This window comes from Paenibacillus sp. FSL R5-0475 (assembly GCF_038004585.1).
Lineage (GTDB): Bacteria > Bacillota > Bacilli > Paenibacillales > Paenibacillaceae > Paenibacillus_AQ.
This window is the reverse complement of record NZ_JBBORK010000001.1, coordinates 2,247,332-2,708,704: the sequence shown is the minus strand read 5'-3', so window position 1 is coordinate 2,708,704 and position 461,373 is coordinate 2,247,332. Positions and strand designations below refer to the sequence as shown.

Sequence of the window (461,373 nt, the reverse complement as noted above, 5' to 3'; positions counted from 1 at the left end):
GCAATGCCTTGTCCAAGACCTTGAGCAGCACCGGTTACGAGTGCTGTTTTACCTGCCAAGCTGAATAATGATGATGACATTATAAATTACGCCCCTTTGATTTAAATGAATTTGATTCCGTTATTACTCACATTCAATGGCAATGCCTGCGCTGCGGAACTGTTCTGCCGTTTCGGGAGAGAGTCCTTTATCTGTCAAGATAACGTCAACTTCCTGCAGAGAAGCGAATGTACGCAGCGCAGTTTGGCCGAATTTATGATGATCCACAACCGCGAACACTTTACGGGCAGTAGACACAAGGGCTTGCTTAAACTCAATTAAATCTCCTGTATAAATAGAAAGTCCATGTTCGATATGAACAGCTGTCGAGGACAGAAATGCTTTTTGAATATTAAGTTGTTGCACATAGGAGACGGCTTCAGGGCCGGCCAACATATTGCGGACACGGTAACCCCCGGGAACGACGAGACGAATATGATCTTTGGGAACCAGTTCGCTGATGATGTATACATCATTGGTGACTACCGTTAGAGGCATATTGTCCAGGCGTCGGGCAATTTCAAGCGTTGTGCTCCCGCCGTCAAGAGCTATAATATCGTCCTGATCAATATGAGCAAGCGCGCGCAAGGCGATCTCTGTTTTTTCGTCGGAATACTTATCCAATGGATCCTTAGAGGGCAAAATACCAAACTGGTCGCTTTGTGCCAGCACAGCTCCGCCATGTACACGTACGATCAGTCCTTGCTCCTCCAGCTTGCTTAAATCCTCACGAATTGTTTTTCCCGTAACTTGTAGCTTATCGCTCAGTTCATTCACCGTTACATCTTTTTGGTTCAGCATAACTTCCATAATCATCTCATGTCTTCGTATCGGGTTCATCCGCTTGCCTCAGCTTTCCGTAATTGATTAAAATTATAAGAAAGTTTAAGTTTCACGCTAGACTCTTCCTTATAATTCTAGCACAAACGCTTATCGTCCTTAAAAGGACGCCGAAGGCGTTTTAGCTTGTCTCTATTGTAGTTCTTTCATGGATACGGGGTCCATATCATCATATCTTTTATTATCGCCAGCCATACTCCAGATAAAAGTATAGTTATGAGTACCAACACCACTGTGTATGGACCAGCTTGGAGAAATAACCGCTTGTTCGTTTTGCATTACGATATGGCGAGTTTCATTAGGCTCTCCCATCAAGTGGAACACAACGGAATCGTCCGGTAGATCGAAATAGAAATAAGCTTCCATCCGGCGTGGATGTGTATGTGCTGGCATCGTATTCCACATGCTACCTGGCTTCAGTTGAGTCATACCCATAACTAGCTGAGCACTTTGCACGCCGTTTGTATGAATGAACCGGTGAATGGTACGCTCATTGGAGTTCTCCAAACCGCCCATTGCACCAGATTCGGATTCAGCCAGAGTGGTTTTGGTAGTTGGATAGGACTGGTGAGCAGGCGCAGAATTCAAATAGAATTTAGCGGGCTTGGAAGCGTCTGCACTTTTGAAGATAACATCTTTAGAACCTTGACCGACATACAGACATTCTTTGAAATCTACTTCATATTCTGTACCATCGACAATAACCGAACCTTTACCGCCAACATTGATGATCCCCAGCTCACGGCGTTCCAAGAAGTAAGTAACTCCAAGTTCTTTAAGGTCAGTTGTAAGTGCAACTTCTTCCTTAACAGGATTAGCACCGCCAACGATCATGCGATCCTCATGGGTAAGTACAAGTTTCAGTTCATTTGGTGCAAAAATGACAGGAATGTGGAATTCCTTACGGAGGCGCTCAGTGTCAAACTGCTTAACTTCATTAGGATGGGATGCAAAACGTCTTTCCATGGAATATTCAATCTCCTTAACAAGCATATTTTCGTTCGTATAGGTACAATTTACTCCATTTATGTTCATATTACAAGTGTTTATTTTTAGATGTTGGTTCGTTTTAGTTTATTTATAAGTTTTAATAATTGCCAAATGAACGAAAAGTGTGCACAATAGATCTAAAATGCTTAGTTCTCATTTATAGGATTGTTATCATACTATTGAAAATTGAGATGTGGGAGGTTGAACTTGAATGCTGGAGTCGAATGGTATTCAGAGTACTTATCAGGACCGTCAACAAGAAATCATTATAAGTATAGCGCTGGAAGCGCAGAGACGGCCTCTGCTTGAGAGTGGACTCTGGTTCCACGATGATGTGCGAAATAACTTTTATTATGCCTCATATCTTTTTGCAGCTGCAGTAGATGATTCTTTGTCGTTGCCTTTTAACCGAGAAGCGGCGAAACAGAAGGCACAGGATGTGCTGCTAGAGACATTAATGCTACAGAATCGTCAACCTGGCACGGAGCTATACGGGCACTGGCCTCTTGGATTGAATCCGGTTCCACGTGAGGCTTCGCCGCATGAATTGCCTGTGGAAATTATGGGCAGTCTGATGGCCTACTTTTGCAAAAGATATGGTGGAGCACTAAACGCTCAACTTCGCATTGTCCTGAATACAGCATTTGGACACATCTATCGGAGTGATTTCTACCGTAAGCCGGTAATCACTTTTGGACATCATGAAGCGAAATATACAGCAGCAAAGCTGATTTTTGGCACTATGTTTGCAGATGATGTGCTCGTTGAGGATGGTCGGCAAAGCTTGAAGGACACATTGACATACATCCGCTCTAAGGGTATGCCAGAATACGGCAGTCTCCCGTGGTTCTGGCATTGGATACAGGCGTTTACCTGCGCTTTGGAGCTTGTCCCGACAGAAGATACGGATTTAATAACTACTCTTAAAGACATGCTTGATCATCTTTGGAAGGTAAGAGCAGAGTTTTATTTACGTGGAGCTTGGGTGGGTGCACATTCTAGAGGTTGGCCACATGATGTACCAGGGGATGCTAATGTGCTTCATGACTATGTTCAGTTCGGGGACTTCAAGCTTTCAGAGGCAATGCCACGCACGGAATACGCTGGACTCCTATTCTATAAAGCGCCAGTTGAGGCTTTAACAGCTGCGATGAATCGCCAGACGCCAGTGGAAACCACCAAGATTACGCAGAAGGTAGTCCCAGCAGATCCGAACGCTCAACCGTTGCTTCATTCCTATGCCTATATTACAGAGGATTTTGCAGCAGGCGGGATGTGGGAACGAGTAGAGGAATTTGATAATGAACAGCTCCGTTGGACTTTCTCTCTGCCTGTGAATGGAGAAGGAGGGTCTAACCAGCTATTTTTCTTCCATCCAGGTCAAGGCTACAATGAGGGAGATCCTCGCCATCAGAGCCGTTATATGGAGGTCCTCTATCACAAAAATGTAGTTATTTCTTTATTTCCCATTCCTCAGGGGGAAAAGAATACGATCATCGGTGTTCTTCCTCATGGGGAGTGGATGCAAGACCCGAACGCCTTATTCGGTCAGGTTGGGGATGTCTATTTCGCAATATATTTATCTCAATCGTACCAACTACAGGAACGTCCGGGATACATTGAGGTAACCGTTCAAGGGATGCCGGGTGGGGTGATCGTTGAGGCGATCGGTGTTAAGGAGTCTGCAGAGCGTGGCATCATCGGAATGGATGCATTCGTAATAGCAATGGCCCATAATGAACCCCAATTTGAGATGGAAGGCGGCTTGGCGGCTCATTATACGACCAGTAATGGCGATAGATTGCATTTGAGTATGAAGAGCGAGTCAGAGCAACCGCGAGCTTTGCTGAATGGTGTGAAGATCTCTTTGGAGAACTATACGGTTTAATAAGAACTCAACATAGTTGTGAGTTAAGTTTGGATGGAGTCGACCTTAAGGTCGGCTTTTTTATATTATAAATGCGCATACTATGCTATAGCTTCAATTGGAAATTTACTCCTAATAAAAACCAGCTTTCCTTTAAGGGCAAGGCTTTCGTAATCTTATTTGAAATTAATTACATTAATCTCTAATTTTATGAGAGACATTTATCACAATAAAGGTTAATATCTAAGTGAGACATATGAATGAATGCGCTTTCTTAAATCCGTTCAAACCTAACTCAAAGAATGCGAGGGATTTACTGTGACAGGAACTGAATTTCGTGTAGAAAATGATTTTCTAGGTAGCAAACAAGTAGATAAGAACGCATACTATGGGATTCAGACATTACGCGCAGTAGAGAATTTTCCAATTACGGGATATAGAGTGCACAATGAATTAATCAAAGCGATGGGGATCGTAAAGAAAGCCGCTGCGCTTGCAAATATGGAAATCGGCAGGCTCTATCGTGGGCTTGGAGAAGTTGTTGTGAAAGCAGCAGATGAGATCATCGAAGGTCAATGGCACGAACAATTTATTGTAGACCCTATACAGGGTGGTGCAGGTACCTCGTTAAATATGAATGCCAATGAAGTCATTGCTAACCGAGCATTAGAGCTGCTTGGTCATAAAAAAGGAGACTATCGTCATTTAAGTCCCAACTCTCATGTGAATATGGCGCAGTCTACAAATGATGCATTCCCGACGGCTATTCATATTGCGACGCTTTCTCTTCTGGAACAACTGCTTGTTACAATGCGCAGAATGCATGAGGTGTTTGCAGACAAAGCCAAGGAATTCGATCCGGTTATAAAAATGGGACGCACGCATCTACAAGATGCAGTACCAATTCGTCTGGGCCAAGAGTTCGAGGCTTATCGCAGAGTACTTGAGAGAGATATCAAACGTATTGAACATACACGTCATCATTTGTATGAAGTGAATATGGGGGCAACGGCTGTAGGAACTGGATTAAATGCTGACCCTCGATATATCGAAGTGGTTGTAGAGCATTTGGCTGAAATAAGTGGATTGCCGCTAGTTACAGCAGATCATCTTGTGGATGCTACGCAAAATACAGATGCATACACAGAAGTATCTGCTGCCTTAAAAGTCTGCATGATGAACATGTCCAAGATTGCTAATGATCTTCGACTCATGGCCTCCGGCCCGCGGACAGGGTTTAATGAAATTTCACTACCTGCTCGCCAGCCTGGTTCCTCCATTATGCCAGGTAAAGTTAATCCGGTTATGGCAGAGGTCATCAATCAGGTAGCTTTTCAAGTGATAGGAAATGACCATACAATCTGTCTGGCTTCCCAAGCGGGTCAACTGGAACTGAATGTTATGGAGCCAGTTCTAGTGTTTAATCTCATTCAGTCCATCAGCATCATGAACAACTCCTTCCAAGTCTTCACAGATTTCTGTCTGGCTGGTATTGAAGCCAATAAAGAGAAGCTAGAGCGGGATGTGGAGCGTAGTGTCGGAATCATTACTGCGGTTAACCCACATTTGGGCTACGAAGTGGTTTCACGTATTGCTCGTGAGGCGATTTTGACAGGAGAATCTGTTCGTGAATTGTGCCTTAAGTATAATGTGTTATCCGAGGAAGAGCTCAATCTGATTCTGGACCCATACGAAATGACGCATCCAGGAATCGCAGGCTCAGCTTTATTGCAGAAGCAATAGGGGATTACCTAACGGTTAATCGCTGACTTTGTCATCCATGTCCAACGATATTTAAAAAGAACCTACTTCAACGTTAGTTAGAAGTAGGTTCTTTTTGTGTTTCAGGCTTACAGGAAAAAGAATGAGCGTAATAGACCACGTTTTCTTGGTGGAGAGGGCAACCTTGCAGTAGTAACGGGATGGGAAGCTTCATTAGATGTGAAGGCGTTGCCTTTTGAAACTTGCATTGGTTCTAGGGTTGCCGCTAATTGTTTGATCATTATCCGCAGATCCTCAAGCTCCTCACGCTGCTGAAGCAACTGTATCATGACTACTTCGTCAGCTTTTTGATCGAGTGTACGTTCAATATAATGAATCCGGGATAATATATCTTGCATAGGCTCAGCGTCTGTGGGATGAAGTGGATCTTGCGGTGACGTGGACATCTGCTTTTCATTCGAGTCAGTTAATTGAATACTCTCTAGTGGTTCTCCGTGATTAATGCGGTCTTTAATATGACTAAGCAAGCTGATTTGCTGCTCTGAGAATGTATAGTGGCCAAACCGGTCTTTTGGGAAAAAATCAGGGAACATAGCAGCCCAACGTTTGATCGTAGTCTGGCTAACAGACAGCAGCTCTGCGGCATCCTTTGTTTTCAGAATTTCCATTTTGATTCCTCCAGTTCAGGTAGTCATGTTATGAGTAATTCGTTGTTCAATTGCTGCTCCCTGCAAGGTTGACAAAGGAAGTGCGGATTCGATAAACAAAGTGTAATTACGAGCAATCTCACCATTCTTGTATTTCACTATCTTGCTTTTACATTCTAGAATGAGTACAGATGACCCAGTAGCGGGGTATACTTGGTTTAGAGGTGAATCGTATGGATAAGAGTGGAGAAGTGGAAAAGATGACTGAGGAGCAATGGCAGGCTATTTTGCAAAATGATGCAGCTTATAACGAAAAATTCTTTTATGCTGTGAAGACTACGGGAATCTTTTGCCGACCTTCCTGTAAGTCCAAAGCACCTAATCGAGAGAATGCACGTATCTTTCAAAATGCAGAACAAGCATTAGAATCTGGATTTCGTCCCTGTAAAAGATGCAAACCGACGGGTGAGCGGCTACCGGATAAGGAATGGGTGGTTGTAATGACTGAATATATCGACAAACATTATCATGAACCTCTTACTCTTGAAACGCTGGCAGAAGTCTGTCATGGAAGCCCTTATCATCTGCATCGAACCTTCAAGAAAGTAACGGGAATCACTCCAGTGGATTATATACAGCAAAAGAGAATCGATCAGGCATCTGAATATTTGGTTACCACGGATCGGGATGTAGCTGATATTGGATTACATGTGGGTCTGCCAAATACGTCGTATTTTATTACCTTATTTAAGAAAAAGACGGGGCTTACCCCAATGAAGTATCGACAGCTTAACAAATTAGAATTAACGAATCATTCTGAATTATTCTTGGAGGTACAGAAAAATGGAGAGTAGACCAAGTGCAATCATATACTGGACATTGCTAGCTTATAAGGAATGGAGTTTCTATATCGCAGCGTCGGAGAAAGGATTAAGTTATGTGGGGTCGCAGCAGAAGCCATTCGAAGAAATGAGTGACTGGATCAGCCGTAGATTTCCTGAAAGTAAACTGGTGCAGGACGATGAGAAAATGGTTCCATTTGTACAGGAACTGATCGAATATTTGCAAGGGGTACGGCAGGCATTCAGCATTCCTTTTGACTATCGTGGGACTCCATTTCAACTCGCGGTGTGGAAAGCGTTATGTGAAATCCCATATGGACAAACGTGGTCTTATTCGGACATCGCCACACATATTCAAAAGCCTGCTGCAGTACGCGCGGTAGGGACGGCCATAGGTGCAAATCCGATACTAATTACGGTGCCCTGCCACCGAGTCATTGGCAAGAATGGAACATTAACTGGCTACCGCGGGGGATTAGAGATGAAGACTAGGCTGCTTAATTTGGAAAGTGGAAAGAGTGCTCTAGAATTATGAATATTGAGATCCAGTACAAAACCCCAAAGACCTTACTAAATAAAGGGACGGGTTATCTGAACGGATATAGTCATTCTTTAAACCCATATACCGGCTGTACTTATGGCTGTTCTTATTGTTATGTGCGTCAAATGCCTGTTTCACTGTTTTGCCAAGAAGAATGGGGAACGTGGGTAGATGTCAAACAAGAAGCTGCAGCTATCTTACGCAAAGAACTCCTGAAAGCAAAGTCCAAAGGACCGGTCTCCATCTTTATGTCCTCTAGTACAGATCCATACCAACCGATAGAGCACAAGGAGCAGGTAACCAGGGCTTTGCTGGAGGTTATGGTGGAGACCCCGCCCGATTTTCTGTTCGTGCAGACGCGCAGTCCGCTCGTACGCAGAGATATAGATTTATTATTACGCTTAGAAGACAAGGTTCGCGTGAGTATGACTGTAGAGACGGATCGTGAAGATATTCGCAAAAAATTCACACCAAGTGCTCCGCCCATTTCTGCAAGATTAAAGACACTGAAATTACTGCGTGAAGCGGGCATTCCTGTTCAAGCAACCATCGCTCCGGTATTGCCAAGCAGCACTTCTTTTCCAGAGATCCTAAGGGGTTTGGTGGATAGGGTCTGTATCGACGATTATTTTATGGGAGATGGCAGTGGGGGCAAACGGACACGGAGATTAGGTATTTATTCCCTTTATGAAGAGCTGCAATTGGAAGAATGGTACGATCCGGCGGCTTATCGCAGGGTGTACGATGGACTCCGGAGTGTTTTTAATGAAGATGAGCTTTTCTTGAGCCAGAAGGGGTTCGAGCCTTAAACTGAAACATGATATAATAAACGAGAGCATTCATACTTAGTATTTTAAAATACTTAATACCTGTAATCGCTTATTGGAGGAGTAGAGTGGCAAAAGCAAAAGTGGCCAAGCGGCCCACAAGAGATGAATTTGTACTTGAGGAGCTAGGCAATCAGCTAGTTGAAGCGAAGCAAGAAGGTTCTGAGATTTTATTGACCGTATGGGGAAAAGAAGAACAGGTGCGCGGAACGATTGTAGAAATGGACTCGCGGACAGGAAAAGTACACATCAGTAAAAACGAAGGTATCGAAAAAGTTCCGTTTATGGATATTATGCAAGTTAATTATCCCAGAGATTAATGGGAACGCAGCAATAAGAGGTCCTGTGAGCCATGTTGGCTTTGGGGCCTCTTTGACCATATGGTATTGAATAGATTAAAGAGAGGTAGATCAGAAATGGCAATAACCAAAACCAACGCGATGCGAATGCTAGATGCGAAGAAAATTGGATATGAAGTGTTTTTTTATGACAACGAGGATGGACTAATCCATGGTACAGCAGTTGCGGAGAAGATTGGAAAGGCGGCAGAGACGGTTTTTAAAACTTTGATCGCTCATAGCGGAGCAAATCTTTATGTATTTGTTATACCGGTTGCTGAGGAGCTGGATCTCAAAAAGGCGGCCAAGGCCGCCGGAGAGAAAAAGATTGAGATGCTGCCAGTGAAGGACTTGCAGAAGTGGACGGGTTATATCCGTGGTGGATGTTCACCAGTCGGTATGAAAAAGCTATATCCAACGTTCATTGATAGCAGCGCAGAAAGTCAGGAAACGATAGCCGTTAGCGCCGGAAAAATTGGTCAACAAATGGATGTATCACCGCAGCTTCTTGCAGGGGTAACAAATGCGAAATTCACAGATCTAATTAAATAGATGAGCAACAAGAAGACCTAAATACTCCTTCAAGGCTGTGCCTGTAGTGGAGATGGCTCCTGGCGAAGGAGTGAACTTTGAGGGTTGCAACGAAAATTCAGCGCTGGCGATATAATCTGTAGGAAAAGCTTGCGCTGTTAGCCCTGCATTCTTGAAGTGCTGCATCGAGCGGGGCATATGAAACCCTGATGTGACTAGTACAGGACGCTTAAGTCCCTTCTCTTGTAGGATTGCGGCGGTATTTACAGCATTCTGCTCCGTGTTAAGAGATTGATTGTCGGTCAGGATATCCTCTTCGGGGACACCGAGTCCAAGGAGTTGTCTTTTGGCGATATCCGCTTCATTGCCGCTGTCGGAGAAGACTTGTCCACCAGAGAATAGGATGGGTATACCACTCGCATTATGAAGTCGTACAGCTGTAATTAGCCGATTCGCTGCTGATCCATATAAGTTGCCCTCGCCATCAATATCCGGTGTCCCAGAGCTTGCACCTCCACCAAGCACAACGATGACATCTCCTTGCAATGTATCCGGTTGAGGATATTTTCGTTCTAAACCTCCGATTAACGCATCGCTGACTAAGGAAGTCATGGAGAAATACATAAGCAGTGTAACGCCAAGCAGGGCAAGCGCAGGGCGACGGTTCTTTTTCCATAACCAAATGACAAGACCGAGCAGAAGTAGGATGAAAAGTCCTGGAGGAAGCACAAAGCTGTATACAAATTTGATGATGTAAATCAACAGTATCAACCGCCTTCGTAAAGTATGAGTTCAGGTTGTATTGTAACATGAGTTGGGGTGTTCGAAGTTGCACAAAAGACCGAAACGGTCTTTTTTTATTTGATGAGAAGCCTAATCTAGAACTAGATTGGGAGCGGCATTAAGCTAAAAGGGAAGGATAGTTGAATAAATTTTTCCTAAACTCCCCAACCTTTATCGTTTTCGCTGCAGTATATATTTGAGTGCCACCGATAAGAAGGGGAAATTTATTGATAACCTCGCAAGTAGCAGTTTACCCAAGTGAGGGAAAAGTTTTTTCCTCTTTTTATGAACCAAAATACGAGAACTGGTGAATAAGAAGTGAAAGGAAAAACGAGGAGGTCTTTTAAGTGAAAGAAAATCATCATTTTCCAATACCCAAGGAAGGAGGTCCAGTTGATTTTGAAACACTTGTTCAACCTCACTTAACTAGTGCATTTCGAGTCGCTTTTTTGATCGTCCATGATTATCATCTAGCTCAGGATGCCGTTCAAGAAGCACTATGGGAAGCGTATAAATCACTTTATCGATATGATAAACGAAAAGGGACATCGTTTCGAGCTTGGTTTATAAAAATTGTGACACATCGTGCACTTAATATGGTGCGTAGAAAGAAAAATACGGAAGAATATTTGGACTCTATTGACCCTGGGCAAAACCCATTGGAGAGTATTCTTCAAAAGGAGAAAGAGCAACAGATTTGGCGAGCGATTCAGATGATGACGCTGAAACATCGCTCAGTAGTTATCCTTTACTATTATGAGGAGTTTAGTATAGCTGAAATTGCAAAAATCCTTGGTGTATTTGAGGGAACGGTAAAATCAAGGCTACATAAGGCCAGAAACTTAATTGCTGAAAAAATACAAGTTAACAAAGAAACACAGGTATTTACCGAGATGGGAGTGAACATGCATGACTAATCTTGACAAACAAATTGCACAAACTCTAAAAAATGTTGCTGGAGAATTGGATCAGCCTAGTTTTGTGATTCCTGACCAAGTGGTAGCCTATAAAAGAAAAAGGTCGCGTTTACTAGGCACTTTGGTACTTCCTGTCTTAATCAGCTGCGCTTTGCTTTTAACGATATCGGTGAGTCCTACCTTTGCGGCCTATGTTAAATCGCTATTTAATGGTTCTGATAAAGAACTGCAATATGCAGCTCAGGAAGGTTTTTCACAGAAGGTAAATGCCTCTGTTACTGATCGGGGCTATACTCTTGAAATAGAGGAGATATTAGCTGATCCGATGAGAATTGTGGCTGTTTATTCGATCAAGGATCAGCAAAAGAACTTTATTCATCCGGATAAGCTTCACATAAGTAACGTAGAGGTAACAGATTTGAAAGGGAATGTAATTAAAGAAACTAAAACGTATATGGTAGAAATCCAAGAAAATTACGGATATCTCACTCTAAAAAAACCGGGGGAAACAGAAGAACAAAACCTTTTATTACAGTTCGAGGGGAATCAGATCGACTCAGTTAAAGGAAATTGGGCCTTAAAGATTCCTATTGATTTAGAAAAAGCAATTAAGGCATCAAAGGTGCTACCAATCGATATGACGTATACCACACCACAGGGACTGCAAATCAATCTAAATAGCATTATGCATTCACCGACTGCTGCCCGTGTGGATTATGAAACGAAATGGACGGAAGAGGCAAAGAAAAGATTAGTAGAGGAAAGTAAACAAGTGAAAGGAAAACTAGATTCAGTTGATCCTTATGTTCGCTATGATGATTATAAACTGAATTTTCATGTTGAAAATGAAAAAGGAGAGAAAGTAAAAGATTTAACTAGGGCGCTTGATATTTCACGCAAGGCCGTGGGAGAATACGGTCATTCTAATCGGAAGTATGGATTTGCTCCCCTGTCTCCTGATCATCAATATACACTAGTATTGGATTCTTTAGAAAAAACAGAACCGTATGCGCTAGGCGTATCATTTGAGCCAAAACAGCTTGCTGAAAAACCTGTAAGAGTAAATGAGGATGGCAAAACGATTGAGATCATGTCCGTAACCTTTGACGAACCATTAAATGAAGCATCTACAAAGAATGAGAAGCACGCTACTATTTTACTAGAGGCTTATTTAAAGGATATATCATATATTAATCTAGCAGATACGATCTTAGTGGATGATGACACAGATAAAATTATTAATCGTTTTGGTTGGACTATAAAGGATGAAAAGGACAAAATATACAATGTAACAGGTGGAGATTTTAAAATGATTGGAAAGGATGAACAAGGCAGAAACCATATCCGAATAAAATTGCAAAGCGATGAAATGAAAGAACTCCCTCAAAAGCTCAGTCTTACTTCAGAATTGGCAAAAAAGAGCTATGACCTGGATTGGAAAGTACCATTGCCAATGCCAAAAGAAGATAAATAAGAAAAGCGAAAGCGGAAAATCATGGCCTTTTAATCGTTTAACAGTGTCTGGTAGCAGCCGTTCGAGTCTGTTCAACTAACGGGGAACTAAAGTTACTTAAAACAAGGAGCAGATCGCCGCGGCAGCTGCTCTTTGTCTTATTGAGCGATAAAGGAGACGGGTGAATTATATGCCAAATGATTATGTTTGGGGGATTTTCGTTGCTGATGCTTCAACTGATTTTCCGAATTTCTTTCCAATCGGTATTATTCCACACGTGAGTTAGCCATTAATGAAGTCGAAGCTTTGCCAAGAGATCACAATTATCAATTACTTCGAATGCCGCTAAATAATAACTTCGCATATTACCATAGAAAGAGTAGTAAGTTGGTTGGAATGGATACGATCCATCATGAACATTTTCATTTCAAAGATGAAAGTTAACCGATAGCGGTTGCTTCGGCAGCCGTTTTTTATTTGTTCAACTAACGGCAGGTTAGTTGAACTAAATTTTTATGTTAAAATGTGAATAAATCTGTTTATCGGGGTTGAATGATGATTAATTCGGCTGAAGAATTTGTAAGGTTAAGGCTTAGTGATAACATGGAGGAATATCTGAAGGCTGCATGGGATGAAGCACCTTTTGAGGTTTGGTTACAAGTAATTGAAACGTACCCTGAAATGCGTGAATGGGTAGCACATAATAAAGCAATTCCTATTGAGATTATGGAAATTCTAGCTGACGATGCAGATGAAAGGGTTAGATTTAATGTTGCTACAAAAAATCGACTACCAGAAAGTTTACAAATGAAACTGGCAAAAGATTTAGATAGCTCAATTAGAAAACGAATTGTCTATAACAAAAAAGCGACATTTCGAGTTTTAACTATTTTATTGAACGATGATGACGAAGACATAAGAGTACTGGCGAAGAATAGGGTTGATGAGGGACGACACAGGTAAACGTTAGTAGATTAGCGGTTGCTTAGGCAGCTGTTTTTTATTTGTTCAACTAATGGGCAGGATAGTGAGCAAAGAATAGATTGATGGGAAATGGTAAATATTAGAATGACAACGTGCTGTCGAATTGTACTGAAGCAATTATAAATATAATAGACAAACCAGAAGGTTCTAGATTATGCAGGAAATCGCATCGGTCTACACCATATATGAACTTCCTCAGATAAATTTAATGGAGCGTGCCAATGGAAAATATATATAATGAATTGCATACAGCAGAAATACTGAACCGCATCGAGAATTTAAGTCCAAATTCAAAACCACAATGGGGAACAATGAATGTTGCTCAAATGTTGGCTCACTGCTCAGCATTTCAAGATATCGCATTGGGAAATTCCTTTCCCCCTAGATATTGGCTAGGAAGGTTAATAGGAAGGTTTGTGAATTCTATTTTCTATAATGACAAGCCGGTACCACACAATATGTCAACAATTCCGACCATACTTATTGTAGATGAAAGAGACTTTATGACAGAAAAAGAAAAACTGAAACAAAAGATTTTAACTTTCCAAAGAAACGGTCCGGAGAAATGTTCATCCCATCCGCATCCTTTTTTCGGCAAGTTTACTCCTGAGCAATGGGGTAAAGGGATTTATAAACATCTAGACCATCATTTAAGACAATTTGGTGCTTAGTATTTTTTCGCAATGATTAATAATTGTTCAGTTTAGTGCAGTAACAACACTTCGCTGTGCTAACGGGACTCGATAGAGGAATAGCGGTTGCTTCGGCAGCCGTTTTTTATTTGTTCACTAACGGTAGTATAGTTCAATTATAGTTGTTTTTTATTTCCAGACTTACAGTTTAAATATTAAAATGAGATTAATTGAATTAATAAGGGGCATTAACAGGATGAACAAGGGTAGAATCGTATTTTTGAACGGTGTTACGAGCTCTGGAAAAACATCAATAGTAGATGCTTTACAGTTAAAATCGCATGAATTTTTTTATGTTGTTGCCAATGACCTTTTTGAAGAAATGATAGGTGAACGTTATCTTCGTGAAGATTATTGGAAGTATTTAAGTGAAGCAATTATCATGATGTATCATACAGCCAAATTATTTTCTGACCATGGTAAAAATGTACTTATTGATGGCATTATGGTAGAAAGGCCTGAGTTGAAACCGCATTATGAAAAAGTGAACAATATATTTTCTGGTTACCCATTATACATTGTTGAAGTGTTTTGCCCTTTAGACATTTGCCGTCAGAGAAATATTGCACGAGAAAATAGAACCGAAGACCAATCTGATTGGCAACACAAAATAATGGCAAAAGATATCCAGTATAATTGTACTGTCAATACACATTTAAACACTTCCGAAGAATGCGCAGATTTGATTTTAAAAAGTATATTTGAAGATGAAGTATGAATTACTATGCTCGAGATGATACATTCCGGTAACGGGGAAGGTTAGTGTAATAGCGGTTGCTTCGGCAGCCGTTTTTATTTGTTCAACTGTGTTCAGGTTAATTTAACAAGGAACTTATCTAATGATGAAATTTGAAGGAGAGATGAAATGATAGAATTATCTAAAGAAAACTACGCACACGTTCTGCCACTGTTGAAAAATCTAGCATATGAACCTGTGTTTGCGTATTCCGTAATTGAGCGAAATCAATCTGGAAAAGTGTTTGTTGATCACAACGAAAATCCTACCTGCAGTCTTATTATCAATTCATATGGACAGTATTTTTTGGTTAAGAGGGGCGACAATGAGTGCTTCATGAGCGATGTAGTTGAATTTTTGCGAAATGATCAAAATCATTCAAAATATTACGATCTTTATGCTTCAACACCCGAACTACTGTTTCAAATTAGCGAAAGTTTAGCGGGAAAGACCGTATTATTGCACCGTTCTTCTTTTACATTCGATCTATCCAAATTCCAACATCTAAAAAAACCTAACGCATTGCCAGAACAATTTGTTATGAAACGGATGGATAAAGCGCTATTCGATAAATACAAGAATGAAATGGACGCTTCTTATGATTCGTTATGGAGTTCGGCACAACACTTTTCGGATCGAGGGTTTGGTTACTGTCTTGTGATGGATGATGATTTTGCAAGTGTTTGCAATTCTTATTTTGTGGGTGGAGGGTATGCAGCTATTGATATCGTAACCGTGGATGAATACCAGAATAAAGGGCTAGCAACACTCACGGGTGTAGCATTTATCGAACATTGTCTGAACCATAATCTAGTGCCGAATTATAATTGTGACGCTGGCAATGAACGATCAATACAGCTAGCGAAAAAGTTAGGGTTTGCAAAAAAGTATGATTTTCCAATGTTATGGTGGCATCAGGATCAGAGTATAATTAGTGATTATTTGAAAAGATTCAATTATTAAAAAAGAGAGTTTAAAACGAAAACTTTCCAAAATGACAGGAGTAAACCGGTGATAAAACTATTATTATATGAAAATACATGGGAGGTTTAGCTATGACGATTAACCGTGAGACCATTCTAAACGCAATTGTATCAGACCTTGGAATTGAAAATTATATTTTAGCTATCTGGCTAGAGGGTTCAGATGGTACTAAAACTTTGGACGAGTATTCTGATATCGATTTGGTGTGCTATACAAAAGAAGGCTGCATAGATTCTGCAATTACCCGGTTGGATGCCTGTATGCGTCGATTAGGAAAAGTAGATATTGCCTATGAAGAAACTGGTCGACCCACAAATAACCGCTACAAGGTTTACCACCTACAGGAGTCATCAGATAGTCTCTTAGTTGACGTGACGATCCAAAGTGAGAGTGTCCCTGTTTTATTCATTAACGAAGACAAAACTGTCGTACCCGTTATATTGATAGATAAGACTGGTATCGTGAAGTATCAAAACGTTGATCACACGACTCACCATTCACAACTTCAATCACAATTGATACGTGCTCAGGGTATTTACAGTCAAAGGAACCGAGCTGTCAAATATACCAAACGCGGGCTTTTTTTAGAGTCGTTGATTTACTATCATAAGTATGTTGTGAATCCACTTGTAGATGTACTTCGGATAATCTATACACCATTCCAAGCTGACAGCTTCTTGGTTCATGCATCTCGGGATTTTCCTGTCGAAGTGGTACTAATCTTGGAAAAGCTATATGGTGTAAAAACCTTAGAAGATATAGTAGATCGCATCGAAATGACAGACAAATTGTTTCGTAATGCTGTAGCAGAGGCTGATGTCATGCTGTCACAATCTAAAGAAGGCGAAAGATTAGCGGATATCAGCCCATAAGCATTACTGGGTTATTGTGAGTGATCGCAGATACATAACTACGGGAACGCTAGTATTATACTGATAGCAATAGGTTTATAGTATTGAGATAAAACTGAAAAATAGAAATTCATAATGGAGCGATCGTATTGTTTATCCAATCCTTTGAAGACGAAATACTTGAGCAATCTTTGTCCATATTTGTGAAAGATATGAGAGCCATACTTAATAGAAAGTTGCGAAGCATTTACCTTTACGGTTCGGCCATACACAATGATTTATCCCCGGGATACGGGGATTTGGATTTTCTCGTCGTAATTGGAGAGGACCTAAGCCAAAATGAAATCGAATTTCTAAATAAACAAAGATCCAATTATAGATCATCCCTTCTTAGAAGATCCGTTGATAGACAAATCCCCAACCTCTATATCGATATGCTTGAGGGTGCCTTTCTTACGATTAATATGCTGAGTGGGGAAAAGGGCAGTGGCTTATGGTGGGGAACAAAGCGCGAATCCGACTGGACAGAAAATCAATTAGATCTGTTCACCATGCACACGATCAAGGAGCAGAGTATCTTGTTGTATGGTGAGTCCCATCTAGACAATATTCCATCGTATTCGAAGGAAGAGTTCATTAGTTTTTTTAAGGAATATGCCAAGTGTATGCGGAAGTTTGGCAAGGGAAATAGTCTACATTCCGTCGACTGGCTCCTATTAGCTTCTAAATTTATAGCTTGGTGGCAGGAAGGTGTCATCTTGTCTAAAAGCCAAGCAGCAGATTGGGGGCATTTACATCTTAGTAGCGGATGGAAAGATAATTTGAAGAGATGCAAGGAGCTAAGGAAGGATCCATCCATGGTAACACGTTTAGAGTATTCCGAATGGTTGAGTAATTTGGAGCCAGCCATTATTGAAGCATCACATGATCTGGACAGAGTTCTCGAAACAACAATTCATTAAACTAGAATCTTTTTAGTCCTATAAAAAAGACTGTTAATAATAGATTTTTCGCTAACAGAACACGTTAGTTAAGTGAAATAGCGACAGTCTAGAACTTTATTTCCATTGTCGATCCACCGAATGGGAGTAAAGAAAGAAGCTCCGAAAACCCATTATATTCAAGGGGTTTCGGAGTTCTTTTTTTAGAGTCAACCCTGCGCAGGGCTGGTCTTCATTTCATGGATTTTTTGGAGCGTATGAAGACACTTTGTTTTCTCGTCATCGTCCTCTGTGTGGAGATACCATTCTACAAGCCTGTACCCGAACATGAGAAGGATCAATTCGAAGACGCAATTATCGGCGATAGGGGATGCATCTGCATACTCCGAAAAACCTTTGTAATACGCAGGGACACATCGTTGGTAGTATTCGACCATGTGATCGATATCCGCTTCATCCGCAACCAAGCTTGCGAGATCCTCGCCCATGTAGCCCCATCCGCATGTATCCCAGTCGATGAGCGCGATTTTCCCGTCGGCATAGATCAGGTTGGTCACCCAGAAGTCCCGGTGGCATAGCACTAGGGGCAATTGCTCAATGCGGGCGAGTATCTCATCTGCGTGCTCATCGATGTCGATGAGCATTTGCCGCATGTGCTGCGGGAATTCGCAGTCCTCCGAGCGTATATAATCGTAGACGACTGGCCACGACCGGTAATGCAGATACGTATTCTTCATGAGATCTGCATGGCTCAGGTTTGTCAGGCTCTGCAGCACAGCGGGCTTCTCCGCATACAGCTTGCCTTGATAGCGTCCTAACTCCAGCGCCGCCTCTTCATACATGTCACCGGTTAAGTCTAAACCGGTTACGCCATCGATATATTCCAGCCACAGCTGGAATTCATTTTCTTCGGCATTCATTTCCGCATGGTAACATGTTGGCCAGCGGAAGGTATCCGAGAACGTCGTTCCCAAGTCAGACATATAGAGATCATATTCCCGGCGCCAGGAATCCGGATCGTTGTAACGTTCCCATTTCTTTTGAATTTTCAGCACGATACGGTACGGCATTTTTTTACCATCCGCGGTTTCGGCGATCCCGTTTACCAGGTGCACATTTCCCACAGTTCCGCCCTGTAACGGCATGGTTTGGCAGTCAGCCGAGATAATATCCTTCTTGAAGTGTCGGCTTAAGGCATAGATCAGCGTTTCAAATTTAATATTCATTTCTTCCATCCTCCGTTTTTCTTCGTTTGCTTGCTTGACATAGCTATCGTTTTATTTCGAGCCCTCTTGTCGATGAGGTAGCTTGTTTTATCCTGGACATACTTGTGCTCATGTTGCTGGGCAACATAATACTCCCACCGTTCACGCGGCAACGAACCGTCGGCAAGCGCGGCGAGAACGGCACAGTCCGGCTCGCCCTGATGGCGGCAATTTGCAAACCGGCATTGCGGGAACAATTTCTCCACATCGGTAAAGCTTGTGCTTATACCTACCCTGGCATCAAAAAGCCCGAGCTCACGCATTCCCGGCGTATCGATGACCATCGTTCCGGAGGGGAGCATGAACAGCTGACGGTGCGTTGTCGTATGCCGCCCCCGGCTATCAACCTCTCGAATCGCCTGAACCCTCATTACGTCCTGTTCTATCAATGCATTGAGCAGAGAAGATTTACCGACGCCGGACATGCCGAGAAAGACGACTGTTTTACCAGGCATCAAGTAGGAAGTGAGTTCGTTCAGCCCCAGGCCGGTATGACTGCAGATCGCATGAACTGGCACATCAGGGATGCTTTGTGTAACTTCTGCGAGCGGGAGATTATAATCTTCAACGAGATCAGCCTTGGTTAGAATGACGACTGGCTGACTGCCGCTCTGTCTGACTTGTGTCAGGTACCGCATGAGGCGGGTAACGTTGAAATCCCAATTCAAAGAAGAAAGAATGAACACATAGTCAAAGTTGGTTGCAACGACCTGTTCCCGCACGGTTTTGGCGTAGCCTACGGCATGCCCTGAGTAATCTGCGCGTGAGAACTTGGAACGGCGGGGCAGTACCGTAACGATGAGCGAATCTCCGCTCTCGTTGTAGCGCAGCAAGACGAAATCCCCGACGCACGGAAAATCTACGCGTGTTTCCACGCTGTGATAGAATGCTCCTTTGAGCACCGCCGTTACTTCGCCGCGCTCGGTCATGACCGTGAAGCGCTCGCGCCGAAGCTCTGTCACCCTACCGGGCAATAATCCGTCGGGAATTGCTTCTATTTCTGTATAGCCATAGGTTTTCAGATTTATCATAATTTTTTTGTTAGCTCCTTTAATGTTGTTTTTGGACGCAAAAATGCCACGGACAAGCAGCCTCTAAAGAAGCTGCTGTCACGCGGCATCAGGACGCAAAAAAGACACGACCTTCATCGTATCCTGCAAACAGCAATATTCACGAAAGGTTACTTCGGATGGCATACCAAATAACAGGGGCGTTTCCCCGCTTTTTTCGCGTATGCCTACTATTCAGTTTTAAGACCAAACCACCATATAAGTAGTTGCCATTAAAACACATCTCCCTTCGTGTCAGGAACTTGCTTATCGCTAAGATTTCTATAAAATAACCTATTTTGGAAAAAAAATCAATGCCTGACAGCGCAGATTGTCGGCCTTCACCATCGAGTCTGCCGTTGATAAAGAACTCGCGAGCATTAAAAGTCAGCGTGAGCGCTTCCTCAAGTTGTTTGAAGGAAACGGCGATGGTATATCAAAGATCAGCGAAATTGCAGAAATCGATAAGATACTCATTGTATACTAATAATTCATCATTCAACTAACGGTAGGTTAAGTGGGAGTTATTTACAAATGGAATATGTTAGTGTATTTTCTTTTTATGCATATATGGAAAGAGGAGAAAAAAATGAAATATACTATTGGGAAAAATCTTAGAGTAAAGAAGTGTTAATAGAGCATTTACTAGAAGGGAGATAACACTTTGAATTAAAAATAATGAGGTGTAATATGAATCCAACAATTGAAGCCTTTTTTGCGATATAGAGCTTGTTCACTTTGCATTATTAAAAGAAGAGAATCAATATTACTTGAACAATTCCCGGAAGAAGATGGTATCATTACATTTCGCCCAGTTGGTGGCACGATTGAGTATGGGGAAGATAGCAAATCAGCTGTAATACGAGAAGTAAAAGAGTAAATTAATATTGATATTATTGAACCAAAATTGATAGGGATTATCGAGCACATCTTCCCTTGGTACGGAGAAATTGGACATGAATAAGATTTTATTTATGAAGCGAGCTTTAGTCGAATGGATAACTATAACAAGAATGAATTTGAAGGGATTGAGGGGGACAAAAAGTTTATAGCTGTTTGGAAGAACTTATATGATTTTGAAGAAAACATTCAGTATAAACTTGTTCCTGACGGTCTTTATGAGATGCTTACAAGTGGGCAAATTTCTGATATTAAACATATTAACACAAAAGATTTATTGGCTTTTAAAGGGTCTTGATTTAACCTAGCGGGACACGTTAGTGGAATAGCGGTTGCTTCGGCAGCCGTTTTTTATTTGTTCAACTAACGGGCAGGTTAGCTGAGTAACAGAAATGTTGATATTGGATTATATACCATTAAATTGAAATTTAAAAAATGTCTAACGTCTATACTGTCATAGCGTAATAAAAAGGGGTTTCTAAGTGTATTGAACCTGTGTGGTTCAGTAGGATATTTATATTTTTTGAGAGAGGTGTTAACTTGAAGAAAACATTCATAATCATTTTAATAATTGCAGTAGGTGCTCTTGTTTTACTAGTCGTATCCACTCCATTTATTAACAATTATATTGCATATTCCATAAAAAAAGATCTAGTAGAAGTATCTTTGCCAGACAAAACTGAATTGATAGATGATTTATCATCAGCTGGAAAATTAATTGGGAATGGAAATGGAATGCAATTTTTTGGCGCTATTTTAATCAAATCGGAACTAACTTTAGAAGAATTAAATCATTTTTATTCAAAGTATCGCGAGAATGAATGGAGTTACATCGTTGAAAAGCAAGTGAGTAATAACATTGATTTTCTTAATGGTAACTTGAAATTCAAAGCATTGAAAGCAGATGAAAAACTAATTAACAATTATATTGTTTATACTTGGGGCAGTAGTAACTATCCATTAAGTGATCTTGACATCCGTGGGCATTAACACTCTGCACAAGCAAGATTACGTGCTAGAATATTATAAGCAGTGAGGGTGCTTTATGAAATTAATTCGCCGCGCCATTAAGTAGAACCGTACCATAGATGACAGATCATCATTACGCTAACGGGCAGTTATGCGTAATAAAGATCAAAGCATCTGTTATAATAAAGCGTCTAGTTTTTATAATCAAACCTTTATAAAGGTGGTGTTTGACATGAAATATCAATGGAGAATTACAAAATATAATCCCATTTTTAGAAATGAAAATGGTCATTATTTACTAGATGAATGGATTTGCCCATCTGAAATTGGAAAAGTACTAAATGGAGATTTATTTACATTAGAAAATTATCTCCTTATTGAAAATGCTTATATAGAGACAATAATAGAGTTTTTAAATGAAAAAAAACATTATTCTCTGCGTGTCATAGGAGCATCAAATACATCGATATCAAACGAAGCGAAAACATCTATGTTATATGAAAATGAATTTGGCGAGATCAATATTAAAGAAGATATGCTTGTAAACATAAATGAAATTCGCATAATTTGCAAAATGAGATTAAGAAATTTTGTTGGTTTTCAGTTAATTTCCAAAAATAACTTTTTCGTGTATTTTGGTTGGGACTATTATATGTACATTGGCAGCAGTCAAAAATCTGTAACAGCAATTGATTTCGCTTCAAAAAATGGTCTTTTTGTAGAGGAATATTGTTCACCGTATTACTTCGAGGAAAAAGATACCACAAGATTAGTTGAATGGAGTGAAGTAGGCGTTGAAATCCCATTGGTTATAGGGAGTGAGGAAATAGTTAATGTGCCATTAGATGAATATCGAAAGATATTTAATTTATCTGATGAGCATCCTGTTTTTGGTGTTTTTAAAATAACAGAGGAGTATAGAGATTTCTTTCAAACATTTTTGAATCATAAGATGGATTTTTCGAAGTATGAATATGGAATGTGGGCAGGTTATTGAGACTCATTTTTATAGGTTAGCAACGATCGTTTATCCGTTAGTTGAAAAAGGATGATTTAGAGCACTATTACGCTAACTGGGAACGCTAGCTCAAGCAGGTTAGAAGATTAAAACCTCTCTTTAGAAGCAAACCTAGATGTAATGGCTTCTAAGGGGAGGTTTAATTATGAGGTTAAGTGAGTTGTGGCATCTATATGAGGCTGATAAACGAATTCATGGATATAGTCCGAGAACATTGAACGCCTACGTCCTCCAGAACAAAATGCTAATGACGGAACTAGGTGATCCTGAGATAGCGGAGATTACATTGCCAATGCTGAAGCAATATTTGGCGAAACAAGCAGAACGATTGAAGCCAAACAGCCTTGGGCATCGAATTCGTTTCGTCCGATCCCTATTTCGCTATGCGTATGAAGAGACTTACCTGACTTCAAATCCTTCTTTAAAACTAAGAGAACCCAAATTGGACAAGCGAATTCCTAAGTTTTTAGTCGAGGAAGATGTTATTCATCTTAAGATCTCGTGTCAATCATTAAGAGAAAGAGCGCTGCTTGAGCTTCTTTATTGTACTGGGTGTCGAGTCGGGGAAGTAGAGAGGATAAACATCGAGGATCTCAACTGGGAAAACTGTTCTATAGTCGTAAACGGTAAGGGCTCCAAGCAGAGAGAAGTGTACTTTACGACAGAGTGCAAAGTATGGTTAAGGAAGTACCTGACCAGTCGTGGAGATACCTGTAAAGCCTTATTCGTAACGGATACCAACCCAACTAAACGCATGGCTATTCCTACAATTAGGTGGGCATTAAAACGGCTTGCAGATCGAGGTGAGATCGAAACGAATGTTTACCCGCATCGCTTTCGGCATACCTATGCTTGCCAACTCCTTGATAACGGTGCTCCTTTGGATTTCATCCAAGGGATGCTGGGTCATGAGAAAGCCTCAACCACGCAAATATACGCACAACTTCGTGGCGAACGCAGGAGAGAAATGTATCGACGATTTTTTTAGCATATAATAGCGGTAGATCCCTTTATAGAAATCTGCCGCTATTCAACTATAGGGCAGAAGAGCGTAGGGGTAGCGTGTGTTAAAGCTAACACTTTTTTAGTTTAGAGATGTTGTCGAGAATTACAAAATAAAAGTGTTAAGCCATCTAACATTGATCTCAATTAAAAAAAACGATGTAAATGCTTGGGCAAAAGAAGGTGTTTCACAATGTATCAAAAAGGGTTCATTGGGTATTCCATTTTCATCAGATTCATTTCAAGATTCCCTTAGTCGTAAAGAGGCTTGACACTCATTTATTCACTTCAAAAAAGAACATTTGTTCGTATTTTATATTATATACGGGACACAGAGATCATCATTCTTCAATGTATCTAAATTTTTTTTAAATGTCCTTTACAATCGGCTCAAAAATACTAACACTGAAAAAATTCAGATCTTCTTAATCCAAAAGTACCTCGATCAATAGAATTAAAAATGTCGCTGGATTGAATCTTTTCATCAAAAGCAAAAACCCATTCCTCGTTACATCTAACTAAAATGTTAAAGTCATTTGATCTCCATATTATACTTTTATTATGATCTAAACAGTAGAGATACATCGGTAGTGCCCCGTTCCAACCCCCTGCTTGTACTGTACAAGTAAACATGACATAATCTTGCTCATTTGTAGCCGGATGAACAGCATTAACCGTAGGGTCTGCTAAAAGACAAAGTAACGTATTGTCGTCTGACTCAATTCTCAAATCTTTATATGTCCAAGTTATTTTTATGGAACCCAGGTTTGCGTCGTTTTGTTCTAAAACTTCTTTAGCTGTTGATTTATTTTTATTAATACTCATGAAGATCTTACCCTCCTTAATTTACGGATGCTAATTTTTAGATGCCCCCGTTGAACACATTCTTACGTTACTACACATCTAGTAAAAACAGCGTTCCTCAGTTGAACACCACAACCACTAATTCGACCAAATATATCACTAGTATCGATCTTCTCATCATAAGTAAATACCCGATCCTCATTACAACTAACCCAAATATTTGTGTCCTTTGTTTGCCATATAGGTTTTTCACGATCAAAAAGAGTGACGGAAAATGGCAATGACCCTTGAAAATTATAGGAACTCAGAAAACAAGACACTGTCACATAATCCGATTCTGCTGTGCTAGGATCCATAGCACGAACCAGAATTCGTTCCAATACTGCTAATAGGAAGTTGTCATCAGAAATGATTTTTATGGTACCAAAATCCCAATCATAAACAGTAACTACCTGGTCCGAGGCTAGATCAAGTCTTCGGGCTATGTCATCTGTAAGATTTATTTTTCTCGCTAGACCGGATTCTATTTCAACACTTATTTTCAAATTACTTCTAGATGTTGGCGAGACTTCTTTTGTATTCATTGGAATTCTCCTCTTGATTTACTAATGACCTTATCATTCCCCTGCAGTAACGTTTGTATGTAGTGAGCTATATAAATGATACATATATCCACTATTTTTAAGAAATGGAAAATATAATAAGGATAGGCACCTGTACATCCATTTTCCATACGTTAGTATATAATATTTTATGAAGGGAAGTTATTGATTAATGAATAAACAACTAAGCGATGATAACAATAAAAATATTTTAGTCCCACTCCCCCCAGTTATACCTCCTCCTCAATGGTTAGTGGACTATTATAATCAATTAATGCGAGTAAATCAGAGTACTCTAGAAGACATTGTAAAAAATTGCAACGGCCCTTACGTACCTTGCTATAACGCCCCACCATACGACAAGACTTGCGAATGCTGTGAATATGGGTGGTCTATTGTAATTACAAGAGACGGATGGCTAGGCCATCTGTATGTCTATCTAGTCGCTATAACTGATGTTCAAAAATTAATTAACAATGTAACTGTCACAGGTCATATATATCCAAACTACAATACTCCTCCGAGTTCTGTACCGAATAATTTGGTTCACATCGGATGCTACTTTCTTATAAACAAAACTTTTTACAAGATTCGCGCATTTTAAAAGGTACACTAAGCTAATTGTCTAACAGCAGGCAGCAGACTTTTTGAATTCCATCGGCCAATCTGGATAGGGACCGAGTAATTTATTCGGCTGCTTTACGTCTCTCCCAAGCAAATACCCAACCTTATGTAATAAAGGTGTCATCAATCATTCATTAAACTAACGGGACACTATAGTTGAACAATCACCAGAACGAGGCTGCCGGTAAGAAACGGCAGCCTCGTTGAGCTAACGGGCAGTGTAAAGCCCAATAGATAGTTGATTTCATAAATTCTAATACTTCGATACATCCACCCCACAAATATCCTAGCTCGGTGGTAAAAACGTCCATCCAGTCTCATTATTATAAAACTGTTGACACTCACCTAGCGTATCTAATTTGCTCCAATCTTTATATCCATTGGTCCATTTCTCAAATGGAGAATATGTATAAGGGAAACGACCTTGAAATAAAATCGCTTCTATATGTTCAGTATATTCGGTTGGAAGGCTTTTTATTTGGGCTAAACCTGCCATAACAGAAGGTCCGTAAAAAGTTACCATACCCATTGGTTTAAGTAAGTTATAAAAGTAGTCGCGTCTGAAAAACCCATGATAAATTCGGTTTTTTTTTGGATTGTCTTTGTATCCAAAAACGGTAGTATTCTAACCGATTCATACCCACCAATTGAAGTGATGATGTCATCTATACTCTCATACTCGAAACATTTATTTATATCATCTGCACGAATTTGTGGATTTTTGTATAAATCATCTGGAGACATTCTTGCGGTTGGCATCTCAATAACTTCTAATCCCAAGTTGTCTTAAAGATTTTTTATACCAAGCTCGTAGATATCTGGGAACAGATAAGGTAGACCATTAGAAAGTGAAATTATCGCTATTTTCGAACCAGACTTAAGTCTTTTGGGTTTTATCATTGCTCTTCCTCCCAATATATTATTTCCTAATGTTACCACGCAACCCTACTTGTAATAAGAACAATCTTAATTCAGCTTAAACATGGATCTGTTTGAAATTGTAAAACTATGTAAAAGAAGAGGGTTTCTAGTATCTACCTCGAATATATGAATGGTCCATCATGAACGGTTGCATCTTGAAACTAGCTTATTTTTCTATACCTTATGCGGTACATTTTGAACAAGCTCTATGGGAAAGAGGTCGTTACATGTCAAGAATAGAATTGAAGCCGACGGGGCGAACCCCACGGTTAATGAACAAATGGAAAAAAATTAGTCCACTTGCCCCAAGATGGAAAGGGGCCTCCATCGTATTGCTCATCATCGCATTATGCTTGTATTTCATCCAAGGATATTTCGTTTTGGGAACGCGCAGTTTGGGCGAATATCTGATCGGAACGTTAGTGATCTTGCTTGTGATTGTGCTCGTAACCGGCGCAATTGCAGGAGTGCTTCATGTTGCCAAGCGAATGCCTTCGCGTTATGTTTGGATTGCTCTCGCTTCGTTTTTTTTGCTGTTCATTAGCTTCATCGGGCCGATACAGTTGATGTTTATCGTCCCATTGTTGATAATTGTCGTATTTTCTATACTAGGAGCCCTCTTATCCCGATTGATAACCGGTAGATACCGAGAGGCAAAGCTTATTTCGAAAGTAACTGCTGGGGTTTTGGCGGCAGTTACGCTAGGATCCATTGGCATTGGCGGGTATTGGCTGCTGAACAACGGCAATGCGGATTTGGCGAAGCCGTACCGCTTAACAGCGATGAAAACTGCGGACCGCTACCCAACGGCGGCGGCGAATCCAGCTGAACAAGGACCGTATAAGGTCAAAACGTTAACTTACGGTAGCGCAAACAGTTATCGGAAGGAATTTAACCAGAATGGGTCGCTCGTGACAAAACAGGTGAACGGATCGGCTTTTGTGGAAAAGTGGTCATCTAATCGTACAAATACGTTTGGTTTCGGACCGGATCAAATGCCGCTGAATGGATTGGTCTGGTATCCTGATGGCGAAGGACCGTTTCCGTTAATCGTCACCGTTCATGGCAACGCCAACTCAACCGATTATTCGGACCCGGGATATGAATATTTGGGTAAGCTGTTGGCGAGTCGCGGGTATATTTTTGTATCCATAGACGAAAATTTTCTCAATACATCCCTTTACGATGATTTGTTTACACTCAACCTGTTGGAGAAAGAAAACCCAGCCCGGGGATGGTTGATGTTGGAGCATCTGAAAGTGTGGAACGAGTGGAATAAGACGAAGGATAATCCGTTTTTCGGTAAAGCGGACATGAGCCAGATCGCTCTGATCGGCCACTCTCGCGGCGGTGAGGCGGTAACGGTCGCAGCGGCATATAACAAACTGCCGGCCTCCCCGGAAAACGGCAACATCAAATTCGACTACAACTTTGGTATCCGTTCCATCATTTCGATTGCGGGTACTGACGGGCAATACAAGCCTGCGGGACACCTGACTCCGTTAAAGGATTTGAACTATTTGACTTTGCAAGGCGCACACGACATGGACGTCAGCACATATTCCGGCGCGAGCCAATACAGTCGGATCGGCTTTTCAAACGGTAGTGATTATTTTAAAGCATCGGTATACATTTATGGTGCGAATCACGGCCAATTCAACACCGTCTGGGGAAGAAACGACAATGTAGGGCTTGGCAATAAACTGTTCAACACCGCTCAACTGATACCGCAGGAGGAGCAGCTACAAGCAGCAAAGGTGCTCATATCGTCCTTCCTAGATACGACATTGAAAGGGAAAGGAGAATATCGGTCCATGTTCCAGGATATTGGTTATGCCCGAGAGTGGCTGCCGGACACCATGTATATCAGCAACTATATGGACTCGAATACAAAGCTCATTAGTAGCTTTGACGAAGACATCGATCTGAGTACGTCGACATTGGCTGGAGGAAGGCTGAACGGGGAGCATCTGAAGCAGTGGAAAGAGGAAAAAGTGGAGATGAAATTTGCCCCCGACTTGTACAGTGCAGTGCGTCTGGGGTGGGACAGTACTGCGACACCTGGCGTTCCCTCTTACACGGTTGTTTTGCCAAATGACAGTCTCGATATACGAGAAACGAGCTCCATCGTTTTTTCGATGGCTGACTGGAATGACGAGAAAGCAAATCGTGACAAGGATGTCCTCGTAGATTTGACCATTAATGTGGAGGACAAAGAAGGCAACGTGGCGTCCCTCCCTCTTAGCAGCGAAGCTTATTTACTACCGATGTTCGAAGGCAACATCATAAAATGGCCTTTCACGACTTTGCAACCGACGAAGGAGCCGGTGTTCCAAAACTTTGCGTTCCACCTTGCCGATTTAAAAAGGGCCAACCCGAATTTCCAACCTGAGCAATTGAGCAAAATCGGTTTTGTATTTGATAAAACGAAAAAGGGCACGGTACTGATCGGTAATATCGGCATCCAAAATGAATATGTTACAGGAGGTAATACGCCTTAATACAGGAAGTTAGACTTGAACAAGTTGGTGACAAGGGCAAAGGTGCTGGAGACCATCGTATCTCAAGAACAGGAAAACACATTTATCTATATCAAAACAGCCCGATCATTTGGTGACCGGGCTGTTCTGATTTTGCAACCACACTGTGTCTATACCAGTGTAAACGCGATAAGATTCTTACCCCTCTTCAAAACGTTGTGAGAGGCCTCATCGCTAATATGGAATAAGCTTTATGTGCTACAAGTTTATTTATTCTGCAAATTAATTTTTAATACATCCCCCTTAGCACCACCAAAAACGATCATCCCACCTTTAGGCAGTACTACTGAATGATTGCTCGTTGCCTTTGAAAAGTTCACAACCATTCCCTCCGCGTCATAAACGACAAATCCCCCAATTAATAAATACACTCCATTCAATTTTGTTGTGAAGGATGTAGAAGAAGTGAGGGCTAGACTCGAGAAAAATGGAGTAGCCGTTTCAGAGGTAAGGAACGGTGAACCTAAACGTTTTGATCTTACTGATAATAACGGAAATATGATCAGTGTCATTCAATTGTAATTCAAAATAGAGTTCGAGGTTATTTTTTGTTATTGAACTAACGGGACACGATAGCCCAATAAGCACGAAGAAACGGCAGCTGATGAATTGGCTGTCTTTTTCTCAACTCCCTCAAGAACTTTGATATAATATGGGTATCTGGACTATAAGTATGAAAGGGAGTACAACAATGAATAAAATTTTGCGCAGCAGCTCGGCGGAAGCTGAGATTAATACCCTTGGGGCGGAACTGATCAGCTTCAGAAAGCTGGATCCGGAAGCTGAATACATCTGGAGCGGTGACGCCACGTATTGGACAGGCCGTTCTCCGGTGCTGTTTCCCATTATTGGTGCGGCCCGGAACGGAGAGGTTAAGGTGGACTGCAAAGCCTATAAGATCGGCAATCACGGATTCGCCAGACGCAGCGAATTTACGCTGGTCCAAGAAAGCGACACCCACGCGGTTTACCGCCTCTCTTATGATGAGAAAACCCTGGCCAGTTATCCTTTTAAATTCAACCTATATATTACATATAAACTGAATGCAAGCACACTGGAACTTAGTTACCGGGTGGAAAATAGCGATGAACAGGATATCTTCTTCCAGCTCGGAACCCACCCGGCGTTCAATTGTCCGCTTGATGACAACGGTAGCCTGAACGATTACTATCTGGAGTTCGCTGAATCGGAAAACCTTGAAAGGTTGTTCTTGAATTCGGACGGCCTGCTGATCAGCGGCAAATCGGAGCCCGTTCTGAAACAAGAGACCATCCTGCCTTTATCCCATGAAATGTTCGCCGAAGGCGCATTGATTTTCCGAAATGTGAGCTCTCGGCAGATTTCGCTTAGAAGCAAGCACTCCTCCAAAAGCGTAGTTGTCAGCTATAAGGGTTTTCCCGACCTCGGCATTTGGCAGCCTTTGAACGCTCCCTTCATATGCATCGAGCCTTGGCAAGGAGTAGCGGATATGGACGTCTTCGAAGGTGAACTTCAAGCTAAAGAGGGAATAATCACCCTGGAGCCGGGGGCGAATTTCACAAGCTCCCTGACCATAGAAATCAACTGACGATCCGAAGGGATCTGCAGGGTTCTCAACTGGTTAAGCTCGGCTCCATACCATTGCAAAAAGCATCAATCTATTGGAGAGGGCACTGAAGAACTTACGTTTTTCTTAAGGAGTATGTATAAACTTCAAAAAAGAAGACATTCAACCCCATTTTTAGGAAGAATGTCTTCTTTTTTAGCTCTATTTTATTCAATTTATCCCTATGTTTTCAATCTGTTAACTTCAATATCCGCTTTAAGTTCACGGCGAATATCGTCATCGCACCTTGTAATTCCATACCAATCAGACCCGAGGATGTAGCTACATCATACCCGTGCCCATGTTTAAGTTCGCTATTCTTCGCTTCAATTTTGTAGCGTTCCTTAGATTTTTCTTTAAAGTACTCTGTTTCCTGGAACGCAATCTGTTCCGAATGTTCTTCAGATTTAATCGTTACAGAGTAGGTTTTGCTCTTCGATCCTTCTTTATAACAACCCTCTTTAAACGGACAACGCTTGCACTGTTCCACGTTAAAATAATAGGTGTCTGCTTGGTTTTTGTCGATGCCTTTCTTGCCCTGTCGAGCCTTCCAAATAGCCATATGACCGGCTAGTTTCATCAGTTTCGCTCGTTAAAATCAAGGCCGTCGAAGTGAAGTGGTGTTTTATTACTCCTTTATATCGAAGTAAGGAGCATTCAAGATAATTAGGGAGCAGACTGCCACGGGTGGCCTGTTCTCTTTTTTATTGAAGTAGGCGTCAAATCGTGGATGCCGTTGAGCTAACGGGCAGGATAGTTGAATGATTTCGCGAATAACTTAAGTCATGACGAATTTACGAAGTTCGCAAAAAAGACGTTAGCCGAAAGAAGTTCTTAGTTTAGGAGGAGTCTATATGATATTAGAAAAAGTTATAAATAGAATTGTAATACAAAGTGAATATAAGGATTTTGTTGATAAGTATATAGAAAATATACTTACCGAATTTAAAGGTAAGATTCATAGCATTTATATGTGTGGCTCGATTCCAAAAGGAACTGCTAAACCTTTTAAGTCAGATGCAGACTTTACTATTGTATGTGTAAATCCCAAAGATATTGATTACGAAAGATTGTCAAATATTAAAGAAAGGCTTTTGGAAGAATATCCAGTAGTAACTAAGATTGATACGATAATTTGCTCGATTGACGATGTATTAAGTAAACCAAATGAGTGGGGTTTTTGGGTAAAGATAATTTGTGTTTGCATATATGGTCATGACGTTGGTGAAAAAGTACCACCGATAATTATTTCTCCAGAGTTCATTTTAGACTTAAATACAGAGACCAAGGAGGAAGTAGATCGTATACATAGTTTACTTTCTAATGCTAATGATAACACAATGAAAGCTAGATATATTAAAGGTTACTCTAAGAGATTAATTCGTGCATTATACTCTTTGGTTTTAGAAGATACAGGTGTATGGCAAGATGACATTATTAAGATGAAGAATGCCATATTAAACTATTGTGAGATTGACTCCGCTTTAGTTGATTATCTGTATGCTTGTTACTTGGATAGTAATGTACTTGTTGAAGAGTTTCTGGGAATTGCAGATGAAGTATATAGCTATTTTGAGAACGCCTTAAATGCAATGGCTGCTTCCAGAACTTCCTTCGGCTAACACCATATTGACGCTCCGGGTCACTCTCAGAAGCGAGTGACCACATCCAGCCCCCTAAGCCCGTCGGGACGTCACTGCATTAGGTGTTCGGCAAGCCTTACAACTATAAGCAGCGACTCTAATTAAAACATAAGACTATTGAACTAACGGAGAACTTTAGTTGAATGATACACATTAATGAGCAGGCGCTACGGTAGCCTGAAATGAAAAGACAGGTTTGATTTTGGATTAAGGATGGTATCCAGCTATGCGTTCAGAGGGTGCGTATACATTGCATTTAGTGAAAATAGGTGATGAAGAAACTGGACCCGAATATTGGGCTAACCAATATTGTTCCCGCAAAATTAACGACATAACAAATATAATCCATGAAGTTCTCAATAAAGAGCAATATGATTCGTCCGAAGCAAAGTAAATCATTAAGCTAACGAAGAACGATAGTAGAATAGCGGCTGCTTCGGCAACCGTTTTTTATTGTTCAACTAGTCGGCAGAATACTTTCAATTTGTGGCGCTATAGCGTCACATTATTAGCATTAGGTTATGTAATGATATTCTGATACCCAGAAAATTGAAACAATGTGGTAAAGTGGGATCGTGGGAGAAGTACTCAATAAAAAATAGAGGAGGAGACAAATATTTCATGGGCAACGACTTTTACAGAAAACTAGGTGCATCCTTTCTAAATTCCGCTGGAGTAATCTATGCAATCGAACGAGTAGGCTCTTTGATAGCTCGCAGCCATGAAATTGCAGCGTTGTACGAAGCAAACATGTTCAATGCCCTACCTGAAACTCATATTACAAGCTTCTTCGATAATATCTTTGTGCCAATCCTTGCGTTCCTCGGTATGATACTTTTTGTATATGGGTTTCCGAAAAAAATCAAATGAGATAACTCATTCAACGCGATGTGAGCACATAATGAGTTGTACCATAAAGTTACAGTGGAGGTGCTTAGGTGGTGGAAAGAAGATGGGGTATTGTCAAATGGTACAAAGAAGATAAAGGTTACGGACGGATAATGCTAGACGGGCAGGAAGGTAACCATGTTTTTGTACACTTCAGCGAAATACTACCAGACCCTATTAGGTTACCGAACGGCTTTCGGTTCCTTAAAGAGGGTCAAAAAGTTGAATTCGACCTATTCGAGTTTCCGAATATAGTTGATTCTCAGCGTAGGACAGCTAAAAATGTGCAAATATTAGAGGAATGAAGGAATCGAGACTTACTTGATGAATGTATGGACTTTCGGGAATCATAATTAAGCTAACAGGAGACGATAGTTCAATAAACGCGATAAGGCAGCCAATCAGTCAACATGATCGGCTGCCTTTGTTCAATTAGCGGGCATTTATCTTCAACTACTAAATTACAGTTTTCTTGCTTTGATTACGAAAGTTACAGGAAGCATCTTTGCTTTTTTTGCAAAATCGTCGTTATCGTCCCGCATTTGAATAATTTCATCATCAGATTGCTCAATCATTTCTTCAATAACAAATCCCGCTTTTGAGAGCGCATTCACATAGGTTGATAGTTTACGGTCAGCTAATGTTAGCGTACTTTCGTCAAGAGTTACCGAATACCAAGATTCATCGAAGTAACATTTTTTAAAAACAAGCATATCATTTTCTGCAACAACACATTTGTGTATAGGGTGAGACCAACTGAAAATAAATACGCCGTCTTTTTTTAGGTAAGAAGCAATCCTGCTAAAAGTACCCTCAAGATCGGTTGTCCAGCCTATAGCATAAATCGAATAAACAAAGTCAAAATAATCCTCAGGTAGGCCACATTTTTCTTCCATGGGAGAACAGATTAATTTTGCTGAAAGTCCGTGATCTGACAAATATTCTCTTGTTTTTTCGATTTGGTTTTCTGATATATCCATACCCCATAGTTCAGATGCTTTACGTTCCCCGAGATATTGCAAGGATTGACCGCTTCCACAGCCTATCTCCAACATCTTTTTTCCTGAAATATCGCCAAAAAGCTGGCATTTTTCTTCTGAGACGAATGCTCCATATAAAGGAAGTGCGGTTGCTCCTAAAATATCATTTCCTTTTGTATCCCAAAATAAGCTGTTAGTTTCATGAATAACATTCTTGTCCATATCGACCGAGATTGCGCTACCAACCTCGCCAGCGCCTATAATATTTGTTCTATAAACAGAATTCTTGTCCATGCCAGTACCATCCCCCAATATAAAAATATTAGTCTAAATGTATATCCTGACTTGCGCGCTATTGATTCCAAAATAATGTACCATTTTTCTATGAATACATCCACCTAAAATCTTCCATACTGCATCCATTGGATCTAGTAGACTCATTGCGCTAACGGGACACGATAGTGGAATAGCGGTTGCTACGGCAGTAGTTTTTTATTTGTTCAATTAATGGGCAAGATAGTTGAAAAAGGAACTTAATTTTAAATCTCGAATATTTATTGAGAACGGATAGCTAAAAAATTGATGACAGACAGGAGATAAATACGATGATCAAAGGTTTCGGAGGAATCTTTTGGAGAACTAAGAATCTTGAAGTTATAAAAAAATGGTACAGTGAGGTCTTGAAGATTGAAATAGATCATTGGAATGGGACTGTGATAAAGCCCCAATCAGGAAATGAGACTATCTTTTCTTTCTTTACCGAGGATGACAGTTATTTTCCAACAGAACAACAAGTGATGTTAAATTTCCAAGTACATAATCTAGACGAGACTATTAAGCATCTTGAGCATATTGGTATACCACTTGCAAAGAAAAAAGAAATTAGTGAATTTGGAAAGTTTGTTTGGATTGAAGATCCTGAAGGTCGACTGATCGAGCTTTGGGAGAAATAACGAGTTGTGTAATAAAAATGAGTTGACACAAAAGTAGTTAGGGACCATACTACATATATGAACAACAATAATGAAAAAATAAATGACATTGAGGCTATTCCCTCGCTTGTACAATCCAAGCGTCAGATTGATCGCTATAACCTAGACATAGACGCACAGGCTATACTCGTCGCGTCTAGGCTAATGGCAGCGGGAGCCATGCTTGGACACGCCTCAGAGATTCATTTCTCTAGATTCGGTTTATCAACAGGGCGTTATCGTTTATTGGCAGATCTTGAAGATAACGAAGGAGAAGAGTTGCCTTCGCAATTAGCGGAGCATCTAGGCGTTACACGTGCTACAGTGACTGGTCTTATCGACATTCTTGAACGAGATGGGCTAGTGTCTCGGCGATCAAGCTCAGACGATGGCCGTCAGAAATCAGTCGTCTTAACGGAAGAAGGAGCGAAGAAGCTCCGTGAAATGGCTCCTGAGCATTTCGCTCGGTTGGAAGCAATGGTGGGCTTGCTCAACATCGAAGAACGCAGCGTATTTCTCGACTTGCTAGGTCGAGTTACACAAGGCATCTCAGCACTTACGGGCGAATTAGGCTCGAAACCAAAGGGAAACATCAGTAATGAGTAGAATGGGCTAGTGAAGCTAGCCTATTTTTACTCTTATATAGTTAGGCACCTAATTATATCTAGCTGAACGCAATCATTGAACTACTTCAAAGAAGAAAGGAGCAAGTAAATGAACCAGATGAAATACTCGAATCAGACAGATGATGTTTACGGCATCAAGGCTGCTGGTTCCAAGAAAAAGACTTTTGTACTATGGCGTGAAGTTGTAATGGCCTATGCTGCTCCTGCCATTATGGCAGGTATCGGGGGATTGGTTACTGCAGATAGGGGGCTTCAAATAGCGGCATTGACCACAATTGGCGGTGCATCGGCCTTGATGGCCTTGATGATTGGGCTATTGTTGCACAGCCGAGTGGGCCATTTGCGATGGGTCGTCGGTGCACCTCACTTGGTTGTGGTAGGGGTATTCGCAATGGCCGGGTCCTCATTTGGACTATACGCTGCATGGGTGACATCTGTTGTAGTAGAAATTATGATTCCGAGTAATCACTTGGCCTGGGTAAATCGTGTATGGATCGATTTCCCGTTGTCTGGATTCATAGCAAGCACGATAGTGACATGGCGGTGGCGACTTGCCGTCACAACTAATTTTTCATCTAAAAGGAGAAGATAAAAAATGATAGTTATTATGGGAGCAACAGGTACGATAGGTAGTGCGCTTTTGGAACGTTTGGTTGATCTTGGCGTACCTGTCAGGGCGCTAAGCAGAGAGCCAGAGAAGTTACGTGATCAGATCGGAGAAAAAGGCCGATCAATTATCGAGGTCGCAAGGGTGGATGCTTCCGATCCCGAATCACTGCGCCGCGTGTTTACAGGTGCTAGCCAGCTCTTCCTTGCCATGTCCAACAGTCCAAGACAAATCGAATTAGAAACCTCAATCATTCAGATTGCCGCCGAATCTGGAATCAAACACATCGTAAAAATATCCAGTCCAGCCTTTGAGCAGAGCTCTCCAGTAGCAGTGGCGGGCTGGCATCAAGAAATTGAGAAAACGCTCAGGGAGTCGGGTCTCACTCACACCGTGTTGCGCCCTTATGCGTTCATGCAAAACTTAATGAACTTTGCACCAACGATCACAACCCAAAATGTTTTCTTCGGCTCTATGGGTGATTCACCGTGTAACTTCATTGACTGTCGCGATATTGCAGACGTTGCCGCAGAAGTTCTGACCAACCACGAGGTATCAGGCCATATATATACGCTTACTGGTTCGGAGATTTTCAGTTATCCCCAGATCGCGAGTCGACTATCTGCTCTGCTTAATCGGCCGATAAGTTACAACAACATGGAACCCCAAGTACTACTCCGCAATCTTATCGATCACGGGAATATGCCTCCTTGGCTCGCGAACCATGTTGTGGAAATTCAAACCATGTCTAGGATGGTGCCAGAAAGTCCAAATGACACTGTGAAGCGCTTGCTCGGCAGAGAGCCACGCACACTAGACGCCTTTCTACATGAGTGTGCAGAAAATTTCCGGTAGAGGCGGAGGCCACCTATTCTGATATTTCTGTTGTTAGCAGTATTTTATTCCGATTTAAGATAAGTCATTGAGCTTAAAGAGAACGTTAGTGGAGGAGCTTCCTATATGGTAGCTCTTCTTTATCATTTAAGCTAACAGCAGGTTAACGGAATGGGACCGCAGTCGAAAAAATTTTGCGTCATTTGGCCCGGTTATTGTTCCGACACGGTGTCTGCGAACCAGTTTCGGCTTGAAGATGGGAACGAGATTTCGTTTACACGGTCACCTGTAACGAATAAAGAAAGATGCTATGCCGAATACGAAAAAAAGACGACCATTTTGTTGGTCGGCCACTAATTATTCTATTGCGGTCAGGATAAAGTAGTGATTATCGACTTAAAAAGTAGTTATGTAAGGTTCGATAAAAATTGATTATAACTATGAATTACCAAATGGTTTATCGAATAAATAGTAAAATATTACTGTTAAGTACGAGGGTTATCAAGAGGACTTTTATTTTGATTATCCTTTTTGGGTCAATATAAGTACTTTCCTAATGAAAATTATTTTTTCTCTAATGTAACATTGAAATGAAAGAGGGGGATGGCGTTGATTGAACATAGCAATCTTGAAGAATATCTGGATCCGGTAAATTATGATCTTGAATTTGACGGTGAAATGGACAAATATCAGTTCTATCTTGAGCTTGCAAGATCGAGTCCTGGCGAAGTGTTAGAACTTGCTTGTGGTACAGGCTTAACAACGATACCCCTGTCAAAAGCCGGTATAACGATGACCGGCGTAGATATCTCTTCTGTGATGCTCGCGTATGCGCGGCTGAAGGCGGAAGGGTTGACTGTTACTTTTATGGAAGGCGATGCCCGTACCTTCGAATCGGACAAGCGATTTTCGATGATTTATTTGACTGGCAATGCATTTCAGGCATTCTTAAGTGATCAAGATCAAATCGATTTGCTTACTACCGTTCACAAACATTTACAACCCCATGGAATCTTTGCATTCGAGACCCGTAATCCGGAGGGAACTGATTTATCCGATCAAGAGGAGACAGAATGGGGATCATTTATTGATAAGGATGGGCAAAACGTAAAGGTATCAGGCACACAATATTACGATATTAGCCAGCATATCATGCATTGGGTCACGATGCGTGATTGGGGAGATAAACGAACGACTTCCCGAATTGCTTGTCGATTCACAGATCAGGCTACGCTGCAATCTTTATTAATCCGTCACGGATTTCGCGTCGAACATCAATATGCTGACTGGGATAAAACGCCGTTCTCGCCGTCATCTTCATCTATTATTAGCGTCTGTAGAAAATGTTAGGAGAGACGTAATTCATTTCAATAGGAAAACTCCCCTCAGGTCGAGGGGAGTTTTGGTGATCCTAAGCAGATTCCCATTTAAAGTCCGGCTTTAATCAACAAGACGGCAAGATAGCGTAATAGCCTGTCTGAAAATATGGTACAATTTGTAACACTAAAGCGAGGTGAGAGAATTTGAGAAATATTGTTGAGGACTCACAGTTTCTCAGTGAAAGAGCTGAGATGATGTACTATTTTCAAGATGAATTTTACATCTCTGAGAAAACTGAAATTATTTATTCAACTTCAGGAAAGTTCAAACTAGAGATCCATCACTATAATCATGTAGAAGGTATTTACAGATATAATTACACAAAAGGGATTGTTACGGATAGTGAGCATAAAATCATCGATATAATATATAGAAATTATGCCCCATTCTTATTCAGTTGGGTGGTGGTAAATGGCACAGAATATCTGTTGTGTGGGTTAGATTATCAGGGGTATTCAATTGTTAATTTATCAAATAAAGAAACCAATCATTATGTTCCGGAAGAGGCTTATAAAGGGCATGGATTTTGCTGGGGGGAAATAATATATTTTCAACAAAAAAAACTAATAGTGATTGATGGATGCTATTGGGCATGCCCCTATGAACTTGTTTTTTATGATTTTTCTAATCCTATGAATGTACCATATAATGAATTATTCCGTGTGGATGTTGATAGCGTATTAAATTGGGATAGTTGGAAAGATTCCTGTAGGGTTATATATCTTGATAATGAAAACAACGAGACAGAATTTGTATTTTAGAAACTAAGCTAACGGAGAACGATAGTGAAATAGCGGTTGCTTCGGCAGCCGTTTTATTTGTTCAACTAATCGGGTAGTATAGAGAAACCTATTTTTGTAAATTATGGTCTGATTATTATAGAGTACGTATTAGCTCCAGTCCTAAGGATTAAGTAGGATTTATGAAAATTACAGCAAAACTAAACTTATGATCAAAGGTGAATGCAGATGGAACAACTGAAAATTGAACCCTATAAACCCGAAAGGGACGAAGCTTCAATCACAGCCATGTTGTGTGAAAATGAACAATTTAATGTGTTTCAACAGAGTAACAAAATGCTCTCAGACGGTATATTTGTTGCTCGTTACAACGACTTAACGGTAGGTTTTCTCTCTTTTGATGGTTTTAAGAGAAGAGCGTTGACGACGATATTTGTTAACGAAGAATATAGAAGAATGGGTATCGGTGCCACACTTATGGAAAAGACGGATAAAATACTTTCTCAAAACGTAGCAGTAGAACGTTCGATAGGTTTCTGTATAGATGGCGACCGTTGTTCTCAGCAATTTTTATATAAGCATGGTTATTACATAAGTTATTCATCCTTTATCATGGAGCGTGAAGGTGTACTTCTTCCTGAAACTAATATTACTGTAAGGCAATACGAAGATGATGATTATGTAATATGCCATAACATTTGTGAAATAGCTTTTTACGAAATGCATGAACGCGTGGGTATTCTTCCGTCTTACTATTATCCTCCTAATGAAACGGAGCGGATGAGATTCGCCGAAGATAGAAGCAATAGATTCGTGATGCTTATTGATGGTGAAATAGCAGCAGTCGGAATTATTGACGGGGTTGAACTGAGTCATGTGTCTGTTCGTCTAGATCTTCAATCACTAGGATACGGAAGAGCTTTTATTTCATTTCTTGTAAATGAAATTGTACGAAGGGGTGGGGAAATCGTGACGCTCGGGGTTGTGAAAGGCAATCCTGCAATAAAATTGTATAAGAGTCTTGGTTTCAAAGCAAAGTCATTAAACCATTGGGTAACAAAATATTATAAGCCGGACACTCGATTGAGCAGACCACCTAGCGATATATATCCTCAAATGACTCGTTGAGCTAACGGTAATGTTGTCTTTTTTATGAATCAGAAAAAGGATAGCAGAAATCAAGAATTGAAATATGAATTATTGAATGCTAACATTCACCGAGATCTTGCTCAACTTGAAGCAACTATACAGTATCAACAAGATCATAATTGGAATTATGAAACTCTTGTTACACAGAAACTAGATGATGCAATCGATTCAATCATCTTACACAGTGGAATGGAAAGAGATAAGGATAAGGAAGATATCCTTATGAAAATGTACGATTACATGAACGAGTTCAAGGTTGGTGACGAGATTTTAGATGTAAACCTAAATGATAAGCAACGCGCCGATTACATCTATTTAGGTGAGAAGCTTCGATCTAACGGGTGGACGTTTAATGTAGGATATGATACAAGCTGGGAGACCTTTGCATCTAAAGTAAAGGAGTTGGTAACGGAGTCATAGATGTCACAAGTCTGTACTGGATTGCACGGATACGGATTAACTAGTACAGCAAGACTCACATGGATCTATACAAACATTTTAAAAAACTTACTTGAACTAATGGGAAACGATAGTTTTATGAATACAGAGAGGCTACGGACATAAGCCTGCGTTAGTTCGGGGATTGGGGAATTAATTATGATATGTGAGAAGAAATCTAAGCGTCTTGGAATTGTTCGATCCCTTGTTTATGAAATGCAGAGCAGCTTCAAGAATCAGAAAGCTTGGGCTCATCTTTCAGGAGTGTCTACCTTCGCTTCGATGCTCGCTATGAGAAGAGGACAAGATTCGGAAATCGCTGCGATCGCGGGGGTGCTACACGATTTTTATTTCTATAAAACTGGAATAAATACCTTTCCTGGTCACAATAGCGCAGACGCGATAAGACCTATAATACGTAGCACTCAAATCTTTACCGACGAAGAGATCTCAGTAATTCTTAGATCAATCTTTTATCAAGAAGATAGACATCAAGTTCATGGACCAGATGAGGAAGTTATTAAAGACGCTATTTTATTGCAGATGTACTTTCAAAATACAGGAAATCATTTGCTTAAGTCGGATATACATAGACTACAAAATGTATTTATTGAATTAGGGATTCCGGAGGGAAATGAAGATACAGAATTTAACGTAGATGTGGAAGTATTAAATAGAGAAACTAAAGACAGACGACTTATGCTGGCTGATTTTGCGGAAAATCTCGCAGAGCAAAACATAATCGGGGTACCGGAAGATGAACGTTATCGGGAAATTTGCAAGTATTGGCCGGACTCTGATATCTATAAAGTACTAGAAGGTAACTGGTGTGCTGCATTTGTATACTACTGCTGTATGCAGGTTGGAATACTTCTTCCAATTCGATATCCTAACCGAATGTATCGTCTAGCTGGGGTTGGTGCGTGGTTGGATTGGGCTCAGCTGCACGAAACTAGATTTTTCTATGACGCTAAACAAGAAGAATTTATTCCGGCACGTGATGATATTGTTATTTTCGATAAGCTTCTCTCCGATAATTCTCACGATCATATCGGAATTGTTTTAGCTTGTGAAGACAATGAAATTTTGATTGCTGAAGGTAATAAAGACAATAAAAACTACTCTAGTGTCTCATTCAGGGGTAGAGATCATTGTATACTCGGATATGTCCGAATAGATAACGGCTACCGTTATCATTTCAATGGAGAGTATGTACCCTTTGGTTATTGATTTCGAGCAGTTATTACGCTAACGGATAGGATAGTTTAATAAGAGTTATGTTGAGTTTTTTTCGGGCCAGTTTAACCCAAAGGCGATAAAATGGTAATAAACCGATTAGGGAGGCAAATCCATGATTGATATTGAAAGAATTAAAGAGATTATTCCTCATCGGAATCCATTTCTCTTGGTCGATAGAATATTGGAGATTAATGAGGGGAAGAGAGCTGTTGGGATTAAAAATGTAACCATTAATGAACCTTATTTTCTCGGTCATTTCCCTGACTATCCCGTAATGCCTGAAGTCTTAATTGTAGAAGCACTGGCACAGGTCGGTGGAGTCGCTATGTCTAACGTTGAAAGCAACAATCATAAAATAGGCTTACTGACTGGTATTGATAATTGTCGTTTCAAACGACAAGTAAAACCAGGAGACCAACTCCTTCTTGTATTTGATGTAATTCGAATCAAGGGACAAATCGTCAAAGGAAAGGGAGTCGCCACGGTAAATAATGAATTGGTATGCGAATCTGAAATAATGTTTGCATTCAGTTCGATTTAGGTTTTAATGTAACGGGAAACGACAATTGAACAATATACATTGATGAGCAGGTGCTTCGGTATCCTGCTCTTTTCATTAAGCTAACGGGCAGGCTAGCGTAAACAAAATGATCAAAAGTATTAACCATACATAGTTAATTACATTTCGGGATTAGCGCAATGATTTTCGGCAGCTTCGTTTGGTTAACGGGGGGAGTTTAAGTAAATGTAAATATTTACTTGCGAACTAGTGTTCGGTATAATAAACTTGATTCCATTACAAAAAGGAGATGTTGGATATGTATAAACACATTAAAGATTTTGCCGCAACTTGGCAGAATGAAACGGAAGCAACAATGCGGACACTGGAGATGCTGACCGACGAGTCTCTTGGCCAACAGATAACAAGCGATCATAGAACGCTTGGACGTGTTGCATGGCACCTTGTACAGACGTTGCACGAAATGCCATCTCGGACGGGACTGTCTTTCGAAGGACCGAGCGAAGATATGCCGGTGCCAGCTTCGGCAGCAGACATCGCGTCAGTCTATAAGAGGACCTCACAAGCGCTCCTTGATGCTATACAGTCCAGTTGGAAAGATGAGAATCTGCTTATCATGAGCGATATGTATGGTGATCAATGGCCAAACGGCTTAATGCTGGATATTCTCGTAAAGCATGAGATTCATCATCGTGGTCAGATGACAGTCCTGATGCGTCAGGCAGGCCTTCGTGTGCCGGATCTTTACGGCCCGACAAAAGAGCAGTGGGCCGAGTACGGAGCGCTACCTCCAGTAATTTAGAGTAAGATTATATCCGCATTTGGCCGTTTGGCTATAGTGGGATTTATAAGTATTTTATCATAGGATTGAAAGTGGTGGCTTGAATCATAGACAAGAGGATACCATCGGACTAAAACTGTTAATTCTATTGAACTAACGGGGAACGTTAGTGGAATAGCGGTTGCTTCGGCAGCCGTTTTTTATTTGTTCAACTAACGTGCAGTAGAGCGTGATGTTGCCTTGTTGAACTATTAGGCAGTTAAATGCGGTATTATATTGTACGATTATCCATAAGAGATGAGGTGCCTTTATCAAGAAGAAATATGCTTTCCTAATAGTTTCCATATTATTATTTGTGATGGCTTATACAAAACCAAGTAGTCAAGATTATGATAATTACCTCCATAAGGTTCACGGTCTTAAATGTGACAGTTCTGAAAGCTCAAATTGCTTTCATACTATTAATGACTTGAAATCATCAAGTCTCACACATCAGATTATTTTTATGACAGCAGAAACAAAAAATTTTGGAGAGGCAGATAATAAAGTACGAGTAGTAGGTATTTTCAATCATTTTTTTGTAATAGAAAATCGACTTCATCCTAAATCAGATAATAACAATAATATCGAAGTTCCGTTGAGCTAACGGGACACGATAGTTGAATAATACATATTGATGAGCAGGTTACCTTAATCAACTAAGTGATGGATAAAAAATAAATATAAGTGTTCTCTCTCAAACTATTGGAAAATATTATGGTACGATGTCCTTATTCGGTTGTTTCAAGGGGAGGGAAGATACCGTGCTAAATACTCAGGATATTGCTATAGAAGCATTAACTTGTTATCCAATTACTTATCAATCAATAGCTCATATTGGACAAAATGCAAACACCATCTATAAAGTGACAGATAAGGAAAGTAACTGCTATAGTTTGCGAATACATCTATCAAAAAATGATTCGATGGAAAGTATTTGGTCTGAGGAAAAAGTCATCCATTCAGAAATGATTTGGCTGGAATCATTAACAAATGATACAAATCTGGTGTTGCCATCACCTATAAAAAATAACATTGGTGAATATGTTACTAAGATAGCTGACATAAACTGTACATTGTTAAAATGGGTAGATGGTGAACAAAAACAATTTGTTCCAACAGTCAATGATGCCGAGTGCGTAGGCGAATTGATCGGAAAGCTTCATAAACAATCATCCTTTTGGAAAATTCCGTCATCATTTACTCGACCGTCATTTGATAATTCTAGAATTTCACAATCATTAGAAAAGCTAAAACAGCTTGCTAACGCTGGTGAGCTCGATAAAAATGATGTGGAAATTCTGCAATTGGCCGGAGAGTGTGCAATTTTAATGATGAACGACATAGAAAGAACACCAGGCAATTGGGGGATAATTCACGCAGATTTGATTCCAAGTAATTTTGTGTTTCATGAACAAGAAGCTAGAGCTATTGATTTTGGAGCTTGTGGGTTCGGATATTATTTATTCGATTTAGGTTGGACACTTTCTTATATCCACCCAGCATTCAGAAACCAGTTGCTAGAATCATACGCAAAACAATTCGACCTGCCTCATAACTATGTTCAACGTTTAGAAGGTTTCTTTGTAGCAGCCCAACTCGAAACAATGAATTTTTGGCTTGGGCTGCCTGAATCTAATGAGTGGTTACCCAGTCACATTAGTAAATTAGCAAGTCGGGAATTTAAGCGATATGTAAATAAAGAAGAATTTCTCTTTAGTGGTACTCCTTACTGGGAGTAGTTTGTTCAACGAACGGAGAACGTTAGCCCAGATACTTTGGGAGCAGTTTAGCTTCAGAAGAATAGAGATCATGATAAGCTTAAAGTCGAAAAGAATCTATAACCGCATAAAACAAAAGGAGAGGTACTTTGAAAAAAATTAGGGAAGCAACAAAAGAGGAAATGATCGAAATTTATAAGATGGGCTATGATGTTTGGGAGATAATCTGCCATATGAAGAATATATAACTATGTGCCAGGCTTCCAAAAAGTATAAAAAGGGAAAGTGGTACGTTCTTGAAGCAACAGATACAAAGCAGCTATTAAGCTCCCTCATCGTATATGAACTAAATCTTTCTGATGACCAAGTTGTAAAGGGGGTTGGTTCAATTGCTACCCCTTTATATTTAAGAAAAAAAGGATATGCTTCTTTGTTGGTCAAAGAAAAGATAAATAAACTTGAACAGGAAGAAAAGTGTAACAACTTTTTCCTTTATAGTGATATTGGAATAGAATTTTACAAAGAATTAGGTTTTATTGTACTACCTAATGAGTTTCAAAAATATAAAGACAGTGTTTGTATGTATTACTCAAAAGAAAATGATATCGACTCCATAGTACTTGATATCCCCGATTACTTTTAAAGCACATCCTTATTGAAGTAATGGGAAACGATAGGCTAACCCAGGTGATTTGAATTACAGATATGAGATTATAGTGGGTGTGAAAAAACGCCAGTCACCTTAAGCAGGTGACTGGCGTCTTCATATTAGCTTTTAGGCATTTTGCTCTCATCCATGTACAACAGGTTCCAGCGGTGACCGTCCAGGTCGGCAAATCCTGCGCCGTACATCCAGCCGTCAGTTTCACTCGGCTTGCCAAAGATGTTTCCTCCGGCAGACTCTGCTTTTTGAATAAAGGCATCTACTTCCTCTCTGCTTTCAGCGCCAATGGAGAATATTACTTCTGCGCTATGGGAAGTATCTGCGGTTTTAGAACCTGTGAATTTCTCAAACGCTGCATCCGGGAACAGCAGTATCGTTGTTTGGCCTATGTCAAGCTTGGCTCTCTCGTTACCAACGCTCACTGCATGGAATCCAATCTCATTGAAAAAGGCAGTTGACCTCTCAACATCTTTGACCGGCAGGTTAATCCAGATCTCCTGTGGCATGGCTATAGCCTCCTGGAATATATTTTTAACAACTCCTACTATACTCTAGTTCTGGCAGCAGAAGCGAATCTTACAAAAGAATCCGTAATGACATTTCTGTCATGCATTCTGCGGTTTCCTTTGTAACTTTTCTTCTCTAAATCGCAACTCACTCTTAATTGAAATACTCGATAGTTTTCTCAATAAATGCCTTGGCCGATTTTGTCAGAAAACGGTCGGACCTATGAATGATCTCAAAGTGACGGTATGGCGGATCGTCTGTAATTCGGACGCAGCGTAGTGTTGGTTCATTCATCGCTTGGATCAAACGATAAGGCAGCAATGTTCCTCCGACGTTGGCTTTAACCAAGCTAATAATGGAAGTAGCCGAACTGGTCTCCATGATCGTATTTAAACTGAAGCCATATTTACGGCAATAGCCATCAACCAGTTCTCTGCCTGTAAATCCTTCGGGGAACATCACAGTTTGGATATTTCGCAGTTCCTGGATTCCAATCGTGCTTCGTTCAGCCCAATCATGATTCTCGGAAACGACGAGTACATATTCTTCACTGCACAAAGGAATGCGTACAAGCCGATCATCAGGAGCAGACGTGATTTCGATACCGATGTCTACTTCATTATCGAGCACTTGATTCAAGACATAGATCGAAGAGATAACCTTCAGTTGTACCTTGGGGAATCGTGCATGAAAATTCACGAGCAATGGAGTGAGCCGATAGTCCAGATCGGAAGGAAGAACACCAATTACTAAGCGACCTCGTTGATCATTGCGGAGTTCAGCTAACGCATCCTGGGTATTCTGTAAATGCCGAATCATCTGTACACAGTGCTCCAGAAACAGATTTCCTGCCTGGGTCATCACAATCTTTTTGCCGACTCGGTCAAATAAGGGAACACCGAGTTCATCCTCGAGCGCGCGTATTTGTTGGCTCAACGTAGGTTGAGATATGCCGAGTTTCTCAGCTGCTCGTGTAAAATGAAGCTCCTCACAAACAGCAATGAAGTTTTCCATCTGACGAATCTCCATATGTATTACCTCTAATCATTGGTTTTAGTAATCATTTTAATAGAAACTATAGTATTGTTCAATCATTCTAAAGATTCTATACTTAATCGTGCACCACCCAACGATCTGTCGTTAAAAAATAGGATGATGGGTGAATGTAACGATACTACTACCATGAGGTGATTCATAATGAAACTTTTTTATATCGTCCTAGCGCTTATCCTGGCTTCACTGAATTTACGACCACCTATTACATCCATTTCACCTCTAATGAGCACCGTACAGAATGATCTGGGTATAAGCGGGATTACCGCCAGTCTGTTAACCACACTTCCGGTATTATGCATGGGCATATTTGCTCCGTTCTCCGTAAGATTAAGCAGAAAGTGGGGGAATGAGGGCGCAATTGTTCTGGCTTTAATCCTCATTGGGTTAGGTACAGGATTACGATGGTTTGTTGGTACAACTCCATTGATGATGTTCACTTCTTTTCTGTCCGGTGTAGGAATTGCATTGGCAGGGCCGCTATTATCCAGCTTCATTAAGCAGTACTTCCCTGACCGAGTGGCAGCTATGGTGGGCATCTACTCTACAGCGATGGTGATGGGGGCCAGCATTAGTGTGGGATTATCGGTTCCGCTTCAGCATACGCTGGGTGGTTCGTGGAGGGGCTCGTTGGCTGTATGGGCATTTCTCGCAGCCATTGCATTGCCGATCTGGTTGAGATTAGCCTGGTCTGCGCGCATAGATCGACAATCCGGTAAAATCTCGAGTGTACTTAATTCACCACTTCCGGTGAACAACAAGCGTGCCTGGATGCTGACATTATTCTTCGGGCTGATGGCAGCGATCTTCTACTCATTGACCGCTTGGCTTGCGCCAGCAATCCAAAGCCAGGGGTATAGTCAAGAGACGGCCGGCAACATCCAAACCTTATTTACATTGATATCTCTGCCCTCTACGTTGTTCATTCCCATGCTTGTACACCGTTACCAAAGACGTGTATTCTGGCTTGTCGGGTGTGCTTTATTAGAGTTGATGGGTGTCCTGATGCTGAACATATCCGTTAGCCCCTGGCTCGCGGCGATTCCACTCGGTATTGGAGCGGGTGGACTGTTCCCGATTGCACTGATGTTGCCCATTGATGAAACAAGCAATGCTCAGGAAGCCAGTAGCTGGTCCGCAATGACCCAATCAGGTGGCTACATTCTCGGAGCGCTTGGGCCGCTAGCCATTGGCTGGCTCCACGATGCAACGGGCAGCTTCGTCCAAGCATTCTATGGTTTGGCTGTAATTATCGTGCTTCAGATTATCGTTCAATTGGCTATAGGTAATAAAAAAAGTTCTCCAGCGAGTTAGGATAAGCCCCAGAGCTGAGAGGATGTACTATTTTCATGATGAATTTAGAAACGGATTTTGTTGGGGGGAAATAAGTAGAGGAGCTTCCTATATGGTAGCTCCTCTTTTCTAGTAAATTAAATGGGCAATATACTAAGGTAATATTGGATTATAGGTTCATTCTATAAAGATTATTCCTTTTATATATTAGACCAATAAAAGCCTGTAGCGATATTATGTTATTTATAATAATAACGCGGAGGAATGGTGGTCTGATGTCTATTTATGATTTTCAAGCGAAGTCAATTAATGGTGAGCCTGTTGAATTGTCAATTTATCGTGGAAAAGTTCTGCTTATTCTGAACACGGCTAGTAGATGCAGCTATTCTCGCCAATTACCTGATCTTCAAAGGCTTTACGAAATACACCATGAGCAAGGGTTTGAAATACTAGGTTTTCCTTGTAACCAATTCAACGAGAAAGAGCCAGAGAGTAACTCGGAAGTACATGAATATTGTGAGAGCAACTTTGGAGTTAAGTTTTCTTTATTCGAGAAAGTTGAGGTTAGGGGACCGTCTGCTCATCCGTTATTTCAATATTTAACACAGCAAGCACCATTTCAAGGGTTCGATACTGAGACATCAGGCGGTCAATGGATGCAGGATTTTCTGCGGGAAAAGTATCCGGACATATATGCCGGTGACGGGATCAAGTGGAATTTCTCAAAGTTTTTAATCGATCGAAACGGCCATATATATGGTAGATACGAAACTACGACTGAACCATTTGACATAGAGGTATTTATTGAATCACTTCTTTTAAAGTAAATGAATCCGATTAGTGATTAAGCTAACGGGCAGATTAACGCAACAATTCAATCGCTCCTGCGTCTTTACCTAGTAATAAATCGATAAAAGGAAGATCTTGAAGGCGAGTGGGACGTGCCGGTTGCGCACATCGGTTTTTCGAAGATAAAGAGAGGAAGAGCAGAACATGAATGTGGAAGTGTATGCGTTAAATACGTTTGCGAAAGGGGAGCGTGGCGGTAATCCAGCAGGCGTTGTCTTAGAGGATGGCCTTTCTCTGGATGCTGCCGAAATGCAGCTCATAGCGAAGAAATTGGGCCTTTCGGAGACGGCCTTTATGGAAAAATCTCTGCTAGCGGATTACAAAATCCGCTATTTCACCCCCGCCAGCGAAGTTGATCTGTGCGGACACGCCACGATTGCTGCGTTTGGACTAATGCATTCGCTGGGTTTGTCAAAGGAAGGGACCTCCTATTCGATAGAAACTAAGGCAGGGATTCTGGATGTCGATATTAGCTCCGAGGGTCTTGTTTATTTGTCACAGGCATTACCACAATTTCTTGAAAGGATATCCTGTGAGGAAATCGCCCCATCTTTGGGGATAGATGCCGAGGATCTGGAAACCGGGTTGCCGATCCAGATTGTTTCGACGGGCCTGCGGGACATTATGATCCCGATCCGCAGCAGGAAGCTCTTGAATGAGGTTCAGCCAAATTTTGATGCCATAACCGCCATCAGCGAAAAATATGATGTGGTTGGATATCATCTGTTCACGATGGATACTCCAGACGATGCTGCTGCGGAATGCCGGAATTTTGCGCCGCTGTACGATATTCCCGAGGAGAGCGCGACAGGAACATCCAACGGTGCTCTGCTCAGCTATTTGTACCAACATGGCCAACGATCTTTGCGGGAAGTAGAGAATGTCATTTTCAGGCAAGGGTATTCGATGGATTGTCCTTCTGAAATCAAAGCAGGATTGCGCCTGAGCGAGAGCGGTGAAATCAATCAGGTTCGGGTCGGCGGTGCAGTGGCTGGCATTGAACGAGGACATATCATGATATAAGCGGAATCAATAAGCCTGTTTGCAGCCACCGTACCATAGGAGGCAAATAGGCTTATTCTGCTACTGCGAGGCTAGATAGCAGAGGATGCTTGCGTAAGCAGACGGGTTAACAGTTCTTCATCTAACCTGTCGTTTTCCTTGATTTTGATCGTTTTGCGTTCCTCGAGGCCATCGAACAAGCCCCTCCCGCAATGCTAGGCCGTTTGCGTTGAAGATCGTGAACGACACGTATTTGTATTGAACTAACGGGACACTTTAGTTGAATAATACACATTGATGAGCAGGAGCTACGGTAGCCTTCTTTTTTCATTGAACTAACGGACAGATTAGTTATAAGCATAACAACTTGACCATCCTTTTGATTCCGTGGTACAAAATGCTTATGCTTTATACAAGACGAATGGCGAAAGAGTTTTTTTGTGTGGAAAATTGGGGATTTTAACTTTGAACTCTAAGAAAATATAGGAGAAAGTGCAATGGCAAATATTATTGATATTGCGAAGCGTGCGGGTGTATCTGTGTCAACAGTATCAAGGGTGCTAAATAATCATCCTTACGTATCTGAGTCGAAGCGGAAAGCTGTGCAACGAGTGATTGATGAATTTGACTACACCCCGAATCGGTTAGCTGTCGATTTAGTCCGTAAGGAAACAAGGAGTATAGGCGTGGTCATGCCTTACAACAACAATCAAGCCTTTGATCAACTGCTCCATGGTGTACTTAATCGATCGGTTGAGCATGATTATTCTGTAATGGTTCTTCCTACGAAGTACGATCCGGAAAAAGAGCTAAGCTGCTTAAATATGCTGAAAAACAAACAATTGGACGGAATCATTATTACTTCTCGTTCGAATGATTGGAATGCAATTATTCCATACACTAAGTATGGAACAATTGTTGCGTGCGAGTTTACGGATCATCCTGAGATTGGCTGTGCCTATATGGATCGATATGCATCTTTCCTAGACACGTTTCAACTGTTGAAAGATAAAGGCCATTCACGAGTTGCCTTTACAACAGCAAGAGGAGAAGAGAGTGCTAGCACACAGCTGACAAAAAAAGCATATAAGCATATATTCGGTGATCTGCCGCCAGCATACCATATCAGTGATTGCCAAAGTATTGATGATGGGTTAAGAGTGGCACAACAACTGCTTAATATGGAGGTTAGACCAACGGCTATCTATGCGAACGGTGATGAGGTTGCGGCGGGTTTTTATCAGTATGCAAGAAGTATACAATTGGAAGTGCCCAATGATCTAGCGATCATTGGCCAAGAGAATCAGCCTGTTGGAATAGGTTTAGGCCTATCTACGGTCGATCATCAATTGGTGAAAGTCGGTGAAGAAGCCTTTGATCTTACAATTGATAGCTCCAATAATAAGGTGGAAATTCCCTACCATATCATTGTACGGCATTCAATATAGGTATTGACCTGAAAAGGATTCCATACTTTAGCATTCATATAGGAGCTCATTTCTAATAATGCTTAAGGAGGATGAAATTATGTATACTACCGTTATCTTTGACATTGACGGCACATTAATAAATACAGAACAAGCGGTGTTGGGATCCTTACAGAAGTTGCTGAAGAAGAACTATAATAGGAAAATGGCGCAGCAAGATCTCGCATTTGTGCTCGGAATTCCGGGTACAGTATCCCTGGGACAACTCGGTATTGAAGATATTGAACATGCGAATAAATGCTGGAATGATCTTATGAGTGATTACCGGCATACCATTCACGTATTTGAGGGTTTTCATCAACTGCTTACTAACCTAAGGAAGCAATCGATTGCTACAGGGATCGTAACTTCTAAGACAAAAAAAGAGTTTCACGATGACTTCGTCCCATTTGGCCTCGCTCGTTATCTTCCTTATGTTATATGTGCAGATGATACAGAGCTGCACAAGCCTCATCCCGAGCCATTGCTTAGATTCCTTGAGCTATCAGGTGCAAAGGCTGAAACAGCCATATACATCGGTGACACCATTTATGATTACGAATGTGCCAGAGACGCTGGAGTAGACTTTGGATTAGCATTGTGGGGATGCAAACAACCTGATGCTGTTCCAGCTAAGTATAAGTTCGAGAATCCAGAAGATATTCTTACACTTTTGGATCTCAAGTAATGTTATGTGTCGCTCTAATATTTTTCATTGTTAAGCTCCCATGAAAATTAAATTAGCTCAAAACCTGAAAAAGAGCATAATAAAGCAAACCCAGAAAAACACTTTTAAAAAAAGGATGAGCCTCTTGAGTAATCATATAAAGATTGTTAAATCTATTAAGCACAAAAAACATCATAGATAACAAACAAAAAGGCAAGGCTGGTGCAACAACCAAAAAAGAATTAATCTCCCATGAGTGCTACCCATATAGGGTGCGACATTCTGTGATGCACCGTGGTAGTCGGAGTCAGACTAACGGTTGGGCTCTATGGCACGATAGCTTATCGACCTTCTTCGCCAGCCGTACAAACAGTATTGACAGAGGTATCCATTTTCATCCTCTGTGGTGCAGCCAGCTCTTAGGCTGCATGTATGGCTAACGGGACACTTTAGTTCAATAAACCAACAGTAGTCTAGGACTTTATTTTTTAGTTTAAGGCAACTGTTAGTTTTTTATATTGGAACCCTCAAAACGAGTTCTTTTGGAATTCACTAGTAAGCAGTATGAGTCTACTGCGATGTATCTACGTACTGCAAATAACAATGGAAAGTGATTAAACTTTGGGCAGAATAATTCTATCATTTATGCGGAAAATAACCCAAACATTTATGGGGGATTCTGTTCAATGTTACGGAGAGGCGTTTTGATTTTTTTGATCTTGTTAAGCGGCATTAATGTAATGAGTAAAGCCAAAGCATCCACTAGTTCAGGGATCACATTAGTAGACGCTTTCCAGATCGGTCTTACAGAATCAAGAAAATGGGATGCTCAGGCGAAACTAATCTCAATCACGAGTGTTGGTGACACAAGCTCAACACCACCATCTACTCTTGGTATTGATGGCAAAAGAGAAATTTGAAATTTGCTCTTTGGAAATGGTCAAAGAAATCAAATTTTAATCATTAACATAAAAAAGGTAAGATTGCGATTATGCGAACTGTACAAGAAGACATTCAAGACTTTGAAATTATTCCACAAAGTGATCTCATACTTGACTCACCTAATATGGTGCAGATTGCGATTGAAAACGATGTCAAACCAGGGGAAGGATGGGCTAAAGGATATCATTTCAACGTTATAAAAGACCATCAAGCCTTGTTTTTTGGAGTAATTGGGCATAACAAGTACAGTATGATGACAAAACTGTACATGGACAAGACAGGGAAGGTTCTGGGTTCCGAAACTAAAAATGAAGGTCTGAAATAACTTTTCCTCCATGAACTCATTGAACTAACGGGACACTATAGTTCAATAATGAGAGGGCTGCCGAGAGGTAGCCCTTTGTTCAACTAACGTGCAGGTTAGTTGAAAAGTTTCGCGAATACCCTACATATGAATTATTTATAGAGTCCGTGATAAGACGATATTGGAAATAACGCCAAGATACACAAATGAGGAGTACAAAATGATGAATAACCGATTCTCAATGCCAAGTAAATTAGTAAATCAGTCAGAATTACTTAAAACTACAATCATTGAAAAAGGAAGACATTATCAATCTTTGCACATTTTAGAGTTTGATAATTCTGTAAAATATGTGTTGAAAGAAAAAAACGTTAAAGATTCTGGAAGTTTAATGGACGAAGCAGAAAGACTAAAATGGGTAAATGATGTGATTCCTTCTCCTAAAGTAATAAGTTATCAGATGGAGAATGGAAAGGAATATTTAGTTATGACCTATATAGAAGGTTGTACTGCGGAAGAATACCAGCAGGAAGAGGGAGATAAAAGTCTTGGCTATATTTTAGGAGAAGGTTTAAGAACAATACACAATGTTCCCATTGATGATTGCTTTTTCAATGATTTTTTGCCAGAAAAACTGATTGATATGGTCAAAAACAATATTAATGAGAGAAAACATGAAGTCATAGAGGCTATTAATAACTCATTTCCCAACCATACTATTGAGCAACTAATTGATTTTTTGGAAATGAATAAAGCGTCGACAGAGGAACTAGTTTTTACTCATGGTGACTATGGTTCTGGAAACGTTATGATAAATAATGGATGTATTGAAGCATTTATTGATTTAGGAGCTTCAGGGATATCAGATCCATACTATGATATTTATTATCTTGTAAAAAGTCTTACTTATTATACAGATAGGAAAGAAGAAATAGTTGAATTTATGAAAGGATATGGAATATCTGAATTAGACGAGGATAGAATGAAATTTCATCAAATTATCGATACTTTATTATTGTGATTTATATAGTAGTAACTCTAAGAAGGCGTTGACATCCTGTAACACCGTATGCTGAGTCGCATTCACTCCTTGATTCTGTCCGAAGCATCTCTAGGAAGAGCAATCAGTCAGACCATTCTACAATGGCGAAGTCCGTCGGACCCGTGCGTCATGTCGTTAAGCTACTCAAGCAGGTTAGAAGATTAAAACCTCCCTTTAGAAGCAAACCTAGTTGTAATAGCTTCTAAGGGGAGGTTTTATTATGAAGTTAAGTGAGTTGTGGCATCTATATGAGGCTGATAAACGAATTCAAGGATATAGTCCGAGAACATTGAACGCCTACGTCCTCCAAAACAAAATGCTAATGACGGAACTAGGTGATCCCGAGATAGCGGAGATTACATTGCCAATGCTGAAGCAATATTTGGCGAAACAAGCAGAACGTTTGAAGCCAAGCAGCCTAGGGCATCGAATTCGTTTCGTCCGATCCCTATTTCGCTATGCGTATGAAGAGACTTACCTGACTTCAAATCCTTCTTTAAAACTAAGAGAACCCAAATTGGACAAGCGAATTCCTAAGTTTTTAGTCGAGGAAGATGTTATTCATCTTAAGATCTCGTGCCAAACATTAAGAGAAAGAGCTCTGCTTGAGCTTCTCTATTGTACTGGCTGTCGAGTCGGGGAAGTAGAGAGGATAAACATCAAGGATCTCAACTGGGAAAACTGCTCTATAGTCGTAAACGGTAAGGGCTCCAAGCAGAGAGAAGTGTACTTTACGACAGAGTGCAAAGTATGGTTAAGGAAGTACCTGACCAGTCGTGGAGATACCTGTAAAGCCTTATTCGTAACGGATACCAACCCAACTAAACGCATGGCTATTCCTACAATAAGATAGACATTAAAACGACTTGCAGATCGAGGAGAGATTGAAACGAATGTTTATCCGCATCGCTTTCTACATACCTATGCTTGCCAACTCCTTGATAATGGTGCTCCCTTGGATTTCATCCAAGGTATGTTGGGTCATGAGAAAGCCTCAACCACGCAAATATACGCAAAACTTCGTGGCGAACGCAGGAGAGAAATGTATCGACGATTTTTTTAGCATATAATAGCGGCAGATCCCTTTTAGAAATCTGCCGCTATTCAACTAAAGGGCAGTATAGTTTAATAAGCACGGAGAACCTACCAAAAGACATCCCCTTGTAACCGAATGAGAGAGCAACATTTCAAATGTTATCCTGTGATATAACTATATTTGAATTCGGACAAGGAGATGAAAGCATGAGTAAGTTGGAAGGTAAAATCGCTTTAATAACTGGAGCGAGCCGAGGAATTGGCCGCAGCATCGCATTGCGTCTTGCACAAGAGGGCGCATTTGTCGTCGTGCACTATGGAAAAAGAAGAAATGAAGCGGAGGCAGTTGTTCACCAGATCGAGCAAAGCGGAGGTAACGCGTGCGCAATTGGTGCTGACCTAAGCACTCTCGAGGGCATTCATGATTTATTTTCGGTACTGGATGATGACATTCGGGAACGTACAGGCGGTAGCGGATTCGATATTCTTGTCAACAATGCTGGAATCGGTCAAATAGTTAGCCTAGAAGAGACAACTGAAGAATCTTTTGACGAGGTGATGAAGATTAACGTAAAAGCACCGCTTTTTGTTACCCAGCAAGCTTTACCGCGTCTAAAAGACGGGGGGCGCATTATTAATATTTCATCCTTTGTGACGCGCGTAGCCTCTCCAAGTGTGTTCACCTACAGCATGTCGAAAGGGGCCATCGATACATTTACGCATCTTCTGGCCAAACAACTGGGTAACCGCAATATTACGGTAAACGCCATCCAGCCCGGCATTATTAACACAGAGATGAATGCCGGGACGTTGCAAGATCCCCATGGACAAAAATATGCGGCCGGTCTTTCAACCTTCAACAGGTGGGGAGAACCTGAGGATGTAGCGGATATTGTTACCTTTCTCGCTTCGTCGGACAGCCGTTGGGTAACTGGTCAATTGCTCGATGCAAGCGGTGGATCTCACCTATAAGTAAAATCATTAGAATCCCACACTTTATGTTCATTTCACTATTACAATCCCACCCGATTTAAGGGATGAAACAGAGTGTTTCATCCAAGTATGCTTATATCCTTGATTAAGCTAAGGGGGAACGATAGTATAGTATATCATTAGGCTTCGAGCACGATCGGCAGCCTGTTTAGTTAACGTGCAGAATAGTTGGGTATTAATGGTGGATATTTGAAAAAGGGGCATACATCACATCAAAATTTCAGTGTAGAGGGAGTGAGCAATTGAATATTAGAGAGGCTCATGAAGGGGATTACCCTGAACTAAGAAAGCTGTATCTCGAATCACGGCACAATACCTTCGTATGGGACAATATTATTGAAATGACCTTGGAGGATTTCGACAAGCATACGGAGGACGAATTCATCATCGTAGTAGAAGAGGCCGGTATCCTTATGGGCTTTACCTCCTTGTATTTGCCGGATAACTTCATTCATAATCTTTTTGTTCACCCGGATTGCTCAGGGAAAGGAGTCGGCAGTCGTTTGCTGCAAGCAGCTGACGTTAAAATGAATAAACCGATGCGATTAAAATGCGTATCTAAAAATCATAAGGCATTGACCTTTTATGAACGCAACGGATGGAAGAAGGTTGTTGAGGAAGGCCGTCTGGGAGAAGAGAAGTACTGGGTTATGGAATATAAATAAAACAAGGAACCGCATTTGGTTCCTTGTCAGGCTGTCGAGAAAGGCTCGACAGCCATTCTTTTTGCTTAGTATTTCTATACGACAAGATAACAGGCAACCTCAAAGAGTTTCATTATGTTTATGCCTCCAATAACCGACCTTATAGTGACCAAACAGTGCATTTCGTTCGACTAACGAGACACGATAGTTCAATAATACACATTGATGAGCAGGAGCTACGGTATCCTGCTTTTTTCATTGAACGGGCAGGACGGTTCCAATATATGGTATATTTAAATAAGACGAAATCCTACTTATTGGAGGCCATATGAATTGTCCAATCCATTATTGGGGTATGGTAGAGGGAGCGTGATGTAGTGGAAAAGATAGCTGAAATTTTTTTGTTTTTTATTTTTATGATTCCTATGTATGGAGTATTAATATGGACCTATTTTTGTCCTGAGGATAGTTTATTATGGGGGAAACGATGGATGTATAAAGAAGAACCTGAAGTATCTGAGGGGGCAATTCGTTATGCAAAAGTAGCCTCATTGACAGTTATTGTGGTACTGACTATTATATTTGGAGTCCTAATATTTAGTTAGCATCAACGTCCGTTTGTACTTTTTTGATTCTCGTGATACCTCAATCTTGTTCAAATAAAATCTAGGGTTGTTCCCAATAGTAAGCAAAAAGCGGTTAACCTAACGGGAAACTATAGTTCAATAATGAGAGGGCTGCCGAGAGGTAGCCCTTTGTTCAACTAACGGGCAGGATAGTTCAATCGTTTCTCGAATATTTTATGAGTTGGATAATTTTATGGACTTTGTGATTATAACGTTATCTGTAAAATACGTTTTTGAAGGGATGATTAAATTGAAGCAAGGGATGTTAGTTTATCTAAATGGAACTTCAAGTTCTGGAAAGACCTCCATATCGACTGAACTGCTAAATCAGAAAGAGATTCCTTTTTATCATTTATCAATTGATGATTTTTTTAATAATTACAATGATTTTATTAATAATAAATTTCCAGATGAACCTCCAAGAGAAATAGATCATCAAGTTGTCTCACAAATACTTGATGATTCCATATTCTCAGTGTACCATTCGACAATTAAATTGTTATCAGAATTGGGTTTTAATGTAATAGTAGATACCGTAATCGACAATGACAAGAGGTTTAATCAGTTTCTTGATCAATTTTTCGATCAGCCTACGTTATTTATAGGTGTAATATGCTCGAAAGAAGAACTCATAAGAAGAGAGCAAGCAAGAGGAGATAGAAAAATTGGACTAGCAACTTCACAGTTTAGCAAAGTATATTGCTTTGATGAATATGACCTCGAAGTAAATACTGAAGAGATGAATCCAAAAGAATGTGCCGAAAAGATATTAAGTTTTATTAAGTCCAATAAGGAATACTCGGTATTTAAGAAATTAAGTAAAAGAAATGTTAGTGTTTCCTAGTAGGCGTATCCATCAGATAACACCATATCAAGCGTTGGGGCTATCGCCTATCGGTCTGCCCGAGGGATTTCGGAATTAAGCTAACGGGCAGTTTAGTTGAGTGTCAACCAATAGGATTTGAGTATTAGTTTGCAGAGTTTATAGACGAACACTTCAATTTCGAAAGCAGGTGAATAACTTGACAGTGCCACCATTGCTGGATGGAGCAAATGTTTTGATTTATACAGCAAACGAGCATTTCAATAATAACGGATATGTTTTGTTCGAGGGTGAAAACAAAAAAAAGAGGTTATCACTGCTTTCGCGGTAGCTAAATATGACGGTGCCAGAGGTTACAATCTATTCTCATGTGACCTAGAGTGGAATGTTATTGGTGGCACTCTGCACGATTCATTGCAGGAAGCTAAAGATTGCGCAGAAAACTCAAGCCATGTACCGATAAATTGGATTTCAATAGTCATTCATCATTACGAAATCTTAGTCGAACGTTTTAAGAATAAGGAATACGGAATTGAAGAATTACAGCGCAGATTAAACACCGCTGTAATGCCTGATCCTCCAAAAACTGAAATTTCGACTAGACTCTTAAAATTGGATAATGATTTAGAGATGTACGCCCAGCATGGGCGTCATCTCTAGGGTGAAAGTCTCCCACGGGGGCTGGCAAGTTTACCTTTAGCGAAGGGCAAGGGTATCTACCGCGAGGTGAATCTGAAGGAAGTTGGAGGCAAAAGTACGGCCAAGGCAGACGAATCTACTTTGAGGCGGCTGCAGCCGTAAAGATGACGTTCTTATTCTTAGGAGGCCTGACGGATCGATGAGGTTAAATGGGTACGCTTTTATCATTGATTTCAAAACATTGTGCTATTTGCCGAGAACATTCGGTAACAAGGAAAGCGTGCATTTTCGCTGGGGGAGATATGCTCTGATCCAACGGCGTCTCCGCCGTTTTTTGTGCTGTTTGGTAAGTGAAGCAAGAGGCTAATTTGAAAAACACTGGCCTAGCTGTGCTAAGCTATCTGTACCTCAAAGCCGTCCGGGTCCAGAACATAAAAGAACCGCAAGCGGGGATTCGGCGTGATCGGCCTGCGCGCTACCGGGATGCCCTGATTTTTCAAATGATCTATTGCCTCATCCAGTGACTCCACCTCGAACCCAACGGAAGCGCCGCATTCCGGCTTCAGAGCCGGTCGGTTCCCTGTATAAGCTTGATCTTGGGCTGTCCCTCCGTGCCTAACATAAACAATCTGTTTTCCTCTGCTCTCAAATCTGCGGTCTATCGGAAGTCCCAGAATCCTGTGATAAAAATTAAGGGATGCCTCCAGATCGCGCACCCTTAGCTAATCCAATTCAGGCTCAATTTCATGACTTTAATATCCCCTTATGTGAATTTATATTTTGTTCATTATACGCCATTTTGCACTGAAACCGGGGAGGATGAGGAATCGTGGGGCGTTTATAAGGGATTTGGCAAGCGGCTTACCCCTAGTCAAAAGTATGAAAGGGGTCTATCGTGAGACGGGTTTTCTTTTTTGGAAATGAAACAGTTGGAAATTGATCATTGCTTTGTGAGGTGAAGTATAGGGCAGTGCCCATGACCACCACGCCAGAGCGCATCGCTGCAGCGATGAGGTCAGGGGTTCGATCCCCCTTGGCTCCACTAACAATTTTATACATGGACTCTTAGCTCAGTTGGTAGAGCCGTTGACACTTAATCAATTGGTCCAGGGTTGGAGTCCCTGAGAGTCCATCCAGAAGAAAAGGCGGAAATGCAGTTTTTTTGTTGTTAATGGGAGTTGGAGGAATAAGCAGAGAGTGGGGGGTTCTGAGCTGCAAATGCCAACGGCAACAGCCCGCTCGTGCATCCAGACCGGAACTCACCCTCTGAACTCTAGATGTTAAAGCTAAACGCCAAGTCGACCGCCAGTTACGATCGGTGCTCGCTAACCCCGAAATTCAACTTCAGACTAACCAAGTTCTTGTCCCGAGCTGAGTACAAGAACTTACATCGTTAGCCGAAATGAACAAGAACTTAGAATCATAGCTGATTAGATGTATGTCTAATATTTGAAGGGACACGAGAGATAAAAAAACAGTTGGGGAGGCAGACGGGAGATCAGCTGTCTTATTCTCAACGGGCAGGATAGCGCAACAATCGCCGAATTCCCTTGAAAGACGCAGTCTTAGCATTATGACTAAAGAAATGCAGCCAAACTAATGTGAACTCTAGGGGGTTACAGAATGTCTGTCATACCTGATGAATCAAGACGAGCGAGGTTCTCTACCCTAGCCAATGCGATAGTCTCATTAAGTTTAGATTATCCGACAAGGGTATCATGTAGATGGTCGATTTGTCTTAATTAAAAAGCCTAATCAGGTAAAAAATCAAAATATAACTGAATCCCCAAATAGTCCCCTAAAAGCCTAAAAGTACGTTTCTCTTCATGTTCATGCCGTTGAATATAAGATCACGCTTGATGTCAAAAAAGTGTATTCAACATTATGCTAAGCTGATAACGAATCAAACCAGATAATCCGTTCTAATGATTATGTCCTGATTATGGACTTCCTTTAATCTCATCTCTATAATAGGTGAAACATTATTGAAAACGTTCACAAGGGAGTTGCCATGAAAATTCGTTCCAGCAACTATTTCACCCGTCTCTTAATGTACAGTCTGCTGATTGGCTCTATTCCAGTGATCATCGTTGGAATCATCTCATATTTCAAAGCTTCCTCAATCGTGCAGGACAAGGTAAACCAGAGCAGCATGGCGACACTTCAGCAGACCCAACTTCGTGTGGAGCAAACCCTCAAGACGATCGATCATTCGGTTACGCAGTATATTAGCTCGCCCCTTGTGGTGAATGCGATGTCGCTCCCTTATTCTGCAGCCCATTATCAGGTTTATAATGAGATGTACCAGAACATGGTGCGCAGCCAAACCTTCGAGCTGACGATAAACAATATGACTGTAGTAAATTTAAAAGGTAAATGGGGCGTCGAAAACAACAATATTTTTACATTTGACGATGTAAGGAATCTGGATCATCTTCTCCGGTATGAGAAGCTGCCTTCATTTTCTCTTTGGGTAACGGACGAGGACAAAAGCTCGCCAAGTATTAGTCTCGTGAAGAAAATCCCGTTGAATTCGCTGAAAGCCAACGGACTGGCCATCGTGACCATCGCCGAATCGCAGCTGGCGAGCCTTCTGGCGGCCGACAACCAAATCGGTAGCATTATGGTAATGGATAAAGATTACCGGCTTTTGTCCCGAAGCGATCGGAAAATACAGCAATCCGGTTTTGAGCAACTTGTTGCCGAGATGCAAAGGCGAAATGAAACGGAAGGACAATTCAACGTTGAGCTTGATGGGGACAATACAACCGTTATCGTTCGTAAGTCAAGTTATAATGACTGGATTTATGTTTCCGCCATATTCATCAAGGATATTACCCGAGATTCCCGCTCTATAGGCTGGGTTACTCTGTTTGTATGCCTGCTCATGGTTCTGATAACCGGCGGACTCGCACTACTTGGTTCCCGTAATTTCTACCGGCCAGTTCGGAAATTGGCCGCAACGATTGCCAGCAGATTCGGAGATCCGCCAGATGAAGCCCGTACCGACGAATTCACCATGATCGGCTGTCGGTTGCAATCCATGCTGCAGACGGAATCTCGCCTCCTGGCTCAGCTGACAGGACAAGTACGGGAACTAAAGCAATTTTTTGTCATGAAGCTGATTCGCGGCGAGGAGAAAGAATCTCAGTTACCGGCCAGATTGAAAGAATATGGCTATCACTCCGATTGGAACTGGTATGCCGTACTCGCCATTCAGATTGATTTTCTGGAGCGGTCCCGGTATAGCGAAAACGACCGTGATCTGCTGCTCTTCGCGATCGCCAATATCGTCGGCGAGCTGATCCCCGCCGAGGAACGGCTAGATTCTGTGTTGCTGGAACAATCCCAGATCACGGTTGTCGGAGGTGCCGTAACTACGGATGTGGAGTACAAGAACCGGTTGTTTGCTGTAGCAGAACTGATCCAGAGAACAGTACTGCAATACCTGAAGCTGCATATTAGCATCGGCATCAGCCGTCCCCAAAATCAGCTCGTCGATATTTCTATCTCTGCCAAGCAAGCACTGGAGGCGCTTCGCTATAGGATCCGTTTCGGCGCGGAATCAGTTCTGTTTATCGATGATGTCCAGCCTGAAGAATTGGTATCCAGCGTGTTCCCGCACCGTGCAGCCAAAGAGCTCTACGATGCAGTTAAGCTCGCGGAGCGGACAAGGGCTGACGAACTGTTGGAGCGCTGCATTGGATTGATCTTTGAAGAGCAAGCCGACTGGCGCCAATATCGGATGGCATTGGTCAGGCTGTACACGATACTGACCGAGCTTGGACAGTCCGAGATAACAGCAGATACAAAGAAGAATACAGACGCGGAATTTCCACCCGATCAGGAAAAACAGCTTTTTGACAGATTGCTTGATCTAAAATCCCAGGAGGAAATCCGATTTTGGTTTAGTGAGACAGTCATTACTCCAATCATGCGCAGGCTGGAGCACCAGAGAAAGTCTCATGTCAAGAAAATATCGGACCAGCTAACTGATATGATCCATCAGAACTTCGACACCGAGCTTACGCTTGAAGCATGCGCAAAGCAATTGAATTATCACCCCAACCATTTGGGGCCGCTGTTCAGCAGGGAAAAGGGGATCAGCTTCAGCGAGTACCTGCAAAACTACCGTTTACAGATGGCGAAGCAATGGCTGGTAGAGACTGATATGAAGATCGGAGATATCGCGGATCGATTAACCTACACCAATCCCCAGAACTTCATTCGCTTTTTTCGCAAGATGGAGAACATGACGCCTGGACAATACCGGGATTTGCACTGCCATCAGAAAAAATGAACGCTTCAGCCGAAGACTCCCTGCGATAGGTCCACAGCCTGTCGTTGGGGGTCTTTTCATTATGATGTTACAGAGTAACAAGAAGTTACTCCTGATCGTATCCTCATGATTGTTCCGCACGTGATCATGATTATAACCTAAATAGTGGCAAATACCTTCCTTGATGATTATCCCTTGATTATAGACGTCGGCTTGTCGGACGCTTATCTTGAAGGTACGCACAAATAACACGAAGGTGGAGTCGAAGATGAATCAACCCAAAGGAAATCTTGCGATTGAAATATCTGCCCCGATGAGAAAGAGACCCTATTTCTGGGGGCAGATACGGAGAAACAAATGGTTGTACGGGATGCTGGCCCCCGGGGTCCTTTACTTCCTATTATTCAAATACGCCCCGATGTGGGGACTTCTCTTGGCTTTCAAGGATTATCAGCCTTTCTTGGGCTTTTTCGGCAGTCAGTGGGTTGGCATGAAACACTTCGAGCGGCTATTCCATGATCCCGCGTTCTGGATGCTTCTGAGGAATACCCTGGTACTGGCCGGATACAATATTCTATTCTTCTTTCCTGCACCGTTCCTGCTCTCTCTTATGATTAATGAAGTGCGCCGTGAGAAATTAAAAAGAGCCATACAGACCGTCATCTACATCCCGCATTTTGTCTCATGGGTCGTGGTAGTCGGCATCGCCTATACCTTCTTTACAATCGACGGCGGACTGGTGAATGAAGCCATTATGGCAATGGGTGGAGATAAGATCAATTTTCTCGCCAGTTCAGGCTGGTTTAGAACCATGGTTACATTGGAGGTGATTTGGAAGGAGACGGGATGGGGAACCATTATATTTCTTGCAGCCTTGGCAGGAGTTGATCCCCAGATATATGAAGCGGCAAAAATGGATGGTGCAGGAAGGTTGCGACAATTATGGCATGTGACACTTCCGGCCATTCGCTCCACCATTATTATTCTTTTCATCCTCCGGTTGGGAAGCTTTTTGGATACGGGCTTTGAGCAAATTTTCCTGATGCTAAATCCGATTAACCGTGAGGTCGGAGAAGTGTTTGATACTTATGTATATACGGCGGGGATTACGCAAGGGCAGTTCAGTTTCAGTACCGCTGTTGGCCTTTTTAAGTCGCTGGTTGGATTTGTACTGGTCATCGGTTCCAACTGGTTGGCCAAAAGATTCGGCGAGGAAGGAGTGTATTAATCTATGAATCAACAAAACCGAAGCTGGAGCACCCGTATGTTTGACGGGATCAATGTCGCAATCCTGCTATTGGTATCGGCTGTGATGATCATCCCGTTTATTTACATCATATTGATTTCCTTCGCTACAGAGCAGGAGGTGCTGTCCAAGAGCTTCCTCGTATTTCCAACGAAATTCTCGTTAGAGGGCTACCGATATATCTTCTCTACTCCAATATTGCTGCGCAGCCTGGCAGTTACCATTGGGGTGACTGTGATCGGGACATTGGTGAACCTGCTGCTGACTGTGCTGATGGCGTATCCACTTGCCCGCAAAGATCTTTACGGACGGCGCGTTGTCATGCTCATGGTTATCTTCACAATGCTATTCAACGCCGGTATTGTACCTACTTTTTTGATTGTCAAAGAGCTGCACCTTACCAATACCTACTGGGCGCTTATTATTCCCAGCGCGATCAGTGCTTTTAATATGATCATCATCAAAAATTTCTTCCAGCAGTTGCCTGACGGCCTGGAGGAATCGGCCAAGATTGACGGTTGCAATGACCTTGGGATTTTATTCCGTATAGTCATCCCACTATCTCTGCCTGCGCTGGCAACCTTTTCACTGTTTTACGCAGTAACTCATTGGAATACCTTTCTGAGCGCTATTTTGTATATCAACGATTCGAATAAATGGCCGATCCAGGTCCTGCTAAGACAGATTGTGATTCTCTCGGAGAAGGGGTTGTCTGATATGAGCGAGGCCCCTCCGCCGCCGTCCAAGATTATCAATATGGCGGTTATTGTGTTCTCCACCGTCCCGATTCTGTCAATTTATCCATTTTTGCAAAAGCACTTTGCCAAAGGAGTGCTGCTAGGTTCGGTTAAAGGATGACCCTATTCATCTTTTAATACAATATCTTCAATATAATGAGGGGGAGTAAGACATGAAACAGTTAAGCTACAAAATGTTCCTGACAGGTCTCTTAGTCATTCTGACAGCCGCAAGTTTGTCGGCGTGTGGAAGCAAACAGGAAGGGAAGAGCCCGCAGGCAGGTGGACAATTTTCATTTACAATGATGAACCAGTATTCCTCGACTGAGCCGCCCAAAGCCGACAATTCGATTATCAAGCAAATCGAAGAGTATACGAATACCAAAATCAATGTCACTTGGGTTCCGGCGTCTGCTTACAATGACAAGGTCAACGTCTCTATCGCCTCCAATGATCTACCCCAGGTACTGATGATTGGGGATACCAAGTCCTCATCTATCATCAATGCGGAGCGGTCGGGTATGTTCTGGGAGATCGGACCTTATATCAAGGACTATCCTAATCTGAGCAAGTACAACACCAATGAACAGGTACTGAAGAATATATCGGTAGATAGCAAGGTTTACGGTTTGTACCGCGCCAGAGCTTTGGCCCGCCAAGGCATAACCTTCAGGCAGGATTGGTTAGATAATCTAGGCTTGCAGCAACCCAAGACCATCGATGATCTCTATAATGTTATCCGCGCATTTGCCCTAGACGATCCGGACAAAAATGGAAAAAACGATACATTCGGGCTGGTGGAAGCCGAGGATTCCGGCGGCGCAGGGTCCACAGGTCTCCTTGGATTCCAGACCATCGCGTCCTTCTTCGGAGCGCCCAACCAATGGGATATTCAGGATGGCAAAGCAGTTCCCGAGTCTATGACTAAAGAAAATATGGAAGCCATGAAGTTCTATAGGAAGCTGTATGAGGAAAAGCTGATTAATCAGGATTTTGCGGCTACCAAAGTCAACAAACAGCAAGAGCAATTCTTCCAAGGTAAGGCCGGGATGCTGTTCACCACCCTTGACTTCGTGATCACAGGAGGAAACGAGCTGAAGAAGGCCAATCCTGACGCCAAAATTGATATTGTCAGCAGAATTCAAGGACCAAAGGGGGAACAGGTATTTGCGACCACTGGATATAACGGAATGTTCGTGTTCCCAAAGGCTACAGTCAAGTCGGAGGCGGAGCTGAAACAGCTTCTTGGTTTCTTTGACAAAATCGTCGATGACCAAATGTTGTATACCTGGACGTGGGGTATCGAGGGGGTCCATTACACCAAAGGAGAGGACGGAGAACCGAAAATCACTGACCAAACAGCGTATGCCAACGAGGTATCTCCACTAAAGCAGCTGCCTACCTATGATGGTGCGCTGATGATCTGGAAAGGGAAGGGGGAGACGGACAATAAATTCCGTACCATGATGAAAGAAAACGAGGCCATTGCCGTATCCAACCCGGTGGAGCCCCTGATCTCTCAGATCGCTGTGGAAAAGGGAACGGAGCTGAACAAGATCATAACTGACGCCCGTGTCAAATTTATTATGGGAACTCTTGATGAAGACGGCTTCAATAAAGAAGTGGAGAAGTGGCGCTCTCAGGGCGGGGACCAGATGATCAAGGATTATACGGAGCTGTATGCGAAGCAGGCTAAGAAATAATGTGGCTATTTAAAGAAAATGAGGTGCGTTATGAGTTATTTGCTGGAGGACTTTGCATTTGATCTGCGGGCTTGTCTTGCGCCTAAGGAGCATATTTGGGTATGTAGCGGTTATAGCACCGTAGCTCCGGAACGAAATATGGTAATGGGAGTTAAGGGGTGCTACTCGCCCCCTTTTGCCGCTAAGGATCTGCATGCTGGGATTCACATGATCGTGAACGACCACGATATTGAGGATACAGGAAACTTGGGCAAGGGAGACTGCGGAGTACTTTACGCCGAAGAGCGCTGGCGCCCCGATCGAATTTTCCGCCGTGGCACATACCATCATTTTATCGGAGAAAGGCTAATTTCCTTAAGCGTTTGCAGTGAGCTGGTTCCATTATTGAACCTCCATGGATTTGTTCTGAAGGTGACCATCCGCAACCGCAGCGGCAGCCCGGTGCCAGTTAGGTTGCGTCCCCGAGTTACACCGGGCAGCCCGGCTTATGTAGCTTATGACTTGTGGGACTATGGCTGGCCAGAGGCGGCAGCAGCGCCTGCTCAGGAATTGGAGCCTGGCTTGTGCGAACGCGAATCTGGGGGCTTGACCTTTGCAGTGTCCGGTGTTTGGGAGAATGAACAGGTCCGAGTAACTCTGCTGCGGGAAGGAGTTTGGGAAGCGGAGCTGGCCGACGGGGAAGATCTGGAGGTACGTCTTGGCATCATCATGACCGAGTCTGGAAATCCATTTTGCCCGGATGAGACGCTGGCAGAGCTGGAGCAGCGGACGACAGTAGGTTGGGAGAAGCGATTGGAGGATGCCGGCAAACGTCTGCCTTACTTGCAATCCGATATTCCTGGGCTGGAGGATTATTATAAACGTTCGCTTATTAGCGGTCTCGTATGTTTATGGGAAAACCCTGAGTTCGTCATGACGCCGTTTCCTGCGGTATCTGGTATGGAGGGGGCGGGCATATGCTGCTATCCGTGGGATGTTGGCGGCTACGCAGCCAAAACGATGGTTCTTCTGCTTGGCAAGGAGAAGAGCCTGGAGTTGGCCAGACTGATGGTGGCAAGTGGAATTGACCGCCACTCTCGGTTTGCCCCAACCGGCAGAGGAGCGGACGTCCCTTACTCCTATAGCCTGTGGTCCTTTATCCATTTTGCTTGGTCCGCTATTGTGCTCCATGGGGAAGGGAGCGATCTGTTCCCGGCGATGAGACTGCTAACACTGTATGATGACCAGCGCCTTACCGAATGGAATGATTTGCTGGATTACGGTTTGCAGCATAATTTGCTCGAAATGCGCGGGGCGGGCTATGAGCACATTGTAGCCAGCCCTAATGCCGAGCGGGCCTGGAGCTACGACCGTCTGGCGGAGTTGGCATTGCATTTAGGAGCAGACCATGAGCCGGTTAAGGAGTGGCGGGAAAAGGCGGAGCGGATTCGAAAGTCAATCCGGGAGCATCTGTGGGATGATGAGGCTGGCTGGTTCAAGGCACTCTATCCCGGGGGCCACGAGGAAATAATCTACTCGATCCAATATTATGACGCTTTGCGCTTTGGCGCTTGTACTGAGACCATGATGGCCGGAATGCTCAGACAGGTAACAGACGATGCATTCCTCGGAGCTTACGGAGTAAGCAGTGTATCCGCCAGGGATGAACTTCATTATGAACTGAATGATCCGGACTGGTCCGGCAGTGGATCATACACGGGAGACGGACCGATGCTGGCTTTGACTTTATGGGAAAATGACCAAAGTGAACCAGCTTGGAATGTACTGAAGCGTTTACTGTGGATGGGAAGGCATCTGCCCTATTATCCGCAAGAGCATTATTGTGACAGGCCTGCTGTACCTGCACATAAACGGGCCAATGTGGTGGCGGGGTTATCGGGGATGGAAGCTATACTGTTCGGTATGGCGGGTATCGAACCAGGATTGGACGGCAGCTTATGGATACGTCCGAACCCGCCGGAGGAAGGTACGGTACGCGTTTCCGGTTTCCTATTCAGGGGACAAAGCATTGACGTCAGCATGAACCCCGGATATTGCGAGATTTCATGCAATGGCAGCATCGTTTATAGCGGTGCTCCGCAACGAGTATGGGTAGGTCGTTTTTCCGCAGAGGAGAGAGAAGTTACGGATTTAGGGGGTCTAACGATATGAACAAAGAGTCTTTTGATTTTGATATTATCATCGCGGGTGCGGGTGTCGGAGGTATTAGCGCGGCGCTTGCTGCTGCAAGATTGCAGATGAGGGTGCTACTGATCGAACAAGCCGGGGAAGTGGGGGGAACAGGTGTATTCTCGAGTGTATCCTTAATATGCAACTTCCGGGATTCACGGGGAAAACCGATTACCAGCGGCATTCACCGGGAGTTGTTCCCCGCCGCATACACGCATTACAATGAGAAGCTCGTTCCTACCTATGATGAGCAGGAGTTGAAGGCTGCATATGAGGGGCTATTGGCTTCCGAACCGACCCTTACGCTGTGGACCGACTGTAAGGTCTTTCAAGTTGATATGAAGAATGGACGAATTGTCCGTCTGCATATTCAGGGCAGCCGAACAACTGCGGTTACCGCTAAGATATACCTCGACGCCACTGCCGACGGCAATCTTTCCGCGTTGGCGGGATTGGAGTACAAACTGGGCAGAGAAGGCGACGGTAAGCTGCAGTCCGCCACTGCCACCTTCAAGGTCAGCGGTATAGACTGCTCCCGGCTGAAGGAGCCGGATATTCGGCAGTGGTCAGCCATTCATTCGTTGCGAAGGGAACTGTTGCCTTATTACCTCGACATGAAAGCGGCAGGCCTCACCGGCAACACCCGGCAGAGCATTACTTGTTTTCCTTATCCAGATGAAAAAGCCCTGCTGTTCAACTCTACTTCGGTGCTGGATGTAGACCCCACCCGGCCGGAAACAGTTATTAGAGGGAAAGGAGAAGGTATTCGGCAAGCGCAGGAGTTGTTTGAGGCTATTAAGCAGCATCCCGCTTTCCATCATGCCCAGCTGGAATACATCGCCCCTAAGCTGGGTATCCGAGAGGGGCGGCGAATAGTCGGAGAATACGAACTGACTGCAGAGGACTGCCTACAGAGCAGGCGCTTTGATGATATGGTGGCAGCATGCGCTTATTCCTTGGATATTCATAGTCCGGATGGAGGCGCCAGTAGGCTTGAGAGCATCCCTGAGCCAGGCTACTACCATATTCCATACCGTTCGCTTATCCCCAAGGGCTGCACCAATCTATTACTCAGCTCCCGATGCATCAGCGGCACCCATGAAGCTCACAGCTCCTACCGGATCATGGCCTCGGTAAGCGCCATCGGGGAAGCATCGGGTACAGCTGCTGCGCTCTATGTATTCCAGGGGCTACAGAATGTCCGGAAGGTTCAAACTTCCCACATCCGGTTCCTTCTCCAGCTGCGTGGTCAATTTATAGAAGGAGAGGTGGAGCGGATTCCAATGCCAGCAAGCTCTGCATGGGCGGAAGAGATAAATTAATACGGAAATACTCTAATTATCTTTGATAACGCTTACAGAGTCATTTGTGATTGAGTTCCAGTTCAAGATAAGGGAGTGAACGTCATGTTCGTGAAAAAGTTGATGATCCGTTTGGTACTTGTCTTGCTTGTGTCAGTCAGTGTTATTGGGGCGGTAGCACCCCATACCGTCGCTGCCCAGCCCCAGGTCGACGTAATTTTGAGCTCACCCCCAATATACAGCGGTGTTAACAAGGCTTGGCCTGGTGACGCAGACAAAGACCCGACACACGCTGCGACGTCCAGGAACGGCAGGGCGTGCTGGACGACGTCACAAGATCCCCTAAATCCCTTTCTCTACATTGATGTAGGGAGCTCCGCGAAACCTGATGGCGCGACGTACGCAATCGTGTCCGTTGACTACTTTGACTCAGCGGCGACGACCATGGCCATCGAGTATGACGGTCAAAACAACGCATACCAGGCCACCCCTTGGATACCTACAAGCGGCAGTCAGACTTGGAAGAATCAGATTTTTGAACTGAACGGAATTAGGTTCGCAAATGGCACAAACGGTGCAGATTTCCGTCTGCGCGTTCACAGTATCAATGGCGTCATGCCGGAAATCTGTTTCGCGCGAGTCCAGGTGACTTTTGCAACGACCCCAGCGCTATCCGTGATGAACCCGAGTCTGCTCTTCACAACCAATTCCGCAAACCTGGATTTTGGCACAGTGGGTGACTTGGTTTCATATGAAATTACGGATGATCAGGGCGTGAGTCTTCGCACGGGATCTGTACCCGTAGGAGCTGACGGACATGCTTCGCTATCGGTGCAGGACCTCGGTCCGGGATTCTACAACCTCACTTTCTCAAGCCTGATTGATGACCAGACGGTAACGCGCACCACAACGTTTGGCATTGTGACCCCGACGCCAGCCGGCGCCTTAAGCCCTGATTCCTTCTTCGGGATCGACACACACTTTGGTCACTACAAATCCCTTGAAGACGGACTCATGAATTCTCTGGCGACAATCGGCTATGGCCACATTCGCAGCGATATTAACTGGTCATTAATTGAAAAGCAGCCAGGCGTGTACAACTGGGCTGGGTATGGTTTTGAAGCCAAATCACAACAGTCTCTTGAACTCGGCATGACTCCCCAGGGTGTTCTGGCCTACAACAATGCAAATTATGACAACGGGAAAACGCCGAGCTCCGCGGCTGGCCTAGCCGCGTTTGGTCAGTTCGGAAAAGCTGCCGCCGAGCACTACAAAGGGAAGGTCAGTGATTTCAACATCTACAACGAGTTCAATGGCACCGGCTTCAACAACGGTGCTTGCGGTACTACTGCAGCCTGCTATGTACAGATGCTTCAGGCTATGTACGGCCCCATTCACGAAGGAAACCCCGACGCGAATGTCATAGGCCCGATTCCATCTACCATTGACGATAACTGGAATAATGCCTTTTTCGCTGCCGGCGGCATCAACTACATTGATACGTTCGCGACGAATGTCTACGGTTACGCTCTCAAGGGGGCAAACACCCCGCCCGAGCAAACCCTATTGGTATCGAAGCTTCCTGCGTTGGTGCAGCAGGTGAGGCAGGCGGCTGGAAATCGGCATGTCCCCGTGTGGATTACGGAGAACGGTTGGCCCACGTATACCCCTGGCTCTACGGAGCTCCAGCAAGCGGATAATCTGGTGCGTGCTCAGGTGCTGGCAAAGGCAGCAGGCGTGGATGTCTTCAGTTGGTACTCGGCTATGGATGACGGTACGGACCCCAATAATAGGGAACATCACTTTGGACTGTTCGGGCAACCCGTCGATGGCGTAGTCGGCGTAGCTCCGAAACCGGGAGCTGTCGCAAACGCTGTGCTCATTCGCGCGGTGACCGGAAAGACTCTTGGTGCCCGCGACAGCCTCGGCTCCGCTACCGCCTACTCGTATCCGTACACAGGAGGAGGCTCGACGACTCGGGTGATGTGGTCCACGGGCTCCGAGGACATTGCTTTGCATACTACCCAGCCTCTGATCGTCACTGATGAATATGGCTCGGCTCAGACGGTGAATCCGACAGACGGCGCGGTCATTCTGACGCTCAACGGCAGCCCGATCTACGTCACAGGCAATGTTGACAGCTTAGGCTTAGCGCAGTCAGCGATCACGATGAAAGTTGCCGACCAGTCGATCAAAGGAGAGGCGGTTCTTGTAACGGTGACTGCAGATCGCTCGGACCGCAAGACGGATCTTCCCAATGAGTTGACGATCATTGCGAACGGGGCACAACCTATAAAGCTTCGAACTTCCCCAGGCAAGGTAACGAGCGCCACTATCAGCGTTCCTGCAACCATGCTCCTTGGCCAGCGAACTATAGCCGTAGATGTAACGAAAGCGAAGCCGGGGAAAGGGGGCAACAATAAGCACGAGCCGAGTCTTGTTGCCGGCTTGAGGGTAACGACAAATGTCGTCAAGCCGTTCGAGATCAGCGTCCAGCCAACAATCACCTCAGATGCGACGTCCCGAAGCTATTTTCTCGACATCGATCTGAAGAATAATCGCACCAGCGCCTTCACGGCGACCCAAGTTACCTACCAAGTTGGGCCGGCATCTGGGGAGGTGCCGGATGTGGCCAATGTCTCTGCGAATGGAACTGCATCGATGCGGTTCCCGCTCTCCGACATTCCGTTGTTCGATTCCCTGAGGTATAGCGTGACCGTCGATAGCGAGAACGGTTCGGACACTTTATCCGGATCGATTTCCTACGCTCCCATCGAGCCCACAGACCACCAATCGTTGCCCGCAATCGACTTGGCGACGCAAGCGACATGGGTATCAATTTCCGGGTCACGAAGCGGCAACAGCGATCTCAGTGGGCATCTGCGCATCAACTACAACAGCGACGCACTTGTGATTGACGCCATGGTCACAGACGATAAACATTTCGGCGCGCGCACTCCAAGCACACTATGGCAGACCGATTCCATCCAGTTCAGTACCTATGACCGAGTGCCAGGACACGCTGGCGGACAGCGTGTTGAAATCGGGGCTGCACTTCTCGGCAGCGGACCGTCAGTTTACACCTTCGCGGCGCCGGCCGGCCAGCAGTCGGGACCAACCCCTGGCGCTAAAGCGAACATCGTTCAAGACGGAAGTAACATGCACTACGTCATCTCTGTCCCGTGGACCTCGCTAGGGTTTAGCGGACCGCCGATGCAGACCATTGGAATCTCGTTCCTGGTGAATGACGATGACCGGGGATCCAGTGGCGATTCCCGCGATGGTTTCTTGCAGTGGGGATCAGGAGTCGGCACGACACCGAAGAACCCCTCATTGTTTCGCCACGCACAGCTGGTACTGTAAAGAACATATCTGAACCGAAGATGCAGAAGATTTGATTTATAAGCACGGAACAGGACACGAGATAAAAAAACAATAGAGACAGCCGGTAGATCGGCTGTCTTTTTCTATTATAGCGTGCCCAGAGGCAAGCATTATCTAGTTGGTGAAAGTCCAACCAAAGGTGGGGCTACAAAGTCTTATAGGTCCCTTCGGGCTTTCCCTTAACATGGTGAGGTCTTTCGATGGTGGGGCTATTCCAACCGTACTTAACGCAAATAGAAAGGATCCGATTATTCCGAACGTTTGTCCGGTGAGAAGCAACGGGACTATCAGAGCGCTTACGAGCGTGAGCATTATGCGTAAAAAGCAGACATGCAAAGGGCAAGGAAGGAACGGTTCAAAGATGAAGTACCAATTACAGATGGCTACACAAATCAAACTTTAGAGCGAGATGGCCAATCACATATCGAACATGTCATATCCGCAAAAGAACTTCATGATGACGATTGGCTTCGATTATATCTAGACGTAGATGAACGCAAGGATTTAGCGAATAGCGACAACAATAAGACTTGGACGAATGCCAGTTTTAATAAGTCTAAACAGGACCAAGTCCTGATAAAATGGATGGAAACTCCATCTACAAATGACGAAACAAAGACAAACGCGCGCAGTATTATAAAGTAGACAAAGAACAGGCCAAAGAACTTTATTCACAAACTCACCGGGAAAGAAACAAACGTCTATACAACAAAGTCGGGAAGGAAGTCATGGTGCAGTGTGAAAGATTTGCTGAGCAAAAAGAAGAAACAATCCATTAAACTAAAGGACGAGCTTCCAGGACGCCTGAAATCCATTGCCCTCCTTATCACGGACAAATGGAAGGAAGTCATTAAGCAGTTTATAGACGGTGCAATTACTGGATTCGTATCAGAACTAATCATCTTCCTGATCAACAACTTCATTACCACGATGAAACGCATGGTTCGGATCATCAAAGAAGGACTTATGTCCCTTGTTAGTATGATTCGCTTCCTTCTTAATCCACCGGAGGAGATGTTACCGGAAGAGGTCCATCACCAGTGTATGAAGTTGGGGATGTCTATCCTCGTCACATCGGGCGGTATTTTGCTGGAGGAAGTAATCGAAAAGTTTCTCATGGCCCAGGTGTGGATAGCACCGATAGCGAACTTCCATGCACCTGTAATAGCAGGTCTTTCAACGGGACTCATTCTTTCCCTCTTAACTTATGGGATCGATAAACTCGATTGTTCGGTGCACGAGAGAGAAAAATCGACAGACAAATACCGCAATCTATCATGGGCCAGCTTTGGGAAGTTGAAGTGGAGTTAAGCAAGATATATTTATCGAAGAAATCGTCACATCGTTCACTAGTGCCTGTTCAGCTAACTGACAGGATGATGTAGCGATGATCCCGAATTTCTAACTAAGTAAATTATTGGAAGTGAAATATTTATTAGAAATGCTGAGGTGAAAATGAATGATAAGAGAAGTAGAGATGCTTGCTCATTCCATTAAAGAATTGAAGGAGTTTTATGTGGATTCTCTTGGGCTAACTTTAATTAAAGAAAATCAAACTTCATTTAGTGTAAAAGTTGGGGAGTCTAGCCTATCCTTTAAAGAGTCTGAACAAAGCGTAAAACCTATGTATCATTTTGCTTTTAATATACCTGAAAACAAAATGGACGAGGCGGTGCGATGGATAACTCCTAAGGTCCCTATAATACTCGATCAAGACAAGCAAGTAGTGCACTTCAAGGACTGGAATGCCCTTTCTATTTATTTCTGTGATCCCGCAGGCAATCTTGTAGAATTGATTGCACGGCATAATTTGAACAATTCAACCGATCAATTATTTTCTCAAGCGAGTTTATTATGTGTAAGTGAAATCGGTTTGCCTGTACCCAATGTTGAAAATGCAGTACTCAAACTATCACATGCAAGGATCTTTCCTTGGCGGGAATATCATAGCAAATTTGCTGCTGTCGGTGACGAGCAAGGGTTGCTTATTGTTGTAAAGGAAGGTAGGGTCTGGTTTATGTCAGACAAAGAATCGTATCCATATAAACTAACAATAAAGACTGATGTCTGTGAAGTTACCCTCGATGATTCAAATGGAATGAATGTCACGAGGTTATAGAACCTACGTAGAAAGGCCGCTTCTTCAACTAACGGGAAACGTTAGTTAAATGAACCAGCGACAGTCGAGGATTTTATCGTCCTTTGCTGTCGCTGTTTCAATTTCTAGGGTCAGTCTAAAACTTATTTTTATGGATTCTGATGGTATGATAGTTCGAAAAGCCTCGTGGAATAAAGACATTCAGTCTAAATGCTGTCAAAAGGAAATAAAGTTGTAGACTGAAGATGCTTCATTGATCGGGTAGGTTAGTTTAACTCAGGAAACAAGAATAGAGAACAAACGTGCTTTATATATATAATATATTAGTATAAATCAAAACGAAACGGAAACGGAGATCTGGTTTGCTTGATAAAGCAATGTAGATTCTTCTTTAGTGTAAGAATATTATAAATAACTCAATTTTGGAGGAGTCTGTATGCCATATTGTTAACTTATATTATTTATAAAGTTGGGTTTGGTGAATTAAGACAAGGTTTTGGTACGGCGCTGGCCATGGTCTTGTTCTTAATCATACTGATCATTACAGTCTTCCAATTGGGCAAATCGCACTTTTTTTGGTTACCTTAGTAGTGGCTATTCTATTTTTCTTTCCTATTTTCTTTAATTTGATGTCGGCCTTTAAGAGTAATGCAGAGATCATGAAGGATGCCATTGCTTTTCCGAAAACCCTTTATCTGGACAGCTTTAAATACCTGTTAACAGAAACAGAGTTTCCACGAGCGATTTTGAACAGTCTGATTCTGACAGCGGTGTCTATCTCCGCACAGGTCTTGATCATTCCCATGGCAGGGTATGCCATTGAACGTAGAAATACTAGATGGACTCGATTTATGTTCGTATATTTTTTGGCCGGAATGATGATTCCTTTTCAGGCGTATATGATTCCTTTGTTTAAAGAGCTTAGAATGCTAGGATTGTACGGTAGCCTTGCGGGACCCATTCTTATTTATGTAGCCGGTGCGGTAGGTTTCGGATGTCTAATGTATACCAGTTTTGTCAAAGGAATACCTAGAGAAATTGAAGAAGCGGCAGAGATTGATGGCTGTTCTCGGTACGGGATATTTTGGAGAATTGTTTTCCCTCTATTAGGGCCTGTTACGGCAAGTATGGTTGTCTTGAACGGACTTGGAATCTGGAATGATTTCCTGATGCCGATGCTGGTATTACCTTCAGGACAGGCTAAGACGATGGTTGTGGAAATTTACCGTTATATCGGAGAATTCTCTTCCCGTTGGGATATGATTTTTGCGGGAACAGCGATGTCGGTGGTGCCTGTGTTGATTGTGTTTATCGCTTTGCAGAAGTATTTTGTGAAGGGAATTGCGTCGGGAGCGACGAAGGGGTAATTCATAAGAGGGATGTATCCTGTAACCACTTAGTGGACAGCGGAATACACCCCTTTTTTCGTAGGCGTAAAGATCTTTAAAGTGTGCTTGGATTCGCAGTTAAACGGCGATAGCCCATTGGCGGGAGACCTGTCCAGCGTTTGAATTGTTTGCTGAAATGGGACACATCACGGTACCCCAGTCGTTGAGCAACCGATTCGACAGATAGACTATTATCCATCAGCAGCAGTTTGGCGTGTCGAATGATTAAGCGTGATAAATATTGCCTTGGTGACATCCCATAGATTTGATGAAAAGCACGATTACAGTGAGTAGTGCTATAACCGAGCTTGGCAGCAATGTCCTCAATACCGTCACCTCTTTCGCCTGTGCTGGCAGCGGTGGAGACGGATTCCTGCAATAGTCCTTCAATAGCGTTAGCCAGGGCAACTGTATTTTCTGTAGCTTCTGCTGCTGGGAGAGGCATTTCCGAAAGCACCCAACCGCTGAGCGCGGTCAGAAGCTGCAGTGAAGCATGCAGTGTGACCAAGCGATTTCTATGTGTGTCTTTAGACTCTGACAAGATGGAAGAGTTAATGATTACATCTAGCGCGGAACGGATGGCCAGCAGTTCGGGGGTGTTCCCGCTGAGACTAACAGCATCTGCTGTAAGTAAGGCACGCCGCAAAATCAGGTCATCAATATCAAAATGCAGGCAGTAATAAGTCATGTCACAGTCAGCATTTGAACCCATACTACTATGCTCAACACCGGGACGAATGAATAAAATATCGCCGCTTTTCTGTATAAAAGACTTATTGCCTACCGTCATTTGTTGCTCACCTTGAAGGACAATATTAATCTCAAACATCGGATGAGTGTGTACAGGATATTGCCAATCCGAATTTACTTTTCTCCAATGTGCGGCGAAGATATGAAAGGCTGCTTGAATGTCTGGTGACATCTGACCGTCAATAGAATTATGGAAGGCGGGATCATTCGAGATCATTTCAATCCTCTTTTACAATAAAATTTGGCTTAATTATATCATAGGTTGTTATCGATGTTTGATTTGCCCAAATAATAGAAGGCTTTAGCCCTTTTGCACTTCCAGAAATATCGATAACATGTATATATAGCCCGGAGGTATCCGGGATCATGTTGGAGGGAGTGCATTTATTTATGTTACATAATAAATTTTTTAATGCTCATCATTCACCGATCGGTGCATTTGCGAGTTTTACCTTAGGATTTAAAGGAGCTAGTGGTGGTTTCGATTTGGAGATGGCCAAACCTCCTAGACAGAATATATTCATAGGATTAGAACGCACTGATGGGAAAGGGTATGACACACTACCATTTCACGAGATTGGCGGAGATGACGAGAGCAAACGCTATGACATCGAGAATCCAGACCCCAATCCAGACAAGGAGAATATTCTATTCCCTTTTCAAGATCGTGAGATTTCAAGAGATTTTCAAGTTGCTACAGACAGCTGGAGTGCGGGGGATCTGACCTTCCGGATTCTCTCGCCAGTTCGATCAGTACCAGATCCTGAAACTGCGTCTGTGGAAGAAATGAAGGAAGTGTTGCTGCCAGCAGTACTGGTTGAGCTCGAAGTGGATAACACCTCATCAGCTACCTCACGTCGCGCGTTCTTTGGTTTTCAGGGAACAGATGTGTATAGCGGAATGAGAAGACTGGATGATGTGTCATCTGAAATTACAGGCGTTGGACAAGGAAGATTTATTGCGATTGCTGCCGAGAAAGGCACTACAAAGTCCGCACTTCATTTCACGATGGAGGATATTCTAAGTGAGGAGCTTCAGGAAAATTGGACCTTTGGACTGGGTCGCGTGGGTGCTTTAATCATGGATGTTCCAGCCGGAGTAAAAGAAACGTACCGGTTTGCGATTTGTTTTCACCGTTCGGGTTATGTTACCTCTGGTATGGATTCTTCCTATTACTATAATCGCTATTTCAACAATGTTGAGGCAGTAGCCGAATATGCATTAGCTAATTTCGATGTTCTTAAACAAGCAGCGGAGAAAGCTAACGAGATGTTAAATCATGCAAACCTATCCGAAGATCAAACCTTTATGCTAGCGCATGCGATTCGTAGTTATTATGGTTCCACACAATTACTGGATAATAAAAATAAGCCGTTCTGGATCGTCAACGAAGGCGAATACCGGATGATGAATACCTTTGATCTGACCGTCGATCAGTTATTCTACGAGCTGCGTCTGAATCCTTGGACGGTTCGTAATGAGCTGGATATGTTCGTAGAGAGATTCAGCTATGAAGATACGGTACGTTTCCCTGGGGATGATACAGAGTATCCAGGTGGAATTAGCTTCACACATGATATGGGTGTAGCCAACGTAGTTTCACGTCCGGGCTATTCCTCCTATGAGTTATATGGCATTGATGGTTGCTTCTCACATATGACACATGAACAATTGGTGAATTGGGTGCTGAGTGCGGCAACTTATTTTGAGCACACAGGTGATCGGAGCTGGATGGAACGTAATCTGAGTATCTTGGAGAAGTGCTTGGATAGTATGTTAAATCGGGATCATCCAGATCCTGAGCAAAGAAACGGTGTTATGGCACTAGATAGCTCACGTACGATGGGTGGAGCAGAGATTACTACCTATGACAGTCTGGATGTCTCTTTAGGTCAGGCTCGCAACAATATTTACTTGGCAGGAAAATGCTGGGCGGCTTACTTAGCTATGGAGAAAATATTTGCAGAGTATGAGCGTGTGGAGCTGTCCAAAACAGCAGGGGTTCAAGCAGAGAAATGCGCCGCAACGATGGTGGCAAGCGTTACAGCAGATGGATATATCCCGGCTGTGATTGGAGAAGGGAACGACTCCAAGATCATTCCAGCTATCGAGGGTCTTGTATTCCCATACTATACGGGTTGTAAAGAAGCTCTTGATCGCAATGGACGGTTCGCCGCATATATCAGCGCACTCGACAAACATCTTCATGCGGTGTTGAAGCCGGGCGTTTGTTTATTTGATGACGGCGGTTGGAAAATCTCATCCACTAGCAATAACAGCTGGCTTAGCAAAATCTATCTCTCGCAGTTCATCGCCCGCAACATTCTGGGACTGGAATGGGATGAACGAGGAGCGGCAGCAGATCGCGCTCATGTGGCATGGCTTACCCATCCAGAATTATCGATCTTCAGCTGGAGTGATCAAATTATTTCCGGGGAGATTACAGGCAGTAAATATTATCCTCGTGGAGTAACAGCGATATTGTGGTTGGATGAGAAGTAGGGATATGGAGTTTCATTGAATAAATGGCAAACGGACCTCTTATTAGGGGGGGACGTTTGCTTTTTTTTGTTAAATTATGAATTTCTTTTTTTGATTTATATTCCCAAAACTAGTACTATAGTATTAATTTGTAATTAATTCTAATAGGATGCGGAGCGGTGTATATGGTAAAAGTTACACGTACAAGGTTGCGACTAACAATTCGGAAAAAACTGCTCATGATGTCACTCACGCTACTAATTCTTCCCATCGGAATATTAGGAGCAGTTATTTATCAGATTTCAGTCAAAGAAACGAATCAGCTCATTGAGAGTAAACTGAGTTCAAGCGTAAACCTGGCTGTCGCCTTAATTGAGAATTTGGAAAATTCTGTTCAATCGGGGCAGTTGACTGAAGTGGAAGCCCAAGAGCAAGTACGGACCTTACTACTTGGAAACAAAAATGAGGATGGTACTCGGCCTATTAATCAATCAATTGATTTGGGTCCAAACGGCTACTTCTTTATATTAGATAACAAGGGGGAACTGCTTGCTCATCCCAAACTAGAGGGAGATAATATTTGGGATAAACAAACCTCAAACGGTACTTTTTACATACAGGATTTGATTAAAGCAGCACAGAACGGTGGTGGAGCTACTTACTATAAATGGCCGCTACCTAAATCGGATGGTACTGGAAACGCTGTAGGAGAAGAAGCGTTGAAAATATCTTATGCTAAACTATCGCCCTCTTGGGGCTGGGTCGTAGCAGCAGGCTCTTATATGCAAGACTATAATACCGGGCAACAAACCATTCTAAAGGGAATTATTACTACATTGATTGTATGCGTTGTCATCGGAATCGCTGTAATATACATATTTGCACAACATATTTCAAGACCGATTGTACGCATAGCCCGTGAAGCTGAACGGATCGCTCAAGGGGATCTAAGCGGTAAAGCATTGACTGTGCGCAATCGGGATGAGATCGGACAGCTCGGAATCAGCTTTAATCAATTATCGGGTAATATTCGGGAATTAGTTGGGAATTTAACTATAAGCTCGGAGTTATTAGCTTCTTCCTCCAAACAGTTGTCTTCAACGTTAGGTGAAACCACAGCGGCACTTGTTCAGACTTCATCCTCAATGACTGAAGTGGCGAACAATAGTGAGAAACAAGCTTCCTCAACGCAGGAGACTTCCCAATCGATGGAGGAGATGGTAAAAGAGATTCAGCGAGTAGCTGAAGCCTCTACACATGCCTATCAGCTGTCGATGCAAACACTGGAAGAGGCTGATAAAGGAAACAGCCTTATCATTAACTCTTCCGAGCAAATGAACGCAGTAAGTAATACTGTTGATGATTTAGGGATCACCGTTACTAGTTTAAATGACCAGTCTCAACAAATAGGCACCATCGTCAGTACTATTAAAGGAATATCTGAGCAAACGAATCTATTAGCGCTTAATGCGGCAATTGAAGCTGCTCGATCAGGAGAACAAGGCAGGGGATTTGCAGTGGTAGCTAGTGAAGTCCGTAAGCTGGCAGGACAAACAAGTGAAGCAGCTGAAAGGGTTTCAGTCATGGTTGAAGAAATTATTACGAGTATAGGTCATGCCCATCATTCGATGAGTAAAGGCCAAAATGAAGTCGCAGCAGGAGTTCAAGCGATTGATGATACGGGTAAAGCATTTGAACGCATTTTGCAGGCCACCCGGACCATTGTAGATCAGGTGGAGCAATCCTCGACCGCTGCACAACAGATGTACACGGGCTCCGAACAAATATCTGCTGCGGTGATGGAGGTCGAGCAGGTTTCATTGCACTCAACTTCGGCTGCACAAACTGTATCTGCTGCCACTCTGGAGCAGCTTGCATCTATGGAGGAAATTGCCGCATCTGCTCGCAAGCTGCAAGAGGGTTCAAATGAGATGCGTGCTTTAGTAAATCAATTTAAATTGGAATAGATACTCAGACTTAGAGTTACAGAAATAGAATATGTAAAATATTAAAGAGGGGGAGTAACCCCTCTTTTTTGCTGTTCTGACGTAAATAACCTTTTGAATACTAAGGGGAAATTAATATAGCTTTTACAGCTCATTAACGCGGAGCGTATACTGGCTTGCTATATTGAAGGGAAAAGGGGGATGAATATGAAAGAAATGGAAGAGTCGTCCTTTGCAGCTGCTCAGCCTGTCCTTGCAAGTGATACTTTTGGTTGGGATAAGCTTCAGGTTTCGCAATGGTATAGCCCGCAGCAAGCTTTCACCCCATCCTCGGAGTCTAAATATTTAATAGGAATTCACTGCACAGCCTACTACGAAAATTACTACACCATTCATATTACCCCCTGTAATGAGAGCCTTCTTTGCCCTTGGGGCAGAACCTCGCTCTATTTTTTGAAAATAGAAATTACGCCAGCGGTACTCGAAGAGATTGCTCGTGAATCTGGTTATCTAAAGGAAGGCCATATCCAGTTGGACCGCAAATTTCATGTCAAGGATTCCAAGCTACTGCAATTAGGGCTTTGGATGCTGGAGGAATTACAGAATGGCGGGGCCAAAGGAAAAATATATAGCGACTCTTTATCCAACATGTTAATTATTCACTTGTTACAACACTATTCTTCAGTGATTCCCCAGCATTCAAACCGAAAAACGCCAGCCAATCAAGAAATATTTCAGGTCATTCAATTTATGCGTGAGCGTTTAGAAGATGAGATTCAACTGACTGATCTCGCTGGCATGGCTAATATGAGCCAGTCGCATTTTATTCGGATTTTTAAACAACAGACAGGATATACTCCCCATAATTATTTAATTCGCCTGAGAATCGAACGTTCTAAATTTCTTATTCGTTCCGGAAAAATTGGTTTGAAGGAAATTGCATCTCAGGTTGGTTTTGCCGATCAAGGTCATTTTACTAGATTATTCAAACGAGAAACCGGCCTAACCCCAAAGCTGTATGCGAATCAAAGCTCCTCCAAACCTAATCATATGATTTATTGATTTTATTTTTGCAAATGAGAGTTTTGTTCAAGGAAAGAAGTGTTTTGTTCAATTAGAGAGCTGTTGCCAGCTCCTATAATAAGGTTGAAGTAAGGCGCACAAATGCCGAACTACAACCTTATTAGGAGGAGAGAAAACATGAGATTAAAGAGATTATTCAGTCTGATTTGCGCGGGGGTACTTACGACCAGTTCTTTATCTTTAGTAGCATCTGCCACACCAGTCGGACCGGATAACCTAGTAAACACTGAGGTAGAAATCAGTGCAGAGTCGACTTCGACTTCAGCTACAACTGCTGGAACTTGGCATGAAGTATCTAAGCAAACCTTCTGGTTACTTGATGCCCTGGAACGGGGACAAGGGGTGGCTACAGACGGGAATTCATGGATCTTTAATTCCTCGTATGGGCTCTTACGGACTGGACTTGATGGAAAATCCGTAAAAGCACGGAATGAATTGGCTATTCCACTGGAGATAGCCTCCCAAGGTGGAGACCATATCGGTGATATTTCCTACTATAACGGTAAAATATACGCTCCTATTGAAGACGGCAAAAACTATCAGCATCCTTACATCGCCCTCTATGATGTGAACACTTTGAAATATACGGGTACATCCTATGCTTTACCGTTGAATCTGCATATTGGCGGTGTGCCTTGGGTAGCCGTTGATGCCGCTCGCGGTCAGGTCTACACAGCTCAGTGGAGTAATGCTAGCGTCTTGAATGTACTAAGTCTTGACGATATGCATGTGATCACAACCATTCCACTTTCCCAAAGTGTTGATAGAATTCAAGGTGCCGAAGTGTACAACGGTGTTCTGTATGCTTCTACGGATAACGCAACCCAAACGGTTTATCAGATTGATCCGGAGACTGGAAACGTATCTGTTGCCTTTGATCGCAATCTGCCTAGTGGTACTGAAGCCCAAGGAATTGCTGTATTGCCTACCGCTGATGGTGCACAGCTCCATATTCTTGATGTAGGCTCGAATCGCATTAGTGTGAACTTTCGCCATTATGCATTTTAATTCAAATCCAAGCGAAAAAAGGGGCTAACAGAAATGCTAAAGCAAACCAAAACTATTCTAACACTGCTATCCGTCTCAATGCTGGCAGTAGCGGGCTGCGGACAATCTAATAACAGTACGGCTGAAGCCAAAGAAAATAGCGCTCAACCCACAGCAATCGCTGCAACTCCGGAATCCACAGAGACTCCGGCCGCTAAGCCGGTGGAGATTACATTTTATTATCCGGTTAATGTTGGTGGTCCTCTTACAAAAGTAATCGATGGGATGGCTAGTGCATTCATGGAGCAGCACCCGGAAATTAAGGTTAATCCCGTGTACACGGGTAATTACGGTGACAATACCGTGAAAATTCAAGCGGGTGTACAGGCCAAACAGCCACCGGATGTCGCGGTCATGATGTCAACAGAGCTGTACAGTATGCTCGATATGAATGCAATCATTCCGCTTGATGATTTTATTGCAGAGGACACGGATATTCAGATGGCTGATTTTTATCCCGCCTTTGTAGAGGATACACAGTCTGAAGGTAAAACGTACAGCCTGCCTTTTCAGCGGAGCACGATTGTTATGTACTACAACAAAGAAATGTTCAAAGCCGCAGGACTTGATCCAGAGAAACCACCCACTACATGGGATGAGCTTGTAACCTATGCTAAGAAGCTGAACAAAGACGGTCACGTGGGGCTGGAAATTCCGGGCAATGATGATTCGTATTGGATGTTTCAAATGCTTGCACGGCAAAATGCTTCCGATCCGAAGCAAAACATAATGTCCTCCGATGGCAAAAAAGCGATGTTCGATACGCCGGAGAATGTGGAGGCATTGCAATTCTGGTTAGATTTGTCCCATAAATACAAGGCGATGCCGGAAGGTGTTATTGATTGGGCAACCGTTCCGACAGATTTCATTCAAGGCAAAACAGCCATGATGATGCATACAAGCGGCAACTTAACCAATGTAAAAAATAACGCGAAGTTCGAATTCGGCGTGGCGTTCCCACCCGCACAAAAGCAATTTGGATCACCTACTGGGGGAGGTAACCTGTATATTTTCAAGGACACATCTCCTGAAAAACAAGCTGCAGCTTGGGAATTTGCCAAATACATGACGGCTTCAGAACAAGCTGCCCTCTTTAGCAGCTCATCCGGTTATGTTGGCGTAAGAAAATCTGCATACGATACAGATGCTATGAAGAAGTATACGGCGGATTTCCCGCAAGCATTGGTAGCGAGAGATCAATTGGAATATGCGTTTCGGGAATTGTCCACTCATAATCATGGTAAAGTATCGACGGCAATTACGAACCAGATTCAAGCGGCATTGGCAGGAGAGATTGATGCAGCAGGTGCACTTAAAAAGGCTCAAGCAGAAGCAGAACAGGCACTTGCTCCCTTCAATAAGTAAGCTTTGAGGTATGGAATACGCCAGGACGGCTCGATAGCTTGTTCTGGCGTCATTACTTTATTCATTAATCGTAGAAACCTTAATCATGGAAGGATTGAATGGTATGAATGCCGGATGGAGTGAGAGGCTTAGACGAAACGGATTCGGCTGGGGACTAGTGTTGCCTTCGCTGCTCTTTCTTTGCTTGTTTACTTATTACCCTATGTTTAAATCGTTCTGGCTTAGCTTTTATGAGAAAAATTTGGCGACTCCTGAGCCTCTGTTCGTCGGTTTTGACAATTACGCTAATCTATTGCACGACAATGTCTTTATGAAGGTGTTCAGTAACAATATATGGTTCGCCATTGGCACAGTACCCACTTCATTAGCTTTGGCTTTCTTGATGGCACTGTTTGCCGACAAGGCGATAAAAGGGCGGGGACTGGCACGTCTTTCATTTTTCTATCCGAATATGATCCCGATGATCGCTGTGGCGAACATCTGGTTGTTTCTGTATACCCCTCATTTTGGGCTCTTTGCCAGACTGGCTTCATGGATCGCGGATCAGCCTGTGAATTTGCTGGGAACACCTGATACGGTGATGGGCGCATTAGTCATCATGATGATTTGGAAAGAAGCCGGATATTTTATGATTTTTTATTTAGCAGGAATGCAGCAGATTCCCAAGGATTTATATGAAGCGGCTGCAGTAAGTGGAGTCGGTACATTCACTTCCATCCGCAGAATCACAATTCCGCTCACGATGCCGACTACGTTGTTCGTGGCTGTTGTGGCGATAACCAATTCTTTTAAGCTGGTAGACCATCTCTGGATTATGACAAAGGGCGGTCCGAATAATGCAAGTAATCTGCTACTTTATTATATCTACGAGTCCACCTTTAATTTCTACGATCAAGGGATGGCCGCATCGATGACGGTGGTCATGATCGTGCTGCTGCTCCTGATTTCCTCTTTGCAGTTTTTTGGCTGGGATCGGAAAATCCATTATGAATAGGAGGTGGAATCCATGGAGGATAATCCACTAAAGCTGCCCTTAGTATTAAGGCAGAATACACGCAAAGCTTTAGAAGAGGAGCGCATGCTGAACTCCGAAAGAACGAAGCGCCGAATCGGGCAGATACTGTGGCATGCGGTTGGATTTACGTTTGCCGCGGCCTGGATCATTCCCTTCCTATGGGTGGTCAGAACGGCTTTTCTACCCAAAGACGTCGCTATTGATGCGGGATGGTCTTGGGAGTTCACGTTTGAGAATTTGATTCATGTCTGGAATGGAGCGCCTTTTGGACGATTTTTAATGAATACATTGCTTGTGTGCGGTGTTGTGCTTGCTGTGCAACTCGTTACAATGACGATGGCTGCTTATGCGTTTGCACGGGTACGATTCGCCTTGAAAGATCTGTTATTCATGTTATTTTTGGTGCAAATTATGGTGCCGCCAGATGTACTTATCTTTTCCAACTATCAGGTGTTGAACGAAATGGGTCTGTTGGATACCAAGCTGGGGATTATGCTACCTTACTTTGCCTCCTCCTTTGGAGTGTTTCTGTTAAGGCAATCCTTCAAGCAATTACCCTATGAGCTGGATGAATCTGCCCGGGTGGAAGGCGCCTCACGCCTGCATATTCTTTCAAGAATCTATGTCCCACTGTCACGCCCGATTTATGTGTCCTTTGCGATCGTGTCGGTCAGCTTTCATTGGAATGATTTCTTGTGGCCCCTTATTGTAACCAATTCTGAGGAGAATCGCTTATTAACTGTAGGCTTGGCGATGTTCGCAAAAGCCACAGAGTCGGGTGCACAATGGTCCGATGTTTGTGCGGCTACATTGATTGTGTCGGCACCCTTAATGATTGGATTTTTATTGTTTCAGCGGCAAGTGATAGGTAGTTTTATGAGCTCTGGCATTAAAGGTTAGGAGGAGGCATTTATGAGGCTGGCGATTATTGGGGACTTACATTACCCGGACGAATTGTTAAACAACAAGGTTTTGATTAAAGAGGCACGAGATGCTTTTTATGAGCAATTTATGAATCTATTTTTGTCCATCCCAGCCGATTATCATATTTCCGTGGGAGATATGGTGCATGCAGGAGAATTTAGCGAATTTAATTATATCATGGGTAAGATTAAGGACAGCAAGCATTCTAGACGTTTTCTACATGTTCTTGGTAATCATGATACGTACACTTATCCTAAGGAAGAAATCCTTTCCGTCACCCGGCAGCAGCGATACAGTGTGATTGAAGAGACGAATGCAATCATTATTTTGCTGGATACCGCACGGGAAAATCGTGACGATTGGAGCGGAACACTTGATGATGCACAGCTGACTTGGCTCGAAGCACAAATGAAGCGGAAATCGGAAAAGCCTTTATTCGTCTTCGGTCATCATCCCTTGTATAATACGACGGCTAGATCAACTGAGCCAATGATGTCACTGGATCCTAGCTTGGACATTTGGCCGATATTGAAGCAATGGCAAGGTGTGGGTTTCTATTTCAACGGCCATAATCATGTGCATTCTATCGTTAGAAAAGAAAACTGGCATTTCATTCAAACAGCCTCCATCCTGGATATTCCTGCTGCTCGAATCCTTACTGTGCTTGAAGATGAAATCAGGTTAGAGATGGTGAATCTGGCAAGTGAGCAATTGAGTAAATGGTCTTCATTATTTACCTTCAGCATTTTTGATTATGAAAAATATCCGCAGGCTGAAGGGGAGACAAGAGATCAGGAGCTAATCATCAATCGACTTCAAATGGATAGAAAGCAGGTGGACCAGCAATGAATCGTCAGCCAGTAAGATTAGCGATCGTAGGTGGAAATCGCGGAGCCAGTTTTATGAATGCATTGTACTCTCTATCGGATCGGATACATCTGACCGCCACTTGTGATTTGAATGAGTGGGTGCTTAACCAATGGAAAGAGAAATTCCCGGAAATCCGAACGTATCGGGATTATCATGAAATGTTAAAAGATTCGGCAATAGATGCGGTGTTTATCTTAAGCCCCATGCATTTGCATGCCAGACAATCTATTGATGCTTTAAAAGCGGGTAAGCATGTCCTAAGCGAAGTGATTTCGATCCAATCTTTAGAGGAAGCTTGGGAGCTTATCGAAACTGTTGAACAAACTGGACTTAAATATATGATGTCTGAAAATTACTGTTTCTCGCGCTCCAATCTGACGATTAAACATATGGCGGATCAAGGCATGTTCGGTGAAATTACTTATCTGGAAGGCGGATATATCCATGATTTACGTCATTTGACTCATCATCCGGATGGTTCTCTGACTTGGCGGGGGCAATTACATCAGCAGTATAACGGGATCAATTATCCGACACATTCTATTGGTCCAGTTGCGCAATGGATTAACATCAATAAGCCTGAGGGTGATCGATTAAAAAGCGTCTCGTCTTTTGTTTCCAAATCTAGATCCTTACAATATTATTTCGGAGAGCATTATGGAAAAGATCACCCAGCAGCACGGGAGGGATTCTGGCGGCAAGGGGATAGCGCGGTTGCGGTCATTCAAACGGAAAAGGGTGTACTGATTGAACTGCGTGTAGACTGGTCCTCCGTTAGACCGCATAATAAAACTCATTATTTACTGCAAGGAACTGAGGGAGCGTATATTACGGGCCGCCATCAGTACGAAGAGGATTTGATCTGGTTCAAGAATCTCTCGCCCAAAAATATAGCGGATGGAGAGGAAATGTGGGAGCCTTTAAGCAGTTATCAACCACTCTATGATCACCCGACATGGATGAAATGGGGCGAATATGCAGCTGGGACGAAACATGGCGGAGGCGATTTTATGGTGCTTGAAGAATTTATTTCTGCCATTCAGGAGGATCGAACCCCTTCGGTGGACGTATATGATGCCGTTACTTGGAGCTCTGTGTTTACATTGTCTATGGAATCTGTAGAGAATGGTGGAAAAGCAATAGCCTTTCCTGATTTTAGAACGAGAGTGAGGAATTGACGGTGGATCAGGCCCTTTCCAAACTTGTGATGAAAAAAGAAATGCTGTCCGACTTGCCTGTTTTTCACTGTCCTACCGGGTATCTAATTCGTCATTTCGAGCCGGATGATGAACGGAACTGGGAAGAGCTTATACGCCATTCTTTTACAAGGGAAGTTAAATTTGCTCATAAAATCAGTGATCATGTACCCTTGTATTCGGATCGCTTGTTGTTCATTTGCCGCGGGGATCAACCTGTAGCTACTGCTACGGCCTGGGAGTCGGGTAGTGAGGACAATAAGAACTGGTACTTGCATATGGTTGGAGTGCTTCCAGAATATTCTGGTAAAGGTCTCGGCTATGCTGTGAGTCTAGCTGTCTTGCACAAAATAAGAGATTCAGGGGGAACGGTGGCATGTTTAGAAACCGATGATTTCAGACTGCCTGCCATCCGCATTTATTTGAAATTAGGCTTTCAGCCTGTGTACTTGGATGAAAGCCATCCTGGAAGATGGGAGCGAATCCTGCAAAGGCTTTAAATTTGTTGATAATTAGGGGGGGCTTCATGCCCCTTTATTCATGTTGGAGTTTCAGAAGGGGCAGCATCCAAAAATTATGTTGTCGTTAAGAAGTATTCCTGCTATAGTCAAACTGACTTATTAAATGCATTTAATAAGTCAGTTTGACTATAGGTGGGAGAGCCATGGCAAGTGATAAAAGACTTCCTTCACAGCAACTCAAATCCGAAATTATTCGGAATATTCGAACAGCATTATTAGAATTCGGAAGGGCTACGAAGGCGGAGTTAAGTCAAAGATTACAATACAGTTTTCCAACGATCAGTAAATTTCTAATGCAGATGGAAGAGACTGGGGAAGTGACGATCATTGGCCTTGATGAGTCTAGTGGCGGAAGAAGGGCAATAAGATACGCCTATAATCCGAATTACCGATTAGGGATGGCTATTTTTTTGGAAAAAAATGAAACGAACTATACGATCTATAATTGCATTGGCGATGTTGTAAAAGAAGGGAATTTACCTAGTATTCTTGAGGAAGACGTTAGTACACTGGTCTCGCTTATCGAAGGCGAAAAAAAGGTCAATCCTAAGATTCAATCTGTAGCGATTGGTGTTCCAGGCGCGGTGAAACAGGGGAAGATTTTTCTGATCCCAGGTTATGCGAAATATCAGAATCTAGATTTGAAAAGATGTATAGAAGATCAGCTCTCTATCCCGACAATCGTGGAAAATGATATGAATGCCGCTGTAATCGGTTATATGGCGCAAAGAAATTTGAAGGAGAATATTTCTTTGATGTATCTGTATTTAGGGAAAAACGGACCGGGAGCTGGGATAGCCGTTAATGGTGAAATTGTTCGGGGAAAGACGTTTTTTTCAGGGGAAGTTCAATACATGCCCCAGTATGACAATAGAAATTTCATAGAAGCATTAACTGGAGATCAGGGTGGATCAAGCATGCAGCCGGATCATAAAGTAGATGCGATTAGTCGGTTAGTGGCTACTATGACCTCTATTTTGAATCCGCATTATATTATTTTTTGTGAGGATGAATTAGCTCCAGCTATGCTTAATCAAATCGCCGATCGAACTGCTACATACGTTCCTAAGGAACATCTTCCGGAATTAGCGGTAAGTGACTTGAAGCGTGATTATCTGAATGGATTACAAAGTCTTGGATTAGGTTTATTAGTTTCACAACAAATAGATTAGAACCCTTAAGGAGATAACGATGGCTACTTTTTTTCTTATTATTATTTATTTAGCATTTATTAGTTTAGGACTACCAGATTCATTGCTTGGATCCGCATGGCCGGTAATGAGATTAGATCTAAATGCCTCATTAGGTACTGCTGGTATCCTTTCGATGGTTATTGCAGTAGGCACAATTGTCTCCAGTTTGATGAGTGGTACAATCCTTAAACGTTTTGGTACGGGGAAAGTGACCCTTGTAAGCTGTATTATGACGGCTGTAGCTTTATTTGGTTTTGCATGGTCACCTTCGTTAGTATGGCTAATTGTTGCTGCGATTCCACTCGGTTTAGGTGCGGGATCTGTAGATGCCGGATTAAACAGTTATGTTGCTACGCACTATAAAGCCCATCATATGAGCTGGTTACATTGTTTCTGGGGAGTGGGCGCGACGCTGGGTCCGATTATTATGGGTTCTTTTATCTCTGGTGAAGGTCTTTGGCGAGAAGGTTATCTTACGGTTGCTTATATTCAATTGAGCTTAGTTGTAATTCTCTTCGTTACGCTGCCTTTATGGGATAGAGTGGCTGGAAACAATAGCAACCTGAACGCTGATAGCGAACATGAGCTCAATCATCCGGAGCTAGAGCAAGCTGCTGAGAACACAAAACCTTGGAAACTAAGAGGGGTTAAGCTTGCGATGTTAACCTTCTTATTTTATTCTGCCATCGAAACGAGTATGGGGTTATGGGGGAGCAGCTTTCTAGTAAATATCAAAGACATCCCTGCATCCACTGCAGCGACATGGGTATCGGTATTTTATCTAGGGATTACCTTCGGCAGAATGGTGACGGGCTTCATTACGTTTAGAATGAGTAATAAGCAGCTAATACGATATGGCCAGCTCATTGCTTTAATCGGTACAGTGCTCTTAGTATTACCGCTTCCAACGATAGTTTCGCTGGTAGGGTTTATGATTATCGGTCTGGGTTTAGCCCCTATTTTCCCATGTATGCTACATGAAACCCCTGTACGATTCGGGAAGAAGCATGCTCAGTCAATTATGGGCTTTCAGATGGCAACAGCTTATACCGGTACCACGCTGGTACCGCCATTTATCGGTTTACTGGCCTCGAATTTTACGTTGGGTATTTTTCCTGCGATGATCGTTTTTTTCGCTATCGTCATGCTTTTATGTACAGAAAAGCTTAATAAATACTCAGCTAAAGTAAATGTAGGTTAAATTTGAAATGAATATATTACGGACTAACCCCTCATATATATAGATGTAGAAGGGGGGGAACCGTAATGTGGTTGTTAATGGTTATAGGCGTTGGATGTCTCTCCGGTTTTATTTTGTTCAGAAAAAATACCTTGAGCACTTATCACGAGCCTAATCAAGGACCGGAGAAATTGTCCATTATCATTCCTGCAAGGAATGAAGAATATAATTTGCGTTATCTGCTCGATTCACTTCAGTCTCAGACCCTTACACCCTATGAAATTATTGTGGTGGATGACTTCTCAGAGGATCGGACCAAAGAAATTGCCGAAAGCTATGGGGTTAAGGTTATTGTGAACAGCAGTCTCCCTGAGGGGTGGACGGGTAAGAGCTGGGCAGTATGGAATGGATATTTACAGGCCTCGGGCGATATTTTTGCTTTTTTGGATGCGGATATTCGATTAAAGCCTAACGCCTTGGCTTCATTATTAAAAGCAAGGGAGCTATCGAAAGGCGTCATTTCGGTAGTTCCTTTTCATCATACAGAAAAGTTGTTTGAGAAGCTCGCCCTAATCATGAATATGCTGGGGATCTTCACGTTCACCTCGATCTTTGAAAGGAACAACGCGAAAAAAGGGCTGTACGGCTCGTGTATTCTAGCATTAAGGCAGGATTATGAAAAAGTTAATGGCCATCAAAGCATTAGATCTGAAGTGCTGGATGATTTGTCTTTAGGAGAAAAATTTATTGCGGCAGGTGTTCCGATCACCAATTATATCGGGTATGGCTTAGTATCGTTTCGCATGTATCCGAAGGGAATCAAAAGTGAAATTGAAGGGTTCAGTAAAGGGGCTGTCTTAAGCACTTCAACGATAAGTCCGCGAACAATTATTCCAATCGCGCTTTGGGTGATCGGACTCATCATCTCAGAAACCGTGTTTATTTTTGCGAATACTTCATGGTTTATGCCTTTATTGATCGGTTATCTCCTTTATATGTTCCAGCTCTTTTATTTTATAAAATATGTAGGTGTATTTGGCATCGTTATTCCTGTATTTCACGTGGTAGCAACTGTTTTCTTTATCTTGATCATGCTGTATTCGATTTATCAGGTTGTTTTTCTGAGGCATGTAAGCTGGAAAGGAAGGCATATCCAGGTGGGAGGCCATAGGGACTAATGATCATATTGTGGGTCGCGGGTTTATTTTTGTCGGGATCTCTTATGTTTTCCTATTGGCTTGGTCTAGCGCGTAAAAAGAACCTGAAAAACATTGGCGACGGTAATCCAGGGGCTTTGAATCTATGGAAGTCGTCAGGCTATAAATTCGGCATCTTGGGGATTATATTGGATTTTTTAAAAGGGTATCTACCTCTTCTATGGGTAATGGGAAGTCATTATAGTCAGGGGTATTTCATTATTCCGTTAGCCTTAGCTCCAATTGCGGGTCATGCCTTCTCTCCCTTTCTTAAAGGAAAAGGTGGGAAGGCAATTGCCGTAACCTTTGGGGTATGGAGTGCATTGACAGGATTCAAAGCTTCTTTAGCGCTAGCAGTCATTTTAGCAGTGCTGAAAATGCTCAGCAGTTGGTTCAAAAGCAGAGGAAATTCACCTGTATCGGATGGTGTGCAAGTGGTTAGCGGAATGCTGCTTCTTTCCGTTTTTTTGTACATTAGTAATTGGTCTGCTCCTATCTTATGGGTATGGTTTGGAAGTTTTGTGATCCTTGTGTATACGCACAGGTTAGAATTGGCAGTGTGGGTGAGGAAGTATTCATCAAGGAAACGAAAAGGAACATAATATAGGCGGTATAAACGAGGGTGTCCCAGCAGCTATCGCATAGCTGTTGAGACACCCTTGTTTGGTGAAGCAGTAGCTTCATCTTTTCTAATATTAGTGTTCTATGATTGAGGATTTACGTTTTGACGCAGCACGGATAATAAACGCAGAAGCTAACAGAAGGATTGTGGCAGTGGCAAGGACAACAATAAAAGACTTATCAAAAGCTGATTGTGCGGCTTCAACGAGCGCGGATCCAGCAGCAGAAGGCATATTTTCTGCGGCTAGAAGAGCCTCGTCAAGGCTGTCGCGAACGATCGGCGGGACTGTCAGTTCATCAGGGAGAACTAATGATGCTGTATAGATGAATGACGAAAGACTGCCCAGAAGTGTAATACTTAGGGCGCTGCCGAGTTCGAACGATACTTCCTCTATAGATGCGGCCATGCCAGCTTTTTCGACGGGGACATTTAGCATGATTGAATTTGAGGCGGCAGTCATGGCTCCCCCAAGACCTGCACCCAGAATCATTAAGGCTGCGAATTGTAACAATATATTTCCGTCATGGAAGAGTAGAAGGGTGCCCATTCCTATACCTGACACTAACAGACAGACCCACTGTACTTTTACTTTGTCCACTCGATGTAACACAAGTCCGATGAGTATCCCTGAGATGAAGGACGCTATCGAAGTGAATACAACGTATAAGCCTGCTTCCAACGGTGTATATCCAAGAACAAGCTGGAGCCGTTGAGTCACGATCAATTCCATTCCAATAAGTGCGAAACAAGACAATAGAGCTGTAGCCACTCCTGTAGAAAAGTGGGAGTCTCTAAATAGTGCAAAATCTATTAAAGGATTCTGGCTCTTACGTTGATGGCGCATAAATATGATCATAGCTACGACACCAATCACGGCAGATAACACAGCGATGGCAATTGAACCTTCACGTCTGCTGATCTCCTTAACTGCATAAACAAGGGCAACCAGACCAATCATAATTTGAACAGAACCAATGAAATCCCATTTCTTGTGCTTATTCCCATTAAGATTTGGGATTAGTAAGATGGCCAAGATCAGTGCAAGAATAACTATAGGAATATTGATGAGGAACACCGATCCCCACCAGAAATGTTCCAGTAAAAAACCACCAACGAGTGGACCCGTTCCTGCTCCTACAGAGGAGACAGATGCCCAAATACCTACGGCTAGTGAACGCTCACGCTCATCCGAAAAGGTAGTTCGAATAATGGAGAGTGTTGCGGGCATCATCATGGCTGCACCAATAGCTAGTAGGGTACGCGCAGCAATAAGAACGAGAGGTGTCGGCGCGTAGGCAGCGATTAATGAAGCCAACCCAAAGATAGTAAGTCCCATAACGAAGAGTTTTTTATGCCCAAGACGATCGCCTAGTGTGCCAAGACCGAGTAATAATCCTGCCATTACAAGTGGATAAATATTTACGATCCATAGTTTTTCCGATGCAGAAGCAGCAAGATCATGCGTAAGTCGTGGTAGAACCGAATAAAGTACGGTCATGTCGATGACGATCATAAAGAGTGCGCTGGACACAATCGCCAGCACGATCCAGCGTTGAAATTTAGATAGATTTGATGAAAACATGGGTAATCCTCCTAAGATGATAGTAGCTAATAACGTTACCTTGACAAGGTAATGGTGTTCCGTTATTGTACTTTGAGGTATAGGGTAACCCGATAGTCAAGAGGAGTGATTTGAATGTCTATTGATTATGATCAATACTTTACGACGAGCGAGTTCGCAAAGGTATGTGGGGTAACAAAGCATACGTTATTCCATTATGATGACATTGGTATATTAAAACCGGAGATCGTGAAGGAAAACGGATATCGTTATTATTCCTATAAGCAGTTTTATACCTTCGATATTATTGCCGTACTAAAAGGGACAGGAACGCCGTTGAATGAGATCAAAGAATATATACAAGATCAAAACACATTGCATTTTTTATCCATGCTTAAGCAAAAACAGCTGCAGTTGGTTGATGAACAAAAAAAGTTAGAGCGAATGCAGAGGCTTTTACAAGGGGCTATAGATAATACGAATCGTGCGCTCCATGTTAATTGTGGAGAACCCTGGGTCGAGGAATGTGATGAAGAGTATTTTATTGCGGTTAGACTCTCGAAGGAGAAGGGTGAGAAGGATCATGTACGAAAAGTATATCGAATCTTCGATTATTGCGATGAACATCATCTTGAATATGACTTTCCGATAGGTTCGATTATTTGTAAAAGCAGTTTGGAAGAAGGCGACTATGACCCGGATTATTATTGTAATAAAATCAATGAAAAGCATAACGGTGAATTACTTTATATTAAGCCAAAGGGTAAATATTTGATCATGAATCACAAGGGATCTTATGAAACCTTACCTGCGTCCTATGAGAAGCTAAAGTCTTATATTGCTGAAAATGATTTACACATAACCGGAAACGCTTATGAGTATGAATTGCTTAGTTATTTAGCTGTAGGGGATCCGGATAAGTATGTTATTCAAATTGCGATCCAAACCTTTTGAGGTTTAGAGCATTGGATTGACTTTAAAATTGGCTTACAAACTGACACGCTTGGGATTCCAAGCGTTTTTTTATGGATACCTGATGGTTTGAGTATTAGCCAGGTGCGACATTTTTATTATCTATATTGATTGACAATGATAATCATTATTATTAATGTGTAAACAGGCGTGAATCCTTATGCTCACCTTACTGACGCCAATGCCTCTGAGCTGGTGCACTATGATTGAGTTTTGTTGATGATTATCCATATAAGAGACTACTATTGAAATGAGGTATGCATTGTGAAGATAGACGTTAATCAGTTAGCAGAGCATTTTGCACACACTCCTTTTCAAGTAGAAGGAGTATATCGATATGCTGAAAATCCAGGTGTGCCGTACGCTGACTATACAGATTCTTTTCCTGGATTTGTGTTTCCACTTACAGGAAAGATTAAATTTAAATTTAATGGCACGCCTTATATCTTTTCGCCTGGAAAAGTTGTGCATGGGGGTGCAAAAATGAAACTAGATCAAAAAATGTTAGGTAGAACCAATTGGGAATATATTCTTGTTCAATATCGGATATGTAACTCAGAACTAAAAGAGTCAAGCTTTTCTCATCAGCATTTTGAATTATTAACAGGTCAATCTCCTCGTCTTATTGAATTAATTATGCATCTTTGGCATGTGTATAATCAGCGTGGAGGCATTTCGATGTTTCAGACTGAAATGCTGTTTCGCGAAGTGCTGAATGAGGCCTTATTATGCGTTATTAATAGGGAAGATAGCTGTGACTCACATACTTTATTCGAACGGGTATCTAATTATATTCATCAAAACTATTATCAAAGTTTTACAATAGCTTCGCTTGCAGAACAAAATAATGTTAATCGAAATCGACTTTCTTACGTATTTAGAACACATGCCGGTATGGGACCAGCAGAATATTTATTAAAATATCGTATAAATATAGCGCAAGAAATGCTATTTACAAGTGATGCGCCTGTACAACAAATTGCGCAAACCGTTGGAATGGCTGACCCCTTTTATTTTAGTAGAGTTTTCAAAAAACAATGTGGCATTTCACCTACCGAATATCGAGAGAAGTTCATCAATAATCCATGGTGAATTCAACCTGCATCCATTCTTATCTAAAAAGTACTCTACTATAATAATGGTTAAGCAATGAAACCATTATGTTGGAGGAATTTCGAATGAAAAAGATTAGAGGACTGCTAGTCGCAACACTATTATTAGCAGGTATACTAGCGGGTTGTACTGAAACACCTGCTGAAAATAAAGAATCAACTAAAGAAGGCGTATCTTCAACAGCAGTTAATGTAGATGCAGCTGATTGGCCAAGAACATTTAAGGATGCCTTAGGTAAAGAAATTGTTATCGAGAAAAAACCGGAAAAAATAGCCTCGCTATGGTATTTTTATCCTGAAATATTAGTTGCATTAGGTGAGCCACCTGTTGCATCTACAGAAAAAGATTATCTATCTTCTTTATCTTATTTAAAAGGAAAGCTGGATTCAGCTGAAGAACTAGGAGATAAAGTGTCTCCAAGCATTGAGAAAATTCTATCGATTAATCCTGATTATATTTTAGCAACAGAGCATCATGAAGCAGTGTATGATTCACTAGATAAAATTGCACCAGTCATTACATTAAAATACAAGGACATCTATGAAGATTGGCAATATGGACTCCGTACAGTAGCCATGATTATTGGCAAAGAAGACGAAGCGGAAAAAGTAATTGATAAAATGATGAAAGATATTACAACTGGGCGTGAAACATTAAAGTCGATGGAAAGAGAGACAGTATCGCTTATATTGTCTTGGGATGGAAAAACTTTTAATGTTCTAGGTGAAGGGAATCCGGTCTATAAACTTGCTTTTGATAAAAAAAAGGGACTGGGGCTTACACCGGATGATACATATGCAGGTAATAATAATGAATTTACTTCGTTTGAAGGAATATCAACTGTTCAAGCAGACCATATTTTCCTTATAGGTGACATTACAAAAAAGGAGGAATTAATGAATAACTTAAAACAAAGTAATGTGTGGAATGCTATGAATGCCGTAAAGAAAGGCAATGTCTATTTAATGGATAATTCCGCTATTACTGGTGGACCATTAGCTATTGATTACGCTTTACAAAATATATTATCAGCCTTGCTTAAGCTCTAATAAGTTGAGGAAAATAAGGAGTGATTACTATCCATTATCAAGCTATTAATCTGAACGATAAGTTATCTAAATTTAACGACCTTTGGTCTCCGAAAGTCATTGGTGAAATGAATGACTATCAATTTAAACTTATTAAGATCACTGGGGATTTTGAATGGCATGTTCATCAAGATACCGATAAGGTATTTTTCACGCTCGAAGGGGAGATGATCATTGATTTCCGTGATGGTCAGGTTAAAATCTCCAAGGGTGAGATGTTTATTCTCCCAAAGGGAGTCGAGATGAAGCCTTCCGCCGAAAAGGAATGCCATATCATGTTGGTGGAGCCTAGAAGCGTAGTAAACACTGGCGGTACTGAGTCCGAATTAACAGCAGCCAATGATACTTGGATCTAGTTAAGGCTTTCCTCCGCTATTCCCTTAAGGTTTCTGCAAATTGACATAACACCAAATGGTGTTATAATAAAAATGAAACCAGAAGGTGTTACATTAAAATGAATTTTGGAGGAAATTTATGCAAACTCAAGGACCACTACAAGATATTCGTCAAACAATTACACTCAATGCGCCCATTGAAAAAGTATGGAAAGCTGTTTCCACTGCTGAAGGAATAGCTGCCTGGTGGATGCCAAGTACATTCGAGCCAGTGGTAGGTCATGAGTTCATTCTACATGCTGGACAATTCGGGGATTCCCCATGTAAAGTTACAGAGATTGATGAACCGAATCGTGTCGGTTTTAATTGGGGGAAGGATTGGCATCTTGCTTTTGAATTGAAAGAGATTAATGGGAAAACGGAGTTCACCGTGATTCATTCTGGATGGGACCCTGAAAAGGTAACTGAATTTGGTCAACCGCATCCAATCGTTCGTGGCTTTATGAACGGCGGCTGGGAGAAAATCGTCCAAGAAAAACTTCCTGCTTATATCGAGGTTTAAGATGCCAGTCGCTGAATCTGGACATGATGTATTTCAAGCGATAGCAGATCCTACCCGCCGCAGTCTGCTAAAGCTGCTTGCTAATAAGGAAATGTCCATAGCATCCATCTCGGACTGCTACCCGATCAGCCGAACCGCTGTTAATAAGCATTTACAAGTATTGTCCGATGCACAGCTTGTTAGCAGTCAGAAAGTCGGTCGGGAGACTAGGTACAAGCTTCAGCCAGAGCCTCTACTGGAGCTTCAAGATTGGCTTACCTTTTTTGAACAATACTGGGCTAATAAACTGTTTGCGCTTAAAGAATATGTTGAAGCAGATCATAACAATGAATGATAAACCGAGAGGCGTGAGATCGCGCTTCTCGGTTTTTTTGGTGCATTGTGCAAAAATATTTAAATGAAACAGATATAATGGATTCGTATATACATATGAACTGCTATTTGCTCATTTTGAGGCATTTGGGGCGAGTTGCGGACTAGAGAGACGTTAATCATCATTATCAGGGGCAATATTGTGTACTTTCAGTCCGATAAAGCTCCATGGAGTCCGTTAGCATTCCAGATGAACATAAGGACAAGGCAGAAGCATTTTTGAAAGAATAAACGGCGTAGCATTGAGCTACACCGTTATTTCTGCATTTACAGGATAGCTTTCAACGGAAAGCATATCTCATTTATAAACTCAGTTTAAACCTTCGTTTAAATTCAGTTTATAAAAGGGAGTTAGCATCACAATACAAACTAAAACGTTGGAGGAATTGTAATGGTTAATGAACGCAAAAAAATAATTGAGCACAACCCTGGAGATTGGGCCGTCGAGGCGCGTGGACTCGTCAAAACATTTGGTGATAATCGCGCTGTGGATGGGGTGAATTTAAACGTAAAAGCAGGTACGATCTATGGAGTTCTTGGTCCAAATGGAGCCGGAAAAACTACCGTCATACGGATGCTGGCGACCTTACTTCGCCCTGATGCAGGTTCAGCGCGAATCTTCGGACATGATGTAGTGAAGGAATCGCAGATAGTGCGGCAATTAATTGGTGTGACAGGACAATACGCCTCGGTAGATGAGTCACTTAGTGCTACGGAAAATTTGATCATCTTCTCGCGTTTGTTAGGACTTGGCCGCGCGGAGGCACGACAAAAAGCTGCTGAACTGCTTGAAGAGTTTGGTTTGACAGAGGCGGCTAAGCGTCCACTAAGAAATTTCTCTGGTGGTATGCGTCGTCGTCTGGATCTGGCAGCAAGCCTAATTGCTCAGCCACCGTTGATTTTCTTGGATGAGCCAACTACAGGGCTTGACCCGCGTACACGCTCACAGATGTGGGATACGATTCGCCGATTGGTGAATACAGGATCAACAGTTCTTTTAACGACGCAGTACCTTGAAGAAGCAGATCAACTAGCAGACCGGGTGGCAGTTATTGACCGTGGGCAAGTCGTCGCCGAGGGCACTGTGGATGAGCTGAAATCATCCGTGGGTACCACATCTTTACTATTGAAGGTCCGAGAGCTAAAGAATTTTAAACAAGCTCGTCAGCTTGTAGAACATGTTCTGCATGTCCAATCCAATGTGTCTTCGTTAGAGGAAGGGCAGATTTCTGCACCGATGGCGAACGCGGATTTAGTGACTGATCTACTTATTGCTCTTCGCGAAGCAGGCATTCCACTTGCAGAGGTGAGTGTGCAGAAACCAACACTTGATGAAGTATTCTTAACAATCACGGGTCAGGGTGTAACAGATAACGCTTCAAATGCGTCTGGGCAGTCAAACAAGAAGGAGGCAGTAAGAGTATGAGTACAAGAACTTCTGCAATAAACTCAGGAACTACAAGACAATTGAAAAACCATACGAGTCTCAGACAGAGTATACGAAATTCATTCACAATGGCGTATAGGGGTATACTAAAAATACGGCGAACACCTGAGCAATTATTCGATGTTACGCTTCAGCCTATTATTTTTACTCTGATGTTTACCTATATTTTTGGTGGAGCCATCTCTGGTGACATTGCTAGCTATTTGCCTGTTATCATTCCTGGTATTCTCGTTCAGACCGTAATTACTACTTCGATCGTTACTGGAGTTCAATTACGTGAGGATATGGATAAAGGTGTGTTTGACCGATTTAAATCACTGCCAATTGCAAGGATAGCTCCGTTAGCAGGTGCTCTATTAGCAGATACGATTCGGTATACGATAGCGACTGTGCTCACTTTCACCATGGGTTATATTATGGGATTACGGCCCGAGGGAGGGCTGGGGCATGTTGCTATAGCGGCACTTCTTGTTATTGTCTGTGCTTGGTCGATTAGCTGGATCTTTGCTTTCTTTGGTGTCATTGCAAGAACAGCCTCAAGTGTACAAGGGATCTCGATGATTGTGCTGTTCCCGCTTACGTTTCTGTCTAACGCATTCGTACCGGTAGATACAATGCCTAGCTGGCTTCAATGGTTTGTTAAAGTCAATCCGATCTCACATTTGGTGACCGCGGTGCGGGAGCTTACTAACAATGGTACCGTAGGCTGGGATTTCGTAATCTCTCTGATCGGAGCAGCTGTCATCGTTGCGATTTTTGCACCAATTACAGTTCGTGCTTATATGCGCCGGACATAATATGAAATGAAAAAACGGCAGAAATGCCGTTTTTTTGTATTAGCCGCAAAAAAGCTTCTTTTTTAATTATTGCTTCTAAAGAACGTATGGATTAAATTGGATACTGATCTATCATACAATGTTTTAGCAGCTTCCTCATTTTGAATATGTCCCCCCAAATGCAGATGAATGAGGCCATGCAACGATGCCCACACCAGATTCACAACAAGGAGGGGATCTTTCTCCTCAATAAACCCTTGTTCGATGGCTTCTGTAATAAGGGCTATTACTTGTTGAAGTGCCGTGAAGATAGCATGTAAACTTTCTTCCTCCGGTTTGAACTCGCTAAAAGCCCCTCCAAACATAACCATATAATAGCTGGTGTGATTACGTGAGAAATCCCAATAAGCTTGTCCAAGATCGCGAAGATAAAAATTTAGATTGTCTTGTTTTGGAACCGCTTGAAAGGCAGCGGCCAACAATTTACACCCTTGCAGAAAAAGCTCCTTCGCTAAACCTTCCTTGTTTCCAAACAAGTTATAAATGATTTTTGTGGGACATTCCATTTTTTCAGCAACCTTGCGAATGGTTACACCTTCAGGTCCAGATTCATGCATAATGGCCGCAGCGGCTTCGATAATATTCAGTCTTAATATTTCTGCATGCTGTAGTTTTGCTTTTGGGTAGGTTGTAACGGATTGAGCATCTATAGAAGATATTTTGGACGATTTTTGCATGTAGTTTCACTTCCTTAGAACTTTACTTTAGCTTTTTTAAATAACCATCATTTCTAAACCTTATTTTACTGATGTAGAGGAGAAATAGCCAATATTTAAATGTAGAACTTTATTTGACAACGTAACCTCACTCAGATACAATGATTCATATTGAAACACTGTTTCCAGATGGTCATTAATAGGGAGAGATGATAGCAATGATTACAATTCAAAATAAATGGACATTGATTACAGGGGCTTCTTCGGGGATAGGTGAAGCGTTTGCTCATGATCTTGCAGCTAAAGGAAGTCACTTAATTTTAGTCGCCCGTTCCGAAGATAAATTGATTGCTTTAGCGGAAAAATTACAAAGAGAATTTCATATTCAAGCGGAGGTTATCGTTGCTGATTTATCGCAAGAAGGTTCTCCTAGCAGGCTCTATCAACAATGTATGGAACGTGGTCTGAACGTTGATATTCTTATTAATAATGCAGGTTTTGCTACGTATGGGCTTTTTGAACAACTGTCTGGTCCAAGACAACATGAAGAGGTGATGCTAAATGTTTTGGCGGTAGTAGATCTAACCCATTTATTTTTGCCAGAGATGTTAAGAAGAAAAAGCGGAGTGATTATAAACGTTGCATCAACAGCAGCATTTCAACCTCTCCCTAATATGGCTGTATATGGAGCGACAAAAGCTTTTGTATTATCATTTACACAAGCACTATGGGAGGAAAATCGGAAACGGGGAGTACAATTTCTTGCGTTATGTCCGGGGTCTACGGAAACAGAATTTTTTAATGTTGTGGGAGCCGATGAAGCTTCAGTAGGGAAGCGAGATACTCCAGAAAATGTGGTTCAAGTGGCTCTTCGGTCGCTTCAGGCAAAAAAAATATTTGTTGTCCCAGGATTTTCAAACTATATTTCAGCTCAAATGTCACGTTTTTTCACACGTAAACAAATGCTTTATTTAGTTGGACGTATGCTCCGTACGCGACATTAATAAGTCAACATTTTGCTTCGATGATGTAAAATAAAGAGCCGTTATCTATGGATTACTCCATGATAGCGGCTTTTTTCAAAAGTTAATTGCCTAACTCCGAATTCTAACCCTACTTCTTCATGTCCTTCGATGGTACTATGATATAAAAATAGAATGATGCATATAGAAAGGACGACAGTATGAGAAACTATCTAATTTTGGGGGCAAGTAAAGGTTTGGGAGATGCATTTGTGAAAGGTTTACCTGAGTATGGTGATCGAGTGTGGATCGTCTCCAGAAGCAGACCGGGCAGTCTGGATCTTAATGATGGCATACAGCGGGTATGGATTGCAGTAGATCTATCGCAGCCAGATGCCGCACAAGTCTTATCAAAGGGAATTCAAACGGAGAAGATTGATGTTCTAGTTTATAACGTGGGTATTTGGGAGAAAGAAGGTTTTGAGGATCACTATACTTTTGACAAGGATGAGACGAGTGACATTGCCAACATTATAAATGTGAATATAACTTCAACAATTACCTGCATACAGGCTGTATTACCTAATCTTCGTCAATCGGAAGCAGGAAAAATTATTCTAATTGGCTCCACAGCAGGACTGGATCATACCAATAACGCCCAGGTATCATTTGTAGCTTCCAAGTTCGGTCTGCGTGGTATTACACATGCATTGCGTGAGCATGTACGTAAGGATGGCATTGCAGTAACTTGTGTGAATCCGGGTGAGCTGGCAGCAGAAATTCCTTATGAGGATGGCGCGGAAAAAGCGATTGCAGAATATAGCGGCACAAGAATTCCTGTTCAGGACATTGTCTCCATTGTGAAATGTATCGTTAACCTCTCTAGTGCTTCCTGTGTCAAAGAAATTCATATTCCAGCAATGGCGGATTTGAATGCATAATAAATCTCATTTATCCGTTAAGATTTCATTAAGATTCAATATGAAGATAAACCATATACTTGGATTATAGAAAGGTGAATCAAAAAAGTGCTACATAAGCGCGCCAACTAGCACGACTTATTATTAGGTAGTAGTAACGAAGTGAATATATAAGGCTGTCTACCAGTAGAATCTTACTAGTAAACGGCCTATTTCTGTTGGGATTTAATAGAGAGTCGGGTGGATTTTTTTAAAAGAAGGCTTATAAATTCCCAACTTTTTTTGGACATATATTGGGCTAACGAGAATATAACTATACAATAAAACACTTGTTGAAGAAGAGGAAAATACATTAACGGTTAGGAGAAATGAACGATGGAATTCGAACTAGGCAGCATTTTGAAACTAGTGAAACGTAGGCTGCTGTTCATCATTGTATTATGTATTGTTGCGGTCGGAATTGCTAGCTTCGTTAGCTACTATGTCTTAAAACCGAAATACGAGGCGACGGCTTCTATTCTTATTCAAGGGGATAGGCAACAGAAAGCAATCAATGACATTATGGCTGGGCAAAAACTAGTAACCACTTACGGAGAAATTATCCGAAGCAGTAGAATCGCTGAAGAGGTCGTTAGAAGACTGCAATTAAACATGACCCCTGAAAAACTATTAGAAAAAGTGAAAACAAGAACAAGTAGCGAGTCACTCGTGACGACGGTAATTGTATCGGATTCTAATGCTCAGCGGGCAACGAATATCGCGAATGGCTTTGGTGAGGCCTTTAATGAGAACATCCAAGCGATTATGGGGGTAGAGAATGTTGTGCTTCTTGACCGAGCCAAGGTTCCTTTCGAGGCGATCTCACCCAAGCCAGTATTCAATATGGTCGTTGCTTTCGGACTTGCATTGATTGCTGGGATCGCATTTTCCATTCTACGGGAATTGGCGGAGAAACCTGTGAAAAGCGCCAAGAATATTCAGTTGGATTTGCAGCTTCCTCTTCTGGGAACGGTGGGAAAATTGAAGCCGCGGAAACGGCGGGAGAAGACGAAATCCAATTCAGTAGAAGGAGCCAGCAGACATGAAGAAGAAAACGCCAAGATTGTATTGCCTGGAACAACCGAAATCATCTAATGGTGACCAATTCCGAACGATACGATCTAATATTCGTTATACCCGAGTTGGTGGAGAAATTCGATCTTTATTAGTTACAAGCTCACTTCCGAATGAAGGTAAATCAACAGTGGCGATGAACTTGGCCATAGCGATGGCAGAAACGGGAAGAACTGTGCTGCTGATCGATGGGGATTTGCGTACACCAACGGTGCATAAGGCATTCGATCTACCCAATTGGATCGGATTAAGTAGTATCCTAGTGGATCAAACCCGTGTGGATGATTGTATTTTCCCTATTGAGGGATCAGAAGGACTTTCTGTAATGACATCGGGTCCGATCTCCCCAAATCCAGCCGACTTACTAGGATCAACAGGAATGAAAAGGTTATTTGCAGAGCTTAGTGAGAGATTTGATACGATTGTCATCGATTCTTCTTCGGTGTTAATGCCTTTTTCGGATGCCCTTATCTTGGCAAAGATGACCGAAGGGGTACTGTTAGTCGTAAAATCCGGGAAAGTGCTCTTAAAGCATACCAACTCTGCAAAACAGATCCTTGAGCAGCAAGGAGCACATATTTTGGGAGCGGTTTTGAATTATCGAAAAAGTAGCAAACGTTACAAGATTCGCGGTGAAGATTTTGCCGATTGGGCCTCAACTTCAGGGTTGGTCTAACGCATTATGACACTTGCTTCTCTTCGTTATTTATTCGGAAATATCACATACGCTGGCGCTCAATTCGTGATTGTAATTTTGCTTAATAAATTTGGCTCATCCGAAATCGTTGGGCAATATTCGTTAGGGCTTGCGGTGACTGCTCCCATCTTCATGCTGTCGCATCTGCATCTGCGTTCGGTCTTGATTGTTGATACATCTGGAAAATATCTTTTTGGAGATTTTTTTGGCCTTCGTCTCGTGACAACCGCAGTTGCATTCACGGTTACAGCAGGTTGTTGCATCCTTAGTGGTGCTGATTGGAATACAGCTTTAGTCATATTTTTCATAGGATTGTATAGAATTGTTGAGTCGGTCAGCGATATTTTATTGGGTATCGTTCAGAAGCAGGAAAGGCTAGATCAAATCTCTTTCTCGAGAGCTGCTAAAGGATTGTTCTCCATACTTGTCTTCGCCCTCGTATTTATCCCTACTCAGAGTCTCATTCTAGCGTTATTAGTCATGATTATCGGATGGTTAGCAATAACCATTGGATATGATGCTCGCAAAGCGAGAGTGCATACGTCGCTCAGGCCACTTTTTAACAAAAGACAATTATGGGGCTTGCTGCTCGTAAGCTCACCCCTTGGCGTGGTGCTGGCGTTGATGTCACTAAATACAAATATCCCACTATACGCGATTTCATATTTTAAAGGAGAACATGACTTAGGCATATACGCTACGCTCTCATACATGATCGTTGCCTGCAATGTTGTTGTGACTGCACTCGGTGAAGCGATAACACCACGTCTTGCCCGTTGGCACGCTAGTGGACGACATAAGGAGTTCATCTCTTTACTCAGTCGAATGATTGCAATGGGTATAGGAATTAGTGCGATCGCTTGTTTGATCGGGTGGATCTTTGGTCATCAGCTACTAACTCTTCTATTCAGTCCAGATGTGGCTGCTGAGATAGGTTTATTTCATTGGTTGCTCGTTTCTACCCTATTGGTATTTGTAACGTCTTACCTGTGGTATGCCATAACGGCTACCGGGAAGTACAAAGCGCAGATTCCCTTGTTTCTGTGTTCCGTGATCACTAATGGGCTTTCTTGTCTAATATTCGTGCCTATTTTCGGGGTGATAGGTGCTGCGGTGGGGGCTAGCTTGGCCTTATTTGTTCAGATGATAGGCAGTGTGATCGTACTTTTCTTGGTAATCCGTCAGGCAAGGAAACAGGTACAACGGGAATTGGCCGCATAGAGGCAATTTCTCATAGGAAAGTAGGGGCTTGTATGACATCTGTACTCGTTGTAGGGAAACCCTACACCATGCGTAATTTATTTCTGTTTGCGGTTATGGGTTACATCATCTGCCTTCCGGCTCAAATTGATTTCGGTGGCGCATTTCGAATCGCACCCTCTGACCTTTTCTTAATGCTTGGTTTGTTTGCAGCAGGTTTACACCTCAAATTGGACCCGAGGCAGTTCAGTTCATGGCATTGGGGGATGTTGTTTATTTTCGTCCTTGCTTCATTTGTATCCATTTGGCGCAATGGATTCATTACGCAATACGCTCTATTGCAAAAAGATTTTGGGTTTATACTCCTACTGCTCACTTACATCATGCTTGTTCAGGCTGTAGACAGCTGGGATCGGTTATATAAAATGCTACGAGCTTTTTTGATCAGTGTGCTGATCTTCAATGGCGTCGCTTTGTTCGATTTTTTTAGTGGAGTGAAGGTTCCGTTTATGGTGCAAGACGGTCGCCTCTCCGGGATGCTAATTGATCCGAATGCATACGGCGGATTACTAGTTACGGCTTTTTCCATTCATATCATGACGAGTGGAGACGGAGTGAAGCTGCTAAGGGGATGGGTGAGTACGCTAGCGACGATCACCTTAGCCGGGGGCATAATAATGACTTTTTCGCGTTCGTCATGGATAGGTTTGTTCCTTGTTCTGCTTACATTACTGCTGACTAATCCTTCTCGACTTCTCAAGATCGGCATGGGGTTTAGCGTCGCGTTTGGAGCATTGCTGTTGTATAAAGGTACAGCTTATCTGGATGTGCTTGGGAATATGGCCAGCAGACCCTCGCAGATTCAGTCGCGTCTAGACATCATTGGGAAGGCTGTGGAGTGGATCGCTCAAAGTCCATTATTAGGGATTGGACTCGGTAGCTATAACTATGAACTGCGGATTATTATCCATAATACTCCGATCTGGTTTATGACAGAATTTGGCTTGTTGGGCTTGATTGTGTACGGCGGATTCATGATCTGGTTCTTTATCGTTGGAATACGTTCTTATCGCGCGGCAGATAGGGTGAACAGACCGATCATTATGGCATTACTGCTGTCTCATGCAGCGATGATTGGACTTTCGATGGGTATTGAAGCCTTATTCCAGCGGTATTGGTGGTTCATGATGGCTATGAACGCAGCTTGCATCCGATTAACGAATACGGGATGGAAAGGAGTGAAGCGATATCGAACCAAGGGCACTGAAAAGTCAACGGGTCGTAACCTACGACAACAAACAGAACAAGCGCAACAAGCGCAATAACAAGAGGTTCGGTAGCATACCTGCTGAAGACTGTGGGCCGGTAAGAGTTGCTTTTGTAGCCTCCATTTTTGGGCATTTTGAGAGTTTCCATCTACCTTACATGGCGTTATTGCAGCAAAAAGGTTGTGAAGTGCATGCTTACGCGCAGCCAGGGGAAGCGAGATTGCGATTAGAAGAGAAGGGGATCGTGTGCCATGATGTGCCCATTCAGCGTAGCCCTTTACAGATGCAGAACTGGGCAGCGCTAGGGATATTAACGGAAAGCTTCAAGGAGGAGGGGTTCCAGTTCATCCATGTACATACGCCAGTCGCTTCGATTCTCGGACGGATTGCGGCCCATAAAGCAGGTGTACCTTGCACATTGTATACAGCGCATGGTTTTCATTTTTTCAAGGGAGCTCCTTTTCTGAACTGGATGCTTTATTATCCGCTCGAGAGGTTAATGGCCCGCTGGACAGATGTGCTAATCACCATAAATAGAGAAGATTATGAACGCGCCCAGAAATTTTCTATACGAAAAAAGGTGACTTATGTGAGTGGTGTAGGACTTGATCTCCAGGTTTACGGCAGTGAACAGGGTCATCCTGAAACTGCGTCGGAGAAGGCAGATAGGCGACGCCAACTGTTTGATCTGCCGAAGAGTGAGCATGATGAACCTCCCTTCGTCATCCTATGCGTTGCTGAATTGAACGCCAACAAGAACCAGAAGCAGTTGATCGAAGCGCTGGGTCAGTTGGGGTCTCAAGCAGGCAACATCCATCTGGCTTTTGCGGGTACAGGACCGTTCGAGCAGACTCTATTGGAACTTGCTAATCGGCTGGTTGTCAGCGATCGGGTGCATATGCTTGGGTACCGTAGAGATATTCCGGATCTACTCAGAGCATGTGATGTTGCTGCACTTGTGTCTTATCGCGAGGGACTACCTCGGGCGATTATGGAGGCGATGGCAATAGGGAAACCCGTTATAGGTACTCATATTCGGGGGATTCATGATTTGATCGAACATGAGTCAACAGGCATGTTGGTTCCTGTTGGTGATATTACCGCTACCGCTAAGGCTTTTACTCAATTACGTGATAATCCAGCATTAACTAGGGCAATGGGAGAAGCAAACAAGGAGAGGATCATTCGTTACGGGTTGCCTGCGGTGCTCCGTGAAATGGACTCGATCTATATAGAAGCGCTAAACAAGGAGGAAAGAAAGCGGGTTCCGTCTGAAATGCATGCCAGCCTATCGGGGGATTGAATATTCACTCTCACTTAAAAGGCGAGTAAATGAATTTTTAGTTAATTAGGGAGAAAGAAGTGATGAAAATGCGGATCGTCCGTTTGGTCATGTTGGATGCAGGGATTATTGCGGCTTCAGTGTGGCTTGTGTTTTTACTTCGGTTTGATTTTCAAATCCCTGAGATGTACGTGTGGATGCTTCCGTGGGCAATATTGATTCACATTGCGGTGTATGCGGCCTTCTCATTTGGATTCAAAGTGTATAACAATATCTGGCGATACACCGGAATGAGAGAGTTACTGCAGCTTCTAAAAGTGAGTGTATTAACCCTCGTTGGAGTGATTGCTGTCAACCTATCCACCCATGCAGTAATTCCTTCCTATCGACTACCGATTTCTATCTATTTTGCAGCGGGTTATGTGTTTCTGGGCATTGTTGGGTTACGAATGGTTAAACGTCTTCTAAATGATGGATTTGAGACAACGGGTGTGAAGGATGCCTTCGAAGGTAATCTTCTAATCATTGGGGCTGGTAAAGCAGGAATCCTCGTTACGAAAGATATCAAGCATTCAAGGTTCAAATTTATGCATCCGGTCGCTTTCATTGATGATGATGCATCCAAACAAAAGCTGGAAGTAATGGGGCTGCCGATTGTGGGTAATAGAAATTTCATTCCCGAGGCTGTGAAACAGCTGGACATTGCGTTCATTATTATTGCCCTCCCGACAGCGCCACATAACGATTTAATGGAGATTATCGAGATCTGCAAATCAACAAAAGCACAGATTAAGCTAATGCCTAGTATGACAGAAATTTTGGACGGGAAAATGGCAGTCAATCGAATTCGTGAAGTGTCCGTAAATGATTTGCTGGGTAGAACTCCTGTTGAGATTAATACTGAAGAGATTCGTGAGAATTTAGGGAGTGAGTGTATTCTCATCACGGGTGCAGGAGGATCCATTGGCTCAGAACTGTGCCGTCAGCTAGCTGCGTATCGTCCGAAGGAAATGTTGCTGCTTGGTCATGGTGAGAACAGCATTTACCTGATTGAACAAGAGCTACGCCAGTTATATCCCGATCAGAAGATTCAACCTATCATAGCTGATATTCAGGATGTGTCGCGGATCGATAGTGTTTTTCAGAATTTCCGACCTACGATTGTGTATCACGCCGCTGCGCATAAACATGTGCCCCTTATGGAGATGAATCCGGTGGAGGCGGTAAAGAACAATGTGATCGGAACAAGGAATGTAGCGGAAGCGAGTGCCAAATATGGTGCTAAGCGGTTCATTCTGATCTCTTCGGACAAAGCGGTTAATCCAACAAGTGTCATGGGAGCTACAAAGCGAGCGGCAGAAATGATTATTAATGATCAGAATTCATCTAGCAAGACGGTTTTTGCTGCTGTCCGTTTCGGTAATGTTCTCGGTAGTCGGGGAAGTGTTATTCCGTTATTCAAAAGACAGATCGAGAGTGGTGGCCCGGTTACGGTTACCCATATGGATATGGTGCGGTATTTCATGACGATCCCTGAAGCAGTGCAATTGGTTATCCAGGCGAGCGTACTGGCACAAGGTGGCGAGGTGTTCGTGCTTGATATGGGTAAGCCGGTTCGGATATACGATCTAGCAAGAGATTTAATACGTCTGTCGGGCTTAGAACCCGATAAAGATATCCCTATCGTGGTCACGGGCATTCGTCCTGGAGAGAAATTATTTGAGGAACTCCTGACAGAAGAGGAAGGATTGATGGTCACCAATAACTATCGCATCATGATCAGTCGGCCTCAAAGTGTTTCGAGATCCGAATTGAATTTGGTCCTTGGTGTTCTGGAGAATTTATGCAAAAGGTACGAATTTGTGCCAAGCAGTTATCAGATTAAGAAATTATTAAAGCAGCTTATTCCAAGCTATTCGGGCTTTCAGGAAGAACCACAGGTGGCTACTCATGAGCTTGAACGGATCAAATCCGAAGTTCATGCGGGGATCTAAGTGATGAAGTCGTTTATGAGTAGATGGAACAAGAAATTGCGTTTGCGTGGTAAGAGTGACAAGGAATTCACTAGAAAGCAAATAGTCATGCGGCGAATTGGAAGATTCGCCCTGATTGGTTTTCTGATTGTGATTGTAATTGGTGGCATTTGGATTAGAGGGGTATTAAATGCTGAACAGCGATTTCAAAAGGCTGCCCTTAATCCATTAACGATACCTAACTCTAAAATTTCTGCAGTACCTGTGGGGAAGACGCAGTCGGATGGGACTACGAAAAGTCCAGCAAATTCGGATGGCGTGGTACTACCATCGACTGAACCAGCAGCATCGCCAGAAGCAACCGATAAAAAAACTTCATCCTTTAATGTTGTATTAATTGGAACAGATACGTGGGGTGGGGAAATCTCGCGTGCAGACACGATAATGGTTGTGCATGTAATGCCGGAACAGCGGAAGGTGAACATCGTCTCTGTACCGCGCGATACAAGGGTTTATGTACAAAATGTTGGATACACCAAAATTAATCATGCTCATATTGTTGGTGAGTCCAAAGGTGGGAATGAGCAAGGAACGTTGACGCTCATTCAAGCGGTGAGCGACTTTATGAATATTCCCATTCATCATTACATCAAGACGAATTTCTCTGGAGTTCGTGATTTCATCGATTCAATCGGTGGGATCGACATGGTAATCGATCAGGATGTCACAATAACCCCAGAGATTACCATCAAAAAAGGCGAACAGCATTTGGATGGTGTGCATGCTCTCTACCTTGCTAGGGCGCGTTACTCTACTCCGAACGGTGACTTTAGTCGTCAAGAGGAGCAATTCAATATCGTTAGAGCTGTGGCCAATAAGCTGTTGAGCCCTGAGCATCTTCCGGATCTGGCGGGATTATTGCTCCATGAAAAGAAAGACATTATCGATACAAGCTTCAGTGACAGTGATTTGCTCAGCTTAGCTTGGTTATTCAAGGGAATAACTTCCGAGGACTTTAAATACGAGCAGATTCCAGGCAACAACAGTATTGGTTCTGATCCGCTAGTCAGAACTAAGGTGTACTACTGGAGTGCTGATTTAAAACAGGTGAACTCACTGAAGGAACGTCTTTTTACGGATTAAGAGAAAGGCGGGAGGAGTACTAACATGTATCGCCATATGAAACGAGGCTTCGATCTTGTGGGAGCGATCGTTATGTTATGTATATTTAGTCCAGTCATGGCTGTGGTGGCGTTGTTGATTCGAATGAAGCTTGGAAGCCCAATCTTGTTCAAGCAGCAACGACCAGGGCGGGGAGAGAAACCCTTCTTTATCTACAAATTTCGGACCATGGCTGAACTGTATGACACGCAGGGTCAGCCGTTACCAGATGAGCGACGATATATCAAATTTGGCGGAATCATCCGGAAGCTAAGTCTGGATGAACTACCACAATTGGTGAATGTTGTGAAGGGAGAAATGAGTCTGATTGGTCCAAGACCCTTACTCATGCGTTATAGCCCATACTATTCCGAACAGGAGAGGTTGCGTTTCTCAGTAAGACCAGGAATTACGGGATTAGCACAGGTGTCAGGACGTAATACTTCGTCGTGGAAAGACCGGCTTTCGTATGATGTCACCTATGTCGATAATTTAAGTTTCAGACTTGATGCGCTGATATTATGTAAGACCGTCTTGAAGGTGATTCGCCAGGATGATGTTGTAGCCAATCCAGGTCGGCATAGCCTACCTCTGGATGAGTATAGGCTGAATAAAAAGGAGGGCCAGGCATGAGTGTGCAGTTTAGACCGCTGCATGAAGACGATATACATCATGCATGCCGGCTCTTGAAGAGCAACTTACCGGAGCATGTGTACAATCAAACGATATTTGCTTGTACGGGTTATCCAGCATATCTACAAGCGGCTTGTAAGTGTGGAGGTCATTCGGCCACATTGTTGATTGGAGCCTATATTGGAGAAGTGCTCATTGGATTCGCGGAATGGCGAAGAATGGAACAAATATTGGTTCTGAATAATTTAAACGTGGATGCGGCGTTTCGCAAGGACGGTATTGGCGGAATGCTCATGGCGTACGGAGAGAAATTAGCCAAGAAGGACGATATTAAGAAGTTGGTACTGGATGTGTTCTCGTGGAATGAACAGGCGCATGCTTGGTACCTTCGCCTTGGCTTTGTAGAAGAAGGACGTACTTATTGGTATGTGAGGGATCTGGATCGTTCATTAACGGCTAGCGCAGATGTTATTGCTTCTGGAGTGGATATAGATGATGAAGAAGTGACTTACATTATTGATGATTACCCAATGGCAGAGGCTCATCATCTAAAATACGGATTTTCTTCATTTAGGATTAGAACGAAGCAGAAGACTTCAGTTGTGGGCCGGCTCGGCGAGCAGTATTTTCGCATCCAACTGCAAAGTGGGGAGTGGGACGGCGGATATCCACTAACCGATGTGTTACTCGACCTTGACCGGGAGAGAAAGCTGTTATTGCTCTCATCCGATGCATTCTTACGTGAGAGAGACCCAGCGCTAAGCTTAAGCACTGAAAGTATACGTATGATCAAGATATTGGATTAGCAGCGAATGCTTCCAAAGTAAGTTTTGTCGAAGTACCTCAAGGAAGCGTACGCTAACATAACTTTTAGGAGGTGACGTATGAGTGATTTCATTGTGCTTAATAGCTCGCATTCTGAAGAATGGGATGCTTATTTGAATCAGATGGATAGTAAGGATATCTATTTTTCTGCAGATTTTTTTCGGCTGTTTGAGGATGATGATCATCAACAGGCAGAGCTGTTTGTTTTTAAGCAGGGTGAGAAGCTCATCATTTATCCTTACTTACTTCGCTCCATTAGCCATCTTCCCGCAGTCATCCAGCTGGGACTTGAAGGAGAATGGTATGACATCAGCACACCTTATGGATACGGGGGGCCAATATCTAATGAGCCTATAGGAGCGGAACGAACAGAGTTGTACCGACAATTCAGTGATACGTTTACAGATTACTGCAGAGAGAAAAAGATCATGACCGAGTTTGTAAGATTCCATCCTTTCATAGGCAATGCCGCTGAATACCAAAAAGGGCTTACTACGGAGCTCAATCGGAATACAGTATACATGGATTTGACAGTTGGCTCAGAGTCAGTGCTAATCCAGAACTATGGCAGCAATCATAAAAGAAATATCCGTAAATTAAAGTCAGCTCCATTCACCATTCGAAAGTCGGATCTTAAGGATCGGATCGAGCCTTTCATCGAGTTATATTACGGGACGTTAAATGATTTACAAGCAGATCCCTTTTATTATTTCCCTCGAAAATTTATAGAAGATACAAGCCTTATGCCAGAAGGACGGGTAGCGCTGTTTGAGGCGATGGATGGGGAGAGGAGTGTAGGGGCAAGTATTGTACTCCTTGATCGACCATGGATGCATTATCACTTATGCGGTTGGGATCGAGCTTATCTGCAGTGGTCACCCACCAAATTTCTCATCCACGCAGCAGCCGTGTGGGGGATGGAGAATGGATACGACAAATTCCATCTCGGTGGGGGATATAAGGGGAATGACGAGTTGTTTCAGTTCAAGCTAAGATTCGCTACTCAACTAGAACCACTAGACTATTACTTAGGTAAGCGAATATTTTTCCCCGAGGTGTATGAACGAATGATTGCACTCTGTGACACTGGGGTTGCGGGAAATTATTTTCCGCTCTACCGGCATCCATCTCTGTTGAATCAAAATATCATGGACCACGCTCTGAAGTAAGACAATAAGATATGTATTCCATTTGGATTAAAGCATCCAAATGGAGAAAGGAGCAAGGCATGAGTATTCGTCAACCACGCATTCTACCACGAATCTTGTTATCCCCACCGCATGTAAGTGGACGTGAACAGGCTTATTTGGAGGATGCAATTCACTCTGGCTGGATCGCTCCCATCGGACCACAAGTCGATGCTTTCGAGCGGGAGATGGCCGACTATACAGGTTCAAAGGGTGCACTTGCATTAAGCTCTGGAACAGCGGCAATTCATCTCGCACTACGTCTAGCTGGCGTTTCTCAAGGAGATTACGTGATTTGTTCGACGCTCACGTTCGTAGCTAGTGCCAATCCTATTTTATATTTGGGGGCTACACCTGTATTCGTAGACTCAGAACCAGAGACATGGAATATGTGTCCACTAGCCTTTCAGCGGGCCTGCCTGGATTTGAATGATAGAGGGATACTGCCTAAAGCAGCTGTTGTTGTCAATTTGTACGGGCAGAGCGCAGACATGGAACCAATTGTAGAAATCGCGAATCGTTACGGTATTGTTTTAATAGAAGATGCTGCGGAATCCCTCGGTGCCTTTTATCACGGAAAGGCTAGTGGTACTTGGGGCCGCTTCGGAATCTATTCTTTCAACGGGAATAAAATTATTACAACCTCAGGTGGAGGTATGCTTGTATCGGATGATACCGATGCATTAGATCAAGCCCGTTTCTGGTCTACCCAAGCACGTGACACTGCTCCACACTATCAGCATTCCGAAATGGGTTATAACTACCGGCTAAGTAACCTGTTGGCAGCCATAGGACGAGGGCAACTGGAGCTACTTGAGGAAAAGGTCGAACGACGTAGATATATTTCTCAAGTGTACTCAGATCGATTGGGATCCATTCCGGGTCTTCATTTCATGCCGGAAGCGCCAAATTGTCGCAGTACACGCTGGTTAAGTGCGCTAACGATTGATGAAGAAATCGCAGGCTTCTCCGCTAATCAACTCTTAAAGTGCCTGGAATTCAACAATATAGAAGCTAGACCTGTATGGAAACCTCTACATTTGCAACCTCTGTTCGAGAACGCCTTCTATTATCCATACATGGAGGGACATAGTGTATCTGATCAATTGTTCACAAAAGGTGTATGTCTACCTTCCGGTAGCTCTTTATCGGATGATGATCTGGTACGCGTAATGGATGCGATAGAGTCTTGTATTCAGAACCACTGAAAAATTACTTAGCAATCCATCCGTTAGCACCGGTTCCGCTTTCCTTCACATAAAAAGTGGCTTTCGCTACACCATCTGTTCGCATAGCCAGACTGCCAATCGGAGCGGTAATCGTTCCCTCAGGCGATCCTTCCACAATAAATACTGCAGGAAGTAATGTTCCACCAACGAGTCGGACTGCCCGTTTGAAGTTGCCATAGGTAGAGAACCATTCAGTTAAAGCATACGGATTATACAAGGTACCAAGAGAAGTACCCTGCATGGCAACCAATGTTTCGAATTCTAGAATGCGTTTTACCTTTACAGAACGGGTATCAAACACTGCTACATTGTTCAGGTGCAGGAAGGACTTAGCTGCACCATAAGATGACGCTAGCACGACTTGATTGGTCCCGCTGTTACGGACAATCATATTGTCGACAGTAACCATCGCGTCAGACTCTGTTGTGAATAATTGTAAGGTACTGCCCGTTAAGTCCTGTGCATCTATCGTCCCCACATAAAGATCTCCTCCGTCGATTCGGACTCCGCTTGCTAAGGTAGAACCCGAGCCGTACATCCCTAACGAGCCGATATGCAATCTTGGTTTTCCTCCAGCAGCATTAAACGCAGCGTAGATCGCAGGGCCGCCAATTCCATCGAACTTTGCGCTTCCGATATCAATAAATTGTGAATAGATCGTTTGTAGACCGTAATTAGCTTTATGATCCGTCGAGCGAATAGACAAATGGTTGATTTTTAGCGTCAATCCATAGGACAGCAATGCTGGACTTACTGATCCACTTACACGCATATCTAGTGAACCGATGTCGAGAGTCCAGAGTCTCGTTATCTCATCTGAAAGTCCAGTTGTCATATCATTGCCGAAACCAGTTGTTGTCAAAGAGTCGAATCGTTGATAAAAGCTACGCGTTCCCTTGAAGATGTCGGGTTCTACGTCGAGTGAATTGGCGCCATTAAACCCAGGTGCACCACCTCGACTGTTATTTAATACCGCTCTGTTGACATGAAGCTGGTCTACAAAATGGACTACAAAGTTCTTTCGACCAGCCGTTTCACAGTACGCATATCCGATATGCACATTAACGGATGGGATATCTTCTGTCCCTCCAATGAAAATATTATCACCATAACAATCATGAGAGTACACCGATTCGATCGTTATATTTTGCGAAGAAGAAATGAACAAGCCATGAAGTTGATCGTTGACGGCTGTTTTAACAGTCGAAGCACTTCCGTCTATTTCGAGGCTGCCGGATATCGTGATGTTTGCGGCATTTAACATAACAAGAACTCGAGTATCCGATGGTGGGTTAGGGGCAAGCACCAATTTTGAGCCGGCTTCAAAGCTTAGGTTAGTTCCGGTTGGAATACGAAGACACCACCAATCTAGGACTGAAGGGTTACGCATGTGGCCGGAAGAGACTTTATATACACCAGGCGGAAAAATAACGACCTTGCGTTTGGCATTTCCAGCATTAATTGCATTTTGAATCGCGACGGTGTCATCTTTGGTACCATTCCCTGTAGCTCCATAGGATCGAACATTCACGTAACCGTTAGTTTCAGGATCTAATTTAATAGAAGTGACTGCTCCGTCCACAATAACGGACGTTGTTACAGAATTATCTGGAATAGGTGCAGTTGCCATATACTTCACTCCTTTATTTTTTGATTTGAAATATAAGGCTAAGTTTCACGTTATAAATCATCCTTATATTTCTACGAGTAACGGTTGTCGTCCATAAAGGATGACAACATCGTTTCTTCTTAAGTATTTTATGTGAACTTTTCTACAGATGCATGGTACAAAGAGCACTTTACAGGGCGAAAGGAGTTTTTTATTTGAAGGTATTAGTAACTGGGGGGCTTGGTTTTATTGGGTCACATGTTGTTGACCGGCTTATAAGAGAGGGGATCGAAACTGTAATTGTAGATAATTTATCGGGTGCTTCCGGCTCATTCTATAGAAATCCTTCCGCTGTTTTATATCCGTACGACATTCGGGACGAGACTCTGGGTGAAGTCTTTATCCGTGAGAAACCGGATGCGGTCATTCATCTGGCTGCACAGATTGACGTAAGAGAATCTCAGCGCAATCCATTGTTTGATGCGAATGTGAATATTGTTGGCACACTAAACGTCCTGCGGATGTGTGAGGCGCATCAGGTTGAAAAGATCGTGTACGCCTCGTCGGCCGCTGTATACGGTAATCCTGAATATTTGAGCATTGACGAGAAACATCCCTTAAATCCTGAATCTTGTTATGGGGTATCAAAAAGTGTTCCTGAATCTTATATTCGGATGTTTGCCAGCATGCATGGGCTGAAGTACACCATTCTTCGTCTTGCGAATGTATATGGACCTCGACAAAGCTCGCATGGTGAAGCTGGTGTCGTTTCGATTTTTCTGGATCGCATAAAGCAAGGCAAGGAGCTTGTAATTTATGGGGATGGAGAACAGACCAGGGATTTTGTCTATGTTGAGGATGTTGCACAGGCGTTTGTAAATGCGGCTTGTACAGATGAGAATGCGGACAATCAGATCATAAATATTAGCTGCGGGGTGGCGACCTCCATTAATACGATTGTAGAGATGATAGGCGGTATTACAGGTCGGGAATCCCAGACAACCTATGAACAGGCTCGACCGGGAGATATTCTTCACAGCTATTTAAACAATAGTAAAGCAAACGAGTTGATGTCCTGGTCACCTCACCATGATCTTCACCAGGGACTCAAGAAGACGATTGCAGCCCGATTGACTGTAGGCAGTGCTGTGGACCATTAATCGCAAATATCGAAAGGGGTCATCCCCATGGAACGAAAATTAAATTCGGAAATGTTTGTTCTACGTAGTATAGCCTGCTTAAGTATAGCGCTGTTACATGCTTTATATCGAGTCTATGACGATGGGAACACGCCTTGGGTAGAGTCAGTGGGTCTACTGCTTACATTTGGCACACCGGTATTCGTATTTATCTCGCAATTCGTATTGTCTTTTGCATACCCGGGCGGAATTCCCGCGAAATTTTGGGAGAAACGGATCAAGTATATTTTGCTTCCTTACTTTTTTTTCGGAGCTTTGTACGCAGGGTTAAAAGGATTGGATATGGCGGGCAGTGAGGGGATTCCGCTTCTTCAAGCTTTTTGGTACTTTCTCTGGCGTCATTGGTTACTTGGCGATTTTCATGGCTACTTTATCCTAATTATCTTTCAGTTTTATGCCTTGTTCCTCTTATTTCAAAAGCATGCCAAAAAATTCACTCCACGCTCTATACTGATTGCGTCATTCGTTATTAATGTGGCTTACTTAGGTTTTTTCAATTTCACCAAACCCGTAGATACGGTAGCTGCTCAATATATTTGGGATAAATTGTATTGGGTTTTCTCTCCGGGGTGGATTTTCTACTTTACTGTGGCTTATTACTTGGGGCGAAATGAGGCTTGGTTCCGGGAAAAATTAAAACAGTTCCGTTTAGCTGTCTACGTGCTTCCGGTTGTAACAGGCGCGTTTGTGCTATTCGTGAATGGGCAAGGCTGGATTACGGCACATAGTTCCAAGAGAATTGATATGTTACTTTTCGCCATGAGCATGATTCTACTACTCTTCACAGTGGCTTCCTCATTGAAAAAAGTGCCGCGTGTGCTGGAGTGGAGCAGTAGATACTCCTTCGGCATATATTTGCTTCACCCGTTGTTGTTGGCTTTATTCGTCAAACTTCCTTCTTCGTTCGGGTTGCAAAACCTTGGACTATTCAGTGTGCTTCTCCAATTTGTCGGATGTGTGGTTGGATCGGCGATCATCATGAACATAGCGAATCGTATTCCAGGCGGAGCCTTTGTGTTCGGTCGAGTGGGGATTGGAATCAATCAGAGAAAACCCCCGAAACCGCTGGATAAGCCCATAAACTCTAGTATAGGGAACATGAACTAGCTAGAAATTGACCACTAAACTTCCGTTTTTCATGTGATTAGTGGTCTTTTAATATTGTCTTGGCTCTTACATCGCACTAGTTTCGGACCGTATAGTTCTTATTTCCATAAAAACACACATTTTGGTAGTGGGTTTGGGCAAAAAGCAGCATCTGAGTCCGATAATCTCACAAAATGGCCAAAACCATTAAAATAAGGGCTCCTCAGACCGATCAATAATCGAGGGGATCTGAAATAGTTGGAATTATCGGTGAATCCTATTATAATGGGTTTCTTGATTAAATGTAATTATGAATATTCAAACATTTACATCCAGAGAATAATGCATCGTGCAGAACTTTAGGAGGAAACGAGAGTGGAACTTGGAATAAGTACCTTTGTCGAGACAACGCCCGATGTCCAAACGGGTGAGACAATAAGTCATGCGGAACGACTACGTGAAGTAGTGGAGGAAATTGTACTTGCCGAAGAGGTGGGACTAGATGTATACGGAGTGGGCGAGCATCATCGTAATGATTATGCGGCTTCATCACCTGCGGTTGTGTTAGCGGCAGCTGCATCGTTGACTTCAAAAATTCGTTTGACCAGTGCCGTAATGATCCTGTCTTCAGCAGATCCCGTACGTGTATTTCAAGATTTTGCAACGCTAGATGGCATTTCGAATGGGCGTGCAGAAATTATGATCGGCCGCGGCTCGTTTACAGAGTCTTTTCCATTATTCGGCTATGATCTGAAAGATTATGAGGAACTCTTTAATGAGAAGCTGGAATTGTTATTAGCCATCCAAAAGTCAGAAAAAGTAACCTGGAGTGGCAAACATCGAGCAGCCATAAACAATCTGGGGATTTACCCGCGTCCGGTTCAAGATCCGTTACCGATTTGGATTGGGAGTGCAGGTAGTCCAGAGTCTGCGATCCGCACTGGAGCATTAGGTTTACCTTTTGTATTAGCTATTATTGGAAATGTTCAACCGCTTGATTATGCGAAGCATGTGCAGCTCTACAAAAAAGCAGCGGCTGAAGCCGGATATGATCTTTCAAGCCTGCCTATTGCCTCGCACTCACACGGGTTTATTGCTGAGACTAATGAGTTAGCACTGGAGAAATTTTTCCCTTCAACGCATGCTCGGACCAATGTGCGGGCGAAGGAAAAAGGGACACCCCCATACCATCGTTCCGATTACGATGCAGCATGCAGCTTTGATGGCGCTCTGTACGTAGGTGATCCAGAAACCGTTGCGAACAAAATCATTCATCTTCGCAAGCATGTGGGAATTACGCGATTCTTTTTACATATGCCCCACGGTACAATGCCTCATGAGGATGTTATGCAGGCGATTAGACTGCTGGGAACGGAAGTAGCTCCTCGTGTTCGTGAAGAAGTAGCGCGCTGGGAAGCAAGTAATCGTTAACGAATAAGCTGCGTCCTTAGGACGTGGCTTTTTTTGTGCGGTATACTAAAATAACGAATAACGTTATATAAGGGAGGGGCAATGGAGACTATTCATTATTTATCTCAATTCAATTTGCTTCAATCGTTAGCGTTGGAAGATCTAATGGAAATGGAAGAGTTAACTCGAATAACAGTAGTTCCGAAAAATACATATATCCAGACACCGACAACCTTCTCTGAAGGATTATTTTTTGTGAAAAAAGGAAAGGTGCGTTTATACCGATTGAATGCGGATGGGAAGCAGTTTACTTCGGATATTCTGAGTGAGGGTAATGTTTTTGGTGAAATGAACGTGATTTCGTTTGGAACCAAAGATCATTACATTGAAGCCATGGAAGAGTGTCATATCTGTACAATTGATCCTGTAAGATTTGAAGAATTCGTAGCTACTCGACCTAGATTTTTGATGTCATTAATGCAAGTATTGAGTGATCGTATAAAAAGTATGAGTCAGTTAACTCAAAACCTAGCCATCGGAAATCTGCATGATAAAATATTGTGCGTTCTTTTAAAGCTATCGGATCAACTAGGCGTTAAAAGTGAGGATAATTATTATAAAATCAATGTTCCACTGTCACATCAAGAAATCGCCAATTTGATTGGTGCGAGCAGAGAAGCGGTTACTGTGGCATTGCAAGAATTGGTAAAAGCTGAGGTGCTTCAGACTGGGTTCAAAACTATACGTATCCATCATGATAAGATTTTGGAAAGAAATTTATAAAGATTATGAGTTGTAAATGAGATTACATCTTTATGGTTAGAAATACCCGTATCCTAGATATAAGAAGAAGGTTATCCAAGCCTTTAAAATCATAGGTGAAGGGAAGATTTATATGGAGCATAGGAAGGGAGCTCGAAAAGTTAGCGATATTCCTGCTGATGTTGTTGGACTATTGCATAAAGGACAATTACAGACTGTAAATCTAACGGAATGGCTTGCTGTGGACCATATGGTCTTGATAGAAAATGTACTGGACGAGCTAGGTTTTGGACAGGAATCCGAACCAATTTTACAAAGGCTTCGCGATTCATCGGAAAAGAAAATCATGAAACTCATACCGGCTATCGCGCGGGAGTGGCAACAGGTATTGGAGTGCAAATCAGAGGTGGAACAAGTCCGAGTATTCTCAGCATTAGCACAGCATCGTTCCGATAGTGTCCGCTGTTGGGCTGCCTATATGATCGGTCTAAATCAATCTTTAAGTCTATCGCAAAAGCTAATGGATATCCGTCCCTTTGCAGCGGATGATCATTTTGGGGTACGTGAGATTTCATGGATGGCTTTAAGGGAATCGGTCATTGCAGAATTGGATGAATCCATTAAGTTCTTAGAGAGCTGGGTTCATGATCAAGATACGAACATAAGGAGATATGCAATCGAATTGACGCGGCCACATGGGGTATGGGCGAAGCATATTACTGCGCTAAAAGAAAACCCAGCAATAGCACTTCCATTATTAGAACCACTTAAGTCAGATCCGGCAAAATACGTTCAGGATTCTGTAAGTAATTGGTTGAACGATGCGAGTAAAAGCAATCCAGACTGGGTGCAACAGCTTAGTGAGAAGTGGTTAATTTCTTCGGATTCCAAGGAAACGAAACGGATTGTAAAACGGGCAACAAGGAGTATTACTGATCTACGTTGAAAATGAAGTATCGTTTTAGAATGGATGATAAACGTCAAACACTATGGCTAATTAGCTAATAAGTGTTGGCGTTTTTTTATTGTACCGAAGAAGGAGGCTTGGATAATTAAAGATATCTAATAGTTCTGATTTATTATTTAAACCTAGAAGCGTATAAATATTTATATTGTTAATCTGGAATCCATCTGTTATACTCAAAAACACAAAATGTTATAAAATCTAACATTGAATTGAGTTGAGGAGGATTTGACTATGAAAAGACAAACGTTTCTGAAGGTTGGTGTCATTTTATCAGCGGTTTTGCTAGCGGGATCGTCAACAGATGTTATTTTTGCTGACACGATGGAAAGCGCGTATAAACCGAAAACGCATGTTCTAAAAGCGAATTCGGAGACCGTTCGCTGGGGGAATATTGGTAAAGGTGATCCAGCTTTAACAGTACAATCGGGAGATATTGTGACGGTCGAGGCCATTACGCATCATTCCGGTGATGATTACGATCGGATGATTAAAGGGGATGCGGGTGTTGAAGATATTTTTCACTGGATAGAAGGGGAGAAGAACGAAGCGCTTCGTGGACCAGGCGTACATATTTTGACGGGACCTATCGCAGTAGAAGGCGCTGAGCCAGGGGATGTTCTGGAAGTGAAGATTCTGGACATGAAGCTGAGACCTAATGGAAATGACAAATATGCAGGCAAAACCTATGGCGTGAATGCCGCGGCGAACTGGGGTTATCTATACGGAGATATGGTTGAGGTGCCGAAAAAACGTGAAGTGGTCACCATCTATGAGATGGATACTGAAGGTGGGACGGATTATGCAACAGCTGTTTATAACTACAAATGGACAGTGCAAACCGATCCGGATGGTCAAGTGCACCCGACAATCGACTACCCAGGTGTAATTGTAGACCATAATACGATTGATAAGAACTTTGATGTATTGAAAGGTATAAAGATTCCAGTACGTCTCCACTTCGGCACGATGGGTGTGGCGCCTAAAGAAGCGGATATTGTAGATTCAGTACCTCCTTCATACAATGGTGGCAACGTTGATGATTGGCGGATTACTGAAGGTGCAACGATGTATTATCCTGTATCTGTACCGGGTGCGCTACTGTCAATTGGTGACCCGCATGCCGGCCAAGGGGATTCCGAGATTAACGGAACTGCGATCGAGACATCAGTTACTGGTGATATACAAGTCATTCTTCATAAAAAAGGAACGCTTAACCAAAAACTGAGTGGGTTAAGTTTCCCATTACTTGAAAATGAATACGAATGGGTTGTGCATGGCTTCAGCTACGCCAATTATTTGGAGGAGCTGGGGGCTAGTGCTCAGACGGATATTTTCAAAAACTCGTCCATCGACAAAGCAATGAAGGATGCCGCTCATAAAACAAAAGATTTTTTAATGGCTGGAATGGAATTGAGCGAGGATGAAGCGTACTCACTGATGTCTGTGTCCGCGGATTTTGGAATTACACAGGTGGTGGATGGAAACTGGGGTGTGCATGCTTTGATCGATAAGGGCCAATTCGGTGATTCGGAGCGCAAGGCAGTGGGATTACGTAGCAGCTTTGAAAGCTTTGGTGCGAAGGTGAGCTGGAAGCCGACTACTCAGACAGTAACTATAAGCTACAATAATAATGTTCTAGAGATGAAAGTCGGGGCGACGAGAGGAATGTACAATGGAGAGATCGTTAAGCTCGTTGCTCCAATAGAAGTTGTAAAAGAGAAGGTTCAGGTCAGCGAATATTTCGCGAAATTTTATAAAGCTAAGTTATCTAAAACAGAGTAGGTCGAATTAGCAATCATTTCATAAACATAATAAGATCCAAACCAGCGAAGAACCGTCTTAAAGTCGGTTCTTTTTTTATATATTTAGACCATCCTGATTTTTGTGGCGTTTTAATAAGATTTGGTTTTCTACACGGACTAGACCATCCAGACAGTAGATGGATTCATGCATAAACCGTTCCATCTCTTCAAGGTTCTCAACTAGAATGTGAATGTGAAGAATGCACGGCCCTGTCATTTCATAAAGTACGGCTACGCATTCATTTTCTTTTAGGACTCTGACAATATGATTTAAATGGGCAGGCTCCACTTCAAGCTCTAGATACGCCGAAATTTTCTTTCCTAATTTTTCTGCGTTGATGACGATTGAGAATTGCTCAATAATTCCTTGATTGACGAGCCGATCAATACGATCCTTAACCGCGACACTTGATAAATTAACTTCTTTAGCTAGATCGGTGTAGGAAATTCTGCTGTTTTGAGTTAGGCGTTCTAAAATATGATTATCGATTGGATCAAGCATACGGAGTCGTTCACCTCTTTTTTCGTAATTGTAACAGAAAAAAATAGGCAATGCCTAGTAGTGCGTCACAGCAGGAGTGTGTCTCAGCATTCTCAGCTTAAGATGTTGACATTGAAGAATTATTTCACTATACTGGCTGTAATCTTATATACGATATACGTTGAAGAAGCCCAGTAGTAGCTTAGTCCCTGTTTCAGAAAGCCGGGGGTTGATGAAACCCGGTACACACTAAGAGTACGAATTACACTTTGGAGTATCTCGGCTAACACCGAGCGGAATGGCGAACGATATCTCGTCACGAGTGGCATCAATGCTGTGTTTTAGCATTAGCGTTTCATTGGTGCAATCTGGGTGGTAACACGGTTATTCAATCGTCCCTATGTCTACAATAGACAAGGGGACGATTTTTTTGTTTTTAAATATAAGGATTTATAAGTTTCTCTTCATCAACTATCCTTATATTCGCTTGGCGGACTGATGATTCGTTATAGGATATCTACTAATTTAAGGGGTGTTAGGCAATGAATATTATCGATGAACTAGAATGGCGCGATGCCATCAATCAACAAACCGATGCCGAAGGGCTTAGAGAATTGACCAACCAGAAATCCGTTTCGGTGTACTGCGGTGTAGACCCGACGGGTGACAGTATGCATATTGGTCACTTGATTCCGTTCATGGTACTCAAAAGATTCCAGCTTGCAGGACATCGTCCGGTTATGCTAATTGGCGGTGCTACAGGTACGATCGGTGATCCAAGTGGACGTCAATCCGAGCGTTCATTGCAGACGCTGGAGCAAATCCAAGCTAACGTAGATGCCCTTACCGCACAAATGAAAAAACTGTTCGTTACTGATGGCGACAATCAAATTCGTATGGTGAATAACTACGATTGGACGCATAAAATCAATGTGATCGAATTTTTGCGTGACTATGGTAAGAACTTCAGCATCAATTCGATGCTTGCCAAAGATGTTGTAGCGAGCAGATTGGACAGCGGAATTTCCTTTACAGAATTCTCCTACCAAATCCTGCAATCCCTAGATTACCTGCATCTGTACCAGCATGAAGATGTGCAGCTGCAAATTGGTGGCTCCGATCAATGGGGCAACATTACAAGCGGTCTGGATCTGATCCGTAGAAAAGAAGGACCTGAAGCAAAAGCATTCGGTCTAACGATCCCGCTTATGCTGAAAGCTGATGGAACAAAATTCGGTAAATCAGCTGGAGGGGCAATCTGGCTCGATCCAAACAAAACGACTGCGTTTGAGTTCTACCAGTTCTGGGCGAACACTGATGACCGTGATGTTGTGAAATACTTGAAGTACTTTACATTCCTATCTAAAGAGCAAATTGATGCACTTGCGGAAAAAGTACAGACTGAACCGCATAAACGCGAAGCACAAAAAACACTTGCTGAAGAAATGACCAGATTCGTGCATGGTGAAGAATTGCTGGAGCAGGCTAAACGTATTACTGCTGCTCTGTTCAGTGGAGATATCAAATCCCTAACTGCTGATGAGATCGAGCAAGGCTTCAAGGAAATGCCGACCTACGAAACTACACTGGAATCTAAAAATATCGTAGAGTGGTTGGTTGATCTCGGTATCGAGCCGTCTAAGCGTCAAGCACGTGAGGATATCACCAAAGGAGCAATCTCCATGAATGGTGAGAAAGTTAGCGACGTAGCACTGGAAGTTACAGCTAGCGAAGCTATCGGCGGCCGGTTTATCATTATCCGTAAGGGTAAGAAAAACTACAGCTTGGTGAAATTGTCCTAAAAATAAGAGCCTTCCTTATGAATAAGGGAGGTTTTTTGTTGTATTTTAAGTATAGAGGCGGATCATTTGCATATTAAGTGAAATTTGAAAGGTGAAATAGCGAAAATTATGGTAAGCTTAGGATTCGTGTGATTTATGGATTAACATGATATTCTACAACTATAACAAAAAATTAGGAGTGGTAATTTGAGAAGACAAAAACCAATGACCATGGAAGAATTGATGAATGAGTTACAAGGACAGAAAACGTATCAAGAAGATCCCAATCACATCTCTTTCGAGAAATTGTTTAATGAAGCGTTTATGAGTAAGTATTCCAATTACAAAAGTTTCGATGAGTTTGTAACCAAAGGAAACTTTCAAGTAAAGACAGAAGAAGATGTTGCTGACATACCTGATGAACTTTTTGATCGTCATGTAGTTAGAGAGACTAAATTTGCGGATTGGAAATCAATGTTGGAAACAGCGAATAAGGAATACGTCCGTAATTAAAGAAACAACATGTTTGTGATGCGAAATTATAAGACCTTGCAAGTTTGAAAAAACAGTCGCCGGAAGTTCATCGGCGACTGTTTTTTTTTAATTTGGCTTGAATCCGAATTAAGTTATAGGAAATGAAATAATTATGAACGATGCTTTCTTAGATTAATGAATTTGAATGTAATCCACATTTTCCCTTTGTGCTCATCCATATATCGGATACCCTAAGGGTAGCGGTTGGAATATTTTTATTTTGAAATATTATTATTTTGAAATATTTTTATCTTGAAAAATTGCCCAAGTCGAACTACTGTAATCAATAAAGATGTAAAACTGCTAAAATCAGGAATGGGGTTATATGTCATGATAATAGACTCACATCAGCACTACTGGATACTGGATCGGGGGGATTATGGTTGGTTGACTCCAGCCTCTGATCCCATCCTATTTCAGGACTATATGCCGGACCTGTTAAAAGATGAATTGCTCCATAACGGTGTTCAGGGGACGATTGTGGTACAAGCTGCGCCGACGATGGAAGAGACTTCATTTCTCCTTGATTTGTGCGACAAAGAGGAAACCTTGATTGGTGTAGTGGGATGGCTTGATATCAACGCTTCAGATTTTGAAAAGCATTATCTTCGTTTTCGAAGTCATCCGCGTTTCGTGGGGATTCGTCCAAATTTTCCGGATTTAGCAGATGGAGAGTGGAGACATCACAAGCAGCTTATATATAATTTATCAATACTTGCTGAGGATAATTGTGCTGTTGAATTCTTAGTTCGTCCACCTGCCCTGGCAGGAATGGCAAAGCTATTGGAGTATGTGCCTAACCTTGCGGCTGTTGTCGATCATCTGGGCAAGCCGGATTTGTCCGGTAAGAATTATCAATTATGGTCGGACGGAATGCGCTCCATTGCAAAATTTCAACATACCTCTTGCAAAGTGTCCGGAATGATGACAGAGGGGTCATTTAGAGGTAAGAAGCCTGCCCAAGTGATACAGCCTTATATTCAGCATGTTATTACAGAGTTTGGTTCTTCCCGATTGATGTTTGGCAGCGACTGGCCGATTTGTTTACAGGCCGGCAGTTATAAGGAAATGATGTCCATGATCGGGGAGGCGTTGTCCATTTCTTTGTCTGCTGATGAAATCCGTCATATTTTTGGCTATAATGCAGCCAGAATATATGATCTGCAATAGGAGGAAACCATGTATAAGTCAAGAAAGTATCTGTTCCAGCTACTTCTCTCCATTTCTGTCGTTACGGTTATTTTTCTGACGGTCAGTTCTTCGCTTCTGTATTACACTTCTGAGAATAAGATGCTCAAAATGCAGCAGCAAGCAGATTTGAAAGTGCTTTCACAAATTAAATATAATGTCGATAATTTAAATGAGACGGTCAAAAATATTACGGTTTCCACTTATATGGATCCGGATGTGGTTTATTTATTGAATACGTCAGTCATGGATAAAGGAGAGCTCGCACAGAAGCTGAACAGATTAGAAAAAACAGTTTTTGGGTCCATGTTCTTGCAAAATATTACGATTTATAACGCAAATACCAAGTGTTACTACTCGACCAAAAGTAGCATAAATTGCTTGGACGATGGCATGAATGGTTTGATATCCAGCTATATGAAGTCTCAAAAAGAAATACCCAAGCTAGAGTTTATTCCCATATCGGGCAAAAATGTTAAGTCGCCGGTTTTCTCGATGTTTATCTATGACAACTTAACAGAAAGTAAGCTGATTGTGACCTTAAAGCCATCTTGGCTTTTCGATAATATCAGTAATATGAATCAGGTGAACAGTGAACTGCACGGTACTATTTTTATTACGGACAAATCCGGTGCGCCACTTCTGGAGACTAACATGAGTACTCCTATTCCATTGGAGGAGTACCGTGAGGTGATTCGAAATCGAGCTGAGGCCGGGGTTGATCAGGATTATCTCGTCCATGAGAGCGGTAGTAACAAGTTTATACTCAGCTTTATGTCATCGAGTCAGAGTAATTGGATCATTGCGAGCGTACAGCCTTATGATGTTGTCTTCGGGGAACTTCATGAGATGCAAAGGAATTCTTTGATTATTATAAGCGTAATTCTCATTCTATCTATAGTAGTTTCCTTTTTTATAGCCTATCGACTCTATCGACCTATTGAGAATATGCTGCAGCAGATCTTCGGGAAACGATTCAGCGGGACAGAAAAACGTTCGGATCTTGATGAGCTCAAGCTTATTACAAACGAATATCAAGACGCGATGCATAAATTAGTCAAGTTGGAAAAGGAAGAGTATTCACAGAGGGACCAGCTTAAAACCTTTGCACTCCGAAGACTTATCTCAGATACAAGCCTGTTAACATCGCAGGAGATCAAGCAGACTCAGTGGGATATCGATCTTCATCACAAGCTGCGTCTTTGCGTGCTTTTAATTGACGACCTGGAGGAATTTGAAAGACAATCAAGCGATTCTGATAAGCGTCTCTATAAATTTGCTATTGCTAATATTACTAAGGAAATTTTAGCGAGAAATTTGCACTGTGAAGTCGTGCCCATGCAGAACAATCATTTCGTCCTGCTGCTAGGGGAAGACCATGAAGGTTCCAGTATGCATTTGGATGACCTGATAAGAGTCTTACAAGAGCTTCAGCAAACCATCAAAGCATACTACCGAATTTCTTTCTCCATTTCGATCGGGAATGAGATGAAAGATTACAGCCAGCTTTCACGTCAATATGGACAGGTCCTGGAAAATGCATCCTACCGTATCATTTATGGGCAATCTTGCATTATTACATCCGAGCTTGTTAAACGAAATATGGAGAATAACGGACCCTTTCAATTCCCGGCAGAGGTGGAGAAGAAAATTTCGGAATCCATCAAGTCCGGTCAAAGCAATATATTCCGTGAACAACTCGAAATTTTGTTTCATCAATTGGAAAGCTTGCATTATAACAACATCATGTATTCGATTTTTAATCTGTTCACCATTATTAATCAAGCGGTGGGAGATATCAACAATCGCTCCGTCAGACAAGTGAATTTGGACTTCAAATTTCAATACCAGCAGCTGCTCGAACAGGAATCATTACAGGACATGTTTAATATTTTCTTGAATTTATTTCAAGAAATTCATCATCAACGCTCACAGGACTTCAAAATGCAGTCCAACCGGATTTTGATTGATACGATAAAAGAAATGATTGAGGAGCAATATGTTGATGCCAATCTAAATCTGCAGAGTATAGCGAGCGCCATGAAATTATCATCAGCCCATATCAGCAAGCAATTCAGGCAACAGGAATCGATGTCGATCAGCGAATATATTAATGAGGTCCGCCTGCGTAATGCGCTCACGCTTCTTGAGAACAAAGATTACAGCATTTCACGCATTATGGACATGGTGGGTTACAGTAACGAAAGTTACTTCTTCAAGCTCTTCAAGAAGAAATTTGGCACAACGCCTAAAGAATATCGTTTCAAAAAAGTCATTGAGGACTAGGAAGTTTCTTCGGCTGCCCGTAAGTCGTTTCAGTTTGAAGGTTTCAAGCTGAAGCGATGCTTACTGGGCAGTTTTGTGTTTTTATCGTAAAACTACAGTGTTTTCGCGATTTTGCCTGCAAAAAGTAGAGTGTTTTTTTAAAATTACAGTATTCTTTAACCTTGTTTTCGCTGGATAATAGGGACACAAAAGTCGCATGCGGCAATGAGAAGGAGGAGCGGGAATGTTGAAAAAGGAGTGGCGACACTTCAAGCGTAACCGGGATTTGTTTGTCATGTCATTACCGGCGATCGTGTATAAAATGTTACTTAGTTATCTACCTATGCTTGGATTGGTCATTGCATTTAAGCAATATCGATACGATCTTGGAGTATTCGGAAGCGAGTGGGTGGGTTTAAAAAACTTTGAGTTTTTCTTCCGTTCCGATACAGCGTTCATTGTTACGAGGAACACAATTCTTTACAATCTTTCTTTTATTGTGCTCACAATGTTAATAGCGCTTACATTGGCAATCTTGTTGAATGAAGTCTCAAGAAAGTGGATCAAGTTGCATCAAACGGTATTATTTTTGCCTTACTTCCTATCATGGGTTGTGGTCGGATATGTAGTACTGGCATTCCTAGATCATAAAAGCGGATTTATAAACGTTACGTTAGGAATGTTCGGTGAAGAGGCGGTCAAATGGTATGAACAGGCGAAGTATTGGCCCGTAATCATCGTTATTACTCAACTTTGGAAAGCTGTAGGATTCTCAACACTGATTTACTATGCAGGGCTTCTAGGAATTGACTCCAGTTATTATGAAGCAGCCAAAATTGATGGTGCGAACAAATGGCAGATGATTCGAAAGATTACGATTCCATTACTGACACCATTGATCGTGATTTTGTTCATTGTAGATGTGGGGAAAATATTCCGAGCCGACTTTGGATTATTCTACTTTATTCCGAACGATTCAAGTTTCCTCTACGGCACAACAGATGTGATCGATACATACGTATACCGCTCACTTCGGGTTGTCGGGGATATTGGTATGTCTAGTGCAATAGGATTTTACCAGTCCGTCGTAGGATTTGTTCTGGTCTTATTAGCGAACTGGATTGTTAAAAAAATAAACGAAGATAACGCACTTTGGTAAGGAGGAGATGTATGATGCCGACTACACAAGTCGCAATCAATAAAAAAGCTGAAAATAGTTATTTCGAAAGTAAACAATCTAAATGGAGCTCCCGGATTATTAATCTTTTCTTCTGTTTGCTATCCATCCTGTTCATCATCCCATTGCTTCTGGTTATATCCATTTCATTTACGGATGAAAAGACACTATTGCAAAGCGGATACCAATTGATTCCGGAAAAGTTCAGTCTTGCCGCGTATTCCTTGATTTTTGATACACCTGGCGTTTTGCTTAATGCTTATGGCATTACGATTCTAGTGACGGTGATCGGAACGGTTATAGGCTTGTTTCTTACAAGTTTGACCGCCTACACGATTTCAAGGAAAGATTATCGGTACCGTAGAATAATGACTTTTTTCGTATTCTTTACAACATTATTTAGCGGCGGACTCGTTCCGTTCTATATTATGGTCACTCAGTACTTGCATCTGAAAGACACAATAGGGGCATTGATTGTTCCTTACCTGCTCAGTCCATTTTACATTCTTGTGATGAAAGGCTTTATGGATAAAATACCCCTGGAGGTCATTGAATCTGCAAAGACGGACGGAGCAAGCGAATGGCGCATTTTCTTTATCATGGTGATTCCGCTTTCCTTGCCTGCTATGGTAACCATCGGACTATTTATTTCCTTTCAGTATTGGAACGACTGGTGGCTGGGATTACTGTTCATCGACAACCAAAATCTGATTCCTCTTCAATTGATGCTGTATCGTGTGATGAGTACCATTGAATATTTATCAAACAACTTATCATCCGTTAACGTAAATATCGACATGACACAATTCCCGAGCTTGTCAACAAGAATGGCCATGGCGGTGCTTGCAGCAGGACCGATGATGCTTGTTTTCCCATTTTTCCAGAAATTTTTCATTAGCGGCTTAACAGTAGGCTCTGTCAAAGGCTGACATCAAAGGATGTTATCAAACTGTTTTCTGGTGAATATGCGGATACAAGAATATCCTCACATCATCACGAACATTGATATAAGAATCAAATTAGGGGGAGATATGTAATGAATAAGCAATGGTTCAAAGTAATTGCAGGTGTGCTCAGTCTGGCAATAGTTTTGGTAGCATGCGGCAGTGCCAAGGAAGAGAAAAAGTCAGCTGGGGAAGGACAACAGAAAGAAGAACTTCCGATGGTGGAACTCGTTTGGAATTTTCCACTGAGTGCCATTCCACAAGATCTAGATTCCGTACAGGAAGCCGTAAACAAAATCACCAAGGAAAAAATCAACGCAACCGTAAAACTGAAAGCGCATACCTTTGCTGACTACAATCAAAAAATGAATACGGTCGTCGCATCTGGTGAGAGTTACGACATTGCATGGACGGCGAATTGGAACTGGGATTATTTGCAAAATCAATCAAAAGGCGCATTCCTTGAACTCGATGATTTGCTGAATAGCTACGCGCCAGATTTATTGAAATCGATGCCTGAATTCGTGTGGGATGCAGCCAAAATTCAAGGTAAAATTTATGGCATTCCTAACTATCAGACGGTAACAAAAAGAGAAGGTTTCATCATTCAAAAGCGTTTCGCGGACAAATATAATCTAGATGTGAACTCTATCAAGAAGTTTGAAGACATCGAACCGTTCTTGAAGCAAATTAAAGAAGGCGAATCAGCGGATATTGTACCATTTCTGAATGACAAGTATGGAAGATTCAATATCATGCCCCAATCTCTCGGCTTGGAAGCGATTACGGCAAATAACATTATCGGCGTAGATCTGAAGAACCCCGAAACTCCGATTAATCTGTATGAGACCGAGCAGTACAAGCATTATTTGGATACGATGAGAGATTGGTATACGAAGGGCTACGTCAATGAAAATGCGGCTACTTTGAAGAACAAAAACGATATTATCCAAACAGGCAATGCTGCAGTACAGTTTCATAACGTTCTTAAACCGGGCGGAGAAATTGAAGCCAAAGCTGCTAATGGTGGAAATGATGTCATCTATGTTCCATTGACGGAGCCTTATGCATCCACAGGCACAGTCATTACTACCATGCAAGCCATCAACAAGAACTCCAAAAACGCTGAGCGTGCGATGATGTTTATTAACCTATTGAACACAGATAAAGAGCTTTATAATACCATCAGCTTTGGCGTGGAAGGAAAACACTACACCAAAGTGTCTGACAACGTGATTCAAGTAAACAAAGATGCGGGTTACGCGCCAAATGCAGGATGGGTATTCGGTAATACATTCAACGGCTATTTGGTTGAAGGCATGGATCCTGCTGTTTTAGAGGAGACCAAAAAAGCGAACGAGTCCGCGACGAAGTCTCCATTAATGGGCTTTAAGTTTGACAGCACACCGGTTATGGCTGAAATCGCAAACCTGGCGACAGTAATCGATCAGTATCTACCTGCATTGGAAACTGGTACATGGGATCCAAACGAAAAGTTGAAAGAATTCCAAGATAAACTGAAGCAAGCTGGCACCGATAAGGTTATGGCTGAACTGGCGAAGCAGATTGAAGCGTGGAAGCAAACGAAGTAATCGTAAATTGATTGATATGTATGCGTACAGCGACGATCGTAGCATGAGTCGCTGTACGTATCTGTTCATATGGACAGCCACTTGTTTTTAGCTCATTAGGTCTTCAACAGAAGAGGTGAGAGGATTGATTAATCAATTAACATTAAAGCAGTTAAAGCTGGCCTTGGAAGAGACGTCCCATTCAACACATAAGCTGTATGAGGAAGCGGGCTCTTCTGAACATTGGCGGAGAATTCGCGAAGATCCGAAATATTCAGCTTTTTGGGAGCAACTGAAGAAAGGTGGAGAAGAACGGATCAAAGAGCAGCCGCTTCCACCGCAATTCTCAGAGTTTATTTTATTCGGCACCACCGGTGACCGCTCTTTCTATCAGAATAAGCGGGATCATTTAATCGCAGGCATTCATACGTTCAGCTTGCTAGTCATGACAGACAAGCAAAATCCGGAATGGGTCGCGGGACTGGAAAATGCAATTTGGAGCATTTGCAATGAATTTACTTGGGTACTACCTGCGCATGTGGGACTTTACGTTAACCAATATCCGCATCGAATTTGGGACCAGCCGAACATGCCGCGTGAAACGGTGGATTTGGCATCGGCGCATATTGGGTTTACGCTTGCTGAAATCATCCATTTCATGGGGAGCCGATTGCATCCTTGGGTGGTGGAGCGGGTCAAGGCCGAAATCGAACAACGACTATTTCAAGTTTACTTTCATGACCCGGTTCCTCAGAACTGGGAACTTAAAACGAACAATTGGCCTGCCGTTTGCGCCTCTTCCATTGGAGCGGCGGCTATTTATATGGAACAGGACAGTGAAAAGCTAAGCGGCATGCTGTGGAGAGTGATTAATGTTCTACGCGGTTACCTGTCGGGCTTTGATGAACAAGGAGCTACTCCCGAAGGACCGGCGTACTGGCAGTACGGCTTCTCTCATTTTGTCTTTTTTTCGGAATTGTTAAAAGAACGAACCCAAGGACGGATTTCTCTTCTTGCAAATTCCAAAATCGAGCAGATTTCACTTTTTCCGCAATTTTGTATGCTGGGTGACGGCAAAGTGGTCAATTTCTCTGACTCACCTGAACAAGTGAAATGGAATCCGGGATTGATTCACCGATTGCAAAGCTACGCACCATCTCTTCAAATGCCAGAATCTTCGAGCTTGCAGCAGCCGACATCCAACAGCTGGATTGAGACCTCAAGACTTTTGCTGTGGTCGCCTGAAAAGACAGAGCCCCAGGAAGCGGAACGGCACAAATCGGGGTCGATAGAAGAGCAGATTTTCGAAGGAAATCAGTGGGCCATTTCAAAGGTCATCGATACGGAGGGACATTTGGTTGCTTTTGCAGCGAAGGGCGGCTATAACGAAGAACCTCATAATCATAATGATTTAGGACATTTCATCTTGCATGTTGATGGTCAAAGCGTGCTTGCGGATATGGGGCTGGGTATCTATACCAGACAGTATTTTCAGCCTGAATATCGCTACAATCAATTGAATGCCGGCTCGCACGGGCACTCAGTGCCTATTGTGGATGGATGCAGACAGGGCTTCGGAAAACGGTATTTCGCCGAATTGGTCGAACATTATCAGACGGATAAAGAGATGGCGTTTTCCCTTGATTTGACTCAAGCCTATGACTGTCCTTCCTTGGAAAGCCTTACACGACATTTTGTATGGAAACGCGCAGAGAATGAATCGCCTCAACTTCTGATCCGGGATCAGGTTTCATTTTTGGAAAAACCCAATTCCTTCCATGAGGTGTTTATCAGCAGCACTGAACCGGTAAAAACCGCTCCAGGTCAAATCATGTTGAATGGCGTGATGTTCTTCTATGAAGAGAACGACTGGGGTGTGGAAATAGAGGGTGTAACGCTAGATTCCGATACGGAAAAGAGAAAGAAATTCTACCGGATGATCCTTCACTGCAATCACCTCGAAAGAATCATGGAGATGACATTTAGATTCGAAATTTACAAAGGGGCTCGTCTTGCAGCTAATTTACAATAAAGGAGTCGGAGCAGCGTGGAATATGCCATATTGGGAAAAACAGGTTTTCGAGTATCCAAAATCGGTTTGGGCGGCGCACCGCTTGGCGGCGATTTCGGCGAGACAACGGATGAAACCGTTACTCATGTGATCGATAGTGCTTTGGATTTTGGCATTAACTTTATTGATACTGCCCCTTTATACGGACGTGGGGAAAGTGAGCGGAGAATCGGGAAAGCCCTGAAAGGTAAACGCGGGGCTGTCATTCTTGCCTCCAAGGCGATCATGCGTGGGGACCCTTATTCGTATGAAAATACAATCAAGTCTGTTGAAGAGAGCTTACGCAGACTACAAACGGATTATATTGATTTAATCCAATTGCATGAATTGGAGCAGACGACTTATGAACAGGCCGTAAACGAAACCCTGCCTGCTTTCCGCAAGCTGAAAGAGCAAGGGAAAGTAAGAGCGATTGGTGTAAATGCAGGAGATATTGAGCTGTTGATGCCATTCCTGCGCGAAGATCTGGTCGATACCATCCAGACGTATGCAAAATATACATTAGTAGACTATACAGCAAAAGACGAGCTATTCCCCCTTGCGAAGGAGAAAAATATCGGCGTCATTCATGGCAGTCCGCTTGCGATGGGGATTTTAGCGGACCGTCCGGCGCCTTTTTTAAGGAATAATAAGGTGATGCTTGAAGAAGCCGAACGAAGAATGGCGCAGTTGGATTTTTTACGCAAAAGTGAACCGAATGGGCTTGTTGAGCCCGCACTTCGATTCAGTCTGACATGCCCGGACATCGCAATTACATTAGTCGGAACGACTTCGGTCCAGTCGCTGGATTTAAACACCGGCTATTGCGATGGAAGAGGATTATCCGATGAAGAGATGAAAAAAGTGATCGGATTATTCCCTGGACAGCGATTGTTTTAGAACAATATTGGATAGGAGGAGTCAGAATGAGACTCGCAGGAAAAATCGCGCTTATTACGGGTTCCGCTTCCGGCATCGGAAAAGGGAGCGCGCTACTTTTTGCTCAAGAAGGAGCCACGGTAATTGTCAATGATCTGGATATGGTGAAAGGTGAAGCGACCGTAAAGGAAATCACTCAAGCCGGGGGTAAAGCCGTCTTTATTCAAGCGGACGTCACCGATCCTGCTTCAGTCCAGGCGATGGTGACAGAGATCATCGAACAGTTCGGCCAGGTTGATGTTTTGTTCAATAATGCCGGAATCAGTGGGGTCGGTGCGTTACATGAGGTTGAGCCTGACGTATGGGACCGTGTGATGAATGTGAATATTCGCGGCGTTTACTTGCCAAGCAAATATGTACTTCCGCACATGATGGAGCGTAAATCAGGCTCGATTATAAATATGTCTTCGTGCGTCGCAGAAATAGGTTTAGCAAAGCGCGCTTCTTATTCGGCAACGAAAGGTGCTGTGCTGGCCTTGACGAAGTCCATGCAGGTGGATTATGCGCCATATCATATACGTGTTAACGCACTGCTACCGGGAACTATTCTGACCCCTTTTGTGGAGAATTACTTGAACAATAGTTACGAAGATCCTGATACCGCGATTAGATCGATTAAAAAACGTCAGCTTAGCGGCGAACTGGGAAGGCCGGAAGATGTGGCGTTTGCAGCGTTGTTCCTTGCTTCGGATGAATCGAAGTTTATGATGGGTTCTCCACTATATATCGACGGCGGCGTCGTATTCGGTAAAGATGCTTAAAAATATATATTTGAGGGTGATCACTTGAAGTTATTAACTTTTATTCATAATGATCTATATAGACTTGGAGTGAAGACGGACGAGGGAGTTCTAGATATTCAAAGTGCCCTATCCTTGGTAGGGTCGGAAGAACCGATTCCAACAACGATTCATGAGTTACTTGATGGTGGAGATAAGGCTTTCGCTGCGCTTCGTGATTATATAGTTCAAGTACGGCAATCCGAAACTGCGACCCGATCCTGCATGCTGGAGGAGTCAGCGCTCAGGCTGGGCCCGTGTGTTACGCATCCGAATAAAATTATTTGTGTTGGCTTGAATTACAGAAAGCATGCGGAAGAAACGAATGCACCGATTCCGGAATACCCGATTCTCTTTAACAAATTCAACAATACGTTGGCTGGTGCTGATGAGGTGATTCCGCTCCCGAGAGTTTCAGAGAAAGTAGATTATGAGGCAGAACTGGTGATTGTCATCGGCAAAAAGGCCAAGGATGTTTCCAAGGAAAACGCGCTTTCACATGTGTTCGGGTATTGCAATGTGAACGATTTGTCGGCACGCGATTTGCAGCTTCGCACTCATCAGTGGTTGCTGGGCAAATCCTGCGATAAATTTTCGCCGCTCGGTCCGTATCTGGTCACAGCTGATGAAGTTGGTAACCCAAATGATTTGGAGATTAAGTGTCTTGTTAACGGCGAAGTGCGACAGCATTCCAATACATCCGATATGGTTTTTTACTGCGATGAAATCGTCAGTTATATTTCCCAGCATATGACTCTGGTTCCGGGAGATATCATTTTGACGGGAACCCCGGAAGGCGTTGTGCTTGGATATCCTCCTGAGAAGCAAGTGTACTTGAAAGCCGGCGACCAAGTGACCATTCAGATTGAAAAACTGGGGTCAATCACCAATACGATGGTAGCCGAATCGTAAAAAAATCAGGACAAACGGAAAGAGAAACAGGAGGTTTCACGATGGCCTTTACAGAGAACCCGCAATCCATTCCTGTCATTGCCGCAAAGCGGAAAACGATACCGCCACAGTGGGCATTCATGCAACGTCAATTATTTGATCAATTGAACAAGGCGGCTGTGGAGTTTGTTGAACGCTATACGCAACCGGACGGTACGCTCATCTGGAGACAGGATTGGCCGGGTATGGACGGATCGGACGATCCCTATGAAGGATTTATGAATTTGGCTCTGCTATATATGCTTGGCGGTAGTTCTGAACTGCATGAGCTGTCCCGCAAAATTTGGGACGGCATCACATGGCAGTGGACGGAATATGGTCAAATTCATCGCGAATTCGACGCTTATTACGACTGGATGCATCACGGCGAAGGGTATTTGTACATCTATTTTCTGGGACTCGCCGGCCCTCCTACATTGAAGGATCGTCAGCGGGCAGCGCGATTTGCCGCCATGTATATGGGGGAGGACAAAGAAGCGCAAAACTATGATAAAGAACGAAAGCTGATTCGTTCACCCATTACGGGAAGCCATGGTCCTCGATTTGAACTTATTGGCGAGGATTGGTGCACACACCGCGGTATTCTCGATGATTATTTGGCACCTTATGAGGATATTCCGGGCGTAGACTTTGCTAGCGGAACATGTGAATGGTCGAACGATGAGGTTTATGCCCGCGTTATCGAAATGATGAACGAGCGGATGACTCGCGGTGATGTACCATTGAATTTAAATGCCACGGGGCTTGTAACTCATGCATTCCTTCATTTCGGAGAAGAAAAGTATCGCGAGTGGGTTTTGGAATACCTGGGTGTCTGGGAAGAGCGAACGAAACAAAACGGTGGGATCATACCCGATAATGTAGGGCTGACCGGTAGAATCGGGGAGTACAATGACGGCAAATGGTGGGGCGGATACTATGGATGGCGCTGGCCGCATGGGTTCTTGACGATCATTGAACCGCTAACGAATGCATGTATGAACGCGGTGCTGCTGTCAGGGGATATGAGCAAGATGAATCTGGCCAGGGAGCAATTGGATGCAAACTGGGAGCTTCGTAAAGAACAGGACGGAAAATGGGTTGTACCAAATAAAAAATTTGACTCAGGCTGGTCGGATTTTCGCGGCGCGGATCCCAAATATGCGGTTTACCTATGGACGATGTCCATGGCGGATGAAGATCTGGAGCGCATTGAGCGGATTCCCAAGGATCATGATTGGAATGAGATTATTATTCCGAAATTATCCGGTACCGATAAAAAGACACGCAGAAACACCAAACATTATATCGGCAACACACAGCCGTGGTTTCAATTTATCTCGGGCAAACATCCGGACTATCCGATACAGATTTTAAAAGCCAACTTCGAGCTTGTTGAACAGCAATTGAGTAAACTGCGATCACAGGCCGGAGATCCTTACAGCTGGTCCGATCAGTACAGTGAGAATGATTTCTCGAGCATTCATATCTGGCAAGAAATGTGTCCTGTGTATATGGAGAGTCTTGTCCAATTGACATTAGGCGGTCCGATGCATATTTCACACGGCGGGCTGCAGCATGCCCGGGTTCGATATTTCGATGTATGTGCCAAGAGACCCGGATTGCCGGAATCCGTTGCAGCGCTCGTAAAAGAGCTCTCTGTCAACTCCGTGACGGTGGAACTAGTAAATATCAGTTTGTTTGATCATCGCTCTGTTATCATTCAAGCCGGCACTTTTGGAGAGCACGTATTTAGAGAAGCTTCCATTATCAGTGATAAAGATGAGGTGATCGAAACGATTTCAGTCCACCAAAAATGGCTTACCGTAGATTTAGCGCCCGGAACCAGCGTGACTCTTCGAATCAGCATGGATCGATACGTGAACTCCCCTTCTTATGATATGCCATGGTTGAATTCAGAACAAAAAGACTTGCTTAAGGGCAGATCGCTATAGTCTAACAAGGAGTGGATGCACAGGATGAACGCTAATATCTCATATTTAAATAAACTTGGAATGGCTGATCCTATCGCAGGGCTGAAGAATGACTTTATTTCTCGTCAGCCGCAAGTGTCAGTTCAGACGACCACTATAAAAAAAGAGCATTATTTGGATTTTGCCGAAGGACGGGTTCGCGCCTTTCTGCCTTATGTTACTGAGGAAGGTGCTGTTCTCGATCCTAAGGACGGAAAGGAACATGAATATGCAACGGCATCCTTCGTCAAGGCAGGTGCTGTACTTCTTCATTCAGGCCGGTGTCCGGAGTTGCAGGACACCATTCTGAAAGCGATGGACTGGGGGAGTTATTGTCTTGGCGAAAACCAGGTTCCAGACGATCATGCGGATTTCACATCCCATATGCTGGTTCTGGCATATGAACTGTTATCTGGCTTCGCAGATTCATCCCGTGTTGAACGTTGGCGATGCAATTTACAGCGGTTCGAGCCAGAGCTTACCTATTCGCAAACCGAGCGGAACTTCCCCGATATCCGGCAAATACGCAATTGGGCAACGTATGCAATGCACGGGGAGATGATGAGGTATCGCACCGGTCTAACCGATACAACCAGCTTTATTGACAAGTACTTACCGTATCAACTGACACGGTTCACGCCAGAGGGCTTATATAGGGATCCGAATTTGCCGGCCGCCTATGATCTGGCAGCCAGAGATCAGTTAAGCGGAGTGCTGGAAGCCGGATACCAAGGGGCATCCGCGGAATTGTTGAAGATTCTTCTACATCGCGGAGCCCAAACCATGCTGTTTACGCAATCCGTTACCGGAGCTACAAGCTGTGGAGGCCGCAGCAATCAGCTGCTCTGGAATGAGCTGTCCTTTACCCATATTTGTGAAAGAGAGGCGGCTTATTACTTTCGACATGGAGATTTGTTGTGGGCGAGAACGTTTAAACGCGCCGCTCATCTAGCTTATCAATCGATTCTACGATGGGTAGACGATGCTGAAGAATTTCGCCTTTTTAAAAATCGCTTTCCTGTGGCCGAGCGGGTTGGTTATGAATTTTACGCCTATCATTCCACGTACAGCTTGTATGCCGCTCAGATTGCTGTTTCGTGTTATATGGATGCGGATGACTCTATTGAAGAAGTAGCTGCACCATGCGATGTCGGAGGCTTTGTGCTGCATTTACCTTCATTCCATCGCATCTATGCAACTACCGGACCGAAGCAAGGAGGCTATCATATAAGTTTGGATACCGCTGCCCAGATGGGCCAGGACGCGACCGGATTTGTCCGTTTACATCGGTCAGGACTTCCAGAAGAGACAGCGCTGTCAACGGGAATAGCCGGCTTGGATGGGGAAATTCCGTGGATTTTTTATCGTCCCAAACAGACGATTCCCGCACCGTTGTTTCCGGCAGCCATTGGCCCTACATGGAGAGATGAACATGGATCTTGGGACAGACTGGCCAATTACGGCCGCAGACAGCATGAAGTGTTCCACGCCTTGGATGTGGAGGGGCAACCTTTAAACGCGGAAAGGCTGCATTGGATAAATGAACTCTCGTTGCTGGAAATTCAGGAAAAGGATTTAAGTTTTTCTGTCTCATATATCGCAAGCCCGCAGCCAAAGGCCTATCCTTTGGATCCGAACACTCCCGGCGCAAATGTTAATGAAGTATATCAGCGTGCGATCAGTGACGTTCTCCCCAGACCGGGAAATGGCAGTGCGGAATGTATTGAGGAAATTTACCAGATCGGTATGGAGGGAACAACGGTTACCTGGAAGCTGCAATCAGCTGAAGCGGCTGAGATAACTGCAGTTGGCGTTATCGTTCCGCTGCTGGTGACGAATGGGACGGAACAATCCACCGTCATCTCTGAAGGAAGCAAGGTTACAGTTAACTACGGTCACGCCAAGTATACAGTGTGGGCGGATGAATCAGAGAATGGCGTGGAATTGGAACTGCTGCCCGGACGAATGCCGAATCGGAACGGTCATTATCAGCTGGCCCAATGGACGCGAAAAGATAAACAGGAAATCACCCTACACTTTTCACTAACAATGGAACAATAAGGCCGTCAGGGCCGGAAGGAGATAGAGATGAAGAATATCGAGCCGTATCCTGATTCGGAAAGTCGACTTTGGCTTGAACAGACCTGGGGCAAAATTATTGGAAAAGTCGAGAACATGTGCGAATCGATCGGAGCGGATTTTCCATACGCTTCGTATCATGGCAAATATAATCGCGAACAAGCGGATTGGTGGACCAATGGTTTCTGGCCAGGACTGTTGTGGCTTGTATATCGTGAGACGAAAGATGAACGTTTGAAAGAAGCTGCAGCGCTTACCGAAGCGAGAATGGATTTTGTGCTAAATGATTTTTTTCCGCTTCATCACGATGTAGGCTTTATGTGGAGCTTGTCTTCCGTGGCGCAGTTCAAATTGCTTGGCCATGAAGATTCAAGACGACGGGCCATGACCGCGGCAAGTCATCTGGCGGGACGCTTCAATCCTGCTGGACAATTCATTCGGGCCTGGAATCAGCCGGAACGGGTCGGTTGGGCGATTATCGATTGCATGATGAATTTGCCCTTGCTGTATTGGGCCAGCGAGGAGACCAAGGATCCGCGTTTCCGTCATATCGCGAGGCTGCATGCGGATACCACGCTGCGTGAGTTCCTAAGGCCGGATGGTTCGACTCATCATATCGTCTGCTTTGATCCGGAGACGGGGGAACGTCAGGAAGCGCTAGGCGGACAAGGCTATGACCCGGATTCAGCCTGGTCCCGCGGCACGGCATGGGCGATTTACGGGATGGCTTTAAGCGCTCGATATACCGGTGATCGACGCTATATCGATGCCGCCAAGCGTTCGGCCCATTTTTTTCTCGCAAATCTGCCGGATGACGGTCTTCCGCCATGGGATTTCCGGGCGCCTTGGGAAGAAGGAATGGCCATGGATTCCACGGCATCCGCATGCGCGGCAAGCGGATTACTAGAGCTTAGTTTGCTGGTACCGTCAAGTGAATCCCGTATGTACCTAGATGCGGCTGAGAAGTTGATTCGTGAGCTGGATGAACGATATACAGCCTGGAATGATCCGCACGAAGAAGCGATTTTGCTGTTTGGTACAGCCAATAGTCCGCGAAAGACTCATGTGAATGTACCTATTATATATGGAGATTATTTTTTTGCGGAAGCTATTTGTAAGCTGCGGGGCATCAAAGATACGTTCTGGTAAGGGGAGTTACTTGTATGAAACGATTGCTATATTATTCCCAACTTCGTCGTGACTCGGAAAGCGAGTTCCGCCAAATGGTGAATACAGATATTGAGTCTCTTCGAAGGGATTGGTCAGCTCAGGGACTTTACGATGTTTCCATCTTTGTCTTACAGCAGTTTGTGTTTATTTATGCGGAAGCGGGCTCTTCATCAGAATACGCAGAGTGGCGCTGGCCACGGTATTATGGCCGGATCTTGGAAACTTGGCCGTTAGTTCCGTTAAGTATGGGGCATCCTTCAGGATCCGCGGATAGTCTCGAAGTACCTTTAATCGCTATTTTTCACGATGGGGTGCCGTCAGATTGTTCATCTTGGAGAGATCACCGTCACATTGATGAGCGTATCGGCTCGGTCGCTTGTTTACGTCCAGAGATGGCAGCAAGTTATATCTATTACCATTTTCAAAAACAGGAAGAAGCGGCGTCGAGCTTTAATCAAACCTATATGATCGGAATGTTCGGCACACTGATCTTTTCGTATCATGAGTTGCCCAGCCTGACGAGTGGACATAAACCTCAAGGACTTCTTCATACGCGGCAATCACCGATTCATTGGCATGACGCGATGCTGCCTCACTTTATTCCTTGGAAAGATGAGTCGGGCAATGATATTTTGTGGATGCAGATGGAGAGAATCCAGGGAAGTATTTAAAGGAGGTGATTTTTTGCCATTAAACTGTATTTTGTAAAGCCTGTAACCAAATTAGCGAGGAGTGAACACAATGATAACCGGAATCCGACAGTGGCTGAAGCCATTTAACAAAGTCTGTTTGAGCGTCGTATTAATTGCTTCGTTGTCTTTTCCTATAATTATGAATCATTCGATTGTGATGGCTGCAGGCGCTACATATTATGTAGATACGAATGGAAGTGATGCCAACGACGGGATATCTTTAGGTACGCCGTTCCAAACCATTGGACGCGCCGCTCAAGCAGCGACAGCTGGCGATTCGGTGCTCATCCGTGGAGGAACATACAGGGAAACGGTGATCCCGCTACATTCTGGGACGAACGGGAGTGAAATCACTTACCAAAATTATAATGATGAGAAAGTAATAGTCAGTGGCAATGATGTCGTTACCGGATGGACGCAAGACAGTGGGAACATCTATAAAGCTCCGATGACATGGAGTTTAGAGGCGGGAAATCAAGTGTTCGTCAATGGAGCATTGATGGATGAAGCGCGTTGGCCTAACCAGACAGGAACATTACTGAACCCTACAACATCGTCAGCGGGTACATTTACGAATGTGACCAATATTTTCGATACCTCACTTCCGGGTGGCAATAATTTCTGGAAGGGCGCAACGATTTGGACTACAAGCGGAAGTGCGTGGATTGCTCAAACCTCAACCGTGACGGGGTACGATTCCTTTTTAAAGAAGCTGACTATACAGCCTTTAAAGGGTTCAGGAACCTATTATGATCCGAAATCTGGAAATAGGTATTATTTGACCGGTATTAAAGGAGCGTTGGACACCGCAAAAGAATGGTGGTATGATTCCGCGAACGGTCAGCTCTACTTGTGGGCTCCTGGTGGCGGAAATCCGTCTACCCTCATGGTTGAAGCCAAACGGAGAAACAATGCTTTTGATTTATCCGGTAAATCCTACATCAGCGTTAAAGGGATACAAATCACTGCTTCCACGATTGTGACGGATAACTTCACGGATCATGTTACGATACAGGAGATTGCAGCCAAATACGTTTCACACCATAATTTGAACACCAGCGCCGGAGAACAAGCCAATCTCGGGATCATCCTTAACGGCAGCTATAACGAGATACGCGATAGCGAGATCGCTTATAGCTCGGGCAGTCTTGTTACGGTAAAAGGAACGAATAACAATATCATTAATAGTTATATTCACGACGGGGGCTATGTACCGAACTGGGAAGGTCTCGTCAACCTGCAGGGAGCGAACAGCTTGATCAGTCATAATACCGTATCGGACGCCGGGCGTGTGACGGTTTATTTCAGCGGCGGAATGACTGCTAATCAAATCCAATTCAACAATATTTATAACGCAGGCTGGCTGACCACGGATTTGGGTATGGTTTACGGGCCGAATACAGACGGTCAAAATACGGAAATCCATCACAACTTTATTCACGATAATAAAGCAGCCGCTGCGAATTCAGGAATATATCTGGATAATTATACAAACAATTTTATTTTGCATCATAATGTCGTGTGGAACAACGAAGGCATTCGATTGAATACACCGTCTAATTACAATCTTGTATATAACAATACCGTATGGTCCAATACGTCTCCGGTCGGAGCGTGGGGAGATGTTTTCGCTCAAGATATGTATGGCGACAAAATATACAATAATATCATCAAAGGTGTGGATACTGTAACCGCAGCCAACGCAGAACATGGGTTTAATTTGACCAGTTCACCGGGATTTGTAGATGAAGCCAACGCCAATTACCGTTTGTTGACTACATCTGCGGCCAAGGATTCAGGCAAGGTGATTCCGGGGATTACCGATGGATACACAGGAAATGCACCGGACATCGGAGCTTACGAATATGGAGGTGAGGACTGGACTGCAGGTCATAATTTTGCAAGTCCACCAAGTCCGACATATACAAGACCGGATACAACTCAAATGAATCAGGTGGTCAACGGTGGCTTTGAATGGGGCAATCTGAGTAGTTGGACTACAACGGATGGCGGAAATGCCGCTGTTGTTGCCGACAATCATTGGGGCAAAGCAGCCAATGCGGGGATGTCGAGATCGCAATTCAATGGTGTAAAGCTTAGCGGCAGTGTGGATGGGATCGCGCAAACTATTACAGGGCTTGAGCCTGACACAAATTATATCGCGGGAGCATGGCTGCGTTCGCCCGCAGGGGAAAACGTGCTTCTCGGCGTGACGGACTTCGGTGATACAGAGGTCAGCGCTTCTTCAAACAGTTCAATTTGGACTTTTGTGAAGGTGAAATTCAAGACCGGTCCATCGCAAACGAGCGCCAAAATCTTTTTGAAAAAGACTTCCACAACGGGGGAAGCATACGTGGATGATGTGGGTCTCGTGTTGGATTCTTATTATCAATCCATGTATACCTTCGATGGATTCGAAAACGGTCTAGGAAACTGGATCTCAGTCCCAGGCAAAGGTTCACCATCCCTCAGCAGTGCAAAAGCACACACAGGAATCTACAGCTACCTTGTAAGCGAGGATATGGATGCGATCCAGCAGACGTTCCATTCTTTGCAGAATAAAGTTGTAACGATGTGGTTCTATGATGATGCAGGTGCAACGAACATGCAAGTGGCGGGCTTTGTTGACAACAGTTCGGCAATACGTGGAATCGCGGTCAATACGCCTACCTCTACCACCAAGTATTCGGTCCGTCTGGACGGAACATATACTGCGACTGCAATAAGCAGAACAACAGGTTGGCACGAACTGAAATGGGATTACACTTCGGGGACGAAAGTCGATATGTATATAGACGGAGTACTGGTTGCTTCACCGACGGGCGGAACAAACTTTAATCGCATTGTTATCGGTGACTCTTGGTCTGGAAATACGACGACCACTTACTTTGATGATATTGCTATTCAATAGATTGCTCAGCCAACCTATTAACCGACAAATGGTCCAAAATAACAAAAAAAAGATCCTAACAGGGGTTCGACTCCCCTAGCCTCCACCAACCTTACTAAAAACGAACACAATATACTTAGTTGGTGGATTTTCAGTAACAGTTTGGTTTAATTAGTAAAAAGACAGTTAGGGCGCATTTAGAAGCAGTAACTGTCTATTTATTCATATTCATTAGGCAATATTAATCTTTGGAACTCCGTCAGTTGTTTTACTTATACTAGAATTGCATTGTCGTTGGGAATTTTATCCTGAAGTTCAACCGGAAGTAGTTATCAATGTACTCGCGCCGAGTCTCCGTATTCTTACATGCTTTGGTGATCGCGGTTACCGCAATGGTAGGTGATGTTTTTTAGCTTGTTTTGTCCGCGATGCTTTGTATTGCCCATCATGCGTAATCGTAGCCAAGGGTCCTCAAGTATTCTCCGCAAATCATAAGCCCTCTTAGAAGGTGAAATCGACATGCTTGAAAACTTGAGCGATCGTCTGACTTAGTTTTGACCGCAGGACGGTCCTTGTTTTGGTATTTTAGAAAATTGCGGCAACAGGCTCTATCCTAGGGTCATCTGAATCATCACGCGGCGGCAAATGGTGGATTGGCTATAACCTATTCTGCAACTCATTACTTTGTCTCAACAGACAATGGGGGATGCAGTTTTTTTATGTCCAGATATTCGATTAACTATGATGTTTTACTCATCGTTGATGCACATACCTATGATTTAATTGAAGAAATAGGAAATAGATTTCACAAAGCAAAGATTGTATTTACATAGGAGGGGCAGAATCGTATGACAACTTGCATACAGACCTCGAGGCCTGAGACCCTTCATGTCATGTGGAAAACCGTCTCAGAGGATTGTAATCTAGCCTGTGATTATTGCTATTACAGTACTGCCGGGGGACATCCTCAGCAACCGATCCGAGTGATGGATACGGAGCTTCTGGAGCGGTTTATCGCTCAGTACATGAAAAGATCATCAGGGATAGCGACTTTCTCTTGGCAGGGTGGGGAGCCATTATTGGCCGGACTTTCGTATTTTGAACAAGTGATTTCATTCCAAGCTAAGTACGCTCCGCCTCATACGATGATCAGTAATGCACTGCAGACGAATGGAACGCTTATCCATGAGAAATGGGCGAAATTTTTTAAACGGTATAACTTTTTGGTTGGGATTAGTCTGGATGGCCCAGAGCCTATTCATGATGCTCATCGTGTAACGGGTTCGGGAAAAGGCAGTTATGATCTAGTTATGCGTGGGATTCGTCATTTACAGAATGAGGGTGTGGAGTATAGTATTCTGACGGTGATTCATGAAGATAACGTGACGAAACCAGATGAGTTGATGGCATTTTATCTAGAACATACCTTTCCGAATATTCAGTTTATCCCCTGCATGGATTTTGTTTCTCAGAAAAGTGATGTAGCGGGACGTTTCCGAATTACACCTGAACAATACGGAGTCTTTTTATGCCGTACATTTGACCTTTGGTACAACGGTGGGTATCCAGAGCTTCCTATTCGTATTTTTGAGAATATGCTTCTTGTATTCATGCATCGTGAGGCAGAGTTATGCGTTCACAACTCATGTTGCCCGAAGATGATGGTGCTTGAAACGAACGGGGATGCCTACCCTTGCGATTTCTTTATTGATGAAGAGCATAGGCTAGGAAATATCGGCCAAACTGACCTGGAAACACTGCTAACCAGCCCAGTATATGATGATTTTTTGTTAATGAAGCCCAATATGAATGAATCATGCTATAAGTGTGAGTACCTTAGCTTTTGCAATGGGGGATGTCCGCGCAACCGGAATTGGCTTGATGTTCATGATCGTACTGAGGTTGATTATTTCTGCCGTAGTTATAAAATGTTCTACTCATATGCCTATGAACGGATGATACTGCTAGCAAACCGACTTAAATCGGAGCAGATGCTGGAGTTCAGGAAAAGTGCCAAACCACTTCCAGGTAGAAATGATCCATGTCTCTGCGGAAGCGGGAAAAAATTTAAGAGTTGCTGTCAACCACTATAGCTCAAATTAAAAAAAGGCTGTCCCAACAATCATGCAAATGGTTGTGGGACAACCTTTTTATTATGTTAAAGAACCATTTGATTTCTCACCATAATAGCCGCACCAGTCACCACAGCTTCTTCTTTTAATGTACCTAGGGAGAAGTGAGGTTGGTATTCAGGATAACGGTAAGTGTTTCGCTGTGCCACTTCAACCGCCGTTTGGAAAAACAACTCGTGAGAGTGGATGAGCGCACCACCTAGAATGATGGTCCCAGGATGAAACAGGTTGATAACGTTGGCGAGGCCAATACCGAAGTGAATGGCGGCTTGAGTAAATAATTCACGCGCATGTGGATTACCGTCTCTAAAGGCTTGTACCAATACATCATAAGTTAGTTTCTCAGGCGCCACTTTATATCTTTGGAAGATCAGATCGTTGTCTATTTTCGCCTCTGAGCGCGCACTTTGTTCTAGCGCCTGCACAGATACGAATGCTTCCAGAGCTCCGTAGTTCCCTTCATTATTTAATCGGGGTCCATCTGTCTGGATAATCATTTGACCAATGGCATCTTCCATATCCATCGTGCCATGAACAATACTTCCATGCGACATCATCGCATAGCGGAGTCCTGCTCCAGCATGAACATAGAGCATATGTTGAATGTTAGCGTGACGGATGGACCATCGTTCTCCAAGGAGTGCGGAATTGGCACCGTTGTCGAGTAAAGCTTTGAAGCCCGTTCGTTCCTCCACCAGTTTGCAAATCGGGAGATTGTTCCAGCCAGAAGAAGGGAAGTGTAGCGGTTTTAAGATTAAACCATTTTCCCGGTCAAGCGGTCCCACGGCTCCTATTCCTATCCCGATAATTTGACTGTCCTTCAGCTGATGGTCTCTAAGGAAAGCGCGTATTTGATTACTTATGTGATCCATAAATCTTTCAGGTGTGAATGCCTGATCCATTCGCCAGTGAACAATTGATTTTGGGTTCATTTGCATATCAAATAAACCAAGGGAAGAATACAGCCTGGAAATTTCTAAACCGATGATGTAGCCGTAGGAAGGATTGATCTGGTATAAAATAGGTCTTCTGCCTCCGCTAGATTCCCCGAATCCGCATTCTATCAGCAAGCCTTCTTCCGTCATTTCATCTAATATTCGGGTCATTGTGCTTTTGGTAAGTGAAAATGTTTGTAGAAGATCTAACTTGGAAACTGTGCCTTGTTCGGCGATTCGGTCGTATAGGAGTTTCTTTGGGGATGGAATGTGTGTCGAGCGCTTTTCCACGATAAACCTCCAAGCTATATATAGGATGAACTAGTAAGATCGTTTTTTATAAAGTTTGTATTTATTAACATTAATATAGTATAACGCATAAACCATAGATTGTATTTTACCGTTCAAAAAACTTAATTCCATTTTGGGAAAAAGTGATATAATGAAATTACGACAGAAAATATAAGGGTGGAATCCATGAGAACAACTATGAAAACAAATGCGACGACGAATACAGACCTAAGGATAAGTCTATTGTTCCAGTTGTTTTGGGTATTTGTTCGAATCGGTCCCGTAACTTTCGGGGGAGGTTATGCGATGATCCCTATGATCGAACGGGAAATTTCCACTAAACGGAAATGGCTGGCTGAAGAGGAGATGGATGAAATTCTATCTTTAGCTGGCGCAGCACCAGGTGGGGTAGGTGTAAATGCGGCGGCATTCATTGGTTATCGTCTTGCTGGAGTGAAGGGTGCGATTGCTGCAATCGCTGGGATTACGATTCCAACCTTTATCATTGTTTGTTTGCTTAGCGCCGTTTACTCACAACTGGCCGACCAACCAAAAGTTATTGCCGCCATGAAGGGGATTCATGGTGCTGTTATTGCCTTGATCCTAGTAGCAGCATATCGAATGGCCAAGAACGCTATATTTGACAAGACTACGGCTGTTACGGCGTTGCTTATACCGATTGTTTTATTAGTTTTCGGAATCAATCCCATTTACGTGATCGCAGTTGGATTGATTATCGGTTTTGTATATATGCCAATCAAACAGCTCTTAGGGCTCCAAGTTCGGACAGAGAAGGATTCCTTGAAAGCTTCTGATGAAGAATCGAATTATCCGGAGTATTACATCTAGGGGGAAGCGATGTGATTTGGAATTTATTTTTTATCTTTATAAAAATTGGACTGCTCTCCTTTGGAGGAGGGTACGCCATCATTCCGATGATTCAGCATGAAGCTATGGCTGGTGGTTGGTTATCTGAAAGGGAATTTCAAGAGGTAGTTTCCATCGCAGGGATGTCACCGGGCCCTGTTGCAACGAACAGTGCAACCTTGATTGGATATCGTGTAGCCGGAATAGAAGGAGCGATTGTGTCCACATTAGGCATGGTTCTGCCTTCATTAATCATCATCATTGTTTTTTCCATCTTTTTTTATCGGGTGAGGGACAGTCAATGGATTAAAACGTTATTTTATGGGTTGCGACCAGTGATTACAGGTTTGATTGCCTATGCTGCGATTCGGTTTGGTTTAAATAGCGTGGAACACGCCTTCGTTACTTGGCAAACCATTGGCACGTTGATCATTGTATTCGCTGCACTTTATGGTTTAATGAAATATAAGCTGCATCCGCTCACCATTATCGTTGCCTCTGGCATTCTTGGTGTAGCCTTTTTTTAGACAGAGCCGGGACGATCCCAGATTGGAGGTAAGTACATGTCAGAGAATATACGGGCTTGCTGTTCAGCTAGTCGAAATCAAGTCGAGAAACAAGGTTCCATCGATGTTTGTAAGGAGAACACAACTATCCAAAGATCAGAAGGGGATAAGGATTTCTCGGACATGATCCTTATTCCTGGAGGCACTTTTCTTATGGGGACGGATGACAAAGAAGGGTTCCCCGCAGACGGAGAAGGTCCCGCTAGGAATGTTACCTTATCTCCCTTTTTGATTGATGCAACGGCAGTTACGAATAAGCAGTTTGCTGCTTTTATCAAGGAAACAAACTACGTTACAGATGCGGAGCGTTTCGGTTGGTCTTATGTGTTTCATTCTTTTGTTTCCATGGAGACAGGGAAAAAGGTGATCCAAGTAGCTACTCAAACTCCCTGGTGGTGGGTAGTAGAGGGCGCGAATTGGTGTCATCCGGAAGGTCAGGATTCTCATATAGACGAACGCCTTGATCATCCGGTGATCCACATATCTTGGCATGATGCTGATGCATATTGCAGCTGGGCCGGCAAACGTCTGCCTACGGAAGCAGAGTGGGAGTATGCCGCACGAGGGGGTCTAGTTCAGAAACGATATCCTTGGGGGGACGAATTAAAACCGGGCGGTGAGCATCGCTGCAATATTTGGCAAGGAAAGTTCCCTGATAAAAATCATGCCAGCGACAGTTATGCAGGTACGGCACCTGTGAAATCCTATCTACCTAACGGATATGGTCTTTATAATATGTCAGGAAACGTGTGGGAATGGTGCGAGGATTGGTTTACTAAGGCTTATCATTTAACTTCCGAATCAGTGAATCCGAGAGGCCTGGTACGTGGTGTAGCAAGGTCGATGCGTGGAGGATCGTATTTGTGCCATAAATCTTATTGTAACCGTTATCGGGTGGCGGCCAGGAGCAAAAATACACCAGACAGCTCTGCAGGAAATATTGGATTTCGATGTGCGGCTGATTATACCGGTTGAGAATACATAAAGACTACTACATTAGAAGGAGGAACTTCTTTGTCCTCTATCATTCATAGTCAGTTTGATATCACCGTGCTGGACGTCATAAAAATTCAATATCAGAAGCGGGTCTTATTCGATTACGTCCAGTCTTGTTATACCGTCTCTTATATCCAAAAAGGTGAGGTATTGACGACATCCTCCGAGGGAGAATATGTTGCTTCTGCCGGAGACGTGATGATCCACCGTCCTAACGAGCCTTTTAATGTGATCTCCAAAATGGAAGGCGTACATTATCTGTTTAATATTAACGCAAAGGTGCGAGAAGGAGATGACTTCTTCAAGTTATTCCCGCTAGGCAAGGTGATTCGGATTCGGGATCAAAGCGAATATGAGCGAAGGTTTGACGAGCTGCGAAGCCTGTGGTTGCAGGAGGAGGAAGATTTCAGAAATGTTCAGGTCGGTTCATTGGCATTTTTTCTCCTTTATGAAATTATGGAGAGCACCAAGCTTGGCGGGCGCCGCTCATCACGAGATCCCTATGTCACGGACCGCTTTAACGAGGCGTTGAAATATATGGAGGAGAGACTTGATCAGGAGATTAGTAGAGAAGAGCTTTCCAAGCTCTATCATATGAATCCTGTTTATTTTAGCAGGGCGTTTCAGAAAATATATAAATTGACACCTATGCAAATGTTACGAAAATTACGGCTGCAGCAAGCTAAACAAATGTTGGAGTATACGGATTATACCATCGAGCATATCTCCCAGAGATGTGGTTATTATGATGCTTCGCATTTCAGTAAGGTATTTCGTGGCGAATACGGCAGGGGTCCGGCAGAGTACCGAAAAAGTATCGAATATACAAAAACAAACATCGCTACTCCATAGCGGAGCTTTCCATATTCATTTACTCTATAAGCATGAGCAGATCATTCTGAACTGCCCGAATCGATGCGTAACCATTTCGATTAAAAGGAAAGGCAGGTTATAACTCATGAGAATCTTGTATTTGGATTTGGATTCGCTTCGCCCGGACCATCTGGGATGTTATGGCTATCATCGGAATACCTCCCCGAATATCGATTCAATCGCTAAAGAAGGTGTCACCTTTACCAACTACTATTGTTCAGATGCGCCGTGTCTACCGTCCCGTTCTGCTTTAATGTCGGGACGATTTGGCATTCATAATGGGATTGTAGGACATGGCGGGACCGCTGCTGATATGCGTAGAGAAGGGGCGAAACGCGAATTTAATGACCGGCTGGGAATGGAGAGTCTTCCCGCTATATTAAGGCAAGCAGCCATGAAAACCGCGTCGATTAGCACCTTCGCCGAACGGCACTCGGCCTGGACCTTTAATGCCGGTTTTCAAGAAGTGTTCAATGTTGGTGGAAGGGGGCATGAGACGGCAGAGCAGGTACTTCCTGTGGCACTTAAATGGCTTGAGGATAATGGGGAGTCCGAAAATTGGTTTTTGCACCTGAATTTCTGGGATCCGCATACGCCTTATCGTACACCCGAGAGCTACGGTAATCCGTTCGAGAAGGAGCCTTTACCCGATTGGATCACGGAAGACGTGTTTGAGCTTCACCGGAGTAAAAAGGGGCAGCATAGTATTGAAGATATGAATGCACTCGCGAAATCGCATTATCATCAGCATTTTAGGCATCATCTGGAGATAGAGAATCGTGATGACCTGCGAGTTATCTTTGACAACTATGATGCTGGAGTTAAGTATCTGGACGAGCATCTCGGGAAAGTATTTTCTAAGCTCAGAGAACTTGGCGTGATGGAAGATACGGCTATCTTGATCTCAGCGGATCACGGAGAGAGCCTGGGCGAGCTAGGGATTTACTCCGAGCACGGCACGGCAGACGAGGCGACTTGCCACATTCCGATGATTATTCGCTGGCCAGGCGGCAAGAAGGGAATAGTGGAGGATGGGCTACATTATCACCTTGATCTCGGACCGACATTAGCAAGCCTTCTGAATTTGAAAGGGGCTCCTTCTTGGGATGGTGAAAGTTATGCTGATACCATTCTGGAGGGACAATCAGGAGGGCGTGAGTATCTCGTAATCTCACAATGCGCGCATGTGTGTCAACGCAGCATCCGATTTGAGGATTGGTTATATATACGCACCTATCATGACGGACACCATGGATTTCCGAAAGAAATGTTGTTTGATTTGAAGCATGATCCTTACGAACAACATAATCTCGCCGAAGTGCGTAAAGACATTTGTATGAAGGCTGTCTATCTGTTGAATGAATGGCATGACAACATGATGAGCTCCATGGACTGTGATATCGATCCATTATGGACGGTACTTATGGAAGGTGGACCCTATCATGCGAAAGAGTATGCGAGCTCATCCTCAAAGGATGCTTAGCGTTGTCCCTTTGATGAGGAAAGAAAGACAACTGAGAAGGAGGCTGCCCCTGAAAGGGCAACCTCCTTTTTTATTTTCTGGCTTCTTGCTGATCAATTAAAGCCCCGGGAAGCCTCAAAACGGTTTTCGTCCCGCTACCTTCCTTACTGTACAGCAGAACGCCGCAGGGATCACCGTACTTAAGATTTAGACGGTTGTTGACGTTTAGGAGCCCGATATGATCACCGGATTCTATGTTCTTACCAGCCAGCAGCTCGGTTAGCTGTTCCAGTCTCGCAGCAACGATGCCTACACCATTATCTTCTACAGCGATTTCAAGCAGTCCCGCTTCGCTTTTCTCTACTGTGATCAGCAAGACTCCCTGACCTTGAGCCTCAAGTCCATGACCAAGCGCATTTTCGACAATAGGTTGAAGGATCATTTTAGGTACGGGAATGTGTAACCATTCCTGTGGACAGAACAGCTTGTAACTGAATTTGTCAGGGAAACGGCCTTGGTAAATCCTCACACAAGATTCTGCGATTTTCAGCTCTTCTCCAAGAGTTACCTCCTCTTTGCCCTTGATGCTGTACTTGAGCATTGTGCTTAAGGCGGTAGTCATTTCGTAGATTTCCCGATTTCCTTTTACGATCGCAACGCCTTTGATTGTATCTAAAGTATTGCTTAAGAAATGGGGATTAATTTGACTTTGCAAATACGAGTATTCGGCACGTTGCTTTTCCAGATCTGTCTGGTAAAGCTGGGTGTTTGCATCGATTAATTGGTCCGTCAAATCGTGAATCCGCGTTGTCATATCATTGAACTGTCGAGAGATGATTTCAATTTCAGCATAGCCTTTTAAATCGACCTTGTTGTTCAATATACCTAGACTTCCGCCTTTTAATTGATTCATATAGCGCATAAGCCTAGACAACGGTCTTAAGAGATTCATCATGAGTACAGAGTAGGGAATAGAGACGACCAATAAGATTAATGCTAGAAGAGCATAGCTGACCTTCTTTAATTTCTCCAGTTCTTTCATTAAATTATGGACAGGAACAGCGGTTATAATTTTTCCAGAGATCTCCGGTAAGATAAAGGACTGAATTGCATATTTCTTTCCGTTAACTGTTTCGACGATCGACTCTCCATCCCTTCCAGTTGCCCGAGTTTGAAACTGCTGGAGCATGTCCTCCGGCTCATCACTATTTGAGTAGATCAGCCCTTTATCATCCATCATAAAAAAGCTGGTTCCGACTAATCGAGGGTACTCTGAAATTTCAGTTTGAATAGCCTTCATATCCACAATAACTGCGATGTAGCCAATTTTTTCGCCATATAGGGACGTGTCACCTGAAGCAAAGATGTTCATCCCGAACAGTAATTTTCTCTTGTCGATGACCTTGTCTGGAGGACTGTATCCGCGATAATGAACGATTCCATCATCCCCAGCCGTCTTCATAAGATCGACGGCATATTTGGTTCTTCCCGCTAAGGAAATACGTGTGTTAGAGCTGCCGATAACAATAATATCTAAAATGTCCGTATTCATATTTCGCGCGATACTCAATAGTCCCTCTACCTTTTGGGATAGGTCGTAGCCTCGAAGCTTATCATTCTCGACTAGGAACTTTTGGACGGTCGAATCGTATCCTACATTCATCATCATGGAAGAAACGTTGGCATAGTTGTTAGAAATCCGTTGCTTGAGAAGGGAGACCAGCTCCGTATTGTATTGCGTATTTTGATTAATGATGGTCTCGCTTGATAGTTGGTAGACTCGTGAAACGATGATTGGGATAATGGCAACAATAAATAAACCAAATAACAGAACCTGAGTACGGATGGATAATCTCTTAAATGTCTTCATTGCTTTGTTCCCTATATTGCGTAGGTGTCATTTTGAGATGCCGTTTAAAAATTCGTGTGAAGTAGAAATAATCCTGAAAACCGCATTTCTCACCGATTTGGTAAATGGAAAGGTCGGTCTCGACCAGCATTTTACAAGCGTATTCAATTCTTAAACGACTGATATGTTCGATGATGGTCTCGCCGACTTCTTTCTTGAATAATTGGCATAAGTAATTTGGACTTAAGAAGAACTGATTGGCTAAATGTTGAATCGAGATTTCTTGATTGAAGTGGTTGCGGATGTACAACATGATTTCTTTGACTTTGTGGTTTGAAATTCGTGAAATATCAGTTTCGTTTCTGTTCATAAAAATATCAAGCGTCATAAGAATCAAATCATCGATCATAGCTTCAGCTGTACCGTATCGATAATAGAGCTGTTCATATCCTTCAAAAAAACGGCCGTTAACCCGAGTCCCTTCCCGAGGAAATAAGTAGAGGATCGATGTGTAGAGCAAATAGGCTTCTTTAATGGTGAACGTTCCCTCTTTGAATAATTTCTTTATCGATTCCATGGCTGCTATAAAACCGAGCCGGTCTTTATTATGAAGAATCCGGGAGATCTCTTTGAGCTTCTCGTCGATCGGTATTTCCTGTTGTGGATTCACCCGATAACATCCAGGCATCCCCGTTGCGAACATACTGAAAGCAGCATGAGAAGCGGATTCTAAAGCCGCATCCAGTTGATGTATATCCGAAATAGGAGGACCGATCCCGACCCCGCATTCTTGTACAACCTCTGTATGTTCAAGACCCCGAAGGAAGACTTCGTATTGGCACTCTTCCAATAAGTAACCATAACGTCGGCGGCTCATCGGGAAGACCAAGGAAGAGAATTGCCCGACATCTGCGGGCGAACTTAACCCTTGGATAACAATGGGGATATGAGGGCGATCTTCCGACAAGGGGATTCGCTTCTCGTCCAACCATAAGCTAATTCGTTCAAGATCTCCGGAACAAACCGCTTCATATAGTTCGAAGTCATGGACAGGGCTTTCTTTAACCACCTTCGATTCGTGTTGCTGGGCTATTCGGTTAAGCATTCCTTCGATTTCTTCGATTTCAAAAGGTTTCAGGCAGTATCCGAACGTACCATAATTCATCGCTTTTTGTGCATAAGCGAACTCTGCATGTCCGCTCAGTACGATGAAAATTGTATCAGGTGCGATGGCTTTACCACGTTGAATGAGCTCTAGCCCATTCATTACAGGCATTTTAATATCTGTTAGAACAAGGGTGGGGCGAAGCGATTGAATTAATTGCAGGGCTTCTTGCCCGTTTTCGGCATCGTCGATCACTTCAAAGCCGTATTTCTTCCAATTTACTCCTGCTTTAATTCCCTCTACAATCCACTTCTCATCATCTGCAATAATCACTGAACGCATAAGTGAATCCCCCTTTCTATATGGAGCTCTTAGATTTATCCTAGCGATTGTGGATCAAGGGGGGTATGGACTATCTTACGCTCACTATGTCCGATATTACGTGTCACAGGAAGGTCACCCACAAAGGTGTGAAAAATCCACATGACCGGAGTTGTATCCTCTATACAAGATAATTTACACTCCCGATATAATTTACCATATAAATCGCTTACAAGCATAAACAATCTCATACAGAAAGGTGGGGAGAAGATTGGCTGAATCTGTAACCGCTCGTACGCCTAAGCGAAGCTTAAAGACTCGTGCTGCTAAGCAAAGCTTAGGAAAAACGATTTTACAGTACAAGTATTTTTACCTCATGGTTCTACCGGTGTTAATCTGGTACGCCCTCTTCAGCTATGCTCCCATGTACGGTGTAACGTTAGCATTCAAATCATTTGATTACAGTAAGGGGATCCTGGGAAGTCCCTGGATTGGCTTAGAGAATTTTCAAACGTTGTTGACCGACCCGGATTTTCGCAGGGCCTTTTGGAATACGGTCATTATCAGCTTAATGAAGCTGATCACTCATTTCCCGATGCCCATTATCCTGGCGATTGTTTTATATGAGTTTTCCAGGACAAAAATGAAGCGGTTTTTTCAGACGATCCTGACGTTCCCGCATTTTATATCGTGGGTTGTACTGTCGGGGATTATCATCAATATTTTAAGCAAGGACGGGATTTATAACCAGATCATCATGTTGTTTGGCGGTGATCCAAATTCTCCGCTTGTAGATGAAAGTGCATTTAGACCTGTTCTGTATATCACACATGTGTGGCGAGAGATCGGTTGGGATTCTATCATTTACTTAGCGGCGCTTGCAGGGATCAATCCTGAGCTGTTTGAAGCGGCGGAAGTGGACGGAGCGAACCGGTTTCGCCGCCTGCTAAACATCGCATGGCCGGGCTTGAAGAGTACCGTCGCAGTTTTGTTAATTCTTCAAGTTGGACAATTATTGACGCAAGGTTCGAGCTTCGAGCAAATATTCAATCTGTATAGTTCACCGGTATATTCGGTTGCCGACACGATCGATACATACATTTATCGGACTTCATTCACGATTGGGGGCGACTTTGGATATATGACCGCCGTGGGTGTCGTCAAGTCCATTATCAGCCTAATCCTTTTATGGGCGGCCAATACGTTCGCTAAGAAGATGGGCGAGGAAGGACTGTATTAATTTGCAGGAAAAGGGGAGAAGCAAGTGACCGACACAACGGTTAAAAAGAGAAAAAAATGGAGTGTCTTCGATATCGTCGCATTCGTGTTTCTGGGGCTTCTAGCACTAGTAACATTTTTTCCCTTCTATAATGTTCTTATTATCTCAGTTGCAAAGTTCGAAGCGATTAGTAAAAGCGATTTTTATATTTTTCCGCTTTCGTTTGACCTGTCGGCATACAAGCTGTTGCTTCAGGATATGAAGTTTTGGACTTCGATTTTAAATTCTGTCATCGTAACGGCGGTTGGTGTGTTGTTCAGCATGACGATCTCTGTAGCGGGAGCATACGCATTATCCAAGCGGGGCATGCCGGGAAGAAACATAATGCTTAGTTTGATCTTGTTCACTATGTTTTTCAATGGCGGTTTAATTCCCTTTTATCTAGTCGTTAAAGATCTAGGATTCGTAAACAATATACTCGTCATGATCATACCCGCCGGTCTCAATACGTTTTACCTGATCATTATGAAAAACTATTTCAACACGATTCCAGAAAGTCTGGAAGAGTCAGCTAAGCTGGATGGGGCAAATGATCTGTACATCCTTTACAAAATCATTATTCCGATCTCTGCCCCATTCATGGCGACCTTTGCTTTGTTCTATGCCGTGGAAAGATGGAATGAATGGTGGTACGCGTTGATCTTTATCAGTGACGCTTCAAAGGCCCCGCTTCAGATTTATTTACGTGAGACACTCATTACTTCGAATTCCTTGCTAAGTCAAATGGCACAGACGATGGCCGAGCAGGAGCAGACGGGGAAGGTCTACACACCTGCACTTCAAATGGCAGCAATTGTAGTTTCGAGCATTCCGATTATTGTTGTTTATCCGTTCCTGCAGAAGCATTTTAATAAAGGCATTATGGTTGGTTCGATAAAAGGATAAGAAAGATTTTAAATAGATTGATTCTATCCTAAAATAGTATAAAGGGAGGTTTCAAGCATGCTTAGAAAGAAAATGATGACACTGGCATTATGCATAACTTTATTGGCTTCGGTGCTCACGGCTTGCGGTGGAGGCAATAACGACAAAGGGCAGACGGCATCAAACGGTGAAGTATCTCCGGATTCTTCTAATTCCACGGACAACCCTTACAAGGATCCAATGACCATTTCTCTTGGTTTCTGGGACGCGGATGCTGAAATTGCTAACATCGAAAAAGACCCGATCGCCAAACAAGTATTAGAAAAATTCAACATTACATTAAAACCTGTCAATATGACCTGGGATGACTATACCCAGAAGATTCAAATGTGGGCTGCTTCCGGTCAATTGCCTGATATTTTCGCGATCGACGCTGTCGGTACGCAATATCAGCGTAAATGGGTTGAACAAGGTGTTGTCAAAGCACTTCCGGATCTTTCTAAGTATCCTAACCTTGCAAAATACTTCGAATCGCCGGACATTAAAGGTTTAGGTGTAGACGGAAAGTATTATACCGTTCCTCGCCGGATGTTCCCGAGTGTCGATTGGAGCGCACTGGATCGTATGGTGTTCTATCGATGGGATCTTGCTCAAAAAGCTGGAATCACAAAAGAACCCGAGACCTGGGAAGAGTTTGAAGCTATGCTTGATGCAATCGTGAAGTCGGATCCGGAAGGGAAGCATATTACCGGTCTTACGACGACAACTACCAAGATGCTGGGCGGATTCTTCTGGTTGTACGGTAACCCGGTCGCCACGAGTGATGGAAGCGGCAGTGACTTCAAATGGATCAAAGAGGACGGTAAGTTTATACCTGCTGTATTTTCGAAAAATGCGCTTCCGGCGTTACAAAACATGAAGAATATGTACGAAAAAGGTTTGATCGATCCAGACATCGCGCTTGTAAAGCCTGCAGAGTCTTATGACAATTTCGTAGCAGGTAAAGCAGCTGCTCTTCTAAGCGGTGGCGGTTTTATAAATTTAAATAGCGATATGTATGAAAAACGCTGGAAAACAGCTTATCCGGATAAGGATATCATGGAGAGCGTAAAGGCACTCAAGCCACTTATTGGACCTGATGGTGAACGCTCACATGCTATTTTTAAAACGTACTGGTCGGAAAGTTATTTCAGCAATAAGGTTGACGATAAAAAGATGGATCGCATCATGGCACTCTATGATTATGTGTTGTCTCCTGAAGGTAAGGACCTGTTGACTTATGGCATTGAAGGTGTCGATTACAAGATGGAAAATGGGCAGAAGGTTGTCATTGAAAAGGGTTCATTAAATGAGAAGTATCCAGCTAGTAGATTTCTAAAAAATTTGGTGGCTTATGAAACTTCCGATAGCTATAACATGGATAACCCGACGATCGCTAACGAAGGGATCCGCAAAGAAGCTGTCGATTATATCGATTGGATTCAGAACAATACGAAGGTTCCAGAATACGACATTCGGTTAACGTATTTGTCCACCCCAACAAAGGATAAATTTACTGTACTGGACCATGATGATCTGCTTAAGATCATGCTTTCCAAAGAACCCGTTGAGAGTTACTGGAATAACATTGTGAACGATTATAAGGCTAAAGGTCTTGATAAAATGATAGAAGAAGTAAATGCGAAGGCCAAAGAACAAGGTATTGAATAATTGATGGATAGAGAAGATCCGGGCTGAAGCAGCCCGGATCTTCCGTTTAATGATTTGAAGAAGAACCAAGAATGTGCGGCGCTACTGATCGCATACTTATAATAAGATTAGGAGGGGAAAGTCTATGATACATAGCATTCACTTGACAGGGTTAACCGAGAAACAGTTAGCAGCTGTTTCAGAAGTAGCGGGAATATTGAGTATTCGAATAGAACGGTCAGGGATTCCAGTAAATTGTAAGAAACAAGGGAAGGGCATTCGAATATCTTACGATGAGATTCAGGCCACTATTGAGTATGAACAGGAACATCAGTTGATCCGGGCACTCAGCCGATTGCTAGAGAATTTACGTCGTAGTGAGAGAGTTGAAATTAATGAAATGCCGGTTTATGAACAGCTAGGTTTCATGGTAGACTGCTCAAGAAATGCTGTTCTTAACCATGAAGGATATAAGGAATTGATTCGGCGCTTAGCGCTTATGGGATATTCAACGGTTCAACTGTATACGGAAGACACCTACGAACTTGAGGGGTATCCTTATTTCGGTTATTTAAGAGGTCGATATACAGGGGAGCAAATTCGGGAGATGGACCAGTATGCCGCGTTATTTGGTATAGAATTAGTTCCTTGTATCCAGACGCTGGCTCATCTGGGCCAAGCATTGAAATGGCAAGCACATGCACCGCTAGTGGATTTCCAAGACATTCTCCTCATTGATGATCCGAGAACTTACGAGTTAATTGATCGAATGTTCACTTTCATGGCGACCCATGTAAGTAGTCGCCGCATAAATATTGGGATGGACGAAGCGCATATGATGGGACTTGGTAAATATCTAGACAAGCATGGTTATCAAGATCGATCCTCCTTGATGTTAAAACACTTTAGTACTGTTATGGAAATCGCCAGGAAATATGGTTTCCGTACGATGATGTGGAGCGACATGTTTTTCCGTCTGGCCAGTTCCGGAGAATATTACGATGCTGAAAGTCCAATCAGCCCCGATATTGTTAAGCTGATTCCTGAAGATGTTACCTTGATCTATTGGGATTACTATTCGGAAACGCAGGAGAAATACGACGGAATGTTACGCAAACATAAGCAGCTGAATGATCATATTGGATTTGCAGGTGGTGCTTGGAAATGGATGGGCTTCGCTCCAAACAATGAATTCAGCCGCAAAGTCAGTCTGCTGGCTCATGATAGCTGTGTTAAGCATGGAATTCAAGAAGTGCTGATTACCGCATGGGGAGATAATGGTGCTGAAGCTTCCGTCTTCTCGGTTCTTCCTACCCTTCAACTTTGGGCGGAGCTGTGCTACACGGGATGTTTCGTGGAGAATCATGTCAAAGAAAGATTCATTAGCTGCGTGCAAGGCCATTATGATGACTTTATGGCACTCGATGCGGCTAACCTGGTTCCAGGTAATTCGGTTCCGGGGGGGGTGTTCCATCAATCCGGCTAAATACTTGCTTTATCAAGATATTTTGTGTGGTTTGTTCGATCGACATGTTATTCCTAGCGTGTATTCGAAGCATTATCAGCAAAGTGCGAAAATGCTCGAACAGGTGATTACTCGGAATTCGCCTTGGCAGTCCTTATTCTCTGTACAAGCCAGCTTGTGTCGCTTGCTTGCGATAAAGAGCGAAATCGGGATTTCCATACGTGATGCTTATCATCGAGGGAATGTTGAGGAATTGGCTCATTTTTCCAAGGTGACTTTGCCAGAACTATCATATTTAGCCATTCGATTTATGGATGACTATCGGGTGCAATGGGAGCTGGAAAATAAGGTGTTTGGTCTTGATGTTTTTGATCTTCGTATGGGAGGTATGCTTCAGAGGATTAGGACGGCTATTCATCGAATCAATAGTTATGTCGAAGGGAAAGTGGAACAGATAGCTGAATTAGAAGAGGAGCTACTTACGTTCGACGGTCTCGTTCTCGATGACGGCCCAAGGGCGATAAGTGCGAATTTGTGGCACACGATCGCAACACCGTCCGTCATCGCAGGAGTATAAGAAGGGAGTGAGGTTATGATTGACACTAATCTGGACCATCAAAATGGCTCAAAGCGGCCCAACCTTATGCTTATCACAGTGGATCAGATGCGTTTTGATTGCCTGAGCATCATGGGACATCCCGTCGTTGAGACACCCAACCTGGATTCTCTTGCATCAAGAGGGATATTATTTGAACACGCTTACTCAGCTACCCCGAGTTGTATTCCCGCGAGGGCTGCTATCATGACAGGAATGGGCCAACGATCACATGGGCGGGTGGGGTATCAGGATAAGGTTGAATGGAATTACGCCCATACGATTGCCGGAGAGCTTGCTCAAGCTGGTTATCATACGCAGTGTGTTGGCAAGATGCATGTGTATCCTGCACGTAATCTATGTGGATTTCATAATGTAGTGCTTCATGATGGATATCTTCACTACAATCGGGACAAGAGCCAAGCCATATATGATGAACACTATGATCAAGTAGATGATTATTTACAGTGGCTGCGAAGACAAACCAATGCCAATTCGGATATCACTGACTTAGGACTTGATTGCAATGCCTCAACGGTTACCCGCCCCTGGCATTTGCCAGAATCGATGCATCCAACGAATTGGTGCGTAACCGAATCGTTAGACTTCTTACGAAGAAGAGACCCTGGAAAACCATTTTTCCTATGGTCCTCCTTCGTTCGCCCACATTCCCCCTTGGATCCGCCGCAATGTTATCTAGATATGTACATGGATTTGGAAATTCCTGATCCTCCAGTCGGAGATTGGGTGGACGAGAATGCAGCTTTAAACAGTGCTAAGGATCCAACATCTTCGTTCACTCATTTGCCAAAGCGCAGATTGGTTCGTGCCCGTGCCGCATATTATGCACTAATAACGCATCTTGACGACCAAATTGGGAGGTTGATCAATGGGCTGCAGGAATATGGAGTTTTAAATGAAACTTTGATTCTATTTACTTCTGATCATGGTGAAATGATGGGGGATCATCATTACTTCCGCAAATCTCTTCCTTATGAAGGAAGTGCTAAGATTCCTTTCATAGTGTTTGATCCGGGAGAAACGCTTGGACTTCTTGCAGGCTCCCGGCTTGATTCCATTGTAGAGCTTCGCGATATTATGCCGACGTTTCTTGAAGCTGCTGGCGTCCAAATACCAGTTACAGTAGAAGGGCAAAGTGTGTTGCCGCTGTGTAAGGGAGATCAGATAGTGTGGCGGTCTTATATTCATGGGGAGCAAGCCTATGGAGAAAAGTCTCACCACTTTTTAACGGATGGAAGAGAGAAATTCATATGGTATTCTCAGACAGGCGAAGAGCAGTACTTTAACCTAGTGACCGATCCCTTAGAGAAGGTTAATGCAATCGGATGTACCGATAATTTAGAGCGTATACGTGAATGGAGAGAGCGTCTTATTCACGAGCTGGAGGGACGAGAGGAAGGGTTTGTAAACAACGGCGAATTGATTGCTGGACGTCCAATTTCTAATATTCTAAAGGCATCCGAATTGGGGAAATGATCTTAACGAAGGACAACCTGAACATTCAGGTTGTCCTTCGTCTGTTACGGAAAGATTAAGGAGTTTAGCATGTGTTTTGATTTACCAGCTACTCCGGCGCTGAGGCAATGGGTCCTGATCTTGAATCATTCGATGGACGAGTAATTCTACCATCGAACTGCGAATTTCACTATAATCGGGATCTTCAAAACGATTGTAGTTTTCATGAGGATCCTCTTTCAGATCATATAATTCACCGTAGGTCTCTCCTGCAAAGATAACTAGCTTATAACGTGTAGTTCGCAAACACTTAGCGTTTATGCCTCGATCATGAGCAATATAAGCGGTTAGGGCAGAATTACGTACATGGGACTCCCTGCCAGCTAGCACTTCCATCTGTGACACGCCTTGAATTCCGTAGGGGAATTTGAGACCTGCGGCTGCAAGCAGTGTGGGGACAATATCAACATGTTCCATCAAAGCAGAGACCCGTTGCCCGGAAGCAATCCCAGGACCACGTACGATCATCGGGATCCGTGTTAACCCTTCATAAAACCACGGTCCCTTGTAAATTAGTCCATGGTCACCGAGCAGTTCTCCATGATCGCTGGTAAAGAGGATGACAACATCATCGTACATTTCTTTTTGACGCCAAGCTTTTATAATTCGTCCGATCTGCTCATCAATGAAGGTAATCATCGCATAATAATTTCGAGTGAGTCGTTTCATATGCGCTTCATCAAGAGAATGCTCCTCACCGCCACCAGGCCAATATCCTCCCTGACTCTGACGCAGCAAATTTGGAGGACGAAGATGAACGTCGTCAGCTTCTCTGGTTGGTGATGGAATGTCAATGTCCGCGTACATATCCGTATAAACTTCTGGAGGGTCAAAGGGATGATGCGGATCAACGAAACTGGACCATAAGAATAACGGTTGCTCGGTTTTGTGGGCGAGGATAGCATCGATACTCCGTTCAGCAATCCAGTAAGTCTGATGCAGCTCCGGAGGAATTTCGCTCTCCCACACATCGTGTTGAGCATCGGAGGCTCTGAAACGGTCTTTACTGAATCGTTCTGCTACTTCCGGGTTGCGTTCCCTAAGCCACTCCATATATTCCCCGATACAATTGTCTTCAGTAATATGATGCTCATCAAATCCGTAGTACGTTCCATCGGAAGCTCTTCCGCGATCTCGATAAGCAGGATCTTCATATTCTTGTGAAAAGTCCCCCTTCATTTGTGGACGGAAGTGCATCTTTCCTATACCGATGGTTTTATAATTCGCTGTCTTTAAATGATCGCACAAGGTAAGTTCGTCTTCTCTAAGCGCAGTACCGATGTTCCAAGCACCATGGACATGAGGGTACCTTCCAGTAAAAATGGAGGAACGTGAGGGCGTGCAAACGGGACTAGCGCAGTAAGCTCCAGTGAAGAGCGTGCCTTCTGAAGCAAGCTTGTCAAGCTCAGGTGTCAGTACGGAAGCGTTCTCGATACCTAGTGCATCCGCACGCATTTGATCTGTGGTAATTAACCAAATATGAGTTCTTTTTGACATCCGTAAAACCTCCTATGAATATAGTTTATAGCATCACAAAAGCCTCTAGCAACCAATGAATTCTCCATATATTTCATTAGAATTGTCCATATGGGTTGATATTTTTATTACCTATAATTGAATAGTCTATCTCAATGTTGGAGGAGAAATTATATGCGGAAGTTATCCATATCAGGGGATCATTTTATATTAGACGAACAACCCATCCGGTTGCTTTCTGGTGCGCTTCATTACTTCCGGATCGTTCCGGAATATTGGCAGGATCGTTTGCTGAAGCTGAAGGCTTGCGGATTAAATACTGTTGAAACCTATATTCCTTGGAATTTACACGAACCAGAGGAGGGGAACTTCAATTTTGATGGATTTGCTGACATCGAGGCTTTCGTTAGACTTGCTGGAGAGCTTGGTTTGCACGTGATTTTGCGGCCAAGTCCTTATATTTGTGCGGAATGGGAATTCGGTGGATTGCCAGCTTGGTTACTTGCGGACGATAACATCCAGCTGCGTTGTAATGATAACGTCTATTTATCTAAGTTGGATGCCTATTTCGATGAGTTGCTTCCACGTCTGCGGCCTTTGTTAAGCACTAACGGTGGGCCTGTGCTTGCCCTTCAGGTAGAGAACGAATATGGAAGCTTTGGGAGTGATAAGACTTACCTGCATGATCTAAAAGCAGGAATGATCGCCCGCGGCATGGACGTTCTGCTGTTTACTTCAGATGGAGCTGAAGATCATATGCTTCAAGGCGGTATGATCGACGGAGTGTTCGCCACCGTAAATTTCGGTTCACGGGCAAAGGAAGCCTTTGCTAAATTACGTGAATATCAGCCTACGGGACCGTTGATGTGTATGGAATTCTGGAATGGATGGTTTGACCACTGGATGAAACCGCATAATACCCGCCCCGAATCCGAAGTAGCGGAGACTTTGGATGAAATGCTGGCTCTAGGAGCCTCTGTTAACTTCTACATGTTTCATGGGGGGACAAATTTTGGATTTATGAATGGGGCAAATCTTTTTGACAAATATGAGCCCATCGTAACCAGCTACGATTATGATACACTGCTGGACGAATCGGGTAAGCCAACTGCAAAATTTTATGAAGCTCGAAAAATTATTGAGAAATACGTAACGTTGCCGCCACTGGAATTACCGCCGTTAATAAAGTCACAAGCTTATGGTAAAGTGTTGATGACAGAAGCAGCACCACTGTTCACTCAGTTAGACGTTTTGTCTCGTCCAGAACGTAGAGCATGTCCCGAGCCAATGGAGAAACTGGGTCAAGATTATGGATTTATCTTGTATTCAACGAAGATCAGTGGACCCCGCAGCAGTACGGAGCTCGTTCTTCAAGAAGTTCGCGATCGTGCGCTTGTATTCGCGAATGGGGCCTTTGTCGGTACAGTTGAACGCTGGGATCCGCGAGGAATTTCATTAGAGATCCCGATTGAGGGACTGCAAATCGACATTCTTGTGGAGAACATGGGACGCGTAAATTATGGCCCTCTGCTTCGTGATCCGAAGGGCATAACCTGTGGCGTTAGACTCGGCTATCAATTTTTGCATGATTGGACCATTCGTTCCTTGCCATTAACAGATCTTAAAGGATTATCATTCACACCGATAGATTGCGAAGAACGTCAGCGGCCCACTTTCTACCGGGGGAGCTTTCAAGTCTGTAAGCCTGAGGATACTTTTTTGCGGCTGGACGGATGGAGTAAAGGTCAAGTTTTTATAAACGGCTTTAATCTAGGTCGTTACTGGGAGGAGGGTCCGACAAAAACGCTTTACATACCGGCACCGCTTTTGCGTCAAGGCGGGAACGAACTAATCTTGTTTGAATTACATGGCGTAATGGAGCCAGTGGTTACTTTTGTAGATACACCTGAGCTCACATGATATTTAAATATTTAATGGGTGAGTAAGTATCATAATTCTATAGTATGGGTCTGATGATTTTTAATATATAATCAAAACAGCCCAACAATTTATAGGAACTGAAAATGCACGATTAGGGTGGTTTAGAGGAGGATTGCTAATGAGTTATGATTTGATGGCGTTCGAGACGTCTAAAGCACCGCAAGAGAGAGCAGCGTTTATGAAGTGGTATGAGCAGCAAGTGCAGTGGTCGGAAGACCATGCCTATAATGATCCATCAGTTTTATCGGAGGCGCTGCAACGTTTTTATAGTGAGTTGTCCGAGCAATTTCCTAATATGAATGTAGAGGATGAGATTTTTGAGGCGATGGAGGAAGCAGGAACGGATAACCGGTTGACTGACTACTCGCTTGGCTCATCCGTCATCTATGCAGCTTTCGCTTATTCTGTAGCTGAGGAAGCTTATACGGCGATGCGGGAGTTGGCTATAAAACACAAAGTAGGATTTTTTGATGTAAGCAGCAACGAAGGCGATATTATTTTTCCTTGAAGCAAAATGATTTAGATTGTAGACAGCTGGTTGCACTCCTAGTTGTTAATGAAGTAGTGGCAACCAGCATGTTTTCTATCTTCTTTACTCTACTACAGACGGAATAATACAATCCTTAATCAGAGGCCACCGGTCACGAGGCTGAAGTGTGAATTCTGAGGCGATAGCTACGACAAGTTTTTTTTCTGGAATGCAGCAAATGACATTACCACCATCCCCTAACGCTGAGTAAGTGTAAGTCCCATCTTCTTCGCGTAGCCACCACAAATAACCGTAATGATTAGGGTTCGTCGCTGTTGATTCTTCAATCCATGTCTCCGAAATAATCTGATTATTCTCCCATTTTCCACGGTTCAAATATAATAAACCAAAACGCGCCATATCACGTGGAGACAACGTAAGTCCCCATCCTCCTGTGGTGATACGATTGGGGTCTTCTACCCATCCCTTCACATTTACCCCAAATAAATCATCAAACCCAAATGATTTCATCTCATAATCCGGGATTTCCGTCATGCCGATAGGGCTGAATAATCGCTCGTTAGCAAACTCACGGGCACTTTTTCCTGTGGAACGAGTGATGACAGCTGACAGTAAGTGCGCCCCTGCGCTGGAATATTTAAAATCACCGACATTCCCTTGGTGGCCAAGGATATCAAGTGTGTATTTGACCCAGTCGGACGATTTACAGAGTTGCTCCAGTGGCTCGTGCCAGTCTTCAAAAGCATAGGGAGCTGTCATGGTGAGCAAATGGCGTATAGTGATTTCTCGTTTTTGTAGATTGGCAGCAGCATCGTCGGGAACATAGTCGGGGAAAAAATCCAGCACCTCCTGATCAACATGCTTGATAAAGCCGGCATCAATGGCAATACCAATGAGGGCGGATAAGATGCTTTTCGTTACAGAAGCCACATGATGCAGATCATTAGGACCATAGCCATTGAAGTATTGTTCGTAGGCAATATATCCATTTCTCACCACTACAATTCCGTTTATATTACTATAGTCGGATTTAATCTTAGCTTCTAGTTCTGAAAGTTGTTCAGTATCCATTCTTAAGGTAGCCGGATCTGAAGTTTGCCAGTCTTTTGTAGGCCAGTAGTTTCTGTGCATATCGATAACTCCTTTAATCAAATTTTGGTGTGAATATGAGTGTGGCTACGCTCTTTTTTTAACTGGAAAATACACCTCAGTAACAAGATCCTCAGGATCAGAAGTTTGCGTGGGGTCTGTTATATATTTTTCATAAGGTGAGTTCACCATTTCATAACCTTCATTTTCTATCCATTCTGTGAGCTTCGCATAAACCGATGTTAATTCTGAATAAGGGCCCTTATAAACAGACTTCGCACACAGCCCTTCAAGTAATTCCCTCGTTCCGTTTACGATCTCCTCAATAGGTAGGGCAAACTCTGTATCATTCCCGGCAGGATTATATTCCTCACTGTGATAAATTGTTATTGGCGTGCCCAGCAAGGTCAGCTTTTCAGTGGCAATAGTTTCATACAGTTTGCTAAAATACTTACCATATCCAAGCGCATAATCATCACTGCTCAACATTTGACGCGTAAAAAGAATATGCATTGGTTTGGTTTCAACAATTTGCACTTCTATCTTATTTAGGTAGGACATCATAGATATTCCTTTCTCTAAATTTAGAACATCACTATTAATTTGCTTTAACGTATATTCGTAAGTTCGTAGTTTCTCTTGTAGTTTTCTTTTTTTGAGATTTAGGGCTGTACTAAGCTTCTCTTCAAAATGATCCTGCTCCCATTCCAGAATATCTTTGATTTCTTCAAGTGAGAAATGATAAGATTTCAAACGATTGATAAAGAGCATTTTTGTTAGTTGTTTGATGGAATAATACCTATAACCGTTCTCGGGATTAATCTCATCGGGATGAATTAATCCAATTTCATCATAATACCGCAGCGTTTTGGTTGACACTTCGCATATCTTCGAGAATTCTCCTATGGACAGCAACAATCTCATCTCCATTTCTTCGATATTTAATGATATATAAACTTTGAATTTCGATGGTTTGTTCAATTCCACTATGCACCTTCCCCTAAGGGTAAAGTCAATAGCCAGACTTCTTATCTGTAAATAGGTTTACGGTTGTGTCTTTACAAATCGGCTTAGATCATCTAAATATTGATCTTCCACCAATTGTCGTGGAAAGAAAACAGCGGTTAAATAAGTCCTTAAGGGGGATGCGGCATTCTTCTTTGACAGCATAGAGTGGTCAGCGTTGGGAAAATAAGAGACTGAGAGCAAGCTGGCAGGTATTTTTTCACGATAAATACGTTCGGTTTCCTCAATATCTACATTGATATCTTGACCGCCGAGTACTAAATGGACAGGAGCATTGAAGTAACTAAGGTCTTCTGTGGCATCAGACTGATAGTTTTTGGCAATAAATCCCCAGCGTTCCTTAGAAATCAAGTCCTCGGATTGTGCAATACGCAAGTAATCCTCGTAAGATGCTCGTTCGTTAAGTAATTGTAATACTTGAGCATTATAATATTCTTTCGCTTGGATCTCATTTTCCGAGAAGCCTTCTTGTTTCATTTCTAATCTTGTATTGTATTTACCTTGAGAAATCCAGTTCACCGCAGGCGATACAAGAATACTGAACGCGAGATCAGGAACTTCTTTTACAATCTTGGGAATCACCCAACCGGCCTGACTTGCTCCCCACAAACCAATAGACTTCTTATCAATCATTGGTAAGTTCTTCGCCCAGTTAATCGCAGATATCGTTTCCTGAGCACGATCTTCCATGCTTTGCTCCAACCAGTTACCAGAGGAACCACCAATACCAGGCTTGTTAAGAGACAAAGACGCATATCCGGCAGATGCGAATTTCTCCCATAAAGGTTTATATCCGTCATCGTATGTGTCATTTATGGGACCATCACCATGAACAAAAACTATTAGCCCTACGTTTCCAGAATAGTGCTGGGGTAGAATTAAAGTTCCTGTTAGTTTACCCTGAGGGGTTTCGATTTCTATCTTTTGCTCATTCATTGCATAGGAATGCTGATTTAATACGAATAAGACTGAAGCTGCCATTAAGCCAATGATCAAGCATGCGGTTAATTTAATATTTTTTTTCATTTATTGAGCTCCTAGGATGTAGTGGTAAACGCCTCGTCATGTAATGCCAATTAGCCTCTTTAAAAAGAAGGTGTCTAATCCCGCTATAGTTTGATTGATCGATAGCAAAGTCCATCTGTTGGTACATATGAATAGCTCGTTTATTATTTTTAGCAACATGTAGCGTTAATTTGTCCACTTCTGAGTGACTGTTTACAAAATCTATTGCCCAACTAAGCAACTGCTTACCGATTCCTTTATTACGGTGGCTAGATCGAACGGCCAAATGATCGACATAACATTCTTTTGCGCGAGGCTGATAATTCAAAAAATGTAACCCAACCATTAACTTACACACATTTAGATATCCAAATTGCTTAAATAATTGTGAAAAGGAACTATGGTGAGGTGATATTAATTTACTTCTGTCTGAGGCTCGGCTGTCCTTCCACTTAATGCTGAGCGTACCGACAACCTCTCCATTTTCTTTAGCTACGATTTGTTGTGATGATGCGGACGGTTGATCATGCTCCCAGAGCCCAAAAAGTAGTTCAGCAATATCATCGTCCTCTAGTGAGGTGAGGGAGTGGAACTTACCGTGGAACGCATCCACTAAAAGATTGCACACTGCTCTATGATCTTGTTCTTGGTAGTGAGCGATTGTTATCTTGTTCGGACTTATCATGCTACACCGTCAGGGTCATGCTTAATATTAATTTGGATTTCATAATGAAGCTTGTCATTGTTGAATAGGGATAGATATGATTTTTCCAAAAGGATCAATGGTCCCTGAATTGTATAGTGATGTTGTGTTATATAGTGTTCCAGTTGAGCAATCTCAAGTTCAATATCATGATCATCCGTCACGAAAAATGCTTTATATAAGTAGCTGCCTTTTTCTAGGATGATGTCCGGGAAGTGAGTGCTTTCAAAACATAAGGTTACTTGTTCAGTACCGTATAAATAATGCAGATCTGTTTCAAATAAATGAGTTGGTTGCGGCTTTTTTTCATACAGACTTCGAGCGGTCAGTGATTCATCTTGTTCTATTTCCATCCATTTTTTTAAATGACGAGTATCCAATTGTTTAATGTGATATTTGTCTTCTAGAATGTCGGAGTGCTCGTATTCCTTAAGTACTTTTTGTAAAAACTGCTGCAACAACATTAGCTGGTTTATTTCAGAGTTTATTTTACTTAGAGACTGCTCCAAAAGTTGATAGTAGTCATTTTTGGTGAAGTTATTCATGCTTTTGTTAATCGTACTGACAGGCACGTTCAATTTGCGGAGTAATAGGATCTGGGCCAACTGATAAATCTCATTAATTCCGTACATCCGGTATTGATTGCTATCAGTATAGGCTGGAAATAAAATCTCTTTCTCTTCAAAATATCGGATTTGATGTACGGATACATTCATAAGTTTTGAAAGTTCACCAATCGTAATGTAATGATTCAATGGAGGTGCTCCTAACTATATTGGTATTTGTTGATTTAACTATAAACCTTAGGTCTGACCTAAGGTCAAGCGTGGATCTCAGTTTCGTGTAATCGCTTATCGCCATTCCATTAATTTGTCGAAACATGAAGGAAAACAGAAAATTTTATAGAATTATCTATCGTTATCTATCGTTATCTATCGTTATCTATCCTATATAATCCAAGTGTTGCACGATGCCCCAAGCGTTTGCGCAGCTTAACATCACCATAGAAAAGGGGCCTACGATGCTCAAAAGGACGTTACTTATTTATTTAATTGCTTTCATCTCATTAGCAACAATCCCACTATCCATTTTTATAGATAATGATCAACATGAGAATTATCTGCAAGTTCAGAAGGGGAGCATGGATCTTTCAACTTGGGATTATGGGCAACAAAAGATCATCAAGTTAGATGGTGAGTGGGAATTTTATTGGAACCAGCTGCTAATGCCTGAGCATTTTATAGAATCAAGCACAGACAAACCTGCTCCTACAGCATTAATGGAGGTCCCCTCACGATGGAATGGCAAAGTGGTTGATGGACAACCTTTACCTGCATTCGGTTCTGCTACTTATCGGATGGTGCTGAAAAACTTACCTGTAAACGGTGTATTCGCTTTGAAAAAAACGAATATCCGCTTTTCGAGTGCGATTTATGTGAATGGGCATTTACTCATTAAGGATGGAAACCCCACTATGAGTACTGCCGATTACCAGTCAGGGAATATTCCGCAGATTGGGCTTTTTTCGTCTGAAAAAGGTGATGTAGAGATTATCATTCAAGTTTCTAACTATGAATATGTAAATGCAGGTATTCCGGTATCTCTTACTTTTGGCGAGGAAGCCGCTATGCTGGAGAACCAGCAGAAGAGTACGGCTCGTGAATTTAGTACAGTTGCAATATTGGGAACATTATCACTTATTTTTGTCATCTGCTTTGTGGCGGCTGCTTTATACCGTAAGAAGGATTACTCCTTACTTGTATTTGCTATTATTTGTTTACTGCTTGCGATCTATCATGGCTTGATTGGAGAACGTTCGCTGTTACTGTTTTTCCCAAACCTTTCGTTCATTGTGTTATACAAAGTGAAGGATATTAGCTCCATATCGTGTTTTATTGTTCTGGCTATATTTTTTTACCAAATGCACAAAAGCATAATCTCTTTAAAACTTACGCAAGTCGTAACGATTATACTAGGCAGCTTTATAATATTGGTAGCAATCCTGCCTATTCGTACTTACACGCTTTTCTCTACCTATGTGATCATTGTATATGAATTGATGTTAATTTGGATGTTGTTTAGAGTGGCTATCTTGTATATCAGAAGCACAGAAGTAAATCGGATCAAATCGTTGCTGCTGTTCTTGGCGATTCTTGCTATCAATCTGTACTCGATAGACATCATTCTGTTTGCTCTTTCGATGAAAGAAAACCTTTGGCTAGGACAGTTTTACATTGTAGCCTTTAATATCATTATGATCGTTCTGATTGTTCTCCGTTTTTTCGAGGCTTATCATACGATAGATGAAATGAAAAACCAACTGATCGGTCTGGACAAAATTAAGGACGAATTTCTCTCCAATACCTCTCATGAGCTGAAGACACCACTAAATGCCATAGTGAACATTACTGCTACACTACTTAATGGGGTTGAAGGTCCAGTTACCGAAAGGCAAGCGCAGAATCTAGCGATCGTAATGGGAAGTGGAAGAAGATTAACTTATATGGTAAACGAATTACTCGATTATTCCAAAATGAAGCATGGAGATATCACCTTATATAAAAGCACCCTAGATCTGAAAGCTGTTGTAGATTCTGTTATCGGTATACATTCGTTTCTGCTCGGAGAAAAGTCGATCTTTCTCGTAAACAATGTTGCTCCAGAGTTTCCACCTGTACATGCAGATGGCAACCGTTTGATTCAGATTTTGCACAACTTGGTAGATAATGCGATTAAATTCACGGAGCAGGGTGAAATAAATATTAGTGCCAGATTTACTCATGAATGGGTTGAGGTTCGTGTGGCAGACTCGGGAATCGGAATTGCACCGGATATGCAGAAACGTATTTTTATGGCCTTTGAGCAAGTGGATGAAGCTGAAATTCACAGTCATGGTGGGACAGGTCTCGGACTAAGCATTACCAAGAAGCTGGTTGAGTTACATGGCGGGAACATTAGAGTGGACTCTGTTGCAGGTAAAGGTTCGGTCTTTATATTTACTATTTCACGATGGGATCGAACATCTAATCAAGTCACGGGTCCAATCGTGGATAAGACTCTTCCTTATAGAGAAGTTTTCTTTCCGCGCCAGGAGTATCCTATATATATCAAAGGTAAAATCAATGAGCCGATTTTGGTCGTGGACGATGATTTTGCCAACCTGCAATCTATGATCAACTTGTTCAAGCTTGAGGGATATTCCATTGTTGTTGTGAACCGCGGGCAGCTGGCACTTGATGAGTTATCGAAGAATTCAGACTTCTTTCTCGTTGTACTGGACATTACAATGCCGGATATTTCTGGCTATGAGGTTCTGCAAAGGATTAGAGAGAGATTCACACCCTTTGAGCTGCCTGTGTTAATGCTAACGGCGAAGAATAGAGTTAACGATATGAAAATGTCCATGGATAATGGGGCAAATGATTATGTGGGGAAGCCGTTTGAAGCGGAAGAATTAATGGCGCGTGTGAAAAGCCTGACCCGATTGAGAGCTTCTGTGAAGAAAGCTAAAGATGCCGAAATTGCCTTTTTACGTTCTCAGATCAAACCGCATTTCTTGTACAATGCCCTGAATTCAATTGCTGCATTATGTGTGGAAGAACCTGAGCAGGCGGAAGAATTAACGCTGGAGCTGTCACAGTATTTGAGAAGCAGCTTTGACTTCAAACAGTTGGATTCGTTAACTACCTTGGAGGGTGAGCTAGAGCTAGTTAAAGCATATATTAATATTGAAAAAGTGCGCTTTGGTGCTAGATTACAAGTGGAATATGATATAACCGCAAATACAGATAGCCGGATTCCCCCACTTATCCTACAACCATTAGTAGAAAATGCTATAAGACATGGACTGATGTCCAATTTACGGGGAGGTAAGGTAACTATATCTGTGAAAGAGTCGGATCCTTCTGTAGTCAGCTTTGTTATAGAAGATAATGGACGCGGAATGAGTGAGCACAAGCTGGAGGAAATCATGAAATCAGATGTAGATAAAAGAGGCGTAGGGCTTTGGAATATTAGTCAACGCATCAAACTTCTCTATGGAAAGAACATTCGTATTCAAAGTGTTGAAGGAAAAGGCACACGGGTTTCTTTTGATATCCCCAAACAACACATGAAGCGGATAGGAGGTTGAAGTATGCTGCGAGCCATTATCGTGGATGATGAAGAATTATCAGTAAAGCGCTTAAAAAGGATATTATCTCAGAGTGGAGAGATTGAAGTATACGATACTTTTCTGGATCCGACGGAAGCCTATGAATTTGTGAAGGGGAATTCGATTGATGTAGCTTTTTTGGACATTTCTATGCCTGAGACAAATGGAATGAAGCTTTCCACCCTTTTGCATGAACTAGATGAATCGATTAATGTGGTTTTTGTTACAGGGTATGACGAATACGCACTGCAAGCCTTCGAACTGAGTGCTGTGGATTATTTGCTGAAGCCTGTAACTGCACAGCGTTTAACTAAAACTTTGGATAAGATCAAAAAAATGAATAGAGGTGTGACGGTTCAGCCCGTCATAGAAGTTCTCTTATTTAATGGACTAAAGATATACCGCCGTACGCAAGACAGAGAGCCCATCAAGCTAAGGAGCCCAAAAACCGAAGAATTGTTTGCCTTTTTGATTAGTAAAGGGACGGTTAGCCGAGATGAAATTATCGATACCTTATGGAGCGGGCTGGAGCCTGATAAAGCGTTGAAGAATCTGAACTCAACCCTATACTATATTCGAAAAGCAATCGGAACTAGCTTTATTAAAGCCAGCAGAACCGAAATTAGTATAGAGGAACGCAGTATTTATTGTGATTTGTATGAGTTTAAGCGACAGCTGAAGCAAATTAGGCAGGTCTCGAAAAAAGATTCTGAATGGTTCAATCAAGTAGAAACATTGTATACGGGGTCCTTTCTCAAAGGTAAAGCATACGATTGGGCTAGTGGGAAGACACGCCGACTTGAACAGGATTTTATTGGACTGCTGGAACTAGCTGCTAGATTTCATATGGAGCAGAACGAGCGTCAACAATCGCTGCACTACTTTGAGAGAATATTGAAATTGGATCCCTTGAGAGAAGATATCCATCAGGAAATCATTCATTTGTATATTGAACTAGGACGTATGAATGAAGCTTATCGGCGATATGGGCAATTAGAAGAGACTCTTCAACAGGAGCTTGGAACTTCACCTGATCCTAAGCTTAAAGCGTTGATTATGAAGATGATGAACTAATATATAGTAAAAGAGAACCGACGAATCGATTGGATTTCGAAGGTTCTTTTTTTTGTTTATTTTTCGTTTATCATAATTTTGTATAATACTCTCGATTATTGTCGAAATGATGACATGATTTAAGCTAGAGGGGGAAAAAGAGTTTGAAGCCATCATTTATGAAAATAGGCATTAGTATTTCGTTAGCCACTGGAGTTGTGGTGCAAGGTGTGGGACCGATCCACACTCAAATAGTGAGTGCAAAATCGGACTTTGGTTGGATCGTGAATAGCCCAGCTGTGATACCGTCCATCAATGAAGACGATTCTTCCAACGCAGGCGTTGTTGTGTCTAGTCTTTTGTCGGGTAAGGTAACTGACCCAGCTTCAACAGGAATTGCTGTGGTGTCTTTTGATAATACCAATGGGGCCTGGCAATATTACAACACGCAAGCAAATATTTGGTATAATATTGAGCCAGTGTCTGACGCTAAAGCTTTTCTGCTGCTGAAATCGGAGAAAATTCGTTTTGTCCCCGCTAAAGACTGGAACGGAACAGCTTCCATTGACTTTAAGCTATGGGACACAACAGCAGTCGGCTATCAAAATTATCAAAAAAATGCGAATACCACTGTTTCTGCAGCATTCAACCCAGATCTAGGCACTGCTACAATTACTGTAAATCCAGTGAACGATGCACCTTATCTGACTGAAATGAATGGCGGGGATTATCTTAGTTTTGACGGCAATGGGGATTATGTGACGTTCCCAGATCAACTGTTATACAAGAATTCTTTTACAATTGAAGGTAATTTAAAAGTCAATGGTTTTAATACCTGGATGAGATTCTTCGAATCTTCAATCGCAGAGCAGAACCACAATATTTTTGTGGGCTTTAACGGCAAAAAAATGCATTTCATCGCTTACACCAATAAAGGAGATATTAATGTCACAGACGATTTCCCGATCTCCAAGTGGGTACATGTCTCGATTGTTTATGATCACAGTCAGAAAAAGGGGCGTATTTATTGGGATGGTGTTCTTAAGGCAGAAGGGGCTATGGATTTAAGTACAGTTGGAAATATGGCACGTCCGAACAACTGGCTTGGTAAAAGCACCTGGAGACAGGACGGAGATTACAGCGGTGGGATGAGAGACGTAAGGTTTTGGAGTAAAGCTAAAACCCAGAGCGAAATTGTTCGCGAAATGAACGTCGATTTGAATGGATCAGAGCCTAATCTGGCTTTGAACTATAAATTTTCGAATAGCAATGATGGTATTATCGCTGTCAATACACCGGCTGGTTCAGCTAAGAACGGTTCAATCACTGGTGCTAGCTGGAAGCAGGACACAGGCTTCATGGGAAGTACTACAACGGAAAAAAATAAATCTGTATCACGCTCCTTTAAGGTCATTGATGTGGATGGGGATGACCTAAATGTATCAGCTACATCTTCTAATACTTCCCTAATTCCGAATAATGGACTGAAAGTAAGTGGAAGTGGGGATGTGCGGACGTTAGAAATAACACCAGCGAAGAATGCCTACGGAAACAGTGTGATTACTGTTACTGTAAATGATGGCACTATAAGTAGTTTGTACACCTTCAATGTGCAGGTAAACGATGTGGGAGATGTCCTCGTAACTGGAGTGACTTTGAATAAAACATCACTTAGTTTAACAGAGGGAGAAGCAGGAGATACACTAAATGCTGTAATAGAACCTGCTAATGCCACGAACAAAACCGTGATCTGGAGCTCCAGTGATGCAACTGTGGCGACAGTTGTGAATGGAGTGGTCACCCCAGTTGGCGTTGGAACGGCAACGATAACAGCAACAACAACAGACGGAAGTTATACTGCGACATCCACCGTAACTGTGAGCGCTCCAATTGTGAACGTAACCGGAGTGAAGCTTGATCAGGAGATGCTCGACTTAACTGCTGGTGAAGCAGATGCCTTACTAAAGGCGACAATAGAACCTGCAAATGCGACAGATACAGATGTGATCTGGAGCTCCAGCGATGAAACTGTTGCAACAGTCGTGGATGGAGTGGTTACACCAGTTGGTGAGGGTATAGCAATTATTACTGTAACGACTAAGGATGGAAGTTTTAAGGCTTCAACAACTGTGAATGTGGCAGCACCTAAGCCACCAATTGTTATAGTAACCGGAGTAACCTTAGACCAGCCAACACTTGATTTAACAGTTGGAGAAGGTGATAAAACGCTACAAGCGACAGTCGCACCTGCCGATGCAACCAATAAGGGGGTAATCTGGAGCTCCAGTGATGAAACGGTAGCTAAGGTTGTTTACGGAGTAGTAACCCCGGTTGGTGTTGGAACAGCCACCATTACGGTTACGACTAAAGATGGCAGTTTTACTGCTTCAACAACAGTACATGTAAGTGAACCAATTCCATCAGTTGTGAATGTAACTGGGGTGAGGCTAGATCAGGAGACGCTCGATTTAACAGCTGATGAAACTGTGGGAATACTAAAAGCGACAATAGAGCCTGCAAATGCAACAGATCCAGACCTGATCTGGAGCTCCAGCGATGAGACTGTAGCCAAGGTTGTGAATGGAGAAGTAACTCCAGTTGGTGAGGGAACAGCCATCATTACAGTTACAACGAAAGATGGAAGTTATAAAGCTTCAACAACCGTTACTGTGAAGGCTCCTGCTAAGCCAATTACAGCACCGGGTATTCCAACATCCGTAACTGCAACTGCAGAAAATGGTAAAGCGATCATCACCTTTACACCGCCGGTAAACGATGGTGGAAGTGAAATCACAGGATATATTGTAACGGCTCATCCGGGAGGGCTGACGGTTACGGGTAATGGAAGTCCGCTTACAATCAGTGGTCTTACGAATGGTACAAGCTACACCTTCACGGTACAGGCCATCAATAAGGCTGGCTTTAGCGAATCATCTGCTGAATCTAATACAGTCATCCCGAGCGCTCCATCCAGTGTTGATGTTCCTTCTCAACCAACTCCATCAGCAACGCCGGCACCTGTGGCAAATGATGCTTCCATTTTAATCAATGGTAAAGCGGAAACCGTGGGAACTGCGACGAATGGTAAACGGAATGATCAAACGCTAACCACCATTGCTTTAGACCAGAAGAAGCTGGAAGACAAGCTCGCCGCTGAAGGTAAAGGTGCTGTGGTTTCTATCACTGCCACTAGTAAATCTGATGTTATCGTTGGCGAACTAAACGGACAAATAGTTAAAAATATGCAGGGAAATCAAGCTGTACTTGAAATCAGAACGGGAAATGCGACATTTACACTGCCTGCTGGGCAGATTGATATTGACGCCTTATCCGCGCAGATTGGCAAGTCTGTAGCTTTACAAGATATTAAAATACAGATTGAAATCAGCGCACCAACTGCCGATCAAGTTAAGGCATTAGGAGCTACTGCACAAAACGGATCATTTTCATTAGTCGGCGCACCAGTAAACTTTACAGCTAGAGGTATTTACGGAGATAAGAGTATTGAACTATCCCAATTCAATACGTATGTGAAACGTACGATTGCTATTCCGGATGGGATGGACCCGAATAAGATTACAACCGGTGTGTATATTGATGCTGATGGCTCAATGCGTCATGTACCTACTAAAGTGATAGTCATTGAAGGCAAATATTTTGCTACAATCAACAGCCTTAGTGGTGGCACTTACTCTGTAATCTGGCATCCGCTTGAATTCAGTGATGTTGCTAATCACTGGGCAAAAGATGCAGTGAATGATATGGGTTCCCGTTTAGTTATCGAAGGGACTGGCAATGGTCAATTTACACCTGATCAAGCGATTACCCGCGCAGAGTTTGCGGCGATTGTCGTTCGCGGTCTCGGACTAGGATTGAGTCAAACAGCAACACCATTTTCGGATGTTAAAACTACCGATTGGTATAACAGTGCGATCAATACTGCATATGCATATCAATTAATCAATGGTTTTGAAGATGGCATGTTCCGCCCTGATGACCAAATTACCCGTGAACAAGCGATGCTAATTATCGCCAAAGCGATGAAAATTACAGCGCTAAAGGCTAACCTTCCTAATCAATCCGCTGAAGGATTCTTGAACCCATATACCGATGCCGGCAAAACATCTGACTGGGCGATTAGCGCAATTGCTGACTGCTTGCAGGCAGGCGTAATCATGGGACGAAGCAGCAATGTACTTGCTCCCAAGGATGATATGACCAGAGATGAGGTTGCAGCGATCGTTAAGCGGCTTCTTCAAAAGTCTGATTTAATTTAAAAATTGGCTCACAATATACATTAAAAAGAAAGAGTATTCATTCGATAACCTTCGAATGAATACTCTTTTCTTTTGGCTATATTAAATTCTAATGTTGATATTTGACTGTTAATCATACATTTTTTGGCTTTATATCTGGGTCATTTTTTAATGGCTTTTGAAGTGCGTCCACAATGGCTGCGATGATACTTGTTGCTAAAAGACCCATTAGACATAATGATGTAGGACCCGCTGCATCATCACTATCTGTAACTTTAGCAAGCACCCTTAAGCTTACTATTCCTAACAAAATGAGGAAAATGACTGTAAAAGCACATTTCTTTATAATCTTCAAAGAGTTAAGGGATAATTCAGAGAAAGCATTGTTCTTTTCAATGTTGTTTAATAGTTTATATGCTTGATACAGCGCAACAGAAAACGCAATACAGAATCCGTAAGCACATACTAAAAAGGGAATCAGGAAGTAAGCCGTATCTGGATGTACTCTTGCATCTCTTACCGCTATCTCAGGCAACCAGATACACAAAGCAAGCACTGCAATTCCAACCAGAAAAATAATTACTTTTAAGAAAGTGGTTGAACCTCGTTTAACATTCATTTAAAACACCTCACTTATTTAATGACTTCATGATTTTAGCATTTAATTTATTGATTTACAATAAATTTGTATTGTTTTTTGTGTTTGTTATTTTACGAGAAATGGTTATCGTCTTTAAAAGACGACAACATCATTTCTTCTTGTTAGCAGGAGAATGGCTTCACTATCCAGAAAAAATAAGCTAAATCATTTCTTCATCAATTGAAAAGAGGCGAAATCTAATGGAACTACGGCAAAGTATTAATGAAGTTTTTCAGTCGGCACAACATGGCGATGCTGCACGACTAACAGAAATTTTAGAATTCCATCCGGCTCTTGCAAATACGGAAAATAACGAGGGCCTTACACCTTTGGGATATGCAGCACATTTCGGTAAAGAAGCAGCGGTGCAGGTATTGATAGACCATGGTGCTGAGGTTGATGCAGTATCCCATTCCAAGATTAATTTCATTCCTTCTAATACTGCACTTCATGCTGCAATTGCTGGGGAGCGGAATATGGGTGTTATCCAACTGCTATTGAACAAGGGTGCTCAGACACATATTTTTGATAGCGAAGGGCACACTGTCTTACATTCTGCAGCTTTTCATTCGGATAATGTGGAGCTGATACGCTTGTTAATCGAACACGGAGCTGACATCCATGCTAAAATTGAAGGTGGTGAATCAGTATTAGCTATAGCTATCCAACAAGGAAACCACAACGTAAAAGAATTTCTTATTGAAAAAGGAGCAATTTAGAATGCAAATCACATTAAACCGTAAAGACAATTCAACAGTAGCTTTGATTTCCAGCGAGGGTATTGTAATTAATAATGTGAATGATGCATTGGATCTAATGGCAAACGTGAGATATCAAGAATGCGATAAAATGATTCTAAGAAAAGAGCAAATCACAGATGATTTTTTTGAGTTAAAGACGGGGCTTGCCGGAGAGATTCTTCAAAAGTATACAAACTATCAGATGCGAGTTGCTATTGTGGGAGAATTTACTGGCTATAATAGTAAAAGTCTGAATGATTTTATTTACGAATGTAATCAGGGGAATAAAATATTGTTCAAGAGTACAGAAGACGAAGCATTGGCAGCACTTCATCAAAGTTAAATATGAACTTGAAACAGAGAGGGGACTTACCATGGACGCTAAAATCACGTATGAATCGATCGATGACTATATTTCAAAGTTTCCATCTGAGATTCAGGAAATCCTTAGTACAATAAGAAAAGTAATAAAAGAAGCGGCACCTGAAGCGATTGAAAAGATTAGCTATCAGATGCCTACTTTTACACTGCACGGAAATCTGGTGCATTTTGCGGCTTTCAAAAACCATATTGGATTTTATCCAACGCCTAATGGTATTGACGCTTTCAAAGAAGAATTATCAGTCTATAAAGGAGCAAAAGGATCCATTCAATTCCCTCTTAATCAGCCGATGCCCTATGAATTAATTAGTAAGATCGTGAAATTTAGAGTGGCTGAGAATATCAAAAAAGCTGAAGATAAGCGTAAGTAATTGGTGTGTAAAGAAAACATTGTCCACTGGCACATCTGAAGCTTTCGATCTACTCTGGTTTCAGGTGTGCAATTCTTACGTGTTATCATGTACCCGATACTGAACGACGCACAAACGACAGGATAATATCCTGTGAGTAGTCTCCGAAACCACTTCCGAATAGATTAAGTCCTCGTCTATTGAGGGCATCCTCGCGAATCTCAAATCGTACTCGAATGGGCTCATTAAATGCCAGCTTCAGTGAGCTAATTGTAGTAGGGGAAGAAGCAGTTCCATTTATTTTGCTACCCTGTTCTGAGATACTCCACTCTGTCAGCATTCCATATTCTGTACCACCCTTCCATCGTTCGGGTGTTAACTTTCCTTTCCGGTTACCGAAATCTGATGGACAAGTCCAAGTACCGACATGTAGGTCATTTATAGCTAATGTGATGTCACTTGCCCAATCTTCCCGAAATGCAGGTGCTTCAGAACAAACCTCAGCCGAAATCCGAATCTCATCAAGCTCGACACCAGGGGGTAGTGGATTGGCAAAATAGTATTCGACATAGCCAGAGTCAGCGAACCATAAGAGAGATGCATCAACTCGTTCCGGCATGTAGAATACCCGTGGATCATCCTGAGAACCGATGACTCCGCCGTCTTTTCCAGCCATACCACAAGAGGGTTGAATAGAACAGTGGGAGAACATCCCGATGGGCATATGTATTTCTTCCGTTTGATGCAGACCATCGCCTAGCTTCGAAGGAAGATCGAGATGGATGGATCGGCAGGTGACCGCACATATTTTCTCGCGATTTGCACCCTGTGTAGATGAAATTAAGTTAACTTGCTCAAGGGTCTGTACATTGATTGAAATTGTTGGTTGAGCTACGCCAAGTGTCTCGGCCAATTGACTGACACTCATGGGCTTGTCACCAAGGGCTTCAAGAATACGGACTCTGACATCTCCAGAAAGTGCTTTAGCAACATCTAAGATGCGTGATGCGGGGTACCGTATCGTTTCTTGCGAAATATCATTCATTGGTTGTATTCCTTTTCGTTAGGATAGGTTGAGGATATTGTACACTGAAGATTCTATATTGTAAAATTATAATATACATTGCGAATTTTATATACTGGTGCTAAAATGAGCTCAACTTCTTATTTTGAAAGGCTGTGCTCATATCATGACAACTTCCGTACTGAATGTTGAGAGTCTTCCGATTCCTCGTCCCGAACATCCGCATCCACATTGGCAGCGCAACGAATGGATGAATTTGAATGGGGAATGGTCATTTAGCTTTGATCCGAGCAATGAAGGAATTAGCGAACATTGGTATTCCAATTCCGAAATCGCTTACAGTTCGATGATTACTGTTCCTTTTTCTTGGGTAAGTCCATTATCAGGTATTGGCAGTGATCATAAAGGGATAGGATGGTATCGGCGGACTTTGAAATGGCAGACTACCGACTCACAGACACGACTATTTTTGCGATTCGGGGCAGTAGATTATTCATGTGACGTTTGGATTAACGGAGTGCATGTTGGTTCACACCAAGGTGGATATGGTTCATTTGAGTTCGAAGTTACTCAGTACTGGGTTGAAGATTTAGACAATACAATTGTCGTTAGAGTAGAGGACTTCGATCATGATTACCAAACGCGTGGCAAACAGGGTTATGGAGAAATTCGCGGAATCTGGCAGCCCGTATGGCTAGAATCTCGCCCTCAGACTTATATGAAAGATGCTAAGTTTGTGACTACTATTGATGGGCAAGTGAACGTGACCACAAGAATCTTTGCACAAGAAAATGGATCGGCAGATTTCACGCTGAAATTCGCAGAGAATTCTATATTGCATACTGAGAAAATAGATCTTATCGTCGGGGAGAATGAATTTAAGCTCTCTATTCATATAACAGATCCAATTTTGTGGAGTCCAGATACACCTTATTTGTACGAAGGCGAACTACAACTTAGCGGATCTTTTGGCACAGACACAGTCAGTACCTATTTCGGAGTTCGAGAAATCCAAACTGTGCGTTTTGATGAGCGTGGTTATCGCTGGATTACCCTCAATGGTAAGCCGATTTATTTAAACGGTACCCTTGACCAGTCTTATCACAAAACGGGATATTTCACTTATCCGTCTGATGAAGATATGCGGGATGAAATCTATCTAATGAAACGTTTGGGACTGAACTTTGTGCGTATTCATATCAAGCCAGAAGAACCACGCAAACTATATTGGGCGGATAAACTGGGTATTTTGGTGATGGAAGACATGCCTTGCTTTTGGGGAAATCCCGATGAAAAAGCACGTAACGCGTATGAACATGAAGCACTTGAGATTATTGAACGAGACTATAATCATCCATCGATTTTCTCTTGGGTAATGTTTAACGAGACATGGGGTTTGAAGACGAACGCTCAGGACACTAGTCTGACGAGTGATTTACAGCAGCAGACTAGTTATCTCAAAGAAACACAGGAATGGGTTCGGGAAAAATATCGTTGGGCAAAACGACTAGATCCATCTAGAATCGTTGAAGATAACTCACCTTGTAACTATGATCATGTGGAATCTGATATCAATACTTGGCATTTCTACATTAATGGTTATGATCAGCTTAGAGCTCATTTGAATGAGGTTGTAGACAAAACTTTCCCAGGTTCAGACTTTAACTGTATCGGAGGTAATGTACAATCTGATGCCCCGCTGATGAACAGTGAATGTGGAAACGTATGGGGTATCGAAGGCGGGGCAGGGGATAGTGATTTAGCATGGCATTACCGCTATATGATGAATGAATTCCGGCGGCATGATAAGCTATGTGGTTTCGTATTTACCGAATTTCGCGATGTTACGAACGAGTTCAATGGTTATTATCGGTTAGACGGTAGCGATAAAGATTTTGGTTATGATGCCTTTGTTCCAGGGATGACGATTTCTGATCTACATTCTCCGGACTTCATCGTGATCGATGCACCGCCATGCCAGACAGTAAACGCAAAGGATGAAGTTAAAGTTCCACTTCTTCGTTCCAGTTTCTCAGATAAATATCATGGACAGCATTTACAGGTGAAGTGGGAACTTTGGTACGACAATTTGGGAACACGAGTTGTTACACAAAGTGAGCATATATCAGTGAAGTGGGACGGATATGGAGTAGCAGATTTACCACCACTTTTTATCATTATGCCCGATCAGGATGCAGTTGCAGTGCTGGCAGTTTCTTTGATAAATAATAAGGGAGAGGTAATCACTCGCAACTTCATTACGTTTGATGTAAGAAGCGGTAATCAGGGTGTAAGGTTTGAAGGGGATGGAGATTGTATTAGTATCCCTGTTGGTGCGTATAAAGAACACAACTTTGAACAACAATGGGAAGCTATTCAATGCGCAAAAATCAATGGAGCTGGGCAAGGCCGTTATGCATATGATGTAACTCTTCCAGATGGTATGGAGAAAAAGATGATTAGCGAGATCGAAATCATGTTCGAAGCCAGCGCAAAGCGAGTATTGGCTCGAAATGTTGAAGGCGCAAAGCAAAATGAAATGGGACTTGATCTCATGCATGGTGCAGATGCTAGGGTGGAGTATAATTCGAATACGTATTATATGACCGACGAAGAACGTCATCCTTCACGTGTGAATGTTCTGATAGAAGGTCAACGGATTGGCTCCTTCTATTTGCCAGATGATCCGGCCGACAGCCGAGGTGTATTATCTTGGCATTATCAGCCATTAGCGAATAAGTTGGATGAGGCGGGCTCTTACGGCTATCTGTGTAAAGTAAGTGTACCGGGGCAGTTAGCAGCTAAACTAGATCGCAATCGTACTTTCCGTTTGGAGCTTCAAGCAGAGGGTGGAGGCTTAGCCTTATATGGTCGCAATGCGGGTCGTTACCCTATAGATTTATTGATTCGTTATCGATAACATACATGGGTGAAGTTGATCATTCAATTCTAAAAAAGCAATCCAAGCCATAAGGCAAGGATTGCTTTTTTTTGTGATGAGCTTATCAGTGAATGGATTAAAGCTCTTTATCATTAATGCTGTTCAGCCAACCTTCAATATCCCCAATAACGGAGCTAATGCAGCCATCTTCAAATGGTGAGGTCAGACCCGCTAGTTCAACCAGTTTAATAAAGGACTTGCTTCCACCAGCTTGGCATAGCTCCAAATAATCGCTCCAAGCAGATTTGAAATCTTCGTTCGAACGTTTCCAGAATTGGAAGGCACATAGCTGTGCTAGTGTGTAGTCAATGTAGTAGAACGGTGAGGCAAAGATGTGGCCTTGTTTATGCCAGAAGCCCCCTTGTTCCAGATAAGTGTTACCTTCATAATTACGATGTGGTAAGTATTTCTTCTCGATGTCTCTCCAAGCTTGTTTGCGTTCAGCAGGAGTAGCTTCAGGGTTGCTATAAACAAAATGTTGGAATTCATCGACAGATACCCCGTAAGGAATAAACTGAAGGCTGTCAGATAAGTGATTAAAACGGTATTTATCTGCATCTTCTTCAAAGAACAAATTCATCCAAGGCCAAGCGAAAAATTCCATACTCATGGAATGAATCTCGCATGCTTCATAGGTTGGAAAAGCATATTCTGGCACATTAATATTGCGGCTTTCATAAACCTGGAACGCATGCCCCACTTCGTGAGTTAAGACATCAATATCCCCAGAGGTTCCGTTGAAATTTGAGAAAATAAAAGGGGCTTGGTATTGGCTGAAATAGGTGCAATATCCGCCGCCTTGTTTTCCTTTTTTGCTTACTAAATCCACCAGATTATTGTCCAGCATGAAGGTGAAAAATTCATCCGTTTCAGGGGAGAGTTCTTTGTACATCTTCTTACCGTTAGCTACAATCCAGTCTGGATCTCCTTTAGGGGTAGCGTTCCCGGTCTTAAAGCTAAAGTTCTCGTCGTAATATTTCAATTCATCTAGACCCAGTCGTTCAGTTTGACGCTTCTTTAATTGCTGGGAGACAGGTACGATATATTCAAGAACTTGTTTGCGGAAATTAGCAACCATATCAGCATTATAGTCGGTACGCATCATACGGTCATAACCTAGCTGAACAAAGTTGCTGTACCCAAGCTTTTTAGCTATGCGGTCACGGACCTTGACGAGCTCGTCATAGATGCGGTCAAATTCAGCCTCATGTTCGGACATAAAACCAAATCGAGCTTCAGAAGCGCTTTTACGCATATCACGGTCTGTAGACAATTCGAAAGGTGCGAGTTGAGGCAGTGTACGCTCTTCACCTTCAAAAAGAATCTTGGCAGATGCGATAAGCTGGGAGTATTCAGTTGATAGTTTGTTCTCCAATTGTAAATCTTCAATGATTTCCGGACTAAACGTCCGTAGCGATACTTCAGCAAGCTGGAGTAACTGTGCACCCCATTCCTTTTCAAACTCGGCTCTATATTTGGAATGTACGAGTGCTTTGTAGTAGTCAGTTATGTATTCCTGAACGACAGGCCCGATTTCGTCCATGAATTCTTGTTCGGCTTTGTAAAATTCATCTGTCGTGTTGATAGAATGACGAACGCTAACCAATGTCTGCATCGTGTCAAACTCATTGCGAAGCTTGTTAATGGCAGTGACGGAAGCTTTTTGCACCTCTAGTGGTGATGTGTCGTTGAGATCTTTCAGCAGGGCGTTAAAGTCTTGCTTGAATTTCTCTACATCCGGTCGCTCATAGCGGTAATCATCAAATTTCATAAAAAAATCAACTTCCTTTCTATACCAGATAGTCTCTATTATATAATCTGAACAGCCATTTACGATAGACCTGTGTAAGCTTTTTATGGTCGGAAAAAGAACAAATGTACAAAAGTGTAAAAACTTGTTAAGCGGAATGTGGTTTGATATTATTTAAAAATATAGTAGATTATGCTGCACATTACATTCATTTTTTTTAGAGGGGGATATAAATGTCCACGCAAACTTCCCGAGTATTGATCCAAGCATCAGCGAAGAAGGTATGGGATGTAATTACAAAGCCAGAACTAGTTAAACTGTGGCAGTATGGGAGTGATCTAATTACAGATTGGCAAATCGGTAGCGAGATTCGCTTTCATAGTGAGTGGGAAGGGAATATCTACGAACAGTGGGGGAGAGTGTTGGAGTTTGAACCCTATAAGCTGATCAAATACACACTCTTTGCACCTCGTCCAGGTTTGGAAGATAAGCCGGAAAATTGCTTTATTATGAGTTATACACTGACCGAAGATGGAAATGAGATTTTATTGACGATTGAACAGAATGATAATAGACAAGGGACTAACCATCAGGAATCTCAAGATGACGAAGGTCAGTCGGTTTTATCTGTACTTAAGGATATTGCAGAATCTTCTGAATGAACCGTGAATAAGTTCAGCCAATTAGACAATAGAGTGATGCATCTGGAAAAGTATACTACCCGCACATTTCAAGCGGAGATTGGTGAATATTTGTAGCTGAAGAAGAGCTTCCTAGCGCTGCCTATTTTGCTATTTTTGAAGTAGGGGCCACAATGTAGGAAGTAAAGAGGAAGCAGATCAGGTTATGGAGCTAGCTCAAAAGGCTGGTGCGAAGATCGTTGACCCTTTACATGATACCTTTTGGGGAGGGTATTCCGGTCACTTTATGGACCCCGATGGGCATTTGTGGGAAGTCGCATGGAATCCCGACTGGGAGCTCGAGAATTAAAGGAGTCCATTCAGAGCTTTGTTACTTAGCCTCTCTTAAACCGTATTCTCAGAATACGGTTTATCTCTGTTTCCATACGAATCTTAGAATTTTTTCGCTTTACACTCTAAACCCTTCCTCCCTCTTTTTTCAACTGCTTCAGTACAAATGTCGACAAACTTAATATATCATGATATATTATTATGTATAAAGATGAAAAAATTAGAGTCAGGAGATAACGAAAGTTATGAATGAGACAACGTCATCCAAACCGATGTATGAAAAAATATTTGATGAAGTGAAGCAGCTTATTGTTAATAAATCCTATGGACAAGGGGAGCGAGTTCCCTCAGAGAAAGAACTGGCTGAAGCCTATAATGTTAGTCGGATTACGAGTAAAAAAGCTCTGGAAATGCTCGCCGCAGAACAATTAATTGTGAGAAAACCGGGGAGAGGTTCATTTGTGGCTGATCCAGCAGTTGATTACATGGAATCAGCGATATCTCCGGGGACGGTCTCCGACGGAACTGTTTTCAATTCCTTTAACCATGAGGAAAAGACGATCGGTCTGGTTATTACCGACTTTGGCAACAGTTATGGAACAGGCTTGATTTATGGGATGGAACAGGCTTCCCGTGATAATGATTGCTTTCTCGTTCTACGAAGAACATTTGGCGTACCAGAGAACGAAGAACAGTCTATTCAGAAGTTGCTTAGCTTGGGTGTAGATGGTCTGATTGTTTTTCCGGCTCAAGGCGAATTTTTTAATGCTGAGATTCTAAAATTGGTGATCGGGCGTTTCCCATTAGTTCTGGTAGATCGCCATCTGAAAGGAGTAGCGGCTGCTTCGATCGGCACGGATAACATAAAGGCTGCACTTAAAGGGACGGAGTACTTATTTGATCTCGGGCATACTCATATCTCTTTCCTCTCTCCACCTCCAGCGGATACGACGGCTCTTGAGGAGCGGGTGGAGGGATTTATACAAGCACATGCGGAGCGGGGGATAGCTGTAGATAAGGGGTTGTGGGTTAGTGATTTAACCTCAACATTACCAAATTCCTTTAATGATGAGAATATTGAACATGATATCTCACGGCTAGTTTCTCATTTACAAGAGAATCCAACAATAACGGCGCTTTTTGCTGTGGAATATAATATTGCGCTGCTGGCTAGAACTGCGGTCCAACGACTTGGGCTACGAATTCCAGAAGATATTTCGATCATTTGCTTTGATAGTCCGCCAACTCCACTCGGTTCGGGTTATGCATTTACCCATTTACGGCAAAATGAAGAAGAGATGGGGCGGCTCGCGGTAGAAAATGTATTGCGAATTATGAACGGGCAAAGCGTGTCCAATAAGATAATGTTGGAAGCTGAATTGATTTCTGGTGAATCTACGGGTTCTGCTAAACCATCTAATTCTAATTAGTTTTATGCGATTATCCATAAATTAGTTGTTATAAAAACCTATCTCTTTGGATAGGTTTTTTTGTTTGTTTTAGATAGATGTTTATCATTATAGAAATATTGATATATCATTATCAATAAATAAACATATTGACATACTAACCACATGACAATATACTAATTTGTGAAAGCGCTTCAAAGGAAAAAGAAAAAGGGGGTATTATAACTGAAAGCAACCAGAGAAATCCCTGAGTCGATGAAGAAACTGGCATCTAATGTAAAAGTGCAGCTGAGTGATCGTCCAAAATTAGCCGAAATGTTCGAGAAATGTATGGCTAACACCTGGAATACAACCTTAAAAAGAATGGCGAATGGCACCACTTTTGTCATTACCGGAGATATTCCAGCGATGTGGCTGCGGGACTCGGCCGCTCAGGTTAGACCCTTTCTGATCCTTGCCTCCGAGGATGAAGAAATTGCGGACATGATTGAGGGACTTGTACTAAGACAATTCGCCTGTATTCAGCTTGACCCTTATGCGAACGCGTTCAATGAAGAAGAAAATGGGAATGGCCATCAGGAGGATCTTACAGAGATGAGCCCAGGAGTATGGGAAAGAAAATATGAGATTGATTCATTATGCTATCCGATCCAACTGGGTTATCTGCTCTGGAAGAATTCGGGCCGAACTAGTCAGTTTAATGATTCATTTGTTAAGGGTGTAGAAAGAATTATTGCATTATGGACTACTGAACAGAAACATGAGAGCGATTCCAATTATCTTTTTCAACGGATGAACTGTCCACCTACGGATACATTAGCGCGTGAAGGCAAAGGAACGTTGACAGCATATACAGGAATGACTTGGTCTGGATTTCGTCCTAGCGATGATGCCTGTGAATACGGGTATTTGGTTCCTGCAAATATGTTCGCTGTGGTTGTTTTAGAGTATGTGTGTGAAATTGCCCGAGAAATCCTAAGGGATCAGGAACTGGAATTGAAAGCTAGAAGACTTTCTGAACAGATTAATGAGGGAATACGCCAGTATGGAATCGTAGAGCACCCAGAGTTTGGGTCAGTCTATGCATATGAAGTAGATGGCCGTGGACAGGTGAATTTGATGGATGATGCAAATGTGCCGAGTCTGCTCTCAATCCCTTATTTGTCTTATCTGAGTGCCGATGATCCTATCTACAAAAATACCCGAAAGCTTATTTTAAGTAGCAATAATCCTTATTTCTTCGCTGGAAAGGAGGCTTCAGGTATTGGAAGTCCACATACGCCAAGTCGTTATATCTGGCCTATAGCTTTAGCGATCCAGGGAATGACATCTACCAGCAATGAGGAACAGGAATCCTTGCTTAATCTGCTGGAGAAGACGGATGCGGGCACCGGATTTATGCATGAAGGGTTTCATGTGGATAATCCTGACGAATTTACACGTCCATGGTTCTCATGGGCAAATATGATGTTCTGCGAGCTGATGCTTATGCGCTGCGGGTTACAAGTTAAGCGGGGTTAATGTCTACAAGTTTTTCAATCGACTCTAAAGGGGATAGAGAACATGAAAAAATGGCTGGTTACCACACTTGCTTTGGTTATGACAGCTTCACTTGCTACGGGCTGCGGTGGCAGTAATGGGTCTACCGGTAAAGAGTCCGGAACTGCAAGTAAATCAGGGAGCGGTGATGGAAAAAAGACGGAGCTTACCTTCTGGGGGGATTGGGGCGGTGAGGGACAGAAACAATTTGAGACCATGGTCGATGCCTTTAATAAATCTCAGGATAAGATTCATGTAAAGTATGTGCTGCAGCAGGATATGATCACGAAGTTCCTGACTTCCGCAACCAATGGCGGTACTCCTGATGTGCTGTTTTGGGATCGCTGGAGAACTTCATTGTATGCTCCAAAAAACGTCCTGCATCCGGTTGACGAATACTTAACGCGTGACGGTATTTCCAAAGATGACTTCTACAGTGAATCCCTTCGTGAGCTTTCTTACGATGACAAATTATATGGGCTGCCGCTTACCGTAGATGCTCGTGCTCTTTTCTATAATAAGAAGCTGCTCGCAGATGCAGGACTTCAGCCTCCAACAACATGGGATGAGCTAGAGACGGCTGCTACGAAGCTCACCAAATGGAACGGCAATAAATTGGAAATTGCAGGTTTTTCAATGGGGGATTTGGGGCTTTTTAATATGTATCTTCAACAGGCTGGCGGCACCATGCTTACGGAGGATGGAAAGACCAATTTTAATAATGATAAAGGCAAACAGGTGCTAGAGTTCTGGGATCGTCTGATGAACAAAGATAAGGTGTATAAAGTAGGGTTTGAGCTTGGACTTGGGGAAGGGCAAGATGCTTTTGTCACAGGCAAAGTTGCTATGTTATATTCCGGTCCGTGGATGCTCAGCACTTATAACAAATATGGTAAAGATCTAGATTATGGAATCGTACCCCCTCCAGCTGGACCAAACGGGGATAAAGGCAGTGTTATGGGCGGATTTGGTCTGGTGATTCCAGAAGGCTCCAAACATAAGGAAGAGGCGTGGGAGTTCATTAAATGGTGGACAGCGAACAAGGATAACGCATTGCTCTGGGCCAAGACCAGTCTGAATCTGCCTGGCTATAAGCCGTCTATGGAAGATCCATTCTTCAAAGATGATCTCAAGTGGCAGCCGTTTCTAGAAACACTGGAGTTCGCTAAGGTTCGTCCAAACCACCCTGGTTATTCCGTGATGGAAACCGACGCGTTGGCACCCAATTTGCAGCTAAACCAGCAGAACAAGCTGAGTATTGACGAAACCTTGAAGAAATCACAAGAAGAAGGCGACAAAATGCTTAAGGATAATGAGGTAGTGAAGTAATAAGTAAGACATTTGAAGTAAGGGGGAGGTTTTGCCTCCCTTTTACTTAGGAGGGGGGAGCTGAAATGGCTTCCATCAGAAAGCTAGAGAAACATCAGGCGCGGACGGCTTATCTGTTTATTACACCCACGATATTGTTGTTTACAGTATTCACGGTCATCCCCGTGGTAATGGCGTTGTATTTAAGCTTTACCAATTACGATGTACTTAGTAGAAATGATTGGATCGGTTTTGATAACTATCGCCGTTTGATAGAAGATAGTTTGTTATGGAAAACATTCCGAAATGTATTTTTTTATTCGATCATTTTCGTTCCGCTAAATATCCTGATTTCGCTGCTCCTCGCGATTCTACTTAGTCGAAGCTGGCGTGGGGTGAAGCTGTTCCGCACTTTGAATTATCTGCCAACTCTTACATCCGCCGTTGCTGCTGCTACCGTTTGGATCTGGCTTTTGCATCCTGAATTTGGTTTGGTTAACGGATTGTTGTCCTATGTTGGGATTACAGGTCCAGCTTGGTTATCCGAGACCCGAACGGCGATGTTGTCCATTATTATGCTTACCCTCTGGCAGTCGGTAGGTTCTAATATGATTATCTACTTGGCAGGTCTGCAAGGTGTGCCTGACTATTTGTATGAATCCGCAAGGCTGGACGGTGCCAATAAACTGGATTGTTTCCGGTATATTACTTGGCCGCAACTACGTCCTACGACCTTTCTAGTCAGCACGATGGCAATCATTGGTGCGTTACAGTTGTTCGACCAAGCTTTTGTGCTGACGCAGGGTGGTCCAGCGAATATGACGAAAACTCCGGTTTATCTGATCTATCAACAGGGCTTTAATCAATTGCAAATGGGGTATGCGTCTGCACAAGCTTTTGTGCTTGCTGTGGCGATTCTCATATTCTCACTTATAAACATGCGGATCACAAAGGCGGAGGAGTCCATTGTATAAGCGGGCTTGTCATGCAGAAAGGGGATAGAGGTATGGATACTAGTGGAAGTTCGTTATTAAAAAGACGCTTAAGTAAATCTATTTATTATATAGTGTGCATTGTTATTGCAATCGTAATGTTTCTACCTTTCTATTGGAGTGTTCTTACATCTTTGAAGCCTGACGAAGAGATATTCGCCATGCCCATTCGGTGGTTTCCTTCACATTTGACCTTAGAGCACTATCGTAAGGCGTTTACAACGGTTCCATTTGCCCTCTTTTTCTGGAATTCACTTGTGCTTGCTGTAGCGGGGGTACTGGCGAATCTGTTTTTTGGTTCGATCAGTGGCTACGCATTCGCAAAGTTGAATTTTAAGCTCAATAAGCCAATATTCCGCGTGCTGCTAGCGGCGATGATGATACCGGGCATTGTGACGATGATCCCTACAGTTTATGTCATGCGTCATATTCCATTTTTCGGAGGTAACGATATTTTTGGCAGTGGGGGGAACGGGTTGATGAACTCCTTCTGGGGGATTATTCTTCCGGGAGCTTCTGGAACTTTTGCTGTGTTCTTTATGCGGCAATTCTTTCTTACCCTACCTAGTGACATGATGGAAATGGCCCGGATCGAAGGCTGTGGAGAGTTTAAGATATTTTGGCGCATTTATTTGCCGCTGACCAAACCAGCGCTGGCGACTTTAAGCATCTTTACTTTTCAAGCGGGCTGGAACAGCTTCCTATGGCCCATGATTGTACTGAATGACCCGGATAAAGCAACGATCCAGATGGGACTTCAAGCCTTCTCCTATAATTTCCAAACAGATTACGGTCCAATGATGGCTGGTGCGCTTGTTGCGATTCTGCCGATATTGGTGCTCTTTCTGGCACTTCAGCGTTATTTTGTGCAGGGGATTGCATTCAGTGGCATAAAAGGTTAATTCTATAAAAATCGAATCAGGGAGAGAGTTTATATGAACCAATTGGAGATCGGGATTTGGGAGGAACGGGCGAATCAAGCACAAGCCGCGCTGGATTCATTATACTGGAATGACGCGATCAAAATGTACAATATAGAAACACCTTGTCCAAACGGAGAATGTAATACCATTTTTCATTATTGGTGGATGGCTCATGCTGTGGATGTATTGGTAGATGGATTACAGCGAACTAGAGAGAAATGGTATGCCGAACGGCTTTCCGCGCTTCATGAAGGTCTTTTGCGACGAAATGGGGGAGTGTGGCCCAACGAGTTGTATGATGATATGGAATGGATGGCTCTCGCGTGGCTCCGTGCCTATCAAGCAACAGGAGAGGAAGTTTATAAAGATACAGCCCTTCTTTTATGGGAAGACATTCAGACAGGCTGGAACGAGCATATGGGTGGTGGGATCGCTTGGCAGAAGTCACAGTTGGATTATAAAAATACACCTGCCAATGCACCAGCAGCTATACTGGCGGCTCGTTTGTATCAAGCCTTCGGTGAAGCTGAGAATCTAGAATGGGCGCTAAAAATTTATAGATGGCAAAAAAAGCATCTGGTAGACCCGACGACGGGTTTTGTATGGGATGGCATGAATCGCACGGGCAATGGCCAGATCGATAAGGATTGGAGATACTCCTATAACCAAGGTGTCTATATTGGTGCAGCAGTTGAACTGTACCGTATCACTAAGGACTCATCCTATTTAGAGGATGCTCATTTAACTTTTTCCGCTGCTGTTCATGAGCTTGCTGAGGCTAAGTGCGGTGTACTTTCAGACGAAGGAAATGGAGATGCTGGATTGTTCAAAGGAATCCTGATTCGGTATACGGCAGAATGGGTCAAAGCTGATGCCGCAGCTGTTGAAGCTGTCGATTTTCTGCGTAGGAATGCTGAATCTCTCTGGGAGCAAGGAAAGTCAGAGGACGAAGCTTTGTTTGGCACAGATTGGACTTTGTCATCTACTGGTGTAATTCAGCTCAGCTCCCAACTTAGTGCAATGAAGTTATTGGAGAAGATGGCTGAATTAACTAAGGATCAGATTTGAGGTGAACTTTTAATGACACAAGCTAAAGAAGCCCTAGAAGCGCTTAAATGGCAGGAAAGGTCGGAGTGGTTCCAACAATGTCTAGAACGTAATTATTATAATGCGGAGACGGGGATCATGAATCAATGGTATCCCAGAGAGTATAACGTTCCAGGTGAGAATTTTTATTACTGGTGGCAGGCTCATGTCATTGATATTCTAGTGGATGGCTACGAGCGTAGCGGAGATCCTGCATATTCTCTGAGAATCAAGGAATTGAGTGAACATCTCCAAGCTTATAACGGTGGGACGTTCAGGCATAATTACTATGATGATATGGAATGGACGGCATTGGCGCTGCTACGAGCTTATCGGGCAACTGGATATGAAGCCTACTTAGACGCTGTGCTAGATCTATGGGAGGATATAAAATCAGCTTGGAATGAACATTTTGGAGGCGGTTTGGCCTGGAAGAAGGATCAGCTAGATTATAAAAACACACCTGCCAATGCACCAGCCGTCATTCTAGCAGCTAGGTTATATGAACTTTTTCAAAAGCAGGAGGATCTGGAGTGGGCACTCCGTATCTATGAATGGAACAAAACATATTTAGTGGATCCTGCGACTGGTTTTGTGTGGGATGGAATGAACAGACTCGGGGATGGCCAGATTGATTTCGATTGGGAATTTACTTATTGTCAGGGAGTGTTTCTAGGTGCGGGCTTAGAGCTGTATAAGAATACGGGGGATGTCCATTACTTAGAAGATGCGAATCGAACTGCTAATACATGTATTGATCGTCTATGCGATCCGATGAATATGATGTTGCCTGATGAAGGCATCGATGATACTGGATTATTCAAAGGGATTCTGATTCGTTATCTGGTTCAACTTTTTGGAGAGGTTCCTGAGGCTAGCAGGATTCGTGAGGTAATCATGGCCAATGCTCAGCAGTTATGGGAACGAGGTCTGGATAAACAGCTGGGTCTTTGTAGTCCATCGTGGGAATTGAAACCGGAGCTTCCGGTTCAACTGAGCATTCAACTCAGTGGCTTGATGTTGCTGGAAGGGGCCGCTGTACTCATGGAGAAGTAACTTAAAGGCGTATAAAGAAGCTTCTCTTTTTAAATGGTGCATTGATTTTCCGTTTAAAAAAGAGAGGCTTCTTTTTTGTTATTTTAAATTAATCGTTTATCTGTTAGAAAATCCTATGTTTCCAACCGTTCAATTTAGCGACAGCTTCAATATAATAGTAGTCTCCATAGATTAGCGATACATCGATAAAGGAAGTGCCGCTGCCCGTTCCATGTAATAAAATCGCTTCATGCTCTGGCAGCTCCCAAGTCGCGTAATTTTCGGTCAGTGAGCGGAGAATTCGATCCGCTGCATTAGCGTAGAGGCTTTTTTTGCGTACAGGTACGATCGCTGCAAGCTCTAACAAACCTGAAGCGGCGATAGATGCCGCAGAGCTATCTTTGAACATCCGTTCGTCATCCGCTAGACGAAAATCCCAATAAGGAACTTGATCCTCAGGTAAAGCCGAGATGAAATAATGGGCAATCCGCTTAGCGGTGTTCAAGAACCGTTCATCTCCACTGTGGCGATAGGTATTGATGAAGCCGTACAGCCCCCAGCCGTTCCACGGCTCCATGAGGATTCAGCTGAATAACCTTGACCGCCAAAATTCTCAATATATGCCCCGGTCTCCGCATCGAAAGATAGAATATGTTTGGTTGATCCATCCTCGCGAATACCATATTGCATCGTCGTCTCTGCATGGCTAATAGCAATATGCTTATACCGTGGATCACCAGTTACTTTGCTCGCCCAGAACAGTAGAGAGATATTCAACATGCAGTCGATAATTGCCCAGCCATATTTATCTTCATTCCATGCGCGGATGAATTTGCCTACAGGATTATAGCGGGCAGCGAGGAAATTCGCCGCTTCAATCCCCCTACGCAGGGCATCTTCGTCGCCCGTAAGCTCATGATTTTTTCAGAATAGCTCAAGGTCCGCCGTTCTCCTGATTGGAATATCTGCTGATCTCCAGTCTTGATACTGCTCAATAATTGAAGGATTAACATCGAAATGTCTTCGGTATTTTCGCTTGGATTGCTTTTTTTATTGTGATCATATTGCTCCAGAGTCCACTCCACAATCTCAACACGATCTTCAAGATTAATGGCGCAATGCGTATTTTCCCCTCGCCAAAGTGTTGTGAATAAAGCTTTTCTTTTCGAAAAGCCCACTAGCAGGTTCTCCGCAACATGTGGATCAATATAGAAGATGGATCTTTCAAAAGGACAAGCGGGAGAGACCTCAGAATAGATCCGGTGCAGCTGATAGGGCTGGAAAAAGAATAACATGCCCCTGCGGATATCGTACATCAGCTGATTGACAACAACATTTCCCTGACCGCCATGCACGAACATGATTTCACAGCATTGATGCCAGTAATAATAACCTTTGTAATAGTCGTCTGTAAATATTTTGTAATCCCAAACTAAGGTCTTATGTTCTTCAAAAACAACGGGTTCGAATAGTTGCTTCATAGGCCCTCCAAGATGACAAAATACAAACATTTTTTTATTCCATTATAACTTTAAGGGTTATGAAAGCGATACAATAAAAATGAATTGAGTAATTCTATCGGGAGACAGGTCACCATGTTAGATTACATAAACAGAAGCCCAGAATCCAGAATTCAAAATCTTAAAGCTGAACTCGACTTGAAAACTGCAAAAGTGCAGTTTTTATCAGTTAATTAGGTGTTGGTTAAGGATATTGCTGCAAATATACAGGAATATGACTCTAAATTAACCTTGGTTATCTTAAAATTAGTGAAAAACTGTATTTATGCAGGAAAACTCCTCCGTGGATGAATAAAGGACTTAAAAGATGTAAAATTGCAAGATTTCTACAAGCGGTTCATCGCGTTGGGCTGGAGTTCATACTTTACAACATATTTCCCTTCTGGTCCGGTTACAGGTGAGAGCACCCCTTTGGTGCAGAGGGAATGCAGCATTCGAACGGCTGATCGATGATTGATATTTAAATGAATCTCTACATCAATTGGGCGTAATGGGCGAGCAAGCGTATAGGCAAGTCGGATGATTTCCCGTTCCGCCACACTCTCCAGACTAACTGGAGAAGATTCTGACTGATATCGGCTAAGCAGCATTCGCAACAGTGTCATGCAAATCTCGGGACGACTAGCGACGTCGTCGTATGCAAATGAAATAACTTGAAATCCCATTGCAGATAAGAAGGTTTCTCTGTTCAATTCATTACAGTATTTATTTCTATCCATATCTCGAACATGTGGACCAAACCCTTTGATTTCGATGACTAGCTTCACATACCGAGTGATGTATGCAAAGTCACAGAAATAGGATTGACCCCGCCAATCGAGCACTTCGAATTCTGGATGTAAATCGTCAAAATTCAATCGAAGAGACCACCAAACGTTGCGGCAAAATAGCTTCTCCGCTTCCCGATGTCCACGTTCCAAGCGACCTTTGCGTTCCCCTGATCTTTTTTGTAAATGGTATTGAATAAATGAAGCATGCGCCGTTTCGAAGTTCATCTTTAATCATTCCCCCTTAATCAACAAAAGAACGTCCCGATCCATTCAAAAAGGAATGAATCGGGACGTTCTTCGTCTCGTACATTTAATTATAGTTAAGATTCTATTAGTTGACCAGACGAATAGGACTATAAAAACTTAATAAATCAGAAGCTTGATTTCCGCATTCTTTTGTTGATTACTAAGAAGGGGATTTGAGCGGCTTTAATATAAAATGATGATGGAATGTACAACTTTTAATCAATATGTGATACAATTAAATTGTACACAAATTAAATTAAGAGGAGTTAATCAAATGATCATAGCAGGTAATATCATGGTCGGTCTCGTTGCGTTAATACATATTTATATTGTCTATCTGGAAATGTTCGCTTGGTCAAAGCCCAAAGGGCTTCGAGTTTTTGGAATGACGCAGGAAGTTGCGGATGCTTCTAAAACTCTAGCAGCGAATCAAGGGTTGTATAATGGATTTTTAGCTGCTGGTTTAATTTGGGGACTGGTTCATCCGAATGTGAATTTCGGCCACCAAGTTGAAATCTTTTTCCTCTGCAGTGTTATAGTGGCGGCGATTTATGGTGCACTAACAGTGAAAAAATCTATTTTGTTTATGCAAGGTCTTCCGGCTTGCATCGCTTTAATACTAGTAGTTTCGACTTATTTTCCTGTGACTTAAGCAGAAGCGGCAACTAACTGTTTGCGAGCAATACCCTTAAAAAAGTTAATCCAAATTAAAAAAAGGGCTGTTTCCCGGCAGGTAATTACCTGTCAGGGAAACAGCCTTTTTATGTCTTACGTCTTCACGAGGGGAAGAGCTACTTATTGAATAGAGGCAGCATAAATCGCTTCGACAGATTTGGAGAGGAGCGCGTTAAACTCTTCGTCTGACTGCCCTGAACTTAATCCTTGCGATAAAGCACGTGAGAAGCTGGCGATTAATCCTTGATTATGGGCGAGCTTATCGTTGGCCTCAGCTTGAGTGTAACCGCCGGACAAAGCGACAATTCTTAAAACGTGAGGATCGTCCATTAACTCGCGGTAGAAGTTATTCTCCGTGGGTATGGAGAGCTTAAGCATGACCTTTACGTCTTGGCCCAGCTTAGACAATTGAGCTGAAAGTTCTTCTTTTAACAGCTTTTCCGACGCTGTTTTATCAGCAGAATGGATATCAACCTCAGGCTCGATAATCGGAACCAGTCCCGCTTCTAAAATTTGCTTGCCGACTTCAAACTGCTGTTCAACCACTTTTTTGATGCCGGAAGGATTGGCTTCTTTAATCACCGAGCGCATTTTCGTTCCAAAGATATTCCGTTCGTTGGCCCGCTTCAAAAGATCATATAAGCCGGGAATTGGCTTCATGAGCTGTACCCCGTTTTCTGGCTCGGCAAGTCCTTTATCTATTTTCAGAAATGGGACAATGCCTTTTTCCTCCCACAGATAATCAGCAGTATATTTTCCGTCGATGAGACGGTCCATTGTGTTCTCAAATAAGATTGCACCCAGTATATTCTTCGAATCAAATGCAGGGCTCTTGATAATGCGCGTTCGCATCTCGTGAACCATTGCATACATTTGATCTTCATTGGAGTAGCTGTCCTCTTTTATGCCATATTGCAGCAGCGCTTTAGGTGTACTTCCACCACTTTGGTCCAAGGCAGCTATAAATCCCTGTCCCGTCCGAATTCGATCCCATTGCTTCATATTCATGAAAAAATCTCCTTCCTTTCGTAAACTGAATGGAAATTCATGCGTTCTTTAATTATAACACTTAAAATATAGGCTTTAAACAAGAGGCAGGGTGAGTAAGGAGGTAACCGTCCAACATGAGTTGGTAGCAAGCAAAGAATTAAGGACTTCTGAGTCCGATTCAACCAAGGAGATCAGCGCAAGTTGACGTAAAGGACTGTATTGCAGCTATTGGATATAGTCGGCGGATTTTTGAGAGAAATCGGACTGTATAGCTCTTAACATCTCTCCGAAGCGTACTCTGATAATCTTCCTCGAAGATGACCTTTTTTATGCTTAAAAATCTAAGTTGAGATTAAAAGCAAGATCGATTTGTAATATTTTATGGACGTAGTCCATTTCAAAATGATCAATTACTTGAAGTTAGTTTGAAGATACGAGCGAGCACGAGTAAAGGTGGCGACTGGAAATTTTATTCTTGTTACAAAGTGGCTGGTGTGATGATTTTCTAATCGGAGGGGGTGGATCGAAATTGGCTAAAGCCGCACTGAGATTGAGATTTTTCTTTAATCAACGTGAATATCCGAGTAATTTAATGCGAATGATCCAATACTATTTTCTTTGTGACATTAATCATAATTACCAATTCATAGCTTTGTGAAAATAATAACTTTTCGTAAATGTCGAAATGAGGTTGACGTATGAAAATATCAGTCGTATGATTGATTCTACTGAGTATGTTAGTAATTAAAAGTAAGTATATAAATAATGTATAACAACAGGAGGAATGAAAGTGGAATCATCAACATTTGTGCTATTCGGCGCTACAGGAGATTTGGCAAAACGTAAAATCTATCCTGCACTATATAACCTCTTTTTAGATGGTCAAATTTCAGGTCCTCTTTCTGTGATTGGATTAGGAAGAAGAGAAGTTTCGAACGAAGCCTTCCGTAAGCAAGTACTGCAATCCTTACAGACTTTTTCTAGACAACCAGCCGTTGACTCACCGCAATTGCAGGTGTTCTTGGAGGCTTTTGAATATAGCGTACTAGACGTAGGGAATACCGAAGATTACTCCAAGCTGCTGGAGCATGTTAAACGTCGCGAGCAATTTTTCAATATTCCGGAGAATCGGATGTTCTATTTGTCTGTGGGTCCTGAGTTCTTCAAGGAAATCGCAGCTAATATTCACTCAAGCGGTCTGGGTTCCACGAAAGGCTGGAAGCGTCTGATTATTGAGAAGCCTTTTGGCACAGATTTGAAATCAGCAAGAGAGCTGAATGATAGCTTGAATGCCGTATTTACTGAAGAAGAAATCTTCCGGATTGACCACTTCCTAGGTAAACCGATGGTGCAAAATTTAGAAGTTCTGAAGTATTCTAATCCAGTGCTAAGAGCGCTGTGGAAAAATAGATATATCGCGAATGTTCAAATTACGGCGAGTGAGACTGTCGGCGTTGAAGAGCGGGCAGGCTATTATGATAAAGCTGGCGCACTTCGTGATATGTTCCAGAACCATATGCTGCAGTTGATGATGATGATGGCAATGCAGCTTCCTAAAGGCAGTACACCTGAAGAAATCCGTGGGAAGAAAATATACGTCATGGAGCATCTTATTCCAATTAGCAAAGATGAGGTTAATAAACATGTTGTCCGTGGACAATATACAGAAGGTGAAATCAAAGGTAACCCTGTTGCAGGTTATTTAAATGAGCCGGGAATTAACCAATCCTCGCAAAATGAGACGTTTATCGCAGCGCGTTTATTTATAGATGATCCGCTCTGGAATGATGTACCTTTCTATGTTCGTACAGGTAAGAGAATGAAGGAGAAGTCCACACGTATTGTTATTGAGTTTAAAGAACCGTTTAATGATAGTAATAACTTGAACAAAGGAAATGACGTACCGAATTTACTGATTATCGAGATTGGACCGAATGAAGCCATAACGCTACAACTTAACACGAAAGATCAGCTGCAAAAAGGAAAGCTTGAGCCTGTCCGCGCTACTTATGAAGCGGGTACCTCAGATGTTCCGGAAGCCTACGAGAATCTAATCTTCGATGCACTTCGTGGAGATGCTACCTTCTTCGCACACTGGAGAGAAGTAGAACTGTCTTGGCAGTGGGTTACACCTATTCAGGAAGCGATGGAAGAGGGGCTTATGCCACTTCACACTTATGCTTCTGGTTCATATGGTCCAGATGCGGCTATGGAGCTATTGGGTGAAGATCGCTGGTGGTTCGATGAGGCAGATCAGGAGTCAGAAGTTCTCTCTGCTCAGGCAGAAGTTGCAGCAACGCAGGAATCTATACGGCCAGGGGCGTAAGCCCCTGCCTGTTTTTTTTACCAATTTTGGAGAAATTACATCATAAGAATCTATATATCGGAGGGGAATTACATGAAAGTAGGATTAGTTGGATTAGGAAAAATGGGCTTCAATTTGGGCCAGAATTTGCTGGATCATGGACATGAGGTTGTTGCATTTGATTTGAATGCACCTGCTGTAGAGGAAATGAAAGCTAAAGGTGCCAGTGGAGCAGTAACGCTCCCTGAGTTGGTACAACAATTGGAAACGCCTAGAATCATTTGGATTATGGTTCCACATCAGGTTGTGGACTCTGTCATTGCTGAGATCACACCTTTGTTATCAAAAGGAGATATCGTCATTGAAGCGGGGAATTCGCACTATAAGGAATCGATTCGCAGATATGAGCAATTGAAGGAACATGGAATCAGCTTCATGGACGCAGGTACGTCCGGTGGGATGGAAGGAGCGCGTAACGGCGCTTGTTACATGGTTGGTGGAGATCCTGAAGCTTGGGAGGTTGTGGAGCCCATCTTCCGTGATACGGCTGTGGAAAGCGGCTTTTTATATGCCGGCAAAGCTGGTAGTGGCCATTTTCTAAAAATGGTTCATAACGGTATCGAATACGGCATGATGGCTGCCATCGGTGAAGGCTTTGAGGTGCTGGAAAAGAGTGAGTTTGATTATAACTTTGAGGAAGTCGCCCGGGTGTGGAATCATGGTTCTGTCATCCGTTCTTGGCTGATGGAACTGGTTGAACGTGCGTTCTCGAAAGATGCTAAATTGGATGAGATCAAAGGGATTATGCACTCCTCCGGAGAAGGCAGATGGACGCTCGAAACCGCATTTGATCTGCAAGCTGCAACACCAGTGATCGCGATGGCGTTATTAATGCGCTACCGTTCACTTGAGACCGATACCTTCACGGGTAAAGTAGTGGCTGCACTTCGGAATGAATTTGGTGGACATGCCGTTGAAACGAAGTAATTAATGTTAATCATTAGCCCGAATTTCCTCGCAATTCATTCTGCGGTGAGATTTGGGCTTTTGTTTTGCAAAAATTAATAAATGGAGAGAATAGATCGAGTACGACTTTAACCTTTTTAACATATTTTAGAGTTAGATGGGGAAATTACGATAAGGGGGAATTGACATGCGAAGCGGAATTCGAGAAAGACTTCATTTTCTGTATAAATTTCTGCATGCGCCCCGACAATTAGGAAGCGTGACTCCCAGTTCGCGCTGGCTGGCAAAAACGATGGTCGACATCATTCCGTGGCAACAAATGCATAATATAGCTGAGCTGGGTGCTGGTACTGGAGCCATTACAAGATTTATTCCAAGCGGGGAAGAGACCGGGATGAATGTGCTCCTGTTTGAGAAGGATCCTGATTTTCGACATCAACTAAGACTTAAATTCCCTGACCTTATTTTTTTTAACGATTGCCTACGGCTACGGCTTGCGCTTCATAATAGAAGGTTGGAGAAGTTAGATTGCATTGTAAGCAGTTTGTCTTTTAGGAATTTCTCAGTCTCAGATCGGACGCTTTACATTGAGCAAATCATATCTTCTTTAAAAGAAGGCGGTTGGTTCATCACTTTTGAATATTTTCCTCAAATGAAGAAGGAATTAATGCAACATTTTGATATTGTGAGTGTTAAATGGGTGCTGTTAAATTTCCCGCCAGCGCTTGTTTATATTTGCAGGAAGAAGGCTTCTACACAAGTAAAGCAATCAGATTATATTCATTCTTCCATAGATGTAAAATCAATTTCTCGGGTTTCTACGGAAAGATAAGGATGAAAAATACAACAAATGCCGTCACCCATACTCACTGGGGAACGGCATTTTTTAAATTAGGCTCAGTATGTTATTACCTCTGTTAATAGAGAACCTCAATATTGTCCTCGTTCAGACGTTTTAGCCAAGCTTCAGAAGGCTTACGGTCAGTAATCAAGAAATCAATATGGGCAAGCTCAACCAGCTTTGTAAAAGCAGTTTTATCGAATTTGGTGTGATCCGCCAGGAGTATGACCTTATTGGCTTGTCGTAGCATGTACTTCTTGAGCTCACACTCTGGTTCGTTGGAATCTGTGATGCCTCGTTCCATATCCATTCCTTTGCAACTGATTACCGCTGTATCCACATTGTATCTTTGAATGGTGTCATGGGCTACCGGTCCCACCAGCGACAACGATCGGTAACGAAGTGAACCGCCAGTAGAGATGATATCCATCCCTGAATTCGAGAACTCATGCAAAATATTAATAGAATTTGTGATGATGGTTAGATTGTTTTTGTTTCCCAGCAATTTTAGAAACTCAAAGGCTGTAGAGCTTGGATCTACCATTAATGTATCTCCATCATTGATTAAATCGAGCGCCTTCAAGGCGATTCCCCGTTTTATATCTGTATTCAAGGCATTACGTGTAACAAAAGGAAGATCCTCATTCGTATGGCGATTCAGCATAGCACCGCCATAGGTACGACTAAGGATGCCATCCTTCTCTAGCTTCTCCAAATCTCTGCGTATCGTTTCTTCAGTGACCTCAAACATTTTACTTAGATCGGAGACTAGAACGCGTTTATCTTGATGGACGAGATCTATTATTTTTTTGCGTCTTTCGGCTGCAAGCATAGGAATCACCTTTCCAAAGCTATATTTTACAATCATAGCGCTTAATATCTGTGTTTTGCAATAAAAACAACTTAAAAACCTCTGTACTTTCCAATGATATTCACAAAACAGATATAAAACAAACAAAAACAACATAATTAATATTTAAAATGTTGACAACAAAGATTTAGGGGCATACGATGAAGAAGGAAATAAATCCCTCAGAGTTAATCGAGTTAGTGGGATGCCAAAGCCGGCTCAGCTGCTATTCAGAGGCCAGCCTGAGGCGCTGCAGACGAAATACAACGATTATTGAACTCATTAGGAGGCTGGTCAAGCAATGAGTACACATGTGTTTTACGTTCCTTCGATCAATATTATGGGCAAGGGATGCTTGCAGGAAATTGGTCTTTATATTCAAGAACTGAATTTAAAGAAGGCTCTAGTAGTCACAGACAAGTTCCTTATGAAGAGCGGCATAGCCGGTAAATTGCTGACAGTCTTGGATGAAGCGGGTATTGAATATGCCATTTATGATGAAGTGAAACCCAATCCAACCTGTAAAAATGTTCATGATGGCGTGGATTATCTCAAATCACAGAATTGTGACTATCTGGTCTCCATCGGTGGTGGGTCGCCACAGGATACTGCTAAAGCCATTGGTATCCTTGCCACAAATGGCGGTCACATCAAAGAATATGAGGGCGTACACAAGTCGAAACATAAATCGCTGCCGATCGTTGCTGTGAATACCACCGCAGGGACTTCAGCTGAGGTCACTATTAACTATGTAATCACAGACGAAGAACGCAAAGTGAAGATGGTAATGGTGGATAAGAACAGTATTGCTACAATCTCAGTTAACGATCCAGAGCTTATGGTAGATAAACCCGCTGCACTTACGGCAGCAACAGGAATGGACGCTTTGACGCATGCAATTGAGGCACTAGTAACGCCAAGAGCATATCCGGTAACTGACGCTACGGCACTAGCCGCAGTGGAGATTATTTTCGCTAACTTGGCCCGTACCGTGAAGAATGGCCATGATATTGAGGCTCGTGAGCAAATGGTGTATGCGATTTTCCTAGGCGGACTTGCCTTCAATAATGCAGGGCTTGGTTATGTGCACGCGATGGCGCATCAGCTTGGCGGTGTCTATGATCTGCCACATGGCGTATGTAACGCAATGCTACTCCCATATGTGGAAGAAGAGAATGCCAAATATGTGCCTGAGAAATTCAGGGCTATTGCTAAAGCGATTGGGTTAAACGTTGAGAGTCAAACTGATAAGGAATGCGCGGACTTCGTAATTGAGTCGATCAAGGCGTTGTCTAAAGAAGTAGGCATTCCATCTAAACTATCCGAACTTGGAGTAGGTGAGGTCGATCTTGATCTTTTAGCAGAGAACTCCATGAAGGACGCTTGTGCACCGGGTAATCCTTTTATTCCTACGAAAGAAGAAGTCATTGCACTATTCAAAAAAATACTATAACTCATCCCTTTCTTTAGGAGATTCTTTATGAATAATCATATCGCCGTTGATATTGGTGCCTCTAGTGGGCGGTTAGTACGCGGAATACTGCAAGAGGGCGTCCTCACCTTAGAGGAGCTTCATCGGTTTAGAAATCGTTTTATAGAACAAGAGGATTCTTGTTTCTGGGACATAGATTATTTATTCGAGCAGATTATTATAGGGCTTCAGAAAGCCAAGAAGCAAGGCATTACAGCGTGTACGCTGGGGATAGATACATGGGCTGTAGATTATGTTCTTGTGGATGCAGAGGGAACCCGTATTCAAGAGGTTTACGCTTATCGTGATCGTAGGACTGATAAGGCTATGGATGAGGTAGCTAAGCATATTTCTCCTCAAACTATATATGAAAAGACGGGTATTCAACAGTTATCTTTTAATACGTTGTATCAGCTTTATGTTCACAGTGAAGAAGAAATAGCCCAAGCGGATCAAATCTTACTCGTGCCTGATTATCTGTATTACAGATTAACGGGTCGCAAGATCAATGAGGTTACTAACGCATCTTCAACTCAGTTATTGAATCTAGAGAGTCGAGATTTCGACGATGACCTGTTGGATTTTCTGAATATTAAAAGAGATCAATTCGCTATATTGACTGAACCTGGAGTAATTATTGGCCCCCTCGATGAAGCACTAATTCAGGAATATGATCTTCCGGATTGCCAACTGATCTGTGTAGCCACACATGATACAGCTTCTGCAGTGCTGGGTGCTCCTCTCCAAAAGAACTCAGCGTATATTAGCAGCGGAACATGGTCTTTACTCGGTGTGGAACGAACTCAGCCTCTTAATTCTATGAAAGCCATGGAGGCCAACTATACCAATGAGTGGGGCGCATACGGAACCTACAGATTCCTCAAAAATATTATGGGCCTATGGCTCATCCAAGAGGTTCGCAGGTTGATGAACGAACGATATAGCTTTGCGGAGCTAGCCGAGCTTGCAGAGGGAGAGGAAGGTTTCCGAAGCCTGATCTCTTGTAATGACCCGAGATTTCTCAATCCTTCAAATATGATAGAAGAGATTCGTAATGCCTGCGCAGAGAGCGGGCAGCCTGTTCCTGAGACGCCAGGTCAGTTGGCTCGCTGTATTTTTGACAGCTTAGCATTATCGTACCTTACTTACTTGGAAGAACTAGAAGAACTATTAGAAAGCCGAATCGAGGTTCTGCAAATTGTGGGTGGAGGTGCTAACAACAGCCTGTTATGCCAACTGACTGCTGATGTTATAGGCAGAGAAGTTAAGGCTGGCCCAACGGAATCCACAGCACTTGGTAATATAGTGGTGCAGATGATTAGCACGGGAAGCATAACTGATATTAATGAAGCAAGAGATATTATCGCCGAATCATTTGAGATAAAGGCGTATACACCGCGCCCGACCGCCCATCTTGAAGACATTCTAATTCGCTGGAAAGAGCTTCAGTTGTCCAAAATACAACATCAAATCTAATTAAACTTACGCTATATGATTTTAGGAGGAACTACAGCATGGATCAGAGTATTATCACTAGCTATAATGAAGCCAAAAAATTATACGCAGCCCATGGGATTGATGTGGAGAAAGTGCTGGAGCGGCTCGCGCAAATTAAGATTTCCATCAATTGCTGGCAGGGCGATGATGTACAAGGGTTTCTTTTTAAAGATAAAGAACTAAGCGGGGGAATAGCAGTAACAGGAAGTTATCCCGGTCGAGCTGGCACGCCAGATCAATTGCGCCAAGATTTAGAAAAGGCACTATCCCTCATTCCAGGCAAGCATAAAGTAAATTTACATGCGATCTATGCAGATACAGATGAAAAAGTTGATTTAGATGAATTGGAGCCACGCCATTTCCAATCTTGGGTAGACTGGGCGAAGGAGCAGGGGCTGGGTCTTGATTTTAATCCTACTTGCTTCTCACATCCTAAAGCTGCAGACGGTTTTACGCTAAGTCACTCGGACGATGAGATTCGTAACTTCTGGATTAAGCATTGTAAGGCTTCTCGGACGATTGCCGAGCATTTTGGTAAAGAACTGGGTCAACCGTGCGTGACTAACTTTTGGGTACCAGACGGATATAAAGATACACCAGTCGATCGTTTAGGTCCAAGAGTGCGGTTAAAGGAGTCACTGGATGAGATTTTTAGTGTGGAAATAAATCCTCTTTATAATATTGATGCTGTAGAAAGTAAATTGTTCGGAATCGGTTCTGAGAGTTATGTGGTTGGTTCACATGAGTTCTATATGGGCTATGGTTTAACTCGCGGCAAAGCCATCTGTTTGGATGCCGGACATTTCCATCCTACTGAGATGATCTCAAATAAGCTATCTTCGATTCTTATGTTTAGTGAGCAGCTGCTGCTGCATGTAAGCAGACCCGTCCGTTGGGACAGTGACCACGTTGTAACTATGGATGACGAGCTGCTAGAAATCGCCCGTGAATTGGTACGTGGGGATTTACTCTCCCGAACGAATGTCGGACTTGATTTCTTTGATGGCAGTATTAATCATATCGCTGCTTGGGTGATTGGTACACGTAATACCATTAAGGCGTTACTTCGCGCAATGCTCGAACCGGTGGAAGAATTGAAGCGAATCGAGCGGCTTGGTGATTACACTTCACGACTAGCGTTGGTGGAAGAATTCAAATCGTATCCGTTTGGAGCCGTGTGGGATTATTATTGTGCATCGCAAGATACACCCGTTCGTGAGCAATGGCTGGCTGAAGTGAAGCGTTATGAGCAGGAAGTTCTGTCTGCAAGATAGAGTGTTAGAGTGGATGTGGAGAGCAACATATACAAAGGAGAGATTGACAATGAGTACATCTGTTTTAGAATCCAAAGGGTATATTGCCAGTAGTGAGGCTCCATTTATTCAGGAAATGTCAGAGATTACCCGTCATATGTGGGAGCTTGGCTGGGATGAGCTGAATGGCGGTAATGTCAGCTATCTGCTGGATGAGAATGAGGTTGCTAAATATATTAACGTTCTAGAGCCACTACGCACCATTAAACTTACCTTCCCTGTAAAAGAATTAGCCGGCAAATACTTCATCGTGACAGGTTCTGGCAAGTATTTCAGAAATGTGATCAAAGATCCGGAAGCTAATCTCGGTGTGCTTCGTGTTAGTGCCAATGGTGAAAGCGTAGAAGTGTTATGGGGATTACGGAACGGCGCTGTACCTACTAGTGAATTGGCTTCCCATTTCATGAGCCATAATGAGCGACTGAAGGTGGACCCTACGCACCGTATCGTATTGCATACACACGCTACGAATGTTATCGCGATGACCTTCACGCATGATCTGGATGAATTGAAGTTCACGAAGACGCTTTGGGAAATGTGCACAGAGTGCCTTGTTGTTTTCCCGGATGGCGTTAGTGTCATTCCATGGATTGTTCCTGGCAGCAGTGAAATCGGCCGCGAAACCGCGAAGAAAATGAAGGATCACCGCCTGGTCATCTGGCCGCAGCACGGGATTTTTGGCACTGGCTCCACTATGGATGCCACCTTTGGTCTAGTTGAGACTGTAGAAAAGGCTGCTACGATCTACAACTTGATTGGCGGAAGAGAAATTAAGCAAAAGATCACGGATCAGCAACTGTGGGATTTAGCTAAGGCGTTTGGAGTAACTCCAAAAGCTGGTATTCTTGAGGTTTAAAAAGTTCGTAATGGGATGGAAACCGGGCGTTCGCAGATTTTGCGAGGTCCGGTTTTTTTTATGATTTTTTCTTACACAAAGATCTTAAAAATTTGCATTTTCCATCTTCTGGGGAGATAATTAGCCTTACTTAAAGTAATCAAATAATCAATTGGAGGTAATATGTATGAACACTGAGCTATTATTTTCACCTATTCAAGTGGGGAATCTTTCGCTGTCAAACCGAATCGTCATGGCGCCGATGACTCGGGTATACTCACCGGATGGTGTACCAGGAAGTAATGTTGCCGCATATTACCGTAGACGGGCAGAAGGTGGAGTAGGATTGATCGTTACCGAGGGTACAGCTATTAATCATCCTTCGGCAGTCAGCCACGCCAATATTCCCAATATACATGAAGAAGCAGCTTTAGAGGGCTGGAAGCAGGTAGTAGAAGAAGTTCACGCAGCTGGAGGTAAGATCATCCCCCAATTATGGCATGTGGGAATGGCGCGAACTATAGGGGAAGGTCCAAATGTTGAAGCCCTTCCTATTGGCCCTTCTGGTCTGAATTTAGCAGGAGAACCTGTGACAGAGCCACTTACTACAGCTGAAGTTGAAAGCTTAGTTTCAGCATTTGCTCAAGCAGCAGCGAACGCGAAAAAAGTGGGTTTTGATGGTATCGAGATTCATGGTGCACATGGTTATCTGATAGACCAGTTCTTCTGGGAAGGAACGAACAAACGTACCGATCGTTACGGTGGCGATTTGGTTGGTAGAACTACATTTGCAGTAGAGGTTATTGAAGCTTGCCGTAAAGCGGTTGGGCCAGATTTTCCGATCGTGCTACGCTTCTCTCAATGGAAATTGGGTGCCTATGATGAGAAGCTGGCAAAAAATGCAGATGAGCTCGAAAGATTCCTTACTCCACTTAGCGATGCTGGCGTTGATATTTTCCACTGCTCCACTCGTCGCTTCAGCCAACCTGAATTTGAGGGATCTGAGCTTAATCTCGCAGGGTGGACCAAGAAAATCACGGGGAAACCATCAATTACGGTGGGTTCTATCGGTCTTCACAGTGATTTTTTTGCAGAAGACTCAGCTCAGAAGACAGAAGATAACATTAATGAATTACTAGAAAGAATGGACCGTGAGGAATTTGATTTTGTTGCTGTGGGCAGAGCATTAATAAGCGATCCGGCTTGGCCTGCCAAAGTTCAAAGTGGAGCAATAGACGAGATCATTCCATTCACGGCTGAATCGACAAAAACTCTATACTAAAGGGAAAGAACAGCGGGTTATGGACAGCTCTGTTTTTAGAATAATTTTCATTAAGGGCTAATATTATCATAGATATTAAAAAGCGTAATAGGTAAGGAGGATATGGGTTGATAGATATCACAGAAGTCTTCATAGATACTCTAGCACCGAACAGTGCAGCAATTAAGAACGGGCAAGGACTAGTTAAGAAGAGACGATTCGTCCAATTGAATCAGTCGGAAGACGGCGTGGTTCTGTTTGGTGAATGTGGTGGTAGCGGTAGCAGCAACTATTATCCTTCTGCTGATTTTGTTGTTTCTGACAAACCGGTGATGCGTTGTACTTGTCCAAGTAGGCAGATTCCTTGTAAGCATGTCCTCGGATTGCTATATGCCTATGTAGGCAAGGAGACTTTCGTATCTGCAACGATTCCTGAAGATCTTGCTGTTAAACGAGAGAAGATGAGTAAGCGTGAAGAACGAAAATCTGAGCTTGCTGCGGAAGGGGCTAATGTTAAGCCCAAGAAAGTGAACAAGTCCGCACTTAAGAAAAAGATTGGAGCTCAACTGGAGGGCTTGGCTGTACTGGAGAAATTGACCCAATCGCTTATACGTGCAGGACTTGGAACAATAGACGCCAAAGGTGTAAAGGATATTCAGGTGCACGTGAAGATGATGGGCAATTATTATTTAACTGGTGCACAAATTGAATTAAGACGATTAGCTTTATTGCTCTCTTCTTCTGACAATCGTGAGAAAACTTATTCATTAGCAATAGAGCAGCTAACCCGAATTCATGCGTTCATTAAGAAAGGGCGCGCTCATCTAACAATGAAGCTGGAAGATCCGGATATGTCTTTGAATCATGAATCTACGATTGAAGAATGGCTTGGTCATGCTTGGCAGCTAACGGAGCTTAAGGAATGCGGTCTGATGAGCTCGGATGTAGAGCTGATCCAGCTTTCATTCCTAAGCTATGATGATGAAGCCAGACAGGAATTTGTAGACCTCGGCTACTGGATAGAAAAATCTACAGGTGATATTCATCGTACGCTCCAATATCGTCCTTATAAAGCAGCTAAGTATATTCATGAAGAAGATAGCTTCACTGATGTTGCACTTATTCCTTCCTTCTATCGTTATCCTGGTGACCGGAACCGGAGAGTTCGTTTCGAGAATATGTCAACACGGCCTCTGACTAATCAGGATGTAGAGTGGATCGTTTCTAAGGCAGTTCATTCTTATTCCGACTGCTTCAAGCAGATAAAAAATCAGTTGAAGAATCCGCTAGCGGACAAGAATCCTGTGTTGCTGCTGCATGTGAATAAGATTAGCAAATCGCAGCAAGATCAGTTCGTCATTACGGACGAATCGGGCCAGCATTTGGTGTTAGACCAAATAGTAGCACTCGAGCAGGATACACTTGCTCTGTTACAATACTTTACACTCGAAGAATTATCGGATACTATGATGCTGCTTATGTTTGAACATCAACTCGATACAGGACGATTGAAAGCACAACCGTTAACCCTTATCAAAGGGATGGAGATGATCCGTCTCTTATATTAAAAAAATTAAGAAAGCATAAGTTTCACATAAACTTTGGGAGGAATATCCATGAGTACAGCTTTACTACAAGAGCTTCATCAAGAAGTAAACCGGCTGTATATAGCTGGAAGTGAGCTCGCTGCTGAGGATTTCCGCTTAAAGCGGCTATTGCCACAGTTTCAACAGTTAGGCGAACGTGCTCCCATATTCAAAAGGTTAGGAGAGGGAATCGTTGCGGTCATTGAACCAGATCATTCCGAGGGATCTTCCTCTGCTCAGAACCTACAGGAGCTCAGTGTGCTGCTTAGCTCGGTACTATATACACAGGGGGCGACTTCGCCTGATGGTGAACTGCTTGAGGTGGAAGTCCATCCGGTGAGATTGCCTACTCGGTTCTCATATCGTAAGCTGTCAGCGGTACAGACGGCATTAAAGACTCGCGGAGGAGGACGATATGAGATTATCAAGGAAGCTTTTGAGACAGGATTGTTTCAAGATCTTCGAATGATTCATCCCGCGTTAGCAGCCCTCCAAGATCCATATGTTGAGATCGCCGAGCTTGTAATGAAGCAGATCCTGCCAGCTTATGGGCCTCAGATTATTCCGATCCTTATCGATCAATTTGATCCTGCTGGAGGAATAGTAGAGACGAGAAAGCTGTACGTGATCGCAGTATTAGGTGGTGATAGCGTTCAGGATCTGATCTATCAAGCTGCAGATTCAGGATCAGAAGATGTTCGAGCCATGGCTATTTCTCTGCTCGCAGGTCAGGGACAATATGAAATCGAATTACTGGCTTGGAGTACAGATAAGAAGAAAAAGATTCGCGAAGCTGCCTATAATGCGCTGGCTAAGAGCGACTCGGTAAATGCGGTGAACCGGCTGCATGAGGCATTTACGGGAAAAGATAGTGAACTTGTAGTTCCTGCATTGAGACAATGTCAAGCCCAAGAGCTCACAAAACGACTTGTTGTAGAGTTATCAGATATGCTTCAAACTGTCTCAGAGATTATGGGCGATACGAAGAAGAAAGACGGATTATGGAATAAGGTAGTCCAGTATCTTCGGGTTTTATCTTACAAACGCAGTCCTGAACTAGAGAAACTATATTTTAATGTTCTCGAGCAGTATCCATTATATATGAATCAGCTAAAGTGGAATTCATTGATCGAGGAAGCAATCTCCTATTTTAGACAGATAGATTCTATCGAAGCGAGACGTATATTACAGCAAACACTTGAGCGTGATCTTGTCTACTATAGAAACAATAGAAGATATGTGAATGATGTTTTTAAAGATGCGTATCTCTACTTGTCACCAGAGCGTGTGTATGAACAATATGTTGAAGTTCTAAAGCATTATGCGCCATCTTCAACTAGCCATGCTTCTTCAATGGCGCAGCAACTGCTACGCACCATATCTGAAGTTGTAGTTCAACGATATCATGGGACTTATGATGCAGTTTGGAATTCACCTGTAGACCAGATTCAATATATGTATAAGATCGAAATGCAGCCGCCCGAGGTACTGGCTCTTCAATGGGATTCACGGTGGCTTGATGCTTTTATAGAGCTGGATCAATACGAACTGGTCAGTGCCTTTGCAAGGCCGGGACATGCCGAAGCAATGCAGTATTTACTTCGTAAATTGACCGATAATCCTGAATTCCGCCATCGGTTTTCCAATATTCTCTTGATGGGCTTAGCACGTACAGGGATAAATAAACAACATTTGCAAGAAGCTCTCCTAGTGGCTTTGGAAGATGATAGAAATACAGAATGTCGATTAATTGAACCGTATACATTTGAACAGCTATGTCAGCTTCCAGCGAGTTTTGCGAGTCGAATAATAACTGTTCTACCTCGATTTAGTGAGGTTGCAGAAGAACAACTTGAGTATGTCATTCGTCTCATGCAAGGACCATCAAACCCAAATGAAGAGGTGTAGCTAACGATGAGTCAAGAACTATTACAAGATATTATGAGGCTTCCAGCAGAAAGACTGTATGAGCATGAGTTGGAAGCGCTTCGTAAAGCGGACACTGGTAAGGTTCCAGCAGGATGGCAGATGTCGCCCCAATCAGTACTGAAGTTTATCGTTGGTGGTAAAGCAGGGAGTACCGAGATTACACCTAAGTACATTGGTAATAAACGATTAATAGAGATGGCGATAGCCACACTGGTAACTGATCGTGCACTGCTATTAATCGGTGAGCCGGGTACAGCAAAGTCATGGTTATCTGAGAATTTATCAGCTGCTATATATGGACAATCAGGACTTGTCGTACAAGGTACTGCGGGTACGAGTGAAGAGCAGGTGCGCTATTCGTGGAACTACGCAATGCTGCTTGCACAAGGCCCTACGCCGGAAGCGCTAGTGAAGAGCCCTATTATGCGAGCGATGGAGGATGGGGGCATTGCACGTTTTGAGGAGATATCTCGTTGTGCATCTGAGGTACAGGATGCGTTGATATCCATCTTATCGGAGAAGACGATATCCGTTCCTGAGCTAGGTAAGGAGATGAGTGCGCGCAAAGGCTTCTCGATCATTGCAACAGCTAATACGAGAGACCGTGGTGTAAATGACATGTCAACTGCCTTGAAGCGACGGTTTAATATCATCGTCCTTCCAGCCCCTGCGGATTTGTATACTGAAGTTGAGATTGTGAAGAAACGGGTTCGTGAAATTGCCTCTTCCTACGATTTGCAAGCGGCGCTCCCTGCAGATGAAGCTTTACATAAGGTCGTGACCATCTTCCGTGAGTTGCGTAGCGGGATGACATTGGATAAGAAGGAGAAGGTGAAGTCTCCAGCAGGTGTGATTTCCACAGCAGAAGCGATCTCGCTCTTAACGAATAGTATGGCGCTGGCCGCAAGCTTCGGTAATGGAGAACTGACGGACGAAGATCTGGCCGCAGGGCTGCAAGGTGCCATTGTGAAAGATGATGATAAGGATCAACTTGTCTGGAGAGAGTATCTCGACAATATTATGAAGAAACGTGGCGCAGATTGGCGGGGGTTATATACGGCTTGTAAGGAGATGAACTAGTGGAGAGCGAAACTACTGGAGCAGGCGTGCATATTTTTGGGGTGCGGCATTTGTCTCCTGGTGGTGCGCAGCATCTATTGAGCTTCCTTCATGAAATAGAGCCCACAGCTGTGTTAATTGAGGGTCCATCGGATGCCACACCTGAGATTCGCCATGTCATCAACATGACAACCAAACCTCCTATTGCCATTCTAGCTTTTACGGAGGAAGTTCCTGTGCGTACAGCCCTATGGCCGCTTGCGCTATATTCCCCCGAATATCAAGCGATGAGATGGGCGGAGCAGAAAGGGGCTTATACAGCTTTTATAGATTTACCTTCATCAGTGGTCATCGCGTTACAGGATATACGAACCAAAAGTAGAGATTCTGCTGAACAGAGCGATGAATCTGAAGTTAACAATACAGTTGAGAAGGCTCCTGAAGAAGCATCTCTATATGATAGAGTAGCTGAGCTGGCTGGTGAGCTTGATTATGATATGTATTGGGAGCGCAATTTCGAACACAACACTAACAAAGGTGCATATCAGGAAGCAATTATTTCCTTCTCATCCCAAATGCGTCAGATTTCTGAAGAAAATGAGAGACATAACAACGTAATAGAATATGCACACAATACGATACGTGAAGCTTATATGCGTCGTCAGATTCAGGATACAATCGCTGCTGGCCATCAACCAAATAAGATCGTTGTTGTATGTGGAGCATACCATGCAGCGGCGCTTGCTGATCTGGCATCTGGTATGTCGGATGAGGAAATAGATGCTCTTCCTTCTCTAAATTCGAAGCTAACACTTATGCCCTACACGTACTATAAGTTATCTTCTTTGTCTGGCTATGGAGCAGGTAACCTAGCTCCTCATTATTATCAAATGATGTGGGAACGTATGATGAATGGCTCACTTGAAGACTTGCCGAATCATTATCTGTCTACCGTAGCCAGATACTTACGTAATACAGGGACACACCGTTCCACAGCGGAAATTATCGAAGCCGTTCGCTTAGCTGAATCATTAGCTGCCCTTCACGGTGGAAGTGCTCCGACGTTAAGAGATCTAAGAGATGCTGCGCTGACTTTACTGGGGCGTGGAGAGCTTAGTGTGATCGCTGAAGCGCTTGCTCGTACAGATATCGGTACTGCTATTGGTGAGTTGGCAGAGGGGATTAGTCAGACGCCGATTCAAGATGATCTGAATCGGCAATTAAAGCGCTTGAAGCTAGAGAAATATAAAACCCCAGTAGCAAATGATCTTGAACTAGATCTCCGTGAGAACCGAAGAGTGTCTTCTGAGGAAGCAGCTTATTTAGACTTAAATCGTTCCTTTCTTTTTCATAGGCTCAGATTACTTGGGATCGATCTAGTGAACATAAGAGCAAGTGGTCAGACTGGCGCAACGTGGGCAGAGCATTGGGTAATGAAGTGGTCTCCTGAAGTTGAGATCCAGGTCGTTGAATCTACGCTACTTGGGGAAACAATTGAGATTGCTTCAGCTTATGTATTGCAACAAAAATTAGATGGCAGCAGTACCATTGCGGAAGCGTCAGCACTTATTCGAACGGCTTATGAGTGTGGAATGATACACCAGATGGAAGCGGGACGGCAGACGCTTCAGCGTCTAGCTGTTGATACTCGAGATGTGGTGCAGATTGCTGCTTCCATTCATGAGTTATCTCTTCTGATTCAATATGGCGATGTTCGACGGATCGATACCAAGCCGCTCATTCCTTTGCTTGAACAACTGTTCAGACGAGCCTGTCTGTTCTTGCTGGATGCGAGCCAATGTAACGATGAGGCCTCAGGTGAGATGCTTAAAGCTATGAACATACTGAATCAGGCAGCTATTGCGCATAGTGAGGAAGTAGATGAGCTGTTGTGGATACAAGAGCTGAAACACTTGTCAGAGAGGGATGACTGCAATCCGCGTTTATCTGGAGTGGCGTGTTCCATTTTATTGGAGCGTAATGCGATGACTGCACAGCAATGTTCAGAAGAAGTATCGAGGCGCCTGTCGCCAGGTATACCCGCAGAACTTGGAGCAGGCTGGTTCGAAGGGATGTCTATGCGTAATCGATATGTACTGTTGTCTCGATTAAGTCTGTGGGAACAATTGAATGAGTATATTAATTCATTAGATGATGAAGAATTTGTACGTGCATTAGTATTTTTACGGCGTGCTTTCAGCACCTTTGAACGAAGAGAAAAGACGATGATTGCCGAACTTCTAGGGGAGTTGTGGGGTGTGAACACCGAGCAGGCTGCTGAGATTCTGACGGGTGAGCTGAAGGAGGCCGAAGCGAAGATGATTGAGGATTTGAATGAATTTGACTTTGGAGATATATGACGATGAGTACATCCGTGGATTCAAGTGTTGTAGCTCGGTGGCGCCTTATTCTTGGTCAGTCTGCAGAAGAGCAATTGACGGTTTCTAGCGGAAACGCAAGTATTCACCTGTCTGAAGATGAACTCATCATGGACCAAGCACTGGCTGCTATCTATGATGAGACGAGCGATATCGTAAATAGTGGTGCTGCTAACTCTTCGGCTACTGGACAAAGAGGAGCGGGATCAGGTAAATCTGCACCCCGGTTGGCAAAATGGTTAGGAGATGTTCGCAATTTCTTCCCAGAGGATATCGTATCGGTTATTCAACATGATGCGATGGAGCGGAAGGGCTGGAAGCAATTATTGTTTGAGCCGGAAGTTCTGGCAACAGTGAAGCCTGATATACAGCTAGTAGGTACACTACTTTCGCTAAAAGGGAAAATTCCTGAGAAGACAAAAGATACGGCTCGCCTGTTAGTGAAGGCAGTTGTGGATGATCTTGTAAAGCGTATGGAGGAAGATCTGCGTCGGGCGGTGACGGGTGCACTGAATCGCAGAGAGCATTCTCCATTACCGTCACTTAGTGGTATAGACTGGACACGGACGATAAAACGCAATCTGAAGCATTATGATGCAGAGCGACAACAGATTATCCCTGAGAGATTCTACTTTTATGATCGGGCAAGACGCAGTAAGGAATGGACAGTCATTGTGGATATCGATCAGAGTGGTTCTATGGCAGAATCAATTATTTGGGCTTCAGTAGTTGGTTCTATTTTTGCAAGCATCCCATCGCTTAGTACCCGAGTAGTTGTATTTGATACAGAGGTCGTTGATCTGACAGAGCAATGTGCGAACGATCCTGTTGACATGTTATTCGGGATTCAGTTAGGTGGCGGTACAGATATACAAAAGTCTGTTGCTTATTGCGAACAGTTTATCGATCAACCGAAGAAGACATTATTTATCGTGATTTCGGATCTATATGAAGGTGGGAACCAGGCAGGCTTAATCCGTCGTATGCGTCATCTGAAGGAATCTGGAGTTAGAACGATGTGCTTGCTGGCTTTATCTGATGAAGGCAAACCTTTCTATGATGAGCATGTGGCGAGATCTTTGACTCGCGATGGAACGCCTTGTTTTGCGTGTACACCTGCACTGCTGCCACAGTTAGTAGAAGGTGCACTAAAAGGACAGGATCTTACTGAATTAGCAAAGAAACTTGGTACAAAAGGGATATAACAAGAGTCGTGCTATTACAAGTTTCATAAAAAGTGATATTCAGACAAGAACTGTGATTCATTACAGTTCTTGTGGCGTATATAAATATCATACCCCCCTTTATAGAATATAATTTGGCCCTGTCGCTCATCGGCAGGGTATTTTTTTTATGGAAGTCTTTAGAAGAGCTATTATCCTGACCTATTAAAATTTTCTTTTAGAGTATGCTCTGCTCTCACGCTGTGGTAAAATAGACCTGATTTTTTAAAAAAATACGCAAGTTAAGTTTTTACTTGATAAACCTAAATCAGTGCATATTGGGATGGACATCTAAGATGGATGTAATGTTATAGAATGTGCTATAATTTTATATTAGGTTAAAACATCAATAAGCTACATTTGAGATAGAGGACGTGAAAACAGCATGACTAAGGGGAACCATAACTCACCGGACTTAAAATCCGGCAAGGGTTCGAAAGATTATTCGAAATATTTTGATTTTAGCGATGCGAAGGTAATTAGTGAAGAAGAAGGTAAGATTACTTATCGGATTAAAGGAAGAAACGTTCAAATTAATAGCCAGCCTGATTATAAAGAAGGAAAACGGCGTGGCAAGGAAGAAATAGAAGTGCATTATGATTTCGAGATTCCTGAAGAGATGCAGAATTTCGGAGTAGACAAATATTATCATATAACGACTTATGGCTGCCAAATGAATGAGCATGACACGGAAACGATGAAGGGCCTGTTGGAACAGATGGGCTACAAAAGCGTCGATGATCGGAATCATGCGGATCTCATTTTGCTCAATACTTGTGCGATTCGCGAGAATGCCGAGGATAAGGTGTTTGGAGAGCTTGGTCACCTTAAGAACTTGAAGATTGAGAAGCCAGGTCTTTTGCTGGGCGTGTGTGGCTGCATGTCGCAGGAGGAAGGCGTAGTTAATCGAATTATGTCTAAGCATGGATTCGTGGATATGATCTTCGGTACGCATAATATTCACCGTCTGCCACACCTCATTAAAGAAGCTGTATTCAGTAAAGAGCTTGTGGTGGAGGTATGGTCTAAAGAGGGCGATATTATTGAGAACTTACCGAAAAAACGTGAAGGCATGCGGGCTTGGGTAAACATTATGTATGGCTGTGATAAGTTCTGTACGTACTGTATCGTACCTTTTACACGAGGAAAAGAACGCAGCCGCCGTCCGGAGGACGTCATTGCTGAAGTAAGAGAGCTCGCGCGTCAAGGATTCAAGGAAGTGACTTTGCTGGGGCAGAACGTAAACGCATACGGTAAGGATTTTACAGACATCGATTACACCTTTGGTGACCTAATGGATGATATGCGTTTAATTGATATCCCGCGCATCCGCTTCATGACATCGCATCCACGTGATTTTGACGATAAATTGATTGAAGTACTCGGCAAAGGCGGCAACCTGGTGGAGCATATCCATCTGCCGGTTCAATCGGGAAGTACTGCCGTACTTAAGAAAATGAGTCGTAAATATACTCGTGAAGCTTATCTGGAGTTAGTTCGTAAGATCAAGATAAGTGTGCCTAATGCGGTATTAAGTACCGATATTATTGTTGGTTTCCCTGGTGAGACGGATGAGCAATTCGAAGATACTCTTTCGCTGGTGCGCGAGGTTGGGTATGATATGGCATATACGTTCATTTATTCACCTCGTGAAGGTACCCCTGCAGCTGCTATGGAGGACAATGTACCGATGTCAGTGAAGAGCGAACGTCTGCAAAGACTCAATGATATCATTAAAGAGAATAGTCGGATCATTAATGACCGTATGCTAGGTGAAGTCGTCGAGGTACTGGTAGAAGGCGAGAGTAAGAATAACTCGGAAGTCCTTTCTGGCCGTTCCCGTGCGAACAAGCTGGTCCATTTTGAAGGTTCGAAGGAGCTTATTGGCACATTTGTAAAAGTGAGAATTACAGATACCAAAACATGGTATATCAAAGGGGATATTGTGGCAGAAGCTGCTGCTGTTCATTAATCATCACATACGAATGGGGAGATGGCTTGTGAGTACAGAGGAACAACGTTTGAATAAATATGGAATGAAGACTTATAATACCCGTGACTTGATCGTACGCGAGGATATTATGGGTAAAGCCAAAGAACTGGCTACATTGATCTCGACAAGTGAAGAAGTAAAGCATTTTCAGCAGGCTGAGCAAAAAATCCTGAACCACGAGCGTGTACAAGGCCTGATTGCAACGATTAAGAAAAAGCAGAAGGAGATTGTCGCCTTCGAAAGCTTTAAAAATAAAGATATGGTAGCCAAGATCGAGCGTGAAATTGAAGTGTTGCAGGATGAAATTGACGGCATTCCAGTCGTGAACGAATTTCAGCAGAGCCAGAGTGACATCAATTATCTACTCCAGCTTGTCATTTCCGTGATTAGAGATACCGTTTCGGAAAAAATAAATGTGGAAGCCGGCACCGAGGCGCCTCCGACCACATGCGGATAACCCACACTCAGTTTAGGGGGCGGATGCAGATCCGCCCCTTTAAGTTTCACACTATACATAATCCTAATCTTTCTATGTCCAGTTGTTGATTTTAGAAGTTAAGGTTTGGTACATTTAAAGATACGAATTAGTAAAATTATAGCTTCGGAAAAGGATGGGGCAAATATGAGCGAAAATGGGGAACAAACCTATAACGCCAAAAAATATCGTACACCGGACGGAGTTCCGGCCGACATCGTAATGTTTACACTGACCAAACGCGAACGTAAGACGGTCACGAAGACGCTTCCCTTACGCGAGCTTAAGGTAATGTTAATTAGACGAAAGAAATGGCCATGTGCTGGAATGTGGGCTCTCCCAGGCGGATTCTGTCAGGAGGATGAGTCCATTTATGCTGCGGCTACACGTGAACTCAAAGAAGAGACTGGTGTAGATGGTGGTCATTTGGAATATCTGGGCGTTTACAGTACACCAGGCCGCGACCCTCGCGGATGGATTATCAGTCATGCTTTTTTTGCCCTTGTAGAAGAATGGATGTTGGAGCAAAGACAAGCTTCGGATGATGCTGGCGAGGTAGGTTTATTTACATTGCAGGAAGCACTTGAAGAGCTGGAGCTCGCTTTTGACCACCATGATATCATCAAGGATGCATACTTGCGCATTCAACAACAAATGCTTCAAACTACGATCGCAAGACAGTTTTTGCCTAGACATTTTACCCTTAGTGAGCTCTATCAAGTCATTCAAACGGTAGTACCGGAATTTAAGGAACCGAATTTTATTCGTAAAATCACTTCAACACGTAGTCGTCAGGGTATATTAAAAGAAGTAAGAGATGAAGAGGGAAATGCGCTTAGTTCAAATCAATACTCCCAGCGTCCCGCTCAGCTCTATATGTTCACAGATCATGAGCCTTTGTTATCCATCTACACGTAGTGGCTTAAATCAGGAGAGGGGATTAATCTCATGAAAGCACTAATAGTGATCGACTTTACGAATGATTTTGTTAACGGAAATCTGCCGGTTGGCCAGCCAGCCGTAGATATCGAGCCTAGAATCAGCCAGCTAACGTCGGAGTTTGTCCAAAGTGGCGATTATGTCGTTATGGCCGTGGATTTACATGAAGAGAATGACCCTTACCACCCGGAGAGCAAACTTTTTCATCCTCATAATATACGCGGGAGTGAAGGACGTGAGTTGTTCGGAGGTTTGAAATCTGTGTATGAACACAACCGCGATTCCATCTATTGGATGGACAAAACGCGTTATAGCGCTTTTAGTGGAACTGATCTGGAAATCAAGCTGCGGGAGCGTGGCATTACTGAACTTCATTTAATTGGGGTCTGCACCGATATTTGTGTACTGCACACAGCAGTGGATGCATATAACAAAGGGTTTGCAATTATTGTGCATGAAGATGCAGTTGCCAGCTTTAATCCAAATGGACATACTTGGGCGTTAGAACATTTCCGGGGAAGTTTAGGAGCAGACGTTGTTAAGGCATAATACTAGAACAGAACATACACATATAGCAGCGTAGATATTAGGAGATGAGGACTTGAGAAGAGAACTTGCGCTACATACTGATAAATATCAGATCAATATGATGTACGCTCACTGGGTGAATGGAACTCATAAACGGAAGGCTGTATTTGAGGCTTATTTCCGGAAGCTACCTTTCGGTAACGGCTATGCTGTGTTCGCAGGTTTAGAGCGTATTGTTGGTTATATCGGCGGCTTGCGGTTTACCGAAGATGATATCCGTTATTTGTCTGAGCAAGAAGAAAACTATGCTCCCGCTTTTTTGGAGGAACTGTTGCAGTTTCATTTTCAGGGAACCGTTCATTCGATGAAAGAAGGCGCTTTGATTTTTCCAGATGAGCCATTAATCCGTGTGGAAGGGACAATTATGGAGGCTCAGCTGGTGGAGACAGCCATTCTGAACTTCATGAACTACCAGACGTTGATCGCTACTAAGGCTTCACGAATTAAGCAGGTGGCTCCGAATGACATCTTGCTGGAGTTTGGTACCCGGCGTGCGCAAGAAGCAGATGCAGCGGTGTGGGGGGCTAGAGCAGCCTATATTGGCGGCTTTGATGCTACTTCTAACATGCTCGCAGGCAAAATGTTTAGTATTCCGACCAAGGGAACACATGCACATTCCTGGGTTCAGAGCTTTGGCAGCGAGCAGGAGGCTTTTGATGCCTATGCTAAGGTGATGCCGGACGAAGTTACGCTATTGGTCGACACCTTCGATACACTCCGTAGTGGGGTGCCTAATGCAATCAATACAGCCAAGAAGCTTGAGGCACAAGGTAAAAAAATGGTCGGTATCCGTTTGGATAGCGGTGACTTGGCTTATCTATCTCGTCAAGCGCGTAAGATGTTGGATGATGCTGGCCTGGATTATGTGAAGATAGTCGCTTCCAACGATTTGGATGAGAACACGATCATGGATCTGAAGCTGCAAGGCGCAGCAATTGATACTTGGGGTGTGGGTACACAACTAATCACCGCCTCTGACCAACCCTCTCTGGGTGGCGTCTACAAGCTGGTGGAAATTGAATCCGCTACTGGAGAAATGATCCCGACGATCAAGATTTCTTCCAATCCTGAGAAAGTATCTACGCCTGGCAAGAAGGACGTATTCCGGATTATCGGTAAAAATGGCAAAGCACTTGCGGATTATATCTGCTTTCCAGAAGAGGAAGCTCCACGTAACGGTGCGCGGTTGAAGCTGTTTAATCCGCTGCATCCATACATGCATAAGTATGTCGAGCGTTACGAGGCATTGCCTATGCTAGAACCGATATACGTTAACGGATTTCAAGTGTATACTTTGCCGGATTTGAATGAGGTTCGACGTTATCATCGGGAGCAAAAGGATCTATTCTGGCCGGAGTATCAACGTAAGCTGAATCCCGAAGTATATCGGGTGAATTTGAGTGAAAAGGTCTGGACTAGCAAGCAGCAGTTAATCGCTGAGCATATACGACCGGATATTGAATAGATTTTGCAGGATTAATTCTGTCAACAGTGTTAACGCGGGAGAGTGATATACCCGCGTTTTTTTGTTTTTTCAGAGGCTTGTAAATAAGGAGGAGAACTTAATGGAAGAGGGGAAGCTTGCTTTAGCGCCGAACAGGAACGTTAAGCCAGGCGAAATCATTACTTTCGGTAAGTATTCACAATCGAAGGATGGTAAAGAGCTGCCGATTGAATGGCGTGTTCTCCATAATTCAGATAGCGAACTGTTCGTTTTGAGCGAGTACATTTTGGAATGTAAGAGGTATCACGGCAAGAGCGCAGATATTAAATGGCGTGATTGCGTGGATATTACGTGGCACGACTGTGATTTGCGCGAGTGGCTGAACGATGAATTCTATAACAGCGCATTCAATGCTGCCGAGAAGGGATTAATAAAGACGACCCTTTGCTCAGATAACGGAGAGGGTACCCCAGATACAGAGGACAACGTTTTTTTGCTTAGCGTTGATGAGATAAAGGCATTCTCAGAGATACATGGCAAAGAACTACGGCGTGCGGTTGGCACGGAATTTGCTAAAATGAAAAAGTATGATGGATGCAGCTTATACGTATATGATAAAACGGATAAAGATAACTATATAATTAAAGACGGCGAAGAGGTTGGCTGCTCTTGGTGGTGGCTGCGAACACAGGGAAACAAACCTTCGCGTGCGTTTTTTGTCGGACCGAGTTACAGTATTCGCAGCTATGCGAATGTCAGTGTAGCCCGTGACGGCGTCCGTCCCGCTATGGTAATTAATCTTCCACGATAAAGACAATCGGTTTAGAGTGGCAATAATTAAAAAGAGGCGTGTCCCTCTCTTCGCTAGTGTGAAGAACAAGGGATACACCTCTTTTTGATAAATAGGTCCGAGCTAGAACCTTTAATTCTTTTTCTTGAATTTTACGAACGACCAAATCGTAAGCATCAACAGAACTGCTAGGCATGTTCCTATGCTGATACGGTTCTGAACATCGAAGAGAAAAGAAACCGCGATAACAGTTAAACAAACCAGTGTAACAACGGTTATATAAGGGAATCCCCATACCTTAAAGGTTGGTTCTTTCGGATAAGATTTTCTCAGTTTAAGTTGTGACATACAAATGCTGATCCATACGAGAATAACCACAAAGCCTGGAACCGCCATTAGCAAACGGAACAATCCATCCTGGGCGAAGTACGCTAATAAGGAACCAATAACAAGAACAACGGCACAGAGCTTCAGACTGTTGATGGGTACACCTTTTGCAGAGGTTTTTGCCAAGCTACGTGGTGCTTCGCCCTGTGACGCCATAGAGTGCAGCATCCGAGTGGCGCCATAAATACCAGAATTGGCAGCAGAGAGCACCGCTGTAATCAGAATAAAGTTCATGATGTGATCGGCACCCTTAAGTCCTGTTGCGGCTAATACCTGAACAAACGGGCTTGTATGCTCATTCAGTTGATTCCATGGTATTAATCCACAGATGATTAGGATCGGCAAGGTATAGAACAGAATAACGCGCAGAATGAAGCTTTTGACAACCTTAGGTAAGACCTTTTCTGCATCTTGTGTCTCCGTCAAGGTAAGTCCAATCAACTCTGACCCACCGTAGGAGAACATAACGACAAGAAGGGCAGAGAAGATGGGGGTCCAGCCTCGTGGGAGAAATCCACCATAGTCTGTAAAGTTGTGTAAGTAAGGCGTAGCTTCAGTCATTGGCAACAGCCCGAAAATTAATGAGCTTCCTAAGATAATGAAGATGATGATCATAGCAATTTTGATACCGGCCAACCAAAACTCCGTTTCTCCATAACCACCTACACTCATCATGTTGATGCCGATAATTAAAGCGCCACTTGCAAGACTGAGCAGCCATAAAGGAACATCCGGTAACCAGTATTGCAAGAAGCTGCCTGCTGCCAGCACTTCAATCACACAAACGGTCAACCACATGAAGCAATATAACCAGCCCACGATAAAGGAGAGTCGTTCTCCAAAAGCCTCACGTATGAAGTCCTTCATATTCCTATTCGGGTACACCGTAGCCATTTCGGCTATTGCCCCCATGACCACTAAGAGTAGCAGGCCTGCTAATACATAAGTAAGAATAACCGCAGGTCCGGCAATGCTTATGGTCTCAGAACTTCCTTTAAAAATCCCTGTACCGATTACTCCGCCCATCGCCATAAAGCTGATATGCCGAGGAAGCAATTTCTTCTGTAATGATGCTTCATTTGACTTCACAATTAATGCCTCCTAAGCTGTCTTCGAAAAATTACACCAAGCATCAGTTTATCCTGAAACGGACTAGTTGAAAAGTAAAAATAACACACATTTTTATGAAGAGGCGCGACTTTTCACTGGAGTGTGATATTTATCATGCAGAATGTGATGAATTTAACATCTTAATTTTTAATTTTATTGCTAAATAAAAGTAGCTAAATAAGCTTAGGTAACACATGGAAAATGCAAGATTTGTCACTTCGCGACTTGCAAAATCAAGATACAATCGTTGAAAAAGTCAAAAGGATATTATACTGATGACATTCTGAAAGGGGCTATGTCGGTGGTACAGTTACCAAAAGTGAACGAACTCGGATTTTTTGAGATTCGTCTGGAATCAATTGGAGGGCTAGGCGCGAACTTAGCTGGTAAAATGCTTGCAGAAGCAGGCGTTGTCGGTGCTGGAATGAATGGAGTGAGCTTTTCATCCTATGGTTCTGAGAAAAAGGGATCAGCGGTAAAGGCACATATCCGTTTTTGTGATTTGAACACACATATTCGTGACACTTCACCGGTAGAACGACCTCACGTCGTAGGCATATTCCATGAAGCGTTGGCAAAGACCGTCAACGTGACTAGCGGAATTTATGATCATAGCACGGTGCTAGTGAACTCGGCTAAGTCGCCAGAAGAATTGAAGTCCTCCCTGAACATGATGGCAGGAACTATAGCTGTCGTTGATGCTACATCGATCGCATTAGATGAGAAGAACCGCGTAAACATGGCAATGTTAGGTGCGTTGTTCCGGATGTGCGATTTCTTGGATCCTGAAATTATGAAGGGGGTTATCGAGAAATCACTTGGCAAAAAATATCCGCAGGCTGTTCAATCCGCACTAACTACTTTCGAACGTGGATTTAATGAAGTTACTTTCATGCATTTCCCTTTGCCTGAAGGTGCGATTATGCCTGAGTTCGTTCGGTCAGATATTTCGGCCTTAGGTTATGAAACTCAGCCTATTGGTGGTACCATTACGAATCCTGGCAGCAGCTTTTTAAAGAATCTTAGCATTTCAAGATCCGGTTTATTGCCTCATTTTAAATTAGAGGATTGTATTCATTGTGCGCAGTGCGATACGGTATGTCCTGATTTATGTTTTGTTTGGGATGAGCAGCCTGATAAGAAGGGACGTCCGCAAATGTTCCTGCAAGGCATCGATTATCAATACTGCAAAGGCTGTTTAAAATGCGTAGAAGCTTGTCCTACAACGGCTTTGTCTGGCGAACGCGAGGAAGATGGCTACGCTGAGAGCCATACGGTCCGGCATATTTTTGATCTTGTTACTGAGGCTTAATTAACGGAGGAAAGGTGGAACACACGTGGCTATTGATTATGAAAAAGAAGTAAGCTCTACGAAGGTTGAGCAGAAATTCCTATATGAATCCGGCAATGAAATGGCGGCTTATGCAGCCCATCAGATAAATTATCATGTCATGGGTTATTTTCCGATCTCCCCATCGACAGAAGTCGCTCAATTTCTAGATACCATGAAAGCGAACGGTCAGCATGATATTATGCTTATTCCATCAGATGGCGAACACAGTTCTGCAGGAATCTGTTATGGAGCTTCGACGGCTGGTGGACGTGTATTTAATGCTACCAGTGCTCAAGGTTATATGTTCATGCTAGAGCAATTGCCGGTACAAGCTGGTACACGGATGCCTATGGTAATGAATTTGATCTGCCGCTCGATATCCGGTCCGCTTAATATTCATGGTGACCATTCTGATTTGTATTTTGCGCTAAATACGGGCTGGCCGATTCTGATGTGCCGTGATCCACAATCCGTTTATGATATGAATCTGATGGCACTTAAGCTTGCTGAGCACGCCAAAGTGCGTCTTCCAGTAATGGTAGCATCAGATGGGTATTTTACTTCTCACCAGAAACGTCGAGTACAGGCATTTACTCACCGTGAGGATGTTCATAAATTCGTTGGCCCACAACCACCGGTAGGCTTCACAGATACACTAGACCGCAATAATCCAGTTACCGTAGGTCCTTACATGAACGAACCTGATTATATCAACAACCGTTATCAGCAGTCGGTAGCGATGTATAATGCGGGTGAAGTCTTCGAAGAAATTGCTAAGGAATTCGCTGAATTGACTGGACGCCACTATCCAATGATCGAAGAGTATCGGATGGAAGATGCGGAAGTAGCCGTATTCTTGATGAACTCTGCCTCAGAGATTATTAAAGATGTTGTGGATCAGCTTCGTTTGCAAGGGATCAAAGCAGGTGCAATTTCGCCGAATATGATTCGTCCTTTCCCGCAGAAGCAAATGGCTGAAGCGCTGAAAAATGTTAAGGCAATCACCGTAGGCGACCGTGCGGATTCGGTTGGTGGTCACGGCGGTAATATGGTAAATGAGATCAAGGCAGCCTTGTTCACCTATGGTAACACTACTACAAAGGTAATTAGCCGTATTTACGGGTTGGGCGGTAAGGACTTCTACGCAGAAGATGGTCATGCATTCTTCCAATTAGCATTGGATGCCGTTGCTGCAGACCGTGTTGAAGTTCCATTTGACTACTATGGTCACAATCCAGGTGCACCGGACAAAGCGCCACAGCGTCTATTGAAGCCGATGGACTTTGATTCGCTGAAGACAGGATTAATTACGGTTAAACAGGATGAAGCAACAGGGAAATTAAGTGTGCGGATACCCCCACTGCGCAGCTTGACGAAGAAACCTAAACGGCTTGCACCAGGTCATGGCGCTTGTCCAGGCTGTGGGATTTTCTCAGGACTGGAGACGTTCTTCAAAGGCATCGAAGGGGATATCGTAGCGCTTTATCACACGGGTTGTGCGATGGTAACAACTACGGGTTATCCATATTCTTCTCATAAATCTACGTTTATTCATAACCTGTTCCAAAATGGTGCAGCTACCTTATCCGGTGTCGTAGAAATGTTCTGGGAACGCAAACGCCGTGGTGAATTGGACGGACTTGGGCTTCAAGACGACTTCACATTTGTAATGGTAACTGGTGATGGCGGTATGGACATCGGAATGGGACCTGCAATTGGGGCTGCACTACGCGGTCACAAAATGATTATCGTAGAGTACGATAACGAAGGTTACATGAACACAGGTGCACAGCAGTCCTATTCCACACCACTGGGTCACCGTACATCTACATCCAGCATTGGTAAGAATCAGCAAGGTAAAGTTACACAGCATAAGGATACTGCGCAAATCATGGCAGCTACTAACATTCCATATGTCTTCACAGGTTCCGAAGCTTACCCGCAGGATCTTGTGAAGAAAGCGGCAAAAGCACAATGGTACGCTCAGAACGAAGGACTTGTGTACGGTAAAATCCTGATCGCATGCCCACTGAACTGGATGTCTGAGGATAAAGAGGGTACCAACATCGTTTCGCTGGCTGTTGAATCTTGCTTCTTCCCTCTATATGAAGTGGAGCACGGTTCTACGAATATTACGTACAATCCAGAGGATAAGGGCAAACGCGTTGAGCTCTCCGCTTGGTTGAAGACAATGGGCAAAACCCGTCATTTACTGAAGCCTGAGAATGAGCCGGCTTTACGCAGCTTCGAGGCAGAAGTGGAGCGTCGCTGGAATCGTCTGAAAGCGAAACATGAGCATCCTGATTTGTAAAATATAAATGATAAAACACCCGGCAGATTCGTCTGTCGGGTGTTTTGTATATAATGAAAGAAGGGAGGACTGATACTATTGAGCTGGATTTTATGGATCTGTTTTTTTGTTTCATTACTGTTGTCTTATTTGGATCAGCGAAAGATATTAAAGTTAAAAGACTGGGTGATCATAATTGCAGCTTTTTTACTTTGTGAATTGTATGTCGATTTATTTGGATTACTGATTCCTGTGGGTTTTATCATGGGCTTGATTTATATGAATAAAAAGAAAAAGTTTCTTTACGCAAAGGCGCTAATGTTTGGGTTGATTACCGTCTTCGTCATTTTCTATACCCCTAAGATTAGTTTTCAACAAATCAAAGCGCTTTCGGAGAGTAACAAATATACGGAGCAATTTAATCAGGTTAAAGCCGTTTCTAATTTTAAAGTTGAATCAGATGTTAACAATGTACTTCAGAAGGCAGCAAATCATTTAAAAGATAAAAATCCAAACTCAGAAATACCTGTAGACGATCCTCATGTAGTCTTCAGTATATGGGTTCTCCAACACAGAAATGTAGCTCTTCAAGATTTAGATTGGTTATGGTACAAGGCGCCGTTAGAATTACATTATTATTGGCAAATTAATCGTCCCGATCCATTGGTTACTCTTGAATATGTTGTATTTAATGAGGTTGGGTACATGGGTGTTTTTGAAAGAGAGCATGAAAAAGAACCCTATCATCTCCGAACGATCTATGAGTTTGACCGCCTTAAAACATGGACTCCGATGATACCCTGATTCTGAGTTTAACAAAGATAAATCGTGAGCACCGACTCACAACCTAGAATGGAATTTATTTCTCATAGTCATACAAACCTTTCGCTAGACAAAAGAAAACTGCAAATGTGCATCTTTTTGCGCAGATTTTTTCTTTTATTAGGTCGAAACCTGCGAATATACAGGAATATCCATACTTATGACACGAAGACTTATTCTTAAGCAATAATTACTGTAAATTTGCAGGAATCTATACTTTAGTCCGCCACGTATCATTTAAAGATGTACTTTTTCAGGTTTATTCGACATTTCGTCATTTATAGTGAGCGATTAGTCGACCCAGCGGTGGATTTGATTAACTGCGCTTATAAGCCGCTTAACAACGGTCTCTCGATTTGCCATAAGGACTCATTGAAAACGGACAGAATCTTCGTACACATAAAGATGCCATCATCTCTGTTAATTTTTCCTCTCCAGCGCTCAGAACTTCATCTGAGGTAGGGAACGTCAACAATGTTTTCAAAGATACAACAGAATGTAAACCCCCAAATAGACCCTTGTATTCAGGAAATACCTGATCTAAAACAGCTTGGAATTGCAGCTTAACTCCATATGGATGTTATAAAAAAGACATTCACAATACCTCTGAACATGGGTAAGATGCAGTCAAGGAAATATTCGTTCATGTGGTGTTGAGGGATTTTAATTTGCATTTCATCCAAAAGCTATCTATACAAAGTCAAAAGGTTGTATCATGTTTATATGGAGTTTTAGAATAAAGGTATAGAAAATGCGGGGTGTATTATTTTTGTATAGAGTGGCTATTTGCGATGATGAGGAAAAACAAAGAGAGCTTGTCAAAAGTATGCTGATTACTTTGTCGATAAAGACTAATATAGATTTTGAAATTGAATTATTCGGCTCGGGAGAGCAATTGGTATCCCATTATGAGCGCTATGAAACTCCATTCCATATTTTAATTTTGGATATTGAAATGGGGGGGATAAACGGGATTCAAACAGCCCGAAAAATAAGAGAGTTAAATAACCTAGATGAACAAATTATTTTTCTGACAAGCTATCCTGAATATATGGTGGAAAGTTTTGATGTCATGACATTTCAGTATTTGATAAAACCCATTGCTCCTTCGATCTTGGAGGAGAAAATGATCAAGATATGCCAATACTTTCAAGCACTTGATAAAAAGTTTATGGTTATCAAGTCAACCTATGAAGAAATCGTTTTAAAATATGATGACCTCATTAGTATTCAAGCTGCCAAAAGCTTAACTATAAAAAGCAAACTACATTTTACGACCACTAATCAAACCTATGAAAGCAAAGGCATCATTTCAGATTATGCTTTGGCCTTAAAAGACTGTAACTTCTTGCAAATCCATCGTTCTATTATTATTAATCTGCTTCATGTGAAGAAATTTTCTAGCGGAGTTGTTCTAATGTCCAATGGGTTGGAATTACCCATAGGTCGTTCTAAAATTAATGAGGTTAAAGATACTTACACCAAATTTATGATTATGAAGGTCGATTGATATGATTCAAAATAATTTTCCTATTGTCTTTAGCATTGTACTTGTGATGGGTGTTCAAATTAATTTTTTCTTCAACTCGGTGTTTGATAAATCAGCTAAAAAACATAACCGATTTATTTATTTCATTATGTTTGGGTTGCTTGATTACATGTATCTGGTTATTCCCATCTCTCCTATTTTATCTTTGATTCTACCTTTGCTCATGATATTTAGTTTTGCACAATCTTATCAAGTAAAAATTAAAGACAAGATCATTTTTTCTATGTTTTACGGTGTTTTAATATCTCTCGTTAATTTTATATCCCTTTATATTTTTTATACCCTATATTCAATTGAGTTTAGCTTTGACTCTGTAAATGAATATGATCAAATAGCCTACACAAAAGCTATTTTACTCAGTTGCATGATCATGTTTGCTATCATTCAGATCATACGTCTACTTGCAAAACGTAGAAGTTACTCTTTGCATTATCGTTACTACATATTTTTTTCGGTTATTCCTATCGTAAGTATAAACCAACTGAATATTCTAACTTATAAGGACGCCTATTCTTTCATATCCGTCATTGTATTACTATTCTTAAACGTTATGATTTTCTATGTTTTTGATAATATCATTGATAAATTTCAATTCATGCATGAGAATGCTCAGCTGCAACAGCAGATGGACCATCAGGATGCGAATTACGAAAAAGTCGTTCACAGCTTTAAATCCATTAAAAGAATCATTCATGATACGAATCAACAGTTTTTGTATATTGAAGAGTGTATTGAGCGAAATGAGTTAGCAGCAGCAAGGGAACATATTAAAACTACATTAAATAAAGTTGAAGGGGCTTATCAACGGGTAAACACAGGGAATCTAGTTATAGATGCCCTTGTCACAAATACACTTAATATTGGACAAGCCAATGGCATAAGAATAGATACAAAGCTTAGCTTATGTTCACAAAAAGTCCATATTGACCGTTATGACTTATGTGTTGTCATTGGAAATATGCTAGATAACGCAATAGAGGCTTCTAAAAAGTTGAAGATCGCAGAAGATAGGTACATTCTTATAAAAATACATTCTACCGAGTCTACCCTTCTCATTCACATCATGAATCATATGGAGAATGAAGTTACCCACTTAAACAGCCAAAAATCAAACCCGGAATTTCATGGTATCGGATTAACGAACATAGCTAGAATCTGCGACAAGTACGGTGGTCATATGACCATTGAAACGAAACATAAAGTATTTAATAATATGGCACTAATACCATTATATACCAACAATCCCTAAACAATCTGTTGTTTAGGGATTGTTTTTTGCGTTTCAGGGGGATTTTCATTCTAACAGCGTTCTTCCTTGTATGATGATTTCAGTAAGTCACATCTAGAAGGAATACGAGGAGGGATTAATAATGAAGAAGATGGTTTCCGTAGTAATGACTGCAATACTTTTTGCAATACCAGTCACCCCTGCTTTTGCTCTAACGAATAATGACACTGTAAAAGAAAAGGCACAGGAGCTGGCTTCGAAGATTGTGTCCGATTATGGTGCAAGTGGATTACAGTATGCAATTATGGATCATGGATCCATTGTTTTATCGGATAGCGCTGGTGTCTACGATAAAGCGACCAAGAGTCCGATAACCAAAGAGACGATGTTTGGAATAGGCTCAGTAAGTAAAACGTATGTGTCTGCTGCAACGATGATGCTAGCTGATTTTAATCAAATTGATATTGATCAACCACTAACCACGTACATTAAGGACTTTAAAATGGCAGATGAACGATATAAAGAGATTACGCCACGCATGTTGATGAATCATTCTTCAGGAATTTACGGTAGTCACTATGGGAATAGTTTTTTGTTTGATGATAATGATACGAAAAATCATGATGAATTATTGGTCAAATTACAATCAGATAACTTAAAGTCAAACCCCGGCGAATTTTCGGTATATTGTAATGATGGTTTTCAACTGCTTGAAATCTTGGTTGAAAGAGTGAGCGGTTTAAGTTACAGCGAATTTCTTGAAACCCATATTAGCAAGCCTCTTCAATTAACCTCTACCCAAACACCACGTGATTCGTTTGATAGAGACAGACTCACAAAAACTTATTTTCCCGGGATCGATCAAGCTTTACCCACCGAGAATGCCAATCTCATTGGGACAGGAGGCATCTACTCCACGGCCGAAGAAGTAAGTAAGTTTGCTGAAGTATTAATCGGGAATCGAACGGATATTTTATCTGAGAAGTCAGCAATGGCTATGCAAAGTCATGAGTATAGAAAGGGTGTGTGGGTTTCTGAAGAGACAAACACCATTAATTATGGCCTGGGTTGGGATGCCGTCCGTTTAGCACCATTTAGTGATTACGGAATAACCGCATTATTCAAAGGTGGAGATACGTATATGTATCATGCTGCTTTGACTACCCTACCCGAACATGACATTTCTATAGCTGTACTTTCATCGGGAGGTAGTGGTATTTACAATAGTATATTTGCATCTAATATTTTATTAGAATATATAAGCGCCAAGGGCATCATTAAAGAAATCCTACCTAAAAAAACATTTGAACCTCCATTGAAAGTGGAAATGCCATCCGATTTGCTTGCTTACTCTGGATTATACGGTACCGTAGGTAAAACGGTAAATCTGGAGATAAAGAACGGAGAGATTGATTTACCCGATCTAGGATTTGGATCGATACCGCCTCAAAAATATGTATATACGGGCAAAGGACAATTTAAAAACAACGATGGGAATGCAACCATAAGCTTTGACCACCAGAAGAATGGAACAACCTATTTAAAACTTAACGCTTATACGGATACTCCAGGATTAGGTCAAACAGTTGCGGTAACCTACGAATATCAAAAATTAGATTCCAATCCTCTAAGTCAGTCAACTAAAACGATATGGGAACATAGAAATGGAAAAAACTACTACTCTTTGGATGAAAAGATAACTTCAATGTTGTACTTGAGCAAATCGCTTTTGGCAAAAAATATATCCGTTGATATCAACCATGGATACGCAACCGGCACTAAAATTGTTGACGAGAATAAAGCAGTAAATGTAATTGAGATTCCTACTTTGAACGGAAGAGATGCTTTCGATTTGAATTTCTATAATGAGAACCATAAAGAGTATTTAAAGATCGACGGACAATCCTATATTAGTGAAGATGCTATTCAACCCATTTATGAAGGGAACGACTCGTTTTGCATCATACCATCGGGTGTTCAGGCTGTATGGTATAAAATTGATGCTCAATCAGCCAATCGAGTCATGAACGTTGAAACTCCAGTGAGTGGAGGATTTGCCGTTTATGACGCAGATGGAATCGTTGTGAACTTTTCAAAGGCAACGAGCAATCATTCGGTAGTTCTACCTGAAGGTGGGATGATCGTTTTTGGTGGTAATGAGGGCGATAAATTTAAAATTAATTTGATGAATAAATAGACGACTCAACTTTGTAAAACAACAATTAGGAAGATGATTACAAACTTACAATATTAATTGAGAAGAGGAATGCCTTATGAAAATACGTAGTCAAATTACATTTGCAAGTCTGGCCCTTTTAATAACTGGAAGTTCCCTGCTATACACATCGTCAAGCTCAATTATAAAAGCAGAACCCACTCAAAATGTATCTAGTTCGTTACAAACAACAACCACTCAACGAGATCATAATTCCGTCAAGCAAGCAATGCGGGATACATTGCAACTTGGATTCCCGGGGATACTTGCTAAAACTTCTGAGGGTGGAAAAACTTGGGGTTATGCCGCTGGGGTAGCGAATCTGAGCACCAAGAAACCAATGGAAACAGATTTTCGATTTCGCATTGGCAGCGTGACGAAGACGTTCACCGCAACGGTTGTACTTCAATTAGCTGGAGAGAACCGCTTAAATCTAAACGACTCCATCGAAAAATGGCTGCCCGGTGTCATTCAAGGAAACGGATATAATGGTAAACAGATTACCATCCGGCAGATATTGAACCATACAAGTGGTATCGCTGAATACTCAAGGTCAAAAGACGCTGATTTTATGGATACAAAAAAATCGTATACGGCTGATGAAATAGTGAAGATGGGGATTTCTCTGCCCCCAGACTTTGTCCCAGGAAAGGGCTGGTCTTATTCAAACACGGGATACGTATTACTGGGTATTCTTATTGAAAAAGTAACCGGAAACAGCTACGCGGAAGAGATTGAGAATCGGATTATTGAACCGCTTGAATTATCGGATACATTCCTACCTGGCAATTCAAGCGTTATTCCAGGCACCAATCATGCTCGGGGATATTCCCAACCAGACGAAGCAAGTGAGATAAAAGACGTTACTTATTACAACCCAAGTGCAGGTGGCTCGGCTGGAGATATGATTTCTACTGCTGACGACTTAAATAAATTCTTCTCTTCCTTGCTCGGTGGCAAATTACTGAAGGAAAAGCAGCTAAAACAAATGCTTACTACAGTTCCTACAGGAAGAGCAGGAATCGATGGATATGGTCTTGGAATCTTTGAAACTAAGCTTCCAAACGGTGTCTCGATATGGGGACACACAGGTGGCATTCTAGGGTTTTCTACGATTGCTGGAGGTACACTTGGAGGCAATCATACGTTGGTCGTCAGTTTGAACAGTTTGGGTAGAGATAACAGTCCTAATCCGTTTAAAAGTATTTTACTTGCTGAATTTAGCAAGTAGGAAAAAATGGAAAATGAAAAATACGGATAAATCAGGAAATCTGCGCAATACAAGGGGTTGGTCCCTTATTTGAAGATTATGATAATTTATTAACAGCTATATCAGTAATCAAAGGAGAGTTAAATTATGGATAAAATTATGAATGATTATCTAATGAAAATTGACAATCATTTGAAATCGATGACCGATTCCGAGCGTATTGACATTTTAAAAGAAATCAAAAGTGTAATACTTGAATTGCAAAATAATGGTGTATCTACTGAGCAAATCATCGAACGGTTAGGAAACCCAAAAGAATTAGCGAAAGTATACTTAGGTAAAGCCATTTCAATGAACAGTAAATTTAGTTGGCGTAAATTTGGTGCAATATTTGCTCTTTGTAACAGTTTTGTAGGTGTCAGTGGTATCTTACTCTTGCCGTTCATCAGTACTCTTTCCATTGCTTTAATGATTGGTGGAGTTATTACGCCGATAGGCGGAATTCTTAAATTTGTCGGACAACATATGGGATTTGATATTGGGGGAATAACAATCGAAATGGGAGCATTTACACCAAGCCCAATGTATTCCTTGCCAATTTCTATTGTGATTGGAGTGTTAATGTTTTGGTTTGGGAAAGTCTTATGGAAGCTTACTATTAAATATATTCAGGCAATTAGTCAGAAAAAGAAATTAATATAATGAACCGGGCGCGACGGTCATTCATAGACCAACCGTACCCCGATTTCTGGCTGGCCTATTTTTTTGTAGGCATATATCGTCAATCGCAATCGAAACAATCGAAAGGCACACCGTAGCCATCGGAGTTAGCTGCAGAGGTCTGACCTTTTTTTGCTTGACCTTAGGCTAGGTGATGAACTATTCGGAAGACTGTGCGGGGAAATAATTCATCATATTACACTGAGAGGGTACTTCCAGCCTATACTAATTTCATTGACGGAGGATTTTCTAATGCGTAAAAAAAGAGTTTCAAAAGTGCTTGCTGTAACGCTAAGCACGTCTCTAGCTGTGACTTACTTAATTGCTTTGGTCGGAGGGTATAGTGTCAGTGCGGAACAGCTCCCTCTTAAGGGACAAACAATCACAGCGATTCAGACTGCAGCTGTTCCTGCTGCTCCAAGCGGTCCGGTTGACCCCAAAGAAGTGGAGGCCTTCGCGGACAATTACTTTGGGAAAAGCCTGAAGAAGTTCAATGTTCCGGGTGCCATGTTCGTCGTCGTTCAGGACGGACAAGTGGTTTTATCCAAAGGATACGGGTATGCAAACAAAGAAAGCAAAACCCCAGTAGATTCCAATACCGTTTTTCGCATCGGTTCCATTTCTAAGACGCTTACAGCTGCGGCTGTGCTGCAGCTTGCAGACCAAGGGAAGATCAAGCTGGATCAGGACATCCAATCATATCTCGGAGGTATCACAATACCAAATTCGACAGGTAAACAGCTAACTTTGGAAAATATGCTGACCCACATGACTGGGTTCGATTTCCCATATGAAAAAGACGATGACGCCTCGCCCGATCTTCTCAATCAAGAGAATTCTCTTCGAGATTTCTTAATGGATCGAATGCCAACCATCGTCCGGACGCCGGGGGAAGCCTACCAGTATGACGATTATGCTTTTGCTTTGGCGGGATATGCCGTGGAACAAGTTACTGGGCTCCCTTTTCATGAATACATGGATAAAAACATCTTTCAACCACTCGGCATGAATTCTTCCCATGATCTTGTAACCCCAGAGCTTAAAGCCCGAATGGCTGCAGCTTACGATCCGGAAGGCACGCCATATCCGGAGTATGGCCTTTATCCTACGGACATGCCTCAGGGCGGAATGTTGTCCACCGGAAGCGATATGGCTAAATTCATGATCATGCTTCTACAAAAAGGAAAGGCCGGAGATCGGCAAATGTTAAGTGAACAAAGTGTTCAACGAATGAGCAAGTTTTCCGTTTTCGCTCATCCGGCCATACCTATAACAAGCTATGGATTTGAAAGCATTTTTAATGAACTGTCGAATGGTCAGTATGTCGTCAGCAAAGGTGGGAACATCCCCGGACATGCCTCTTTTACATGGCTACTGCCTGAGCGTAAAACGGGGATGTTCGTCATTTATAATAATGATTCCGAATTGCGCTCGGATTTGTATGCTGCTTTTATGGACCATTATTATCCGAAGAGCACTGAGATGCCTGAATCGGTATCACCTCTTACAGAACAGCAAGCCGCGCGTTATATCGGATTATACAAAGACCTGCATACCCCGTCATTTGTGACTAGAATTACGTACAATAACGGACAACTTGTAGCGGAAGACAGATACAAATTGGGGAATGGCAAGACTACTTTGAAAAAGATAGATCCCTTGTTGTTTATGGATGACCACGGGAAGAAAATAGCATTTCTTGAACAAAAGGATGGAGGTATTGCTTATATGTATAGACCCTCCAAGTCCCCGATAGCCTATTCGCCCAAAATACAGGAAAAAGCGTTGTTTTCCGATGTCTCGAAAGAAAGCCCCTACCAACCGTCTATAGAAAAGCTCCATTCGCTTGATATCATTAATGGAAGAGATGGGCGCAGCTTTGACCCGAAGGCGTCCGTGACCCGTGCGGAATTCATCACAATGCTGCTGCATGCTTTCGGCTATCCGCCCTCCAAATCGAAATCCGGTTATACGGATATCGAACACCATTTTGCCTTCAAAGAGATACAGGCAGCGGTCGAGCAGCATTGGTTGGAGGAGGAGACCGGAGACCGATTTGAACCGGATCGCACGATAACTCGGGAAGAAATGGCCGTCATCTTAACGCGCATTCCTCTTCCATGGCCGCTTGGCGATGAGGTCCGATTGGCAGGGAAAACCGATGATTCGGCTATCAAGGCCGTAAGCAAGCTTGTTGCTGCCGGAGTTACGGATCCGGTCACAATAATCAATTCTGACGGTTCAGTCGATTTCCACTCCAAAGAACCTTTGCTTCGCCAAGAAGCCTCCTATTTCATTGACAAGATTCTATTTGTTCCTTAATCGCTTATCGGCCGTTACAGCCGCATTCGCGCCGTGACGGAATCTCCAACCATGACTAACTTGTTGTTTCTTTCCAGTTTTATTTTTACTACCTTAGCGCTTAGCACATTCTATTCGTGAGGGATGGGACACTATTGTTCAATAAAATATCGACAGGCTATAATCTATGGTTTCCGTATTTTATTATTTGGTCGATCTAAACCTTTACTATCCCTTTCCTTAAGCAGCAACAAATTTTTTTAGAAAAAGCTTAAAAATGAATGTAAATATGGGGTAATAGAAGGCGATTGAAAGAATCTGCCTACGCTATTGCCTCTTTACAATGATTAGGATACAATTACCTCATTACGAAACACATTCATTTTCTCCGCTGTCTTATGTTCAGCTGGAGAAGGAGCTGTTGTCTTAATTGACAACTTATAGAATATGCCTTGAGGTTGAAAAAGTGTGGCCATTTTTTTTGGCTATGCCTTTTTTTCATTTCAAGGCTTTTTTATGTCCAATAACATGATAAGGGGGAGATAGAGATGGACCATAAGAAGAAATACTGGCCTATAGAGCTGGAATGCATAAGAAAAGGCGTAAATCATCTTGATGATTACGTCAATACGGTGGTTAGTCCACATTAATCAAGTGCTCGCTTACTCGAAACAGTATCGGGAGCAGATAACAATCACTCAATTTGAACCAGTTCAAGATATTAAGAACCGGGGAGTGTTGTGATCGCCATAGACAGGCAACTACGGCGGATCAAACTGCAAATAGAATATGACTATGATTGGATTAAGATCGATGATGTGGTTCAGGTAACTACATAAAAAACGCCCCGGAAACTTTCCCCGGGGCATAACTACTATTCCTCGAATAACTCATCCATTAAACTATCGATTTCCTCTTTTTGGGAAAACGTAGCCTCAATATCGAATTTAGTTTAGAGTATGAATTTGAAATGTTTTTTGACAGAAAAAAGCGAGAGAAGACCCAATGCATTTAGAACGAGTCTGTCTCTCACATATAGGGGACTTTTAATAGTGTTGTGAAGTAGAGTTATCTTCCGCCTCTAGGCATCATGGAGTTATCCACAAATACATCTTTAACAGAATAGGTGTAGCAATGGCGAGGTACGGGTACACAGTGGTGACGTCTTACGATTTCAATTGGATGAATCACATTTACTACTTGTGGGTGGAAGTGATCTTGATAAACCACCTTAGGTGGGTCAGTAACCGTTTGGGCTGGGCATTTTGGACATTCAGACATTTCCTTCAGCTCCTTTTGTGTGTGGACTTACCGTATTATACGCACAGAACAAAAGCCTGCTTGGTTGTTTGTCTATTGTATTTAAAAATGGGTATTTGCTTAACGCTTGTAAATTTCACGCATAACATGCCGAAGTTCCGGGATAATTAGCCGTTCCATAGCCAGTTTTACGGCTCCAGTAGAGCCGGGCATAGAAAAGATAGCGGTCTTTCCCATGGTGCCGGCAATGGCTCGACTAAGAATAGCTGCCGAACCGATGTCCTCTGTGAAGCTTAGCATCCGAAAAATTTCACCGAAGCCAGGTAATGTTTTATCTAGCAAAGAGGCAACAGCTTCATATGTCGTATCCCGTGGAGAAATCCCTGTTCCACCTGTCAGAAGTACAGCTTCTATTCCGGCGTGGTCAACACATTTATACAATAGCTCACGAATATCCTGATAATTATCTTTCGTAATGGTGCTGCCTATCACTTCATACCCGGCTTCTTCGAGCATAGATTTAATCAAAGCTCCTCCGGTATCTGTTTCAATAGTTCTGGTGTCCGAGACAGTAATGATATAGCAGGAAACGGTTTGAGGCGCTTCTTTCCGATGTTCTTCAACAGATGACAAATGGCTCAACTCCTAGATTAGAGATGTTATCATGATAGGGTATGGCAGAAGTAAAGACAAGCTTACTTGTACTCACAGAATTCAGCAGGAATTTGGGGTGCCGCTTGCGTGCTTCGCGCGCATGTAGTACACTCGCTACACATAACTGTAATTTGCTGGGGAGCGATGAAACATGGAACAGGTCGTACCTGTGTATATATTGTCAGGATTTCTGGGGAGCGGCAAAACAACACTGCTGCAGCGCCTACTAGATCATTGGAAAAATCAGGGTTTACGCCCTGCAGTAGTGATGAATGAGCTGGGTGAAGTGAATTTAGATGGATTGTTAGTTGAGCAAACTGTCCCTATGGCAGAACTACTTGGTGGATGTATATGCTGTTCTATCCGAAGTGATCTTAGTACAGAACTCGCAACACTGATCAAGAAGGAGACTCCGGATGTCGTAGTGATCGAGGCAACAGGCGCTGCCAATCCGCTGGAAATTGTGGATGGCGTAACCGAGATTTCGTTGTATCAAAAAGTAGAACTAAAAAGCTTGATCACCGTCGTTGACGCCGCGCATCTTCTTGAACTGTATCGCGCACAACAGGGGGCAACTTATCGTTTGATGCAGGAGCAGATTCGCTGCGCTTCTGTCTTGCTATTGAATAAAATTGACCGTGTAACCGCTGAAGAGGCGGAAGAGGTTAACGCTGTACTGCGGAAATGGAACGCTTATGCACCCATTCTGCCAACTGTGCGTTGTGAGGTGGAACCGGAGGAACTGCTGCGTGATGCAGGTGGAGTTCTTACGGATAAACAGCTGGAAGAGGTTGAGGACGCAAGCGAAAGCTTCATGCATGATGAAGATGAACACACTACTGGTGGCACACATACTAGCCACGATCATGTGATGGCGTACACACATTATTTTAAACGTCCAGTAAACAGTGAAGAATTCGAACAGTTCGTTAAGGAATTGCCGCGAGATGTTTATAGAGCTAAAGGTATTGTGACCTTTAATGACACCTCCAGCCGGTTTCTTTTCCAATATGCCTATCGTGAAGCTGATTTTATGAAAATCACACCACAAGGCGAAGTGCCTGACGTTGCCGTATTTATCGGCGAACATTTCTCATCAAATGAACTGCGCACTAGGTTACTGGAGATGGAGGGACGTACCTTCGTTCGTCCTAGTACAGTTAAGAGAAGTCTATAATCAGATCTCCTTGTCAGAAGTTGTAATGGTTCATTCCTAATCTTGTAGGTTAATAGTATCGCATACCCTATAAAAATACAGGAGGTTTAAGGCTATGACCCGAATTCAATATCAGGAGTGCATTGACGCTTGTTTAGAAAGTATGAATGCCTGTAATTATAGCTATGTCTCAAGCCTAAAAGAATATGATCTTGCTTCTCTGCGTGAAAGCATGCGGCTAGATCGTGAATGTGCGGATATTTGTTCATATGCCGTACAAGCGATGACTCGCCAAAGTCCGTTTGTAGCCGGAATTCTCCGTCTGTGTGCCGAAATTTGTGAAGCCTGTGCAGATGAAAGCAGCAAGCATATACATACACATTGTCAGGAATGTATTGATGCCTGCCGTAGATGTGCTGAGGCGTGCCGTTTGATTAGCGATGCGGTTGAAGTATACGCGTAAGGTTGTATACCCAACCTAACTATATAATAAGCAAATGACCAGACCATTGCTGTGGATGTACAGCATGGTCTGTTTTTCTTTTTAGCACAAGGCTAGATTAAATTTCGTTTCTAGAAGAGGAAATATGTAGGGAACTGGAGAATTAACAGTAGATATGAAGCGAACATAAACTTCTCCGAATCACCTGGATGATATCAGTTTATTATAGCTCTGGCAGGCCGAACAGAAGTGGAGGGGAAAGATGAAGCATACACAAATACCAGAGAGTGAACAATCCAAGGAGTTATTTGCGTATTTTGGACTAGCAGTTTATTATGGTCAAGCTCTAGAACAGCAGTTGACCAATTTGTTATTGCTCACCAAATTATCACAAGGGAAGACGCCCACTGAAGCAGATCTGACTGATTTGTATCAGCGAAAACTCAGCAATTCACTCGGTCAACTCATCAAAGAAATCCAGCATCACTTTCCTTTCTCAGAGCAAGAAACCGCTCAGCTAGAAGAAGTGTGGAAGCAGCGTAACCATATCGTTCACGATTATTTCAAGGAACGGATACAAGAAACGTTCACCCCCGCTGGAAGGGCGAAAATGATTGAGGAGTTAAAACGATTCAAAAATAAAGCAAGAAGGCTAGAGATCAAATTACAAGGCTATTGTACAGAAATGTTCACGAAACTGGGGTTAGAAGAGGAGACTTTACACTAATAACCCTTCTAATCCGCACTCCTCAACAACCTCCGGTCTAAAATGAATCTTAGAAGCTCTAACGCAGCGTGACAGTGCAGATAGAGCTTCGCCTAATGCCGGAAGCATCTCTGGCGTTAGGTGTTCACCGGGTTCCCACCACCAATTCATAATGTTCAATGTTTGGCTCTTCTTATCCATCACCGGTTCAAATCTCGCAATAAAACGATCATTATATAATATAGGCAGTACATAATAACCATACTCCCGTTCCAAGGCTGGTTTATAGACTTCCCAGCGGTAATGAAATCCAAATAATTGTCGGATCAGCTCTCGATCCCATATCAAGTTATCGAGTGGAGCTAAGACAGCCGCAAACGAATAACTTGAATGACTCTCAGCATCTTCAGACTCCTGCTGTATTACAGCTTCTAAAGTTAGAGCGTCCATGCTACGGATGTAGAGTGGAAGCTTAATACCCTCCACTAGAACTTCTCTGAGACTGTCTGCCAATAACAGTCTTTGAATCGCTTCAGTGCGTTCCTTGCTCTTTAGACCAGAAATTCCAAGCCATCCATCGCCAGATTTATTCCATAACAGTCCGATGCTACCTATTCTACGCAGCACATACCAATCATGAAATTGTTCATCAGTGGGGTTAGGGTCTTCGGTGTTTAAAAGATTATGAGGAAGCAGGCGTTCAGTGAAATCGTAATACCGACGGGTATGAACACGATGATGAACGACTACTTCCCCCCAAAAGTACATACTTTCCAAAGCGGCCCGGGTTAATCTAGCCGGAGCCCAAGCCCAATCCACCTTATCCTTACCATCTAGATCCAGAGAGGAGAGGGGACCGCGCTTTAATAGCTCTTCACGAACCTGTTCTACTGTATCCATTACTGGCTCATTGGCCCGATGGCGTGTGGCTGATGCCTCTCTTCTGCGTTTAAAATAAGGCCAGTCCTCTGTACAATAAATGGACATGTTCTTGTCCCAGCCATCTATTAGAAGTCGGTCTTGATACAGTAGCTCTTGGGCTTGCTCAGGTGTAAAACCGGGAACTCGTGCTTGGAGGACAAGCTCATGGTTATGGCCTGCGATGTTAAGTGGATCATATTGGATACAGCCTACGTGACGAACGTAATCATAAACACTAAGTTTACCGGCAGGAAGAGCGCCCCTAGTTAACTTTTGGTGAGCCAGGAGAAAAAGTCGAGCTTGCTTCTTAGTTATAGTGTATGTACGCATCAAAAGCCTCCTTCATCTATATGTATTATTTTTCATTTTACAGAACAAACGTTCTAATATCAAGTATAGAAAAACCCTGAATCACAGGATGTGACTCAGGGGATCGATTACATCTTCTCTAACGATGGTTGCAAGCTGCCTAACGAAGGTCGGGAGGGTGCACCAGTGTTATTGTCTATACTGTTAGAACCAGCACCTACTTGTAGCTGGTACATCCGGAAGTATCTACCGCCGAGTGCCATCAGCTCATCGTGGCTACCGCGCTCTACAATCTCACCATGATGCAGAACAAGAATCTGATCTGCACTGCGTATCGTGGAAAGACGGTGTGCGATGATGAATGTGGTGCGTCCTTTTTTGAGGACTTCTAATGCATCTTGAATGACGCTTTCTGTCTCCGTGTCGATATTGGAGGTTGCTTCATCAAGAATCAGAATAGCTGGGTCGAAGGAGAGCGCTCTGGCAAACGAAATCAATTGCCGCTGACCTGCAGAAAGGGTGCTCCCTTTTTCAATAACCGGTTCATCAAAGCCTTGAGGAAGGTGGGCCAGCAATTTATCTGCTCCGACTTCCCGTAAAGCCCGTTCAACCCGTTCGCGTGAGATTCGTTCATCCCCCAGGCTGACATTGGAAGCAATAGTACCAGTGAAGAGGTAAGGGTCTTGAAGAACAATCCCCATGTGATTGCGTAGCCATTGCTTCGGAATATCTGTAACCTTCTGGCCATCAATCGTGATTTCACCTTTCTGTGGATCATAGAACCGGAATAATAAGTTGATGATCGAGCTTTTTCCGGAACCGGTGTGACCTACTAGAGCAACAGTTTCGCCTGGACGTGCTTCAAAGGAAATATCGCGAAGGACGAAGTCTTTTTTATAAGCAAAAGATACGTTCTTAAACTCCACTTTTCCTCTATAGCGCGGCATGGAACCATCGGTAACATTCTCCCCAGGCTCATCCATAAGAGTAAACACACGACCCGCAGACACCATAGAAGTGTCGAGGTTTGCAAGCTGATTCACCATACCTGTAATCGGTTGGAACAAACGTCCAAGCACATCGACGAAGGCGTATAGAACACCTAAAGATACAAATGTAGAACCCGTAATACTGCCATGTCCGAAATACCAAAGCACCATCACAAAAGAGAGACTGCGTAGAGAGTTCACCAGGTTGTGGGAAGTGAAGGCATTCAGATTCAGCATTTTATTCTGATATTTCAAGTAGTCATCGTTCAGATGCTCAAATTCTTCACCAAGCTGCTTCTGACGGCGGAATATACGAACAATGGACATTCCTTGAATCGATTCATTAATGATAGCGTTGATCTCACTCAGACGTGAGCGGATGATCGTATTGTATTTTGTAGCGATTTTGCGATAGAGCACGATCCAAAGAATAAGAATCGGGATGATGAACAAGCTGATCAGACCTAGCCGAACATCGAGCAAGAACAAGGCGATGTATACACCAGTAATATTAATAATACCAGTACTGAAATTAGAGAGAACGGCAATAAATAGATCCTTAATCGCCTCGGTATCATTAGTTACACGTGAAACTACCTTACCTGCTGGCAAGTTGTCAAAAAAGTAAACCGGAAGTCGCTGGATATGCGCATACACATCTGTTCGTAGTTTTCGGATTACCTGATTCGCCGAAGATTGCAGCCAATAGGTTTTACCGAATTCGGCAAAGATCGAGATGACCAGGAAGATAGCGTACAAACCGACCAGCTGATAAATACCAGGGAGCTCAGGTTTGTAAAAATCAAACAGTTCATCCGCTGAAAGTTTAACCGCAGGATAGATGACTTCATCCTGGCCGCGCGTGATATGCATTTCACCATTACTGAACTTTCTCTCACCATCGGACTGTGTTACGGCTTCATTGATAAAGTAGAAACTTCGTCCCGATTGAAGAATGCGAATTTCTTGACCCTTAGCTTCCCCGGGTTCAAAACGGTCTCCGCGTTTGTAATAAGCGTTGTTATACTGAACTGCCTCATCTTGTGATGCAGTACTAAAATAAGGCTTTTCGATGGCCAACATATGATTGTCAATCATGCTTTTGGCAATAAATGGACCTGCCAGTTCAGCCGCTACCCCGATGGAGAGGAGTAGGAGGGCTGCGATAAAGGTTTTTTTTGCGGTCAATGCGTATTCAAGCAGGCGTTTGCCTGTACTCTTTGTCAACGGTGACACCTCCTAAAAGTTTTGCTTAGTCATAGCTAGTATGTCTTTTAATCATTCGATAAATTATTCTCTACTTGCTGCCGATCATACTGTTCGCGGTACCAGCCATTCATATCCAACAGCTCTTGATGCGTACCACGTTCCACGATATGTCCGTTATCAAGTACGACGATCATGTCGGCATGTTGAACAGCAGAGAGGCGGTGCGTAGAGATCAATGTAGTCTTTCCCGCACGCTCTTGGCGAATATTCTCAATGATCTGAGCTTCAGTACGAGCATCAACAGCGGATAAGGCATCGTCCAGAATCAGTACATCTGGATTTGCGATAAAGGCTCTGGATAAGGATACACGTTGTTTTTGTCCACCGGATAAGGATACTCCACGTTCACCAACCAACGTATCTAAACCATCGGATAATGTTCCTAAGTCATTTTGGAAGGCGGCAGCTGTGATAGCTTTCATGATCGTATCGTCATCCGCGTTGTCTAGACCAAATTGAATATTCTGACGTACTGATTTGGAGAACAGGATCTGTTCTTGAGGAACATAACCCATCCAGCTGTGTAGCTGATCCAATGAAATCTGTTGAATCGGAACTCCAGAGATGAGAATTTCACCATTACCTGTCGGATATTCACGAAGCAGCTGTTTGAGGAGCGTTGATTTACCGCTTCCCGTACGACCGACTACACCTAGTGTTTGCCCTTGGTTTAAGGTCAGACTGACATTGCTTAGATTGTCAATCGTCGATGAGGGATAACGGAAGGTCACATCGTTAAGTTCAATTCGGGTAGGATTAGCAACTTGAACCGGATTGGCCGCACTTTGAACATCCGCTTTGGAGTTTAGCGTCTCATCAATACGTTCGAGAGAAGCACCACCACGTTGCATGATGTTAATAAGCTCTCCAATAGCGAACATCGGCCAAACGATCATGCCGAGGTACATGTTAAAGGAGACAAGATCCCCTAGGGTGATCTGATTACGGAACACAAGATAAATCCCATAGGTAAGACCGATAATGTAGCTGAGCCCTACGCAGAACCGAATCGTCGGTTCGAAGAAGGCATCGACACGGGCGACGGCCATGTTCTTGTTGTATACATCTTCTGTAATATCCGAGAATCGTTTCTCATCAAGTCTTTCTTGTACATAAGCACGGATAACTCGCACACCTGAGACAGACTCGAGAACCTGATCATTCATATCTCCGAACGCATCTTGTGCTAAGCTGTAACGATCATGGATCGCTTTACCATAAAAAATCATAGCTATTGCAATTAGTGGTAATGGTAAGACTGCTGCAAGTGTCAGCTTCCAGCTGACAAGAAAACCCATTGCGAATAGTACGACAGTGAGGTAAATTGTAGAATCCACTAGGGTGAGCATCCCGAATCCAACGGTAGCTGAGACAGCTCTGATATCATTGGTTGCCCGAGCCATCAGGTCGCCGGTTCTATTGCGTTCGAAAAACGACGGGGTCATGGTCATCAAATGATTCATAAATCTCGAGCGCAGCAGGCGCTCTACGAGGTTGGAGCCTCCGAATAATTTGTGCATCCATATGTAGGTAATCCAATAAATGACTAGCAGCAAAATGAGGATCATACCGATATACTTGGCTAACGATGCTGTAGTAATAGAACCGCGTACTATGTCGTCAATGGCATTGCCTAGCAGACGTGGGGGGAATAATTCAAGAACACCTACACCAATAAGTAAGATAAGGCCAATCAGGTAACGCCTTTTTTCTCGGCGAAAGAACCAGCCGAGATTACGGAGAACGGAGAACAAGTAAATCCCTTCCTTTCGAGTTAAAGTACTAACTGTGATGTTGGAAAAAAGCGCAAGTGGTTATCTCGACAGCCAAGAAAAAACGACGTTGTCGTCCTTCAAAGATGACTACCGACAAAAAAAGGCATATCATCCGAAAACGGACGATATGCCTGTAATTTACAGCTATCATGCGCACGGTGCTATACAGCACCAGGCATGTGAGAGACCTTCAAGAACTAAAGTTATACGATCAATTACACTCGCAGGGAACTTCAGGATGGTTTCACCACTTGGGCTGCTTCGGTATTCGGTTGATTGGAAATTCCAACAATAGTTATTTGATATGGCTGTAACTTCGTAAACACCGCGCTCACCCCTTTCATTGATTTAATAATAACTTTTGGTAATAACTAGTAGACCGTTAGTTATGTTCAGAGTTTATCACTCGCTTCGCAAAGTTGTCAAACTAATTTTTGAGGAGCTTGGGAAAACATTAATTGTATAAAGGTATTTGAATATCGATTCATTTTCAGTATGATTAGACTATACAAAGGAGCTGAGAGAGATGAACATGGAAATTAGTCAAGCAGCGGCAGCTTGGTTTAAAAGAGAACTGGATCTTAAGAATGGAGACTATATTCGTTTATTTCCCCGCTATAGCTCGGGAGGTGGACTTCACCCTGGTTTCTCACTGGGTATCGGGACGGAGGCACCAGGACGTCCGGCAATACAAGTTGAACAAGACGGTATTGTGTTCTACATGGAAGAGCAGGACTTATGGTATATGGAAGGTTACGGCTTAACTATTGTGTATTCTGAGGCTGACGATGACATTGAATATATGTATGAAGCCAAATCGGTGCCTGGCGGAGTACAGGTTTAAATGTCTTAATTTTGTTTTTTTTACTAATGTGAAAAGCCCTTGCCAAAAGGCAGGGCTTTTTCTAGTGTTGATATAATCAGTGCGAATTGCGAAACGTTTCTTCCTCCATAGCAAAATCGAAATCGTCAATGTCGTATACTTGAACAGGGACTCCACCTTCAATAATGCGTTGAATCAGCTCGAATTGATCTGTAAGAATAGGCACCTTCTCACGTTGTGAGGACAATAGAAGCTCCGTTTCGATAGGATCGAACGTTTCGCCGTAGACAGCGGTATCCATGCTGTTAATGATGGTAATCTTTGATTGTCCGCCTAGTAGAATACCAGAGCTTTTTGCCCAAGGAACGGCCAGACAGCGGTTGATTTTTTTAGCATTAAGTGGCTCTTCAAAATAGGCAATGAGCTCACCAATCTTGAGTTTGACATGCTTGTCATCATCTGGACGGTTCATTAACGGATCATCACTGTCCCGCAGTTCGTATAATTCCATCACGGTCGTATAAGGCACTATATATTCTACAGGGCTGCTCGATATGAGAAGCTGGCCGTAAATCGCCATCATGACGGCTTCCGTCACAAATTGTCTAGACATCTTTATCCTCCTGAAGTTCGGGTACTGCTATCGTACTTATGGACTTAAAAATATAAAAACACTGTAGAGCGCAAAAGTCAACTGTACTTAGCAACTCAGTAAAGAGAAAGGACAGAATATCCCTGTGAAGCAATGGAAATCATATTTTACTTTTGTACGGCCTTACATGAAATGGATTGTGTTTACGCTCTTTATAGGTATGATCAAGTTCAGCATCCCGTTGACACTGCCTATGATTCTGAAATACGTAGTCGATGATCTGCTGATGAACCCTGCCATGAGTGCCCAGGAGCGGGTATCGCAATTGATGCTCATCCTCGGAGGCGCTTTTGTTTTATTCGTAATTGTAAGGGGACCGGTGGAGTATTACCGGCAGTATTTTGCCCAGCTGATCACAAGTAAGATATTGTTCGATATGCGGAATAAGCTATACAGTCACTTACAGCGGTTATCGCTGCGGTATTATCAGAATACAAAAGTGGGGGAAGCGATTTCGAGATTTATAAATGATGTGGAACAGACTAAAAATTTAGTAGAAGTCGGAATGATGAATGTATGGCTGGATTTATTTACGCTAGTGTTTGCGCTTGGTTTTATGTTTTATTTGAATCCAGTGCTGGCGCTAGTATCTATCGCTGTACTTCCGTTCTACGCCTTTGCGGTAAGTAAACTATATAAACGACTTAAAGTGTTAACGAAAGACCGTTCACAGGCTCTGGCTGGCATTCAAGGCTATCTTCATGAACGGATTCAAGGCATTTCGATCATCCGTAGCTTCACCATGGAAAAAGTGGATCAGAAGCAGTTCGAAGATATCAACGGTAACTTTCTCAAAAAAGCGATGGCTCAAACTCGTTGGAATGCGATTACCTTCGCGATTATTAACACACTAACGGATATTGCACCACTGCTAGTCATCGGATACGGTGGTTATCAAGTGATTCATGGTAATTTGACTGTGGGAACCTTTGTTGCTTTCTTCGGCTATCTGGACCGGATGTATGCGCCGCTGCGTCGATTGATTAATTCCTCGACAGTGCTCACGCAAGCCTCGGCTTCCCTTGAACGGGTGCTTGAGCTGCTGGACGAGCCTTATGATATCGTGGATAAACCGGGAGCAAGACCTCTGATGAATGCACGTGGTGAAATTGATTTTCATAATGTTTGGTTCAAATACAACGAAGAGAATGATTGGGTACTGAAGGATATTAATTTAAGTATCAAACCTGGTCAGACGGTCGCTTTTGTTGGAATGAGTGGTGGCGGGAAGTCCTCTCTCATAAGCTTGATCCCGCGATTCTATGACATAAGCAAAGGTAGCCTCCAGATGGATGGTCAGGATATACAGGGTTTGACGCAGGAGAGTTTGCGAAGAGCCGTTGGGATGGTGCTTCAAGATAATTTCTTATTTAGTGGGTCTGTACGAGATAATATCTTGTTCGGCAATCCTAATGCTACAGAGGAGCAAGTCCTCTCGGCGGCGAGAGCTGCCAATGCGCATGATTTTATTGAGCAGCTGCCGCTAGGCTATGATACAGAAGTGGGAGAACGTGGAGTGAAGCTGTCCGGTGGGCAAAAGCAACGGGTAGCCATAGCAAGGGTGTTTCTTAAAGACCCAAAGGTTCTTATATTAGACGAAGCTACGTCAGCACTGGATCTGGAATCAGAGCATTTAATTCAACAAGCGCTGCAATCCCTCTCGTCGGAACGTACTACACTCATTGTTGCGCATAGACTGTCTACCATTACACATGCTGATCAGATCGTGGTGCTTGAGAATGGTGAAATCACAGAACGTGGTACACATGAGGAACTAATGGGACTGGACGGAAGTTATGCGAGATTGTTTAACGTACAGCATTTGGATACATGATAAGATCTAACATTATAATAAATTACTTAGGTGGTCTTCTCGGGAGAGAGGGCCATTTTTTTAAATCCATTTGAGTCTTTTTGAATATCACGTGCGTCTAAAAAATATAAGCAACATGAAAGGTAGTGAGAACTTGAATACAACAGAGCTGGAGGAAAAGGCGATAGCGGGTGATGAAGACAGCTTTACTGCATTGATAGACGGGATGCAAGAGCGTCTTTACCGTATGGCGTACTCCTATGTGAGGAATAAGGATGATGCGCTGGAGATTGTACAGGAGACCGTTTATAAAGCGTTCATCTCAATTCATAAACTGCAGCAACCTCAATATTTTAAAACTTGGCTCACAAAAATAGCCGTCAATTGTGCCTTGGACTTTATCCGAAAATCTAAAAAAATCGTGTATATGGAGAAAGACCCCGAAGGCAGCTACGCTTCAGAACCCATAGAGGATGTCATTGATCTTCAGGAGGCGCTAAGAGTCCTTGATAAAAGATCAAGAACGATCATTGTGATGAGGTATTTTGAAGACTTGCCCATAAAGGAAATTGCCGGGGTATTGGACATGCCAGAGAGTACAGTGAAAACCGTCATCTATCGGGGATTAGGGAAATTAAAAATTAATATGAAGGGGAGTGAGTATTTTGGATAATCAACTTGAACGTTTACAGAAAGCATACAACGATATTGAAATCCCCGAAGAACTATCACAAGCTTCTCGAAAAGGTATTGAAAGAGGAAAACGCTATAAACAACAGAAAAGAGGAATAAAAATGAGCGGATTAAAATGGACAGGATCAGTTGCAGCAGCAGTTATCATTTCTTTTACAGTGGGTGTAAATACGGTACCCGCCTTCGCGGATAGTATGAATCAAGTGCCCGTTCTAGGTAAGCTGGTAAGTGTATTGAAATTTACGGATGGAAGTGCAGGCGGCGGCACGATTCAGGATGGAGTAGATGTCAATTTCATTTCGTTGAAACATCAGAAGAACAGTGATCAAATGATTTTAAATTTTGCGAATTCGGATAATACACAAGACCTTGCAAGCTCTTATAACGTAAAATTCACTGACAATCCTTATACAATGACCGTAACCGTGAGTGGGGCAAGGAACTTCTCAGCTGTTAAAGATCTTGAGACATTAAAAGAAAGCAAGTATGTTCAAGATGCTTATCCTTTAATTACATTGGATGACTCGATGATACGTTTCAATGTAACCTTCAAAGAGCCAGTTGCTTATGAGGTGAAGGAATATAAGGATCCGGCACAGGTGGCGATTACATTGAAGGATAAGAAGGGTGACGTGGAAGAAGGAACTTCTATCTATTCACTTAGAACAAACTCAGAGCCTTCCGGCGAGAGTCAAGGTATGGCTGAAGAGATGTTATACGGGTTAGAGAACGTGCGCGTATTAAAGGATCAGAAGGGATTATTCCTAGTGGAAGTTGGGTATTTTAATACAGAAGCAGAAGCTTTGGCCCAACTGAAAAAAATTCAAACAGAGTATGGGGTTGGTGATCTATTGTTTGTAGAAAAACGATCGTCTCAGGAGATTCCACAATCCATTTCTCAGGCTGAATAAAAATAAAATAGAGCAGCGATTCTCTCGATATGGAGAATTGCTGCTCTATTTTTGTGTTGAATGGTTGCTCCACCTTTTACATTTTGCCAATCAAGAGCGACAAAATACCGGCTGCGATAAGCGGTCCTACAGGGACACCCTTGAACAATGCAACGCCAATCACTGTTCCGATCAGGAGACCCGCAACAACTGTGGGCTGGTTGGTCATAAGGATGGCTCCGCGTCCACCAAGATAAGCGACGAGAATGCCGATCGCAATCGCAAGAAGAGACTTCCAGTGGAGGAAGGACTGACCGACCATCTGCAGCGATATTTTTCCGCTGGCCAAAGGCGTCATGACCCCGATCGTAAGAATGATTATCCCGATGGTTAAACCATATTTCTCAAGCCAAGGGAAGGTCTGCTGCAGGCCAAGAACTCTTAGCAGTAGTAGGACGACCATTGCTATTGTTACAGGGGAATTACTGCTTATAATACCGAGCGCAGCAAGACCAAGCAAAAGCAAAGAGGTCATGTCCATCTTAAACGTTCAACTCCTTATTGTGAGAACTGCGCTTCGCAAGAATGTGATCTGCGATAAGTTTACCATGCCCACGTCCTGTCTCAATAAATACTTCATTCGCATTGCGGCCTGAAGCGATTACTCCTGCAACATAAAGACCTGGAACATTACTTTCCATAGTTGAAGGATTAAAAGCTGGCTTATCCATATCGTCATCCATAACTACGCCGGCAGAAGTGAGAAGCACCCGGCTAGGCCGGAAGCCAGTTAAAGCAAGGACGAAATCATTATCTATGGATTTTTTGTCTCCATTATGACTCGTAACTATAACCGAACTAGCCGTAATTTCAGTAACACGTGATTCCAGATGTAGAGTGATTTTACCCTTTTGTACCATCCCTTCAAAGATTGGCCGAACCCAAGGCTTAATATTCGAGGAAATGCTCTCACCACGATAGACCATATCGACTGTAGCTCCAACGCGCATAAGCTCCAGTGCTGCATCTACCGCTGAATTACTGCCACCAATGACAGTAACTTTCATCCCTGTATACGGATGGGCTTCACCGAAATAGTGGGTAACTTTAGGAAGTTCTTCCCCTGGAATACCGATCATATTCGGTTGATCAAAATAACCTGTAGCGATAACGACATTTGCAGTGATACGTGTGTGATGCTCACCACGCATATTGGACGTATGTACAGCATAGGTTCCATCTTCCAGAGGCTCAATGGATAACGCTTCTTCGTAAGCGGCGATATCTAGACCATACTGCTTCGCAGCCCGGCGGTAATAGACAAGAGCTTCATGGCGGTATGGTTTATCATTGGTCGAGGTGAAAGGAACGTCTCCGATTTCTAATAACTCAGCGGTACTGAAGAATTGCATATTTGTTGGATACAAATAAATGGAGTGAACGATAAAGCTTTTTTCAATAATGAGACTGGACAGTCCTTGGCGCTGGCATTCGATAGCTGCCGAGAGGCCGCAAGGACCTGCACCGATAATAATTACATCTTTCATACAGTGGGTTACCTCCTGATTGTTACTATCTTTTCTTTAAATCCTACCCTAAATTCATTCATTTTGCCATAAGCATAAGGTTAAACATAATAACCATTGCAAGAATAATGTTAATTGTTATATAATTAGATATATATCTAATGTGTATCTAGCTTTTGAAAGTTGAAGGAGTGTGATTCCAATGCAGTTAGAAAAAATAGTGAACTATCATAAAGCTTTGGCTGACCCAACACGTCTTCGTTTATTGTTGCTTCTGTCACAAGGAGAAATGCACGGACAAGCGCTGGCTGAGAAATTGAATTTATCACAACCAACGGTAACTCATCATGCAGCGAAATTGCGTGAAGCAGCTCTAATAAAGGAACGACGTGACAAAAATACAGTTTATTTTAAGTTGAATCCAGAATTCATTAGTAGTGGCGCTGAGGCTTCACTTCAGTTTATTTTTTCGAAAGGAGCGAGAAATATGGAAGAGAAATCACCTGAAAATAGTCTAAAGGAGTCTGTGCTGCGTAACTTTTTTTCGAAGGATGGGCGGCTTCGGCAAATCCCGGCACAATATAAGAAGAAACTGATCGCACTTCAGTTCATGGTTGAGAAGCTAGAGCCAGGGGTAGTTTATAGTGAGAAGGAAATTAACGAGTTTATTAAGCAGTTCCATGAAGATTTTGCTACCATTCGGCGTGAATTTATTATGCATCAGTTTATGTATCGTGAGAATGATAAATATGAACTTAATCCCCAAGAAATTTGGATGCGTTGGGAAGATGTCAAATAATGATCATAAAGTTGTTAACAATTTGTGTCTTTTGGAAATATGCTGATTAAGAGGGAGGAATTCGAATATAATAGAATTGTAAGCGTTAACAAAGATAGTTTTTCGAAAGGAGACTTGTCTTATGTTTTTTAAACGCACAAAAAAACAACCCCAATCCGATCATATTACCGTTACCCTAACCCAAGTCAAGCAGGCGATCAGACAGTTTGAAGAAGATATGCCTGCGCTCATTAATAGAACAGCTTTAATCCTTGACGACAAAAGAATAGATTTGAGCAGACTAAAACGGTATTTAGGAGGAATTCCAGAGCAGAATTTCTATATGTCACGCGAGACCTATGAAGTTTTCGAGGAACAAGATAAGCTTGTTCCGTATTACCTTGATATGGTTCAGTCCGCTGTAGACAATTACATCAGTGATACAGGACAGTTGCCACTTGTTGAAGATGCATGGTTACCTGAGGTTCATTATCGTTTGCTAGCCACAGAAAGTTATCTCAAAGAAACCCCTCCTTTCCCACTGTATATCACAGAAGAGGAAATGATGCTGACACATCGTGCGGAGCATTTTGAGTAAATGAATAAATCAAATATAAAGCCTATAAAGACTGTTCAGTAGAAGGGGAGACAGCAGTTCCTTTTTACAGAATGGTCTTTTCATTGTCTTCAAAGGCATAGTACAATAGATTTCTGTAAGTTAAATTTTATAATCAACAGCATATAAGGGGAATCGCTTGATGAAAGAAGTACAAGCTATATTATTTGATTTGGATAATACTTTAATGGATCGTGACCATACATTTCGCAGTTTTAGTACTCAGTTTGTTCAGGATTTTCTAGGACATTTGGAAGCTGAAGAAGCGCAGAAGGTAGTAGAAGATATGATTCACAGAGATGCTGATGGTTACCGTGATAAGGACGGATTCTTCGTAGAGCTAAGCGAGGTACTGCCTTTGGAAACACCAGTTACGGCTGAACATATTCGTGCATATTATGATGCAAGTTATATCAATCATGGTGCTACGATGAAGGATGCTGTGGACGTTCTGAAGTACTGCAAAGAGCGCGGTTATATACTTGGTCTGGTTACCAACGGCAAAGTAGATATCCAGAACACCAAAATTGATACCCTTGCCCTGCGAGAGTACTTCAAGGCTATTGTCATTTCTGGAGAAGTAGAAATCGCTAAGCCTGATCCTAAGATTTATCAACTTGCATTAGACAGATTGGGAGTTACTGCGGATCAGACATTGTTTATTGGAGATCACCCGGTGAATGATATCTGGGGTGCAGGGAAAGCAGGTCTACAAGGCATTTGGCTGCAAAGAAAACATGCCTGGGACGAGCAATTGGACATACAACCTTGGAAGATAATCTACGAGTTGAATGAGCTTAAGTCCATTTTGTAATTTTATCAAAATTTATAGTTGACATTATACGGCAGCGCCGTTTATGATAACAGCATCTTATTTCGGAAGGAGACGATGTTTTATGACAGTTTTAAATGTAATGAACTCAACTGTTGTGGATACGTGTCTTCCGGGAACAGCGGCTGCCGAATAAGTTATTCGTGCAGTTTAGCAGGTAAGCTCTATTACGCTTATTAGAGCCGCGGGAACCGTATTGGGTCCGGCGGCTTTTTTGCGTATATAGAATACATAGGAATTGTAGTTAATTGTCTATTTCTCTATATATCGCACGGGAAAATGAACTTATCCTTGTCTTTAGGATGAGACATTTTCCTGATTATGTGTACACTTTTTGTCCTTTTCGTTCTAGAAGAGTTCATGAAGTGTGACCGCCGCCGGAGTCTTAAATTCCGACGGTTTTTTGTGTTCCCGGAAAATGCTAGCAGTACATGGTAAATAAAAACAAAAACTTAAACAGATCTTTAGGAGGATTCAAATGACTAACATACAGCAATATGGTTGGAATGAAAATTGGAGTTCAAAATGGGATGAAAAGTGGAAGGAGACGGAGGATAAACGGCTTGTTCCCGGAAGAATTGTAGGCGATTTTGGCAGTAAGTATAGGGTGATGACTGATTTGGGAGAGACATGGGGGGAGCTATCAGGCAAGCTGAGACATACGTTTGTCGCTTCAGGTGATTTTCCTGCGATCGGCGACTGGGTGGCTCTTTCAATGCAGGATGGCGGCGAGCATGCGATTTTACATGGGATATTGCCTCGGCATAGTGTCATCTCACGTAAGGTAGCTGGTAACACACAAGAGGAGCAGATTGTTGCCTCGAATGTAGACACTTTATTTCTGGTCAGTGCTTTGAATGATGACTTTAATGTTCGACGGATGGAGAGATACTTAATCATGGCTTGGAACAGCGGGGCCAATCCAGTCATTCTACTGACCAAAGCAGATCTTTGCCTAGATGCAGAGAGTAAAATTGCCGAAATGGAAAGCGCCGCACCAGGTGTGCCAGTTCATGCGGTTAGTGCACTGCAAGATAATGGCCGTGAGAAGTTGCTGCCTTACATTGGGAGTGGACAGACAGTAGCTCTAACGGGCTCATCAGGCTGCGGCAAATCTACGATGGTCAACTGGTTATGTGGAAAGAATCTTCAGCTTACACAGGATGTAAGAGAAGGAGATAGCCGTGGACGTCATACCACTACCCACCGTGAATTGTTTATTATGCCGGACGGAGGAATCATAGTAGACACACCAGGGATGCGTGAGCTGCAGCTGTGGGAAGATGAGGGTGGATTAGATCTGGCGTTCAGTGATATTAGCAGCTTAGCTGCTGCATGTCGGTTTAGTAACTGTAGACATGAACGTGAGGAGGGCTGTGCGGTACTTGAAGCGGTTCATAACGGTGAGCTCGAAGAGAAGAGACTGCTGAACTACCGAAAGACACAGCGGGAGCTGCTGTACCAGAGCACCAAAGAGGTGAAGCTCAAGAGAAAAACTGCAGCTTCTTCTAAAGTTCATTCGACAAGGACTAGAGGGTACGGTTGGCGTAAAGAACTTGATGAGTATTAGAAGAACTTTATAGACAGCGACGGAGCCAAGAGTAGTGTTCCAATAGGCTAGATAGTCAAAAAAAAGGGTGACCCTGAGCTCAGAGTCACCCTTTTTTATTAAATTCTCTTATAGCTTGTATTAGAACGATGCTGCAGTTTCCTTAGCCAATTGCAATCCGTTCTCAATAATTTCAGCGGATTGTGCAGGAAGTTGGTTGTGACCTTCGATGATTACTTGAGTAATATCTTTGATACCCCAAAGGTTAAGGTTACCAACGATGAAGTTTACAGCCATTTCAGCACTTGCTGCAGGACCTTCGGAATAAATGCCACCTCTAGCGTTCAGTACGATTGCTTTTTTACCTGTCAAAAGACCAACTGGACCTTCAGCAGTGTAAGAGAATGTTTTGCCAGCTTGGCAAAGGTAATCGACATAAGTATGCAATACAGCTGGTACAGTCATGTTCCACAGTGGGAAACCGAATACTACTTTATCAGCAGCGATAAACTGTTCCAGATATTTATTAACTACAGCAGCACCTGCTGCTTCTTCAGCTGTTAGTTCGTAACCTTGAGCAGCTTTGTACATACCAGTGATCAGGGTATTGTCGTAGTAAGGAAGTTGCTCTGCGAACAAATCAAGTTCAGTGATTTCATCTTCTGGATTGTTGAGTTTGTAGTTCTCCAAAAATTCATTGTAAAGCTTAACACTTACGGATTGTTCTGCTGGACGGTTGTTTGCTTTGATAAATAAAACATTAGACATTATGATTGCTCCCTTGGATGTGTGTATTTAATATTAACTATAAATAATATAGCATGTATTTTTTTGTTTGTAAATTATTTTTTTGTGATTTTTTTGGGGGAAAAGAGTATTTTATAAAGGAACAAGAGTTTGAATAATAGAAATCCCGGTTAATAAACTTACAAGGAAACAGGAAAATATTCCCTATATTCATAAGGATCTGAATGAATTAAAAGGAGCGATGGACATGTCCATTGATCGGTTTATCATTAAGAAATTGGATAGCTGTCACGAAGAGCATACACGCCAAAATTTAGTGAGTCTCTTTAAACTTCGAATACAGAAAGCTGAAAAAGCAGAGAATAAGAACTATAAGATTAGCTGATATTGTCCCATACTGGTGTAATCATTCATTACTAAAGCTGCAAAACTTAAAAACAGCAAGTCTCTTTCAGAGACTTGCTGTTTTGTCTGCCAAAGGATAAAAGAAACTTCACAAAAAAACTACCCCTCTATTAATAGAGGGATAGCGCCAATGAATCATTCTCACTATAACTGTGCAATATAGCCTCAGAGCCTTTAATTTCGATACTAATTAATGAATTCAGGCATTTCTGGATAGCATTCTTGCCCTTTTGAATTTTGAGCTCCAACGTACTGTTAAGTAATCTAAGTACTTTTTGAGTGGGCTGTTTATTTTCTGTTGTGAAATACACAGGTACAAGTTTGTTCTGAAATGTGATGAGCATTCTCATTTTGAAGACACCTCGCTAAAAGTATTTCATGTTAATGATAATACCCTTTGTTTCTTAATTTTACCTTAAAATTAGCTTATGATAACATAAAGATTGTTAGATTAATATACATATATATGAAATACAGGAAGGATACAATGATGTGAATGACAATGGATTGGCCGATTTAACGCATTTTTTATTTCCAGATGAAGTAATGGGGCAAGCAGTTCTGGATCAGTTACATACAGGTTTAAACGCAGAACGGATCTGTAGATTGAAATATAAAGAGAAGGAGGAAATGAAGGATCTGTGTCTGCAAATACATAAAGACCGGATACTAGTAATCTGCAATAGTAACCCGGAAACCCTGCCCTATGAATTAAAGGATGAAAGTGAAACGGAGAGCTTTTGTCTTCAGCTGTTCGAATGTGAGAACATGAAGGAGCTCTTTAATCACGGGATTCCGGCATTACTAATGTCAAAAAGAAAATTTGAGGAGCTGAAAAAAAGCTCATGCTCATCCACGCTGCAAATGCTCTCAGATTGTTTAGCAGCAGAGACAGGGGATGATGTACATTCCATCCAACTAGCACGGGTAATGAAGTGCTTCATGGCGGAAGGAGAATTACGACTCTGTACGTCCAGTGACAGTGGATGGAGCTTCCAGAAAGCACGCTTCTTAGGCGATCATTCCAGTGGCTGGTTGTTACGAATGAGCAGTGATCCATCCAAAGACTGGCTTATAGCCCTCCCGATTACAAAAGCTCAATTATGTGGGTCAGTAACAAAGTGGGTGTTACATTCTTCCGCATTTCTCACTCCACAATAGCAGTTGAATAAGGAGGGAGGGTAAGTTGATCTGAATTCAAGATCGATTTGACAGCAATCGTCTTTAGGATCTTGGAGTAAGAGAAACCCTCGACATTGGGTTGTAGTACAATAGTTTGTTCTTCTCCAGTAAGGTTATGAACGACGAGCACCTGATCCTGTGTTGTTAGTCGTTCGTAAGCCATAACCCCGGGATTGCCAGAAGCATAGTCACGGATTCCGCCATCCCGGAGCGCAGGAATCTCATTTCTTAGCGCAATAAGCTCGCGATATCTTTCTAGCATTGAACCACTGTCATTCAGCTGGCTCTCAACATCAACGTTTATCGCACCCGCATTATTACGTCCGGCCTCCCAAGTAGTCTGACCCTCTCCTTGATCAGCTGCACTCCATCTCATAGGCTCTCGAAGTCCTTCATCTGGCTTCACACCGCGCATTCCAATTTCTTCACCATAATAGATAAAAGGATTCCCAGGCAAAGTTAATAGTAGGGCTGCTGCCATTTTTGCATGATTCGGGTTATTGTCTAATTGACTCATGACTCTGTTTTGATCATGATTCGTCAAGAAAGTAGCATCGGTAAATTGGTTATCGGATATTTTGGAATACAATTTATAGGTTCGTTCCAGCGTAAAGGCCGTTCCACTGTCTTTTTCAGTTTTTACAGAGTTCACCAGTGTTTCTGCTAAGCCAAAGTTAAAGCTTGAGTTAAAAGCTTGATCTAAATAAGCTCCGACAGTGACAGCAGAATTCTCCCAGACCTCGCCAACTATATATGCCTCTGGATTTACTTCATTCATAGCCTTGCGGAACTCCTGCCACCAGGATACATTTTTAGCGGTAGTAGCCTCACTTTTATCACTCAAAAGATCTTCGTAGATATGCTTCGCAGCATCTAGTCGGAAGCCATCCACACCTTGCTCCAGCCAAAATTTTCCGATGTCCTTCATTTCAGTACGAACTTCTGTATTATCGAAATTCAGATCAGGCATGCCTTCCCAAAATCCGCCCAGATAATGACTGCCAAGTATAGAATGCCACGCACTGCCACCGCCAGCAGCGCTGGCTCCATTTGCGGGACGACCTTGATCTTCAGCCCAGACGTACCAATCGCGATATTTGCTGTCACTGTTTTTAGCCGAGTCTACGAACCATGGGTGTTCTTTGGAGGTATGATTCACAACCAAATCCATAATTATTTTAATTCCTCGTTTATGCGCTTCTTTAATTAGCTCCTGCATATCCTCAATCGTCCCATAATCAGGATTAATCGCACGATAATCGGTTACATCATATCCATGATAGCTTGGTGATGGGTTGATGGGCATGAGCCAAATCCCGCCAATCCCCAAATCAGTCGTGGTTTCAGGATTCCCATCATTTAAGTAATCCAGCTTTTGGGTGATCCCTTTTAGATCTCCAATGCCATCGCCGTCTGAATCATAGAAGGAACGAACAAATAATTCATAATAAACAGCGGAAGGTTGTTCATCCGTCTTATTTATCAATGCTTGTGGTGTAGCGGTGCTCTGAATGGAGTCTGCTTTAGGGGAGGGCGTGGCAATGGATGTTTTGTTGCTTTGATTACCAGAACAACCGGACAGCAGTAATGTCGTTAGACTGATGCCCACCAGAGAGCATATTGTGATTTTTTTGGTTTTGAATGTAACACCTTTATACATATGTAATAACTCCTTCTATTGCAAATTTTCTGATTCTAGAAATGGAAAGCGCTTTATTTCCTATAGTACTCGAATGCATCCCCATGGGTAAAACGTTTGCACAGATACAAAAACAGCAAATTAAACGATATTTATCCATTCCTTTAATAAAAGTCGCTAGTATCATGGTTATTCTTGGATTTCCCTAGGTTATTGGAGGTTTTAACCTTTTCGTAGGCATCTGCATATGCTTTAAGCAAGGGCGAAGGACCCGGTAAGAAAGGAGAATGAAGAATGAAGATTAGGAAAAAGCTGTCATTGTCGCTCATGATCATTACTTTATGCTTTTCAGTGCTTGCCGGTTGCGGCGGAAAGTCAGAGTTGGTACAGGTGAAGATTGGTGAAGTCACCCGTTCTGTCTTTTATGCACCCGAATATGTTGCCTTATCACAAAATTTCTTTAAAGACGAAGGACTTGACGTAGAACTACAGACGATCCCCGGTGGAGATAAAACCATGACTGCACTCCTCTCAGGTGCCATCGATGTTGCATTGGTAGGTTCTGAAACCTCCATTTATGTGTATCAACAGGGTTCAGATGATCCGGTCATTAATTTTGCACAGCTGACTCAGAGGGATGGAACGTTCTTGTTTGCCCGTAAAGCTGACGGAGCGTTTAACTGGGATAAAGTGAAGGGTTCTACCTTCCTGGGGCAGCCTAAGGTTATATTAGAAATACCTTATTTACTGCGGCATTAAAGGCGAACTTTTATATGGATAGAGGATGAATTGGTTACTTCTACTGTTTTAACGAGTTGTCTAAGAGCGTTTTTCTGTTCACTTCGGTTCTTAGATTTTAGATCGTTTTTCATTAATCCTACACGATTAACAAATTCCTTTTCTAAGGCTACTTGTGTATCTTTTTCAGCAAGTTTTATTTGGTCTTCTAATTTCTGGCGTTGATCTTGAATACGATCTCTTGCTATCCTGAAATCTTCTTTATTAATTTCTGCATCTTCAAATAACTCAATCTGTCTCTGCATTTTGATATCTAACTTTTTTAGATTGGCTTTTAAATTAGAAATGTTGATTTCAATTTGTGGCTCGTTTGAGTTAATTTCTTCACTCTTAGCATTAAACTTATCAGCATTCAATAGATGATCAATGACTGTATTTTCAAGCAAATCTCTGTCTATAAAATGATGAAAACATTCCGCTCTCTTCATGTAACTAGAACAAACATAGTGAAAATACTCTTTTCCACTTGGTTTCTTTCTGTAGCGACCAAACATTGGTCGTCCGCAATGAGTACAATTAACAACACCAGTGAGGAGCCACCGCTCATTATCGGCTTGCTTTCCGCTTGTTTTTCTTGCTGTTATTGCTATTTGTAGCCGCTTAAATGTTTCTTTGTCGATTATGGGTTCATGATGGTTTTCAATTACAATCCATTCCTCTTCAGGTCGAATAAGACTCTTTCCGCGAAGTGTGTACCCACGATTATAAACAAACATTCCAGCGATCGTTTCTCTTCGCATTAGTTTACCTACCGATAGTTGAGTAAAGGACTTTCCATCTTTAGTTTTCACGCCCATATCATTAAGTCTTCTCATGACTCGATGCGCTCCCTCTCCTTGGAGCATCCAATTCACCATTTTACGAACAATTTCAGCCTCTTCCTCATTAATTACAAATCTTGAATCTACAACGTTGTATCCAAAACAAGGACGACTGACAGCTTTATCAGTATTTGTAACAATGGACATTAGGTTTTCACGAACTCGTTCCCTATTTCTTCCTCGTTCAAATTCAGCAAATGCGCCAAGAATTTGTAATACCATCCGACCTGCTGCGGTAGAGGTGTCAAATCGTTCTCCTGCAGAAGCAAAGCCGCACTGTATTTCATCTAGTTCATCCACTAGGGTGAGAAGATCTTTGAGGTTCCGGCAAAGGCGGTCTATCTTTGTAATCACAACCATATTCAACTCTTTATTTCGAGCCATCTTTAACATTCGGGTCAATGCAGGCCTTTTCATGCTTCCGGCGGAGTAACCATCGTCTACAAAGGTTTCGATTTGTCCTTCTAATTCCATTGCATGACAATAAGCTCGGAGTCGTTCTTCTTGCTCATTAAGTGAATTTCCCTTTAGAGCTTGTTCATCAGTACTGACGCGGATATACAATGCAATTTTCTTCATACGGTATACCTACCTTTCACTACTTATGCTAATTAAGGTAACACCGGTACAACCTTATGTAAATATATTGAATATTGGTATATATCATTACCTAGAAAAAATTAGCAAAATAATTCCAAAATAATAACAAGAACTTATCAGTCATTAGGTTTTTGAAATGATATATTTATAGCATAGGAAATCAAGAAAGAGCAGCACCCGACACAAACCAGTACCTGTTTGACGGCGGTAGGTAGCCAAGAGCTTAAACCCTACAAAGAGTCGCAAGGGTAACATTGCGGGATAGCTGTTCTTTTTGTTTTCTATGCTTCATAACGTAAGACCTTCTGAGGGGGCGTTCAGCGTCTCTTCATACAAAGGAAGGTAAACCATCGCCCCTATGAGTACAGGCTGTACGAGAGGACTTCGTGCGGTCTGGCAGGGGCATTACGTGGGGTTGTAAAGGTAGCCCATTCTTTTCCTTAAGATATCAAGTAAACATTTTAATTATTAAAGAGAAAGGTAATACATATATTTTATGGAATTAATCTATGTAGAAAAACATTATAGGAGGGTATCAAATGGTAACTTTATTTAGTCAAGAGAAGAAGTTTATTTGTGAAAACTGTGGTGCCGATATACTTATAGGTAATGATAGGGGGCCAGGAATTATTGTTCTAGTTGAGGACGAGAACAGTGTGACTTATGACGTTTATGCATCTTGCAAGGGTAAGTGCGATGAAACATTAAAGCGTAGTCGAGCGAGGGGCGGAAGCGATGGTTGGCGGGATGTAGTAGACTTTACAAACCCGTTACTTTTCGTCAAGTACACAATGTCGGGGATTAATTTAGCTAATCAACAAAAATTTACTCCTGAAGCGCTTGAACAGTACAAGCAAATTTTGTTTGTTGCATTCCAACATGTTCTAAGAGAACCAACAAAAGGCGAGCTGGATCAATATGATTTTGAGAGTTCCTTACCGTTTTAATCAGTAAGATCATATCGAGTCAAATAGTCCATAACTATATCAACCTCATAAAATCATGTTCAAGGCTGCTCATAAAAGAGTGGCCTATTTGTATTTCATGGAAAGGGTGATGGTGATGCTTGAACCTGCAGGCTCATTTAAAGAGTTGATGGACCGCATTAGGAGACATACGGAAGAATACTACGCAGCCCTCCTTGAGCAAGGCCACAGCGAGCAAGCAGCAATGTTAATGATAGAGGAAGAAGTAGGAGAGCTTGCTCTTATGCTCAGCAGTTTCATGCCTACAAAACAGGATAGGTGAGGCAAGGACGCTAAAGAAGGAAGATGAAGCGTAAAAGCGTCATATTTGGGGCGAAAAAAGCATTTTTTAGCTTTTGGGTCCCTCTGAAAAATAAAAAAAGAATGCGGGTGCGCGTGAGCCCGAAAACCGCTCAGATTTTATTTTTTATTTCTGCTTTCCCTTTACCTTCTCTACAGGGATCGCAAGAGCTTATTTCAGAGTCTTTCATACCTCAATTCGATAAATATATCTTCAAATAATAGAGCGCTAAAAACAGCCTTGAAATCGTTCTGAGAGAGCGAGCTATTTCTATGCGCAAAAAGGAAAGTGGGGAATGACATATGAGGAAAGGAGAAAAAAAACCGGAGGGTGTTGTAGGCACGAGTGAACTGGCTGCTGTTGTGGGGAAGACCAAACAATGGATTGGTCAATTGACACGTGACGGTGTGCTTGCTCAGGTTGCACGGGGGAAATACAACCTAGCTGAATCAGTTCAGGCTTATATTCGGCATGTGACCGGAACAGCAGAAGTGGGAAAGATCAGTTACAACGACGAGAAGGCACAGCACGAACAAATAAAGAAAGAAATTGCGATTCTGGAGTTGGAGGAGAAGAGAAACAACCTGCACACAACTGGGGATGTGCTGGATGCATGGGGCGAATTGGTTGTAAGTTTTCGGGAGAGGTTGCAGGGGCTGCCTCCGAGGATGGCAACCGAACTGTCACACATGACTGACGAGAAGGAAATCCGTTTATTGATGGAAGCCAAGATCAACGATGCTCTAACCGAGCTCGCAAAATATGACCCGTTGGCTGAGAGAGAATGAACGTACAGCGAAAGCAGACCTTCACTCTTTTACGTCAGGCAATCCAACTCGTCAAACCCCCAGAGCCGTTAAGTATTGCTGAATGGGCTGACCAGCACCGCATTCTTTCACCAGAAGATTCCTCAGAAAAGGGACCGTGGAGAACAAGCCGCTCACCCTTTCAGAAAGTGCCGATGGAAGCTATTTCTGATCCAGAAGTGGAGTCAGTTGTAATGATGTGGGGCGCGCAGCTAGGCAAAACGGCTGTTCAATTGAATACAATCGGCTATTATACCGGGCATGATCCAGCGCCGATCATGGTAGTACAGCCGGATTTAGTAGTCGCGAGGGACTTTTCCAAGGACAGACTTGCTCCAATGTACCGAGATTCTCCGCAATTAGCGAAGCTCATAACCAAAGATAAGAGCAGGGACACCAGTAACACCATACTATACAAGTCCTATCCAGGCGGCAGAGTCAACATAGCAGGTGCGAATTCTCCGGCTTCACTGGCTTCCAAACCGATTCGCGTTGTCATTGCTGACGAAATTGACCGTTTCCCAGTGTCTGCTGGCAAGGAAGGCGACCCTGTTTCACTTGCTACAGCCCGTACAGATACCTTCTATAACAAAAAGCTGGTATTTGTCTCCACGCCAACAATCAAGGGTATGTCCCGAATCGAGAAGCTGTATGAGGACAGCACGAAAGAAGAATGGTGTGTGCCATGTCCATCTTGCGAAGAGTACCAGCCGTTCAAGTGGGGGCAGATCAAGTTTGAATACGACGAGGAAACTTCGGACTGCATTAAGGTTGAAATGGCTTGCAAACATTGTGGTGTATTGCATCCAGAACATGAGTGGAAGAATGACTACGCCGAACGTGGTAAGTGGATTGCGAGTAAAAAGCACGCAACAACACGGGGGTTCCACCTGAATAGTTTGGCTGGGACAATAAATGTTACTTGGAAAAAGCTTGTTAATGATTGGATGAAGGCTCAGCGGGGTGGATCCCAGCTGCTCAAAACGTTCATTAATACCAAATTGGCTGAGACTTGGGAAGAAAAAGGGCAGAAAGTAGAGCATGAAGTGCTCCTCAATCGCCGTGAAATGTACCAAGCTCGGGTGCCTATAGGTGTAAGATACCTCACTGCAGCCGTCGATACTCAGGACACACGTTTTGAAATTGACGTGATGGGCTGGGGAAAAGGGTACTCAAGTTGGAGAGTTCAGCGCCATATCATCGTCGGGGATCTAAATCAGCAGCAGCCGTGGGATGAACTGGATGAGTTCCTGGCGCGAACCTGGAAGGATGCAGAGGGACGAAATTTCCGTCCAGTCAGAATCCTTATTGACTCCGGGGGACACCACACATTAAAGGTATACAAGTTTTGTAAGCCGCGACAAGGCAGAAATATTTACGCTTTGAAGGGTGAAGAGAAAGGTGACGGAACGGAGACTCCGTTGCTAAACGGGATAAGTACAAATAATGTTGTTAGTGCGACTGTAATCCGTGTCGGAGTATCTGAGGGGAAGGCTACAGTATTTGCCTCTCTTAAATTGGAGCCGGGGAAGCCAGGGTCATGTCGATTTCCGTTGCCACACCCTGACAACCCAGATGCTTTCGTGTATGACGAGGAATATTTCATGCAACTAACAGCAGAACAATTGGTAACCCGGTACAAGGAAGGTCTACCTTATACCGTTTGGGTTAAAACGCGAGTGCGAAATGAGGCGCTTGACCTTGCTGTTTACAATCGAGCAGCTATAGAAATGATCAATCCGAATTTCGACTTGCCATTGCCTGACCCTGTAAAGGTGAGGGAGGCTCCAGCTAAAGGCAAAAAGCCAAAGAAAAAGAATGTACCCAGCAGCATTTAGACCAGATGAAGGAGGTGAGAAAGGGAAAATGCCAAGAATATCATACGATGAAGCCAAGGCCAAGTATCAGATGTGGAATGAAGCGGAGGACGCTATTGCAACCGGTAGCTCCTACAGTATTTCTGATAGATCATTAACTCGTGCTGATATGGCTACAGTTCAGATGATGAAACGGAAGTATGGGCGCATTGTCGATACTTATGAAAGCGGCGGGAAACGTCGTTCCAGAACCACGGGATTTTACCCCGTTGACCGATGAGTTTCATTGATAAGACGCTGAATATTATTGCTCCTGGTATAGCTGCCAAACGAGAGCAAGCCAAGACTGAGATAGTACGACAGCAGGCGGTTCGCGCTGTTACCAGCCAATTAATCGGAAGTCACGGGAGTAATGGGCGGGGTTACGGCAAGCATGGGGCCAGTACAACCAAGTCATCCATGCTGTTCTGGCAGACGCCTGCCGGAGATGCAGATGTGGATATCCATCAGAACGTTCCTAAACTGAGAGAACGTGCTCGCGATTTGCATATGGGTACTGATATCGTAGCTGCTGCACATAAGGGATTGCGGACCAATATTGTCGGAACCGGACTACGCCTTAATCCTGCCTTTGATGCAAAATTCTTGGATCTGGATGAGGTTAAAGCTGAAGAGTTACGCAGTTCCATTCAGCGAGAGTGGTCCTTATGGGCGGACACAACAAAATGCGACGCTGCTGGACTGAGTGACTTTTACCAATTGCAAGCACTGGCGTTCATTTCAACTATGATGAGTGGCGATGTATTTGCACTAATGCCAATCAAGAAACGTCAGTGGTCGGTGTATGATCTCAAGGTGAATCTGATTGAGGCTGACAGATGTGCAACGCCACCAGAAAAGGTGCTCAAAGACAGGGAAATGATTCAGTCAGGTGTTGAGGTCGATGCTGACGGTATGGTTGTAGCTTACCATTTTAGCAATCGGCATCCGGGAGCCGATGGATATAGTTTGTCTGGAACAGATGACTGGGTACGCGTAGAAAAGTATGGCAAGCGAACTGGACGGGTGAATGTCCTTCATTTGTTTGAAGCCGAACGTCCGGGGCAGCGTAGGGGTATTCCGGTCATTGCTCCGATCATCGAGTCATTAAAGCAACTCAGCCAGTACACAAATGCAGAATTAGCTGCAGCGGTCATCACTTCTATGTATACAGTATTTATTACAACTCCATCAGATGATGAGGGTGATAGCCCATTCGATGGCGTGGGGATGGATGACGATGACTTAGATGGCTCAGAAAATGTACCGGGATCTTCTGGTGACGAAATCAAGCTTGGTCAAGGTGCTATCATGCGGACAGATCCGGGGGAAGATGTGAAATTCGCTGACCCGACCAGACCTAACCCGAACTATGAGGCATTTGTTCGTGCCATGCTTAAGCAAATGGCAGCGGCGCTTGAGTTACCTTATGAGATATTGACTAAACAATTCACCAGCTCGTATTCAGCGAGTCGGGGAGCCCTCCTGGAAGCTTGGAAGATGTACCGTATGCGCCGTTCATGGCTATCAAAATCGTTCTGCCAGCCTATCTATGAAGAATGGTTTGTGGAGGCTGTACTAAAAGGAAGAATTAAAGCACCCGGCATCTTTGATGATCCGGCTATTTTTGCTGCTTACACAAAGGCAGAATGGCACGGTCCTTCACAGGGTTTACTTGATCCAACTAAAGAAGTTGATGCGGCTGTTAAGCGGATGGATAACAATCTTTCTACCGCAACGAGAGAAACGGCTGAGATTAACGGGGGATCATGGGAGGACAACGTTAGGCAACGGGCGTATGAAAAGACGCGTTTGAAAGAGTTGGGATTAACGGAGTCTTCTTCTGCTTCATCAACGCCCGTAACGTCATCCGAGCCTTCTAAGGAAGGTGACGAAGATAACGACGACGAGGAAGGGGGTGATTAAAACTAATGCCAAAGAAAATCAGACTTAACGGAACAGTTGTAGGAGATAGAAATGCCTACATTTATGAATGGCTTGAGATTCCGCACATCAGCCCTTCCTCAGTAAGTAGGTTGCTTGATGAAGCGAATGGCGAAGAGATTGAGATTTACATTAGTTCAGGCGGAGGCGATGCATGGGCTGGTAATGAGATCTTTACTTTAGTTAAGGAGTATAGCGGGTTTGTAACTTCAAAAATCCCCTCCATTGCTGGTAGTGCCGCATCTGTCTTTGCAATGGCAGCGGACAAGGTATTGATCTCACCAACTGGGCAAATTTTCATCCACAATTCAGCGACTTGGACAGATGGGAATAAGGAAGATCATCAGCAAACAATTCAAATGCTTGAAAGTGTTGATGAAGCGATGGTCAATGCTTATGTTCTCAAAACAGGGAAAACGCGCGAAGAATTGCGCGATTTAATGAAAAACGAAACGTTTTTTAACGCGCAGCGTGCGGTTGAATTGGGATTTGCTGATGAAATTATGTTTGCAACTGAAGAATTTAGTCCGACAGCAAATCTATCAATGGGTGCAGAATTACCACCGGATGTACTGGATAAAGTGCGTAATAAATTGCTGTCCATGACACCAGCGAAGGGCGGCTCAAACAGTCAAATCGAACCGTCTGCGGTGAAGGCGAAAGAGCCTAAAGCTGCAGATAAACCGAAGGAGGAACCAAAGACAATGGATATGAAGGAATTGAAAGAGAAGCACCCTGAACTATTCGCGCAGATTACTAATGACGCGGAAGCAGCTGAAAGAAGTCGTGTAGCAGCTATTACCAGCCTTGCTGAAAAGACTCCAGGTTCTGCAGAACTGGTTAAAGCAGCAATTGCAAATGGTGAGACTGCAGGGGAGTTGGCGATTAAGATGGTTGAAGCTTCGCAGGTGCGTATTGCGAACGCCGCTAAAGATCGTGAACTCGATGCTAAAGAAAGTGGAACTGATAAGGTGGCATCACTTGAGGCCAAGACGCCAGATGCAGCCAAGGAAGCAGATGCAGAAGCAGCTGTCGCTAACATGGTAGCAATGGCTCAAAATATAAAACCAAAGAATGGAGGTCGTAGATAATGTCCGAATATACAAGCCCATCGTTTGACGAATTGTTTGCAGGTGGAGTGCAGCCAGAGAGAATGATAGCGATTATTATCAAGTCTGGTTCAGGAGTAGTGACCCGCGGTACAGTGTTGGGTCGTGTTAGTCAGTTGTCTGAAAGCGACTTGTATGCAGGGACACCTGTTACGACTCCAGTTAACTCTACTAAGTCGGATGGTTCACAAGACCCGTACTGCATTCTGGCCGATTTAACAATTGATGCAACTACAAAGGATGTACGAGCTGCAGCGTACCTTGATGGCGAATTTAATCGTAACGCTCTTAAGTTTGGTGGTGCAGATAAGGTTGCTCAACATGAAGTTGCTATGCGTAAGATCGGTTTGATTACAAAACGAGTAATTAAATAAGAGGAGGACAAAAAATATGCCATCATATCATGATATTTTAGAAATTCCAACACTAGTGCGGGTTGTTGAAGCATTTCCTGAAGACTCGTACTATCTGACAACCACGTTCGCTAGCGAAGGCGAGACATTCACGACTGATGAAATTGAAATTCAAACAAAAAAAGGGCATCGTCCACTGGCGCCATATGTAAATGAGTTGTTGCCGGGTAAGGTAGTCCTGCGCACTGGGTTTACAGCCAAAACGTATACTCCTGCACTATTAAAACCGATGCGCGTCATCACTAGGCACGACCTGAAGGTTAAACAAGCAGGCGAGACATTGCTTAATCCTAAGACACCAGAAGAACGGTATCAGGAGCTGATTGTAAAAGATCTTTCTGAGTTGACAGACACCATTGATCGACGAAAAGTGCAGCAAGTCTCTGAAATCATGTTCACAGGCAAGACGGTACAAATTGGTGAGGGCGTTAGCCAAGTTCTTGATTGGGGATTTACAAACATCGAAGTTTTGTCGGGTACAGATTTGTTCTCCAACCCAGACACCAATGTCATTGAGTGCCTTACTGACTGGATACAGGAAGTCATGGAAAAAAGCGGTCGGACAATGCGGCGTGTTCTTACTACCGCAAAAGTGGCTCGGACTATCGTGAACCACCCAACACTGCTAAAGCTGATTGAAGCCAAGAAAGAAACGCTGGACATTGGTGATTTAAATCAACAGATTTTGCCGGAAGGGGTTATCTATCATGGGTATCTGCGTCAGGCAAATCTTCAAATCTGGTCTTATACCAACTCATATACGGATGACGAGGGCAATGATATTTCCTATATTCCCGAGGGAACACTTGCACTGTTACCGGATGGTCAACCATTTGAATTCTTGTATGGTGCGAATTTAGTTGCCAACGAGGATGGGGATTTCATGTTCGCCCAAGCTAAAATTTACCCGCAAGTGCTAAGTGAAAAGGAGCCGCCAAGTCGTAAACTACAATTACTTTCCCGTCCGATTTGCGTCCCTGTTAACGTTGATGGCTGGTATGTCGCAAAAGTTCTTTAATTCGAAGGAGGATATTTACCTATGGTATATGTTGCTGAAATGAAGATTCGTCACAATGGTAAAAGGATTGCGATCGGGGAGCAGATTCCCAAGGACGTGAAGAAAGAAGAAATTGAACGCCTGCTTTCCATGAAGGCTATCATAGATCCAGATGCTGAGGCCAAGGCGATCAAAGAAGCAACCGCCAAGAAAGCAGAAACAGCTGGAGAATAGGGGTGTTTGTTGTGAACCTCCGTGATCAGATTAAAATTGATAATCAGCGGACATTTCTCAATACCAAAGAATTCGCTGATGAGTATACTATCGACGGTAAAAAAGTTAAGGCAGTTCTTAACTCAGCAACCGACAGCAAACACCCCCTGGCTTACGCTGAGGGGGTTTCGCTTGTTACCGAGACATTACATGTAGATGAGTTGGAATTGGGATATATCCCAGAACAGGGTCAACGTATGAACGTGAATGGCAAAATGCGCACATTGATCCGAGTGGCTTCCGAAAAGGGAATGCTCGCGCTTTATTTGGAGGCGAATGTTACATGATTGATGTGCGTGCCGAAGCAAGAGGGATAAGGGACGCGCTGAGGCGGATTGGGTCGCTGGATACGGATGTACGCAAGTCCTTTTATTCAGCGCTCAACCGGACCTCTCAACGACTGAAAACTGAATCTGGACGCAAGGCGAAGGAAACGTACGTCGTGAAATCCAAGGCGGTCACAGATCAGGTAGTGCTCAAGCGGGGGAGCGTCAGTAATCTATCCAGTGAGCTTCGCTGGAAGGGTGGAAATATACCCTTGCTGCAGTTCCGTACAAACCCCAAGTCACCATCTGCCAAACGTCCGCGTGTGCTAAAGGCGGCAGTTAAACGAGATGGTGGTAACAAAAAAGTTGACGGTGCGTTTCTTGCTCGAATGAGTAGCGGCCATATTGGCGTTTTCCGCCGCAGCTCACGTCGCCGCTTACCTGTTGAGGAACTATATGGTCCTGCAGTTCCAGTCATGCTCAATAATCCAGAAGTTACTGAGCACCTGGAGCGGGTAGCAGTCGAGGAAATGGATAAACGGATTGAGCATGAGCTTAACCGCCGTTTAGGAGGAGGAGCGTCATGACGCCAGTTATGTTGATGATGGCAATCAAGGACTTTTTGAAAAAAGAGTTGGCTGATGATGCCGCGACCATTCCAGCTGTGCATCTTGGAGCGTTGCCGAGTAAGAATGCAGAAAACCGGAATGATCCAGTGTTCCCCCTTATTATTGTTCGTCCTATGGAGGGTGACAGTGACGATAAAGAAAGTCGAGCTCAAGTTAAATTGTTGTTTGGCACACAGTCCGAGGACGATTCTGGTTTTATTGATGTGCTGAACCTAATGGAGCGGGTCCGTATTTTGCTTATGAAACAACGGATTATAGAAAAAAAGTTCCGAATTGAATCAAATTGGAAGTGGCAGTTTTTAGAGGACCAGCCAGAACCGCAATGGATTTGCCAAGCGGTTACGACCTGGACACTTCCGCCAATTAGACAGGAGGTTAAGCACTTATGAGTGATGTTAAAGAAGCAGCTAAGAGTAAATCAGAGAGTGAACCTAAAACGTCTGTAAAGGTGGAGAAGCGGATCCCTACCTGTATTTATTTAGGTCCGAACCTCCCGGGTGGACGTCTATTACAATCCACCGTATTTCGCGGTGGTATTCCAGAATATTTAAAACCACTATTTGAGGAGCTGCCGGATGTAGCAGATTTGATTGTGCCAGTAGATATTATGTCTGAGGTACAAGAGAGCATTGGCAAAACTGGTACAGCCGAATACGTGGCCTATCAAACGATTTTGAAAGGAGTGAACTAAACCGATGGCATTTAAACATGGTGTAAGCATTATAGAACAAGCGACATCTGTACTCGCTCCAACACAGGCGAGCAGTGGTATTCCGTTTGCAGTAGGCACAGCGCCTGTCAATCTGGCGACAGCAGCGGTGCTAGCGAATACTCCCGTACTGGTCTATACGTATGCGGAGGCAGTAGCTGCGCTTGGATATTCGGACAATTGGAAGGATTACACGCTATGCGAACTTGTTTATTCACATTTCGCGTTGTATGCCATGGCTCCAATGATCCTGGTCAACGTGCTTGACCCAGCCACACACAAGACTACAGTAGAACCGACTGCTATACCCGTTGCAAACCGAGTGGCTACATTAGCTGTCAGCGGCGTAATGCTTTCAACACTGACTGTTAAGTCCTCGGATGGGACCAAAACTTATCTTAAAGATAAAGATTATACAGCGGCTTTTGATGACGTTGGGCATGTGGTTATCACTACTAAGGTTAGTGGTGAAATCGCAGCAGCAATTGCATCTCTACAAGTTGGGTATGACAAACTTAACCCTGCAGCTGTTGACGAAGACGACATTATTGGCGGGGTAACGATTGAGGGTGCTTATACTGGATTTGAATTAGTGAATCAGGTATACCCACGCTTTGGCATTCTACCTGATTTGCTGGTTGCTCCGGGTTGGTCACATAAACCGACGGTGGCAGCCGTAATGAAAGCTAAAGCAGGTAACATTAACGGCAATTTCAAGGCAATGGCTTTGACCGACATTGATCCAGCCCAGCCTTACACTGATGCAGGAGCTTGGAAGTCGAACAACAATTATACTGGACCATTACAAATTCCAGCCTACCCTCTACTTACGCTGGGAGATAAGGTTTTTCATTACTCTACTCAACTTGCCGGACTAATTGCGGCAACGGACGCGGCAAATGGTGGTATTCCGTCTGTCTCTCCCTCTAATAAATCACTTCAAGCGGATGGAACGGCACTAGCTAGCGGAAAAGACATTTTTCTGGGGATTGATCAAGCTAGTTATCTTAACAGTCTAGGCATAATGACTGCATTGAATCTTGGAGTAAGCGGCTGGAAGTCTTGGGGTAACTATACCGGAGCGTTTCCAGGCGTGACGGATCCAAAAGATAGTTTCATCCCGATTCGCCGTATGTTTAATTGGGTTGGAAATAGCCTGATTCTGACGTACATGCAAAAGGTTGATGACCCGATGAATAAGCGCCTGATCGCTGCAGTAACGGATTCGGCTAACATTTGGCTAAATGGGCTTTCGGCATCTGGTGCGTTACTAGGTGCACGCGTTGAGTTCCTTGAATCCGAGAATCCTGTAACAAGCCTGATGTCTGGGAAAATCGCTTTCCATGTATATATCACGCCGCCAGGACCAGCGCAGGAAATTGATTTCTTGCTTGAGTACGACACAACTTACCTAGCTGCAATGTATGCGGCGTAGAAAGGAGTAGCACACATGCCAAAAAGATCTGAACGGGTTATTGATTATTCAGTGTTTTTAAGCGGAACTGAATACCTGGGAACGGCTACGGCTGATCTCCCTGAAATTTCTTTCCTGTCTGAAACGATAAAGGGTGCCGGGATTTCAGGAGAAATTGATGCTCCATCCCCAGGGCAGACTAGCGCAATGACACTTACGCTGAACTGGAATGTCGTGGAGAAAGCCTCTCTGAAACTTTTAGCGCCAGTGGTTCATGCCCTTGACCTTCGTGCATCTGTTCAGCAGTTTGACACCGCAACGAATGAGTACAAGGAATCAGCACTTAAGATTACTGTTCGCGGACGTCCGTTAAGTGGTGGATTGGGGGGGCTTGAAGCTGCAACGGCTATGAGTTCGACAACCGCGTTTTCGATTAACTATCTTAAGGTTTTGATTGATGGTGAGGAGATCCTTGAAATCGACAAATTAAATTATATCTTCAAGGTGCTCGGGAAAGATTATCAGGCCCAAACAAGGGCTAACCTTGCATTGTAAAACATAAATCCCAAATGTTTAGGATTTTGAGGAGGGAAAGGGAATGTCTGAGGAAACACAAGGCTTGGCAGAGGTTTACACCTTTGCGAAGCCTTTTATATTTGAAGGGCAAGACACAAAGGAAGTCACGCTCGATTTTGGTAATTTATCAGGAAACGACATCATCTCTTGTGATCGGCAGTATCGCGCGGAACAGAGAGGCGGTATATCCCTTGCTCCTGAAATGGATAAAGCATACCTAGCATATGTAGTTGCCAAAGCAGCAGGGGTGCACGTTGAATTGATTCGAACAGCCAAGGCAAAAGATTTTACTGCGTTGACATTACGGGCGCGAAATTTTTTGCTGCTGTAGGCTGTGAAGACAGTGAGGTGATTAAAGACCTCGCTGTCTCTCTAGCCATGCTTACCTATACTCCGATCTCTTACTTTTTGAGTTTAACTCTTGAAGAGTTCAGGGATTCGGTGGAGCGAGTGAATAGATTGCGGGGAGGGAGAAAATAGAACATGGCAGGAAGAAGCAGAGAATATGATATCGCATTTCGGCTAAATGGACTCATGGATCCCTCTTTCCGTCAATCCATGGGTAATGCGGAACGCCATATCGAGGAGCTAGAACGTGCGTTACGAGAAATGTCCCGGCGTGGAGATCTGGATGATGTGCGGCGTGATGCAGACCGTGCAGATGATTCACTTCGTAATTTAAGAGATAGTGCAGGAGGATTCAACGATACTCTGCGACAAGTAGCTGAATATACCGGAGCATTTGCCCTAATTCAAGGTGCTGCTGGAGGTATGCAAAATATCGTAGGTATCATAACAGATCAGTCTGACGCTATGGCGCAGCTGCAGGCCGCGACTGGTGTAACAGCCGAGGAAATGCTTGCGATGAAGGATAGCGCTGAATCCCTATATAATGATCGACTTGGCGAGGATTTCAATGACCTAGGCTCTGCACTGGCGACAGTTCGGCAGGTATCGCAGGCTTCTGGCGCTGAACTTGAGAAAATGACTAAAAACGCCATAGTATTCCGTGACGTGTTTGGAGAAGACATCACTCAATCAATCAAGGCTTCGGATACAATGATGAGAAATTTCAGGATTACATCCGAGCAATCATATAACCTGCTTGCTCAAGGTGCTCAAGAAGGCCTTAACAAGTCAGATGAGTTGATTGATACAGCCAATGAATACAGTGTCTACTTTGATACTCTCGGATATTCAGCAGAGGAAATGTTCAATCAATTCGCAGCCGGACTAGATGCAGGTGCTTTTAATTTGGACAAGGTTGGCGATGCGGTAAAAGAATTCGGAATTCGGATTAAGGATGGCAGTGATTCCACGTATGAGGCAATGTCGATATTATTTGCTCCCGACGACATTGAAGATTTTACTCAAAAGTTAATGAAAGGTTCCTCCAAGTCGGCGGAGTACATGGAACTGTTAAAGCATGTGTCTAAGGATACGGCTGCTCAATTGGTTAAGGATTTAAAAAATGGAGGCAAAAAATCAGCAAGTGCGTACCAAACGTTGCAGGGTATCATGGGTAAAGGCAATGATATCTTAGGTGGTCTAGCTGATGGGTCCGTTAAAGGTAAAGACGCCATGCAACAAGTAATTGAGAAGTTGAATGATATTGAAGATCCAATCCTGAAAAGTACAATAGGCGTGGCGTTGTTTGGTACACAATTTGAGGATATGGAATCCGGTGTTATTGCCGCTTTAGGCACTGCGCGTGAGCAGTTTGATATGACCAAAGCGACGATGGAGGAAGTAGCCAAGGTCAAATATGATACCTTGAGCAAAGACTTCCAGGCAGTAGGACGACAACTCATGACTGAACTCGTGATCCCAATCGGTGAGGATCTTATGCCAGCACTTCAGGAATTCGCCGACTGGATGGGTGAAAATAGTGATCTGTTAAAAGTTATTGCACTTGCAGCACCAGCGGCGTTGATTGGGAAGTCAGTATCTAAAATCGTCAAGGGATTTGGTAGTATCACGTCAGCTGCTAACGGGGCTGGAGGGGCTGCAGGAGGATTTGGAAGAGCGCTCGCGTTGCTGACTAATCCTGTTGGTATTGCAGTTACGAGCGTCGGTTTGATTACTGCGGGAGTTATTGCTTATAAGAAACACCAGGAGAATGCTCGTCAGGAAGTTCTTCATATGGCTGATGCTCTTGAAGGGGCATATTCAAATTATGCAGCAATAGATGAAGCCAGTAATAAAACAAAGGATTTAATAACAGAGTACGACCGATTAAATGCAAAAATTAAAAATGCTAAAACGCCTGCAGATGAACTGACTGAAGCACGACGTAAAATGAAAAATGTCGAGCAAGAGTTGATTGATATGAATTCAGACATCTTGTCTGCAGAAGATTTGAAAAGTGGCAAATTCCGTGAGCAGGCAGGTCTCCTAGAGAGTATATATGATACGCGCGAAAAATTAAGTAAACGCGATCTCGAACATGCTGCACTCGAAGCTGAGGGCAATTTACCTACTCTCGAAAAAGATTACTCTAGATATAAAGAGAATTTAAAGAAACAAAACGAATTTTATGCTCAATCTAAAGAAAATTATAGCAAATATATTAAATATGTAGAGCAGCACAAAGGAATTTATGACGATATTCCAGTTGGAGATCAACGTGACGAAGCATTGAAAAAGTTAGCTTCCAAAATACAAGATGAAACAGGCAAAAATTATACGGGATTTTGGCAGGAGCTACAATCAGATTATAAAGCAATTGAAAAATCTTTCGATGATTATAGAGCTAAGATCCAAGCAACTGAAGGTGATATAGCTGAAGCAGAAGCTTCCTTCATGAAATACTATACACTTCAGGTGCAGATGATTGAGAACGATCTTGGCGGGTCGATTGATGAGTTGGCGAAAAAGTACAAAACAGCATCAGACACCGAGAAGAAACGTTTTGATGATGCTACTCGACTGATATCCCAACTGAATGACGAAGTTAATTTGCTTCCGGCACAGAAAAAAATTGATCTTCAGCTCATATGGCAACAAACAGGCCAAGTACCGGACTTTAATACACCAGAGGGAAAGAAAATCAAATATTTATCTTTACGTGATCCTGGGTTTGAAGGGTATGCTGAAGGTGGTGTCGCGACAAAGCCGTCCATCTTTGCTGAGGCTGGTCCTGAGATTGCAATCCCACTTAACAATAAACCTCGCTCTCGCTCATTGTTAGATATGGCGAATGACCTTATGGGTTATACCAAAAACGAGAATCGTGAGGGGGATATTATAATCCACAATGCACCTGTTATTACACTCCCAGGTGCAGACCCTTCGGTTATGAAATTGGTGAAAGAAGCATTGAAGCAATCAGAAGACAGTTTAGAGCGCAAGCTTAAGGCGATAGTCGAACAACAAAGGCGGGTGAGTTTTCAATGACAACATCCTCATATAGAACTCTACAAGGCGATACCTGGGATGGTATCGCCTTTAAGTTGTACAAGAGTGAGCATTTGATGACATTGCTTATTAACGCGAACCCAGACCATGTAGGAACCGTTGTATTTTCTGGAAATGTAATTCTAATTGTACCAGAGAAGCCTGCAGATGCCTCTGAGACGCTTCCGCCATGGCGCAGGGAGCAATAATATGGAGCAAATGCAGGACGCTCGCAGAGCGGTGCTAGTGTTATCATACAACGGCAAAGACGTCACAAAGGATATCGCTGAAGCATTAACGGATTTCCAATTTAATGACGCAGCCCCTGGGACACTTGATAATCTCTCTATTACTTTGGAAGACAGGGAGCGGAACTGGCAAGGCCCTTGGTCACCGACAGAAGGGGATCGGATTAAAGGTGAGATTCGCACTATTAATTGGGATGGACCAGGAGAGATTAAAAAGCTACCCCTTGGCTCATTTGAAGTTGACTCATTTGATTTTAATGGACCACCGGATACAGTAGCTATTAAAGCTATATCATTGCCTGTAAGATCTGATATCCGACAGGAAAAACGCTCGAAGTCTTGGGAGAAGGTGACACTAAAAACGGTTGCCGGGGAGATTTCTAAACGAGCTGGAATGAATCTAATTTATGAGGCGATAGACAATCCGTCCTTTGATCGACTTGAGCAGTCTCAACTATCTGATCTTGCTTTTTTGCTGGAAACAGCGACTAAGGAAAGTATTGCTATCAAAGTATCTAACGGATCTCTTGTGCTCTTTGATGAGTCCGTTTACGAGAAGAAGTCAGCAATTGCCACAATTACACGCGGAGAGGATAACGTAAAAGGTTATGGATTCTCATGGGGAACGGCTTATACAGCCTATCGTGCGTGTGAAGTGTCTTATACAGACAGCAAGTCTAAAAAGACTGTAAAGGTGACCTATACACCGCCGGGAGCTCCCAAAAGCGGACCTATACTAAAGATTAACGAGCAAGCAGATTCTCAGGCAGCAGCACTCAAGTTAGGTCGAAAAAGACTGCGAGAGAAAAACAAGGAGGCGGGTAGAGGGACATTAAACCTTATGGGTGATATTCGCATGGCTGCGGGACTGACGATTAATATAAAGGGTTGGGGACGATTTGATGGTAAATATATTATCGTATCTGCCAATCATGCCATAGGCGGTAGCGGGTTCACAACTGACTTGGAAATTAGAAAGGTATTGGGGTGGTAGCATGATTGTGATCGGTCAAGTATCGACGTCAGATAAAAAGGGGGGCAGTGTGAGGGTGGTCTTCCCGGATCGTGACGACTTGGTATCTGGCGAGCTTCCTGTTATTACGCGGGGAGGCTGGGGGCGTGGAAACGCAGTACCGGAACCAGGAGAAACTGTACTATGTGTCTTTTTGGATAACAGCCGTAGTTCAGGTTATTGTCTAGGCACTTATTATGGATTCGAGGATAAGTTACCAGGAACAGCGGAACAGCATGGTATATGGTTTGAAGACGGAAGTTATGCCTATTATGACCGCGCAACTAAGACCATTAATCTCAAAGCTGCCAGCGGCGTACAGATTGACGGAAATCTGCACGTAACAGGTACGATAACGAGTGGGGGGTAAGACATGGGGAGCCAAGAGTATGTAATGTCTAAGATTGGCAGTCTTGGTCCGGTTGTATTTGTCGTTTCAGAAGGCGCAATACGTACAATTGATGAGTTCACTCGTAATACTGCCGGACGTTGGGCACAGCATGATATCATCGGTAAAAAGCCTAAAAAGGAGTGGCTAGGACCGGGAATTGACTCGGTGTCGTTTTCGGTGCAGTTAGATGCGCGACTCGGACTGAATCCCCGAAAAGAGCTGGATCGACTTACTGAGTTGGGGAGGGCAGGCAAGGCGCTACCATTGATTGTTGGACGTAAGGGTATAGGAACTGGGCTCTGGATAATTACAGACATGTCGCAAGCTTGGGAAACCTTGGACAACATTGGAAATGTTCTCACATCAAAAGTGAACATTACACTGGAGGAGTATGTTAAATGATCTATACCGTTGATATGACTCAGCCATCGACAATCAATTTTGCACCAGAGAGCAAAGCCGAGGAAGTGGCTCAGAATATCCGAACAATATTAACCACTCCGCTCGGCAGCTCACCTCTAGCCCGTGACATTGGGCTGGATTACTCCATTATTGACGAACCTGGACCGATTGCCGAGGCAAGAACTGCAGCAGAGGTAACTACGGCTCTAGCAATACAGGAACCGCGTGCGCAAATTGTAGAGGTATCCTTTAATGGGGTGTTGTCAGATGCTTTGAAAGGACGCTTAAAGCCTGTGATCAAGTTTACACTGGCAGAAGGGGTGGAATGAATTGGTACAATATGTAGATTTGCCAGATATTCAATTCACCGCTGAAGAAGCGGTAGACATACAAAAAAATATTATAACTGTGTATGAGGGAATAACCAAACGCACACTAGGGCAGGGCGATCCAGTGAGGCTGTTTTTGTCTTCACTGGCAACCATGATTGTTCAGCAACGGGTGCTCCTTAACCAGACGGCTAAAGCTAATTTGCTGCGGTTTGCTTCGGGATCGCTGTTGGATCATAAAGCTGCTTCATTCGGGCTTGAGAGGGGAGAGGCTTCAGCTGCGATAACAACTCTGCAGTTTACTTTGTCAATTCCTCTGTCCTCAGCAACGCCAATTCCTGTTGGGACTAAAATTGGAGTTCAGGGAGGCGTTGGAGCTATCTATTTTATAACAACAGAATATTTGGAGATACCTGCGGGAGTTACAACCGGAGCTATTACAGGGCATTGCTCAGTTACTGGTATATCTGGTAATGGATTTTTTCCAGGACAGATTAATGTCTTGATGGATCCGCTGCCGTTTGTCCAATCTGTCACCAACTTAACGACTAGCAGCGGGGGTGCTGCAGAGATGTCTGATGATGCTTTTAAAGAGCAGATTCGAACAGCGCCAGAGTCTTATTCTACTGCCGGATCTAAAGGGGCATATGAGTTTTGGGCAAAGTCTACTTCTACTGCTATCTTGGATGTACATGCTTACAAATCTGGTGATAGCGAAGTGACAGTTATCCCACTTCTTATTGGTGGGCAAATACCAGGACAGGATATTCTGGACGCAATAGCTGAGAAACTGGATGATCGCAGAGTACGGCCATTAACAGATGATGTAGTGGTTAGCGCACCGACTTTAGCATCCTATGACACGGAGCTGATTTACTATATCAGTCGTAGTCGAGCGGCAGAGGCTCCCTCTATCCAAACAACAGTTACATCTGCGGTGGGCGCTTACCAACTTTGGCAGAGATCAAAGCTTGGGAGAGACATAAATCCATCAGAACTGATTGCACGAGTCATGTCTGCAGGAGCGGTAAGTGTAAATGTTACAGCGCCAGTCTATACTGCGCTAGCTGCTACTCAAATTGCTCATCAAGGCGAAACGAAATTGACCTATGGAGGGCTTGTGGATGATTAAACTTTCAGAAGCGAGTCTGTTGGATATCTTGCCGTCAAATCTGAAGGCAGATCCAGTTTTATCAGCTGCAGCACTTGCGCTAGACAGTGAATTACAGTCGCTGACAGCCGAAATTAAAAAAATAAATATATTCAGTCGGTTTAATGAATGGACAGACGAAGAGGTAGACGAACTAGCTTGGGAGTATCGTCCTCCATTTTATGACCCGGATTTACCACTGGAGCAGAAACGATTATTGATCAAAAATGCAATTCCGTTTCATCGCCGCAAGGGTACTCCTTCAGCTATCGACGACCTGATTTCACTGCTTTTTGGGGAAGGACGAGTAGAGGAGTGGTTTGAGTACGGCGGTGAACCGCATCATTTCCAAGTCATCACCAATAACACTGATGTTACATCTAATCGAGCTGAAGAATTTATCCGTGCTGTTGAATCAGTGTCACGCCTTTCAGTAGTTTTAGATAGAGTGGCAATCACGCAGGCAGAAGATTTAGGTATATATTTCGGTGGTACGGTGCATATGACGGAAGAATTTATAATTTAAGGAGGGGGAAGCTGTGTCCTCATGGGGCGGTATGACACTAACTAATAAAGGACTTGTCTTGCAAAGTAAAGCGCAAGGCGGACTTCAGTTGTACTATACAAAGATTGCTGTAGGTGATGGGGCAATTAGTGGGCAATCCATCCCAGCGCTAACGGGTCTTATTTCACACAAAAAAAATCTTGCCATTACAAAAATCAAAACACAATTACCAAATAAAGCAGCGATAAGTACCGTGCTATCTAACGCAGACGTCACGGCAGGATTTTACTTTCGAGAGATTGGGTTATTTGCACTGGATCCTGATGTGGGAGAGATTTTATACGCTTATGCCAATTCTGGTACAACCGCTGATTATATTGCTCCAACAGGATCAGGAATAATCGAAAAGGTGTTTGATGTAATTACTGTCGTAGGCTCAGCGGCAAATGTTACCGCTAATATCGCTAGTGGGATATATGCTTCTACAGCTGATCTTAACGCGGCTGTAAATAATTCAACAAAGATACAATTATCATCCAATGCTCCTGTCAACCCTGATTCTAATACGTTTTGGTATCAAGATATGGGTGACTCTTACGATATTGGGGATGGTCTATTAATCGGCAATGCGAGTCTAGATAACACAACTACCATCTACTTCGAGGAGATCTAGGAGGGGTTCAATTGGCTGAAAAAAATGTACAGATTAAATTTAATACCGGGAAGTCGGTTGATGAAATATTCCCAGTAACGAAGATTGAATTAGTTCAGGGGCTACCTGCTAAACTGGATTCTGTTAATGATCAGTTGGCGGACATAGCATCTATCTCCGTCTTGGACAAACGCTTCAATGTAAAGACAGATGGTACAAACACCACAATCGCTTTTAAAGCGGTGTTAGATTATGCAGTAGCGAATAAATTACGGGTATTAGTACCGCCAAGCACATATATGATCGCTGGTCTGGAGATCCCAGCTAACTCGGAAATTCATTTTTACACTGGTGCAAAGATGAAACTTGTAGCCAACTCCCCAGCTTGGACACGATGCTTTCAGATTAGTGGCGTGGAAAATGTAAATATCACCGGACTTTTAGAAATTGATGGAAACATGAATTCAATACTCAATGGCAATGAACATATGCATGGACTGTTTATCTATAACTCCAAAAACATATCCGTGGACAAAGTGTATGCTCATGATTGCTATGGCGATAACGTGAGTATCTCCGGGGATGGTGATATTGGAACTGCTTATAGTGAGAATGTCACGATTAACAATGTACGGTGTTTTAGAGCTGGTAGGAAGAACCTTGTCATTGAACACGTAAATAACCTATCCATTCTGTTTGCGGATCTCGACAACACGACAGGCGGAACAGGTGGGTTAGGTGGGAACTCCCTAGATGTAGAACCGTTCAACTACACCGGAGAAAATAAAAAGTTCACTACGAACTTAGGTAGAGTTGTCACAAGAGGAACGGGAAATGATTTCACAGCAGGCACTACAGTAGTAAATGCAGAAGGGTGTACCGTTAACATAAACAGTTTAGAATGTCATGTTGTAGACCTTCCTACAAACGACACTATGAACAGTCATGGTGAAAAATCAGCTATCCTTGCCTATGCAGTTACACTGAACATCAATCATTTCAAAGCGTTTTTGGCAAATACAATAACCGATCTAGGTGGTGGGGTATTCACAAACGCTGCTAGTGCATTTAAATGTCAACACGCTACACGAATTAATATCAGCCATGCGGAAGTTTATGGGGGGTATGCAGGGGCTTATATTGGCATGATGGACTTGGGAAATGAAATAGACTATCCCATTGTAAAAATAGACACGTTTAAAGTAAATTGCCCAGACAGCTTAGGTGTAATAGTTAATCGTTGTGATTTCATTGTTGGAAACTACATCATTAACGCCCTTAAGAACAGTGCAATCGCAACGGACACCGTATCCACCAACATCATAAAAGTAAATTATTTTGAAGTAAATGATTCCTGCACAACGTATTTAATCCACTTATCTACGGGAACCGCAGTTTCAAATGCTTCATTCGTCTTTGAAAACATCAAAATAAAAGATACGCGCACCACTAGATTATTAAGCGTTATTGCTTCAGATAGTAGCGCGATAATGAACATTGTCAAAGTAGGGGCTGTTGAGGGAAGTATTCCTTTGTTCCTCTTTTTAGGTGCTTTAGATCCATCCACCGCAGATATGGCGCTTAAAACATTGAATAGCTCTATACTCGGAAGCGTGGTGTATGTATTTGCCGATCCTGAAGGCAAAGTAACTGCCGACAAAGGGACATTAGCCATCAATAAAAGCGGTGAAGCTGGAGGTATCTTTTACTTGAAAGAAACGGATAGTGCAAAGACGGGTTGGCGAGCATTATAAAGTACAGGAATACCTCAGTCATAGGAGGCGAACAGGTTGGCTAAAAACGTATTGATGAAAAAAAGAAATCCTGCTGCTAGTAAAGGATATGACGAAATTCATCCGATCACCAAGGCTAGTAACGTGTTTACATCAAACGGGGTCTCCCTAGAAGAAATGACAGCAAATCGAGATGGGTATGGGATAGCAAACAGCACTGGAAACACCTACTCCGTGACCATTGCTGGAGGATCAACTGTATTAGTTGAGGGCTTACGCGTGACGATAAAGGTTAATGTTAGCAGTAGTGGAGCAGCGTCACTCAACTACAACGGACTAGGAGCAAGGGCGATTAAAAAGGCAAACGGTAACGATGTAACAAATCTTAAAGGAGGATCGGTGTACACCTTAGTGTTCAATGGTGCGGCTTTTATCTTACAGGGTGAAGGGGGGGATTTTGGAACTGCGGGAGCAGAAGACGTACTAGCACCAAAAACAATAGGAACTGAAAACGGATTAGTCTCGGGCACCATCGTAAATAGAGGTGATGGGGGAACTGTGACCCCCAGTTATGTAGACATCGTGAAGCCTGCCGGATATTACAGTTCAGCGATTAAAGTTCTGGCTGTTAAAGTTCTAAGTAATACAGTACTTTCAGGTGTAACTATTGCTGGTACATCTGGCTCTATACCTAACAGGGCAGGGCAAACAATTTATGGGAAATCAGCCCTTGCTACGGGTGCTGGGAAATTAAAAATTTTACTCGAAACTGGGTACGAAGGTTATTTTGATGATACTACATCGTTTGAATTATCTGATTCTAAAGCGGTGCCTAGTTCTATTATGCAGGGGACAAGGCTATTCGGCCTTGATGGTACGGCAACCTCAGACGCGAATGCAACAGCGGCAGATATCAAAGCAGGGGTGGTAGCTTACAGCCAAGGTCAAAAACTTGTTGGTACGTATGTTCAACTTGCGCCTAAAGTAGCTACGGATACTATAGAGGTTAATCCAGTAGTTCAGAATGTGCCGTATGTAAGAAATCTATTAGGTGATCCTATTATGATATCTGTAATATTCAGTCTCAATACACAGGGAACGGAAATAAAAAGCGTTTATACTATACTCATTCCCGAAGCAACAGGTAACGGAACTGCATATCCTGCTGGCAGTGGGTTTCAGGTGAACTATCAGAGACAGGGACGTGTACTGACCTTAACATCTTACAATGCCTTAACGACATGTATATTTATGGTGAAATACTCTTACAGAGCATAAGCGAATGTAAAGACACGGCTTGAAGAATAGTTAGAGCAGATTGCGCCCTATTGAGGCGTTTTTATTTTGCCCTCGTAGCTGTTACGGGGGTTATTTATATTGGGGGAGACAAGGGGGAGAAAGTATGTCAGATCCGCAATTGGAGACCTTACAGCGACTCACAAGAGTAGAGACGAAGCTAGATGGGATTGAGGACAAGATAGACAATGCGATAAATGCAAAAGAGACGGCTGTCGAGGCATTATCATCTGCAAAATCAGCCCACCACAGATTGGACAAAATCGACAAAACAATCTTTTGGTTAGGGACAACTATAGTCGGTGCCGTGATTTTAGCAGTTATAAAATTTACCATGGGAGGTGGGAATTAAGATGGAATGGAGCGCAATTGCAAACTTTATTAAACCGGAATTATTATTGATTGTCGCTGTATGTTGGGTGATTGGCTTTGGCTTAAAACAGACTCCGAGAGTACCGGATTGGACGATAATTTATCTGGTCACACTGGCAGCGATCTTTGCTGTATGCCTCACTCTTGGATTTAACGTTGATAGTTTTATGCAAGGTATCTTGTGCGGTGCTGTAGCTGTGTACGGCAATCAATTGGTCAAGCAGACTCGTAAGGGGGCTGGAGAGTAATGGCATTGACAATGGATCAATTAAAGAACAAATCCTCTGCGCGGTTGATAGGTTTACATCCCATTTTATTATCTGCTGCTACAGCATTGATTGAGCGTTGTTACACTCTGGGAGTGCCGATTATTATAACCCAAGGGCTACGCACGATAGCAGAGCAGGATGCTCTGTATGCACAAGGTAGAACTAAGCCGGGAAGCATCGTCACCAATGCCAAAGGCGGTTATAGTTATCACAATTACGGGTTGGCTATTGACTTCGCTCTATTGCTTCCAGACGGAAAGTCTGTATCCTGGGATATGAAGCGTGACGGTGATGGCGACAAAGTTACGGATTGGCAGGAGGTTGTTCAGGAGGCTAAGAAGCTCGGTTTTGAATGGGGCGGTGACTGGACATCGTTTAAAGATTATCCTCACTTTCAAATGGTGTTCGGTCTGACACTCACACAATTACGTGCTGGCGGCAAGCCATCAGAAACAGCAATGGCAAAGGTATTAGCAAATATTGACCGATATAAGGAGGCAGCAACAGTGAACAAAGAAGTAAAGGTGACTGTAAATGTTAATGGCAAAAAGATAGCTGACGGAGTACTAGATAATGGTACTACCTATACTCCTGCACGAGCTGTAGCTGAGGCTCTAGGAGCTAGAGTTGCATATGACGCAGCAACAAAGACTGTTAACATCACAAAGTAAATACTCAAACACTTGAGGTTACGCCCACTGGCTTCGGCTGGTGGGCTTTTTTCTTTTTTTATCCCATGGTAAAATCAGGAAAAACTCCAAAGGATGATGAAGATGCGCCGCGGTATCCTTGCCTTGTTGTTTTTAGTTGTATTAGCTGCTTGCGGATCAACGAAGAGTAGTATTTCAGCTGAAGATCTTGCCATTGTTAAATTGGACAAAGAAAAAGAAATCGTGAGTTATGGGATGAGTCGCGAAGAGGTGGATAAGGTGTTGGGCAGTGGAGAAGAAGATAAACTCATGCCCCCGTTTATAAACTATGACTCTGGAGTATCTGCTATTTTTAGGAATGGAAAAATTGTGTTGCTCTATTTGCCGACAGAATCAAAAGGAACTTATGGGGGGAAGCGGGGTACGGAAATTGGAATGACAAAGGCGCAACTAAAGAAAATGTATGGAGAGAAAAATGCAGTTGAAACGACAAAATACAACCTCAATTTTTACTATGATACTGAGATAAAAGAGTTCTTGAATCAAGAGTCAGCAGAAGAAGCAATTAAAAATAAAGATAGATCAAAGCTAATTTATTGCATATCTTTTATGTTTGATGACGAGGGGAATTCAGATTCAATGCAATTTTCCGATGCCTTGGCAGCTTACTCGATGGAGTAGAACTCATAAAAATACCCCGTAAACCTTAACTGGTCGGCGGGGTGTTTTTTCGTTTACGTAACTTGTGTATTTTTACGGCGCATTAACTGATATTGATTCCAACATGATCCTCTAGGTTGATTGGCTCTTTCCCACGCATGAACATGGTGTGTCCAATCTTTCGCTCCAACTCCACATATCGACGGTATAAATCCGGGTTGCAGATTGCTCCGTGCCGCAGATCATTGATCGAACCCATGATACAAAATACACAGCTCAGACGTTCATTACCGTCAGCGTATGCCCAGAACGGTTCCTGACCAGCATCTCGAATCACCTGGAACACCTGCTCAGTGGTTAAATCAAAAATTGGCATCCAGTTGTAAACATCACGGCTTCTGCAGCTTTCGGAAACATTGTATTGAAACGACTGCTTCTTAGCTCTGGCCGATGATTCTTCTGCACGAATACCCATGCAGTTCACCGCAATAGAAGCACCGCGCTGTTTAAGGTCATTCCTGATAAATTTGAATATTGGCCCACGCTTCAGGTCACTGGTACACTGTCTGCATGATGATGAAGGCCATTTCCCCCGATCCTCGACCATGCCAAGGAGCGTCTTCACCTCACCGTTCTTCTTGATCGCTCTCACAACATTCACAAGATGCCGAGTATTGGTAACGATATGGTTTTGAACCCCAGTCCATTCAACTTCCCCCAGGTCTGCATGAACAACGACCAATTGATCATCTGGAATGAAGTCCTGAAGTAAGGCGTACATAGCTTGCGAATCCTTACCACCTGAATGAGAGCAGTAAAATATTGCTCCAGATTGTACTAAACCAGCAATCTCTGCGGGTAGATTCATTATTCTGAACTCCTCCTCCGTTACTGGGGTATTCTGTGGTTAGAATTAACGCCGACCAATGGCTTTGATTAGTGCTGCGATTGAAAGGACAAACGCAGCCAAGGCGAAAAAACATACAATTATATTGAACATTGATATTCCTCCTTTAGAGGGGCCGAAGCCCCGTGTTATTTGATATTCGTTGCAGCTTCCATGTACTCAGCATGTGAAATTCCAGCAGCTTGACGTATGATCCTCAATGATCTGTCAATGCCACTCATTTCCCCAGCAACCTGACCATCCATATATTTGTCTGCACCTTCTTCAAAGAAGCGTGACATTCGAACTTCTTTTAGTCTTTCATACTCAACGTGCAGCAACATAATCATTTTGAACGCTTCCTCTTTTTCCATTCCCTTATCCCTCCTGGATACCCTCCAGCTTATTTGTTGGGGGGGCGAAAGCCCCCTATGTTAATCCAAATGCCGTTCCATACTGATAGAGTATTGTATCTTCAGTTTTTCAAAAGCGTTTGAGGTCACCTTGTACTCATACCAGCCTACCTTCGGATTGGCTTCGCCATTGGTGAAACGATCGGCTGTGTACTGGCTAACAAGTACGATGCCGCGGCCAGGAGGGAGTAGATCCGGGCTATCAACAAAATAGTGCGTTCCATAGTATGAGAGGCTGGCATTCAATTGGCAATTGACTTTACGTTCACGCATTTCAGGACAGTATGCATGGATGCCTTTTGCAATTCGATCAGCTGGAAACTCAAGCACTTTTTTCATTGATATTACCTCCCGCGTTAGCCCGTCGGCAGATTGTATCGTCCAAACTATCTATGTTATGATTGGGTGGAGAGCAGGGGGCGCAACCCCTACTCTCCGGGAACCTATTTACGTTTGCCTGCCCGGCGGCGTTTGGTTCCTTTTTTCTTGTCCTTTAGCAGTAATGTCGCAGTAATGAGCTGAATGATTGCTGTAAGGAACGTTACCCAATCTTTCATGTACTATCTCCTTTCTGGAAGTTGAAATGTTTTACTTCCTAAATATAATATACACGATACTAAACATAATGTCAAATAAAATATTTGATTTCCTAAATATAATATTCTATAATGTGAAAATAAGAGTACTGAAAGGAGTATGTATGGGATTCTCATATAAACCGCTTTGGCGGCTGCTTATTGATAAAGAGATGTCAAAATCTAATTACCGAGAAGCGCTCGGTCTTTCTTCTGCCACACTGGCAAAAATGGGGAAGGGTGAGTATGTTTCTATGGAAGTATTGGACAAAACGTGTAATTACTTTAACGTTCCATTAGATCAAATCGTGGAGCATGTAGCTGAACCTGGATATGAAGGCATCTCACAAATAAAAGAGTCACCACAGGTTTAATCCTGGGTGACTCCTTTTTTATACTATAAACTCTGTAAATACTGGGCTTCGTAGCATGCCGGATTTAGTCCAGTTCCTCATTCGGACCTTCGCTCTTAACCGAGGGTCAAGATGTACAAACTCCTTATCTTCGCCTTTAATCAGTTGTGGGGCTACACCTCTAAAAGCTTGCTTATGAATCGGTGACGCACCGAGTTCGATGATTCCTGCAGGACGTAGGTTACCAGACGAACCGGATGGAACAGCAGCTAGCCAACCAAATTCCTTTTTACGATAACCTGTGATGTAGACTTCTGCATAGGTCCAATTGATGACCTTTTGCCATGCGTGAGATCTACGGCCAGTCTCGTATAAGCTGTTCATACGCTTACCTACTACACCCTCCATACCACGTGTTTCGATCTGTTCAAATAACGCCTCTCCAGCACCTTCCACGTGCGGCACTACTCCAAAGCTATTAGACGGTAGAGTTAACCCCGCCAGTATCTCTTTACGGCTCATCAAGGGCAACCCGCGCAGATCCTGACCTTTGTACATAAGGATGTCGAAGATTGCATAATATGCTGGGAGCGTCCCGGTGAGTTGTACTATTTTCTCTGCTCGCCTTGTCTGAAATCGGCTCATAACAGATTCAAAGTCTGAAACACCAGTTGTAGGATCGACACAGGCAACTTCACCGTCCAGAATTACATCATCCGTAAATGGGAAAAGTAGTTCAGGGTATTGCAGGGTACATTCATTATCGTGTCTTGTATATAACCGGATCTTGCCGGACTCTTGAGAGTAGATAAGACGATGACCATCTATCTTTGGTTCAAATATATAATTGCTGTGACTGAATGGTCCAGCAGCAGTTTGTAATAACATAGGGGATATAAACATACAAAACCTCCTTCATTCCATTATAGCTCGTGGCTACTAAGGATTGAGGAGGTAAATGTTGGTATCTTGCACTATATATTTTCTTCTGGCAAAGTGTTAGGGATGCCCCATTTTGCTTGAAATTGATCGTAAAGCATTGTGTGGTATTTTCCTAATTCATCAAATTCAGAAACTAATTCTGCTGTATTATATGAGGCCAGATGTTCATTAACATATGATACTATTGCGTATCCAATAAAGCCTAAAGAAGTAACAATAGAAAAGCATGTCACCCGTATTGAATGATTACTAGCTTCAGGTCCTGAATCAGCAATTATGGTTCCTTCTTCATATTTGTATACGTGATTTTTTTGGTTTATAGGGTTTGCATGTTTAGCCATGCAAAGCTGACTATATTTTGAGTATTCGACATTTGAAATAGAAATAAAATTTTCGGGAGACTGCTTCTTTATCGCTTCACTAGTTATTTTCTTTATAGATCCAAAAGGTGTATTTGTAGTGTCGTTATGGTTATTCCATATTCTCGCTAATGAATCACTATTTCCAATATAGGCTAAATTAAATGCAGATTCATAAAGAGAGGAAGCGACAGTAGCAGCTTGAATTGAATAACCTTTTGTAGAAAGTAGCCATATAACCCTTAAATCATTAATCGACTTCATTAACAAAGAATTAACAACCTTCAATGAGATTGAAACATCATTAAGATTCATTGTTGGAATCAAACTAACGGCTGTTGAAATGGTGTTGATAGCCTTTTGAATACCTAAAATATATGGTGCTAACTCAATAGAGAGTACCTCTTCAACTATATTTTCTCCTTCTTCAATTGTAAGTTCTCCATCAACACTTGTTTCTTCATTAACCAAAAAAAACACCTCTCAATTTCTTATGATTAATCGTTACATTCGATTTTTTTTAGTAAATACCTTCTTTTTTTTCGTTGCTAAGAAATAATCGTCCAGTTATAATACAAACAAATGTTCTTATTTTCGGAGGCAGTTAATGGAGGGGGATGCATGAGTAAACTTGAGGGTAATGAACGCTGGAAAACGAAAATGATCATGACCGAGCATGTTGAGCAGTACGAGGAACAGCAGCGTGAGAAACGAGATAACATGATAACTATAGAGGAACGTACTATGGTTCGAGACCTCATTTTACTTCCCTACATAGATACGATGGTTGGCAAGAGCCTGAAGGAGCTCGAACACTCCAGCAGCATACTGAAACGTACCTTTTTGATGGCTGGCGAAGCCATACAGCGCCGGATCGTACAGGATACTTATCGACTACAGAAAGAGCTTAAGCAGCGGAATATCAAGATGCTGGCGGATGAGCAAGATGATTTTATCACGTATTACAAAATCTTTTGCCGAGGATATCAGGAACGCTTTGGATTAACGCGAGATGTGATGCGAACAGAAATCAGCCTAAGGCTAACAAAATACACATCGGAACTGGGAAACATCTTAAAAGACCACCTGAAATAACGAAATCCCGTCAACCATTATTGGTCGGCGGGATTTTTTTGCGTTGTTACTAGGATCTTGAAGATGCCGTATGAACCGGTTATTCACTTAATCCCAAAAATCATCAGCTTTTACGTCATAGCCTACTCTTCTAAGTTTACTAATGATTTTTAATTGTGTGGTTTCTATAGGTTCGTGGTCTATATCATTACAAAGGTTATATACGGTTTTCCTGTTTAACGGGATATTTTTAATCATCCATTCTTGACTAACCCTATTCCGATCCATCCACTTACCTAATTTAGTTCTTCTCTTGAAATCAAATACTCCCATATACTCCACCCCTTTAAAATTAGGATGGACAAATCTATGAAAATTTATACAAACAGCGGGTTATATTGACCAAGCAATACGAGATACATATTGAAGTAGATACGTAACAGCAAGCTCTGGGGCTAAATGTTTACGTAACTAGACATCTAAGGAGTGGTGCATATGATATCAGCCATTGATGCCGGGAACTACAAAACGATGTACTACGATGGGCAGGAATTCAAACAGTTTCCATCAATGATTGGTGAGTATCGGGAGCGCAATATTAGGCAGCAACACGGGCAATCAGACTATGAATGGGAGTATGAAGGACAAAGAGGTTTTGCGGGAACTCTTGCACAATACGAAAGCGAGTGTGCGGAAAGCCAGAAAGGAGAAACCAAGGCACATCCAGATGCAAGGCTTCGAATCCTGTTGGCATTACATCAGTTTTCCAAGCAAACCGAGCACAAGATATTGGTGGGGCAACCGATCAGCACACATACCCCAGATGAAAAGTTGGCTATCAAGAAAATGATGCAAGGACGGCACGAATTGACGGTCAACGGCAATAGAAGGTTGATTGTTATACAACAATGTGAGGTAGCTGCTGAAGGGGTTACTGCAGGCTTATTAATACCTGGAGGTGGCACGGTTCGGATCATCGACATAGGCAGCGGTACGGTTAATTTTGGCACTCTTATAGATCGGAGGTTTAGCGATAAGGGGAGCTTTACTTTAGGAATGGGGATGGAAACTAATCGCAACGTTCACCCCTCAGCGTTTGGGCGGCAGATTGCTTTACGAGCCCTTGCTGCAGGGTGGAAAGCTGGGGATGTAGTTTATCTCTGTGGTGGTGGAGCTGAGGAGTTGCTTCAGTATTTATTGCCATACTTTCCTGCTGTGAAGCTAATACCAGGCGATCCGTCTAGTGCAAACGCAAGGGCATTTTATCTGATTGCGAGGAAGTTATATGCCTAGAAATGTGGAGATTAAAGCGATACAGGTCACCTTTAATGTGCTGGACCCGGAACAGAAACGGGCTTATGAACATGCCTACAGGAAGACAAATTCATCCGGTTACATCAAACGCCTGATTGACAGGGACATGACAGGGATAGCTCCAGCAATTATGTCAGCTCAGACCAGCATCCCAAGCAAGCTAATGGAGGACAATTTTGAATTTGAGGTTGAAAGTTTTGTCTAACCCAAAAAGGAGTGATCAACCATGAAAGAAGTTAAGCCGCAAGCAGCATGTACGAAGTGCGGTAAGCCGTTATCCTCTGTTCGTATTTGTGATCAATGCGTCAGTGAAATGTTCAAACCAAAGGATGGATGGAGATGATTGAACCATTCGTAAAGCTAGGCATTGTAGGCGTGGCGGGACATGCACTAGAGAGACACTTGGAGCGATCCGGCCGTCCTGGAGCTGTCTTGTACGTCAAGATTGGTACTTATGTAGTTTGCGGTCTTATTGCAGCAGTAGAATGGCGTCATTTTTTCAGGGTTCTTGGGGGCATGTTCGGGTTTTATCTGCCTTGGTAATTGCAAAGGTATCAACATAAGTTTTACTACTTCGGTTGTACAGGTCTGATTGACGTTCTTATGCTATTTTCAATTCTGAAACAATAGGGAGGTTGTTATTATTTTTATTTCTTCCTCTTTAATTTCTGCCGGGGCGTGTGTGGCTGGGGCTATAGTGGTGCACCAGTCATTTCCAGAGAAGGTCATGAGACGTAAGTTAGGAGCGCTTTTAAGGACCAATGACTTTCACAGTAATCTAACAGGGTACAAGGGAAAGGCGTACCGTGTACAGCCTGTGGTGAAGTCTGCAAGGATGTATCTGGATCGGAGAGAAGCAACATTTATGTTGCCTGTAGGCAGTGACCCTCAAGAGGTATTCAAAAAGTCATGGATCTTTCAGCAGGTCTTTGGACTTGAGGCGGAGTTAAGTCTGATTGACGCTCGCACTATAATGATGTCGATTTACACGACCTCCATACAATCATTTGTATATAACGCCGAGGAAATAGACCAGAGCTTAGGTATGAACAGGCTGCCCGTATATGTTGGTAAGGACCGACATGGGGATGTAGTTTATGACATGGTAGAACATCCACATTTATTAGTTGCTGGAGAAACGGGAAGTGGCAAGAGTGCGGCTCTAAGATCAATCCTCACAACGTTAATAAGGAACGTAGATAACCTTGATTTGTATTGCGCTGACCTTAAGAGATCAGAGTTTCACTTATTCAAGGGCATTGCACAAGCTGTGGTATATGAGACTCACGAAGTCCTTGCGCTTGTAATAATGCTACGCCTCGAAATGAAACGCCGTGGTGACATCTTAGAAGCCGCAGGAGTAGCACACATAGATGACTTAGAGGAACCGATAAATTACATTATCTTAGCAGTTGATGAGGTGGCTTTGCTCAAAAAAGAAAAGGACATCATGCAAGGAATTGAGGAGATCAGTACTATTGGGAGAGCGCTTGGTGTGTTCCTTGTACTCTCCATGCAGCGTCCAGATGCTCAAGTATTAGATGGTAAGCTGAAGCAAAATCTGACGGTCAGAATGGCGCTGAAGCACGCTGATGGGATCAACTCCCGTATAACAATTGACAGTGTAGACGCAGCAAATATAAAGGACAGCGAGAAAGGCCGTATGGTGTTAAAACTGGATGGATTAAAGTATGTTCAAGGACCAAATCTGGGGTTGTCAGAAGCCAAAGAATTACTAAAGGGGTGTAAGTCTCCATTGGAAATTAGACAGCCGCAAAGAGCCTCACAGGAGTCACAGGATGACATCATTGAGCTGGGAGTGTTGTGAAGTGAACGCACGTGATAAAGCCATCGTCGAAGATATCCAAAGGTTCCGAGTGCTTAGTAGAGACTTAATTGCAGATCTTCATTTTCAGGATGTGAAAAACAAAGTTACAGCTGCTAATTACGTTCTCAAAAGATTACGGAGGGACAAATATATCTCCTGTTCTGATGACCGCAGACAGTATATTTACTTTCCAGCCGAAGGGGCAATCAAAAGGGACTCCACGAAGATTCCACACTTCCTAATGATTGCAGACTTCTATAAACAGATAGCGCAGATTGAAAAACCACGCGTGTTCTTAGTGGAGCCAAAGTATAGTAAAGGGATGCCTGAGCCTGATGCTTTCATGATATGGAAAGGGATGCCGTGGCATATTGAGATCCAACGTAGCAACTATAGTGATAGGCAGATGAAGGAGAAACTGACTCGTTATGACCATTACTTTTTAAGCAACGAATGGCACAACGAGGAGTGGCAGCGACCAGATAAAAAAATATTCCCCTACCTTTGGATTAGTGGAGTGGGTAAGTACGCTATTGGTACAAGATCATATAGAGTATTTCAGACCGATGTGGCAGGTATGGCGGGGATGGTGACAAATAAAAAATAATTATCTCTTTGAACTCTCACTGTAGAGTTCTTTTTTTATTAGGCTATGTTAAATTTTGTTGTTGATATTCGATATATACGAACTAAGCTATAATTAGGGTAAGGGTAATATCACGAGCTTATCTACTTTTTGCAATCACGAACTAAAGGAGTGGCGGTACGGGCTGGTTAGTTGAAGGATGTTGTTTTAAGCCTACATTTTAATTAAGGAGAATATTTATGAAACAAGGCAGAATTATTATAATTACTGGTTCACCAGGGACTGGTAAAAGTACAACGGCATCAATTGTTGCTAAAGAGTCTGATTTATCAAAGTCGGTACATATGCACACTGATGATTTCTATCACTATATTCATAAGGGGGGAATACCTCCATTTTTACCGGAATCACAAGAACAAAACTTAATTGTTATTGAAGCCTTTTTGGAAGCTGCAAAACGATTTGCACGTGGTGGGTTCGATGTGATTATTGATGGAATTGTTGGTCCTTGGTTCTTAGAGCCGTGGTTAAAAGCCGTACAAGATAATTATGAAGTACATTACATTATCTTAAGAGCGACTAAAGAAGGGACAATGAAACGAGCAATCAATCGTTCCAAATTGGACGAAGATGCCAACATTGAATTGGTAGAAAAAATGTGGGAGCAATTTAACAATTTGGGTCGCTATGAATCAAATATTATTGACACTACAAATCAATCAATCGAACAAAGTGTTTCAACAATAAAAGCAGAGATTGAAAAAAAATCTTCTTTACTCACTATTTGATGTGATACAAAAGTTAAACAAACGGATACGATATCTCAATAAACCGCCTTTCACTAAGGCGGTTTTTCTTATCGTCAAAAACAACATTAGAATATAACATAGCCTTTTATTAAGAAATAATCGTATTTTTTATACGATAAACACTTGTGTTTTGTACGGTAATATCGTATATTTAATTCAGGAAATAAATTCCTTATATACCAATGGAGGTGCGATACATTGACCCTGAATCAGTACCGGAAATGGGCTGACGAAGTGGGTGGAGAGATTGGAAGCAAAGTACATGAAATACTTAATGAGTTGGAAGAGGCTCGTAACATTGCTGAAGGAAAGAAGATCCCTCCCTTACTTGGTAGCACAGAAGTTGCCGGAATACTCGGGATTGACCCCAAGAACATGCACCATACTCGCAGAACTAAATTCTTTCCAGCTCCAGATATAGAAGTTGGGAAGCGTCCTTTCTGGTTTAAGACTACAATCCAAGTGTATCAAGACAAAATCGAAGAATGGCGTTCAAAGAAATAAAGATGAATATGTGTTTCGGGGGGGTGATGATTGTGATAACTGAAGCATTGTCGTTTATGCTATTTTCGACAATTGAAGCCTTCGCATGGGTTTCGTTATGTATGGCGATATTCAGATTTAAAACTTCCGATTATGTATATAAAATTCTTCTCGTTACGCTATTCATGAACTTGCAGAGCTTTATTTTAAGAAATGAACTTTCACTATCGTACTTGGTCCCAGTGATTAATATTCTGTTTATTGCCTATTTGTTCACTACAATAGTTCGAGTTTCTTTTATTGGATCATTGACTATCTCTGCTGTAGGGATGGCGTCATTCGCTTTAATACAATGGTTGATTGCCACTCTGTTTTTTGGTTCCATGGAAGCAGTAGAAACTTCAGTAGAGTATGGTTATCTAGTCCAATTACTATCAGCGATTATAGTAATACCTTTAGGATTTTTTCTTTATAAATTCGGGTATGGATTCTCCTATGACTTTGAAAGGTTTCGTTTAAAACATGAACGTTTAATCGTTATTTCTTCTATTCTAACATTTTTAATTATTGTTACTACTGTACTCTATCTTAAAGAGATATGGAGCGTGATTATCTTACTTACTGTATCGCTTATGTTTTTTCTAAGGTATGCAGTTCAAAAGGAGCGTGAAATGTGATTGAATTGTTAGCTGGTCGTATGGCAGAAGGTATAAAGCGTAGAGCTCCTGACCATCCGGCATCAGTCGCAGTATTAAAACATTCCCTAGCAATCCTGATTAATACTATATCTATTATTGTTTTGACTATAGGCATTGCAATCCTAAACGACCGCCTTAAAGAAACGATAATCGTTATGAGTTCCTTTGCGCTATTGCGAATGGTCTCGGGCGGATTACACCTAAAATCAGGTACTATGTGTGTTGTTGTCTCGACTCTATTAATCGTAGGTCTGTCTAAGATGGGTTTTAGTGAAAAAACCACATTGATTATTAACATCACGAGCTTGATCCTCGCTATCCTATTCGCCCCTACCGATATCCAAAAACAATCTCGAATTCCAAAAAAATATTATCCTGTTTTGAAGTTACTATCAGTTTTGATGATTTCTATTAACTTTTGGATAGCATCTTCATATGTAGCCGTTGCTTTCTTCGCCCAGGCGCTTCTATTATTTCCGCGCATGAAAGGGGGTGGAAAAAAGACATGAAGAAATGGAACTTTATATCGTCGGCTTTAGCTTTTGTCGCAGGTATTACAGTAGCTCCGGCGAGTGTATTCTGGATTTACGGCGGTGATGCTCCAGAAGAACTTTTGAAGAAATAGGAGATGAGGCAAACGTGGGAATACTAACTGTAACCAGAGATGTAGATGCTGTTACTGGGGTTATTTCACTTCCGATACGCGATATCGCCTTTTTGGAATATGCTAGTCAAATAGATAGGGTGATCGTGCATACGATTAATGAAATGTTTTATATGCCCGGCACCCTCAAATATTGGCAAAGTGCTCTGGACAGCAGCGGATATAACTTTGCATCTGTTGATCGCACAAACGTAGTTAACTTAGATAAAATTGTGTTGGTAGACGAAATATATCGTGTTGCCTACTTCGAAAGTAGTATAACTAAGACAACAAAGAAGTGCACTTTTACAATTATCAATTTTGATAAGTTCCAAAAGAAGTATGAACAATTTTCGAAGTCAACCAGTGCGTTAGCCACCACTTAATATTTAAAGAGCCACCTAATCGTGGCTCTTTTTTTATGGAGAGACATTCTAACATAGTCTGTTTGTAATAAGCTGTCGAAATCAGGTGACAGTACCAATTAAATTCATCCCGACGAAATCGAATTTACAAATGGTGGGATATGATATTAAATAAAGGTAATTCATCCGTTCAAATCCTGTTGACAAAATATTAAGTCACATTATCGTGACGACTTTCCTTTGGGGAGCAGCTAAAAAGCTACTCGGGCCGTTTGCGTTTAAAGAAGCCATTGATACAATTCGGCTTCTGTACATCTCAAGACAATACATACAGCACGCATTTGCTCGGGTGACATAGGGCGTTTACTTGTCTCGAATTGAGATATCGCAACCCTAGACATTGCCAAACCAGTTTTATCCTTCACCAGTGCGGACAATTGTTCTTGAGATAAGCCTCTTGATTCACGTATTACACGCAAACAGCACTCCCCGCGGGAAAGTGCCATATCTGTCCTCCGCTATGAATTTTTATTTTTATCAGAATAACGGTTCGCGTATAACTCAAAAAATAACTGGGGGTCATACATATGTTAGCGACTAAAACTAAAAGTGTAGATGTAGCTGAGTTTCTTAAGGCCATTGCAAAAGATACACCAGAAAACAAAGCTCTTATAGAGCAACTAATTATTGATCTTTGTGCAGCAACAATTGAGCCATAGCTTGTATTTTCTTTTTTTCCTCCGCAGTAAGTTCCCGTCCATTGAAACTAATCAGTGATTCCATGAATGATGAATCCCCCAGATCGACCTTGTTTACAAGGACCCTTTGATCATTAGTCAATGTCATTTTCCTATTGTTTGTATGCCCTAGCACCCAGTCCGTAGTCACATTGTAAAAGTCACAGAGTTCCTTCAGTGTATCGAAATCCGGTTGATTACGACCTGCTTCATAACCGCTAAGAGTCTTGTTATTAATGCCTGTTTTGGTCTGGACTTGAATTTGAGTAAGATTTAATTCCTGCCGCATCATTTTTAAACGTTCAGCGTAGATTGGCAACATTTTGTCATCACCTCTTTCCACATATATTATCATGATTCGCCGTATCAGAGAAATTATTCTCTGAAACAAATATTTTTTGTTGTTGACAGATACGAAACGAAGAATTATATTTGGATTACCAAATTTCTCCGAAACAGAGAGAAATGACAACACTGAAGAAGGGGGGAGGAAATTGGAAAACAAAGAAGTGGATAGTGTTGCCCGTAAGCGGCTTAGGGAGTACATCATCTCTAACAAATATGTAATAAGGGAAGTAGCGCATAAGTCTGACATTGGTGAAAAGAAGCTTTATAAGCTACTCGATGGTACATGTAGATTGTCTACACATGATCTGGAAAAGATTTGTGATCGAGGCTTAAAGGTTAGTCCGGCAATTTTTTTTGAGTAACACTCTCTGAAACAGAGAATATGATGTAATGTGATTATACGGCTTTACCGTATGTTTAGTCAATAGTCCTGGGTAAAAATTCCTTTTAGGAGGTTTGATTTATGCTAAGAGATGCCGCAGCATTGAATGACTCCCAGATAGCATTGACAGTTAAACGGGGTCAGTCAGTGCAAATTACGCTAATGCAAGAAGAAACCACCGGAGAAGATGGAGCGGTGCTCTCACCTGCAAAGTCATTTACGGTGATGGAACGGGAAAGCGCAGTTGTTCTCCGTGATCTGCTGATTAAAGTTCTGAAAGATGATGCTCATGAAGATCTGATCCAGTAAACAGCCAGTAAATTCAAAACTTAATAACGGAGGTTATACAAATGGGAATTGTGATACACCAGTCACACCGTCAACTCGCCGCCATTGCATTCTTAAACATCAACAAAAAGGGAGAGTTGATCCTAGGTGTACCTGAATTAAAACTGATCATGCCGTTGTTGTTAGATAACCTTAATCTCGTTCAGGAGGTAGATGGAATAAAAGAGGCGTCCTACGCAGCGCAGTGCACGGGGAATATGGATTTGGTTCAGCACTTTTGCGAAAAACTTGAAGAACTGGAGGCTCAGTTTACATGATCGAAACAAAAGATGCCGTCCGGTACCACCGGAATAAAATGTTCTTTTGGCTCCGGGCTCAGAAAGCAGCGAAGAAACGACTAGACAAAAATAAGGAGCAGCAAGCAATCCGTGAATACCGTAACCACCGTGATGCTTTACTTGCTATCTGGGCAACACCTGCTGAGCGTTTGGCGGTGAGTGTATGAGTATTAATCCAATTAACCCAATACGCGGAGAAATTGTGTGGGCAAACCTTACAGGCAACAAGGGGAGCGAGCAAGGCGGCGAACGTCCAATGTTAATCATTCAAAATGATATCGGTAATCAGTTCAGTCCTACTGTTATTGTTGCGATAATTGGACGCACAAAACGTACTGACCTACCCGTACATGTTGTACTTAATACAAAGGCGTATGGACTGCCCAAAGATTCGTCGGTGGTTATGCTGGAGCAATTGCGGACGCTCGATAAATCAAGACTTATTAGCCGGAGTGGGCAACTCAACGAGGAGGATATGCGACTGGTGGATCAAGCGCTTATGGTCAGCTTGGGAGTATCTATTTAATTCAATGTGAAGGAGGTGAACATGAAAATGCCCGTACCTGAAACTCAAAGTCAGAAAGAAGTCGATGAAGTTGTGGAAGGTCTTCGCTGCCAAGCATGTAAAGACGTGATCGACGGTTATAAAACTGGATATATGAGGTGCTGCGAAAACTGCGAAAACGAGTAGTCCTATTATTTTTTTGCCAAAATCGGGGTTCTGAGCCCTAAAACACTTGAATTTCAGCAAATAAATCATATCGGAGGAATTATCCATGAAACCAAAATTCCGCATCACTAATAAACGTCACGCTCTTGTCGCTGCATTACAAAGTGGCGCTGCTAAAGATTTTGCAATAGCTAAATACCGCCGTAAATACAAACACGAAGCATCTAAAAAGGTCGCCTATAGTCCCGGATCACTTGGTCCCTCTGTTGTCACTACGGCAATCATTAAGGATTATGGTGGCGTGCTAACTCGGTCTATTCGTAAAGCCAAGGCGAAACGTACAGGGGAGCCGTTCATCAAGTTCTACAGCCATAAATGATTCAGGGAGTGATTACAATGACCCTCAAATGTAGGTGTGGAGCTGACGCAATTTACGCGGTTTACGATAACCGACAGCCTCACTGCTTGAGTTGCATGATTAAAGCTGTTGATGTTCCACTCCAAGTATTGGTTCGCACCTTGGACCCATGGGAGACAAATCCCTTACAAAAAAATAACGCCCCCGGCGGCAACCAGGGACGTTAGTCAAGCTTTAAAACAAAAATTTCACGGTCACTATAACACACTAATCAGGAGGCTGTAAAGATGCTCCATATCAAGCGGATCGAACTTAGGAATTGGCTTGGAATTAAAGAACTCGAAGTGTCACCCGGCAAAATCAATAAAGTTGATGGTGACTCAGGTGCTGGGAAGACCAGCTTGATTGAGGGGCTGGAAAAGACACTGACTAATACTAGTCGACGCACAGAGGTAATCAGCCACGGACAGAAAGAATCTGAATTGTTTGTAGAGTTAACGGACGGTCTCCAGATCACGCGCAAGGTTCGGACGGAAAAGGCGGACTATCTCAAGGTTAAGCACGACAGCAAGGCTGTAAACAGTACAGAGGGATTTCTGCGCAAGCTGATAAATGGTGAAATCTTCCGGCCGATTGAATTTGTCAAGAAGGATGCCAAGCAACAGACCGAGATCATACTGAACATGCTTCAGATCGAATGGACAATTGAAAATATCAAGACTTGGTTCGGCGAGATGCCGGAGGCTGATTACCAACTGCACATCCTACAAATTTTACAGCAAATAGAATCGGCATATTTCGAAGAGCGTTCCAGCATTAACCGAGAAATCAATCTATTACGGGCAAATATTGAAGGGATTAAACGTGACCTTCCACCGAACTATGATGGCGAAGAGTGGCGAGGGGTTGACCTTCAGAAGCTTTACCGCAAACTGTCCGATGCTCAGGAATCTAATAAGAAGCTGGAAGAGGCTCGGTCATTAATCGACGGGTTGACGCTACGAATAGATGACATAAAGCGGCGCTCTTCTAACGAAACAGAAGAAAAGATTTTAGATTATCGAAGACAGCGCGACATACTGCAAGATGGCATCAAACGGCTTAAGGAACGTATCGAGCAGGATCAAAAGATTATTGATGATGCAGACCGCCGGATAACTGAAGCTTCCGTACAGTTGGACAACGAACTTGAGCAGGCGATTGAAAGGCTCAAGCTGCAGTACCAACAGAAAAAGCTTAATGTCCGTGAGGATGTCCAACGCGAGATAGAACTGAATAAGGGATATATCAGTGAGAACCGTCAACTGATCACAGAAAAGTCTTCTACCCTGAATAACATTGCAGAACATGAGCGCAAGGACTTGGAGAAAATCAAGGATCACGAAGCCAGTTTGATTGCGGCCGAGAAAGCTAAGTCCGGCGATGCTGAACAAGTTACAACAGATGTTGAATGGATAGACCCAGAACCGTTGCAATCCGCAGCTCATAAAGCGGCAGAAATGAAAGAATATCTCCGGGAATGGGAACGGATGAACGATATCATTCGCGAGAAGTTGTCTCCGAAAGAAGCGCGGTCCGCTGATCTGACTGCCAAGATTGAAATGGCTCGCGAGCTGCCTAAAGAATTGCTCAAGACTGCTGCGCTGCCAGTGGATGGACTGACGGTAGATGATAAGGGGCGGATTCGAATAAATGGTACTCTCATTGACGGATTGTCTGACGGTGAGGCATTAGATTTCGCATTTAAACTTGCTAAGGCTCAATCAGGTCCGTTGAAGGTAATCTGCATTGATGGTTATCAGGATCTTGGTAGCAAGCAAAAAGCGATACTGGATTCCGCTCAGCACGATGATTACCAATACTTCTTGCTCTCTACAGTTGAAGGAAAAGAATTGAATATCGAAATTCTGGAGGGGTAGATCATGACTACGGAAATCGAAAAAAAGGTTCAGGAAGCTTTGGATAAAATTCTTGATTCGAAAAACGATGCGCTTCCTTCCGACTTCAATAAGAAGAGATTTTCAGAAAATTGCAAGGTGTACGTTGCGGAAGAGAAAGACCTTCATAAATACAGCATTGATGAAATTGCAGCATCTCTTTTCAAAGGTGCTGTTCTGGGCTTGGATTTTCTGGCTAAAGAGTGCCACCTGATACCTGGAACTGTCGAGCTCAAGTTCCAAACTGACTATAAAGGCGAAATGAAACTAACCAAAAAATACAGTGTCCGCCCCATGCTCGATGTTTATGCCAAGAACGTCAGAGAGGGCGACGATTTCAAGGAGCAGATAGTCGAAGGTCGTCCGATGATCAATTTCTCGCCGCTACCTTTTAACAACAGCAAAATCATCGGGTGCTTTGCAATTGCACTCTTTCAAGATGGCGGGATGGTGTATGAATCAATACCAGCCGAGGAGATCGAGGAGATCCGCAAAAACTATGGGAAAAATCTTGGGGATACCTGGGATAAGAGTCAAGGAGAAATGTACAAACGGACGGTGCTGCGTCGATTGTGTAAGACGATTGAGACAGACTTCGATGCAGAGCAGACCCTCATATATGAAGCTGGCGGTGCATTTGAATTCACTAAGCATCCGCGAGTTCGGCAACAAAGTCCATTTAATCCCCTTGATGAAAGTGAGGTGAAGCCAGTTGACAGAAATGCTGAAGCTGACCAAGGATAACTATTTCTCGCTTGAAGCCAGTCGGCAGTATATGAGTGTCAGCCAGTTTAAAGGGTTCGTTCCGGCCTATGGCGGCTGCGAGGCTGCTTCTGTGGCGAAATTGTCTGGTGAATGGGTGGAACCTAAAAAGGATGCCTTTGAAGAGGGGAAATACATCCACGCATGGAACGAAGGGACTCTTGCAGAGTTTAGAGCGAACAATCCAGATATGATAAGCAGCCAAGGACCTACAAAGGGGCAACTAAAAGCGAATTTTAAGCATTGTAACAGAATGATTGAGGTTCTGGAGAATGATCCGCTTGTTATGAAAGTGTTAGCTGGTCAAAAAGAAGTAATCTTGACAGCTAATTTGTTCGGGATCGCTTGGAAAATTATGATTGATAGCTATCAGCCGGAATCGGGGCATTTCGGAGTTATTACAGACCTGAAGGCTATGAAAGAAATGGACGGAAAATGGTGGAATAAGGAAGCACAGGCTTATGAAAATTTCATCGAACATTACGGTTATAAGATCCAGATGGCCATTTACGCAGAGATTGAACGGTTGGCTAAGGGTCGGAAGCCGGAACAGTGGGCGTTACCTCACATGGCTATCATTACTAAAGAAAAATCACCAGATCATGAGCTACTATTCTTCGACTTTGAGGTCATCGCTCAACAGCTGCAAATTGTGAGCAAATACATTGAGCGCGTAAAGCTGGTTAAGTCTGGGGTGGAAACGCCTGTACGGTGTGAGAAGTGCGAATACTGCCTTCAGGATAAAAAACTCCAAAGAATTAGACATTACTCGGAAATGAATTTGTACTGATGGGTGCTTTCGGTTTCCACCCGGTGCCGAAGCCGAGCTTTGGCCGAGGGAAAGAGAAGCGCGGTGCTCGTGGGAAATTCAGTAAGGAGACCATTCTTGAGATTTTTAAACGGGACGGTTGGCGCTGTGTGCACTGCGGAACGAACAAAGACATGGAGGAAATACCGCATCATGTCATTTTCAAATCTCAAGGTGGCTTAGGCATATTGGAAAACGGCGTAACCGTCTGTCGAACTTGTCACAGTTGGGCACACAGCTGCAGGGCTGGCCGCGAGTGGTTTGAAAGTTTCATCTTATCCTTGTACGGAAAACTCAATGGAGTTGAGGACAAATGAATGAGACAGTGGCGGTAGAAATACACCTTCGTTTGCCAGACTGCCAAGTTTGCGGCAACGAGATTAATCCAGACCGCGAGGAATACATTGGACGAATTCGGGTATGCCGACGCTGTTATGAAGCACTCACAACAGGGGCAGACCGGAAAGCGCGGCAAAGAAAAATTAAGAAACGGGGCGGTTCAATTGGCTATTGAAATTCAGGTCATGAAATCCCATAGAGGTGTTCGAGCAGGTAAATATGAGGCTCGTTTCCTCCCAACGAAGAAAACGAAATTCCTTCTATTCCCTGACTCAACACTTATTGCTCAGATTATCAGTGGACCACATACCGGAACAATCATCCCTTATAAGAAATTTATCAAAGTGTCTGATATACCTTCTAGCGCTCGTATGCTTGCTGAAAAGGACGGGATGCTTAGTGATCTCGCATATTATGCTAGACGGATTCGAGAATTAGAGAAACGTAATCGTGACCTTCAAGGGTTTTTGGATAATGCAAATGATATTGCGAACGAATTGCGTAATGAACTCGATACTGCTAATGAAGACAGGACGTTATTACTGCGGCAGATTGAGCAGAGTGTAGATCATAACGTTGGGTCAACGGAAGTGTAGGAGGCACTTTAAAGCAGAGCAGGTGAGGCAATGAGTGGCTTCATCCAGATAGGGAGGGAGTTGCAAAATCATTGGTTAAGACGCGATAAGGATTACTGGATGGTCTTCTGTGAAATGTACTTCCTCGCCCGGTTTTCGGAGAAGCCGGAGACGAAAACCATAGAAGGTTGTAAGGTGACAATTCATCAAAAAGAATTTATATTCGGTCGTCCTTCATGGAGCGAACGCTTAGATATTTCGGATCAAAGACTTAAGACATTGGTTATAAGGCTGGTTAAAGAAGGGTTCATAAGAAGGACTCAAAAGTTCAATAAGTTCACTGTTTATTCCTTCGAATATGTCCCTTCAATCAACCAGCAGAATAACCAGCATAGCAACCAGCAGGAATTGCCGGAGCAACCAGCAGAACCCCTTGCCCCGCAAGGGTTTGAGGGCGATAGCAACCAGCAGGATTCATCCAATCAACCAGCACAACAACCAGCACAGCAACCAATGAAAGAAGAAGGTATTAAAGAAGAAGGTTTGAAAGGAGAATGTTTTAATAATATGCCCTCTAAAAAACCAATAGATCATACTCCTGTCGCAACGGAAATCATGGAATATCTAAATCTGAAAACAGGGAAGAAATTCAGACCAACAAAAGGCACTCTTAAATTAATTATTGGACGGTTGAACGAAGGTTATTGCAAGGATGATTGTGTCCATGTGATCAATGTAAAGTACGCGGAGTGGGTAGGTACCACCCAAGAGAAGTATTTGGATTATGAAACGTTATTCCGTCCTTCTAAATTCCCTAAATATCTTGAACAGAAGATGGAGGTTGCCATTAGAAAGGATGAAGACAACAAGCCCCCAAAACCTTTAAAAACAGGTAACGTGCTTGACCAAGCTTTACAAAGGGAGTTGAACAATAGTGGATCGGGTCGGCGTGATGTTACTGATGAAGTACTTGTCGGCAGCTTACCGGAGCTTTGTGATTGATGAAAGTGAAGTCGATAGCATTGTAGGGGTTTGGCAAGACATTTTGCAGGACATTCCAAATGATACAGCGATGCAGGCTGTTCGCAGATTATGCAGGGAGAACACCAGCTTTGCTCCAACACCTGGAGAGATCTATCAGGCTTGTATGGATAGAGGTACAAAACTGACTGTCTACCAGATCCAACAGCAGGAGCAGCAACAGAGAATGCTGGAGCTTCAGGAATACCATGAAACTGAAGAGGTTGGACCGATGCCGGAGCGTGTTCGGCAGAAACTTAATGCGTTATATAAGAAGACGCGGGTGACACAAGATGAGCATTGAAGCAGAAAGAGCTGTGCTTGGATCATTGTTACTTGACCATAACCTAATGGATGATTGTTACCTCTCCCCCATTGATTTTGATGAGTACGAGGGAAATCAAACGATTTTTAGAGTGTTTCAATCAGCCAAAGAATATTTTACTGATACTCCTAATCCTCTCGACCTTCGTCTGGTTGCTACAAAGTGGGGGAAACTCCTAGAAGAAGTCGGGGGAATAAGTAGGCTTTCCGATCTACAACGATCAGTACCAAGTACTGCCCTATTTCAGCATTATCAAAAAGCAGTCAGAAGGGCAAGAGTTCAAAGGGAACTCGCTGAGCTTGGTCGGCAGATTGCAATAGTTGGTGGTGGAGATTTTGCCGAATTGAAAGCCAGAATAGAAGAACTGGAGGAAATGCAACAGGGAGACGGAGAGGGCGGTCCGGTACACATGGTATCGCTACTGGAAGGTCATGAAAGGGTTATTGCTAAACGTGCTAATAGTGTCGGAGGTATCACGGGAGCACATACCGCATGCGATGACATTACCAATCTGAGCAAGGGACATCAAGAAGGTGACCTTGAGATTATCGGGGCGCGGCCATCTATGGGGAAGACCACGTACGCCATGAACGACATGAATAAAGTCACAGAGTCAGGGTGGGGAGATGTATTTTTCTCTCTTGAAATGGGAGCTATGGACATCGTTGAACAAATGGCTTCCTGCATTGGTGGGATTTATCGAGATAGGATAGCGTCTGGACAGATGTCTGATAATGACTGGGATTCATACTACAAAGCTATAGAGATTATATCGAATAGACTTCTATTCATTGACGATAAAATCGGTGCAACGGTGGAATATATCCGCAGACAAGTTAAAACAATTAAAAAGAAATTCCCAAATAAGCGATGGGTCATTCATATAGATTTTTTACAATTCATTCAGTCGGAAAAGGAGTTCAGCAATACGAAGGAACGGATAGGTTACATCTTAAAATACCTGAAGCGGATGGCAAAAGAGTTATGGGTTAAAGTTGTTTGCTTATCAGCGGTAGGTCGTGACTGTGAGAAGCGACCAGATAAGCGACCATTACTTTCTGACTTGCGTGATTCAGGAGATATCGAATCAGATGCGGATATCGTGACCTTTATCTACCGCGATGACTATTACTACCCGGACAGTCCCAAGAAGAATATCGCTGAATTGATTGTTGCGAAAGGTCGGAAAATTGGGACAGGGACATTTGATATGTTCTTTGTGCCACAAATAAGCAGGTTCTTGAATCCAGATAAAAAGCAGAAAGAGCAAATCGCTGAGAAGGTGAAGGAGCATGAACAGCGACCGAAAAATTCGAGACGATGAAGGTTATGAAATAACTCTCAAATGGATGGTTGAAAAATCAAAACTTCTACTGGACCCCTTGACCTTATCGCCAGTACAAAGGAAGGAACTGCAAATGAAATATGATTTTTGGGAGCAGCGAATTCACGAATACAATCGCGGACAGATGGTGCTTTTATATCCCGAGCTCCGCAAGGTATATGAAGCTGCTGGAGTAAAAATACAAAATTTTGAATAGCTGGGGAGGTTCGGGGGATGGGGATTTGCGCGATTCCAAACTGCAAAGCGGTTGCTGACCACACCTGGGCATTAGTTTCAGTATGTGAACTGCACCAGGAAGAGATAAGAGCGGAAGCACTGAAATACTACAAAAAGCGGATTACGTATCAGGGACGGGAGATTTATCTGCAGATAGCACCGCTGATTCCTTGGAGCAATAAGGAATGAATACCGAGGATAGCCAACTTGAATCCAGTAGTCGGTTATCTGGCCGTGAACCGTATAATCCCAATTTAGGGGATTTAACGGAATTTATTATAGAAAACAAAGGTATGGTTTTTGATGTTGCATTTAAGTGCTTAACTAAAACAAAGCTACCTGTCGAACTTGACGATTTACGGCAAGAAGGTTACATCGGACTAATCAAAGCTTATCAATTCTTTGATCCCTTAAAGGGGGCTATATCTACATTTGCTTATTATTGGATTCGAAATGAAATGATTAAATATATCCGCGATAAGCTACCGCTAGTTAGACCGCCAAAGAGATCATATGAGCTTTCAGGAAAAATCATCAAGAACAAGATGCAAGATTGTGGTCCAGAAGAGATAGCTGCTTTTTTTGATACTACTTATGATGCAGCTCAACGAGCACTCTGGCGCGTTCAACATGGGATTTCAGTATCAATCAATGAAACGATAAAGTTAGGCGGCGGCCGTGAGTTGGAATTTTTGGAAATGTTCTTCACCGAGGATGATCAAAGTGGGATGGAGGTCGAACAATTCCTTGAGATCCTCCCCAAGCAACAACGACGAGTAATCGAGCTTATGTTAATTGGATACAGAAAGACAGATATTGCAAAGGAATTAGGAGTTACTAGGTCAAGGATTGGCGCTGTTGTTCGTTCCGTTGAAATGAGATATGTGAAGTATAGGAGGCGGTGCGGATGCGCTTTGTAGGGATTGACCCCGCCACAACAACTGGATTTGTAGCACTGGATGAAGATGGAAACGTCCTTGTTGAAACCGATCTAAGAGGCGAAGGGAAGAGAGAACCCGGAGGAATTAGCATTGGAATGCTGGTGTCACTTGAAAATAAAGTATATGGCCTCTTGAAACCCGGTGACATTATTGCGATTGAAAAGGCTGCCTTTAAGACAGACATGGGTGTGACTACTGGAATGATCCACGGCGGATTGCGAACCATGATTCTAAGAAAAGGATTGAATCATGTTGACATCAACGTCCAACACACTAAAAAGTTCGTGAATCGGAATCAGCGGGTACCGCATTCTGAAAAGAAAAGTTTCATTGCTGCCGGAGTTCTGGAACATTACGACTATGCACACAAGAGCGACAATGTTACGGATGCATATATCATAGCCCGGATTGCTCAAGCCTTGCATCAAGTCCGCAACGGACATCCTTTGGACTTATTCACATCCTATCAACAGCATGTAATAAGAGCCATCCTTTATCCAGATGAAAAACCGACCAAGCCAAAGAGTAAATCAAAAACGAACAAACGCACAGGGAAGCCTGCGGCGGCGGACAGTCACACCCAGTCAAAGGAACAACAGTTCTTATTTTAAGGGGGAGTATCCAAAATGAGTAAGAAAATTTATAACCCCGTGTGCCCTGAGTATTTCTATCATGCTGATATTCAACACGAGGCACTGCTCACCTACGAACAACACCTTGAAAAGAAACATGGTGAGAGTATGCGGACCTGTGATCCAGACGACAGGACAAATTGGGGAGCGCTGGACTGGTACGCAAACGGTAGTATTGCCTTTGCAGAAAGAGAATGGCCTAACTTTGTATCAAGGCTCCGCGAATGCATCAAGACACACTGCGGCATGGGGTTCTACAAGGAAGAAGACCGTAAAAGGTACTTCTATCACAGCGGGAGTGTTTACAGCCTTAAGGGTAAATTTCTGCTTCGCAGCAGCGTTTTTATACAGCATTCGTCGATCATCAAAATGGATGAAGATCGCTTTATGAATGACTTATCAAAAATCGGTAGATGGTAGGGAGCTGATCCAATGAAAACAGTCATTAGATTGCGGGACGAAAACGGGTATATCGTCGGAACAGTAAGGGAAGAGGAGCTCCCAAGTCTTACTCAATCACTGGTGAGGTTCAGCGTGGCATTGGCACTGCTTGGACTGATGCTTATGTGGATTTGAGCAGCTGAGGAAATACCATCAGGGAGGGGACGATGATGTACGGGGATTTAATGCCTCATCCAGAATCAGATGCTATTGATGGAATTACGTATGACGGTAGTAATCGAATGAACTATCATCCAGAGTTTCACTTCGCTCACGGTAAACGATTTAGTCAAGAAGATCTTGAATACCTTTGTACATTTTACGAGAGCGATAATGCTCGATCTTTATCCTTTGCGCTAGGCAAAACGGAGCATGTTTGTCGGAATAAATATTCTAGTCTCAAAAAGGCTGGCCTCATTGAATTTTATAAAAAGTCTTATGAGAGACACTTCAATGCAAATCGGGCATAGCCCCATAAGGAGAGATAAACAAACATGACTCAGTTAGCAGTTAAAGCATGGGTGTTCAATCCCGAGTTGCTTCACCAGCACGTTCGTATCAGCGGAAATGACGGGGAGGGCGAAACTGAAGATTTTCGCGGAGTGGTTACAGAAATCTCAGGAGATAAAATCACCGTGAATTCAGTATTTGAGAGTAACAAGCGGCGATACTACCTTTCTTACTTTTACGATGAAGGATTGAAAATGGAGGTTTGGGACAAAGAACCTACCGTGTATAAAGTGTCCGAGGAATATGTGCAGGAAACATGTGAGGACGAGGGTTAACCACCCTCTTTCCTATAAAGGAGACGATAAGTATGCAACCTATTGGTGGTCAAATTCAATATTTCAAAGTCGAAAAAAATGGAGAACTCGCCGGATTATTCCAATCGAACAGTCCTGATATTATCGAGGCACAGAAAAAGCAGCTTTTTGATTTAACGGTTACTGAAGTTCAGGAATCCGAATACAAAGGGTTGCAAATGGTTGCATCTTGGAATCAGAGGGAGGCATAACCAGTATGAGTGACCAAACCAAAGGACTCTATAACAAATACCAAATCATAAATCGCGATACGGGCAAAGAAGCAGAGGGTGATTACTTTGTTCTTAAACCGACGAACGACCCAGCGGCACGCGCAGCACTGATGGCTTACGCAGAGGCTACCGACAATGAACAGTTAGCAGCTGAAATATCCGTCTGGGTATCAATGTTACCTGAGTTGGCATCTTGCAACTGGTGTGGGAATCCTGCCCAGGAATTGAGTCACCCTCATTTGTTTGACATGGCTTTTGGAAAAAGGATGTGTCGTTATTGTTGGAACCATGACCGAGAGGTTTACAAAGGCGCTTACGGTGAGGATATCGGAGAGTTCAAACCTATTCGGGGAGAGGCGGCAAAGGGATGAAGGCCATAACCATTATACAGCCATGGGCAACGCTCATAGCTCTCAACGAGAAGAAGCTTGAAACGCGCAGCTGGCCTACCAAGTATCGAGGTCCACTCGCTATCCATGCAGGGAAGAAGATTGATAAAGAAGCTTGCGAGGAACCGGATATTAAGGCGACACTGGCTCGGCATGGTTACACGGCAGACAGTCTACCAACTGGAGGTGTCGTGGCAATAACTGAATTGTATGAATGTTGGTCTATTGGAACCGATTATCAAAGCGGTATGCCACTGCTATACAACGGCAAGGACGGTGGAAGTAGGATTGTTGGCTTAAAAGAGGATAAATTCGGCTATTACTCCCCAGGTCGTTATGCATGGGAATTGGCGGATGTTATGCAGCTGCCTGAACCTATACCAGCCAAGGGACAGCAAGGTCTTTGGAATTGGGAAGGGGTGCAGCCATGAACAGGCACATTCTATTCAGCGTTGTTATAGAGTCGCCGCAGAAGTTAGAAATAGGATCTGGCATCACTCAAGACGGAAAGCTCATTATAGTAACAAAGATACGGGCAGTGGAGTACGTGAATGATAGAGTCGTTCTGGTGAGCGGATCTGGCACAGTATAAACCCAAATTTGAGAGGAGCAATTATATTATGAAAACCAATGTAACTACAAAGATCAAGGATATTAAATTCGGTGCTAAAGAGGACGTAATCACCTTAACGATTGACGGCAATATCACAGACGAGCAGGTGTCCATACTACGCAACATTAAAAATACTGGTGTAGCGTTCGTAAGCTTCAGCAGTTCGCAGGCTGATCTAGACGATTATAAACCAACACATACGCATCAAGGTGTTCGCGGAACGATTGATAAAGATGGATCGGTTAGCGTTGACTCCGGTCAGATGACGATAGAAGAGGCTGCTGCGGTGGCTGAAGAGGAAGACGAGAACGAAGAAAGAGAAGACGATCAGAACGAGGACGTTGAAAAGGAAGCTGACGATCAGGAAGAACAGCATGAAGACGAAGACCTGGACGACGAGCAAGAAGGTGAGTATCAGGAAGAACAACAAGAACAACAAGAACAACAAGAACAACAAGAACAACAAGAGCTGGATGAAGAGAACGGTCCGCCAATGCCTGAAGGTGACGATGATCAATCGTTCTAAGATGGGGTACGCCCCGGCTTCGGTCGGGGGAGTCTTTACAAAGGGGTGATAGCCCAGTGCAACAGAGCTTTTTACCAGAGATTGATCGGGAGGCGACACAAGCTGCTGTTGAGGATGCGTTCGAACGGTACCGCATTTGCAAGTTTCTTACTTTTGAAGAACGCGAAGCAGCAACAACAGCAACGTGGTCAGATACTCCCCGAAGTGAGACGGGTACTACCTCAGATCAAACGGCAGGCATCGCTATCCATAACGTGGATAGTTTGGTAGCTCGGAAAGATTTCTGTGAAAAAATCGAGCGTGTGGTGTGCCGATTACCCAGAATGGAAAAATTTCTGATCGAGACGAAATATATGAGTAATGATCACGATTATATAACTAATGAGAGGGTTTATTCTCTCGAATTCGCGCCACCGATCAGTTCAGGAACATACAGTAAGCTTCGCTGGAAGGCGTTCTATAAATTGGCATTGCATTTGAATTTAATTGTGGAAAAGCAAATTGAAGATGAAGGGGTTTGATATAGATGTTGATTTACTGTAAAGATGGACATTCCATTGAGCATAACCTTTAAATAGGAAGGTGATGCTATTGAAAAAAGAAAAAGGTGAAAAACAATTGACTGTTACTATGAGCTTTGTGGACGAGGAAGGAAAGATAGTTTTCAGTAGCATGGAAGAGGCATTCACTAAATTAAATCAGAAGGAAAGAAATAATCTACATGCTCGTATAATGTGGGCGGTAACAGGAAAAAAACACAAGGCATTATAAATAACGAAGGCCACCATTACAGGTGGTCTTCATTTTTTTATTTCGGTATTTCTAAATATATCTTACCCCAAAGAAAAGGCGGAATGCCACAAATGGCAGGTGCGTTTACTTTATCTAAAAAAGGAATAGATCCTACTAAAGACATTACCTTGATCCAAAATATTGACTTTGCTAATATTGCCGGTGCTTTTGCTTCAGGTACAGGCGATTATGTGCAGCTGTTTGAACCACAGGCTTCAATCTTTGAACGTGAGAACCGAGGTGCAGTAGTGGCTTCGTTTGGTGTGGAAAGCGGCTATTTACCGTACACCGTGTTTATGTCTAAGAACAGCTATATTAGTAAAAATGGAGACACGGTACAGAAGTTCACAAATGCGATCCAGCGTGCTCAGCTTTGGGTGAAGGAACATAGCCCTGAAGAAATTGCGGATGCGATAATGACTTATTTTGATAAGACAGATAAAGATATCTTGGTTTCTGCAGTCAAACGTTATAAGGAACAGGATACCTATGCGGTTAATCCAATTATAGATCAAGAAGAATGGAACAATTTGCTCGATGTCATTGATAATGCTGGTGAGCTTAAAGAACGCGTTCCCGCTGACAAAATAGTGAATAACAGTTTTGCTGAGAAAGCTGAGAAGAGCATAACGAGCAGCACTTCAAAATAAGAGAGAACCAAAGATCCTAAATAAGATGTGTAAATTGAAGGAGGGGCTGACAATGCTTCCAGTAGTGCAATTAAAGGGAGTAACGCATGCCTATCTTGGCGACCGTGAAGCTTCACTGGCCGTTGAGGACCTGAACCTTAATGTCGAGCAAGGAGAGTTCGTTAGCTTAGTCGGACCAAGTGGTTGCGGTAAGACGACTCTCCTATCGATTATTGCAGGACTGCTGCAGCCATCTCAAGGCGAAGTGTTCGTAAATGGAGAGCCCATTATGGGACCCTCACCAGAGGTTGGGTATATGCTGCAGCAGGATTATCTTTTTCCTTGGCGGAGTATTCTGGATAATGCCATTCTAGGACTAGAGCTGACTGGAAACTTGAACGAAGAGAGCAGAAAGCGGACGTTGGAGCTACTTCGAGAGATGGGCTTAGAGGGCAAAGAGCACGCCTTTCCTACTCAGTTATCAGGTGGGATGCGGCAGAGAGTAGCTCTGGTACGCACCTTGGCAACGAATCCTGGACTCCTTCTACTAGACGAGCCGTTCTCGGCACTTGATTACCAGATCAAATTACAGCTGGAAGATTTGGTCTCTGAGACCTTACGCAGCAGGGGGACAACTGCAATATTAGTTACTCATGATCTATCTGAGGCCATTGCGGTAAGCAGCAGTGTTATTCTTCTACAACGAAATCCAGGGAAGATCCGAAAAGTATTTTCAGTGCCAGAGCAAATCCGGTCAGCACCTCCGCTATTTGCACGTGATCAGCCAGGCTTTTCGGAGCTTTTTCATGAAATATGGAAAGAGATGGAGATTGCAGGGAGGGAAAGCTAATGAAGCATACGGAGCAATCGGGGTTATTAGCTTCCCGTGAACAGTGGCTACAACAATTGCATGGCGATTATAAAAAAACGAAGCACCGCTGGCGCAATAAGGTGATTGTTGTAAGGAGCAGCCTGTTACTGCTGTTTTTTGTTCTCTGGGAAGCTGGCGCAAGAATGGGCTGGATTGATGAGCTATTATTCAGCTATCCCACAAAAATCTTCCGGCAGATCTGGGGAGATATGGTCAGTGGAAGCTTGTGGCCGCATCTGGGGATGACGGTAGGTGAGACTGCGGTAGGCTTTGTACTAGGAACGCTATTAGGGACACTTCTTGCTGTGATCATTTGGTGGTCTCCTTTTTTATCAGCAGTGCTTGATCCGTATATGGTCGTATTTAACAGTATGCCGAAGGTGGCGCTGGGGCCGATTTTTATCGTCATGTTCGGAGCCGGATTCACTGCTATCGTTGTTACTACTTTATCTATAACGGTGATTATAACGACGCTTGTTGTGTACAATAGTTTTTGCAGTGTGGATCCGAATCTGGTTAAGGTGGTTCGTTCCTTCGGAGCTTCTAGAGTTCAGGTGTTTTTTAAAGTAATTCTTCCAGCCTCGTTCCCGACGGTGGTCTCCACCTTAAAAGTGAATGTGGGGATGTCATGGGTAGGAGTTATCGTAGGGGAGTTCCTGGTCGCTAAATCGGGTCTGGGTTATCTGATTATTTATGGTTTCCAGGTCTTTAATTTCACGCTAGTGATGTCCAGTCTTTTGATTATCGCGGCCGTGGCTACAGCAATGTATCAATTAGTGGTATATCTTGAGAAGCGGTTGTTATCCCGGCGGTGAACCTTATGTAATATTGTGTCCGTACACAAAATCTTGTAACATGTCTATATCTTTACCTATTTATTGGGTTAGTGCTTGTAAGGAGAGATAAGGCTATGGGATTTCGTGTGATAAAAACAGCAGCAGCTACGTTATTATCCGTACTAGTTGCGTCTGCAGTGGGTATACCTAATGCGCAGAGTGCAGGCTTGCTGGCAATTTTGGGTGTAGAGGTTACTTTGAAAAGGAGTTTCCGAACGATAACGGCTCGTTTTTTAGCCTCGCTCGTGGGACTCTTTTTTGGCTGCATCCTATTCTGGCTTCTAGGGTTCCATTACTGGGTGCTCGGGCTGTATGTACTCGTGGGCTTTCCGATGATTGTAAAGTCTGGCTACAAAGAAGGAATTGTCACCAGCTCGGTTATCGTGTTTCGCGTGTTTGGACAAGCTGAACTATCGCTCCATGTCCTGTTGCAGCAAATAGAGCTTCTGGCTATTGGGCTCGGTTCAGCAGGGCTGGTAAACTTGATTTACATGCCTCAGACTGGTGGGGTCATTTATGGGATCCGTAAGGAAGTGGATCGCTATTTTTCGGTTATTTTTACACAGATGGCCCGAACGCTTCGAGATCCTGCGTATATTTGGGACGGCAAAGAATTAATTGACGCAGATAATACAGTGCAGCGGGGATTAACGGCAGCTACCCGTGAGATGGAGAATCATGTTATTCATCCTGATGAAGCATGGAATGTTTATTTCTACATGCGGAAGGAGCAACTGGAATCGATTCAAAGTATGATGCAGCTGCTTTCTCAAGTGTACCGCCATTTACCGCATGGGGAGATGGTTGCTGAGTTATTTGACCAGCTTAGCGGGGATGTGCTTGCGGAAGAATATACTGGACGAACTGAACATTTACTGGACGAGCTAACAAGAGAATTCGAAGAAATGGATCTGCCAGAGACACGTGAGGAATTTGAAGTGCGCTCAGCTATTCTTCAGTTATGCAGGGAACTGGCACTTTATTTAAAGATCGCTAAGCGGCATAAAATCCCGGTCAGTTACAAGCCGGAGAAACGTTTGAAGATTCGAAATAAGGCTTAAATTGAGGCTTTAATAAACTGAAGTATTAACTATCTCTGTCAAAATCACGATAAGATATGTATGAGCTAAAAGTTGATCACAGGATATGATTAACGATTTTATGGTGAGTTCAAATAATAGCAGGAAGTTCGGTAGTCGAATTTTCCGCATTGGCAGGTGAGGCGTATGGACAAAGTTATGGAATCATTTATAGGAAAACAGCTTATAGCTAACCTTTTTAATGACAAAGGAGTATTTGTTTTACCCGCATTGACTTTATTAAGTGCTGAGCATATACGATTAATCAATCAACATAAGATCACCCTAGAATCTCATGACGTCGTACAGCTGGATAGCGCGGAATTTTTCCAACTTGCAATCGATGATTGCACAGCTGCGATAGAAAATATTTTTGAACAGCTTCGTCATAACAAAAACAAACGAATTCCTATGCTTGAAGTTAGAAATGAAGTCATTCCGTTTATTCAGCAGGTAAGTGAAAAGAATGACTTCTACGGCGTATTGGCTGCATTGCAGTCCAAGGATGATTATACATACAGACATAATGTAGCGGTTGGTATTTTATCTACATTGCTAGGGAAATGGCTAAAATTAAAGCCTGAGGATTTGAGTATGCTGACGATCGCAGCGACCCTTCATGATATCGGAAAAATGAGGATTCCGGATGAATTATTAACCCGGCCGGGCCCGTTGACCGCAGAGGAGTATCAGCTTATGAAAAAGCATACGACCTATGGTTATGAGATGATCCGGGACACTATTGGAACCAATCATTTGCAAGCGCTCGTCGCCCTGCAGCATCATGAAAGAATGGACGGCAGTGGTTATCCATTCGGTGTACTTGGGAATCGGATCACTGATTTCAGTAAAATTGTTGCAGTAGCAGACGTGTTCCATGCGATGACATCCGACCGGTTTTATCGTAAAGCTTCACCTCTTTATGAAGTGTTGCTTCAGATGGAGGAAAACGTATTTGGCAAGCTTGACCCTTATATTTGTAGAGTCTTTATTAATAAGTTAATGCAGTCAATGATAGGGAATGAAGTGGAATTGACAGATGGACGGACAGGAAAAATCATTATGATTCTTGCTACTGATCCACTGCGTCCCCTCGTGAATATTGATGACGATTTTATTGACCTGAGCAAACATAGATCTATTGGTATTATGCGCGTAATCCCGCAATAGCGGGCTTTATAAGGTTTTTTTAACGTTCAGAATGGATATGTATCAGGCTGGACCATTTTTATAATCTACTCATATCTGTACAAATTTTGAAATAAAATGAACTATAAATCTTCTGATAAGACCCTCTGGAGGGCTTACTCAAATTTATTTATAGACTAACAATCAACAAATGCCTAGAACCTGCATACACTTGATAGTGAATGATTGTATGGAGGAGGTTTAAAGATGTCATTAAGCCATAAACGTCAAACAAGGGAGATCATTACGAAGGCAATTTGCGGCAAAGGTCGTAAGTTCTCTACAGCAACCCATACCGTGACTCCGCCACATCACCCGACTAGTATTCTGGGGGCTTGGATTATCAACCACCAGTACGAAGCGGTTGCCGCCGGGAACGGAATCGAAGTAATTGGTACTTACGATGTAAACATCTGGTACTCGTACGACAAGAACAAGCAGACCGAGGTAGCTAAAGAAACGGTCTCCTATGTGGAGCTCATTCCGCTTTCCTACCTGGACACGAGACACCGCACTTCTACCGTTGAGGTCTCTGCGGAGGCAACGCAGGAACCCAACTGTGTAGAAGCGGGCGTATCGCCAGGCGGAGGCAGTGTGACACTTCGCGTAGAGCGCGAATTCGAAGTGGAGTTGGTGGCTGAGACCAAAGTCCGTGTGTATGTCACTGAACAAAGCGATGATCCAGAAGACAAGGATTATGATTTTGAAGGTGATAGCTTCGATTACGATGATCTAGACCCTGACAATCTGGATGATGAACTGTAAGGAAGGATACGCCGCCGTTAACTGGGTACTGATGGGTTATGGTCCATTATATGTAGGGAGGGCGGCGGCGTAGAGGGCGAATGCCCTCCTTTTTTTTATTTATTTTTAGAATTAAAAATGGAACCTGAGTGGATTAAGAACAACCTGGTTTGTATGAATGGGCAAGAAGTACTACTGCAGGGCTTTCAATCTTGGGCTGCGATGGATGGAGGGGCAGGAGAATGAATGAGGGGTTTAAGGTGTATTCGGGATTGTCATCAGCACACAGAGAGTCCAGATTATTTCGGAGCGGGATTGAAGCGACGCTTACTTCGTCTAGTAAGCAGGAACTGTTGCGAATGAAGAGCTCAGAAGCATCTCTGCGGAGAAACCAGACCTCTGGTGAAAGCAATCGTTTAGAAGATACATATGATACTCTGCCTTCCGATAAGGCCCATAAACAGTGCTATAACATACTCGTGTATAATTTGAGCGTTCTGCAGATCACTCCACTAGGAGCAGGCCCAGGTATGCGCGCAGCCTCCGATTTGCTAGCCGGGGCTGTGCGAATGGATAGAGTCGATAGCAGCGAATCAATGGGGGCTGCACCAGGAGTATGGCGTGGAGTAATGAAATTACTTCAGCGTATTGCTGTTCGGACTTTGTACAGCTTGGGGCTGGATAGCGGTGAGGTCCTGCTGAGGGCAATGGGGAACCGGAGGTATGTCGTGGAGGGAGTCACTCCACTACTACAGAGTTCAGGCAAATCATTGCCAGAGCCTTATCGTTCCGCAGCATTATCGCTGGAACGGAGCCTTGCTCTGGAGCAGCCAGGCCGCAGCGGCCTGCTCATGGGCATGGACCCGGAGTTTATCATCCTCCGGGAGTCCACGGGCCGCGTTGTGCCTGCGTCGCGGTACCTGCCCACGGACGGCGTCGCAGGCTGCGACGCCGGACCTCCGGGAACGCGCGGCGCGTTCCCGGTCGCCGAGCTGCGCCCCCAGCCGCGCGGGGAACCACGCGCGCTGCTGGCGCAGCTGATGTCCGCCGCGGCTACGGCGGACCGGCTCATCGCCGACCGCACGCTGCGCTGGCGGGCGGGAGGCATGCCGCTGACGGGCTGGGCCCTCGGCGGCCATTTGCACTTCAGCGGCGTGACGCTGACGGCGCCGCTCTTGCGCGCGCTCGACAACTATCTCGCGCTGCCGATGCTTTTGCTTGAGGACGTCCGCGCGGGAGCGCGTCGTCCTCGTTACGGCGTGCTCGGCGATTTCCGGATTCAGCCGCATGGCGGCTTTGAGTACCGGACTTTGCCGAGCTTCCTGGTATCCCCGGTCATCGCTAAAGGCGCGGTCTATCTGGCTCATCTTATCGTGAGCCATTATGAAGACCTGACGTTGCGCCCGCTCGACCGGGAAGACCTGCATATCGCCTACTATGACGGCGATAAATCCCCGCTGCGCGACGCAGTACCCCCTCTGCTGGCGCAGCTACGCTCTCTAGGCGGCTACGAGAAGGCCGCCCAATACATAGAGCCTTTATTTCAGTATATCGCCTCTGAACGAACGTGGGATGAATCTCGCGATATCCGTGAGCTGTGGTGCAGCAAAGTTAAAGCTTGAGCTTATATTTCAAAATATTAGAAAGTATTAGTTTTTCACATATCCCTTATATCTAATATTTCTCGCATAAACGCTTACCGTCCTAATAAGGACGCCGAAGGCGTTTATGCTTGTCTACATGTACATGATGCTCCAAGAGCCGATATCTTGAAATCCAAGTCGTTTGTAAATGACCCCAGCATGAGGGTTGTCATAAAAGAGGCATAAAGATTTCCCTTCAGAGAGTAAGTCTGTGCATAGCTGTGCAACTACGCTTGTAGCTAATCCTTGCTCTCTGAATGCTTGATGAGTGGCAACCCCTACGATCATAGCTGACATGGAATTTTCCGCTGATGTTGAGGCCGTTGTAATCACCTGATCTTCACGTTTCATATAATACGTACGGCCAGTGCCAGTCGCCAATGTTTTACGTAGGCTAGTTCTCGATCCATCCCGACTGCTTTCAAACTCTTCTATTGTATCCGTAAGCGAACAAATCGCTTCCACATCCTGGATGGTTGCTTTATTAATGTTATCAACGGAAGAAGAGTACTGTTTAATTTTGGTATTCATTTCCTTAAGCTCAGCAAAGTACAATTGCTTTTCTTCTTTAAAGTTAATTACTCCGTCAAAGGCTTTTACCACTTCGGTTACACCAGAAATCATATGAATTTCGTTATCTTGTCGCATGATTGTAGCGAATCCTTCCACATCAAACGGCCCATCCGCGTAAGGAAGATAGCTTCTATAGAAACGTAATAGAACGGCTTTTATAAGGCCGTCAGATGGATCTATCTCTCCCCACAATGCCATAAAATCCTGTTCAAACCCGAAATTCTCTACATCTCCAATGATGAACAAATTAAGAGCAGGCTCTTTCTGTAGCAATGCCATTAGAAGTTCCCGATCATCCTCCGTAAGTCTTCGTATCATTTGATATTCTCCTTTAATTTTCTTATGATCTAACGCTCTGTGTTAAGATTTTACAATATTAAAATGCAGAAGAATACACCTCTTTCTAATGAACGATGGATGCTTGAAATATAAACAAAAGGTACTACCCATTGAGCTTCAGTAATAGTGTCGGATTTCGTGATTTTTTGTCTGAGGATCGAGAAGAATGAACTTCTATGCGGTTGCAGGGTGACTGTGTACGCAAATTTTCTGTTATAATGGAGGACAGCAATAAATAGGCATGGAGGTTGACCATGGCACAATATACGCCGATGATTGAGCAATATTTAAAAGTGAAGGAAGGGGCAAAGGATGCCTTCCTATTTTTTAGACTGGGCGATTTCTATGAAATGTTCTTTGAAGATGCCATTTTGGCTTCCAAGGAGCTTGAAATTACGTTGACAGGTCGCGAAGGCGGGGGCGCAGAGAAGATCCCGATGTGTGGAGTACCTTATCACGCCGCCGAGGGTTATATTCAACGCCTGATTGAAAAAGGATATAAAGTCGCTATTTGTGAGCAATTAGAGGATGCTTCTGTCACAAAGGGAATGGTGAAACGGGATATCGTACGTGTCGTGACACCTGGAACAGTTATGGATGGAAAAATCATTGCCGACAAAAGCAACAATTATCTTGTTTGTGTAACCGAAAGTGATGGGATGATGGCATTAGCTGCATGTGATTTAACTACAGGTGAATTGTATGTTACTTCAGTTTTATCTGGTGCAGAGTGGCTGCGCGATGAGATTGGCATTTATGAACCGGCTGAGATCATCGGAGACCCGACGTTATTGGAGCTTTTACGTAGTGAAACGCCTCTGTTGGCGAAACCTGTTGTGTACACACCTTGGGAGAAACGTGAGGAGGAGCTGGCACGTCGACAATTCGGTGAAGCCGCATGGGTTCGTCTGGAGAAAGAACGTGGACAATGTCTAGCGCTGCTAATCTCCTATCTAAACGAGACGCAACGGCGTTCAATGGGACAACTTAGTCAAATTTCTCCTTATGAACCAGGTAATTATATGATTCTTGATCCGTTCACACGCCGAAATCTGGAGCTAACAGAGACGGTCCGAGAACGTTCTAAAAAAGGATCTCTTCTATGGCTACTAGACCGTACCGAAACATCCATGGGTGCGCGATTGTTACGTCGTAGAATAGATAAGCCGCTGTTGCAGCGCGCTCCGATCGAACGTCGCCTAGAAGCAGTTGATTATTTGTACAACCAGTTTATTGTTCGAGAGGACCTGCGTTTAGCGTTGAAGGAAATTTATGACTTAGAGCGGCTGGTAGGTCGTATTGCCTTTGGTAGTGCGAATGGTCGTGACATGAATGCCTTAAAGCTATCATTGGCACAAATCCCTGCTTTGAAGGAATTATGTATGACTTCGGGATCTGCAACCCTACGCGAGATCGGTGCTAGCATGGATGAATGTGCCGAGATACGGGAGGATATAGATCGAGCAATTGTTGAAGATGCGCCGGTGTCCGTGCGAGACGGAGGGATTATCCGTTCTGGTTATCATGCCAGGTTGGACGAGCTGCGGGAAGCTAGTAGTAATGGTAAACGTTGGATCGCCGAACTGGAAGCGAAAGAACGGCAAGCCACAGGCATCAAATCACTGAAGATCGGATATAACAAAATCTTCGGTTATTTCATAGAGATCACCAAATCCAATCTGGCTTCGTTGCCGGAAGGGCGTTATGAACGTAAGCAGACGCTTGCAAATGCAGAGCGATTTGTTACACCTGAGCTTAAAGAGAAAGAGGCACTGATTCTTGAAGCGCAAGATAAAATGACAGATTTGGAATACAGCCTGTTTACTGAACTGCGTGATCGAATCAGCGGCCAAATTCCGCGACTGCAGAATCTTGCGGAAAAGGTAGCTGAGATTGATGTGTATCAATGTCTGGCAGCCGTCAGTGCCGAGCATCGCTTCGTAAAACCTGTTCTATCAGATGGGTACGATCTTCGACTTGAAGGTGGTCGTCATCCTGTCGTGGAGGCTGTGTTAAAGGACTCGGCATTTATAGCAAACGGAAGTACGCTAAGTAAGGAAGATGGAAATATTCTTTTAATCACTGGTCCTAATATGGCTGGGAAAAGTACCTATATGCGGCAGGTTGCACTCATTTGTATTATGGCTCAAATTGGCTGTTTTGTTCCGGCCACCAGTGCAGAAGTTCCGCTAATTGATCGAATCTTTACTCGTATTGGGGCAGCTGATGATTTGATCGGAGGTCAGAGTACATTTATGGTAGAAATGGCCGACATACAGGTCATGACAGAAAAAGCAACAGCCCGGAGTTTAATTATCATAGATGAGCTTGGTAGAGGAACATCGACGAGTGAAGGCATGGCGATTGCACAAGCGGTAATTGAGTATGTGCACGATACCATTTCTTGCAAAGCTTTAGTTTCGACGCATTTTCATGAATTGGCCCACTTAGAAGAAAGTCTTAAAGGGCTTAAGAATTACTCTATGGCCGTACAGGAGAGCGGGGATAAAGTAAACTTCCTGCGTAAGCTTGTTCCGGGAGCGGCAGACAGTAGCTATGGGATTTATTGTGCACGCCTAGCTGGGCTTCCTGAAGGGATCATTGATCGTGCTTACGGTCTGCTTCAGAGTATCGAGCAGGCGGCTCATCCAGGTGGTTCCTCTATTCATTATGGGGGTGGACTAGAAAGTCAGGCCGCTGCAAAAGAGGTCGCAACTACATCTACCCAACAACCCGATAATGTCATCGCAGAAACTTCGGGGATTCCTGCAGACTCCTATTCATCAATAGCAGATGAAGTAGTTCAACTGTCTATCTTTGGCGAGGAAGAACCACGTAAGAATCGGAAAGGTAGTGCAAATCAGTCGGCTGTAGTAACTGAAGTACAAGAGAATCCTGCGATAAAAGAATTCATCACTTCTGTGCGTAACGCAGATCTTATGAATATGACTCCGCTTCAGGCTATGAGTCTGCTGAACGACCTGAAGATGAAAGCAAAGGATCTTTAATTATTGATTGCCTAAATAAGAGGTGAATGAAATTGGCCAAAATTCATATATTGGACGAGCATATTGCCAACCAGATTGCTGCGGGTGAAGTTGTAGAGCGACCAGCTTCTGTTGTGAAGGAGCTAGTTGAGAATGCTATTGACGCAGGAAGCACAAGGATTGAGGTTTCGGTGGAGGAAGGCGGTTTACAGAGCATCCGAGTGAAAGATAACGGCTCAGGGATCGAGCCTGAGGATTGCGAGACCGCTTTTTATCGCCATGCTACAAGTAAAATCGCTAATGGGCGTGATCTATTCCAGATCACTAGCTTAGGGTTCCGTGGTGAGGCGCTCCCCAGTATTGCTGCGGTATCCAAAGTCTCTCTTCTAACGGCTACTGCCGATGACGGCAAAGGACGCCTGATTGATATTGAGGGTGGTAATTTAATTCGGAATGAAGATTCCCCTTCGGGCCGTGGGAGCGATTTAGCGGTGCGTGAATTATTTTTTAACACACCGGCACGGCTGAAATACATGAAGAGTATCCAGACGGAGCTTGGTCATATATCGGATGCCATGTATCGAATGGCGTTAGCCCATCCGGGAATCTCTTTTACCTTGCATCATAATGGCAATCAGCTGCTGCACACGCTTGGTAATGGTGATCTGCTGCAAGTGATCGCAGCGGTGTACGGAACCTCCGCAGCTAAGGCTATGTTGCCGATTACGGCAGAGGACTTGGATTATCGTATTTCTGGTTATATAAGTCGTCCGGAATGGACACGCTCAAATCGAAACGCAGTGACTACCATTGTGGGAGGACGATATATTCGCAGCAATGGTCTGAACGCAGCGATCATGCGTGCTTATCATACTTTACTTCCGATTAATCGCTATCCACTGCTGGTGCTCGAACTGGACATGCATCCTTCACTTGTGGATGTCAATGTTCATCCAGCTAAGCTGGAGGTTCGGTTTAGTAAGGAGAATGAGCTTTACACGTTTGTTGAACAAGAAATTCGTAAAGTGTTGTTAGGGCAAAGTTTGATACCGCGTCCCGGTAAAGAAACCATTGGGCCAAAGGGCAGCAGTTCATTTATACAGGAGCAGTTTGCTTTTTCTAAAGGGTCAGTTCCGGCACCCCCACCGTCTGAGGTGGGCAAGGATCCAGTTCCTCAGGGATCTGGTAGTTCCTTTAGTAGACAACAACCATCAAATGTTGAACAGAGCGCCAGGGAGATCAGAAAAGAGGGGCAGATTGATACTCCGATGACCCGTGAAACGGCTCCATCCTACGGGTCAGGATACCAGTCTTCCTCTTCACAAGGACGTCAAAATAATGTGAGCAACAACTATGCTAATGGGTATCGCCCGCAAGAAACTTCATCCCTGCAGAAGCAGATTCCTTCTGCCCAAGCGTTATGGGCACCGCCAGTCGATGAAGAACCTGGGCTTCCTGCCTTCCCGGAACTAAATTATATCGGACAGCATCATGGGACTTATATTATCGCTCAGAATGACGGCGGACTGTATCTCATTGATCAACATGCGGCACACGAACGCATAAATTACGAGTTTTTTTATGAGAAGTTCGGTCGTCCTGAAGACGCTTCTCAGGATCTGCTTTTGCCAATTACACTTGAGTTCACGCCTTCGGAAAGTCGTCAACTTAGTGAACGTCTACATTGGTTTCAGCAGGCTGGAGTGTACCTTGAACATTTTGGAGGACAGACTTTTCTGATTCGATCTTTGCCGTATTGGTTTCCTGAAGGCGAGGAGAAGGCGATCGTTGAAGAAATGGCGGAGTGGGTCTTGAGTGAACGATTGATTGACCTAGCAAAGCTACGAGAGAAATCGTCTATTCTATGCTCGTGTAAAGCCTCCATCAAAGCCAACCAGAAACTAACAGAACAGGAAGTCGAGGCATTGTTGTCACGTCTGGCAGCATGCAGACAGCCGTATACTTGTCCACATGGGCGTCCGATTGTGATTTCTTTTTCATCCTATGATTTAGAGAAATTGTTCAAACGGGTGATGTAATTGTACGATTAGAAATTTGTTTATAGCAAGACTGGAGGCAACATGATTATAACTACGGGTTATAGCCCGATAATGGATATTGTAGAGCGAGCTCAGAATCTCGCAGAGAGAACGGGCTGTAAATACGCTCCACGCGAGAAATTCTCTATACCCAAGATGGTGGAACACTACGGAGATGAGGATATACTAATTCTTTCTCAAGAAGCCGTTCGTTTACACCGATTAGGGATGGAGCCTATGGAGTTTCACCCAAGCATGGGTTTTGTTCGTGCGAAACGGATTCTAAAGGGTGAAATAGAACCGATGCTTGTCGCTGCTCGAATGCTTCCCGGAGATAGCGTACTAGATTGCACAGCGGGTCTAGGTGCTGATTCTTTGCTATTTGCTGTGCATGGTGGCGAGTCCTCAGAGATTACCGCTCTGGAGAGCTCATTGCCGCTGTATGCACTGCTCTATGAAGGGATGCGGCATTATACCTCTGGGCAAGTAAGGGTTAATGAGGCCTTGCGTAGAATTAATGTCGTCCATAGTGAACACTTGGACTACTTACGTGCTCTACCGGATCGCAGTGTAGATATTGTGTACTTCGATCCTATGTTCCGAGTGCCGCTGACCGGTTCTGCTTCGATTTCCCCGCTGCGGCAGTTTGCTAATCGTGCAGCACTATCACTAGAGAGTGTGGCTGAGGCGGTAAGAGTTGCACGTAAAACTGTTCTTTTGAAAGAAAAGGCTCTGAGCGGCGAATTCGAAAGGCTTGGCTTTACAGAGCTGCTCCGGAGCAACTCCAAAACATCGTACGGGGTGATACACATTGACAACTAAAGAGAGACATATGGTTCTAGTCTTACTAGGACCAACAGCCGTAGGTAAAACCAGGTTAAGTTTGGAGCTTGCGGCTGCATATAACGCAGAGATTATTTCTGGAGATTCGATGCAGGTTTATCGTGGTATGGATATTGGTACAGCTAAGATTACTCCAGCTGAGATGATGGGAATTCCTCACCACCTAATCGACATTCATGATCCACAGGACCCATATTCTGCTGCTGAATTTCAGGAACAAGGTAGCAGACTTATCGAAGAGATAAGCAGTCGTGGGAAACTTCCATTTATTGTTGGGGGAACGGGTCTCTATATTGAGTCCTTATGTTACGGTTTTCAATTCTCTGAAGCTGTGGCTGACGAAGCTTTCCGTAAAGAACAGGATCAATTTGCAGAAGAACATGGAGCGCTTGCACTGCATGCCAGACTTGAAGCCGTTGATCCGGTCAGTGCAGCGAAATTGCATCCGAATGACCGCCGTAGAATTATACGGGCACTGGAAATTCATCACCAGACAAACACCACACTTTCTGCTTCTCATGCAGCTCAAAAGAAGGAGTCGCCCTATGACTTATGCCTTATCGGTTTGACAATGGACCGGAAAATACTATATAAACGTATTGAGGACCGAATTGATAGCATGCTTGCGGATGGTCTTGTTGCTGAGGTGAAGGGACTGCTGGAAAACGGCTACAGCAGAAGCCTTGTGTCCATGCAGGGACTGGGCTACAAGGAAATTGCCGCTTACCTCGCAGGGGAACTGACGCTTGAGGAAGCTGTGATACTGCTTAAACGCGATACTCGCCGATTCGCCAAAAGACAGTTGTCATGGTTTCGCCACATGAAGGAAATCGAGTGGATCGATGTCGAAGGTGAGCAAAACTTTTCTGAGAATTTCTCGAAAATACGTGCTATAATAGCAGGAAAGTTTCTCTCAGGTCTTGAATATACTTCTGAACAATATAATTGAACCATTGGGGGTACGTCATATGAACAAGTCCATTAACATCCAAGATACATTCTTGAACCAACTACGCAAAGAAAATATCCCTGCTACAGTATATTTGACCAACGGTTTTCAAATCCGGGGAATTATTAAAGCATTCGACAATTTTACAATCGTTATTGACAGTGATGGACGCCAGCAAATGGTGTATAAGCACGCGATTTCCACTTTTACACCACAGCGCAGTGTGTCACTTATGCAGGACAATAGTAACGAAGAATAACATTAACAAAATTGAAGTGAAACCTTTCTTGTTAATAAATCGTTTGAATAGAGTGTGAGAGAGCAACCTGAGAAGGTTGTTCTTTTCATTCAGAGAAGTCCATACATGATTTATTCAAGGAAGGGAGTCAGGAGGCATCATGTCTAGAGATGATACATCAAGGACGAACAACAATAGAAATAGAGGATCGTCCAGTACCAATTCAAAACCAAAACCGAAAAGTAAGAAGAAAAAGAAGTTTTTGACTAAAAAGCGTGTGCTGTGGAGCTTGTTCTTTGCTACAGCGTTGGCCATTTTCTGTGCGCTTGGCGGTTATCTGTTCATTATGCTGAATGGGCAAAAACTTCTCCTAGAGAACCAAGACAAACTGACCGTAAATGAAACTACAAAAGTATATGACCGCAATGCTAATTTAATCGGCGAATTATCGCTTGAGAAAAGCGATCCTGTAGAGTATGAGAAGATTCCACCGTTATTGATCAATGCCTTTGTGGCCACAGAAGATAAACGCTTCTTTGAGCATTCTGGTGTGGATTTATGGTCAATCGGCCGGGCAGCGGTAAAAGATATTGCTGCACGCAGCATGGTAGAAGGTGGTAGTACCATTACTCAGCAGCTGGCTAAAAACATCTTTTTGACACGGGATAAAACATTTTTCCGTAAAGCGACTGAGGTATCCATTGCTGTAGCATTGGAGAACCAGAAATCTAAAGAAGAGATCATTACGATGTACCTGAACCGAATAAACTTTGGGGGTACGATCTACGGAATTAAAGCAGCATCTGAAAGATATTTTGGTAAGAGTGATCTGAATGATCTGAAAGTTTGGGAAATTGCGACACTGGCTGCGATGCCTAAGGGACCGTCTCGTTACAACCCTCTGCGTAACCCGGATCTTTCAAAGGAACGTCGTGCAGTAGTACTTCAGCTCATGTACGAACAAGGTTATATTACGGAGCAAGAGAGAGACGAAGCACAAGCCGTGGATTATAATTATAAGCCACCTGAAAAGAAACAGCGTTATCAAGCTTTTATTGACTTCGCAGTGGAAGAAGCAGAAGAGAAGTTTGGACTATCCGAAGATGATCTGAATATTGGTGGTTACAAGATATACACCACGATGGATAAGCACGCTCAAGAAACCGTAGAAGATGCTTTTGCAGACAGTGATAACTTCGAGAAGAGTGTAGACGACGAACTGGTACAAGGTTCTATGACCATCGTGAATCAAGAGAATGGCGGCATTGTCGCACTTCTAGGTGGACGGAATTATGAGAAAAAAGGCTATAGCCGTGTAAATGGCAGCCGACGTTCTCCTGGTTCAGCCTTTAAACCAATCGTTGCTTATGCTCCAGCACTGGAAACTGGAAAGTACGACAAGTATTCTACGTTAAGCAACGAGAAGCAGTGTTTTTCCAACTATTGCCCAACTAACCTTCACGGATATTCCAAGAGTATTAGTATGAGTGATGCTATACAGAAATCAGAGAATATTCCTTCGGTCTGGTTGCTTAATGAAATTGGAGTGAATACCGGATTTAAGTTTGCCAAGAAATTGGGGATTGGACTGGAAGACGAGGACAAGAACCTCTCACTGGCTCTCGGAGGTATGAGCAAAGGAACGAATACACTGGAAATGGCACAAGCTTACAGTGCTTTTGCAAATGGCGGTGAACTTCGAGAATCATATTCCATTAAATCGATCACTGATAGTAGTGGAGAGACCGTCTTCAAGGCTAATACAACGCCTGAGCGTGTTATGAGTAAGCAAACGGCTTATCAAATGACCGAGATGATGCAAAAGGTTGTAGAGAGTGGTACGGGTAGAAAAGCAAGGATTGATCGTCCAGTTGCTGGTAAGACCGGTACGACTCAAAGTGGATATTCTGGAATCAGCTCGAACCGTGATGTTTGGTTTGTGGGATATACACCTGAATGGACAGCTGCTGTTTGGATGGGTTATGACAAGCCAAGCAAGAAACATCTGCTTAAGAATAGCAGTGGGCTTGCCGCAGCATTCTGGGGTAAAGTGATGGAGGAAGCGTTAAGGGATGTTCCTAAGAAGTCCTTCCCACAGCTAGATAATGAAATCGCTCCTGCACCTACAGAAACACCTGAACCAGCTAAGAATGTTAGTGGACTTACTGCAGCTTATGATCCATCTACGATGACAGTAAATCTGGGCTGGCAGGCAGTTCCTGTTGCGGGTGTAGAATATCGTATTTATCGTAGAGAGACATCCGAGGCTGATTTCGGTTTACTGTTAAATACGGTCACGACTAGTGCAGGAGACTTTAGTGCAATGCCTGGTCTGGTTTACGAGTATTATGTTACTTCCTACGATCCTGCAACCCAAGTAGAAAGTGAACCATCGAATGTGGTTACTGTCTCTGTGCAGGATGAGATGCCAACACCTGAGCCGACCATTGATCCTAATCTCCCGACACCAACCCCTGAGAATGGTGGAGACAATGGCTGGGATAATGGCAACGGTGGTAATAATGGTGGTGGCAACGATGGAAGCGGGAATAATGGTGGAACAGGAACCTTGCCTGAATTCACTACGCCTCCACCGTCAGCAACACCGATACCTACTGCTCCGCCAGATGTACCTTCTGGAGGCGGAAGTTCGGGGAATGACAGTGGTAATGCAACACAAAGCCCTGATCAAGAGGCTAGTAATATGAATGGTGATTCTTCTGTTCAATAGTGATGCTTTGAATTTATGAAGTTAGCTTTTCTTTTCCTGAGGCTGTCTCAAAAGTAGTGAATGCTACTTATGGGACAGCTTCTTTCTTTTATAACTCCATATTTTTCTAATCGAATCTGTGATAAAAATTTGCTGTATTTTGCGGGATGTTTTGAGTGTATCCTCTAAATGTGGTAAGCTGAAGAAACCATACTGGAGAGGGTAATTTCTATGAAACGTAAATTCGGAGACCGGGCCAACTGGCGCCGGATTACGCGTCGCCATTTTGCCTGCCGCTATGTGGAGAGCCGGGAATTCAGCGGATATATTACGCTTTATACCATCTACGGGCTGAAAGAACCACTGTGGAAGAGCTATGGACGGCATACATATCGTATTGCGGATAAAGGTTATTCCTGGCTGCAATATTTCCCAAAAGACAGTCACTATATTGTGACGGCTATGTTCGACGAACGGCAAAATATCATTCAATGGTACATAGACACCTGCAAGGTGCAGGGCGTCACAGACCAAGGCGTTCCATGGTTTGATGATTTGTATCTGGATGTGGTTGTGCTTTGGAACGGCGAGGTTTTCTTGCTTGATGAGGATGAATTAGAGGAAGCGCTGGAGAGGGAAGATATTTCCGAGAGTGATTATAAACTCGCCTGGGAGACAGCCAATACTATTTTACGCGGCATCGATGCTCATGCTTTCCCTTATTTCTCACTATCTTTGAAGCATCGTGCCGAATTATTTCATCATGGAGAATTCAGGAGGAAATAAAGAAATGGAATGGTATGTCTACGGAAGAGGGTCTTCCCCGATTCGGATTGTTTCCAAAAAACGCAGATTCTGGACGAAACGAACGTTGCTTATCGCTTTATCGATAATTGTGATTGCTGGATTGTTGTGGTGTGCTTATGCGTTAAACAATATTAATAAAGCTGCCACCACAGATCCTATGCAAAAGGCGGATGTTGGGATCATTCTTGGCATGTCGATGTGGGGGGATGAGCCTAGCCCAGGACTTAAGGAACGGCTGGATTACGGACTGAAGCTTTATCAAAAAGGGATGTTCCCACATCTTATTGTATCTGGTGGTTTAGATAAACCTGATTTACAATACACAGAAGCTCAAGGAATGCGTAATTATTTGGTTGCTAAAGGAGTGCCAGATAGCGCCATTTACGTAGAGAATGAAGCTACCAGCACTTACGAGAATCTTTTGTTTAGTAAAGAGATTATGGCACGAGAAGGTTTGTCCTCAACAATAATCATTACGCATACTTATCATGGGTGGCGGGCTCATGAAATTGCTGGCGAGCTTGGATATGTGAATCCTGAGCTGGGACTTACAGAATCCACCGTTCTATCGATGACAAGACATAAAACACGTGAGATTCTAGCCTATACGAAATGGAAGCTTCAGCAGCTATTCCTGTGATTTGTCCAAAAAATCCCGAATCTTCTAATAACACTTCATTTACTGGAATAGACTTGATTAGAGAAGTCAGCCCTGGATAATGAGGTGATACCGATGAGCGGACGCGTAGCAGCGGCCAGTGGACGGGAGGAAGAAAGACCGTCTCGACAAATCAATATTGTATTGCGGAGTCAAGAGCCTCCGGCTATAACTAACCCTTCTGGAGAGAGTCGGCCGGTACCTCCAAAAAATCACGGCCACACTAGCCTATTCCAAGAGTTAACGCAAGAATTGGAAGGTTTAGTGGGTCTGGACAATATCAAAGAGCTAGTCTTTGAAATCTACGCCTTGTTACAAATTGCTCAAATGCGAACTGAGGCAGGACTTGCAAGCGGCGGGCAAGCTTATCACATGGTTTTTAAAGGGAATCCCGGAACTGGCAAGACAACCGTGGCTAGAATCGTGGCTAAGCTGTTCCAGCGTATGGGTGTACTGACCAAAGGACATCTTATTGAGGTGGAGAGGGCCGACCTTGTAGGAGAATACATCGGTCATACTGCACAGAAGACTCGCGACCTGGTAAAAAAGGCTTTGGGCGGTATTTTGTTTATCGATGAGGCTTATAGCCTTGCTCGGGGTGGAGAAAAGGATTTTGGGAAAGAAGCGATTGATACGCTCGTCAAGGCCATGGAGGATCATCGCAGTCAATTTATACTTATCTTAGCGGGGTACTCTGGAGAGATGGAGTATTTTTTGATGAGCAATCCCGGATTGCCTTCACGGTTTCCGATACAAGTGGAATTTCCTGATTATACGATCGATCAACTGCTGCAAATCGCTGAACTGATGGCAAAAGATCGCGACTATATTTTGATGCCACAGGCGATACTCAAGTTAAAGCAGCATTTGTTAGTAGAGAAGACGGAGAGTCTTCATGCTTTCAGTAATGCGAGGTATGTTCGCAACGCCATTGAGAAAGCTGTTCGGGGTCAGGCTGTCAGACTGTTAAACCAGTATGAAAGTACCAGCCCAGGCAAGCAGGAATTAATGACGCTTCGAACTGAGGATTTCAAATTATGAATTACAGGATACTATCACCGTCATAAGGAGCATGACATACATGGCAATAACTACGCATGATACGGAAACAGATGTACAAGATCGAGCGATATTGGTAAGTCTCGTCACAGATAAAATTAAAAGAACCGGAATTGATCCAGAGCTTTCACTACAGGAATTAGTGCAATTAGCCGAAACGGCTGGTGTTGAAGTTCTGGATGTGCTGCGTCAAAACAAGGAAACACCTGATTCTAGATGGTTTATTGGTAAAGGTAAAGTAGAAGAGCTACGGATGGCTGCTGATGCTCTCGGGGCTAATACAGCTATCTTTGATCAAGAATTGTCAGGAGCCCAAGTACGGAACCTTGAGGAGGCTCTGGATCTTAAGATTATTGACCGGACGCAGCTTATTCTGGATATATTTGCGGGGCGTGCGAAGACGCGAGAAGGAATTATTCAGGTAGAGCTGGCACAATTGTCCTATCTGTTACCCCGGCTTTCCGGCCAAGGGAAGAACCTATCCAGACTAGGTGGCGGAATTGGTACCAGAGGTCCGGGTGAAAGTAAGCTGGAAACTGATCGCCGACATATTCGTGATCGGATTACGGAGCTGAAACGCCAGCTGGATGAGGTTGTTAAGACTCGTGAGCTACATCGGGAGCGTCGCCGCAAGGCGGGAGCAGTGCAAGTCGCACTTGTTGGGTATACGAATGCAGGGAAATCAACGCTACTTAAGCAACTAACCGATGCGGATGTCTATATTGAAAACCAGTTGTTTGCCACACTGGACCCTACTTCACGTGTACTTGAGCTAGCAGGTGGTAAAGAGGTTGTGCTGACGGATACTGTAGGCTTCATTCAGAATCTTCCGCATGATCTTGTCGCATCTTTCCGTGCAACGCTGGAGGAAGTGAATGAGGCCAATTTGGTGCTACATGTGGTGGATGCCTCTTCACCAATGCGTGAGGAGCAGATGGAGATTGTCCAATCCATCTTGCAGGATCTAGGTGCATCTGGTACACCGCAAATCGTACTTTTTAATAAAATTGATCTATGTCAGCCTGAGCAACTGGAAATGTTGCCTACAGGTACAGGGTACTTGAAGATCAGTGCATTAAATCCTGAAGATTTAACTCGGATTACCGAAATGATCGCCGATGAACTGGCTGGCGACACACTCAACTTCCGCATTCCCGGAGACCGAGGTGACATTTCTTCCTTGCTCTACAGGGTGGGAGAGGTTCTGGAAACGACATATGATGAGAACGATGTGCTCTATAACGTTCGTCTTAATAAAGAGGATTATGACAAATGGGGTTACATGCTTGCTGATTTTGTGGACCAGCAGTAATCTTGTCAGTCATTCCTAAGGTGGAAATGCTTCGTTTATAGGTATAAAATAATAGCTAATCTAGAAAGCGTCAGTTTACTGCCGCTTTCTGTCATTATGATGGCAAGTAAATGTAAGGAGCGAATAAGAACGAATGGTAGTTTTTGCAGAGGATATTTTGAGCGCGGCAGAGGCCGCAGAAGTTGAAATAGAAGGCGCTGTCAAAGCCCTTGATCGTATTGTAGATAAGAATCAGTGGAAGGTTATAGAAGCGTTCCAGCGTCATCAAGTCAGTGATTTTCACTTTGCCGGTTCAACGGGGTATGCGTATAATGACCGTGGCCGTGAAGTGTTGGATCTTGTCTATGCTGACGTTTTTGGTGCGGAATCTGCTCTGGTTCGCCCGCATTTCGCTTCAGGAACACACACCATATCAACAGCCCTATTTGGTGTACTGCGTCCAGGAGATGAGCTGCTATACATCACAGGACGTCCGTACGATACCTTACATAAGGTAATTGGTCACACAGGGGATGGGACAGGTTCACTCGCAGATTTCGGAATTACTTACCGGGAGGTTGCTCTTACTGCAGATGGCAAGATCGATTGGGATGAGGTAGCTCTCGCTATTAACGAAAATACTAAAGTGATTGGAATCCAAAGGTCACGAGGATATGATTGGCGTGCTTCTTTCACAGTGGCTGAAATTGGTGAAATGACTTCGAGGGTAAAGGTGTTGAAACCGGAAGTGATTGTCTTCGTAGACAATTGTTATGGTGAGTTTACCGAAGATCTTGAGCCTCCACAGGTTGGTGTGGATCTAGTAGCAGGATCGTTAATTAAGAATCCGGGTGGCGGTATTGCTGAGACAGGCGGTTATATTTGTGGCCGACAGGATCTTGTAGAATTGGCAGCTTATCGATTAACCGCTCCTGGCATAGGTGGTGAAGTAGGGGCTATGTTAGGAACAACACGTGGGCTTTACCAAGGGTTATTTATGGCACCACACACGGTCGGACAAGCTTTAAAAGGGAGTATTTTTGCTGCATCCGTATTTCAGCGTTGCGGGTTTGAGACAAAGCCAGCCTGGAACGAGCCTCGTACAGATTTGATTCAGGCGGTTTCCTTTGATGGACCAGAACACTTAATTGCCTTTGTTCAGGGCATACAACGCGCTGCGGCTGTGGACAGCCATGTGGTACCAGAGCCTTGGGATATGCCAGGTTATGAACATCCTGTTATTATGGCTGCAGGTACGTTTATACAAGGTGGAAGCTTGGAGTTATCTGCAGATGCGCCTATACGGGCTCCTTATATTGGCTATATGCAAGGCGGGTTAACCTATTCACATGTTAAATATGGCGTTTTGATGGCACTTCAAAGTATGCGTGAAAGAAAATTGCTGTAAGAATATCTCACATACCATTGACACGCTGTATTAGGAAATGTACAATGAGATCAGAAAAAGATCATTGGAAGGTTGGATGAGTCATGGGTGATGAAATCCGCAGAAATATGGCATTATTTCCTATTGGAATTGTAATGAAGCTGACTGATTTGTCCGCGAGACAAATTCGTTATTATGAGCAGCACAGTCTGATCGTACCAGCACGTACGTCGGGGAATCAGCGTTTGTTCTCTTTTAATGATGTTGAGCGCCTATTAGAAATTAAAGCTCTGATCGAGAAGGGTGTTAATATTGCTGGCATTAAGCAAGTAATGAATCCTGTCTCTAAGGAATCTGAGGAAGCTACTGTTATTACCCCTGATACAGAGGTAAGACGTAGAGAGTTATCCGATTCCCAGCTTCACCGAATGCTGAAGCAAGAACTAGTTTCCGGTAAAAGACCGGGACAAGTGTCTCTGATTCAAGGTGAGTTATCCCGGTTTTTTAATAAATAATAATATATAGAAGTTCGAAAGGGAGAGGATCACATGAGCTTTTCTAAAGAGGATATTTTACGCATTGCCAAGGAAGAGAATGTTCGTTTTATTCGTCTGCAATTTACGGATCTATTAGGTACTATCAAGAATGTAGAGATTCCAGTTAGCCAATTGGAAAAAGCGCTTGATAATAAAATGATGTTTGATGGTTCTTCCATCGAAGGATACGTACGGATTGAAGAATCTGATATGTATCTCTTCCCTGACCTAGATACATGGGTAATCTTCCCTTGGGTGACTGATAGTCGTGTAGCTCGTCTGATTTGTGACGTCTACATGCCAGATGGTACACCTTTTGCTGGAGACCCGCGTGGTATCCTCAAACGTTGTCTGAAGGAAGCTGAAGAAATGGGTTTCACAGCTATGAACGTTGGACCAGAACCTGAATTCTTCCTATTCAAGACAGACGAAAGAGGAAATCCTACTACGGAATTGAACGACCAAGGTGGATACTTTGACTTAGCGCCAACGGATTTAGGGGAAAACTGTCGTCGTGAAATCGTACTGACCCTTGAAGAAATGGGCTTTGAAATCGAAGCTTCCCACCATGAAGTAGCTTCGGGCCAGCATGAAATTGACTTTAAATATGCTGACGCGATTACTGCTGCTGACCAAATTCAAACCTTTAAGCTCGTCGTGAAAACGGTAGCCCGTCAGCACGGCCTGCATGCAACTTTTATGCCTAAACCATTGTTCGGTATCAACGGATCTGGTATGCACGCTCACCAATCCTTGTTTAAAGGCAAAGAAAACATGTTCTACGACGAAAGCGACAAGCTGGGTCTGAGCAAAACTGCACGTTACTACATGGCTGGTATTTTGAAGCACGCTCGTGCTTTTGCAGCGATTACTAACCCAACAGTGAACTCATACAAACGCCTTGTTCCTGGTTATGAAGCACCTTGCTACGTAGCTTGGTCTGCAAGTAACCGTAGCCCAATGATTCGTATTCCGGCTTCTAGAGGTCTTAGCACACGTGTTGAGGTTCGTAACCCGGATCCAGCAGCTAACCCTTACCTCGCACTTGCTGTTATGTTGAAAGCAGGTCTTGACGGAATTAAACGTAAGCTTGATCTTCCAGCTCCGATTGACCGTAACATCTATGTGATGTCTGAAGAAGAGCGCATCGAAGAAGGCATTCCAAGCTTGCCATCCGATTTGAAAGAAGCACTTAGCGAAATGATCCGCAGTCATGTTATCACCGAAGCTCTCGGCGAACATGCTTTGGCTCACTTCTACGAGCTAAAAGAAATCGAATGGGATATCTACCGCACTCAGGTTCATGAGTGGGAAAGAGCGCAATACATGACTCTTTACTAGAATAAATCAGCCCTTGGCGCTCTAAGCGTTAAGGGTTTTTTTCTGTGTGGGTAAGGTTTGGAGGTTTTGTGGAAAGTTAATGAGCGCCCCCGTAATGCCCCCTGAAAATGTAGTTTTATTCGAGGATACTAAGCAGTTGGAGTTAGAAAAGGCAAAAGAAGAACGACTGCAGCAGATTGAACCTATAGCAGATCTAATCATAACGGCTGCTGGCAGGGATCTCCGAGCAAAGGAAATTAGATTTTTGGAATCATTAGAAACCAAGGATCTAGAAACCTTCACTGCAATGTTTACTGAAGCTCTTATTGGCTATGCTGCTCAGGGTTCTTATCATCCAAATGACCGATTTGAAGATTATAAATGTCTTATAACAACGAATTAAAGTTATTTATGAGGGAAGGTTGAAGATGGAATTCATTTCGAAAAAGCAGCAAGCAATAATCGACTTTATTGAAAAATTCTCATTTGAATTTCATTATCCGCCCAGCATACGCGAAATTGCAGTAGCCATGGGGCACCAGTCAATATCGACAACTCACGGTTTTATTAAGCACTTGGAGAACAAAAAGCTCCTGTCCTGGAGGAGGAATCAACAAAGAACCATAGTGCTCACCATAAAAGGAATGAATCAGGTAATTAAGGCAGGAGCATCTGAGATAAATGCCAAGGCTGAGCTGTGACACAAAAATAAGGGGCATAAGCCCCAATGACGGATAATAAGACATGGTTCTGGCAGTTCGAAATTTCTAATTGATCAGACAATAATTCTTTCTGACATATTTCCTTCATCCTGCAAATGCTATTCCATTAAACGCAGCATTTACCATCCATATTCCGTTTCTCCCAACTTCTAAGTCTGAGTAAATAAAAAGTGAATAGCGAATTTGACCATTTGAAACAGTAGGAATATCGGGGAAATCTCCTGCGGTTATTGAGATTGTGGATGCTGTACTCTCTATAGGACCTGGACGGACTTGCGATTCATAGATTAGTGTGCCAGAACCAAGGATTCCGTTTCCGTTTCTTTCTATTACGACTGTTACTGAGGTTTCATCTGGTGTATCGAAAGCTTTATAGAAAGTTACTGAACCAGACAACCATATACGTACCTTGTTTGCATCTGGCGTTCCTACAATTGAAGATGTTTGAATTCCCAAATCTCCAATCAAAATTGGGTTGACGTATACGTACTCAATTGCACTCCCTAACCCAGACATATGTTCCGAAATCCGCATATCAAGAGCTCGTGTTGTCATGAGACTCACTCCTTTTTTTTTTATAGAGTATGTTGTCCAACAAGTCTTGTGAGCCTTTTTTTAGAGTAGATAGGAGGGGAAGTATGAAAGCCATAACCATCATTCAGCCATGGGCAACGCTCATAGCTCTCAGGGAGAAGAAGTTTGAAACGCGCAGCTTTCCGAACGACAAGCCCGAAAAGGAACATTGAGCAGAGAAGAAGTTGAGTTAATGGATGCGCTGGCTGCTCTAGAAGAGTCACAACAACTGAACAAAACTTATGAACGCTCAATTAGTAACAGTCTAGAAAACATAGATAGGATCGGATAGCACTTAAGGAGGTGCAGCAGACCATAGCCCGACAACGGGAGGTACTGGAGTTCTATGCAAATCAAGTAAATTGGGAACTGCCAAGCTTCGGTAGAGGTCATTCAAAGGTTACGAGCGACAGAGGAAGTAAAGCACGTGAATTGTTGGAGGAAGGGAGCAACAAGGCATGACACAGGTAAAGGATAAGACAAACATTTGCCCCCGAGAGAGGGCATAGGCAGCATATATCACGCTTAGTAGTGTCAAAGAGTAGATCGGGGGATTCGCTAAATGAAAAAGTCTAAAAAAGTTAAGCTACAAGAGCATTGCATTATAAGGCTTCAATACAGTTATTCAGACGGAGGAATAGCAGGATACAACGAATGTAATCCATTCTTGTGTGATACAATACCTGATCTAGTTAAGTATTTATCTTTGGAAGGAATAGAAAGGTTAAAGGAAAAAGGAGTAGCCGATGACAAATGAATTAATTGATAGGAATGAATCTCCTGTCAAAGTAGGTGACCAAGTAGAGGTAAGGCTCCCTACATATATCGGACACATCGTCTGCAGCGGACCTGTAGAGTACCGGACAGAGGATGTAGGCTGCTACGGACCGGTTACGGCATTAACGATCCGCAGAGAGGATTTACGTATCTCAGTAGCATTAGCAAATCTACAACAAAAATGATAATTTTACAGCTGTTTGTCCATCGTCCGACAGCATAAACCCAGCAACACGAGGGCCGCACCAGATCATTAAGGGAGTAGGAGTATCCCTCCTCTCCCAAAGGCACAGTAGACGCATACTGCGACATAAAAAAAGATAAAAGTGATTATGCACCCTTATCTTTTTCAAGCAATTCTATTATTCTGTCTAATTTTTTCTCTATGCTAGCATTTTTATCTGAAACCTTGTTTTTAGTTAGATAATCTTTTTTTAACAGTAAAACCAAGGGAATTGCCCAAACAAATGCCAATGGTATTAAAAAAATATATTGCAAGATAACACCTCATTAATAGTTATTGTTTTATTATAACAAACTAAAAAAAAGAACTTATTTGAAGTTATTTACTGCGCAGTACGAAGATACATGACATTAAGGGATAGAGGAGGTTACAGCACTCCTCTCCCACATATTGCGAATCAGGGAAGAGAAGTTCGTTTTGATAACGAAATGATGTTTTTGTCCTTATCATCACCATGGTCCGCATTTTCTTCTATCTCTTTTTTCTCATCGTGAAACTCAATATGAGAATAGGCCGTGATGTAGTCAAATGGAGTGTAATTATTACTTGGTAATTTTCTTGTAAGTAATATCTTGACAATGATGATTCCTAATGAGAAATAGAAAATGGCTCCTACTCCAACCAACATGAATTGTACTAAGTTCATTGTTAACACCACCTTTGTTTGATTTTATAATTTAATGTTAATATTTACAAGTTTACCGAGATTTGATGCACATTACGAAGATACATGGACAGAGAGGGTTAATAGCCCTCTTTTCCCACAAGGAGGATATAAGAGATAGTTTGGCTGTACTGAACTATAAGGGGGCTGAGATAATCGGCAAGGTCGCGGTAATGCCGAAATACCCCTGCACCTTCTGCCGAAAGAACGAAGCTACTCAATTGTGTGACTTTGTAGTCGGTTACTCATGGACTTCTGCTAAAGATGAACGGGGACGGATGATAGGAAGATACCACGAAACATGTGATAACGCCTATTTGCAAATAAACGGAGAAGCAAAGTGAACATTGATATAGCTTATGGGAGATATAAAGGTTAGGGGGCTGAGACCCCACACATTTAGGTATAAGGGGGAGGAGAGGATATGAGCAAACCGATCAAGTTTCGAGCTTTGAAAGATATCTATTGGGATGATTGGGGCCATATGGGTACAGCCCTTTCTACGATGTGAGTGATGGGTTAGATCAAGGTGAGTACGAATTAATTTAAGTGGCACTACAGGCCGTCTGGCCATCGAGTCAGACTGAGTAATCCCAGTAAAACGGGGGCCGGATAATCTTCAGTTCTTACCCATTAAAGATATACCATAGTAATCCATAAGCTATTCCGAAGTAAGCAATCACACCCAGTAAAGAGATGGACAAAAGAATAATGATAACTTTCTTGCCGTTCATAAAATTCACCTCTTAATTCGAATAAAAAACCTCTCCCAATTTTTAGTGTAGGGGAGAGGCCGAGAAAGAAAGATTAGGCACAGCCCTCATCATCCAACTTGATTATAAATTAAATAAATACATACCATCAATTGATTTTATAACTGGAGGTCATACCTAATGAGCGATTGGTACTTAGGAATTATAAGCAAAGAGAAAGAAACATCAGGCGGTGGGCAAGGAGTCATTAAAAACTCGCAATTGTCTCCAGAGGAAAAGGCAGGGTTAGATCTAAAGTATCGACGCCCAACAGGGAAAGCAGCAGAGAGACCATTCGTTATTAAGGGGTCAGTGGAATGAAATACAAGGAAACTCAAAAAGCATTGGCTGACGGGCATAGACAATTTATTTTTACTGCAAGCCCCCAGCATGGATGGAATATCTGACAGCCTATGAAGTAGAGTTTCAATAGGAAGAAGAGGAAGGACGATGTTTGCAACCTCATGAACACTACGCTATTGAGGATGCTATGCATGATTTATCTGAGAGAGAATGACCACTGGAGCAGGTGGGGCGCTGGTAGAAGCTACAAACCTCGCTAATAATAAGATCGTTCACGGATTCTTGCGAAAGCTCGTTGATCAGAAAGCCGGTTATCTGCTGAGTAAGGAAATGAGCATCCAGACAAAGAACAAAGTTTATGATGAACTGTTGACAGGGATTTTTGATAAAGGATTTAAACGACTATTAAAAAACCTGTTGAAGGAGAGCATTAAAAAGGGGTGCGCATGGTTGCATGTTTATTTAAGAAGGGAGTGCCCTTTCAGCGATGGCTGTTGAGGCACTCCCTTCTTTTTGAGGATATTCTTGAGCAATAACAAACTGCATTAATTTAGTCGTCTGAATAGGCTTATAGGTTCGCATACAAGGTTGCTATCGGACCTATCGGACCGCGATGCAGTTATTGGCCTGAAAAGTACCCAATTATGCTCTAAAGAAGCAACAAGGTTACTGGAGTCCGAAACCCTGCACAAAAGACGATTATTTTGTAAATAACGTCATCTGAGTCCAAAACTCGAAGAAGAGGACTCTCTCCGTTAGTGGAGAAACTAAGTAGACACCAGAAGGGCTGCAATACCAATCGCCACAAAAATAGCACCTGAGCTCATACCCATGATTCCTCGATTATGTGTATTCTCGTCATACAACATTTTAATTTTTCCAATAGTAGTGGAGAATAATGTTAGAATATCTTATATATAGATATACAATACTTTCCTGGGAGGAGCACTAATATGCGCATATTCATATATATAGGACTGGCTTTTTTTGTGATCTCTGGTATATGTATTGGCGGATTTACGACAGGTACTCAGCAAAGAGGGAATTTTTATTCGGAATCTAAAGAAGACCGTAAAATTAAAAACAAAGTAGCGAAATGGTCTGCTTTAGGAGGGGTTCTTTCCTTGGCTATAGCTGGAGTAGTATATTTGTTGTGATATTTACCTCACTCAAGTTCAAGAGTGGTAAAGAGTGCAATGCAAGACTTTTTACAAGAACCTTTAGACCCTTGATGTCTTTGCCGTTGAGGTTTTTTGTATTTATAATTCTAGTAAAATGGAATTTAATATAACAGTCACAATTATTTTTATCATCTGACATTATTTTATATTTTTCTTGCAAAGGTATATCTTTCATAGGATAATATGGGTATATTTTCCTAGCAAAAGTTGGAAGTGGATATTATCTGAGAGGAAGTAGAATATTGAAAACAAAGAAACCTTTTTTTAAAAAATGGTGGTTTTGGCTTATTATTGTTTTTGTTGTAATAGGGGTGATTGGATCACAGGGGAATGATAGTGAACCTACAGTATCAAAATCAGAACCAGCAGTGGCAAAGGTAGATGATACTGCAGCAACAGAGAAACCGGTCGAAAAGGAAAAGCCTACCAGCAAGCCTACAGAAGAGCCAAAGGAAACGATGATAACTGAAGTTGGACAAACCATCACAACTAAGAATTTTAAGCTTACAGTTGAATCTCTGGAAAAGCCTAAGGGAAATGATTATGTACAACCATCAGAGGGTAATGAGTTTGTAGAAATCGGAATTATACTTGAGAATATTTCCAGTAAAGATTATATGGTAAGCTCTATGCTAATGTTCAATGCATACCAAGACAGCTTCTCCATAAATGAAGATCTCATGGCTCATACTTTGGATAGTCAAGTAGGAACAATGGACGGCGCTTTAGCTGCGGGAAAGAAAATTCGTGGCAAACTAGCTTACCAGCTTCCTAAGGATTGGAAAGAACTTGAAATCAATACTGATTTTACGGTTTTAAGTTTTAGTTCAGATGGAGAAATCAAAATCGTTCTTCAAAATAAATAGGATATTTCACATATAAGAGTCTCGCCAAAGCTGGCGGGGCTTTTTTTATTATTAAACCTGATAATCTGCATTTACATAAAGTACCAAACCGATTATATTGAAAGAAAAGGGTAATGGATGAGGGGTGTTATATTTGGCGAAGATTTTTAATGAAAATACAGTTTCATTTAAACAAAAGTTATCTCCGATCCCTGAGTTTGCTTGGCATACGAGTGAGAGGTTAGCTGAGATCGCTAATTCTAAACATCTTGTCTTCGACATAAGATCGCTTGATCCAGATAAGTATTCCTTTCCTTATCATTTTCATAGAAACGCTGAAGAAATATTTGTGATTTTGACGGGAAAAGCGATGTTAAGAACTCCCGAGGGTTTTAGTGAGGTTTCTGAAGGTGATGTACTATTTTTTGAAATAGGACCTGAAGGAGCGCATCAACTTTATAATCATACGGATGCCCCTTGCAAGTATCTTGATCTCCGAACGAACCAGGGCATAGATGTTTGCGAATATCCGGACTCAGGTAAAATCAACATTCTCCCCTATCAAGAAATTTATCAGGCGGATCAACAAGCGGACTATTATAAAGGAGAAGAGCAGGTAAGGGAGAAATGGAACGGAATGGAGGATCACACTTGATTCAAGATCGATGGTTCACAGTCACGAAAATTGATCCAATTACTTATGCAATCAGTGAATATGGGCATTGGGAAAAGGTGCACTCTTTTTTGTTGTTAGGAAAAGAACAAGCGGTGTTGATTGATACGGGATTAGGCATCGATAATATAAAAAGAATAACGGATCAGTTAACGGATTTACCTATCGCTGTCATCACTACGCATGTGCATGCAGACCATATAGGCAGTCATGGACAATTTGAGACGATCTATGTTCATAAAGAGGATGAGGATTGGCTAATTAATGGAATACGAGGTTTGACCCTTGCCCAGATCAGAAAAGATATGAGCCGAGATATTACTCTTCCTGTTCCTGAGACATTTGATCCTAATAGGTATACGCCTTATCAAGGGAAACCAACAGCTCTATTGCGAGAGGGAGATGTGCTTAATTTAGGCGGGCGTAGATTAGTAATTTACCACACACCGGGTCATTCGCCAGGTCATATTAGCATCTTTGATCATGCCAACGGGTATCTGTTTACAGGGGATTTGTTGTATGATGTTACGCCAATTTATGCTTTTTATCCCTCTACTAGTCCGGCAGATTTAGTGGCTTCTTTAGAAAAGATTGCGCAAATTCCAAATGTATCTCAAGTATTCGGCTCTCATAATACGTTGGGTCTAGATCCAGCTATTTTGCAAGAGGTTATGAAGGCAGTTCGTGAACTACGTGAACGGGATCTTGTCGCTCATGGTACGGGCATTCACCGATTTAACGGATTTAGTGTGCAATTTTAAAATGAATGTTGGATGCAGCGAAAACGGCCCTCTCAAAAGGACCGTTTTTTTGTCTTTCCTTAAGGTTTTCAAAATTTCTAATTGGGAAAGGTAAAGTGAAGTAATAATAGGCGGAAGGGGGGCATTCATTCGGATACGATCGACCTGAAGAAAGCATGTAATTGTTGGACTTGGGAGTAAGCTTCTTTGTATTGATTATCGGATTGTTGAATGGGCAATAAGCCTGGCAAGAAGGAAATACTATACACAGGTATTTCATTGCTGTTCATGTATATTTTAAGCGTAAGTTCCTCAATAACATCAGCCTCTTCGTCAAAGCTATTAACCACATTAATATCCGCACTTGAAGCAGTTGATTTGCTGTTTTGTTGTCGTTTAGATACTTTTGAAAGGGTTAGTGCGTTAACAACAATCTCTGATCCCATTATATTGTCGAACGAGTATAGCTTTGCTATTGCTTTTTTGCTTGTTTTCGGATTGCTGGTACCTATTGCTATTTTTTTATAAGGTTCATTAAGGGCGATCAAGTGAGATTGATTGGGCGGAATGAATGTTTTGGTGAATATAATATTAAAAGATGAGGTTGCGTTTAACAGCTTAGAAAGTTCAGAAGAAGTAGATAGTTTTTTTAATTCTATAATAACGGCACTTAGAATTAAGACTCCTCCTACAATGGCAAACATATACATTAAGAAAATCAGCATGTAATCACACCTCCAATGATCTCAGTAGAGCAAGATTTATTGCTTATTGAAAGATATGCCTGAATTCTCTCTACTAGTATCTGTTAAGAGCGAAAATCGTGGGAATTTAGGAAACGACTACTGATTAGAAAAGAGAAAGCACCCAGAGATCTGCCGATTTTGCAAGCTGAGTGCAAAATTGGGGCAACTGCTGGAGTGCTTTGTTGAGAGCTTTTTAAAATAAATATGTCAAGATCATAAGAAATTGAAGGCTGTGATTTGATCAGTATAAACAATTAGCTGTTTGTATTCGATCGGAGATTCATAGTGAGTATAGGGTCTTACAGAAACATCATTAAGGACTACAAAGTTATAGCTGAAATTTTTATCGGGATGTTCCGCACCTAAATAAGATATGTATTCATCTACAATGACATCATCCATTAGAGATTTTAAGTCAAAAACATCCTCTTTATTGGAGGTGGAAGGGGAGATGGTCCCTTGAATACTGCCGAATGAGGTGAGTAAATTTACTTTTTTTCCACTCGCTTGATCGTTATTTAACAATAAGCCAGAGAGTTTAACAAGTGCATCGACTTTAAAATCGACGAGGGTTCTAATTTTTGAGTTGTTCAAAACGAGACACTTCCTTTCAATTTGAAATCCTGTTAACATTATTCGACATATAACCACATAATTCCTATTAGGTCATCAAAAATACATAAATACAAACACGCCCCCTCCATTGAACCATGAGTGAGGCGTGTTTATCTATAGAGATAGATTTAATTCCTGATCGTTACTCGTGTTCCAATCGGAACAATCGCGGCTAGTGCTAACACATCTTCATTGTACATACGAATACAACCGTGGGATACTTCGTGCCCTATGGATGAGGGATCATTATTTCCATGTATCCCATAGTGAGGCTTAGATAGACCCATCCAAAAGACCCCAAATGGACCACCTGGATCGGGTTGTTTGTTAATGATTGTGAATTCACCGAGTGGTGATTGAGTTAACATTTTACCGATTCCGACTGGGAAGCCCCTGATCACAATGTCGTTATCAAGAAGATAAAGCATACGCTGCGTCAGATCAACTATAATCCGGTAATTTGGCATTGTGCAACACTCCTTTCTAATTAAGATATGAGGAGGATGCCTAAACGGTTATTCATTAAAAATGGTCATTTTAGCCTATGAGAACAAATGTTCTGTAATTGATAAATGGAGTTTGATAACAGTAAAAAAGCTGTTCTGCATTTGCAGAACAGCTTTTTAAAAAATAAAAGAAAGTATATATTATACGATATACCCTATCCTTATACTTCTCGTAGAAACGGATACCGTCCTTTAGGACGGTATCCGTTTTCGCTAGGTAGGAGTGCAAACTTAGTGGATATCTCGAAATAATCCGATAACTCTGCCGAGAATGGTTACGCGATTAAGGCGAAGAGGCTCGTACGCCGGATTCTCCGGCTGAAGACGTATATGATCACGTTCTTTATAAAAAGTCTTAACGGTTGCTTCATCTTCTTCGGTCATAGCTACAACGATATCTCCGTTATCAGCCGTTTGTTGTTGACGAACAATAACATAATCGCCATTCATAATCCCAGCTTCGACCATACTGTCACCTTGAACCGATAACATAAATACTTTGTTATCTCCAACATAGTGAGTTGGAAGCGGGAAGTAGTCTTCAATATTCTCAGTAGCAGTGATAGGAACCCCGGCGGTAACCTTACCTACGACAGGAATGCGAGCGACGGTTTGCGCGAAATGATGGACATTCTCGGAATCCTCTTGGCCAAGCAATTCTATCGCACGAGGCTTCGTTGGATCTCGACGGATAAGTCCCTTCTTCTCTAGCCGATCTAAATGACCGTGAACTGTGGAGCTGGAAGCAAGACCAACAGCTTCTCCAATCTCCCGGACGGAAGGAGGATAACCCTTGCTGCGGACTTCGCTACGTATAAATTCCAGGATCGCCAGCTGGCGACTTGAAATCTTTGACATTGGAATCAACCCCATATAGTAATGTTTGGGAAAATTATAACATAGAACTACCGTTCGCACAAACATAAGTTCTAACTATTATAAATATTAATTCGAAAGAGTTAATAAATGGTAGTCTTGTATTGATTGCGTTTCCTTCATCTAAACGATAAGAGTGATTCTTTATATGAAGAATATGGTAAATAGTAACCTCTGAAAAAAAGAGAACAATTGTTCTAAAATAGTATTGAACAAAACACATGTTCGTGTTATTATAATTTCAAAAGTAAGAACAAGTGTTTGGAGGATGATATTCATGTTAAAATACAGTACATACCGCAGCATCTACGATAAAGCCCCAGTGGTTGAATCTTTAGGACATAATCCTATTACCCGTTATTCAGCTCAGATTAAAGAGATTACAGAGCTTTTGCTTGAAGGCTTGATGCGTTTGTTCCGAAGAGATTTTGTTATTAAACTGACATTGATCATTGTGCTCGTACTATCAGGACTTACAGTAGTAGGTAATGTATTTGCAGGATCTACTACTTTAATGAAGGATGAGAAGCGCGTAGTGGTTGAACGTGGAGATACACTTTGGAGTATTGCTCTTGAGAATAAACCTTCTGATATGAAAACGGCTGTATATATAGAAGGAATTAAAAAATTCAATGGCATTAAAGGTAGTCAGATTAATGCTGGAGATATTCTCACTTTACCTATTTATTAATATTCTAAGAACATAATAAGAGGACATGAAGAGCTTGCAGGGAGTAAACCTTGACAAGCTCTTTTTCTCATGGCAGAGTTAGAATTAATTTATAAGGGGAGGGAAAGTTTTGAATATTGATGAGTTGGTCGCGCGTATTAACGAATTGGCACGCAAACAGAAGAGCGTAGGCCTTAATCAAGAGGAAACGGCGGAACGCGCCAAGCTTCGTGAAATTTATTTGGGGAATATTCGCAATAACTTCCGAGCACAATTGAATACGATTGAATTGGTCGATAATGATGAGCATGAACAAGGTAACAAGGGGCGTAAGCATTAACACCCTGTTCCTTTTCATAGATATTACTGGATGACTAGGGGGAACGCATATGGCCCGTTCTTGGGAAAGAATGGTTCAACGCAACACGCAGCAAATTAATAAGCAAAGAAAGAAACAGGGGAAGGAAACGATTTACGCATCTAAATCTAAATCTCCTGGTAAGAACAGTGAAACCTTTAAAGGCCGTAACATTGCATTTCCATTAGTGTTATTAGTGCTTGGTACTATGTTTTGGATGGTTGGTTCAGTGGACCAGGCCAAAGGTAATGGTATGCTTATGAACTGGCTAGGAGTCGTTTTGTACTACTTACTAGCGGCACTTCTGTTCTTCCGACGTCCGTACTTGAAGGTAGAGAATGCTAGACTATCTACTATAAAATTCAACCGCGAACGTTATCTGCCAGCTTCTGATATTGAGAAAATCATCCTTTCGCGTGGAGCTGTTGTAATTAAGCATAAAGGCAAACGCACGAAATGGATTTTTACCAGACTTATGAATCGTTATGATACCAATGCAATGGGGACTCGACTGGAAGCATTCGCAAAAGCTCACCAAATTGAAGTAGTTCACGAATAGAAATTAACCAGCCATGGGAGAGGGAGACCTGTAATGCCAATTTCCGCCGTACTATTTGACCTTGATGATACACTGCTCTGGGATGATCGGAGCGTTAATGAAGCATTTCGTTCTGCATGTGAAGCCGCTGGGGATACGATTGATCCACAAGAACTGGAACTTGCGGTGCGTAAAGAAGCCATTGGACTATATGAATCCTACGAAACGAACCCGTTTACAAAGATGATTGGGATTAATCCGTTTGAAGCACTTTGGGGGAACTTTACTGCAGGTGAACAGCCGGAATTCCGTCAATTGGAGCAGCTTGCACCGGGATACCGTAAAGAGGCATGGCGTCGTGGTCTTGCAGCACTTGGTGTAGAGGACGAAGGTCTTGCTGAGACGTTAGCAGCTAAATTCGCAGCGGAGCGTAGAAATCGACCTTACATCTATGAAGAAACGATTCAAGTGCTTGAAGAGCTGAAGGGAAAAGTTAAGCTATTGCTTTTGACTAATGGATGCCCTGCATTGCAACAAGAGAAACTAGATGGCGTACCTGAAATCGTTCCTTTCTTTGATCACATCGTGATTTCTGGAAGCTTCGGCAAAGGAAAGCCGGATAAGGATATTTTTCTGCATGCTCTGGAGCTTCTAGATATTGCACCTGAGCAAGGGGTTATGGTCGGAGATAAGCTTACAACGGATATTCGTGGTGGGTTGGCAACAGGTTTGACTACGGTTTGGATTAATAGAAAAGGCAAACAGCCAGATCCGGAAATTCAGCCGGATTATGAAATCAAACATCTTGGAGAGCTTCTTTCATTAGTCCAATCTTTATAAAATTGAGTAGAAGAGGCTTTCATTCATTTAAGCTTTAAGATGGCAGTGAGTTCCTAGGTATCTAGGAGACTTACTGTCTTTTTTATATCTACATCATATTTAGTATGTTAGATGAGATTTACTAGTATATGATTTAAGTCACAAGAGTTTAGCTGAATTGATGCGAAATACTGAAAAACCAATAATAATGTGTATAATAGATGGAGAATGTATAACATGAATTGGTAGATTCTTAGTAATCAATTCGACTGGGAGGAATCTAAATGAAGATTTCAAGAACAATAGTTCCTTTATTATTAGGTGCAACACTTTTAGTATTGGGAGGATGTTCATCAGACCAAACTAAACATTCTGGCGTACATAATATGAACATGAACATGGACATGTCTATGGAACCTATCAAGGTCGAGTTACATTGGAATCCTGAAGAGGTTGTTGTAAATCAGAAGGTGACCTTTGAAGCAGTGGTGACGCAAGACAACTTGGCAGTAGATGATGCGAAAGAGGTTCTGTTCGAAATTGTGAGTAAAGATGATAGTGAACAGAAAATTGAATTTAAAGGAAAGCTAGTCAGTGATGGAATCTATCAAGCAGAGGGAACACTAACGAAAGAAGGACAATATATTGTTACATCACACGTAACTGCTAGAACTCAGCATTCTATGCCTAATAAAGAACTCTCTGTAAAACCATAATTAAAAGAATAGCAATTCCTATGATTACAGATAATGCAGAGTGGAAAGGAAGGCTTTTCGAAATTCCTTTATTCTGCTAAACTTACTCTAATGTTTTACTGGGGGGACTATACGTTGGCTAAATATACACTTGAGGAAAGCTTACAACAAAGAATATTAATTCTAGATGGTGCAATGGGCACAATGATCCAACAGGTGCCTCTGACAGGTGAGGATTTTGGTGGGGAAGAATTGGACGGCTGTAATGAAATGCTAGTATTAACTCGTCCAGAAGTAATTCAGACGATTCATGAGCAGTATCTTGAAGCAGGTGCTGATCTCATTGAAACAAATACATTTGGTGCAACGTCTGTTGTACTTGCTGAATATGATATTCCGCAACGGGCTCGTGAAATTAATCTGGTTGCAGCAAAGCTAGCCCGTAATGCCGTTGATAAATATGATACACCAGATCGTCCCCGCTATGTTGTAGGTGCGATGGGTCCTACAACAAAGACACTCTCTGTTACGGGAGGCGTGACTTTCCAAGAGCTCGTTGATAGCTACGAGGAACAGGCAGTGGCATTGATTGATGGTCAAGTAGATGCGTTATTGCTAGAGACCTCTCAGGATACTTTGAACGTGAAGGCTGGAAGTATAGGTATTCGAAATGCATTTGAGAAGACGGGTATCAAATTGCAAGTGATGATTTCGGGAACAATTGAGCCGATGGGTACCACACTTGCCGGTCAGAACATTGAAGCATTCTATATTTCTTTAGAACATCTGAAGCCTATCTCTATAGGTCTGAACTGTGCGACGGGTCCAGAGTTCATGCGTGATCATATTCGTTCACTTTCTGCAATCTCTTCAGCGGCTGTGAGTTGTTATCCGAACGCTGGACTGCCAGATGAGAATGGGCATTATCATGAATCTCCTGATTCTCTTGCGCGTAAAATTGCTGCGTTTGCAGAAAAGGGATGGCTTAACATTGCGGGAGGTTGTTGCGGAACGACACCGGAACATATCCGTGCTATGTCGGAGGCACTTTCACAATTCCCTCCACGTCCGCTTGCAGGAAATCATCCACCGGCACTTTCAGGGATTGAACCTATTTATATTGAGAACGACAACCGTCCATACATGGTCGGTGAACGTACGAATGTATTAGGGTCGCGTAAGTTTAAACGTCTTATCGTCGAAGGTAAATATGAGGAAGCCTCAGAAATTGCCCGTGCACAGGTGAAGAGTGGTGCTCAAGTTATCGACGTCTGCGTGCAAGATCCGGACCGTGATGAGATTGAAGATATTAAGCTGTTTCTAGAATTAGTTGTAAAAAAGGTTAAAGTTCCTTTGATGATCGATACTACCGATCCGAAGGTTATTGACCTGGCGTTACAGTACTGTCAAGGTAAGGCGATAATTAACTCCATTAACCTTGAAGATGGTGAAGAAAAATTTGAGCTGGTCACACCATTGATTCATAAGTATGGCGCAGCTATCGTAGTGGGTACGATTGATGAGACAGGACAAGCAATTAAGGCTACGGACAAACTGGAAGTTGCCAAACGCTCCTACGACTTACTAGTGAACAAATACGGATTAGCTGGAGAAGACCTTATTTTCGACACGCTTGTGTTCCCTGTAGGAACCGGGGATGAACAATATATTGGCTCTGCTAAAGAAACTATTGATGGGATTCGTTTAATCAAAGAAGCACTTCCAGGTGTTCATACGATCTTGGGGATCAGCAACGTTTCCTTTGGATTACCGGAAGCAGGACGTGAAGTGCTGAATTCAGTATTTCTCTATGAGTGCACTAAGGCTGGATTGGATTATGCGATCGTAAATACCGAGAAGGTAGAACGTTATGCGTCTATTCCTGCTGAAGACCGTCGTCTTGCGGAGGAATTAATTTATAATACAAATGACGACACGCTTGCTGCTTTTGTAGCCGCCTTCCGAGGGAAAAAGGTTGAGAAAAAAGAGAAAATTTCTAACCTGTCACTAGAAGAGCGTCTGGCTTCATATGTTGTTGAAGGCACCAAAGAAGGACTTATTCCAGACCTTAATGAGGCGCTTACCAAATCAGGACCTTTGGAGATTATCAATGGCCCGCTAATGGCCGGGATGTCGGAGGTTGGACGGCTGTTTAATAACAATGAGTTGATTGTTGCTGAGGTGCTGCAAAGCGCTGAAGTAATGAAGGCTTCTGTTGGTCATTTAGAGCAGTTTATGAAGAAGGATGAGACATCGGTAAAAGGTAAGATCATGCTGGCAACTGTAAAAGGCGACGTGCATGATATAGGTAAGAATCTGGTGGAGATCATCTTATCCAATAATGGTTATCAGATCATTAATTTGGGTATAAAAGTACCACCTGAGACCATTATCGAAGCGTTTCGTCGTGAAAAAGCCGATGCGATCGGATTGTCTGGACTACTCGTAAAATCGGCACAGCAGATGGTGCTGACTGCGCAAGACCTACGCACGGCTGGGATTGATGTGCCTATTATGGTAGGTGGTGCTGCCTTGACTCGCAAGTTCACCAAAACACGTATCCGGCCGGAATATGATGGGCTGGTATTATATGCTAAGGATGCTATGGATGGACTCGATATTGCTAATCGGCTTATGAATCCTGTTGAACGGGAGAAAATTGCCGAGGAAATTCGAGTGGAAGCAGAATCCGCAGTGGCAGTTGCTCCTAAGCAAGAGCTTCCTACGCTGACTAGAGCTGTACGCTCCAAAATTTCTCCAGATGCACCTGTATTTGTTCCACCCGATTTAGAGCGCCATGTCATTCGTAATTATCCATTGGGGCATATTATCCCTTATGTGAACATGCAAATGCTGCTCGGTCACCATCTGGGGCTACGAGGTTCTGTAGAGGCGCAATTAGCTGCTGGTGATGAGCGGACTGTGGAATTGAAAGGTACTGTCGATGACATTCTACATCAAGCGATGCTGGAAGGTACGATTACTCCTCATGCGATGTATCAATTCTTTCCGGCACAATCAAGTGGTAACGATATTATCGTGTATAATCCACAGAATACAGCCGAGATTCTGCATACCTTTACTTTTCCAAGACAAGGTGTTGAGCCTTATCTCTGTCTAGCGGACTTTTTGAAGTCGGTCGACAGTGGAATGATGGACTATGTTGGATTCCTCGTGGTAACTGCGGGACACGGTGTTCGTGAGCTCTCTACAGCCCTTAAGGATAATGGAGATTATTTACGCTCACATGCGTTACAATCTGTAGCGCTGGAAGTAGCAGAAGGATTAGCGGAGCGTGTTCATCACATGATGCGTGATACATGGGGCTTCCCAGATCCTGCAGATATGACCATGAAACAAAGACATGGGGCAAGATATCAAGGGATTCGTGTATCCTTTGGTTATCCTGCATGCCCAGATCTGGAAGATCAGGGACCACTATTTAAACTGTTATCCCCAGAGGATATCGGTGTTCACCTTACAGAAGGCTTTATGATGGAGCCTGAGGCTTCCGTTTCGGCGATGGTATTCGCTCATCCAGAAGCGCAGTATTTTAATGTAGAGAAGCTGTAATTCTTTCATTTATACACCCGGTCTGTAGGGGGATTGTATCCCTTTCAGCGGAACCTCCCGTAACTGGGGGGTTTTTTGCTGGAAGAAGGACGTTTAGAATAGATAAGAGATAGTTCAGCCAATAAGAAGAAGGGAGGAAGAGGGATGGAATTATATTTTTTAGGTACGAATGCAGGGGTACCAACTATACAACGCAATGTAACGTCGATTGCATTAAGACTTCTGGAAGAACGCCGTAGCATTTGGATGTTCGATTGCGGGGAAGGGACTCAGCATCAGGTTCTTCGCTCACCGATTCGCCTAGGGAAGCTGGAAAAGCTATTTATTACACATTTACACGGAGATCATCTATTTGGTCTTCCAGGTTTATTATCTAGTCGTGGTTATCAGGGAGGGACATCTCCTTTAACGGTTTATGGTCCCCCTGGATTGAAGGGATACTTAGATATATCCTTAGCTGTGAGCCAATCCCGAATTCCATACAAGATTGAGATTGTCGAGCATACAGGAGGAACGGTATTTGAGGATGATGGTTTTAAAGTGGAGGCAGCATTATTAGAGCATCGTATTGATAGCTATGGTTACCGGGTAACGGAAAAGGATAGTCCCGGGAGCCTCAATACGGAATTACTAAAGAGTTATGGCTTAAAGCCTGGACCGTTATATGGAAAATTAAAAAAAGGTGAAGATGTTATAACGGATGACGGTGTTCGTATCTGCGCTGCTGATGTTGTTAGAGAACCTAAAAGAGGGCGTATTGTTACGATCTTGGGAGACACAAGACCTTGTTCAGGAGCTTTAGAACTCTCACTTCATGCAGACCTTATCGTTCATGAAGCAACCTTTGCTCATGATCTGGCAGAAATGGCGTATCAATACCATCACAGTACAGCACGTCAAGCTGCAGAACTAGCAAAGGAAGCCAATGCAGGCCAACTATTGTTGACTCATTTCAGCTCTCGTTACAGTTCGTCTGAAGAGTTGATTCCTTTGCTGGAAGAAGCTGAGCTCATTTTTCCAGAGACATTATTAGCGGAGGAATTCGGCACATATCCAATTTATCGAAGACAAAACGGGCAATTGGGGAAATGATTATTTTCCGGGAAAGCGCAGGAAATGACAGTGCTATGCTAAAAAATGCTGGAAGAGTCTCTCGTTCGATTTCATTCGACGAAGTGTGTTAGATTTAAAGTAATTACAGCGTGAAAGAGGTACGAATGGCTGGAAATCTTGCCGAAAATAAACGGACAATACCACCAAACAAAAAGTATTATTAATCATTCTAAATCCAAGCTGGGCTTAGGTTGAATGTTTATTAATACCATTATTAATTTATCACATTAATTAATTTTTTATGGAAATAGAGGGATTTATAATGGAACAGATTAAAGGATTATTGATTGACTTAGATGGTACGTTATACCATGGGCATAAAATGATTCCTGGTGCTGATTTACTGATTAAAGGTCTGCGTGAAGCGGGCATTCCTTTTTTATTTGTTACCAACAATTCATCGCGTACAGCGGCTAATGTGGCTGCACATTTATGTGGAATGGGAATCGATGCGAAAGCTGAGGAGGTATGTACCTCATCAATGGCGGCCGCACGTTACATAGCTGAGGAATCACCTGGGGCTGCAGTGGCGATACTTGGAGAAGAGGGTTTGCATGTGGCTTGTACCGAAGCTGGGCTCCGCATTGTCACAGACTCACCCGATTATGTACTGCAAGGCATCGATCGCTCCTTCAACTATACGTCGCTCTCGCAAGCTTCACGCTGGATTCTGGGAGGAGCAAAGTTTGTACTCACTAACCCAGACTTAATGCTGCCATCAGATGATGGCATTATGCCTGGCGCAGGTACGATCGGAGCAGCCATCAAGGCTGCTAGTGGAGTGAGTCCGGTAGTGATTGGCAAGCCGGAATCCCATTTAATCAAATTTGCGACAGATCTTCTTGGTATAGTGCCTGAACATGCAGTGGTTGTCGGTGATAATATGCGTACAGATATAGCAGCTGGAGTAAATGCGGGCTGTCGTACAGTTCTTGTATTTACCGGATTAACCAATGCAGAAAATCTTGACCACTATAAAAACCTTACCGGAATCTCACCGGATGAAATTTGTGCCGATTTAACTGAACTTAAAACGTTTCTCGGTGTATAATAGCTAGGATCTTATTACTTCACCAACCTAGAAGGGACGATGAGCTATGCCGGAATTGCCGGAAATGGAGAATTATAGAAAGCTGCTTAGTCAGCATATTATAAATGTGCCAATATCTGATGTAATCGTGAACAGAGAAAAATCAATTAATATGGAAACAGAAGCTTTTAGAAATGCATTGATCGGTGCGCGTGTTGTTTTTGTTGAGCGGCGTGCCAAGTATATTTTGTTTCACCTACATGATGGAAGAAGACTACTTCTACATTTGATGCTTGGTGGAATACTTTTTTATGGTACGGAGGATGAACGGCCGGATCGTAACACACAAGTCGAAATCGCATTTGGAGATCATATCCTTTACTTCATTGGACTTCGCTTAGGCTATCTACATTTGCTGTCGGTGAAGGAAAGCGAAGCCACAATGGGTAAACTTGGACCTGAGCTGCTGGATCGTCGGATGACGCTGGAAAGATTCACTGCATTATTAAAGGGACGGCGAGGTGCGCTCAAAAGCCTGTTAGTAAATCAGCATGTGATGGCTGGAGTCGGGAATTGCTATGCTGATGAGATTGCCTTTGAAGCTAGGCTTTTACCTTCTGCACTAGTACAAAATTTAACAACTGAATCTATAGCCCGTCTTTATGAGGGCATCCAAAAAGTACTGACTGAGGCGACTGAAATTGGTGGGTACATGGAAATGCCGTTTATGACTGGGGATACTGTTACAGGTTCATATAATAATCAATGTAAAGTGTATGATCGTGAAGGCGAGCCTTGTCTTCGTGATGGGGGAACAATTATCAAAACAGAGCTGTCTGGACGCAAAGTGTTTTATTGCCCAGACTGTCAGCATGACCAATAGTCTTCAAATAGGGGCTCATGTCAGCATTCGCGGCGGATATGGGAGAGCTGCCCGATTCGCTTGGGAGAGCGGTGCAACATGTTTTCAATATTTTCCTAAAAATCCGCGTAGTTTGAAACTTAAACAGGTAGATGTACGAGATACGAGGGATTGTGCGCTCTTTTGCCAAGACAAAGGGATTACTTCGATTGCTCACACACCCTATGGGATTAACATGGCGGCTGGTGAAGATGATGTTACTCCACGAAAGGTTTATGTAGCCTCTCTCTTAAATGATCTAGAGATTGCAGAAGCTTGTGGTTCATTAGGCATCGTTGTTCATTTTGGACATTTTGGTGGAATGGAGCCGTTACAAGGCTATCAAAATATTATACAATGTATGAATGAGGTGCTTCAGTCCTGGGATGGACGTACTAAGCTGCTTATAGAGAATCAAGCGGGCAACCATGGAAATGAAGGAATTACACTTGAAGAACTCGTGAAAGTTCGAGAGCTTAGCCAATTTCCAGAGAAAATAGGATTTTGTTTGGACACCTGTCACGCTTACGCAGCTGGTATCTGGAACCCTGAGCGAACGGAAGACTTCCTTGAACGAGGAGAGCGACTTGGATTTTGGCCACATCTTGTTGCTGTTCATTTAAATGATTCTAAGTTTCCTTTCGACTCAAGACGCGACAGACATGCTGGAATCGGACAAGGACATATTGGAGCGCAGGGGCTGAAAAGCTTATTGTCCTCCGAGCTTTTACGAAGCTCAGCTGTTGTCATGGAAACGGAGAAGGGGGCGGATGGCAGTCACCGAAAAGAAATTGCCATTGTGCGTGGTTGGTTTGAAGCGGAGGCGTAATTGTGATTCATATCTATATGGATGATCTTCGAAAGGTACCTAAAGGGTTCGCTCTGGCTCGTTCTACGGAAGAATGTCTTCTAATGCTGCGTGAGTGCGAGGTGGCTATTTTATCACTGGATTACGATATGGGGCCGGGTGATTATTCGGGTGGAGAAGTTGCCAGACGGATCGTACTGGAAGGACTGTTCCCCCGAGAAATCTATTTGCACACTTCCAGTCTGTGGGGGCGAAAAGAAATGTATGAGATCTTATATACTGCTAAACCTGAGGGGATGCTTTTGGTAAATAGTCCCCTAAGTTCTGATAAGCTTCACGATATCGCCGAGGAGACGAACTTGAAATGAAGGTAATGAATGAAGTGGAATTACTGGAGGCGCTCAAGAGTTCAGGAGAACCGCTTGTAGTATTCTTACACACTCCACTGTGCGGTACTTGTAAGGCTGCTGAACGGATGTTAGAGGTGGCGGCTCATCTATTGCCTGCTGAACTTCAAATGGTTACAGGTAATGTGAACATGCTGCCGAATTTGGTACAACAATATCGTATTACGAGCGTTCCTGCACTACTTGTAGCTTCTGCAGAACGGGAAAATGATCCGAAAGTTTATTATTCCATGGTTTCAGTTGAGCGAGTGCTGGAATACATAAGGAGTGTTATATCATAATCATTTCATTACAACATTTATCTCTCCGCAGGGAAGAAAGCTTAATCTTGGACGATGTGTCGCTAGAAGTTAAAGAAGGTGAGAACTGGGTCATTTTGGGACGGAATGGCTCTGGTAAAACCACAATTTTAGAGATGATGACTGGTTATTTGTTTCCTAGCAAAGGGACTGTAGAAGTGCTGGGTTATAAATATGGACAATGTGATATACGTGAGGTTCGTAAAGAAATTGGCTATATCGGGCCTTCCTTGATGGAAAAGATGTCGTTAGAAGATCCGGTGTGGGAGGTCGTAGCAACAGGTGCTTACGCTTATTTGCGTTTCTACGAGACGATCCCCTCCGAAGTAAAAGAGAAAGCAATCAGCATGCTGGAAGATATGAATCTAGGCAATATGGCATTTCATCCTTTTGGGACCTTGTCACAGGGGGAACGTAAAAAGGCTATGCTGGCAAGATGTCTTATGGCTGACCCTAAGCTATTAATTATGGACGAGCCATGTGCCGGCCTTGATCTATATGAAAGGGAAAAAATGCTGGCTGAAATAGACAAGCTGAGACAGCGTAATGTTTCTGTAGTATACGTTACTCACCATGTGGAAGAAATTGTCCCGCTTTTCACGCATGTTGCATTAATCCGTGAGGGTAAGCTAGCTGGATCTGGACCGAAAGAAGAAGTATTAACGAAAGAAATGATCATGGCCACTTATGATATTCCTGTTGATGTTGAATGGGATAGCGGTCGTCCCTGGATTAAAATTAGACCTGGAGGCAAAACGATTTGAACGATTTAAGACAAGATACCGAAGAGCAGAACATTGCTCCGGAAGAAGAAGTGTATTCCCGATATATTTGTACAGCAAATCACGGATTTGCGCCTTATGCGCAAGAAGAGCTTCGCCGTTTATTCGGTGCTGTGAAGAGTACCTTGTTACTACCAGGAGAAATCTTTCTGGCTACATTGCAATCTGAACCAGAGGAAGTAACGCGCCTACTCACACAGAATCTTCCCATTTTCCTGCGTCATATACAGCCTGTTCAGTTTCAGGATGAAGGAACCATGGAAGCTCTACAGCGTTTAGCGGTGTATTTAAGTCGCCACACTGAGCTTGAGGGTGAGAAGGTATCCCTGAACGTTCGTAAAGGTGATCCTTCCTTCTGGCAGGACAGTCCAGGAGAACTTCGTGAATGGCTCCAAGAGCAATTGCAGAGCTTAGGCGCAGAATTTACTGTGCAAGATCCAGCCTGGGTTATTTCAGTCTACGCAGACGGGAATGCCTTATATGCAGGTGTGTCCAGACCAGAAGCGAATTTATCTAGCTGGAATGGCGGTGCCATCCGTTTCCGAAAGGAGGATGGACAAATCTCACGTGCCAAGTTTAAACTAATGGAAGCCGAGAAGGAGTTTGATATTCCTTTTTACAGCTTCCGTAATGCGTTAGATATTGGTGCTTCTCCAGGTGGGTGGACTTCTTTCTTACTGGAACGTGGAATGAAGGTTACAGCTGTTGACCCTGCGTTAATGCATGAGTCCCTTCGTAATTATCCGGGCTTGAAAATCCTTCGTAAAAACGCAGGAGAAGTAAAATTCCGGGACAATGAATTTGATCTGCTCGTGTGCGATATGAGCTGGAGTCCTAAGCTGATGGCGAAGCTAGTAACCGGGTTACTCCACAGTCTGTCACCGGGTGGGACGGCCATTGTGACCGTAAAACTGATGCATAAGAAACCACTTGCGATGATCAAAGAAATTATTGCGATGTTTGAAGGGGAGCGCATGCAGATTCAGCGTGCAAAGCAGCTATTCCATAATCGTGATGAAATTACACTTTATATGATTAAATACTAATCAAACAAATTTTAATTTTCTAAGGGAAAGCATCCCGTTATTAACGTGACCGTATTTTGCGGTAAGAACGTTAATGGCGGAAGCTTTCTCTTTTTTTTTTTTGCGAAAAGGGGGAGTAAGTTTGTATTTTGAGACGAAACTTAAGATTGGACAGGTTATTGATGACAGATACAGAATTACGGGCCATATTGGTTCAGGTGGGATGAGTAATGTTTATCTTGCGGAAGATTTGCGTCTAAAGGGTAAACGATGGGCTGTAAAAGAAAGCTTATGCTTAGATGAGCTGCATTCTGACATCCAAGCGGAAGCCGATATGTTAATTACACTAGACCACCCACGATTGCCGCGTATTGTCGATTTCTATCTTCCAGATCGAGAAGGGTATTCCTATTTAATCATGGACTATATTGAAGGTGTGAGCTTGAGTCAGCTAATGAAGGATAATCCCGGACCTTTGCCAAGTGACTTCATCATTCAGGCGGCTAAACAGCTTTTAGAAGTCCTTCAATATCTGCATAGTCATCAACCACCGATTATCTATCGTGATCTAAAGCCTTCAAATATCATGTTGACACTGCAAAAAGAACTGATGTTAATTGACTTTGGGATCGCACGAAGCTACAAACACGGTATCTCTGAAGATACGGTTAAGCTTGGTACGGTTGGATTCGCGGCACCTGAGCAATATGGAAGTGGGCAGAGTCAGCCGGTATCCGATTTATATGGATTAGGTGCATTAATTCTCTTTATGGCAACTGGAGGGCAATGTAGTCAATGGGAGTCTGGGATGGAGGATCGGCTATATAACCATATGCCAGCTGGCATTATTCCAATCATAAGACGCTTATTACGACATCACCCGGAAGAGCGTTATCAGAATGCGGAAGCAGTTCTACAGACGCTAATTCGTATGGAGTCCGAAATGGTTAGAGTAAATGATTTTACTATTTCAGTCCCACATTCTCTAGAAAAGAGAAAAGCGATGGTCATTGCCATACTCGGAGTTGCTTCAGGTCTTGGAACAACACATACTTCATTCGCAGTGAGTAGCTTACTTGCACAGAAGGGGGCAACTGCATGGGTTGATTTTTCTCCTGATTCATCGGTTTATGAACGCATTCGCAGCATGTTACATACACAGATTACAACTGTTGCATCCAAGGATGAGATATCTGCTTTTTCATGGAAAGGGGTGCATTATTGGAAACGTCCTATTCACGGAAAAATGGCTGATTTGCTGAGAGGGGATTATCAATTTGTAGTGTTGGATCTTGGCATTGGGGAATATGAAGGGGCGCTTGATGAGTTCAAATATAGCGATATGCCGATTCTAATTACTTCTGGTGCAGATTGGCGACTCGAAGATTTACTAGTGTGGCTTAGGCGTAAAAGGTTACAGCCTGAAACGAATTGGAGGGTGGGGTTACCACTCGCAGAACGCTCAACTGTACAACTGTTGCAGACCGCTATAGGTACAGATAAGATTTATGGACTACCTTTTCAGCAAGATCCATTCAAGCCTAAGGGGAAGTTGGTAGAAGAGATCAATGAAATGTTTGAGGGAGTATTAGATGTACCCAGTAAGGGGAAAAGCCGTAGTTTTTTTCAAAAGAAAGGCTGAATAAAGCGGTTCTCTATGCTTCCTCTTTTCACTCAACTAACTTTTAGTTCAGTGTTGCATTAAAGTGTGTTAAAATATATATTTATACGTGTTTTGAAAAATATAAGAAAGTATAAGTTTTACACTATACTTTACCTTTATATTTCTTGCATGAACGCTTACCGTCCTACAGGGACGCTGAAGACGTTTCTGCTTGAAATATAAGAAAGTATAAGCTTCACACTATACTTTATCCTTATATTTTTACGAGAAACGGTTGTCGTCTTTAAAAGATGACAACGTCGTTTCTTCTTATTACGCATTATTTAAGTATAGACAGGAGCTTGCGGAGAATTTATGAGTTTACTTAGTGTAGAAGACGTTTCCCACAATTTTGGGGATCGGACGTTGTTTAAAAATGTTTCTTTCCGGTTGTTACCGGGTGAGCATGTAGGAATCGTAGGAGCAAATGGCGTAGGAAAATCGACGCTTATGAATATTTTGACTGGAAAACTGTTGAAGGATAGTGGAAAAGTAGAGTGGACGCCTCGCGTCCGTTACGGTTACTTGGATCAGCATACGATCTTAACGCCAGGGAAAACCATCCGTGATGTATTGAAGGACGCTTTCTTGCCACTTTTAGAGCTGGAACAGGAAATGCTAACTATAACTGAAAAGATGGGCGACGCTTCTCCTGAAGAGTTAGAGATGTTACTCGAGCAAATGGGGGACATTCAGGAACAGCTGGACATCGGAGATTTTTATCTTATTGATGTAAAAGTGGAGGAAATGGCGAATGGTCTTGGCCTATCCGTTATTGGACTTGACCGTGATGTCGCTTCACTAAGTGGGGGTCAGCGCACAAAGGTTCTGCTCGCGAAGCTTCTGCTTGAGAAACCGAATGTACTATTGCTGGATGAGCCTACTAACTATTTGGATGTTGAGCATATCGACTGGTTAACTAACTATTTGAAGCAATATCCATATGCATTTATATTGATCTCTCATGATACGGAATTCATGAATAAAGTCGTAAATGTGGTCTATCACCTGGAGTTCGGTAAACTTACTCGATACACTGCGAACTACGAGAAATTCCTGAATATGGCCGAGATGAATAAGATCCAACACATAGATGCTTATGAGAAACAACAGGATTTTATTAAGAAACAAGAGGATTTCATTCAGCGTAACAAAGCTCGTGCCTCCACATCTGGCCGGGCGAAGAGCCGTGAGAAACAGCTGGATCGTATGGATCGAATTGATCGACCAGAAGAAGCTGCAAAACCTACCTTTAAGTTTAAAGAAAGTCGGGCCAGCGGGAAAACAGTCTTCGAAGGCATTGATTTCGAGATTGGTTACGACCGTCCGTTGCTTCCTATGCTGAACATGACCATTGAACGTGGAGAGAAGATCGCTATAACTGGTTGCAATGGTGTCGGTAAATCGACGCTACTGAAGACTATTCTTGGCGTGATTCCTACGTATAGCGGTAAAACCTATCTAGGAGATTATCTGAACTCAGCGTATTTCCAACAAGAAGTGAAAGCAGCTAATCTTACACCTATTGAGGATGTCTGGAATGAATTTTCTAGTCTAACTCAGAATGAAGTGCGTGGACATCTTGCTCGCTGTGGTCTGAAAAATGAGCATATTACCCGACCGCTTAGCATGCTGAGTGGTGGCGAACAAGCTAAGGTCCGTCTCTGTAAGCTGTTGATGCGTGAGAGCAACTGGGTTCTGTTCGATGAACCTACCAATCACCTTGATGTTATTGCCAAGGCAGAGCTGAAGCGGGCATTACAAGAATATAAAGGCACAGTCCTGCTCGTCTCCCATGAACCTGATTTCTATGAAGATTGGGTTACGAAAATTTGGGATGTTGAACAGTGGTCAGCAGTACAAGTATAGAATCTTCATACTCCCGGGGAATAGCAGACGATCTGCTGTTCTCCGGTTTTTGGATACGGGGAGGGAAACCGAATGATTCATACAGATGGTCGTGAAGATCGTTATTCTCGTCAGGTGCGATTTGCGCCATTTGGAGCAGAGGGACAAGAAAGGCTCGCGCAGTCTAGTGTTTTAGTAGTGGGAGCAGGTGCGCTTGGTACAGGGATTGCAGAGACGCTGGTACGCTGCGGGGTAGGCAAAATTATTTTAGCTGACCGTGATTATGTAGAGTGGAGTAACCTTCAGAGGCAACAGCTCTATACTGAGGTAGATGCTATTGAACGTATGCCTAAGGCTGCTGCTGCGCAGCGCAAACTTCAACAGATTAATTCTGAGGTCGTTATTGAAGCCTATGTTATAGATGTTCGTGCCGAAGAGTTGGAAGAGCTTGTTTCAGGGGTTGATCTGATCATGGATGGTACAGACAATTTTGATACTCGGCTCATTATTAATGATATGGCGCAAAAGCACGGTATTCCTTGGATCTATGGTGCATGTGTAGGCAGTTATGGAATAACCTATACGATTTTGCCAGGAGAAACTCCATGTCTCCATTGTCTTCTAGGTACAGTACCGCTAGGAGGTGATACCTGTGATACCGCAGGTATACTTCCGCAAGCAGTACAACTAGTTACGGCAAATGCAACGGCAGAGGCGCTGAAACTACTAGGTCAGCGTAAAGATCAATTAAGAAACAAACTGTTAACGTTTGATGTGTGGCGGAATGAATACCATGAAATTGGAGTGAAAGCTGCCAAAAAGAAAAACTGCCCTTCTTGTGGGAGTCATCCGATCTACCCCTATCTAATGGCAGCGAATACCGAACGAGGCGATGTTCTTTGTGGAAGGGATACAGTACAAATTCGACCTGCGAGACCACAGAAGCTTAACTTGCAGGAAACTGCGGATCGTTTGTCTCGTTTAGGAAGCGGAAGCGTGGACAGCAACGCTTATCTGGTTTCTTTTATAGAAGGGCCTTATCGGTTAGTAATTTTTGCTGATGGTAGAGCGTTGATTCATGGAACAAAAGATATTGCTGCTGCTCGAGGCTTTTATCATCGATATTTTGGATAAAGAAGCTGTAAATAGGTGTTCAGGCCATTTCTTAGGAATGGTCTTTTTGTTTTCCGGGAATTCTATACGTACCGCAGTGATGCTGGTGCAAGTCATATGGATATGGGGGAACTTTGTGATTGAGCAAATAATATGGTATATGGCTGATAGCAGTAGTAGAGAAGAAGATCGAACCGTTATAAAAAGTGTGCTACAAGATATTGGACTTGAAGCAACAAAAAGCGAAGATCCCGAGGATCTCCGCTTATCCATATCAAAAGTAGAACCGGTACTGCTGCTTGCTGAGTTATGCGAGGTGGGGACTTGGGAAGGCTGGGACATAATTTCCGCTGTAAGAGCTGAGGGGATGATACTACCGGTAATGGTGATTTCCGGTGAACAATCTGAATCTGGAACTGGGGCAGTTTCGGCGTTCTCAGCCGGGGGTAATGAATATATGACAAAGCCTTTACATACCGGTGAATTCAAACACAGAATTCTAAATTTGTTAACCCTTACTGGACGGCGTCGAAATTTAAATCAAATACTGAGAGTCGATGGTTTAATGCTCGATCCCAGCCGCAGGTTTGTAAGTCGCGACGGGATCGAGTTAAAAATGACACCCAAAGAATTTGATCTATTGTATTATCTCGCTGCGAACCAAGGAATGATATGCTCTCGCATCGAGATACTTAAGGAAGTATGGGGTTACCAATTTCACGCAGATACCAATGTTGTAGATGTTTACATCAGACATATCCGTTTGAAAATGGATAAAGGTCACCGGAACAAGTTGATTCACACCGTTCGCGGAACAGGATATGTAATGAGGGCGCCCGAAGGCGGCACCACATCCTGAGACTATTTCTCTATTATAGTTTGAACTCTACTACAGAGTCGTTGTTTACAGTACGCGGCGAGCCTTTAAATATGTTTTTTTCCAAGTACCGGAGTTAAGATCGGAAATCGTAACACCAGGTTTGCCGTAAGTGTGCAGAATTTTACCATTGCCGGCATAAACAGCAACGTGAGTTACGTTTTTACCAGTTGCTCTGCTACCGCTGGAGAAGAATACGAGATCGCCTACACGAAGATTCGCTTTAGATACGGCTGTTCCTACTTTTGATTGCGCTGCAGCCGTACGAGGCAGTGTTACGTTATATTGTTTAAAGATGTATTTTGTAAAAGAAGAGCAGTCAAAAACTTTAGTAGTAGAAGTGGATGCACCGAACTTGTAAGGCACTCCCATATATTTCTTCCCGAGATTCACTACGCTTTGACCTTTAGATACGGAAGCTGCTTCAACTTTCGTTGCGCCTACGCCTGTTGCCATCATTGTACCCAAGCCCATTGTAGTAACCATACCTATAACAATCGCTTTTTTAATCCATTGTTGTTTATTCATGTTGTATTACCTCCAAGGTGTTAGTCTTTGTTGTTGTGTTTGTCTGTCTTGCTTGCCTGATTCGTAGTATAGCAGGTTATCTATGACATAAAAATTGGAAGAGGTGCAATAAAGTGAGGCTGGGTATGGGTTGTAAGCGTTTTATTAAAAATTCATTAAAAGTTACAAAAAATTAATAATTTGATGTAATAGGATCTTAAAAAAGCCGGAAAACCCTTGGTACAAAAGAGTTTTTACGGCTTTTTCGAATTTGAGATAAAAGTTACAATGATGTTTCTAAACTATAAAAAAGTAGCATTTTTACGTTAAACATGATCTCTATGTATCTAGTCTTTACTCTGAATGATCAGCAACAATCCACTTCGAATGGTAACCGTCCCTGAGGATGAAACCAGTTTGTTACTCACACCAAGTGATTGTCCAAGCTTTAGTGTAGCGTTAGTCAATGGATATTGAAATCCTTCTAAGGTAATACCCGATACTTCTGGGGTTAAAGGCAGTAAAGAAACGTAGGTATAGCCTAAATCGTTGATAACTGCTTGGGATCCTGTAAGGGTTATATAGTTATGCGTGTCCATGACGTAGCAGTTGATTTGACGTTGTAGGGCTCTTGTCATCATTTGAATGCTAGCCAGGGAGTGGTCAATTCGAGTACCTGTAACACCTAATAGTAGAATAGAATCGGGTTGCTGATCCATCGCAATATCTAGCGCCATCTCACTATCTGTCAAATCTTTGTTCACGGCATCACAGGTGATAGTCTTCTTGCTTTTGGATTCAATATCTTGAAGCGCTTCAGGCGAAACGGAATCAAAATCACCTACTGCTATATCTGGTGTATATCCGTGTGAAATGAGAAATAGCGCTCCCTGATCCGCACCGATAATAAAATCATCTTCATCTAATAGGTTGAAATATTCTGGAGACAGTTCTCCACCTGCAAAAATTACGACTCGTTTGGATGACATAACATCCATCCCTCCTCTTAAACCTCTTGTTGAGTATCCTGTCCAGTATAATGCAGATCGAAAGGTTGCACAATTGACCTCGAGAACGCTAAAATGAGAGTGTGCGATCTTTTGAGTATAAATTCACATATAATTAGGTTTAACAACGGGAGGTGAACAAAATCGTAAGAGTACTGTTTGTATGTCTGGGTAATATTTGTCGATCACCAATGGCGGAGGCTGTTCTGCGGCATAAGATTAATGAACGAGAACTATCTGATAAGATTCTTGTAGACTCAGCGGGAACTGGAGATTGGCATATAGGAAAAGAGCCGCATGAAGGAACAAGACGTATCCTTGATCAGAACGACATTAGCTATGAGAACATGTTAGCGCGGCTAGTCGACAGTGAAGATTTTCAAAAATTTGACTATATCGTCTGCATGGACAAGTCTAATGGAGAGAATGTTCGGAAGATTCCAGGCGGGAAAGACGCCGAGCTAATGTTCTTCATGGATTTATTGCCTGAGGAGGAGCTGCGCGAAGTACCGGATCCGTATTTTACAGGTAATTTTGAACAGGTATATGATTTGATCAACGCGGGCTGTGACATATTGCTGGAAAGAATGATAAGAGAAAAGCTGTAACCCATTCGGATTACAGCTCTCTCTGTATGATTCATATGGTAAATCGAGGGAAATTGCTGGATTTAACTGTAAGCGCAATCAAGTAATCTACATACTGTTCTTTAGATGTTCACTATTTACTACTATCAATAGGTCATTATGCGTTTAAGAAATAGAGTAGAGATTCTGGTAGCTCTTTCTGCCAGAAGCCCCAGAGATGAAGTCCGTCTTTCTCTCGGTAGGATACGGTTGCTCCGCGTAATTCAAGCAATGTTTTTGTTTCTCGATTCATCTGAACAAAATCATAAATGCCAGTATCCGTTTTGTAGTCTGTTTCCTGCAGACCAACGACCATATTAATGTTGAGCCAGGAGAGATCCTCTTCTTTAGCCAGCATGTCGCGGGATTCAGGATAGAATGCACCGGAAAGGCTGATGATACGTGTGAAGATCGCAGGATAAGCAAGTGCAAGGTGGAGCGATACACTGCCCCCAAGGGAGTCGCCTGCTAAGATTCGTTCGTCCGGAGTACGGCGCACAGGATATTTTTGTTCAATGAAGGGAATAATCTCTTCGGAAAAGCAAGATAAGTACTGCTTGAATCTGCTTCCAAAAGGAGCGTATTCTTGAGTCCGAACAGCGACGTTTACTTCGACACCAACAATGATGAAGGGCTCCACGTCTTCTTCTATAATAAGACGTCCAGCGAGTGTAGCGATACGGCCAAAGTTAAAGAACTCTTCGCCGTCTTGGCAGTACACCACTGGGTAGCTCAAGACTTCGTTGTAGCCGGGAGGAAGATAGATGCGTAATTTACGTTCCTCCTGCAGATGTTTACTCCAAAGCGTTTCTTTTACAATTGTGCGTTTCAGAAAAACAGAATCGCTCATAGTTGCCACGTCACCTTTCTTGTCGAATTTTGCAATACACAACGGTTTGCTCTAAAATGAATAGCTGAGTAACTGTGTGATTAATCATTTACTTGTTCCAAAAGCTTTAAACTGTTATATAAAAATAAATCACCTGTTATACATACAAAATTTAAAGGAATATAAATTTTATAAGTATTTCTTTGACGAAAGTAACCAAACAGGTGTATAATAATATTATAACAGAGGCAGCTGATATTCAAATTTTTTTATTGAGGTGAAGATAATGAGTAAAGTTCCTTATGAAGTGTATACAGAGGACGTCGAGGCTCTAACGGTACTTTCCCCGGATGGAGAAATTATCAACAAGGATAAAATGCCTGATTTAACCGACGATCAACTGAAAGAAATTATGTATCGTATGGTATTTACCCGTACTTGGGATGATCGTGCAGTAAATCTTGGTCGTCAAGGCCGTCTTGGTTTCTACGCACCGGTATCCGGTCAAGAAGCTACTATGATTGGTAGCGAGTACGCTTTGGAGAAAGAAGACTTCTTATGCCCAGGCTACCGTGATATTCCGCAGCTAGTATGGCACGGACTTCCATTGTACCAAGCATTCTTATATTCCCGTGGACACCAACATGGTGGAGCTATTCCTGATGGCGTTAATGTATTGATGCCACAAATTATCATCGGCGCGCAAATCCTGCACGCTACAGGAATTGCAATGGGCTTTAAATTGAAGAAACAAAAGAGTGTTGCAATTACTTACACTGGTGATGGCGGTTCTTCTGAAGGCGACTTCTATGAAGGCTTGAACTTTGCTGGTCGCTTTAAACTGCCTGTTATCTTCTTTGTTCAAAACAACGGTTACGCGATTACGACTCCATTCGCAAAACAAACAGCTTCCAAATCGATCGCTCACAAAGCGGTTGCAGCTGGTATCCCGGGAATTAAAGTTGACGGCATGGACATCTTTGCAGTAATCAGTGCTGTTCGTGACGCTGCTGAGCGTGCACGTAATGGCGAAGGTGCTACATTGATCGAAGCTGTAACTTACCGTTTCCGTCCACACTCCCTTTCTGACGATGCAAGTAAATATCGTTCGAAAGAAGAAGAAGGACAATGGAGCGAAAAGGATCCAATCAACCGTCTTGCCAAGTATTTGGAGAAGAAAGGTCTTTGGACTGAAGAAGATACGCTGCGCGTGAAAGACGAAGCGAAAGCTACTGTTAACGAGCAGATTAAAAAAGCTGAACAAACCGAAAAAATGACTATACCTGGCTTGATCGACAGCATGTTCGAAGTAACACCTAAACATCTGGAAGAGCAAAAAGCCGATTTTGAATAAGGGGGATATCAGGCAATGGCACAAATGAATATGAAAGAAGCGATCCGCGACGCGATGCGCGTTGAACTGAATCGTGACCCTAACGTTCTTATCTTCGGAGAGGATGTTGGTAATGTAGGTGGCGTTTTCCGTGTAACGGAAGGGCTGCAAAAGGAATTTGGCGAAGATCGTATTTTTGATACTCCACTAGCTGAGTCCGCTATCGGTGGTCTGGCATTTGGTCTTGGTGTACAAGGCTTCCGCCCAATTGCAGAAATTCAATTCGTTGGTTTTATCTTTGAAGCACTTGATCAGATCGTTGTTCAAGCGGCACGTCTGCGCTGGCGTTCTGGCGGTAAATATAATGCTCCAATCGTATTCCGTACTCCTTTTGGTGGCGGAGTTAAGGCTGCTGAGCTTCATACAGATTCACTCGAAGGTTTGATTGCACAAAGCCCGGGTATTAAAGTAGTAATTCCTTCAAACCCATATGATGCTAAGGGACTTCTTATCGCGTCTATCCGCGACAATGACCCTGTATTCTTCATGGAGCATTTGAACCTATACCATGCATTCCGTGCTGAAGTGCCAGAAGGTGAATACACTGTTGAACTTGGCAAAGCTAACGTAGTACGTGAAGGTGCTGATGTATCTATCATTACTTACGGGCTGATGGTACATACAGCTACCAAAGCAGCCGAGCAACTCGAAAAAGAAGGCATTAACGTTGAAATTATTGACCTTCGTACTGTAAGTCCAATCGACATCGACACTATTGTAGCGTCTGTGAAGAAGACTAACCGTGCTATCGTAGTACAAGAAGCTCAAAAGAGCTCCGGTGTTGCTGCTGAGGTTATTGCACAAATTAACGAAAAAGCATTGCTGCACTTGGAAGCACCTGTTCTTCGGATCGCAGGTCCGGACACAGTATATCCATTCGCACAAATTGAAGATACATGGCTTCCAAACCCTGCGCGTATTATCGCAGGCGTGAAGAAAGTTTTGGATTTCTAAAATATTTTTTCTATGAGAAACGGTTGTCATCCTTTATGGATGACAACGTCGTTTCTTCTTCTGAATTCTAACCATAAGGTCAGTCCCAATTTCACAAGGAGGTTTTCAAAGTGGCAAAGTTTGAATACCGATTCCCTGAACTAGGTGAAGGTTTGCATGAAGGTGAAATCATCAAAATGCATATCAAAGCCGGTGACAAGGTAACGGATGATGATATCGTAATGGAAGTTCAAAATGATAAGGCGGTAGTTGAGGTGCCTTGTCCAGTGAACGGTACCGTGTTGGAAGTTTTGACTAAAGATGGCCAAGTTTGCCGTGTTGGCGAAGTTGTAGCTATTATCGAAGCTGAGGGCGACGTGCCTGAGCAAGAAGGTCATGCTGCTGAAGAAGCTCCAGCTGCACCTGCACCTGCTGCACCAGCTCCTGCGAATGCTAAATCAGCGAACTTTGAATATCGGTTCCCAGAACTGGGTGAAGGTCTGCATGAAGGTGAAATCATCAAAATGCATATCAAAGCCGGTGACAAAGTAACCGATGATGATATCATCATGGAAGTTCAAAATGACAAGGCAGTAGTTGAGGTTCCTTGTCCAGTGAACGGTACTGTGTTGGAAGTTCTGACTAAAGATGGTCAAGTATGCCGTGTTGGCGATGTTGTAGCTATCATTGCTGCAGAAGGTGACGTTCCTGAACAAGCAGGTCATGCTTCCGCAGAAGCAGATGCAGCAAAAGGAAGTGCAAATACCACTTCTTCCCCTGCAGCAACTAGCCCATCTGATGCTAAACAAGGTGGATCTGTTAGTGCAGCGCCTGCGCCTGACCGTGATGTGTTGGCTACACCAAGCGTTCGTAAATTTGCTCGTGAGCAAAAAGTGGATATCTCTAAAGTGAACGGAACTGGAAAAGGCGGCAAAATCACTCGTGAAGACGTTGAAGCATTCTTGAAAGGTGGTTCAGCACCTGCGGCAGCGGCAACACCTGCAGCGGCAGCTTCTGAAGCTCCTAAGGCTACTAAAACTGAAGCTAAAGCAACATCTGCAGCAGCGAGCGGTAATGTTAGTCTTGAAGAAGAACGTGTACCTTACAAGGGCATTCGTAAAGCGATCGCCAATGCAATGGTTAAATCGGCTTACACTGCACCTCACGTTACAATTATGGACGAAGTAGATGTTACTGAACTGGTAGCATTCCGTACACGTATGAAGCCAATCGCTGAGAAAAAAGGCGTTAAGGTTACTTACCTTCCGTTCATTGTTAAAGCATTGGTTGCAGCTTCCCGTCAATTCCCAGCTCTTAACGCTATGATTGATGAAGAAGCAGGCGAGATTGTTTACAAGAAATACTACAACATCGGTATCGCTACTGATACACCAAACGGCTTGATCGTTCCAGTTATCAAAGATGCTGACCGTAAGAGCATCTGGATGATCGCTAGCAGCATCACTGACCTTGCAGTTCGTGGTCGTGACGGTAAATTGTCTGCTAACGAAATGAAGGGCAGCACGATCTCCATCAGTAACATTGGTTCTGCTGGCGGTATGTTCTTTACTCCAATCATTAACTTCCCTGAAGTGGCTATCCTCGGAACTGGCCGTATCAGTGAAAAAGCAGTAGTTAAGAATGGTGAAATCGTAGTTGCTCCTGTAATGGCGTTGTCACTCAGCTTTGACCACCGTATTATCGATGGTGCGACTGCTCAAAACTTTATGAACTACATTAAATCGCTGCTCAATAATCCTGAGCTGCTGGTTATGGAGGTATAATTATGGTAGTAGGAGACGCTTCTCTAGATATTGACACATTGGTCATTGGTGCAGGTCCTGGTGGGTATGTGGCGGCAATTCGTGCCGCCCAGCTCGGCCAAAAAGTCCTCATCGTGGATAAATCGGAACTCGGCGGTGTATGTTTGAACCGTGGATGTATTCCTTCTAAAGCACTGATTGCTGCTGCACATCAGTTCGAATCTGCTAAGCATGGTGAAGTTTTCGGTGTTACTGCTGAGAACGTTAAAGTGGATTTTGCCAAAACTCAAGAGTTCAAAAACGGCGTAGTTAAGAAAATGACTAGCGGCGTGACTAGCTTGATGAAAGGCAACAAAATTGAAGTATTTAACGGCGAATGCATGTTTATCAGCGACACAGAAGCACGTGTGTTCAATGATCATGAATCCCCACGTTACCGCTTCAAACACTGTATCATTGCAACAGGTTCCCGTCCGATTGAACTGAAACCTTTCCCATTCGGTGGACGCATTCTGTCTTCGACTGAAGCTCTTGAGCTTCCAGAAATTCCGAAGAGCATGATCGTAATCGGTGGTGGTTACATCGGCGCTGAGCTTGGCCAAATGTACTCCAAATTCGGTACTAAAGTAACAATCATCGAAGGTTTGGATACTGTACTTCCAGGCTTTGATAAAGATATGACTCGTCTTGTTGCGAAAAACATGGCTAAAACTGGCATCGAAATCGTAACTAACGCTAAAGCTGAAAGTGCTGTACAGAACGACAAGGAAGTTACCGTGAAATATTCTGTTGGTGGCGAATCCAAAGAAGTTACTGCGGATTACTTGCTTGTAACTGTAGGCCGTCGTCCTAACACTGATGGTGAACTTGGACTAGACCTGATCGGTCTTGAGCTCGACGAGCGTGGATTGATCAAAGTCGATCACCAAGGTCGCACAAGCATTCCTAACATCTTCGCTATCGGCGACGTTGTTCCAGGTCTGGCGTTGGCTCACAAAGCTTCTTACGAAGGTAAGATTGCCGCAGAAGCGATTGCAGGACTTACATCTGTTGTTGACTACAAAGTCATCCCAGCAGTTGTGTTTACAGATCCTGAATGCTCAAGCGTTGGTTTGACTGAGAAAGAAGCGAAAGACAAAGGCTACAAAGTGAAAGCTGGTAAGTTCCCATTTGCAGGGAATGGCCGCGCCGTATCTTTGAACAGCCCAGAAGGTTTCATCAAAATTGTTGCTAACTCCGAAAACAATCTTGTGCTTGGTGCACAAATCGTTGGTATCGAAGCTTCTAACTTGATCGCTGAACTTGGTTTGGCAATTGAAATGGGCGCAACACTTGAAGATATCGCTTTGACTATTCATGCGCATCCAACCCTTGGCGAAATCGTCATGGAAGCTGCTGAACTGGTTGAAGGTCACCCTATTCACGTAATGAAATAATTTCTCTACCCAATTGCTCTAGCAGGCACAAAAAAGGCGGAACGCATTTGCGTTTCGCCTTTTTGAGTTTTCCACTTTTTTGAAAAAAGATATAATGGGGGGAGATGAAACAATTTGAGCGAATACACTATAAAATCATTCATCCGTATTTTAAAAACTTATATAGGGAGGACAAATGATGAAACCCAATAAGTTAAAGCCTGGTGATGAGTTGCGAATCATCTCACCTGCCAGAAGTCTGTCGTTAATCGCTGCTGAACAAAGGAAAATTGCCAAAGAACAGCTGCAAAAATTAGGTTTTCGGATATCATTTTCCGTAAATTCTTTTGAGAAGGATGATTTTGTTTCCTCATCGATCGATTCTAGAATAGAGGATTTGCACGAAGCTTTTTTAGATCCGAATGTTAAAGGGATTCTTACGACCATTGGAGGCTTTAATAGCAATCAACTGCTACGTTATATCGACTATTCCATCATTGCAGAGCATCCTAAACGATTATGCGGGTATTCGGATATTACTGCTTTAAGTAATGCAATCTATGCTAAAACAGGATTAGTTACATATTCAGGACCACATTTTTCTAGCTTCGCAATGCTTCACGACAATGAATATACCACCGAATATTTCCGTAAGCTGATGATGGACAACAAAGAAATAGTGGTGAGGCCTTCGAAGCATTGGAGTGATGATGAGTGGTATCTGGACCAGGAGAACCGTGTATTTATCAGAAATGAAGGTCCGTTCATTATCAATGATGGAGAAGCGAAAGGGACAATTATCGGTGGGAACCTCTGTACACTAAATCTTTTGCAGGGAACGGAGTATATGCCAAGTTTAAAAAATTCGATATTATTTCTTGAGGATGATTATGAGTCATCGCCTGCAACCTTTGATAGGGATTTACAATCGCTGATTCATCAACCAGATTTTCAACATGTTAAAGGATTGGTTATTGGCAGATTCCAACAAGGATCACGTATGACTAAAGAACTGTTGATCAAAATCATAACTTCGAAAGAAGAGCTATCAGACATTCCTGTCATTGCAGACGTGGACTTTGGACATACATCCCCTATGATTACTTTCCCTGTAGGTGGACAAGCCTCACTTCGTGCTTATGGGGTTAGAGTAGAGTTAAGAATATCGGAGTAGTGAATTCCTCAGATTATTAAATAAATTTAAAAAATATCTTACCTTCTACAAAAATCGGATTTTTCAGATATAATATATGAGGTGAAATATTACGGAGGTGCAGTAATTTGAATAATGAGTTAGAACAAACCTATTTGAATTTTTTACAATATATTTTAGATAATGGTGTAAAAAAAGAAGATCGTACCGGAACGGGTACTATTAGTGTATTTGGTTATCAAATGCGATTTGATTTATCAAAAGGCTTCCCATTATTTACAACAAAACGGACACCGTTCCGTTTAATCGCAAGTGAATTATTATGGTTTATTAAAGGCGACACAAACATTCGTTATTTATTGAAAAATAATAATCATATTTGGGATGAATGGGCTTTCAAAAGATGGGTTGAATCAGACGAATATACAGGTCCAGATATGACTGATTTCGGGAATCGTTGTTTAATTGATGAAGACTTCAATCAAGTTTATCAAGCAGAGATGAAAGCATTTTGTGATCGTGTCTTAGAAGATGATGCGTTCGCAGCGAAGCATGGTGACCTAGGGAATGTTTATGGTAAGCAATGGCGAAATTGGACATCTTCTACGGGTGAATCCATTGACCAATTACAAGATGTAATTCATCAGATCAAAACAAATCCTGATTCTCGTCGTTTAATTGTAAGCGCATGGAACCCGGAAGATGTTATAAATGCTGGGGCAAAAGGGAGTAAAGCAGCGTTACCACCTTGCCACGTTATGTTCCAGTTCTATGTTGCAAATGGTAAATTAAGCTGTCACTTGCTGCAGCGCAGCGCTGACTCTTTTCTTGGAGCTAACTTCAATATCCCGTCTTACTCCTTACTTACACATTTAATAGCACATGAGTGTGGTCTAGAAGTAGGCGAGTTTGTATATAGCATTAGTGATGCACATATCTATTCAAACCATGTTGATCAAGTTAAAGAGCAATTATCAAGAGATTTAAGACCATTGCCTACCTTGGTTATTAATTCAAATAAGAAATCACTTTTTGATATCGAGCTGGAAGACCTTATCATTGAAGGGTACAATCCGCATCCTTCGATAAAAGCTCCGATCGCAGTATAAATTAATGGTTATCAAGATTTTTTGATCTATATAGGTAGGAAGGAGCGTGTATCATGAGTATTAGCTTAATATGGGCAATGGGCACCAATCATGTTATTGGAAAAGATAATGATATGCCTTGGCATTTACCGCTTGATTTCGCTTATTTCAAAGCAGAAACACTGGGAAAGAGAATGCTTATGGGCCGCAAAACGTGGGATTCGCTCGGAGGGAAGCCTCTAAAGGGCAGAACAAGCTTAATTATGACTAGAGATACTGATTATGCTCCTGAAGGTGCAGAGGTTGTACACACGCTTGAGGAAGCTCTCAGCGAGGGTAGAAAAGACGATGAGCTGATGGTGATCGGCGGTGCGGAAATTTATAAGCTGATGTTGCCGTATGCTGACAAGTTGATGTTAACGCAAATTGAACAGGATTTTGAAGGGAATACCCGGTTTCCTGATATTGACTGGAGTGTGTGGAAAGAAGTTTCCAATAAGAAGGGAATTCGTGATGAAAAGAATCCGTATGATTACCGTTTTCTTGTTTATGAACGTACGGAATAGCAATAAAACGTTTTCTCTGACATAACATGTGAAATAGTACAAAAAATCAGTAGATTAATCCATTACTGTGCAAAAGTAATGAGTGCTACTATAATTAAAATTAGAAATGATAATCTACAGGTATAGAATGTGCAGGTACTTCATTGCGCTGCTCACGACCATACGAAGCCGCAATATGCTACAATGTACTATACTTCAACACGAAGAGAACGGATGGGGGAAACGTAAACATGTCTACACCTACAGGTTTTATGGAGTATAAACGGCAGCTCCCAGGTGATCGGGATCCTGAGCAGCGGGTAAAAGACTGGGAGGAGTTCCACCATCATTTATCCGAGGACGAGCTTCAGACACAAGGAGCGCGCTGCATGGATTGCGGAACGCCGTATTGTCATACAGGAATTGATATGGCTGGAGGAACCTCGGGTTGTCCAGTTCATAATCTAATTCCAGAGTGGAATAATTTGGTGTACCGCGGACTCTGGAAAGAAGCCCTGGAACGTCTGCATAAGACGAATAATTTCCCTGAGTTTACTGGAAGCATTTGTCCTGCTCCTTGCGAAGGCTCTTGCACTGTGGGTCTAATTGGACAGCCGGTGACCATTAAGACCATTGAGTTAGCTATTATTGATAAGGGCTTTGAAGAAGGCTGGGTTGTACCTAATCCTCCAGAGAAACGTACAGGCAAAAAGATTGCAATCGTAGGCTCTGGACCTGCTGGACTCGCAGCAGCAGCTCAACTTAATAAGGCTGGACATACAGTAACTGTATTTGAACGCAGTGACCGCATCGGCGGGCTGCTGACATATGGCATTCCCACTATGAAACTCGATAAGAGAGTTGTTCAACGTCGTGTAGATTTATTAGCTGCAGAAGGTATTAATTTTGTAGTGAATACAGAGATTGGCAAGGATATTCCTGCTCAACAGCTAGTGGATGAGTATGATGCGGTTGTTCTGTGTGGTGGAGCTACAAAGGCACGTCGTTTTAACGTTGAAGGCAGTGAGCTTAAGGGTGTTATGTACGCCATGGACTATTTAAATGGTACGATTAAGAGCTATTTGAATTCCAATCTTGAAGATGGCAACTATGTATCTGCTGAAGGTAAAGACGTGATCGTCTTGGGTGGCGGTGATACTGGATCTGACTGTGTTGCTACAGCACTTCGTCATGGCTGCAGCAGTATCACTCAATTTGGTACACATGAAAAAGCACCTCTTCAGCGTGATCCGATTGCTAACCCTTGGCCACAATTCCCGAATGTATATAGCCTAGACTACGCGCAAGAAGAAGCTAAAGCCATATTTGGGGATGACCCGCGTGAGTTCTCTATCATGACTACTAAATTTGTTGGTGATGATGAAGGTAACTTGAAAGAGCTGCATACTGTACAGATCCGCCGGATCGTGGATGAGACAGGTCGTAAGATCTATCAACCTGTTCCAGGTACCGAAGCTGTGTATCCTGCTCAATTAGCTTTGATAGCCATCGGTTTTGATGGGCCAGAACAAGATATTATTCAAGAGCTTGATCTTGAGACAGATCGTCGTTCCAATGTGAAAGCTCGTTATGGTAAATTCAATACGAACGTGGATAAAGTATTTGCTGCTGGCGATATGAGACGTGGTCAAAGCTTGGTTGTATGGGCCATCAACGAAGGACGCGAAGCTGCGCGTGAAGTGGATAAATACCTGATGGGTTCAACCGTTCTTGTTTAAAACGTTAAGATAATAATTGTCTAATAAGCCGTTTCAAAAGCAGTTTACCTGCTGGAGAAACGGTTTTTTAAATAAAGCGATGCTTGACGTAGATATCAGTATCATATAAATTAAATACACATGATAAAAGCATTGACCAAGGATCTACGATTCAAGAAGCGTTAGAACAGAGAGGGAACCCACCGGGTGAAAGGTTCCTCAAACACGTGTGAGTGGTATCCTGCCTTGGTAGCTGTAGCGATAGTATCTACTAACCCGCTACCGGAATCGACCGTTATCCGATTTGAGGATTGCCAAATAAGAATGGATTGTATGCTGAGCTGGCAGTTGAATAAGGGTGGTATCACGACACATTCGTCCCTGACGAATGTGTCTTTTTGCATTTAGAGAGATAATTTCTGGGGGAGGGTATTTAAGATGCGACAAAGCAATTTATTATTAACAACACTGCGTGAGGTGCCTTCGGAAGCGGAGACAAACAGTCATCAGCTACTGCTGCGTGCGGGGTATATCCGTCAATTAGCTGCTGGAGTATATACCTATTTACCACTTGGACGGCGGGTTCTGCGAAAGATAGAAGCGATTGTGAGAGAAGAGATGGATCTTTCCGGAACGCAGGAGATTTTAATGCCATCCATGCAGCCTGCGGAACTTTGGAAGGAATCAGAACGTTATGATGTTTATGGTAAGGAGTTGATGACTTTTAAGGATCGTCATGAGCGGGAATTCATTCTCGGTCCAACGCATGAAGAAGTAGTAACCTCTCTTGTGCGGAATGAGATCAGCTCCTATCGTAAGCTTCCTGTTACCGTGTATCAAATTCAGACTAAGTTTCGAGATGAACGGCGACCACGTTCCGGATTGCTAAGAGGAAGAGAGTTCTTGATGAAGGATGCGTACTCTTTTGACATAAGCTCAGAAGGACTTGATAAATCATACCACCAAATGTTCGATGCTTATCACCGGATATTTAAGCGATGTGGATTGAAGTTCAGAGCTGTTCATGCAGATTCTGGTGCAATTGGCGGAGAAGGGGGCAGCCATGAATTTATGGCACTGGCTGATATCGGGGAAGATACGATTGCGGTATGTTCCTCTTGCGATTACGCAGCCAATCTGGAACAGGCAGCAGCTGTGCGTCCTGTTAAGAAGGAAATGAATTTCGAAGTACCAGCGATAGAGAAATTCCATACTCCAAATTTACGTACAATTGATCAATTAGAGCAGGAGTTGGAGATCCAGCCAGAGCAGATTATGAAAACATTGATCTACGAAGGTAGCGGACAATTCTTTGCTGTAGTGGTTCGAGGAGATCATGAAGTTAATGAGATAAAAGTGAGTAAATATATCGGAGCGATGGAGATCGGTCTTGCTGACTATGAAGCTGTGAAATCCTTAACGGGTGTAGAGAGTGGGTTTGTGGGGCCTGTGGGACTTCAATTAACTGTACTAGTTGATGCCGCAGTTGCTGAGATGACGGAAGGTACGACGGGAGCAGGAGAAAAAGATTATCACTTCCGTAATGTTGTACCTGGTAGAGATTTTGGGCTTGAGCATGTGGGGGATTTTCGCAATGTAGCGGAAGGAGAAGCTTGTCCACATTGCGAGGATGGCGTTCTTCATTTTCATCAAGGCATTGAAATCGGACATGTCTTTAAATTAGGTACCAAATACAGTGAGAAGCTTGGAGCTTCCTTTTTAGATCGTTCAGGCAAAAGTCAGCCTATGATCATGGGTTGTTACGGAATTGGAATCTCGCGACTATTGTCCGCAATTGTAGAACAGAATCATGATGATCAAGGAATAATGTGGCCAGTTGCATTAGCACCTTATCAGGTTCATATTTTGATCATGTCCATAAAGGACTCGGAGCAACTGGAAGTTGCAGAGGAGCTTTATAATCAACTTACTAAGCTCGGTTTTGAGACGCTTCTAGATGATAGGGATGAACGTGCTGGCGTTAAATTTAAGGATTCAAGTTTGATTGGTATACCCGTAACGCTAGTAGTTGGTAAGGAGGCTGCACAAGGTAGGGTGGAGTATCTAGAAAGAGCCTCCGCTGCGGGTAAAGAAGTCTTAGAAAAGTTAGAAGCAGTTTCTCGTATCCAAGAATTCTTTTCGCAGCTGAATTAAACTTCTATAACTCAAACTGAAAGCCATTGTTCAGGGCGGGAAAGTGCTGGAGGTAACTTTGTGAGATCATCACCTATTGCCGCATTAATCTGACCCTGAGTTAGAAAAATGCACTCTGATAGATCAGCGCCCCTAAGGTCAGTGTCACGGAAATCTGCACCAATAAGATCTGCACCTCTAAGATTAGCGCCTTTAAGGTCAGCGGCAATCAAATAGGCTCCCCTCAGGTTGGCGCCCCTGAGATCTGCATTTTTAAGATTTGCGCCGACAAGGTCAGCACCACGGCTGAAAGTTCTCGATGCTTTTTTAAGTTTACGACGAGCCTCAGTACGCACAAGTTCACTGACTTGCAGCAGTAACAGATTAATCTTTGCTCGATGAGCGTCAACATTCACCTTCTGTAGAGAATCAGGGTTAAGTAAAGTGAGTTGTTCCGTCTCATCGAGTGCTGTTTGCAGCTCAACATGTATTGAATGGGTTATATCTAAGTCCAATGATTCATTTAAGTACCATAGCAATTCGTGCAAATGCCACATGGCCGTAAATACCTCGAACATTTGCTTTGCAGTTTTTGGATTCTTCCGCCAGTCCTCACCGGTATAAGTAACCTGAGAAAGCTTTTGCCCAGCCCCAAAACAGTCATATACAGTACAACCACGAAATCCAAGCGCTCTTAAATCTGTATGTACACCACAGCGAAAGTCTGATTGTAGGTTATGGCACGGCTGGCCAGCTGCTTTATCCATAGCAAAATCCACTGAAGCTGAAAAAGGTAGTGCGGAACAGCACAATCCGAAGCAGCTCTCACATTCTGCTTTTAAATAGTGACCGTTTTTGTCCTTATAAGGTTCTGTAAATTTGTGATTTTCAGACACGTTTTGATTCCTCCGATATATAAAACTCGTTTACCAAACTATTCTAATTCATAGAAAAGACAAAGGGAAGTCTGAATTTTACCTAGGCCTACTAACCAATCCATTAAAAAAAACCGAGGTTAATGGTATAATAGAATACTGGACGCATTTTGGACTTAAGAACGAAAAGGTAAGGAGCGATTGTTTTTGAAGACACTCATTATTGCGGAGAAACCGGATATGGGGCGGAATATCGCCGCCGCAATAGAACCGAAGGCCAAAAATTACCGTTCCTATCTTGAAGGGGAGCAGTACATTATTACTTGGGCAATAGGGCATCTAATCGGTTTGGCCGAGCCGGATGCTTATGATGTCAAATACAAAAAGTGGAATATTAATGATCTGCCCATTATTCCAGACCAGTTCAAACTGGTTCCTAATGCGCGGACAATCGACCAGCTCAAGGTAATTGGAGATCTTGCGAAACGTAGCGATCTTCTAGTGAATTCATGCGATGCCGGGCGAGAAGGGCAGCATATCTTTTCACTCATTCAACGACATTTGAAGCTGGAGCATCCTGTGAAGCGGTTGTGGATCTCGGATCTGACGCCAGAGACCATTCGCAAAGGATTCCAGGAGCTGAAGGATGGATCGGAGTACGAGAATCTAACGAAAGCAGCAAAAGCTCGCAGTGAAGCGGATTGGCTCATCGGCATGAACGGATCACGTGCTTTTACTACAAAGCATAATGTGCTGCTGTCCGTGGGTAGGGTTCAAACTCCCGTACTCGCGCTGATTTACGACCGACAGAAGACGATTGAGGCGTTCTCTTCCCTAAAGTTTTTTGAGGTGGAGGGACATTTTACTCAGAATGAAATGACCTATAAAGGCATGTGGCAGGGGGATCGGCTGACTGACGGGGATAAGGCGGAGGCGCTAGCTGCCAAGGTCAAAGGAAAACCGGGCCGGATTGAGTCTTACGAGGTTAAGGAAACAAAAGAGTATCCAAATAAGCTGTACGATTTAACGCTGCTGCAGCGTGAGGCGAATGGAAAGTACGCTTTTTCCGCAAAAAAGACGCTTGATATTGCTCAAGCGTTATATGAAAAGCATAAGGTGATCTCTTATCCGCGGACGAACTCCAACTATGTTACAGAACAGAATATTCCTGAGATGCATAAGACGTTATCCGCGCTGCAAGGGACGGCTTATGATGAGTGGGTGAAGGGTGCGAATCGCAATCTCGTTCATAAAGGGAATAAATTCATCTGCAACCCCTCGAAGGTTGAGGATCACCACGCGATTTTGCCTACATATCGTAAAGCATCAGGACTTAGTGCAGATGAAGGAAAGCTGTATGATTTGATTGTGCGGCGTTTTTTGTCTCAGTTCTATCCGGCAGCGGAGTATAAAGTGCATACGGTGATGACCGAGGTAGAAGAGGAAAAGTTCAAAACCACAGTCAAGGAATTATTAAGCCTCGGCTGGAAGGTCATTTACGCGGACCAGAAGAAGGATAAAGCGAAGACTTCCAAGGGTAAGAACAAGGATGACGAAGAGGACGAAGAGATCGAAGTGAACGAACCATTTTCTATTGTTCCGGCAGAAGAAGTGGTTTGTAGTGAGACTATTGTTAAAGAGAAAGATACTCAGCCACCCAAGCATTACACAGAAGGTACGCTGCTTCGAGCGATGGAAAGTGCCGGAAAGCAGATTGAGGATGAAGAGCTTCGCGATGCTATGAAGGATTCAGGGCTTGGAACTCCGGCTACCCGTGCAGCAACGATAGAACGGCTGAAGAATGTCGGATACATCGAAATGCAGGGCAAAAAAATTGCCATCACACAAAAAGGACGAACAGCCATTGAGCTGATTCGTGGAGCGGGTATTGAGCTGTTGACTTCACCGGAAATGACCGGACAATGGGAACGTCGTTTGAACGAAATATCGAGAGGAACGGCGTCGGACGGGCAGTTTATGGAGAATGTAAAAAGATTCGCCTGCATGATCGTAGACAAAGTACGAGTACAATCCCGGGCGTCCAAAACCTCTTTTGAAGGGGAGACGCCTTCTGTCAATACAAGTGCTAAAGGGCGAAGTGCTGGAAGTACATCTCGTAAAACCACCGACAAACCTGCGGCGCCGCGAAAGCGCAAGGAAAGTAGTGAAGAGGAATCTGCCAATTCAGGACCTAAGGTCATTGGAAACTGTCCGCGTCCCGGCTGCGGTGGAATGATTTTTATGGGTAAAAAAGGCTACGGCTGCTCTCATTACAAGGAAGGCTGTAAATTCGTGATTTGGAAAGAGAATCATGGTCGTACACTCACGGATGCACAAGTGAAGGCGTTGATTGAGAAAGGTCGGACGGGCAAGCTAAAGCTTACCAGCGAAGACGGTACACCTCTGGAAGGCAAGCTAGTGCTTCAAAATATGGATACGGGCGAATTAGCAATTGAATCATAGTCGATCCAAAAGAATGTGTGTACGGTAAAAAGGTGTCTCTAGCCATGATGGATACATGGCAGAGACACCTTTTTAATCATGCCTTATAATTATTCAGCGGATTTAGCCAGCTGCGCTTCAATCGCTGCAGTTAACCCTTCATAGGAGGAGTCAGGAAGCAGGGTGCCGTTTACCATAAATTTAGGTGTACCATTAACCCCGTACGATCCCGCGATCTTGAAGTCTTCTTTGACGTCGAACATATAGGTATGATTCTTGAGATCTGTTTCGAATTGAGCGTAATCAATACCTTCTATGTTATCTTTGACGAAATTTAGAATGAACTTCTGTGTGGCCCATATTTTGCTCTCATCGCCTTGATTGGCGTACAACTTATGGAGATATTCCCAAAACTTCTCGTTGCTTTGCTTATAAATGGCTTCACCTGCACTTGCAGCAAGATAGGAATCTCGATCCAGGAAGGCAAAGTTCATGAAGAAAAGCTCAACTTTTCCGGTATCCACGTAGTCCTTAACAAACGTATCCAGATATTTCTCCGTCCAGTTTTTGCAGGCAGGACATTTGAAATCTGCAAATTCGATGACTTTGATTTTGGCATCAGGACTACCAAGATGAGGTTGCTTTTCATATTTCAGCCCATCAACAACAATGCTCCCCTTCACATCAGTGTAGTTAGGTAAACCCTCTGTACTGTCCGTCTTGTAATTTAGAATGAAGACAATAACAGCGACAAGGATTACAACAACTATACCTAAGAGCATGGGAAGCATTTGTTTGTTAGTTCGAGAATGGTTGGACTTCACTTTCTTGTTCATATCTCATCTCCTACCTCATTTAGGAATTATACAAAAATAGTATAATCATCCCAGAGGTAGAGTAGATATGTCATTTGTAACAATGTCTGAGGTTACTTTGCACCTAGAGTTTCTGCAGGGTAGCGGTACGAATAACAGGAGGCACCTCATGGATGGAGGAAATGGTCTTCACTGCTTGTTGCATTTCTTGCTCCAATTCAATAAGGTTATAGCTCCATTCATTCTGTTGCTTCAGATAGATACTGTTAATGCCTGCGGTTACTGCCGGAAGTACATCTGTACGTAAAGAGTTACCAATCATCCAGGTGCGTTTGCGGTCAAAGCCTTGCGTAGTCAAAATATTTTCAAGTGCCTCAACATTTTTATGTTGACGAATATAGATCCGGTCATCAAAGTAAGCATCTAGCTTCATTTGCTCAATTTTACGTTGTTGGATCGTATCGTCTCCACCTGTGTACAGGAATAAATGGTGACCATCCTGCTTCAGAGTATCCAGCGTTTCAACCATGCCAGGGTAAGCTTCGATTTCTTGATCATAGACGCTTAGTCCAAGCTTGTGTAACTGTTGTTCTTGAAAACGGTCCGTCGGACGATTATATTTTGCGCAGAAATAGCGGTAGGTAGCGATTAGGGATTTAGGGAAATTATCGCTGGCAAGACCACTTGTGTTGACCGTGTGCACGTCAATTTCTATTTGTTTGTCGCGTAGGTCACTGGTGCTCGGGCCAAATTCGTTAAACCAATCAGTCATTAGCTCAAAATATTGCCCTAAAATCAGATCGAAATATTTGTTGCAGTGGACCAGTGTATCATCTAGATCGAAAATCACCTGTTGTGTCATGTATTTCATATCTCTCACTCCTTGGATCTGTATCTGTATAGTGCTCTATAGATAAATATAAGACTCTAGGAACATTTGAAGCTCTGATGCGCCGTCAGGGCGAATACTGAAACGTTCATCTTGTTCACCTCTAAGATGGATGCGGAGTAGGCCGGCTACTCGTAGAATCATAAGGTGATGCATCAGCATTTCTCTGGATTGATTAAGATCTGATTGCATCTCCCACAACGACTTGGGTTCATGTGCGACATAGCGAAGCAATCGAAGTCTGGTGGGGTCGGATAGTGCCTTGGTCATGCGCAAAAGCACCATAGGTGGTTCATTTTCGTCTTCTAAAGGTACATCTACAGGGTATTGTACGATCACCATGGTTTTGTAGAAGCAGTAGGTGTTAATCGGACGATTATGAACAGTTGGTAGTAATACAATCGTTTTTAGATCCGTGATCTCCTCGAAAACTACACCGCCAGACGCGTATTCAATTAGAGAAATGGGATCCATTTTACTTTCAAGCATTTTTTTCTCAGAAGCATCTTCAATTAATAGCGGTAATATTTTGTGCTCCACATGGCGGAAGTATTGCTCGTACCAGAGACGCAAGAGTGGACTATAGCTGCTCCGAATCCGAAAAGCATCTTCAATCGTAAACTCCTGAATGAGCGGAGCGATTTGCTGATAACATTCATCTATGGAGGCTGAATCCAGATCATCTAAGAAATGCTGCACTGAAGTTGCGGGTCCTCGAATGTAAACCCAGGCATATAGCACATCATAATCCGTAAAAGGCCACTCGGCGGCTTGCATTAAAGCTGTTACCTTATGAGGAGAAATGCGATCTTCCACATCACTTATCCAGTGGGGACCAATGTCCAAATTGGAGATCCATTTTCTAGTTACATATAACATAAAACTGTCCAGCAGTTCATAAACCGGCGATACGTCGATCTTTAATTCGTACTCCATGTCTCATGCACCCCCAGGAAATCCGTAACATCTTCATATTATCTCTTGTTTTGAAGAGGGTTGTCCACTATAATGTTCGGTGTTTGCCAATTGGCGTTAGAACAAATTAGCGTTATTAATCATAGGGGGATATCATCTGTGTCAGACCGGCCAAAATTATCTATTCGAAGTAACAGCAAAATGAATTTCATGATTCTTATTACCGCTACTATAGCGGCTGGACTCAGCCAAGGAATGCTGCTTCCCGTATTATCCATTCTATTGGAGCAGAAAGGAGTTTCCTCTTCGCTTAATGGACTTAATGCAGCTGCTTTATACATAGGATCATTCGGAATGACCTTGATTGCTGAAAGAGTTCTCGGAGCGATTGGATTCAAAAAATTGATTGCTGGCGGGATAAGCTTAGTCTTAGTAAGCTTGCTTTTATTCCCCTTTTTTCCTGGAATCAAAATATGGTTTGTGTTACGTCTACTTGTAGGTGTTGGTGATGCAGCTATCAATTATGCCGCCCAGCTATGGGTGCTGCTAATGACACCTGCCGAGCATCGTGGACGAAATCTTTCCCTGTATGGGATGTCCTATGGTCTGGGCTTTAGCTTGGGGCCACTTGGAATTAGTCTGCTGCGCTTTGGTCAGGCAACACCCTTTATTGTTCTAGCTTTTCTTTTTTTGCTGGTCCTAATACTAGCCGTTACAATGCTTCCGGATTCACGTCCAGATAAAGTTGAGAGTGGAGAAAGTCAGGTACGCCGGTTTGGACGTTGTTACAGTCTAGCGTGGTTTGCTTTAATTCCTGCACTCCTATACGGTTTCATGGAAGCAAGCTTAAACAGTAATTTTCCAGTGTATGGCCTCCGGATCGGATACAGCACGGATCAAATTGCAGCCTTATTGCCTTTTGCGGGCATTGGAGGACTGTTGTTACAATTCCCGCTAGGACTGTGGAGCGACCGTTTTGGTCGAAAGAAGGTATTGATTCTTACTGGGATTGGAGGCGGGATTGCCTTCGCATTACTGCCATTAGCAGGTGACCATTTCAAAGTGACTATGGTGCTGTTGATGATTGCTGGTGGACTTGTAGGCTCCTTTTTCTCGTTAGGGCTTAGTCTGGCTGCGGACATTTTACCACGACATTTACTGCCTGCTGCAAATGTGGTTGCTTCTTTTCATTTTAGTATAGGCAGTATTATAGGTCCAGGGATCGGCGGTTTGCTCATGCAAGTCGGCTGGGGCGGGGGGATTTTCGGCTTGATGGGCGCTTTATATATCGCCTTCGGATTGCTTGGGTTATTTTTCTCGCCACGGCAAAAAATTTGAGGTAAGATAAGAACGAGTGCTCGCATGGAAATTCATCTGGCTTTCAGAGTACACTATAGATTATAGATAAAGACAGGGAGAGGCTGAACTATGATCACAGTTGAACACTTAGCCAAGGCAGTTGGGGAAGATAAGAATCCAGTTCTACAGGATATAGGGTTTCAATTAGAACCGGGTGAGTTCGTAGCAATACTTGGAGCTAGCGGTAGCGGTAAGACCACTTTACTGCGCTGTTTAGCGCTGCGTGAGAAGTGGGATAGAGGGAATTTTAGAGTGGACGGTACAGATATAATGGCGAGTGCCTTTACAGGTAAAAGAAAAATCCGCCGCGAGTGGGCATACCTGGAGCAGAATGCAGAGCTCAATCCTAACCGTACTGCATTGAAAAATGTACTGATCGGCCAGTCTTCACAAACGCCGTTATGGCGAATGGTCACTGGGATGGTACGTTCAGATGATTATATGGGTGCAATGGATGAACTGGACGCCCTTGGCCTCCTGGATAAGGCGAAGATGAAGACAAGTCAACTTAGTGGCGGAGAAAGGCAGCGTGTAGCGATTGCTAGAGCGTTGACTCACGGTGCTAAAGTGATTTTAGCGGATGAACCGGTTACGGGATTAGATCCTAAATCCGCGGAGAGTGTCTTGGAAACATTGCGGAAGCTGTGTAAAGAAACCGGTCTTACGGTTGTAACGGTGTTACCGATTGAATTAGCGGAACGTTTTGCTACGCGTCTATGGGTACTAGAAGATGGCAGAATTAAGCATGATATAAAGGGGCGTAGATTAACGTTCCAAGAACGTGCAAATCTTTAAATATAGGACACGGATAAGGAAAAGAGTGATGAAGTTGAATATGAGAAGTCTTAGGTGCTTTGTAGCCGCAACGCTGACGTTATCCGTACTGTCGGGTTGTACTTTCATCAGTGATCCTGTTTCTAAGATGAAATCCCCACAATTGTCTGCTGACAAAGCAACACTTATGGCTGCTATTAATTCACTTAAGCCCGCAGGTTCCACGTTGATTCGTCCGACCAATGACGATGATAGTACCATCTTTACTGAGGATCTCAATAAGGATGGAGTTATGGAGACGCTAGTGTTCTATAGGACTCCAGGTGAAGCCGTACAGATTCATGGGATGATACTGGAGAAACAGGGCGACACATGGGTCAAAAAACTTGTATTCGATGGCGACGGGTCTGTGCTGGAGTCGGTTGATTTGAAGGATATGACGGGTGATGGGAAGCTTGAAATTGTTACCGGCTATTCACAAGGTGAAGAAAAGGGTCTTGTCGTCTATAGCTATTCCAGCGGAACATTAGAAGAAGTGCTTTCACATCCTTATACTAAATATATGATTGATGATCTTAATGGGGATGGAATTGAAGACATAACCGTTGTTTACTTTAAAAGAAATGAATTTGCAACCATTTCGGTCTATCAGTACAATGATGGCTTTAAGGTACTCGATAAGCTTGATAATATCGATCCTTATTTTAATAATTATTACAATATTGTTGCAGGAAAAATCTCAGAGAATAAAGAAGGAATCGTATTGGATGCTGCGGTGGATTCCCAATCTGCCTATACCTCTATTGTCGTTATGGAGAATAACAAGCTGCGTGTGGTATTACCAGGCGATGCGCGGACTTATAAAGATCGTCGGATTGCAAGTGAAGATATTGATCATGATGGCATTATTGAAATTGGATTGCTTGAGGCGCCTAAAGGATGGGAGTATTTCGATCCAGCTGAAATTCCATACTTTACCTCCTATTATAAATGGGATGGGAAAGAAGGTCTGACCTTCGCAACCCAGCTATATCATGATCCATCGGATCGATTCAATATTAATTTTTCTCCGGAATGGCATGGAAAGGTGACAGTTGATACGAAATCGGTTCTGGATAAGAACCTTAAGTTTATCATGTCAGATACCGGTGAGACGGTTGCTGAGGTTTCCTTCTTTTCTCCTTCAGAATGGGATCGCGTAAAAAATGACGGTTGGGATTTGCTTGCACGTGATGCAGACAAGGTCATCGCCTACCGCGGTAAGTTAGAACAAAGTACAACAAAGGAAGGAAGCAATAAAATTGCTTCCCCTATAGAAAGGAAGGGAATAGATGAGTAAAGTACTGATACTGGAAGATGAGGAGTCCATTCGTAGTTTTATTGTCATTAACTTGAAGCGTAATGGGTTCGAAGTGATAGAGGCTGCGGATGGGCATGAAGCTCTTCACAAGTTAACCACGATCCCTGATATTGATATCGCTCTGTTGGATGTAATGGTTCCGGGTATTGATGGATTTGAAGTATGTAGACGGGTCAGAGAAACCAATGAGCGTTTGGGTATTATTTTTCTGACAGCCAAGGTTCAAGAGCAAGATAAAGTGTATGCATTGTCTGTAGGAGCGGATGACCATGTTAGCAAGCCATTCAGCCCGACAGAACTGATTGCTCGAATTCAATCTTTGCTGCGCCGAGTGAACGTTCATCGTGAACAGTCAGCGAAAGTTTCATTCGTTTCAGGGCCATTTACCTTGGATCTTATTTCCAAACATTTTAAACGTGATAATGAAGCGATTGAACTGACGCCAACGGAATTTTCGTTGATTCAATTCTTCCTCGAAAAAGAAAATACACCGCTCAGCCGCGATCTTCTGCTGGATCATGTGTGGGGCAAGGAGTATATGGGTGATCCCAAAATTGTGGATGTGAATATTCGTCGTCTGCGTCAAAAAATAGAGAATAATCCGTCAGAGCCAGAATTTTTGCAAACGGTATGGGGACACGGATATAGATGGAAAGGCCAAGTACAATGATTAAGAAGGGGATGCGCAGACAAATTGTTCTACACTACATTCTTGTAGTTTTTTTGGCGCTTCTCCTCGTAGAAGTTATCTTCCTGCTTGCCATCAGAACGTATTATTATGACAGTGTATATAGCAAGATGAAAAATCACATTACCACGGCAGAGTCGTTTTTTCATAAATACGAGCTAGATGGCGATAACAACTCGAATCAGCTGCAAGTACTGCTGGATAGATTTGAGCTGCCCAATACAGAGCTAGAAGTATTGACCATGAATGGTGACATGATTACCAGTTCGACCGGTTTTCAGCCTGATCGTACGATTACAACTAGTGACGTCCCTGAAGCGGTAGGGGGCAGCATTGGCCGCTGGGTAGGACGCCAGAGTGGTACTAACGAGAGTGTTATGGCTGTGTCCAAGATGCTGCAGGTTCACGGACGTGATACGTATATTCTTAGATATCTTACTTCACTTGAGGGTATCAACAACGATTTGCTTAATCTTACGTTACTGTCAATTGGGATAGGTGCAGCTGTTATGGCTGTAGTTATCGTGTTCAGCTTCGGACTTGCCAATTCAATCGTAAAGCCGCTCAATAACATTACGGCGGTATCAGCCCAAATGGCTAAGGGTAGATTTAATGTGCGGATTAAGGGGAATTACAAATTTGAGATTGGTGATTTGGCTTCAACGCTGAATTATATGGCTCAGGAAATTGTGCGCAGTAATCAGATTAAGGATGATTTCATCTCGTCCATTTCACATGAGCTTCGGACACCCCTTACTAGTATCAAGGGCTGGAGTGAAACCTTGGTCTCTGGTGGCTATGATCCGGAGGAGACGAAGCTTGGAGTCAGCATCATTTCCAAAGAAAGCGAACGCTTGATTGGTCTAGTAGAGGAGATTCTAGACTTTTCAAAGCTGCAGCAAAACCAAATGAAGCTGTCCATTGGGATTGTTGACGTGAAAGTGTTACTTCAGGAGACTATACTTAATATTTGGGCTAAGGCAGAGAAAAAACGGATTCACTTGCTTCTTGAATGTGAAGATGGGATCTATGTTAAAGGGGATGCCAATCGTCTAAAACAAGTGTTCTTGAATTTGGTAGACAATGCCGTGAAGTTTTCACATGAGGAGTCCAGTATAGAATTGTCTGCGAAGAGAATTTCGGCTACAGAGACTGCTATCATGGTTCGTGATAGTGGGATTGGGATTAGTGAAGCACATATCTCCAGAGTGAAAGACCGTTTCTTTCAAGTGGATGCGTTGAACGGGGGAACGGGCTTAGGTCTAGCCATCTCACAACAAATCGTGGAACTTCACCACGGGAAGCTTGAAATGGAAAGTGAGCTAGGTAGTGGAACTGAAGTTACCGTAATCTTGCCACTTACTGAGAAGCTGCCTGAAGTCAATTCAGATCATGTAGCACAAATAACAGCTACCTTACCTGAATCAGATGTCTAGGAGGTATGGAAATGGAAGTATGGGGGAATTCGATTAGGATCGTTCGTGGAGAACCTGATCGGACTGGTGATATCTTGAGGCTGCTGCAGGAAGCAGCAAATTGGATGGAACGAAATGGGATTAAGCAATGGACCCCCGGCCAATTTAACGAGAATGATATCACAGGCTATTTCACTGATAGGCATGTTTATCTTGCGATTGACGATGAAGCAGTAGTTGGAATGTTCACATTACAATTCAGTGATCCTCAATACTGGGGAAGCAAAAACGATGAGTCTTATGCATATTTGCATAGATTAGCTGTAGCGGGTTCACACCGCAGTCAGGGACTTGGTCAGCATATGCTTAAATATGCTGCGGTGCGAGCCAAAGAACTTGGCTGCAGAGGACTCAGATTTGATACCGTCGCACATAACATTAAACTCAATCGTTATTATCAGAGCATGGGTTTTCATTACATGGGTACTAACGATATGGGAAATGGTCGTTTAGTGAACCTGTATGAGCATTTTGAGGAACAACCTGATTCCGATCGTCTGATTCTTAGATTTATTTCTGAATCGGACTTTGAGCACCTGAAACGATGGAGTGTCTCACCTGAGTATCTGAAGCAATGGGCTGGACCTTCACTAACTTTTCCTCTTGACGATGACCAGCTTACTAAGTATTTAGATGGGGCTAATCATCCAGCGAATTCTGATCGCCTTATCTTCTGTGCGGTGCATGAAGCTACTCAGCAGGTCGTGGGACACATCAGTTTTTCAGCCATAGACCGGGCGAATCGATCTGCACGTATTGGCAGAGTAGTAGTAGATACTGATTATCAGGGCAGAGGCTTTGGAACAAGGATGATGAATGAAATGCTCCGGATCGGATTTGAGAGTTTGGATCTGCATCGTATTTCTCTGGGAGCTTTTGCTTTCAACACCGTTGCCCTGAAAACCTATGAAGCATTAGGCTTTAAGCGGGAGGGTGTAGAGCGCGAATCAGCGCTGTTTGGGGAGCAATATGTAGATTGTGTGGAAATGAGTATTTTAGATCGAGAATGGTTAGCGCTCCATGAATCATAAAGGTTAACTTCTAACAACCGAAGGGGCTGTTGCTCTGGTCATGTTCGACCAGGACAACAGCCCCTTTTTATAAATATAAGTATATATAGGTTTCACACTATACATTATCCTTATATTTCTCGCATAAACGCTTACCGTCCATTTGGGACGCCGAAGGCGTTTTTGCTTGATAAAGTATTTATATATATAATGGTTTTATGAAGGGAGAACTTCCCGTAGACGTCCTGTCTTCTCATAAACATCCTGAAACAGACGGGAGGGTTGATTTCGAACCGCTGGCTTAGGAGCTACGGTCTCATTGGGCCCAACAACTACAATATTATTAATACTTCCCTTGACGACAGCACCATCCTTAATAATGGCGCCTTCGCCAATAATGGCATTTTCGATCTGTACTCCACGTCCGATGCGAACGCCAGGCATAATAACGCTTTGTTTAATTTGGCTCATTTTTCCAATTTCCACACCATTGAAGATTACAGAACGTTGCAAGCTACCTTCTTGCGTGCAGAATTCATTCACGAGAGAGTCCGTTGATGGAATCTGAACACGTGGTTTATGAACAGCAAGCTTAGTCCGGCGACTCCGGCTATACATCGGCCAATGAGCTTTGTCGAGCTTCATGCCATTGTTTTTTTGCAGAAGATCCATATGTGCTTCCCAGAGACTACCCACAGTACCTACATCTCTCCAGTATCCTTTGAAGCGGTAAGCGAATAAATCATCATTCTGATCAAGCATCGTTGGTATAACGTCTTTACCAAAGTCATGACTGGAATTCGGATTAGCTGCATCCCGCAACAAGTGCTCCTTCAGATAAGCCCACTCAAACAGATATATACCCATAGAAGCTAAATTACTTTTAGGTACTTTTGGTTTTTCCGCAAACTCAGAGATTTTTAGTTCATCATTTACGTTCATCACTCCAAAACGACTAGCTTCATCCCACGGCACCTCCATTACGGAGATGGTGGCTTTTGCAGCCTTCTCTACATGGTAATCCAACATTTTTCGGTAATCCATATGGTAAATATGATCACCGGATAGAATGAGAACATGTTCTGGATTACGGCTATCGATATACTCAATGTTTTTATAAATTGCATCAGCAGTTCCTGTATAGCTGTCTCTGCCTTCAACACCGGAAGGAAGCAGGGTTACACCTTTATCCTTTTGACTATGTAAGCCCCAAGGCTCACCTTCACCGATGTGTTCATGTAAGGATTCAGCTTCATATTGCGTCAGGACACCTACTGTATCAATTTTAGAATTTACACAATTACTTAGTGGGAAATCAATAATTTTATACTGTCCACCGAAAGGGACTGCAGGCTTAGCCATACTGGAAGTCAAGGGAGCCAATCTGCGGCCTTCCCCTCCTGCCAAGAGCATGGCGATACAATCTTTTTTGTTATTCATTTGTTATCCCTCCCATTTATTTTGTCAATGCTTGATATATAAACTCACGACAAGCACTTGAAACGACATAGGTGAAGTATATTGCTGTGTAAAAAGAAAAATTACAATTAATATTTCTTTATCAGAAAATCTTTTGTTTTCACATCAAATCATTTTCAAAATGGTAATATTCGGTTAATGTAATAGGTACAAGCATTCAAAAAAGGTGGTGTAGAATTGGCTGAAAAAGCAACAATCGATACCCTTCCGTCAGCTGCTGATATTTATTTGTTCCATGAGGGCACCAATTATCGCAGCTATTCTATGCTGGGTGCGCACACTGCCGCTGAAGAAGGCGTTACGGGCGTGCGCTTTACCGTGTGGGCTCCTCATGCGACATATGTAGGACTAGCTGGTGATCATAATGGCTGGGATGGAACGCAGGACATGGACTCGTTATATAAGATACCCGATTCAGGATTTTGGAGTCGTTTTTTTCCGGGAATACAGCCGGGAACTTTTTACAAATACAGGATTGTTGCCAGTGATGGCTCCAGCTTCCTAAAAGCGGATCCTTTTGCCTTCAAAGCTGAGGTTCGACCGGCGACTGCATCCGTTGTTACGGATCTCAGTGGTTATCGTTGGGGAGATGCTACATGGCGGAGAAAGAGTAAAGCTCCATATCATCAACCGATGAACATTTATGAGATGCATTTTGGAACTTGGCGTCAGAAAGAAGACGGGGAATTTTACAGCTATCAGGAAATGAGTGAATTATTAATTCCTTATTTGGTGGAAATGGGTTATACCCATGTTGAGTTTATGCCGCTTGCTGAGCATCCATACGATTTGTCATGGGGCTATCAAGGGACGGGGTATTTTGCGGCTACGAGCCGATATGGTGAACCCCATGAGTTGATGTATTTAATCGATCATTTGCATCAAGCTGGAATTGGTGTCATTCTGGATTGGGTTCCGGCCCATTTTGCAAAGGATGCACACGGTTTAAGAATGTTTGATGGCTCGCCACTTTATGAATATGAAGATCCAATGTTAGCGGAAAAACCAGGCTGGGGAACCCTATCGTTTGACTTCAGCAAGCCTGAGATTTCTTCGTTCCTCATTTCTAATGCACTCTTTTGGTTTGAGTATTATCATATTGACGGGATGCGTGTAGATGCGGTTACCAGTATGCTACGTCTCGACTTTGAGAAACAAGCTCATCAATATCGACGTAATGTGAATGGTGGTCTGGAGAATTTAGAAGCCATTAAGTTTATTCAGAACCTGAATAAAGCGATATTTCAGTATTTTCCTAAGGCATTAATGATGGCAGAAGAATCTAGTGCTTGGCCGGGAGTTACAGCGCCAGCTCATGAAGGTGGCCTCGGTTTTAACTACAAATGGAATATGGGATGGATGAATGACACCTTGGGCTACATAGAACATGATTTTTGGGGGCGCCCTCATCATCATAATTTATTAACATTTCCAATATGTTATGCTTATGCCGAAAATTATGCATTACCTTTATCACATGACGAGGTTGTACATGGCAAGAAGTCGTTACTGGACAAAATGCCCGGTTCTTATGAACAGAAGTTCGCAGGACTTAGGCAACTGCTCGGTTATCAAATATCCCATCCCGGAAAGAAACTTCTGTTCATGGGAGGAGAATTTGGTCAATTTATCGAATGGAAGGATCAAGAGCAGCTGGATTGGCTACTGCTGGACTATGACAGCCATCGTGGTATGCTAGCTTACACTGCTGCACTTAATAAACTGTATCGCTCGGAGAAAGCCCTGTGGGAGCTTGATCATTCCCAAGAGGGTTATCAATGGATTGATGCAGATGACAATGAACAAAGCGTAATTTCATATCTGCGTAAAGGCAAGAAGCCTGGAGATACGTTGCTGTTTATCATCAATTTTCAACCTGTCCAGCGTCAACAGTATCGTATAGGGGTTCCACGCCCAGGGACTTATGAAGAACTTTTTAGCTCGGAAGATGTAGCGTTCGGAGGTTCGGGTATACACAACTTGCCTCAGAAGAGCAAAAAGTTAGAATGGCATAATCAGGTGAACAGTATAGAGCTAACATTACCGCCTCTTAGCTTCCTGGTGTTTAAGAAAACGTCACGAGTGGGTAAGAGTAAAGAGGCAAATGAGTCATAGATTAAAGAACGAATAGAGAATCCGTACACTTTAAAGGGGGAAATAATCATGAAAGTTTTATTTGCCGCAGCTGAAGCTCATCCATTTATCAAAACGGGTGGTCTGGCCGATGTCATTGGGGCATTACCTAAAGCGCTGAAGGGTGCCGGGGTGGATGTACGAGTGATTTTGCCTAAATATCGTGGGATTCCAGAAAAGTTCACTTCAAAAATGGAGCATTTAACAGAAGTTTATGTGCCAATCGGCTGGCGTAATCAGTACTGCGGAATCGAACATATGGTTTATGACGGTATCCCCGTTTACTTTATCGACAATGAATATTATTTTGGACGGGACGGAATCTACGGATATATGGATGATGGAGAGCGCTTCGCGTTCTATAATCGTGCGGTGCTGGAGTGTCTGCCAGCTATTGATTTTCAGCCGGACGTCTTGCATTGCCATGATTGGCATGCGGCTGTAATCCCAATGCTGCTTCAGGGTCATTATCGACACAATCCATTTTACAGCGAAATGCGAAGTGTATTTACCATACATAACCTGTTGTATCAGGGTGTGTTTCCTTACGAGGTGCTTGGGGGGCTATTGGGTCTGGACAGCAGTTATTTTGGCGGCGTGGAGTATTATGGGAATGTGAATTTCTTAAAAGGTGGCATTGTATACAGCGACCGTGTCACCACAGTAAGTCCAACCTACTCGGAAGAAATTCGAACACCTTATTATGGTTACGGACTGGATGGATTGTTGAATGCGCGAGCGGATGTTTTGAGCGGTATTGTGAATGGAATAGATACAAAAAGTTATAATCCTGCAACAGATACAAGTCTTGTTACCCGTTATCGTTCTAATCTGGCGAAGAAAACGGAGAACAAATTAGCCTTGCAGGAGGAATTAGGACTACCTGTGGATGCTAATATTCCGATGGTGGCTATGGTTACTCGTCTTGTGGATTCCAAAGGTTTAGATTTGCTTACGCGTGTATTGGATGAGCTATTGTATAAGGATGACATTCAATTTGTTCTGCTTGGAACGGGGGATGAGTCCTATGAGCGGTGGTTTAAGGAAGCGGCTTGGCGTTATCCGACAAAGCTATCTTCACAAATCCTCTTTAATGATGCACTCTCACGCAAAATATATGCTGCTAGTGATATCTTTCTTATGCCTTCCAAGTTTGAACCTTGCGGGATCAGTCAACTTCTCGCTTTACGCTACGGAAGCATACCTGTTGTGCGGGAAACTGGCGGCTTGAATGACACCGTTCAAGCTTATAATGAAGAATCCGGTGAAGGGAACGGCTTTACATTCAGCAATTACAACGCCCACGATATGATGTTTACACTTCGCCGGGCGATCTCATTATACAAGCAGCCTGAACATTGGAAAAAGATTACGAAAAACGCATTCGCTGGCGATTATAGCTGGAATGTATCGGCGCAACAGTACATTGATATTTATAATGAAATTACGGAATAAGGATTCATTAGATTCCGTAATAGGTTAATAAGGGAGTGCACTGAAGTATAACTCATACTTTAGTGCACTCCTTTTTTTGATGAAAATTAGGGGCGATTTGCCGCATGATTTGGTTAAGTTAGGGAATAGTAAAAATGTATAAAATTATATAAAATTTGAATAAATGTTGAATAATATGTTTCAGAAGAATGAATTCTTTGCTTTGAAACCCAATAAAAGGAAGTTATTGTCACAATTATGCCTTTGCATATTCATGCGTTCTGATTTATAATAAGTCGGTCAAAGAGACAACTTGGATTTTTTTCATACGAATAGGGGAGATATAGAAATGAACAAATGGGGTAAACTTAGTTTAGGTATGTTATTAGCAGTAGGCCTGTTGTCAGGCTGCGGTCAAAATAAAAATGATAGTGATACCGCTGCAAGTGGAAATGCAACTAACGGTGGGGCTACTAAGAAGCTTACTATGGGCACAAGTGCAGATTTTCCTCCGTACGAATTCCATAAAGTAGTAGACGGTAAAGATACTATCGTGGGCTTCGATATCGATATCGCTAAGGAAATTGCTGCTGATATGGGTGCTGAACTTGTAATTAAGGACTTGCCATTCGACTCACTACTAAACGAATTGTCCAGCGGAAGAGTAGATATTGTAATTTCTGGACTTAGCCCGACGGAAGAACGTAAAAAAGCTGTTGACCTTTCAGACATTTATTACAAGGCTGAGCAAGCGATTGTTGTGCGCGAAGCGGACAAAGATAAATACGCCACTATGGATGCTGTAAAAGGTACCAAAATTGGTGTGCAGACTGGATCCATTCAAGAAGAAATTGCTAAAGGGATCGAGGGAGCGAAAATCACTTCGCTTGGTAAAATCTCCGAAATCGTTCTACAATTGCAATCCAATCGTGTAGATACTGCTATCATTGAAGGGCCCGTCGCTAAATCATTCGTTAAGAATGTTCCTGGTCTTGTAATTACTGATGCTAAGCCAGAAGTTGAAGATGACGGTTATGCTATTGGTATTAAAAAAGGAAACAAAGAGCTACTGGATCAAGTAAACAGCACACTGACACGTTTAAACTCAGAAGGTAAAATTGATGAGTACGTAACGGCAGCTAGTGAGCTTGCAGATAGCACGAAGTAAAGAAACAACGGATATTTTTAAAGTCTGCTAAAGTAAATTGTATGTGTATACAGAAAATAGCGACAATAAGCTATTTTCTATTTTTTTGGAGATGGGAGGATAGGTTATGGACATTACTTTATTTAAAATGGCTTATGATTATCGTGATTTTTTCCTAACCGGTTTGCAGTATACCTTGCTGCTTGCTGTTCTAGGCGTCTTCTTTGGTTTTATTCTAGGGATTATTATTTCCTTGCTACGTATGTCCAAATGGGGTGTGCTTCGCTTCTTGGCAACAGCCTGGGTAGAATTCCTTCGTGGTACACCTATGCTTGTACAACTGTTTTTGATCCATTATGGATTGGCAACATTCGGGATTGAGTTCACACCGATTCAGTCGGGGGCAATCACTTTATCCATTAACAGTTCTGCTTACCTTGCAGAGATTTTCCGTGCTGGGATACAAGGGGTAGATCGTGGACAAATGGAGGCAGCCCGTTCGCTTGGAATGAAGCAAGGGATGACTATGCGCCATATCATACTCCCGCAGGCACTCAAGAGTGTTCTTCCGGCAATCGGAAATGAATTTATTACCATTATCAAGGAATCATCGATTATTTCTTTTATCGGCGTTACGGATTTGATGTTTCAAGCACGTACGGTTACAACGATTTCTTACGATGGTATGACACCACTTGTAATTATCGCATTTATGTACTTTGTGCTGACATTTACGCTATCGAAGATCCTAGGTAGACTGGAAAGGAGGCTGAATACCGATGATCGCCGTTAAGAACTTGCAAAAAAATTACGGAAAGCTGGAAATTCTCAAGGGAATTGACTTGGAGATTCATAAAGGTGAGGTCGTCGTCGTTATCGGACCGAGTGGATCGGGTAAAAGTACCTTTCTACGCTGTTTGAATCTCCTGGAGCAGCCAACTGGTGGCGAAATTACTTTTGAAGGTGAATCTATTACCTCCAAAAAGCACGATATTAATGTCACACGTGAGAAGATGGGAATGGTATTTCAGCAGTTTAACCTCTTTCCTCACAAAACAGTTCTACAGAACATTACACTAGCACCGATTAAGGTGAAAAAACAGCAGCAGTCCGAAGCTGATAAATTCGCAATGGAGCTGCTCAAGACTGTAGGCCTAGAAGATAAAAAGGATGCATATCCTGCTCAGCTGTCCGGAGGACAGAAGCAGCGGATCGCGATTGCCCGTGCGCTGGCGATGCAGCCTCATGTGATGCTCTTTGACGAGCCAACCTCAGCTCTTGACCCAGAGATGGTCGGTGAGGTGCTGGAGGTTATGAAGAAGCTTGCAGAAGATGGGATGACAATGGTCATAGTTACGCATGAGATGGGCTTTGCACGCGAAGTGGGCGACCGTATTCTATTTATGGATGGCGGCGTGATTGTAGAGCAAGGTACACCTGCACAAGTATTCGGAAATCCTCAGCATGTACGTACACAGGATTTTTTAAGTAAAGTGTTATAAGTAAGTCAAATTGTAGCGGCGCTCGGGCAAGTTATCCGGGTGCCGCTTTATTTTTTTAACAGTTGCGTAATTTGAGGATATAATGGACTGAGTTCATTTATTTATGTAAACCATGTATAATAGATGGTCAAACAACTTGAAAAGGAGTACATACATAATGAGAGATGATCTGCGCCGGATAGGCATTATCGATATTGGTTCTAACTCCATACGTCTTGTAATCTATGATACAACGCCGGAGGGAGGCTATAAGATCATCAAGGAGTGTAAGTACTCTGCACGTCTTAGTGAGAAGATTACGAAGGAAGGTCGACTGGAGCAGAAGGATATGGAGACGATCATCCCAGTCTTGCGCCAGTTTAAGGAGATCTGCAATGCTTTTGATGTAGAAACCATTCGTGCGGGCGCTACAGCAGCAATCAGAAATGCTGCTAACTCCAGTGAAATTATTGCCTTTTTGTCAGAAGCTTCAACCATACCCATTGAGGTTATCAGTGGTCATCAGGAAGCTTACTTTGGCTTCTTAGGTGTCATAAATGCATTTAATGTTGAAGATGGTTATGTCATCGATATTGGTGGCGGGAGTACTGAAATCACACTTTTTCGCGGGCGGCGTTATCAACATAGCATTTCCTTTCCGTTCGGAGCGGTGAATACCAATCTTATGTTTGGTCAAGGTGGGAACTGGAATGGAGAGCAGATTCAGAAGCTCGAGACCTATGTTCTGGGGAGATTGGTAGAGCATGATTGGCTTAATTCAACAGCAGGTCTTCCACTGTTTGGTCTGGGAGGTACGGTTCGTTCTCTAGGTAAGCTGGATCAAAAGACTAGAGCATACTCATTACCTAATTCTCATGGTTACACCATGGCCAGTGAGACGATTGAGCATTTTATGAACACATTACCTTCAATGCCTTATGATAAGCGTAAAGATTTAGATGGGTTGTCTAAGAGTCGAGCAGATATCATCGTATCCGGGTTGATTATTTTCCATACGGTATATCAGTATATTGGGGCTAGCCAGGCTGTAATCAGTGGGGAGGGGCTCAGGGAAGGTATGCTACATGATCTACTGAAGCCGGAGCAACCGGTGCGAGACAGTGCGCTTGAATACAGTTTAAATACGATTATTCGGTTTGATATTCGTACTTCTAAACGGTATTTAGATCATATTAACAAGCTTGCTTTAAGTCTGTTTGACGCGTTCAAGGATGAGGAGAATAAAGCTGAACATGAGATGTTAATTTATGTATCCATCATGCTACATCGAACAGGGTCTAACATTAACTATTATCAATCTAAACGACACACCCTGTATTGGCTGATGAATTCACCGATTCGCGGATTGACACACCGCCAGCTTATCCTGTGCGCGATGATTGCCTCGTATAGCACAAAAAGCCGGAAGCAGAAATTGTCCCAGATGTATAAGGACATTTTACTGCCTTCCGACGAAGAGTGGATTCATAAGCTCGGATCGCTTGTACAGCTAAGCATCGCACTAGACAGCACCGAGATCGGGATTGTAAGCGGCCTGAAAGCTAATCTCCACGGCAATACTCTTAATCTGGATCTTGAGGGCGCTTCAGCGCTTCTGATTGGTCTAGAGGACATTGAGAACGCCTTAAAAGCATTTAAGAATGCTTGGGCGGTGAAGGTAAAACTCGATTTTCCTTCCAACGTGTAACATCCATTGCTGCGAACTGGCTCCGGAAAGGGGCCTTTTTGTCGTCTGGTTGCTCGTAATACCCATTAGGCTGTAAGAAGCTGGCCTTCACATTATCTTTAAGGGATAGTTCAAGAATCTTAACGATTTGTTTACGAATATTGCTGTCTCTTACCGGACACATCAGCTCGATCCGTCGGGTTAGGTTTCTAGTCATCCAGTCTGCACTGGATAAATATACCTCAGGCTTCCCGCCATTTTCAAAATAGTAAATTCTTGAATGCTCCAGAAAGCGGTCGACAATACTGCGAACCGTAATGTTTTCGCTCAAGCCTTCAATCCCCGGACGAAGACAACAAACCCCCCGAACGATTAAATCGATAGATACACCGGCCTGTGCGGCACCATATAAATCGTCGATGACTTGTTGATTAGAGAGTGAGTTCATTTTGGCAATGATACGTGCAGGTCTTCCAGCTGCAGCATGCTCCGCTTCACGCTTCATTAGCTTTTGTAAGGAAAGGCTCATGTCCGTTGGAGCTACAATGAAGGAATTCCAGTCAAAATCAGCGGAATAGCCAGTCATTTGATTAAACAGCTCGGAAGCATCAAGTCCGATATCGCTTTGAGCAGTAAATAGACTTAGATCCGTGTAGACTTTGGCGGTACTGTCATTGTAATTTCCTGTGCCTACATGCACGTAACGACGTAATTCATGGCCTTCCTGACGAACAATCAAGGTGACTTTGGCATGTGTTTTGAGTCCAACAAGACCATAAACGACATGGCATCCGGATTTTTCAAGTTGGCGAGCCCAAGCGATGTTCCGTTCCTCATCAAATCTGGCTTTTAACTCAACAACCACTGTTACCTGTTTTCCGGATTCAGCAGCATTAGCGAGTGCAGTGATCAGAGGAGAGTTTCCGCTCACGCGGTATAAAGTCATCTTAATGGCCATCACTTGTTCGTCCTCTGAGGCTTGAATGATAAAGTCCGTCATCGCATCAAAGGATTCGTAAGGGTGGTAGACCAGAACATCCCGCTCACGTAATACCTCGAAGAAATCCTCGTTCTCTTCAAATTCAGCAGGGTAGACGGGTTCAATGCTTGGATAGTTTAAGTAACTAAAGCCCTTAATACTGCCGGCGAAATTACGAAGGAAACTTAGATCTAGTGGACCTTCAATTTCGAATACGAAATCTTCAATTTCAAACTCAGCTTGCAGCTGTTCCAAGGCATATGGATGAATTCCTTTTTGTACTTCAAGTCTTGCTGGAACACCGCGGCGACGCTTGCGCAGCTCCTTTTCAATCTCTTCTAGAAGATCCTCGGCCCCTTCTTCGTCGATCGTGAGATCAGAGTTGCGGGTCAAACGAAATTCACTAACAGCAACGGGCTCATAACCACTAAATAAAGTTTGAATGTGATGACGGATGACATCCTCTATAAATACGAACTGCCGTTTCTTACTGTTAGACCGGTGTGGTAGCGGGATACATCTTGGCAGATTAGATGGAATTTGCAGAATAGCAAAAAAAGGCTCTTCTTCAAGGCCATTCTTACGAGTAAGAACTACTGCTAAATAGATAAATTGGCTATGAACGAGTGGAAACGGTCGACTCTGATCTACAGCCATTGGTGTAAGTACAGGATAAATGATATCCCGGTAATATTGTTCTATGGACTGTTCTTGTGCATGAGTGAGATCCTCATAATCCACAAAAACGATACCTTCTTTATGCAAACTCCGTGAAATATCACGGAAAATCCGGTATTGGTCGGCAACAATTTTGGTAACTCGCTTGATGAGACGTTTGTATAGCCCGGAAGGGGTGTAGCCAGTGAAATCTTTTTTAGTATAGCCTGCCCGGATTTGATCTTGAATTCCTGCCACTCGAACGCTTATGAATTCATCAAGGTTGCTTGAGACGATAGCCAGAAATCTAGCCCTTTCCATTAGCGGATTATCAGGGTCTTGAGCTTCTTTCAGCACGCGTCGGTTAAATTCGATCCAGCTCAAATCTCTATTGAGGTAAGCAGTGGCTGGGCTGCTTTGGTTGTTTTTATTCTCTTCTGTATTCATGGGACCTCCAAATATGATTCGTTGTCTATATCTATTCTATTTATCATATTCTATCATTCTACTATTGGATAAAGCATGAAATGTTAACGCTATGTAAAATCTTCGGGAATTTTATATGATAATTTTTAAAAATGGTGCATCTATCTTTTAATGTAGTTAACATAATGAAAAATATGTTAACCATAATCCGAAAAAATGACAATATTGAAACTTGATTTTTCACAATGGTAACAATTACATAAGCACAGGTTACAAAATTGTGATATATTAAGTCCTGTCAGTTTTACAAAAGACTGCAACACATCAAGAAATCACACACGGGTTGTACATAAGTACTTAAAATGTACACGAGCGTATACGGAAGTGATACCGTTCACGCCCATCTAATGAGGAGGCAATTATGAAGAACAGATTTAGAACAATTAAAACCCTTGCTGCAATTATGGGAATCAGTGCATTACTGCATGCCGTTCCAGCTCATGCAGACAGCGTTCATATCGCTAAGGACGGCAACACTTTTTATACTTTATCCAAGCAATATAATGTAGGTATGAATGAATTAATGAAAGCAAACCCAAACGTTGCAGCACTTAACATTTACGAAGGTCTTGAAATTACTATCCCTAGTAAGATGCAAGCTGAGTCCGTAACTACAACTGACAAATCACCAGTGATTACACCAAGTCTGAATGTAAACTCAGAGTCCAAAACAGTTGAAGCATGGGGTAAGTCCTTTAATTATGACAAATCGATTCAAGTCAAAGCTTCAGCTTATTCTTCTGCAAGCAGTGAGAACGGCGGATGGGGTGCAGTAGATTATTTCGGAAATCCTCTCAAGCTTGGAACTATTGCTGTTGATCCAAATGTGATTCCTCTCGGTACCAAAGTATTGGTGACAGGCCATTCACATGATGGATTGCCTAAAGATGCATTCTTAGCAACTGCAACGGATGTGGGCGGTGCTATAAAAGGCAATCGTATCGATATCTTTATCCCTGGTAGCCAAAGCTTTGTATCATCATTCGGTTATCAATATGTACAATTATACATTGTTAAATAGATAGATAAAAATAGAGAGAATACCTATGAGATATGAAAAGTTCTAAAATAAGGTTACACAGGAAACGGAGGAAGTCCTTAGCGGCTGCCTCCGTTTTTTGCGTATTATAAAATATATATTTGGGGGTAATTTATTTACTTTTGGACACTTGTAGTAATTGAGGAACGGTAACGAAAGTATAGCCCCGCTTGCGCATAATAGTGATTACTTCAGGTAAAGCCTGAATCGTTCCCTGTAGATGACTACCTGGACCGCCTCCACCGTGCTGAAGAATAATCGCTCCTCTCCCAATATGGGCTAGAATATTATTTCTGACTTGGTTTTTGGAAAGTCCTTTCCAGTCCAATGAGTCCACATTCCAATTCACGAGCGTGTAGCCATGGCTTTTTGCCCATTTTAGCTGCTGTTCACTGATATCCCCATAGGGTGGGCGAATTAGTCGTGGTTTATATCCGGCCAAGGTTTGTATAATATCCTCGGTCTTTATGATTTGTGATTGAAAATCATTCATCGCAAGCTTCACAAACTGAGGGTGGTTATACGAGTGATTTCCAATCGCATGTCCTTCTCTAATCATTCTTTTCACCAAAGCTGGATGTTTTTTTGCTCGGCTTCCCACCACAAAGAAGGTTGCTTTGACATTGTATTTTTTCAGGATGTTAAGCAATTGGGGGGTAAATCTTGGATCAGGAACATCATCAAAAGTAAGTGCTATGACTTTATTCCGAGGTCCACTAGTCTTAAAAGTCTCTGGGTATTTGTGTAACAGCTGACTTAATGTCAGACCTTTAGTGTTTTTATTGCTGTTAAGTGACGAACTATTTGTAGCAGCGCTACCTGCTGAAATTGCCGTATCTTCGTCTGAAGCGGGTACACTTTGTGTTTGTTCTTGCGGAGTCTTCTGACTCTGTACAGGCGCTGACGCAACCTCTGAAGAATAGGTTGGGAATAGCATAGTTATGATTGTTCCTAATATTATGAGCAGTTTCTGACCTCTCCGTTGAAAATACATCCCCATCTGCCTCCTTTACTACCTGATCACCGTCATATTCTTAATTGTTATCTCCATAGATGGGTAGATTTATGCTGATAACAATACAGTATTGGTTAAGATTTCTTGAAGGAACCAATGCGTGTATACTAATAGAACGGGGAATTCCCGAGTCAATTATAGATTACGGAAGGATGGAGACATGAATGTCTGATTTGTTTGCACCGTATGAATTGAAGGGGTTATCGCTGAAGAATCGTATTGTCATGCCACCTATGTGTCAGTATTCGGTGGATAAAGAGGATGGCATCCCTAATGATTGGCATTATGTTCATTATGTAAGCCGTGCTATTGGCGGCACAGGATTTATTATCGTGGAAATGACTGGCGTACATCCAGATGGTAGAATCACTAATCGAGATACAGGAATCTGGAGTGATTCGCAAATTGAAGCTTATTGTAGAATCACGGATGGTGTACATGCGTATGGATCAAAAATCGCTGTTCAATTAGGACATGCTGGACGAAAAGCTGTGGATGCAGAGCCGCCAGTGGCTCCATCAGCAATTCCTTTTGATGCTAATTTTAAAACGCCACAGGCCCTTTCTAAAAAAGGAATTTCAGAATTAATTGAGGCCTTCCGTGAAGGGGCGCGCAGAGCTATAGAGGCAGGATTTGATACGGTCGAAATTCATGGTGCACATGGTTATTTAATTCATCAGTTTCATTCTCCATTGACGAATACCAGAGATGATGAATATGGACAAGATCCTGCGTTGTTCGGAGAACAGGTAGTTAAAGCAGTCCGAGAAGTGGTTCCTGTAGACATGCCATTGATTATGAGAATATCTGCGAAGGAATATGTAGAGGGTGGATATGATGCTGCATACGCTCTGGATATTTGCCGACGGTATAAGAATGCTGGAGTGGATCTGTTCCATGTTTCTTCTGGAGGAGAAGGTCCTATAGGTTCAAATGGAGGGCCGGGTGCAGGCCCTGCTTATCAAGTGGATCTGGCAGAGTTTATCCGTAGTGAATTACAGGTGCCTGTAATTGCAGTGGGGCGGCTTGAATCCTTTACTGAGGCACAGTCCATCGTCGCGGAAGAACGGGCAGAGCTGATAGCCGTTGGCCGTGGGATGTTGAGCGATCCCTATTGGGCTTTACATGCGGAAGAGGCGCTTGGAAGCGTACGTAATGTACCCAAACCTTATGAACGCGGGATCTGGAAAAAGGGATAGCGCGCTTTGAATGTGAAGTTTGTCACAGATTTTATGCTCCTTCTAAGGCAATCTTAATAAAGATAAAATTTGAAGGAGCTTGATAACGTGGGGATGGTTTTAAGTAACGATCGGCTAACTGACGGAGTGTACCACCTTAAAGTTGAAACGAATAGCGGCGGTGAAATGGGTCAATTCTACATGTTACGGGCATGGGATGCTTATCCGATCCTTTCCAGACCGTTAAGTATACATGAAGTAAAAGAAGATAGTGTCGAATTTTTATATCACGTAGTGGGGGAAGGCACTGAGATATTTTCACGGTTGACTCCTGGTGACTCAGTGGAGCTTGAAGGGCCTTTTGGCACGGGATTCCCACAGGTCGAAGGCAAGGTTGCACTTATTGGTGGCGGAATCGGAATAGCGCCGCTATATTATTGTGCAAAGCAGCTGCCTAGTTGTGATATCTTTCTAGGTTTTAGTCGGGAAGCTTACCGGACAGAAGCTTTTCGTCCATTAGCAGCCGAGCTTACAGTAGATGTAGGCGGATTTATTTTGGATCGTGTGGATTTTAGTCAATATGATCATGTTTTCGTTTGCGGCCCACATCCTATGCTTAAAGCTGCACAGCTTAAAGGCGTAGCGGCCGAAGAGGCGGGTAGCAATACAAAAGTTTATCTCTCTCTAGAGAATCGAATGGCATGCGGCATTGGTGCCTGTCTTGTTTGTAGTGTTTCTTGTCGTGATGGTCAGCGAAAAGCCTGTGCAGACGGACCCGTGTTCCTTTCTGAGGAGGTGATTTTTCATGACTAAGATGAGTACAACAATTGCAGGCGTTCATTTTAAAAATCCGATTGTAATGGCTTCAGGAACATTCGGCTTTGGTCGTGAATATGGAAAGCTGTATGATGTATCTTTGCTAGGTGGAATCTCAGGGAAAGGGCTCACCCTCCATCCAAAAGCAGGTAACCCTGGCACTCGAGTTTATGAGACAGCCTCTGGCATGCTGAATAGTGTAGGATTGGAGAATCCCGGTGTAGCTGCGTTCTTGGAAAAAGAATGCCCTTATTGGGAAACACTCGATACAGCCCGTTTGGTGAATCTTGGCGGCGGGACGCTTGAGGATTACGTACTTGGAGCAGAAATGATCCAGCGTGATGCAGATCTTCGATCAAGCGCAGGTAAACCAGCTGTTGATATGATTGAGTTGAATATTTCCTGTCCAAATGTAAAAGAGGGCGGAATTGCATTTGGAATCAAGACTTCAGAAGCGCAAAAAGTAGTACAAGCTGTTAGACGTGCCACTAAGCTACCACTTGCGGTAAAGCTGTCTCCAGGTGCTGAGAATATCGTTGAGATGGCGCAAATGTGTGAGGCAGAGGGAGCAGATGCTGTCTCGCTGATCAACACCATTTCCGGGATGAAAATTGATGTGCGACGGAGAAGTAGTGTATTTAATAACTTGTATGCCGGACTGTCCGGACCAGCGATTAAGCCAGTTGCTTTGCGCATGGTGCATCAAGTCGCACAAAACATATCTATTCCAGTAATCGGAATGGGGGGCATCACCACAGCTACTGATATTATTGAATTTATTATGGCAGGTGCTTCGGTAATCCAAGTAGGAACCTACAATTTCATGAATTTGAGAGCAGGTAGCCAGCTTGTTGAAGAGCTTGAGCAATTCATGGTTCAAGAAAATATTCAATCCTTGGATGAAATACGTGGCATTATATAAAGTGGAGTAGTGAGGAGATACTATTGACTTCTAACAAGATTAACCCTGAGGATATTGAGCTGACGGCGACGCCTGTCGGACGTGATCTCTTACTCGTAATTAGTGGGGGCGTTCGTCATATTGGAGCGGCAAGTACTGCGTATTTAAATGGAGAGCGGGTGGAAGTGCAGACCTCTGCGGTTCCTCATCATAAAGAGCATACGATAAGCGAAGATATTGCCATTAGGGTAGCTGAGGCTTTAAACAGGACGGTCACAGTGGTTATGGGCATTCATTACGACGATCTCACGAAAGAAGGTATTAAAGAGGTCGTTGAGATCGTAAATAATAAAGTAATTCAATATTTAGCGCAACAAATGTGAAACGGGATTGGCAATTCTGCGTAAAAGATATCAAGTGAGTATTTAAATTATCTTTTGGAGGAATGAAACCATGTCTATATTTAAAAGATTGCGCGATTTAACAATGTCTAACGTGAATGCGATTATCGACAAAGCAGAAGACCCGATTAAGATGACCGATCAGTACATTCGTGATATGACCGAAGATTTGGAAGATGCAGAAAAAGCGGTAGCGGCTCAAATCGCTATTGAGAAGAAGTTCAAGCAGCTGTATGAAGAGCAGGAAGCACTTGTTAACAAACGTACGCAACAGGCACATGCTGCAGCTCAAGCTGGTAATGTTGACCTTGCTCGCCGAGCTCTGGAAGAGAAGAAGGCTGCTGAAGCTAAACTGGTAGAATACAAAGCTAGCTTCGATCAGAACAAAGCATCTGCGGATAATCTTCGTGGGAAGCTTGACGAAATGCGTAAGCAACTTACTCAAATGAAGAACAAACGTGAAACCTTGGTTGCTCGTTATAATGCTGCTAAAGCTCAAACCGAAATTAATAAAGCGATGAGTGGTTTCAGCTCTGATTCCGCATCTGCTGGCCTGAAACGTATGGAAGAAAAAATGCTGCAAGCAGAAGCTCAAGCCGAAGCTAGCAACGAGATGAGCTCGGGCAACAAATCACTTGATGATGAGTTCGAGAAGTTGAACAAAGATCAAGCAGTAGAAGATGAATTGGCTGCTCTGATGAAACAATACGAGAAGCAATAACATTTGATCTTAGCCGTTTCACGGCTGATGTTCACAGGCGAAGGGGAGACAGGAATATCGTTTCCTCTTCGCTTTATCTATGCTTATGACAGCATGCAAAATGAATAAGCGGGGGCTATTAGAATGGATTTCCATATCCTGGTGTCCATGGTCGTGTGGACAGTGAGCGGCGCGGTGTTGCTGTTTGTGCTGATGTTCGTAGATTCACTCTTCACTCGATACAATGATTTAGAAGAGTTAAAGGCTGGAAATATGGCAGTTACTACACGTTTTGTAATGAAGCTATTGGCACAGGCATTCATTTTATCATCATCGATAGCTGCTTCTAACAGCCTGCCAGATGCTTTGCTGATCTCGATTGTATCTTTTTTTCTTTTGCTTATTTTGGAAAGAACGGTCCGTCTCCTCTTGGCTAAATGGGGGAATCTGGATCTGGATCATGGTACACAGCTTGGCAAAATCGGGTACGGCTTATTATCAGGCTCACTGCAAATTACGGGAGCTTTAATTATTTCTGCATTTATGTAGGGGGAACGATCAAGTTGAGTATATGGAAACGTATAGGTAATCTTTTCTCCAAACCAGCGGCTCAGGAAGTTCAGAAAAGTATGCTTAATTTGTCTCCCGGAGACATCTGTGAAGTATCGCTCGTTACCTACGAGGTTACCGGCAGGACCCATAATCGTGGACGAAATGCGGTAGTGCTGACATTAAGAGATGGTAGTCAAATTGCCTATTTGCATATTGAGGAGCGGGAACAGCTGCAATATGGTTTATATAAACCTATTGATGGGCGCTTAGATAATCCTGCTGAGGTTCCAACAACACTTGAACTGGACGATTATACATTTTTTCTGGAGGAAGAGTATGAAGGATATGTTGCTGCCCTAGGCCAAACCCCTTTTATGAATGGTGGAGAGCAGCATGTATGGCAATATCAGTCAGATGATTCTCGGCTTCTGCGTGTAGAATGGCAACATGGACGGTTTATGCTGTATGAAGGGGAGAAAGTAATTCCTGGTGATGTGAAGGTAATTAGAGCATCCTAGACATGAATCGTAAGAGATGTGATCTTGAGATCGCATCTTTTTTTTGTAATTACGTAGATGAAATCGGTGAAGGATTTAATGTCGTTTCCACCATTCATTTTACTTCAGGATAGCTCATGTTAAAATAGTACCTATTGTACTGCAAAAATGGACGATTTAGAGCGGAGGTATGGTATGAAGGATCATAAATTTCAGCGCAGAGCGCTTCAAGTAAAAGAGGCACAGGCAAAAATAATCAAATTTGCGAATCTGCTAGAGTCACAGGAGGTCTCATTGAATGAGGTCTGTGGACGTTATTTGGCTGAGGAAGTGATTGCGCCACATTCTTTTCCCGCGTTTAACCGTTCTAGCATGGATGGATATGCAATTATTGCAGCAGATACAAGGCACTGTGTAAATGGACAAGTCGTATGGTTAGAAATGGTGGACAATATTCCATGTGGCGCTGTGGCATCGGTAGATATAACTTCGGGAACAGCAGCAAGGATAATGACTGGAGCACAAGTGCCGTCAGGGGCAGATACTGTAGTTATGCTAGAAGTAACGGAGACACGTGAGGAGGAAGGAAAGACTTACGTAGGTATTCGAAAGAACCAGGAAGCGAACTCTAATATTACACCGATGGGGCTGGAGTTAAGCTCTGGTGAGCTAGTGCTGCCAGCGGGGCGATTAATCTCTGCCGGGGATATAGCTGTTCTGGCAGCGTTTGGCATACATACAGTGAAAGTCTATCGTCAGCCTAAGGTAGCTATCTTTGCGACAGGCACAGAGCTGCTAGAGGTACATGAACCACTACAGCCTGGCAAAATTCGAAACAGCAACTCACCCATGCTCGAAGCTTTAGTCAAAGAGGCAGGTGGGGAGCCCGTGATGCTGGGATCTATTGTGGATGATCTGGAGCTGGCTCGAAGTAAAGTACAGATGGCGCTGGAAACCTATGATTTTGTAATCACTACGGGTGGAGTATCGGTAGGAGATTATGATATTATGGGCGATTTGGTTCGTGAACAGAGTGGAGATATGTTATTTAATAAAGTGACGATGCGTCCGGGGAGTGTAACCACTGCTGCTGTTAGAGGTGGTAAGCTGCTGTTAGCCCTATCAGGTAATCCAGGTGCTTGTTTCGTTGGTTTTCAATTGTTCGCACGTCCGGTTATCAGATTAATGCAGTGTGTGTCACAGCCGTTCTTACCAGAATGGAGCGCCACACTCGGTGCAGATTATAACAGAGTGAATGACTTTACCCGATTTGTTAGAGCGCGATTAGAGATCCGTGAAGGCAGCCTTTATGCCATTCCAGCAGCGATAGACGAATCTTCCGTGATGGTCACGATCAAGGATAGCGATTGTCTGATTGTTGTTCCACCAGGGGATCGAGGCTTATCTGCGGGTGCTAAAGTGACTATTATCAAGCTTCCGGGAGAAATACGGGGATAGGATAAAGGTAAAATGCTTTTTGACATTAACAATAGGACGGAAATAGCTAATTATCTAATATGCCAACGATATTATTTACAACATTTCAATATATGAAAAATTCACAATAGAAAAGCTGATAATTCAACATAATGCTAATCTGATCAGTCTTTCTAAACCATGTAAAAAGAGAGCCGGCCACACCTTTTCCATAAAAATCGGATAGGGTATGGCCGGCTTTTCGCAAAAAATTAATTATCCAAACGGCGTTCAATCGCCTCAGACATCGTTTTGTCCGTGAGATGAGCATAGATCTCGGTTGTTTCTGTCGAAGCATGCCCGAGCTGTTCTTTCGTTTTATAAATATCGTTTTGCAGATAATAGTCTGTTGCAAAAGAGTGACGAAGCTTATGTACCGTTAGATAGGGCTTACCAAAGCGTTTTGCATATTTAATAATCATTTCTTGAATGGCTCTTTTGGTCATGCGTTTGCCTTCTTGCCGTCCATTGGGCAAAGCGATAAATAAAGCTTTTTCCCTCTTCGGCGTTTTATAACGGGATTGACGTAGGCTTAAATAAAGAGCTAAATCCTCTTTAGCTTGTTCTCGAAAATAAACAGGGGTTTTGAAGGTTTCATCATTGTTCCCTTTTCGGGTGACATAGATCAGCTTGTTGTTAACATCCAGATCATCTACGTTTAGATTGACTACTTCGGATACACGAAGACCAGAATTCAGAATTAAGCTGGCAATACAAGCATCGCGTTCACGATTTAATTGAAAGGAGTAATAGGCCTGCTTGTTTCCTTCAACATCTCGTCCATATCCTTCGAAAATGTACCCCACAAATTCCAGCAGTTCCTCATCCTCTAGAATCTTGCCCTTTAATTTAGCAGCAGTATCCTTAGGTTTATGCGTTCGTTTAACTTCAACCTTAGCCATAATGTTTCGCTTAAGCAATGGATAGAAGTTCTCATCCTCAGCGATTTGACTTAAATAATGAAATAAAGAGCGTAATGCGGAAAGCTTACGTGACACGGTTACACGTGTATTGGTTCCCTCAGCTCTGGTAGTGAGGTGTAGGCGGTATCCAACAATACTATCCATATGCAGGGTCTCTAATTCCAGCAGTGTGATCTCTGTGTTGGAGCTGGCCTGTGAGAGACCCTCAGCACGCAGCCATCCGAAAAAGGACTCATAGTCCCGAATATATTCCAATAGGGTGGAAGGGGATAGATCAGGACGCTTATAGTCAATAAACTGCTGAACGAACCAAGGCATGAGAGGTAGCTTTAGATCCAGTTTTTTACGGTCATCGTTCTTTTGAACGCTCATGTGATTCACCTTTTCCATAGTCTGCATATTATTTCTTCTTTCTATCTTACCATGTTTTGTCCAAATATAAGAAAGTATAAGTTTCACACCATACTTTATGCCTTATATTTCTCGCAGAAACGGAAACCGTCCCAATAAGGACGGTAAAGCCGGTTCTTCTTGTCCCATGGCTTTGTTCAAAGCTAATTACAAGTGATGAACTTGCTCCTGAAGTAACTAAGTTATATGATGTGTAGTAAACATAAATGGCAGAGGTGCACGAAATGGAACTTGGAATGGAGCTGGTTCCCAAAGAGCGGAAACAGACGATAAGCAAACTAATGCAGTACTATTTATATGATTTCACCCGTTATCTGGAGCTTGATGTAGATCAAGATGGAGTATATCCAGCTTATCCGGGATTAGAATCATTTTGGAGTAGTGGCAACAATAAATTTGCGTATTTGTTCAAAGTAGACGGGAATATTGCCGGATTTGCTTTGGTAGAACGGTTGTTGTATGATCCCGAAGGGCAATTTTACATGACTGAGTTTTTTGTGATGCAAAAATATCGCCGGAGCGGTGTGGGGACCTGGGCCGCGCATAAATTGTTTGATATGTACCCAGGCGACTGGAAGGTGTCACAGGTACGCGCGAATACGCCTGCCCGTAATTTCTGGCATAGAGTGATTGGAGAGTACACAAATGGAGAATTTAAAGAGCGTTTTAATCCGCCTCAAGGAAATCCGAGTCAATACTTCAATACATTAACTAATAATAAGGTTAATAATTATAAAGGTAACAGCGATGATGTAGTCATGAAAAATTAATGGTTATCTCACGATAATTAAGATAAACGCGAAAAAGTTTACATAATAATTATTATGTAAACAAAAAACGAATAACCTAACAGCCTTAACAGGAATGTTGGGTTATTTTTGTTCATTTCACCCAAGCACAGAGTGGGATTTAGCATATCTTATGGTGTACTCAATTACAAAGGAGGAGTTAAAATGGGCGAATTCGCAGGAGGATATGGTGGATTTACTTCCACAGGAGCGATTCTGGTTCTGTTTATCCTGTTGGTTATCATCACTAAAACTCTTTGTCTGTAATCCTTTAACATCATGAAGTTTGGTTCCGCCAGTCTATAAGGACTGGCGGATTTTTCATGTTTGGATATGACAATAAGGGTTGGGTGGTTTGCCTGTGACTTACTATATAGAAAAGAACGTTATAAATTATATATATTTAACAGTGTTCAATGACTAAACGATGTTCAAATTATAAGGAGACGTCATGATGACTAAAGAACAACGGCAAATGCGTGAGCGTGAGGAAATGAAGAAAAGAATTTTAGAGGCTGCGGCCTTGTTGATTGCAGAGGAGGGGATTGAAAAGCTTTCTATTCGCAAAATTGCAGAGAAAATCGAGTATTCTCCGGGTATTATTTATCATTACTTTCAGGGTAAAGATGAAATTGTGGTGAGATATTTGCAACAAAAATATACAGATATGGTTGCCGGGCTTCAGTCCGTACAGCGGAAGGTGGAGCATGAACTGCCACCAGAGACGCTTTTGAGACAATCGCTTGAGCAATGGATCAGGATGACCCTTTCCACAAGTGTTGAGTACCGTAATGTTATGCTAAATGATACACCGGCTGTTCTTAGTTACACAGCAGTTCTATTCAAGGGAGCTGGTCAGGAGCGTAAAGCGATAGGTATGCTCTGTCAATGTCTATCTAGGTTCGAATCGAAAGCACAACATATGGAATCTTCGATAGAGCTCACTGCTCAAGTGATGTGGAGTGCTGCGTTCGGATTAATTATGCGTTTGATTGTGGAAAAGGATTTGCCAGAAGATCAGGTTGAAGCACTGATATCTTGTTATTTGGATTCTATGGTTTCAATAGCAACCAGGGAGATACGTGAGCCTTTAACATAGTAGGATGATCAGAGGGTGGAGGGAAGAATCAGAATGAAGACGATTATTATTTATACTTCTAAATATGGATGTACGGAGAAAGCTGCCTATTTATTGAAAAATCAATTGGATGATGAGACTGAAGTAGTTAATTTAATGCATGCTAAAGAGCCTACATTAGAACGGTACGATACTGTCATCTTAGGTGGGTCTATTTATTTTGGGAAAATACAAAAACAAATGACGGAGTTTGCTTCAAAATATCAAAATGAACTAGCTAATAAGCGCGTTGGATTGTTTATTTGTGCAGGAGCGAAGGGGGAGCAAGCCATACAAGAATTGAAATCTTCATTTCCAGAGAAGCTGTATAACCAATCAATTACAAAAGAAGTGTTCGGTGATGAGATTTACGAAGAGAAGATGACTGCATTAGATCGAGTGGTTCTGCGAGTGGTAAAAGGGAAGAATAAGAGTGTAAATGGATTATCCAAAGAGACGATAGAACGTTTCGCACTTGCGCTAAAGAAGCGGTGAACGAGTGTGGAAAAGCGTTTACTGAAATTAGTTAACATAATAATGATTATGTTAACTAATTATTGTTTCAGATACCAATTATCATTAGTTAGGAGATGGGGGGCTTATAAAAAGTATTGATTTTTGATTTTATCACTATTATTTTCCGCTAATTCATCATATGAAAAATTCACAATAGAAAAGTCAAAATCCACTACTGTCTCACCCTATACACTACACATCAATAAACAATTCACCTCACCTCACCCTACAAACAAAACCCCTGAAAAAGGATATAACATCCCTTGATCCATTTATACAAGCTTTTTTTCAATGCAAATAGCTAGTTCTAAAGCTTGTATCGCATTGTCTAACTCAATTATTGATGAACTACCCTCCACTAGACATTGGAGTGCATACTCCAAACTTTTTTCATAGGGATTAGCTGGTTCTAACAAAAGATCTTGTTTACCTACAGCGGTATATTCAATTAATGAGCTTTCAACAGCTCCATTCATGTTGTCACTCTCTTGATAGACAAGCTTGCCTTGTTCAAAATAAGCCTCATAGCCTACGGTAAAAGGATACGAAGCCGGCATTTGTGAAGAAACAACGATCTCTGCGGATACAGGAGGTTGTTGAAAAATTGCACGGACTAAGGCTTGATTACTATTACCACCATCGGATCCCCAAACCGAGTGCAGCTCCATAGATCCCAGCATCCAGATCACAAAATCCAATTCGTGAATCATCAGATTTGTAGCGATAGCGTGTAGACCGAGGTCACCCCACAAAGGAGGCGTTTCTCTTTTTAAGGTAAGAGATAAGAGTTTTCCGTATTTCTCATTATGAGTCGCTTCGTAAAGATATTTGTACGCAGGATCGAATTTAATAAACTGGTTGACGAGAATTCGCGAATCATACAGTTGTTCAGCTTCCTTCATCGCAAGAGCATCTTCTAAGTTGTAGCAAACCGGTGTCTCACAGAATACATGTTTTCCATGCTTAAGCGCATCGACTGCATACTGCCTATGTAAAAAAGAGGGCAAACAGATATCAATCACATTTATGGTGGAATCAAGCATAATATCGTCAATATTAGTAGTTATCTCAACGCCTAAAGCTTGTTTTAGCTCCTGCAGCTTAGCTTCGTTCCGACCAAAGATAATTACTTTGTCTACTCGATCCATTGTCGTCCATAACTGCGCATGATAAGCTCCGAATCCAGTTCCCAATACGCCTATATTCATGTGTATCAGCTCCTTTAATGTAATGAACTAATCATAACCTTCTATTGTTGACAACAGCTTGGCAAGAATTATGATGTATACTATAAAAAAAGAAAAACTTGGAGGCTCCCCATGCGCTTGCATCGTTTGATTGCAATTTTATTATTAGTGGAATCAAGAGGGAAGATGAAGGCCAATGACTTAGCTGAAGCCTTGGAAACCTCCGTACGTTCTATCTATAGAGACATTGATGTATTAGCTGAAGCAGGAATACCACTGTTATCCACGCCGGGACCGAATGGTGGCATCTCCTTGATGGAGGGGGATACTGTTAACCTAAATCAGCTTCATGGGGAAGATGTAATCAATCTATTTTTAACAGGAATGGGGATTCATACTGGCGGACATACAGATTCCGGATTAAAGCTAAAGACAACCCTCTTGAAATTAGAAAAATCATTACCCGCTTCCTATCAAAATGATATCCAGAAGGCACAAAGACGTTTTTATTTTGATGATACGCCTTGGTGGACAGAACGCTTAGAGATTCCATGTCTGGAATCAATTCGAACTGCTGTTTGGAGATCTCAGAAACTACAGATTGAGTACCACAAGATTAACGGAGTCATTTCGAGCAGGAAATTACAGCCCTATGGTCTAGTTGTGAAAAAAGAAGAGTGGTATCTTATAGCCTACTGTGAAGAAATCGAACAAATCCGCACGTTTAAATGTGAGCGAATCGCCTCTACACAGCTTATAGATGAAGAGTATGCTATCCCTCAGGACTTTTCATTAGAAAGGCACTGGAAGCAGCAGGAGAGGGGATTCAAGCAAGCTTGTAAAGAGGAAGAGATCTACCCAGTATTGATTAGAACGGATAAGAGGAGAGAGGCCTCGCTACACGGGGTGGAGATCATGAATAGAGTAGAGGAAGGAGATCAAATAACCCTTACTGTTAATATGTATAGTTATGATAGTGCATGTACGAATATTTGGGGGATACTTGGACAAGGCGAGATTGTGGAACCTTTGAAACTGAGACAATATGTGAAAGAACAGGTGAATTTGCTACAGGAGGTTTACAATTAGCATGATTTTTTTGTGAAAAAGGGACCGTTTCGATTGCATGTTCTGCAATGAAACGGTCCCGCTCATTTGTGAATAGGCTTTATTTATTCAATTGGTTTACATAATAATTAATATGTTAACTAATTTGGGATTGCCCCATAATAACCTCTAGATTTAATAAATTAGACTTTTATGTGCTAGCGTCTACGCCTAGAGATAACTTCTCTCTAGCAGTAAGCCTCTTGTGCGCTACGATTAGAAAAGGAAGACCTATAGCCGTGGTTAAAGCGAGTGGCAGGAAGATCGTAAGGCCATTCTGAGCTCCATAATGATCCAGCAGCACTCCGCCGAAGATAGGCGCGATTACACTCCCCAAATTGTTAAAGCCAATCGTTCCAAAGTACGTACCCTTCATTTCTGGCTTCGCGATCCGATCAATTAACATATCCATCATCGTAAAGAGCAGTACTTCCCCTATTGTAAACAGGATCACACTGAACATAAGAAGGGCTACACCTTCAGCTAAACCTACTAAGAGAAGACTAATAGCAACGCAGATATTTCCGAGAATCAATGGAACAATCGGTGAGAATTTGCTTGCAGTACGTACGATAGGATACTGTACCACGAGCACTGTAATGGCATTGAGTGACAACATATAGGAGAATAATTGCCCACCATTTGTGAAATGGTTGTTCATTGCTAAATATTGCGCCATAGTTGAACCAAAATGTCCGTATCCAAGTACACAAAAAATTGTACCAAGTAGAACTGGCAAGAATACACGGTCTCTACCGGTTGTTGCCAAGGCTTCAAGTAAACGTGGTGGTTCAGCTTGCGTATGATTCTGCATGGTTGAACGATGCAATTTAAATTGGACGAATAATACAAGTCCATATGCAACATATACAACACCAGCGATCATAAAAGGAAACGTTGATTCGGCAGAACCGAGCTGTACTCCAATAATCGGACCAAAGACAACACCAAGGTTAATCGCAGCGTATCTAAGATTGAATACAAGCAGCTTACTTTCAGCAGGGGTAATGTCGGATAAAAGTGCCCGTGATGTGGGCTCAAACACGGATCTGCATAAACCGTTCAGGGTGTTGACCAGGAAGAACACCCACAGATGTTGTGCAACAGAGAATCCGAAGAATACTGCCGCCCAGCCAAATACGGAGATTAACATGACAATTTTGCGGCCTACAATATCCGAGATATATCCTCCGTAGAAGCTGGCCATTACGCCCGCCAGAGAGCTGACGGCTACCGTAATCCCCGTTTGTGTGGGGGTGGCTCCAAGGACTTGGGTTAAATAGATGGATAAGAACGGAATGCTCATTGAAGTTACCAAACGTCCGAACATCGTACCGACGATGATAGTCCAAGCTAGTGGGTGAATATGCCTAAGATGCTGGTTCATAATTGAAAAGGTCTCCTAATCTGATAGCTATAATTTAGTACTGCATATTCATTAACGATATATGTATAATTATAATGATAAAAGGGGGAAGTAAAAGTGTAAGAATTACTTACAGTGTTTCACCTTTAAAGGAGTGAACGATCGTGGACCATATTAGTAATCATTTTTTATGTTTAGCAATAGCCATCCCATCCTCAATAGATATAGGGGGAGCTAATCCTGTGACAATAGATAGACTAGCTTCGATTCTATGCTGCACTCCGCGTAACGTAAAGTTTATTCTGCGAAAACTTGAAGAGCAGGGTTTTATACACTGGCAGCCTGGAAGAGGACGTGGAAATATCTCGCAGCTAACTTTTCTTCGAACGATTGAAGAGGTGCTTGAGGACAACTTTCAGGAACTGATTAATAAAGGGAAGATTAAGGAAGCTATAGAGTTATTAAGTCGTGGTCAGGTTAGCGACACATTAAAGGAACGGTTATTAATGGTGTTAAATAAGCAGATGGGCTTCCGTAGTGAAACGGAGTCGACATCAGGATTGGATGTCTTGCGAATTACACGAAACCGGCATATGGAAGTGCTGGATCCAGCTTATGTATATACCGCGTTTGAATCCTATTTACTCGGACAAATATATAGCACATTAGTTACCTATGATGCAGGAAGTGATACTTTTCTCCCTGGTCTGGCTCATATGTGGGAAGCCAATGAAGATTGTACAAGTTATATTTTTTATCTCCGTAAAGGTGTGCGATTCCATCACGGCAGGATAATGACCTCCAAAGACGTAAAAGAGACATTTCAACGCCTTATAGATTTGAACAGTCCAGCATTGAGCCTATACAAAGATATAGAACGAGTAGAGCCCGAAGGAGATCACAGGATCAGGTTTGAGTTATCTCGTCCCAATCTCTTTTTTCTACACATTTTCAGCTGTATTCATATGTCGATTCTTCCTCATGACGTAGATCTTGTAAATGAAGTGTGTGGAACAGGGCCCTATCGTTTACTAGATCTTAATGAAGATGTGCTAGTCCTCGCGGCATTTGACTATTATTACGGTATACGCCCGCTACTAGATCGTGTGGAAATCTGGTATTTACCAGAACAAGCTTCAAATGAACGATTGTATGAACTTCCTGAATCTGCTCAGGAAGGTTTATTACCTAATATCATCTGTAACCACAGTATTGACTACCCTGCCTTGGGATGCCGATATCTCTTGTTCAATTTCCATAAAGACGGAATTCATCAACAGCAACTATTCCGGCAGGCTATACGAATCCTTTACAGCCGAGAAGCCTTAATTAAGGAGTTAGGAGGGAACCGTAGTACCCCTGCTGATAGCTTTTTACCTTGGGAGAGCAGTAAGAGAAGTATTATTGAGCCTACTCTGGAACATGCGAGAGAGCTTCTAGTGGCAAGTGGCTACCAGGGGGAGACCTTAAGATTAGCTACAAAAGATAAAAAAGAAGAGCGAGAAGAAGCCCTGTGGCTTCAAGCACGAGCTGCTTCAGTAGGACTGCATATTGAGCTGTATTTATTCAACGAGTTTAACTCAGCAGATATAAAGAACACCTCCGAAATCCTCCTTGCTGAAGAGGTTCTTGAAGATGATTGGCAGTGGGGAATGGTTAACTACTTTAATAATAAACTTAATTATCTTTTTTCTCTGCTGAGAGATGAACAGATCTTGTTATTCTCAGATGTACTTACCGATTTCACGCAATCCCCAAAGGAAGAAAGAATAAAGTTGCTGGATCAGGCAGAAGGTGTGCTTAGGGACAACTATTGGGTGTTATATGGTTGTCATATGAATAAAAAAGCGCAGCTAAATCAAAGCTTGTTTGGACTTCACACCAGTTCATTCGGATTTCTGGATATCTCAAAACTGTGGATCAAAACTACTAGTCTTTAAGGAGAGTTACCTAAATATGCTTGTACAGGAATGTTTTCTTTTGCTATACTTTCCAGGGAGGCTGTATCGATAAATCATCGAATGGTGCTCTAATAGGTTTTAATAAATGAATAGTAATTAACTTGTAGCCATGGAGGTGAACTCGTTGGATTTTGCTCAGATCCGTAAGGACCGAGACAAAAGAACGGTCGATACTTGACTCTTTTTTTGCCTTTCGGACCTGTTTAGCAGATAGCTAAAAGGTCTTTTTGTTTGTTTAAATTAAGGGAAAAGAAGGGGAGATTATTATGCGTTTTCTTATCGTGGGTGCAGGAGCTATAGGTGGATATTTCGGGGGTCGTCTAGTTCAAAAAGGAGAAGATGTTACTTTTCTCGTCCGAAATGCCAAACAGATTCAGTTAGAAGCGGACGGTTTGATTGTAAAAAGTGTTCATGGGGATTTTCAGACTTCTGTACGAACGATTTCTAATAGGGAAGCAGTAGAGCCCTTCGACTGCATTATTATAGCGGTCAAGGCATACCATTTGCCTCAGGTGATGAATGACATTGAACCCTACGTTGGTGAACATACACTGATCCTCCCGCTCCTCAATGGTTACGATCAATTTAGCATTTTGCAGAAGCGTTTTGGCCCAGAACATGTACTGGGTGGTCTTTGTTATATAGAAACAACTCTAGATTCAGCAGGTACTATCGTTCAAAGCAGTTCGTTCCATAGTATTGTGTTGGGTGAATGGGCAGGTGGTGAGTCAGAACGAACACAGTTGCTTCTGAGTCATTTGGATCATGCTGGATTCACAGTGACATTAAGTTCTGACATTCAGCGCGAAGTGTGGCAGAAATATATATTTGTAGCTAGTCTAAGTGGGATTACCACTTTAATGGACAGCTCTGTTGGGCCTAATTTTGCTTCCCCAAAAGCACGTGCAATCTATGAGCAGCTTCTTCAAGAGATTGTTAGCTTGGCTCAAAATGCTGGAATGCCTGTGGGACCGGAAAATATAGCTTCCACGATGCAAAAGATGCTTTCTGTGTTACCTGAATTTACTTCATCCATGCATCGGGATATGCATAAGCAACTACCTGTAGAAGCGGACCATCTGCATGGGGCACTTCTGGCTATGGCTGTTCCGGGTCAAGGCGCGTATCCGGTTCTCGAAACCGTGTATGCCCGTTTGAAAGTATACGAAAGCGTTAATGATATGAAATGATCTACTTTAAATCACAATAAGGAGCTGGACAATTATGAAGGAAACGAATCAAAAGATCATGACTTTTCTAATGTTCGAAGGTAAGGCAGAAGAAGCTATGAATTTCTATACGTCCTTGTTTGATGATTCCGAAGTTATTAGCATTAAGCGATATGGAGCGAATGAAGCAGGACCTGAAGGGAGTGTAATGCAAGCTTCCTTTTCTATGCATGGACAAGTATTTATGTGTATAGATAGTTATGTTCAGCACGGGTTTACCTTTACTCCAGCGATATCCTTATATGTAAATTGTGAGAGTGAAGCTGAAATTGATCGGGTCTACGAATCATTAGCGCAAGGTGGACAGGTCCTAATGCCTCTTGGAAGCTATCCGTTTAGTCCGAAATTTGGCTGGGTAGCGGATAGATTTGGCGTGACTTGGCAATTAAATTTTTCGGGGAATGCATAACGATTGAAGTGTTGCGCGGTCAAATCTTTTAGGGTTTGACCCGACATACTTTCCAAGTGAAAAAGTAGGTTTTCTACGATTAAAGTTGATAGCCCACTCTCCATTTTTAATCCGCAAAAAGGTCAAAAGAGCAGCAATTCTCCCGTCACTGGAGAATTACTGCTCTTTGTTTATGGTCATAGCAAGTGAAAGTCAACCGACCTCAAGCGTCACTTTTTCCATGCTGTCAAAAGAAAATAAAGTATTAGACTCCAAAAATAAAATTGTAGACTGGCATGGCGATTAGCAAACGGCTGAGCAGCGAGGCTGTAGCTCGAGCTCCTGATTCTTTTGGATGCATTGGGGTGGACAGCCGGGTGAGATTATATTCTCAAACAGAACAGTAGCAAGGATACGCTCGTCCGACTAGTTGAGGTCTTAAAAGAGTAACCGGCTACATCACAAAGAAGGTTGGGCGAGCTAATCGGTGTATCCCAGGGACGAGTGAGTCAGTTAATTCAAAAATTGAAAGAGTCAGCCCGCGGATTTGGCGAGTAGTTGGTACTGCTATGGGAATGAAGTAGGCGCTTCTGGACTACTGCCGGGAGCGCCTTTTTTCGTGTTTTGATGATAATACACAGAAGAAGAGTTATATGCTTTTAGAAAGGGCTGGGTTAATCAGTAGCTTGGAAGAAGGGAGAATTGGAAAGGAATCATTGGGCTTTGTGATATAATATGGTAAAATATTCAACTCTACAGAGACTATCCCACATGTAGCGTCATCTTTCAGAGAGATTATCTCTCAAATAACCGTTGTTTGCGGAATACCTGGATTTGAAGAAATCCCAAGAGGAGGAAAACAGAAATGAAGAAGAAGGTTGTTACGACTTTATGCGGTACCATGATACTTTTAGTGGGCATGGGCACAGGTGCTTTCGCGAGTACACAGCTCCAAGAAATTAAAGCGTTGTTAAACGGAGATTTAAAAATCAGAGTGAACGGGGAGATTACCCCTCTCAAAGATGGCAATGGCAAAGCGGTACTTCCAATTACTTATAAAGGAACTACGTATCTTCCGGTACGATCTGTTTCTGAGCTTCTGGATGTTCCGGTGAATTATGACGGGACAGCCAAAGAGGTGATTATTGGCGAACAGCAGGCAGGCGTTCCCGTGAAGCAGGAGGATTTTAACACGAGTCTGTATACCAAGGACCCTGCACTGACCAAATACGGCGGCAAAAATTATAAGGAAGTTCTGTACAGCGCACCTAATTCAAATATTAAATATACCGCGCTCAGCCCTAACGGCAAATATCAGAAGCTTGTTCTACAATTCGCTTCAGTCGGCAAGGAAGTGGAATCTCTTGAAATTAGGGATAATGAAAAGAATGTGCTCCTTAAAAAAGTAGAGATGATTTCACCTAATAGTGATCTCCTGACGATTGAGGTAGATATTTCTGGAGTAAAGACCATCGCAATAAATGTGACACAAGCTGTTGACGGCGGGTTCATTATTCCGCTAGATACTTCAATATACAAGTAAGATTAAGCAGCGAAGCCCACAATGCCCGAATAGGCGTAGTGGGCTTATTTTCACGTGAGGTTACATTGGATTTTTTCTCGTTCTTTTGCTATAAAGAGATTTAAATCCATCTTTCGTTATATGTGGACATGCTTAGAGGGTATGTGTCGACTCGAAAAATAAAGTTGTAGACTGGCATGGCGATTAGCAAACGGCTGAGCAGCGCGCCTGCAACTCGTGCTCATGGTTCTTTCGGATGCAACGGGACGGGCCGCGATCGGTATGCCGACGACAAGAATGTGTTCGCCGGTAGCCATTTAAAGGGACGTTACTCAGTCTACTAATTTATTTTCTTCGAACACATGCCGCGAAGCAGAAATCGCCGGAAGCTCCGATTGTTCTTTAGTTGTCCAAACATACTCTCTAGTTCTATCATTCGACGTACGGACAAAGCATAGTCTTCCTCGCTTCGCAGGATTTCCTGAGCTTGGTATACTGAATGTTCAAAAGAAACCTCTTCTTTGAAATAGTTGTGTGGTAACTCCATTTTACCAAAAGAGAGTTTTTTTTTGCGTTTTTTTAAATATTGTAGTCCATTTCCCGCCTACACAGCGGAGAGAACGGACTGATTGTGGAAAAGCGATAGCGGTCGCCTTTGTTTCCGGATTTTATCCGCTAAGGAAAATTGAAAAAAATCTGGACACAACAGCGATTGGAACAATGGACCGTTCGCGGAGCGTCCTTATGGAGCGCAACCGTCTATCCGACTCCAAAAACAAGGGAAAGGATTTAATTACATTGCTGAACTATAGTTGTGCCCTCATTAGTAATCGTGACAGTTGAATAACCAGATAGATACTCTGTATAACCGCATACCGTTTCTTGGGTGGATTGTCCCTTTGCGTCAGTATATTTAAGGTATATAGAACCTTCACCACTTAAGCTCAGTGTAGGTTTGAACTTTTTTGTTTCACCTTTCTTGATGGGATCTGTAAATAATTCCTTGGAATCCATATGGATTAAACCTATTTCAATAGAGCTAATTTCATCATCCGACTGATTATCTACAGTGAGTAAGAAATTCTTAAATGGAGTTAGGATATTTGATATCGTACCGATCCCTAAAGCTATTACAATACCCATTGAAAATATAGAAATGCCTATAAAAAATCGTCTCTTCATCATTTAGTCCCCCTATGTAAGTAAGACAGGGTTCACTCGATAAATGTTACGGTATATAAGAATTAATTATAACTATTAATTAACAGGTGAAATTGGAAGAGGTATGCTAACCTTGATGTATAAATATAAATTCATTTGAAAAGGGGGTTTGTTTTGACAAAATCTACGATTCTTTCATCAGAAGGAATAACGATTCGTCATTTTGAACAAGGGGACATGTCATTACTGGGTGAGTTATATAGCTCGGTTACTTCGCGGGGAAATGCTGTTTTTTGGTGGGTTGGTGATGAGGAAAACTGGGAGAATGTGTACTGCGCCTTTGAAAATGGAAAAATGGTTGCCAAAGGTCAAGTAGAGATCATAAATATTGTGCCACCTGGGCGTTCAAAGGAAAGCAGACATTCGATCTATTTGAATTTGAAAACAATACCTGAAAGAGAAGAAGATTATGATCTATTGGATAGTTTATATCAAACGCTCCTTTTGAGAGCACTTGAATTGAAGGAAACTTTATCAACAGCGTACAAAACGACGCTCTGTGTTGGGAATAACGCATCTGAGATCGCAAATACGCAATTTTTTGAAAAAGAAAAGGGCTTCTGTCAATTCAATAGCTTATTTAAAATGAATCATACTCTTGATCATTCCTACACCGCACCTGAACTGAAAAAGGAATTTGAATTTGCAACTTGGATGATGGAGACGCCACAAGAAGAAGATCTTTATTTAGAATTGGAAGCAGAGGTTTGGCCAGAAACCCCACTCGGGAAAGAGCGGCTATCTCAGTTTAAGCAAAATCCGCTTTGGAACTCTATGGTTGTTCGAGAAGGGGAGAGGGTTGTAGGTAGCTTGATGGTATGGCAGGAAGAGAATAGTGGGTATATTGAAAATGTTTTTGTTCTTGAGCCGTGGAGAAGATTTGGAATTGCTAGGTACATGCTTTCTCAAGCGTTAAACTATTTCAGAACACATGGACTTGAAGAAGCTTATTTAATGGTGTTAACAGATAATGATTCTGCATTGCATCTTTATGAATCTGTCGGATTCAGTTTATCGAGTGAGGAAAGACGGTATCGTATAGAACTCCTATAGTTTTTGAAGTGGAGGATTACTAAGCAAAGTGTGATTCAGTTTCATCGAGGTTCGATGACAGGATTGCACTTTTTTAGTAATCCTTTCGCCATGTAATAAATGGTGACTGGAAATCCTCTGAACAATTTTGTTCAGTTACTGTTAGTTACTTGTTTACCCTCGCATTTCTTACACACGTTAACCTTTTCGCCAGAAAGTCCTTTTCCGATGTACAAAAGCTTAATACGAGTGCTGCCGCAGATCAGACATGTTCCTCTGCTTCGGGATGGCATACGCCAGAGTGCTTTGCCGCGCTTGTTTTTGGACATAAATAGCCCACCTTTGCGATTGATACCCTATCTTATGAGCGAGGGAACCTTAAAGTTCGGAGAATGAAGCTTATAAATTCCTTTGTGATTGCAGACAAAATTAAGGATAAAAAGGGCAAAAAAACGCCCTAAAAAACAGCGCATAACTTAAATTATACGCTGTTTTAGTTTTAAGACGTTTTTTTGAGGAGAGATTGCCACTTGGACGAGCAAAAAGGAGGGATTTTAAGGATTTTTTTATAAATAACGGATGTCGATATCTCTAAATTTACCTGCTGACATTTTCGGCATTCTGAATTGCAATGAGCCTTGTTTATAAGTGCCTCTGCTCTGATCCGGATTGACTGGAATGGGGAGTGGGATGATCTCGTTATGATCTTTTCCGAGACCGCTTAATTTGATTTGTGTTCGGTTGATTTGTGCCCAAATACTTTCGGGGTGAATTCCACTTGGAATACGGATTTTAGTGATCAAATAATTATGTGTGTCCAGATGCTCAAATTGCAGACTTGAGGTTTCGTCCGTCAATGAGGAAGAGGTGGCCGCGGTAGCTTCTCTGATTATTTTTTCAACATAGCCATCGATCTGGCTTGGATCCAGCTTCCATTGCTCTTCAAGTGACTTTAAGGATAACTTTTTCTTAAAAAAGGGATCTTCGTTCATCCAATCTAAAGGGTTTGATTTATTCGGACTCATGAACGCTCAACCTCCTTCATTTTTAATCCATTGTATGGGCGTATGACTTATTCAGTGACATCTGGGCGGATATCTACATAGAATAGGTTATCATTCCGAAGGGAGGAGTGGTTTGGTGGTTTCAATCATCGGCAATATTAAAATTAACAGCGTAGGCCCCAGTTCCACAGTCTTAGTAGGAAATACGGCATCCGTTATCTTGAGCAGTAACTCCAAAATCTATGCCGGTGCCAACTCCTTCTCCATAGGTGACTCCATAGGTACAAACATTACGAATAATGCAGCCAGCAGTACGAACACGATGGATTCAGATGTGGTGGATCAAGTATCGCCTCCTTAAGGATGGGTTTACATGAATATTACGGTGTATCAGTGCATCTCGGTCAATAATCTAAAAATTGGTATAATCTCAAATTCATCGGTTCTTCAGATCGGCACTTCCGGCCGAATTAATGCCTTGTCTCATAGTTATCAGTCTATTGACGTTCCAGACTCTCCTCCTGCTTTATCATCAGCGAAAAGTGATTCACCGCTTGTTTGCTTGCCTACACCAACTGAACTATATACACGCTAGAATTAGGCTCGTATCCCTCGCATACAATAAACCATAGGAGGGGGTTGTATGCATCCGTATTATGTTCAGCAAGTCTTTAACGCATTAAGAATACAAACTGAAAAGATTCGACTTCTAGAAAAACAGCTCCAAGATTTACAGTGTGAAGTAGTCAGCATAAAGAACAATAACATTGCAAGTATAGGTCCTATAAATTATCATTTTGAACAATTGAAAATCGAGAAGCTGGAAGGCACTCTAAATATAGGCATTACACCAAATGAGGGGAATAATCTGGATGAAGCGATGATCAATGGTAAGCCTATTGGGGAGCAAGAGGGAGGGACACCAACTGCATCTGCATTATCGGATAAAATTCGTCCAGAGATTCTGAAGTATGTGCAAGAGGAAGTTCCTTCTCAATTTTCACGCTTAGAAAAAGAGCAGAACTTAAGTATTGATGAGCAGTATATCCAAATGGTAACCCAGGATCTGCTGAATCAGATGGATGGCCGGATTAACGAGTATGTAAGCCAGCTTCCTGCCGCTGAAGAAGGGCGTGGATACACAGAAGAGGAAAGTGCTTCTATTGTTGAACAAATCAAACGAGATATTGTTACGGCGGTAGAACGGCATTTGGAAATAAACATAACTGGAAGGCGGGAGCCGCATGAAAGTAACCGTGATTAACAGAGACATAAATGTAAACGCAGTAAAAGTGGTTTCGATATCAGGTTCTTCAGTATTTTTAGTAGGGGATACACAGACGATTAACTGTTCTTCGGCGTTTGACAGCGTGATAGAATATACTCCGAGTACTTCGGATCAAGTCAAAAAAGGCAGTTAACAATGCACAACTCGCGTATACAAGATGTATACATTAATAATTTGTCTGACAGTTCGATTTTCATATGTGGATCTGTAGAGCGGATTCAGTCTAAATTTGTGGGTAATAAAGAAAATTACCTATATAACATAAAAGAGATTAATGGCAATAATAGAGAGGCTTCACCCTTAGAGATCCCACTCATGGCATGGCCGAAGCAAGTGAATGAAGATGAATTTGAGATTTTGAATGATTCCAAGGAATCAACGATTAACATTGAATATATTAGGATTTTATCGATTGGGTCTGGGACGACCTTCCAGATTGGAAATGGTGGCTCAGTTCATCTGGAGAGTCGAACCAGTGAGTTCAAGCGAGAAATAGCTTCAGAAGATGAGGAGTAATTTAGCATATTTGTTGATACTTATTTTATAAAAATATATTAGTTAACATAATAATTATTATGTTAACTAATATAAGGTACTGTCCTATAAGAAAGTACTTTTCACAAATAAGCGAGCTTCGAGCTACGAAAAGGAGGGCCATCAAAGGTATTCTGCTATAGAAATAGCATTAAACTTATAATTAGAGAAAGCCTGCACATTTGCAGGCTGTCTCTAATTTGGTGAACGAACATATTTATTTAGAAACCTTCGCGAAGCCATGTAGTCGCCAGCTTGATGGCGGCTTTTTTGGCATTGGTTTCAGCTAAAGGATTAAGCATCACGAAATCATGTATGATCCCTTGAAAACGAACTGCCGTGACTGTGACTCCAGCTTCACGTAATTTGGCGGCATAAGCTTCACCTTCATCACGTAGAACATCTGCTTCACCCGTTATGACTAGTGCTTCAGGTAGATCGCGTAACTGATCTACACTAGCTCGAAGCGGGGAGGCTGTGATCTGCTTCCGCTCCTCAGGGTCAGTTGTATATTGATCCCAGAACCATTTCATTCCATCACGCTGCAAGAAGTATCCTTTTGCGAACTCATGATAAGATTCGGTATCAAAGGAGGCATCCGTTACCGGATAGAACAAAAGTTGTTTCCCTATCTTCGGGCCACTGCGCTCTTTAGCCATAAGCGTAATGGCGGCTGCCATATTTCCACCGACACTATCACCGCCTATGGATAGCTTGCTAGCATCAAGTGCATGTTCACTACCCTGTGCAGCGATCCATTTCAGAACAGCATAGATTTCTTCAATTGCTGTAGGATATTTAGCTTCTGGAGAGAGGCTGTAATTTGGAAAAACAATGGCAGCCTCCGCTCCGACAGCTAGCTCACGGATCAAGCGGTCATGGGTATGTGCATTACCAAACACCCAGCCAGCACCATGAATGTAAAGGATCACTGGCAACGACGCGGAAGAGGAGCTAGGAGGCCGGACAATTCTTATGGAAACATTACCATTAGGTCCTCCTGGCACCATAAGATCTTCAATTTCGACTTCAGGTTTATATATCTCACTGGATTGTACAGTATCTACCGTTTCACGGCCTTTTTCTGGTCCAAGATCAGGAAGGAACGGAGGTTTGGAATTATCATCGGCAAATTTCTGCGCTGCTGGCTCAAGAATAATCTTTGGTTGATTTGGCATGATGTATCGTCTCCTTTGTCTGGTCATAGTATAGTTTACCCTCTTCATTCCATAACCATCTAAACGAATGCTGAAACGATATGAGTCTTACAATGCTTTTTGTTGATCCTCACGAATTCCACTTTTTAAATCCCTTATTCCGGCAACCGCTTGTTTATGTTTGATACGGAAGATCAAAATAAACATCAAAGTAATAAGTAACGGATAGCCTATTGCCCATCCTGTAAAAGGAAACACAGCAGCGGTAGCTAGAAAAGAGATCCAGCTAATCGTTACGCCTAATCTACTTCCCTTAAGTAGGCGTATCCCCGCAGCACAACCTCCGATATAAGTCAGGATAAAAGTCGCATTTGGAAACTGGATCAAAGTAGTGATAGATATCAATCCGCTGCTGTACAGTGACATGACCGTTACAAAACAGAGGAGCAGGAAAGCTATCCCACCGATAGGGGTATGATATGGTTTGGATAGTCTTCCCATCCATTGCGGTGCATAGCCCTGACGTGATAACGCATAAGCCACACGCGAGGCAGCACCGGCATAAGCGATAATGGTGGCGGTACAGATGAAGAGACCTGTAAGTCCTGCGATAAATCCTCCCCAGCGTCCAAGGGGCTGGCTGATGATCCAGACAAGTGAAGTGCTCGACCCACCTTTAAGGTAGCTTTGTGTGCCAACCGTTGCTAAAGCGGATAAGAAATATAGAACACCTACAATAATAGCAGCGATGGTCACACCTTTAACTGCAGCACGTTGTGGATCTTTGAACTCCTCAGAGAGATGTGAGACAGCTTCCCAACCAATAAAACACCAAAATAGGATTGCTGCAGCCTGTCCAATGCTCATCCATCCGTGTGGGGCAAAGGGAGTGAAGTGTTCAACCTCCATTCGAGGAAGCGCAGTAGCAAACGAGAAGACGAGAACAGCTACAATCGCAATCACTACAGCAATTTGTACCTTTCCCGCCACTTGCATACCAATCCAGTTTGTAATTAGCCCAATGGCCAACATCACCGCAGCGATAGTAATTCTCGCAGGTTCATCCCAGCCCATTGCGGCTGTCATATAACCAGCTCCGGTCAGCGCAGCGACAGGCGCACCAATCGGAACAGACATTAGAAAAAACCAGCCCACTAAAGATCCGGCTTTAGGTCCGAAAGCAAGGGTAACGAAGTGGGACACGCCTCCTGCGTTAGGAAATTTGGCAGAGAGCAGGCCCATCGATAAGGCCATTGGTAAAATCAACAGCGTCATAAATCCCCATGCCAGCAATGAAGCGGGACCTGCCATTTCTGCAGCCAGTCCGGGAACGATTAAGACTCCCGAGCCCAATACAGCGCCGATATAAAGAGCTATGGCTTGCGGCATGCCGATGTTTCTTCGTAAAGTGGTTGAACTTGAATCTTTCATGATTTTTAATCCTGCTTTCATTGTCTTTTGTTATAGAGTAGCAGATAATAGATCCATTGGAAAAACAGATTTTTTGAATAGTATCCATTCGAAATTCCGATGGGTAACTATTATTCAGGGGGCATGTATGGAATCACGTCATCTTTTTACCTTTATAGTCGTAGTGGAGACGGGTAGCTTCACACGCGCTGCACAGAAGCTTGATTATGCACAATCCAGTATTACCGCACAGATCCAAGCGTTAGAGACTGAAATAGGTCAGCCTTTATTTGATCGGATCAGTAAAAAGATCATCCTAACCGATGCAGGCCGCCGTCTGCTCCCATTCGCTCAAGAGATCTCCAGAATGCACTCTCTAGCGCAAGATGCTCTTCGCTCCGAGAGTGAGCTAACAGGGTCTTTACGCATTGGTGCACCTGAATCTCTGGCTGCTTTTCGCTTACCAGGCATTATCAAGGAGTTTCGCGTGAAATATCCAAAGGTCCAAATTCTTCTGAAGCCTGGGGCCTGCTGGGAGCTAACGGATTTAGTTCGATCCGGTGAATTGGATTTGGCCTTCCTACTTCAACCAGAGACGGAAGATAAAGATCTGAATATAGAAACACTGGTGCATGAACAAATGACCCTGATCGCTCCGCCGGATCATCCCTTATTGAGTCTTCCAGTGGTAGAACCGGTTCATCTTAAGGGAGAAACGATATTGCATACGGAAACTGGTTGTAGCTACCGTACTTTATTTGAACATCATTTAAACAGACACGGGGTATTTCCGGACCCTACGTTAGAGTTTTGGAGTATTGAGGCGATCAAGCAATGTGTTATGGCGGGTCTAGGCATCGCTTTTATTCCAATGATTACTGTGAGCAACGAATTAGCGGAAGGGAAGTTAGCTAGGCTGAATTGGAATGATGAATCGCAGCGTGTGGCCACTCAAATTGCCTATCATCATAAGAAATGGAAATCTCCTGTTCTAACAGAGTTTTTAAAAGCTGTACAAAAGCATGCTGAAAAATGGAGCAGCTAAGTTTAATTCTTGTAACTATTCTATGGTACAATAGATTGTCGAAATCAAGGGAGGCTCGAAGCCATGAATGAGTGGAGTGAAGACTACGAAGAGGGGCTTGAGGCTTTTTTAATCTGGATGAAGGATGCCGGTTACACTCCCTATACGCAGAAATCCTATTTAGTGGATGTAAAACAGTTTTTAGAAAGTCTGAATGGTAAAAAGCTAGAGTCCGTAAAGAAGCTACATGTTATTTCTTTTCTTACGTCAGTGCGTGAACGTGGAGTAAGTGATGCTACCCGTAACCGGAAGCATGCCTCAATTAACTGTTTTTTTAAGGCATTAATTGAGCTGGAATTGCTTCTTACCAATCCTGCAGCTGGGATTAAGAAATCTAAAACTGAGATCAATCGCGAACCGGTCTACTTAGATGAAGGTGATCTGGGGCGATTTTTGTCTTCTATAGATGGGAAATACAAAGGTCGTAATTTAGCAGTCTTTTTACTCATGTCCTATATGGGGCTTCGGGTGGGGGAAGTCCACACGCTTAATTTAAGTGATTATAATGTAGAAAGACATTCCCTTCGAGTGTTCGGTAAGGGACGTAAATGGCGTAATGTTCCGATTCCAGAGGATGTGGTACCTTTTCTCGATCTGGCGATTGAAGAACGATTAAATCCTTGGCGCAGTAAAGAGGAAGCTATGTTCATTTCACAGAAAGGACGCAGGCTGTCCATACGTGGCATTCAGCAAATCGCTGCGGACACCTTCGATCGTTTCCAAAGGGATGTGCCTGCTGCACAACGTCGACCCTATTCCAGCCATAAGCTACGACATTCCTTTGCTACCATGCTGCTACGAAAAGGTGCGGATCTGAGGACGGTTCAGGAGCTGCTGGGGCACTCTTCCATTCAGACAACAACGGTTTACACGCATATCACGAGCCGTGAGAAGGAAGAAGCCATGTCGAAATTGCAAGTCCAGATTTGATAGAATTCTAAGTGCAAATCTTTCATGAAAAAGGGGCTATCCCCGGCCATGTATCATGACAACAGGGAGAGCCCCATGTATTCATTTGCTTATAGTTCTAGCTTAGCTATCTCAGCTTTAAGCTTCTCGGCAGATTTTTGGAATAGAGCTCGTTCTGTCTCATTTAATGGAAGATCTAGTACTTCTCGTACACCGGACCGATCTACGACGCAAGGGGCGCCAAGGTAGACATCCGAAACTCCGTTATAATTATTCAATAAAGTAGATACGTTCAATACAGAGCCTTCATTATGAAGAATGGATACCACAATACGATCTAGTGCTAATGCTATTGCGTAAGAGGTTGAGCCTTTGGCATCAATAATTTCATAAGCGGCATTCTTAGTATCTTGGAATATTTCATCTTGTTCTGCTTCGTCAAAACCGAGATCAATCCCGGCAACATTCGCTAGACTCCAAACAGGAAGTTCCGAGTCTCCATGTTCCCCGATAATCTGACCATGAATACTGCGTGGATCAATTTCTTTGTGGCGTCCAATCAGGTAGCGAAAACGTGCACTATCCAGCACCGTTCCGGAACCGATGACTCTTCTGCGATCAAAACCGCTTATTTTCAAAGTGGCATATGACAAAATATCTACAGGATTAGTAGCAATAAGTAGTATCGCATGTTGATTATATTTGGTGATTTTTTGAACGATATCTTTGAAAATTGAAATGTTTTTGCGGAGAAGATCTATCCGGGTTTCACCCGGTTTTTGTGATGCACCGGCAGTTACAATGATGATATCCGCTTCCCGGCAATCTTCATATGTACCAGCCCATAGCTTCACACCACCAACAAAGGGCATGCCGTGATTCATATCCAATGCTTCTCCAAGGGCTTTCTTTTGATTAACGTCAATAAGTACGAGCTCAGGCATACGTCTCCGTAGCAGTAATGTATAGGCTGTTGTTGTACCAACTGCTCCAGTACCAATGACTACGACACGATTGGGTTTCGGGGGGGCCATGATTCCATCTCCTCAGTAATTAAAATTTTTAGCTTTTAATCTTGTCCATCATAATCGCTAACGATATTGTTTTCAAGCAGGTCTTATTTAATGCATTACCCCATTTTGGGCATACTTAATAGAAATTCTCTAATCAATTTGACAACAAGACTAGACAGGAGAGAATGTAAGAATGGATTTATTTCGCAAAAAACCGCTAATCGCACCTTCAAACTCAGGTGCAACCAAGTTGAACAAAACACTTGGTGCGCTGGATCTAACCATGCTAGGTGTAGGAGCGATTATTGGTACTGGTATTTTTGTAATGACAGGAGTAGCGGCAGCAGAACACGCTGGTCCTGGCCTTGTCATTTCATTCCTGTTAGCCGCGTTTGCCTGCGTGCTGTCAGCCCTTTGTTATTCAGAGTTTGCATCGACCATCCCAGTCTCCGGAAGTGCCTATGCCTATAGTTATGTAGCTTTTGGAGAATTACTCGCTTGGATTTTGGGCTGGGACCTTGTGTTAGAGTATGGCGTTGCAGCAGCTGCAGTAAGCAGTGGATGGTCAGGTTATTTGCAGGGACTTTTAGAGGGCTTTGGTATCCATATTCCTACAGCGCTATCCGAGGCGTATAATGCGGAAGCAGGTACCATTATTAATTTACCAGCAGTAATAATCATTTTACTAATTTCCTACTTACTAACACGGGGAACTAAAGAGACTGCTCGTTTTAATGCGATTATGGTCGTTATCAAAATAGCTGTAGTGCTTTTGTTTATCGTAACTGGATTTTTCTATGTTAAACCAGAGAACTGGACTCCATTTCTACCCTTTGGCTATCAAGGTGTTGTAAACGGTGCGGCAACTGTCTTCTTTGCCTACATAGGTTTTGATGCGTTATCGACTGCTGCAGAAGAAGTAAAGCAGCCACAGCGCGATTTGCCTATTGGGATTATTTCATCCCTTGCTATATGTTCTGTATTGTATATCCTAGTTTCACTTGTATTAACAGGTATTATACCGTATACGGATCTCAATGTTAATGATCCCGTTTCTTATGCGCTTCGTGTTGTAAATCAAGATATGATAGCGGGTCTAATCTCTGTTGGAGCTATTGCGGGAATGACAACTGTACTGCTCGTAATGCTGTTCGGTCAAACCCGACTGTTATTCGCAATCTCACGTGATGGTCTTTTACCACGAGGATTGTCTAAGATCAATGCTAAAACACAGACACCTATTCGTAGTACGTGGATGGTTGGGATCATTATAGCTGTATTAACGGGCTTTATTCCTTTGGATCGATTGGCTAACTTAACAAGCATTGGAACACTGTTTGCCTTCTTTGTCGTTTCTTTGGGGGTAATTGCCCTGCGGGTTATTCATCCCAATATGAAAAGAGGGTTCAGAGTACCCTGGGTACCCTTCATTCCATTGCTAAGTGCGGCAACATGCGGATATTTGATGTATAATCTAGGAAGTGAGACATGGATTGGGTTTCTGATTTGGACGAGTCTTGGACTTCTGATCTATTTTCTATACGGCTACCGTAATAGTAAGTTAAATCATAAATAAGATTCCAATTGAGAGGAGAGAGGGCATTGACATCTAGAACCGCTGGATTGAAAACTCTAAGAATGTTTATGATGCTATTTTTTTTAGCGTGGATAGTCTCAGCATGTTCTTCACCACCACCGGAGCCTTCTCCACAGCCACAGCCTACAGAAGCACCGGAAGAAGGACAGACGATTACTCTGATTACACCACCAAATAACAATACTAACAAAGAGAGTGGCCCGAAATATCAGGTTCAAACTCGAATTACGGGTTTTCATCTGCTTAGTGAGACAGAGGGCATGGTATGGGGTGTAACAAAAAATGAACTTCGTTTGTACGTTACCCATAATAACGGGGCGACCTGGGCTAATATTTCTCCTGCACCCAATGTGCAGTTCCTGTCCACACCTGTCTATGGAAAAGGCATCTTTTTTACTGACTCTAACCATGGTTGGATTATAAGAAGTGCTTTTGGTACGACAGAGAATATAGTGCTACGAACCACTGATGGAGGGAAAAGCTGGAAAATCTCTTCATTAGGTGATGATAATAATGTATCTTCCGTTTATTTCAATTCACCAACACAGGGATGGTTAATGACCTCTGCGAACGCTACTCCTAATAAGGAAAGCAAGGCGATTTATTCAACGTCAGACGGTGGGGCCACATGGGAAGAAGTGATGCAGAATGAACAGTATAATCCGAACCTTCCCAATCATTCGATCCCGTTCACAGGTGTAAGTACTGGAATGATCTTCAAGAGTCGTGTAGAAGGATTTGTGACTTTGCAGACCGGTGCCCTTCCTAAGATCTTTATAACTAAGGACGGTGGTCAGAGTTGGAATCCAGGACAGTCTTTTCTGGTAAATGAACAACTGGAAAGCTGTGACAGAGTCATTACTGGCAAACCAGAGTTCTTCGATGCTAGTAAGACTAATGGTTGGATGTCTGTGGGCTGCCAAAATGATAAAGATAAGACGATTACTTACCACGGTTACTTTACCGCTAATGGTGGAGATAACTGGAAATTCACACCGTTTGAATTAAAGAGTCCAACCGGAGGGAATCATCAGAGCGCTCCGACGTTTCTGAATTCGCAAGTTGGTTGGGCCATTATTGGTGATACTCTTTACCATACCGCTAACCAAGGGAAAACTTGGCTCCCTCTAAAGGAGAGCAGTGTTCTGCAGTCTAAGCTTGAGGAATATCCTGAGACGATTAAGATGGAGTTTATTTCCACAGAGGTGGGATGGCTTTTACTTGAGAAAAAAGAACAAAAACGCTCGCTCCTCTTACAAACTACAAATGGTGGGATTAGTTGGCGTGTGATGTAAAGTGAAGTGAAGCTGTTTCAAAAGTAGAGGATAATACTTTTGAAACAGCTTTTTTTGAATAAGAATGAACTTCTAAATCAATATGTTTTTGATTGATTGAATATAAGGAAAAAACTTAATTAAAATTTTCTTTATAGATGTGAAAAAAATCACATGACATTTAAATGATCGTGTGATATATTTAACACATAGAACAAGTTCAAATTTTCACAAACTTAACTTTCGAATAGGAGAGATTACAATGAAAACTTTTGAAACAGATTATATGACAAGAAACTTGCTGCAACTTTGCTACAACTGTGATGACGCTCACCTGTGTGAAACGGAAGAACAATGCAGAGCATGCTGGGCAGACAATGGTATGTTAGATGTTGAGACTGACGAAACGAAGCAATTGCTAGACCTCGTTCATGCTTAATCTGATCACTCAAAATTATGATTAAAGACCACTCGATTTCTTGATTTCTAAGAAAACGAAGTGGTCTTTTTGCATGAAGTCTCACTAATTTAATGCTTTCTGGACTAGAAGAGGCATATACATGTACAGAAGTGCCTGAAGTTAAGTTAAGGGTTGAATTAATGGGTATGAAGGGGGAAAATGTCATGGGAATGGGCCCGGATCTTTCATGGATGTTTGATTTCTCTGGAACAGTGATGCCAATATTTCTCATTGTAATGGTTGGTATTCTTGCAGTATCAGCAGGAAGGGGTTTGCTTCAATGGAGCCGGAACAATAGCTCACCCATGCTAACCATCCCTGCCCGTATCGTCAGCAAGCGGAGTGAAATAAGGCAGCAGCAGGTTCAAGAAGATAATGGTTCAAGTCGTACGAGTACAACCTACTACTTAACGTACGAATTGAATGGGGGCAGTCGAATTGAATTTAAAGTAGATGGCCATGAATATGGCATGAGTGCAGAAGGCGATAAAGGCATGCTTACCTATCAAGGAACTAGATATCACGGATTTGAGCGACAACCACAATACTCCACTGCGGAGTAGTCATCAGCTATACTTTCATACTTAAACCATTCTTCTGTTCCATTCAACGGAGCAGAGAGAATGGTTTTTATTTGCGGACTATTAAGAACCTAATGGAAAGCAAATGGCTTTAAAATTAGGTTGGAACTGTCACCACTTGGGCTAATGCACATACAATACACCATGCAGTTAAGAACGAGGTTGTTTACGAAGCAACCCCAAGGAGGAGACAGCGTGGCCGTCATCAAAACGAACTCGGAAGATGTGAAGGTGCTAGCGCGGTTGATGAGAGCGGAAGCTGAGGAAGATGGAGATCTCGGTATGCTTATGGTCGGCAATGTTGGTGTCAACCGGATTCTTGGCAATTGCCTTGATTTTTTGAACATTCGTAATGTGAATGACATGGTCTATCAAAGTCCAGGAGGATTCGAAGCCCCGCAGAAAAGCTACTTCTATCAACGTGCAAGAGAAGCAGATATCCGTCTTGCAAAACGTGCAATTGCAGGTGAAAGAACATGGCCAGCGACCAATGCTTTATGGTTCTTCCGTCCTGTAGGAGATTGCCCTCCAACCTGGTATAACCAACAAAACACAGGCCGCTTTAAAGCTCATTGCTTCTTTACTCCGACTGGAGAAGATTGCCCGTCTGTATTTATTGGTAATTAACAGGGTAACTGTGTAAAAGAGAATTACTCATTATTATGAGTAATTCTCTCAGTAAGCTAGTGTAAAGATTCTTTTGTGTCCAAAGGGAGCAACTGCTCCGATAAACATTTAGGAGGTTTCATTAAATGATCGTTCAACCATACCGTCCCGTCACTTATACTATTGGTAGTGTTTCTTCTTCAGGTATGCAAATGCCAATGTCTACAGGAATGCAAGGGATGCAAGGAATGCAAGGCATGGGAAGCATGCCGCCACAAGTTAGCAGTGGAAGTCCAATGACACCAGGAGGGGTTGTAGTTCAAAACCCACCTCAACAGTTTGAACAATCGTATATCGAAAATATTTTCAGACTGAATTTAGGCAAAGTAGGTACATTTTATTTTACTTACGAAAATAACAAAGAGTGGAATGCCAAAGTTTACAAGGGTGTGCTGGAAGCTGCGGGCCGTGACCACATTATTATTAGTGACCCAGTAACTGGTCAACGTACTGTATTACTTATGATTTATTTTGATTATGCTACATTTGATGAGCCCCTTACTTACCAGTACCCTGGAGTGATCGGTAATCCTCCAACAACAAGAAACTGTCGCTAATCAAGTCCTTATATTTCTGGATGAACCCCAACACTTAACGGTGAGGGGGTTTTCTTTATACATACTGATATTTTGGAATAATAAGGGGAATAAAGACCCATTTTTTTTCGAAAGGACACGCATGCTTGCGGATTGCCCCAATATATTAATATAATAAATTGTATAAGACTCAATAAACCTTGATATATCAGTGTTTACAAGGGATTTTGAGTCTTTTTTTTATCTTGAAATCACAGAAAAATCACATTCTCGGCAGATCCTTGGAATTTAATATGTTTTGGAAGTGGATTTTTAGTTTGTCACTACTGCTTTGCATCATTCGTTCCGTCACATGGGTATAAATCTTGAGTGTGGTTTTTGCATCATCGTGACCTACACGCTTCATAATCGTTTTGAGATCAATCTGAGAGCCAGACGCGATACTTGCTTCGATTAGCATCGTGATGTGCGTGTGTCGAAATATATGAGGAGTTGCGTGCTTCTTGATGTTTGTTAATTTCATTAGACGAGCCATACGATTAACTAACTTCCAGTTTGTAAATGGTGTTCCGTTGTTATTGGTCAAAATAAACTGAGTCTCTACAAAATCATCGTGGAGCTCCTTGTATCTTTTATGTCGAGCGGACTGTTTTATCTTTAACCGCTTAAACATCTCAACGATGAAATCATCCACATCAAAGGTGCGGACGGATCCGGTAGTCTTTGGAGGTGTTAATTGGTACGCGCCACTTCCACCCTGTGGAAAGTGAAGTGTTTTATAAATATGAACGTCATGAGTTTCGAAGTTGAAATCAGGCCACTCTAAAGCACAAAATTCTCCTGGTCGCACTCCGCTAAACAGCAAAAAATAAAACGTCTCTAGATCATCACCTAAACCGTGATTTTGTAGTACTTCCAGAAATTCTTCAATTTCACTTCTTTCCAGAAATTTTTCTTCCAGTGCATTGTTTTTAGCTTCTAAAACTGTCCGTTGTTTTTTAGGCATTTTTATGTTTTGACAAGGGTTATCAATGCGTAAATTTTCTTTGATAATCCATTTGAAAATTAAATTTGCTGTTGAGTGATAACGATAGATGGAATTTATTTCATATCCTTCTGAAAACAAATTGTTGAGCATTTTTTGATGTTGGTTATGTGTTATTTTATCAATATTAGCTCCACCATAATATTTGTTCAGCAAATTAATGTCGGACACATGAGCTTCCACAGTTTTTCCTTTAACTCCGCTAGTAATAATATAATCTTGTAGCCATTCTTGAGCAGCCTCATTGAATTTCATTTTTTTGGCACGCTTTGTATCGGTTCCACCCTTCATACGATCCACAACTGCCTGAGCTGCGGCGATGGCTTCCTTCTGAGTATCACGTACCCTCGGTACCTGTTGGCGCTTGCCTGTGACCGGATCAGGAGGACCCTCCATGACACACTTCCACTTGTAGCCTTGTTTGTTCTTTGCAGGTACTTTAAATACGCTGGCCATGAGTAGGTCCTCCTAAATTAAAAATTAATAGCATCTTCTAAAGCTTCTATGGTTAGAAACAATTTGTTTGCGTTTTGTCCATGTCGAGAAGCAATTCGCTCCATGTCGATCATTACGTATCCAGAACGGCTCGGAGGGATTAAAAGATCACTTGAACGAACAACAGCGATATTCCGATTAGAGTTTGGATGGACATCCACGCTTTTAAAGGTTCCATTAACCTCGATGTAGAGTGGCTGATCCCACTTAAAACCTCCACGTTGTTCAATGATAAGCGTGTGGGGTCTAGATAAATCGTCAAGCCCGTAAACACCTCGTATGATTGGCTCAGGAGTTGTCGTGTATGGTAAAGTGTTTTCCTTGGCCACAGCAGTATATGTAAAAGCCGTCATGAATTCAGCGCTAGCAATACGCTCGCGAATCTGTTTCAGACGCAACAGTGCGAATTCTGGAGGGACCTGAAATACGGTTGCAACTATACCTGCCGCTTCTTCTTCGAAAGCAGGGAGCTGCAATTTTTCAAGCATGAAAAAGGGGATGGCTGCGTAAAGACTGAATCGTTCGGCATCAGCTTCTTGCATTTGCTGGAAAAGCTCCGAAATCTGACGCTGATCCCCAACATGGCGGAGCACGTGTCCAAGCTCGTGGAAGAATGTTTTATGCTGTACATCACGTTCATCCTGTTGGTTGATAACAATTACACATAATTCATTATCAGAAAACGATTTAACGCTTTTGAAATGCACCTCAACATTAAAGGCTTCAGAAATTCGTTCTATAGTCAAATCGTTTGGCACCAATATAGCCCTGGAGAGGTAGTGATTTTCAATAGTTTGTTCCAACGGAGTTTTGAAGTATTTGGATAAGTTCATGTTAAATCCTCCAATTAGCGTACATATGTTCTATTTTGTATGTAAAAGAAAAGCCATTGCTGGCTATGTGTAAAACCTCTTTATTTCTGCTCTTTATTTGCTTTATCTAAAGCTCTTTGTCGTGCCTCTCTGATTTCCTTTATAAAATCATCAGCCGCTTTAAATTCCTCTTCTGTCCAGTCATTTGGCCCACCGTAGAAAGTAAGGTTGCTCTCAGGCTTCTTGCGTATATTTGATCTTCCACTTAAGAAATCAGTGTCACAATCAAATGTGTCAGCTATTTTATTCAATGTATCTACTGGTGGTAATTTTGTTCCATTTTCATAAGCAGTGTAGGTTACCCTAGCAACACCAATAAGATCTGCAACAAATTCTTGAGTCCATTTTTGATCCTGTTTCTTTAAGGCCTCTCGTTCACCTTTTATTCGTTTCCCTACTATTTCCATGTACACAACCCCAACTATACAAGATAAGACTATTATAATGTTCCTAAAAGAAACTTGATATAAATGTTCTTAAAAGAAACTTTTATGTTTGACATGTTTCTTAAAGTAACATATAATCAAGCTATAAAGTTACTTAAAGGAACAATGGAGGTGATGCTGGATGAGGAGTTGGTTGAAAGAACTTCGTGAGACATTAGGTAAAACTCATGAGCAGGTAGCTGATGAAGCAGGTATATCGCGGAGTTACTATACAAATATTGAAGTCGGTACTAAAACTCCTGCTGTTCCCGCTGCAAAAGCTATTGCTAGTGTTCTTAAATTTCCATGGGAAAATTTTTTTGAAGACAAAAGTTCCTTAAAGGAACATATTTGAATCAAGGAGGTGATCTAAATGTCCATAGTTGTGATGGACAGCGATGACTTAGAACGGTTGCTTGAAAAAGTTGTATCTCGAGCAATTGAAGTTTACGCAGTACAAGTCCCGACTTCACTACCGCCAGTGCTTAGCATTAAGCAGTTCATGGAACTTCTGGACATTAGCAGACCAACAGCCACTGAGGTTATGAAACGTCCAGACTTTCCAGTGAATCGTGAGTTTGGTAATCCACGGATACCGTCAGCTTTATTACTTCGGTGGATCGATGAACACACCGAGTGGATCGATAATAACGCTGGTGAAGATTTCAAAGCTAAACGCAGACATGCAATCGGATAAAGAAAACCCGCCGAGCTTTATCGGCAGCGGCGGGCAGGGATTGCGGTAAGGGGAATCGCTTAACAACATCATACATCAGGCCTCTGTCCGATAGCATCCCATAAAACGGACAAAGGAGTTGAAATCTAGTTGGCAATCGGACAATTTGGAACCGCACTACAAGACGTCTTGAAACGTACCGGTGATAACCGGCATATTGCTGGAAAAGTAGCTAATGTCGATGCTTCTCAAATCGGGAAAATCGTTAAAGGAACGCGTAAAGCTTCCAGGCCAGTCATGAAGGCAGCGGTTGAGCATTACGATGATGGACAGCTTTTCTTGGCAGCAGTAGCAGATGTTTCTGGGGGAGCCTTCTCACCTTGGCTGGATAATGTGGATCTGCATAGAGCAAGCGTCCTAATAAAAACCGTCGAGGAGATGAAGGAAGTACTTGTGGCATCGGGACAAGCACCAATCAGCAAAACTAATGAACAAATAACGGAAGCAGAGCGACATCAAATAAAACGACTGCTTATGGAAACGGT

Annotated in this window: 455 protein-coding genes, 1 tRNA gene, 7 pseudogenes and 1 other annotated feature (2 of these 464 only partly in view); of the genes and pseudogenes, 373 read left to right on the top strand and 90 right to left on the bottom strand. The window is 42.9% G+C overall.

Translation table 11 applies throughout. The features are described 5' to 3' along the window. From kduD to kduI, 3 genes are all read right to left on the bottom strand, one after another. Nucleotides 1–80, bottom strand: partial view of a 2-dehydro-3-deoxy-D-gluconate 5-dehydrogenase KduD gene (gene kduD / locus MKX41_RS12190; protein WP_042189303.1) — the beginning only. 679 nt of this gene lie to the left of the window's left edge; 80 of the gene's 759 nt are visible here — the first part of the coding sequence; it begins with the start codon at nt 78–80; its stop codon lies beyond the left edge, outside the window. A 43-nt stretch (nt 81–123) separates the two neighbouring features. Then, nucleotides 124–879: a DeoR/GlpR family DNA-binding transcription regulator gene (locus tag MKX41_RS12185; protein WP_339796577.1), complete on the bottom strand. Its 756-nt coding sequence runs from the start codon at nt 877–879 to the stop codon at nt 124–126. A gap of 132 nt (nt 880–1,011) precedes the next feature. Then, nucleotides 1,012–1,845 carry a 5-dehydro-4-deoxy-D-glucuronate isomerase gene (gene kduI, locus MKX41_RS12180; RefSeq protein WP_339265458.1) on the bottom strand — a complete coding sequence of 278 codons (834 nt, stop codon included), beginning with the start codon at nt 1,843–1,845 and terminating at the stop codon, nt 1,012–1,014. 235 nt (nt 1,846–2,080) lie between these two features. Here kduI and MKX41_RS12175 point away from each other — a divergent pair, with 235 nt between their 5' ends. Beyond that, nucleotides 2,081–3,757, top strand: a complete 1,677-nt coding sequence (locus MKX41_RS12175) for a hypothetical protein (protein WP_340970704.1) — start codon at nt 2,081–2,083, stop codon at nt 3,755–3,757. Between the two features lie 297 nt (nt 3,758–4,054). Continuing rightward, nucleotides 4,055–5,479, top strand: a complete 1,425-nt coding sequence (gene aspA, locus MKX41_RS12170) for an aspartate ammonia-lyase (protein ID WP_340970702.1) — start codon at nt 4,055–4,057, stop codon at nt 5,477–5,479. A 107-nt stretch (nt 5,480–5,586) separates the two neighbouring features. Here the strand turns inward: aspA and MKX41_RS12165 are convergent, their stop codons facing one another. Further along, nucleotides 5,587–6,126: a MerR family transcriptional regulator gene (locus MKX41_RS12165; RefSeq protein ID WP_076286206.1), complete on the bottom strand. Its 540-nt coding sequence runs from the start codon at nt 6,124–6,126 to the stop codon at nt 5,587–5,589. Between the two features lie 212 nt (nt 6,127–6,338). On the opposite strand from MKX41_RS12165, the gene MKX41_RS12160 reads away from it, so the two are divergent. The 5 genes from MKX41_RS12160 (at nt 6,339) to ybaK (ending at nt 9,205) form a co-directional block, all read left to right on the top strand. After that, nucleotides 6,339–6,959, top strand: coding sequence for a bifunctional transcriptional activator/DNA repair enzyme AdaA (locus MKX41_RS12160; protein ID WP_076300617.1), 621 nt, complete (start codon nt 6,339–6,341; stop codon nt 6,957–6,959). Continuing rightward, on the top strand, nt 6,949–7,482 hold the full coding sequence (locus tag MKX41_RS12155) for a methylated-DNA--[protein]-cysteine S-methyltransferase (protein ID WP_076300618.1): 534 nt from the start codon (nt 6,949–6,951) through the stop codon (nt 7,480–7,482). Before MKX41_RS12160 ends, MKX41_RS12155 begins: the two co-directional genes overlap by 11 nt. Then, nucleotides 7,479–8,297 (top strand): SPL family radical SAM protein, encoded by an 819-nt coding sequence (locus MKX41_RS12150; protein WP_076300619.1) that lies wholly within the window; start codon nt 7,479–7,481, stop codon nt 8,295–8,297. Before MKX41_RS12155 ends, MKX41_RS12150 begins: the two co-directional genes overlap by 4 nt. Before the next feature lie 86 nt (nt 8,298–8,383). Then, nucleotides 8,384–8,635 (top strand): YolD-like family protein, encoded by a 252-nt coding sequence (locus MKX41_RS12145; protein WP_042189285.1) that lies wholly within the window; start codon nt 8,384–8,386, stop codon nt 8,633–8,635. Nucleotides 8,636–8,731: 96 nt separating this feature from the next. Next, the gene (gene ybaK / locus MKX41_RS12140; protein WP_076300620.1) at nt 8,732–9,205 is read left to right on the top strand and encodes a Cys-tRNA(Pro) deacylase; all 474 of its coding nucleotides are present in this window, start codon (nt 8,732–8,734) and stop codon (nt 9,203–9,205) included. Here ybaK and MKX41_RS12135 read toward each other — a convergent pair. Beyond that, the gene (locus MKX41_RS12135; protein ID WP_340970697.1) at nt 9,194–9,946 is read right to left on the bottom strand and encodes a YdcF family protein; all 753 of its coding nucleotides are present in this window, start codon (nt 9,944–9,946) and stop codon (nt 9,194–9,196) included. The genes ybaK and MKX41_RS12135 overlap by 12 nt on opposite strands. A 368-nt stretch (nt 9,947–10,314) precedes the next feature. On the opposite strand from MKX41_RS12135, the gene MKX41_RS12130 reads away from it, so the two are divergent. The 8 genes from MKX41_RS12130 (at nt 10,315) to MKX41_RS12095 (ending at nt 17,546) form a co-directional block, all read left to right on the top strand. Then, nucleotides 10,315–10,884 carry an RNA polymerase sigma factor gene (locus tag MKX41_RS12130; protein WP_339241986.1) on the top strand — a complete coding sequence of 190 codons (570 nt, stop codon included), beginning with the start codon at nt 10,315–10,317 and terminating at the stop codon, nt 10,882–10,884. Then, nucleotides 10,877–12,358, top strand: a complete 1,482-nt coding sequence (locus MKX41_RS12125) for a DUF4179 domain-containing protein (RefSeq protein WP_340970695.1) — start codon at nt 10,877–10,879, stop codon at nt 12,356–12,358. Before MKX41_RS12130 ends, MKX41_RS12125 begins: the two co-directional genes overlap by 8 nt. A 531-nt stretch (nt 12,359–12,889) precedes the next feature. Next, complete coding sequence (locus MKX41_RS12120; protein WP_340970693.1) at nt 12,890–13,300, top strand: hypothetical protein; 411 nt, start codon at nt 12,890–12,892, stop codon at nt 13,298–13,300. A gap of 242 nt (nt 13,301–13,542) precedes the next feature. Beyond that, nucleotides 13,543–13,992, top strand: a complete 450-nt coding sequence (locus tag MKX41_RS12115) for a DUF1569 domain-containing protein (RefSeq protein WP_042189271.1) — start codon at nt 13,543–13,545, stop codon at nt 13,990–13,992. Nucleotides 13,993–14,209: 217 nt separating this feature from the next. Further along, nucleotides 14,210–14,731: a phosphotransferase-like protein gene (locus tag MKX41_RS12110; protein ID WP_076300624.1), complete on the top strand. Its 522-nt coding sequence runs from the start codon at nt 14,210–14,212 to the stop codon at nt 14,729–14,731. Nucleotides 14,732–14,878: 147 nt separating this feature from the next. Further along, nucleotides 14,879–15,712, top strand: a complete 834-nt coding sequence (locus tag MKX41_RS12105) for a GNAT family N-acetyltransferase (protein WP_339796549.1) — start codon at nt 14,879–14,881, stop codon at nt 15,710–15,712. A gap of 92 nt (nt 15,713–15,804) precedes the next feature. After that, a complete protein-coding gene (locus tag MKX41_RS12100) occupies nt 15,805–16,605 on the top strand; it encodes an aminoglycoside 6-adenylyltransferase (RefSeq protein ID WP_076300626.1) in 801 nt (266 codons plus the stop codon). Between the two features lie 128 nt (nt 16,606–16,733). Further along, nucleotides 16,734–17,546: a hypothetical protein gene (locus tag MKX41_RS12095; protein WP_076300627.1), complete on the top strand. Its 813-nt coding sequence runs from the start codon at nt 16,734–16,736 to the stop codon at nt 17,544–17,546. A 188-nt stretch (nt 17,547–17,734) separates the two neighbouring features. Here MKX41_RS12095 and MKX41_RS12090 read toward each other — a convergent pair whose 3' ends face one another. Beyond that, nucleotides 17,735–18,751 carry an aminoglycoside phosphotransferase family protein gene (locus tag MKX41_RS12090; protein WP_340970686.1) on the bottom strand — a complete coding sequence of 339 codons (1,017 nt, stop codon included), beginning with the start codon at nt 18,749–18,751 and terminating at the stop codon, nt 17,735–17,737. Then, nucleotides 18,748–19,821 carry a ribosome small subunit-dependent GTPase A gene (gene rsgA, locus MKX41_RS12085; RefSeq protein ID WP_340970683.1) on the bottom strand — a complete coding sequence of 358 codons (1,074 nt, stop codon included), beginning with the start codon at nt 19,819–19,821 and terminating at the stop codon, nt 18,748–18,750. The genes MKX41_RS12090 and rsgA (MKX41_RS12085) overlap by 4 nt, the downstream gene beginning before the upstream one ends. A gap of 1,012 nt (nt 19,822–20,833) precedes the next feature. Here rsgA (MKX41_RS12085) and MKX41_RS12080 point away from each other — a divergent pair. The 4 genes from MKX41_RS12080 to MKX41_RS12065 all read left to right on the top strand — a co-directional run bounded on the left by MKX41_RS12080 (nt 20,834) and on the right by MKX41_RS12065 (nt 23,714). Further along, complete coding sequence (locus MKX41_RS12080) at nt 20,834–21,037, top strand: hypothetical protein (RefSeq protein ID WP_340970682.1); 204 nt, start codon at nt 20,834–20,836, stop codon at nt 21,035–21,037. 242 nt (nt 21,038–21,279) lie between these two features. Beyond that, a complete protein-coding gene (locus MKX41_RS12075; protein WP_076300632.1) occupies nt 21,280–21,729 on the top strand; it encodes a hypothetical protein in 450 nt (149 codons plus the stop codon). Nucleotides 21,730–21,940: 211 nt separating this feature from the next. Then, a complete protein-coding gene (locus tag MKX41_RS12070; RefSeq protein WP_340970678.1) occupies nt 21,941–22,705 on the top strand; it encodes a DUF7683 domain-containing protein in 765 nt (254 codons plus the stop codon). A 166-nt stretch (nt 22,706–22,871) separates the two neighbouring features. After that, nucleotides 22,872–23,714 carry a tyrosine-type recombinase/integrase gene (locus MKX41_RS12065; protein ID WP_340970675.1) on the top strand — a complete coding sequence of 281 codons (843 nt, stop codon included), beginning with the start codon at nt 22,872–22,874 and terminating at the stop codon, nt 23,712–23,714. A gap of 413 nt (nt 23,715–24,127) precedes the next feature. On the opposite strand, the gene MKX41_RS12060 is transcribed toward MKX41_RS12065, so the two are convergent. The 3 genes from MKX41_RS12060 to MKX41_RS12050 form a co-directional block, all read right to left on the bottom strand. Next, entirely contained in the window at nt 24,128–24,553 is a 426-nt protein-coding gene (locus tag MKX41_RS12060) for a hypothetical protein (RefSeq protein WP_340970673.1), read from the bottom strand. Nucleotides 24,554–24,615: 62 nt separating this feature from the next. Then, nucleotides 24,616–25,116: a hypothetical protein gene (locus MKX41_RS12055; protein ID WP_339265411.1), complete on the bottom strand. Its 501-nt coding sequence runs from the start codon at nt 25,114–25,116 to the stop codon at nt 24,616–24,618. 1,158 nt (nt 25,117–26,274) lie between these two features. Next, nucleotides 26,275–26,517, bottom strand: a complete 243-nt coding sequence (locus MKX41_RS12050; protein WP_076300635.1) for an LD-carboxypeptidase — start codon at nt 26,515–26,517, stop codon at nt 26,275–26,277. A 389-nt stretch (nt 26,518–26,906) separates the two neighbouring features. Here MKX41_RS12050 and MKX41_RS12045 point away from each other — a divergent pair, with 389 nt between their 5' ends. The 3 genes from MKX41_RS12045 (at nt 26,907) to MKX41_RS12035 (ending at nt 30,786) form a co-directional block, all read left to right on the top strand. Then, nucleotides 26,907–29,180, top strand: coding sequence for an MFS transporter (locus MKX41_RS12045; RefSeq protein WP_340970669.1), 2,274 nt, complete (start codon nt 26,907–26,909; stop codon nt 29,178–29,180). A gap of 15 nt (nt 29,181–29,195) precedes the next feature. Continuing rightward, nucleotides 29,196–29,381 carry a hypothetical protein gene (locus MKX41_RS12040; protein ID WP_143759563.1) on the top strand — a complete coding sequence of 62 codons (186 nt, stop codon included), beginning with the start codon at nt 29,196–29,198 and terminating at the stop codon, nt 29,379–29,381. Between the two features lie 529 nt (nt 29,382–29,910). Further along, a complete protein-coding gene (locus MKX41_RS12035) occupies nt 29,911–30,786 on the top strand; it encodes an aldose 1-epimerase family protein (RefSeq protein WP_340970667.1) in 876 nt (291 codons plus the stop codon). 208 nt (nt 30,787–30,994) lie between these two features. On the opposite strand, the pseudogene MKX41_RS12030 reads toward MKX41_RS12035, so the two are convergent. Further along, nucleotides 30,995–31,375 (bottom strand): annotated as a pseudogene (locus tag MKX41_RS12030) (transposase); the annotation flags it as partial. A 283-nt stretch (nt 31,376–31,658) separates the two neighbouring features. On the opposite strand from MKX41_RS12030, the gene MKX41_RS12025 reads away from it, so the two are divergent. The 3 genes from MKX41_RS12025 (at nt 31,659) to MKX41_RS12015 (ending at nt 33,640) form a co-directional block, all read left to right on the top strand. Further along, a complete protein-coding gene (locus tag MKX41_RS12025) occupies nt 31,659–32,426 on the top strand; it encodes a nucleotidyltransferase domain-containing protein (RefSeq protein WP_340970664.1) in 768 nt (255 codons plus the stop codon). 642 nt (nt 32,427–33,068) lie between these two features. After that, nucleotides 33,069–33,317: a hypothetical protein gene (locus tag MKX41_RS12020; RefSeq protein ID WP_340970663.1), complete on the top strand. Its 249-nt coding sequence runs from the start codon at nt 33,069–33,071 to the stop codon at nt 33,315–33,317. A 71-nt stretch (nt 33,318–33,388) separates the two neighbouring features. After that, a complete protein-coding gene (locus MKX41_RS12015; protein ID WP_340970662.1) occupies nt 33,389–33,640 on the top strand; it encodes a cold-shock protein in 252 nt (83 codons plus the stop codon). 156 nt (nt 33,641–33,796) lie between these two features. Here MKX41_RS12015 and MKX41_RS12010 read toward each other — a convergent pair whose 3' ends face one another. Beyond that, nucleotides 33,797–34,609, bottom strand: coding sequence for a class I SAM-dependent methyltransferase (locus tag MKX41_RS12010; protein WP_340970660.1), 813 nt, complete (start codon nt 34,607–34,609; stop codon nt 33,797–33,799). 311 nt (nt 34,610–34,920) lie between these two features. On the opposite strand from MKX41_RS12010, the gene MKX41_RS12005 reads away from it, so the two are divergent. The 13 genes from MKX41_RS12005 (at nt 34,921) to MKX41_RS11945 (ending at nt 46,003) form a co-directional block, all read left to right on the top strand. After that, nucleotides 34,921–35,268, top strand: a complete 348-nt coding sequence (locus MKX41_RS12005; RefSeq protein ID WP_076287092.1) for a VOC family protein — start codon at nt 34,921–34,923, stop codon at nt 35,266–35,268. A gap of 57 nt (nt 35,269–35,325) precedes the next feature. After that, complete coding sequence (locus MKX41_RS12000) at nt 35,326–35,892, top strand: MarR family winged helix-turn-helix transcriptional regulator (RefSeq protein ID WP_340970658.1); 567 nt, start codon at nt 35,326–35,328, stop codon at nt 35,890–35,892. A 108-nt stretch (nt 35,893–36,000) separates the two neighbouring features. Then, complete coding sequence (locus MKX41_RS11995) at nt 36,001–36,504, top strand: hypothetical protein (protein WP_339265383.1); 504 nt, start codon at nt 36,001–36,003, stop codon at nt 36,502–36,504. A 3-nt stretch (nt 36,505–36,507) separates the two neighbouring features. After that, on the top strand, nt 36,508–37,374 hold the full coding sequence (locus MKX41_RS11990; RefSeq protein ID WP_340970656.1) for an SDR family oxidoreductase: 867 nt from the start codon (nt 36,508–36,510) through the stop codon (nt 37,372–37,374). A 582-nt stretch (nt 37,375–37,956) separates the two neighbouring features. Then, nucleotides 37,957–38,703, top strand: a complete 747-nt coding sequence (locus MKX41_RS11985; protein ID WP_339265380.1) for a class I SAM-dependent DNA methyltransferase — start codon at nt 37,957–37,959, stop codon at nt 38,701–38,703. Between the two features lie 173 nt (nt 38,704–38,876). Then, the gene (locus MKX41_RS11980; RefSeq protein ID WP_340970654.1) at nt 38,877–39,494 is read left to right on the top strand and encodes a hypothetical protein; all 618 of its coding nucleotides are present in this window, start codon (nt 38,877–38,879) and stop codon (nt 39,492–39,494) included. 207 nt (nt 39,495–39,701) lie between these two features. Beyond that, complete coding sequence (locus tag MKX41_RS11975; RefSeq protein WP_340970652.1) at nt 39,702–40,601, top strand: GNAT family N-acetyltransferase; 900 nt, start codon at nt 39,702–39,704, stop codon at nt 40,599–40,601. Nucleotides 40,602–40,625: 24 nt separating this feature from the next. Next, a complete protein-coding gene (locus MKX41_RS11970) occupies nt 40,626–41,042 on the top strand; it encodes a hypothetical protein (protein ID WP_340970651.1) in 417 nt (138 codons plus the stop codon). A gap of 177 nt (nt 41,043–41,219) precedes the next feature. After that, on the top strand, nt 41,220–42,290 hold the full coding sequence (locus MKX41_RS11965; RefSeq protein WP_340970649.1) for a CHAP domain-containing protein: 1,071 nt from the start codon (nt 41,220–41,222) through the stop codon (nt 42,288–42,290). 121 nt (nt 42,291–42,411) lie between these two features. Next, nucleotides 42,412–42,840: a 3-hydroxyacyl-ACP dehydratase FabZ gene (gene fabZ, locus MKX41_RS11960; RefSeq protein ID WP_340970647.1), complete on the top strand. Its 429-nt coding sequence runs from the start codon at nt 42,412–42,414 to the stop codon at nt 42,838–42,840. Between the two features lie 277 nt (nt 42,841–43,117). Next, nucleotides 43,118–43,621, top strand: a complete 504-nt coding sequence (locus tag MKX41_RS11955; protein WP_340970645.1) for a DinB family protein — start codon at nt 43,118–43,120, stop codon at nt 43,619–43,621. Nucleotides 43,622–44,403: 782 nt separating this feature from the next. Then, the gene (locus MKX41_RS11950) at nt 44,404–45,381 is read left to right on the top strand and encodes a phosphotransferase enzyme family protein (RefSeq protein ID WP_339796486.1); all 978 of its coding nucleotides are present in this window, start codon (nt 44,404–44,406) and stop codon (nt 45,379–45,381) included. A gap of 193 nt (nt 45,382–45,574) precedes the next feature. Next, nucleotides 45,575–46,003: a hypothetical protein gene (locus tag MKX41_RS11945; RefSeq protein ID WP_339796483.1), complete on the top strand. Its 429-nt coding sequence runs from the start codon at nt 45,575–45,577 to the stop codon at nt 46,001–46,003. 125 nt (nt 46,004–46,128) lie between these two features. Here the strand turns inward: MKX41_RS11945 and MKX41_RS11940 are convergent, their stop codons facing one another. Continuing rightward, the gene (locus tag MKX41_RS11940; RefSeq protein WP_339265365.1) at nt 46,129–46,530 is read right to left on the bottom strand and encodes a VOC family protein; all 402 of its coding nucleotides are present in this window, start codon (nt 46,528–46,530) and stop codon (nt 46,129–46,131) included. Between the two features lie 154 nt (nt 46,531–46,684). Next, nucleotides 46,685–47,560 carry a LysR family transcriptional regulator gene (locus MKX41_RS11935; protein ID WP_340970642.1) on the bottom strand — a complete coding sequence of 292 codons (876 nt, stop codon included), beginning with the start codon at nt 47,558–47,560 and terminating at the stop codon, nt 46,685–46,687. Between the two features lie 168 nt (nt 47,561–47,728). Here MKX41_RS11935 and MKX41_RS11930 point away from each other — a divergent pair, with 168 nt between their 5' ends. The 13 genes and pseudogenes from MKX41_RS11930 (at nt 47,729) to MKX41_RS11870 (ending at nt 59,291) form a co-directional block, all read left to right on the top strand. Further along, on the top strand, nt 47,729–48,898 hold the full coding sequence (locus MKX41_RS11930) for an MFS transporter (RefSeq protein ID WP_339241940.1): 1,170 nt from the start codon (nt 47,729–47,731) through the stop codon (nt 48,896–48,898). Nucleotides 48,899–49,152: 254 nt separating this feature from the next. Beyond that, nucleotides 49,153–49,704 carry a glutathione peroxidase gene (locus MKX41_RS11925; RefSeq protein WP_339796475.1) on the top strand — a complete coding sequence of 184 codons (552 nt, stop codon included), beginning with the start codon at nt 49,153–49,155 and terminating at the stop codon, nt 49,702–49,704. 166 nt (nt 49,705–49,870) lie between these two features. Beyond that, a complete protein-coding gene (locus MKX41_RS11920) occupies nt 49,871–50,749 on the top strand; it encodes a PhzF family phenazine biosynthesis protein (protein ID WP_340970640.1) in 879 nt (292 codons plus the stop codon). A gap of 476 nt (nt 50,750–51,225) precedes the next feature. Beyond that, entirely contained in the window at nt 51,226–52,176 is a 951-nt protein-coding gene (locus MKX41_RS11915) for a LacI family DNA-binding transcriptional regulator (protein ID WP_340970638.1), read from the top strand. 79 nt (nt 52,177–52,255) lie between these two features. Beyond that, nucleotides 52,256–52,882 carry an HAD family hydrolase gene (locus tag MKX41_RS11910; RefSeq protein WP_339265355.1) on the top strand — a complete coding sequence of 209 codons (627 nt, stop codon included), beginning with the start codon at nt 52,256–52,258 and terminating at the stop codon, nt 52,880–52,882. A 683-nt stretch (nt 52,883–53,565) separates the two neighbouring features. Further along, nucleotides 53,566–53,781, top strand: a complete 216-nt coding sequence (locus MKX41_RS11905; protein WP_340970636.1) for a hypothetical protein — start codon at nt 53,566–53,568, stop codon at nt 53,779–53,781. Nucleotides 53,782–53,852: 71 nt separating this feature from the next. Continuing rightward, nucleotides 53,853–54,128: a hypothetical protein gene (locus tag MKX41_RS11900; RefSeq protein WP_339265351.1), complete on the top strand. Its 276-nt coding sequence runs from the start codon at nt 53,853–53,855 to the stop codon at nt 54,126–54,128. Nucleotides 54,129–54,327: 199 nt separating this feature from the next. Then, complete coding sequence (locus MKX41_RS11895) at nt 54,328–55,128, top strand: phosphotransferase (RefSeq protein WP_339265349.1); 801 nt, start codon at nt 54,328–54,330, stop codon at nt 55,126–55,128. Nucleotides 55,129–55,369: 241 nt separating this feature from the next. After that, nucleotides 55,370–56,212, top strand: a pseudogene (locus MKX41_RS11890) (tyrosine-type recombinase/integrase). 179 nt (nt 56,213–56,391) lie between these two features. After that, the gene (locus MKX41_RS11885; RefSeq protein WP_339265347.1) at nt 56,392–57,156 is read left to right on the top strand and encodes an SDR family oxidoreductase; all 765 of its coding nucleotides are present in this window, start codon (nt 56,392–56,394) and stop codon (nt 57,154–57,156) included. 263 nt (nt 57,157–57,419) lie between these two features. Then, nucleotides 57,420–57,842, top strand: a complete 423-nt coding sequence (locus tag MKX41_RS11880; protein ID WP_339265345.1) for a GNAT family N-acetyltransferase — start codon at nt 57,420–57,422, stop codon at nt 57,840–57,842. A gap of 356 nt (nt 57,843–58,198) precedes the next feature. Further along, on the top strand, nt 58,199–58,426 hold the full coding sequence (locus MKX41_RS11875) for a hypothetical protein (RefSeq protein WP_339265342.1): 228 nt from the start codon (nt 58,199–58,201) through the stop codon (nt 58,424–58,426). Nucleotides 58,427–58,697: 271 nt separating this feature from the next. Continuing rightward, complete coding sequence (locus tag MKX41_RS11870; RefSeq protein WP_340974899.1) at nt 58,698–59,291, top strand: chloramphenicol phosphotransferase CPT family protein; 594 nt, start codon at nt 58,698–58,700, stop codon at nt 59,289–59,291. Between the two features lie 1,010 nt (nt 59,292–60,301). Here MKX41_RS11870 and MKX41_RS11865 read toward each other — a convergent pair. Further along, nucleotides 60,302–60,625: a VOC family protein gene (locus MKX41_RS11865; protein WP_340970633.1), complete on the bottom strand. Its 324-nt coding sequence runs from the start codon at nt 60,623–60,625 to the stop codon at nt 60,302–60,304. 343 nt (nt 60,626–60,968) lie between these two features. Here MKX41_RS11865 and MKX41_RS11860 point away from each other — a divergent pair. From MKX41_RS11860 to MKX41_RS11805, 12 genes are all read left to right on the top strand, one after another. After that, nucleotides 60,969–61,041 (top strand) — tRNA-Lys (locus MKX41_RS11860). Nucleotides 61,042–61,920: 879 nt separating this feature from the next. After that, a complete protein-coding gene (locus tag MKX41_RS11855; RefSeq protein WP_340970631.1) occupies nt 61,921–64,209 on the top strand; it encodes a helix-turn-helix domain-containing protein in 2,289 nt (762 codons plus the stop codon). 247 nt (nt 64,210–64,456) lie between these two features. Next, nucleotides 64,457–65,416 carry an ABC transporter permease gene (locus MKX41_RS11850; protein WP_405174383.1) on the top strand — a complete coding sequence of 320 codons (960 nt, stop codon included), beginning with the start codon at nt 64,457–64,459 and terminating at the stop codon, nt 65,414–65,416. A gap of 3 nt (nt 65,417–65,419) precedes the next feature. Then, complete coding sequence (locus MKX41_RS11845; RefSeq protein WP_076286699.1) at nt 65,420–66,292, top strand: carbohydrate ABC transporter permease; 873 nt, start codon at nt 65,420–65,422, stop codon at nt 66,290–66,292. Between the two features lie 52 nt (nt 66,293–66,344). Then, nucleotides 66,345–67,874, top strand: coding sequence for an extracellular solute-binding protein (locus tag MKX41_RS11840; protein WP_340970629.1), 1,530 nt, complete (start codon nt 66,345–66,347; stop codon nt 67,872–67,874). Between the two features lie 30 nt (nt 67,875–67,904). Further along, on the top strand, nt 67,905–70,025 hold the full coding sequence (locus MKX41_RS11835; RefSeq protein ID WP_340970627.1) for an MGH1-like glycoside hydrolase domain-containing protein: 2,121 nt from the start codon (nt 67,905–67,907) through the stop codon (nt 70,023–70,025). Further along, nucleotides 69,962–71,365, top strand: coding sequence for an FAD-dependent oxidoreductase (locus MKX41_RS11830; RefSeq protein ID WP_340970625.1), 1,404 nt, complete (start codon nt 69,962–69,964; stop codon nt 71,363–71,365). The genes MKX41_RS11835 and MKX41_RS11830 overlap by 64 nt, the downstream gene beginning before the upstream one ends. Before the next feature lie 423 nt (nt 71,366–71,788). Then, nucleotides 71,789–74,707, top strand: a complete 2,919-nt coding sequence (locus tag MKX41_RS11825) for a hypothetical protein (RefSeq protein ID WP_340970624.1) — start codon at nt 71,789–71,791, stop codon at nt 74,705–74,707. A gap of 351 nt (nt 74,708–75,058) precedes the next feature. Beyond that, entirely contained in the window at nt 75,059–75,373 is a 315-nt protein-coding gene (locus MKX41_RS11820) for a hypothetical protein (RefSeq protein WP_340970623.1), read from the top strand. Between the two features lie 93 nt (nt 75,374–75,466). Next, nucleotides 75,467–76,039: a hypothetical protein gene (locus tag MKX41_RS11815; protein WP_340970620.1), complete on the top strand. Its 573-nt coding sequence runs from the start codon at nt 75,467–75,469 to the stop codon at nt 76,037–76,039. A gap of 148 nt (nt 76,040–76,187) precedes the next feature. Beyond that, nucleotides 76,188–76,847, top strand: a complete 660-nt coding sequence (locus MKX41_RS11810; RefSeq protein WP_340970618.1) for a VOC family protein — start codon at nt 76,188–76,190, stop codon at nt 76,845–76,847. A 569-nt stretch (nt 76,848–77,416) separates the two neighbouring features. After that, nucleotides 77,417–78,193, top strand: coding sequence for a carbohydrate ABC transporter permease (locus MKX41_RS11805; protein ID WP_445667673.1), 777 nt, complete (start codon nt 77,417–77,419; stop codon nt 78,191–78,193). A gap of 76 nt (nt 78,194–78,269) precedes the next feature. Here MKX41_RS11805 and MKX41_RS11800 read toward each other — a convergent pair whose 3' ends face one another. Beyond that, a complete protein-coding gene (locus tag MKX41_RS11800) occupies nt 78,270–79,181 on the bottom strand; it encodes a helix-turn-helix transcriptional regulator (RefSeq protein ID WP_340970616.1) in 912 nt (303 codons plus the stop codon). Nucleotides 79,182–79,354: 173 nt separating this feature from the next. Between MKX41_RS11800 and MKX41_RS11795 the strand changes: the two genes are divergently transcribed. The 14 genes from MKX41_RS11795 to MKX41_RS11730 all read left to right on the top strand — a co-directional run bounded on the left by MKX41_RS11795 (nt 79,355) and on the right by MKX41_RS11730 (nt 95,583). Beyond that, complete coding sequence (locus tag MKX41_RS11795) at nt 79,355–81,466, top strand: glycoside hydrolase family 52 protein (RefSeq protein ID WP_340970613.1); 2,112 nt, start codon at nt 79,355–79,357, stop codon at nt 81,464–81,466. A 164-nt stretch (nt 81,467–81,630) separates the two neighbouring features. Beyond that, on the top strand, nt 81,631–83,412 hold the full coding sequence (locus MKX41_RS11790; protein WP_340970608.1) for a methyl-accepting chemotaxis protein: 1,782 nt from the start codon (nt 81,631–81,633) through the stop codon (nt 83,410–83,412). Nucleotides 83,413–83,598: 186 nt separating this feature from the next. Then, nucleotides 83,599–84,453 carry an AraC family transcriptional regulator gene (locus tag MKX41_RS11785; protein ID WP_052404329.1) on the top strand — a complete coding sequence of 285 codons (855 nt, stop codon included), beginning with the start codon at nt 83,599–83,601 and terminating at the stop codon, nt 84,451–84,453. A 138-nt stretch (nt 84,454–84,591) separates the two neighbouring features. Next, complete coding sequence (locus MKX41_RS11780; protein WP_339265334.1) at nt 84,592–85,482, top strand: DUF6923 family protein; 891 nt, start codon at nt 84,592–84,594, stop codon at nt 85,480–85,482. A 33-nt stretch (nt 85,483–85,515) separates the two neighbouring features. Next, nucleotides 85,516–86,886, top strand: coding sequence for an ABC transporter substrate-binding protein (locus tag MKX41_RS11775; RefSeq protein ID WP_340970605.1), 1,371 nt, complete (start codon nt 85,516–85,518; stop codon nt 86,884–86,886). Nucleotides 86,887–86,989: 103 nt separating this feature from the next. After that, entirely contained in the window at nt 86,990–87,880 is an 891-nt protein-coding gene (locus MKX41_RS11770) for a carbohydrate ABC transporter permease (RefSeq protein ID WP_042189146.1), read from the top strand. Between the two features lie 84 nt (nt 87,881–87,964). Next, nucleotides 87,965–88,801 (top strand): carbohydrate ABC transporter permease, encoded by an 837-nt coding sequence (locus tag MKX41_RS11765; RefSeq protein WP_340974892.1) that lies wholly within the window; start codon nt 87,965–87,967, stop codon nt 88,799–88,801. A gap of 12 nt (nt 88,802–88,813) precedes the next feature. Then, complete coding sequence (locus tag MKX41_RS11760) at nt 88,814–89,674, top strand: metallophosphoesterase family protein (protein WP_042189144.1); 861 nt, start codon at nt 88,814–88,816, stop codon at nt 89,672–89,674. Continuing rightward, entirely contained in the window at nt 89,671–90,873 is a 1,203-nt protein-coding gene (locus tag MKX41_RS11755; protein ID WP_340970602.1) for a Gfo/Idh/MocA family protein, read from the top strand. The genes MKX41_RS11760 and MKX41_RS11755 overlap by 4 nt, the downstream gene beginning before the upstream one ends. A gap of 2 nt (nt 90,874–90,875) precedes the next feature. Then, nucleotides 90,876–91,391, top strand: coding sequence for a GNAT family N-acetyltransferase (locus MKX41_RS11750; protein WP_076286713.1), 516 nt, complete (start codon nt 90,876–90,878; stop codon nt 91,389–91,391). A 164-nt stretch (nt 91,392–91,555) separates the two neighbouring features. Continuing rightward, a complete protein-coding gene (locus MKX41_RS11745) occupies nt 91,556–92,584 on the top strand; it encodes an ROK family transcriptional regulator (protein ID WP_340970600.1) in 1,029 nt (342 codons plus the stop codon). Between the two features lie 19 nt (nt 92,585–92,603). After that, nucleotides 92,604–93,806, top strand: a complete 1,203-nt coding sequence (locus MKX41_RS11740) for an MFS transporter (protein WP_042189135.1) — start codon at nt 92,604–92,606, stop codon at nt 93,804–93,806. Between the two features lie 65 nt (nt 93,807–93,871). Further along, nucleotides 93,872–94,963, top strand: a complete 1,092-nt coding sequence (locus MKX41_RS11735; protein ID WP_339241870.1) for a glycosyltransferase — start codon at nt 93,872–93,874, stop codon at nt 94,961–94,963. Further along, nucleotides 94,963–95,583: a glycerol-3-phosphate acyltransferase gene (locus MKX41_RS11730; RefSeq protein ID WP_340970593.1), complete on the top strand. Its 621-nt coding sequence runs from the start codon at nt 94,963–94,965 to the stop codon at nt 95,581–95,583. Before MKX41_RS11735 ends, MKX41_RS11730 begins: the two co-directional genes overlap by 1 nt. 93 nt (nt 95,584–95,676) lie before the next feature. Here MKX41_RS11730 and MKX41_RS11725 read toward each other — a convergent pair whose 3' ends face one another. After that, on the bottom strand, nt 95,677–97,185 hold the full coding sequence (locus MKX41_RS11725) for an MFS transporter (protein WP_340970591.1): 1,509 nt from the start codon (nt 97,183–97,185) through the stop codon (nt 95,677–95,679). A 114-nt stretch (nt 97,186–97,299) separates the two neighbouring features. Here MKX41_RS11725 and MKX41_RS11720 point away from each other — a divergent pair, with 114 nt between their 5' ends. The 8 genes from MKX41_RS11720 (at nt 97,300) to MKX41_RS11685 (ending at nt 103,850) form a co-directional block, all read left to right on the top strand. Next, nucleotides 97,300–98,118 carry a MerR family transcriptional regulator gene (locus MKX41_RS11720; RefSeq protein WP_339265316.1) on the top strand — a complete coding sequence of 273 codons (819 nt, stop codon included), beginning with the start codon at nt 97,300–97,302 and terminating at the stop codon, nt 98,116–98,118. A gap of 282 nt (nt 98,119–98,400) precedes the next feature. Further along, entirely contained in the window at nt 98,401–99,228 is an 828-nt protein-coding gene (locus MKX41_RS11715; RefSeq protein ID WP_340970589.1) for a helix-turn-helix transcriptional regulator, read from the top strand. An 86-nt stretch (nt 99,229–99,314) separates the two neighbouring features. Then, nucleotides 99,315–100,298: an iron-siderophore ABC transporter substrate-binding protein gene (locus tag MKX41_RS11710; protein WP_076300878.1), complete on the top strand. Its 984-nt coding sequence runs from the start codon at nt 99,315–99,317 to the stop codon at nt 100,296–100,298. Nucleotides 100,299–100,327: 29 nt separating this feature from the next. Continuing rightward, a complete protein-coding gene (locus tag MKX41_RS11705) occupies nt 100,328–100,693 on the top strand; it encodes a cupin domain-containing protein (protein ID WP_340974889.1) in 366 nt (121 codons plus the stop codon). A 118-nt stretch (nt 100,694–100,811) separates the two neighbouring features. Next, a complete protein-coding gene (locus MKX41_RS11700; RefSeq protein ID WP_340970587.1) occupies nt 100,812–101,234 on the top strand; it encodes an SRPBCC family protein in 423 nt (140 codons plus the stop codon). Between the two features lies 1 nt (nt 101,235). After that, nucleotides 101,236–101,568, top strand: a complete 333-nt coding sequence (locus MKX41_RS11695; RefSeq protein ID WP_042128608.1) for an ArsR/SmtB family transcription factor — start codon at nt 101,236–101,238, stop codon at nt 101,566–101,568. 429 nt (nt 101,569–101,997) lie between these two features. Further along, nucleotides 101,998–103,032 (top strand): ATP-binding cassette domain-containing protein, encoded by a 1,035-nt coding sequence (locus MKX41_RS11690; RefSeq protein WP_340970583.1) that lies wholly within the window; start codon nt 101,998–102,000, stop codon nt 103,030–103,032. Next, a complete protein-coding gene (locus tag MKX41_RS11685; protein WP_076286724.1) occupies nt 103,029–103,850 on the top strand; it encodes an ABC transporter permease in 822 nt (273 codons plus the stop codon). Before MKX41_RS11690 ends, MKX41_RS11685 begins: the two co-directional genes overlap by 4 nt. 62 nt (nt 103,851–103,912) lie before the next feature. Here the strand turns inward: MKX41_RS11685 and MKX41_RS11680 are convergent, their stop codons facing one another. After that, complete coding sequence (locus MKX41_RS11680; RefSeq protein WP_340970582.1) at nt 103,913–104,566, bottom strand: TetR/AcrR family transcriptional regulator; 654 nt, start codon at nt 104,564–104,566, stop codon at nt 103,913–103,915. 197 nt (nt 104,567–104,763) lie between these two features. Between MKX41_RS11680 and MKX41_RS11675 the strand changes: the two genes are divergently transcribed. The 13 genes from MKX41_RS11675 to MKX41_RS11615 all read left to right on the top strand — a co-directional run bounded on the left by MKX41_RS11675 (nt 104,764) and on the right by MKX41_RS11615 (nt 118,974). Next, nucleotides 104,764–105,549: an SDR family NAD(P)-dependent oxidoreductase gene (locus tag MKX41_RS11675; protein WP_340970581.1), complete on the top strand. Its 786-nt coding sequence runs from the start codon at nt 104,764–104,766 to the stop codon at nt 105,547–105,549. A gap of 179 nt (nt 105,550–105,728) precedes the next feature. Next, on the top strand, nt 105,729–106,448 hold the full coding sequence (locus MKX41_RS11670; RefSeq protein WP_076286727.1) for an SDR family NAD(P)-dependent oxidoreductase: 720 nt from the start codon (nt 105,729–105,731) through the stop codon (nt 106,446–106,448). Nucleotides 106,449–106,802: 354 nt separating this feature from the next. Next, a complete protein-coding gene (locus tag MKX41_RS11665; RefSeq protein WP_042189097.1) occupies nt 106,803–107,561 on the top strand; it encodes a YveK family protein in 759 nt (252 codons plus the stop codon). Next, nucleotides 107,509–108,216 carry a CpsD/CapB family tyrosine-protein kinase gene (locus tag MKX41_RS11660; protein WP_042189094.1) on the top strand — a complete coding sequence of 236 codons (708 nt, stop codon included), beginning with the start codon at nt 107,509–107,511 and terminating at the stop codon, nt 108,214–108,216. Before MKX41_RS11665 ends, MKX41_RS11660 begins: the two co-directional genes overlap by 53 nt. Before the next feature lie 6 nt (nt 108,217–108,222). Next, nucleotides 108,223–109,458 carry an oligosaccharide flippase family protein gene (locus MKX41_RS11655; protein WP_340970579.1) on the top strand — a complete coding sequence of 412 codons (1,236 nt, stop codon included), beginning with the start codon at nt 108,223–108,225 and terminating at the stop codon, nt 109,456–109,458. 32 nt (nt 109,459–109,490) lie between these two features. Continuing rightward, complete coding sequence (locus tag MKX41_RS11650; RefSeq protein ID WP_340970577.1) at nt 109,491–110,762, top strand: O-antigen ligase family protein; 1,272 nt, start codon at nt 109,491–109,493, stop codon at nt 110,760–110,762. Continuing rightward, a complete protein-coding gene (locus tag MKX41_RS11645) occupies nt 110,686–112,008 on the top strand; it encodes a glycosyltransferase family 4 protein (RefSeq protein ID WP_340974887.1) in 1,323 nt (440 codons plus the stop codon). Before MKX41_RS11650 ends, MKX41_RS11645 begins: the two co-directional genes overlap by 77 nt. A 62-nt stretch (nt 112,009–112,070) precedes the next feature. Beyond that, a complete protein-coding gene (locus tag MKX41_RS11640) occupies nt 112,071–113,981 on the top strand; it encodes a polysaccharide biosynthesis protein (RefSeq protein WP_339265296.1) in 1,911 nt (636 codons plus the stop codon). 3 nt (nt 113,982–113,984) lie between these two features. Next, nucleotides 113,985–115,103 carry an LCP family protein gene (locus MKX41_RS11635; protein ID WP_340970575.1) on the top strand — a complete coding sequence of 373 codons (1,119 nt, stop codon included), beginning with the start codon at nt 113,985–113,987 and terminating at the stop codon, nt 115,101–115,103. 24 nt (nt 115,104–115,127) lie between these two features. Then, a complete protein-coding gene (locus tag MKX41_RS11630; RefSeq protein ID WP_340970574.1) occupies nt 115,128–115,754 on the top strand; it encodes a sugar transferase in 627 nt (208 codons plus the stop codon). After that, nucleotides 115,751–116,560, top strand: a complete 810-nt coding sequence (locus tag MKX41_RS11625) for a GNAT family N-acetyltransferase (RefSeq protein ID WP_340970572.1) — start codon at nt 115,751–115,753, stop codon at nt 116,558–116,560. The genes MKX41_RS11630 and MKX41_RS11625 overlap by 4 nt, the downstream gene beginning before the upstream one ends. A gap of 78 nt (nt 116,561–116,638) precedes the next feature. Then, a complete protein-coding gene (locus MKX41_RS11620; protein WP_340970571.1) occupies nt 116,639–117,748 on the top strand; it encodes a GNAT family N-acetyltransferase in 1,110 nt (369 codons plus the stop codon). A gap of 59 nt (nt 117,749–117,807) precedes the next feature. Next, nucleotides 117,808–118,974, top strand: coding sequence for a DegT/DnrJ/EryC1/StrS family aminotransferase (locus tag MKX41_RS11615; RefSeq protein ID WP_149647127.1), 1,167 nt, complete (start codon nt 117,808–117,810; stop codon nt 118,972–118,974). 4 nt (nt 118,975–118,978) lie between these two features. Here the strand turns inward: MKX41_RS11615 and MKX41_RS11610 are convergent, their stop codons facing one another. Then, complete coding sequence (locus MKX41_RS11610; RefSeq protein ID WP_340970566.1) at nt 118,979–120,625, bottom strand: glycosyl hydrolase family 28-related protein; 1,647 nt, start codon at nt 120,623–120,625, stop codon at nt 118,979–118,981. 194 nt (nt 120,626–120,819) lie between these two features. Between MKX41_RS11610 and MKX41_RS11605 the strand changes: the two genes are divergently transcribed. From MKX41_RS11605 to MKX41_RS11580, 6 genes are all read left to right on the top strand, one after another. Then, nucleotides 120,820–121,764, top strand: a complete 945-nt coding sequence (locus MKX41_RS11605) for an NAD-dependent epimerase/dehydratase family protein (RefSeq protein WP_340970564.1) — start codon at nt 120,820–120,822, stop codon at nt 121,762–121,764. A 27-nt stretch (nt 121,765–121,791) separates the two neighbouring features. Next, the gene (locus MKX41_RS11600; protein ID WP_340970563.1) at nt 121,792–122,910 is read left to right on the top strand and encodes an acyltransferase family protein; all 1,119 of its coding nucleotides are present in this window, start codon (nt 121,792–121,794) and stop codon (nt 122,908–122,910) included. Nucleotides 122,911–123,264: 354 nt separating this feature from the next. Then, nucleotides 123,265–124,320 carry an LLM class flavin-dependent oxidoreductase gene (locus MKX41_RS11595; RefSeq protein WP_339796376.1) on the top strand — a complete coding sequence of 352 codons (1,056 nt, stop codon included), beginning with the start codon at nt 123,265–123,267 and terminating at the stop codon, nt 124,318–124,320. 81 nt (nt 124,321–124,401) lie between these two features. Further along, the gene (locus tag MKX41_RS11590; protein ID WP_076286739.1) at nt 124,402–125,082 is read left to right on the top strand and encodes a Crp/Fnr family transcriptional regulator; all 681 of its coding nucleotides are present in this window, start codon (nt 124,402–124,404) and stop codon (nt 125,080–125,082) included. A gap of 112 nt (nt 125,083–125,194) precedes the next feature. Further along, nucleotides 125,195–126,007 carry a DNA alkylation repair protein gene (locus MKX41_RS11585; protein ID WP_340970559.1) on the top strand — a complete coding sequence of 271 codons (813 nt, stop codon included), beginning with the start codon at nt 125,195–125,197 and terminating at the stop codon, nt 126,005–126,007. A gap of 252 nt (nt 126,008–126,259) precedes the next feature. Beyond that, nucleotides 126,260–127,810 (top strand): acetamidase/formamidase family protein, encoded by a 1,551-nt coding sequence (locus tag MKX41_RS11580; RefSeq protein ID WP_340970558.1) that lies wholly within the window; start codon nt 126,260–126,262, stop codon nt 127,808–127,810. Nucleotides 127,811–127,885: 75 nt separating this feature from the next. Here the strand turns inward: MKX41_RS11580 and MKX41_RS11575 are convergent, their stop codons facing one another. Further along, a complete protein-coding gene (locus tag MKX41_RS11575) occupies nt 127,886–128,332 on the bottom strand; it encodes an Lrp/AsnC family transcriptional regulator (protein WP_339265270.1) in 447 nt (148 codons plus the stop codon). 151 nt (nt 128,333–128,483) lie between these two features. Beyond that, nucleotides 128,484–128,714 (top strand) — a binding site (T-box leader). A gap of 139 nt (nt 128,715–128,853) precedes the next feature. On the opposite strand from MKX41_RS11575, the gene tyrS reads away from it, so the two are divergent. From tyrS to MKX41_RS11490, 17 genes are all read left to right on the top strand, one after another. After that, nucleotides 128,854–130,113 (top strand): tyrosine--tRNA ligase, encoded by a 1,260-nt coding sequence (gene tyrS / locus MKX41_RS11570; protein ID WP_060624193.1) that lies wholly within the window; start codon nt 128,854–128,856, stop codon nt 130,111–130,113. Nucleotides 130,114–130,317: 204 nt separating this feature from the next. Beyond that, nucleotides 130,318–130,605 carry a hypothetical protein gene (locus tag MKX41_RS11565; protein WP_042189061.1) on the top strand — a complete coding sequence of 96 codons (288 nt, stop codon included), beginning with the start codon at nt 130,318–130,320 and terminating at the stop codon, nt 130,603–130,605. Between the two features lie 351 nt (nt 130,606–130,956). Next, complete coding sequence (locus MKX41_RS11560; protein ID WP_340970556.1) at nt 130,957–131,796, top strand: amidohydrolase family protein; 840 nt, start codon at nt 130,957–130,959, stop codon at nt 131,794–131,796. 9 nt (nt 131,797–131,805) lie between these two features. Next, nucleotides 131,806–134,100 carry a helix-turn-helix transcriptional regulator gene (locus MKX41_RS11555; RefSeq protein ID WP_340970555.1) on the top strand — a complete coding sequence of 765 codons (2,295 nt, stop codon included), beginning with the start codon at nt 131,806–131,808 and terminating at the stop codon, nt 134,098–134,100. A gap of 223 nt (nt 134,101–134,323) precedes the next feature. Continuing rightward, nucleotides 134,324–135,238 (top strand): ABC transporter permease, encoded by a 915-nt coding sequence (locus MKX41_RS11550; protein WP_340970554.1) that lies wholly within the window; start codon nt 134,324–134,326, stop codon nt 135,236–135,238. 14 nt (nt 135,239–135,252) lie between these two features. Beyond that, a complete protein-coding gene (locus MKX41_RS11545; RefSeq protein WP_340974884.1) occupies nt 135,253–136,185 on the top strand; it encodes a carbohydrate ABC transporter permease in 933 nt (310 codons plus the stop codon). A 107-nt stretch (nt 136,186–136,292) separates the two neighbouring features. After that, nucleotides 136,293–137,792, top strand: a complete 1,500-nt coding sequence (locus MKX41_RS11540) for an ABC transporter substrate-binding protein (protein WP_340970552.1) — start codon at nt 136,293–136,295, stop codon at nt 137,790–137,792. A gap of 124 nt (nt 137,793–137,916) precedes the next feature. After that, nucleotides 137,917–139,803, top strand: a complete 1,887-nt coding sequence (locus tag MKX41_RS11535) for a heparinase II/III family protein (RefSeq protein WP_340970550.1) — start codon at nt 137,917–137,919, stop codon at nt 139,801–139,803. A 15-nt stretch (nt 139,804–139,818) separates the two neighbouring features. Next, the gene (locus tag MKX41_RS11530; protein WP_340970548.1) at nt 139,819–140,721 is read left to right on the top strand and encodes an aldo/keto reductase; all 903 of its coding nucleotides are present in this window, start codon (nt 139,819–139,821) and stop codon (nt 140,719–140,721) included. Nucleotides 140,722–140,747: 26 nt separating this feature from the next. Then, the gene (locus MKX41_RS11525) at nt 140,748–141,521 is read left to right on the top strand and encodes an SDR family NAD(P)-dependent oxidoreductase (protein WP_340970546.1); all 774 of its coding nucleotides are present in this window, start codon (nt 140,748–140,750) and stop codon (nt 141,519–141,521) included. Between the two features lie 24 nt (nt 141,522–141,545). Next, on the top strand, nt 141,546–142,451 hold the full coding sequence (locus tag MKX41_RS11520; protein WP_340970544.1) for a fumarylacetoacetate hydrolase family protein: 906 nt from the start codon (nt 141,546–141,548) through the stop codon (nt 142,449–142,451). A 41-nt stretch (nt 142,452–142,492) separates the two neighbouring features. Continuing rightward, nucleotides 142,493–144,424 (top strand): hypothetical protein, encoded by a 1,932-nt coding sequence (locus tag MKX41_RS11515; RefSeq protein ID WP_340970542.1) that lies wholly within the window; start codon nt 142,493–142,495, stop codon nt 144,422–144,424. 24 nt (nt 144,425–144,448) lie between these two features. Then, entirely contained in the window at nt 144,449–146,503 is a 2,055-nt protein-coding gene (locus tag MKX41_RS11510) for a hypothetical protein (protein ID WP_340970540.1), read from the top strand. 27 nt (nt 146,504–146,530) lie between these two features. Beyond that, on the top strand, nt 146,531–147,670 hold the full coding sequence (locus tag MKX41_RS11505) for a glycoside hydrolase family 88 protein (RefSeq protein WP_340970538.1): 1,140 nt from the start codon (nt 146,531–146,533) through the stop codon (nt 147,668–147,670). A gap of 14 nt (nt 147,671–147,684) precedes the next feature. After that, on the top strand, nt 147,685–148,362 hold the full coding sequence (locus tag MKX41_RS11500; protein ID WP_340970536.1) for a hypothetical protein: 678 nt from the start codon (nt 147,685–147,687) through the stop codon (nt 148,360–148,362). Nucleotides 148,363–148,432: 70 nt separating this feature from the next. After that, nucleotides 148,433–151,294, top strand: coding sequence for a right-handed parallel beta-helix repeat-containing protein (locus MKX41_RS11495; protein WP_340970532.1), 2,862 nt, complete (start codon nt 148,433–148,435; stop codon nt 151,292–151,294). Between the two features lie 827 nt (nt 151,295–152,121). After that, the gene (locus MKX41_RS11490) at nt 152,122–153,366 is read left to right on the top strand and encodes an anaerobic sulfatase maturase (RefSeq protein ID WP_340970531.1); all 1,245 of its coding nucleotides are present in this window, start codon (nt 152,122–152,124) and stop codon (nt 153,364–153,366) included. 65 nt (nt 153,367–153,431) lie between these two features. Here MKX41_RS11490 and MKX41_RS11485 read toward each other — a convergent pair whose 3' ends face one another. Further along, nucleotides 153,432–154,631, bottom strand: a complete 1,200-nt coding sequence (locus MKX41_RS11485) for an ROK family protein (protein WP_339796363.1) — start codon at nt 154,629–154,631, stop codon at nt 153,432–153,434. Nucleotides 154,632–154,817: 186 nt separating this feature from the next. Here MKX41_RS11485 and MKX41_RS11480 point away from each other — a divergent pair, with 186 nt between their 5' ends. From MKX41_RS11480 to MKX41_RS11460, 5 genes are all read left to right on the top strand, one after another. Next, complete coding sequence (locus MKX41_RS11480; protein ID WP_340970529.1) at nt 154,818–155,480, top strand: chromate transporter; 663 nt, start codon at nt 154,818–154,820, stop codon at nt 155,478–155,480. 11 nt (nt 155,481–155,491) lie between these two features. After that, on the top strand, nt 155,492–156,025 hold the full coding sequence (locus MKX41_RS11475) for a chromate transporter (protein WP_340970528.1): 534 nt from the start codon (nt 155,492–155,494) through the stop codon (nt 156,023–156,025). Between the two features lie 36 nt (nt 156,026–156,061). Continuing rightward, complete coding sequence (locus tag MKX41_RS11470; protein WP_340970526.1) at nt 156,062–157,039, top strand: formylglycine-generating enzyme family protein; 978 nt, start codon at nt 156,062–156,064, stop codon at nt 157,037–157,039. 39 nt (nt 157,040–157,078) lie between these two features. Continuing rightward, entirely contained in the window at nt 157,079–157,912 is an 834-nt protein-coding gene (locus tag MKX41_RS11465; RefSeq protein WP_340970524.1) for an AraC family transcriptional regulator, read from the top strand. Between the two features lie 106 nt (nt 157,913–158,018). After that, nucleotides 158,019–159,416 (top strand): sulfatase, encoded by a 1,398-nt coding sequence (locus MKX41_RS11460; RefSeq protein WP_340970522.1) that lies wholly within the window; start codon nt 158,019–158,021, stop codon nt 159,414–159,416. A 70-nt stretch (nt 159,417–159,486) separates the two neighbouring features. On the opposite strand, the gene MKX41_RS11455 is transcribed toward MKX41_RS11460, so the two are convergent. After that, nucleotides 159,487–161,265, bottom strand: coding sequence for a cache domain-containing sensor histidine kinase (locus tag MKX41_RS11455; protein ID WP_076298786.1), 1,779 nt, complete (start codon nt 161,263–161,265; stop codon nt 159,487–159,489). Continuing rightward, nucleotides 161,252–162,691, bottom strand: coding sequence for a response regulator (locus tag MKX41_RS11450; RefSeq protein ID WP_340970519.1), 1,440 nt, complete (start codon nt 162,689–162,691; stop codon nt 161,252–161,254). Before MKX41_RS11450 ends, MKX41_RS11455 begins: the two co-directional genes overlap by 14 nt. A gap of 250 nt (nt 162,692–162,941) precedes the next feature. Here MKX41_RS11450 and MKX41_RS11445 point away from each other — a divergent pair, with 250 nt between their 5' ends. The 6 genes from MKX41_RS11445 (at nt 162,942) to MKX41_RS11420 (ending at nt 170,059) form a co-directional block, all read left to right on the top strand. Beyond that, nucleotides 162,942–163,910, top strand: a complete 969-nt coding sequence (locus MKX41_RS11445; protein ID WP_340970518.1) for an ABC transporter permease — start codon at nt 162,942–162,944, stop codon at nt 163,908–163,910. 24 nt (nt 163,911–163,934) lie between these two features. After that, nucleotides 163,935–164,834 carry a carbohydrate ABC transporter permease gene (locus tag MKX41_RS11440; RefSeq protein WP_340970516.1) on the top strand — a complete coding sequence of 300 codons (900 nt, stop codon included), beginning with the start codon at nt 163,935–163,937 and terminating at the stop codon, nt 164,832–164,834. Nucleotides 164,835–164,891: 57 nt separating this feature from the next. Then, the gene (locus MKX41_RS11435) at nt 164,892–166,523 is read left to right on the top strand and encodes an extracellular solute-binding protein (RefSeq protein ID WP_340970513.1); all 1,632 of its coding nucleotides are present in this window, start codon (nt 164,892–164,894) and stop codon (nt 166,521–166,523) included. A 124-nt stretch (nt 166,524–166,647) separates the two neighbouring features. Next, on the top strand, nt 166,648–167,988 hold the full coding sequence (locus tag MKX41_RS11430) for a family 20 glycosylhydrolase (protein WP_340970511.1): 1,341 nt from the start codon (nt 166,648–166,650) through the stop codon (nt 167,986–167,988). 31 nt (nt 167,989–168,019) lie between these two features. Continuing rightward, the gene (locus MKX41_RS11425; protein ID WP_340970509.1) at nt 168,020–168,544 is read left to right on the top strand and encodes a hypothetical protein; all 525 of its coding nucleotides are present in this window, start codon (nt 168,020–168,022) and stop codon (nt 168,542–168,544) included. A 15-nt stretch (nt 168,545–168,559) separates the two neighbouring features. Then, complete coding sequence (locus MKX41_RS11420; RefSeq protein WP_340970507.1) at nt 168,560–170,059, top strand: arylsulfatase; 1,500 nt, start codon at nt 168,560–168,562, stop codon at nt 170,057–170,059. A gap of 81 nt (nt 170,060–170,140) precedes the next feature. Here the strand turns inward: MKX41_RS11420 and MKX41_RS11415 are convergent, their stop codons facing one another. Beyond that, nucleotides 170,141–171,595, bottom strand: a complete 1,455-nt coding sequence (locus tag MKX41_RS11415; protein ID WP_340970505.1) for a sulfatase family protein — start codon at nt 171,593–171,595, stop codon at nt 170,141–170,143. Between the two features lie 153 nt (nt 171,596–171,748). Here MKX41_RS11415 and MKX41_RS11410 point away from each other — a divergent pair, with 153 nt between their 5' ends. Then, a complete protein-coding gene (locus MKX41_RS11410) occupies nt 171,749–173,494 on the top strand; it encodes a glycoside hydrolase family 35 protein (protein ID WP_340970503.1) in 1,746 nt (581 codons plus the stop codon). 139 nt (nt 173,495–173,633) lie between these two features. Next, a complete protein-coding gene (locus MKX41_RS11405) occupies nt 173,634–174,023 on the top strand; it encodes a hypothetical protein (RefSeq protein ID WP_042189026.1) in 390 nt (129 codons plus the stop codon). A gap of 84 nt (nt 174,024–174,107) precedes the next feature. On the opposite strand, the gene MKX41_RS11400 is transcribed toward MKX41_RS11405, so the two are convergent. The 5 genes from MKX41_RS11400 to MKX41_RS11380 form a co-directional block, all read right to left on the bottom strand. Then, the gene (locus MKX41_RS11400; RefSeq protein ID WP_340970501.1) at nt 174,108–175,136 is read right to left on the bottom strand and encodes a serine hydrolase domain-containing protein; all 1,029 of its coding nucleotides are present in this window, start codon (nt 175,134–175,136) and stop codon (nt 174,108–174,110) included. 45 nt (nt 175,137–175,181) lie between these two features. Beyond that, nucleotides 175,182–176,009, bottom strand: a complete 828-nt coding sequence (locus tag MKX41_RS11395) for a MerR family transcriptional regulator (protein ID WP_340974883.1) — start codon at nt 176,007–176,009, stop codon at nt 175,182–175,184. A 129-nt stretch (nt 176,010–176,138) separates the two neighbouring features. Further along, nucleotides 176,139–177,146 (bottom strand): alpha/beta hydrolase family protein, encoded by a 1,008-nt coding sequence (locus MKX41_RS11390; RefSeq protein ID WP_340970500.1) that lies wholly within the window; start codon nt 177,144–177,146, stop codon nt 176,139–176,141. Beyond that, nucleotides 177,130–177,810 (bottom strand): GNAT family N-acetyltransferase, encoded by a 681-nt coding sequence (locus MKX41_RS11385; RefSeq protein WP_143764023.1) that lies wholly within the window; start codon nt 177,808–177,810, stop codon nt 177,130–177,132. Before MKX41_RS11385 ends, MKX41_RS11390 begins: the two co-directional genes overlap by 17 nt. Then, nucleotides 177,807–178,583 carry a MerR family transcriptional regulator gene (locus MKX41_RS11380; protein WP_340970498.1) on the bottom strand — a complete coding sequence of 259 codons (777 nt, stop codon included), beginning with the start codon at nt 178,581–178,583 and terminating at the stop codon, nt 177,807–177,809. Before MKX41_RS11380 ends, MKX41_RS11385 begins: the two co-directional genes overlap by 4 nt. Before the next feature lie 266 nt (nt 178,584–178,849). On the opposite strand from MKX41_RS11380, the gene MKX41_RS11375 reads away from it, so the two are divergent. The 3 genes from MKX41_RS11375 to MKX41_RS11365 all read left to right on the top strand — a co-directional run bounded on the left by MKX41_RS11375 (nt 178,850) and on the right by MKX41_RS11365 (nt 187,311). Continuing rightward, nucleotides 178,850–181,960 (top strand): hybrid sensor histidine kinase/response regulator, encoded by a 3,111-nt coding sequence (locus tag MKX41_RS11375; RefSeq protein ID WP_340970496.1) that lies wholly within the window; start codon nt 178,850–178,852, stop codon nt 181,958–181,960. A gap of 3 nt (nt 181,961–181,963) precedes the next feature. Continuing rightward, a complete protein-coding gene (locus MKX41_RS11370) occupies nt 181,964–183,055 on the top strand; it encodes a response regulator (protein ID WP_340970494.1) in 1,092 nt (363 codons plus the stop codon). 143 nt (nt 183,056–183,198) lie between these two features. Next, the gene (locus tag MKX41_RS11365) at nt 183,199–187,311 is read left to right on the top strand and encodes an S-layer homology domain-containing protein (RefSeq protein ID WP_340970491.1); all 4,113 of its coding nucleotides are present in this window, start codon (nt 183,199–183,201) and stop codon (nt 187,309–187,311) included. 112 nt (nt 187,312–187,423) lie between these two features. Here the strand turns inward: MKX41_RS11365 and MKX41_RS11360 are convergent, their stop codons facing one another. Next, complete coding sequence (locus tag MKX41_RS11360; protein ID WP_340970489.1) at nt 187,424–187,909, bottom strand: DUF2975 domain-containing protein; 486 nt, start codon at nt 187,907–187,909, stop codon at nt 187,424–187,426. Between the two features lie 221 nt (nt 187,910–188,130). On the opposite strand from MKX41_RS11360, the gene MKX41_RS11355 reads away from it, so the two are divergent. From MKX41_RS11355 to MKX41_RS11345, 3 genes are read left to right on the top strand one after another with little or no spacing between them, the layout of a single operon-like run. Further along, entirely contained in the window at nt 188,131–188,649 is a 519-nt protein-coding gene (locus tag MKX41_RS11355) for an ankyrin repeat domain-containing protein (protein ID WP_340970486.1), read from the top strand. Nucleotide 188,650: 1 nt separating this feature from the next. Continuing rightward, entirely contained in the window at nt 188,651–189,013 is a 363-nt protein-coding gene (locus tag MKX41_RS11350) for a DUF4180 domain-containing protein (RefSeq protein WP_076283444.1), read from the top strand. A 31-nt stretch (nt 189,014–189,044) separates the two neighbouring features. Then, nucleotides 189,045–189,422, top strand: a complete 378-nt coding sequence (locus MKX41_RS11345; RefSeq protein ID WP_339265224.1) for an iron chaperone — start codon at nt 189,045–189,047, stop codon at nt 189,420–189,422. Between the two features lie 85 nt (nt 189,423–189,507). Here the strand turns inward: MKX41_RS11345 and MKX41_RS11340 are convergent, their stop codons facing one another. After that, nucleotides 189,508–190,446 carry an ArsR/SmtB family transcription factor gene (locus tag MKX41_RS11340; protein ID WP_340970483.1) on the bottom strand — a complete coding sequence of 313 codons (939 nt, stop codon included), beginning with the start codon at nt 190,444–190,446 and terminating at the stop codon, nt 189,508–189,510. Nucleotides 190,447–190,591: 145 nt separating this feature from the next. Between MKX41_RS11340 and MKX41_RS11335 the strand changes: the two genes are divergently transcribed. Further along, nucleotides 190,592–193,345, top strand: a complete 2,754-nt coding sequence (locus MKX41_RS11335; protein ID WP_340970481.1) for a glycoside hydrolase family 2 protein — start codon at nt 190,592–190,594, stop codon at nt 193,343–193,345. Between the two features lie 97 nt (nt 193,346–193,442). On the opposite strand, the gene MKX41_RS11330 is transcribed toward MKX41_RS11335, so the two are convergent. Beyond that, entirely contained in the window at nt 193,443–195,137 is a 1,695-nt protein-coding gene (locus MKX41_RS11330; RefSeq protein ID WP_340970480.1) for a M3 family oligoendopeptidase, read from the bottom strand. Nucleotides 195,138–195,349: 212 nt separating this feature from the next. Between MKX41_RS11330 and MKX41_RS11325 the strand changes: the two genes are divergently transcribed. The 9 genes and pseudogenes from MKX41_RS11325 (at nt 195,350) to MKX41_RS11285 (ending at nt 204,400) form a co-directional block, all read left to right on the top strand. After that, entirely contained in the window at nt 195,350–195,778 is a 429-nt protein-coding gene (locus MKX41_RS11325) for an SRPBCC family protein (protein ID WP_234539242.1), read from the top strand. Nucleotides 195,779–195,923: 145 nt separating this feature from the next. Next, nucleotides 195,924–196,106, top strand: a pseudogene (locus tag MKX41_RS11320) (VOC family protein); the annotation flags it as partial. 226 nt (nt 196,107–196,332) lie between these two features. Continuing rightward, entirely contained in the window at nt 196,333–197,517 is a 1,185-nt protein-coding gene (locus MKX41_RS11315) for a GntR family transcriptional regulator (protein ID WP_340970476.1), read from the top strand. Nucleotides 197,518–197,751: 234 nt separating this feature from the next. Next, the gene (locus tag MKX41_RS11310) at nt 197,752–199,017 is read left to right on the top strand and encodes a glycoside hydrolase family 125 protein (protein ID WP_340970474.1); all 1,266 of its coding nucleotides are present in this window, start codon (nt 197,752–197,754) and stop codon (nt 199,015–199,017) included. A gap of 42 nt (nt 199,018–199,059) precedes the next feature. Beyond that, a complete protein-coding gene (locus MKX41_RS11305) occupies nt 199,060–200,364 on the top strand; it encodes an ABC transporter substrate-binding protein (protein ID WP_340970472.1) in 1,305 nt (434 codons plus the stop codon). A gap of 65 nt (nt 200,365–200,429) precedes the next feature. Continuing rightward, entirely contained in the window at nt 200,430–201,317 is an 888-nt protein-coding gene (locus MKX41_RS11300; RefSeq protein WP_076298808.1) for a carbohydrate ABC transporter permease, read from the top strand. Nucleotides 201,318–201,349: 32 nt separating this feature from the next. Beyond that, nucleotides 201,350–202,237 carry a carbohydrate ABC transporter permease gene (locus MKX41_RS11295; protein ID WP_340970470.1) on the top strand — a complete coding sequence of 296 codons (888 nt, stop codon included), beginning with the start codon at nt 201,350–201,352 and terminating at the stop codon, nt 202,235–202,237. A 33-nt stretch (nt 202,238–202,270) separates the two neighbouring features. Continuing rightward, complete coding sequence (locus MKX41_RS11290; protein WP_340970468.1) at nt 202,271–203,326, top strand: glycoside hydrolase family 76 protein; 1,056 nt, start codon at nt 202,271–202,273, stop codon at nt 203,324–203,326. A gap of 12 nt (nt 203,327–203,338) precedes the next feature. Next, entirely contained in the window at nt 203,339–204,400 is a 1,062-nt protein-coding gene (locus MKX41_RS11285) for a glycoside hydrolase family 76 protein (protein ID WP_340970466.1), read from the top strand. A gap of 103 nt (nt 204,401–204,503) precedes the next feature. Here the strand turns inward: MKX41_RS11285 and MKX41_RS11280 are convergent, their stop codons facing one another. From MKX41_RS11280 to MKX41_RS11265, 4 genes are all read right to left on the bottom strand, one after another. Continuing rightward, on the bottom strand, nt 204,504–204,884 hold the full coding sequence (locus tag MKX41_RS11280) for a hypothetical protein (protein ID WP_340970464.1): 381 nt from the start codon (nt 204,882–204,884) through the stop codon (nt 204,504–204,506). Then, on the bottom strand, nt 204,881–205,159 hold the full coding sequence (locus MKX41_RS11275; RefSeq protein ID WP_339265199.1) for a hypothetical protein: 279 nt from the start codon (nt 205,157–205,159) through the stop codon (nt 204,881–204,883). The genes MKX41_RS11280 and MKX41_RS11275 overlap by 4 nt, the downstream gene beginning before the upstream one ends. Nucleotides 205,160–205,215: 56 nt before the next feature. After that, entirely contained in the window at nt 205,216–205,860 is a 645-nt protein-coding gene (locus MKX41_RS11270) for an AraC family ligand binding domain-containing protein (protein WP_340970462.1), read from the bottom strand. A gap of 365 nt (nt 205,861–206,225) precedes the next feature. Then, nucleotides 206,226–206,894, bottom strand: a complete 669-nt coding sequence (locus tag MKX41_RS11265) for a DUF559 domain-containing protein (protein WP_076283459.1) — start codon at nt 206,892–206,894, stop codon at nt 206,226–206,228. Between the two features lie 295 nt (nt 206,895–207,189). Between MKX41_RS11265 and MKX41_RS11260 the strand changes: the two genes are divergently transcribed. Then, nucleotides 207,190–207,567 (top strand): DUF1304 domain-containing protein, encoded by a 378-nt coding sequence (locus MKX41_RS11260; RefSeq protein WP_340970460.1) that lies wholly within the window; start codon nt 207,190–207,192, stop codon nt 207,565–207,567. Between the two features lie 143 nt (nt 207,568–207,710). Here MKX41_RS11260 and MKX41_RS11255 read toward each other — a convergent pair whose 3' ends face one another. Further along, complete coding sequence (locus tag MKX41_RS11255) at nt 207,711–208,598, bottom strand: fructose bisphosphate aldolase (RefSeq protein ID WP_340970459.1); 888 nt, start codon at nt 208,596–208,598, stop codon at nt 207,711–207,713. Nucleotides 208,599–209,370: 772 nt separating this feature from the next. On the opposite strand from MKX41_RS11255, the gene zwf reads away from it, so the two are divergent. The 3 genes from zwf to MKX41_RS11240 all read left to right on the top strand — a co-directional run bounded on the left by zwf (nt 209,371) and on the right by MKX41_RS11240 (nt 212,683). Continuing rightward, nucleotides 209,371–210,906: a glucose-6-phosphate dehydrogenase gene (gene zwf, locus MKX41_RS11250; protein WP_340970457.1), complete on the top strand. Its 1,536-nt coding sequence runs from the start codon at nt 209,371–209,373 to the stop codon at nt 210,904–210,906. Between the two features lie 72 nt (nt 210,907–210,978). Further along, a complete protein-coding gene (gene gnd / locus MKX41_RS11245) occupies nt 210,979–211,872 on the top strand; it encodes a phosphogluconate dehydrogenase (NAD(+)-dependent, decarboxylating) (RefSeq protein WP_042188983.1) in 894 nt (297 codons plus the stop codon). Between the two features lie 166 nt (nt 211,873–212,038). Continuing rightward, nucleotides 212,039–212,683 (top strand): class I SAM-dependent methyltransferase, encoded by a 645-nt coding sequence (locus MKX41_RS11240; protein WP_340970454.1) that lies wholly within the window; start codon nt 212,039–212,041, stop codon nt 212,681–212,683. 85 nt (nt 212,684–212,768) lie between these two features. Here MKX41_RS11240 and MKX41_RS11235 read toward each other — a convergent pair whose 3' ends face one another. After that, entirely contained in the window at nt 212,769–213,524 is a 756-nt protein-coding gene (locus MKX41_RS11235) for a DeoR/GlpR family DNA-binding transcription regulator (RefSeq protein WP_076283464.1), read from the bottom strand. Between the two features lie 319 nt (nt 213,525–213,843). Between MKX41_RS11235 and MKX41_RS11230 the strand changes: the two genes are divergently transcribed. The 16 genes from MKX41_RS11230 to MKX41_RS11155 all read left to right on the top strand — a co-directional run bounded on the left by MKX41_RS11230 (nt 213,844) and on the right by MKX41_RS11155 (nt 234,344). Further along, nucleotides 213,844–214,995 (top strand): iron-containing alcohol dehydrogenase, encoded by a 1,152-nt coding sequence (locus tag MKX41_RS11230; RefSeq protein ID WP_340970452.1) that lies wholly within the window; start codon nt 213,844–213,846, stop codon nt 214,993–214,995. A 27-nt stretch (nt 214,996–215,022) separates the two neighbouring features. Continuing rightward, nucleotides 215,023–216,489, top strand: coding sequence for a rhamnulokinase (gene rhaB, locus MKX41_RS11225; protein ID WP_340970450.1), 1,467 nt, complete (start codon nt 215,023–215,025; stop codon nt 216,487–216,489). A gap of 38 nt (nt 216,490–216,527) precedes the next feature. After that, nucleotides 216,528–217,784, top strand: a complete 1,257-nt coding sequence (rhaA, locus tag MKX41_RS11220; RefSeq protein ID WP_340970449.1) for an L-rhamnose isomerase — start codon at nt 216,528–216,530, stop codon at nt 217,782–217,784. A gap of 49 nt (nt 217,785–217,833) precedes the next feature. Next, nucleotides 217,834–218,679, top strand: a complete 846-nt coding sequence (gene rhaD / locus MKX41_RS11215) for a rhamnulose-1-phosphate aldolase (RefSeq protein ID WP_340970447.1) — start codon at nt 217,834–217,836, stop codon at nt 218,677–218,679. Nucleotides 218,680–218,845: 166 nt separating this feature from the next. Continuing rightward, nucleotides 218,846–219,940, top strand: a complete 1,095-nt coding sequence (locus MKX41_RS11210; protein WP_340970445.1) for an NADH:flavin oxidoreductase — start codon at nt 218,846–218,848, stop codon at nt 219,938–219,940. Between the two features lie 107 nt (nt 219,941–220,047). Beyond that, nucleotides 220,048–221,487, top strand: coding sequence for an SWIM zinc finger family protein (locus MKX41_RS11205; protein WP_340970443.1), 1,440 nt, complete (start codon nt 220,048–220,050; stop codon nt 221,485–221,487). A gap of 48 nt (nt 221,488–221,535) precedes the next feature. Then, complete coding sequence (locus MKX41_RS11200) at nt 221,536–223,413, top strand: HEAT repeat domain-containing protein (protein ID WP_340970441.1); 1,878 nt, start codon at nt 221,536–221,538, stop codon at nt 223,411–223,413. A 6-nt stretch (nt 223,414–223,419) separates the two neighbouring features. Continuing rightward, nucleotides 223,420–224,514: an ATP-binding protein gene (locus MKX41_RS11195; protein WP_076298824.1), complete on the top strand. Its 1,095-nt coding sequence runs from the start codon at nt 223,420–223,422 to the stop codon at nt 224,512–224,514. Then, nucleotides 224,514–226,853 (top strand): DUF5682 family protein, encoded by a 2,340-nt coding sequence (locus MKX41_RS11190; protein ID WP_340970440.1) that lies wholly within the window; start codon nt 224,514–224,516, stop codon nt 226,851–226,853. The genes MKX41_RS11195 and MKX41_RS11190 overlap by 1 nt, the downstream gene beginning before the upstream one ends. Before the next feature lie 2 nt (nt 226,854–226,855). Next, a complete protein-coding gene (locus tag MKX41_RS11185) occupies nt 226,856–228,076 on the top strand; it encodes a VWA domain-containing protein (protein WP_076283474.1) in 1,221 nt (406 codons plus the stop codon). Between the two features lie 403 nt (nt 228,077–228,479). Beyond that, on the top strand, nt 228,480–230,066 hold the full coding sequence (miaB, locus tag MKX41_RS11180) for a tRNA (N6-isopentenyl adenosine(37)-C2)-methylthiotransferase MiaB (RefSeq protein ID WP_340970439.1): 1,587 nt from the start codon (nt 228,480–228,482) through the stop codon (nt 230,064–230,066). Nucleotides 230,067–230,094: 28 nt separating this feature from the next. After that, the gene (locus MKX41_RS11175; protein ID WP_042188957.1) at nt 230,095–230,544 is read left to right on the top strand and encodes a RicAFT regulatory complex protein RicA family protein; all 450 of its coding nucleotides are present in this window, start codon (nt 230,095–230,097) and stop codon (nt 230,542–230,544) included. 165 nt (nt 230,545–230,709) lie between these two features. After that, the gene (locus tag MKX41_RS11170) at nt 230,710–231,480 is read left to right on the top strand and encodes an NUDIX domain-containing protein (RefSeq protein ID WP_042128449.1); all 771 of its coding nucleotides are present in this window, start codon (nt 230,710–230,712) and stop codon (nt 231,478–231,480) included. Nucleotides 231,481–231,510: 30 nt separating this feature from the next. Next, complete coding sequence (locus tag MKX41_RS11165) at nt 231,511–232,050, top strand: cysteine hydrolase family protein (protein WP_340970437.1); 540 nt, start codon at nt 231,511–231,513, stop codon at nt 232,048–232,050. Between the two features lie 52 nt (nt 232,051–232,102). Continuing rightward, a complete protein-coding gene (locus MKX41_RS11160) occupies nt 232,103–233,554 on the top strand; it encodes a nicotinate phosphoribosyltransferase (protein ID WP_076283476.1) in 1,452 nt (483 codons plus the stop codon). A 100-nt stretch (nt 233,555–233,654) separates the two neighbouring features. After that, nucleotides 233,655–234,344, top strand: a complete 690-nt coding sequence (locus MKX41_RS11155; RefSeq protein ID WP_340970436.1) for a DUF6273 domain-containing protein — start codon at nt 233,655–233,657, stop codon at nt 234,342–234,344. Nucleotides 234,345–234,455: 111 nt separating this feature from the next. On the opposite strand, the gene MKX41_RS11150 is transcribed toward MKX41_RS11155, so the two are convergent. Next, the gene (locus MKX41_RS11150; protein WP_076298829.1) at nt 234,456–235,799 is read right to left on the bottom strand and encodes an amino acid permease; all 1,344 of its coding nucleotides are present in this window, start codon (nt 235,797–235,799) and stop codon (nt 234,456–234,458) included. A gap of 322 nt (nt 235,800–236,121) precedes the next feature. Between MKX41_RS11150 and MKX41_RS11145 the strand changes: the two genes are divergently transcribed. The 9 genes from MKX41_RS11145 (at nt 236,122) to MKX41_RS11100 (ending at nt 249,509) form a co-directional block, all read left to right on the top strand. Continuing rightward, nucleotides 236,122–237,132, top strand: a complete 1,011-nt coding sequence (locus tag MKX41_RS11145) for a 2-oxoacid:acceptor oxidoreductase family protein (RefSeq protein ID WP_076283479.1) — start codon at nt 236,122–236,124, stop codon at nt 237,130–237,132. A gap of 25 nt (nt 237,133–237,157) precedes the next feature. Next, nucleotides 237,158–239,464: a thiamine pyrophosphate-dependent enzyme gene (locus MKX41_RS11140; RefSeq protein ID WP_076298830.1), complete on the top strand. Its 2,307-nt coding sequence runs from the start codon at nt 237,158–237,160 to the stop codon at nt 239,462–239,464. A 78-nt stretch (nt 239,465–239,542) separates the two neighbouring features. Beyond that, complete coding sequence (locus MKX41_RS11135) at nt 239,543–240,247, top strand: hypothetical protein (RefSeq protein WP_340970433.1); 705 nt, start codon at nt 239,543–239,545, stop codon at nt 240,245–240,247. 787 nt (nt 240,248–241,034) lie between these two features. Further along, nucleotides 241,035–241,775 carry a LytR/AlgR family response regulator transcription factor gene (locus tag MKX41_RS11125; protein WP_340970432.1) on the top strand — a complete coding sequence of 247 codons (741 nt, stop codon included), beginning with the start codon at nt 241,035–241,037 and terminating at the stop codon, nt 241,773–241,775. Nucleotide 241,776: 1 nt separating this feature from the next. Then, nucleotides 241,777–243,063 carry an ATP-binding protein gene (locus tag MKX41_RS11120; RefSeq protein WP_340970430.1) on the top strand — a complete coding sequence of 429 codons (1,287 nt, stop codon included), beginning with the start codon at nt 241,777–241,779 and terminating at the stop codon, nt 243,061–243,063. A 121-nt stretch (nt 243,064–243,184) separates the two neighbouring features. Continuing rightward, entirely contained in the window at nt 243,185–245,239 is a 2,055-nt protein-coding gene (locus tag MKX41_RS11115) for a serine hydrolase domain-containing protein (RefSeq protein ID WP_340970428.1), read from the top strand. Between the two features lie 76 nt (nt 245,240–245,315). Beyond that, nucleotides 245,316–246,488 carry a serine hydrolase domain-containing protein gene (locus tag MKX41_RS11110; protein ID WP_340970425.1) on the top strand — a complete coding sequence of 391 codons (1,173 nt, stop codon included), beginning with the start codon at nt 245,316–245,318 and terminating at the stop codon, nt 246,486–246,488. Between the two features lie 126 nt (nt 246,489–246,614). Further along, nucleotides 246,615–247,169, top strand: coding sequence for a DUF1700 domain-containing protein (locus MKX41_RS11105; protein ID WP_340970423.1), 555 nt, complete (start codon nt 246,615–246,617; stop codon nt 247,167–247,169). A 270-nt stretch (nt 247,170–247,439) separates the two neighbouring features. Continuing rightward, nucleotides 247,440–249,509: a serine hydrolase gene (locus MKX41_RS11100; protein ID WP_340970421.1), complete on the top strand. Its 2,070-nt coding sequence runs from the start codon at nt 247,440–247,442 to the stop codon at nt 249,507–249,509. Between the two features lie 1,047 nt (nt 249,510–250,556). Here MKX41_RS11100 and MKX41_RS11095 read toward each other — a convergent pair. After that, nucleotides 250,557–250,769: a hypothetical protein gene (locus MKX41_RS11095; protein WP_076283489.1), complete on the bottom strand. Its 213-nt coding sequence runs from the start codon at nt 250,767–250,769 to the stop codon at nt 250,557–250,559. A 99-nt stretch (nt 250,770–250,868) separates the two neighbouring features. Continuing rightward, nucleotides 250,869–251,381, bottom strand: coding sequence for a MogA/MoaB family molybdenum cofactor biosynthesis protein (locus MKX41_RS11090; protein WP_081393012.1), 513 nt, complete (start codon nt 251,379–251,381; stop codon nt 250,869–250,871). Between the two features lie 172 nt (nt 251,382–251,553). Here MKX41_RS11090 and MKX41_RS11085 point away from each other — a divergent pair, with 172 nt between their 5' ends. The 3 genes from MKX41_RS11085 (at nt 251,554) to MKX41_RS11075 (ending at nt 253,727) form a co-directional block, all read left to right on the top strand. Then, nucleotides 251,554–252,579, top strand: a complete 1,026-nt coding sequence (locus MKX41_RS11085; RefSeq protein ID WP_340970417.1) for a CobW family GTP-binding protein — start codon at nt 251,554–251,556, stop codon at nt 252,577–252,579. 94 nt (nt 252,580–252,673) lie between these two features. Continuing rightward, nucleotides 252,674–253,021 (top strand): four-helix bundle copper-binding protein, encoded by a 348-nt coding sequence (locus MKX41_RS11080; RefSeq protein WP_042128424.1) that lies wholly within the window; start codon nt 252,674–252,676, stop codon nt 253,019–253,021. A gap of 241 nt (nt 253,022–253,262) precedes the next feature. After that, entirely contained in the window at nt 253,263–253,727 is a 465-nt protein-coding gene (locus MKX41_RS11075; protein WP_340970415.1) for a hypothetical protein, read from the top strand. On the opposite strand, the gene MKX41_RS11070 is transcribed toward MKX41_RS11075, so the two are convergent. From MKX41_RS11070 to MKX41_RS11060, 3 genes are all read right to left on the bottom strand, one after another. Beyond that, on the bottom strand, nt 253,719–254,957 hold the full coding sequence (locus MKX41_RS11070) for a winged helix-turn-helix domain-containing protein (protein ID WP_340970412.1): 1,239 nt from the start codon (nt 254,955–254,957) through the stop codon (nt 253,719–253,721). The two genes, MKX41_RS11075 and MKX41_RS11070, sit on opposite strands and share 9 nt — an antisense overlap. Nucleotides 254,958–255,064: 107 nt before the next feature. Continuing rightward, the gene (locus MKX41_RS11065; RefSeq protein WP_340970409.1) at nt 255,065–257,152 is read right to left on the bottom strand and encodes an ABC transporter ATP-binding protein; all 2,088 of its coding nucleotides are present in this window, start codon (nt 257,150–257,152) and stop codon (nt 255,065–255,067) included. 47 nt (nt 257,153–257,199) lie between these two features. After that, on the bottom strand, nt 257,200–258,948 hold the full coding sequence (locus tag MKX41_RS11060) for an ABC transporter ATP-binding protein (RefSeq protein WP_042188935.1): 1,749 nt from the start codon (nt 258,946–258,948) through the stop codon (nt 257,200–257,202). Between the two features lie 547 nt (nt 258,949–259,495). Between MKX41_RS11060 and MKX41_RS11055 the strand changes: the two genes are divergently transcribed. Further along, nucleotides 259,496–259,813 carry a HesB/YadR/YfhF family protein gene (locus tag MKX41_RS11055; protein WP_340970406.1) on the top strand — a complete coding sequence of 106 codons (318 nt, stop codon included), beginning with the start codon at nt 259,496–259,498 and terminating at the stop codon, nt 259,811–259,813. Between the two features lie 76 nt (nt 259,814–259,889). On the opposite strand, the gene MKX41_RS11050 is transcribed toward MKX41_RS11055, so the two are convergent. Next, complete coding sequence (locus MKX41_RS11050) at nt 259,890–260,405, bottom strand: hypothetical protein (protein ID WP_042128412.1); 516 nt, start codon at nt 260,403–260,405, stop codon at nt 259,890–259,892. Between the two features lie 124 nt (nt 260,406–260,529). Between MKX41_RS11050 and MKX41_RS11045 the strand changes: the two genes are divergently transcribed. The 3 genes from MKX41_RS11045 (at nt 260,530) to MKX41_RS11035 (ending at nt 263,861) form a co-directional block, all read left to right on the top strand. Next, nucleotides 260,530–262,278, top strand: a complete 1,749-nt coding sequence (locus MKX41_RS11045; protein WP_340970403.1) for an ABC transporter ATP-binding protein — start codon at nt 260,530–260,532, stop codon at nt 262,276–262,278. A gap of 133 nt (nt 262,279–262,411) precedes the next feature. Next, nucleotides 262,412–262,930, top strand: a complete 519-nt coding sequence (locus MKX41_RS11040; RefSeq protein ID WP_340970401.1) for a sigma-70 family RNA polymerase sigma factor — start codon at nt 262,412–262,414, stop codon at nt 262,928–262,930. After that, entirely contained in the window at nt 262,923–263,861 is a 939-nt protein-coding gene (locus MKX41_RS11035) for a DUF4179 domain-containing protein (RefSeq protein WP_340970399.1), read from the top strand. The genes MKX41_RS11040 and MKX41_RS11035 overlap by 8 nt, the downstream gene beginning before the upstream one ends. Nucleotides 263,862–263,937: 76 nt before the next feature. Here the strand turns inward: MKX41_RS11035 and MKX41_RS11030 are convergent, their stop codons facing one another. After that, the gene (locus tag MKX41_RS11030; RefSeq protein ID WP_042188929.1) at nt 263,938–264,381 is read right to left on the bottom strand and encodes a DUF441 domain-containing protein; all 444 of its coding nucleotides are present in this window, start codon (nt 264,379–264,381) and stop codon (nt 263,938–263,940) included. Between the two features lies 1 nt (nt 264,382). Then, nucleotides 264,383–265,387, bottom strand: coding sequence for a YpdA family putative bacillithiol disulfide reductase (locus MKX41_RS11025; protein WP_042188927.1), 1,005 nt, complete (start codon nt 265,385–265,387; stop codon nt 264,383–264,385). Nucleotides 265,388–265,568: 181 nt separating this feature from the next. On the opposite strand from MKX41_RS11025, the gene MKX41_RS11020 reads away from it, so the two are divergent. The 4 genes from MKX41_RS11020 to rsgA (MKX41_RS11005) all read left to right on the top strand — a co-directional run bounded on the left by MKX41_RS11020 (nt 265,569) and on the right by rsgA (MKX41_RS11005) (nt 269,162). Continuing rightward, nucleotides 265,569–266,165, top strand: a complete 597-nt coding sequence (locus tag MKX41_RS11020; RefSeq protein WP_340970396.1) for a DUF2087 domain-containing protein — start codon at nt 265,569–265,571, stop codon at nt 266,163–266,165. Between the two features lie 121 nt (nt 266,166–266,286). Then, on the top strand, nt 266,287–266,742 hold the full coding sequence (locus MKX41_RS11015) for a DUF3939 domain-containing protein (protein WP_076283499.1): 456 nt from the start codon (nt 266,287–266,289) through the stop codon (nt 266,740–266,742). Between the two features lie 160 nt (nt 266,743–266,902). Then, nucleotides 266,903–267,574: an HAD family hydrolase gene (locus MKX41_RS11010; protein WP_340970393.1), complete on the top strand. Its 672-nt coding sequence runs from the start codon at nt 266,903–266,905 to the stop codon at nt 267,572–267,574. A 496-nt stretch (nt 267,575–268,070) separates the two neighbouring features. Then, complete coding sequence (gene rsgA, locus MKX41_RS11005) at nt 268,071–269,162, top strand: ribosome small subunit-dependent GTPase A (protein WP_076283500.1); 1,092 nt, start codon at nt 268,071–268,073, stop codon at nt 269,160–269,162. Nucleotides 269,163–269,282: 120 nt separating this feature from the next. Here the strand turns inward: rsgA (MKX41_RS11005) and MKX41_RS11000 are convergent, their stop codons facing one another. Both MKX41_RS11000 and MKX41_RS10995 read right to left on the bottom strand, forming a co-directional pair. After that, a complete protein-coding gene (locus MKX41_RS11000; RefSeq protein WP_042188917.1) occupies nt 269,283–269,909 on the bottom strand; it encodes an FMN-dependent NADH-azoreductase in 627 nt (208 codons plus the stop codon). Nucleotides 269,910–270,403: 494 nt separating this feature from the next. Further along, the gene (locus MKX41_RS10995; RefSeq protein ID WP_042128392.1) at nt 270,404–270,643 is read right to left on the bottom strand and encodes a hypothetical protein; all 240 of its coding nucleotides are present in this window, start codon (nt 270,641–270,643) and stop codon (nt 270,404–270,406) included. Nucleotides 270,644–270,785: 142 nt separating this feature from the next. Here MKX41_RS10995 and MKX41_RS10990 point away from each other — a divergent pair, with 142 nt between their 5' ends. Next, on the top strand, nt 270,786–271,454 hold the full coding sequence (locus MKX41_RS10990) for a hypothetical protein (protein WP_042188915.1): 669 nt from the start codon (nt 270,786–270,788) through the stop codon (nt 271,452–271,454). On the opposite strand, the gene MKX41_RS10985 is transcribed toward MKX41_RS10990, so the two are convergent. After that, nucleotides 271,441–273,135 (bottom strand): alpha-amylase family glycosyl hydrolase, encoded by a 1,695-nt coding sequence (locus tag MKX41_RS10985; RefSeq protein WP_340970388.1) that lies wholly within the window; start codon nt 273,133–273,135, stop codon nt 271,441–271,443. The two genes, MKX41_RS10990 and MKX41_RS10985, sit on opposite strands and share 14 nt — an antisense overlap. Nucleotides 273,136–273,408: 273 nt before the next feature. Between MKX41_RS10985 and MKX41_RS10980 the strand changes: the two are divergent. After that, nucleotides 273,409–273,837 (top strand): annotated as a pseudogene (locus MKX41_RS10980) (ABC transporter substrate-binding protein); the annotation flags it as partial. 32 nt (nt 273,838–273,869) lie between these two features. On the opposite strand, the gene MKX41_RS10975 reads toward MKX41_RS10980, so the two are convergent. Beyond that, nucleotides 273,870–275,312: a recombinase family protein gene (locus MKX41_RS10975; protein ID WP_340970387.1), complete on the bottom strand. Its 1,443-nt coding sequence runs from the start codon at nt 275,310–275,312 to the stop codon at nt 273,870–273,872. 560 nt (nt 275,313–275,872) lie between these two features. Here MKX41_RS10975 and MKX41_RS10970 point away from each other — a divergent pair. From MKX41_RS10970 to MKX41_RS10815, 32 genes are all read left to right on the top strand, one after another. Next, nucleotides 275,873–276,280, top strand: coding sequence for a hypothetical protein (locus MKX41_RS10970; RefSeq protein WP_340970385.1), 408 nt, complete (start codon nt 275,873–275,875; stop codon nt 276,278–276,280). Nucleotides 276,281–276,395: 115 nt separating this feature from the next. After that, on the top strand, nt 276,396–276,581 hold the full coding sequence (locus MKX41_RS10965; RefSeq protein WP_340970383.1) for a hypothetical protein: 186 nt from the start codon (nt 276,396–276,398) through the stop codon (nt 276,579–276,581). Nucleotides 276,582–276,901: 320 nt separating this feature from the next. Next, on the top strand, nt 276,902–277,387 hold the full coding sequence (locus MKX41_RS10960) for a hypothetical protein (protein ID WP_340970381.1): 486 nt from the start codon (nt 276,902–276,904) through the stop codon (nt 277,385–277,387). Beyond that, complete coding sequence (locus tag MKX41_RS10955) at nt 277,384–279,243, top strand: phage terminase large subunit family protein (RefSeq protein WP_340970379.1); 1,860 nt, start codon at nt 277,384–277,386, stop codon at nt 279,241–279,243. The genes MKX41_RS10960 and MKX41_RS10955 overlap by 4 nt, the downstream gene beginning before the upstream one ends. Before the next feature lie 28 nt (nt 279,244–279,271). Further along, nucleotides 279,272–279,502 (top strand): DUF6148 family protein, encoded by a 231-nt coding sequence (locus MKX41_RS10950; RefSeq protein ID WP_340970377.1) that lies wholly within the window; start codon nt 279,272–279,274, stop codon nt 279,500–279,502. Beyond that, a complete protein-coding gene (locus MKX41_RS10945) occupies nt 279,499–281,187 on the top strand; it encodes a phage portal protein (RefSeq protein WP_340970375.1) in 1,689 nt (562 codons plus the stop codon). Before MKX41_RS10950 ends, MKX41_RS10945 begins: the two co-directional genes overlap by 4 nt. 5 nt (nt 281,188–281,192) lie before the next feature. Next, entirely contained in the window at nt 281,193–282,296 is a 1,104-nt protein-coding gene (locus tag MKX41_RS10940; RefSeq protein ID WP_340970373.1) for a head maturation protease, ClpP-related, read from the top strand. Continuing rightward, entirely contained in the window at nt 282,296–282,688 is a 393-nt protein-coding gene (locus tag MKX41_RS10935) for a head decoration protein (RefSeq protein WP_340970372.1), read from the top strand. The genes MKX41_RS10940 and MKX41_RS10935 overlap by 1 nt, the downstream gene beginning before the upstream one ends. 16 nt (nt 282,689–282,704) lie before the next feature. Then, nucleotides 282,705–283,745: a major capsid protein gene (locus tag MKX41_RS10930; protein ID WP_340970371.1), complete on the top strand. Its 1,041-nt coding sequence runs from the start codon at nt 282,705–282,707 to the stop codon at nt 283,743–283,745. A gap of 21 nt (nt 283,746–283,766) precedes the next feature. Continuing rightward, nucleotides 283,767–283,958 carry a hypothetical protein gene (locus tag MKX41_RS10925; RefSeq protein WP_340970370.1) on the top strand — a complete coding sequence of 64 codons (192 nt, stop codon included), beginning with the start codon at nt 283,767–283,769 and terminating at the stop codon, nt 283,956–283,958. A gap of 2 nt (nt 283,959–283,960) precedes the next feature. Further along, a complete protein-coding gene (locus tag MKX41_RS10920; protein ID WP_340970369.1) occupies nt 283,961–284,284 on the top strand; it encodes a hypothetical protein in 324 nt (107 codons plus the stop codon). After that, on the top strand, nt 284,281–284,850 hold the full coding sequence (locus tag MKX41_RS10915; protein WP_340970367.1) for a phage tail protein: 570 nt from the start codon (nt 284,281–284,283) through the stop codon (nt 284,848–284,850). The genes MKX41_RS10920 and MKX41_RS10915 overlap by 4 nt, the downstream gene beginning before the upstream one ends. Continuing rightward, the gene (locus MKX41_RS10910) at nt 284,847–285,281 is read left to right on the top strand and encodes a hypothetical protein (RefSeq protein WP_340970365.1); all 435 of its coding nucleotides are present in this window, start codon (nt 284,847–284,849) and stop codon (nt 285,279–285,281) included. Before MKX41_RS10915 ends, MKX41_RS10910 begins: the two co-directional genes overlap by 4 nt. Next, a complete protein-coding gene (locus MKX41_RS10905; RefSeq protein WP_340970363.1) occupies nt 285,278–285,583 on the top strand; it encodes a hypothetical protein in 306 nt (101 codons plus the stop codon). The genes MKX41_RS10910 and MKX41_RS10905 overlap by 4 nt, the downstream gene beginning before the upstream one ends. 4 nt (nt 285,584–285,587) lie before the next feature. Next, on the top strand, nt 285,588–287,036 hold the full coding sequence (locus tag MKX41_RS10900; protein WP_340970361.1) for a phage tail sheath family protein: 1,449 nt from the start codon (nt 285,588–285,590) through the stop codon (nt 287,034–287,036). Nucleotides 287,037–287,051: 15 nt separating this feature from the next. Continuing rightward, on the top strand, nt 287,052–287,570 hold the full coding sequence (locus MKX41_RS10895) for a phage major tail tube protein (RefSeq protein ID WP_340970359.1): 519 nt from the start codon (nt 287,052–287,054) through the stop codon (nt 287,568–287,570). Nucleotides 287,571–287,613: 43 nt separating this feature from the next. Next, complete coding sequence (locus tag MKX41_RS10890; protein WP_340970357.1) at nt 287,614–287,922, top strand: phage tail assembly protein; 309 nt, start codon at nt 287,614–287,616, stop codon at nt 287,920–287,922. A gap of 152 nt (nt 287,923–288,074) precedes the next feature. After that, nucleotides 288,075–290,987 carry a phage tail tape measure protein gene (locus MKX41_RS10885; RefSeq protein WP_340970355.1) on the top strand — a complete coding sequence of 971 codons (2,913 nt, stop codon included), beginning with the start codon at nt 288,075–288,077 and terminating at the stop codon, nt 290,985–290,987. Beyond that, a complete protein-coding gene (locus MKX41_RS10880) occupies nt 290,984–291,196 on the top strand; it encodes a phage tail protein (protein ID WP_340970353.1) in 213 nt (70 codons plus the stop codon). Before MKX41_RS10885 ends, MKX41_RS10880 begins: the two co-directional genes overlap by 4 nt. A 1-nt stretch (nt 291,197) precedes the next feature. Continuing rightward, nucleotides 291,198–292,229 carry a phage late control D family protein gene (locus MKX41_RS10875; protein ID WP_340970351.1) on the top strand — a complete coding sequence of 344 codons (1,032 nt, stop codon included), beginning with the start codon at nt 291,198–291,200 and terminating at the stop codon, nt 292,227–292,229. A 1-nt stretch (nt 292,230) separates the two neighbouring features. Beyond that, entirely contained in the window at nt 292,231–292,617 is a 387-nt protein-coding gene (locus tag MKX41_RS10870) for a phage baseplate assembly protein V (protein ID WP_340970350.1), read from the top strand. Between the two features lie 3 nt (nt 292,618–292,620). Further along, nucleotides 292,621–293,040, top strand: coding sequence for a phage tail protein (locus MKX41_RS10865; protein WP_340970347.1), 420 nt, complete (start codon nt 292,621–292,623; stop codon nt 293,038–293,040). Then, nucleotides 293,037–293,369: a GPW/gp25 family protein gene (locus tag MKX41_RS10860; RefSeq protein WP_340970345.1), complete on the top strand. Its 333-nt coding sequence runs from the start codon at nt 293,037–293,039 to the stop codon at nt 293,367–293,369. Before MKX41_RS10865 ends, MKX41_RS10860 begins: the two co-directional genes overlap by 4 nt. 1 nt (nt 293,370) lies before the next feature. Then, a complete protein-coding gene (locus tag MKX41_RS10855; RefSeq protein WP_340970342.1) occupies nt 293,371–294,501 on the top strand; it encodes a baseplate assembly protein in 1,131 nt (376 codons plus the stop codon). Continuing rightward, a complete protein-coding gene (locus tag MKX41_RS10850; protein ID WP_340970340.1) occupies nt 294,494–295,045 on the top strand; it encodes a phage tail protein I in 552 nt (183 codons plus the stop codon). Before MKX41_RS10855 ends, MKX41_RS10850 begins: the two co-directional genes overlap by 8 nt. A gap of 13 nt (nt 295,046–295,058) precedes the next feature. Then, nucleotides 295,059–295,697 carry a phage tail-collar fiber domain-containing protein gene (locus MKX41_RS10845; RefSeq protein ID WP_340970338.1) on the top strand — a complete coding sequence of 213 codons (639 nt, stop codon included), beginning with the start codon at nt 295,059–295,061 and terminating at the stop codon, nt 295,695–295,697. 11 nt (nt 295,698–295,708) lie between these two features. After that, the gene (locus MKX41_RS10840; RefSeq protein ID WP_340970336.1) at nt 295,709–297,430 is read left to right on the top strand and encodes a hypothetical protein; all 1,722 of its coding nucleotides are present in this window, start codon (nt 295,709–295,711) and stop codon (nt 297,428–297,430) included. Nucleotides 297,431–297,466: 36 nt separating this feature from the next. Further along, nucleotides 297,467–298,687 (top strand): hypothetical protein, encoded by a 1,221-nt coding sequence (locus tag MKX41_RS10835; RefSeq protein WP_340970335.1) that lies wholly within the window; start codon nt 297,467–297,469, stop codon nt 298,685–298,687. Between the two features lie 124 nt (nt 298,688–298,811). Continuing rightward, nucleotides 298,812–299,057: a hemolysin XhlA family protein gene (locus MKX41_RS10830; RefSeq protein WP_340970333.1), complete on the top strand. Its 246-nt coding sequence runs from the start codon at nt 298,812–298,814 to the stop codon at nt 299,055–299,057. Between the two features lies 1 nt (nt 299,058). Continuing rightward, entirely contained in the window at nt 299,059–299,325 is a 267-nt protein-coding gene (locus MKX41_RS10825) for a phage holin family protein (RefSeq protein WP_340970331.1), read from the top strand. After that, nucleotides 299,325–300,017 carry a M15 family metallopeptidase gene (locus MKX41_RS10820; RefSeq protein WP_340970329.1) on the top strand — a complete coding sequence of 231 codons (693 nt, stop codon included), beginning with the start codon at nt 299,325–299,327 and terminating at the stop codon, nt 300,015–300,017. The genes MKX41_RS10825 and MKX41_RS10820 overlap by 1 nt, the downstream gene beginning before the upstream one ends. A 102-nt stretch (nt 300,018–300,119) precedes the next feature. Then, nucleotides 300,120–300,677, top strand: coding sequence for a hypothetical protein (locus tag MKX41_RS10815; RefSeq protein ID WP_340970327.1), 558 nt, complete (start codon nt 300,120–300,122; stop codon nt 300,675–300,677). A gap of 82 nt (nt 300,678–300,759) precedes the next feature. Here the strand turns inward: MKX41_RS10815 and MKX41_RS10810 are convergent, their stop codons facing one another. From MKX41_RS10810 to MKX41_RS10800, 3 genes are all read right to left on the bottom strand, one after another. Continuing rightward, nucleotides 300,760–301,524, bottom strand: coding sequence for a phosphoadenosine phosphosulfate reductase domain-containing protein (locus tag MKX41_RS10810; RefSeq protein ID WP_340970325.1), 765 nt, complete (start codon nt 301,522–301,524; stop codon nt 300,760–300,762). Nucleotides 301,525–301,691: 167 nt separating this feature from the next. Continuing rightward, nucleotides 301,692–301,916 (bottom strand): hypothetical protein, encoded by a 225-nt coding sequence (locus tag MKX41_RS10805; protein ID WP_340970322.1) that lies wholly within the window; start codon nt 301,914–301,916, stop codon nt 301,692–301,694. Nucleotides 301,917–301,976: 60 nt separating this feature from the next. Beyond that, nucleotides 301,977–302,294: a hypothetical protein gene (locus MKX41_RS10800; protein ID WP_340970320.1), complete on the bottom strand. Its 318-nt coding sequence runs from the start codon at nt 302,292–302,294 to the stop codon at nt 301,977–301,979. 361 nt (nt 302,295–302,655) lie between these two features. On the opposite strand from MKX41_RS10800, the gene MKX41_RS10795 reads away from it, so the two are divergent. Continuing rightward, nucleotides 302,656–302,904, top strand: coding sequence for a helix-turn-helix domain-containing protein (locus MKX41_RS10795; RefSeq protein WP_340970318.1), 249 nt, complete (start codon nt 302,656–302,658; stop codon nt 302,902–302,904). Between the two features lie 18 nt (nt 302,905–302,922). Here the strand turns inward: MKX41_RS10795 and MKX41_RS10790 are convergent, their stop codons facing one another. Both MKX41_RS10790 and MKX41_RS10785 read right to left on the bottom strand, forming a co-directional pair. Further along, nucleotides 302,923–303,786: an ATP-dependent DNA ligase gene (locus tag MKX41_RS10790; RefSeq protein WP_340970316.1), complete on the bottom strand. Its 864-nt coding sequence runs from the start codon at nt 303,784–303,786 to the stop codon at nt 302,923–302,925. 71 nt (nt 303,787–303,857) lie between these two features. Continuing rightward, nucleotides 303,858–304,655, bottom strand: coding sequence for a hypothetical protein (locus tag MKX41_RS10785; protein WP_340970314.1), 798 nt, complete (start codon nt 304,653–304,655; stop codon nt 303,858–303,860). 150 nt (nt 304,656–304,805) lie between these two features. On the opposite strand from MKX41_RS10785, the gene MKX41_RS10780 reads away from it, so the two are divergent. Continuing rightward, nucleotides 304,806–305,279, top strand: coding sequence for a hypothetical protein (locus MKX41_RS10780; RefSeq protein WP_340970313.1), 474 nt, complete (start codon nt 304,806–304,808; stop codon nt 305,277–305,279). 87 nt (nt 305,280–305,366) lie between these two features. On the opposite strand, the gene MKX41_RS10775 is transcribed toward MKX41_RS10780, so the two are convergent. Continuing rightward, the gene (locus tag MKX41_RS10775; protein WP_340970311.1) at nt 305,367–305,591 is read right to left on the bottom strand and encodes an XRE family transcriptional regulator; all 225 of its coding nucleotides are present in this window, start codon (nt 305,589–305,591) and stop codon (nt 305,367–305,369) included. Between the two features lie 162 nt (nt 305,592–305,753). Between MKX41_RS10775 and MKX41_RS10770 the strand changes: the two genes are divergently transcribed. From MKX41_RS10770 to MKX41_RS10720, 11 genes are all read left to right on the top strand, one after another. Beyond that, on the top strand, nt 305,754–306,551 hold the full coding sequence (locus MKX41_RS10770; RefSeq protein WP_340970309.1) for a ParM/StbA family protein: 798 nt from the start codon (nt 305,754–305,756) through the stop codon (nt 306,549–306,551). Beyond that, nucleotides 306,544–306,777, top strand: a complete 234-nt coding sequence (locus MKX41_RS10765; protein ID WP_340970308.1) for a hypothetical protein — start codon at nt 306,544–306,546, stop codon at nt 306,775–306,777. The genes MKX41_RS10770 and MKX41_RS10765 overlap by 8 nt, the downstream gene beginning before the upstream one ends. Nucleotides 306,778–306,911: 134 nt before the next feature. Then, complete coding sequence (locus tag MKX41_RS10760) at nt 306,912–307,115, top strand: hypothetical protein (protein WP_340970306.1); 204 nt, start codon at nt 306,912–306,914, stop codon at nt 307,113–307,115. A gap of 184 nt (nt 307,116–307,299) precedes the next feature. Then, nucleotides 307,300–308,400 (top strand): FtsK/SpoIIIE domain-containing protein, encoded by a 1,101-nt coding sequence (locus MKX41_RS10755; RefSeq protein WP_340970304.1) that lies wholly within the window; start codon nt 307,300–307,302, stop codon nt 308,398–308,400. Beyond that, nucleotides 308,372–309,007 (top strand): hypothetical protein, encoded by a 636-nt coding sequence (locus tag MKX41_RS10750; RefSeq protein WP_340970302.1) that lies wholly within the window; start codon nt 308,372–308,374, stop codon nt 309,005–309,007. Before MKX41_RS10755 ends, MKX41_RS10750 begins: the two co-directional genes overlap by 29 nt. Before the next feature lie 218 nt (nt 309,008–309,225). Then, nucleotides 309,226–309,774, top strand: a complete 549-nt coding sequence (locus MKX41_RS10745; protein ID WP_340970300.1) for an AAA family ATPase — start codon at nt 309,226–309,228, stop codon at nt 309,772–309,774. Nucleotides 309,775–309,993: 219 nt separating this feature from the next. Then, the gene (locus MKX41_RS10740; protein ID WP_340970298.1) at nt 309,994–310,299 is read left to right on the top strand and encodes a hypothetical protein; all 306 of its coding nucleotides are present in this window, start codon (nt 309,994–309,996) and stop codon (nt 310,297–310,299) included. 32 nt (nt 310,300–310,331) lie between these two features. Beyond that, nucleotides 310,332–310,955, top strand: a complete 624-nt coding sequence (locus MKX41_RS10735) for a hypothetical protein (protein ID WP_340970296.1) — start codon at nt 310,332–310,334, stop codon at nt 310,953–310,955. Next, nucleotides 310,952–311,485 (top strand): accessory gene regulator ArgB-like protein, encoded by a 534-nt coding sequence (locus MKX41_RS10730; protein WP_340970294.1) that lies wholly within the window; start codon nt 310,952–310,954, stop codon nt 311,483–311,485. Before MKX41_RS10735 ends, MKX41_RS10730 begins: the two co-directional genes overlap by 4 nt. Next, complete coding sequence (locus MKX41_RS10725; RefSeq protein ID WP_340970292.1) at nt 311,482–311,601, top strand: AgrD family cyclic lactone autoinducer peptide; 120 nt, start codon at nt 311,482–311,484, stop codon at nt 311,599–311,601. The genes MKX41_RS10730 and MKX41_RS10725 overlap by 4 nt, the downstream gene beginning before the upstream one ends. A gap of 14 nt (nt 311,602–311,615) precedes the next feature. After that, nucleotides 311,616–312,005 carry a LytTR family transcriptional regulator DNA-binding domain-containing protein gene (locus MKX41_RS10720; protein WP_340970290.1) on the top strand — a complete coding sequence of 130 codons (390 nt, stop codon included), beginning with the start codon at nt 311,616–311,618 and terminating at the stop codon, nt 312,003–312,005. A gap of 257 nt (nt 312,006–312,262) precedes the next feature. Here the strand turns inward: MKX41_RS10720 and MKX41_RS10715 are convergent, their stop codons facing one another. Next, nucleotides 312,263–312,490: a helix-turn-helix domain-containing protein gene (locus MKX41_RS10715; RefSeq protein WP_340970288.1), complete on the bottom strand. Its 228-nt coding sequence runs from the start codon at nt 312,488–312,490 to the stop codon at nt 312,263–312,265. An 81-nt stretch (nt 312,491–312,571) separates the two neighbouring features. Here MKX41_RS10715 and MKX41_RS10710 point away from each other — a divergent pair, with 81 nt between their 5' ends. Then, entirely contained in the window at nt 312,572–312,703 is a 132-nt protein-coding gene (locus MKX41_RS10710) for a hypothetical protein (RefSeq protein WP_340970286.1), read from the top strand. On the opposite strand, the gene MKX41_RS10705 is transcribed toward MKX41_RS10710, so the two are convergent. After that, entirely contained in the window at nt 312,669–313,043 is a 375-nt protein-coding gene (locus tag MKX41_RS10705) for a helix-turn-helix domain-containing protein (protein WP_340970284.1), read from the bottom strand. The genes MKX41_RS10710 and MKX41_RS10705 overlap by 35 nt on opposite strands. A gap of 172 nt (nt 313,044–313,215) precedes the next feature. Here MKX41_RS10705 and MKX41_RS10700 point away from each other — a divergent pair, with 172 nt between their 5' ends. The 36 genes and pseudogenes from MKX41_RS10700 (at nt 313,216) to MKX41_RS10530 (ending at nt 334,771) form a co-directional block, all read left to right on the top strand. Further along, nucleotides 313,216–313,431 (top strand): helix-turn-helix domain-containing protein, encoded by a 216-nt coding sequence (locus MKX41_RS10700; RefSeq protein ID WP_340970282.1) that lies wholly within the window; start codon nt 313,216–313,218, stop codon nt 313,429–313,431. 101 nt (nt 313,432–313,532) lie between these two features. Then, nucleotides 313,533–313,760 carry a hypothetical protein gene (locus MKX41_RS10695; protein WP_340970280.1) on the top strand — a complete coding sequence of 76 codons (228 nt, stop codon included), beginning with the start codon at nt 313,533–313,535 and terminating at the stop codon, nt 313,758–313,760. Between the two features lie 41 nt (nt 313,761–313,801). Then, complete coding sequence (locus tag MKX41_RS10690; protein WP_340970278.1) at nt 313,802–314,056, top strand: DUF7667 family protein; 255 nt, start codon at nt 313,802–313,804, stop codon at nt 314,054–314,056. Continuing rightward, nucleotides 314,053–314,244, top strand: coding sequence for a hypothetical protein (locus MKX41_RS10685; protein WP_340970277.1), 192 nt, complete (start codon nt 314,053–314,055; stop codon nt 314,242–314,244). Before MKX41_RS10690 ends, MKX41_RS10685 begins: the two co-directional genes overlap by 4 nt. Next, nucleotides 314,241–314,603: a type II toxin-antitoxin system PemK/MazF family toxin gene (locus tag MKX41_RS10680; RefSeq protein ID WP_445671313.1), complete on the top strand. Its 363-nt coding sequence runs from the start codon at nt 314,241–314,243 to the stop codon at nt 314,601–314,603. Before MKX41_RS10685 ends, MKX41_RS10680 begins: the two co-directional genes overlap by 4 nt. 250 nt (nt 314,604–314,853) lie before the next feature. Continuing rightward, the gene (locus MKX41_RS10675; protein ID WP_340970276.1) at nt 314,854–315,126 is read left to right on the top strand and encodes a hypothetical protein; all 273 of its coding nucleotides are present in this window, start codon (nt 314,854–314,856) and stop codon (nt 315,124–315,126) included. A 266-nt stretch (nt 315,127–315,392) separates the two neighbouring features. After that, the gene (locus MKX41_RS10670; RefSeq protein WP_340970275.1) at nt 315,393–317,024 is read left to right on the top strand and encodes a hypothetical protein; all 1,632 of its coding nucleotides are present in this window, start codon (nt 315,393–315,395) and stop codon (nt 317,022–317,024) included. 3 nt (nt 317,025–317,027) lie between these two features. Continuing rightward, nucleotides 317,028–317,786 (top strand): RecT family recombinase, encoded by a 759-nt coding sequence (locus MKX41_RS10665; protein WP_340970274.1) that lies wholly within the window; start codon nt 317,028–317,030, stop codon nt 317,784–317,786. After that, nucleotides 317,764–318,594 carry a PD-(D/E)XK nuclease-like domain-containing protein gene (locus tag MKX41_RS10660; protein ID WP_340974879.1) on the top strand — a complete coding sequence of 277 codons (831 nt, stop codon included), beginning with the start codon at nt 317,764–317,766 and terminating at the stop codon, nt 318,592–318,594. Before MKX41_RS10665 ends, MKX41_RS10660 begins: the two co-directional genes overlap by 23 nt. Then, complete coding sequence (locus MKX41_RS32305; protein ID WP_445671312.1) at nt 318,594–318,929, top strand: HNH endonuclease; 336 nt, start codon at nt 318,594–318,596, stop codon at nt 318,927–318,929. The genes MKX41_RS10660 and MKX41_RS32305 overlap by 1 nt, the downstream gene beginning before the upstream one ends. Continuing rightward, nucleotides 318,926–319,126 carry a hypothetical protein gene (locus MKX41_RS10655; RefSeq protein ID WP_340970273.1) on the top strand — a complete coding sequence of 67 codons (201 nt, stop codon included), beginning with the start codon at nt 318,926–318,928 and terminating at the stop codon, nt 319,124–319,126. The genes MKX41_RS32305 and MKX41_RS10655 overlap by 4 nt, the downstream gene beginning before the upstream one ends. Continuing rightward, nucleotides 319,116–319,547, top strand: a complete 432-nt coding sequence (locus MKX41_RS10650; RefSeq protein ID WP_340970271.1) for a hypothetical protein — start codon at nt 319,116–319,118, stop codon at nt 319,545–319,547. Before MKX41_RS10655 ends, MKX41_RS10650 begins: the two co-directional genes overlap by 11 nt. Nucleotides 319,548–319,577: 30 nt before the next feature. Beyond that, complete coding sequence (locus MKX41_RS10645; RefSeq protein WP_340970269.1) at nt 319,578–320,528, top strand: conserved phage C-terminal domain-containing protein; 951 nt, start codon at nt 319,578–319,580, stop codon at nt 320,526–320,528. Next, nucleotides 320,461–320,850, top strand: a complete 390-nt coding sequence (locus MKX41_RS10640; RefSeq protein WP_340970267.1) for a replicative helicase loader/inhibitor — start codon at nt 320,461–320,463, stop codon at nt 320,848–320,850. The genes MKX41_RS10645 and MKX41_RS10640 overlap by 68 nt, the downstream gene beginning before the upstream one ends. Further along, a complete protein-coding gene (locus MKX41_RS10635; protein ID WP_340970265.1) occupies nt 320,840–322,195 on the top strand; it encodes a replicative DNA helicase in 1,356 nt (451 codons plus the stop codon). Before MKX41_RS10640 ends, MKX41_RS10635 begins: the two co-directional genes overlap by 11 nt. Then, nucleotides 322,164–322,412 carry a hypothetical protein gene (locus tag MKX41_RS10630; protein ID WP_340970263.1) on the top strand — a complete coding sequence of 83 codons (249 nt, stop codon included), beginning with the start codon at nt 322,164–322,166 and terminating at the stop codon, nt 322,410–322,412. Before MKX41_RS10635 ends, MKX41_RS10630 begins: the two co-directional genes overlap by 32 nt. Nucleotides 322,413–322,429: 17 nt before the next feature. Continuing rightward, nucleotides 322,430–322,621 carry a hypothetical protein gene (locus tag MKX41_RS10625; RefSeq protein WP_340970261.1) on the top strand — a complete coding sequence of 64 codons (192 nt, stop codon included), beginning with the start codon at nt 322,430–322,432 and terminating at the stop codon, nt 322,619–322,621. Further along, a complete protein-coding gene (locus MKX41_RS10620) occupies nt 322,618–323,352 on the top strand; it encodes a sigma-70 family RNA polymerase sigma factor (RefSeq protein ID WP_340970259.1) in 735 nt (244 codons plus the stop codon). Before MKX41_RS10625 ends, MKX41_RS10620 begins: the two co-directional genes overlap by 4 nt. Further along, nucleotides 323,340–323,984, top strand: a complete 645-nt coding sequence (locus MKX41_RS10615; RefSeq protein ID WP_340970257.1) for a hypothetical protein — start codon at nt 323,340–323,342, stop codon at nt 323,982–323,984. The genes MKX41_RS10620 and MKX41_RS10615 overlap by 13 nt, the downstream gene beginning before the upstream one ends. A 15-nt stretch (nt 323,985–323,999) precedes the next feature. Next, nucleotides 324,000–324,425: a hypothetical protein gene (locus tag MKX41_RS10610; protein ID WP_340970255.1), complete on the top strand. Its 426-nt coding sequence runs from the start codon at nt 324,000–324,002 to the stop codon at nt 324,423–324,425. A gap of 12 nt (nt 324,426–324,437) precedes the next feature. Beyond that, nucleotides 324,438–324,581 carry a hypothetical protein gene (locus tag MKX41_RS10605; RefSeq protein WP_340970253.1) on the top strand — a complete coding sequence of 48 codons (144 nt, stop codon included), beginning with the start codon at nt 324,438–324,440 and terminating at the stop codon, nt 324,579–324,581. A gap of 32 nt (nt 324,582–324,613) precedes the next feature. After that, nucleotides 324,614–324,916 carry a DNA-entry nuclease gene (locus tag MKX41_RS10600; RefSeq protein WP_340970251.1) on the top strand — a complete coding sequence of 101 codons (303 nt, stop codon included), beginning with the start codon at nt 324,614–324,616 and terminating at the stop codon, nt 324,914–324,916. Between the two features lie 24 nt (nt 324,917–324,940). Beyond that, nucleotides 324,941–325,231 carry a hypothetical protein gene (locus MKX41_RS10595; RefSeq protein ID WP_340970249.1) on the top strand — a complete coding sequence of 97 codons (291 nt, stop codon included), beginning with the start codon at nt 324,941–324,943 and terminating at the stop codon, nt 325,229–325,231. A gap of 32 nt (nt 325,232–325,263) precedes the next feature. Beyond that, nucleotides 325,264–325,461, top strand: a complete 198-nt coding sequence (locus MKX41_RS10590) for a hypothetical protein (RefSeq protein ID WP_340970246.1) — start codon at nt 325,264–325,266, stop codon at nt 325,459–325,461. A gap of 5 nt (nt 325,462–325,466) precedes the next feature. Next, nucleotides 325,467–325,853, top strand: coding sequence for a hypothetical protein (locus MKX41_RS10585; RefSeq protein ID WP_340970243.1), 387 nt, complete (start codon nt 325,467–325,469; stop codon nt 325,851–325,853). Further along, complete coding sequence (locus MKX41_RS10580; RefSeq protein ID WP_340970241.1) at nt 325,850–326,302, top strand: ASCH domain-containing protein; 453 nt, start codon at nt 325,850–325,852, stop codon at nt 326,300–326,302. The genes MKX41_RS10585 and MKX41_RS10580 overlap by 4 nt, the downstream gene beginning before the upstream one ends. A gap of 189 nt (nt 326,303–326,491) precedes the next feature. Continuing rightward, a complete protein-coding gene (locus tag MKX41_RS10575; RefSeq protein WP_340970239.1) occupies nt 326,492–327,010 on the top strand; it encodes a hypothetical protein in 519 nt (172 codons plus the stop codon). Between the two features lie 56 nt (nt 327,011–327,066). Beyond that, nucleotides 327,067–327,531: an ArpU family phage packaging/lysis transcriptional regulator gene (locus MKX41_RS10570; protein WP_340970237.1), complete on the top strand. Its 465-nt coding sequence runs from the start codon at nt 327,067–327,069 to the stop codon at nt 327,529–327,531. A gap of 70 nt (nt 327,532–327,601) precedes the next feature. Next, nucleotides 327,602–327,781, top strand: a complete 180-nt coding sequence (locus MKX41_RS10565; RefSeq protein ID WP_340970235.1) for a hypothetical protein — start codon at nt 327,602–327,604, stop codon at nt 327,779–327,781. A 62-nt stretch (nt 327,782–327,843) separates the two neighbouring features. Then, nucleotides 327,844–328,452 (top strand): annotated as a pseudogene (locus MKX41_RS10560) (ABC transporter substrate-binding protein); the annotation flags it as partial. Between the two features lie 52 nt (nt 328,453–328,504). Beyond that, nucleotides 328,505–329,281 carry an ABC transporter ATP-binding protein gene (locus tag MKX41_RS10555; RefSeq protein WP_076283504.1) on the top strand — a complete coding sequence of 259 codons (777 nt, stop codon included), beginning with the start codon at nt 328,505–328,507 and terminating at the stop codon, nt 329,279–329,281. Further along, nucleotides 329,281–330,117: an ABC transporter permease gene (locus tag MKX41_RS10550; RefSeq protein ID WP_149647284.1), complete on the top strand. Its 837-nt coding sequence runs from the start codon at nt 329,281–329,283 to the stop codon at nt 330,115–330,117. Before MKX41_RS10555 ends, MKX41_RS10550 begins: the two co-directional genes overlap by 1 nt. A 95-nt stretch (nt 330,118–330,212) precedes the next feature. Further along, complete coding sequence (locus tag MKX41_RS10545) at nt 330,213–331,199, top strand: aromatic acid exporter family protein (protein WP_042188904.1); 987 nt, start codon at nt 330,213–330,215, stop codon at nt 331,197–331,199. A 165-nt stretch (nt 331,200–331,364) separates the two neighbouring features. Then, on the top strand, nt 331,365–332,387 hold the full coding sequence (locus MKX41_RS10540) for an HD-GYP domain-containing protein (RefSeq protein WP_052404322.1): 1,023 nt from the start codon (nt 331,365–331,367) through the stop codon (nt 332,385–332,387). A 225-nt stretch (nt 332,388–332,612) separates the two neighbouring features. Continuing rightward, complete coding sequence (locus MKX41_RS10535) at nt 332,613–333,170, top strand: outer spore coat protein CotE (protein WP_036687755.1); 558 nt, start codon at nt 332,613–332,615, stop codon at nt 333,168–333,170. A 707-nt stretch (nt 333,171–333,877) separates the two neighbouring features. Beyond that, complete coding sequence (locus tag MKX41_RS10530; RefSeq protein ID WP_340970229.1) at nt 333,878–334,771, top strand: putative amidoligase domain-containing protein; 894 nt, start codon at nt 333,878–333,880, stop codon at nt 334,769–334,771. Between the two features lie 114 nt (nt 334,772–334,885). On the opposite strand, the gene MKX41_RS10525 is transcribed toward MKX41_RS10530, so the two are convergent. After that, nucleotides 334,886–335,683 (bottom strand): GNAT family N-acetyltransferase, encoded by a 798-nt coding sequence (locus tag MKX41_RS10525; protein WP_340970226.1) that lies wholly within the window; start codon nt 335,681–335,683, stop codon nt 334,886–334,888. 275 nt (nt 335,684–335,958) lie between these two features. On the opposite strand from MKX41_RS10525, the gene mutS reads away from it, so the two are divergent. The 15 genes from mutS (at nt 335,959) to MKX41_RS10450 (ending at nt 353,229) form a co-directional block, all read left to right on the top strand. Further along, complete coding sequence (mutS, locus tag MKX41_RS10520) at nt 335,959–338,712, top strand: DNA mismatch repair protein MutS (protein WP_340970224.1); 2,754 nt, start codon at nt 335,959–335,961, stop codon at nt 338,710–338,712. Nucleotides 338,713–338,744: 32 nt separating this feature from the next. Continuing rightward, nucleotides 338,745–340,730 (top strand): DNA mismatch repair endonuclease MutL, encoded by a 1,986-nt coding sequence (mutL, locus tag MKX41_RS10515; protein ID WP_081951145.1) that lies wholly within the window; start codon nt 338,745–338,747, stop codon nt 340,728–340,730. A 42-nt stretch (nt 340,731–340,772) separates the two neighbouring features. Continuing rightward, on the top strand, nt 340,773–341,552 hold the full coding sequence (locus tag MKX41_RS10510; RefSeq protein WP_076298773.1) for a class I SAM-dependent methyltransferase: 780 nt from the start codon (nt 340,773–340,775) through the stop codon (nt 341,550–341,552). Nucleotides 341,553–341,562: 10 nt separating this feature from the next. Further along, a complete protein-coding gene (miaA, locus tag MKX41_RS10505; RefSeq protein WP_340974876.1) occupies nt 341,563–342,522 on the top strand; it encodes a tRNA (adenosine(37)-N6)-dimethylallyltransferase MiaA in 960 nt (319 codons plus the stop codon). Nucleotides 342,523–342,541: 19 nt separating this feature from the next. Then, complete coding sequence (gene hfq / locus MKX41_RS10500) at nt 342,542–342,781, top strand: RNA chaperone Hfq (protein ID WP_042128368.1); 240 nt, start codon at nt 342,542–342,544, stop codon at nt 342,779–342,781. Nucleotides 342,782–342,920: 139 nt separating this feature from the next. Continuing rightward, on the top strand, nt 342,921–345,491 hold the full coding sequence (locus MKX41_RS10495) for a transglycosylase domain-containing protein (protein WP_042188891.1): 2,571 nt from the start codon (nt 342,921–342,923) through the stop codon (nt 345,489–345,491). A gap of 210 nt (nt 345,492–345,701) precedes the next feature. Next, nucleotides 345,702–346,256: a DUF402 domain-containing protein gene (locus MKX41_RS10490; RefSeq protein WP_042128364.1), complete on the top strand. Its 555-nt coding sequence runs from the start codon at nt 345,702–345,704 to the stop codon at nt 346,254–346,256. A 4-nt stretch (nt 346,257–346,260) separates the two neighbouring features. Next, the gene (locus MKX41_RS10485) at nt 346,261–346,917 is read left to right on the top strand and encodes a YdcF family protein (protein WP_340970217.1); all 657 of its coding nucleotides are present in this window, start codon (nt 346,261–346,263) and stop codon (nt 346,915–346,917) included. A 93-nt stretch (nt 346,918–347,010) separates the two neighbouring features. Further along, a complete protein-coding gene (locus MKX41_RS10480; RefSeq protein ID WP_042188887.1) occupies nt 347,011–347,976 on the top strand; it encodes an AAA family ATPase in 966 nt (321 codons plus the stop codon). A gap of 40 nt (nt 347,977–348,016) precedes the next feature. After that, complete coding sequence (gene hflX / locus MKX41_RS10475) at nt 348,017–349,306, top strand: GTPase HflX (RefSeq protein ID WP_340970214.1); 1,290 nt, start codon at nt 348,017–348,019, stop codon at nt 349,304–349,306. Between the two features lie 133 nt (nt 349,307–349,439). Beyond that, nucleotides 349,440–350,693: a methionine gamma-lyase family protein gene (locus tag MKX41_RS10470; protein WP_042188884.1), complete on the top strand. Its 1,254-nt coding sequence runs from the start codon at nt 349,440–349,442 to the stop codon at nt 350,691–350,693. An 83-nt stretch (nt 350,694–350,776) separates the two neighbouring features. Beyond that, complete coding sequence (locus MKX41_RS10465; RefSeq protein ID WP_042128355.1) at nt 350,777–351,187, top strand: MerR family transcriptional regulator; 411 nt, start codon at nt 350,777–350,779, stop codon at nt 351,185–351,187. 33 nt (nt 351,188–351,220) lie between these two features. Then, nucleotides 351,221–352,549, top strand: coding sequence for a type I glutamate--ammonia ligase (glnA, locus tag MKX41_RS10460; protein ID WP_042128352.1), 1,329 nt, complete (start codon nt 351,221–351,223; stop codon nt 352,547–352,549). A gap of 94 nt (nt 352,550–352,643) precedes the next feature. Next, complete coding sequence (locus MKX41_RS10455) at nt 352,644–352,931, top strand: hypothetical protein (protein ID WP_340970209.1); 288 nt, start codon at nt 352,644–352,646, stop codon at nt 352,929–352,931. A 25-nt stretch (nt 352,932–352,956) separates the two neighbouring features. Then, complete coding sequence (locus MKX41_RS10450) at nt 352,957–353,229, top strand: LexA family protein (RefSeq protein ID WP_340970207.1); 273 nt, start codon at nt 352,957–352,959, stop codon at nt 353,227–353,229. Nucleotides 353,230–353,334: 105 nt separating this feature from the next. On the opposite strand, the gene MKX41_RS10445 is transcribed toward MKX41_RS10450, so the two are convergent. Further along, nucleotides 353,335–353,805 (bottom strand): hypothetical protein, encoded by a 471-nt coding sequence (locus MKX41_RS10445; protein WP_042188882.1) that lies wholly within the window; start codon nt 353,803–353,805, stop codon nt 353,335–353,337. An 83-nt stretch (nt 353,806–353,888) separates the two neighbouring features. Here MKX41_RS10445 and MKX41_RS10440 point away from each other — a divergent pair. From MKX41_RS10440 to MKX41_RS10430, 3 genes and pseudogenes are all read left to right on the top strand, one after another. Further along, a pseudogene (locus MKX41_RS10440) lies at nt 353,889–353,966 on the top strand (2-oxoglutarate dehydrogenase E1); the annotation flags it as partial. Between the two features lie 419 nt (nt 353,967–354,385). After that, nucleotides 354,386–354,580 carry a hypothetical protein gene (locus MKX41_RS10435; RefSeq protein WP_340970204.1) on the top strand — a complete coding sequence of 65 codons (195 nt, stop codon included), beginning with the start codon at nt 354,386–354,388 and terminating at the stop codon, nt 354,578–354,580. Beyond that, nucleotides 354,570–354,785 carry a hypothetical protein gene (locus MKX41_RS10430; protein ID WP_340970202.1) on the top strand — a complete coding sequence of 72 codons (216 nt, stop codon included), beginning with the start codon at nt 354,570–354,572 and terminating at the stop codon, nt 354,783–354,785. Before MKX41_RS10435 ends, MKX41_RS10430 begins: the two co-directional genes overlap by 11 nt. 145 nt (nt 354,786–354,930) lie before the next feature. On the opposite strand, the gene MKX41_RS10425 is transcribed toward MKX41_RS10430, so the two are convergent. Continuing rightward, nucleotides 354,931–355,098, bottom strand: coding sequence for a DUF4083 family protein (locus tag MKX41_RS10425; RefSeq protein WP_339241639.1), 168 nt, complete (start codon nt 355,096–355,098; stop codon nt 354,931–354,933). Between the two features lie 143 nt (nt 355,099–355,241). Then, nucleotides 355,242–355,490: a DUF3951 domain-containing protein gene (locus MKX41_RS10420; RefSeq protein ID WP_339241636.1), complete on the bottom strand. Its 249-nt coding sequence runs from the start codon at nt 355,488–355,490 to the stop codon at nt 355,242–355,244. A 911-nt stretch (nt 355,491–356,401) separates the two neighbouring features. On the opposite strand from MKX41_RS10420, the gene MKX41_RS10415 reads away from it, so the two are divergent. The 6 genes from MKX41_RS10415 to MKX41_RS10390 all read left to right on the top strand — a co-directional run bounded on the left by MKX41_RS10415 (nt 356,402) and on the right by MKX41_RS10390 (nt 360,023). Continuing rightward, nucleotides 356,402–356,581 carry a hypothetical protein gene (locus MKX41_RS10415; protein WP_339241632.1) on the top strand — a complete coding sequence of 60 codons (180 nt, stop codon included), beginning with the start codon at nt 356,402–356,404 and terminating at the stop codon, nt 356,579–356,581. Nucleotides 356,582–356,773: 192 nt separating this feature from the next. Next, nucleotides 356,774–357,061, top strand: coding sequence for a phage portal protein (locus tag MKX41_RS10410; protein WP_340970198.1), 288 nt, complete (start codon nt 356,774–356,776; stop codon nt 357,059–357,061). A 455-nt stretch (nt 357,062–357,516) separates the two neighbouring features. Beyond that, a complete protein-coding gene (locus MKX41_RS10405) occupies nt 357,517–357,720 on the top strand; it encodes a DUF5316 family protein (RefSeq protein WP_076283528.1) in 204 nt (67 codons plus the stop codon). A 266-nt stretch (nt 357,721–357,986) separates the two neighbouring features. Next, a complete protein-coding gene (locus tag MKX41_RS10400) occupies nt 357,987–358,610 on the top strand; it encodes a DUF4352 domain-containing protein (RefSeq protein WP_076283529.1) in 624 nt (207 codons plus the stop codon). A gap of 133 nt (nt 358,611–358,743) precedes the next feature. Beyond that, nucleotides 358,744–359,244 (top strand): cupin domain-containing protein, encoded by a 501-nt coding sequence (locus MKX41_RS10395; protein ID WP_052404320.1) that lies wholly within the window; start codon nt 358,744–358,746, stop codon nt 359,242–359,244. Continuing rightward, on the top strand, nt 359,241–360,023 hold the full coding sequence (locus MKX41_RS10390) for an MBL fold metallo-hydrolase (protein WP_371916508.1): 783 nt from the start codon (nt 359,241–359,243) through the stop codon (nt 360,021–360,023). The genes MKX41_RS10395 and MKX41_RS10390 overlap by 4 nt, the downstream gene beginning before the upstream one ends. A gap of 125 nt (nt 360,024–360,148) precedes the next feature. On the opposite strand, the gene MKX41_RS10385 is transcribed toward MKX41_RS10390, so the two are convergent. The 4 genes from MKX41_RS10385 to lexA all read right to left on the bottom strand — a co-directional run bounded on the left by MKX41_RS10385 (nt 360,149) and on the right by lexA (nt 362,727). Continuing rightward, a complete protein-coding gene (locus MKX41_RS10385; RefSeq protein ID WP_076298755.1) occupies nt 360,149–360,727 on the bottom strand; it encodes a hypothetical protein in 579 nt (192 codons plus the stop codon). Nucleotides 360,728–360,961: 234 nt separating this feature from the next. After that, nucleotides 360,962–361,342, bottom strand: a complete 381-nt coding sequence (locus tag MKX41_RS10380; RefSeq protein WP_042188853.1) for a hypothetical protein — start codon at nt 361,340–361,342, stop codon at nt 360,962–360,964. A gap of 149 nt (nt 361,343–361,491) precedes the next feature. Continuing rightward, nucleotides 361,492–361,830, bottom strand: a complete 339-nt coding sequence (locus tag MKX41_RS10375) for a L,D-transpeptidase (protein WP_042188851.1) — start codon at nt 361,828–361,830, stop codon at nt 361,492–361,494. Between the two features lie 270 nt (nt 361,831–362,100). Next, a complete protein-coding gene (gene lexA / locus MKX41_RS10370) occupies nt 362,101–362,727 on the bottom strand; it encodes a transcriptional repressor LexA (protein WP_042188849.1) in 627 nt (208 codons plus the stop codon). Nucleotides 362,728–363,022: 295 nt separating this feature from the next. On the opposite strand from lexA, the gene MKX41_RS10365 reads away from it, so the two are divergent. The 18 genes from MKX41_RS10365 to MKX41_RS10280 all read left to right on the top strand — a co-directional run bounded on the left by MKX41_RS10365 (nt 363,023) and on the right by MKX41_RS10280 (nt 381,246). Then, entirely contained in the window at nt 363,023–363,436 is a 414-nt protein-coding gene (locus MKX41_RS10365; RefSeq protein ID WP_339241620.1) for a LysM peptidoglycan-binding domain-containing protein, read from the top strand. 109 nt (nt 363,437–363,545) lie between these two features. Further along, complete coding sequence (locus MKX41_RS10360) at nt 363,546–363,755, top strand: DUF896 domain-containing protein (protein WP_042188845.1); 210 nt, start codon at nt 363,546–363,548, stop codon at nt 363,753–363,755. Between the two features lie 49 nt (nt 363,756–363,804). Beyond that, nucleotides 363,805–364,332, top strand: a complete 528-nt coding sequence (locus MKX41_RS10355) for a hypothetical protein (RefSeq protein WP_076283535.1) — start codon at nt 363,805–363,807, stop codon at nt 364,330–364,332. A gap of 33 nt (nt 364,333–364,365) precedes the next feature. Further along, nucleotides 364,366–365,151: an HAD family hydrolase gene (locus tag MKX41_RS10350; RefSeq protein ID WP_283907634.1), complete on the top strand. Its 786-nt coding sequence runs from the start codon at nt 364,366–364,368 to the stop codon at nt 365,149–365,151. A 263-nt stretch (nt 365,152–365,414) separates the two neighbouring features. Continuing rightward, nucleotides 365,415–365,846 carry a FixH family protein gene (locus tag MKX41_RS10345; protein WP_052404319.1) on the top strand — a complete coding sequence of 144 codons (432 nt, stop codon included), beginning with the start codon at nt 365,415–365,417 and terminating at the stop codon, nt 365,844–365,846. A 174-nt stretch (nt 365,847–366,020) separates the two neighbouring features. Then, nucleotides 366,021–369,398 carry a methionine synthase gene (gene metH / locus MKX41_RS10340; RefSeq protein ID WP_445671343.1) on the top strand — a complete coding sequence of 1,126 codons (3,378 nt, stop codon included), beginning with the start codon at nt 366,021–366,023 and terminating at the stop codon, nt 369,396–369,398. Nucleotides 369,399–369,542: 144 nt separating this feature from the next. Next, nucleotides 369,543–370,490, top strand: a complete 948-nt coding sequence (gene rnz / locus MKX41_RS10335) for a ribonuclease Z (RefSeq protein ID WP_340970177.1) — start codon at nt 369,543–369,545, stop codon at nt 370,488–370,490. 283 nt (nt 370,491–370,773) lie between these two features. Continuing rightward, entirely contained in the window at nt 370,774–371,562 is a 789-nt protein-coding gene (locus MKX41_RS10330; RefSeq protein ID WP_340970175.1) for an HAD-IIA family hydrolase, read from the top strand. 46 nt (nt 371,563–371,608) lie between these two features. Then, nucleotides 371,609–372,424 (top strand): Fpg/Nei family DNA glycosylase, encoded by an 816-nt coding sequence (locus MKX41_RS10325; protein WP_340970172.1) that lies wholly within the window; start codon nt 371,609–371,611, stop codon nt 372,422–372,424. After that, nucleotides 372,414–373,271, top strand: coding sequence for a deoxyribonuclease IV (locus MKX41_RS10320; protein WP_340974874.1), 858 nt, complete (start codon nt 372,414–372,416; stop codon nt 373,269–373,271). Before MKX41_RS10325 ends, MKX41_RS10320 begins: the two co-directional genes overlap by 11 nt. 2 nt (nt 373,272–373,273) lie before the next feature. Next, nucleotides 373,274–373,618 (top strand): cyclic-phosphate processing receiver domain-containing protein, encoded by a 345-nt coding sequence (locus tag MKX41_RS10315; RefSeq protein ID WP_340970169.1) that lies wholly within the window; start codon nt 373,274–373,276, stop codon nt 373,616–373,618. Next, complete coding sequence (locus MKX41_RS10310; protein ID WP_340970167.1) at nt 373,615–373,938, top strand: thioredoxin family protein; 324 nt, start codon at nt 373,615–373,617, stop codon at nt 373,936–373,938. The genes MKX41_RS10315 and MKX41_RS10310 overlap by 4 nt, the downstream gene beginning before the upstream one ends. Beyond that, nucleotides 373,938–374,720, top strand: a complete 783-nt coding sequence (locus tag MKX41_RS10305) for an ABC transporter ATP-binding protein (protein WP_340974872.1) — start codon at nt 373,938–373,940, stop codon at nt 374,718–374,720. Before MKX41_RS10310 ends, MKX41_RS10305 begins: the two co-directional genes overlap by 1 nt. Then, a complete protein-coding gene (locus MKX41_RS10300) occupies nt 374,717–375,784 on the top strand; it encodes an SAM-dependent methyltransferase (protein WP_340970165.1) in 1,068 nt (355 codons plus the stop codon). Before MKX41_RS10305 ends, MKX41_RS10300 begins: the two co-directional genes overlap by 4 nt. A gap of 121 nt (nt 375,785–375,905) precedes the next feature. Continuing rightward, nucleotides 375,906–377,405, top strand: a complete 1,500-nt coding sequence (locus tag MKX41_RS10295) for a serine/threonine protein kinase (protein ID WP_340970163.1) — start codon at nt 375,906–375,908, stop codon at nt 377,403–377,405. 336 nt (nt 377,406–377,741) lie between these two features. Further along, on the top strand, nt 377,742–379,295 hold the full coding sequence (locus tag MKX41_RS10290) for an ABC-F family ATP-binding cassette domain-containing protein (RefSeq protein ID WP_042188823.1): 1,554 nt from the start codon (nt 377,742–377,744) through the stop codon (nt 379,293–379,295). A 72-nt stretch (nt 379,296–379,367) separates the two neighbouring features. Beyond that, nucleotides 379,368–380,408, top strand: coding sequence for a ThiF family adenylyltransferase (locus MKX41_RS10285; RefSeq protein ID WP_340970160.1), 1,041 nt, complete (start codon nt 379,368–379,370; stop codon nt 380,406–380,408). After that, a complete protein-coding gene (locus MKX41_RS10280; protein ID WP_340970158.1) occupies nt 380,353–381,246 on the top strand; it encodes a response regulator transcription factor in 894 nt (297 codons plus the stop codon). Before MKX41_RS10285 ends, MKX41_RS10280 begins: the two co-directional genes overlap by 56 nt. A gap of 45 nt (nt 381,247–381,291) precedes the next feature. On the opposite strand, the gene MKX41_RS10275 is transcribed toward MKX41_RS10280, so the two are convergent. Both MKX41_RS10275 and MKX41_RS10270 read right to left on the bottom strand, forming a co-directional pair. Continuing rightward, nucleotides 381,292–381,792 (bottom strand): C40 family peptidase, encoded by a 501-nt coding sequence (locus tag MKX41_RS10275; RefSeq protein WP_076283549.1) that lies wholly within the window; start codon nt 381,790–381,792, stop codon nt 381,292–381,294. A gap of 326 nt (nt 381,793–382,118) precedes the next feature. Beyond that, nucleotides 382,119–382,760 carry a thiamine diphosphokinase gene (locus MKX41_RS10270; RefSeq protein ID WP_076283550.1) on the bottom strand — a complete coding sequence of 214 codons (642 nt, stop codon included), beginning with the start codon at nt 382,758–382,760 and terminating at the stop codon, nt 382,119–382,121. A gap of 161 nt (nt 382,761–382,921) precedes the next feature. Between MKX41_RS10270 and MKX41_RS10265 the strand changes: the two genes are divergently transcribed. Further along, nucleotides 382,922–383,386 (top strand): low molecular weight protein-tyrosine-phosphatase, encoded by a 465-nt coding sequence (locus MKX41_RS10265; protein ID WP_076283779.1) that lies wholly within the window; start codon nt 382,922–382,924, stop codon nt 383,384–383,386. Nucleotides 383,387–383,522: 136 nt separating this feature from the next. On the opposite strand, the gene MKX41_RS10260 is transcribed toward MKX41_RS10265, so the two are convergent. After that, a complete protein-coding gene (locus MKX41_RS10260) occupies nt 383,523–384,254 on the bottom strand; it encodes an alpha/beta hydrolase (protein WP_340970153.1) in 732 nt (243 codons plus the stop codon). Nucleotides 384,255–384,519: 265 nt separating this feature from the next. Between MKX41_RS10260 and pdhA the strand changes: the two genes are divergently transcribed. From pdhA to MKX41_RS10215, 9 genes are all read left to right on the top strand, one after another. Further along, complete coding sequence (gene pdhA, locus MKX41_RS10255) at nt 384,520–385,587, top strand: pyruvate dehydrogenase (acetyl-transferring) E1 component subunit alpha (RefSeq protein WP_042188812.1); 1,068 nt, start codon at nt 384,520–384,522, stop codon at nt 385,585–385,587. A 15-nt stretch (nt 385,588–385,602) separates the two neighbouring features. After that, nucleotides 385,603–386,580 carry an alpha-ketoacid dehydrogenase subunit beta gene (locus MKX41_RS10250; protein ID WP_042188810.1) on the top strand — a complete coding sequence of 326 codons (978 nt, stop codon included), beginning with the start codon at nt 385,603–385,605 and terminating at the stop codon, nt 386,578–386,580. A 110-nt stretch (nt 386,581–386,690) separates the two neighbouring features. After that, the gene (locus MKX41_RS10245; RefSeq protein WP_340970150.1) at nt 386,691–388,343 is read left to right on the top strand and encodes a 2-oxo acid dehydrogenase subunit E2; all 1,653 of its coding nucleotides are present in this window, start codon (nt 386,691–386,693) and stop codon (nt 388,341–388,343) included. Nucleotides 388,344–388,345: 2 nt separating this feature from the next. Next, a complete protein-coding gene (gene lpdA, locus MKX41_RS10240; RefSeq protein WP_042188806.1) occupies nt 388,346–389,758 on the top strand; it encodes a dihydrolipoyl dehydrogenase in 1,413 nt (470 codons plus the stop codon). Nucleotides 389,759–389,936: 178 nt separating this feature from the next. Further along, nucleotides 389,937–390,911, top strand: coding sequence for a S66 family peptidase (locus MKX41_RS10235; RefSeq protein WP_042188804.1), 975 nt, complete (start codon nt 389,937–389,939; stop codon nt 390,909–390,911). A gap of 107 nt (nt 390,912–391,018) precedes the next feature. Next, nucleotides 391,019–391,999: a thymidylate synthase gene (locus MKX41_RS10230; protein ID WP_042188802.1), complete on the top strand. Its 981-nt coding sequence runs from the start codon at nt 391,019–391,021 to the stop codon at nt 391,997–391,999. A 53-nt stretch (nt 392,000–392,052) separates the two neighbouring features. After that, nucleotides 392,053–392,544 carry a dihydrofolate reductase gene (locus MKX41_RS10225; protein WP_149647325.1) on the top strand — a complete coding sequence of 164 codons (492 nt, stop codon included), beginning with the start codon at nt 392,053–392,055 and terminating at the stop codon, nt 392,542–392,544. Between the two features lie 230 nt (nt 392,545–392,774). Then, nucleotides 392,775–394,262: a glutamate synthase subunit beta gene (locus MKX41_RS10220; RefSeq protein WP_042188798.1), complete on the top strand. Its 1,488-nt coding sequence runs from the start codon at nt 392,775–392,777 to the stop codon at nt 394,260–394,262. A gap of 417 nt (nt 394,263–394,679) precedes the next feature. Then, a complete protein-coding gene (locus MKX41_RS10215; RefSeq protein WP_340970142.1) occupies nt 394,680–396,395 on the top strand; it encodes a proline--tRNA ligase in 1,716 nt (571 codons plus the stop codon). Nucleotides 396,396–396,406: 11 nt separating this feature from the next. Here the strand turns inward: MKX41_RS10215 and MKX41_RS10210 are convergent, their stop codons facing one another. Further along, a complete protein-coding gene (locus tag MKX41_RS10210) occupies nt 396,407–397,270 on the bottom strand; it encodes a pentapeptide repeat-containing protein (RefSeq protein WP_340970140.1) in 864 nt (287 codons plus the stop codon). A 186-nt stretch (nt 397,271–397,456) separates the two neighbouring features. Here MKX41_RS10210 and MKX41_RS10205 point away from each other — a divergent pair, with 186 nt between their 5' ends. Next, the gene (locus MKX41_RS10205; RefSeq protein ID WP_340970138.1) at nt 397,457–399,712 is read left to right on the top strand and encodes a type IA DNA topoisomerase; all 2,256 of its coding nucleotides are present in this window, start codon (nt 397,457–397,459) and stop codon (nt 399,710–399,712) included. An 89-nt stretch (nt 399,713–399,801) separates the two neighbouring features. Here the strand turns inward: MKX41_RS10205 and MKX41_RS10200 are convergent, their stop codons facing one another. The 3 genes from MKX41_RS10200 to MKX41_RS10190 form a co-directional block, all read right to left on the bottom strand. Then, complete coding sequence (locus tag MKX41_RS10200) at nt 399,802–400,527, bottom strand: DsbA family protein (RefSeq protein WP_340970135.1); 726 nt, start codon at nt 400,525–400,527, stop codon at nt 399,802–399,804. Nucleotides 400,528–400,630: 103 nt separating this feature from the next. Further along, the gene (locus MKX41_RS10195; protein WP_076283560.1) at nt 400,631–401,377 is read right to left on the bottom strand and encodes an HAD family hydrolase; all 747 of its coding nucleotides are present in this window, start codon (nt 401,375–401,377) and stop codon (nt 400,631–400,633) included. A gap of 36 nt (nt 401,378–401,413) precedes the next feature. After that, nucleotides 401,414–402,331 carry an ArsR/SmtB family transcription factor gene (locus MKX41_RS10190; RefSeq protein ID WP_340970132.1) on the bottom strand — a complete coding sequence of 306 codons (918 nt, stop codon included), beginning with the start codon at nt 402,329–402,331 and terminating at the stop codon, nt 401,414–401,416. Nucleotides 402,332–402,493: 162 nt separating this feature from the next. Here MKX41_RS10190 and MKX41_RS10185 point away from each other — a divergent pair, with 162 nt between their 5' ends. The 6 genes from MKX41_RS10185 to MKX41_RS10160 all read left to right on the top strand — a co-directional run bounded on the left by MKX41_RS10185 (nt 402,494) and on the right by MKX41_RS10160 (nt 408,997). Further along, nucleotides 402,494–403,648: an MFS transporter gene (locus MKX41_RS10185; protein ID WP_076283781.1), complete on the top strand. Its 1,155-nt coding sequence runs from the start codon at nt 402,494–402,496 to the stop codon at nt 403,646–403,648. Nucleotides 403,649–403,738: 90 nt separating this feature from the next. Further along, the gene (locus tag MKX41_RS10180) at nt 403,739–404,464 is read left to right on the top strand and encodes a phosphonate ABC transporter ATP-binding protein (protein WP_076283562.1); all 726 of its coding nucleotides are present in this window, start codon (nt 403,739–403,741) and stop codon (nt 404,462–404,464) included. Nucleotides 404,465–404,492: 28 nt separating this feature from the next. Continuing rightward, the gene (locus MKX41_RS10175; RefSeq protein WP_231573283.1) at nt 404,493–405,782 is read left to right on the top strand and encodes a hypothetical protein; all 1,290 of its coding nucleotides are present in this window, start codon (nt 404,493–404,495) and stop codon (nt 405,780–405,782) included. Further along, nucleotides 405,775–406,473, top strand: a complete 699-nt coding sequence (locus MKX41_RS10170; RefSeq protein WP_042128265.1) for a response regulator transcription factor — start codon at nt 405,775–405,777, stop codon at nt 406,471–406,473. Before MKX41_RS10175 ends, MKX41_RS10170 begins: the two co-directional genes overlap by 8 nt. Continuing rightward, nucleotides 406,470–407,927, top strand: coding sequence for a sensor histidine kinase (locus tag MKX41_RS10165; protein ID WP_042188776.1), 1,458 nt, complete (start codon nt 406,470–406,472; stop codon nt 407,925–407,927). Before MKX41_RS10170 ends, MKX41_RS10165 begins: the two co-directional genes overlap by 4 nt. An 11-nt stretch (nt 407,928–407,938) precedes the next feature. Then, nucleotides 407,939–408,997 carry a GNAT family N-acetyltransferase gene (locus tag MKX41_RS10160; protein ID WP_052404317.1) on the top strand — a complete coding sequence of 353 codons (1,059 nt, stop codon included), beginning with the start codon at nt 407,939–407,941 and terminating at the stop codon, nt 408,995–408,997. 195 nt (nt 408,998–409,192) lie between these two features. Here the strand turns inward: MKX41_RS10160 and MKX41_RS10155 are convergent, their stop codons facing one another. Then, on the bottom strand, nt 409,193–410,416 hold the full coding sequence (locus MKX41_RS10155) for a glucose-1-phosphate adenylyltransferase (RefSeq protein WP_076283564.1): 1,224 nt from the start codon (nt 410,414–410,416) through the stop codon (nt 409,193–409,195). Nucleotides 410,417–410,632: 216 nt separating this feature from the next. On the opposite strand from MKX41_RS10155, the gene glgB reads away from it, so the two are divergent. From glgB to MKX41_RS10125, 6 genes are all read left to right on the top strand, one after another. Beyond that, the gene (glgB, locus tag MKX41_RS10150) at nt 410,633–412,570 is read left to right on the top strand and encodes a 1,4-alpha-glucan branching protein GlgB (RefSeq protein ID WP_340970124.1); all 1,938 of its coding nucleotides are present in this window, start codon (nt 410,633–410,635) and stop codon (nt 412,568–412,570) included. Nucleotides 412,571–412,618: 48 nt separating this feature from the next. Continuing rightward, nucleotides 412,619–414,043 carry a glycogen synthase GlgA gene (glgA, locus tag MKX41_RS10145; protein WP_340970122.1) on the top strand — a complete coding sequence of 475 codons (1,425 nt, stop codon included), beginning with the start codon at nt 412,619–412,621 and terminating at the stop codon, nt 414,041–414,043. A 328-nt stretch (nt 414,044–414,371) separates the two neighbouring features. Next, on the top strand, nt 414,372–415,190 hold the full coding sequence (locus tag MKX41_RS10140; protein ID WP_042188769.1) for a transporter substrate-binding domain-containing protein: 819 nt from the start codon (nt 414,372–414,374) through the stop codon (nt 415,188–415,190). A 106-nt stretch (nt 415,191–415,296) separates the two neighbouring features. Beyond that, nucleotides 415,297–415,962, top strand: a complete 666-nt coding sequence (locus MKX41_RS10135; RefSeq protein WP_060623393.1) for an amino acid ABC transporter permease — start codon at nt 415,297–415,299, stop codon at nt 415,960–415,962. Beyond that, a complete protein-coding gene (locus tag MKX41_RS10130; protein ID WP_042188767.1) occupies nt 415,949–416,671 on the top strand; it encodes an amino acid ABC transporter ATP-binding protein in 723 nt (240 codons plus the stop codon). Before MKX41_RS10135 ends, MKX41_RS10130 begins: the two co-directional genes overlap by 14 nt. A 157-nt stretch (nt 416,672–416,828) precedes the next feature. Then, the gene (locus MKX41_RS10125; protein WP_042188766.1) at nt 416,829–418,358 is read left to right on the top strand and encodes a Ppx/GppA phosphatase family protein; all 1,530 of its coding nucleotides are present in this window, start codon (nt 416,829–416,831) and stop codon (nt 418,356–418,358) included. Here the strand turns inward: MKX41_RS10125 and ppk1 are convergent. Further along, nucleotides 418,306–420,420, bottom strand: a complete 2,115-nt coding sequence (ppk1, locus tag MKX41_RS10120) for a polyphosphate kinase 1 (RefSeq protein ID WP_339265039.1) — start codon at nt 420,418–420,420, stop codon at nt 418,306–418,308. The genes MKX41_RS10125 and ppk1 overlap by 53 nt on opposite strands. Before the next feature lie 400 nt (nt 420,421–420,820). Between ppk1 and MKX41_RS10115 the strand changes: the two genes are divergently transcribed. Then, entirely contained in the window at nt 420,821–421,480 is a 660-nt protein-coding gene (locus MKX41_RS10115) for a 3D domain-containing protein (protein ID WP_339265037.1), read from the top strand. 130 nt (nt 421,481–421,610) lie between these two features. On the opposite strand, the gene MKX41_RS10110 is transcribed toward MKX41_RS10115, so the two are convergent. Beyond that, nucleotides 421,611–422,492, bottom strand: a complete 882-nt coding sequence (locus tag MKX41_RS10110; protein WP_339265035.1) for a polysaccharide deacetylase family protein — start codon at nt 422,490–422,492, stop codon at nt 421,611–421,613. Nucleotides 422,493–422,677: 185 nt separating this feature from the next. Here MKX41_RS10110 and MKX41_RS10105 point away from each other — a divergent pair, with 185 nt between their 5' ends. The 8 genes from MKX41_RS10105 to MKX41_RS10070 all read left to right on the top strand — a co-directional run bounded on the left by MKX41_RS10105 (nt 422,678) and on the right by MKX41_RS10070 (nt 429,016). Beyond that, nucleotides 422,678–423,712, top strand: a complete 1,035-nt coding sequence (locus MKX41_RS10105) for an NADH:flavin oxidoreductase/NADH oxidase (RefSeq protein WP_339265033.1) — start codon at nt 422,678–422,680, stop codon at nt 423,710–423,712. 87 nt (nt 423,713–423,799) lie between these two features. Beyond that, complete coding sequence (locus tag MKX41_RS10100) at nt 423,800–424,504, top strand: dihydroorotate dehydrogenase electron transfer subunit (RefSeq protein WP_339265031.1); 705 nt, start codon at nt 423,800–423,802, stop codon at nt 424,502–424,504. Continuing rightward, nucleotides 424,497–425,429 carry a dihydroorotate dehydrogenase gene (locus tag MKX41_RS10095; RefSeq protein ID WP_076283571.1) on the top strand — a complete coding sequence of 311 codons (933 nt, stop codon included), beginning with the start codon at nt 424,497–424,499 and terminating at the stop codon, nt 425,427–425,429. The genes MKX41_RS10100 and MKX41_RS10095 overlap by 8 nt, the downstream gene beginning before the upstream one ends. A 23-nt stretch (nt 425,430–425,452) precedes the next feature. Further along, nucleotides 425,453–425,791: a prenylated flavin chaperone LpdD gene (lpdD, locus tag MKX41_RS10090; protein WP_081382772.1), complete on the top strand. Its 339-nt coding sequence runs from the start codon at nt 425,453–425,455 to the stop codon at nt 425,789–425,791. A 70-nt stretch (nt 425,792–425,861) separates the two neighbouring features. Continuing rightward, a complete protein-coding gene (locus MKX41_RS10085; RefSeq protein WP_042188756.1) occupies nt 425,862–426,530 on the top strand; it encodes a PspA/IM30 family protein in 669 nt (222 codons plus the stop codon). 123 nt (nt 426,531–426,653) lie between these two features. Next, on the top strand, nt 426,654–427,058 hold the full coding sequence (locus tag MKX41_RS10080; protein WP_094869154.1) for a DUF350 domain-containing protein: 405 nt from the start codon (nt 426,654–426,656) through the stop codon (nt 427,056–427,058). 14 nt (nt 427,059–427,072) lie between these two features. Beyond that, complete coding sequence (locus tag MKX41_RS10075; protein WP_042188751.1) at nt 427,073–427,579, top strand: DUF4178 domain-containing protein; 507 nt, start codon at nt 427,073–427,075, stop codon at nt 427,577–427,579. 174 nt (nt 427,580–427,753) lie between these two features. Beyond that, nucleotides 427,754–429,016 carry a molybdopterin molybdotransferase MoeA gene (locus tag MKX41_RS10070; protein ID WP_340970110.1) on the top strand — a complete coding sequence of 421 codons (1,263 nt, stop codon included), beginning with the start codon at nt 427,754–427,756 and terminating at the stop codon, nt 429,014–429,016. A gap of 230 nt (nt 429,017–429,246) precedes the next feature. Here MKX41_RS10070 and xerS read toward each other — a convergent pair whose 3' ends face one another. Further along, complete coding sequence (xerS, locus tag MKX41_RS10065) at nt 429,247–430,329, bottom strand: tyrosine recombinase XerS (protein ID WP_339265025.1); 1,083 nt, start codon at nt 430,327–430,329, stop codon at nt 429,247–429,249. Between the two features lie 263 nt (nt 430,330–430,592). On the opposite strand from xerS, the gene MKX41_RS10060 reads away from it, so the two are divergent. The 4 genes from MKX41_RS10060 (at nt 430,593) to MKX41_RS10045 (ending at nt 432,768) form a co-directional block, all read left to right on the top strand. Further along, on the top strand, nt 430,593–431,138 hold the full coding sequence (locus tag MKX41_RS10060; protein ID WP_339265023.1) for a GNAT family N-acetyltransferase: 546 nt from the start codon (nt 430,593–430,595) through the stop codon (nt 431,136–431,138). Between the two features lie 183 nt (nt 431,139–431,321). Further along, nucleotides 431,322–431,423 carry a sporulation protein YjcZ gene (locus MKX41_RS10055; RefSeq protein ID WP_197069683.1) on the top strand — a complete coding sequence of 34 codons (102 nt, stop codon included), beginning with the start codon at nt 431,322–431,324 and terminating at the stop codon, nt 431,421–431,423. A gap of 184 nt (nt 431,424–431,607) precedes the next feature. After that, nucleotides 431,608–432,255 (top strand): TetR/AcrR family transcriptional regulator, encoded by a 648-nt coding sequence (locus MKX41_RS10050; RefSeq protein WP_339265021.1) that lies wholly within the window; start codon nt 431,608–431,610, stop codon nt 432,253–432,255. 33 nt (nt 432,256–432,288) lie between these two features. Further along, the gene (locus MKX41_RS10045; RefSeq protein WP_339265019.1) at nt 432,289–432,768 is read left to right on the top strand and encodes a flavodoxin domain-containing protein; all 480 of its coding nucleotides are present in this window, start codon (nt 432,289–432,291) and stop codon (nt 432,766–432,768) included. Between the two features lie 293 nt (nt 432,769–433,061). On the opposite strand, the gene MKX41_RS10040 is transcribed toward MKX41_RS10045, so the two are convergent. Then, complete coding sequence (locus MKX41_RS10040) at nt 433,062–433,997, bottom strand: Gfo/Idh/MocA family protein (RefSeq protein WP_340970102.1); 936 nt, start codon at nt 433,995–433,997, stop codon at nt 433,062–433,064. 111 nt (nt 433,998–434,108) lie between these two features. Here MKX41_RS10040 and MKX41_RS10035 point away from each other — a divergent pair, with 111 nt between their 5' ends. Beyond that, nucleotides 434,109–435,065, top strand: coding sequence for a helix-turn-helix transcriptional regulator (locus tag MKX41_RS10035; protein ID WP_340970099.1), 957 nt, complete (start codon nt 434,109–434,111; stop codon nt 435,063–435,065). Between the two features lie 169 nt (nt 435,066–435,234). Here MKX41_RS10035 and MKX41_RS10030 read toward each other — a convergent pair whose 3' ends face one another. Beyond that, nucleotides 435,235–436,470 (bottom strand): MDR family MFS transporter, encoded by a 1,236-nt coding sequence (locus tag MKX41_RS10030; RefSeq protein ID WP_340970096.1) that lies wholly within the window; start codon nt 436,468–436,470, stop codon nt 435,235–435,237. 221 nt (nt 436,471–436,691) lie between these two features. Here MKX41_RS10030 and MKX41_RS10025 point away from each other — a divergent pair, with 221 nt between their 5' ends. The 4 genes from MKX41_RS10025 (at nt 436,692) to MKX41_RS10010 (ending at nt 441,570) form a co-directional block, all read left to right on the top strand. Continuing rightward, entirely contained in the window at nt 436,692–438,389 is a 1,698-nt protein-coding gene (locus MKX41_RS10025; protein ID WP_231573282.1) for an ABC transporter substrate-binding protein, read from the top strand. A 287-nt stretch (nt 438,390–438,676) separates the two neighbouring features. After that, complete coding sequence (locus MKX41_RS10020) at nt 438,677–439,600, top strand: ketopantoate reductase family protein (protein ID WP_340970090.1); 924 nt, start codon at nt 438,677–438,679, stop codon at nt 439,598–439,600. A gap of 34 nt (nt 439,601–439,634) precedes the next feature. Continuing rightward, complete coding sequence (locus MKX41_RS10015) at nt 439,635–440,048, top strand: VOC family protein (protein ID WP_042188733.1); 414 nt, start codon at nt 439,635–439,637, stop codon at nt 440,046–440,048. Nucleotides 440,049–440,892: 844 nt separating this feature from the next. Next, a complete protein-coding gene (locus MKX41_RS10010) occupies nt 440,893–441,570 on the top strand; it encodes a stalk domain-containing protein (RefSeq protein ID WP_340970087.1) in 678 nt (225 codons plus the stop codon). A gap of 340 nt (nt 441,571–441,910) precedes the next feature. On the opposite strand, the pseudogene MKX41_RS10005 reads toward MKX41_RS10010, so the two are convergent. Further along, a pseudogene (locus tag MKX41_RS10005) lies at nt 441,911–442,096 on the bottom strand (transposase); the annotation flags it as partial. A 242-nt stretch (nt 442,097–442,338) separates the two neighbouring features. Further along, on the bottom strand, nt 442,339–442,734 hold the full coding sequence (locus tag MKX41_RS10000; protein ID WP_340970085.1) for a hypothetical protein: 396 nt from the start codon (nt 442,732–442,734) through the stop codon (nt 442,339–442,341). Between the two features lie 150 nt (nt 442,735–442,884). On the opposite strand from MKX41_RS10000, the gene MKX41_RS09995 reads away from it, so the two are divergent. Next, nucleotides 442,885–443,823, top strand: a complete 939-nt coding sequence (locus MKX41_RS09995) for a GNAT family N-acetyltransferase (RefSeq protein ID WP_340970083.1) — start codon at nt 442,885–442,887, stop codon at nt 443,821–443,823. Between the two features lie 131 nt (nt 443,824–443,954). On the opposite strand, the gene MKX41_RS09990 is transcribed toward MKX41_RS09995, so the two are convergent. Beyond that, nucleotides 443,955–444,131 carry a hypothetical protein gene (locus MKX41_RS09990; protein WP_339241515.1) on the bottom strand — a complete coding sequence of 59 codons (177 nt, stop codon included), beginning with the start codon at nt 444,129–444,131 and terminating at the stop codon, nt 443,955–443,957. Nucleotides 444,132–444,368: 237 nt separating this feature from the next. Further along, nucleotides 444,369–444,827, bottom strand: coding sequence for an Hsp20/alpha crystallin family protein (locus MKX41_RS09985; RefSeq protein WP_340970080.1), 459 nt, complete (start codon nt 444,825–444,827; stop codon nt 444,369–444,371). Between the two features lie 115 nt (nt 444,828–444,942). Between MKX41_RS09985 and MKX41_RS09980 the strand changes: the two genes are divergently transcribed. From MKX41_RS09980 to MKX41_RS09965, 4 genes are all read left to right on the top strand, one after another. Continuing rightward, entirely contained in the window at nt 444,943–445,167 is a 225-nt protein-coding gene (locus tag MKX41_RS09980; protein ID WP_036687577.1) for a spore germination protein, read from the top strand. A 12-nt stretch (nt 445,168–445,179) separates the two neighbouring features. Continuing rightward, a complete protein-coding gene (locus tag MKX41_RS09975) occupies nt 445,180–445,401 on the top strand; it encodes a spore germination protein GerPB (protein WP_081951137.1) in 222 nt (73 codons plus the stop codon). Between the two features lie 48 nt (nt 445,402–445,449). After that, nucleotides 445,450–446,070, top strand: a complete 621-nt coding sequence (gene gerPC, locus MKX41_RS09970) for a spore germination protein GerPC (RefSeq protein WP_042188726.1) — start codon at nt 445,450–445,452, stop codon at nt 446,068–446,070. 159 nt (nt 446,071–446,229) lie between these two features. After that, a complete protein-coding gene (locus MKX41_RS09965) occupies nt 446,230–446,610 on the top strand; it encodes a hypothetical protein (protein ID WP_340970077.1) in 381 nt (126 codons plus the stop codon). Nucleotides 446,611–446,849: 239 nt separating this feature from the next. On the opposite strand, the gene MKX41_RS09960 is transcribed toward MKX41_RS09965, so the two are convergent. Then, nucleotides 446,850–447,806 (bottom strand): alpha/beta hydrolase, encoded by a 957-nt coding sequence (locus MKX41_RS09960; RefSeq protein ID WP_340970075.1) that lies wholly within the window; start codon nt 447,804–447,806, stop codon nt 446,850–446,852. Between the two features lie 87 nt (nt 447,807–447,893). Continuing rightward, nucleotides 447,894–449,216 (bottom strand): APC family permease, encoded by a 1,323-nt coding sequence (locus tag MKX41_RS09955; protein WP_042188720.1) that lies wholly within the window; start codon nt 449,214–449,216, stop codon nt 447,894–447,896. Nucleotides 449,217–449,343: 127 nt separating this feature from the next. Here MKX41_RS09955 and MKX41_RS09950 point away from each other — a divergent pair, with 127 nt between their 5' ends. Next, the gene (locus tag MKX41_RS09950) at nt 449,344–450,240 is read left to right on the top strand and encodes a LysR family transcriptional regulator (RefSeq protein WP_340970073.1); all 897 of its coding nucleotides are present in this window, start codon (nt 449,344–449,346) and stop codon (nt 450,238–450,240) included. Between the two features lie 63 nt (nt 450,241–450,303). Next, nucleotides 450,304–451,209 (top strand): tyrosine-type recombinase/integrase, encoded by a 906-nt coding sequence (locus tag MKX41_RS09945; RefSeq protein WP_076283590.1) that lies wholly within the window; start codon nt 450,304–450,306, stop codon nt 451,207–451,209. An 89-nt stretch (nt 451,210–451,298) separates the two neighbouring features. Here the strand turns inward: MKX41_RS09945 and MKX41_RS09940 are convergent, their stop codons facing one another. Beyond that, entirely contained in the window at nt 451,299–452,222 is a 924-nt protein-coding gene (locus tag MKX41_RS09940) for an L-lactate dehydrogenase (protein ID WP_042188714.1), read from the bottom strand. Between the two features lie 172 nt (nt 452,223–452,394). Here MKX41_RS09940 and MKX41_RS09935 point away from each other — a divergent pair, with 172 nt between their 5' ends. The 6 genes from MKX41_RS09935 (at nt 452,395) to gerQ (ending at nt 457,336) form a co-directional block, all read left to right on the top strand. Continuing rightward, nucleotides 452,395–453,777, top strand: coding sequence for an amino acid permease (locus tag MKX41_RS09935; RefSeq protein ID WP_340970070.1), 1,383 nt, complete (start codon nt 452,395–452,397; stop codon nt 453,775–453,777). Nucleotides 453,778–453,803: 26 nt separating this feature from the next. Further along, nucleotides 453,804–455,093 carry a WD40/YVTN/BNR-like repeat-containing protein gene (locus tag MKX41_RS09930; RefSeq protein ID WP_339241491.1) on the top strand — a complete coding sequence of 430 codons (1,290 nt, stop codon included), beginning with the start codon at nt 453,804–453,806 and terminating at the stop codon, nt 455,091–455,093. A 241-nt stretch (nt 455,094–455,334) separates the two neighbouring features. Continuing rightward, a complete protein-coding gene (locus MKX41_RS09925; RefSeq protein WP_179085723.1) occupies nt 455,335–455,511 on the top strand; it encodes a hypothetical protein in 177 nt (58 codons plus the stop codon). A 185-nt stretch (nt 455,512–455,696) separates the two neighbouring features. Beyond that, nucleotides 455,697–456,095: a DUF2500 domain-containing protein gene (locus MKX41_RS09920; protein WP_081393019.1), complete on the top strand. Its 399-nt coding sequence runs from the start codon at nt 455,697–455,699 to the stop codon at nt 456,093–456,095. A gap of 213 nt (nt 456,096–456,308) precedes the next feature. Next, nucleotides 456,309–456,740 carry a cell wall hydrolase gene (locus tag MKX41_RS09915; protein ID WP_042188711.1) on the top strand — a complete coding sequence of 144 codons (432 nt, stop codon included), beginning with the start codon at nt 456,309–456,311 and terminating at the stop codon, nt 456,738–456,740. A gap of 185 nt (nt 456,741–456,925) precedes the next feature. After that, the gene (gene gerQ, locus MKX41_RS09910) at nt 456,926–457,336 is read left to right on the top strand and encodes a spore coat protein GerQ (RefSeq protein WP_371916527.1); all 411 of its coding nucleotides are present in this window, start codon (nt 456,926–456,928) and stop codon (nt 457,334–457,336) included. Between the two features lie 241 nt (nt 457,337–457,577). Here the strand turns inward: gerQ and MKX41_RS09905 are convergent, their stop codons facing one another. From MKX41_RS09905 to MKX41_RS09895, 3 genes are all read right to left on the bottom strand, one after another. Next, entirely contained in the window at nt 457,578–458,816 is a 1,239-nt protein-coding gene (locus MKX41_RS09905) for a tyrosine-type recombinase/integrase (RefSeq protein ID WP_340970064.1), read from the bottom strand. 17 nt (nt 458,817–458,833) lie between these two features. Next, entirely contained in the window at nt 458,834–459,688 is an 855-nt protein-coding gene (locus MKX41_RS09900; RefSeq protein ID WP_340970061.1) for an ImmA/IrrE family metallo-endopeptidase, read from the bottom strand. An 80-nt stretch (nt 459,689–459,768) separates the two neighbouring features. Next, entirely contained in the window at nt 459,769–460,134 is a 366-nt protein-coding gene (locus MKX41_RS09895; protein ID WP_076220787.1) for a helix-turn-helix domain-containing protein, read from the bottom strand. Between the two features lie 160 nt (nt 460,135–460,294). Here MKX41_RS09895 and MKX41_RS09890 point away from each other — a divergent pair, with 160 nt between their 5' ends. From MKX41_RS09890 to MKX41_RS09880, 3 genes are all read left to right on the top strand, one after another. Then, nucleotides 460,295–460,507 (top strand): helix-turn-helix transcriptional regulator, encoded by a 213-nt coding sequence (locus tag MKX41_RS09890; protein WP_340970058.1) that lies wholly within the window; start codon nt 460,295–460,297, stop codon nt 460,505–460,507. Between the two features lie 18 nt (nt 460,508–460,525). Continuing rightward, on the top strand, nt 460,526–460,849 hold the full coding sequence (locus tag MKX41_RS09885; RefSeq protein ID WP_081383892.1) for a hypothetical protein: 324 nt from the start codon (nt 460,526–460,528) through the stop codon (nt 460,847–460,849). A 129-nt stretch (nt 460,850–460,978) separates the two neighbouring features. Next, nucleotides 460,979–461,373: the 5' portion of an XRE family transcriptional regulator gene (locus MKX41_RS09880; protein ID WP_340970055.1), read on the top strand. Its footprint extends 121 nt past the window's final position; 395 of the gene's 516 nt are visible here — the first part of the coding sequence; its start codon is at nt 460,979–460,981; the stop codon falls past the right edge of the window.

Bases quoted from the DNA above. Each gene is read 5' to 3' on its own strand.
- MKX41_RS12185 (WP_339796577.1), bottom strand. From the start codon at position 879: ATGAACCCGATACGAAGACATGAGATGATTATGGAAGTTATGCTGAAC.
- kduI (WP_339265458.1), bottom strand. From the start codon at position 1,845: ATGGAAAGACGTTTTGCATCCCATCCTAATGAAGTTAAGCAGTTTGAC.
- MKX41_RS12175 (WP_340970704.1), top strand. From the start codon at position 2,081: ATGCTGGAGTCGAATGGTATTCAGAGTACTTATCAGGACCGTCAACAA.
- MKX41_RS12165 (WP_076286206.1), bottom strand. From the start codon at position 6,126: ATGGAAATTCTGAAAACAAAGGATGCCGCAGAGCTGCTGTCTGTTAGC.
- MKX41_RS12160 (WP_076300617.1), top strand. From the start codon at position 6,339: ATGGATAAGAGTGGAGAAGTGGAAAAGATGACTGAGGAGCAATGGCAG.
- MKX41_RS12155 (WP_076300618.1), top strand. From the start codon at position 6,949: ATGGAGAGTAGACCAAGTGCAATCATATACTGGACATTGCTAGCTTAT.
- MKX41_RS12150 (WP_076300619.1), top strand. From the start codon at position 7,479: ATGAATATTGAGATCCAGTACAAAACCCCAAAGACCTTACTAAATAAA.
- ybaK (WP_076300620.1), top strand. From the start codon at position 8,732: ATGGCAATAACCAAAACCAACGCGATGCGAATGCTAGATGCGAAGAAA.
- MKX41_RS12125 (WP_340970695.1), top strand. From the start codon at position 10,877: ATGACTAATCTTGACAAACAAATTGCACAAACTCTAAAAAATGTTGCT.
- MKX41_RS12120 (WP_340970693.1), top strand. From the start codon at position 12,890: ATGATGATTAATTCGGCTGAAGAATTTGTAAGGTTAAGGCTTAGTGAT.
- MKX41_RS12115 (WP_042189271.1), top strand. From the start codon at position 13,543: ATGGAAAATATATATAATGAATTGCATACAGCAGAAATACTGAACCGC.
- MKX41_RS12110 (WP_076300624.1), top strand. From the start codon at position 14,210: ATGAACAAGGGTAGAATCGTATTTTTGAACGGTGTTACGAGCTCTGGA.
- MKX41_RS12105 (WP_339796549.1), top strand. From the start codon at position 14,879: ATGATAGAATTATCTAAAGAAAACTACGCACACGTTCTGCCACTGTTG.
- MKX41_RS12100 (WP_076300626.1), top strand. From the start codon at position 15,805: ATGACGATTAACCGTGAGACCATTCTAAACGCAATTGTATCAGACCTT.
- MKX41_RS12090 (WP_340970686.1), bottom strand. From the start codon at position 18,751: ATGAATATTAAATTTGAAACGCTGATCTATGCCTTAAGCCGACACTTC.
- rsgA (WP_340970683.1), bottom strand. From the start codon at position 19,821: ATGATAAATCTGAAAACCTATGGCTATACAGAAATAGAAGCAATTCCC.
- MKX41_RS12080 (WP_340970682.1), top strand. From the start codon at position 20,834: ATGGATAACTATAACAAGAATGAATTTGAAGGGATTGAGGGGGACAAA.
- MKX41_RS12070 (WP_340970678.1), top strand. From the start codon at position 21,941: ATGAAATATCAATGGAGAATTACAAAATATAATCCCATTTTTAGAAAT.
- MKX41_RS12065 (WP_340970675.1), top strand. From the start codon at position 22,872: ATGAGGTTAAGTGAGTTGTGGCATCTATATGAGGCTGATAAACGAATT.
- MKX41_RS12060 (WP_340970673.1), bottom strand. From the start codon at position 24,553: ATGAGTATTAATAAAAATAAATCAACAGCTAAAGAAGTTTTAGAACAA.
- MKX41_RS12055 (WP_339265411.1), bottom strand. From the start codon at position 25,116: ATGAATACAAAAGAAGTCTCGCCAACATCTAGAAGTAATTTGAAAATA.
- MKX41_RS12050 (WP_076300635.1), bottom strand. From the start codon at position 26,517: ATGCCAACCGCAAGAATGTCTCCAGATGATTTATACAAAAATCCACAA.
- MKX41_RS12045 (WP_340970669.1), top strand. From the start codon at position 26,907: ATGTCAAGAATAGAATTGAAGCCGACGGGGCGAACCCCACGGTTAATG.
- MKX41_RS12035 (WP_340970667.1), top strand. From the start codon at position 29,911: ATGAATAAAATTTTGCGCAGCAGCTCGGCGGAAGCTGAGATTAATACC.
- MKX41_RS12025 (WP_340970664.1), top strand. From the start codon at position 31,659: ATGATATTAGAAAAAGTTATAAATAGAATTGTAATACAAAGTGAATAT.
- MKX41_RS12020 (WP_340970663.1), top strand. From the start codon at position 33,069: ATGGGCAACGACTTTTACAGAAAACTAGGTGCATCCTTTCTAAATTCC.
- MKX41_RS12010 (WP_340970660.1), bottom strand. From the start codon at position 34,609: ATGGACAAGAATTCTGTTTATAGAACAAATATTATAGGCGCTGGCGAG.
- MKX41_RS12005 (WP_076287092.1), top strand. From the start codon at position 34,921: ATGATCAAAGGTTTCGGAGGAATCTTTTGGAGAACTAAGAATCTTGAA.
- MKX41_RS12000 (WP_340970658.1), top strand. From the start codon at position 35,326: ATGAACAACAATAATGAAAAAATAAATGACATTGAGGCTATTCCCTCG.
- MKX41_RS11995 (WP_339265383.1), top strand. From the start codon at position 36,001: ATGAACCAGATGAAATACTCGAATCAGACAGATGATGTTTACGGCATC.
- MKX41_RS11990 (WP_340970656.1), top strand. From the start codon at position 36,508: ATGATAGTTATTATGGGAGCAACAGGTACGATAGGTAGTGCGCTTTTG.
- MKX41_RS11985 (WP_339265380.1), top strand. From the start codon at position 37,957: ATGGCGTTGATTGAACATAGCAATCTTGAAGAATATCTGGATCCGGTA.
- MKX41_RS11975 (WP_340970652.1), top strand. From the start codon at position 39,702: ATGGAACAACTGAAAATTGAACCCTATAAACCCGAAAGGGACGAAGCT.
- MKX41_RS11970 (WP_340970651.1), top strand. From the start codon at position 40,626: ATGAATCAGAAAAAGGATAGCAGAAATCAAGAATTGAAATATGAATTA.
- MKX41_RS11965 (WP_340970649.1), top strand. From the start codon at position 41,220: ATGATATGTGAGAAGAAATCTAAGCGTCTTGGAATTGTTCGATCCCTT.
- fabZ (WP_340970647.1), top strand. From the start codon at position 42,412: ATGATTGATATTGAAAGAATTAAAGAGATTATTCCTCATCGGAATCCA.
- MKX41_RS11955 (WP_340970645.1), top strand. From the start codon at position 43,118: ATGTATAAACACATTAAAGATTTTGCCGCAACTTGGCAGAATGAAACG.
- MKX41_RS11940 (WP_339265365.1), bottom strand. From the start codon at position 46,530: ATGCCACAGGAGATCTGGATTAACCTGCCGGTCAAAGATGTTGAGAGG.
- MKX41_RS11935 (WP_340970642.1), bottom strand. From the start codon at position 47,560: ATGGAGATTCGTCAGATGGAAAACTTCATTGCTGTTTGTGAGGAGCTT.
- MKX41_RS11930 (WP_339241940.1), top strand. From the start codon at position 47,729: ATGAAACTTTTTTATATCGTCCTAGCGCTTATCCTGGCTTCACTGAAT.
- MKX41_RS11925 (WP_339796475.1), top strand. From the start codon at position 49,153: ATGTCTATTTATGATTTTCAAGCGAAGTCAATTAATGGTGAGCCTGTT.
- MKX41_RS11920 (WP_340970640.1), top strand. From the start codon at position 49,871: ATGAATGTGGAAGTGTATGCGTTAAATACGTTTGCGAAAGGGGAGCGT.
- MKX41_RS11915 (WP_340970638.1), top strand. From the start codon at position 51,226: ATGGCAAATATTATTGATATTGCGAAGCGTGCGGGTGTATCTGTGTCA.
- MKX41_RS11910 (WP_339265355.1), top strand. From the start codon at position 52,256: ATGTATACTACCGTTATCTTTGACATTGACGGCACATTAATAAATACA.
- MKX41_RS11900 (WP_339265351.1), top strand. From the start codon at position 53,853: ATGCGAACTGTACAAGAAGACATTCAAGACTTTGAAATTATTCCACAA.
- MKX41_RS11895 (WP_339265349.1), top strand. From the start codon at position 54,328: ATGATGAATAACCGATTCTCAATGCCAAGTAAATTAGTAAATCAGTCA.
- MKX41_RS11885 (WP_339265347.1), top strand. From the start codon at position 56,392: ATGAGTAAGTTGGAAGGTAAAATCGCTTTAATAACTGGAGCGAGCCGA.
- MKX41_RS11855 (WP_340970631.1), top strand. From the start codon at position 61,921: ATGAAAATTCGTTCCAGCAACTATTTCACCCGTCTCTTAATGTACAGT.
- MKX41_RS11850 (WP_405174383.1), top strand. From the start codon at position 64,457: ATGAATCAACCCAAAGGAAATCTTGCGATTGAAATATCTGCCCCGATG.
- MKX41_RS11845 (WP_076286699.1), top strand. From the start codon at position 65,420: ATGAATCAACAAAACCGAAGCTGGAGCACCCGTATGTTTGACGGGATC.
- MKX41_RS11840 (WP_340970629.1), top strand. From the start codon at position 66,345: ATGAAACAGTTAAGCTACAAAATGTTCCTGACAGGTCTCTTAGTCATT.
- MKX41_RS11835 (WP_340970627.1), top strand. From the start codon at position 67,905: ATGAGTTATTTGCTGGAGGACTTTGCATTTGATCTGCGGGCTTGTCTT.
- MKX41_RS11830 (WP_340970625.1), top strand. From the start codon at position 69,962: ATGGGTAGGTCGTTTTTCCGCAGAGGAGAGAGAAGTTACGGATTTAGG.
- MKX41_RS11825 (WP_340970624.1), top strand. From the start codon at position 71,789: ATGGCCATCGAGTATGACGGTCAAAACAACGCATACCAGGCCACCCCT.
- MKX41_RS11820 (WP_340970623.1), top strand. From the start codon at position 75,059: ATGCAAAGGGCAAGGAAGGAACGGTTCAAAGATGAAGTACCAATTACA.
- MKX41_RS11810 (WP_340970618.1), top strand. From the start codon at position 76,188: ATGATAAGAGAAGTAGAGATGCTTGCTCATTCCATTAAAGAATTGAAG.
- MKX41_RS11800 (WP_340970616.1), bottom strand. From the start codon at position 79,181: ATGATCTCGAATGATCCCGCCTTCCATAATTCTATTGACGGTCAGATG.
- MKX41_RS11795 (WP_340970613.1), top strand. From the start codon at position 79,355: ATGTTACATAATAAATTTTTTAATGCTCATCATTCACCGATCGGTGCA.
- MKX41_RS11790 (WP_340970608.1), top strand. From the start codon at position 81,631: ATGGTAAAAGTTACACGTACAAGGTTGCGACTAACAATTCGGAAAAAA.
- MKX41_RS11785 (WP_052404329.1), top strand. From the start codon at position 83,599: ATGAAAGAAATGGAAGAGTCGTCCTTTGCAGCTGCTCAGCCTGTCCTT.
- MKX41_RS11780 (WP_339265334.1), top strand. From the start codon at position 84,592: ATGAGATTAAAGAGATTATTCAGTCTGATTTGCGCGGGGGTACTTACG.
- MKX41_RS11775 (WP_340970605.1), top strand. From the start codon at position 85,516: ATGCTAAAGCAAACCAAAACTATTCTAACACTGCTATCCGTCTCAATG.
- MKX41_RS11770 (WP_042189146.1), top strand. From the start codon at position 86,990: ATGAATGCCGGATGGAGTGAGAGGCTTAGACGAAACGGATTCGGCTGG.
- MKX41_RS11765 (WP_340974892.1), top strand. From the start codon at position 87,965: ATGCTGAACTCCGAAAGAACGAAGCGCCGAATCGGGCAGATACTGTGG.
- MKX41_RS11760 (WP_042189144.1), top strand. From the start codon at position 88,814: ATGAGGCTGGCGATTATTGGGGACTTACATTACCCGGACGAATTGTTA.
- MKX41_RS11755 (WP_340970602.1), top strand. From the start codon at position 89,671: ATGAATCGTCAGCCAGTAAGATTAGCGATCGTAGGTGGAAATCGCGGA.
- MKX41_RS11745 (WP_340970600.1), top strand. From the start codon at position 91,556: ATGGCAAGTGATAAAAGACTTCCTTCACAGCAACTCAAATCCGAAATT.
- MKX41_RS11740 (WP_042189135.1), top strand. From the start codon at position 92,604: ATGGCTACTTTTTTTCTTATTATTATTTATTTAGCATTTATTAGTTTA.
- MKX41_RS11735 (WP_339241870.1), top strand. From the start codon at position 93,872: ATGTGGTTGTTAATGGTTATAGGCGTTGGATGTCTCTCCGGTTTTATT.
- MKX41_RS11730 (WP_340970593.1), top strand. From the start codon at position 94,963: ATGATCATATTGTGGGTCGCGGGTTTATTTTTGTCGGGATCTCTTATG.
- MKX41_RS11725 (WP_340970591.1), bottom strand. From the start codon at position 97,185: ATGTTTTCATCAAATCTATCTAAATTTCAACGCTGGATCGTGCTGGCG.
- MKX41_RS11720 (WP_339265316.1), top strand. From the start codon at position 97,300: ATGTCTATTGATTATGATCAATACTTTACGACGAGCGAGTTCGCAAAG.
- MKX41_RS11710 (WP_076300878.1), top strand. From the start codon at position 99,315: ATGAAAAAGATTAGAGGACTGCTAGTCGCAACACTATTATTAGCAGGT.
- MKX41_RS11700 (WP_340970587.1), top strand. From the start codon at position 100,812: ATGCAAACTCAAGGACCACTACAAGATATTCGTCAAACAATTACACTC.
- MKX41_RS11695 (WP_042128608.1), top strand. From the start codon at position 101,236: ATGCCAGTCGCTGAATCTGGACATGATGTATTTCAAGCGATAGCAGAT.
- MKX41_RS11690 (WP_340970583.1), top strand. From the start codon at position 101,998: ATGGTTAATGAACGCAAAAAAATAATTGAGCACAACCCTGGAGATTGG.
- MKX41_RS11685 (WP_076286724.1), top strand. From the start codon at position 103,029: ATGAGTACAAGAACTTCTGCAATAAACTCAGGAACTACAAGACAATTG.
- MKX41_RS11680 (WP_340970582.1), bottom strand. From the start codon at position 104,566: ATGCAAAAATCGTCCAAAATATCTTCTATAGATGCTCAATCCGTTACA.
- MKX41_RS11675 (WP_340970581.1), top strand. From the start codon at position 104,764: ATGATTACAATTCAAAATAAATGGACATTGATTACAGGGGCTTCTTCG.
- MKX41_RS11670 (WP_076286727.1), top strand. From the start codon at position 105,729: ATGAGAAACTATCTAATTTTGGGGGCAAGTAAAGGTTTGGGAGATGCA.
- MKX41_RS11665 (WP_042189097.1), top strand. From the start codon at position 106,803: ATGGAATTCGAACTAGGCAGCATTTTGAAACTAGTGAAACGTAGGCTG.
- MKX41_RS11660 (WP_042189094.1), top strand. From the start codon at position 107,509: ATGAAGAAGAAAACGCCAAGATTGTATTGCCTGGAACAACCGAAATCA.
- MKX41_RS11655 (WP_340970579.1), top strand. From the start codon at position 108,223: ATGACACTTGCTTCTCTTCGTTATTTATTCGGAAATATCACATACGCT.
- MKX41_RS11650 (WP_340970577.1), top strand. From the start codon at position 109,491: ATGACATCTGTACTCGTTGTAGGGAAACCCTACACCATGCGTAATTTA.
- MKX41_RS11640 (WP_339265296.1), top strand. From the start codon at position 112,071: ATGAAAATGCGGATCGTCCGTTTGGTCATGTTGGATGCAGGGATTATT.
- MKX41_RS11635 (WP_340970575.1), top strand. From the start codon at position 113,985: ATGAAGTCGTTTATGAGTAGATGGAACAAGAAATTGCGTTTGCGTGGT.
- MKX41_RS11630 (WP_340970574.1), top strand. From the start codon at position 115,128: ATGTATCGCCATATGAAACGAGGCTTCGATCTTGTGGGAGCGATCGTT.
- MKX41_RS11625 (WP_340970572.1), top strand. From the start codon at position 115,751: ATGAGTGTGCAGTTTAGACCGCTGCATGAAGACGATATACATCATGCA.
- MKX41_RS11620 (WP_340970571.1), top strand. From the start codon at position 116,639: ATGAGTGATTTCATTGTGCTTAATAGCTCGCATTCTGAAGAATGGGAT.
- MKX41_RS11615 (WP_149647127.1), top strand. From the start codon at position 117,808: ATGAGTATTCGTCAACCACGCATTCTACCACGAATCTTGTTATCCCCA.
- MKX41_RS11610 (WP_340970566.1), bottom strand. From the start codon at position 120,625: ATGGCAACTGCACCTATTCCAGATAATTCTGTAACAACGTCCGTTATT.
- MKX41_RS11600 (WP_340970563.1), top strand. From the start codon at position 121,792: ATGGAACGAAAATTAAATTCGGAAATGTTTGTTCTACGTAGTATAGCC.
- MKX41_RS11590 (WP_076286739.1), top strand. From the start codon at position 124,402: ATGGAGACTATTCATTATTTATCTCAATTCAATTTGCTTCAATCGTTA.
- MKX41_RS11585 (WP_340970559.1), top strand. From the start codon at position 125,195: ATGGAGCATAGGAAGGGAGCTCGAAAAGTTAGCGATATTCCTGCTGAT.
- MKX41_RS11580 (WP_340970558.1), top strand. From the start codon at position 126,260: ATGAAAAGACAAACGTTTCTGAAGGTTGGTGTCATTTTATCAGCGGTT.
- MKX41_RS11575 (WP_339265270.1), bottom strand. From the start codon at position 128,332: ATGCTTGATCCAATCGATAATCATATTTTAGAACGCCTAACTCAAAAC.
- tyrS (WP_060624193.1), top strand. From the start codon at position 128,854: ATGAATATTATCGATGAACTAGAATGGCGCGATGCCATCAATCAACAA.
- MKX41_RS11565 (WP_042189061.1), top strand. From the start codon at position 130,318: ATGACCATGGAAGAATTGATGAATGAGTTACAAGGACAGAAAACGTAT.
- MKX41_RS11560 (WP_340970556.1), top strand. From the start codon at position 130,957: ATGATAATAGACTCACATCAGCACTACTGGATACTGGATCGGGGGGAT.
- MKX41_RS11555 (WP_340970555.1), top strand. From the start codon at position 131,806: ATGTATAAGTCAAGAAAGTATCTGTTCCAGCTACTTCTCTCCATTTCT.
- MKX41_RS11550 (WP_340970554.1), top strand. From the start codon at position 134,324: ATGTTGAAAAAGGAGTGGCGACACTTCAAGCGTAACCGGGATTTGTTT.
- MKX41_RS11545 (WP_340974884.1), top strand. From the start codon at position 135,253: ATGCCGACTACACAAGTCGCAATCAATAAAAAAGCTGAAAATAGTTAT.
- MKX41_RS11540 (WP_340970552.1), top strand. From the start codon at position 136,293: ATGAATAAGCAATGGTTCAAAGTAATTGCAGGTGTGCTCAGTCTGGCA.
- MKX41_RS11525 (WP_340970546.1), top strand. From the start codon at position 140,748: ATGAGACTCGCAGGAAAAATCGCGCTTATTACGGGTTCCGCTTCCGGC.
- MKX41_RS11515 (WP_340970542.1), top strand. From the start codon at position 142,493: ATGGCCTTTACAGAGAACCCGCAATCCATTCCTGTCATTGCCGCAAAG.
- MKX41_RS11510 (WP_340970540.1), top strand. From the start codon at position 144,449: ATGAACGCTAATATCTCATATTTAAATAAACTTGGAATGGCTGATCCT.
- MKX41_RS11505 (WP_340970538.1), top strand. From the start codon at position 146,531: ATGAAGAATATCGAGCCGTATCCTGATTCGGAAAGTCGACTTTGGCTT.
- MKX41_RS11500 (WP_340970536.1), top strand. From the start codon at position 147,685: ATGAAACGATTGCTATATTATTCCCAACTTCGTCGTGACTCGGAAAGC.
- MKX41_RS11495 (WP_340970532.1), top strand. From the start codon at position 148,433: ATGATAACCGGAATCCGACAGTGGCTGAAGCCATTTAACAAAGTCTGT.
- MKX41_RS11490 (WP_340970531.1), top strand. From the start codon at position 152,122: ATGACAACTTGCATACAGACCTCGAGGCCTGAGACCCTTCATGTCATG.
- MKX41_RS11480 (WP_340970529.1), top strand. From the start codon at position 154,818: ATGAGAACAACTATGAAAACAAATGCGACGACGAATACAGACCTAAGG.
- MKX41_RS11470 (WP_340970526.1), top strand. From the start codon at position 156,062: ATGTCAGAGAATATACGGGCTTGCTGTTCAGCTAGTCGAAATCAAGTC.
- MKX41_RS11460 (WP_340970522.1), top strand. From the start codon at position 158,019: ATGAGAATCTTGTATTTGGATTTGGATTCGCTTCGCCCGGACCATCTG.
- MKX41_RS11455 (WP_076298786.1), bottom strand. From the start codon at position 161,265: ATGAAGACATTTAAGAGATTATCCATCCGTACTCAGGTTCTGTTATTT.
- MKX41_RS11450 (WP_340970519.1), bottom strand. From the start codon at position 162,691: ATGCGTTCAGTGATTATTGCAGATGATGAGAAGTGGATTGTAGAGGGA.
- MKX41_RS11435 (WP_340970513.1), top strand. From the start codon at position 164,892: ATGCTTAGAAAGAAAATGATGACACTGGCATTATGCATAACTTTATTG.
- MKX41_RS11430 (WP_340970511.1), top strand. From the start codon at position 166,648: ATGATACATAGCATTCACTTGACAGGGTTAACCGAGAAACAGTTAGCA.
- MKX41_RS11420 (WP_340970507.1), top strand. From the start codon at position 168,560: ATGATTGACACTAATCTGGACCATCAAAATGGCTCAAAGCGGCCCAAC.
- MKX41_RS11415 (WP_340970505.1), bottom strand. From the start codon at position 171,595: ATGTCAAAAAGAACTCATATTTGGTTAATTACCACAGATCAAATGCGT.
- MKX41_RS11410 (WP_340970503.1), top strand. From the start codon at position 171,749: ATGCGGAAGTTATCCATATCAGGGGATCATTTTATATTAGACGAACAA.
- MKX41_RS11405 (WP_042189026.1), top strand. From the start codon at position 173,634: ATGAGTTATGATTTGATGGCGTTCGAGACGTCTAAAGCACCGCAAGAG.
- MKX41_RS11400 (WP_340970501.1), bottom strand. From the start codon at position 175,136: ATGCACAGAAACTACTGGCCTACAAAAGACTGGCAAACTTCAGATCCG.
- MKX41_RS11390 (WP_340970500.1), bottom strand. From the start codon at position 177,146: ATGAAAAAAAATATTAAATTAACCGCATGCTTGATCATTGGCTTAATG.
- MKX41_RS11385 (WP_143764023.1), bottom strand. From the start codon at position 177,810: ATGATAAGTCCGAACAAGATAACAATCGCTCACTACCAAGAACAAGAT.
- MKX41_RS11375 (WP_340970496.1), top strand. From the start codon at position 178,850: ATGCTCAAAAGGACGTTACTTATTTATTTAATTGCTTTCATCTCATTA.
- MKX41_RS11370 (WP_340970494.1), top strand. From the start codon at position 181,964: ATGCTGCGAGCCATTATCGTGGATGATGAAGAATTATCAGTAAAGCGC.
- MKX41_RS11360 (WP_340970489.1), bottom strand. From the start codon at position 187,909: ATGAATGTTAAACGAGGTTCAACCACTTTCTTAAAAGTAATTATTTTT.
- MKX41_RS11355 (WP_340970486.1), top strand. From the start codon at position 188,131: ATGGAACTACGGCAAAGTATTAATGAAGTTTTTCAGTCGGCACAACAT.
- MKX41_RS11350 (WP_076283444.1), top strand. From the start codon at position 188,651: ATGCAAATCACATTAAACCGTAAAGACAATTCAACAGTAGCTTTGATT.
- MKX41_RS11345 (WP_339265224.1), top strand. From the start codon at position 189,045: ATGGACGCTAAAATCACGTATGAATCGATCGATGACTATATTTCAAAG.
- MKX41_RS11340 (WP_340970483.1), bottom strand. From the start codon at position 190,446: ATGAATGATATTTCGCAAGAAACGATACGGTACCCCGCATCACGCATC.
- MKX41_RS11335 (WP_340970481.1), top strand. From the start codon at position 190,592: ATGACAACTTCCGTACTGAATGTTGAGAGTCTTCCGATTCCTCGTCCC.
- MKX41_RS11330 (WP_340970480.1), bottom strand. From the start codon at position 195,137: ATGAAATTTGATGATTACCGCTATGAGCGACCGGATGTAGAGAAATTC.
- MKX41_RS11325 (WP_234539242.1), top strand. From the start codon at position 195,350: ATGTCCACGCAAACTTCCCGAGTATTGATCCAAGCATCAGCGAAGAAG.
- MKX41_RS11315 (WP_340970476.1), top strand. From the start codon at position 196,333: ATGAATGAGACAACGTCATCCAAACCGATGTATGAAAAAATATTTGAT.
- MKX41_RS11310 (WP_340970474.1), top strand. From the start codon at position 197,752: ATGAAGAAACTGGCATCTAATGTAAAAGTGCAGCTGAGTGATCGTCCA.
- MKX41_RS11305 (WP_340970472.1), top strand. From the start codon at position 199,060: ATGAAAAAATGGCTGGTTACCACACTTGCTTTGGTTATGACAGCTTCA.
- MKX41_RS11300 (WP_076298808.1), top strand. From the start codon at position 200,430: ATGGCTTCCATCAGAAAGCTAGAGAAACATCAGGCGCGGACGGCTTAT.
- MKX41_RS11295 (WP_340970470.1), top strand. From the start codon at position 201,350: ATGGATACTAGTGGAAGTTCGTTATTAAAAAGACGCTTAAGTAAATCT.
- MKX41_RS11290 (WP_340970468.1), top strand. From the start codon at position 202,271: ATGAACCAATTGGAGATCGGGATTTGGGAGGAACGGGCGAATCAAGCA.
- MKX41_RS11285 (WP_340970466.1), top strand. From the start codon at position 203,339: ATGACACAAGCTAAAGAAGCCCTAGAAGCGCTTAAATGGCAGGAAAGG.
- MKX41_RS11275 (WP_339265199.1), bottom strand. From the start codon at position 205,159: ATGTTGAATATCTCTCTACTGTTCTGGGCGAGCAAAGTAACTGGTGAT.
- MKX41_RS11270 (WP_340970462.1), bottom strand. From the start codon at position 205,860: ATGAAGCAACTATTCGAACCCGTTGTTTTTGAAGAACATAAGACCTTA.
- MKX41_RS11265 (WP_076283459.1), bottom strand. From the start codon at position 206,894: ATGAACTTCGAAACGGCGCATGCTTCATTTATTCAATACCATTTACAA.
- MKX41_RS11260 (WP_340970460.1), top strand. From the start codon at position 207,190: ATGATCATAGCAGGTAATATCATGGTCGGTCTCGTTGCGTTAATACAT.
- MKX41_RS11255 (WP_340970459.1), bottom strand. From the start codon at position 208,598: ATGAATATGAAGCAATGGGATCGAATTCGGACGGGACAGGGATTTATA.
- gnd (WP_042188983.1), top strand. From the start codon at position 210,979: ATGAAAGTAGGATTAGTTGGATTAGGAAAAATGGGCTTCAATTTGGGC.
- MKX41_RS11240 (WP_340970454.1), top strand. From the start codon at position 212,039: ATGCGAAGCGGAATTCGAGAAAGACTTCATTTTCTGTATAAATTTCTG.
- MKX41_RS11235 (WP_076283464.1), bottom strand. From the start codon at position 213,524: ATGCTTGCAGCCGAAAGACGCAAAAAAATAATAGATCTCGTCCATCAA.
- MKX41_RS11230 (WP_340970452.1), top strand. From the start codon at position 213,844: ATGAGTACACATGTGTTTTACGTTCCTTCGATCAATATTATGGGCAAG.
- rhaB (WP_340970450.1), top strand. From the start codon at position 215,023: ATGAATAATCATATCGCCGTTGATATTGGTGCCTCTAGTGGGCGGTTA.
- rhaA (WP_340970449.1), top strand. From the start codon at position 216,528: ATGGATCAGAGTATTATCACTAGCTATAATGAAGCCAAAAAATTATAC.
- rhaD (WP_340970447.1), top strand. From the start codon at position 217,834: ATGAGTACATCTGTTTTAGAATCCAAAGGGTATATTGCCAGTAGTGAG.
- MKX41_RS11210 (WP_340970445.1), top strand. From the start codon at position 218,846: ATGAACACTGAGCTATTATTTTCACCTATTCAAGTGGGGAATCTTTCG.
- MKX41_RS11200 (WP_340970441.1), top strand. From the start codon at position 221,536: ATGAGTACAGCTTTACTACAAGAGCTTCATCAAGAAGTAAACCGGCTG.
- MKX41_RS11195 (WP_076298824.1), top strand. From the start codon at position 223,420: ATGAGTCAAGAACTATTACAAGATATTATGAGGCTTCCAGCAGAAAGA.
- MKX41_RS11185 (WP_076283474.1), top strand. From the start codon at position 226,856: ATGAGTACATCCGTGGATTCAAGTGTTGTAGCTCGGTGGCGCCTTATT.
- miaB (WP_340970439.1), top strand. From the start codon at position 228,480: ATGACTAAGGGGAACCATAACTCACCGGACTTAAAATCCGGCAAGGGT.
- MKX41_RS11170 (WP_042128449.1), top strand. From the start codon at position 230,710: ATGAGCGAAAATGGGGAACAAACCTATAACGCCAAAAAATATCGTACA.
- MKX41_RS11165 (WP_340970437.1), top strand. From the start codon at position 231,511: ATGAAAGCACTAATAGTGATCGACTTTACGAATGATTTTGTTAACGGA.
- MKX41_RS11155 (WP_340970436.1), top strand. From the start codon at position 233,655: ATGGAAGAGGGGAAGCTTGCTTTAGCGCCGAACAGGAACGTTAAGCCA.
- MKX41_RS11120 (WP_340970430.1), top strand. From the start codon at position 241,777: ATGATTCAAAATAATTTTCCTATTGTCTTTAGCATTGTACTTGTGATG.
- MKX41_RS11115 (WP_340970428.1), top strand. From the start codon at position 243,185: ATGAAGAAGATGGTTTCCGTAGTAATGACTGCAATACTTTTTGCAATA.
- MKX41_RS11110 (WP_340970425.1), top strand. From the start codon at position 245,316: ATGAAAATACGTAGTCAAATTACATTTGCAAGTCTGGCCCTTTTAATA.
- MKX41_RS11105 (WP_340970423.1), top strand. From the start codon at position 246,615: ATGGATAAAATTATGAATGATTATCTAATGAAAATTGACAATCATTTG.
- MKX41_RS11100 (WP_340970421.1), top strand. From the start codon at position 247,440: ATGCGTAAAAAAAGAGTTTCAAAAGTGCTTGCTGTAACGCTAAGCACG.
- MKX41_RS11095 (WP_076283489.1), bottom strand. From the start codon at position 250,769: ATGTCTGAATGTCCAAAATGCCCAGCCCAAACGGTTACTGACCCACCT.
- MKX41_RS11085 (WP_340970417.1), top strand. From the start codon at position 251,554: ATGGAACAGGTCGTACCTGTGTATATATTGTCAGGATTTCTGGGGAGC.
- MKX41_RS11080 (WP_042128424.1), top strand. From the start codon at position 252,674: ATGACCCGAATTCAATATCAGGAGTGCATTGACGCTTGTTTAGAAAGT.
- MKX41_RS11075 (WP_340970415.1), top strand. From the start codon at position 253,263: ATGAAGCATACACAAATACCAGAGAGTGAACAATCCAAGGAGTTATTT.
- MKX41_RS11070 (WP_340970412.1), bottom strand. From the start codon at position 254,957: ATGCGTACATACACTATAACTAAGAAGCAAGCTCGACTTTTTCTCCTG.
- MKX41_RS11055 (WP_340970406.1), top strand. From the start codon at position 259,496: ATGAACATGGAAATTAGTCAAGCAGCGGCAGCTTGGTTTAAAAGAGAA.
- MKX41_RS11050 (WP_042128412.1), bottom strand. From the start codon at position 260,405: ATGTCTAGACAATTTGTGACGGAAGCCGTCATGATGGCGATTTACGGC.
- MKX41_RS11030 (WP_042188929.1), bottom strand. From the start codon at position 264,381: ATGGACATGACCTCTTTGCTTTTGCTTGGTCTTGCTGCGCTCGGTATT.
- MKX41_RS11025 (WP_042188927.1), bottom strand. From the start codon at position 265,387: ATGAAAGATGTAATTATTATCGGTGCAGGTCCTTGCGGCCTCTCGGCA.
- MKX41_RS11020 (WP_340970396.1), top strand. From the start codon at position 265,569: ATGCAGTTAGAAAAAATAGTGAACTATCATAAAGCTTTGGCTGACCCA.
- MKX41_RS11015 (WP_076283499.1), top strand. From the start codon at position 266,287: ATGTTTTTTAAACGCACAAAAAAACAACCCCAATCCGATCATATTACC.
- MKX41_RS11010 (WP_340970393.1), top strand. From the start codon at position 266,903: ATGAAAGAAGTACAAGCTATATTATTTGATTTGGATAATACTTTAATG.
- rsgA (WP_076283500.1), top strand. From the start codon at position 268,071: ATGACTAACATACAGCAATATGGTTGGAATGAAAATTGGAGTTCAAAA.
- MKX41_RS11000 (WP_042188917.1), bottom strand. From the start codon at position 269,909: ATGTCTAATGTTTTATTTATCAAAGCAAACAACCGTCCAGCAGAACAA.
- MKX41_RS10995 (WP_042128392.1), bottom strand. From the start codon at position 270,643: ATGAGAATGCTCATCACATTTCAGAACAAACTTGTACCTGTGTATTTC.
- MKX41_RS10985 (WP_340970388.1), bottom strand. From the start codon at position 273,135: ATGTATAAAGGTGTTACATTCAAAACCAAAAAAATCACAATATGCTCT.
- MKX41_RS10975 (WP_340970387.1), bottom strand. From the start codon at position 275,312: ATGAAGAAAATTGCATTGTATATCCGCGTCAGTACTGATGAACAAGCT.
- MKX41_RS10970 (WP_340970385.1), top strand. From the start codon at position 275,873: ATGGTAACTTTATTTAGTCAAGAGAAGAAGTTTATTTGTGAAAACTGT.
- MKX41_RS10965 (WP_340970383.1), top strand. From the start codon at position 276,396: ATGCTTGAACCTGCAGGCTCATTTAAAGAGTTGATGGACCGCATTAGG.
- MKX41_RS10960 (WP_340970381.1), top strand. From the start codon at position 276,902: ATGAGGAAAGGAGAAAAAAAACCGGAGGGTGTTGTAGGCACGAGTGAA.
- MKX41_RS10955 (WP_340970379.1), top strand. From the start codon at position 277,384: ATGAACGTACAGCGAAAGCAGACCTTCACTCTTTTACGTCAGGCAATC.
- MKX41_RS10950 (WP_340970377.1), top strand. From the start codon at position 279,272: ATGCCAAGAATATCATACGATGAAGCCAAGGCCAAGTATCAGATGTGG.
- MKX41_RS10945 (WP_340970375.1), top strand. From the start codon at position 279,499: ATGAGTTTCATTGATAAGACGCTGAATATTATTGCTCCTGGTATAGCT.
- MKX41_RS10940 (WP_340970373.1), top strand. From the start codon at position 281,193: ATGCCAAAGAAAATCAGACTTAACGGAACAGTTGTAGGAGATAGAAAT.
- MKX41_RS10935 (WP_340970372.1), top strand. From the start codon at position 282,296: ATGTCCGAATATACAAGCCCATCGTTTGACGAATTGTTTGCAGGTGGA.
- MKX41_RS10930 (WP_340970371.1), top strand. From the start codon at position 282,705: ATGCCATCATATCATGATATTTTAGAAATTCCAACACTAGTGCGGGTT.
- MKX41_RS10925 (WP_340970370.1), top strand. From the start codon at position 283,767: ATGGTATATGTTGCTGAAATGAAGATTCGTCACAATGGTAAAAGGATT.
- MKX41_RS10915 (WP_340970367.1), top strand. From the start codon at position 284,281: ATGATTGATGTGCGTGCCGAAGCAAGAGGGATAAGGGACGCGCTGAGG.
- MKX41_RS10910 (WP_340970365.1), top strand. From the start codon at position 284,847: ATGACGCCAGTTATGTTGATGATGGCAATCAAGGACTTTTTGAAAAAA.
- MKX41_RS10905 (WP_340970363.1), top strand. From the start codon at position 285,278: ATGAGTGATGTTAAAGAAGCAGCTAAGAGTAAATCAGAGAGTGAACCT.
- MKX41_RS10900 (WP_340970361.1), top strand. From the start codon at position 285,588: ATGGCATTTAAACATGGTGTAAGCATTATAGAACAAGCGACATCTGTA.
- MKX41_RS10895 (WP_340970359.1), top strand. From the start codon at position 287,052: ATGCCAAAAAGATCTGAACGGGTTATTGATTATTCAGTGTTTTTAAGC.
- MKX41_RS10890 (WP_340970357.1), top strand. From the start codon at position 287,614: ATGTCTGAGGAAACACAAGGCTTGGCAGAGGTTTACACCTTTGCGAAG.
- MKX41_RS10885 (WP_340970355.1), top strand. From the start codon at position 288,075: ATGGCAGGAAGAAGCAGAGAATATGATATCGCATTTCGGCTAAATGGA.
- MKX41_RS10880 (WP_340970353.1), top strand. From the start codon at position 290,984: ATGACAACATCCTCATATAGAACTCTACAAGGCGATACCTGGGATGGT.
- MKX41_RS10875 (WP_340970351.1), top strand. From the start codon at position 291,198: ATGGAGCAAATGCAGGACGCTCGCAGAGCGGTGCTAGTGTTATCATAC.
- MKX41_RS10870 (WP_340970350.1), top strand. From the start codon at position 292,231: ATGATTGTGATCGGTCAAGTATCGACGTCAGATAAAAAGGGGGGCAGT.
- MKX41_RS10865 (WP_340970347.1), top strand. From the start codon at position 292,621: ATGGGGAGCCAAGAGTATGTAATGTCTAAGATTGGCAGTCTTGGTCCG.
- MKX41_RS10860 (WP_340970345.1), top strand. From the start codon at position 293,037: ATGATCTATACCGTTGATATGACTCAGCCATCGACAATCAATTTTGCA.
- MKX41_RS10850 (WP_340970340.1), top strand. From the start codon at position 294,494: ATGATTAAACTTTCAGAAGCGAGTCTGTTGGATATCTTGCCGTCAAAT.
- MKX41_RS10830 (WP_340970333.1), top strand. From the start codon at position 298,812: ATGTCAGATCCGCAATTGGAGACCTTACAGCGACTCACAAGAGTAGAG.
- MKX41_RS10825 (WP_340970331.1), top strand. From the start codon at position 299,059: ATGGAATGGAGCGCAATTGCAAACTTTATTAAACCGGAATTATTATTG.
- MKX41_RS10820 (WP_340970329.1), top strand. From the start codon at position 299,325: ATGGCATTGACAATGGATCAATTAAAGAACAAATCCTCTGCGCGGTTG.
- MKX41_RS10815 (WP_340970327.1), top strand. From the start codon at position 300,120: ATGCGCCGCGGTATCCTTGCCTTGTTGTTTTTAGTTGTATTAGCTGCT.
- MKX41_RS10810 (WP_340970325.1), bottom strand. From the start codon at position 301,524: ATGAATCTACCCGCAGAGATTGCTGGTTTAGTACAATCTGGAGCAATA.
- MKX41_RS10805 (WP_340970322.1), bottom strand. From the start codon at position 301,916: ATGGAAAAAGAGGAAGCGTTCAAAATGATTATGTTGCTGCACGTTGAG.
- MKX41_RS10800 (WP_340970320.1), bottom strand. From the start codon at position 302,294: ATGAAAAAAGTGCTTGAGTTTCCAGCTGATCGAATTGCAAAAGGCATC.
- MKX41_RS10795 (WP_340970318.1), top strand. From the start codon at position 302,656: ATGGGATTCTCATATAAACCGCTTTGGCGGCTGCTTATTGATAAAGAG.
- MKX41_RS10790 (WP_340970316.1), bottom strand. From the start codon at position 303,786: ATGTTTATATCCCCTATGTTATTACAAACTGCTGCTGGACCATTCAGT.
- MKX41_RS10780 (WP_340970313.1), top strand. From the start codon at position 304,806: ATGAGTAAACTTGAGGGTAATGAACGCTGGAAAACGAAAATGATCATG.
- MKX41_RS10775 (WP_340970311.1), bottom strand. From the start codon at position 305,591: ATGGGAGTATTTGATTTCAAGAGAAGAACTAAATTAGGTAAGTGGATG.
- MKX41_RS10770 (WP_340970309.1), top strand. From the start codon at position 305,754: ATGATATCAGCCATTGATGCCGGGAACTACAAAACGATGTACTACGAT.
- MKX41_RS10765 (WP_340970308.1), top strand. From the start codon at position 306,544: ATGCCTAGAAATGTGGAGATTAAAGCGATACAGGTCACCTTTAATGTG.
- MKX41_RS10760 (WP_340970306.1), top strand. From the start codon at position 306,912: ATGATTGAACCATTCGTAAAGCTAGGCATTGTAGGCGTGGCGGGACAT.
- MKX41_RS10755 (WP_340970304.1), top strand. From the start codon at position 307,300: ATGAGACGTAAGTTAGGAGCGCTTTTAAGGACCAATGACTTTCACAGT.
- MKX41_RS10750 (WP_340970302.1), top strand. From the start codon at position 308,372: ATGACATCATTGAGCTGGGAGTGTTGTGAAGTGAACGCACGTGATAAA.
- MKX41_RS10745 (WP_340970300.1), top strand. From the start codon at position 309,226: ATGAAACAAGGCAGAATTATTATAATTACTGGTTCACCAGGGACTGGT.
- MKX41_RS10725 (WP_340970292.1), top strand. From the start codon at position 311,482: ATGAAGAAATGGAACTTTATATCGTCGGCTTTAGCTTTTGTCGCAGGT.
- MKX41_RS10715 (WP_340970288.1), bottom strand. From the start codon at position 312,490: ATGGCACTTTCCCGCGGGGAGTGCTGTTTGCGTGTAATACGTGAATCA.
- MKX41_RS10710 (WP_340970286.1), top strand. From the start codon at position 312,572: ATGTTAGCGACTAAAACTAAAAGTGTAGATGTAGCTGAGTTTCTTAAG.
- MKX41_RS10705 (WP_340970284.1), bottom strand. From the start codon at position 313,043: ATGTTGCCAATCTACGCTGAACGTTTAAAAATGATGCGGCAGGAATTA.
- MKX41_RS10695 (WP_340970280.1), top strand. From the start codon at position 313,533: ATGCTAAGAGATGCCGCAGCATTGAATGACTCCCAGATAGCATTGACA.
- MKX41_RS10690 (WP_340970278.1), top strand. From the start codon at position 313,802: ATGGGAATTGTGATACACCAGTCACACCGTCAACTCGCCGCCATTGCA.
- MKX41_RS10685 (WP_340970277.1), top strand. From the start codon at position 314,053: ATGATCGAAACAAAAGATGCCGTCCGGTACCACCGGAATAAAATGTTC.
- MKX41_RS10680 (WP_445671313.1), top strand. From the start codon at position 314,241: ATGAGTATTAATCCAATTAACCCAATACGCGGAGAAATTGTGTGGGCA.
- MKX41_RS10675 (WP_340970276.1), top strand. From the start codon at position 314,854: ATGAAACCAAAATTCCGCATCACTAATAAACGTCACGCTCTTGTCGCT.
- MKX41_RS10670 (WP_340970275.1), top strand. From the start codon at position 315,393: ATGCTCCATATCAAGCGGATCGAACTTAGGAATTGGCTTGGAATTAAA.
- MKX41_RS10665 (WP_340970274.1), top strand. From the start codon at position 317,028: ATGACTACGGAAATCGAAAAAAAGGTTCAGGAAGCTTTGGATAAAATT.
- MKX41_RS10660 (WP_340974879.1), top strand. From the start codon at position 317,764: ATGCTGAAGCTGACCAAGGATAACTATTTCTCGCTTGAAGCCAGTCGG.
- MKX41_RS32305 (WP_445671312.1), top strand. From the start codon at position 318,594: ATGGGTGCTTTCGGTTTCCACCCGGTGCCGAAGCCGAGCTTTGGCCGA.
- MKX41_RS10655 (WP_340970273.1), top strand. From the start codon at position 318,926: ATGAATGAGACAGTGGCGGTAGAAATACACCTTCGTTTGCCAGACTGC.
- MKX41_RS10645 (WP_340970269.1), top strand. From the start codon at position 319,578: ATGAGTGGCTTCATCCAGATAGGGAGGGAGTTGCAAAATCATTGGTTA.
- MKX41_RS10635 (WP_340970265.1), top strand. From the start codon at position 320,840: ATGAGCATTGAAGCAGAAAGAGCTGTGCTTGGATCATTGTTACTTGAC.
- MKX41_RS10630 (WP_340970263.1), top strand. From the start codon at position 322,164: ATGAACAGCGACCGAAAAATTCGAGACGATGAAGGTTATGAAATAACT.
- MKX41_RS10625 (WP_340970261.1), top strand. From the start codon at position 322,430: ATGGGGATTTGCGCGATTCCAAACTGCAAAGCGGTTGCTGACCACACC.
- MKX41_RS10620 (WP_340970259.1), top strand. From the start codon at position 322,618: ATGAATACCGAGGATAGCCAACTTGAATCCAGTAGTCGGTTATCTGGC.
- MKX41_RS10615 (WP_340970257.1), top strand. From the start codon at position 323,340: ATGCGCTTTGTAGGGATTGACCCCGCCACAACAACTGGATTTGTAGCA.
- MKX41_RS10610 (WP_340970255.1), top strand. From the start codon at position 324,000: ATGAGTAAGAAAATTTATAACCCCGTGTGCCCTGAGTATTTCTATCAT.
- MKX41_RS10605 (WP_340970253.1), top strand. From the start codon at position 324,438: ATGAAAACAGTCATTAGATTGCGGGACGAAAACGGGTATATCGTCGGA.
- MKX41_RS10600 (WP_340970251.1), top strand. From the start codon at position 324,614: ATGATGTACGGGGATTTAATGCCTCATCCAGAATCAGATGCTATTGAT.
- MKX41_RS10595 (WP_340970249.1), top strand. From the start codon at position 324,941: ATGACTCAGTTAGCAGTTAAAGCATGGGTGTTCAATCCCGAGTTGCTT.
- MKX41_RS10590 (WP_340970246.1), top strand. From the start codon at position 325,264: ATGCAACCTATTGGTGGTCAAATTCAATATTTCAAAGTCGAAAAAAAT.
- MKX41_RS10585 (WP_340970243.1), top strand. From the start codon at position 325,467: ATGAGTGACCAAACCAAAGGACTCTATAACAAATACCAAATCATAAAT.
- MKX41_RS10580 (WP_340970241.1), top strand. From the start codon at position 325,850: ATGAAGGCCATAACCATTATACAGCCATGGGCAACGCTCATAGCTCTC.
- MKX41_RS10575 (WP_340970239.1), top strand. From the start codon at position 326,492: ATGAAAACCAATGTAACTACAAAGATCAAGGATATTAAATTCGGTGCT.
- MKX41_RS10555 (WP_076283504.1), top strand. From the start codon at position 328,505: ATGCTTCCAGTAGTGCAATTAAAGGGAGTAACGCATGCCTATCTTGGC.
- MKX41_RS10550 (WP_149647284.1), top strand. From the start codon at position 329,281: ATGAAGCATACGGAGCAATCGGGGTTATTAGCTTCCCGTGAACAGTGG.
- MKX41_RS10545 (WP_042188904.1), top strand. From the start codon at position 330,213: ATGGGATTTCGTGTGATAAAAACAGCAGCAGCTACGTTATTATCCGTA.
- MKX41_RS10540 (WP_052404322.1), top strand. From the start codon at position 331,365: ATGGACAAAGTTATGGAATCATTTATAGGAAAACAGCTTATAGCTAAC.
- MKX41_RS10535 (WP_036687755.1), top strand. From the start codon at position 332,613: ATGTCATTAAGCCATAAACGTCAAACAAGGGAGATCATTACGAAGGCA.
- MKX41_RS10525 (WP_340970226.1), bottom strand. From the start codon at position 335,683: ATGATACGAAGACTTACGGAGGATGATCGGGAACTTCTAATGGCATTG.
- mutS (WP_340970224.1), top strand. From the start codon at position 335,959: ATGGCACAATATACGCCGATGATTGAGCAATATTTAAAAGTGAAGGAA.
- MKX41_RS10510 (WP_076298773.1), top strand. From the start codon at position 340,773: ATGATTATAACTACGGGTTATAGCCCGATAATGGATATTGTAGAGCGA.
- miaA (WP_340974876.1), top strand. From the start codon at position 341,563: ATGGTTCTAGTCTTACTAGGACCAACAGCCGTAGGTAAAACCAGGTTA.
- hfq (WP_042128368.1), top strand. From the start codon at position 342,542: ATGAACAAGTCCATTAACATCCAAGATACATTCTTGAACCAACTACGC.
- MKX41_RS10495 (WP_042188891.1), top strand. From the start codon at position 342,921: ATGTCTAGAGATGATACATCAAGGACGAACAACAATAGAAATAGAGGA.
- MKX41_RS10490 (WP_042128364.1), top strand. From the start codon at position 345,702: ATGAAACGTAAATTCGGAGACCGGGCCAACTGGCGCCGGATTACGCGT.
- MKX41_RS10485 (WP_340970217.1), top strand. From the start codon at position 346,261: ATGGAATGGTATGTCTACGGAAGAGGGTCTTCCCCGATTCGGATTGTT.
- MKX41_RS10480 (WP_042188887.1), top strand. From the start codon at position 347,011: ATGAGCGGACGCGTAGCAGCGGCCAGTGGACGGGAGGAAGAAAGACCG.
- hflX (WP_340970214.1), top strand. From the start codon at position 348,017: ATGGCAATAACTACGCATGATACGGAAACAGATGTACAAGATCGAGCG.
- MKX41_RS10470 (WP_042188884.1), top strand. From the start codon at position 349,440: ATGGTAGTTTTTGCAGAGGATATTTTGAGCGCGGCAGAGGCCGCAGAA.
- MKX41_RS10465 (WP_042128355.1), top strand. From the start codon at position 350,777: ATGGGTGATGAAATCCGCAGAAATATGGCATTATTTCCTATTGGAATT.
- glnA (WP_042128352.1), top strand. From the start codon at position 351,221: ATGAGCTTTTCTAAAGAGGATATTTTACGCATTGCCAAGGAAGAGAAT.
- MKX41_RS10455 (WP_340970209.1), top strand. From the start codon at position 352,644: ATGCCCCCTGAAAATGTAGTTTTATTCGAGGATACTAAGCAGTTGGAG.
- MKX41_RS10450 (WP_340970207.1), top strand. From the start codon at position 352,957: ATGGAATTCATTTCGAAAAAGCAGCAAGCAATAATCGACTTTATTGAA.
- MKX41_RS10445 (WP_042188882.1), bottom strand. From the start codon at position 353,805: ATGACAACACGAGCTCTTGATATGCGGATTTCGGAACATATGTCTGGG.
- MKX41_RS10435 (WP_340970204.1), top strand. From the start codon at position 354,386: ATGAAAAAGTCTAAAAAAGTTAAGCTACAAGAGCATTGCATTATAAGG.
- MKX41_RS10430 (WP_340970202.1), top strand. From the start codon at position 354,570: ATGACAAATGAATTAATTGATAGGAATGAATCTCCTGTCAAAGTAGGT.
- MKX41_RS10420 (WP_339241636.1), bottom strand. From the start codon at position 355,490: ATGAACTTAGTACAATTCATGTTGGTTGGAGTAGGAGCCATTTTCTAT.
- MKX41_RS10415 (WP_339241632.1), top strand. From the start codon at position 356,402: ATGAGCGATTGGTACTTAGGAATTATAAGCAAAGAGAAAGAAACATCA.
- MKX41_RS10410 (WP_340970198.1), top strand. From the start codon at position 356,774: ATGACCACTGGAGCAGGTGGGGCGCTGGTAGAAGCTACAAACCTCGCT.
- MKX41_RS10405 (WP_076283528.1), top strand. From the start codon at position 357,517: ATGCGCATATTCATATATATAGGACTGGCTTTTTTTGTGATCTCTGGT.
- MKX41_RS10385 (WP_076298755.1), bottom strand. From the start codon at position 360,727: ATGCTGATTTTCTTAATGTATATGTTTGCCATTGTAGGAGGAGTCTTA.
- MKX41_RS10375 (WP_042188851.1), bottom strand. From the start codon at position 361,830: ATGCCAAATTACCGGATTATAGTTGATCTGACGCAGCGTATGCTTTAT.
- lexA (WP_042188849.1), bottom strand. From the start codon at position 362,727: ATGTCAAAGATTTCAAGTCGCCAGCTGGCGATCCTGGAATTTATACGT.
- MKX41_RS10365 (WP_339241620.1), top strand. From the start codon at position 363,023: ATGTTAAAATACAGTACATACCGCAGCATCTACGATAAAGCCCCAGTG.
- MKX41_RS10355 (WP_076283535.1), top strand. From the start codon at position 363,805: ATGGCCCGTTCTTGGGAAAGAATGGTTCAACGCAACACGCAGCAAATT.
- MKX41_RS10350 (WP_283907634.1), top strand. From the start codon at position 364,366: ATGCCAATTTCCGCCGTACTATTTGACCTTGATGATACACTGCTCTGG.
- MKX41_RS10345 (WP_052404319.1), top strand. From the start codon at position 365,415: ATGAAGATTTCAAGAACAATAGTTCCTTTATTATTAGGTGCAACACTT.
- metH (WP_445671343.1), top strand. From the start codon at position 366,021: ATGGGCACAATGATCCAACAGGTGCCTCTGACAGGTGAGGATTTTGGT.
- rnz (WP_340970177.1), top strand. From the start codon at position 369,543: ATGGAATTATATTTTTTAGGTACGAATGCAGGGGTACCAACTATACAA.
- MKX41_RS10330 (WP_340970175.1), top strand. From the start codon at position 370,774: ATGGAACAGATTAAAGGATTATTGATTGACTTAGATGGTACGTTATAC.
- MKX41_RS10325 (WP_340970172.1), top strand. From the start codon at position 371,609: ATGCCGGAATTGCCGGAAATGGAGAATTATAGAAAGCTGCTTAGTCAG.
- MKX41_RS10320 (WP_340974874.1), top strand. From the start codon at position 372,414: ATGACCAATAGTCTTCAAATAGGGGCTCATGTCAGCATTCGCGGCGGA.
- MKX41_RS10310 (WP_340970167.1), top strand. From the start codon at position 373,615: ATGAAGGTAATGAATGAAGTGGAATTACTGGAGGCGCTCAAGAGTTCA.
- MKX41_RS10290 (WP_042188823.1), top strand. From the start codon at position 377,742: ATGAGTTTACTTAGTGTAGAAGACGTTTCCCACAATTTTGGGGATCGG.
- MKX41_RS10285 (WP_340970160.1), top strand. From the start codon at position 379,368: ATGATTCATACAGATGGTCGTGAAGATCGTTATTCTCGTCAGGTGCGA.
- MKX41_RS10280 (WP_340970158.1), top strand. From the start codon at position 380,353: ATGGAACAAAAGATATTGCTGCTGCTCGAGGCTTTTATCATCGATATT.
- MKX41_RS10275 (WP_076283549.1), bottom strand. From the start codon at position 381,792: ATGAATAAACAACAATGGATTAAAAAAGCGATTGTTATAGGTATGGTT.
- MKX41_RS10270 (WP_076283550.1), bottom strand. From the start codon at position 382,760: ATGTCATCCAAACGAGTCGTAATTTTTGCAGGTGGAGAACTGTCTCCA.
- MKX41_RS10260 (WP_340970153.1), bottom strand. From the start codon at position 384,254: ATGAGCGATTCTGTTTTTCTGAAACGCACAATTGTAAAAGAAACGCTT.
- pdhA (WP_042188812.1), top strand. From the start codon at position 384,520: ATGAGTAAAGTTCCTTATGAAGTGTATACAGAGGACGTCGAGGCTCTA.
- MKX41_RS10250 (WP_042188810.1), top strand. From the start codon at position 385,603: ATGGCACAAATGAATATGAAAGAAGCGATCCGCGACGCGATGCGCGTT.
- lpdA (WP_042188806.1), top strand. From the start codon at position 388,346: ATGGTAGTAGGAGACGCTTCTCTAGATATTGACACATTGGTCATTGGT.
- MKX41_RS10235 (WP_042188804.1), top strand. From the start codon at position 389,937: ATGAAACCCAATAAGTTAAAGCCTGGTGATGAGTTGCGAATCATCTCA.
- MKX41_RS10225 (WP_149647325.1), top strand. From the start codon at position 392,053: ATGAGTATTAGCTTAATATGGGCAATGGGCACCAATCATGTTATTGGA.
- MKX41_RS10220 (WP_042188798.1), top strand. From the start codon at position 392,775: ATGTCTACACCTACAGGTTTTATGGAGTATAAACGGCAGCTCCCAGGT.
- MKX41_RS10215 (WP_340970142.1), top strand. From the start codon at position 394,680: ATGCGACAAAGCAATTTATTATTAACAACACTGCGTGAGGTGCCTTCG.
- MKX41_RS10200 (WP_340970135.1), bottom strand. From the start codon at position 400,527: ATGAACAAGAAAGTGAAGTCCAACCATTCTCGAACTAACAAACAAATG.
- MKX41_RS10195 (WP_076283560.1), bottom strand. From the start codon at position 401,377: ATGAAATACATGACACAACAGGTGATTTTCGATCTAGATGATACACTG.
- MKX41_RS10190 (WP_340970132.1), bottom strand. From the start codon at position 402,331: ATGGAGTACGAATTAAAGATCGACGTATCGCCGGTTTATGAACTGCTG.
- MKX41_RS10180 (WP_076283562.1), top strand. From the start codon at position 403,739: ATGATCACAGTTGAACACTTAGCCAAGGCAGTTGGGGAAGATAAGAAT.
- MKX41_RS10175 (WP_231573283.1), top strand. From the start codon at position 404,493: ATGAAGTTGAATATGAGAAGTCTTAGGTGCTTTGTAGCCGCAACGCTG.
- MKX41_RS10170 (WP_042128265.1), top strand. From the start codon at position 405,775: ATGAGTAAAGTACTGATACTGGAAGATGAGGAGTCCATTCGTAGTTTT.
- MKX41_RS10165 (WP_042188776.1), top strand. From the start codon at position 406,470: ATGATTAAGAAGGGGATGCGCAGACAAATTGTTCTACACTACATTCTT.
- MKX41_RS10160 (WP_052404317.1), top strand. From the start codon at position 407,939: ATGGAAGTATGGGGGAATTCGATTAGGATCGTTCGTGGAGAACCTGAT.
- MKX41_RS10155 (WP_076283564.1), bottom strand. From the start codon at position 410,416: ATGAATAACAAAAAAGATTGTATCGCCATGCTCTTGGCAGGAGGGGAA.
- glgA (WP_340970122.1), top strand. From the start codon at position 412,619: ATGAAAGTTTTATTTGCCGCAGCTGAAGCTCATCCATTTATCAAAACG.
- MKX41_RS10140 (WP_042188769.1), top strand. From the start codon at position 414,372: ATGAACAAATGGGGTAAACTTAGTTTAGGTATGTTATTAGCAGTAGGC.
- MKX41_RS10135 (WP_060623393.1), top strand. From the start codon at position 415,297: ATGGACATTACTTTATTTAAAATGGCTTATGATTATCGTGATTTTTTC.
- MKX41_RS10130 (WP_042188767.1), top strand. From the start codon at position 415,949: ATGATCGCCGTTAAGAACTTGCAAAAAAATTACGGAAAGCTGGAAATT.
- MKX41_RS10125 (WP_042188766.1), top strand. From the start codon at position 416,829: ATGAGAGATGATCTGCGCCGGATAGGCATTATCGATATTGGTTCTAAC.
- ppk1 (WP_339265039.1), bottom strand. From the start codon at position 420,420: ATGAATACAGAAGAGAATAAAAACAACCAAAGCAGCCCAGCCACTGCT.
- MKX41_RS10115 (WP_339265037.1), top strand. From the start codon at position 420,821: ATGAAGAACAGATTTAGAACAATTAAAACCCTTGCTGCAATTATGGGA.
- MKX41_RS10110 (WP_339265035.1), bottom strand. From the start codon at position 422,492: ATGTATTTTCAACGGAGAGGTCAGAAACTGCTCATAATATTAGGAACA.
- MKX41_RS10105 (WP_339265033.1), top strand. From the start codon at position 422,678: ATGTCTGATTTGTTTGCACCGTATGAATTGAAGGGGTTATCGCTGAAG.
- MKX41_RS10095 (WP_076283571.1), top strand. From the start codon at position 424,497: ATGACTAAGATGAGTACAACAATTGCAGGCGTTCATTTTAAAAATCCG.
- MKX41_RS10085 (WP_042188756.1), top strand. From the start codon at position 425,862: ATGTCTATATTTAAAAGATTGCGCGATTTAACAATGTCTAACGTGAAT.
- MKX41_RS10080 (WP_094869154.1), top strand. From the start codon at position 426,654: ATGGATTTCCATATCCTGGTGTCCATGGTCGTGTGGACAGTGAGCGGC.
- MKX41_RS10070 (WP_340970110.1), top strand. From the start codon at position 427,754: ATGAAGGATCATAAATTTCAGCGCAGAGCGCTTCAAGTAAAAGAGGCA.
- xerS (WP_339265025.1), bottom strand. From the start codon at position 430,329: ATGAGCGTTCAAAAGAACGATGACCGTAAAAAACTGGATCTAAAGCTA.
- MKX41_RS10060 (WP_339265023.1), top strand. From the start codon at position 430,593: ATGGAACTTGGAATGGAGCTGGTTCCCAAAGAGCGGAAACAGACGATA.
- MKX41_RS10055 (WP_197069683.1), top strand. From the start codon at position 431,322: ATGGGCGAATTCGCAGGAGGATATGGTGGATTTACTTCCACAGGAGCG.
- MKX41_RS10050 (WP_339265021.1), top strand. From the start codon at position 431,608: ATGATGACTAAAGAACAACGGCAAATGCGTGAGCGTGAGGAAATGAAG.
- MKX41_RS10045 (WP_339265019.1), top strand. From the start codon at position 432,289: ATGAAGACGATTATTATTTATACTTCTAAATATGGATGTACGGAGAAA.
- MKX41_RS10040 (WP_340970102.1), bottom strand. From the start codon at position 433,997: ATGAATATAGGCGTATTGGGAACTGGATTCGGAGCTTATCATGCGCAG.
- MKX41_RS10035 (WP_340970099.1), top strand. From the start codon at position 434,109: ATGCGCTTGCATCGTTTGATTGCAATTTTATTATTAGTGGAATCAAGA.
- MKX41_RS10030 (WP_340970096.1), bottom strand. From the start codon at position 436,470: ATGAACCAGCATCTTAGGCATATTCACCCACTAGCTTGGACTATCATC.
- MKX41_RS10020 (WP_340970090.1), top strand. From the start codon at position 438,677: ATGCGTTTTCTTATCGTGGGTGCAGGAGCTATAGGTGGATATTTCGGG.
- MKX41_RS10015 (WP_042188733.1), top strand. From the start codon at position 439,635: ATGAAGGAAACGAATCAAAAGATCATGACTTTTCTAATGTTCGAAGGT.
- MKX41_RS10010 (WP_340970087.1), top strand. From the start codon at position 440,893: ATGAAGAAGAAGGTTGTTACGACTTTATGCGGTACCATGATACTTTTA.
- MKX41_RS10000 (WP_340970085.1), bottom strand. From the start codon at position 442,734: ATGATGAAGAGACGATTTTTTATAGGCATTTCTATATTTTCAATGGGT.
- MKX41_RS09990 (WP_339241515.1), bottom strand. From the start codon at position 444,131: ATGTCCAAAAACAAGCGCGGCAAAGCACTCTGGCGTATGCCATCCCGA.
- MKX41_RS09985 (WP_340970080.1), bottom strand. From the start codon at position 444,827: ATGAGTCCGAATAAATCAAACCCTTTAGATTGGATGAACGAAGATCCC.
- MKX41_RS09975 (WP_081951137.1), top strand. From the start codon at position 445,180: ATGAATATTACGGTGTATCAGTGCATCTCGGTCAATAATCTAAAAATT.
- gerPC (WP_042188726.1), top strand. From the start codon at position 445,450: ATGCATCCGTATTATGTTCAGCAAGTCTTTAACGCATTAAGAATACAA.
- MKX41_RS09965 (WP_340970077.1), top strand. From the start codon at position 446,230: ATGCACAACTCGCGTATACAAGATGTATACATTAATAATTTGTCTGAC.
- MKX41_RS09960 (WP_340970075.1), bottom strand. From the start codon at position 447,806: ATGCCAAATCAACCAAAGATTATTCTTGAGCCAGCAGCGCAGAAATTT.
- MKX41_RS09955 (WP_042188720.1), bottom strand. From the start codon at position 449,216: ATGAAAGATTCAAGTTCAACCACTTTACGAAGAAACATCGGCATGCCG.
- MKX41_RS09950 (WP_340970073.1), top strand. From the start codon at position 449,344: ATGGAATCACGTCATCTTTTTACCTTTATAGTCGTAGTGGAGACGGGT.
- MKX41_RS09945 (WP_076283590.1), top strand. From the start codon at position 450,304: ATGAATGAGTGGAGTGAAGACTACGAAGAGGGGCTTGAGGCTTTTTTA.
- MKX41_RS09940 (WP_042188714.1), bottom strand. From the start codon at position 452,222: ATGGCCCCCCCGAAACCCAATCGTGTCGTAGTCATTGGTACTGGAGCA.
- MKX41_RS09935 (WP_340970070.1), top strand. From the start codon at position 452,395: ATGGATTTATTTCGCAAAAAACCGCTAATCGCACCTTCAAACTCAGGT.
- MKX41_RS09925 (WP_179085723.1), top strand. From the start codon at position 455,335: ATGAAAACTTTTGAAACAGATTATATGACAAGAAACTTGCTGCAACTT.
- MKX41_RS09920 (WP_081393019.1), top strand. From the start codon at position 455,697: ATGGGAATGGGCCCGGATCTTTCATGGATGTTTGATTTCTCTGGAACA.
- gerQ (WP_371916527.1), top strand. From the start codon at position 456,926: ATGCAAATGCCAATGTCTACAGGAATGCAAGGGATGCAAGGAATGCAA.
- MKX41_RS09905 (WP_340970064.1), bottom strand. From the start codon at position 458,816: ATGGCCAGCGTATTTAAAGTACCTGCAAAGAACAAACAAGGCTACAAG.
- MKX41_RS09900 (WP_340970061.1), bottom strand. From the start codon at position 459,688: ATGAACTTATCCAAATACTTCAAAACTCCGTTGGAACAAACTATTGAA.
- MKX41_RS09895 (WP_076220787.1), bottom strand. From the start codon at position 460,134: ATGGAAATAGTAGGGAAACGAATAAAAGGTGAACGAGAGGCCTTAAAG.
- MKX41_RS09890 (WP_340970058.1), top strand. From the start codon at position 460,295: ATGAGGAGTTGGTTGAAAGAACTTCGTGAGACATTAGGTAAAACTCAT.
- MKX41_RS09885 (WP_081383892.1), top strand. From the start codon at position 460,526: ATGTCCATAGTTGTGATGGACAGCGATGACTTAGAACGGTTGCTTGAA.